Genomic DNA, 451852 nt, shown 5'->3' with positions numbered 1-451852 from the left:
CGAGCGGCGCGTTCCACGTGGCCAAGCCTTCCGACATGCTGCCCGAATTGCAGGGCCGCCTGCCGATCCGCGTCGAGCTGCGCGCGCTGACCGAGGCCGATTTCGTGCGGATCCTCTCCGAAACCCGCGCCAATCTCGTCGCGCAATACAAGGCGCTGCTCGGCACCGAGGAAGTGACGCTCGATTTCACCGACGATGCGATTCCCGAAATCGCCCGCATCGCGGCGCAGGTGAACGGCACAGTCGAGAATATCGGTGCGCGGCGTTTGCAGACGGTGATGGAGCGGTTGCTCGAGGAAATCAGCTTCGAGGCGGAGGATCACGCGGGCGAGACGATTAGGATCGACGCTGACTATGTGCGCGCGCGGCTCGAAGGGCTGGCGGGCAACACCGACCTGTCGAAATACATCCTGTGACCGGCGGGCCGGTCGGCGATCTGGCGGGCATGCTGGCCGGGATGGCACCGGTGCTCGACCCGCGCGGGTGGAGCTTCACGCTCGTCGAAGGCGATGCCCCCGCCGATGCCTTTGCGATCATCCGCGAGGAGGAAGGCACCACCGCGATTGTACCGCAGGCGGGCGGGGATTTTGCGCGGATCACCTTGCAAGTGCACTCTGCGCTTGAAGGCGTGGGGCTGACCGCAGCCGTATCGGCGGCGCTCGCTGGGTCTGGGATTGCCTGCAATGTCGTGGCGGGGTTCCACCACGATCACCTGTTTGTGCCGTGGGAGCGGCGCGACGAGGCGCTGGCAATCCTCCAGCGCCTCGCGTCATCGGTCTAATTACTCTCCCAGCAGGTGCTTCTTCCAGAACACCAGCTGGGCAAGGAAAGCGTAATCGGAATTGGCCTTCTTGCGGAAGCCGTGGCCTTCGTCGGCGGCGACCAGATGCCAGGCCTCGCCGCCATTGGCGCGGATCGCTGCGACCATCTGGTCGGCTTCGGACTTGGGCACGCGCGGATCATTGGCGCCGGTGATCACGAACATCGGCTTGGTGATCTCGTTCACGCGGGTGAGCGGGCTGATTTCCATCAGCTTGGCGCGCTGTTCGGGCACGCGCTCGTCACCATACTCCACCCGGCGCAGGTCCTGCCGATAGGGGTTGGTGTTTTCGAGGAAGCTGACGAAGTTGCTGATCGCGACGGTGCACTGGGTCGCAGTCAGCTTGGCCTTGAGCTGCACGGCAGCCGCATAGCACATGTAGCCGCCGTATGAGCCGCCGGTCAGCCCGACCTTGGCCGGATCGACCGCCGGATCGGCGCGCACCTTGTCGATCAGCGCGGCCATATCCTTGACCGAATCCTCGCGCTTGAACGGCCCGTTGTCGAGGCTGACGAAGGTCTTGCCGTAACCCGTGGAGCCGCGGACATTGGGGAAGAAGATGCCGACGCCGAGCTCGTTGAGGTAGTAGTTGTCGCTCCCCATGAAGCCCGCTGTGCTTTGCCCTTCGGGGCCGCCGTGCACATCGACGATCAGCGGACGCTTGCCGGGGAACTTCTTGGGGTCCGGCATATAGAGCAGGCCGGAGACTTCGAGCCCGTCAAAGCTCTTGGCCGTTAAGATGCGCGGTTCGACATTGACCGAAGCATCGAGCCCGCCGGTCTCGCTTTGCGTCCAGCGGGTGAGCTGCATGGTCTTGGGGTCGAGTGACCAGACGTCCGACGCGCTCTTGGCGCTCGAGAAGGAAAAGCCGATCTCGCCCCACGGCGCGAACTGCAAGCCGCCGATCTGTCCGGCGGGCAGCGCATCGACCTTGGTGACCTTGCCCGTGGCGACATCGAGCAGACGCATCCGGTCCGACCCTGCCTCGTTCACCTCATAGACGATCATGGTGCCATCGTCCGAGACGTCGAACCCGTCGACATCCCATTTCTCGCGCGTGACGGGGCTGAACGCGCCCGTCACCGGGTCAAGCCGGCCCAGCCGCTGGAAGTCCGATCCCTGATCGCTGGTCACCCAGATCGTCCCGTCCGGCGCGACATCGAGCCCGCTATAGGCGACCTTGGCCGCAGGATCGCCGATCGGGGTCATCACGCCGGTCACCAGATCGAGCCGGTAGAGATCGACATCCTCGACCGAGCGGTAATCGGCGACATAGGCGAAGGTGTTGTCGGGCGAGAAGGCGACCAGCGCCCAGCCGCCGCCCTTGCTTTCATGCACCATCCGCGAGGACGACGGATCGCGCGGGTCCATGATGTAGAGGTCGCTGTCGATCCCGTTGCGGCGGGTCGAGCTGAAGCCGATCAGGCTGCCGTCCTGGCTCCATGCGTTGATCTGGTTGCGGCTCTTGCCGTCGGTCAGCAGAGTCAGGCGGCCGTCTTTCAGGGTGTGGAGCTGGAAATACTCGTCCCCGCCCTTATCCTTGCTGGCGACGATCACGTCGCCCTTGGTCGGCGCGTAGGAGCCGCGCACGGTTTCGGCCTCGAAGCTGATCTGGGTGCGCGCGCCCATCGGCATGGCGACGCGGTGGAGCTGGCTGACATTTGCGAAGCGGGTGGAGATCAGCACCGCGCGGGTGTTCGGATCCCATCCGGCAAAGCCCGCACCGCGCGATTCGAGATAGGGGCGCACATCATCGACCAGCGCGAGCGGGATCGCGGGCATCTCTTCGGCGGTCAGAGCGGCCGGGACTGGCACGGTAGGTGCGGCGGGCGCAGGCGCGGGCGCTTCCTGTGCGGCGGCGGGAACGGCGGCGCTGGCAAGCAGCAGGGCAAGCAGTCGGGCGTGACGCATCGGTGTGTCTCTCTCCATGGGGACAACCTCCGGACGGAGGCCATGGATGAGAGGTATCGTTCACCCCGCTGGCAGGCAAGGGGCGGCGGGACGGGCGCTATTCGGCGGCTTCGGCAGCCAGGTCGGTGTCTTCTTCGCGCCGCTCGTTGGCCTGGCGCGCCCACATTTCAGCATAGAGCCCGCCATGCGCCAGCAGGCTTGCATGATTGCCGCTTTCGGCGAGCCGGCCATGATCGAGCACGAGGATGCGGTCGGCATCGGCGATGGTCGACAGCCGGTGGGCGATCGCGATGGTGGTGCGGCCCTTGGCGATGCGGCGCAGGGTGCCGAGGATTTCCTGCTCGGTGCGGGTATCCAGTGCGCTGGTCGCCTCGTCCAGCAGCAGGATTGGCGGGTTCTTCACCAGCGTGCGGGCGATGGCGACGCGCTGCTTTTCCCCGCCCGACAGCTTGAGCCCGCGTTCACCCACCATAGTGGCGAAGCGATCAGGCAGGCGCTCGATCAGCGGGGTGAGCGCGGCATCGCGGGCGGCCTGTTCGATCCGGGCCTGATCGGCCCCTTCAGCGCCATAGGCGATGTTATAGGCCAGCGTGTCGTTGAACAGCACCGTGTCCTGCGGAACGATGCCGATCGCCGCGCGCACGCTGTCCTGTGTGACAGTGGCAATATCCTCGCCTCCCACCAATACGCGGCCCGATTGCGGATCATAGAAGCGGAACAGCAGCCGCCCGATGGTGCTCTTGCCCGCGCCTGAAGGGCCGACGATCGCAGTTGTGGTGCCGGCGGCGACTTCGAAGCTCAGGCCATGCAGGATTGTGCGGCCCGGCTCGTAGCCGAAGGTGACATTGTCGAACGCGACTGTGGGCGTGCGGACGATCAGTGCCGGCGCGCCGGGGCGATCCTGCACTTCGATATCGGTGTCGATCAGGCGGAACATCTCGGCCATGTCGACCAGTCCCTGGCGGATGGTGCGATAGACCCAGCCGAGCACGTCCAATGGACGGAAGAGTTGGATCAGGTAGGTGTTCACCAGCACCAGGTCGCCCACCGTCAGCGTGCCCTTGCTCCAACCCCATACGGTATAGGCCATTGCGCCTGCCACCAGCGCATTGGTGATGACCGACTGCGCCATGTTGAGCAGGCCGACCGAGTTTTCCGACTTGATCGCCGCTTCGGCATAGGCGCGCGCCGCACGCGAATAGCGTTCTTCCTCGCGCCGCTCGGCCCCGAAGTACTTCACCGTTTCGTAGTTGAGCAGCGAATCCACTGCGCGGTGCAGCGCCTCGCCGTCGAGATCGTTCATCTCGCGCCGCAGCTTGGTGCGCCATTCGGTGATCCAGCGGGTGACGTAGACATAGGCTACCACTGTCGCCGCGGTCGCCGCCACCAGCGTCAGCCCGAAATTGATATAGAAGATGATGCCGACAGCGATCAGCTCGATGATCGTGGGGACGATGTTGAACAGCAGGAAATAGAGCATCTGGTCGATGCTCTTGGTCCCGCGCTCTATGATCTTGGTGACTTCGCCAGTGCGGCGCGAGAGGTGGAAGCGCAACGAGAGCCGGTGCAGCCGCCGGAACACGTCCTCTGCGAGGCTCAGCGAGGCCATCTGCCCGACCCGCTCGAACGCGATGTTGCGCAGGTTGTCGAAGGCGACCGAGGTGAACCGCCCCAGCGCATAGGCCGCAACCAGCGCCAGTGCGACAGTGAGGCCCGCGTCGGCCGATCCGGCCATCGCGTCTACCGCGCCCTTATAGGCAAAGGGTAGCGCCAGCGTCACACCCTTGGCGGCAAGCACCAGCCCCATCGCCACCACGATGCGGGTGCGCAGGCCCGGATTGTCCTTCGGCCAGAGATAGGGAAGGAAGCGCCTGAGCGTGGCCCAGCTTTCGATGTCGCGCTTGGCGGTTGCGGACGGGGCGGGTGAGGGGATGTCAGGCGGCATGTCGCGTCACCATGTGGGCGCGCGCAGGCAATACCGCAAGCATGGCAGCCCTATCTAGAAGCGGGGCGTTATTCTGCTGGCGTTCTTCGCCTCGCGCATCGCGCGCGCCACATCGCGCGGGACATCGAACAGGATGCGCTGCCGGGCAAAGTCGATCGCCACCCGGTCGAACAGTGCGAGATGCTGCATGCCCAGCGACAGCACCGGCTTGTCGGCGAGCCCGAGCGCCGCAAAGGCAGGCGTGTCGGCAAAGGCGAGCGGCACGTCGGTCAGCGCCAGTCCTTCGATCGCAAGCGAGCGCACGACCGCCACCTGCCCGACCAGATCGACCCCGTTAACGTCGGTCGTGACAACCTCGCTTGCGCGTTTGGCGCGGATGCGTTCGCGCAGCGCATTGTTGGCCAGGCTCGCCTGCGCGCCGGTATCGATGATGACAGTGGCCTTCACACCTTCGACCAGCGCATCGGTGATCAGCAGCTGTCCGAGCTGCTGGCGCGCGCGCACGATGATCTCGAACCCGGCATTGCTCCCTTTACCGGCGGTGTCCTCGACGGCGATGGTCTGCTTGCGGAAATCGAGCAGCACCCGGAAGTCCTGCAAGGCATCGAGCCCGATGATCCCGTCTGCACCGACATGCTCGCGCGCGAGCACGGGTGCATCAAAGTCCGTGAAGCTGTTGGCACCGATATCGATGCGGGCAACCTTCGCCATTTCCACTTCCCGCCGGCTCGCCATGCCGACCAGCGTGGCGGTGCCGGCTGATTCGAGCGCGAGGTTCGTCCGGATCTCGTGGGTAATCGCGGTGGCCTGGCTGCCGGTGTCTATAAGGAAGTCGAACGGGCCATTGCCGTTGATGCTCACGGGAAGGGTAAGCCGCCGGTTGCGCTCCTGATCGAGCGAAAGAACATCGGCAGCCGCTGGATCGACCAGACCCGAGGTAGCGGATGGCGTTGCAGCCGCACTGTCCGGATTCCCGGCCACAGCGGCTCCGGCGATCATGGACCATAACAATGCCGCGCTCGCAGCCTTGATTGATATGGACATCCGACTCTCCCACGCGGACGGGTGTTTGCTCCCGATCCGGCAGGCGTGAAGCTATCACTCTCCGGGAGAAGGCCCAAGCGGCGTATACGAATCAACGGCGCTAAGGGGGTAGTGCCTAACCCTACGGCACAGCGTGGCGCGATCTATAAAAGGCGAGCACGGTAGGGTGAGTCTCCAACAGCGCCAGCCGGGAAAAGCGCGATTCACGGCCCCAAAGCGCCGGATTCGCGTGTTTCAGATGGGTCAAATCGATGCCGTGAGGCCCGTTTCCGAGCGAAAAATAGGCAAAAACTGGCGGAATTCTAAGGGTTTGCGGGTCTCGTGAAATAAAATTGCAAAAAGCCGTTGACCGAATCTGAGACCCCCCATATATGGCCCTCACCGACGCGGCGCTGACGGCTTCCACCGCCACCGCAACGCTCGGTCGCCAACACAATCGGATAGCCGGTCCCCCGGTGTAAATCGGGGAACGAAGCGCTGTCCGCTATTACTGTCTGGCGGCTCTTTGACATTGTTGGTTTTTGATGAAGGGACATGTGGGCGACGGCGCCCGGTCCGGGGACCTCAAGGCTCCGGTAACCGGTTAATTTAAGCCGATAGCCACATCCGATCGCAGGCTCCACGCCTGCCCGGATGGCAAGCATGTTCATTCGTATCCATTACGTTTGACAGTGCAGGTATCGGCTCCTTGCAGCTCATGCCATGCTGGTCGATGGGGTTATCCCCATGCCGGTTTGGTGTGTGACACAACTTGAGAGTTTGATCCTGGCTCAGAACGAACGCTGGCGGCATGCCTAACACATGCAAGTCGAACGAGACCTTCGGGTCTAGTGGCGCACGGGTGCGTAACGCGTGGGAACCTGCCTTTAGGTTCGGAATAACTCAGAGAAATTTGAGCTAATACCGGATAATGTCTTCGGACCAAAGATTTATCGCCTTTAGATGGGCCCGCGTTGGATTAGCTAGTTGGTGGGGTAAAGGCCTACCAAGGCGACGATCCATAGCTGGTCTGAGAGGATGATCAGCCACACTGGGACTGAGACACGGCCCAGACTCCTACGGGAGGCAGCAGTGGGGAATATTGGACAATGGGCGAAAGCCTGATCCAGCAATGCCGCGTGAGTGATGAAGGCCTTAGGGTTGTAAAGCTCTTTTACCAGGGATGATAATGACAGTACCTGGAGAATAAGCTCCGGCTAACTCCGTGCCAGCAGCCGCGGTAATACGGAGGGAGCTAGCGTTGTTCGGAATTACTGGGCGTAAAGCGCACGTAGGCGGCTTTTTAAGTCAGGGGTGAAATCCCGGGGCTCAACCCCGGAACTGCCCTTGAAACTGGGAAGCTAGAATCTTGGAGAGGCGAGTGGAATTCCGAGTGTAGAGGTGAAATTCGTAGATATTCGGAAGAACACCAGTGGCGAAGGCGACTCGCTGGACAAGTATTGACGCTGAGGTGCGAAAGCGTGGGGAGCAAACAGGATTAGATACCCTGGTAGTCCACGCCGTAAACGATGATAACTAGCTGTCCGGGTTCATGGAACTTGGGTGGCGCAGCTAACGCATTAAGTTATCCGCCTGGGGAGTACGGTCGCAAGATTAAAACTCAAAGGAATTGACGGGGGCCTGCACAAGCGGTGGAGCATGTGGTTTAATTCGAAGCAACGCGCAGAACCTTACCAGCCTTTGACATCCTAGGACGACTTCTGGAGACAGATTTCTTCCCTTCGGGGACCTAGTGACAGGTGCTGCATGGCTGTCGTCAGCTCGTGTCGTGAGATGTTGGGTTAAGTCCCGCAACGAGCGCAACCCTCGTCCTTAGTTGCCATCATTAAGTTGGGCACTTTAAGGAAACTGCCGGTGATAAGCCGGAGGAAGGTGGGGATGACGTCAAGTCCTCATGGCCCTTACAGGCTGGGCTACACACGTGCTACAATGGCATCTACAGTGGGCAGCTATTCCGCAAGGATGCGCTAATCTCCAAAAGATGTCTCAGTTCGGATTGTCCTCTGCAACTCGAGGGCATGAAGGCGGAATCGCTAGTAATCGCGGATCAGCATGCCGCGGTGAATACGTTCCCAGGCCTTGTACACACCGCCCGTCACACCATGGGAGTTGGATTCACCCGAAGGCAGTGCGCTAACCGCAAGGAGGCAGCTGACCACGGTGGGTTCAGCGACTGGGGTGAAGTCGTAACAAGGTAGCCGTAGGGGAACCTGCGGCTGGATCACCTCCTTTCTAAGGATACTTGCGAAAGCGCCGGTGCTAGCCATCGGAAGAGCTTCGCGGTCTTCCAAAGAACATTGCCGTCGTCCTCATGTCCTTTCATCAATCGGATGCAACCTGCCGCCAGCGGTAGGTTGTGTGCCTGAGCCGGCTCACGCCCATGCGGCAGCCTGTTCCTTCGGGAATGGCGGCCGGACGCGGTGGTGTGGGCCTGTAGCTCAGTCGGTTAGAGCGCACCCCTGATAAGGGTGAGGTCAGAAGTTCGAATCTTCTCAGGCCCACCATTACCTTAAGGGGCCTTAGCTCAGCTGGGAGAGCACCTGCTTTGCAAGCAGGGGGTCATCGGTTCGATCCCGATAGGCTCCACCAGGTACACACGACGCAGCGCGGCCTTGGCCAGCGCGCTCGACACATCCGATAGATGAAACGAAAGCGGATCCCGCTACGGCGGGTCAGGCGACTTCGGTTGCCGTTCTTTGACATTGTGAATGGGTTTTTAAATCGATGCCGTGGCGCATGGATTGTATCGAACAGGCTTCGGCCTGGGCGGGCGATCGTGCATCACAAATCAATCAAATTGATTATCTGGCTGAGATAATTCTCCCACCATCTCCAAGCGGTCAGGCTTTTATGCAGGCCTGTCGTTGATGGTGTGGATTCTCAAGCGTGAGGTAAGAGCATTTGGTGGATGCCTTGGCATGTACAGGCGATGAAGGACGTGGCACGCTGCGATAAGCGTCGGGGAGTTGTGAGCAAACTTTGATCCGGCGATTTCCGAATGGGGAAACCCACCTTCACCATTTCTTCCAGTTGGCTTTCGGGCCAACCGGGCGAGGTGGATAAGGTATCACCGAGCTGAATATATAGGCTTGGTGAAGCGAACCCGGGGAACTGAAACATCTCAGTACCCGGAGGAAAAGACATCAACAGAGATTCCCGTAGTAGTGGCGAGCGAACCGGGACCAGGCCAGTGCCTTCATTTCAACTAGCAGAACACTCTGGAAAGTGTGACCATAGCGGGTGACAGTCCCGTATGCGAAAGTGATGATGAAGGACTTGAGTAGGGCGGGACACGTGAAATCCTGTCTGAACATAGGGGGACCACCCTCTAAGCCTAAATACTCGTACATGACCGATAGCGAACACAGTACCGTGAGGGAAAGGTGAAAAGCACCCCGATTAGGGGAGTGAAACAGTACCTGAAACCGGATGCTTACAAGCAGTTGGAGCCCCATAGGGGGTGACAGCGTACCTCTTGCATAATGGGTCAGTGACTTAATCTAGCATGCGAGCTTAAGCCGTTAGGTGTAGGCGAAGCGAAAGCGAGTCTGAATAGGGCGACTGAGTATGTTGGATTAGACCCGAAACCCGGCGATCTAGGCATGAGCAGATTGAAGGTGCGGTAACACGCACTGGAGGATCGAACCGTTGCATGTTGAAAAATGCTCGGATGACTTGTGTTTAGGGGTGAAAGGCCAATCAAGCCGGGAAATAGCTGGTTCTCCGCGAAATCTATTGAGGTAGAGCGTCAGATGTATGCCGATGGGGGTAGAGCACTGGATGGGCTAGGGCTGCGCGAGCGGTACCAAACCTAACCAAACTCCGAATACCATCGAGTCTTGTCTGGCAGACAGACGGCGGGTGCTAAGGTCCGTCGTCAAAAGGGAAACAGCCCTAACCTACAGCTAAGGTCCCCAAGTCATATCTAAGTGGGAAAGCATGTGGGAATCCCAAAACAACCAGGAGGTTGGCTTAGAAGCAGCCATCCTTTAAAGAAAGCGTAACAGCTCACTGGTCTAAATAAGGGTTCCTGCGGCGAAGATGTAACGGGGCTAAAGATATGCACCGAAGCTTAGGGTTGCAGTTTACTGCAGCGGTAGCGGAGCGTTCCGTAGGCGAGTGAAGGAGAAGGGTAACCGACTCTGGACGTATCGGAAGTGCGAATGCTGACATGAGTAGCGACAAACAGGGTGAGATACCCTGTCGCCGAAAGACCAAGGGTTCCTACGCAATGCTAATCAGCGTAGGGTGAGCCGGCCCCTAAGACGAGCCCGAAGGGGGTAGTCGATGGGAACCACGTTAATATTCGTGGGCCTGGTGGTGTGTGACGGATCTCGTAAATTGTTCGACCTTATTGGATTGGTCGGGCGGTGAAGAGGTTCCAGGAAATAGCCCCACCGTATAGACCGTACCCGAAACCGACACAGGTGGTCAGGTAGAGTATACCAAGGCGCTTGAGAGAAGTATCCTGAAGGAACTCGGCAAATTGCCTCCGTACCTTCGGAAGAAGGAGGCCCCATCTTAAGGCAACTTTTGGTGGGGGGCACAGGCCAGGGGGTAGCGACTGTTTATCAAAAACACAGGACTCTGCTAAGTCGGCTTCAAGACGACGTATAGGGTCTGACGCCTGCCCGGTGCTGGAAGGTTAAGAGGAGGAGTGCAAGCTCCGAATTGAAGCCCCAGTAAACGGCGGCCGTAACTATAACGGTCCTAAGGTAGCGAAATTCCTTGTCGGGTAAGTTCCGACCTGCACGAATGGCGTAACGACTTCCCCACTGTCTCCAGGATATGCTCAGCGAAATTGAATTCTCCGTGAAGATGCGGAGTACCCGCGGTTAGACGGAAAGACCCCGTGCACCTTTACTGCAGCTTCAGAGTGGTATTAGGAAAGAGTTGTGTAGCATAGGTGGGAGGCTTTGAAGCGACGGCGCCAGCTGTCGTGGAGCCATAGGTGAAATACCACCCTGCTGTTTTCTGATATCTAACCTCGCACCGTTATCCGGTGTAGGGACCCTCTGTGGCGGGTAGTTTGACTGGGGCGGTCGCCTCCTAAAGAGTAACGGAGGCGCGCGATGGTAGGCTCAGGACGGTTGGAAACCGTCTGTTAGAGTGCAATGGCATAAGCCTGCCTGACTGCGAGACTGACGAGTCGAGCAGAGACGAAAGTCGGTCATAGTGATCCGGTGGTCCCTCGTGGAAGGGCCATCGCTCAACGGATAAAAGGTACGCCGGGGATAACAGGCTGATGATTCCCAAGAGCTCATATCGACGGAATCGTTTGGCACCTCGATGTCGGCTCATCACATCCTGGGGCTGGAGCAGGTCCCAAGGGTTTGGCTGTTCGCCAATTAAAGTGGTACGTGAGCTGGGTTCAGAACGTCGCGAGACAGTTTGGTCCCTATCTGCCGTGGGCGTCGATACTTGAAAGGAGTTGCCCCTAGTACGAGAGGACCGGGGTGAACGTACCTCTGGTGTACCTGTCATCCTGCCAAGGGTGCCGCAGGGTAGCTATGTACGGACGGGATAACCGCTGAAAGCATCTAAGCGGGAAGCCTCCCTTAAGATTAGGTATCTTTGAACCGTGATAGACCATCACGTTGATAGGCCGGGTGTGGAAGTGCAGTAATGTATGGAGCTAACCGGTCCTAATAGTTCATATCGCGCTTGAGAATTCGCACTGTCAACGACAGGCCTGCCTTCTGGCGGCTTGCGTCGGCGGAGAATTTCTCCAGCCAGATACGCCCTTAACCACTCACCCAAGTGAGTGTGCATCGATTTAAAACCCGCATCCACTGGCTCCATTGCTTGGTGGCCATAGCGTCTGTGACCCACCCGATCCCATCTCGAACTCGGCCGTGAAACCAGACCGCGCCGATGGTACTAACGCTCAAGCGTTGGAAGAGTAGGTCGTCGCCAGGCATTGCAGCCAGTGGAAGCAGGTATAACCCATTCACAAAGTCAACAGGGCTGTCCCGCAAGGGCGGCCCTTTTGGCGTCTTAAGCTTCGGTGCGAGACGCAGCATCGGTATCGCGGGATGGAGCAGCCCGGTAGCTCGTCAGGCTCATAACCTGAAGGTCGTTGGTTCAAATCCAACTCCCGCAACCACCGAAGGCCGACTGGCCAGATCCCCCTTCATCAGGACATTCATCGCCCGTTACGACGAGGCGAAGCAGCCGAACGCGCCATCATGTGGCAACTTCAGGCTCGGATGCGCATGCTTGCGCGTGTCACGCATTGGTCAAATCATCGATCGCGGGTAAAAGTCGAGCGTTCAGCCGCGCGATCCTTGGCCTTCATCCCTGTCGATCAGACTGGCATTCGCGCTTCGAAGCGTGACGATGCGGGGATTTCACGATGGGGGCCGGAGATCGCGCGAAGGGTTTGCCGTCGTGACGCGTTTTAACGTTGAACCTTGAGGTGCTGGTAACGAAGTGGCGACCACCATTCGCCAACCATATGAAGGGGAGCGAGCGCAGATGTATCATCCGGAGATCGACGAGTGCGAAGACCTCGCCAGCGCCGCCCCTCCCGTGACTGATACACTCCCGAAACCCGCCATTACGCCCGCCCAGGGGGCTGCTGTTGCGGGCCTTTCGCTCGCGCTTGCCGCTTGCGGCGGGGGTGGCGGGTCGAGCTCCGGCGGCGGTGGGCCGGTCGCCAATGTCCGCAAGCCGCAGACTGATGGCGAGGCCGCACGCTTCCTTCTGCAAGCCTCCTTCTCCGCCAGCCCAGCCGCAATCCAGCAATTGCGCAGCGATGGGTACGAGCCATGGCTCGATCGCCAGATTACCGCGGCCAACGATCAAAGCGGCAAGGACTTCCTCACCGCGCGCGGCTTCGATCAGGTCGATGCCAACCGCTACTACGACGGCCTGATTACGGGCGACTACATGATCTGGTCGCAGCTGCTGTCGGGCGGCAACGCCGTGCGCAAGCGCATCGCATTGGCGCTATCCGAATTCTTCGTGGTCTCGCTCACCGGCATCAACATCATCTGGCGCGGTCCGGCCATTGCCGAATATTGGGACATCCTCAATCGCCGCGCCTTCGGCAATTTCCGCGATCTCTTGAACGACATCACGCTCAATCCGGCGATGGGGGTGTTCCTCAATACCCGCGGTAACCGTGCCGCCGATGCGCGCACCGGGCGGGTGCCCGACGAGAATTATGCGCGTGAAGTCATGCAGTTGTTCACCATCGGCCTGTTCGAGCTCAATCCCGACGGGACGCTGAAACAATCGGGCGGAAGGCCGATCGAGACCTACACCAATGCCGATGTCAGCGGGCTGGCGCGGGTCTTCACCGGCTATGAACTCGACTTTACCGGCAATACCTACACCACCGAGGTGGGCAGCACGCGGCAGATCCCGCATCCCGATGTCGTGCGCCGTCCGATGACGAGCGATCCGACGCGCTGGCAGTTCCCCCGCACGACCGGCTTCCATTCGACCGAAGCCAAGACCTTCCTCGGCCTGACCATCCCGGCCGGCACCAATGCGACCGAAACCCTGCGCCAGGCGCTCGATCACCTGTTCAACCATCCCAACGTCGGCCCCTTCTTCGCCAAGCAGATGATCCAGCGTCTGGTGACCAGCAATCCCTCGCCCGCCTATGTGAAGCGCGTTGCCGATATCTTCGCCAACAATGGTTCGGGGCGCCGGGGCGATCTCGCCGCGGTGTTCAAGGCGATCCTGCTCGATACCGAGGCGCTCGACCCGGCCAATGTCACCAATGCCAATTTCGGCAAGCTGCGCGAACCGATCCTGCGATTTGCCCAGCATGCGCGGACCTTCAAGGGACGCTCGCTCAGCGGCAGCTGGCGTATCGCGGACCTGAGCGATCCGGCGACCGCGCTCGGGCAAAGCCCGCTGCGCTCGCCTTCGGTGTTCAACTTCTTCCGCCCCGGCTATTTTCCGACCGGTTCCGAAATCGCCAACCGCGGGCTCCTCGCGCCCGAGTTCCAGCTGGTCAACGAAACCTCGGTTGCCGGCTACGTCAATTTCATCGAACGCGCGGTCGAAGGGCAGCGCGCGCCGGTGAGCGATCTTGCGCTCGATTACGCCGACGAGGCGGCGATCGCCAATGACAGTACGGCGCTGCTCGACCGGCTCGATCTGCTTCTGACAGGCAAGCAGCTGAGCACCAGCGTGCGCGACACCATCAAGCAGGCGATCGACGACGTCCCGATCACCACCGCCACCGCAGCCGATGATCGCCTGCGCCGCGTGCGGATCGGGGTCGCACTGATCCTCGCATCGACCGATTACCTGATCCAGAAATAAGCCCGCCGACACCCGCAACCGAACACCACAGGGGACTGCAGACATGTTCATCGGCAAGGCCAACGAGATTTCGCGCCGCGCATTCATCCAGCGCTCCAGCCAGCTGGCGATGATGGGGGCGGCATCATCCTATGCGATGGGGCTCGCCGGCGTGGCGGAAGCCGCCGCTTTCGACAGCAGTGGCGGCTACAAGGCGCTGGTCTGCGTGTTCCTTTATGGCGGCAATGATCACGGCAACACGCTGATCCCCTTCGATTCGACCAACTATGCGCGTTATGCTGCGATCCGCGGCGAGGCAGGTTCGGAAGCGGCGGCGGGGATCGCGCTCGCCCGCGCCTCGCTCCAGAACACCGTGCTGGCGACTCCGACAGACCAGCGGCTGACCGACGACATCACCTATGCGCTTGCGCCGACGATGCCGCGATTGAAGGCCCGCTTCGATCAGGGGGTGATGGCGCCGTTGCTTAATGTCGGCCCGCTGCTCGCCCCGCTGACCCGCGCGCAATATGACAGCGGTTCAGTGCCGCGCCCGGCCAAGCTGTTCTCGCACAATGACCAGCAATCGACCTGGCAGAGCTCGCAGCCGGAAGGCGCACCGACCGGGTGGGGCGGGCGAATGGGCGATCTGGCGCTGACATCCAACACCAATTCGATGTTCACCGCCATCAACGCCACCGGCAACGCGGTGTTTCTGAGCGGCCAGAATGCCATTCCCTATCAGGTGTCACCTGCCGGGGCGACGCTGTTCAACCCACTCCAGAACGGGCGGCTGTTCAATTCCGCCGTGGCCTCGCAGGCGCTCAATACGATCCTGCGTTCGGGCAGCGGCAACGTGCTGGCGGCGGATTATGCGCGGATCAACGACCGCTCGATCCAGTATGGCGCCTTCGTCAACAACGCCCTGCGCGGCGTGAGCCTCAGTACCAGTTTCGGCACCGGCAACCGCTTGGCCGACCAGCTCAAGGTGGTGGCCCAGCTGATCGCGGCGCGCGCTTCGCTGGGGGTGACGCGGCAGGTGTTCATGGTCTCGCTTGGCGGGTTCGATCACCACGACGGGCTGATCGGCTCGCATGACAACCTGCTCGGGCAGGTCGATTTCGCGATCGATGCGTTCTACCAGGCGACCGCCGAACTGGGCGTGGCCGACAAGGTGACGACCTTCACCGCATCGGATTTCGGGCGCACGCTGGAATCGAACGGCGATGGATCGGACCACGGCTGGGGCGGGCATCACTTCATCGTCGGCGGCGATGTACGCGGCGGGCGCTTCTATGGCCGTGCGCCACAGGTGTCGGTCACCAGCGACGATCAGGTCGGCGGCGGACGACTCTTGCCGAGCACGTCGGTCGACGAATTCTCGGCGACGCTGGCCAAGTGGTTCGGGGTTTCGGCTTCGGAAATGCCCTCGGTCGCGCCCAATATCGGCCGCTTCGCCACGCCCGATCTGGGCTTCTTCCGTCAGCCGGTAACCGCTTCGGCGCTGGCGAAGACGGCTTAGACCCTGCGCCCGATCGCCTGACCCATGCGGAGCGGATCGCCGGCGGCAAGGCCTTCCAGCCATTCGACGCGCCCCGGCTCGAACAGCAGCACCACGGTCGAGCCGAGGTAGAAGCGGCCCATCTCGTCCCCAGCGGCCAGATCGACCGCGCCGGAGCCGAAGTCCTCTCGCACCACGCTGCGGGCGTGTCCGGCAAAGCGGTGCGGCCAGACCGTATCGATCCCCGCGACGATCATCGCCCCGACCATGACGCTGGCAAAGGCACCGTCCAGCCCGCCAAACAGGCAGGCGAGGCGCTCGTTACGGGCGAACAGGCGATCGACCCCTTCGGCGGTTGCGCCATTGACCGAGAACAGGTCGCCCGGGACATAGGCGGTCGAGCTGAGGCTCCCGGCGGCGGGCATATGGACGCGGTGATAATCGCGGGGGGAAAGGTAGATCGTGATGAAGCTCCCGCCCTCGAACCGCGCAGCCGCCTCGGCGCCGTGGCCGAGCAGTTCGGCGGCGGTATAATCACGCCCCTTGGCCTGGAAGATCCGGCCATTGGTTATCGTGCCAAGCTGGCTCACCGCGCCATCGGCCGGGCTGAGGATGAACGCGTCAGCATCGGCCAGCGGACGCGCACCGGGCTTCAGCTCGCGGGTGAAGAAGTCGTTGAAGCTGGCGAATTCGCCGAACCCGCGCGCGGCCTCGCTCATGTCGACGCCGTAGGCTGCGGCAAAGCGGCGGATCATGCGCTCACGCAGCCACGGCTGCTCGCTCGCGGCGATACTGCCGGCGAAGCGGGTCAGCGCGTGTTGCGGGGCGAGGTGCTGGAACAGGATGAAGGGGGAGGGCATGCCCACCCCCTAGCCGCCATGCGCGGCAAATCCTACCCCGCGCGCACGCGACCGAGGAACCCGCGCACCTGATCGCTGAGATGGGCGGCCTGGGCTTCCAGTTCGTTGGCGCTGGAGAGCACCTGGCTGGCCGCCGCGCCGGTCGAAAGCGAGAGCTGGCGCACATCTTCGATGTGGCCTGCGACTTTCTCGGTGCCGCGCGCGGCCAGATCAATGCTCTGTGCCAGATCACGGCCCGCGACCGATTGCTGGTCGACCGCCGTGGCGATCGAGACAGCGGTGGATTCGAGATCGCGCACCTGCCCGGCAATCGCGCGCAGCGCCTTGACACTGGCACCGGTGGTCGATTGCATCGCGCGGATCTGGTCGGCGACCTTTTCGGTCGCGCGGCTGGTCTGCATCGCCAGTTCCTTGACCTCGCTCGCCACCACTGCAAAGCCGCGGCCCGCCTCGCCCCCGCGCGCCGCCTCGATGGAGGCGTTCAATGCGAGCAGGTTGGTGCGCTGGGCGATGGTCTGGATCAGTTCGACGATCTGGCCGACTTCCTCGGCCGAAGCGGCGAGCGCGGAGATGGTTTCATCCGCTTCGCCGGTGGCATCGGTGGCGAGCCGTGCAAGTTCGCTCGAGGCGGCGGCCTGACGGCTGATTTCGCTGATCGAGAGCGCAAATTCGTCACTCGCGGCGGCGGCGGCGGTGGCGCCAGCATTGGCTTCTTCCATCGAGGCTGCGACTTCGCCCGTGCGGCGGCTGGCTTCCTCGGCGCTGGCGGCCATGCGGGTGGCGGTGGTGTGAAGCTGGCTCGAAGCAGCGGCGACCCCGTTCACAACGTCGCCGACGGTGCGTTCAAGCTGGCGCGCGACATCATCAAGCAGCGCGGCCTTGCGGGCTTCGGCCTCGGCGCGTTCGCGTTCGCGTTCTTGCTGAAGCTGCAGTTCCTGTTCGATCTTCTCGGAGCGTTCGCGGGCGCGGGCTTCCATCCACTTGTTGGCACGCTTGAACAGTTCGAGCGAGCGCACCATCGCGCCGATCTCATCCTTGCGGTCGTGCCCGGCGATGACGAAGTTGCGGTCGCCCTCGGCGAGGCTCTTCATACCCGCAGCGATTTCCATGATCTTGCGCGAGAAATCACGCGAGAGATAGGCGATCCCCAGCAGCAGCACCACGCCCCCCACCACTGCCAGCGCAGCGATGATCAGGATCATGTTGAAGAAATAGCTGATGCCGGAGGCTTCCATGGCTTCGGCCCGGGCAGCGGTGTCGGCGGCAAACTGCTGGCTCGCTGCGATCATCGCTTCGCCCTGCTTGTCGACAGCGGCAGCGGCACGGCCGGCGGCAGCGCCATCGCGCACGGCATCTTCTGCGCGTTCGACACTGTCCTGCATGGCTGAGAAGGACTCGCGCACCTCGGCAAAGCGCGGCGCAAGGTCTGGCGCGTTGGCGGCGATTGCGGCTCCGATGGCGGCAGTCTGCGTATCGAGCGCATCTTCGCTCGCGCGGCGTTCAGCCTTGACGCTGGCGCTGCGATCATAGAGCGCGCGCACCGCATCGTGGCGATATTCGCCCACAGTCACCCGCAGATCGCCCGCCGCGACCAGCGTTTCCTGTACGCGTGCGGTGGCATTGTAGCGGTTCCAGAGTTCGCCCAGACCCAGTCCCAGCACCAGCGCCATCAGCACGCCGACACCGAGGAAGGTGCCGAAGATCGCGTTGATCTTGCCCGAAAGTGTGAGATCGCGGAACCAGCCGATCCGTTCGAGAAGGGTGATGCGTTCGGCTTCGAGCGCGGCGGCATGCGCCTGGTCGAGCTCTTCCTGACCGATATCGGCCCGCATATCGCGCACATAATCCGGCACCGCCTCGGCTTCGCGGTGATCCAGTTTGCTCATCATGTTCATGGCGCAATCCCTCGGGCTTTTATCCTTGCATTAGTGAAGGAAAATCCTTTCCAAATGCTTGATCCGAGGCTGCCCGATAGCGGGGAAACCGGAGTTTCAAGCGCACAGCATGTTAAGCACGCCCGGCCAGGATCGGGGCTCACGCGGCTTGATCGTTGGCCGAGCTGCGCGTTGCGTTCTGATCGGCGATCAGCTGGTCGATCGTGGCGGCGGGCAGGGCGCGGTAATAGAGCCAGCCCTGGATCTGGTCGCACCCGGCGAGCCGCACGAGATCAGCCTGTTCCTGTGTCTCAACCCCTTCGGCCGTCACCCCCATATCGAGTGCGCGGGCCAGCGCGATCGATGAGAGCATCATCGCCCGGCTGGCATCATCCACGCCGGCGAGTTCGACAAGGCTGCGATCGAGCTTCAGTTTTTCGAAGCGGAAGCGCCGCAGGAAGCCGATCGAGGCATAACCGGTGCCGAAATCATCGAGCGCAATCCGCACGCCGAACGAACGGATCACGTCGAGCGTGCGTTCGGCAATCACCGGATCGAGCACGAGGCAGGTTTCGGTGACTTCCAGCTCCAGCCGGTGCGGCGGGAAGCCGGTTTCTTCCAGCACTTCGCCCAGCTTGATTGGGAATTCGGGGTTGCGCAGCTGCGCGGCGGAAATGTTGACCGACAGCGTGATGCCGTCCCAGCGCAGCGCGTCGCACACCGCCTGGCGCAGCACCCACAGCCCGAGCGGGTTGATCAGGCCCGAGTCCTCGGCGACCGGAATGAACACATTGGGGCCGAGCGGCGGGCGGGTGCCGCGATCCCAGCGCAGCAGCGCCTCGACCGCAACGATGTGCCCGTCATCGGCATCCACAAGCGGCTGATAGGCGAGGTTGAATTCGCCCGTGGCAATGCTGCTGCGGATCTCGTCCTCGATCGCGCGCACACGCTCGCGGCGGCGGTCGAAGCTTTCGTTGAACCAGGTGCAGCGCATCTTGCCGCCGCGCTTGGACTGATACATCGCCACGTCGCTGCGGCGGAGCATTTCGGACGAGGGCAGGCGTTCACCGGGCAGGCTGCGCGACAGGCCGATACTGGCGCCGACCGAAATCAGATACCCGCTCACGTCGAGCGGTGCGCCCATGCGTTCAAGCAGGGTGCGGCAGATCCCTTCAAGGATGGTGCCGGCAACCTTGCCCGACATGACGGCGGCAAATTCATCGCCGCCGAGGCGGTAGCACCGGGCCTCGCTGCCGCAGACCTCGCGCATCATCTGCGCGCAGGCTTCGATCAGCTTGTCGCCGAGGTCGTGGCCGTAGTGGTCGTTGACCTGTTTGAAGCTGTCGAGATCGATGATCGCCAGCGCGACTTCGTCGCCGCCCAGCGAGAGGCGTTCGATATCCTCGTGCAAGGCGTGGCGGTTGGGCAGGCGGGTCATCGGATCGATCACCGCGCGGGCCTTGAGCGCGTGGACCACGGCGATGCCGCTTCGACCAAGGAACAGCAGTGCGGCGGCATAAAGCAGGATGGCCGCAATCAGCAGCGCGCCGGGAGAGACGATCTCGATCCGGTCGCTGAAGCTGATGGCAGCCACCACCAGCGCTCCCAGCACGCTCACCAGGACGAGCGGCGTCACCACCAGTCCGGCGGGTGTCATTCGCAAAGGTAGCTGCACCGCAATCACAATCGACGTTTCCCCGAAGAGCGCGGTCTCAGCGCCGGCTTGTCCAAAACGTTCTAAACATAAGCGGCTAAGGAAGAGTAAAGCGCTGGCTCACGCGGTCTTTCTGCGGGCCGGCGGGGCGACCTGCACCAGCGGTTCGAAGAAGCTGGCGCGCTTGGCGGTGGGGCCGAAGCGGTCGGTCTGGCCGACCACGGTCTCGCCTGCGCCCAGCATCAGGAAGCCATCGGGCATGGTTGCGCTGGCGAGCCGGGCGAAGGCTTCGGCGCGGGTCGACTGATCGAAATAGAGCAGCACGTTGCGGCACAGCACCAGATCGAACGGCGCACGGCCGGGATGGGGGCTGAGCATGTTGTGCTGCTGGAAGCGCACTATCCCGCGGGCCTCGTCGCGGATTTGCCAGCCGCGCGGGGTTTCGTCGAAGTAGGTGAGCATCTGCGTCACGCCGAGCCCGCGCTGCACCTCGAACTGGCTGTAGAGCCCGCTGCGCGCGGCGTTGATCGCGCGGTGCGAGACATCGGTGCCGAGGATGTCGATGCTCCACCCTTCCCAGCGGTCGGCCTGGTCGGCGAACAGCATGGCGAGCGAATAGACCTCCTGGCCCGTCGAACAGCCCGCCGACCAGATCGACAGGCGGCGCGTGTCGCGGCGGCGGTGCGCGAGTTCGGGCAGGATTTCGGCCGGAAGCTGGTCGAAGGTCGGCTTGTCGCGGAAGAAATAGGTCTCGTTGTTGAGCAGCGCCTCGACCACCTCCTGCGAGAGGTCGCGTCCGCTGAGCCCCGCGGGCGGCGCGGCGAGCAGGCAGACGAGTTGGTCGACATTGCTGATACCCAGCTCGCGGAACAGCCCGGCGAGCGCCGAATTGACGCGCCAGCGGCGGCTCTCCGTAAGGTGCTGGCCGGTGCGCGCGGCGAGCAGTTCGGCGATGATCTGGTGGGAGGCTTCGCTGACTTCCATCGCGCCTTACCTCACACCCAGCGTGCTGGCCTGCGCCAGCAGCGCATCGCCGAGCCGTTCGGGCGCAGCGATCAGGCTCGCAAGGCCCGCCCGCGCCACGGCGCCGGGCATCCCCCATACGGCGCTGGTTTCGGCATCCTGTGCGTAGATCGTGCCGCCGGCCTCGACCAGTTCGCGCGCGCCGATCACCCCGTCGCGGCCCATGCCCGACAGGATCACCCCGAGCGCGCGGCCGTGGCAGGCCGAGGCAAGGCTCGACAGCATCGGATCGACCGAGGGCATGCACCCGCTCGGCGCAGGTATGCTGGAAATGCGCGCGACCAGCCGTTCGCCCCGCCGCTCTGCCACAAGATGACCATGGCCGGGTGCGATCATCACCCGTCCGGGCAGGATCTCCAGCCCGTCGGTGGCGATATCAGTGGGACGCCCGCAGGCGGTTTCGACCTGCCGTGCGAACACCGGCATGAACGAGGCGGGCAGGTGCTGGGTGATAAGGATCGGCACATCAAAGCTTGCCGTCAGCCGCCGCAGCATCAGCCCCAGGGCGTGGATCCCGCCGGTCGAAGCGCCGATCGCGACGACATCGCTGCGCAGGACGCGCCGGCCGGCGAGCGGAGGGGCGGGCACCGGATCGGCGGGGCGGGCGGCCAAAGGTGCGGCCTCGCCCCGGCGCCGTCCGAGCGCGCGGATCTTGCCGAGCAGCTGCGCGCGGTAATCTTCGTTGAAACCGCCGGGGCGGGGTTTGAGCAGCGTGTCCGCCGCGCCCATCGACAGCGCCGAGAGCGTATGTTCGGCCCCGTCGGCGGTGAGCGAGGAGACGACCAGCACCTGCGGCTCGGCGGGCGTGGCGAGGATCGCGGGCAGGGCATCGAGCCCGCCGCGTCCCGGCATTTCGAGATCGAGCAGCACCACATCGGCGCCTTGCACAGCGAGCTGCGTCAGCGCGTTTTCGGCGCTGCTGGCGGTGCCTGCCACCACCATCGCGGGATCGCTTTCGACCATTCGCTTGAAGATTGTGCGGACGGTGAGCGAATCATCGACGATCATCACCCGGATCGCAGCGGCCGCGCCGCGCTGGGCAAAGGGGCGGTCAGCGCCGGAGGAAAAGGGCGCCCGCGAAAAGGGCGTGGCGTCGGTCACGCAAACCCGACGAGCTGCAATTTGATCTGCAGGGTCTCGTGATCGAAGGGCTTCATCACATATTCGTCGGCACCAGCCTGGATCGCCTCGCGGATATGCGCGACGTCGTTCTCGGTGGTGCAGAACACGACCTTGGGCGTATCGCCGCCGGGGCGTGCACGCAGTTGCACCAGAAACTCGATCCCGGTCATCACCGGCATGTTCCAGTCGAGCAGCACGACATCGGGCATGGCGGCAGCGCACGCATCGAGCGCGGCCTGGCCGTTTTCAGCCTCTTCCACTGCAAACCCGAGGGTTTCGAGGATATGCCGCGAAACCTTCCGGATGACCCGGGAATCATCGACGATCAGACATGTCTTCATGGTGGTTCCTGCGCTTGATGACATGATCCTAGGCGCGTTTGGTAAGTATTGGATTAAGCCGCCGCCCCGATTTCACCTCGGCCCGTATCAGGCCCGGCGAGCAGCGCGGGCAGATCGAGCAGCAGCGCGGGGCCGATCATCGTCTCGATCATCCCGCTGGCCGCGCGCGACCACTGCGCGCCGAACCCGCCCGGCACTTGCCCCGGCGCGCCGACGGCGGTGGTGATATCCTCGATCGCATCGACCATCAGCGCATAGGCATGGCCGCCTTCGGCCACCACCGCCGCGCGATCATCGGTCGGCCAGGATTGCTGCGGAAGGCCCAGCGCTAGGCGGCAATCGATGACGGTCAGTGTCTGGCTGCGCAGCGCGGTGATCCCGGCAATATAGGCGGGCGCGCGCGGGATCGGGGTGATGGCACCCAGTTCGATCACCGATTTCACATCGAGCGCATCAAGCGCGCAGCGGCGCCCGGCAATCTGTGCGATCAGGAGCAACGTGTTGGTCATGCGCGGCCTCCGGCCTTGGTCACCCCGTGGGCAGCCGCGGCCAGCGCGGCGAGCAGGCTGTCGCGGTCATAGCGGTAGATCGTATCGCTGCCCGAAGGCGCATCGGCCTGATCGCGCAGGCGGATTACCGGGCCAACGGGCGCGCGGCCCAGCGCTTCGGCGACTTCGAATACCTCGTCAAACACCACAGTGATGGTGGCCGGATCGGCGGCATCGGGCGGCACGATATCGTAACCGGCCGCACCCACCAGCGGGGCAAGGATGGTCTGCGCCCAGTCGTCCTGCGGCAGGATGCAGCGCGGGCGGTTGGCGGCAAGCGGCGCTTCGCCGAAGCGCGCGAACAGCGCATGGGCATCGATGAGCGTGACCGGTCGGCCTTCGACCAGCGTTACCGCTTCGGCAAACGGGTCTTCGGGAACGGGGCGCAGTTCGCCGTCCAGTTCCACCGCATCCTCGATCTCGCGCACGGCATAGAGCAGTTCGCTCGCCCCGTCGGACAGCCGCAGCAGTCGCACCTTGGCGGCGGTGAGCGGGGTTTCGGGCAGACCCACCAGCGGCAGGATCATCCCGTCGATCACCACGCGCGGGCGCGGGCCGGACATGTCGATTGCGCTGACCGGTGCGGTTTCGATGCGCTGCACCAGTTCCAGCCGCACCGCCGAGCGCCGCCCGGTGAAATCGGTGAACAGCATCGCCCGGTCGAGCGCCTTCGCGGCGGTGGCCTCGACCGACTCAGGCAGCTGGCGCAGGCGCGCGCGCGCTTCGGACACCAGATCATGCGCGGCGGCGATGTTGGCGATGTCGAGCAGCAGCACCGGCTGGCCATCATCGAGCAGCGTCGATCCGGCGTAGAGGCCCGACCGCATTACCGCAGGCGCGAGCGGCTTGACCACCAGATCGCCGTGATTGTGGATGCGGTCCACCGCCAGCGCGAACAGATCGCCGCTGGCAAGGCGCAGCATCAGGATCGTGGGATCGCGCTTGGCGGGCGCGGCATCGTTGAGGCCGAGCACATCGGCTAGCGTCAGGCACGGCACGCGGTTGCCGCGGAAGGTGATGAGCGCGGTCTCGCCCATATGGGTGAGATCGAGTGTGCGCGCCGAAGACTGGACGATTTCTTCGACATAGTTCTGCGGGATGGCAAAGCGCTGCCCGCCAACCTCGACTGTCAGCCCAGCGATGATGCTGAGCGTGAGCGGGATTTGCAGGGTGAACTGGGTGCCATGACCCGGCTGGCTGGCAACGCGGATCGAACCGCCCACCTTTTCGAGGTTCTGGCGCACCACGTCGAGCCCGACCCCGCGCCCGGAGACATTGCTGATCGTCTCGGCGGTGGAGAAGCCGGGTTCGAAGATGAGGTTGAGGATACGCTCGCGGCTCATCGCGGTGCGTTCGGCAGGGGTGATGAGGCCGGTGGCGATCGCCTTGGCGGCGATGCGTTCCTCATCCAGCCCGCGCCCGTCATCGCTGATGACGATGCTGATGGTGTTGCCCGATTGGCGCGCGGCGATGGCGATGATGCCGATCTCGCGCTTGCCATTGGCGAGGCGGGCCGAGGGCGGTTCGATCCCGTGGTCGATGGCGTTGCGGATGATGTGGGTCAGCGGGTCCCGGATCGTCTCGATCATCTCGCGGTCAAGCTCGACATCGCCGCCGTCGGTATCGACCATCACCTGCTTGCCGAGTTCGGCTGAGAGATCGCGCACCATGCGCGGCAGCACGCCGAGCAGGGTCTCGATGCGCTGCATCCGCATCCGGGTGATCGCGTCGCGCACGTCGGAAAGGATCGCGGTGAGGCGTTCGAACGGGCCGTCGATGGTCGGCTGGGTGCCGGCCTGACGCAGCCGGTGGGCGAGATCGTTGCGCGCCAGCACCATGTCGGAAACGCCGCTCATGACGCGGTCGAGCAGTTCGACCGGCAGGCGGATGGTGCGCTGGGCAATGGCGGCATCGCTGCGGCGGAACGGGGCAGAGGGATCGTCGGCGCGTTCGAGCAGCGCGCTCGCAGGCGCGTGGAGCGGGTGGTTAGGGGCGTCTTGACCCCCGCTAGACCCCTGCTTGACCCCCTCCAGGCCCGTTTCAGTGGATGTTTCACGTGGAACATTGACGGCGTTGATCAGCGCTTCGTCACCCCCTTCGGGGAAGGGTTCGCCCGCCTCGATCGCATCGATCATGTGGGCAATCCGGTCGATGATGGCGAGCACTGCGGTGACGAGTTGCTGGTCGGGTTCGCGCCGCCCAGCGCGGCAATCCGACAGCGCATCCTCGGCGCCATGGCTTAGCTCGGCAAGGCGGGGGAAATCGAAGAAGCCGCAATTGCCCTTCACCGTGTGGACGAAGCGGAAGATCGTATCGAGGCGCGCGCGATCGGTTGGATCGGCCTCCCACGCGACGAGTTCGCCGCCGGAAGCCTCCAACATCTCGCGGGTCTCGGCGATGAATTCCGCCAGCAGATCGTCCATCAGGTGCGCGCCCTTGTTTATATCGGGCACGCTATGCGCGAAGGTTGGTTAACAAGCGCCTAGCGCGCGCTCCAGGCCGGCTCGCGCTTGAGCAAAATGTGGCGCACCAGCACCACCGCCGAAAGCGCGCCGAACAGGTTGGCGGCGAGTTCGGCGGTGTAGATCGCGGCGCTCCCCATGCCCGGCTGGAGCACAAGCGCCACCGGCAGCATCACCAGGAACACCCGCACGATGGATTGGCCGAGGGCAAATCCTGCCTTGTCGACCGCGTTCATGATGCCATTGCCCACGATCAGCAGTCCGAACCCGGCATAGCCCCACGCCGCGATCCGGAGATAGGCGGCGAACTCCGCCACCACCGCCGGATCGTCGGTGAACAGCCGGGCAAAGCTCTCGCCCGCAGCGATTATCCCGATGGCCACCGCCAGCCCCCAGACGACGCAGAAGCCCGCCGCGTAAAGCGCCGCCTCGCGCGCCCGGTCATACCGGCCCGCGCCCCAGTTCTGCCCGACAATCGCCCCGATCGCGCCCGAAAGCGCCAGCAGCGGGACGATCACGAAGCTCTGCAATCGCCCCGCCGCCCCGAAGCCCGCGACCGCGGCCTCGCCCTCGAGCGCGACCCTTGCGGTCAGTACCGACAGGCCGAGCGGGTTGATCGCGTTGGAAAACGCCGCCGGAAGACCAACCTTGATGATCGCCTTGGCCGGATCGATCAGGCTGCATTCGCGCAGCAGGCCGGGGTTGAACGGCAGCGATGTTCCGCGCAGCACCCACAGCCCCGCCAGCGCGCCGATGGCCCAGCCGGTGATCGTGGCATAGGCCGATCCCGCCATCCCGAATCCCTCGAAGCCAAATGCCCCGGTGATCAGGATCGGGTTGAGCACCCAGTTGGCGGCGGCATAGGTGATGTTTATCGTGCTCGTGCGCTTGGCCTCGCCCTGACCGCGCAGCACGCCGTTGAGACCCATGATCATCAGGCTTAGCGGAAAGCCTGCGGCGAAGGGCGCCATATAGGCGCGGATCAGCGGCATCAGGTGGTCAGGCGCGTTCATCGCAGCGAAGATCGGCTCGATCAGCGCGAACAGCATGACGCCCATCATCATCCCGACGAGCGCGGCAAACACGATCCCGAAATTGGCGCGGCGGGCGGCCTTTTCGAAATCGCCTTCACCCAGCGCACGGGCGACGACCGAATTGATCCCGACCATCACCCCGACCCCCAGCGAGGTGCTGGCGACGGTGACGGGGAAGATGAAGCTGATCGCAGCCAGCGGCGCGCTGCCGAGCTGGCCGATGAAATAGGCATCGACGATCCCGACCGACATGAGCGCCGCCACCCCGATCACCGCAGGGATGGTCTGGCTGACCAGGTGTCCCGGGATGCTGCCGCTCACCAGCTTGGCAACGGAAGGGGCGGGCGCGTTCATCGTGACGAGGCGTAGCGGGGCCTTGCCCGGCTTGCAAAGCATTCCCTGCGCGTGCGATAGCATGATCAACAGACAGACGGAGAGGAACGGCCCGATGGCGACCCAGCTCAAACCCACAATCGAATGTAGCAAGGAAGAGTGGCAGGCGCGGCTCGATCTGGCGGCGTGCTACCGCATCTTCGACCACCTCGGCTGGTCGGAATCGATCTACAACCACATCTCGCTGAAGGTGCCGGGGGAGAAGGATACCTTCCTCATCAACCCCTTCGGTCTGCTCTACAGCGAAGTGACCGCGTCGAACCTCGTGAAGATCGATGTCGAGGGCAATAATGTCGGCGGTTCGCCCTATATGGTGAACAAGGCGGGCTTCACCCAGCATGCCTATTTCCACAAGCATCTGGGCGGCCGTGCGGATGCGATCTGCCACGTCCACACCACCGCGACGATGGCGGTCGCCAGCCACAAGGACGGGCTGCTGCCGACCAATTTCTACGCCTGCAATTTCCAGGGCCAGATCGGCTATCACGACTTCGAGGGCGTCACCGTGCGTCCCGAAGAAGGCGAGCGGCTGGTGCAGAACCTTGGCAATCACACCATCCTGATGCTGCGCAACCACGGCCCCGTGGTGATGGACCGCACCATCCAGGGCATGTTCGTCAAGATGTGGGCGCTCCAGCGCGCCTGCGAGATTCAGGTGGCGACGCTCCGCATGGGTGATCCGATCATGATTTCGCAGGACGTGGTCGACGTCCATCAGCGCGATCTGGCCGTGATGAGTGGGCAGGGCGGCGCAGGGCTGTTCGATTTCGAGGCGTGGAAGCGCCGGATCGACAAGATCGACGACAGCTGGCGCCAGTAAGCGCCGCATAAGGGCTCGCCATGTCGCGCATGACCGTCAACGAACGGCCGGTCGAGTTCGATCTCGATCCCCGGACGCCGCTGCTTTACGGCTTGCGCGAGGCGATGAACCTCACCGGCACCAAGGCGTGCGGCGGCGGAGATTGTTCGGGCGCGTGCATGGTACTGGTCGACGGGGTGGCGCTGCGATCCTGCGCGATCACGCTGGCCGAGTGCGAGGGGCGGATCATCACCACGATCGAGGGCCTCTCGAACGACCGCTCGCATCCGGTGCAGCAGGCGATGGTGGCGCAGCAGGCGATCCAGTGCGGATATTGCACCCCCGGCATCACCATCGCCGCCGCCGCGCTGATCCAGCGCAATCCTGCGCCGACCCGCGAGGAGATCGAGGCCGCGATTCCGAACATCTGCCGCTGCGGGGTCTATCCGCGCCTGATCCGCGCGGTCGAGCAGGCCGGCCGGGTGGCGCAGCGTCGCGAACGGATCAGCGCCGCACCCGCGCCGGGCATCAGCGCCGAGGACGCCGCAAGGGCTGTCCCCGCGCTGCGTGTGCCCGAACCCGAATAGCGGTGCCTGTTAGAACCTTCCGGTCACCGTGAACCGCGCATTGAGCGGCGCGCCGACGGTCAATTCATCGGCCGAGTGCGCGTTGGGGAAGTAGAGCTCGTCGAACAGGTTTTCGACATTGAGCTGCACCCGGACCTTGTCGTTCACGTCATAGAACACCGCCGCATCGACCCGCGCATAGGCGGGCAGGGTCGCGGAGTTGGCGTTGTCCGCAAAGCTTTCGTCCTGCGCGGTCAGGCCAAGGCCGAAACCGAGCTGATCGGTTGCCTGAACCGTGTTCCAGATCGCAAACTTGTGGTGCGGCAGTTCGCGCAGACGGCGACCGGTGGGGCCGGTGCGGCTCTGCTGTTCGCCGTCGAGATAGGAATAGCCTGCGGTCAGGAACCACGCCTCGGTGACGTGGCCCTGCAACTGGGCCTCGAACCCGCGGATCTTGGATTCTAGCACGTCGAGCGTGCCGGGGTCACTGTCGGACACCTGCGGCGAGCGCTCGCGGATTTCGAACACCGCGCCGGTCAGCGCCAGATCGCGGGCAAAGTCCCACTTCACCCCGATCTCGCGGTTCGAGAAGGTGTTGGGCTCCAGCGCATCATTGGGCGGGTTGATGTCGGCGAACTGGTCGCCCGAACGCGGCAGGAAGCTCTCCGAATAGCTGCCGTAAATCGACAGGTTTTCGCGCGGCTTGAGGATCAGGCCGAGGCGCGGGGTCACCTCCTTGTCCTTGCGGGTGCGGACGGCCCCGTTGCGGTTGTCGAGCACGGTGATGTCGAAGCTGTCGAACCGCGCGCCGAGCACCACGCGCAGCCAATCGGCAAGCTTCACCTCGTCCTGGATATAGGCCGAGAACACGGTCAGATCGGCCTCGGTATCATCGTTCAGCGAGGAGAAGGCGAGGCGGGTGGTGCGGCCATCGGCCAGCGTGCCGACCCCGCCGCGCAAGGGGAAGGGGCGCACCGCACGGAAGAACTCGACATCGGCGCGACGGCCATCGGCGACGGCGGTATCGAACACCGCGTTGAAGCGGTCATTATCGTTGCTGGTGTCGATATATTCGCCGCCGACGATCAGCGTGTGCTCGATCCCGCCGGTGGCGAATTCACCCACCAGATTGCCCGACAGGATCAGGTTCTGGCGGTGGTTGCTGTCGATGTAGCCATCCATCGCTACCACGTTGGTGGCCGGGTTGTAGCCGACCGGAAAGACATTGGCGTAGACCTTGTCATAGTCACCCCAGGACGCGGTGATGTTGCCCTTCAGCCCATCGGAGAAGCTGTGCTGGAGCGTCGAGCGCAGCACGTGGGCTTCGAAGGTGGTGTAATTGTTCGCCGGATCGCCAAAGGTGATCCGCCGCAGCGCGCGCACCGGATTGCCGGCATCATCAGTCGGGATGCCGCGATCCACGAAGCGATCGTGATTGATGTATTCGTAGGACAGATCGAGCGTGGTGTTGCCGCCCAGTTGCGTGCGGAAGGTGGGGTTCAAGCTGATCTGTTCGCCCTCGTACAGATCGCGGTGATTGTTGAGGCTTTCATAGGCGGCGTTGAGCCGCAGCGCCGAATTGTCGCCGGTCGCAAGGTTGAGATCGGCCCAGATGTCATAGGCGCCGAAGGTGTCGACCGAGGCGCGGTATCCGGCGAAGGTATCGCCAATGACGCCCTTCTTGGTCACGCGGTTGAGGATGCCCCCGGTGCCGCCGCGCCCGAACAGCAGCGCATTGGGGCCGCGCAGGATTTCGACCTGTTCAAGATTGTAGAGGCCGCGGTAGTATTCGACATCGTCGCGCACCCCGTCGACGAAGAAGTCTGCGGTCGAGCGCACGCCGCGGAAGATCACCGAATCGCGGTGGCCTTCGCCCTGCGAATTGCTCACGCCTGCGGTGTAAAGCACGATATCGGCGATGCTGTCGAAGCCCTGCCGCACGATCTGGTCGGCGGTGGTGATCGAGAGCGATTGCGGGACGTCGATGATCGGCGTCGGGGTCTTCAGCGCGTTGAGTTGGTCGGAATAGAGCACATTGCCGGTGACGACGATGTTCGGGCCTTCCGCCGATGCACTGTCAGCCGCGCTGCTCTCTGTCGCCGCCGCATCGCCCGCTTCGGTATCGCTCGCCGCGAGGGCGGGAAAGGCGCTGATGGCGCAGCCGAGGAGCAGGGCAGTACGGGCAATTCGAAGCATGATGTTGGGGCCTTCCGGTGGAGTCGGCATTTCAGCTATTGCAAATCACTCGCATATGCAAGTCTTGCGAGATATCGAGGTGGCGACTTTTCGAGCCGGTGGAATTGCGCGTTCGAACCGGTTAGGTGCGGCAGCGCGATGTTTGACTGGAGACGGCAATGAAAGCGACCATCTGGCACAATCCGGCGTGCGGCACTTCGCGCAAGACGCTGGCGATCCTCGAAAACCTCAGCAAGGTCGAGGTGACGGTGGTCGAATATCTCAAGACCCCGCCGAGCGCCGAAAAGCTCGCGCAACTCTATCGCGATGCCGGGATCACCCCGCAGCAGGGCCTGCGCCTGCGCGGCACCGATGCGGCCGAACGCGGTCTGCCCGATGCGGACGATGCGACTGTGCTGGCAGCGATGGTCGCCGATCCGATCCTGATCGAACGCCCGCTGGTCGAAACCGACAAGGGCGTGCGGCTGTGCAGGCCGCAGGACGAAGTTCTAAAAATACTTTGATTTTCGCACCCGCCTCTGCGGGTGCGTCCTCGGCGCTGTTCCCTCCGCTGCGCTGCGGGGCACCTGCGGCTCGGCCGCGTGGCCTCGCGGCAGCTGCGCCGCCAGTACCAGCGCACCCAGGTTAGGTGCGGTCCTTCGTTAGTTCTTTATCTGCCTGCAAGGCTGTCCACCCATGCAGCAGCACGGCGGCGCACAGCGCAACGATCAGCCCAAAGCCCAGCCAGTCCGAATGGCCGTAGAGCCACACGCCGAGAGCCGGCGCATAGATGTAGCTCGCCCCCGCAAGGCTCGCGACGATGCCGCTCGCCTGCCCCTGTTCGGCGCGGGTCACCGCGAGCGAGGTGCCGGCGGTGGTGCCGGGCCGGAACAGGCCGAAGCCTAGCGAGGCGATGGCATAGCCGAGTGCGATCAGGTGCAGGTCGCCCGCCACCGCCAGCACCACCGTGCCGAAGGCCGCTGTGGCGATCCCCCACAGTGTCGCAGCGCGCGGGCCGAGATCGAAGCGCGGGATCAGCCCCCACTGCGCCAGCAGCGTGGCGATCGCGCCGCTCATCAGCACTAGGCCCACTGGCCCGGCGCCCTCGGCGGGCGTCTCGCGCAGTCCCAGCCGGTCGAGCACCAGAAAGCCCGAAATCCCCAGCACCATCGCCTGCGCATGGCCGCCGAAGAACCCAGCGAAGACCCACGGCCGCAGGCGCGGGTCGCGCCATGACAGGCGCGGCGGTTCGGCGGCGTCCTCGCTCTCCGATGCCTCCTGCGGATCGAGCGGTGCGCCCGATCCGCTCGACGAATAGGCCACCGCCTGCCCGCGCGCGGCATATTGCGGCTCGTCGTTGGGCAGCCGCCAGCGCAGCAGCACCAGCGCCACAAGCCCGATCGCGGCAAAGCAGATGAACGGGCCGGTCAGCCCGATGCCGAGAAACGGGAACACCATCAGCGGTGCCAGCGCCGGGCCGATCACCGTGCCGAGCCCGAAGCTCGAAGCGATCAGCGACAGCGCTTGCGTGCGTTCGGCGCGCGGAGTGCGTGAGGCGACATAGGCCTGCACCGCCGGGGGCGCGGCGCTGCCGAACCCGCCGTAGAGGCTACGCGCGGCGGCGAAGGCGGCGAGCGTCCACAGCGCCGACATCCACCCCGCCAGCCCCGCCCACAACGCCGCGCCGCACAGCACGAAGGAGACGATGAAGCCGACCAGCCCCAGCGCCATCATCGCCTTGCGCCCGCGCTGGTCCGACCGCCGCGCCCAGAATGGCGCGCACACCACCCACAGTAGCGCCGACCACGAATAGGCGAGGCTGATCCACACATCCTCCACCTGCAGGGCGGTGCCGATCGATGGCATCACCGATTGCATCGCGGTGTTCCCCGCCGCGGTGACGAGCATCACCATGAACAGCAGCGCCATGCGCGACGGCGGGATCGCCCCGGTCGGCGCGGGGCGCGTTTCGGCAGGTGGTGATGGCGGCGGCCCTTGCGTCATGGCGCGCCTATTCGAACGTCGCCGCAAGTCCTTCCGGCGATTCCCCGGCCAGCTGGCGATGGATGGCCGCGATCACGACGAGGAAGATCACGCCCATCAGCGTGTTCACGCCCGCGTTGACGATGCCGTTGCCGATGGTCGCGATCTGAGATCCGAGCGCCGACATGACGAGCCCGAGAATGCCGGCCACCAGCGCGGCAATAATGCCGATGGTGATAAACAGCAGCGCCAGAAACACCGTGATCCGCACACTGTTGCCCTTGGTCAGCCGCCACGAGCGTGCCAGCGCCTTGAAGGGATTGCGTTCCCCGTCAATCGCCACGACCGGCGCGAGCAGGCTGAACTTGATGAAGGCATAAAGGCCGAAGAGAACCAGCACGAAGCCGATCAGCACCGTGGTCATCACCGATCCGGCAGCAGCGGCGATGCCGAGCGGCAAGCCGATCACCAGCGCGATGCCCAGCCCGCTGATGATTTGCCCGGCAAGATAGGAAGGGCTGCTCTTGAGCCCGGTTGCCAGTGCCTCGCCCACGGTCGGGCGGCCGCGGTCGGTCAGCAGCGCGAGGAGGCTCAGCGAGCCGACGAACTGCGCGATGGTGACCGCTGCCAGCAGCACCCAGTTTTCGGTATAGGCCTGCGTGATCTGGGCCATCATCGCCTGAAACGCCGCTTCGGGGTTGCCGCCCGCCGGGCCAGCCGGTTCGGGGTTCACCATCTCGGGCGCAAACAGCGCCACCGACAGGCCGGGCAGGAAGAAGAACAGTCCGGCAATCGCGCTGATCGTGTCCTTGTTGCTGCCCATCAGCGCGGTCGCCTGCGTCCAGGCCTTGCCCATGTCGAGCTTGCGGTTTGTCATGCTGCCCTTTCCGATCCCTAGTGCGACAAGAGCGCGCATAATCGCCTCTTGATCTCCGCGTTCAATGCCCCCACCGGTGCGGCATGGCAAGCGTGGCTCCTGCAACTTCATCGGCTTCCGACATCGAATGGCGGCGCTCCGCCACGCAAGTGCCCTATGCCGCCGCGCTGGCCGAAATGGAGGCGCGCAATGCGGCGGTCCATGCGGGCGAAGCGCGCGAGCTGATCTGGCTGCTCGAACACCCGCCGGTCTACACCGCCGGCACCAGCGCTGACCCGGCCGAACTGGTCGATCCGCGCTTCGAAGTTGTCGAGGCCGGGCGCGGCGGGCGCTATACCTATCACGGGCCGGGCCAGCGGATCGGCTATCTCGTGCTCAACCTCGCCGACCGCGGCAAGGACGTGCGCTGCTTCGTCCATGCGATCGAAGGCTGGGTGATCGCTACGCTGGCGACTTTCGGGGTCGAAAGCTGGCGCGCCGAAGGCCGCGTGGGCATCTGGACCCGCGACATCGACGGCAGCGAGGCCAAGATCGGCGCGATCGGCGTGCGCGTGCGGCGTTGGGTGACGATGCACGGCTTTTCGGTAAACCTTGATCCTGACCTTTCCCACTTCGGCGGGATCGTGCCCTGCGGCATCGCCGAATACGGGGTCACCAGCCTTGCGCGGCTGGGGCTGACCGTTTCGCCCGAGGAATGGGACGCCGCGCTGATGGCGACGAGCGATGATTTCCTTGACGCGCTCGATGCGGCGGCGAAAAGAGCGTGCCGATGAAACGCGCTCTGATCCTTGTGTCCTGCCTGCTGCTGGCTGCCTGCGGTGACAAGCCCTCCGGCCCCGCCGAGCGCGGCGGCAAGGCCGCGGGCGAGGTGCTGGGCGGCGAGATCAGCGACGCGATGATCCCGCTCGACGAAGTGTCCTCGCAAGCCCCCCTCGCCCCGCGACAGGGCCCAAGCGCTGAAGACCTCGATGCCGAGCAGCCCGAAGTGACACCGGCTGAGGGTGTCGAGGGTGAAGGCGAAGCGGCCAGCGCCGAAGTCGCCGCGCCCCCCACTGCCGCCACCCCGGAGGAATAGGCCGCCACACCTCCATCGTCACCCCGTGCTTGACACGGGGTCGGGCTTTCTTTCGCTCCTAAACGCATTCACGCGGCAGGTTTCGGGAAGGGGCAAGTTTGGTTTGAATGACCGCAAGTGGGTGGTAAGCGGTCATTGTGTCTTCTTACCCAAATCAGTAGCATTAGCCAATGCGACGGCATGTCCTCTGCTTGGCGACACTTGCGAGTTTTTTGGCTGGCTGCAGCCCTAGCGGCGGGCAAAAACCGTCCCACCAAGTCGCGTGTGAAGTCGCCACTGACTACGTGGGGCGGTTCGTGGTCGAAGCAGAGAGGTTGCGAACAGAATACGCCGATGCTCCTCGACATATCGCGGTAAGAGAGGCGCCTTACCAGTTGCTTCCGGCCATTACTAAAGATGGTCCCGTCGAGGGAGATTGGCTGGAAATTTTGCCTGAAGTTGCTGATTGGCGCAGCGTCACAAAGCTTTCTGACGAAAGCGTCCTTGATGCATGTGTCGGACTGAAATCCTCGCTTTCCGAACAAGGGGTTATATCGAACGATGAACGCATCAATTCGCTCGCCGCGGGTGACGAATGGGACGCGCACGTACTTTCAATTGCAATGCCTGTCTTTACGGCGGACCAAGAACAAGCGGTCATCTTCGCTTCGAAGTCTACGGGCGGCTTACAAGGCGCAGGCATTTTAGCAATCTATTCGAAGGGCAAGAACGGAGAATGGCGGTTCGTGAGAGAAGAGGTGCGTTGGATGTCTTAGCTTCTCATGTCTGCTTCGGGGTCGTTTCCCGACCGGCAGCTTTTCTCCCGGCAGCGCCCGAAGCGGACACTGCCGGGAGCTTAAGCCTTACTCCGCCGCTTCGGCCTGTTCTTCCGCCAGCGTCGGGTAGTCGACGTAGCCTTCGGGGATCGGGAAGTACCAGCTCTTGGGCACGTCCTTGTTCGGGTTCCAGTGCGCGCCCGCCGCGATCCGCTTTTCGAGATCGGGGTTGGAGATGTAGGGGCGGCCAAAGCTCACCGCGTCGCACTTGCCGCTGGTCACATCGGCTTCGGCTTCCTCGGCGGTGTAGTCCGAATTGAGGATCAGCTTGCCGGTGTAGATCTGGCGGATCAACGGGCTTTGCTTGGGCACGTCGGTCTGGCCGAAGGTGCCGTCCGGCCCGGGCTCGCGCAGTTCGACGAAGGCGAGGCCGAGTTCTTCGCACACCTTGGCAGCCGCGCCGAAGGTGGCGGCGGGGTTGCTGTCATCGGTGCCCTGCGAATCGCCATTGGGCGAGAGGCGGATGCCGACGCGGTCTGCGCCCCACACATCGATCAGCGCTTCGAGCACTTCGCGCATGAAGCGGGTGCGGTTCTCCGGCGAGCCGCCATATTCGTCGGTGCGCAGGTTGGTCTTGTCGCGCAGGAACTGGTCGACAAGGTAGCCATTGGCGCTGTGCAGTTGCACGCCATCAAAGCCGGCCTTCTTGGCGTTTTCGGCGGCGCGGCGATAATCGCCAATCGTGCGCTTGATATCCTCGTGCGTCATTTCGCGCGCGACGGCATAGGGCTGCTTGCCGGTGGGCGTGTGCGCCTCGCCCGGAGCCTGCGTGGCGCTGGCGGAGAAGGGCGGCTGGCCATCGAGGAACACGGGGTGGACGATGCGGCCCATGTGCCACAGCTGCATGACGATGAGGCCGCCCTCTTCGTGCACGGCCTTGGTGGTGGCCTTCCACGCTTCGGTCTGCTCGTCCGACCAGATGCCGGGAGCCGAGGGCCAGCCGAGGCCTTCGCGGCTGATGCCGGTCGCTTCGGTCAGGATCATGCCTGCGCCTGCGCGCTGGCGATAATAGAGCGCCATCAGCTCGTTGGGGACGAACATCGGCTCGGCTGCGCGCCCGCGGGTGAGCGGGGCCATGTGGATGCGGTTCTTGGCATGGAGCGCGCCCATCTGGAGCGGCTGGAACAGAGCGTCGTGCATATGTGCGGAAATCCTCTTGAACGGGTTTTGATTGGCTATCCACTTGGGGCGCGCGCGGCTAGGGCGCAAGCATGGAAAATGAGGGTGCCCTCCAAGAAGATCTTGTCCGCGAACCTGCTCGCCCGGCGCAGTGGCTGCTGCTGTTCGCGCTGTTCGGGGGCAACGTGGCGCTCGCCATCGGGCCGTGGTTCGTGCGGGTGGCCGATACGGGGCCGGTCGCGGCGGGGTTCTGGCGGCTGTTTCTAGCGCTGCCCTTCATGGTGGTGCTGGCGCGGGCGAACGGCCAGCGGCTGACGGGGATGGGGGCCAAGACGCTGGCGCTGGTGGCGCTGGGCGCGGTGACCTTCGCGCTGGACCTTGCCAGCTGGCACATCGGCATCGGCATGACTCGGCTCGGCAATGCGACGCTGTTCGGCAATGCCGGCTCAATCGTGCTGCTGTTCTGGGGCTTCATCATGGCGCGCACGCTGCCGGGGCGGCTGGAGTGGCTGGCGATCATCTTCGCGCTATCGGGCGCGGCGATCCTGATGGGGCGCAGCCTCGAGATTTCGAACGAGACCCTGATCGGCGACCTGTTCTCGGTCGCGGCGGGGCTGCTTTACGCGGTGTATCTGCTCACCCTTCAGAACGCGCGCGGGGCCTTCGGGTCGTGGAGCCTGCTGGTGTGGGTCAGCGTCTTCGGCGCGCCGGTGCTGCTGGTGATCGCGCTCGCGCTCGGCGAGCCGGTGTGGCCGCAGGCGTGGGGGCCGGTGGTGGGCCTGTTCATCCTCAGCCAGCTGGTCGGGCAGGGGCTGATGGTCTTCGCGCTGCGATATTTCCCCCCGCTGATCGTCGGCCTCGCGCTGCTGACCCAGCCCGCGGTCGCCTCGATCTACGGCTGGCTGGCGTTCGGGGAAGTGCTGTCGCCGATGGATATTGTCGGGATGGTGCTGGTAGGCGCGGCGCTCGCGGTGAGCCGGGCGCGGGCGACCTAGTCCCCGCTAAACGGCACCTTCCCAAGATCCCCCAGCCCGACAGTCCCGCCGGCCATGTCCAGCATCCGGTCGAGGCTGCGCTTGGCTTTCAGGCGGATGCCTTCCTCGATTTCGATCTGGGGCGAGAGGTCGCGCAGGGCGACGTAGAGCTTCTCCATCGTGTTCAGCGCCATGTAGGGGCAGATGTTGCACGAGCAGTTCCCGTCCGCGCCGGGCGCGCCGATGAAGGTCTTGTTCGGCAGCGCCTTTTCCATCTGGTGGATGATGTGCGGCTCGGTGGCGACGATCAGCGTGTCGCCCTCGAAATCCTTGGCAAAGGCGAGGATGCCGCTGGTCGAGCCGACGTAATCGGCGTGGTCGATGATCGTCGGCGGGCATTCCGGGTGCGCGGCGATGGGCGCGCCGGGGTATTGCTCCTTGAGCTTGAGCAGCTCGGTCTCCGAGAACGCCTCGTGCACGATGCACACGCCCGGCCACAGCAGCATCTCGCGGTTGAACTTGCGCGCGAGATAGCCGCCGAGGTGCCGGTCGGGGCCGAAGATGATCTTCTGCTCCTTGGGGATCTGGGCGAGGATCGTCTCGGCGCTCGAGCTGGTCACGATCACGTCCGAGAGCGCCTTCACCTCGGTCGAACAGTTGATGTAGGTCAGCGCGATGTGATCGGGGTGGGCTTCGCGGAAGGCGCGGAACTTCTCGGGCGGGCAGCTGTCTTCAAGGCTGCATCCGGCGTCCATGTCGGGCAGGATCACGGTCTTCTGGGGCGACAGGATCTTGGCGGTATCGGCCATGAATTTGACCCCGCAAAAGGCGATCACGTCCGCATCCGTCGCTGCCGCCTTGCGCGAGAGTTCGAGGCTGTCGCCCACGAAGTCGGCAATGTCCTGGATATCGGGCGTCTGGTAATAATGCGCGAGGATCACCGCGTTGCGTTCCTTACGCAGGCGGTCAATCTCGGCCAGCAGATCGGCGCCGGTGGGGACTTTGGTGAGAACGCTCATAGGTCTGATCCCGCTGTTGGGTGTGCGCGGGATATAGGCACTGACGCGCGATTTTCGAGCGAAAAGCGCCTACATCGCAAAGCCCGGCGGCAGGAAGGCCTGCATCGGCCTCTCCGCACCGGGCGAGCCTGCCACCACCCATTCGGTGAAGGCATAGCCGAGCGGCGAGAAGGCAATCACCATCGAAAGCACGAACACCCCGGCATCGATCCCGAGGCCCCACCAATAGGCGGGATGCACGCAGCCATCGCGGCGCTTGTCGGCGATCATACCGATTACCGGGAAGATGAAGGTCAGCAGGATGGTGATGGTCCAGGCGTTGGGGATGAAAAGGGGCATCGGCAGCAGCCGCCCGAGGCCGGGGCCGGTGAGAATGCTCATCGCCACCAGCATCAGCCGGCGGTGCCAGCCGGAATAGCGCTGCACCCGCAGCGCCCACAGCGCCAGTCCGCCGAACGCCCACAGTCCGGCCAGATTGCTCACCAGAAATTCGTTCTTGGCGAAGAAGAACGGCCCCCCGCTGGTGCGCGCCGAAACGATGATGATCATCGTGCCCGCGGCGACCATCGCCGGAATCCAGAGATAGGCGAGCTTGCCCAGTCGCACGTGCAGCGCGCGGTTGCCGCTCGCGATGGTGACCACCTGCGCCAGATAGAGCCCGAGCCAGCCCATGAAGATCATGCCGTGGACGTGGAAGGCGAGCGGCAGCGAAAAGCTCGACCGGCCCATCGCCAGATTGAAGGTGAAACCCGCCACGATCACACCGGCCATCACAAAGGCCATGATCGTGAAGAAACGCGTGCCTTCAGCGGCTCCGCCGCGCTGCGCCAAAGTTGCCATTGGTCCGATCCCCCCGACAATGTCCCTCGGCCCGCAATGGACCACGGATTGCGCGGGGGCGCAAGTCGGCTGCGTCAGGCGGGGTGCCAGACCTCGCCGTCGCGCCGCACCATCCCGCGCTTTTCCAGATCGAGCAGATGCGCGGTGACGCTCATCTCGGCGGCCGGGATCAGGCGCTCGTCCAGCCCCTTGTACATATCGGGGATGAAGGCGCTGACAGGCCGCGCGGTCTCGCCCAGCAGGCGCAGGATCTGGTTTTCGCGCTGGCGGCGGTGGCCGATCATGCCGCGCACCAGCTGCTTGGGCTTCTCGATCGCGGCGCCGTGGGCCGAGTGATAGCGCAGGTCATCGCGCGCCATCAGCTTGTCGAGGCTCGCCATGTAATCGCCCATGTCGCCATCGGGCGGGATGACCACACTGGTCGACCAGCCCATCACGTGATCGCCGGTGAACAGCGCGCCGCTTTCCTCCAGCGCATAGCACAGGTGGTTCGAGGTGTGCCCCGGCGTGGCAACTGCGGTGAGCGTCCAGCCGGTGCCGCGCATCCCTTCGCCATCTTCCAGCACGCGGTCGGGCGCGTAAGTGGGGTCGAAGGCTTCGTCCGAGCGCGGCCCATCCACCGCCAGAACCAGCGGCGCGCAGCCGACAATCGGCGCGCCCGTCTGCCCGGCGAGCGGCGCGGCGGCGGGGGAATGGTCGCGGTGGGTATGGGTGCACATGATCGCGAGGATTTTGCGACCGGCGACAGCGGCGATGATCGCAGCGATATGATCGGCCTCGTTCGGGCCGGGATCGATCACTGCGCAATCGGGGCCATTCGCCATGCCGACCACATAGGTCTGCGTGCCGGTGTAGGTATAAGGCGAGGGATTGGGCGCCAGCACGCGCCGCACCAGCGGCTCGACATCTTCGGCAAGACCGGTGGGCCAGGGCTTTTCGGGGATCGTGACCATGTTTCCCATTTGGCCTTGCGTGGAGGCATCGGCAAGAGACTTGGCAACACGCCGATACGCCTACGTCTCCCCGGGCTTGACCCGGGGTCCCGCTTTGTTTGCCAGCGGGACCATCCTGAGAAGGCAGCGGGACCCCGGATCAAGCCCGGGGAGACGGTTAGTGTAAGTGGCTCGCGCCATCTCGACTTGTCGCAACTTCGGCGGCTAGGAAGACAAAAAGACGGAGAGGGTTTTCATGTCCGATTACATTCTCGTGCTCGACGAAGGCACGACCTCCACCCGCGCCATGCTGTTCGCGCGCGACGGGGCGCTGGCGGCGAGCGCGCAGGCGCCGCTCAACCAGCATTATCCGCAAAGCGGCTGGGTCGAGCATGATCCGCGCGAGATTTGGGACAAGACCCTCGCCTGTGCGCGGGACGTGATCACCAAGGCGGGCGGGGCTGCGAGCGTTGCGGCGATCGGCATCACCAACCAGCGCGAAACCGTGGTGGCGTGGGATCGCACCACCGGTGAGCCGCTGACCAACGCCATCGTCTGGCAGGACCGCCGCACAGAGCCGTTCTGCGCCAAACTTCGCGCGGCAGGGCATGAGCCGCACGTGCAGCGCCGCACCGGCCTGCTGCTCGATCCCTATTTCTCCGGCACCAAGATGCGCTGGATGCTCGACAATGTGCCCGAGGTTAAGGCGGCGGCGGACAAGGGCACGCTGGCCTTCGGGACGGTGGAAAGCTGGCTGACCTTCAAGCTCACCGGTCATGCCCATCACGTATCGGATGCCACCAACGCCAGCCGCACGCTGCTCTTGCCGCTGGAAGGCGCGGACTGGGACGAGAGCCTGTGCGATCTGCTCGGCGTGCCGCGCGCCGCCTTGCCGCGCATCATCGATTGTGCGGGCGGCGATCTGGCCACTGATCCTGACCTGTTTGGCAGCGCGATTGCGATCACCGGGTTTGCGGGCGACCAGCAGGCCGCGACCATCGGACAGGCCTGCCTTGCGCCGGGCCAGACCAAGGCGACCTATGGCACGGGCGCCTTCGTGCTGACCTGTCAGGGCGAGGCGATCCCGCAATCGACCAACCGCCTGCTCGGCACGGTGCTGACCCAGCTAGGCGGCAAGCGCACCTATGCGATCGAAGGTTCGGTGTTTGTCGCGGGCAGCCTGGTGCAATGGCTGCGGGATTCGCTCGGCATCGTCGATGTCGCCTCGCAGACCGAGGAGCTGGCGCGCTCGATCCCCGATAGCGGCGGGGTGGTGATCGTGCCGGCGCTGTCGGGCTTGGGCGCGCCGCACTGGCAGGCCGAAGCGCGCGGGGTGATTGCGGGGCTCTCCTTCGCGAGCGGGAAGGCGCATCTGGCGCGCGCGGCGCTGGAGGCGATGGCGCACCAGACCCATGATCTCGCCAACGCCTTCGCCGCCGATGGCGCACCGTGGCAGTCGCTCAGGATCGATGGCGGCATGGCGGCGAACGACTGGATGGCGCAGGATCTGGCCGACATGCTCGGCATCACGGTCGAACGGCCCGGTTTCGTCGAGACGACGGCACTGGGCGCCGCGATGCTGGCGGCGACGGGGGCAGGGCTCTACCCCGATCTCGATGCGGCAGCGCAGGCGATGCGCGGGCGGCTGGCGCGGTTCGAACCGCAGATGGACGATGGTGTGCGGCAGGAGCGGCTGGGGCGCTGGCGCAAGGCTTTGGGCGCAGCGTGAGGGGTGGTGCGGGCCGATCCAGCCTGCGCTAGACCCCCCTTAGACCCCCTCTAGACCCCCAAAGCGTGGATGTTCCACGTGGAACATGGGGTGTTCGAGTGGTTACCCGAACCGTCCGAGTTCGCGGCCGATCCGGTCCTGGAAGGCGCGGGCAGGCGATGCCATCTCGAAATGCTGGCGCCATGCCTCGTCCAGCCGGGCAATGCGCCGATGCAGCTTTTCGGTATCGGCAATCAGCTCGCGGGTTTCCGGTTCAAGCAGGGCCAGCTGGCTCTCGTCCGCCGCCCGGTCCGGCGGCAGCGCGCCGTGCATACGCACCTGATTTTCGCTGAGTTCGCCCGAAAACAGCGCCCGCTGGTTCAGCAGCCATGCCAGCACGTGCATCATGCGGGTGGTGGTCTTGAGCCCCTCGGTCGAAAGCGCGAGGCGCACATAGGCATCCTCACCGATCGCAGGCTCGCGCGTGCCAGCGGTGAACACCGCGCGCACTTCATCAGCAAGCACAAGGGCTTCGGTGTAGAGCGCCTCGATAATCGGGCGGGACAGGTTGGTGGTTCGGGCCATCGTGCGCGGATAAATACGCCCCCCGCAGCCCCTCCGCCACTGGGTCATGGTTACTTTCCAAGCAATTTTTGAATTCGTCCCGGCCCGGAACAGTCGGGCCTTCCGGTAACCATGACAGGTAACTGCGTGGGCCTGCGGTCAGGCGATAATGTCGGGCAGCAGGGTGTCCTCGATGATCGCGATCTGGTCCTTTAGGCGCAGCTTGCGCTTCTTGAGGCGGGCGATCTGGAGCATGTCGGCCGAAGCACTGCCGCGCGCAGCCTCGGTCAAGGCGGCAATCGCGGCGTCGAGGTCGCGATGCTCGGTCTTGAGCAGTTCGAGCTTCTTGCGCAGCTCCTCCTCGGTCATGTGTGCCTGTGTCCCCTTCGGATTCCGCAATGCCCCGTCGCGCTACGCGTTCCTGGCCGATTCGGTAAGGTGGCTTGAATATCTTTCCCGCAATCGGTTCACCGCAGGAAAAGACGAAGGCGGCGATTCACACTTCATCAGGCCATTGCATTCCATGCTGCATGTGGTTTGATTGAACCCAGCGGCCCGGCCGCCCCGTTGCCGAGTCGCTGTTTCCGCGGGCATCCCCGCGCACGACAGGAGAACGCAATATGGCATCGACCGCAGTGTCTTCCCACCTCCACGCCCTCCAGAGCAAGCACGCCGGGATCGAAGCCCGCCTGCGCGACGAAATGGCAAGGCCCGTGCCCGACACTGCGACGATCCAGCTGCTCAAGAAGCAGAAGCTGCGGTTGAAGGAAGAAATTGCCGGTCACTGATCGCCGCAACCGGGCGGCGGAGCGAATTACGTCATTCGCGCTTTTGCATTTGCCGTGCGGAGTGAATAGACCCGCATGGTGATGACCGCTGCTGCTGCCGCCCGCCAGATCCTGACACGCCTGACCGAGGTCATGGCATCGCGCCTGCACGCGCAGGGCAAGCTCGATCAGGTGGTCGAGATTATCGGCGAATGCCTGTCGAGCGAAGTGTGCTCGATCTACCTTCTGCGCGAAGGCATGCTCGAGCTGTTCGCCACCCGCGGCCTCAACCAGAGCGCGGTCCACGTTACCCGCATGGCGATCGGCGAAGGGCTGACCGGCGCGATCGCGCAGAAGGTCGAGACGCTCAACCTCGCCGAGGCCAAGGCGCATCCCGACTTCCAGTATCGCCCCGAAACCGGCGAGGAAAAGTTCCACTCCTTCGCCGGAGTGCCGATCGTCTACCGCGAGCGCGCGGTCGGCGTGCTGTGCGTCCAGCATGTCGAGCCGCGCCGTTACGAAGAGGTCGAGATCGAGGCGCTGCAGACCACCGCGATGGTCCTCAGTGAACTGATCTCCAATGCCGAACTGGTCGACGAGGAAGAAGCGCGCGGGCTGACGCAGGAGCAGACCGGCCCGCAGACCCTCGCCGGGCTGACCCTCGTCAAAGGTCTGGCGGCCGGATACGCCGTCTACCACCAGCCGCGTGTCGAAATCACGCAGGTCATGGCCGATGACATTGAGGCCGAACGCCAGCGGGTCTACCGCGCCTTTGACCGGATGCGCGAACAGATCGACACGCTCGCCAGTCAGGCGGAATTCGGCGTGGGGGGCGAGCACGAGGAGGTGCTCGAGACCTACAAGATGTTCGCCTATGACGAAGGCTGGTCGCGCCGGATCAACGAGGCGATCGATAGCGGTTTGACCGCCGAAGCCGCGATCGAGCGCGTGCAGCAGCACACCCGGATGCGGATGCGCGAGATCGACGATCCGTTGCTCGCCGACCGGATGCACGATCTGGAAGACCTCGCAAACCGCCTGCTCCGCATCGTCGCCGGGCAGGTCGGAACGGCGGCGTCGCAAGGCCTGCGCCGCGATACCATCCTGATCGCGCGCAACCTCGGCCCGGCGGAATTGCTCGAATACGACAAGCGCCGCCTGAAGGGCGTGATCCTCGAAGAAGGCTCGCTCACCGCGCACGTCGTGATCGTTGCCCGCGCCATGAACGTGCCGGTGATCGGGCGGGCCAAGGGCGTGCGGACCACGGTACGGGAAGGCGACGAGATCCTGCTCGATGCCACCGCGGGCAGCGCCATCGTGCGGCCGCTGCCGCAGGTCGCCGATGCGTTCCAGGCGCGCTTTGCCAAGAGCCGCGAGAAGCAGGCGGTCTATGCGGCGCTGAGAGATGTCGAACCTTTCACCCGCTGCGGCACGCGCATTCAGGTGATGATGAACGCGGGCCTGCGCGACGATATGAGCGCGCTCGCCATGACCGGCGCGGACGGCGTGGGCCTGTTCCGCACCGAGTTCCAGTTCCTCGTGTCGGCCACCCTGCCGCAGCGCGAACGCCAGACGCGGCTCTATCGTGATGTGCTCGACGCGGCGGGCGACAAGCCGGTGATCTTCCGAACTGTCGATATCGGCGGCGACAAGTCGGTGCCCTACCTCGCCAGCGAGATTGCGGCGCAGGATGAAAATCCGGCGATGGGCTGGCGTGCGCTGCGCCTCGCGCTCGAACGCGAAGGGTTGATGAAGATCCAGGCGCGTTCGCTGCTCGAAGCGGCGGCGGGGCGCTCGCTCTATGTCATGTTCCCGATGGTGTCCGAGCCGTGGGAGTTCGATGCGGCCAAGGCGGTGTTCGACGAACAACTCGCCCATTTGCGCGGGCAGAAGAAGCTGCTGCCCGAGCGCATCCATTTCGGCGCGATGCTGGAAGTGCCAGCGCTTGCCGAAGTGCTCGATCTGCTGCTGCCCAAGCTGTCGTTCCTGTCGATCGGCACCAATGATCTCACGCAGTTCCTGTTTGCGGCTGACCGGGCCAATCCGAAACTGGCCGAGCGTTACGACTGGCTCAGCCCGTCGATCCTCCGGTTCCTGCGACGTGTCATACAGAACAGCATCGGCAGCGGCGTCGATATCGGCGTGTGTGGCGAGATGGGCGGGCGGCGGCTTGAGGCCTTGGCGCTGCTGGGCATCGGCTATCGGCGCCTCTCGATCACCCCGGCTGCGGTCGGGCCGATCAAGGAACTGGTGCGCAAGGTTGATCTGGCCGAACTTACGGCAGCAATGACCGCGTGGCTGGCCGAGCCGGGTCGCAACCTGCGGGCCGAACTGTCGGCCTGGGCCGATGCACGCGAAATCGAATATGATTGATGGCGAATGCGGCTGACTGTGTTCGCCATGCGTCGCAAGGAACGCAGGGCGCTTGACAGTGATGCCCTCGGCAGTCGACTTGAATGCAAGAGCAAAATGCGCTCACGCCAACACAAAAGCCCCGTTACAAGGGGCGGAGCCGGGTCATGAATAGCGAAGACGAAAGCAGCGCCGGAGCAGCGCAAGAGATGCCCCTTGCCGGAGTGGGCGGGCGGCTGCGCGCCGCGCGCGAAACGCGCCGTCTTGATCTCGAACATATTGCGGCTGAAACGCGCATCCCGCTGCGCCATCTCCAGGCGATCGAAAGCGGCAATTTTGAAGCTTTGCCCTCGCGCGCCTATGCCATCGGTTTCTCGCGCACCTATGCCAAGGCTGTGGGGCTGGACGAGGCTGCGATCACCGATGCGGTGCGCGGTGAACTGGCCAATGGCTCGATGCAGCGCGTCATTCCCACCTCCGGGATGGAGCCGGGCGATCCGGCGCGCCTGCCGTCGAGCGGTGTCGCCTGGGCTGGCGCGCTTGCCGCGCTGATCCTGGCGGTCGGCGCTTTTGCCTTCTACAACAGCTATTTCGGCGCCGGGACCGAACCCGGCTCGCTGCTCGCTCCCAAGCCCGCACCGACCCCGACCACTGCTGCCGCGCCCAGCCCGGCGGCAACCGCTGCGGTTCCTGCCGGCCCGGTCGTGCTGACCGCCACCGAGGACGGGGTCTGGCTGCGGCTTTATGAAGAAGGCGGCGAGCGGTTGTTCGAACGCGCCCTCAAGCGCGGCGAGAGCGTCACGGTTCCTGCTACGGCGGCCGATCCGCGTATCAATACCGGGAGGCCCGATGCGCTGGTCATCACCATCGGCGGGCAGGTGGTGCCGGGCTTAGCGGACCAACCGGTGACAATAGCCGGAGCCTCGGTCTCGGCGGCTGCGCTGGTCGCACGGACTGCGGCTCCCACGCCGGCTGTGACGAACTCGCCAGTGCCGACTGCAACGCGCGCTGCTGTCCGCCGTAACAGCACTTCTGCCGCACCCGCTCCGGTGCCTTCGGCAGCTCCCGCAGCCGATCAGGCACCTGCGCCGACCGAAACGTCGGCGCCTGCCGGAGCCGACCGCATCACCAATTGAGCGCGGCCTGCGCGCTTTTTCCAGTTGATTAGGGGCTTGCCGCTCTCGACTTGAGTCATGCGAGGGAGCAGGGATTCGCCTCACGTTCATGTGCGCTGCGACAAACCGGCGCGACCATTGCCAGGGAGCCTGACGAGCCATGACCACCGCCCTCCGGATCCTTCCTCTTCGATTTGCCGGCATAGCGCTCGCTGCCGCCGTGACCGTGACCGCCGCGCCTCCTGCGATCGCGCAGGATACCGCCGCCGAAGCGCGCATCCGCAAGATCGAATCCGAGATCCGCGCACTCCAGCGCAAGGTCTTCCCGGGCGGCGACGGGCGCTTCTTCGAGCCGCAGATCACGCCCGGCAGCACGCCCGCAACCACCGCCGCGCCTGCTGTCAGCACGCCTTCGACAACGGCGGTGACCGATATCCTCGTCCGCCTCGATGCGCTCGAAGCCCAGCTCCAGGCGCTCACCGCGCGTTCGGAAGAGCAGGCCAATGCTCTTGCACTGATGGAGCGGCGGCTCGCTGCACTCGAAACGGCGGCTGGTGCCCCGATGGTTCCTGCCGGCCTGGCCCCGACTCCGGCTCCGAGCACCACAGCCAGCCTGCCGCCGGCGACGACGACCACGACCTTCGCCATCACACCGCCTCCCACCACGCAGGCTCCGCCGCCGGTCGTGCGCGCTGTGACCGGCACCGCACCGGTGACGACTGCGCCGCCGCCGTCAACACCTGCCGCCACGCCGCCTGTCACCATCACCGCCGCGCCCAGTGCAACCCGGCTTGCCGCCGTGCAGGCAATCGCCAAGCCGCAGACGGCGGACGCGGGTGATGACGAATATTCCTATGGTTTCCGCCTGTGGAACGCGGGCTTCTATCCCGAAGCGCGCCAGCAGCTGACCAAGTTCGTCGAGCAGTATCCCAATCACGCACGGATCAGCTTCGGCCGCAACCTGCTTGGCCGCGCGTTCCTTGACGACAACATGCCCAAAGAGGCGGCGCAGTGGTTCCTCAAGAACTATCAGGCCAACAAGAGCGGTGACCGCGCGCCGGACAGCCTGCTCTATCTGGGCGTCTCGATGATCGCGCTGAAGGATACCAAGCGTGCCTGTATCGCGCTAGCCGAATTTGCTGAGACCTATCCGCTGGTCGCATCCGGGCGTCTCGCCAGCGATTATCAGGCCAACCGCGCCAAGGTGACGTGCAACTAGACCCTGTTTCAATTAGGTGGAAACATTCGCATCGTGTCAGAAGACCCGCTGGACAGGAGTGGCGCGCAGCAGGGGCTGGTTGCCCCTGCAAGTGCCGCGACGAAGCCAGCGGGTCTTCTGACACGACCCCGGAGGGGCGGGCCGATTTTGGCCCAGCGCCACGTTGCTCGTCGGTCACGATGGGCAAGCATCGCTCCCTCCTCGCGCCTCGCGCCGAGCCAAAATCGGCTCCGTGCCAATGCTTCCACCTAAATGAAACAGGGTCTTGAACCCGCCGCGCGCTTCGCCGCCGATCTTGCGGCGGTGTGGCCGGAGGACGAACGCTCCGGCTCGCTCGGGCTGGCGGTATCGGGCGGGCCTGACAGTCTCGCGCTGCTCTTGCTGGCCCATGCCGCGATGCCGGGGCGGATCGCCGTCGCCAGCATCGATCACGGTCTGCGCCCCGAGGCTGCCGGCGAGGTTGCGCTGGTAGAACGGGTGTCGGGAGAGCGCGGCATTCCCTTCACCCCGATCACGGTCAAGGTGGCGCCCGGCAATGTGCAAGCGCGGGCGCGTGAGGCCCGTTACGCCGCATTGGCGCAGTGGGCGCGCGCGCAAGGGCTGGGAGCAGTCGCAACCGCGCACCATGCCGATGATCAGGCCGAGACCCTGCTGATGCGGCTCAATCGTGGCAGCGGGCTGGCGGGACTGGCGGGTGTCCGAAGCCGTTCGACGATCGAGGACAGCGAGACCATTCTGCTGCGCCCCCTGCTCGGCTGGCGCAGGGTCGAGCTGGCCGAGGTCGTCGCCGCAGCGGGGATCACCCCCGCATACGACCCTTCCAACGCCAATGCCGATTTCGATCGCGTCCGCATTCGGCAAGCGCTGGCAGAGGCCGACTGGCTCGACCCGGTGCAGCTGGCCGCGAGCGCTGCCAATCTGGCCGAGGGCTGGCAGGCGCTCAGCTGGTATGCCGAGCTCGATTGGCACGAGATGGTGATGCGCGATCCCGACGCGCACGGCGGGCTCGGGTTCACCTATTGCGCCAACGTGCCGCGGGTGATCGCCATCGAAACGCTGCTGAGGATCATCGGCGAACTTGGCGGTCATGCCACGCGGGGCGAAGCTGCAAGAGCATGGGAGCGGCTGTGGGCGGGCGAGAATGCCTCGCTCGGCGGCGTGCTCGCGGTGCCTTCGGTCGAGCGGGTCGAGAAAGTGGGCGTGGCAATGCGCGTCTGGCGCTTCCGGCCCGAGCCGCCGCGCAGCGCAGGCCACTAGGCCAAATTCACATCACCTTGTCGCCGACTCCGATCATCCGGCCGCGGGTGATGATGACCTTGTCGCCGCGCTTGGCGGCGGCGAACAGCTTGGCGGCGAATTCATCCGGCACGCCCACACAGCCTTGGCTGGCATAGCCGTTGAGCACCGGCGAACCATGGATCGCGACGCCCTCCCATGTAAGCCGCAGCGTCCAGGGCATCGGTGCGTTATCATATTTCTCGGAGACGTTGTCGCGTTCCTTGGTCAGGATCGGGAAGGTGCCGAGCGGAGTCGGATGGGCAGGCGTTCCCAGCAATGCCACAGCCGTGCCGATCTCGTGCCCGTCGCGAAAGGCGCTGATCACGCGCGCTTCAAGGTCGACAGTGATCACGAGCTTGCCCGAAGCGGGAGCAGCGCTTTCGTCCCAGTACCAGTCGCCATAACGGATGGTGCCTTCGATCGGCAGGATCGATTTCACCACGAAGGGATCGCCGCCATTGGCCTGTGCGGCGGCAGGCATCGCCATCGCTGCAACAGCGGCCAGAACACTCAGCACCAGCGCGAAAGGACGGGTTCGGATCATGCCCGCGATTATGCCGCGTCTGCCGCAGCGTTACCAGCGGTTTACCATGCCGCGTCCCTCTGGGGGACGGGCAGGGGGCGCGGGTTAACGGCGCGTCGGCGCGATCACGCCGAACAGGTCGTGGGCGTCGGCATCCTCGATTTGGGCATGGACGATATCGCCCGGTGCCAGCGTGGCGGGGACGTTGCGCAGATAGACCGCACCGTCGATCTCCGGCGCATCGGCCTGGCTACGGCCGGTTGCGCCGATGTCACCATCCTCGTCCGGCTCGCCGACCTCGTCGATGATCACGGGCAATGTGCGGCCGACCTTGGCGGCGAGCTTGGCCGCGCTGATCCGCTCGGTCACTTCCATGATCCGGGCGTAGCGTTCTTCCTTCACTGCCTCCGGCACCTGATCGGGCAGGACGTTGGCCGCCGCGCCTTCGACCGGTTCGAACCGGAACGCACCGACGCGGTCGAGCTGCGCTTCTTCCAGCCAGTTGAGAAGGTACTGGAAGTCCTCCTCGGTTTCGCCGGGGAAGCCGACCACAAAGGAGCTGCGGATCGCGATATCCGGGCAGATTTCGCGCCACGACTTCAGCCGTTCGAGCACCTTCGCCTCATTGGCAGGACGCTTCATCAGCTTCAGCACCTTAGGCGCCGCGTGCTGGAACGGGATGTCGAGATAGGGCGTCAGCAGCCCTTCGGCCATCAGCGGGATGACCTGATCGACATGGGGGTAGGGGTAGACGTAATGCAGCCGCACCCAGGGCGTCTGTCCGTCCGGCGTGCGAAGCTGGCCCAGTTCGCGCGCCATATCGGTCATGTGCGCACGCACATCGCGGCCGTGCCATTGGCGTTGCTCGTGGCGGATATCGACCCCGTAGGCGCTGGTGTCCTGCGAGATGATCAGCAGTTCCTTCGTGCCCGCCGCGACCAGCTTTTCCGCCTCGCGCAGCACCGCATCGATCCGGCGGCTGGCGAGTTTGCCCCGCAGCGAGGGGATAATGCAGAAGGCGCAGGAGTGATTGCAGCCCTCGGAAATCTTCAGATAGCTGTAGTGCCGTGGCGTCAGCTTGATGTCGGTGTCGGACGGCTGCGGGATCAGATCGACAAACGGCCCCTGCGAAGGCGGGGCGTGGGTGTGCACGGCTTCGACCACCTGTTCGTATTGATGAGCACCTGTGACCGCGAGCACCTGCGGGTGGACGGCGCGGATCGCGTCGGCTTCCTCACCCATGCAGCCGGTCACGATCACGCGGCCGTTTTCGGCAATCGCCTCGCCGATCGCGGCGAGGCTTTCTTCCTTGGCGGAATCGAGGAAGCCGCAGGTGTTCACCAGCACCACGTCGGCGCCCGCATAATCCTCGGCGAAGGCATAGCCATCGGCGCGCAGGCGGGTGAGGATCCGCTCGGAATCAACAAGCGCCTTGGGGCAGCCGAGGCTGACCATGCCGATTTTCTTCTGGTCCGGGAGGATCGTGGGGGTGTTCATTTCGGCCGCGCCCCTACACTGTGTAGGCCGTTCGCGCTAGGCTTGACCGCAGGGGGGCTCTGCGGGCATCCATGCGGCCATGATCACAAGGCTTTTCATCGACCATCCGCGCGCCATCGGGGAGACCTATGGCCAGCACGCCCGCACCGCTCTCAGCTTCGGCTGGCGCATGATGGTGGGCGGCATCGCCTGCATGGTTCATGCCGTGGTTCCGGGCCTGTTCGTCAAGACTGCAAGCCGCACGGTGGTGCAGCTCGATGCCGAAATGCGCGGCCGCAAGGCAACGCCGGCCGAAGAAGAATTCGCCTACGTCATTTAGGCGGCGCCGGCTACACTCCGGGCGCGTCTTGGGTTAGACACCGGTCATGCAGATCGCGATCACCAAGGGCGCAGCGCAGGATCATGTCGCGGTGACGCGGGCTGACGGCTCGCAGGCAGCCTTCGCCTTTCCCAAGAAAGGCCCCTATCCACACGACGCGTTCCACTACTTCATCGAACGCGAACTGGGCATGAATCAAGGATTCTGGGGGCTTGTGGCGAGCGGGATGGAGCCGGATGCGGTGCAGGCGCTCGCGCTGGCGGGCGGCCATGCTAGCGCCAAGCGGGCGGCGGCCCCTGATGCCGGCATCGTCGAACTCTTGCAGGCCGAGCGGCTGGTCGAATGCTTCGAGGCTGCCAGCTGGGGCGGCGGCGCGGACGACCCGGCGATCATGGCCATGGCTGAACCGGCATGGGCCACCTCGCACGTGTCCGTGCCTCAAGGTGTGCCCGAACGGCTTGGCGCTATCCGTGGTGCGATCGATGAATTCTGCGACCAGTGGGCAGCTGCGCCTGAGGGCGCGATGTTCGTGCTGGAATGGCCGGACGGCAAGGGAGACCGGGCATGAGTGATTTTGCCTTGTGGCCAGTGCTGGCCGGGACCGCGGCCTTCTTCGCGGTTGGCGCGATCTGGTATGGTGTGGTGTTCGGCACGCCATGGCAGCGCGCTGCCGGCCTTTCGAACACCCAGCTGCGGCAGGGCAACATGGGCGTGATCTTCGCGCTGTCCTTCGCCCTCGAAATGCTGATTGCGATGGTGCTGTGGCACCTCATCGCCCGCACCGACCCAGCGCCCCATGTCGTGATGATGATGGCAATCGGTTTTGCGGTTGGCGTGATGATCCCGTCGATCGGGATCAATTACCTCTACCTCCGAAAGCCGCTGGCGCTGTTCTTGATCGATGCCGGCCATTTCCTTGTCGGCATGGCAGCGATGGGGGCTGTGTTCGTGTGGTTCAGGAGCTGAGCGCGGCCTAGGCTTGTTCGCTGCCTGCTGTCGGGACGATCTCCACCACCACGTCTCCCGGCTGGAGTGTCTTGCACTCGTCCTCCCAGAAGCCGATGGGCCGGCCGTCGCGATAGACGCGCAGGCCCTGACCGCCGCTTTTGAGATTGTCGATCGAACAATCGCATTCGTCCGGACCGATCACCCGCTCGACCAGTTGCACCCGGCCGCCAACGCTGGCGAGATCGGCGAGATAGTCGGCGATGTGCGCGCCTTTGACGCTACCGGCGAGCAGCAGCCCGGTAAAGCGCACCGGGTTGATGACAATATTCGCCCCGGCTTGCCGCGCGAGCAGTTCGTTATCGTCGGCGCGCACCACCACGCTGATCGGCACATCGGGGGCAAGGTGCCGCACAGTCAGCACAATCAGGATCGAGGTATCGTCGCGTCCAGCCGAGACCAGCACGCTTTGCGCCTCGGCAATCCGGACTGATTTGAGCGTCTCGTCGCGGGTCGCATCAGCGGCCATCACATTGACGCCAAGCTTCTCTGCCTCGGCGAGGCGATCCTGGGACGGATCGATCACTACGATGCTGCGCGGTTCGACCCCGCGCTCGATCAGTTCGCCCACGCTCTGCGAGCCGGACACGCCGTAGCCCAGCACCACGACATGACCGGTGAGCTGTTCCTGAATCCGGGCCATGCGCCATTTCTCCCAGCTGCGCTTGATGACGAAATCGTAGGCCGCGCCCACGAAGATGAATAGCACGGCGATGCGTACCGGCGTGACGATCACCGCCTCGATCAGCCTCGCCCGGTCGGTGATCGGCGCGATGTCGCCGAAGCCAGTCGTGGTGATGCTGATCATGGTGAAATAGACCACATCGATGAAGCTGATGTGGTTATCGTAATTGTCCTTCAGCCCCGCACGATCCCACCAGTGGATCGCGATCACCAGCAGGATCAGGCCGAGGGCAAGCCCCATGCGGATGCCGAGATCACCCCAGACGGGGATCTTCACCTGCCGCCGCAAGGGCTGGAACTGGTCGGCCAGCCGCGGCTTGCGCTTGAACGGGTTGCGGCTGGCTGCGTCCGGCATCAGTCGCCGAACCGTTCGGCAAGGATGCCGATGGTCGAATAGTGGGTGAGGTCGAGCTGCAGCGGCGTCACCGCGACATAGCCTTCCTCGATCGCTTCGAGGTCGGTGCCGTGGTCGAGCGTGTGCTCGATCTGGTCGAGCCCGAACCAGAAATAGCGATAGCCGCGCGGGTCACGCCCTTCGACGATGGTGCCGCGCGAATAGTCGTGGAAGCCCTGACGCACGACCCGGATGCCCTTCACGTCCTCGGCCGCAATTGCGGGGAAGTTGACGTTGATCAGTGTGCGGTCGGCCATCGGCGCGTCGATCAGCTTGGCGAGGACCTTCGGCCCCCACTCCAGCGCCGCGCCAAAGGGCACGTCATCGCCCATGCCTTCGCGTGCATAGACCTGGCTGAAGGCGATCGAACGGATGCCCGCCAGCGCGCCCTCGATTGCGGCCGAGACAGTGCCGGAATAGGTGATGTCGTCGGCCAGGTTGGCACCCCTGTTGACGCCCGACAGGATGATGTCGGGCGCGCCGTCCATCACCGTGCGCAGCGCCATCATCACGCTATCGGTCGGCGTGCCGGTCACGGCAAAGCGCCGCTCGCCGAGCTTCTGGAGCCGCACGGGGCGCGTCAGCGTGAGCGAGTGGCCCGCGCCGGACTGTTCCTCGGACGGCGCACAGATCCAGATATCGTCCGAAAACTGGCGCGCGATCTGCTCCAGCACCTTTAGGCCGGGGGCGTGCACGCCGTCGTCATTGGTGAGGAGGATGCGCATCAGGCGATGGGCTCCAGCCGGGTGACGCCGCCCATATAGGGCAGCAGTGCCGCGGGCACCGTCACCGAGCCATCCGCGTTCTGATAGTTCTCGATAACCGCCACCAGCGTGCGCCCGACCGCGAGGCCGGAGCCGTTGAGGGTGTGGACGAACTGGGTTGTCTTCTGCTCGCCCGCCACGCGGTAGCGGGTGTTCATGCGGCGGGCCTGGAAGTCGCCGGTGTTCGAGCACGAGCTGATCTCGCGGTAGGCACCCTGTCCGGGCAGCCAGACCTCAAGGTCATAGGTCTTGCGCGCGCCGAAGCCCATGTCACCGGTGCACAGCAGCAGCTTGCGATAGGGCAGGTTGAGGCGCTCGAGGATCGTCTCGGCAGCGCGGGTCATCCGCTGGTGTTCGGCCTCGGAATCTTCCGGGCGCACGATGCTGACAAGCTCGCACTTTTCGAACTGGTGCTGGCGGATGAACCCGCGCGTGTCACGCCCTGCTGCGCCCGCTTCCGAGCGGAAGCACAGGGTGAGCGCGGTGAGGCGCATAGGGAGCGCGGCCTCGTCGAGAAGCTCGCCCATGACGCTTGCGGTGAGGGAGACTTCCGAGGTGGGGATGAGCCAGCGGCGCGTTAGCTCGGGTCTTTCATATTTTTCACGCCAGCGCTCTCGAACTCGATCAACCGATTGTTGAAAGGTTTGCTTTCTAACTTCTTCCAGCAGATGGGGATCGTCAGCAAGTATTTCCGCAGCAACTTCTTCAAACATGGTGTTTAGCCACTTCGAGTAGCTGATGTTTGTTTGAAAGCTGTCGTCCGCAAATTTTGGCAGCTTGTCGGTGCCATACATGGCGTCGTCGCCCACCAGCACCGGCGGGTTGCATTCGGCATAGCCATGCTCGCCGGTCTGCACGTCGAGCATGAACTGGCCGAGCGCGCGGTGAAGGCGGGCCATTCCGCCCTTCAGGAAGGTGAAGCGTGCGCCGGAGAGCCGGGCGCCGGTCTCGAAATCCATGCCAAGCGCAGGCGCGATGTCAGCGTGTTCGCGGGGCGTGAAGTCAAAGGCGCGCTTCTCGCCCCATTCGGCCTCGACCCGGTTGTCCTCCTCGCTTGCGCCATCGGGCACGTCCGCGGCGGGCAGGTTGGGGATAATCTCCAGCGCCGCCTTGAGCTTGCCCGCCAGCTCCTCGGCGCGGGCTTCCATTGCGGGCATAGTGTCCTTGAGCGCAGCGACTTCGGCCTTGATCGCCTCGGCACCGTCCTTGTCGCCCTTGGCTATTGCGGCACCGATCAGCTTCGAGGCCTCGTTTCGGCGGCTCTGCGCCACCTGCACTTCGGTCACTGCCGCGCGGCGTTCCTCGTCAAGCGCGATCAGTTCGGCAGCGAGCGGCGCGAGGCCGCGGCGGGCGAGGCCGGCGTCAAAAGCTTCGGGGTTGTCCCGGATCAGGCGGATATCATGCATGGCCCGCGCCTATGCCTGCTCAGGCGAGCCAAGGAAAGAGGGAAGGGGCGGCGGTGAGCGTTCGAGAGAGGCCGCCGCCCCTTCGGGGGAGGGTCAGAAGTTGACCTGCGCGGTCACGAAGATGCGCCGCGGATCGCCATAGAAGCCGGTCAGCGTGCCTTCGCGGCCCAGCGTCGAGACGAACGGCGTGCCCGGAGGCGTACCGCCCGCAACGAAGTTGTAGCCCGCCACGATGTATTCCTTGTTGAACAGGTTCTTGCCGTGCAGCCCGATCGAGAACAGGCCGCTGTCGACAGTGTAGACCATGCTCGCATCGACCAGCACGAAGCCGTCCTGATCGAGGAAGGGGTTGGGCACTTCGAACTGGCTGGCATCGGAACGCAGCGATGCGGTGCCGATGAAGTCCAGCATCCCGTCCGCCACCGGCAGGCCCATGTTGAAGCCCATATGCGCGGTCACATCCGGGGTGTTCTGGAACACGCGCTGGTCGGCGACATCGACGCCGAAGGCGTTGATGAAGGTGTTGAACTTGGCATCGAGCACACCCAGCGACCAGTTGACGCTAAAGCGGCTGCCGTCGCCGGCGAAGTCCTTGCCGACCAGTGCGTTGCCTTCGAACTCGATCCCGTTGACGTCGGCATCGGCGGCGTTCGAAGTGATGCCGATGAAGCTTTCGTTCACCCCGTCGCCGTTGGCGTCAAAGCCGACCGACCCGGGTATTTGCACGTCCTTGTACTGCGCCACGAAGCCCGCAAGGCTGATGTTCACGCGGTTGTCGAGCAGCGAGGCCTTCCAGCCCAGCTCGAAGCTGTCGACCGTTTCGGGGTCGAACGCCATGAAGTCGAACACTTCGTCCGCGGTGCAGGCCCCGCCGCGGCTGTTGCGGCACGCGGTGGTCTGGCCGCGCGGATCGAACCCGCCGCCCTTGAAGCCCTGCGAATAGGTGAAATAGAGGTTGTGATCGGCATTGGGCTGCCAGCTGATCGAGGCACGCGGGTTGAAATCCTTGAAGGTGGCGCTGCCGTTGAAGTTGCTGGTCACCGCGATCGGCACGCCCGTCCCGCCGAACAGGTTCGAGAACCCGCCGAGGAACGTGGTGCGCAGCACGCGGCTGGTGCGCTTGTCGTTGGTGTAACGCCCGCCGACCGACACGCTGATGGTGTCGGTCAGATCATAGGTGAAATCGCCGAACACCGACCAGGTTTCGGTATCGACATCGCCCAGTGTCTGCGCGGTTAACCCGTTGAGGGTAGTGAACAGCGCCACGTCGAAGGCGGTGAAGGCGTTGGCATCGAGGTAATAGAACCCGAGCACGCCCGACAGGCTGTCGCCTTCATAGAGCAGTTGCAGCTCCTGGCTCAGCTGGTCGTTCTCGTAGATCGCCGGCACGTCCAGATCGACGGCGGCGAGGCTGTCGAAGTCGATCGGGGTAGTCGAGGAGTCCTCGCGGTAGCCGGTGATCGATTTCAGCGTGATCGTGTCGGATACTTCGAGCGCGATATTGAGCGCGCCGCCATAGGCCTCGACTTCCTGATCGACGATGTTGAGACCCGCACGGGTATCGAACACATCGTCCAGCACCGGCGCGCCGCTCACGAGGCCGGGGATGAAGCGGTGGCCCTGACGCGCCTCGCTGTTGTCCTTCACGTAATCGCCCGAGAGGCGCACATTCAGCGGCCCGTTGTCGAATTCGATCGTCCCGCGCGCGGCCCACACGTCCTTGTTGTAGTTTTCGGTGCCGAGCGTGAGGTTGTCGCCAAAGCCGCCGCGTGAAAGCCGCGCGCCGCTCGCGCCGATCTTGAGGCTGTCTGAAATCGGCGTCGAGGCGCTGACGATCAGATCGGCCTGATCATAGGAGCCATAGGTGCCGCGCACCATCAGGCTGGTGTCGTCCGGCAAAGCGGCGGTGACATACTTGATCGCCCCGCCGATGGTGTTGCGACCGTAGAGCGTGCCCTGCGGCCCGCGCAGCACTTCGATGCGCTCGACATCGTAGATATCGAGCACTGCGGCCTGCGGGCGGTTCAAGTAGACGTCGTCGATATAGAGGCCGACGCCCGCTTCGAATCCGGCGACCGGATCCTGCTGGCCGACACCGCGGATGAAGGCGGTGAGGGTGGTGTTTGTTCCGCGGCTCACCTCGAGCGTGATGTTCGGCACCTGCTGGGCGATCTGGGTCAGATCCTGGATGCCTTGCTGGGCGAGCGCTTCGCCGGTGAGCGCGGTGACCGACAGCGGCACATCGATCAGGCGCTCTTCGCGGCGGCGTGCCGTGACGATGATGACGCCTTCTTCCGCCTGTTCACCGACGCTGGCGGTATCGTCCACCGCATCCTGCGCCATGGCGGGCGCGGCAAAGGTGGCGATTCCGGCGCAACCGGCCAGCAGCAATGCGCGGCTGTAGAATGTCTTGGTCATGGGGTTTGGTCCTCTCCTGCCCTCGTATGGGAGGAGTGATATTGAAAGTTGAACCATGTTTCAAGTTTTGACTTGTGCCTGACCCTTGCGCGGCTTACCGAAAGCGTGGAGGGAGATGCTGATGGGCAACACTCAGGGCAACGCGGCGGAGGTCGCACCGGTCGCGGGCAGCGACCCCAAGGCACCGCGCACCGAGCGCGGCCGCCGGACCTTGCGCAAGTTGCTCGATGCCGCTGCCGAGGAGTTCGGCGAGAAGGGCTTTCACGAAGCCTCGGTCAGTTCGATCACCCGCCGCGCGGGCGTGGCGCTGGGGAGCTTCTATACCTATTTCGATAGCAAGGACGCGCTGTTCCGGGCGCTGGTCGCCGACATGAGCGAGAAGGTGCGCACCAGCGCGCGCTCGGCGCTGCATCAAGGCATGGGCGCGCTCGAAATCGAACGCGCGGCGCTCGCGGCATTCCTGCGCTTCGCGGCCGAGCACAAGGAAGTCTACCGGATCATCGATGAAGCGGAATTCGTCGATCCGGCGAGTTACCGCGAACACTACGAAACCATCGCGGCGCGCATCCACGATCGCCTGCGGGCGGGAAGCGCGAGCGGCGCCTTCCGCGACGGGCTGGGCGAGCTTGAGGCCTGGGCGTTGATGGGGATGAACGTCTTTGTCGGCCTGCGCTATGTGGTGTGGGGCAATGCCGAGCTGACCCCCGAGGATGTCGCGGCCGGGGTCAACCGCCTGCTGGCCGAAGGGATCGCCCGCCGCTGATACGCGCGCCGCTTTCCTTGGGTGGCCTCCCGCGATACAGCCCGCAGCCATGATCCTGGTCATCAACGCTCTCGACGATCCCGAACACCTCGCGGCGCTGCGCGAACGCATCGCCATGCTCGAATGGCGCGACGGGCGCGAGACTGCCGGTTCGGTGGCGCGGCAAGTCAAGCGCAACGAGCAGGCGGCGATGGATACCCCCGAAGGGCGGCGGATGCAGGACGAGCTCCTCCCGATCGTCGCAGAGCATCCGGTGGTCAGGGCCGCTGCCCAGCCGCGCCGCTTCTCTCCGCTGCTGATCAGCAAGACGGGCGTTGGCGGCGGCTACGGCGCGCATGTCGACAACGCTTTGATGGGGACGGGTAAGGCCCGGATCCGCACCGACCTGTCGTTCACGCTGTTCCTGTCATCTCCCGACGAATATGACGGCGGCGAACTGGCGATCGATGCGTCCGGCATGACGCAAGAGGTCAAGCCAGAGGCAGGGCAGCTGGTGCTCTATCCGTCGACAAGCATCCACGAAGTAAGGCCGGTGACCCGGGGCGAGCGGATCGTGTGCGTTGGCTGGATCGAAAGCCTGATCACCGATCTCTCACAGCGGGAAATGCTGTTCGATCTGGAAAACCTGCGCGCGTCATTGCGCGCGAGCTTGCCTGCTCAATCGGCCGAATTGCTGACGCTAGACAAGACCATCGCCAACCTGTTGCGGATGTGGGCGCACCCCTGATGGCTTGGGCGCGTTGGCGCGTTTGCCCTTGATGGTGAAGTAGAGGATCAGGCTGACCCCGATCACGCTCGGCCCGGCCCAGATTGCGGGGTTAAAGACGTGTTCGGGGATCAGCCGGATCAGCCCGACCGAAAGGAACGCGGTGTAGGCGGAAATCCCCATGCCGATCAGCGCGCGGAAATGTTCGCCGACGTGGGTGCCGCGCGGAAAGTCTGCCGCCCGCCAGATGTAACGCTGCTGGATCAGCATTGCGACGATGCCGATGAAGGCGACCAGCACCATCAGCGGGTGTCCGACCTTGACGCCGAAATAGCCGCACCAAGCCCCCGTCGTCACCACCGCCACAATCATCGCCTGATAGCGCAGGCCGCGCAGTGCTGTGCGGTCGCGCGCGTGGCGAACCACCGCCAGGCCATAGTCGACAAAGCCGATGGTGAGCGTGCCGAGATAGAGCATCATCCACCCGAACAGGCCGTCGAACAGCGTCCGGTCGGCGATTTCCGGGTGGCGGTATTCCGGCCCGTAGAGCGACAACAGGGCCATCGCGATCGCCAGCGCGCCCGCGCCCAGAAAGCCGTAGCAGGCCGCCTTGCCCCACTTGCGATGATTGGCCGCGCCCTTGCGCGTGGCGATGGGGCCCCAGAATGCGGTCAGCCCCACCACGCCGGTGATGACGTGACCCACAACAATGACTTCGAACAGCGTCATGCAAGCCAGCATGACACATTAAGTGTCCAGTTCCTAGATCATCCTCGAGGAGCGTCAGCGCATCATCGCACCCGTGACGGGGCGACCAGCACCGCATTGGCAATCATCAGATCGAGCCCTTCGAGATAGGCGCGGGTCGAGGGATCATGCGCAAAGCCGATCACCAAGCCGCGGCCCTGCGGCTGGGCCATCAGGTAGGGCTTGTAGGCGAGCTGGCGGCGGTTCTCGTCCCACACATAGCCGCTGGCGATCAGCTTGCCGGGCGCAGCGAAGCGCAGCACGTTGAAACCCTGTGCCCGATCGAGCGGGGTGAAGATCTGCGTCCCCGTCGCCAGCACCACTGCGCCATCATCATAGCCGGCCGAAAGGAAGTGATCCGGATCGGCGACGGTATTGAGCAGAGCGCCCGGCAGAGTATCGGGCAGGGCCTGCTCGTCCTTGATCGCCTCGCGATATTCGGCATCGCTGGTGATTTCGCGGGCGGCTGCAAGGCTGCCCTTGTCGCCGCCTGCCGCTGAAGGTTCACGCCCGAGCGCTGCCTCGCGCTTGACCGCGAGCAGCGGATTGTCGCCGCTGCTGAAGGCTTCGAGGCTCTCGCCCACCGCCACCAGCACCCCGCCGCGCTGGACGAAGCTGCGGAGTGCGCGCTGCCCGCCGTCGCCCAGAGCCGCCGCAGGGTCGCCCTCGGGCATCAGCACCACGTCATAGTCCGATAGGTCGGTCCGGCCGAGGCGGCTGGTGCGGATCGGCACCACCGGCAGGCCGAGCCGCTGTTCAAGCACATAGCGCATCGCGCCGGCGCTAAGCTGCGAGGTGCCATCGTCCCACGCCATCGCGACGCGGGGCAAGGTCAGGCGGACGAAGTGTTCGCTGCCGAGGTTCGGGCCGCTCTCAACCCAGCCGCTGTCCAGCGCCGCAGTCTCGGCGCCGACCGTGCGGGCGAGTTCGGCGAGGCGTTCCATCTTGGCGGGCGTGTTGGCGCCGGTCGGGAACACCACGGTGCCGCGCGGGAAGGTGCGGCCCGCCGTGACAAACGCGCGGTCGGTCACGCGCCCCTCGATCCCTTCGCGCAGTGCGAGTGCGACCAGTCGCGCCTGACCGCTATCGGTCCACGGCACGGCGATAGCAAAGGTGCCGCTGCCGTCCTGCTTCGGGGCGATCGGGGCATCGGCGCGCAGGGGCTCACCGGTTGCCGCGCCAGCGCAGAGGGCAACGTCAACGCCGGCCATCGGCCCGACCGACCAGGCGGTCACATCATAGAGTTCGTGCGGCAAATCCTGCGACCGGCGGCGCTCCTGCTCAGCAAGGAAATCGGGCGGCAGCGGGGTATCGCGGTCGAGCAGGCTCTTCACCAGACGCGCGGCGGGCTGGGCCTGCGGCACGGCCAGATAACCCGCCGGATAGGACTTGCCGCACAGCGTTGCTGCCCCATCGCGGCGCAGCACGGTGATGCCCTGTTCGGCAAGGCGGCGGCCCAGCCTTTCGGCATTCCAGCGCCGCTTGGCGAGATCGATCACATAGCTCCCGCGTCCCGCAGCCCCGCTTGCATTGCCGCTGCGATAGGCGGCAAAATCGCTGAGGAAGCGCGCCGGATTGTCGGCCACAGCGGAGGCAGTCGCAAGACTGGTGGTGAAGTGGTTCATCACCCCGTCGGCATAGGTCAGCTCGGTCCCGTCGCGCCGCGCGAATACCAGCCCGCGCGCCGACCCCTGCTCATATGTCGAGCCGATCGCGCCCTGATGCGCGTTCCACGTATCGCCATAGCCGGGGTAGAACAGGTCATAGACCTCGCGGGTGAAATAGGGCTCGCCGCGTGCATCGAAGGCGGCGGCATTATAGCGGCCGATCAGCTCGTAGGCGCGGACCTGCGCGGCCGAGAGATTGGGGTTGAAGGGCTGGGCTGCGGGGGTAAAGAAATAGGTCTCGTCCCCGCCCATCTCGTGAAGATCGACCACGACGACCGGGTTCCACTGCCGGATCGCCGCGACCTTGCCGCGGGTTTCGGGCTGCGAAAGCGTGAACCAGTCACGGTTCAAATCGAACATGTAGTGATTCACCCGCCCGCTCGGCCACGGCTCGTCATGCTCGGCGGCCTGCCGGTCGGCGGCAGGCACGATCCCGGTCGAGGCGAGGAAGTTGTTCATGAACCGCGCCCGCCCGTCCGGGTTCTGCATCGGATCGATCACAACGATCGTTTCCGCCATGATCTTTGCGGCGCGCGCATCGTCCTTCACGGCGAGCAGGTGGTATGCGGTCATCAGCGCGGCATCGGTCGAGGAAATCTCGTTGCCGTGCACACCATAGGCGAGCCAGGTGACCGGGCGCGCGGTGCCATTGCCGGGCCGTCCGGCGGCGATGTTGGCCATGTCGGCCTTGATGGCATCAAGCCGCGCGATGTTCTCGGGCGAAGAGAGGATCAGGTAATAGAGCGGGCGGCCTTCCCATGTGGTCGCATATTGCACCAGCTTCGCACGCTCGGGCGCGGCCTCGGCGATCGCCTTGAGATAGGAATAGGTCTGATCGGGCGTCGTGATGCGCGTGCCGGGGGCATGGCCCACTGTCGCGGTGAGCGTCGGGATGGCGGGATCGAAGCTGCCCTCGATAAAGGACTGCGCCTGCGCCGGTTGCACCGCAGCCCAGACCATCGCCAGACCCGCGAGCCAGCGGCCCATCATTCCGATACGCATAGTGATTCCCCGATTGGCCATGACGGCGCGTGACGCCCATGCCTTGCCGCGAATTCGCGAGGCCGGTCAAGCGGGGAGGGGTGAATGACGAAGGTCGGCGCGCTAATCCCGCTGGGCCAAGGCGGTGGAATTCGCTAAGCTCACCACAACACTTGCCAACTACAAGGCTATGCGCTGCGCGCTCTTTTGCCACCCGAAGCTGGAGCAGGTGATCGTCGCCTTCTCTGAAGGGAGTTTGACCAACACACTCCCCCCGCCATCAAACTTGCTCTGTACTGTCTACACTTCATGGAACTGGAGCGCGTAGGCGGATCTGACCATGAAGAGGTTGCCACTGACGGCCTCTAATATGCCGGGGCAACCTCAATCCTGGCAATGCATTGCCTTACGGACATCATCACCCCGATTGAATATTTTCTCGGTCAAGGCTGGCGAGCAAGCTATTGATTTTGCTTTTTGAGGAACAATTGACGGTTAGCCCGCGCGCTGCCCGCAATGTTATCTGGCCGCTTCCATTGCAGCCGCATCGCCCGCTCCTGTGCGGCATCATTCAGGCGGCGCATAAAAGTGCGGAGTTTCGCCTGATCGCTGCGAACATCGAAGGCCTCGAGCAGATAGTCATCGGTTCTGAGCATCTGGGCCCGCATCGCTTGCCGGAATTCCTCAAGCACCCCGGCATAGGCGGGGAGACCCGCAAGATTGACGAGGCAATCGGGATCAGTCTGCAAGTGACACAATTCCTCAACGGGCGGCCCCAGATAGTAGTCTAGGCGCGCCTTGATCGCAGGATCGGCGGGCGCATTGCGCACCATTTGGCGATAGGACTGGTGGTTCATATCGTCGTTCTTGATTGCGTGCTCGCCATCGGACCAGGCATTGAAGACATAGAGCCAGTCCTGTCCGATCGTGGCTCTCATTGGCACGGGATAGCCTCTGGCATTCTCGTCAAAGCTGCCAAACACATAGGGTGGCGGTGGCGATGAAGGCGCCAGTAACGACCTGCCGAGATAGCGAGGTCCGGCCGGCATACTGACGCCCGCTGCCTCCAGAACGGTGGGCATCAGATCGACGGCTGAAACGAGGCCGGCCTCGGCACTGCCGGGTGTGATCCGGCCCGGCCACTGCATCACAAGCGGCGTCTTCAGGCTGTTGTCGTAGACGGACGATTTGGCGAATGGGAACGGCATCCCATGGTCAGACAGGAAGATGACCAGCGTATTTTCCTCGAGACCGCTTGCCCGCAGTGACGCCATGATTTCGCCAACGGTGTCGTCTGCGCGTCTGACCGAATTGAAGTAGTTGCGCACATCCCTTCGGATGCCCAGAAGATCAGGCAGAAAGGCCGGAACGGGGACTTCGGATTCGGCGATGATCCGGCTGGGGAGATAGGTATCAGCCCTCGATGCCTTGGCCGCGTCATCATTGAAGTTCGGCTTGTGGGGATCGGCGATGTTGACCACCAGATAGAAGGGTTTTTGTGCAGTCCGCGCCGCCTCGAAAAAGCCAGCGCTGGCCTTGCCCATCTTGCGGGCCGAATATTTCCCCGCAGCTCCGAGCTCCTTTCGGATATCCCAATATAGACGGTGGTCGGGTGAGGCGTTGGTGTCGTCAGATTTGTTGATCACGCCGGTGAAATAGCCTTGCCGTCGCAGTTCGGACGCGATCGAGGGCGTGTCACGATCGTCAATGTAGAAAAAGCCGGTCGCACCGGTCTGCTGCGGATAGAGGCCGGTCTGGAGGGCGACGCGTGAGGGCGAGCAGTTCGATGCGGTCACGTAGGCGCGATCGAACCTGCGGCCATTGCGGGCCAAAGCGTCGATATTTGGGGTGATGTCATTGACCGGGCTGCCGAATGCACCGACCGAGTTCCAGTTCATGTCATCGACCGTGATGATGAGGATGTTGACGCGGCTCGCATCAGGCTGGTCGGCAACGGCAAGCGTGGCGCCAAAGATCGCGATCGCAAGCGCAATAAGACGGGCAAGAAACGTCATGGCGTTCTCCATTGCAATGCAGGCACGCAGCACCTCAAAGTCCGCTGGTTAAAAGCGAAGCGATTGCGAAAGACGCCGGCTACGCTAGCCCCCATTGCCGATCTTGCTGCAAACCCGCATAGTATGCTGAGGAAAGTAAAGCGGGCGTGGTCCGGGCTTGGGGGCAGGATCGATAATGTCATTGAAACGGTCTGCCGGAATGCTTGTAATCGCTTCCGTTCTGCTCGGCTGCGCGGCGACGCGCGCAGAGCCGGGGGGAGAGGGCGACGTTGTCTCCGCGCCGACGCCGATAGAAGCAGCGACCGTCGAGCCCCAGCTGATTGGCTACAAGTCGACTGCAAGCCGCGAACTCTTTCTGCATGTTTTCAACCCTGATGCGGCGGCTTTTCCTGGCACAAGACCCGCGATCATCTTCTTCCACGGCGGAGGGTGGGTCGAAGGCAATGCGCAGATCATGTACGATCAGGCGCGGCATCTGGCGGAACAGGGCATGGTCGCTATCTCTGCGGATTATCGCCTTGAACAGACCGACGGTACCGACCCGCGCACCGCACTGGCGGATGCCATATCGGCAATGCGCTATGTGCGGACCCATGCCAGAGCATTGAAGATCGACCCCGAACGTATTGCCGCCGGCGGCGGATCGGCCGGCGGGCACCTCGCCGCTGCGCTGGCGACTTCCCACGGGTTCGAGGATCCGGACGAAGCCAGCGAAGTGACCTACCGTCCTTCTGCGCTCGTGCTTTTCAATCCGGTGATCGACAACGGGCCTAACGGTTATGGTTTCGAGCGGGTGTCCGCATATTGGCGCCAATTCTCGCCGGCCCACAATATCACGCGCGGCCACCCACCCACGATCATCATGCTCGGCACGAACGATCAGCTTATCCCGGTCGCAACGGGCGAGGCCTATTGCGACAAGGTACGTGCGGCCGGATCGGGGTGCCAGTTGCATCTCTATGAAGGTCAGCCGCACGGCTTCTTTAGACAGAGCCGATCCAAGCTCTATTACCGCAAGACGCTGGACGCGATGGACGCGTTCCTTGCCGCGCTCGGCTATATCGCCCGAAACGACGGGTAAGATCGCCGTCAGCCCGCAGGTGCTTCACCCAGCGCCTGCATCTTTTCGAAGCCAAGCCCATTGAGCACCTGCAACGCCTTTTTTTCAAAGGCTTCGCGCGAAGGCGGCGCTCCGGTGTCGCGGCACGACTGCGCGACGAAGCCCTGCATTGTCTGGAAGTATTGCTGATGAAGGTGATAGAGCGCCCGTTTGCGCCCGCTCTCATCAATCAGCGACATTTCCTTGGAAGTGCCGTCCTCGGCGTACTCGTTGTTGTACATCTGCCAGATCAGCGCAAAGGGCAGCTCCAGCTCGATTGCGACTTGCATTACGAAGCGGCTTTTCATGTATTGCTGCTTCACGGTCAGCGGCTTGGACTTGTCGGCGTGATAACCGTATTCGCCGATGAAAACCCGCCGCGCAAAGAGCAGGCCCGGCTTTGGCGCCAGTTGCCCTTCGAGATAGGCGAGGGTCTGGGTCAGTGGCTGACGGATCGATTCCAGATCGGGCTTGGGCGATGCCTTGATCGCTTCGTAGGCGGAATAGGACACTAGATCGGGATTGACCTCCCTCAGCACACTATGGGCGATGCTGGGGCGGCCCTCCACCGCCTTCTTGACGAGATTGGCCTCGATGTAGTGATATACCCCGACATCCGTGTGCGGCACGGCGGCCCTGGCATTGTCGACAGCCAGCTGGCGGATCTTCATCCACGCGATCATGCCGTCAACCGCGGTTGGCGAAGGATCGAGTTCGCGGTTCTGGCGGCCCAGCAGCAGCCAGTCGCCCTCCCAGTTCCCGAGCATGAAGACCTTGCCGGTGCCGGAGTAGCGTTCCAGCAGCCATGCCGTCAGGGCATACATTTCGTCGTAGTATTGGCGCGCCTCGGTCATATTGACCCCGTCGCGCCAGTTGGCACCCGTGAAGGAGTGGACCCACGCCTGATAGTAGGTGAAGTCTTTGTCGAGCGCTTGCTGGATAGCGGGCGAGGCCTGCAAATACTCCAGCGTGGACCTGGCCTTGCGGGCGGCTTCCTGCGAACCGTAATTCGGCGCGGCCCCTTGCGCGAGCGAGATCTTGAGCAGGTTCGAGCCCATGCCCCTGACATTCTCGGCCTGCTCGATCAGACGGTTGCCTTTGGTGTGCTGGTACGGGCCGCCAATCGCCTGAGTGCCGAGGATATAATTGTAGCCGCGTGCGGCAGCTTCAGGGGATGCGGCACAGCTGGCTTCGGCTTGCGCCCTAGCTGGGTGGCTCGTTACTGCCACTGCGAGCACTATCGCAAAGCCTAACCGTCCGGCGATGCAGCGGGTCTCAAATGCCCGCAATGTCACTGCGTTTCTCCGTTCTTCATGGGAGCGACGCTGCTCCGGGCGGGCCTTCGCCTGCCTGATGGCAGTGATGGTCCGCCCGCGAGACATCAGAAGCTCACGGCAACGCCGACGTTGAACCTGCGACCAGCTAGCGAGACGTAGTTCACGAGCTGCTCGTACTTGAGGTAACGGAACGTTCCGGTGTTCGTCAGGTTCACGGCATCGAGAGTGAAGCGCAGGTTGCGGTTCACATTGACGCGCGCCGCGAAGTCGAGCTGTCCGCGTGCTGCTTCGATTTCCGGCAGGGCCTCAGGCCGGGCAAAGCCGAGCTGCACAATCTCACGCCGAGTGAAGGCGGACCGCCAATTGTAAGCGAGCCGCAGGTTGATCTTCTTGTCGTCGTAGAAGGCGCCGGCATTGTAGGTGTACTTCGACAAGCCCCGTCGACCGATCGGATCGCCTTCCTGATCGCGAAGGTCGCTTGTCTCGTCGATATAGGTGAAGTTGCCCGTTATCCCCAAGTGCCGCAGCAAGCCCGGCAGATAGGTGAAGGCATGGGCCGCGCCCAGTTCGATACCCTTAAGCTTTGTGCCGCCGAAATTGCCAAAGGTGGTGACCGAGAACACCTCGCCGTTGATATCACGGGACGTGGGCACCGGATCGCGGAAAATCGTGGTGTCGATGTTCTTAATGAAGGCCGCGACCGACAGATAGCTGCCCTTGTCGTAATACCATTCGAGCGAGGTGTCGAAGTTGTCCGAGTGGACCGGATTGAGGAACGGATTGCCCGCCACCCCGAAGCCGGCGAAATCAGGATCGACGTCGGATCGGGTTAGTTCCAGTCCCGGCGAGATCTGCGTCAGCGCCGGGCGCCCCAGCGTGCGCGAATAGGCGACGCGGGCAACGAGGTCTTTGGACAGACCGAAATTGACGTTCGCCGAGGGCAGCCAGTCGTCATATGTGTTGTTAAAGGTGACAATGCTGTAGCTGGTGGGCGTACCCGGATTGATCAGATAGCCCGACGAGGTTGTCTTGGTCTCGACATAGCGAAGGCCGACATTGCCAAACATCGCCACGCTGCCCAGATCAGTACGGAAATTGGCGCGCAGATATCCCGCCATGGTCTGCTCGGTGACGCGGAAGCGTTCGTCTTCCACTTCGTAGAACCCGGAGCCCGCCGCCGGGTCTACAGCGCGGATGTCAAACAGGTTGAAGTAGTTCGCGACACCGGTCACATCACACCCGGCGGTCGATCCGAAGGTCATCGGGAGATTGCCGCCGTAACGCGCGAGAATGTCGGGATTGCCGGCCGTGGTCAGACATGAGCTGAGGAAGGTTGCGGTTGCCGCGGCACCTGGATCAGTGGTGTTGGCCGGGTTGAGCGGCACGGCCCAGATGTTGATCGACTGCACCGGATCGCGCACGCCCTGCCCAAGGACGGCGGTCACGCCGCCCCCTTCGTTGGGGTTTTCATACCGAGCGCGCTCAAAGCTGCGCTCGGCCCAACGGAAACCAGCCTGGAAGGATTCGAAGAAGCCCATGTCAGGCTCCCACGTCGCATCAAAGCGGATGGAGTCGTCGGTGTTCTCGGTATCGGCCGCATTGCGTTGGAATTGCCGATAACGGTAGCGGCGGTAGCTGAGATCGCCCGGGTTGAGGGTGACCAGGTTGGCCTCGTCCACCACTGAATTGACCCCGTAGGCCGACGACGGGAACGGGTTTTCGTAGAAGGTGACGAGTGGTATCAGGTTGTCGCCGCGCTGATAGTCGACGAAATTGTAGAAATCCTGGTTGTTGAAGCGCGGATTGGTGCCGCCCTGTTGTTCGATGCTGGCGCTGAGCTGACCGAAATCGAGCGTGTTAGCCGTTCCGCGCGAGGTCGTGGCCTTGGCATGAAGGGTCAGGCTGTCAGTCGCGTCCCACGTCGCCTCGGCCGAGAACTGTTGCGATTCCCGTGCGATCTCGTTGATCGAAGGCGCAGCGCCAACGCGGGTGGTGAACGACGCCAGCCGGCCGCCGGTGAGGACATAGACATCGCCGAACCCAGCCGAGGTACCCAGCTGCTCAAAAGTTGCACCAGGGCCGCCGACCAGAATCCCCGAACGGGGGATGTTCGAGACGATGTTCATGTTCGCCCCGGTCAGACTCTCGTTTAGATCGGTCAGCACCGCATCAAAGCGGATATCGAGATTGGACGCGGGCTTCCATTGCAGCGTGCCGTTGAACGATTTGCGGGTATCGTCGCGCACGCGCTCGGACACGCCGAAGGCGCCGGGAATGTAGTAAACATCGTTGGCGTCGCTCAGCCCGTCCCCGTTGGGATCGTCAACGGCATAGCGATACGGATTGGGCCGCGATCCGCCACCGGTGGCATTGGGAATCGTGGCGAGCTGGAAGAAGTTGTAGTTGAGCGCGGTCTGGTTCGTGCCCTGGCTGGGCGGTGCATCGACATTGCCGATCCGGCGCGTCCAGATGCCCGGCGCGTCGATCACCTCGTTGCCGCCATAGACATAGGCGTAGCTCGCAATCTCCTTGTAACCGAGATTAACGATCACACCGAAATCGCCAAGCGGCGTATCGAGAAACTTCTTTTGCAAAAAGAGGTTGCCGTCCTGGCGATTGATATCACCGACCTCGGCGCGCTTTGCAGTGCCCGAAAGGTTGAGGATCAAATCACGTTTGCCGGAAAGCGGCGCGCGGGTTTGAAGATTGATCGTCCCGCCAAGCGAGCCTTCGATCTGATCCGCCGTCAGCGCCTTGAGAATCTCGACACCAGCGAACAGCTCGGCCGGAAGGTCCTGGAAGTTGACGCTGCGGTCATTGCCGTTGCTGAGGTCGACATCGCCTGTGCCCGAGGCAATGGCACCATTTACGGTGACGTTATTCTCCGAAAGGCCCCGGACCTGGACCTGCCGGCCCTCGCCGTCGTTGCCGCGATTGACCTGCACGCCTGTGATGCGCTGGAGTGCTTCGGAAATGTTATCGTTGGCAAGCTGGCCGATGTCCTCGGCATTGATGACATCCTTGATCTCTGATGCTCGGCGTTTGTCGTCGATTGCGCTTTCGATTGACTGACGCACACCCGACACGACGATGACGTTGTCAGTCGCAGCATCTGCAACCTCGGCAGCCGGCGTTTCCGGGCTCTGAGGAGCGCTGTCCTGCGCTGATGCTGCTGAGCATGCGAGGCCCAAGGCGCCTGCGACTAGGGCCAGCTTTGAGCCCGACGCGACTAGATGCTGCTTCATGTTTTCACTCCCCCAGCCATTTTAGGCTCTCTCGACATCTATTTTTTGTTGAAGGCTGCCGAGCCCTATCGGTCGATGCGCCAAACCCGGATCAAATGATCCAGCGTGCATTCTGACCGCGTCCTCTTTACCCCTCGACCTGGAGACTACACCGACATAATGGCTTTAGTAAAGAAATTTGTTTCATTTAAACTGAAGGCACTTGACGCCTGACCTGTCGGTTCGAGCCCGGCCTCGAGAAACTCATAAAGATGGACGGGTGAATCTAGGCAAATTGGCCGACCAGGGTGTGTGGCAATCCATTGTCACTTGACCTCAGGTGACAACTATACCTAAAATGGTTTTCATAAATGATGGCGGGTATCGACTCGTTGAGGGGAGGAAATCGATGGTCTGGCTGCGCAAGGCTCTTGCCTTCCTGCTCGTGCTTGGCGCCCTGGCGGCTCCGGTCACCAGTGCCAGCGCTCAGGCAGCAACAGCAGGTGTCATTCTTGCTGGCCCACTCAATGCAGTCTTTCCGCCGGCAGGTAATGCCATCCGCAAAGACTTTCCCGTTGCTGTAGATCCGCAGTCTACCTGGACGATCAAGAGCTGGGTCCGGATCGATTTGCCGTCGGATGGCGCACGAACGGTCCTTTCTCTTATCGACCAAGGCGGCAACGCTGTGGTCGACGTGGGTATTCGTTCCGGTCGGATTTTCGCTGAAAGCGCGGCTGGAAGGGCCGTGTCTTCCGTGCATGGAAAGCCGGGTGAATGGTTGCTGGTCACCCTTACGGCGGACAGCACTGGTCTTGCCCTGCAAGTCAGCGGGGAACGAGTTGTCAGGTCGCGTTTTCAGCCCAGCGCGGCGGCAGTTGCTGTGATCATGGCGCCGCGCGCTGAAGGCAAGGATGTGTTCCGCGGGGCGATCGCCAGTCTGACGATGTGGCAGGGTAATCCGCCGCTAGTGGCGCGCACGGATTGGCGCAAGCCAGATGAGCGGCTGATCCAGTTTGAAACCGGCAGCCCGACCTGGCCACTACAGACCAAGCAGACCATGGGACTGGCATCGCCGCAGGATCCCGCGAGCCTGCCGGTCAGTCGCGCGCCAGATGCGAAAGGGCCTCCGGCTGCCAAGCCTGCACCAACTGCCGCTCTGACGCCTGCGGGTGAAGGGCGCTGGGTGGTCGGTGCATGGAGACTTGCGGCCGCACCGGATGTGAGCACGGCGCCCGCAACAATTTCCCGACCCGACTTCGATGCTAGCGGCTGGTTGCCTGCCATTGTGCCGGGCACCATCCTCGCGACCTATGTCGCCAACGGGGTCTATGCCGACCCGGCTTACGGCCTCAACAACCTGCTTATTCCCGAAAGCCTGAACCAGCAGGACTACTGGCTGCGTGCCGAATTCGAACGTCCCGATGGCGGCCAACGGGAACTGCAGGCATTGGAATTCCTCGGCATCAACTATGCCGCCGAAATTTGGGTCAATGGCGAGCGGCTCGGCATGACCGAGGGCGCGTTCATCCGCGGCCGCTTTGTGTTACCGGCGCGCTTCCAGACCGGACAGCGCATTGCGGTCGCCGTCCGAGTCTTGCCCCCGCCGCATCCGGATCTGCCGCATGAGGAATCGCTCACCGCAGGTCCTGGTCAGAACGGGGGGGCGATGGCGATCGACGGCCCCACCTTCAGTGCGAGTCAGGGCTGGGACTGGATCCCGAGCGTGCGCGACCGCAATACCGGCGTGTGGCAGGAGGTTGTGCTCGAGGCGACCGGCGATGCTCGGATCGGCGATCCGCATGTGCGCACGGTGCTGCCGAATCCTGATAATTCACTGGCTGAACTGACCATCGAAGTTCCGGTCATCAATGATGCGGACTCCGAACGCGCGGTCGAAATCGAGGCGCGCTTCGGCGATGTTACCTTGCGCCAGACCGCAACCCTTGCCCCGATGGCAAATTCAACGGTTCGTTTTGCGCCCGATAGATTCGCACAGCTGCGCCTGCGCAACCCGAAGCTTTGGTGGCCGAACGGCTATGGTGAGCCCGTGCTGCATACCCTCGTTCTGACCGCGCGCGTCGATGGGGCCGTTAGCGACACCCGTGACATCCGCTTCGGCATTCGCGAGATCAGCTACGAGCTGTCGCTGGTCGATTCTGCCGAGGAATTGCAGCGTGTCGCGGTCGCGCCGGCGCGCAGCATGGGTGAGCAGCTGCTCGATGTTGCGCACAAGGGTATCCGCAAGGTGCCCGGCGGTTGGGCCGTTTCGCTGGCGCGCGATGTGGCAGGGTCCCCCGCGCTCGCTCCGGTCGCGGATAACGCTCTCGCGCCGCACTTACTGATCCGAGTCAATGGCGTGCCGATCGCGGTGCGCGGGGGCAACTGGGGCATGGACGACTGGATGAAACGCGTTACGCGCGAACGGATGGAGCCTTTTTTCCGGCTCCACCGCGATGCCAACGTCAACACCATTCGCAACTGGATGGGTCAGAGTACCGAGCGCGTGTTTTTCGATCTTGCCGATGAATACGGCCTGCTGGTCCTCAACGACTTCTGGATTTCGACCCAGGATCACAATGGCGAACCGGGCGATACTGCGCTGTTCCTAGCCAATGCCGCCGACACGATCAGCCAGTTTCGGCATCACCCCTCGATCGCGCTGTGGATCGGACGCAACGAAGGTGTCCCGCCTCCCATGCTCAATACAGGACTTGAGAAGCTGGTGCGCGAGATCGATGGCACCCGCGCATACCTGCCCAATTCACGCGAGGTGAACATGGCCGGAAGCGGCCCGTGGAACTACCAGCCGCCGGAAGCCTATTTCACTCGAATCGGGCGAGGATTCTCCACTGAGGTCGGCACGCCATCCTTCCCGACGCTGGAAACCTTCAGGACGATGATGCCGGCTGAGGACCAGTGGCCGATCAGCGACACTTGGGCCTATCACGACTGGCACCAGGGCAAGGCCGGTGATGTCGCAAGCTTCATGAAGGCGATGCAGAACCGCCTAGGTGCTGCAAGCGATCTGGTCGATTTCGAGAACAAGGCGCAGCTTCTGAACTACGAAGCCCACCGAGCCATCTTCGAAGGCATGAATGCAGGCCTGTTCACACGCAACAGCGGTCGTCTGCTGTGGATGACCCATCCCGCTTGGCCGAGCACGACGTGGCAGATCTATAGCTATGACTACGACACGCACGCTGCCTTCTTCGGATCGAAGAAAGGATCGGAGCCGGTTCACGTGCAGATAAACCTGCCGGAACACTCTGTGGCGGTGGTCAATAGTCTTGGCGATGCGATTGGCGCGGGCAAGGTACGGGTCCGCAACTACGCCTTCGACGGGCGGTTGCTCGATGACCGCATGATCGCCGCTAAAGTCGCGGCCTACGCGGTTGCCGAAATTGGCGCTGCTGTGCCCGATACGCTTTTTAACGGCACCCCAGTGGTGATCACGAAGCTTGAACTGTTCGACAAGGATGATCGCCTGCTGAGCGAGAACCTCTACTGGCTTGCCCGCGAACCTTCAGGCTATCGCGCGATGGACACGATGAAGGCGGCAAACGTAAGCGTGTCCGCCAAGCAAACGGCACATGCCGACGAACACGAAATCGTGGCGACGCTGTCTAACGCGAGCGCTCATCCGGCCCTGCTGGTGAAGCTATCGTTGCTCGATGCAGCGGGCGAGCGGGTGCTGCCGGCATATTGGAGCGACAATTACGTGTCCTTGCTGCCGGGCGAAATGCGCAGCGTGACGATCCGGTCGCCGAAGTCCGCATCAAGGCCGCATACGATCAGCGTGCGGGGCTGGAATGTCGAGGCGAGGACATCGCAAGTGGCGGAATGAGAGCGATTCAACGGTGGGGGTGGTGATGGCGACTTCAATACTGGCTGGTGTCGAACTGGGGGGAACCAAGTGCGTTTGCGTGCTTGCAACCCCGACGGGCGAAATCCTCGCACAGGAGCGGGTCGATACGCTCGCGCCAGATGTCACCCTGCCGCAGATTAAGGCGATCCTGCACCAGTGGTTCGAAACCCGCCGCGACATTTCTGCGCTCGGCATCGCCTCGTTCGGGCCGGTGGATGTGGACAAGGCTTCGCCGGGGTGGGGCAAGATCGGGCAGACCCCGAAGGCGGGCTGGACCGGCGTCGACATCGTGCAGGAACTCAGCGCAGGCCTCGGCGTGCCGGCGGTGCTCGATACCGACGTGAACGGCGCAGCTCTGGCGGAAATGCGCTGGGGCGCGGCTGTCGGCCTTGCCGACTTTGCCTATGTCACCATTGGCACGGGAGTGGGCGTGGGACTGATCGTCGACGGTGCGCCGATCTGCGGGTTCGGCCATGCTGAGCTGGGTCATATGCGTATCCCGCGCGTGGCAGGCGATACCTGGCCGGGATCCTGTCCCTATCACGGCGACTGTGTTGAGGGGCTGGCTGCCGGCCCTTCTATCATCAGTCGTTCGGGTATGCGCGCCAGCCTGATTGCGACCGATGATCCGATCTGGACCCTCGTCGGTCATGCTATAGCGCAAATGCTACACAACATCGTGCTGAGCGCGACCCCGCGGCGGATATTCCTGGGCGGTGGTGTGATTACCGCGCAGCCGCAGCTCTTTCCGATCATACGGCGCGAATTGCAGGCGAGCCTGAACGGCTATGTCAGCTCACCCGAGCTCGATCGCATCGAAGAATATATCACCCCGCCGGGGCTCGGCACGCTGGCAGGCCCTCTCGGCCCGATCGCACTTGCCGCAGCGCTTGCCGGACAGGCAACCCGGCGCCCTGCCGCAGTTGCTTGAGCCTGCTATCAGGCGTCGATCTTCATTAGCGCTGTGCGGTTGGGCAGGAAACGGCTGGAGAATGGCAGGATAGCCGCGCCTATCGCCGCTGCGTCCTCAGAAAGCTCGGCACGGCGGATTGGCGCACGCGCCGGCAGCGACGCTCCGCGGTGCCGGAAGTTCAGCGCAAGTCGGTCGCAGAGTTGATCGACTAACGTAGTCGGCAGTCGCCCACCAATGAAGATCGCGGCAGGGTCGATGACCGCATTGATGACCATCATCGGTTCAGTCAGCAGATCGGCCGCCTTGTCGATCCACTGGCTCGCGGCTTCGCTCTGTGCGCCACTGAGCTGGTCCAGCGGGCCGGGATCAGGAAATCCGGTCTCGGCAAGGTGACTATAAAGGCCTGACAGGGAAGCTACATCTTGCAAGACGACCGGATTACGCCGCGTCCGACCGATCGGCAAGAAGCCGATTTCGCCGCTTCGGCCGGACGAACCGGTGACGGAGTGGCCGTCGATCACCAAGCCTCCGCCCAGCCCGGCGTTGACCAGCAGGTAAAAGAAGGTCTGTGCGACCCTCCCGTGTCCGAATTGAAGCTCGCCGATGGCCGCGGCGGTTGCGTCGTTCTCTATAGTGACTTCGAGGCCGTGCATTCCCAGTAATTGCTTCAGGTCAACGGTTTCCCAGATGGCGAATTCACTCGGACGGTGGGGCAGGTCGACCCCGCCGAAATCGTCCGGAATGGCCACACCGATGCCGGCAATCCGACCCATGTCGATCACGCCAGCCGCGCGTATCGATTCGAGGTTCCTGCTGACGAAATCCCGCACCTGGTCGGGCATCGGGAACTGGATGTTCTCGACGATCCGAAGCCGCAGCTCGCCCAGGAAATCGAGCGCAACCATCGTCATGTGATCGCGGTCGATATTGACGCCGATTGAGAATGCCCCGTCAGGATTGATCGCAAGTTTAAGCGCGGGTTGGCCGCGTTCACCCCGCCGCCGTCCTGCTTCAATGATCAGACCATCAGCAAACAACTTGCGGGCGATGTTGGTGATCGAGGGCGGGGTAAGCCCGGTGATTTCGGCCAGTTCGACCTTGGTTACCGGCGCATTGAGCCGAATTGCCTGCAACGTCACTCGCTGGTTGTGCGAGCTGCCGCGCTCGAGGTTGGTACCAGACAGGCCGGAGCTGAGCAGGTTCACCCGGTCGCGCGCAGAAAAACCGACGCCTGAAGCCTTGCGTTCGGTTGTCGACATTGGTGCGCTTTCTCCAGTTCCGGGCCGGCGTATCCTACGACGGCTCTAGTCGCCTGGCCTCGTTAGTGCAATTTTTCGCAATTGCCGAGACGGTCCTATCTTAATGCGGGGCAGGCTTTCCGCCCTCGGACTTCATCCCGTTTCTCAAATCACCTTCTGTCCCGTCGCGCAGCCAGCGATCGGGAAAGCTTCCCGGTCCCGAACCGTTCCGGTTCCGCAGAACCGATCCTTCGTCTGTCCGCTCGGTAAAGGTCACGCTCGATCGTTCCTGCTGCGGATCAAGCCCGGCAAACAGGTCCGCACGCATTTTCCTGACCACCGGCCGTAGTTTGGGATCGGCGATCAGGTTTTTCATCTCCTTGGGATCTTCTTGGAGGTCGTAAAGCTCCTCGGTGTCCCAGATGCCGTGATACTGGATATACTTATAGCGATCGCCGCGCAGCGCGAAGGTCGTGGGGGTCTGGGGGTAATTGTATTCCCAGTAATATTCGTAATTGAGTGAGGTCCGCCACGGCCCATCGAACGGGCGGCCCAGCAACAGATCGGCGTAACTCATACCGTCGAAACGGACGCCCTGAGGCGCCTTTACGCCGGCGAGCGCCAGGAAGGTCGGAGCAATGTCGATATTGGCAACGATCTGGTTGACCACACGCCCCTTTGGCATGCCGCCGCCAAAGGCGATCAGCGGCACACGCATCGATTCCTCATAGGCGCTCCGCTTGTCGATCATCCCGTGTTCGCCAAACATGAAGCCATTGTCGCCCATCATCACCACGATGGTGTTCTTGAGCATTCCCTTCTTCTGCAGCGTCGCGATGATTTCACCGATGCCTTCGTCCACCGAGGAGAGCGTCTGGTTATAGCGTAGCTTGAAATCGATCACGTCCATCGTTGAGTGATAAGGGAATTCGACCCCGTGCCAGGAATTGCGCTGATCCTTGGTCCAGCGTGGCTTGTCGGCGTAATTTTCCGGCGTATCGGCCATGCTGTCGGGCAGCTTGATCGCGTCCCGGCTGAGCGTGCCTTCGTGACGCTTCGCCGGGATGAAGTCGGCGTGCACTGCCTTGTGGCTGAGATAAAGGAAGAAGGGCTTGTCGTTGCGCTGCTTCCTGAGGAAGTCGAGCGCGTAACTGTTGAGCTCATCGGTGATGTAGCCTTGGCGTTCCACGCGTTTGCCATCGACATTGAGAGTATGGCGCGGGCCGCCCTTGCCGTCATCGGGCAGATATTCGCCCTGGCCTTTGAAACTGATCCAGCGGTCGAACCCCGGCTGGGGATCATCGCTGTGGCCGCCCATGTGCCATTTGCCGATGAAAGCGGTGCGGTAGCCTGCGGCTTGCAGGGCCATCGGGAAGAAGAAAGCCCCGGGACGGAACTTGATGTTGTTATCGGCGATGCCGTGGTTGTGCATATATTGCCCGGTGAGGATCGAGGCCCGGCTCGGGCTGCACAGCGCAGTGGTGACGAAGGCGTTGGGAAAATACACGCCTTCGCGTGCGATCCGGTCCATGTTCGGGGTATTCAAGGCCGGATCGAGGAAGCCCATCGCGTCGAAGCGCTGGTCATCGTTGAGGATGAAAATTATGTTGGGCTGGGGGCGCGGCTTGCTCGCTTGCGCCACCGCAGTCTCCGGCATGGCGCTTACCGAAAGGGCAATCATCGCAACCGCGAAGCCGGCAAAGGCCGTCCTGCAAAGCGAGCGAATTCCGGTCATAGCCATCCTCTACCTCTTTCCTGCGGCGGGCGTGTTGCAGCCCGTAATTCTCATGCCTGCGCGTCTCTTCCATATGCGATAAGCATTGCGCCACCGGCTTCCAAAATCACATCGACTGCCGCATCGGCCAGCCATACCGTTCCCGGCACGAGTTCCGTCCCATCGGCCATGCAAACCGACGCAATCGGCATGAGCCAAACCGGAATGGAAGAGCTGGCCGCAATGTGATGATCGTATGGTCCCCGCAGACGTTCGATCACGAATTTGGGGGCCTCGATAAGCACTTCGCGCGACGGACCTACCGCGCGGATCGGATGGTGCGCGAATGGCCCGGCCACCGAAGCGGCGATGCCATCGTCGAGATGTAGCGGGCGAGGGCGACCATAGTCGTAAAGCCGGTAGGTCAGATCGACATTCTGTTGGATCTCGAGCAGCGAGAGCCCCGCGCCAATCGCATGGACTGTGCCTGCGGGAACGTAGAAAAAGTCGTCCGGCTTGACCGGATGCCAGACCATCAGCTCCTCGATACTGCCATCAAGCGCGGCGGCGCGAAGCTGTTCGGGCGAGAGGTCGTGCGTGAAGCCTGCACCGATAGTGGCACCGGGTTCGACGGAGAGCACGTACCACGCCTCCTCCTTGCCCCGCACATGGCCGCTCGCGCGCGCCTGTTCGTCATTGGGATGAACCTGGATCGAGAGCTTCTCGGAAGTAAAAAGACGCTTCACCAAGAGGCTCGCCGCTGCCTCATCGGCAAACCAGACTTCGCCGATCGGTTCTTCCGACCTTGCAGCCTCGCCATAGATGGCGGGGATCGCAGTCTGACCCCAGACCTTCTCGACCGCTTGCCCCTGAAGTTGCCGGATAGCCATTGTTCTGCTCCTCAGTGTCCAGCCGACGAAGCGGCCGACCCGGTGCGAAGCACCGCGGCGCGGCGGGCAGCGAGCCCAAAGCCCAGCAGAACCACATAACATGCCGCCGGAACGACGAAGGCTGTCGCGTAACTGGTCGCTCCCGATGCCAGCCCGACCAACAGTGGCACCGCTGCACCGCCGACGATCGAGAAACACAGGAACCCCGAGGTGGCCTCCTCGCTTGCGCTCGACCGTTCGAGCGTCAGCGTAAAAATCACCGGGAACATGATCGAATTGAACAGCCCGATCCCAAGCGCCGCATATCCCGCCACCGATCCGCCGACGCCGGCGACGAACAGGCAGATGGCCCCTGCCGCCCCTGCGAAAGCGGCTAACAGTGTCGTCGCTGGAACGCGTGTCAGCAGCGCCGACCCGATCAGCCGCCCAATCATCGCTCCGCCCCAATAGAGGCTAACCATCTTGCCAGCCTGCTCAAGCGATATTCCCAGCACATCGTCGCTATTGAGGAACAACGCCATCTGTGTGCCAATCGCGACTTCTGCTCCGACATAAAGAAAGATCGCTCCGCCGCCGAGCAGCGCCCAGTGCGAGGAGGCCGCCTCGGCCAGAATCGCGAAGACCGAGCGCTGGTCGCCATCGGATGACGCATCGGGCATGGCACGGGTAATCAGGCCGCGGGCAAACCAGATGAACAACGCCAAAAGCGTAATGAGCACCGCGATCCACAGGAAGGCTGCATCAATCCCGGTCAATGCAGCATCACGCACCGCCGCCGTAATCGCCACACCCTCTTTGACCTCAACCCCCTTCAGGAACAGCAGGGCACCGAGGTAGGGACCAATAAAGGTACCTAGACTATTGAACGCTTGGCTGAGAGTGAGACGGAAGTGGCTGCGCTCGGGTCGCCCCAGCACCGCCGCAAGCGGATTGGCGGCGACCTGCAGGATGGTGATCCCGCTCGCGAGAATGAACAGCCCCAGCAGCACGAGCCCGTAGATCGCAAGATTGGCAGCCAGCAGCATCAGCATACAGCCAGCGATCATCGTGACGAGCGCGATAAGAACTGTTGCCACCGACTTGCGGCGCGCCAGCAGCGCTGCGGCAGGCAGGCTCATCACACCATAAGCGATGAAAAAGGCCGACGCGCTCAGTTGCGCCTCGAAGTCGGAGAGGCTGAAAATTCCTTTTACCGCTGCGACCAACGGGTCGATAAGCGAAGTGATGAAGCCCCAGGCGAAGAACAACGTAGTGACCGACGCAAAGGCGAACTGCGTGCTGGCCGAAGCCGGCACGCTGCTGCTCGCGGCTGACCCCAAAGAATCGCCCGACGGCTTGTTGCTTTCCATCCCATGTCCCCCTCATCGGTCCTGTTCTCCGCTTGGATATCGCCGGCGGGGCAGTCCTGTTTATGGGCGGGATGATAGCGTGCATAGCATCCCTGTAAAGAAAATTGTTTTATGTAATGTGGAATAGTCTCTGTCATCGAGCGCGATTGTGAATTGCGCTATCTTGGCGCATGTTTATGAAAATCATTTGTTCTAAAACGTCAGTCGGCAGGCGGTTTTGAGGAGAGGGAGCTGATATGAGGCACTGGCAGAGGAAGCTTCCCTTGCAGCTCAATCAGGTGCGTGCCCTCTCGGGGGTCGCAAGCCCACAAATCGGCGGACTGCTAATACTTGCCTTGGTCTTTGCCGCTTGTGGCGGGACCCAGAATGATCCACTTCCACCGCAGTCGGCTGCCGACTTCGCCTCTGCGACTACCTGTCCATCCCCCCCTTCCCAACCTGTCTACATCAAGGGCGGCACATTCGTCATGGGCAGCAGCGAAGTCTATGCCGAGGAGGGGCCGCCGCGCGAAACGCAGGTGCAGGACTTCTGGATCGATCCGCACGAGGTGACCAACCGCCAGTTTGCGCAATTCGTGGCAGCAACCGATTATGTCACGGTCGCTGAAAAACCCGTCGATCCGGCGCAGTTCGGCGTGCCCGTCGAACAAATCCCCGCCTACATGCTTGAGCCAGGCTCGGCTGTATTTACCCCGCCTGATCGCCCATCGCGCAACTATGCCGACTGGTGGGATTATGTGCCCGGTGCCAACTGGAGAAAGCCCTATGGCCCGTCAGGGCCTGACGCCGTCCCCGATCAACCGGTGGTGCATCTCGCGTGGGACGACATGCAAGCCTATGCGACATGGCGCCGCGGGCGGCTGCCGAGCGAGGCCGAATGGGAGTATGCCGCCAGCGCAGGCGCTTCCAAATATGTCGAGCAGCCGGATCCTGCCCGCGCCAACAGCTGGCAGGGCGTGTTTCCTGTCGTCAACGACGCCAAGGACGGATTCAAGGGCATCGCGCCGGTCGGATGCTTTAAGCCCAATGCCTTCGGGCTATACGACATGGTCGGTAATGTCTGGGAAGTGACGGCTGACTTCTATCGCCCCGGCCATGACCCGGCCGGGCGGGACAATCCGCGCGGGCCGAGCGAGAATGATGCCTACGATCCGCTCAATCCCGGTTTCACCAGCAGAGTGATGAAGGGCGGAAGCTACCTGTGCGCACCGAACTATTGCCGCCGTTATCGCCCGGAAAGCCGTCAGGGTCGCGATCCGGGCATGGGAGCATCGAATGTCGGATTCCGGCTGGCCTATGACAAAGGGCCGTGAGGGGCTAGAAGCAAAATCTTGGCCTAACTGGTCGGGCTTTCTGGCGATCGCCAGAGATTGACTGCGGCAAGGGAGGCAGCTTTTCGCCGCGGTCTAGACCAGATCATTCAACAGAACTGGCACCATCTTTCCCTTGGAATTGAAAAGATGGTGGGCGCGACAGGGATTGAACCTGTGACCCCACCCGTGTGAAGGGTGTGCTCTACCGCTGAGCTACGCGCCCGTCCGAACTGGCCTTATGGCAGGGACAGACGCGCGCCTTTAATGCGGCCTCACCCCCTTGGCAAGCACTGCGGCAGGAGGGCGTGCAAATTCTTGGAAGGCGGCTCAGCGTAGCGCCAGCCACGCCAGCCAACCGGGCAGTTGGCCCTCGCGCATGAGGCTCGCAGGCCGTGCGCGAGACGGTGCCACGCCGGGGCAGGTGAGGCAGACGGCCTGCACGCCGCGCACGCCCAGCAGGCGTTCGGCATCGCGGGTCATGCGGGTCATCAGATCATCGTTGCGGCGCGCGGTGAGGGCGAAGATATCGCCACTCAGTGCGGCACTTGCCTCGCCCGCCCGGTCGGTCAGCAGCTGGCGAATGAGCGAATCATAATTGTCCATCTGCTCGCCGAGATAGACCGCATGCCATTCGCCATCCTTGGCCCCCGCTTTGGCGGCGGCCCATGCCAGCGCGTCCTCAAGCCCGCCAAATTCGTCCACCAGACCGATCTGGCGCGCCGTGCCGCCGTCCCATACGCGGCCGCCGCCAATCGCATCGACCCGTTCGACCGGCATCCGCCGCCCGCGCGAGACCAGCGCGAGGAAATCCTTGTAGGTTCCGGCGATCGTGCTTTGCATGATCGCGTCCATCTCCGGCGAGAAGCCGCCGATGAAGTCTGGCTGGCCAGAGAGCGGCGTGGTGCGGAAACCATCGGCATTGACGCCAATGCGCGCGGCCGTCTTCTCGAAGGTCGGCACGACGGCAAACACACCGATCGATCCGGTGATTGTCTCCGGCTGAGCGAAGATCCGGTCGCTCGACATCGACACCCAGTATCCGCCGCTCGCTGCGACGTTGCCGAACGAGACCGCGACCGGGATCTTGCGATCGCGGTAACGCTGGATGGCGCGGCGAATTTCCTCGGACGCGGTCACCGAGCCGCCGGGTGAATCGACCCGCACCACAAGTGCGCCAAGATCATCATCGAGCGCTTCGTCGAGCACGTCGGCGATCCGCTTGCCTCCGGCGACGCCCGGCCCGGCTTCACCATCGACGATTTCCCCGGCAATCGTGATGACACCGATTGCCTTGCCAGCCCGGCTCTGCCCGGCATCGGCGAGATAGGCCGTGAGGTCACTCGAGGCGAATGCACCGGGTTTATTGCTCCACGGATCTTCGCCCGCCATTTCCGCCACGCGGGCACCGAACTGGGCGCGGTCGCCCAGCTTGTCGACCAGCCCGCCTTCCAGCGCAGCCTTTGCCAGATCGCCGCCGGACGCGTTGATCCAGCCGACCGGATCGCTCGTGACACGGGTGACAGCCAGTTTCGGGCGGGCCTTCTTGACGTTGGCCTGCCATTCTTCCCACAGCGCGCCATAAAGCCCGCCGACGTTCTGGCGGGCCTCATCCGACATCGAACTGCGTGAATAGGGTTCGACGGCCGACTTGAAGTCACCTGCGCGGTAGATGCGGGCGTTGACGCTGAGCTTTTCGAGCAGGCCCGCGTAATAGAGATTGCTGCCGCCCGGGCCGGATATGATGGCCAGGCCTTGCGGATCGAGCCACACTTCGCTGGCGTGCGAGGACAGCAGCAAGTGATCATCGGCATAGGCCAGCGCGTAGGTGAGCACCGGTTTCTTGGCCTTGCGCACCCGCTCCATCGCTTCGCCAATTTCGGTGAGATGCACCTGTCCGCCGCCAAGGAAGGTGGTCAGATCGAACACGACCGCCCTCACGCGGTCGTCAGTCGCTGCAGCATCAAGCGCGCGGATGATATCGCGGGCGCGGTATTCCTGCACCGGCGCTGTGCCGGACAGAAGTGCGGAAATCGGATCGACGAGGGACTTTTCCTCGACCACCGTCCCGTCAAGCTCGATCAGCAGCGCGCCATCGCGCACTTTGCCGGAGTTGGGGCGAGCCGAAAGGATGCCGAACAGCGCAACGAAGAACAGCAGCATGAACAGGAGCACGAGCCCGTCCTTGATGCCGACCAGCACCTTCCACACCTTGCCCACGAAACTCATCCAGACATCCCTTCTTGCCCTGGCCCAGCGATCTGTTGAGCCGATCTAGGGGCTTTGCACCGCAACTTCTATCGGAAAGCTTACGCCATGGGTTGAGCGACGGATGAGGCTCGACTAAGGGCATTGCTTTAATGAGTGCGAGCGAACCTTCAGCGCCTTCGGGCCGCTTTCCGCCTGGGCGACTGGCGTTTCCCCATCGTGATCTGACCGGGATCGGGCGGCTGGCACGCCATGAGATCCTCTATCTGCTCGATCAGGCCGAACAATGGGTCGCGCTCAACCGGCAAAGCGCCAAGCACACCGATCTGCTGGCGGGCCTCACCATCATCAATGCCTTCTTCGAGAACTCCACCCGGACACTCCTGAGCTTCGAGATCGCGGGCAAGCGGCTGGGGGCGGACGTCGTCAACATGCACGCCGCCCAAAGCTCGGTGAAGAAGGGCGAAACGCTGATCGACACCGCGATCACGCTGAATGCGATGCGCGCTGATGCGATTGTGATCCGGCACGGATCCTCGGGCGCCACCGGTCTGATTGCGGACAAGGTAGATTGTCCGGTGCTGAATGCGGGTGATGGCAGTCACGAGCACCCCACGCAGGCTCTGCTCGATGCCTTGACGCTCCGCCACGCCCTCGCAGAACGGGGTGAGGCAAGCGAGGACTTCACCGGTCTCAAGGTCGTGATCTGCGGGGATATCCTGCACAGCCGGGTGGCCCGATCGAATATCCTGTGCCTCACCGCGCTGGGCGCGACGGTGCGGGTGTGTGCGCCGCCTGCGCTGATGCCCGCCGGGGTCGAGGCGATGGGTGTCGAGGTGTATCACGCCTTCGATGCCGCACTCGCCGGAGCGGACGTGGTGATGATGCTGCGACTGCAATCCGAGCGCATGAGCGGACAGTTCATCCCTTCGGCGCGCGAATATCGCCACCTTTACGGGCTTACCACCGCGCGGCTGGCACGCGCCGCGCCGCATGCGCTGGTGATGCACCCCGGACCGATGAACCGCGGCGTCGAGATCGACAGCGAAGTGGCCGATCTTGCCGACCGCTCGCTCATTACGCGTCAGGTGGAAATGGGGGTTGCGATCCGCATGGCCTGCCTCGACGTCCTGACCCGCGGCGCGCGAGGGGTTGAGGGGTGGGCGGCATGAAGCAGGCGCGCGCCCTTACCATCAGCAATGCCCATTTGGTCACGCCGGCCGGCTTGGTCAACGGCGCTGTCCGCTGTGCCGATGGCGTGATTGTTGCCGCGGGAGCCGGTGTGGTTGCGGAAGATGACGACGCGTTGATCGACGCGCGCGGGCGGCTGGTTGCCCCCGGCATCGTCGATTTCGGCGTGTTTGCAGTCGACAAGCCGGCATTCCACTTCGGCGGGATCACCCGCGCGGCGCTGATGCCCGATCAGTCGCCCCCGCTCGATCTGCCGAGCCGCATCGGGTTCATCGCCAAGAGCGGTAAGCCCGATCTGTGGGTGCATCCGCTCGCGGCGGCGACCCGCGGGCTCGAAGGGCGCGAACTGGCCGAAATCGCGCTGATGCATGATGCCGGTGCCCGCGGAATCGCCACCGGACGGCGTTGGATCGCGGATTCGGGCGTGATGCTGCGGCTGTTGCAATATGCCGCCATGCTCGATCTGGTGGTCGTCACCCATGCCGAGGACGGCGGGCTGACCGGAGGTACGGCTGCGACTGCAGGCGAGATCGCCACCCGACTTGGCCTGCCCGCTGCGCCTGCCGAGGCCGAGGCGCTGGCGATCGCCCGCGACATCGCGCTGGCCGAATTGGCGGGCGCGCGGCTCCACATCCGTCAGGTCACCACCGCACGCGGGTTTGCGCTGGTGCGAGAGGCCAAGGCGCGCGGTCTTCCGGTGACCTGCGGGATCACGCCAGCGCATTTCATGCTGTCCGACCTCGCCATGGTTGATTTCCGCACCTTCGCGCGTCTTTCGCCGCCGCTGCGCAGCGAGGCTGACCGGCAGGCTGCACTCGCTGCAATCGCCGATGGCACCATCGATGTGATCGCCAGCGGACACGACCCGCGCGGGCCAGAAGACAAGCGCCTGCCGTTCGCGGATGCTGCGCCCGGCATGGCCGGTGCCGAAACCCTGCTCGCCATGACGCTTACGCTCGTGCGCGATGGTGTGATCGATACCGCTCGCGCCTTCGATCTGCTGGCCCGCAATCCGGCGCGGTTGCTGGGCGTGCCTGCGGGCGAGTTGACCCCCGGGTACGAAGCAGATCTTGCCCTGATCGATCCGGACGCGCCGTGGATCATCGATCGCCGCAAGATGGCGGCCACCGCCGACAATACCCCGTTCGACCGGCAGGGTGCGCAAGGCCGCGTGCTTGGCCTGTGGAAGGGCGGGGTCAAGCTCGGCGCATAGAAAAGCTCCCGGAAAGCTGGGCCTTCCGGGAGCAGTATCTGGGAGAGTCCAGAAAGTCTTAGCGGGCACGCGAGGCCATGCGGACGTCGCGCTTGACCGCGCCGGCCGGCGGGCTCGAAGCGGCATAGGCAAAGCAGCCACCACCCGACGATTTGACCGTTCCGCACATCGCCTTGGCGCTCTGCGCGCCGAAACCGTCAGCAGCGACACGGAAGAAGGTGCGGCCGTTCACCAGTGCTTCGGTGATGACAACGTTGCGATCCTTGAGCTGCGGGAACTTGGCCTTCAGCGTGTTCCAGCCGCGCTCGGCTTCAGCCTTGCTGCTGTACGCGCCAAGCTGGACGAGGTGGGTGCCCGACAGCGTTTCAGCGGCGACCGGAGTCGCGACGGCGGCAGGGGCGGGTGCAGCTTCGGCAGCGGGAGCCATGCGGCGCTGCGGTGCGGCAGCAGCCACTCGCGGCGCGGCAGGCGCACGGCGTACGGCCGGAGCGGGGAGTTCCTGCACCACCGGATTCGAAACAAAGCGGATCGCCGGGGCCGAAGGTTCGACAGTCTCGATCGCCGGAGCCGGGGTTTCAAAGGCCTGTGCGAAGGTGCTGACCGGAGCCGGTGCTTCGGCTTCGGCAAAAACTTCAGCCGACACGTCCGCGGTGCTCTGGCTCGCGGCATCGGCCACCATCACGGCATCGCTCGGGAAGTTGGCCAGCGCCAGCTGCTGGGGCTGACCACCATCTTCGCGCGGGGTGATGTCGAGCAGGGTGGCAACCCGTTCGGCGTACATTTCCGGAGCGGCCATCGCGGCCCATTCGGTAAGGCGCTGATCGAGCTGGTCTGCGGGCACATCTTCCGCCGCCATCACCCGCGCCGCGCGCCAATTGCCGGCGAGGGCATAGGTGTAAGCAAGGTTTTGGCGCAGCTTGGGCGAGGCAGTTTCGCTCGCACGCACCGCGTTCACCAGCACGTGCACGCCGCGTTCGGGCTGTCCGGCGAGCGCCAGCGCAAGGCCGAGATCGGCGGGATCAATCAGATGGGCGTATTCATCCAGAACCGTAGCGGCGGCCTGACCTTCGCCGATAGCGACCTTCGCCAGGGCGAAGCTGAGCACGGTGCGCGGATTTTCATCGCCGAGATCAAGGGCATCGCCGAAGCTGGTCGCAGCCGACTGGAAACGGCCTGCTTCCATATAGGCAGCACCCAGCAGAGCGCGGTAACCTGGGTTGCGCGGTTCGGCCAGAACCGCAGCTTCCGCGTGGCTGATGGCGCGGTCGACATGACCCTTGCCGAGCGCCGTCTGGGCGCTGGCGAAAGACATCTCGGCAGGCGGCGCGGAGGCCGCGCAGCCCGCCAGCGCTGCACTTGCGAGCGCGGTCGAGACGGCAAGCGCGAGGCGCGGCGCGGTGTTGCGTCCGGTCTTGATGCTGCGGTCCATTGTCATTTCCCCCTTGGGTCGTGCTGGTTCAAAGTGTTGTGGCGTAGGTGGTCGTCGGGCGCCGATCAGTGGCGCTTGAGGTGTTTGGCGATGACGTCGAGTTCGTCGAACTCGGCGAGCATGGTATCGAGTGCTTCGGTCAGCAGCGTCTGGGCGCTCACGCCCTGCATGGTCGCGGCGAGCCGCAGCTTGAGGTGGCGTTCGGCATCAAGCCGCAGCGTGAAGGCTGCCCGGCGGCCAGCGGCGATTGCCGAGGTGCGAGCCGGGGTGGCTTCAATATCAGCATCTTCGTGCGGGACGCGGTCTTCCGGGCCGGTCATGGCCGCATCGGCGAGTACGCGTTCTTCGAAGCGGCTCTGGTGACGGCGAACCACGGGGCCAGCGTTGCGGGTAAAGCGGCGGGGCGAGACATCGGCGTTGATCGGCACGATGTCAGCGCCGCTTTCGGTTTCGGACTCGCCCATGTCGTTCCAGCCGAGATCTTCAAGCTGGTCTTCGGCAAGTGCAGCCTGTTTGGCGCCGCCCTGCACGAGCGGGGCCACCTGCGGACGCATGGCCGGCTTGGCGCCGCCCTTGCGAGCGAGGAGGGTCGGGCCGAGCGAAGCAAAGCCGGGTTCGGACATCGCCCTGTTCCTTCTCGATTACTGCGCCACGCGGCGGCCGAAGCCACCGGCGGGACGCGGCACGCCGCCCATCTGCGCCTGGCCGCTCGGAGCCGGAGCGAACACGGTGCGGCGGAAATTCTTTTCGAGCCGGTCGGCGATGTAGCGCCAAAGGGCCGTAATCTCGGCAGCGCTGCGGCTTTCGGGATCGACTTCCATCACCGTGCGGCCGTCGATCATCGAGGCAGCGAAGTCGGTGCGGTGGTGCAGAGTGATCGGAGCGACGGTGCCGTGCTGCGACAGCGCGACCGCGGCTTCCGAGGTGATCTTGGCCTTGGGGGTGGCCGCGTTGACGACAAACACCAGCGGTTTGCCGGCGCGTTCGCACAGATCGACCGTGGCACCCACGGCACGCAGGTCGTGCGGGCTCGGCCGGGTCGGAACGACAATCAGCTCCGCAACCGAAATCACCGACTGGATCGCCATGGTGATGGCCGGCGGCGTGTCGATGACCGCGAGCTTGAAGCCCTGCTGACGCAGCACCTGAAGATCATTGGCCAGTCGCGCCACTGTGGTTTGCGCGAAAGCGGGATATTCCGCCTCGCGTTCGTTCCACCAGTCGGCGAGCGAGCCTTGCGGGTCGATGTCGATCAATACCACCGGGCCAGCGCCAGCGCGCTGGGCCTGGACGGCGAGATGTCCGGACAGAGTGGTCTTGCCCGATCCACCTTTCTGCGATGCCAAAGCGAGTACACGCAACGCTTGGGTCCCCCTGGATTGAACCGCTGCGGGCCGCCCTATTGCGACGCCTGACAACGGCTGGATGACCACGGGATCGCAGGATACCCCTAATTTTAGGTTAATGAGGACGGCTTTCCTGCATCGCGCAGACCGATGCCATGGCTGCTGTGCGGCTTGCCCAGGGCATCGCGAGACCGTTGGCAACGCTTTGCTAACCGTAATCGGGTTAAGACTAGCTTCATCAACAAGAATACGGGCGCACGAGACAAAAAATCATGACACGGACGATGGCATGGAAGAGGGCTGGCGTGGCTACTGCTGCGTGTATGGCACTGCTGGCGGGGCCGGCCTTGGCCGACGTCAAGGACGGGGTCGACGCTTGGAGTACGGGTGATTATGCGCGCGCTGTGAGCGAATGGCAGGCTCCGGCCGCGGCCGGCGATCCCGATGCACTGTTCAATCTTGCCCAGGCCTATCGGCTCGGTCGCGGAGTCGAGCTCGACAACGCCCGCGCTCGCGCGCTTTATGAGGAAGCAGCCCGGCGTGGCCACCTGAAAGCGGCCGACAATTTCGGCCTCATGCTGTTCCAGCAGGGCGAGCAGGAACGGGCGATGCCGATGATCCGGGCCGCAGCCGAGCGCGGCGACCCGCGTGCGCAGTATGTGCTGGGGTTGTCGCACTTCAATGCGGAATACGCCTCGCGCGACTGGGTGCGCGCCTATGCCTTGATGACGCTGGCCAATGGTGCCGGCCTGCCGCAGGCGCGTGATGCGCTGGCGCAGATGGATGTTCATGTCCCGGCGGCCCAGCGCAGCCAGGCGCAGGCGCTGGCCCGCCAAATTGACGAGGCTGCCCGTTCGCAGCGCAGTATCGATCTGGCCGCTGTCGATCTGGCGATCCGCCCCGCAGTGACTACGCAACCTCCTGCATCCGTGCCTGCGGTGACGTCTGTCCCGTCGGCCGTCCCGGCGTCTGGCAAGGGTGCGACGGCAATCCCGAGCCCGAAACCGGTCCAGACGACATTGCCTAAGCCGCCGGCGATTGCAGCGGCACAGCCCGTACGCCCCTTAGCCAAGGTCCCGGCAACACCGGCTCCGGCCCGTAAGACGGGCAAGTGGCGCGTCCAGCTTGGCGCCTTTGGGGTCGCTGCCAATGCCGACCGGATGTGGAAGCAGCTTTCTGGCATGCCCGCACTGTCCGGCACCACCAAGACGCTGATCCCCAGCGGCAAGGTTACCCGCCTGCTCGCCAGCGGATTTGCCAGCGAAGGCGAGGCCACCCGCGCCTGCGCTGCATTGAAGCAGCAGGGGCAGGCCTGCCTCGTCGCCGGGCAGGGCTAGATCGGCAAACCCGGTTCACCGTCCGACCAACGCTGATCCTACAGTCTTTCCAAGTGGCTGAGGCCTGCTAGACTGCGCCCCGGATAGGGCAGGGGGATCGGCCATGAATGAGGCACTCAGTGTTAGCGCGGCCGAAGGCATGAGCGCAGATGGAAGCGTTGCGGTTGCTCCGGTGACCGAGGGCTCCCGGATCGAGACGCTGGATTTCATCCGCGGCCTTGCCGTGATGGGCATTCTCGCGGCGAACATCGTCGCCTTCGGACAGCCGTTCGAGGCCTATATGTATCCGACCGCATTCAAGGTCGATGCGGGCGATCCGGGCGGGTGGATGTGGATCGCGCAGTTCATCCTGATCGATGGAAAGATGCGCGGTCTGTTCACTCTGCTGTTCGGCGCGGGCATGTATCTGTTCATGGAGAAGGCGTGGGCCAAGGGCGCGACCCGCGGGCTTCAGGCGTGGCGGCTGGCGATCCTGATGGCGTTCGGGGTGATCCACAACTTCCTGATCTGGCCCGGCGATATTCTGTTCTACTATGCCGCGATCGGGTTCCTTGTGCTTGCCTGCCTCAACTGGCGGCCCAAGACCCAGCTCTGGGTCGGTCTTGGCGGCTACATGATCGGCGTGTTGTTTTACGCCGCTTCGATGTCCATGCAGTGGCTGATCGCCGATACGCCGTTCGGAACCTCGTCACCTGGTCTTGCCGAGCAGCGCAGCAACCTGCTGGCGCAGATCGACAAGTCGCTGGCGGCAGGCGATGTGTCGAGCAGCGCGATCATCGCCGGCGATTACGGCGCGCTGGTGATGCACCGGATCACCGAGGAATGGCACCTGCCGCTGGTCAATCTGGTGCTGTTCAGTCTTGAAACCTTCCCATTGATGTTGATCGGCGTGGCCCTCTACCGGATGGGCTTCTTTAGCGGAGCGTTTGATCGTGCGAAGATGGTTCGCTGGGGCTGGGTCGGAATGATCCTTGGAGCGCTGGCCCATCTTGCCATGGGACTGGTGATCAAAGCGGGTGGCTTCACCTTTTACGGCACGATGGCGGCGTTGATCGGCTGGAGCCCGTTGCCGCGATTGTGGATGGTGCTGGGCTTTGCCGCGCTGATGGTGGTCTATGCACCTTCGGCCACGGGCTGGCTGGGCGAGCGGGTGCGCGCGGCGGGCCGGGCGGCCTTCACCAACTATCTGGGTACATCGGTGGTGATGATGCTGGTCTTCCACGGCTGGGCGCTTGGTCTGTTCGGCCAGCTCAACCGGCCGCAGCTCTACATCGTGGTGGCGTTGGCATGGGTGTTGATGCTGGCCTGGTCCAAGCCGTGGCTCGAACGCTATCGGTACGGCCCGCTCGAATGGCTGTGGCGCTGCCTGACCTATCGGACGGTGTTTCCGCTGCGCAAGTGAAGGCACTCTTGGAGATGCGCTGATCCGGTCGCAGTAGGCGAACGCAAGCGCGACCGCGCGCCCGCAGCCACGCGCCCGAAGGGCGTGTGAGCAAGGATTTCGCATCGCGGAGGCGATGCGGAGCACAAAAAGGCACTTGTTATTAAGAATGGTTCGCATATCTTCGCTCTTGCAAACGCTTCGCAGGAGTGATTCGAGCGGCCATGTACATCTGCATCTGCAATGCGATCCGTGAGAATGATTTGCGTAAAGCCGCGCTGACTTGCGATGGCGACGCGGAAGCCACCTATGCTTGCATGGGTAAGCGACCCAATTGCGGCCAATGTCTTGAGGAAGCGCAGGAAATCATTGACGCCGAGCGCGCGGCTGCGAAGTGCGACTTCCTCGCAGTAGAGGCGGCTTGATCCGCGATTGCGAACGTCTCGCAAGTCGCTGATTCTCAAAGAATTTATTCTTCACTCCCCTTGCGGACAGGCCCCGGCAGCGTCTATCTAGGACGCAACGCCGCAACCCGGCTTTGATATTTCGCAAGGAGCATCCCGATGAAGGGCGACCCCAAGGTCATCGACTATCTCAACCAGGCGCTCACCAACGAGCTGACCGCGATCAACCAGTATTGGCTGCACTACCGCGTGCTCGACAACTGGGGCCTCAAGAAGCTCGCCGCCTATGAACGCCACGAATCGATCGAGGAGATGGAGCACGCCGACAAGCTGGCCGAGCGCATCCTGTTCCTCGAAGCGCTGCCGAACTTCCAGGCGATCCACAAGCTGAAGGTTGGTGAGAACGTCGAGGAAGTGCTCAAGGCCGACCTTGCGCTCGAGCATGAAGCGATTCCGCTGCTCAAGGACGCGATCGAACACTGCGAAAGCGTGCGCGACTATGTCAGCCGCGATCTGTTCGCCTACATCCTCAAGAACGAGGAAGAGCACGTCGATTTCCTCGAAACCCAGTTCGAGCTGATAGAGCGCATGGGGCTGCACAATTACTGCCAGCTCCAGAGCCAGGCTGCCGGCGAGGGCTGATCTCTCGCCAATGGGCCGGCCGAAGAGGGGCGGGGCCTAGAGAGGCTGCCGCCCCTTTTTCGTGCCTGCGCGCTAGTCTTTGGGCGGCTGCGCGCCGATGGCTGCCAGACGGGTTTCGAGCAGGAAGAACACCAGACCCGTCACCAGCAGCACCACCGTCAGCACCCACAGCCCCGCGATCACGGTACCTATCTGGGCAGTGATATAGGCCGAGATAAACAGCAGGCCGATCACCAGACTGATTATCACCGCCGCTGCAGTCGAGAACAGGATCGCGCCCTGCGCCAGCTTGCGCCGCCGCATCAGCCAGCCATGCTCGAGCAACTGCTTGGCGGTGCGCTCTTCTTCGAGGCGATCATCGATGGTCTCGACCCGCTTGGCGATCCAGATCATGCGGCTCATGATCACGTTCATGATCGCGCCGATGCCCGAGAGCAGGAACGCAGGCGCAAGGCTCAGCGCCACCACCTGCTGCACCCGCGGGGTGGAGGCGGTGCGCTCGATGATTTCGAAGGCGAAGGGCGCTCGGTGCGCTTGCTCGGCAGCGGAGGCCAGAATGTCCAGCAGCAGCACCTGCGCTACTCCTTGGCGTAGGGGTTCTTGTTGGTCTTGAGCGTCACCCGCACGGGCACCGCGTCAAAGCCCAGCTTGGCGCGGATGCCGTTCACGAGATAGCGCTCGTAGCTCTTGGGCAGCAGGTCGAGCCGCGAGCCGAAGATCACGAAGCGCGGCGGGCGCGTTCCCGCCTGCGTGATGTAGCGCAGCTTGATCCGCTTGCCACCGGGGGCAGGCGGCGGATTGGCCTCCATCGCATCGTCGAACCATCGGTTGAGCGCCGAAGTCGGCACGCGCTTCGACCATGCCTCGCGCAGCTCGAAGGCGCCGGAGAGCATCTGATCCAGCCCCTTGCCGGTCTTGGCAGACACGGCGAACAGCGGCAGCCCGCGCACCTGTGCGAGGCCATCGTCGAGCGCCGCGCGGATGCCGTTGAACAGCTTGCTCGCGTCCTCGGCCACGTCCCACTTGTTGATCGCGATCATCAGCGCGCGGCCTTCTTCGAGCACTAGCGAGGCGATCTTGAGATCCTGATGTTCAAGTCCCTGCGTCGCATCGAGCAGCAGCACCACGACCTCGGCAAAGTCCACCGCCCTGCGCGCATCGGCGACGGAGAGCTTTTCGAGCTTTTCGGTGACGTTCTTCTTCTTGCGCATCCCGGCGGTGTCGATCAGCCGGATCTCGCGGGTCTCGGCCGACTTCGGGTCGGTCCATTCCCAATCGATCGCGATCGAATCGCGGGTGATCCCGGCTTCGGGGCCGGTCAGCAGCCGATCTTCGCCGAGCAGGCGGTTGATAAGCGTCGACTTGCCCGCATTGGGCCGCCCGACGATGGCCAGCTTCAACGGGCCTGACGGGCGATCATCCTCGTCCATCGCAGCGATTTCGGCGCGGGTAAGCTCGTTGGCCTCTTCCCATTCTTCGGCTTTGGCGCCGATGATCGGCCAGAGCCCGCCGAACAGATCGGCGATCCCTTCGCCATGCTCGGCCGACATGGCGAGCGGTTCGCCGAGGCCCAGCGCATAGGCTTCCATCGCGCCGCTTTCCCCGGCCGCACCTTCGGCCTTGTTGGCGACCACGACCACCGGGACTTCCTGCTCGCGCAGATAGCGGGCGATTTCCTCGTCCAGCGGGGTGAGGCCCGCGCGCGCATCGATCACGAACAGCGCGGCATCCGCGCCGGCGAGGCTCGCCTCGGTCTGCTTGCGCATCCGGCCGGGGAGGCTGAGTTCGTCCTCATCCTCCCACCCGGCAGTATCGACCACGGTGAAGTGAAGCCCCGCGATCACCGCATCGCCCATCCGGCGGTCGCGCGTCACCCCGGGCTGATCGTCCACCAGCGCGAGCTTCTTGCCCACCAGCCGGTTGAACAGCGTGGACTTGCCGACGTTAGGACGGCCGATGATGACGATTTCAGGCTTCTTGGGGAGGGACATAGCCGCGCCCAAGTGGGCGCAATCGCTGCTTTTGGCAAGCTTGGGGGGCTAAACCCCCAAAGCCTTAGCCCTTTTTGGCGACCGGCGGGTTATCGCCGAGGTCTTCGTACCACGCTTCGACCGGGCCGTTGAGCTTGATGGTGAGCGGCTGACCTTTGCGGTCAACGGTCTTGCCGACCTGCACCCGCACCCAGCCTTCGGAGATCGAGTATTCCTCGATATCGGTGCGAACCGCACCCTTGAAGCGGATGCCGACCCCGCGGCGCAGCAATTCGCCGTCGAAGAACGGGCTGCGCGGATTGACCGACAGGTGATCGGGCGGAACATCCGCGCCGCTCGTGGTGGTCTGGGGGGCGATTTCGGGGGTTTCTTCGGTCATGGCCGCGCCCTTATCCGTGGTTTGCTTCAGCTTCAAGCGTGTTCCACTTGCCCTTTTGGGCGAGGGGGGATAAGGGCGCTCGCTGATACGCGCGGGGAGCTATCCGGCTTCCCGCGCGGCTTCGTTCGGGCATGCGGGCGTGGCGAAATTGGTAGACGCACCAGATTTAGGTTCTGGCATCGCAAGATGTGGGGGTTCGAGTCCCTTCGCCCGCACCAAATTCGCACCTCTCGGCCCGGCTCACGGAATTATTCGCAAGAAGGCTTCAGACCAGTTCCCATGCAGACCCAGCAGACCGTCAACGAAGGGCTCAAGCGCGCCTATCTGATCACGATCACCGCCGCCGATCTCGCCAAGAAGATCGACGCCGAGATCAAGAAGATTGCGCCGCAGGTGCGGATGCCCGGCTTCCGTCCCGGCAAGGTGCCTGCAAATCTCGTCAAGAAGATGCACGGCGAAGCCCTGCACGGCCAGGTGGTGAACGACACGATCCGCGAATCGGTCGACAAGCTGCTGCGCGACGAAGCGCTGCGTCCCGCGATGCAGCCGCAGGTCGGCCTCAACGAGGACTATGAAGAAGGCAAGGACGCGGTCGTCAGCGTCAGCCTTGAAGTGCTCCCCGCAATCGAAGCGCCGAGCATCGACGGCCTCAAGCTTGAAAAGCTGGTCGTGCCGGTGACCGAAGCCGAGGTTGACGAAGCGCTCGGCAACATTGCCTCGCAGAACAAGAGCTACAAGGACGCGCCCAAGACCAAGAAGGCGGCCGACGGCGATCAGCTCATCATCGATTTCGTCGGCAAGCTCGACGGCGTGGAATTCGACGGCGGCAAGGCTGAAGACGCGGCGCTGGTTATCGGTTCGGGCACCTTCATCCCCGGCTTCGAAGACCAGTTGGTCGGCGTGAAGGCCGGTCAGGAAAAGACCATCACCGTCACCTTCCCGGCCGAATATCAGGCCGCGCATCTCGCGGGCAAGGAAGCGACCTTCGACATCACCGTGAAGGCGGTGAAGGTCGAAACCGAAACCACGCTGGATGAAGACTTCGCCAAGAGCCTCGGCCTCGACAGCCTCGACAAGCTCAAGGAAATCATGAAGGCCCAGCTGGAGCAGCAGACCGCCGGTCTGACCCGCACCCAGATGAAGCGCGCGCTGCTCGATCAGCTCGCCGCCGGCCACAGCTTCGAAGTTCCCGGCTCGATGGTCGAAGCCGAATTCGCCCAGATCTGGGCCCAGCTCCAGCAGGAAGCGGCCAACGATGCCGATCCGGCCGCTGCGCTCAAGCAGATCGAGGACGAGAAGGACGAATACCGTTCGATCGCCGAGCGTCGCGTGCGTCTGGGGCTGCTGCTTTCGGAAATCGGCCAGGCCAATGGCGTGGAAGTGACCGGCCAGGAAATGAACATGCTGATCCAGCAGGCCGCGATGCAGTATCGCGCCGAGGATCGTGAGCGTTTCGTCCAGTACATCCAGTCGGAGCCGATGGCCGCTGCCCAGCTGCGCGCCCCGCTCTATGAAGACAAGGTCGTCGACTTCCTGTTCGACAAGGCCGACGTCACGACCCGCGAAGTGACTGTTGAAGAGCTTCAGGCCGCGATCGAAGCGGACGAAACCGCCGAAGCCGCGCCCGCGCCGAAGAAGGCTGCTGCCAAAAAGAAGGCCCCGGCCAAGAAGGCGGAAGAAGCTCCGGCCGAGGAAAAGCCCGCAGCCAAGAAGGCGCCTGCCAAGAAGGCTCCGGCGAAGAAGGCGGACGATGCGGCTGAAAAGCCGGCAGCCAAAAAGGCTCCGGCCAAGAAGGCCGCTGCCAAGAAGTAATCAGGCGCTGTGCGGGGGCATCACTCCCCCGCCGGTTCCCATGGCTTGAACGAAGGCGCGGGCAGCTTGGCTGTCCGCGCTTTTTCGTAGGCCGCGCCTGCCTTCAGCACTTCGTGGTCCTGCCACTGGCCGCCCATGATGCTGAAGCCGATCGGCAGGCCTTCGACTGCGCCCATCGGCACGGTGATATGCGGATAGCCCGCAATCGCAGCGAGATAGCCCGCACCGATGCGCCCGTTGAAATTGTCGCCATTGACGAGGTCGGTACTCCACGCAGGCCCTTGCGTGGGCGCGACAAGGAACGCCACCTTGTTGTCGGCCAGCAGCTTGTCGATCCCCTCGGCGCGGGTCAGGCGGCGCAGCGTGGCGAGGTTCTTGGCATAGGCCTGCGCGTCGGTGGTTTCGAGCGCCTGTTCGAAAAGGTCCTGCCCGAACCAGCGCATTTCCTCCGCGGCATGTTTCTTGTTGAACGCGACGACATCGGCAAGGCTGCGCGGTCCGCCACTGATCGGGCGGGTGCTCAGATACTTGTCCATCTCGACCCGCAGCTCGTAGAGCAGCACCGGCAACGAGGCGCCCCAAAGCTCGCCCGGCGGGGCGTATTCGACATCGACCAGCACCGCGCCGGCCCGGGTCAGATCGGCGAGCGCCGCTTCGAACAGCGCGGCGACATCGGCGCGGCTGCCAATCGCGCTGCGCAGCACGCCGATCCGCACACCCTTGAGCGAAGCTGTCTCTAGCCCGGCGGTATAGTCCTTGACCCGTTTGGCCTCGAGCGTGACGGGATCCGCCGGGTCTTCACCGGCAATCGCGGTGAGCAGCAGCGCTGCATCATAGACGGTCTTCGTCATCGGCCCGGCGGTGTCCTGCGTGCTCGAAATCGGCACGACGTGGGTCCGGCTGACGATCCCGACACTGGGCTTGAAGCCGACGAGGCCGTTGATCGAGGCCGGACAACTGATCGAACCATTGGTTTCCGTGCCGATCGCAGCCCAGGCAAACCCCGCCGCAATCGCCGCCCCGCTCCCGGACGAGGAGCCGCAGGTGTTGCGATCGGTCGCGTAGGGGTTGCGGGTGAGCCCGCCGACCGCGCTCCATCCGCTGGTCGAATTGTCCGAACGGATATTGGCCCATTCGGAAAGGTTGGTCTTGCCCATCACCACGCCGCCTGCCGCACGCAGGCGGGCGATCATCGGGGCATCGCGGCCGGTGAGGTTGTCCTTGAGCGCGAGGCTGCCCGCCGTGGTCGGCCATTCGGCGGTCTCGACATTGTCCTTCACCAGCACAGTGCGCCCGCCGAGCGGCACGCCTTCGGACACTTCGTTGGCGTAGTTGGGTGCTTCGGGTTCGTAGACGATCACCGAATTGAGCATCGGCCCGGCATCGTCGAGCGCCCGAATCCGTGCGAGCTGCGCTTCGGCTTCGGCAGCGGCATCATGCCCCGGATCGGCGAGCGCGGCGGTTGCGGTGGTGGTCAGCAAGAGGGCGAGTGCCGGGCGGGCAAGGAAACGTGAGGTCATGACGTCAGGGTTTGCCACGCGCAGGCCCTGCGGCAAGGGGGAAAACGCCGTAATCACCCCGGCAATTCACAGGGACAGGGTAAACGCCCTTGAAATTGCCCCCCTCAGTCCGACATAGCCGTATCGAAACCCATGAAGGACACCCACTTCCCATGATCGATCTGTTCGGCAACTCGCACGAAACCTACGGCACCCAGGGACAATTCACGCGCGATCCGGTGACCGGCGCGCTGGTACCCGTGGTCGTCGAACAGACCAGCCGCGGTGAGCGCAGTTTCGACATCTTCAGCCGCCTGCTGCGCGAACGCATCGTGTTCGTCACCGGGCAGGTGGAAGACGGCATGGCCTCGCTTATCGTCGCCCAGCTGCTGTTCCTCGAAAGCGAGAACCCCTCGAAGCCGATCAGCATGTACATCAACTCGCCGGGCGGTGTGGTGACTGCCGGCCTCGCGATCTTCGACACCATGCAGTACATCAAGCCGCGCGTGTCGACCGTGTGCATCGGTCAAGCCGCTTCGATGGGCAGCTTCCTGCTCGCTGCGGGCGAGCCGGGCATGCGGATTGCCCTGCCCAATGCGCGGATCATGATCCACCAGCCTTCGGGTGGGGCGCGCGGGATGGCCTCCGACATCGAGATCCAGGCGCGCGAAATCCTGCGTATCCGTAGCCGCATGAACGATCTCTACGTCAAGTTCACCGGCCGCTCGCTCGACGAGATCGAGAAGGCGATGGACCGCGACACCTTCCTCGAAGCCGAGGAAGCCAAGGCCTTCGGTCTGGTGGACAAGGTGTTCGAAACCCGCCCCGACAGCGAGGAAACCGGCAGCGAAGACGGTTCGGGCGGCGCGCCTGAATAAGCTTTCGCCGACGACCCGCACCGCAGCGGGACAGGCACCGCAAAGGCCTATCTTTCGCGCGCATTGGCGTGTGTGGGCGCTATGGTAACAACACGAATTCTTGCGCCATATGTTGATTCATCTGGTGCCAACGATACACTTGACGAATCCGGCCCCGCCTGCGCGCTGCGTGAAGGGCTGGATTCGAGGACACAGGAATGACCAAATTGAGCGGATCCGATAGCAAGAGCACCCTCTACTGCAGCTTCTGCGGGAAGTCGCAGCACGAGGTGCGCAAGCTGATTGCCGGCCCGACCGTGTTCATCTGCGATGAATGCGTTGAGCTGTGCAACGACATCATCCGCGAAGAAACCAAGGCAGGGATCGCCGGTAAGAAGGACGGCGAGATCCCCACGCCGATGGACATCTTCACCACGCTCAATGATTACGTCATCGGGCAGGACCGCGCGAAGCGCGTGCTTTCGGTCGCGGTGCACAACCACTACAAGCGGCTCAAGCACTCCGGCAAGGCGGGCGACGTCGAACTGGCGAAGTCGAACATCCTGCTCGTCGGCCCGACCGGTTCGGGAAAAACCCTGCTCGCGCAGACGCTGGCGCGCACCTTCGATGTGCCCTTCACGATGGCCGATGCCACCACGCTGACCGAAGCCGGTTACGTGGGCGAGGACGTGGAGAACATCATTCTGAAGCTGCTTCAGGCTTCCGACTACAATGTCGAGAAGGCGCAGCACGGGATCGTCTACATCGACGAAATCGACAAGATCACCCGCAAGGCCGAAAACCCCTCGATCACCCGCGACGTTTCGGGTGAGGGCGTGCAGCAGGCGCTGCTCAAGCTGATGGAAGGCACCACCGCCTCCGTTCCGCCGCAGGGCGGGCGCAAGCATCCGCAGCAGGAATTCCTGCAGGTCGACACCACCAACATCCTGTTCATCTGCGGCGGCGCCTTTGCCGGCCTCGACAAGATCATTGCCGACCGCCTGCAGAAGCGCTCGATCGGCTTCGGCGCGCATGTCGCCGATCCGGACAAGCGCCGCGTGGGCGAGCTGCTCGAAAAGTCCGAGCCCGAGGATCTGCTCAAGTTCGGCCTGATCCCCGAGTTCGTCGGCCGTCTGCCGGTGATCGCCACGCTGCACGATCTCGACGTTCCGGCACTGGTGACGATCCTCAAGGAACCCAAGAACGCGCTGGTGAAGCAATACCGCAAGCTGTTCGAGCTTGAGGATGTGGAACTGACCTTCACCGACGATGCGCTCCAGGCGATCGCCGAGCGCGCGATCAAGCGCAAGACCGGCGCACGCGGCCTGCGCTCGATTGTCGAAGGCCTGCTGCTCGATACGATGTTCGATCTGCCCGACCTTGAAGGCGTCACCGAAATCGTGATCGACAAGGAAGTGGTCGAGGGCAAGAAGGAACCGATCCGCGTGATCGGCGGCGAAGAGAAGAAGGAAGAAGCGGCTTAATGCTGCGAGGCGCGCTTGCCCTAGCAGCGGCGTGCCTTGCAACTCAGGCTTCTGCTGACACCGTCAGGCGCTGGCCTGAAAAGCCGTCTCCGCTGAACTGCGATGTAGGCCCCGACAAGCGATTGATCGGGGGGAATGAGTGGCTCGTCTACGCTTGCGATGACGGGGCAAGCATTGTCATCGTTTCTGCCAAGGGCAACCCAGCGGGGCCTTTTGTTTTCTCGTTTATCCGGGATCTGCTGGGGAAGCATCACCTTAGAGGTGAGGGTAATGGCGACAAGACAGCGTCTAAGGCTGCTTTTGACGAGCTGAAAACATGGACATCCGATACCACTGAACAGGCCCGTAAGCGCGCCATTGCCGCAAAAGCGGCTGCGGTAGATGATCAAAGCGCTAACAAGCGCTGAAAAGACGTTCCCCCCAATAACCGAAAACCCCGCCCGGCCCTGGAGGAAGGCCGGACGGGGTCGAGAGAAGCGCCGCCCCTCGATTGGGAGGGGATGGGGGATGAGAGACGGCGCTAACCGGGAATTCGTCTTAGGCGGGGAGGAACACCCCGTCGGTCACGTGGACAACGCCGTTCGAGGTCACCACGTCGGCCTGCGTCACCGCAGTCGCGCGTCCGGCGGCATCGGTGATCACGATCTTGTCGCCCGAAAGGCGTGCCTTGAGCTTGCCGCCCGCGACAGTGGTCAGCGTCGCTTCACCACCGTGGCTCTTGATCAGCTTGACGAGGTCGGAGCTGGTCACCTTGCCCGCCACCGCGTGGTAGGTGAGGATACCGGTCAGGGTGCCCTTGTTTTCCGGCTTCACGAGAGTCGCGACAGTGCCTGCGGGGAGCTTGGCAAAGGCGGTGTCGGTGGGCGCGAAAACGGTGAAGGGGCCGGGGCTCGACAGCGTTTCGACGAGACCTGCGGCCTTGACCGCAGCGACCAGCGTGTTGTGCACGCCGGTGCTCACTGCGACATCGACGATGGTCGGCGCGGCGGGGGTGCTGGCGTGATGGCCATGCTGGTGGGCAAGGGCGGGGATTGCGGCGAGGCCGGTGGTGGCAGCGAGCGCAGCGGCGGCGATGGCAGTCAGGGTGGTCTTGGGGGTCACAGGGGATCTCCTTTTCTCGGGGGTCGTCACGTCTGCAAGCCCCTCCCGCTTGCAAGAACAGCTACGCACCCCGCGTTTCAGCGGATGCATCCCGGCGATTTAGGTGGATGAAATGCCGCGTTGTTGCGGCAAGGCGCCGGCCATTTAGACGCGGGTGAAGGCGCCCTTGGCGACCACCGGGCCGGCGTCCTGCCCCTCCGGCTTGCCGCCGATCGGCTCGCGGGTCAGCACCAGCTTGGCCCCGTCGTCCATCTTGGCGGTGATCGCGGCGGGCAGTGTCATCGACGCGACTTCGCCCGGCTTCACCACGCCCAGCGATTGCACCGCGCTGCCATCGGCGGGCACCAGCCACAACTCGTGATCGTGCACCCCGTCAGCCGTAAGACCGATCGCGGCGACCAGCATTTTTTCGCTTTCGGGGATATAGGTGACATCGAGCCTGAGGCCGGTCTCTCCAATCGGCACCGTGGCCACCATCGGCGCGGCGGCGGCGACCTGAATGGGCGGCGCGACGGGGCTGCCGATAGGGGAGGAGAGGAACAGCGCCAGCGCGACGGCAGCAGCCATCGAGGATATCCCTGCGACCCATTGCCAGCGGCGCACCTTCGCCTGAAGTTCGACGACTTTGGCCGCTGGGGCCGCCGGGCCTTCCGGAGCCGCTGCTGCCTGCGCGGCGGCGACGCGGGCGGCGATGCTGCCCCACACGTGTTCCCCCGGCTCCGCGCCCGGAATCGCATCGGTCAGCGGGGCGAACCAGTCGTCCCACCATTCCTTGCGCCAGGCGAAGGCCGGATCGGTCGCATACTTCCCGCGCGCAGCGAGCAGTTCCTCGCCTTCGAGCAGGCCGAGCGACCATTCCGCCGCGATCATCGGGTCATCGCGGTTCACTTCAGGCTCGGGCGTGTTGTCGGGCGTGCTCATACGGCCTCGCTCGCTTCAAGACAGGCGCGCAGGCGCATCAGCCCGCGGCGGATCCAGCTTTTCATCGTCCCCAGCGGGACATCGGCAGCTTCGGCGAGCTGGGCATAGGTCTTGCCCTCGAAAAAGGCGGCGCGGATGTGGCCCTGCGTGCGGTCGTCGAGCGCGCCCAAACACTTGTGAATCTGGGCCGCCTGCTCGGCATCGACCAGCAGCATATCGGCGAGCGGGCTTTCATCGGCGAGCGGTGCGGCTTCCTCGACCGGAACCGCTCCGCCGCGCACCTTGCCCGTGCGCAGGCGGTCAATCGCGCGGTTGCGCGCAAACGCCGCCAGCCACGCGATCGGGCTCGCGCGGGACGGGTCATAGCGGTCAGCCCGCTGCCACAGATTGACATAGACGTCCTGCAAAGCGTCCTCGGCTTCCTTTCTGTCGCCCAAGATACGCAGGCAGATACCGAACAGCTTCACCCGCGTGGCGCGATAGATGTCCTCCAGCGCGGACTGGTCGCCCGCAGCCAGCCGCGCCATGGCCTCGCGCAGCGCCTCGCGCGCGTCCTCGTCAGCCGGGCGAGGGCGTGCGGCCATCAGCAATCGGCTCCGCACGGCTGGACGCAGGGCGCATCGCCGCGTTCGATCTGCAAGGTCGCATGGCCCACCCCGAAGCGTTCCTGGAGCGAGGCGGCGACATCGCGCAGGAAGCTGTCGGGCGCGGGTGTGCCGGGCATCACGAGATGCGCGGTCAGCGCGATTTCGGTGGTCGACATCGGCCAGACGTGGAGATCGTGGACCGCGCTCACCCCCTCGAACCCGGCGAGATGGCGGCGCACCTCGCCAAGGTCGATCCCGGCGGGCGCGGCGAGCAGGCCCATTGTTAGGCTGTCACGCGCAAGGCCCCAGGTGCCCCACGCAATCACGGCGAGGATAACGAGGCTCACCAGCGGGTCGATCCACACCAGCCCGGTGACGAGGATCAGCACGCCTGCCACCACCACGCCGAGCGAGACCAACGCATCGGTCATCATGTGGAGATAGGCCCCGCGGATGTTAAGATCGTCCTGGCCCTTCAAGAACAGCATGGCTGTCAACGCGTTGATCCCGATCCCGATCCCGGCAACCACGACCATGGCCATGCCTTGCGGTTCGATGGGGTTCATCATGCGGTGCAGCGTTTCAAACAGGATCGCCCCGATCGCCACCGCCAGCAGCAGCGCATTGGCGAGCGCGGCGAGGATGGTCGAGCTCTTGTAGCCATAGGTGAAGCGGCCCTGTGGCGGGCGCTTGGCGGCGATGCTCGCGATCCATGCGAGCGCCAGTGCCAGCACATCTGACAGGTTGTGTCCGGCATCGGCGATCAGCGCCATCGAGCCGTAGATCAGCCCCGCCCCTGCCTCGATCAGCACGAAGGCGAGGTTGAGCGTGATCCCGATGGCGAAGGCGCGGCCGAAATCGGCGGGCGCATGGTGGTGATGCCCGTGGTCATGCCCGTGGGCATGGTGATGATGATCATGATGGGCGTGCGCGTGGGCCATGCTGCGGTCAGTTGTAGACGCAAGCATCGAGGCCGTCACGCCTGACGATGCCGATCCGCCGTTCGATGCGGTTGCCGTGGCGCGCGAGCCACCCGCCGGGGTTCTTCACGGCGCGCTTCTTCGGGCTGGGGAGGGCGGCGGCCATGCGGCTCGCCTCGTCGCGGCTGAGGCGCGCGGCAGAGTGGCCGAAATAGCGTTGCGCCCCGGCTTCCGCGCCGTAGGTGCCGATCCCGGTTTCGGCGACGTTGAGGTAGACCTCCATGATCCGGCGCTTGCCCCAGACCAGTTCGATCCAGAAGGTGAACCAGGCTTCCAACCCCTTGCGGAAGAAGCCGCCGCCTTGCCACAGGAACACGTTTTTCGCGGTCTGCTGCGAGATGGTGGAGCCGCCGCGGATCCTACCGCCTTCGAGGTTCTCGCGCATCGCCTGCTCGATCGCCTCGGCATCGAAACCGCTGTGCTCGCAGAAGCGCGAATCCTCCGCCGCGATCACCGCCGAGACGAGGTTGCGGTCGATATTGTCGAGGCTTTCCCAGTCCTTGGTGATGCCCTTGCCGTCCATCACCATGGTCGCGGTGACGGGCACCGGAACCCATTTGAACAGCACCACCAGCACCACGGTCAGCACCATGAATCCGGCGACGAACTTGGCGGCGAAGCGGGCGATGCGGGCGATCATTCCTACCGCCTTAGCGACAAGCGGCGCGGCGGGAAAGCATCACCGCTTGCAGGCGGGGCCAAGGCAGGGCTAGCTAGCGTTCTGTCACCAGGGGAGACCAATCCGATGCGCCTGTTCCACACCGCCGCCGCCAGCCTTCTGGCGCTGGCCATCGCCAGCCCGGCGCTGGCCGAAGACACCGCGACCGCCCGCGCGATCGAGGCGGAATACGACAGCTACCTCGCCCCGCTGTTCCTCGATTTCCACCAGAACCCCGAGCTCTCCTTCCTCGAAAACCGCACGGCGGCGAAGATGGCGGCCGAACTGCGCGCGGCGGGGCTGGAAGTGACCGAGGGTGTCGGCGGCACCGGCGTGGTCGGGCTCATCAAGAACGGCAAGGGTCCGCTGATCCTGATCCGCGCCGACATGGACGGGCTGCCGGTCGAGGAGAAGACCGGCCTCGCCTATGCTTCCAAGGCGATGCAGACCGGGCAGGACGGCAAGGAATATCCGGTGATGCATGCCTGCGGGCATGACACCCACATCACCGCGATGCTCGCCACCGCACGGCGGCTGATGGCAATCAAGGACCAGTGGAAGGGCACCGCGATGTTCATCGTCCAGCCGGCCGAGGAACGCGTCGGCGGGGCCAAGGCGATGATGGCCGACAACCTCTATGGCCGCTTCGGCAAGCCCGACTATGCGCTCGCCTTCCACGTCGCTGCCGAACTGGAAACGGGCAAGGTTTCGGCCTCGGAGGGGATCCAGTATTCCTCCTCGGATTCGATCGACATCATCGTGCCCGGCGTCGGCACGCACGGGGCCGCGCCGCATCTCGGCAAGGACCCGGTCTATATCGCCTCGCAGATTGTCACTGCGCTGCAATCCATTGATTCGCGTGAGATTTCACCGATGAAGCCGGTGGTGGTCACGGTCGGTTCGTTCCATGCCGGATCGAAGCATAACATCATCTCGGACGAGGCGAAGTTGCAGGTGACAGTGCGCGCCAATGACGAGACGACCCGCGCGCAGGTGATCGCCGCGATCGAGCGGATCGCGGTGAATATCGGCGAGGCCAACGGCCTGCCGGCGAACCGCCCGGTCACGGTCAAGGTGATCGAGGGCACGCCCGTCACCAGCAACGACCCTGCGCTGGCGCGCCGCCTGAACGGCGCGATGAAGCGCGCGCTGGGCGAAGCGGCGGTGGTGCCGTTCGAACAGAAGAACATGGGGGCGGAAGACTTCACCTATTTCGTCGGCGAAGGGCCGGGGGTGCCGGGCTATTACTTTGCGGTCGGCGGCACCACGCCCGAACGGATCGCGGCGGCCAAGGCGGGCGGTGCACCGATTGCCGGACACCACTCGCCGCTGTTCCAGGTCGCGCCGCGCGAAAGCATCACGCTGGGTGCGCGGGCGATGGTCGCGGCTGTGCTGGATCTCGCACCGAAGAAGTAATCGTTCGGCAAATGTTCCACGTGGAACATTTTGCCATGTGTGGATTGAAAAGGGGGCGCTGCGACGGGTTCGCGGCGCCTCTTTTTGTTGGATTGCTTGCACCTTACCCCAGACCCCGCTCGTCCTGAGCTTGTCTAAGAACTGCTTTTCGTTCAGGGAGTTAGACCCTCAAAAGCGAAGAAAATGCAGCCCTTCCAAAGGCTCAGGGCGGACGAGTTTGAGAGAAGTGATCCAACACCGCCGCAACGCGCAGCTAGCCTCTGCCCTGCGAAGGCAAGAGGGGCCTAGAGGGGGTCTAAGGGGGGTCTAGAAGGGGTCAAGCGCAGCCTGGCCCCTTCCTACTTTTCCCGTGTTACGCGACGCCCGGCAGCAGGCGTTCGCCCGCGATCCGCTGCATCGCCTTTTGCAGCTTTTCAAAGGCGCGCACTTCGATCTGGCGGATGCGTTCGCGGCTGACGTCGTATTCCTGGCTCAGCTCCTCGAGCGTCTGCGGCTTGTCGCTCAACCGGCGTTCGGTGAGGATGTGGCGCTCGCGCTCGTTGAGGCTGTTCATCGCTTCGGCCAGCATTTCGTGGCGCATCTGCGATTCTTCGGCCTCGGCGACGGTTTCGTCCTGCAGCGGACGATCGTCGGTCAGCCAGTCCTGCCATTCGCCCGAACCTTCCTCGCCCGCACGCATCGGCGTGTTGAGCGAGCCGTCGCCGCCCATCATCATCCGCCGGTTCATGTTGACGACTTCCTGCTCGGGCACGCCGAGATCGGTCGCGATCTTGGTCACATCGTCGGGGTGAAGATCGGAATCCTCGTAAGCATCGAGGTTCTTCTTCATCCGGCGCAGGTTGAAGAACAGCTTCTTCTGCGCGGCGGTGGTGCCCATCTTCACGAGGCTCCACGAACGCAGGATGTATTCCTGGATCGAGGCCTTGATCCACCACATCGCGTAGGTCGCGAGGCGGAAGCCGCGATCGGGTTCGAACTTCTTGACGCCCTGCATCAGGCCGACATTGCCTTCCGAAATCAGATCGGCGACGGGCAGGCCATAGCCGCGGTAACCCATCGCGATCTTCGCGACGAGCCGCAGGTGGCTGGAAACGAGCTGCGCGGCAGCTTCGGGATCCTCGTGTTCCTGGTAGCGCTTGGCGAGCATGTATTCCTGCTCGGCCGTCAGCACGGGAAACTTGCGGATCTCGGCAAGATAGCGATTGAGGCTCTGCTCACCGCTCAGCGCCGGGACCGTATTGGTCTTGGACTTGGTCACTGGTTACCTAACCTTTCTCGTGTCGACCGCTTGTCGAGGACCCCTGATGGGCATCCGTCGCTCTGGGCCACGGGGTTACATATAGACCATTTGCACGCGCAGTTCAGCGCTTTTCATCGATTAGAAATTCGCAGTTGGTCGATAAGTTCCATCATGTCTTGCGGCAGATCGCTCTGAAACCGCAGTGTTTCGCCGGTCACGGGGTGCACGAACCCCAGTTCGGCGGCGTGCAGCGCCTGACGCGCAAACCCGAGTCGTTCGAGGCACGGGCGCAAGGATTTGGGTGTACGGCCATAGGCAGGGTCTCCCAATAGCGGATGGCCGATTGACGCACAGTGAACGCGCACCTGGTGGGTGCGCCCGGTTTCCAGCCGGCATTCGATCACGGCGGCTTCATCCAGCCTCTCGGTCACCTTGTAATGGGTGATCGCGGTTTTGCCGCGCGAGGAAATGTTGGGGAGCACCGTCATTTTCTTTCGGTCCGCGTCCGATCGTCCGACGCGCGCATTGATCGTGCCTTCGGACGGGGAGGGGTGGCCGGCGCAGACCGCGATATAGCGGCGGTGGACGGTGTGCGCGGCGAACTGCACGGCAAGGCCTTCATGCGCGGCATCGGATTTGGCGACCACCAAGAGCCCTGACGTGTCCTTGTCGATCCGGTGGACGATCCCGGGCCGTGCGACCCCGTTGATGCCTGAGAGGTTACCGCGGCAGTGGTGCAGCAGCGCATTGACCAGCGTGCCGGTGATGTTCCCCACCGCCGGGTGCACGACCATCCCCGCCGGTTTGTCGACCACGATCAGATGCGCGTCCTCGTAGGCGATGGTGAGCGGGATATCCTCCGGCAGCGCCTCGGCCGGCATGGCGGCGGCAAGGATGATGCGGAACGGGGTGTCGGCGGCAACTTTCATCGAAGCGGCGGTCGCGGTATTGCCCGCCACATCGACGCGGCCCTCGTCAATCAACCCCTGCACCCGCGCGCGGCTGAGCCCCGTCGCTTCGGCCAGCGCCTTGTCGAGGCGGGCGGGAGCAGGGATCGTGCCGGTGATGATTTCGGGTTCGGACATGGTATGGCCATGCGCGATGGATATCGAAGTGACAAGTGAGGCCCTTGGCCAGATGCGCGCTGCTGCTGCTGCTGCGCACCCGCGCGAGGCGTGCGGGATGCTGATGGGGGAGGGCGGGTGCATTTCCGAAGCGCGCCCCGCCGCCAATGTCCATCCGACCCCGCAGACCCATTTCGAGATCGATCCGCAGGCGCTGATCGATGCCCACCGCGCCGCGCGCCACGCGGGCGCTCCGCAGGTGATCGGCTACTTCCACTCGCACCCTGTGGGCACCGCTGCGCCCTCTGCCACCGACCGCGCCTCGGCTTCGGGTGACGGGCGGGTGTGGGCGATCCTTGCAGGCGACGACGTGACGTTCTGGCGGGACGGGGAAGCGGGCTTCAGCGCACTTTCCTTTGCGGTGATCGATGGCTAGGGTTAGCGCATGATTTCCCAGACCGATCTTGCCGCGATGCTGTGTTCGCGCCTGTGCCATGATTTGCTCTCGCCGGTGGGGGCGCTCGCCAACGGGCTCGAACTGCTCGCCGACGAGAAAGACCCCGAAATGCGCGCGCGGGTGGTGGAGCTGCTCGAACAATCGGCGCGCACCAGCACCGACAAGCTGAAGTTCTTCCGCCTCGCATTCGGCGCGGCTGGCGGCTTCGGCGAGGCGATCCCGGTCGAGGAAGCCAAGGCGGTGATCGATGCGCTCGCCGCCAATGCCAAGCGGGTCGAAGTGCACTGGGCGATTGCCGAACCGAGCCTGCCCAAGCCTGCGGTCAAGGTGCTGCTCAACCTTGCGCAGATCGCGATCGATGCGCTGGTGCGCGGCGGCACGCTCGATATCGGGGCCGAACGGCGTGAGGGCGCGGTCGAGATCGTGGCGCGTGCGCGGGGCGACCGGATCGCCTTTGACGAGACCATCGGCCGCGCGCTCCAGGGCGATCTCGATGAAGGCGAGATCACCAGCCGCACGGCGGCCGCGCACATGATCGCGGTGCTCGCCGAGGAGATGGAAGGCGGCCTCCAGTACAAGCTCGGCGATGGCGCGCTGGTCTTGGGCGCGGTGCTGCCCGAGCCTGAGGGCATGATCGGGTAATCGCCGCGATGTCGGGGGGCATAGAGGGCGACGAACTGATCCACCGCGAGGTTCCCTCGCCCAACCATGGCGAGCGGACGCTTCCCGTCAGCATGGTGGTGTTGCACTACACCGAGATGAAGCCGGTCGAAGCCGCGCTGGAACGGATGTGCGATCCGGAATCCTCGGTCAGCGCGCATTACTGCATCACCGAGGAAGGCGAGGTCATCCGGCTGGTGCCCGAGGATCGCCGCGCGTGGCACGCAGGCGCGAGCTACTGGCGCGGCATTCCCGATGTGAACTCCGCGAGCATCGGGATCGAGCTCGATCACCCCGGCCACGGTCTTGGCTATCGTGGGTTTGCCGATGCCCAGATCGATGCGCTGATCCCGCTGCTGGCGCGGATCGTGAAGACCTATGACATTCCGCGCGCCAATGTCGTCGGCCATTCCGATGTTGCGCCGATGCGCAAGGTGGACCCGGGCGAGCTGTTTCCGTGGGACCGCCTCGCCGAGTACCGCCTGTGCCTGCCGCGTCCGACCTGCCTTGCGGCCGGCAACCCGTTCCACAACGAAGGCTCGTTCTTCCTCGCGCTGGAACGCTTCGGTTACGACATTACCGATCAGGCGAAGGCGGTCGAGGCGTTCGAGCGGCGCTGGCGGCCCGAACACATCACCGGCATCCCCGATGGCGAGATCGCCGCGATCCTGTGGCAATTGCTGCTCGACCGCGATCAGGGACGGACGCGGTAACTTTGCTATTTCCTCAGTGCAGCCCTATATGCGCTCGCGTCAGGGGGCCTGAGGCAGCCGCGTGCGAAAGCGCGAGGAAAGTCCGGGCTCCACGAAACAAGGGTGGCGGGTAACGCCCGCCGGCGTCCTTTCGGGGGCGCAAGGGAAAGTGCCACAGAGAGCAAACCGCCGATGGCTCCTTCGGGCGCACAGGCAAGGGTGAAAGGGTGCGGTAAGAGCGCACCGGGGGGCCGGCAACGGCAACCGCATGGCAAACCCCACCCGGAGCAAGGCCGAATAGGGGTCTCGCGCCTTTCGCAAGAAGGGTAGGCGTGTTTCGCGCCGAGAGACCCGGGTTGGCTGCTAGAGCGTCGGAGCAATCCGCCGCCCAGATGAATGGCTGCTACCGCGCGGCTGATGCCTTCGGGCAGATCGCGCGCGGAGACAGAACCCGGCTTATGATGGCCCCCTGATGTTGTTTAATGTTTCGCTCGCCCCTCCGGGCGAGCGTCCTCGCTGCTGTTTCCTTCGCTTCGCTACGGACCCGCTGCGGCTCGGCCGCGTGGCCTCGCGGCCCTGAGGGCCGGATCACCCTGATACTTGAGCGTCTCTCCCCGCCCCGGGCTTGACCCGGGGCCGCGCTTTTCCTGTTTCCTGCACGCTGTCCCATAGCGTAAACCATTGATCGGGAGGACTTGCCGCCAATGTTCACGCTCGCCGCCGCGCTCGCACTTGCTGCGCGAGAGGCCACGCTCCCCGAAGACCCGCCTGCCACCGATCTCTGCGCGCTGCCCGGCGAGGATGCCGCCGCCGTGCGCGGGGGCTGGGCGATGATCGACGCGCGCGAAATGTATTCGCTCACCGACCTTGCCGATGCCCTCAAAGCTGCCCCTGCGGGGAAGCGCCGCGTGGTGCGTGGCGGCAGTTTCAGCGGGGCCGATATGCGCGCTCTCGCACCGCTGCTCGCCAATGCCTGCCTTGTCGAAACCGAGCTGGACGGCACCCATTGGGAAGGCACCACGATCCCCGGCCTGCGGCTGGTGAACATCGACTTCACCGGAGCCAAGGCCGCTCGTGCGCGCTGGCCGGGGCTGTCCACCCACGGCGTCAATTTGCAGGGCAGCGATTTCACCGGCGCCGACCTTTCGGGGCTGCGCTTTGTCGCGGCCCGGCAGGGCGCGGATTTCGATGGCGTGTCCTTGCGCGCCGCGAACCTCGCGGGCGCAAGCTTCGCCTGCGGCATCACCATCGATGTGTGGTGCGTCAATGGCCCGCCCGATTTTGTCGGGGCCGACCTGACCGGAGCCGATCTAAGCAGTCTGGGGCTATGGGACCCGAAGGCCATCGCGGGCGCGGTGCTGGACGATGCGATCGTCTCTCCAACCTCGCTCTTCTATCTTGAAGAAGCGCGGATCACCCGCGGGTTGCGCTTGGCGGACAGCTTCACCTCGCCCTATCCGAGCGAACCGGACCAAGCGCCGCAAGAGCCGGTCGTCGTCGCCATCACCGCCGCCGAAGCGCGCGCGCTGATCGACGCGACCCGCGCCGAGCAACGGGCGAACGATGATCGCCCCTCGTTCGATTGCGCCAAGGCGGCCGCGCCGGTGGAGAAGCTGCTTTGCGGCGAGTACGAATCCGGCCTGCGCGCGCTCGACCGCGACCTTGCCGATGCATGGGCGGCGGCGCGGGCGGCAGGGAAGGGCGATCTGGCCGCGCAGCGCCGATGGCTCGCCGCGCGGGCGAAGTGCGGGGATGACGGGGGGTGCATCGCCGACCTTTATCAGGCGCGGATCGCGGTGCTGCGCGGCGCGCTCGGCCCCGGCATCGCGCTGCGTCCCGGCGCCAGCGTGACCTATGACGATGATCCCCTGCCCCTGCCCGAGGCGATGCGGACGGGCGAACTCTACACGCGCATCCTGCCGGCGCTGCGGGCGGCGGGCAGGCAGAGCATCACGCTGACGGGCAATCCCGATGGCAGCCTTGCGGTTGAAGGCTTCGCGGTCGGGGCGAACGCCCATTCCTGCGGTCTGGGCGCAGAGGCGACCCGCTTCGATCCCGCGACCGGCTGGTGGAGCGCGACCGGCGAGGGTGGCCGCAAGGTGCCGCTGTTCCGCATCGAGGGACGGCGGATCGTGCTGCGCTACAGCGGCAACATGGGCGATACGTCCGAGGAGGCGAGCGAGTTCATCAGTTGCGGCGCGCGGGCGAGCTTCGATGGGGGGATCGATCTCAGCCCGCGTTGACGTATCTTGCATTGCTGGTCCGGCTCGCCAGCGGACGAGCCGCGAGCGCACGCGCGCGAGCCGCAGGTGCTCCGGAGCGTAGCGAAGGAAACAGCACCGAGGACGAACGCGCGGAGGCGCGTTCGCACACAAAGGCAGCGGGGCCTCGGGTCAGGCCCGGGGCGGGTGCCTAGCTTCTTCCCACACTCGTATAGGCAAAGCCCGCTGCGCGCATGTCGTCGGGGTTGTAGATGTTCCTGAGGTCGACCATCACCGGCGCTTTGGCCAGCTCCTTGACGCGCTTCAGGTCGAGCGCGCGGAAGGCGTCCCATTCGGTCACGATCACCACCACGTCGGCATCTTCGATGGCGGCATAGGGGCTTTCGCACATGGTGACACCCGGCAGCAGCGGCGCGGCCTGCTCCATGCCTTCGGGATCATAGGCGGCCACGGCCACGCCCGCGTCCATCAGCGTCTGCGCCACCGCGATCGAGGGGCTGTCGCGCATATCGTCGGTGTTGGGCTTGAAGGTCAGGCCGAGCAGCGCGGCCTTCTTGCCGCGCGCCGCCTCGATCCCGCCGAGCGCGTCCACGACCTTGCGGCCCATCGCGCGCTTGCGGCTGTCGTTGACCTTGACCACCGCCTCGACGATCCGGGTCGGGCTGTCGTAATCCTCGGCGGTCTTGAGCAGCGCGAGCGTATCCTTGGGGAAGCAGCTGCCGCCATAGCCGGGGCCGGCGTGGAGGAACTTGGAACCGATGCGGTTGTCCATCCCGATCCCGCGCGACACGTCCTGCACATTCGCGCCGACCTTCTCGCACAGATCGGCCATCTCGTTGATGAAGGTGATCTTGGTCGCAAGGAAGGCGTTGGCGGCGTACTTGATCAGCTCGCTGGTGCGGCGCGAGGTGAACAGGATCGGCGATTCATTGAGGAACAGCGGGCGATAGACTTCGCGCATCACCTCGCGGCCGAACTCGTCCTCGGCGCCGATGACGATACGGTCGGGGCGCTTGAAATCGCCGATGGCCGCGCCTTCGCGCAGGAATTCGGGATTCGAGACGACCGAGAAACGCTGTTTCGTGCCGGTTTCGCGGATGATCCGTTCAACCTCGTCGCCGGTGCCGACGGGCACGGTCGACTTGGTGACGATCACCGCGTCATTGGCGAGGTTCTCGCCCACTTCCTGCGCCACGGCATAGACGAAGGTGAGATCGGCATGGCCATCGCCCCGGCGGCTGGGGGTGCCGACCGCGATGAAGATCGCGTCCGCTTGCCTGATCCCCTCGGCGAGCGAGGTGGTGAAGCTGAGGCGGCCGGCCTTCACATTGTTTTCGACCAGCGCATCGAGGCCAGGCTCGTAGATCGGCATAATCCCGGCGTGCAGGCGATCGATCTTGCCCTGATCCTTGTCGATGCACACGACATCGTGACCGAAATCGGCAAAGCATGCCCCGGACACAAGGCCGACATAGCCCGAACCCACCATTGCAATCTTCATGAACACCTGCCCCTAAGCGACATCAGAATTAGGCCCTTGGCGACCCGCGCGGTCAGCGTTGCCGCTCACCTTCAACCACTTCGATCTGGCCATCGCCGGTGGCGCAGGCCTGGAGAATGCGTCGCTGGTCGCCTTCCAGCACCAGGGCTGTAAGCACACCCGAACGGAAGGCGCCAGTATCAATGCCGATCCGGTTGCCACAATCCGTGACCTGTTCAAAAATGGTATGGCCGTGCACCACAACCTTTTCGAGCGAGCCTTCGTGCTTGAGAAAGCGGTCGCGGATCCAGCGCAGATCGCTGCGCTTCTGTTGGTCGAGCGGCAGCTCCGGGTCGATCCCGGCATGGACGAAGACGTAATCGCCCGCGATGATCATGTTTTCGAACCCGGCGATGTAATCGCGCACCCATGTCGGGACGACCTTGGGCAGGCGTTCGAACAGTTCGTCGATCGGCACTGTGGCGATGCGCTTGGCCGATAGGCCGTAGCTCATGATCGTCTCGCGCCCGCCGTGCTTGATGAAATGGCGCAGCGCCTCGGGCTTTTCGAAGGCGGCGAGGAACATCTCCTCGTGGTTGCCGGCGAGCACGCGGACATTGCGGTGGGCCTGCCATTCGCGGGTGCGCACAAGTACGCCGGCGCTGTCCGGCCCGCGATCGACCAGATCGCCGAGCAGCACGATACGGATTTCAACTCCGCGGCTCGCCGCGATCTCTTCCTCGATTTTGGCGATCAGCGCGTCATACAGATCCAGCCGCCCGTGGATGTCGCCAATCACGTAATAGCGCGTGCCCCGCGGCACCACCGGTGTCGGCGCCGGGGGCAGGGTCGGCGAGGGCCGGGGCCAGAAATAGTCGCGTAATTGCTCAAGCATGACGACAAGGGTGTTCCGGTTGGGCCACAAAGGCTCGGCGCGCTGACGGAGGATTGATTTGGCGACTATGCTCCGTCAAGCCGCGCCGCATACCCGCGCGCGCGACCGGCGGCAACTCGGCTGCGACCACTTCCCCTCAATCGAGGGTGAAGCTCACCGTCGTCACCACACGGACCTTCTTGTACGGACTGTCTGCCATCCCCCAGCCACCGGCCTCGCCGTCGCGTGCCTCGATTTCAAAGTAGCCCTGTGTCGCATCCTTGATCTTGCCGACGCCTGAATGCGAATCCTTGGCGAACTGTTCGGCCGAGGCGCGCGCATCGCGGGTGGCTTCGGCGACCATCGCGGGCTTGATGTCGTTCAGTTTGGTGAAGGTGTAGGCCATGCCCGAACCTTCCTCGAGAAACACGCCGCGCCCGACCAGATCGAACTGGCGTGCGACCGCCTTCTGCGCGCGGGCGATGTCTTCGGTCCGCAGGGCGAGGCGCTGGCGCACGGTGTAGGTGGTCAGCCCTTCGTTGGTGAAACTCGAGACATTGGCGCCGGTCGGCTGGAGCGCGCTGGCGGGAAAACCCAGTTCCTTGAAAAAGGCCTCGATCGCGGCCGTATCGCGCCGGACCTTGGCCTGCGCCTCGCCGAGATCGGTCGAGGAGGCCGAATAGGAAATCGTCCAGGTGGCCAGATCGGCGGTGACGTTACGCTCGGCCAGCCCGCGCACGGTCACAGCGCGTTCGGCGTTCTTGGCGCGCAGCAGCCCGTCGCCGAGCAGGTATCCGCCCGCGACCATGCCGATTGCGACAATCGCGGCGGTGCCAAACCAGCGCAGGGTGTTCGGCTCCTTCAAGGCACTGATAGCCGCATTGTCCGGTTGCACATCATCGCCGCTCATCGCATTGTCTCCCCAGAGAGTTGGTGCGACGAGTTGTGCAATATCGTCGATGAACCGAGTTTGAATGAGAAGGAACCTGCCCCGTGGTCAAATACCTCCACTCGATGATCCGCGTGACCGATCCCGATGCGACGGTCGCCTTTTTCAAGCTCATCGGGCTTGAGGAAGTGCGCCGTTTCGAGGTCGAGGCCGGGCGCTTCACGCTGATCTTCCTCGCCGCGCCGGGGCAGGCCGGGGTGGCCGAGGTCGAGCTGACCTATAACTGGCCGCCCGCCGATGGCAGCCCGGCCGAGGACTACACCGGCGGGCGCAATTTCGGGCATCTCGCCTACCGGGTGGAGAATATCTACGAGACCTGCCAGCGCCTCGCGGATGCCGGACACATCATCCACCGCCCCCCGCGCGACGGGCACATGGCCTTCGTCAAATCGCCGGACGGGATTTCGGTCGAGCTGCTTCAGGAAGGCCATCTCGAGCCTGCCGAACCCTGGGTCAGCATGCCCAATGTCGGCTCCTGGTGAGGCGCGCGGCTTAACCCGCCGCTAACGGTGAATCGCGCCTAAACCACTAAAATAAAAAGCACTGTTGCGCCGAAGGGCAAGGCATAATAGGTTGACACCTTACTTGGGGAAGGGGGGTCGCCTTGTCCTTCGGGGAACTTGGTCTGTGGCAGTGGCTTTCACTGTTCCAGCATGAATTATTGCTGTTCGCGGGGGTATTTTTCCTCCTCGGTGCACTCGACGATTTGGCGGTCGATGCGGTCTGGCTGTGGCTGAAAGCGACGGGCCGGATCGTCACTCGCCGCGCCTCGCGGGCGGTTCTGCGCAGCCGCAAGCTCCACGGCCCCGTCGCGGTGCTGATCCCCGCCTGGCAGGAAGCCGCGGTGATCGGTCAGACCATCCGCCATCTGCTGGACAGCTGGCCCCATCCCGAACTGCGCCTCTATGTCGGCTGCTATCGCAATGACCCCGCGACGCTGGCAGCGGGCATGGCGACGGCGCGCGGCGATGCGCGGCTGCGGCTGGTGATCCACGACCGCGACGGGCCGAGCACCAAGGCCGATTGCCTCAACCGCCTCTACGCCGCGCTGGCGATCGACGAGGCGCGTTCTGGCACCGCCTTTACCAGCGTCGTCTTCCACGATGCCGAGGATCTGGTCGATCCCGGCGCTCTCGGCCTGCTTGACGAGACGGTCGCTGCCGGCGCGGATTTCGTGCAACTGCCGGTCGAGCCGCTGGTGGTGCGCCACCGCGGGTGGTTCGCGCGGCATATCGGCAGCCATTATTGCGAGGAATTCGCCGAATCCCATGCCAAGGCGCTGGTGGTGCGCGATGCGCTGCGCGCGGCCCTGCCGGGCGCAGGGGTGGGCTGTGCGGCATCGCGCCGGGCGCTGGCGCGGCTGGCCGAGAAGCGCGGCGATGGCCGCCCCTTCGCCGAGGATTCACTGACCGAGGATTACGAGCTTGGCCTTGCCATTGCGGCCACCGGCGGGCGCTGCCGCTTCGTGCGGATGCGCGGCGAGGACGGGCGGCTGATCGCCACCCGCGCGCTGTTTCCCGACCGCTTCGACGCCGTGGTGCGCCAGAAAAGCCGCTGGGTGCTGGGCATTGCCCTGCTCGGCTGGGACCGTGTCGGCTGGTCGGGCGGGGCGATCGAACGCTGGATGCGGGCGCGCGACCGGCGCGGGCCGCTGACCGCGTTGGTGCTGCTGGCGGGCTATCTGCTGCTGGTGCTGACCGGACTGCTCGGCATCGGCATCCTGCTGGGCCTCGCCGATCCGCTGCCGCTGACCCCGGTGCTCAAGCTGTTGCTGGCGGCCAATACCCTGGCCTTTGTCTGGCGGGTCGGCTCCCGCTTAGTCTTCACCATGCGGGAATATGGCGTGGTCGAGGGGCTTTGGGCGGTGCTGCGGATTCCGCTCGCCAATGTCATCGCGATCATCGCCGGGCGCCGCGCGGTGTTCACCTATGTCGGCACGCTGCTGGGCGGCACTGCGCCGTGGGACAAGACCGAGCATGATGTCCACCCGACGCAGCTGACGCTGGCCGGAGCGGCACCGCGATGACGGTGCGGGCCCACCGCATCGTCCCGCGTGGGGCCCCGCGTGGGGCACCGCTGGTGATGCTCGCCGCGCTGCTGACGGCATGGACGGGGGCGCGGGCGCTGTGGTGGGAGAACCCCTTTCCGCCGGTGCGCGATGCCTTGGCCCCGGTTCTGGGGCCGGTGATCGGCCCCATCGCGCAAGGCGCATCCGATCGCGTGACCGATGCCCTGACTAATCCCCTGCGCGGCCCTGCCATCGCCCGCGTGCCGCTTCAGACCCTGCCGCAGATCCGCTTTCGCGGCGTTGACCCCGGTCTGGGAGAGACCGGCATGGCGATGGCCTTTCCCGCCTCCGATCCGCGTGGCTTTGGCCGTGCGGCACCTTCCACCCCGCAGCTTGCCGCGGCCCATGCGCTGCTGCTGCGCGCAGGTGCGCGCGGGCCGGCGTCGGTCGGAGCGGGGCTGCGCGATGATGCATCAGCGCTGGGCGACCGGACGAGCGCACCCTTCCTGCCCGCCGCTGATCCGGCGCGGCGCAAGTCGCGGCGCTGGTCGGTCGATGGCTGGGCGTTCTGGCGGCAGGGTTCGGATTCGACCCCGATCTCCCAGGGCCGCGTTCCGATCTACGGCGCGAGCCAGATCGGAGCGGTGTTTCAGTACCGCCTCGCGCAGGAAGGTTCGCGCCGCGACCCGCGCCTGTTCGCCCGCGCCTACCGCTCGCTGGTGCGACGCGGGGAGAGCGAGGTTTCGCTTGGCGCATCGCTGCGGCCCTTCCCCCGCCTGCCGCTGCGCGCGGCGGCCGAGGTGCGTTATACCGACGCCGCCTTCACCAACGAAGTGCGCCCCGCCGCCTTTGCCGTGACCGAGCTGCCGCCGGTCGCGCTGCCGCTGGGCGCGCAGTTCGAGGCCTATGGGCAGGCGGGCTGGGTCGGCGGTGCATCGCGTACAGCCTTTGCCGACGGGCAGGCGAGCCTTACCCGCGAAATCGGGGGCGTTGCGCGGGCGACAAATGACCGGATGCGCCTCAGCCTCGGCGCGGCCGGGTGGGGCGGGGCGCAGCGCGATGCCGAGCGGGTCGATGTGGGGCCGACCATGCGGCTCGATCTCAGCGTCGGCGATGTGCCCGCGCGCCTCTCGGTCGATTGGCGCGAGCGCGTTGCCGGTAACGCCGGGCCGGAATCGGGCATCGCGGCAACGCTTTCCACCCATTTCTGAGCGCACTGATCGCTCAGGGGGCGCGTTCAACAACTACCGCGACCCTGCGGCTTTTATCGCCCGCCTGCCTCGGTTAGACCCTGCGGCATGGACGTCTACCTGCCCATCGCGAATCTTTCGGTCAACGGCCTCTACATCGTGCTGCTTGGCGGGCTGACGGGGATCCTGTCGGGTCTGTTCGGGGTCGGCGGCGGGTTTCTGACAACGCCTCTGCTCATCTTCTACGGCATTCCGCCCACAGTCGCCGCCGCATCGGCCGCGACGCAGGTCACGGGTGCGAGCGTATCGGGCGTGATCGCCCATTCGCGGCGCAAGGGTGTCGATTACCGCATGGGCGCGGTGATGGTCGGCGGCGGGATCATCGGCGCGCTGATCGGGGCGGTGCTGTTCCGCGCGCTGCAATCGATCGGCCAGATCGATGTGGTGATCAGCATCCTCTACGTGCTGATGCTCGGCTCGATCGGAACGCTGATGATGCGCGAAGCGATCAGCGCGGTGCGCCCCGGCCTGCTCGGGCGGGCCGCCGCGCCGGTGCGCAAGCGCCGCCACCATCCGATCGTGGCGAGCCTGCCCTATCGCTGGCGGTTCTATGCCTCGGGGCTCTACATCTCGCCGCTCGCGCCGATGCTGCTGGGGCTGGGCGTGGGCGTACTGACGATGCTGATGGGGGTCGGCGGCGGGTTCCTGCTGGTGCCGGCGATGCTCTACATCCTTGGCATGAGCGGCAATGTCGTGGTCGGCACCTCGCTGTTCCAGATCCTGTTCGTGACGATGGTGACGACGATGACCCACGCGCTCACCACCCGCGCGGTCGATCTGGTGCTGGCGGGCCTGCTGCTGCTGGGATCGGTGCTGGGCGCGCAGTTCGGCACGCAGATCGCCCTGAAGGCGCGGCCGGAATACCTGCGGCTCGCACTCGCCGCGCTGGTGCTCGTGATCGCCTTGCGGATGCTCTACGGCCTCGGCGTGCAGCCCGACGAAATCTACACGGTCACCCCTCTATGAGCAGGCTGCCGTGAACATCGCCGCGCGCCTGTGCCTGCTGCTGGTTGCGTGGACGGCGCTGACCGCCCAGCGCGAACCGGTGCTGGTGCCCGCGGTCAGCCAGTCGCTGATCGAGGTGCGGCAGGGCTTCACCGGCGCGAAGCTGCTGCTCTACGGCGCGGTCGTCGATCCCGAAGGCGGCGGGCGTGCGGGCGATTACGACATCGTGGTGGTGCTCAAAGGCCCGACCGAGCCGGTGCGGATCCGCGAGAAGGACCGCATCGCGGGCATCTGGATGAACGCCGCGGACACCGATTTCCGCTCCGCGCCCTCGTTCTTTGCCGTCGCCTCCTCGCGCCCGATCGAAGAGATTGTCGATGAACGCACCGCCGCGATCTTCGAACTCGGCACCGAATTCATCCAGCTCAGCCCTTCGGGCCAGATCGAGCCCGAAGAACAGGCCCGCTTCGCGCGCGGCCTTGTCGAACTGCGCCAGCGGCAGGGGCTGTATCAGGAGAACCCCGGCGGGGTGCGGATCAGCGAGAAGGTGCTGTATCAGGCCCGCATCAACCTGCCGTCCAACGTCACCACCGGACGCTATACCGCGGAAACCTTTGCGATTTCGCGCGGCCGGGTGCTGGCAAGCGCAACCGCGCGGATCGAAGTGGTCAAGGCCGGGCTGGAAGGCCAGGTGGTGAGCGCCGCGCAGCGCTGGTCGTTCCTTTACGGGCTTGGCGCAATCGCGCTGTCGCTTGGCATGGGCTGGGTGGCGGGACGACTGTTCGCCCGCCCCTGAACGTGGCTGAAGCTTAGCGTTGACCCGATCTTAACCGCCTTTGGCTATCGCTGCTGCCCTGACATTCTTGGCGCAGGGAAGCCCGTAAATGACCGATCAACCGAGGCACGATTACCAGCCGGCGAGCAGCGCTCCTTCGGACGCGCAGGCCGGCGCAGCGACTGCATCGGCCCGTGGCCCCGACAATGCCCGCTTGCCGATCGGCGTGGTGCTGGAGATTTCCGGCTCGGGTTCGCAGATCGCGCTCGATATCCAGCGCCTCAACGAATGCATGGATGATGCCGATCCCTCGGTTGCGCTGGCTGGTCAGGTGGGTAGCCAGATCAAGATCCGCGTCGGCGATGCCTGGCTGCTCGCCAGCGTGCGCGACCAGCGCAAGGATCGCCGCAGCGACAGCGGCATCATCGCCCATATCGACTTCCTTGGCGAAGGCGCCGAAGAAAAGCTGACCGGGCGCATCCACGGGTTCAAGCGCGGGGTCACCCGTTATCCGGTGCCGGGCGCGATGATCTATCCGGCCACCACCAAGGATCTCGAACAGATCTACGCCAGCGATGGCCGCGCCAGCATCACCATCGGCAAGGTGTTCCCGACCAAGGACATCCGCGCCGGCCTCTATATCGACGCGATGCTGGGCAAGCACTTCGCGCTGCTCGGCTCGACCGGTACCGGTAAATCGACCAGCGCCGCGCTGATCCTGCACCGCATCTGCGAGGCCGCGCCCAATGGTCACATCGTGATGATCGACCCGCACGGCGAATATTCCGCCGCCTTCCGCCAGACCGGGCAGATCCTCGACGTCTCGAACCTGCAGATGCCCTACTGGCTGATGAACTTCGAGGAACACTGCGAAGTGCTGCTGTCGAGCAGCGGCAACGAACGCCAGGTCGATTCCGACATTCTTGCCAAGTGCCTCCTCGGCGCGCGCACCCGCAACCGGCTGGCGCAGACGATGGGCAAGATCACGGTGGATTCGCCGATCCCCTATCTGCTGTCCGATCTCAGCAACATCCTGCAGGACGAGATGGGCAAACTCGACAAGGCGACTTCGTCCGCGCCCTATATGCGGATCAAGCAGAAGCTCGACGAGCTGAAGGCCGATCCGCGCTACCAGTTCATGTTCTCCGGCATGCTGGTCGGCGATACGATGACCGATTTCATCAGCAAGGTGTTCCGCATGCCGGGCGGCGGCAAGCCGATCTCGATCATCGACGTGTCGGGCGTGCCTTCGGACATCACCTCGACCGTGGTTGCGGTGCTCAGCCGTCTGGTGTTCGACTTCGCGATCTGGGGCCGCGAGGAAAAGACCCGTCCAGTGCTGCTGGTGTGCGAAGAAGCCCACCGCTACGTGCCGAACGAGAAGAACGCCGATGGCTCCTCGGTCGGCAAGATCCTCAGCCGTATCGCCAAGGAAGGCCGTAAGTACGGGATTTCGCTGGGCCTCATCACCCAGCGTCCGTCCGACCTTGCCGAAGGCGTGCTCTCGCAGTGCGGCACGATCATCTCGATGCGTCTCAACAACGACCGCGACCAGGCCTTCGTGAAGGCCGCCATGCCCGAAGGCGCGCGCGGCTTCCTCGATTCAATCCCCGCGCTGCGCAACCGCGAATGCATCATCTGCGGCGAAGGTGTCGCCATCCCGATCCGCGTGACCTTCGACACGCTTGAGGAATACAAGCGCCCGGCCTCGGAAGACCCGAGCTTCGTCGAGCTGTGGAGCCAGGACGGCGGCGAGCAGGAACTGGTCGAACGCGTCGTGATGCGCTGGCGCGCGCAGGGGTGATTCTTGTTTGCGACCGCGCCTCCGCGCGGACGTCCTCGGCGCTATTCCTCCGCTCCGCTCCGGGCGCCTGCGGGCGGCCTTTCGGCCTTGCGGCCCGTCCTGCGGCGGGCCGAACCAATTCCAATACGAATGGGATGCGTTGAAATCGGTCGCGCCAGCGACCGCAAGCCCGAACGGGCGCCCGCAGCGACGCGACCTTCAGGTCGCATGAGCGAGGAATTCGCGTCGCGGATGCGATGCGGAACACAAAAAACGCGCGGGGGCGGGCACGCACACATACTACGTCCCCCGCGTATCCCCGTAGAGGTGGATATGCAGCCGGTCGCTCATCCGGAAGCCGTGCTTGAGGCACGCCTGGGATAGCCACGCCTGCCGTTCGCGCTGGGTGGCGCTGTCGGTGCCTTCGGCCATCAGGAACACCCGTTCGGGCCGGAAGCGGTAGCGGCGCTGGAGTTCCAGCACCTCCTCAACGTCGTCGGAGCTGGCGATCACGAATTTCAGGAACGCGCGGCTGTCTGCTGCCCATGCGTCGAGCCGCTCGGGGATCAGCGCCAGATCGGCAGGGTTCCCGCTATGCGCGAGCTTGGGGCTGACATTGTACTGGTCCACGCGAATATCGAGCCGCGCAGGCGGAGCAACCGTGCCGTTGGTCTCGATCTCGACCGCGATGTCGGGCAGAGCGCTGAGCATTTCGGCCAGCGCGCCCGCCTGAAGCAGCGGCTCACCCCCGGTGATGACGAGGCGCTTCTGCCCGAGTGCCGCGATCCGCGCAGCGGTTTCTTCCGGCGAGAGCGTCACCTGACTGGCCTTGCGCTCGAACGCGATGCCGTCGCGGTGCGGCCTGTTATCGCCTTCAAAGCGCCACGTGTAAGCCGTGTCGCACCACGTGCAGGCAAGGTTGCAGCGCGACAGGCGCACGAAGGCGACCGGCATCCCGGCGCTCGGCCCTTCGCCTTGCAACGAGGCGAAAATCTCCGGCCCGCCGGTATCGTCGGTGGCGAGGGTGAGGTTCATCCGAACATCTCGGCATAGAGCGCGTCGGCCTGCGGGGCGTAGCTCACCGACATGCCGTGACCCCAGAAGAGGTCGCCGTCGCCGAACATGATGTTGAACGACCCGTCGGGCGCGAATGACAGGTCGTCGAGAACGAACCGCGCTTTGAATGTCTCGCGGTCGATCAGCGGCGCATTCTCGTCGCGCCAGTTATCGAGCCAGACCTCGTAATACTCTTCCGCGATAGCTTCGCGCATCCGCGCGTCCCACTCCTCGCGCTTCTCCCACACCGCGCGCATGGTGCTGAGCGCCTGCTGCGGCGCGTCTGGGCCGGGCGGGCCGGCGTAATCGAGCGCGAGCGTCACGCTGACCTCGCGCCCCTGCCAGTCGCGTGTCTGCCTGAACCACTGGGGAAACTGCGGATCGGAGGTGAAGGTGCCGAATTGCGGATCGATGATCGGCGGCGGGTTCAGCAGCGGATCGGCGGCAGCGATCAGGGCGGCGTCCTCGATGGCGGGCAGCGGCGCGCGCAAGGTCGCTACCGCGCGGCCATTCTCCTCGCGCACAGCGTCGCGGATCGCGAGCCGCACCAATTTGCGGGCCGGGAAGACCGAGCCCCACTTGGCGAGGTCGCCTTCGCGCTGGTCGGGGATGTCGACCCTCAGCGTCTCGGTGCGGATCGGGCCTTCGCCTTCGCGCCACGCGATGAGGTGAACCGAGCTGGTCCACGCCGTCTCCCCGCGCGACTGCATGCCGCCGCCTCCGCCGATGCCATCGACGACGCCGGTGATGACGATCGCATCCTTGTCGGCCTGCGCCATCAGCGCCGAGGGCGAAAGCAGTTCCAGCCCGGCGATGAGGCGGCGCAGCATCCGCCTACCCCAGCCGCGCCAGTGCTGCCGTCAGCCGCTCGACTTCGCCCGTGTGATGGGCGAGATCGGCGCGGGCCTTTTCGACCGCTTCGGGCTTGGCCTTCTCGGCGAAGGCGGGGTTGCCGAGACGCCCTTCGAGGCTCTTGGCTTCCTTCTGCGAGGCGGCCAGCGCCTTTTCCAGACGGGCCTTTTCCGCCGCGATGTCGACGATGCCTTCGAGCGGGATTACGAACACGTCCTCGCCCGCAGTCACCTGCATCGCGGGGCCTGCGGGGGCCTCGCCGATGGTCACCGGGGTCAGGCGTGCTAGGCGTTCGATCGCGGCGCTGGAGCGCTCGATGGTGCGGCTCGCCACGTCCGAAGGTGCCGCCACCCACGCCGCCAGCTTCGCACCCGGCGCAATGCCGAGCTCGTTCTTGGCCGAGCGGGTGTTGGTGGTGAGGTCGATCACCCAGTCGATTGCGTCGGTCGCGTCCTTGCTCACCTCGGCTTCCGGCTTGGGCCACTGCGCCACGATCAGATCATAGGGGCGCTCACCCAGCTTGTGCCACAGCTCTTCGGTGATGAAGGGCATGAAGGGGTGGAGCATGACGAGGATCTGGTCGAGCGCCCAGCCGGCGACTTCGCGGGTTTCCACGGCGGGCGGGCTGTCCGCGTCCCCGGCGAAGACCGGCTTGATCAGCTCCAGATACCAGTCGCAGAACTTGCTCCAGGTGAACTGGTAGATCGCGTTGGCCGCCGCATCGAAGCGCAGGTCGTCCATCGCGCGTTCGATCTCGGTGACGCACGCCTGCACTTCGCCGATGATCCACTGGTTGGCGGCGAGGCGTGCTTGCGGAGCCTTGATGCTGTTCGACGCACCGATGCCGTTCGACTGGCAGAAGCGCGCCGCGTTCCACAGCTTGGTGGCGAAGTTGCGGTAGCCCTCGACCCGCTTTTCATCCATCTTGATGTCGCGGCCCTGGCTTTCCATTGCCGCCATGAAGAAGCGCAGCGCATCCGCGCCATACTGGTCGATGAGGCCGAGCGGATCGACGACATTGCCTTTGGACTTCGACATCTTCGCCCCGTCCGCCGCGCGCACGAGGCCGTGGAGGTAGAGCGTGTCCCAGGGCTTTTGCCCCATGTTGTAGAAGCCCATCATCATCATCCGCGCATCCCAGAAGAAGAGGATGTCGAAGCCGGAAATGAGCAGGCTGTTGGGGAAGTGCTTTTGCAGGAGCGGCGCGTCGCTGTCCGGCCACCCCAGCGTGGCGAAGGGCCACAGCGCCGAGGAGAACCAAGTGTCGAGCACGTCCTCGTCCTGCGTCAGCTTCACGCCTTCACCGGCGAGCGCCTGCGCGGCTTCTGCGGTTTCGGCGACGAAGCAGCGGCCATCATCTGCAAACCACGCCGGAATGCGGTGACCCCACCACAATTGGCGCGAGACGCACCACGGCTGGATGTTCTCCATCCAGTTGAAGAAGGTCTTCTCCCAGGTCTTGGGGACGATCTGGATATCGCCCGAGCGCACGGCGGCGATCGGCTTCTTGGCGAGTTCCGCCGCGTTCACATACCACTGGTCGGTCAGCCACGGCTCGATCACCACGCCGCCACGATCGCCGAAGGGGGTCGCGATCTGGCGGGGTTCGGCGTCGTTCTCGACCTCGTTCCCTTCCTTGTCCTTGGTGATGTGCGGGATGAGGAAGCCCTGTTCCTTCATGCGCGCAACCACCAGCTCGCGCGCGCCGTCCACCCCGTCGCGCTTGAAGCGGTGGAGGCCGATGAACTCCGCCGGCACCAGCCCGTCCGCCGTCTGGCAGACATTGGCTTCGGCATCGAGCATGTTGAGCATCTCGGCAGGCGCAAAGCCCGCGCGCTTGCCGACCTCGAAGTCGTTGAAGTCATGCCCCGGCGTCACCTTCACCGCGCCCGAGCCCAGTTCGGGATCGGCGTGCTCGTCAGCGACGATGGGGATGCGGCGGCCGGTCAGCGGCAGGATCACCTGCGCGCCGACGACCGACTTGTAGCGTTCGTCATCGGGATGCACCGCGACCGCCATGTCGGCGAGCATGGTTTCGGGCCGGGTGGTGGCGACTTCGATATAGTCGCGCCCGTCAGCCAGCCGCGCGCCATCCGCGAGCGGGTATTTGAAGTGCCAGAAGCCGCCCGCGATGGTTTGGGTTTCCACCTCGAGATCGGAAATCGCTGTCTTCAGCTTGGGGTCCCAGTTCACCAGCCGCTTGTCGCGGTAGATCAGGCCGTCGTTATACAGGTCAACGAAGGTCTTGATCACCGCGCGGGTGAAATGCGGGTCCATCGTGAACTGCTCGCGGCTCCAGTCCATCGAGCAGCCGAGGCGTCGCAGCTGGTTGGTGATGGTGCCGCCGCTTTCGGCCTTCCACTCCCACACCTTCGCCACGAAATCCTCGCGCGAATAGTTTGTGCGCTTGTCCTGCTGCGCTTCCATCTGGCGTTCGACCACCATCTGGGTCGCGATACCGGCGTGATCGGTGCCGACCACCCACAGCGCATCCTTGCCGCGCAGCCGTTCATAACGGATCACCACGTCCTGCAACGTGTTGTCGAGCGCGTGGCCGATATGCAGGCTTCCCGTCACATTGGGCGGCGGGTTGACGATGGTGAAGGCTTCGGCATCGGGCCGTTCGGGCCGGAAACAGCCGTTCGCTTCCCAGTGGGCATACCAGCGCGCCTCGATATCGGCGGGGTCGAAGGTGGTGGGCAAAGTGGTGCTCGTCATGGCGGGCGCCATGCCAGCAACAATGCTGCGGTGCAATGATCGAGGCACTTGCGGGCTTGCCAAGCCTTGCGAGGGGGCGAAAATCTCCCCATAGCTGTGGGTGATGCAGGACGCCGCGCAATACTTGCTGGACGATCAGGGCGCGGACGGCACCCGGCTGGTGCTGTCGGGGCAGGTCACACTGGCGAGCATCGCCCCGCTCGAACGCGATCTCAAACAGCTCGCCGGCCCGATCCGCACGATTGATCTTGCCGGTATCGCGGAAATCGACACGGTCGGCGCATGGTTGGTGTGCCGCACTGCGCGCGAACACAGTGCCGAAATCACCGGGGCCAGTGTCGAGGCGCAGCGCCTGCTGGCGGCGGTGCGCGATATCGATGCGCGCGGCGAGATGCACCCGGCGCTCCCGCCAGTGTGGGAACGGGTGCCGATCGCGCTCGGCAAGCAGATCTATGCCGGACGCCGCGGCGCTTACGGCGTGGTCGGCTTCTTCGGGCAGATCCTGATCGGCGCGGCCAACCTGCTGCGCCGTCCCAGCCGCTTTCCGATCAAGGCGCTGGTGCACCAGATGGAGCTGGTCGGCGTGACCGCGCTGCCGATTATCGGGTTGATGAGCTTTCTGATCGGCATCGTCATCGCCCAGCAGGGTTCGGTGCAATTGGAGCAATTCGGGGCCGAGGCGCTGACGGTCAATCTGGTCGGGCGCATCACCCTGCGCGAGTTGGGCGTGCTGATGACCGCAATCATGGTGGCGGGCCGTTCGGGCAGCGCCTTCGCCGCGCAACTCGGCACGATGAAGCTGACCGAGGAAATCGACGCGATGCGCACCATCGGCATCTCGCCGATCGAGGTGCTGGTGATCCCGCGCATCATGGCGGCGACCTTCATGATGGTGCTGCTCGGCTTCTATTCCTCGGTGGTGGCGATCGTCGGCGGCGCGGTGGTGGGCGACCTCACGCTGGGCATACCGTTCTGGACCTTCCTGTCGCGCATTCAGGAGGTTGTGCCCGAGCATGACCTGTGGGTGGGCCTGATCAAGGCACCGGTGTTCGGGCTGATCGTGGCGCTGGCGGGTTGCTACAACGGGCTTCAGGTGCGCGGCAATTCGGAAGAGGTCGGCCGCCGCACCACGATGGCGGTGGTCTCGGCGATCTTCGCGGTGATCGTGCTCGACGCGTTCTTCGCGGTATTCTTCACCGAAGTGGGCTGGGGCTGATGAGCGGGCAGCACTATCACGCGCCCGACGAGGCACCGCCGATCGTGGTCGAAGGGCTGGTCAACCGCTTCGGCGATTTCACCGTCCACGAAGGGCTGGACCTGACCGTGCGGCGGGGCGAGATCCTTGGCGTGGTGGGCGGCTCGGGCAGCGGCAAATCGGTGCTGATGCGCTCGATCATCGGCTTGCAGCGGCCCAGCGCCGGGCGGATCGACGTGCTGGGGCGCACCATCACCGAGCTCGATCTCGATCAGGGCATCGGCGTGCGCCGTCGCTGGGGCGTGCTGTTCCAGGGCGGGGCGCTGTTCTCGACGCTGACCGTGGGCGAGAACATCGAGGTGCCGCTCCGGAAATATTACCCCGAATTGAGCGAGGAACTGCGGCACGAGATCGCGCGCTATAAGGTGATCCTCACCGGCCTGCCGGAGAGCGCGATCAGCAAATATCCTGCGGAACTTTCGGGCGGGATGAAGAAGCGCGCCGGTCTCGCCCGTGCGCTGGCACTCGATCCCGAACTGCTGTTCCTCGATGAACCCACGGCGGGCCTCGACCCGATCGGCGCGGCCAAGTTCGACCGGCTGACCCGCGAGCTCAAGGAAACGCTGGGCCTCACCGTGTTTCTGATCACCCACGATCTCGATACGCTTTACGAAATCTGCGACCGGGTGGCGGTGATCGCCGACAAGAAGATCATCGCGGTCGGCACCATCCCCGAACTGATCGCCACCGGGCATCCGTGGATCGAGGAATATTTCAACGGCCCGCGCGGACGCACCGCACACGCCGCACACATGAGGGGGGCGGAATGAACGGGATTATGTTGGACACCACGCCCCCGCGGGCTGCATAGGGAACGCACATGGAGACCAGAGCCAATCATCTGTGGGTCGGTGCGGTGACGCTGGTGCTGCTGGCGGCGCTTGCTGCCTTCATCGTCTGGATCGCGCGGCTGGGACAGGGCGCGCAGGACGAATACGACATCTTCTACAACCAGTCGGTCGATGGCCTTGCCAACGGCAGCCAGGTCAGTTTCGCCGGCGTGCCGGTGGGGCAGGTGACCGAAATCGCGCTGGCCAAAGGCAATCCCGAATTCGTGCGGGTGCGGATCAAGGTGAAGGAAGATGTGCCTATCCTCGTCGGCACACAGGCGACCATCCAGGCGACCTTTACCGGGGTGTCGACCATCCTGCTTGATGGCGCGCGCAAGGGCGCACCGGAAATCACCTGCGAGACCACCGCCTGCCCCGAGGGCCGTCCGGTGATCCCGCCCGGGCGCGGGGGCTTTGGCGAGATCGTCGCCAACGCGCCGCTGCTGCTCGAACGGCTGGCGACGCTGACCGAACAGCTCAACACCATCCTCGGGCCGGAAAACCAGGCTGAGATTTCGGGAATCCTCCGGAACACCAATCGCCTCACCGGCGGGCTGGCCGATGCGACCCCGGAACTGACCGCGAACCTCAAGGAATTCCGCACCACGATGGCGGAATTCAACCAGACGATGGACGCATTGGAGCAGGTGGCGAACAGCAGCGATGCGCTGATCAAGAACGAAGGCCAGCCGCTCGCGCGCGAACTCACCAGCACGCTCGCTTCGGCCAACAAGGCGCTCGCCTCGCTGTCGGCGATGCTGGAAGACACGCGCCCCGCCGCGCGCCAGCTGCGCACCAGCACGCTACCCAATGCCGAGGCAACCTTGCAGGATCTGCGCGCCACCAGCCGGGCCTTGCGCGCGATCACCGAAAAGCTCGAAAGCGAAGGGGCAGGCGCGCTGGTGGGCGGCAAGACGCTGCCCGATTACAAGCCGGAATAAGGGACTGATCGCATGACTATCACACACCGGCCGATCCTGTTCGCCCTGCCGCTGTTGCTGGCGCTTTCGGGCTGCATCAGCCTTGGCGGTCCGCCGCCCGAAAGCCTGCTGACGCTGAGCGCCACGTCGCGTGCGTCGGCAGGCAGCGGCGCTTCGGCGGGCAGCGCCCAGCCGGTAATCGCGGTGCAATCGCTCGCCACGCCGGCCAAGCTCGATGTGCTGCGCGTGCCGGTGGCGGTGAGCGATACCGAGTTGGCCTATCTGCAAGACGCCTTCTGGGTCGAAAAGCCCGCCAGCCTGTTCCGCCGCCTTGTGGGCGAGACGATCCGCGCGCGCGGGACTGCGATGGTGATCGACGCCGATGACAGCGTAACGATCGCTACCGCCACGCTCCACGGCACGCTGATCGACATGGGTTACGACGCGCAATCCTCCGCTGCGGTGGTGCGGTTCGATGCGGTGCGGGTCGATGGCAAAGGCAAGATAAGCACCCGCCGCTTCGAAGCGCGCGAGACCGGGGTTCCGGCCGAAGCGCGCGCAGTGGGCGCGGCGCTGAATGTCGCGGCGAACAAGGTCGCAGCCGAAGTCGCGGACTGGGTGGCTGGCGGGTAATCCCTCCAAACTCCGTTCGCCCTGAGCTTGTCGAAGGGCTGTTCTTCTTTCTTCAAGACGCACGAGCTTCGAAGTAAAGGCAGGGCTTCGACAAGCTCAGCCCGAACGGTTATCTTTACGCCCGCGCCATCTTCGCAAAGGCGCAGGCGCGCAGGAAATCGGCCTCGCGCCGCTCGCGGCGTTCTTCGGCTTCCCAGTCGCGGCCCCAAAGTTCGGCCTGCCATTCCTCTTCCAGACACGCCGCCTGCCACAGCGCCAGCGGCTCGCCTTCGTGGCGCGCATCGAGCGCGGCGAGGCCGGTCACCAGCGAGGCGGCCAGCTTGGTCATCGCCTCGACGCCTGCGAGCGCGAAGGGATCGAGCGTCAGCAGGCGGTCGTGCAGCCTCGCCAGCGTTTCGGGCGGCTGGGGGCGGTGGAGCACCCCGCTGACGCGCACCAGACTAACCCCGTGCGTCGCCTCGAAGGCGCCGAGCAGCGGCTCCCACACCGCCTGCTGGCGCGCATGGAGCGGCTCGTCGGGGTCGGCGCGGTAACACAGCGTGTCGGTTTCGGCATAGGCCACAAGACCGCGCGCGATTGTGGCCTGATCGGGCGCGACCACGTCGATCGCGTAATCGGTCATGTCGCGCAGCGGCAGGCTGGCGGGGTCGATCTTTTCGCCCTGTCGCCGCCATTCTGCGGCCAGCGCTTCGGCAAGTGCCTCGGTCGGGGCGATCTGGGGCGCACCGCCAACGGTCTTCACCCCGCGCCCGTCGAGCAGCACCTGAAACCCGCCCGGCTGCTGCCCAAGCGTGACATCCTTGTAGAACCGGCGGATCATGGGCGCTTGTCGTCTCCGGCCTTCCACGCCCGCGCGAGGATGCGCGGCAGGAAGAAGAATTCCAGCATCCCGACCACCGCGATCACTGCGCCGACGGCCCAGGGCAGGTCGATCAGCTTGCCGGTGATGGCGAAGCCGAGCATCACCAGCGCGATCCCGCTGAAACGCAGCGCGGTGATCACGAAATATCCGGTGCGGGCGCGCGCTTCGGCGGCTTCGCGCGGGGATTGGGTCATGGCAGGGCCTCCTCAAGCGATTGTGCCAGCATCGCCACGCTGGTTGCCACCTGCACGGCGCCGCTAGCCAGCAATTCGTGCGGCGTATGGTAGCCCCAGCTGACCCCGATCGCGGTCACGCGGGCGCTGCGGGCCATCAGCATATCGAAACTGGTGTCGCCAATCATCACCGCCTGGCTACGGTCGACCCCGGCCTCGAACATGGCCGCTTCGAGCATCGCGGGGTGCGGCTTGGAGGGGTGGCGGTCGGCGGTCTGGAGCGAGACGAACAGATCGGCGATCCCGTGGCTCGCAAGGCAGGCGGCAAGGCCGCGGTCGGACTTGCCGGTGGCGACGGCGAGCTGCCAGCCCGCATCGTGCAAGCCGGTGAGCAGTTCGGCAATGCCATCATAGAGCGGCTCGTCGAGCAGCCCTTCCTCGCGCCGCGCGCGGAAGCTGGAGCGGTAGAATTCGGTCACCGCCGCGATCCTCTCCTCGGCGAGATCGGGGGCGAGAGCGCGTACGGCGGCGGGCAGGCTGAGGCCCACAATCCGCCGCACCGCTGCCGCATCGGGCGCGGGCAGGGCAGCGCGGGTGAAAGCGCGTTCCATTGCCCAGCAGACATCCGCTTGCCCGTCGACCAGCGTGCCGTCGCAATCGAATACGGCGAGCTTCATGCCTCAAGGCTCCGCACCAGATGCGCGAGCGCGGCGTGCCCGGCGGCATCCAGCCCATCAGCGATGCGGGCGCGATCTTCGGCGGGCTTGTTCTGCGACAGCTTGAGCGTCGGCCTCCAGGCCTGCACTTCGAGCTCGAAGCCGACGATCCCGCGGAACAGGCCGCCCCACACCTTCTCGGAGGATTCCTCCGCCAGCCACGGCGCGCCGTCCAGCTTGTCTTCGTGCTTGGTGATGGCGGCGTGGAGGAAGGCTTCAAGGCCCTCGTCATCCATGCGCCGCACCCCGCCTTCCAGTTCGAGCGCGACATAATCCCACGTCGGCACCGTATCGCGATTGGCATACCAGCGCGGGGAAACATAAGCGTCCGGCCCGTTGATCACGATCAGCGCGGTCATCCCGTCGAGATGGCGGGCAAGGGCATTGCCGCGCGCGAGGTGGAACTGGACGGCTCCGTCACCCGTGCTGAGCAGCGGGGTGTGCGCCACGCGCGGCCCGTCGGGTGTGGCGGCGAACACCATGCCGAAGCCGATCTCGTCGATCAGGCTTTCGCACAGGGCTCGGTCGTCGGTGCGGTAGAGCGGGTTGGGGTGCATCAGCGGGTCGGCTTGCGGCCTGCTCCCTTGGGCTTACCCCCGGATTTCGGCTTGGCAGGCGGTTTGGGCTTGGGCTTGCCCTTGGGCTTCGCCTTGGCATTGGCAGCGCCGCGCGCACGGCGGGGGCTGCGGGTTTCCTTGCGCGCCTGCTTGAAGTGGCGGCGGGCGGCCTGCTTCTTCTCTTCGGCGGACTTTTCGGGAATGTCCTCGCGCAAGGGCGAGGCATCGGACAGGCCCGGATCGAAGCCAAGCACCTCCATGCTCGCCGCGAAGTGCGGGGGCAGTTCGGCGGTGACATCGAGCTTGCCACCTGAGCCTTCGCCCGCCTTGGGCTCGGTAATGATCAAGCGGCGGGCGTGGAGATGCATCTTGCGGCTGACCGCACCGGTCAGGAAGGCATCCGGCCCGCCATACTTGCCATCGCCCACGATCGGGTGGCCGATCGCTGCCATATGGACGCGCAGCTGGTGGGTGCGGCCGGTGAGCGGCTCGAGCTCCACCCAGGCCGCGCGCTGGCCGGCCTTGTCGACAACGCGGTAGCGGGTCTTTGCCGCTGCGCCGTTTTCCTCGTCGATATGCATCTTCTCGCCGCCGGTGCCCGGCTGCTTGGCGAGGGGGGCGTCGATCACGCCTTCGGACAGCTGCGGCACACCGACCACCAGCGCCCAATAGACCTTGCGCGCCGAGCGGCTGGCGAAACGCTTGGAAAAGCTTGCCGCGCTGCCCGGGGTGCGGGCGATCAGCAGCACGCCCGAGGTATCCTTGTCGAGCCGGTGGACGAGGCGCGGGCGGGGCGTTTTCTCGTCGGTGACGAAGGCATCGAGCAGCCCGTCGACGTGCTTGGTCGTCTTGCTGCCGCCCTGTGTGGCAAGACCGGGGGGCTTGTTGAGCACGATTGCGGTCGGCGTCTCGCGGATCACCATGTCGTGCGCTTCGGCGATCTGCTCGGGTGTGAGCGGGCGTGCCTTTGGCTTGGCCGCCTGGCGCGGGGCATCCTCGCCGCCCGGCGGCACGCGCAGCACTTGCCCCGCCTCGAGCCGGTCTTCCGGCTTGGCGCGCTTGCCATCCACGCGGATCTGCCCGGTGCGCGCCCAGCGCGACACGGTGGCAAAGCCCACCTGCGGCAGATTGCGCTTGAACCAGCGGTCGAGCCGGATGCCGTCGTCATCCTCGCCGACGGTGAACTGGCGGACGTTGTCGGTAGGGGCGGGCGTGCCGGTCATGCCGCGACACTCTGCGCGGCGACCAGCCCTGCGATCATCGCGGCCATCCCGGCGATCAGCGAGACCGCGGCATAGCCTGCCGCCATGCCTGCCTGCCCGCGGTGGAGCATGGTGACCAATTCGGCGCTGAAAGCACTGAAGGTGGTGAACCCGCCGAGCAGGCCGACGCCGATCAGCAGCCGCGCGGATTCGCTCGCGGGTGCTGCCAGCGTGCCGCGCGCCAGCCAGCCCAGCAGCGCGCCCATCATCAGGCTGCCGATGACGTTGACCGCGAGCGTCCCCCACGGGAAGGCATTCCCCGGCCCGGCAAGGCCACCGACAAGGCGCCCCACATGATAGCGCAGCATCGAGCCCACCGCGCCGCCAGCGGCGACATTGAGGCTTGCCATGAGAGGGGAGATTTCACCGGACATGGGGAGCCTTTAGCGAGGGTATGGCGGTCTGCCTAGCGTGGGCGCGCGGCGGCTGATGGGAACGTCAATCCGAACGAATGCATTCTGGCGGCTTGCCATTTTCCCGCTGTTGGACTAACGGGGCCACGTTTGAAGGGCGGCTCCCAGTGGGAATCGCCCGTATTTCATTGGATTTTCACCGCGCACCCCCGCGCAGAATCACAGCGGGGCTCTGGGCGTTTGAACATGAGGTAGTCGTCGTTTATGCAAATCATGGTTCGCGATAACAATGTCGATCAGGCCCTGCGCGCGCTCAAGAAGAAGCTGCAGCGCGAAGGCGTTTATCGCGAAATGAAGCTGCGTCGCCACTACGAAAAGCCCTCGGAAAAGCGCGCCCGCGAAAAGGCCGCTGCCGTGCGCCGCGCCCGCAAGATGGAGCGCAAGCGGATGGAGCGCGACGGGAGCAAGTAATCCCGTCGTCAGGTGCTTGCCGAACGCCGGAAGCGCTTGAATCCCCCTTTCCGATCAGCCATCAGGGCGCGGTTTCATTCCGCGCCCTTTTGTCGTCATCACGCCGCGCACATCGCGCTGCCAGTCAGGACTTCACCATGACCGAGATTACCCGCGTTCCGATCCAGCCCGTTGCCAAGGGCTCGCTGACCAAGCTGTGGCTGGGCGTGGCGCTTGCCGTTGCCGTGGGCGGGGGTCTGGCCTGGTCGGCCATTCCGCGCGGCGTCGATCTCGACACCATCACCGCCGGCACGGGCGAAATGCCCAAGGCGGGCGACGTGGTGTTCATCACCTACAAGGGCAAGCTTGCCGCCGATGGCACGGTGTTCGACGAATCGCGCGAAATTCCGCTGCCGATCGAAGGCCTGTTCCCCAAGGGCACGCCATTCCCGATCGAGGAAGGCACCACCATCCCGGGCTTCTTCGAAGGCCTTCAGCAGATGCAGAAGGGCGGCAAGTACACGCTCTTCATCCCCGCAGATAAGGCCTATGGCGCCGAACCGCCGCAGGGCTCGCCCATCCCGGCCAATGCCGATCTCGAATTCGATATCGAGGTGATCGACATCATGAGCCGCCAGACCTTTGACCGGAACCTTGCGATCCTCCAGCAGACCATGCAGGCCCAGATGGGTCAGCAGGGTGGGCCGCAGGGCGCTCCGGGCGCGGCTCCGGCACCCGCTCCGGCGCAGTAAGGGAGCGCGCAGCCCATGTCGGTGGACAAGGCAACTGTCGCCAAGATCGCTTCGCTGGCGCGCATCCGCATGGATGATGCCGCGCTGGAACGCATGGTGCCCGAACTCAACGGCATCCTCCAGTGGGTCGAACAGCTCGGCGAAGTGGACGTAACCGGGATCGAGCCGATGGCGGCGGTGATCCCCAACACGCTGCGCCTGCGCGACGATGTGGTCGATGCCGATCCGCTGACCGGCGGCGGCAAGCAGGCCGATGTGCTCGCCAATGCGCCCGCTGCCGAACATGGCTTCTTTGGCGTGCCCAAGGTGATCGAGTAATATGACTGACCTGACCTCTCTGGGTGTCAAGGATATCCGCGACGGCGTGGCGAAGGGCGACTTCACCGCGCGCGAAGTGGCGGAAGCCTTCAACACCGCCGTGGCCGAAGCCGCGAGCCTCAACGCCTTTATCGTCACCACCCCCGATCACGCGCTGGCCGCTGCCGACAAGGTCGATGCTGCGCGCGCTGCGGGCGGCGAGCTGGGCCGGATGGCGGGCGTGCCGATCGGCATGAAGGATCTGTTCGCCACCCACGGCGTGCAGACCACCGCCGCGAGCCACATCCTCGAAGGCTTCACCCCCCGCTACGAATCGACTGTCAGCCAAAAGCTGTGGGACGCGGGCGCGGGGATGCTGGGCAAGCTCAACCTTGACCAGTTCGCGATGGGTTCCTCGAACGAGACCTCCTATTTCGGCAACGTCACTTCGCCGTGGAAGAAGGCGGGCAGCAATGCCGCCATGTCGCCCGGCGGTTCTTCGGGCGGTTCGTCCTCGGCCGTGGCCGCGCGCATCGCGCCCGCAGCGACCGGCACCGACACCGGCGGATCGATCCGCCAGCCTGCCGCCTTTACCGGCATCTGCGGGATCAAGCCGACCTATGGCCGCTGCTCGCGCTGGGGCATCGTCGCCTTCGCCTCCTCGCTCGATCAGGCAGGCCCGATGGCCCGCAGTGTCGAAGATTGCGCGATCATGCTCGGCGCGATGGCGGGCTTTGACCCCAAGGACGCGACCAGCCTCAAGATGGACGTGCCCGATTGGGAAGCCGCTCTCAACGCCGACCTGCGCGGCAAGAAGGTCGGCATCCCGCGCGAATACCGCATGGAGGGCACCGATCAGGCGATCCTCGATAGCTGGGAACAGGGCAAGGCGTGGCTCAAGGATGCAGGCGCCGAGATCGTCGATGTCTCGCTGCCGCACACCAAGTATGCGCTGCCTGCCTACTACATCGTCGCCCCCGCCGAAGCCTCGTCGAACCTCGCCCGCTATGACGGGGTGCGTTACGGCCTGCGCGATCTGCCCGATGGCGTCGGCCTGCAGGACATGTACGCCGCCACCCGCGCCGCCGGGTTCGGCGACGAGGTCAAGCGCCGCATCCTGATCGGCACCTACGTGCTCTCGGCCGGCTTCTACGACGCCTATTACACGCAGGCGCAGAAGGTCCGCGCGCTGGTCGCCCGCGATTTCGAGCGCGCCTTCGAACAGTGCGACGTGATCTTAGCGCCGACCACGCCGACGGCTTCGTTCCCGCTGGGTTCGATGACCGACGACCCGCTGACGATGTATCTGAACGACGTCTTCGCCGTGCCCGCCTCGCTCGCAGGCCTGCCCGCCATGAGCGTGCCCGCCACGATCAACGCCGACGGCTTGCCGCTCGGCCTCCAGCTGGTCGGCCGCCCGTTCGACGAGCAGGGCGTGCTCAACGCAGGCCTCGCGATCCAGCAGCGCGCAGGCTTCAGCGCGAAGCCGGAGAAATGGTGGTGAACGCCGACACGCCGCTGTGGCTTGCCGGTATCGGCATCGCCCTTGCGGTGCCGGTGACCTTCATGGTCGCCAATTGGGTGAGAAAGAACGTTGATCACGGCGAGCTGCGCTTTGGGCCGGATGGCAAGGTGATCGAGGACGAGGACGGACAGTAAGGCCCTGTGCGCTCCTGCGAAAGCAGGAGCCCAGCGGCCAAGCGTTGGACTGGACTCCTGCTTTCGCAGGAGATCACGAAGGTAAAGACAATGAGCAACTACCGCATTCAGGGTGCCACGGGCGAATGGGAGGTCGTGATCGGCCTTGAAGTCCACGCGCAGGTCACCTCGAACTCCAAGCTGTTCAGCGGCGCAGCGACCGCTTTCGGAGCGGAGCCGAACTCACAGGTCTCCCTCGTCGATGCCGCGATGCCGGGGATGCTGCCGGTGCCTAACCGCGAGTGCATCCGTCAGGCGGTGCGCACCGGCATGGCCATTGAAGCGCAGATCAACGCGTGGTCGCGTTTTGACCGCAAGAACTACTTCTACGCCGATCTTCCGCAGGGCTACCAGATCAGCCAGCTTTATCATCCGCTTGTGGGCGAAGGCTCGCTGCTGATCGAGGCGGACGAGAAGGCCGGCATTCCCGAAGACAAGGTCATCGGGATCGAGCGCATTCACGTGGAGCAGGATGCGGGCAAGCTGATGCATGATCAGCACCCGACCATGTCCTATGTCGACCTCAACCGCTCGGGCGTGGCGCTGATGGAGATCGTCTCCAAGCCCGATATGCGTTCGCCCGCCGAAGCAGGGGCTTACCTCAGGAAGCTGCGGGCGATCCTGCGCTATGTCGGCTCGTGCGATGGCAACATGGAAGAAGGCTCGATGCGCGCCGACGTGAACGTCTCGGTGCGCAAGGTGGGCGAGCCCTTCGGCACCCGCACCGAGACCAAGAACGTGAACTCCGTGCGCTTCGTCATGCAGGCGATCGAGCACGAGGCGATGCGTCAGGTCGATGTGCTCGAAGCGGGCGGCAGCGTGGTGCAGGAAACCCGCCTGTTCGACCCCGGCACCGGCACCACGCGCACGATGCGGAGCAAGGAAGACGCGCACGATTATCGCTACTTCCCCGATCCCGATCTGCTGCCGCTGGTGCTGGAGGAAGACTTCCTTGCCGAATGCCGCGCCTCGCTCCCCGAACTGCCGGATGCCAAGCGCAAGCGCTATGTCGAGGTGCTGGGCCTCACCCCCTACAACGCCCGCGAATTGACCGCCGAGGTCGAAACCTTCGCGCGGTTCGAGACGCTGCTGGCCGAAACGGCCAAGGTGATCGGCAAGGACGAAGCCAAGGTAGCCACGCAGGTCGCCAACTGGTCGCTCTCGGTCGCGCCGGGCGTGATGAAGGCGCTGGGCGATGAAGCTGACGCCGCCAACGCCACAGCTGCCGCGCAGGCTGCCATCCTCGCGATGCAGGAAAAGGGCGAAATCAGCGGCGGGCAGGCCAAGGAGATCTTCGAGATCGTCCTCAAGACCGGCCGCGATCCGTCTGAAATCGCCGAGGCTGAGGGGCTGAAGCAGGTCTCCGACACCGGCGCGATCGAAGCTGCAGTCGATGCGATCATCGCCGCCAACGCCGACAAGGTCGAACAGTACCGCGGCGGCAAGGAAGCGCTGTTCGGCTTCTTCGTCGGCCAGACGATGAAGGCGATGCAGGGCAAGGCCAACCCCGCGGTGGTGAACCAGCTGCTCAAGGACAAGCTGGGCTAAGCTCCGGAGCCACGCCCGTGCAGCCCGCCACGCTCTATTTCCACGGCTTGCCGGGATCAGCGGCGGAGCTGGCGGGCATCGGGCCGGGTACCGCTGCGCAGGCAGGGCATCTGCATGTCGTCGCCCGACACGGGGCTGCGGGCGAGGGCTACTTCGCGCGCCTCGCCGGGCGGATCGTTGCGCAGTTCCCCGATGAGCCGCTGCACCTCGTCGGCTTCTCGCTCGGCGCTCACGCCGCCTTGCGGGTTGCACCGTATCTGGGCGAGCGGGTGACGCAGATTGATCTCGTGTCGCCCGCCGCGCCGCTTCAGCTTGGGGATTTTCTGGACGGGATGGCCGGTGCGCCTGTGTTCCGCGCCGCGCAGGCCGGGCGCCTGCCCTTCGCCGCGCTGACTTTCGTGCAGGCGCAGGTCGCGCGCATCGCGCCCGAGCGCATGGCCGCTGCGCTGATGGCCGAGGCCAAGGGGGAGGACCGCGCGTTCGCCGCCGATCCGCTCTTCATCGCGGCGCTCGCGCAATCGCTGCGCACCAGCCTGCTGGAACAGCGCGCCGCCTACTCAGCCGAGATCCTCGCCTATGTCTCCGACTGGGCGCCGGTGCTGGCCGAGGTGCGCCAACCGGTCGCGATCTGGCAGGGCAGCGAGGACGACTGGACCCCGCCCGCCATGGCCCAAGCGCTAGCGGCGGCGCTACCTTCGCGCCCCGAGGTGACGTTGATCGCGGGCCTCTCGCACTTCTCGATGCTGGGCCACTATCTCGAAACGCAGACGCTCGCATGACTTCTATCGTCCTCGTCCAGCCCGAAATCCCCGGCAACACCGGGGCGGTGGGGCGTACCTGTGTGGCGCTGGATATGGAGCTGATCCTGATCCACCCGCTCGGCTTCGAGATCAGCGACAAGCGGGTGAAGCGTTCCGGCCTCGATTACTGGCCGCATGTGCGGCTCACCGAATATGCGAGCTGGGACGCCTTCATCGCCACCCGCACTCCGCGCCCCGACCAGTTGTTCCTGTTCGAGGAGTTCGGCAGCCGCAGCTTCTACGAGCCGGATTACCCTGATGATGCCTTCCTCGTCTTCGGGCAGGAGACCAAGGGCATCCCCAAGCAGATCATCGCCGCGCATCCCGAGCGGCTGTTCCACTTGCCGATGCGTTCGGACGTGATCCGTTCCTTGAACCTCGCCAACACGGTGTCGGCGGCGGCCTATCAGGCGCTCAGGGGGAAGATTTAGGGCGCGGCAAAATCCGGCTTGCGGGCCGCCCCGCGCTCTGTCACTTCCTGCGTTCTGGAAGAAGGGGGCGCACAGCCATGAAATCGTTGCGTTACACCGCGCTCGCGCTGCTGGCGGTGATGCCAGCCGTCGCGCAGGCGCAGGCAATCAAGACCGAACCGCCAATGAAGACATTCACCGCGGCGCAAGTCGAGGCGATCGAGATGCCGAGCCTTGCCTACACGCCCGATCCGACGATCACGCAGGACTTCGACAAGTATTTCTTCTTCCACCGGCCAGACACCGATTTCGACCACGCCTATGCCGACATCACCGAATGCGATTCGCTCGCAAGCGGGATCAATTTCTACATGGGCGGTTCGGACTGGGCGATGCAGAACGCGGTGATGCAGTATGGCGCCGCAGGGGCGATCGGCGGGGCGCTCGGCAGCCTCATGGCCGATGCCATCTTCGGCAGCGCCGAACGCCGCCGGATCAAGCGCATCAATCTGCGCAACTGCATGTATTACAAGGGCTATGACCGCTATGGCCTGGAAAAGGAGCTGTGGCAGAAGTTCCATTTCGAGGAAGGGCTGAGCCGCGAAAACGCCAAGGATCGCGAGGCTGCGCTGCTCAAGCAGGCGCGTGTCGCATCCGGTCCCAAGCCGCAGCTGGAGGTGCTCGAACCATGAAGCGCATCGTTACCCTGATCGCCGGCGCGCTGGCGCTGGCCGCCACCCCCGCCGCAGCCGAGAAGCTCAAGCCCGATGTCGCCGAAGCCAAGGCGATCGAGCTCAAGAACATTGTCTCGGGCAAGGCCAAGATCGATCCGGCCAAGGCCTATATCTACATCAAAAGCCCGCAGAACCGCGCGCAGGGCATCTTCCTCAAGACCCCGAGCCCCGAGGAAATCGCCAATTACGAGACCAAGTGGCGCGAGGAGTTCGCCGAGGCCAAGGCGGACTATCCCAAGGATCTGAAGCGTTACGAGGTCGCCAAGCAGGCCGGCCGCCCGCCCAAGGAAAAGCCGGTCGAGCCGACTGAGGAAAGTTTCGCGATCGATCCGATCGACTTGCGGATGATCGTGTCCTTCGGCCCGCAATTCGTATTCGACAAGACCGAAGCGCCCGAAAAGAGCTTCAGCTACCTGATCGAAGTCGAGCCGGGTGAATACACCTATCTCGGCCCGATCATGTATCTGCCCGGCACGCCGGTGTTCGGCACCTGCTTCTGCATGGGCTCGGTGAAGTTCCAGGCGAAGGCGGGGCAGATCACCTCGCTCGGCGATTTCCTCAGCCAGGGCTGGGCCGATCGCGAGGCGCTGGAGATGGCGACCATCGAGCGCGAAATGCTGGCCGACCGGCCCGCCAAGCCGACCGACTGGAGCGTGCCGGAATCGCTGGCGCAATATCCCAACGCCAAGGCCGAACTGCGCGCTGCGGGCAAGCGCAACAACTTCCTGCGCGCGCTTGTCGGGCGGTTGCCGCCGGTGCCGGGGGTGCTGGGTTACGACCGCGACGTGCCGATCGATCTGGTCGGGCTGTCGGGGACGGTCGAGGTGGAAACGCCTGCGGCAACGCAACCGGCCGAGCCGGTGGCCGCGCCGCCCGCGCCTACTCCAGCCCCAGTGCAGTAAGGTTCATCGTCGCCGCGTTGTAGCTCGCTTCGGCGAGCCGCCCCGCCAGCTTCGCCCGGATCGCCTTGATCTGGGCGTTGGCGGCGGTTTCCTCGCGATCGTTGACGAGGAAGAACTCGCCCGCGCCCAGCCGGAAACGGGTGCGTTCGGCCTGCACCATGGCGTTTGCCTGCTTGACCTCGGCATCGGCCAGTTCGGCCTGACGAAGCGCGGTGTCGAGGTTGACGAGGATGTTGCCGACATCGGTCGTGATCTGGTCGGCGATGCGGCGCTGGCGCAGCTCGGTTTCGCGCAGTTCGGCCTCGGCGCGCTGCAAGCGCCCGCGCGCCTCGCGCCGTTGCAGCGGCACGGTGAAGGTCAGGCCGACCACGGTGTCGGTGGAATCGAAGCCCGGCCCGCCGGGGCCGATCTGGCCGAAATCGCGCGACAGTTCGACGCTGGCATCGAGCTTGGGCAGCAGGTCGTTGCGGCGTAGCGCCACGCGGTTGTTCGCGCGTTCGAGCGCCAGCTTGAAGGTCTGGAGCTCGGGGCGCTGCTGGATCACCTCGCTCACCGGCGCCGCCACCAGCTGTTCGACCGGCGCAATCGATTTCACGCGGCCAAGATCGGGCAGCATCTCGCGTGTCGGCACCACCATCTGCCCGTCACTGCCGCGCAGGTAGAAGGCGAGGCTGTTGGCGGCGGTGAGGAAGTTGCGCTTGGCATCTTCCAGCAGCGAGCGGCGCGCCAGCAGGTTCTGTTCGTTTTCGGTCAGCGCGATGCGGGCACGCGCGCCTTCGCTCACCTCGCGGGTGAGGCCGATCTGGCGGGCTTCGGCGATTTCGAGCAGCTCCTCGAACACCCGGATTTCCTCGCCCGCCGCGACCCAGCGCCAATAGGCCCGCAGCGCTTCGTGCTGGACGTTCAGTTGCACCAGCATCACGTCGAGCTTGGCTTGGCTCGCCGCGATCCGCGCGTCCTCGATCCCGAAGCGGCGGCTGTCGATGTCGCGGTTGCGCAGCAGCGAGAACAGCGCGCCGACCTTCACCTCGCCCAGCGCGCTGGTGTAATCGTAGTTCTCGTAAGTCGGGAAAGTGCCGTCCGAAACGCGGTAAGAACCGAACACCTCGGCGCCATAGGGACGCAAGGGCTGGCGTGCCTCGGCCTTGCCGAATCCACCCGAATAGAAGCCGGTCAAGCGGTCGTAGTATTCGCCCTTAAGCATCAAGTCGAAGGCGCCGTCGGCGGTCAGCTGGTCGGATCGCGCGGCGGCTTCGCGCTCGAAGGCTTCAAGGATCGAAGGGAAGGTCAGCGCCGAGGAGCGCAGCACCTCTTCGGGCAGCAACGGCCCGGTGGTCAGCGCCTGATCGAGCGGCGCGCCGACCGGCTCGATATTCTGCGCTGCGCCCGCGCCGGGCACGAGCAGCGCCGCTCCGCCGAGCAGCAGCGCAAGATACAGCGGGGCAGGCCGCCGGGTCATCGTCAGTCCGATTTCCCGGTGCTGTCCGCGGCCGGAAGTTCGGGCGGGAAGTTGTTGAGCTGACGCCAGATTTCGTAGCCCACCGGCACGGTTTCAAGCAGCACCCAGGCCTGCACCGCCGCGCCGAAGCGGACGTAGCGTTCCTCCGGCCAACCGGTTCCATCGATCTTGTCTTCGGCGATCAGCACCCGGAAGCGGCCGTTGGTCTGCGCCGACTGGTCAACCGAGATAACCTTTCCGCCGAAGGTGCCGATCGCCTGCGAGGGCCAGCCGGAGAACTGCACCGCAGGCCAGCCTTCGAACTGGATGCGGGTCTTGTCGCCGGGTTTCACCAGCGCGACGTCGCGCCCGTCGATGAAGATCTCGATCACCCGCTCGGCGTTCTTGGGCACGAAGGTGGCCAGCACGTCGCCGGCCTTGATGAAGGTCGCGGCATCGCCGGCGTTGAGGCTTTGGATGAAGCCGTCACGCGGTGCGCGCACGATCTGCACCGACTGGCGCGAGATGTTGACATCGGCGCGGTTGAGATCGGCCTGCGCAGCGGCGACCTTGCCCTGCATTTCGGCGACCTTGATCTGCGCCAGCTCGTAATCGCGCCGCGCGGCAAGGCCGGCCTGAAACAGCTCGCGCGAGCGACGTTCGTCGATCTGCGCGGTGGCGAGCGCCGACTGCGCGGCCTGATATTGCAGTTCGATCTGGCGGCGTTCGGCCTGCAGACGGTCGAGCAGCTGGGGATCGATATCGGCGATGCGGACGATCGGATCGCCCTGCTTCACCGACGATCCGTCGCGCACGTACCATTCCTCGATCCGGCCCGGCACCAGCGCATTGATATCCTGCTTGCGTTCATTGGGGCTGAGCGTGGTCACCACGCCGCGCCCTGAGGTGGTCTGCACCCACGGCACGAAGATCAGGAACGCCACCATGGCGAGGATCCCCACCAGCAGCATCACGAACACCGCCCGCATCACCCGCGGCGTCTTGATCGACGCGAGGGTGGTGAAGTGCGCCATGTCTTCCTTGAGCGTCGCCATGATCAGGCCTCCCCGTCCGAACCATAGAAGGGGAGGGCCTCGGCGCGCTGATCCACTGCGGCGCAGAAGGCATCGAAATTGTCGTAATATCGCTGCTTGTTCGCCTCTAGGTAGAGGAAGCGGTCAAAGCCGAGGTCGATCCGTCGGTTGGAGAAGTAGATCACCGTCGAATAGGCCTGATTGCGCAATTCGTTGATCGCGCGCTGGAGCGGTTCGGGGTCGAGCAGATCGAACAGCCGGCTGAGCACCAGGATGCGCGGCTGTTCGAGCAGCGCGTTGGCGAGTTTCAGCTGCTGGAGTTCGACCGCCGAGAAGGGATAGCCGGTCGATGCGACCGGGGTGTCGAGCCCCTTTTCGAAGCTGGCGATGGTGCCGGCAAGGCCGACGGTTTCCAGCGCCGCGACCATGCGCTGCGAGGCCGTGTCCTTGCACGACAGCGCGAGATATTCGCGGATCGTCATCTCGACGAAGGTCGGACGGTCGAGCACGTGGACGTGCTTGCGCAGGTGGTGCGGCTCGATATCCATGATGTCGATCCCGCCCAGCGTCGCATAGCCGCCCTGCGGCAGCACGTGGCGCTTGAGCAGGTTGTTGAACAGCCGTTGCACCCCATGCTGGCTGGCGGCGGCCATGATGATCGCGCCGCTCGGGATTTCGAGATCGAACTGCGCCTGTTCCTGCCGCGCGTGTCCGCGCACGCCCTTCATCGTGATGGTGTGATCCGGCCCGTCGAAGGGATCTTCACCCTTGGGCTGTTCCTGCTCGACATCGTAGAAATGGGAGATTTCCTCGACCGCTGCGAACAGGTCGTAGAAATAGCCAAGATAGCTGCCCAACTGCGACACGCCCACGAAGGCGGCCGACAGCACCAGTTCGGCCGCGACCAGCTGGCCGAGCGTCAGCTGGTTCTGGATCACCAGCCAGCCACCCAAGCCCAGCAACGCGGCGCTGGCCCCGGCATACATCAGCAGGAAGGCGATGGTCTGCGAGAACAGGTGGCGGAAGTGGCGGCGGCGATCGGTGATGTAGGCCCGCGTGAAATCGTCGGTCTTGTCGAGCGCGTAGTCGATCCGGCGCTGCGACTTGAAGAAGCCGTTCGAGCTGCCGATCAGTTGCAGCCAGGCGGCGGTCTTGTGCTTGGCGTGGCTGAGATCGACCCCGGTGCGCAGCGCCCGCGCGCCCCACGACAGCCAGACGATCCAGATCAGCGCGATCATCACCAGCGTGAAGCCGAGGAAATAGGGGTGGTAGAGGCTCACCAGCACAAACCCGACTGCAATCTGGAGCAGGGTGGTGAACCCGCCGATGAACAGGATCGGGATCGCGGTCTGGACATAGACCACATCGAAATAGCGGTTGAACAGCGCGCTCTTCTTCACGTCGCCGAAGAACGGGTTCTGGGCATAGACCGAGATCAGCGAAATCTCCGCCACCATGCGCGCGTAGAAGCGCCGCGCGAACAGCTCCATCAGGTGGACGCGCAGGGCATAGATCAGGCTGGAAACGGTCAACAGGCCGAACAGCGTTAGCGACAGCACCACCAGCGGCGCGGTCAGCGCGGTGTTGGCGATGGTGTTGATCAGCATCTGCACCGAAATCGGCGTGGCGAGGCTCAGCAGGCTGATGCCCACGCCATAGACCGCGGCCAGCCAGTAGAAATTCGCTTCGGGCTTCAGGATATCGAAGAAAATCCTGAAGAATTTCACCAGCGAAATCTGCGAGCCATATGATTGGCCTTCACCTGCCATGGCAGCCCTTCCGTCCGAAAACCGTGTTCATGCAACCCGTATCCCGACCGGACAGCGAACGCCGGCGTCCGTTTGCATTGGATGCAAGTCGGACGCGCCGCAAGCTATCAATCGCCCAGACCGCGCGCGGTTCCGGCAAGGGTAGCACGTTCATGCTCCAGTAGGGTCGTTCTCGTGGAACGTAAATGAGAGGTAATAAAGTATCCGCCGCCGATAACGTTCAAAGCTTGCGGCTTGCTGAACGGCGGGCGATGGTGGGGCTGGACATGGCGGGGCAGGCAATCACGGCGCAGGGCAAAAGGCTGCTGCTGGTGGGCGGCGGGCACGCCCATGTCGCGGTGCTGGCCGACTGGATCCGGCGCGGGCCTCCGCCCGATGCGCGGCTGGTGCTGCTGACCCCGCACCCGCACCTGCGCTATTCGGGCATGGTGCCGGGCTGGCTGGCGGGGCAACATGGCAAGGACGACGGGCTGGTCGATCTGGCGGCGCTGGCCGAGCGCGCAGGCGCCGAACTGGTGCTCGACCGGCTGACCGCGCTCGATCCCGACGCGCGGGTGGCGCATACCGCAGGCGGGCAGAGCATCCCCTTTGATATGGCCTCGCTCGATACCGGCGGCATCGGGCACGCCGCAGCCGTGCTGGGCGATGATCCGCGTCTCATCGATGTGCGGCCCATCGAGGGCTTTGCCGAGCGGATTGCCGTTTTGCCCGAACCGCGCCGCGTCGTCATTGCGGGCGGCGGGGCAGGGGGCGTGGAGCTGGCCTTTGCGCTCAGGAACCTTGCCGGAGCCGCGCCGCGCCCCGAAGTCGCGCTGGTCAGCGGCAGGGAGGGCCTGCTGCCTCACTTTGCGCCTGCAGTGCGCCGCAGAGTTGCCGCGGCACTAGTGCGACAGGGGATCGCGCTAGTGGTGGATGACGCGCGCTTTGAAGACGGCGCGATCATGGCGGGGGACGTCCCGCTCGAACCCGTCGATGCGATCATCGCCGCGACCGGCAGCGCCGCGCCGGATTGGGTGCGGGCAAGCGGGCTGGCGTGCGATCGGGAGGGGTTTGCGCTGGTGGATGCACGGCAGGTCTCGCTCTCGTATCCGCATATCCTCGCCGCAGGCGACATCGCCGCGCGGGCCGACCGGGCGTTGGTGCATTCGGGCGTCCATGCGGTGAAGGCCGGGCCGGTGCTCGCTGCCAATCTGCGTAGCGTACTGGCGGGCGAGACGCCGCAAGCCACCTATCGCCCGCGCCGCCACAACCTCTATCTGATCAACACCGGCGATGGCCGCGCGATTGCCAGCTACGGGCGGTGGACGGCAGAAGGGGCGTGGGTGCTTGCGCTCAAGCACCGGATCGACAAAGGCTGGGTCCGGCAATACGCCGCGCTTGCCGCGTCAGTAAGGGATCGCCTGTGAAGAAGCTTCTCATCCTTGCCGCGCTGGCGGCGGTCATTGCTGCCTATTTCGTCTTCGACCTTGGGCAATATCTGACGCTTGAGGGGATCAAGCAGGCGGTCGGCGAGTGGGAGGCGTTTTACGCCGAGAACCCGCTCGCGGTGCTGGCGGCCTTCTTCCTTGCCTATGTCGCGGTGACGGCGGCTTCGCTGCCGGGCGCGGCGATCATGACACTGGCGGCAGGCGCGCTGTTCGGGGTGGTAACGGGGACGATCCTTGTCTCCTTCGCCTCGACTTTGGGCGCGACGCTTGCCTTCCTCTCGGCCCGCTATGTGCTGCGCGATTCCATCGAGGCGCGGTTTGGCGAGAGGCTCAAAGCGATCAACGCGGGGGTGGACCGCGACGGGGCGTTTTACCTGTTCACCTTGCGGATGATCCCGGCCTTCCCGTTCTTCGTGGTGAACCTCGTGATGGGCCTCACCCGTATCCGCACGCTGACCTATGTCTGGGTCAGCCAGGTGGGGATGCTGCTCGGCACGATTGTCTATGTGAATGCGGGCACGCAGCTGGCGCGGATCGACAGCCTGAAGGGCATCGCCTCGCCGGGGGTGCTGGGGAGCTTTGTGCTGCTCGGCATTGCGCCGTGGTTTGCCAAGCTGGTGATCGGCGCGCTCCAGCGGCGCAAGGTCTATGCCGGATTCAAGCGCCCCAAAAAGTTCGACCGCAATATGGTGGTGATCGGAGCAGGCGCGGCGGGGCTGGTCTCGGCCTATATCGCCGCGACGGTGAAGGCCAAGGTGACGTTGGTCGAAGCCAGGGACATGGGCGGCGATTGCCTCAACACAGGCTGCGTGCCGTCCAAGGCGCTGATCAAGAGCGCCAAGGTGGCAGCGATGATGCGCGGTGCGGACAAGTATGGCCTGACGCCTGCCGAGCCGCAGGTGCCGTTCAAGGCGGTGATTGCCCGCGTGATGGACGCGATCAAGGCGATCGAGCCGCATGACAGCGTTGAGCGCTACACCGATCTCGGGGTCGATGTGGTCAAGGGCTATGCGAAAATCATCGATCCATGGACGGTTGAAATCGCCCGCAACGATGGCGGCACGCAGCGGCTCACCACGCGCTCTATCGTGATCGCCAGCGGGGCCGAACCGGTGGTGCCGCCGATCCCGGGGATCGAAGGCTCGGGCTACCTCACCAGCGAGACCATGTGGGACGCCTTCGCGCAGATGGACGCGGCGCCTGCGCGGGTCGCGGTGCTGGGCGGCGGGCCGATCGGATGCGAATTGAGTCAAGCGCTTGCACGGCTCGGCTCGAAAGTGACTCAGGTGGAAATGGCAGGCAGCTTGCTGGGCCGCGAGGATGCCGATGTCTCCGCGCTCGCCAAGGCGGTGCTGGAAGCGGACGGGGTCACGGTGCTGACCGGCCACACGGCGGTGCGGATCGAAGGCCGCATGCTGATCGCCGAGGCGGGCGGGGCGGAAGTGCCGATCCCCTTCGACGCGCTGATCGTCGCGGTCGGACGCAAGGCGCGGCTGACCGGCTTCGGGCTGGAGGATATCGGGGTGGACACCGCCAAGACGGTGGTGACCGACGAATTCCTCGCCACCAAGTTCCCCAACATCTTCGCCGCCGGAGACGTGGCAGGGCCTTACCAGTTCACCCACACCGCCAGCCATCAGGCGTGGTACGCCAGCGTCAACGCGCTGTTCGGGAGCCTACGCAAGTTCAAGGCCGATTACCGCGTGATCCCGGCGGTGACTTTCCTCGATCCCGAATTCGCCCGCGTCGGCCTCAATGAGCGCGAGGCGGCGGAGCAGGGCATCGCGGTAGAGGTGACCCGTTATGAACTCGACGATCTTGACCGCGCGATTGCCGAGAGCGAGACCAGGGGCTTCGTCAAGGTGCTCACGCCTGCGGGCGGCAAGGACACGGTGCTCGGCGCGACCATCGTCGGCGCCAATGCGGGGGAACTGCTGGCCGAATATGTGCTGGCGATGAAGCACGGGATCGGGCTCAACAAGATCCTCGGCACGATCCACGCCTATCCGACGATGGTGGAAGCCAACAAGTTCGCGGCCGGAAACTGGAAGAAGGCGCACAAGCCCGAAGGCGTGCTCAAGTGGGTCGAGCGCTACCACGCTTGGCGGCGCGGCTGAGAGCGATGGAACTGTTCGACCAATTCCGCGGGATCATCGGCATTGCGGTGCTGATGGGCCTCGCGTGGGGCTTCAGCGAGAACCGCCGTAGCCTGCCCGGCTGGAAGTGGATCGCGGGCGCGTTGCTGATGCAGGGGCTGCTGGCGGTGGTGATCGTGCGCGTGCCGGTGGTGTGGGCGGCGGTCGGGCTCGTCAATGACGCGGTCAGCGCAGTCGAGGCGGCGACGCTCAAGGGCTCGTCCTATATGTTCGGCTATCTCGGCGGGGCGGAGCTTCCCTTTGCGCTCAAGGAAGGCGCACAGCCGCCGCTGGTGATCGCCTTCCAGATCCTGCCGCTGGTGATTGTGTTCTCGGCGTTTGCGGCGCTGTTGTGGCACTGGGGGGTGCTGCGCTGGATCGTCAATGGCCTCTCGTTCCTGCTGCGCCGTTCGCTCGGTGTATCGGGCGTGGTCGGCCTGTCGGGCGGGGCGAGCGTGTTCCTCGGCGTGGTCGAAGCGCCGCTTGTGACCCGCGCCTATTTCGCGCGCGTCAGTCGTTCCGAGCTGTTCCAGATCATGACCCTGACGATGGCGACGATCTCTGGCGCGATCCTGATCCTCTATGCGACGACGCTGAAGGCCACCGTACCCGATGCCGTCGGCCACATGATTTCCGCCTCGCTGATCTCGCTCCCCGCCGCGCTGCTGATCGCGCGGTTGATGGTGCCGGGCCAAGCCGAGGACACCGCGACCGAGGTCGAAAAGGAGGACCCCGGCCTCCGGTACGAAAGCAGCATCGACGCGGTCATCAAGGGTGCGATGGACGGGATGCAGCTGTTCCTCGCGGTGATCGCCGTGATCATCACCGTGTTTGCGCTGGTGGCGCTGGTTGATATGGCGCTGGCCGCACTGCCGCTGGTCGATGGCGAGGCGATCAGCCTCAAGCGGTTGTTCGGCTGGGTGCTCGCGCCCTTCATGTGGCTATTGGGCGTGCCCTGGGCCGAGGCGGGCGCGGCGGGCGGCCTTATGGGGACCAAGGCGGTGCTCAACGAATATGTCGCCTATCTCGAACTCGCTGCGCTGCCCGCAGGCACGCTGGGGCCGCGCTCGATGCTGATTGTCACCTATGCGCTGTGCGGCGTCGCCAACCTTGCCAGCGTTGGCCTCTTGGTGTCGACCATCGGCACGCTCTGCCCCGAACGCCGCGCCGAAGCGGCCGCGCTGGGGATGAAGAGCTGGGTTTCCGGCAACCTCGCCAGCGCGATGACGGGGGCGTGGATCGGGCTGGTCACCTATGCTTGACGCCAAGCTGCGCCCGCTGATCGACCCGCCGCTCAATGCCATCGGCCGGACGCTGGCCGGGGCGGGGGTGAGCGCCAATGCGCTGACCTTTACCGGCCTTGCGCTGGGCCTTGCCGGAGCCGCTGCTATTGCACTTGGCCATATCGGCTGGGGCCTCGCGTTGATCATCGCCAACCGGCTGCTCGATGGGCTCGACGGCGCGGTGGCACGGGTGCGCGGGCCTTCCGACCTTGGCGGCTATTTCGATATCGTCGCGGACTTCGCCTTCTATGTGAGCATTCCGCTCGGCTTCGGCATCCTCGCGCCCGCCAACGCTCTGCCTGCGCTGGTGCTGGTCGCCAGCTTCGTGCTGACGGGGGTGAGTTTCCTCGCCTTTGCCGTGATCGCGGGCAAACGCGGTGCGACCACCGAGGCGCATGGCAAGAAGAGCTTCTTCTATTCGACCGGGCTGGCCGAGGGCACTGAGACGATCCTCGTCTTCATCGCCATGTGCCTGATGCCAGCGTGGTTCGCAGGGCTCGCCTACGCCTATGCCGCACTATGCGTGCTGACCGTTTTCCAGCGCAGCGCGATGGCGGTAGTGGCGTTCAGCGACTAGCCTTGCCGAGCTGCGCGGCGGTGAGCTCGCGCAGCTTGATGATGCGCGCGGTGTTCGCGCCCAGATCGCTGCGCCCGACACGGCTGACCGAACGGAAATCGATCTCCGCATCGCCCACGCGCGCCACGACGTCATCCTTGAACCCGAACCAGAAGGTTTCGGCCACGCCCTCCACGGTCCCGGCGGCAAAGTCGCTGCGGATGTCGCGCAGGCCCATTTCCGCCATCGCCGCGGCAACGGCGCGCACACCATCCTCGCGCGTCGCCCCGCCGAGCGGCAGCGGCGCCGGGCGATCGGGGCGATCGGTGATGATCTGTGCGTGGGATTTCACCGCGAGTTCGGGATCCACATCCTTGAACACCTCGAGCCGGCCGAGCGGGGTCTGGTAGTCGCTGAGCGGATTGGCGCCGCTTTCGGCGCGCGCGCGCATCGTGGCTTCCGAGAACGCCGGCGGATCGGCGGTATCGGTGGCAATGTCGTGGATCGGATTGTCCGCCGCCTTGCTGCCCGCCGCCAAAAACAGCACAAACACCGCCGCAGGTATCAGCAGGCCGATGATCGCGATCGCGAGCACGCCATTCGAGCGCGGCACGGCGCGAACGCCCAGCACCAGCGAAACGAGCGCGGCAAGCGAGACGAGGCCGAGCAGGATCACCCCGCCACCCATCGTCAGTGCCAAGAGGCCGGTCTGCCAGCCCCACAGGCCGATCTTGGTGCCGAGCGCGGCAATCCCGAAATAGAACGGCATGAATGCCACAAGCGCGAGAATGGCCTTGGTGTGCCACGGCAGTTTCTTGATCATGGCCCCGTGTTTAGCGCGGCTGGAGCACAAGGCAATAATGCGCCGGTTTCGAAGGTCGCCGGGAACCCTTTCGCGTCGCCGCGATTAAGCGCTTACGGATTGTGGAGAAGGGGGCAACCGTAGCGTGAAGTCCCGCTTTCCATGCCCGAAAATCTGGTTTATGGCCCGCGGGGATGCGGGAGGAACAAGTTGTTCAGAGGACACACGACCATGAAGCGTAATTTCCTGATGGGGGCAGCCGCGCTGGCCAGCCTTGCTACTCTTTCGGCCTGCGGCGGTAAGGAAGCGGAAGCTCCGGCCCCCGAAGCGACCGAAGCTGCTGCGGCTGCTCCGACTGCCGAACCGGCTGCGCCTGCTGCTGAAGCCGGTGCCAAGGTTGAATTTGCCGGCATGACCACCGACGCCGCTGCCGGCGAAAAGGTGTTCGCGCTGTGCCGTTCGTGCCACGTGCTTGACGAAGGTGTGAACCGCGTCGGCCCGTCGCTCTACAACGTGGTCGGCCGCAAGTCGGGCCAGGTTGCCGGTTTCGCCTATTCGGACGCCAACAAGAACAGCGGCGTGACCTGGGACGAAGCGACCCTGTTCGAATACCTCAAGGATCCGAAGGGCTTCATGCCCGGCACCAAGATGGCCTTCCCGGGCATCAAGGACGATCAGGATCGTGCCAACCTGGTGGCCTATCTCGCCAGCACCAAGAAGTAAGCTATTGCCGCAAGGCGATCGAAGGGGCGGTGTGGGCAACCACGCCGCCCTTTTTCGTTGGGGCTCTGTCCTAGGCCGCGAGGCTGGCCGGATCGGCGGCGCAGTGCTGGCGCAGATAGTCCTCATGGCTAGGCAGGCCGGCCACGCTGCGCGCAATCAGCGTCTTCAGATTGGCGAGGAATTCGCTGAGCTGCGCGGGTTCGATCTGGTCGGCCATCGGATCGTAATCGGCCGGCACGATGCCCTGGCCCAGCATCACCTGCACCCAGCTCGCATCGCGGAACAGATCATCGACATCGCGGCCCACCCGGCCTGACGCGGCGAACAGCGCCAGCTTGTGGGTCAGGCTGTCGGGCACATCCATATTCTTGCAGTAGCGCCAGAACTCCGAATCCTCGCGCGCGGTCTGGTGGTAGTGCAGGATCAGGAAGTCGCGGATCTGCTCGAACTCGGCGGTGCAGCGGCGGTTGTATTCGGCGCGCTCGACTTCGGCATGGGCTGATCGCGGGAAGAGCTGGATCAACCGGCTCACGTGCGACTGGATCAGGTGGATGCTGGTCGATTCCAGCGGTTCGAGAAACCCGCTCGCCAGCCCCAGCGCGACGCAGTTGTGCGACCAGAACGCCTGCCGCCGTCCGGTGGTGAAGCGGATCGGGCGTGGATCATCGAGCGCCTTGGTGTCGAGCCCGGCCAGCAGCGTGTCAGCGGCGGCCTCGTCGGAAATGAACCCGCTCGAATAGACATGGCCGTTGCCGGTGCGGTGCTGGAGCGGGATTCGCCACTGCCAGCCCGCCTTCTTCGCGGTGGCGCGGGTATAGGGCACGATGGTTGGCAGGCGCTCGCTCGGCACGGCCAGCGCGCGGTCGCACGGCAACCAGCGCGACCAGTCGTCATAACCAACGCCCAGTTCCTGCCCGAGCAAGAGCGCGCGAAAGCCGGTGCAGTCGATGAAGAAATCGCCCGCCACCCGCTTGCCGCCCTTGAGGCTGATCGCGGTGATATCGCCGCTCGTCCCGTCGCGCTCGACGCTCTCGACGATGCCCTCGGTGCGGGTCACGCCGCGCTGTTCGGAATAGTCGCGCAGATAGAGCGCGTAGCGGCTGGCATCGAAGTGATAGGCATAGGCCAGCCCCGTCATCGCGGTGTTGCCGACGCGGTCGAGCTTGCCGAAGCGCGCCTGATCAGCCGCCGCCTGATGCAGCGAGAAGTCCCACAGGCTGCTCTGCGCGCCGCTAGCCATGCTGCGCCGCCAGTAATGGTGGAAGGCAACCCCGGCGAGGTTCAGCCCGGTATCGCCGAAGGTGTGGAGATAGCGGCTGCCGAGGCTGCCCCAGTCGACGAACTCGATACCGAGCTTGAAGGTGCCCGAGGTGCGGCGCAGGAAATCGTGCTCGTCGATCCCGAGGATGGTGTTCAATCGGATGATCTGCGGGATCGTCGCCTCGCCGACGCCGACCGTGCCGATCGCCTCGCTCTCGACCAGTTCGATCTCCAAGCGCTGGCCGAGCAGCCGCGCGAAGGCCGCAGCGGTGATCCATCCGGCGGTGCCGCCGCCGACGATCACCAGTTTGCGCACCGATCCCTCAGTCATCGCTCATCCCTGTATCCTGTTACGCCGCTGCCGGGCGGAAGAAGGCGTTGATGGTCAGCCGCCCCTCGCGCGGGTCGGCGCTGAGGGGGGCGTGATTGTCGATCACCCCGCTATGCAGGATGTTGCCGCGATAGAACACCGCGCTGTTGAAGTGGCCCGGCACCACATGGGTGCGCTCGAAATGCGGTGCGCCGTCGGTGGGGTAGGCGGCCGGTGGCAGGCCGGTGCGCGCGACATCGGCATGGAGCGCGGCAGCATAGCGCGGATAGGTCTCGGCCGAGAGCGACTCGAGTCCGGTCGTGCGGTGGCGGAAGAAGGCCGTCCCGCCGTGTCCGGTGCGGTGGAGGTAGAGCATCATCGCGATCTGCGCAGGATCGGTGCCATCGACATGCGGCAGCCGCTGGATCGGCAGTAGCGCGGCGGGCGGGGAGGTTACCAGCGAATACCACGCCTGCATCTCCCACCCGTGCGGCGCCGCGCCGAACCAATGATCGAGCAGCGGCCCAAGCTGCGCCAGCCAGCCTGCACAGACCTGCGGCGGCAAGGCTGCGCGCACCCCGGGATACTGCGGCGTGATTTTTGCAAAATTTTGCAAAACGGCTTGGGAAAGGGCCTGTTCGGGGGTCTCCAGCAGGCCGTCGATCGTCACCAGGCGGTGGCTCTGCGCCGAGAAGGTCGAAAGCGCGGGCTGGCCGACGCGGATTCCCCAGCCTTCAAGGGCATTTGCAGCAGAAGAAGGGGTGTCATCGACCATGGAGCGAAGCCTATCAAATCCGTCTCTGAAGGCAAAGGCGTATGCTTAAATGTCTGTAAATGCGTGGAAAGGTTGAAGAAAGCGCTTGTCCGCCGGGAATTGTGCCTCCGGATCGGGCTGCGCCCTGCAAATCGTGCGCAAAACTGTGTCCATCGGGCAACATTCTGGCGCGAGCTAGTGGGCAAAAACCCTGATAACGTTCACAATAAGTGCCATAAAGCTATGAAATAATGTAATAATGACCATTTTTCACAGCGCTGTCATCAAAGCGCAGATTGGCGATTTACCTGAGGTTCATGTTGGGCTATGAAAAAACCTGCAAAAGCGCACATTGATGTCGCTTGGCGGAGGGGATTTTCGATGAAGAAGAACGGGATCAATGTAAGCGCGCGCCTGCTGTGCGGTGCCGCGACTCTGGCGCTCGCCACCACGGCCGCGCCGCTTCTGGCGCAGGACGCCGAAGAGGCAGCTGTCACCGAAGAGCCGGCTGAAGGCGACATTATCGTCACCGGTATCCGTAGCTCGATCCAGACCTCGCTCGATGCCAAGCGCAACGCGACCTCGATCGTCGAAGTGATCGCGTCGGAAGACATCGGCCTGCTGCCTGACCAGTCGATCGCCGACTCGCTTGCCCGTCTGCCCGGCGTCACCGCCCAGCGCGTGCGCGGCCGTTCGCAGCAGGTTTCGATCCGCGGCCTCGGCCCGGACTTCAGCCTCGCGCTGCTCAATGGCCGCGAAGTCGTTTCGGCGGGTAACAACCGCGGGATCGAATTCGACCAGTTCCCCTCGGAACTTGTCGCTTCGGGTGTGGTCTACAAGACCGGCGACGCCCAGCTTGCCGCAATCGGCATCGCCGGCGCGGTCGACCTGCGCACCGTGCGTCCGCTCGATTCGAAGAAGCGCCAGATCACCTTGTCGGGCACCTACACGATCAACGACAACGGCTCGCTCAACCCCGATTTCGCCGATGACGGCTACCGCTTCTTCGGCAGCTACATCGACCAGAACGAGGCAGGGACCGTTGGCTGGTCGCTCGGCGCGACGATCCAGTCGATCCCGACGCAGTTCATCTCGCGCGAGCTCAAGACCAACCGCTTCCAGGTCGGCCGCACCGCGGGCGGCGTGATCTATCCGGCCGACAACCCGCGTCAGGGCGTGGTGAGCCGCAACTTCGAGCGTACCTCGCTCACCGGTGCGCTCCAGTTCGAACCGGCCGACAACTTCTCGCTGACGGTCGACTCGTTCTACACCAGCACCAAGGACAGCGGCATCTTCCGCGGTACCGAAACCCCGATCGCTTCGTGGAGCGGTGCTTCGTTCGCGGGTGCCACCGGCAGCGGCCCGTTTGCCGAAACCGCGACCTACACCGGCGTTGTGCCGATTCTTCGCACCGATACCGAAGGTGCCGAGTCGGAAATCTTCGCCATCGGCGCCAATGCCGAGTGGATGGCGACCGACAACCTCGGCTTCGTGCTCGATTACGGCTTCTCGACGCTGGATCGCGATGACATCGACTACGAATCCTACGCCGGTACCGGCCGTGCCCGTTCGGGCGCGCAGGATACGATGACCTTCACCTTCGCGCCCAATGGCGAATATTCGATCGACAGCCTGCTCGATTACACCAGCGCCGTGAACGTGCTGCTCACCGATCCGGGTGGCTGGGGTCAGGTCGGCTTCATCAAGCAGCCGAAGATCAATGACGAACTGAACCAGCTGCGCGCCGAAGCCTTCTGGGAATTCGATGGCGGGCTGATCGACCGGATCACCGTGGGCTGGCTTTACACCGACCGCCAGAAGGATTTCGACTCGAACGAAAGCTTCCTGCGTCCGACCGCCGCTTTCGGTAACGGCCTTGCGATTCCCGTCTCGGCGATTGTCGGCGAAACCAACACTGGCAGCCTCGGCAACAACATTCTCGCCTATGATCCCTCGAGCTTCCTGACCGACGGGACCTATCGGGTCGAGAAGGCCACTTTCGACACCCAGTGGGTGGTCGGCGAGAAGGTCCACAACTTCTACATCCAGGCCAATATCGATGGCGACCTCGGCTCGGTTCCGGTGCGCGGCAATATCGGTCTGCGCTATGCCGACACCGAACAGGAATCGACCGGCACCATCGGCGGCGGCCTGCTCAACACCGTGGGTGCTAGCTACGACAACTGGCTGCCGAGCCTGAACCTCAGCTTCGAGGTGATGCCGGACCTGTTCCTGCGTGTGGCGGCGGCCAAGACCATCACCCGCGCGCGGCTTGACCAGATGACGGCGAACCAGAACATCACCGTCAACCCGCTGAGCTGCACCGACACCAACGGCGACCAGGTTCCCGACACGGTGATCGGCTTCAACCCGCCGCAGCTGGTGTGCTTCAACCTCGGTGGCGGTAACCCGGGACTGCAGCCGTACCGCTCGACGTCGTATGACATCTCGGTCGAGAAGTACTTTACCCCGGGTTCGGCGATCATCGTTGCCGCGTTCCACAAGGATCTGTCGGATTGGGTTATCGACTTCAGCGAAGTCGTGGATCTAACCCAGTCGATCAACAATGCCGGCTTCGGCGCGATCCTGACCGGCGCCCCGCAGCTCGCCACCGGTGTGTTCAGCGGTCCGGTCAACTTCGCCGATGGCAACATCACCGGCGTTGAAGGCACGGTGCGCCTGAACTTCGGCGATCTGGTTGACGCCCTCGACGGGTTCGGCGGCTTCTACAGCATCACCTATTCGGATGCCGAAGTGCAGAACCAGAACTTCAACCCGATTGCGATCCCGGGCTATTCGGACATCACCTGGTCGGGCGATATCTTCTACGAAAAGAATGGTATCCGCGCCAAGCTGGCTGCACGTCACCGCGCCGGGTTCCTGTCGGAAGTGCAGAACTTCGACGGCTCGCTCTCGGGTGCCGACGCTCAGTCGGAAACGATCCTTGACGCGCAGATCGGTTACACCTTCGAGAAGGCCGATGGCTTCCTCAACGGCGTGCAGATCCTCGCGGAAGTGTTCAACCTGACCAACGAACCCTTCGTCACCCAGAACGATCTGTTCGATGCGGGCGGCAACAATGTCGGGACCTTCCCGAGCCGTCACGAAATCTACGGCCGGACGTTCAACTTCACGATCCGCAAGTCGTTCTGATACCGACGCCCTCGGGTCGCACCAGGGTTTCAGGAAAGGCCCGCCAGCAATGGCGGGCCTTTTTGTTTGGGGTGCTGGCGCAAAGGGATGCAGGGAGCGCGCGCGTGGGTGGTTGCGGCGTCTAGACCCCTGCTAGACCCCCCTTAGACCCCCGTTTGGTCGATGTTCCACGTGGAACCTTGGCGCTCTTGCCGCTCAGGCGGCGAGCGGCGGGGCGGCGCAGTGGCGGGCGATGAACTCGCCATGGCTCGGCATCGCGGCCACCGCCTCGTCCATCGCGCGGGCAATCTGCCCCATCCGTTCCGCCACCGGCACCTGCGAACGCATGGTAGCCAGCGCCGGAGCGCGATCAGGCACGATCCCTTGTCCGAGATAGACCGCGATCCAGCTCGGGTTGGCGAACAGCTCCTGCCCGTCCGCAACCAGCATCCCGTGGGAGCGGAAATGGTCGATCTTGTATTGCAGGCTGTCGGGGATCGGCATGGCGGCACAGTAGCGCCACAGCTCGGAATCGTCCCGCTCGCTTGCCTTGTAGTGGAGGATCAGGAAGTCCCGGATCAGCTCGTATTCGCGGGCGGTTTGCGCGTTGTATTCGTTCGACAAAAGCGGCGAAATGGTGCTGTCCGGCAGCAGTGCGATGAGGCGCAGGATGCCGTATTGGATGAGGTGCAGGCTGGTCGATTCCAGCGGCTCCATGAACCCCGCCGAAAGCCCGATGGCGACGCAGTTCTTCTCCCAGAACCGCTTGCGCTTGCCGGTGACGAAGCGCAGCGGGCGCGGATCGGCGAGCGCCTTGCCATCGAGGTTGGCGAGCAGCACTTCCGCCGCCTCGTCCTCGGAAATGAACTGGCTGCAATGGACATAGCCGTTGCCGGTGCGGTGCTGGAGCGGGATGCGCCACTGCCACCCCGCCTCGCGCGCGGTGGAGCGGGTGTAGGGCGTGAACTCGCCCCTTTCGCAGGGAACTGCCACCGCGCGGTCACAGGGGAGCCAGTGCTGCCAGTTATCGTAACCCGCGTGCAGCGCCTCCTCGATCAGCAGTCCGCGGAACCCGCTGCAATCGATGAAAAATTCGCCCGCGATGCGCGTGCCGTTGTCGAGCGTGACGCTCTCGATGAAGCCGTCCTCGCCGCGCAGGGCAACATCGACCACGCGCCCCTCGATCCGCGTGACCCCGCGCGCCTCGGAAAAGCGGCGCAAGAATGCGGCGTAAAGCCCCGCGTCGAAGTGATACGCATAGTCGAAGGTTGACTGGATCATCCGCCGGTCAGGCGAGGGGTGGGCGAACTTGCCCGCCTTGGCCATCGCCCAGCACATCGAGAAATCGTCAATCGGCCCGTCGATCCGCCCGGCGAGGCTTTCGCGCATCCAGTGGTGGTAGAACGGCACGGTGTCGAATTCCGCGCCATACTGGCCGAAGGGGTGGAAGTAGCTGTGCCCGCGCTTGCCCCAGTCGACGAACTGGATGCCGAGCTTGAAGGACCCCTGCGTCTCGCGCACGAAGGTTGCCTCGTCGATGCCGAGCCGCTGGTTGAAGTGGCGGATGGGGGGGATCGTCGCCTCGCCCACGCCGACGGTGCCGATCGCCTCGCTCTCGATCAGGGTGATGGCGCAATCCGGCCCCACCGCTTCGGCCAGCGCGGCGGCTGTCATCCAGCCGGCGCTGCCCCCGCCGACGATGACAATCGACTTGAGAGGGGCAGGCGCATCGCTCATGCGCCGCAGCTTTCGCGGATCAGCAGGCTGGTTTCAAGCCGCTGCGAAATCGCCGGGCCATCGCCCTTGTCGATCAGCTTCGACACCAGCATCCGCCCGGCAAGGTTCGCGTCCTGATCGATGGTGGTGAGCTGCGGGGTGACGAGGCGGGCGGCGGGGATATTGTCGTAACCGACCACCGAGACATCTTCCGGCACCCGCAGACCCGAGCGTGTCAGCGCCCGGATCGCGCCGATGGCGATCAGATCGGAGGCGGCGAACACCGCGTCGAACCGCAAACCACGCGCAATCGCGCTGCGCACCGCGGCCTCGCCCGAATGGACTTCGAAATGGGCCGGAACGATCAGCTCGTCATCCGCAGCGATCCCCGCCTGTTCGAGCGCCTGGCGATAGCCGCGGAAGCGCTGTTCGGCTTCGGGTGCTTCGGTATCGCCGAGGAACATGATGCGCTTGCGCCCGAGCCGCGCAAGGTGCGCCGTCGCCCGCCGTCCGCCAGCGACGTTGTCCGATCCGATCACGCAGTATTGCGCGTCAGGAAACTCCGCGCCCCATACCACGAAGCGGTTGTCGCGTGCGGCAAGCGCGTTGAATTCATGGTGCAGCGAGCTTTGCCCGATGAAGATCACGCCGGTCGCGCGGCTTGTGCTCATCGCATAGTCGAGATCGCCATGGGCGCGGGGGCTCAGGTGGCTGATGATGAGGTCAGCGTTGCGCTCGCGCGCGGCCTCGGCAATCCCGGCCAGCAGTTCGAGAAAGAACGGGTCGGACACGCGGCTGTCGCGCGCCTGCGGAGCGGGGACGACCACCGCGATGGTGGCATCGGCACCGATCGGCCCGCTCGGCATGCTGGCGCGGAACTCGTAATCATGCGCGCGCGCGATCTGCCAGATCTGCTGCTTGGTGCGTCGCTTGACCGAGGGGCTGTCGTTGAGCGCGCGGCTCACGGTCGAGATCGAAACCCCCGCCTCGCGCGCGATATCCTCCAGCGTGGCGCTGCGCTTGGAGGTGGGAGGCGGGTTGTCGGCCATCAGCCTCCCTTTACGGTGGCCCAGTAGCCGGTGCCGGGGGCAAGCGTGTGACGCAGGCTCGAGACATTGCCGGCAAGCGTCTCGGTTGCGATCACCTCCACCTTCCCCATGGCAGCGGGCGGCGACCATTGTGCGGGTGCTTCGCCGAGGTTGAAGACGCACAGCACATCCTGCTGGCCTGTCGCGGTGCGCGTGAAGGCCAGAATGTCCTCAGGCGCGTCGAGCAGCGTGATCTCCCCGCTTACCAGCGCGGGCAGCGAGCGCCGCAGCGCGAGGATTTGCCGGGCGTATGACAGGGTCGATGCCGTGGCCGCTTCCTGATTGTCGACCGCATAGGCGACGTGCGCCGGATCGAGCTTGAGCCAGGTGCGGTTTGCGCTCGAGAAGCCGGCCTGCGGGGCGGATGCAGCCCACGGCATCGGGGTGCGCGCGCCATCGCGGCCCAGTGTGTGCGGCCAGTTGGCGATGGCTTCGGGGTCTTGCAGATCCTCGAAGGCGACCTCGCCCTGTGGCAGGCCCAGTTCCTCGCCCTGATAGATGATCGGATTGCCGCGCAAGGACAGCAGCAGGAGCAGATTGAGGCGAGCGGCGCGGGCCATGTCGCCATCCAGCGTCCAGCGGGTCACCGCGCGCGGGGCATCGTGGTTCGAGAACGCCCAGCTCGGCCAGCCTTCGCCCTCCTCGCCGCTCCATTGCGACAGGCTGGCGCGCACCACGCCCGCCGTCAGGCGCGGGGCGTAGAGGAAATCGAAGTTGTAGGCGGAATCGAGCCGCTTTCCGCCTTCGGTGAAGGCCTTCATCTCGGCCAGCGGCTCCGGCCCGCCGACTTCGGCGACGGTGAAGCGGCCGGGGAATTCATCGATCGTTGCCCGGATGCGTTCGAGGAAGCCGGTGATGTCGGGGTGCGACTGGTTGAACTGCTTGATCTGCATGTCGAAGGGCCGCGTAACCAGCTCCATCGGCACGTCGCTGGGCGGATTGTCGCGCAGTTCCGGGTCATGCATCGAGAAGTTCAGCGCATCGAGCCGGAACCCGTCCACACCCCGGTTCAGCCAGAACCGCGCGACATCGAGCAGCGCGTCCTGCACTTCCACATTGTGGACGTTGAGATCGGGCTGCGAAGTGAGGAAGTTGTGCAGGTAATACTGCTTGCGCGGCCCATCCCACTGCCATGCCGAGCCGCCGAACACCGACTGCCAGTTGGAAGGCGGCGAGCCATCGGGCTTGGGATCGGCCCAGACATACCAGTCCGCCTTGGGATTGGTGCGGTCCTTGCGGCTTTCCTGGAACCAGGCGTGTTCGTCCGACGTGTGCGAATAGACCTGATCGATGATCACCTTGAGGCCGAGGCTGTGGGCCTTGGCGATGATCCGGTCGAAATCATCGAAATTGCCGAAGCTGGGATCGATCCCGCAGTAATCGGCCACATCGTAACCGAAATCCTTCATCGGCGAGGTAAAGAAGGGCGAAATCCAGATGCCGTCGACACCCAGCGCGGCGATATAGTCGAGCCGCTCGACGATCCCGGCCAGATCGCCGATCCCGTCGCCATTGGTATCGCGGAAGCTGCGCGGATAGATCTGGTAGATGACGGCGCCGCGCCACCATTCGGGCTGCGGGCTGGCAATCGGGGCGGCCTCGGCCATTGCGGTAGCCATTACTTCTCGCTTTCCAGAATGCACGCAGCGAAACCGAACGGCGGCAGGGTGGCATGCACCGCGCCGGGGGCGACCAGCGCTGCCGGACAGCTGCCCGCCAGCGGCGTGATCGCGCTGGCCCGGTAGCTTACCTCGACGTTCTGGGAAAGCGCCGATGCGCCGGTGTTGAACATGACCAGCACGCGCTGCCCGCTGGCCGGATCGAACCGCTCGACCGCGAGCAATCCGGGGGCGGTTTCGGCGAAGGCCCGCACCGTGCTGAGGCCGCGGCGCAAGGCCGGACTGGCCGAGCGCGCCCGCGCCAGATCGCCGATCAGGCGGTAGAGCGGGTGGGAGGGATCGAAATTGCTCTGCGCGGTGGTCGCGTCCGAGCCGATCAGGTTGTTGTCGTTATAGGCCGCGGTCACGCTGGGGAACATGTCCTCGCGCGCCAGCTGGTCATTGCCGTCGGAAATGAAGCCTTGCTCGTCCCCGTAATAGACCGTCGGCACGCCGCGCAGCAGGAACATCATCGCATGGCCGAGCTTGACGCGCGCGAGCAGCGTCGCCTCGTCATCCGATCCGCTCATCTGGCGCACGTACATCGAGAAGCGCCCGAAATCGTGGTTGCCGAGGAAGGTCGGCAGGCCCAGCGCGGTTTGCGGCCCGCCGGGATAGATCGCATCCTGGGCAAGAAACTCGGCCATCAGACGCGGGCCCGCCTTGCCGCTGGCGACCAGCTGCGCGGCCTTCGCAAAGCCCATATCGAGCGCATAGGGCAGGTGGCTCTGCGCCATCACCTGCGCGGCGATGGTGGCGGTGGGTTCCTCGTAGGCGATCTCGCCGAAGATGTGGAAGTGATCGATCCCCTTGGCCTTGGCGCGCGCTTGCATTGCGGGGACGAAGGCCTGCCAGAATTCGGGGTTCACGTGCTTGGCGGTGTCGATGCGGAAACCGTCGATGCCGTAGTTATCGATCCAGCTGCCGAAGATATCGATCATGCCCGCAACCACGCGCGGATGCTCGGTCGCCAGATCGTCCAGCCCCGAGAAATCGCCGTAAACGCTGCTCTCGCCGATCCAGTGCGAATTGCCGCGGTTGTGATAGAGCGTGACGTCATTGAGCCACGCCGGCACCTTCACGTTCCGCTCGGCCTCTGTGACCTGCGGGGTATAGGCGAAGGAAGGATCGGTCAGCTTGGCCCAATTGGCGGGATCGGGATTCTCGTCCCCCTCAAAGCCCGGATTGATCGGCTTGCCCTTCGGCCCGCCGGCCCGCGAGAAGGGATAATCGCCCTTGCTGCGATAGGCGTAACCGGTCTTCTCGCCTTCCTTGTAGCCGATCACATCGGCGGTGTGGTTGGTGATGATGTCCATATAGACCTTCATCCCGCGCGCATGGGCAGCGGAGACAAAGGCCTTGAACTCGTCATTGGTGCCGAAATGCGGGTCGACGCTGGTGAAATCGGTCACCCAATAGCCGTGATAGCCTGCGCTTTCCTCGCCCGGCTTGCCCTGCACGGGCTTGTTCTTGAAGATCGGGGCGAACCAGATCGCGGTGACACCCATGCCCTGGATGTAGTCGAGCCGCGCGGTCAGTCCTTTCAGATCGCCGCCGTGGTAGAAGCCCTTGTGCTTGGGGTCGAAGCCATGATCAAAGGCGCCGCCCTTGATGCCGCCGCGATCATTGGCGGTATCGCCGTTCTCGAACCGGTCGGGCAGGACGAAGTAGATGATCTCGTCTTCAAGCTGGCGCTCGGCAATCGGGGCGGGTGCGGCCTGTGGTTGCGGTGCGGCGGGCATGGCCGGCCCTCCGGCAATCGCTGTGCCTGCAATCGCGGTGCCTGCACATAGCGCAGCCGCAAGGCGCACGAAGATTCGCGTCATATCCCAATTCCCTCCAACCGTGTTTGTGACACCAAGAGCAGGAATTTGCAAATCTTTGTGAAACGCGCCTCGATGGCCTATCGTCCGAAGCAAATACCTATATTTAATGGATAAAATACAGATAATTTGGGTCAGCGGACAAATTTATTGGATCGGATCGGAAAGTTTCTTGCAAATTTTTGCAGGGCGGGCAGACTGTGATGCGACGGCCTGACGGGATCACCGGGCACCAGACCTCGGGATACTACAGCCTGCATTGAGCCGCGTCACGCCCGATGGGCGGGCGCGGGGGAGAGGGATAGGTTGACGATGACCCAAGCTGGGCAAAAGCCTGCGCTGAGTGCTGCGCAAATCTGGAATATGAGCTTCGGCTTTCTGGGAATCCAGATCGGCTTCGAACTGCAGAACGGCAATGTCAGCCGCATCTTCCAGACTTTGGGAGCCGATGTCGGCGAGCTGGCGATCCTGTGGATTGCGGCGCCGATGACGGGCCTGATCGTCCAGCCGATCATCGGTCACCTGTCCGACAAGACCTGGAGCCCGCGTTTCGGGCGGCGGCGGCCCTACTTCCTGATCGGCGCGCTGCTGGCCACTTTCGCGCTGTTCGTCATGCCCAATGCGCCCGCGCTGTGGGTGGCGGCGGGGATGCTGTGGATCATGGACGCCTCGCTCAACATCACGATGGAGCCGTTCCGTGCCTTCGTCGGCGACAATCTGCCCGATCACCAGCGCACCCGCGGCTATGCGATGCAGAGCTTCTTTATCGGCACCGGTGCGGTGATGGCGGGCGCTTTGCCGTGGGTGATGACCAACTGGCTCGGCCTCAGCAATACCGCGCCCGAGGGGATGATCCCCGAGACGGTGCACTGGTCGTTCTACATCGGCGGGGCGGCGCTGCTGGCGGCGGTCGCGTGGACCGTGTTCACCACGCGCGAATATTCGCCTCAAGAAATGGCCGGATTCGAGGCGGCGAGCGGCGAGGAGAAGGTGGCCCGCGCCACCATCCAGCGCAGCGCCGGCCAGTTCCTGAGCGGCGGCACTGTGTGGATGATCGCCGGCATCGCGGTCGCCGCGTTGGTCGCGGTGGCGCGGGGGGATAGCCGACCCGCCTTCCTCGGCACGATCGAGGTGGCGAAGGATCTCTATGTCCTAGCCGCGCTGCTCGGCGGGTTCGGCGTGATCCAGCTCGCTGCCGGAATGCTGCGCGGGCAGGGCCGCAATGACAGCGGCTTCATGGAGGTCGTGAACGATCTGTTCGCCATGCCGCGCACCATGCGCCAGCTTGCCGTGGTGCAGTTCTTCAGCTGGTTCGCGATGTTCGCGCTGTGGATCTACGGCACGCCGGGGGTCACCGAATACCACTTCGGCGCGAGCGACGCGGCGAGCAGCGCCTATCAGGACGGGGCCGACTGGTGGAGCCTGATGGGATCGGTACGCAACGGGCTTGCCGCTGCCGCCGCACTCGGCTTCGTCGTTGTCGCCGCCAAGATTGACCGCACGCGGCTGCATGCGATCAACCTGATGCTGGGCGCGGCGGGCTTTGCCGCGGTGCTGCTGATCCGCGATCCGGCGCTGCTGTGGATCCCGCAGATCGGCCTCGGCATTGCCTGGGCCTCAATCGTCTCGCTGCCCTATGCGATCCTCGCCGGCTGCGTCCCGTCCGAAAAAATGGGCATCTACATGGGGGTGTTCAACGTCTTTATCGTGGTGCCGCAACTGCTGGCGGCGACGCTGCTGGGCTTCCTCGTGACCAACCTGTTCGGCGGCGAGCCGATCTATGCGATGGTGATTGCGGCGGTCAGCTTTGTGCTGGCGGCGGGCGCGACGCTGCTGGTTAAGGAACACGCGGCGTGATGCGTGCCGGGGTCGCCCTTGTCCTCGCCGCGCTGGCCGCTGCGCCGGTCGCGGCCAAGCCTGCCTATACCCCGCGCCCCGAGGTTCAGCTGACCAATGCCGACTGGACGGCAGATGCGGTGCTCTACCAGCTCAACACCCGTCAGTTTACGCCTGAAGGCACCTTCAAGGCTGCGCAGGCGCAGCTCCCGCGCCTCGCCAAGATGGGTGTCGATATCATCTGGCTGATGCCGATCCACCCGATCGGCGAGGTGGAGCGCAAGGGCTCGCTCGGCAGCCCCTATGCCGTGCGCGATTACCGTGCGGTCAATCCGGAACTGGGCACCGAGGCCGAGTTTCGTGCCTTCGTTGACGAGGCACACCGGCTGGGGCTCAAGGTGATCCTCGACTGGGTCGCCAACCATTCCGCCTATGACAATCCGCTGACCCTCAGCCATCCCGAATGGTACACGCGCACTCCCGAAGGCGCGCTGACCAGCCCGGCGGGAACCGACTGGTCGGACGTGGCGGACTTCGATTACGCCCAGCCCGGCCTGCGCCGCTACATGACCGAAAGCCTCGTCTACTGGGTGCGCGAATTCGGGATCGACGGGTTCCGCTGCGATGTCGCAGGCTATGTCCCGACCGATTTCTGGGAGACCGCGCGCGCGCAGCTCGACAAGGTCAAGCCCGTCTTCATGCTCGCCGAATGGGAGCAGCGCGATCTCCACCGGCGCGCCTTTGATGCGACCTACGGCTGGGGCTGGAAGGAAGCGATGCAGCGCCTCGTCAAAAGCGGCGAGGGGGCAGGGCCGATGCGCGGCTATTATGCCGGACAGTATGAGACCTGGCCGCGCGCGGCGATGCGGATGGTCTATACCGAAAACCACGATCAGAATTCGTGGGACGGAGTGGCGAGCACCATCTACGGCCCGGCTTACGAGGCGGCGATTGCGCTGTCTTTCACCGGCAGCGGCCTGCCGCTGATCTACAACGGGCAGGAAGCTGACAACGACCGCCAGCTGAAGTTCTTCGAGCGCGATCCGATCGTGTGGAAGGAAGGCCGCCACGCTGCGCTCTTCGCCAAACTCATCGCGCTCAAGACCGCGCATCCGGCGCTGCACAATGGCCGTTTCGGCGCAGCCATGCTTGAGGTGCCGACCGATCGGACCGCCGATGTCTATGCCTTCACGCGAGGCAAGCCGGGCGAGCGGGTGTTCGCGGTGTTCAACCTCAGCCCCCGCGCGCACACCATCAGCTTCAAGCACGCGCGCCACTTCGGTGCCTATACCGATGCGCTGTCGGGCGAGGCGGCCAGCTTCGCGGGCGGCGAGACGCTCGATCTGCCCGCATGGGGCTACCGGATTTACACAGAGACCAAGTGAGGCGGCCGCCCCCGGGGGCCGCAAGGAGAGGGATGATGACGAAGCACTGGAAATCGCTGGTTACGCTGGCGGCCATCGCGTGGGCCGCTGCGCCCGCCCACGCCGAAAGCCTGACGCTGGCCTCGCCCGACGGCAAGATCACCGTCACCGTCAGCGACGATGGCGGCCTTGCGACCTATGCTGTCAGCTTCGAAGGCGAACAGGTGATCGCGCCCTCGCGCCTCGGCATGCTGTTTGCCGAGCATCACGGCTTCGAACGCGGCCTTGCCATCGCCGGATCGGCCCGTGCTAGCCAGAACACCAGCTGGGAACAGCCCTGGGGCGAACGCCGCGTGGTGCGCGATCAGCACAATGAACTCGCGGTCACCTTCAACACCGCCAAGGATGGCCCCGCACGCAGCATGACCGTGCGCTTCCGCGCTTTCGATACCGGCATCGGTTTCCGCTACGAACTGCCCGAGCAGGAGGCGCTGAAGGGCGATGTCGCGATTGTCGAGGAGCTGACCCAGTTCGGCGTCGGCGAGAAGACCACCATGTGGTACACCCCGTCCGACGAGTTCAACCGCAACGAATACATCTACCGCGTCGCACCTGCCGGGCAGGTGGACGATGCCCACACGCCTTCGACCTTCCGCACCACCAGCGGCATCCACATGGCGATCCACGAGGCGGCGCTCGAGAATTATTCCTCGATGTCGCTCGATCAGCTGCGCCCCGGCAACTTCCAGGCGAACCTCAGGAACTGGGCGGGCGGGCCGAAGGTCAAGACCAAGGCCCCGTTCAAGAGTCCGTGGCGCACCATCCAGATCGCGCGCGATGCGGTGGGCCTGATCAATTCGGACATCGTGCTCAACTTGAACGAGCCCAACGCGCTCGGCGATGTGTCCTATGCCAAGCCCGGCAAGTACATCGGCATCTGGTGGGCGATGCACATCAATGATCGCACCTGGGCGAGCGACAAGTACCACGGCGCCACCACCGCCGAGACCAAGCGCTACATCGATTTCGCCGCCAAGCATGGCTTTTCCGGCGTGCTGGTGGAAGGCTGGAACAAGGGCTGGGACGGCGACTGGTTCAACAATGGTGACCTGTTCAGCTTCACTGAGCCCTATCCCGATTACGATATCGAATCCTTGAGCAAATATGCCGCGTCCAAGGGCGTGGAGATCATCGTCCATCACGAAACCTCGGCCAACCTGACGAACTACGAAAAGCAGCTCGAAGCGGGGCTCGACCTCGTCAGGAAGATCGGCTCGAACTACGTGAAGACCGGCTACGTCTCGGACGCGGGCGATGCGGTGTGGGTGGATGACAAGGGCATCCGCCACTACGAATATTACGACAGCCAGAGGATGATCGATCACCACCTTAAGGTGATCAAGGCTGCGGCCGAGCGCCAGATCGCGATGGACACGCACGAACCGGTCAAGGACACGGGCCTGCGCCGCACCTATCCCAACTGGATGAGCCGCGAAGGCGCGCGGGGCATGGAGTTCAACGCGTGGGGATCGCCGCCCAACCCGCCCAGCCACGAGCCGATGCTCGCTTTCACCGCGCTGCTTGCAGGTCCCTTCGACTACACCCCCGGCATCTTCGACCTGCGCCCCAACGAGCGCCCGCCGGTGCGCCCCGACATGAAGCGCGGCGACCCGAAGAACCGCCCGCAGACGACGCTCGCCAAGCAGCTTGCGACCTATGTGACGATCTACTCGCCGCTCCAGATGGCCGCAGACCTTCCCGAGAACTACGAGAAGCGCATGGACGCCTTCCAGTTCATCAAGGACGTCGAAGCCGACTGGGAAGAGAGCATCGCGCTGGCGGGCGAGGTTGGCCAGTATGTCGCGATGGCGCGGCAGGGCAGGAAGTCCAAGGAATGGTTCCTCGGCGCGGTGACCGACGAGAACCCGCGTGATCTGTCGCTGGCGCTCACCTTCCTCGAGAAGGGGAAGAAATACCGCGCCCAGATCTACCGCGACGGCCCGCACGCGCATTGGGACTACAACCCCTATGATATCGTGATCGAGGAAAAGGTGGTGACCGGCGGCGATACGTGGTCGGTGCACCTCGCAGCCTCGGGCGGGGTGGCGGTGCGGTTCGTGCCGGTGAAGTGATCCTCCCTCCGAAGGGTGGCGGCGGCATGGACCTCGTCACCCTAACCGGCGGAAGGTCTGCCAACGATGCCGTTGCGGACTTGCGGCGCAACATCTATTCGGTTTTGTACAAGGCGGGGGTCAAACGCATCCGGGGGTCGCAAGCGCAGCAGTGAAATCGTTCGATCAGAAGCTGATGTCGCTATGGATGCGCTGGGGCAAGCGGGTGCTGCCGTTTGCCGACGCCGCCGACGATAATCTGCCGCTGTCGCGTCTGCTGCGCCTGTCGCTGATCCAGTTTTCGGTCGGGATCTCGCTGACCTTGCTGGTCGGCACGCTCAACCGGGTGATGATCGTCGAGCTTGCGGTTCCCTCGACGATCGTCGGCGTGATGCTGGCCCTGCCTTTGCTGTTCGCGCCGTTCCGGGCGCTGATCGGCTATCGCTCCGATACGCACAAGTCGGCGCTCGGCTGGCGCCGGGTTCCCTATATCTTTCGCGGGACGATGGTCCAGTTCGGCGGACTGGCGCTGATGCCCTTCGCGCTGCTGGTGCTGGCCGGCGCGCTGCAATCCGCGTCATGGCCGGCCTGGATCGGCCAGATCAGTGCGGGGGTGGCGATCCTGCTGGTCGGGGCGGGCGTGCATATCACCCAGACGGTGGGCCTTGCCCTCGCGACCGATCTGGCGCGGGAAGACCAGCAGGCCAATGTGGTCGGGCTGATGTATGTCAGCCTGCTGCTCGGCTCGATTGCCGCTGCACTGGCCTTCGGAACCTTCCTCAACGACTTTACCCCCGGTCGCCTGATCCAGGTGATCCAGGGCTGCGCGGTCGTGACGATGTTCCTGAACCTTGTCGCCAGCTGGAAGCAGGAAGCGCTCAATCCGGCCGCTGCCAGCGCCGCCTTGCAAGCGCCGCCGATGACCTTCAGGCAGACCTGGGACCTGTTTATCGTGCAGGCGCAAACCATTCGCCGTCTAACAGTGATCGGCGTAGGGACATTGGCCTTCACCATGTCTGATGTGTTGCTTGAACCCTTCGGTGGGCAGGCACTTGGGCTCGGCGTCGGCACGACAACGCGGCTCACCGCGATCTTGGCCGGCGGCAGTCTGGTGGGCTTTGCCATCGCATCCTATGTCCTGAGCCGGGGCCGCAATCCGGTCATGGTCTTCGCGGTCGGCGCGTTGATGGGCTTGCCCGCCTTCGCGATGGTCATCGCAGCGGCCCCGACGCAATCGATCTCCCTCTTCTCGCTCGGGGTGCTGCTGATGGGGTGCGGGGCCGGCCTGTTCGGACACGGCACGCTGACCGCGACGATGCGCGATGCCCCGAAGGGTCAGGTCGGGATGGCGTTGGGCGCCTGGGGCGCGGTGCAGGCCACGGCTGCCGGGTTCGGGGCGGCGATTGGCGGCGTGCTGCGCGATGTCGGGCGCGGTGTCATCCTTTCGGATGCATGGTCGCCGGTGACCAACGGCTACATCCTGGTCTATCTGCTGGAAATGATCTTGTTGGTTGCGGCCCTGATCATCACGGTGCCGCTGCTGCGCCGCCGCCATCCGGGGTAGCCTTCGCCACCGCGCCGATCGGTTGCGGTCAGCCCGCTGCATGAGCGGGGGGGCTGCACAAATGAAAAGACCCGGCACGAGAGGCCGGGTCTTTCCTTGTTCCCGATCCCTGCCTTTGCGGACCGGTCGGGCAATTGGCGGCGGAAGATTATTCCGCCGGCGCGGCCTCTGCCGGAGCAGGAGCAGCTTCCACGGCTTCGGCTGCAGGTGCTGCAACCTCGGTCACGGTGGCTGCTGTGGTCTCGACCGCAACAGCCTCGCTAGCACTGCCTTGCCAGAAGTCGGCAAACCAGGTGGTGTTGCTGAGGATGTTGTAGTGAACCGCGAGCGAAGTGAGCACCATCACGAGGAACATGATGGGGAGCAACACATTCGGGCTCACGTAGAGGAAAATCCGACCTTCTTTCATCATCGTCAATCCTCCTTCACTGCAGCCAGGGCGTCAGGACGAAAGCCAGCGCATGGGCGGCGAGCGCGATCGCGAAATAGATGCGCGTCCCCCATTTGAGGCCATCGTTGATTTCCAGGGCCTGCGCTTCCGTCAGGCCGGTCGGGTAAACATGGGTGTCAATTTCTGCCATCTAGCGAAACTCCTTCTGCATTTATGGCATTCGAGGAAACTCGGTATTGATCCCAGCCTTGTTCCCTAAGCATGCGGCTCAAGTAGATGCGTGAATTCTCAGCGGCCCGCCTCACACAATCGTCATGAAGGCCCCTGGCATCGAGTCGGAAATTGGTGCCCAATGCCCTGCGACTGTTGCAGTTTTTTCCATATACGTCAAATTTGTTTAACATTTTGCAATGTAAGAAAAACCTTACGGAATGCATGCGTTAAGGTGTGGTTCTGGCCTTTGCCGCGTCCCGAAAGCTGCCCCGCGGCCACAGATGCAAAAGAGGGCGGATGCCTCCCCAAGGCATCCGCCCCCACTCCCGTCCAAGGGAGATCTCGATCAATGTTGTCGGTAAACGCGGCCGGACGCAGGTCCGGGGGGCATCCAGCGGGCTTTAGACCCCTGTTAGGCCCCCTCTAGACCCCTTCCAGCCTCATGTTCCACGTGGAACAGTTGCCTCAGGCGGCCTGTTCCATCCGGGCGAGTTCGCAGTGCGACCAGATCTCGGACAGCGCCTTGATCAGCCGGTCGATGTCGCCATCGGTGTGCACTGGAGACGGCGTGACGCGCAGCCGCTCGGTGCCCACGGGCACGGTCGGGTAGTTGATCGGCTGCACATAGATGCCGTGATTGTCCATCAGCCAGTCGCTGATCATCTTGCACTTCTTGGCATCGCCAACCATCACCGGGATGATGTGGCTCGGGTTGTCGAGGTGCGGGATGCCCATGATGTCGAGCGCCCGGCGGACCTGCGCGACGCGCTTCTGCTGAAGCTCGCGCTCGGCATTGCTGGTCTTGAGATGGCGGATGCTTGCCGCAGCACCGGCCGCGATGGCGGGGGGAAGGGCGGTCGAGAAGATGAAGCCGCTGGCAAAAGAGCGCACAAAATCAACCAGATTGGCCGAGGCCGCGATATAGCCGCCCATCACGCCGTAAGCCTTGCCGAGCGTGCCTTCGATCACGGTGATGCGGTCCATCAGGCCTTCGCGTTCGGCCACCCCGCCGCCGCGCGGGCCGTAGAGGCCGACCGCGTGGACTTCGTCGATGTAGCTCATCGCGCCGTGCTTCTCGCACACGTCGAGGATGTCCGCGATGGGGGCGATGTCGCCGTCCATCGAATAGACGCTCTCGAAGGCGACCAGCTTGGGCACTTCGGGGCCATATTGCGACAGCAGTTCATCGAGGTGTTCGGCATCGTTGTGGCGCCACACCTTGTAAGGCGCGCGGCTGTGACGGATACCCTCGATCATCGAGGCGTGGTTGAGCGCGTCGGAGAACACCACGCAACCCGGGATCTTCGAGGCCAGCGTGCCCAAGCCCGCCCAGTTCGAGACATAGCCCGAGGTGAAGAGCAGCGCGGCTTCCTTGCCGTGCAGGTCGGCCAGTTCGGCTTCCAGCTCCACATGGTAGTGGTTGGTGCCCGAGATGTTGCGGGTGCCGCCCGCGCCCGCGCCGCATTCGTCGAGGCATTCGTGCATCGCTTCGAGCACCGCGGGGTGCTGGCCCATGCCAAGGTAGTCGTTCGAGCACCACACCGTCACCGCCTGCGTCTCGTCGGCGATGAAGCGCGTGGCGTGCGGGAACCGACCGCGGTGACGCTTGATGTCGGTGAACACCCGGTAACGCCCGTCGGCACGCACGATATCGAGCTCGTTGGCGAAAAAGGCTTCGAAATCCATCGGGTTTCCTTCTGTATTCATAGTCATGATCTGATCTTCCGCTTGGGCATGGCCCAGCCCCACAGCATTCCGTCACGGAACGGCAGGGCGAGAAAGAGGTGTTCGAGCGCGCCCAGCAAGGCGAGCGTGGTCAGCAGGCTCGCCCCCACCATCGCCGAGCTGCCGACCGGCGCTGCCAGCGCCAGCCCTGCGAACCAGATGGTCACGGCAGCGATCACGCCGATCGATGCGATCAGCAGCGCCGTCATCCGGTTGCGACCGAAATAGGTCTTCAGATAGGCCAGCTGATCGGGCAGCATTTCCGAGGTCGAATTGGGCACGCCCACGAACAGGTTGATCTTGGAGATCAGCCGCATGAGGAACATCAGCACGAACACGGTCGCGCCGATCTGGTTGGGGACGTTCCACGACAGCGAGATCAGCAGCAGCGCCGTCACCGCCAGCGCGACCTCGTGATGCATCACCGTCGCCGCAGCCTGCCGGAAGCGGGCGATGCCGGTGAGCGAGGGATCGCTCGGGCCACGACGCGGGCCGGCCGAGGCGCCGGTGAGAAAGCTGAGCTCGTGCCAGCCCCACACCATCAGCGCGCCGATGAAGGCGAGATAGACCGCCCACACCGAGGTCGAGAGCGAGGCGACCAGGATCACGAGCAGCCCGGTAATTCCGGCGATGCTGCCCACCATCAGGCTGGTCGAGAAGGTGGCGCGTTCACGGTTGTCCGCCCAGGCAATCAGCCCGGTCGCGATAAACCAGATCGCCACCGTCACGATGAACGGCACAATATGGCCGCTCCAGCTCACCACGCCGGTTGCAGCCGGATCGAGCGCGGCAGGGCGTTGGACTTGGGACGCTGCAGATACATCCGCGCAAAGGCGAGGCCGGCTCCGGCCATGCCGCTGGCGCGGGCGATCAGCCCGCCGATCCCGCCGCGTGCCTTGCCATCCTCGATGCGTGCCGCTGCGAGACGCAGCTTTTCCATCTGGCGGCGGAAGGCGGGGCTGTCGATGTCGAGTTCGACCGGGAAGACCTGGCGGGCGATCTGGTTGCAGATCTCGAACACCTTGTAGTCATACTCGGTCGGATCGACCCCCAGCGCGGCATGGAACACCGGGCGGTTGTGATCGCGCACATACATGGTCGCATAGACCGAAAGCAGGAAGAAGCGCACCCACAGCTTGTTGGCGCCTTCGAGCAGCTTGGGGTCCGCGCGCAGCAGCATGGCGAAGGCCTCGCCGTGGCGGAACTCGTCGTTGCACCATTCCTCGAACCAGTCGAAGATCGGGTGGAACTTGTGCTGCGGATTGCGCGCCAGGTGGCGGTAGATCGTGATGTAGCGCGCGTAGCCGATCTTCTCCGACAGATAGACCGCGTAGAAGATGAACTTCGGCTTGAAGTAAGTGTATTTCTTGGTCTTCGTCAGATAGCCGAGGTCGACGCCGATACCGGCATCCTTGAGGCTTTCATTGATGAAGCCGGCATGGCGGCTTTCGTCGCGCGCGAGCAGGCGGAAGAGCTGCTTCACATCCGGGTTCTTGGTGCGCCGCGCGATTTCAGCATAGAGCACGCAGCCCGAAAATTCCGACGTCATCGAGCTGACGAGGAAATCGGTGAACTCCTGCCGCAGCGAAGGCTCCAGCCCCTCGATCACGCCCTTGAAGCTGTCATTGTGCTTGAAGTGCAGCTTGTTCGGATCGCCCACCATGTCGGCGATCAGCTGGTCCCATTCGGCGCGCACCAGGCTGACATCGATCGCGTCGAGCGCGTCATAGTCGGTGGTGTAGAAACGCGGGGTCAGCATCGTGTCCTGCGTCGCGATTGCCATCGCTTCTTCGCTGGTCATCGGCTTGTAGGCGTTCATTTGATCCTCCCGGCGTTGAAGCTCACTTCGTAGAGTTCGCTGAGATCGAAATAGGCGGCGATCTTGGTCAGTCCGCGCTTGAGCGGGCTGGCGCGGGTCACGGTGGCCCGGCGTTCGAACACCTGACGGGTGCCGAACGGAATCTGGATCGGCGCGCCATGGACGCGCACCTTGTCGCCGGGCTCGATCGCGATGTCTTCGGATAGCTCGACATGGGCGTGGAAATGCTCGGAGCTCTGCTCGACCGTGATCGTGCAGGGCGTCTCGAAGCTGGTCGTAGAGAGGAAGGCGAGCGCCATCAGCGGGCCTCCCGCGGGGGCAGCATCGCGGCATAGACTGCGCGGTTGTCCGGCCCGAACGACGAGACCTCGATGCTCGCCTTGGTCACCGGATCGCGCAGCGTCAGTCCGCCGTTGGTCCATTCGACCAGTTCGAACGGCACTTCGGCGCCGTGGCCGCGGATCCGGCGCTGGTGGACGAGATTGCGGACCGTGGCGCGCACGAACCCGCCTTCACCCTGTCCGAACCGCGCCAGCACCTCTGCGCTCTGGCCGTCCTCGACCCGAACCGTGCCATCGGCTTCGTCGAAGAAGCGCAAGCTGCGCGTTACCGCGGCTGTCACGCCGGATGCGGCGCGTGCTTCGGCCGGCACGGCCTCGCGCGGGAAGAAGCCGAGGGTCACCGAAGCGGTCAGCACCAGCGATGCCGCGATCATCCCGCCCATCAGGTAGAGCGGCACCTTGTGGACGGTGATTTCGTCCTTCTCGTATTCGCGCACAATCATGCGGGCGCTCCTTCAAGACCCTGATCGCCGCGCAGGTGTGCCGGAGCGATGCGCGCCGGAATGGCGGCGGGCTGCGACCCTGTCTGACCGGCCTGCGACGCTGCATCCTTGATCTCGGTCAAATTCCGCTCGATCGCACCGAATTGCGCGCGCACATCGGCGATCATCCGGGCAAGGCCTGCCGCATCGGGTACAGCGCGCAGCATCGGCTGGGGATGCGCGTAGATCCAGGGGCGGACGTGCGGCCAGAGCAGCACCGTGCCGAGCAGCCGTTCGCCCTCAAGCTCCAGCGCGATGTCGCCATGGTCCGCGCTTCTCAGGCGCAGATGGGCGGATTTCACCTGCTTGAGCGGAATGTTGATCCGCGTCTCGATTGCCATGCCGATCCGCATGATCAGACGGCTATCGGTAAGGATATAAAGCGTGCTGCGGGCGCTGAGCCAGGCCAGCGTGTGAAGCAGCGCAAGCAGCGCTGTCCCCAGGACCGCCGCGACAATCGCCGCGTTGGTATTTCCCATCGCCAGAGCAATCACCACCAGTGCGGCGAAATAGGCGCCGAGCAGGCGCGTGTGGAAGGCCGTGCGGGCCAGCAAGGCGCGGTGCGGACGTCCCTTCCACAGCACCTTTTCGTCTGGCGCAGGCGTGCCCATGCGGTCGCCGAACGCCTTGGGCCCGTCATTTTCAAGGTCGCTGTGATCGAAGCCGGCGGGCAGCGGCGTTGCCGCCGCTGCCGCACCAGCGGAGGCATTCAGAGCCATGCTTCCGCCCTTTCAGGGGTGGCATACATGTAACCGCCGCCGAAGTAGGCCTGGATGCGGTCTTCTTCGTAGCGGCTGATGATGCCTGCGGTTTCCAGCGCCGGCACGTCTTCGAACTGCGCGGCGGTGATCGCGTCGATCTCGACATATTGCGGCTCGGTGTTGGTGGTCGGCAGCACCATGCTCAGCAGGCTGTTGCCATGGACCACGGCGACCATCATCGGGGCGAGCACCTTCTTGCCGCTATTGGTCTCGACTTCGAGATAGCGGATGATGTGTTCGGCCTGATCGACCCAGATGTCGGTGACCTTGCCCGCGGTGACACCATCGGCGGCCACCACCGACCAGCCGATCAGCTGCGGATCCTGCGGCGAGACGATCAGTTCATGGCTGTTGCCGATCGGAACGATGCGCGGACGGCCATCGAAGGTTATGTCGGGCGACTTCGAGCGATTGGCGAAGGCGGCCGGGCCCATGCCGTCCTTCATGGCATCGCCGGTCGGCACCCAGGGTGCGCCAGCGGCCCTGAAGGCCTGCACAGCGGGGACGTTGATATCGTCACGTGCGACGTCTTCGGGCGTATAGGTGCCGCGGCCGTTGGGCAGCTGGAAGGTCTTCTTCTCGCCATCGAACAGGCTGCCGGGAAGGAGCTTGCCGCTCCCTTCCTCTTCAAGCGGGTAACCTTCGCGGCGGCTCTCCCGGTTGAGGTAGAACACCAGCGCGATGAAGAAACCGGTGAACAGGATCAAAGCGAGCGCGGCAACGTCAATCGTGCCGAAGATGTAGGAGTCGTTCATTGGACATTCCTCTCATGCAACAATCCGGCTGAGGCGAAGCCGGTGAGGATACGGGACGGGCGGGTACGGGTAATCATGTCGGAAACTCTCTCAGGCCAAAGGGCTGGTTGAGCGGGTCATCGGCATCCGGGGCGTGGTCTCGCGCACGACCCACAAGCGGGCCGATCGCGGCGAGGCCAACAAGCAGCAGGGCAATCTCGAGCGTATAGACGGTGCCATATCCGGCCGCGCGGGTCGCAACGCTGGCGGTAGCGCCGTGCCCGATCAGCAAGGCCACGCCGTCGCGCAGCAATCCGCCCAGCGCGATCCCGGCACCTGCACAGGTCGCCTGCACCGCGCCCCAGGCGCCCAGCGCAAGGCCGGCCGTTTCATATCGGGCGATGTTCATCGCTTCCATCAGCGTGCCCACCGAGAACAGCCCGAGGCCGACCCCGATGGTGAGTGCGCCGGCATAGAGCATCAGCGGCGCGGCAAAGGGGCCTGCGAACAGGACCAGCAGGAAGGCATTGATCCCGATCACGAGGCCCAGACCCGCCAGGCGCAGCGGGTCCCATCCGCGGGCAAGGAAGCGGCCCGACGCCATGAAACCCATCAGCGAACCCAGCGCCCAAGCGCCGGTAAGGCCGGTGGTCGCGCCGACCGAAAGGCCGAGTATTTCACCGCCATAAGGCTCCAGCAGCGCATCCTGCATGGCAAAGCCCGCCGCGCCGATCCCGATCGCGGTAAGCAGGCGCGCGTTGCGGCCATCCTTGACGAAGGCCTGCCACAGTTCGGAAAAGGTCGGGGTCTCGCGATCAGGCGCGGTTACCTGAGGATTGCGGGCTTCCTGCTTCCACAGTGCGGTAATGTTGAGCACCATCGTCAGCACGGCTGCACCCTGGATCACCTGCACCAGCTTGGTGGGGCTGTAATCGGCCAGCAGACCGCCGATCACGAAGGCGGCGAACATCATGCCAATCAGCAGCATGACATAAAGCAACGCCACCGCGCGCGGGCGCTTGTCTTCGGGCGCGAGGTCGGTGGCGAGCGCGAGGCCCGCCGTCTGCGTGACGTGAAAGCCGATGCCGGTCAGCAGGAACGCTGCTGTTGCGCCGAGCAGGCCGATATTGAAGTCCTTGGCCTCGTCGAGAAGCAGCAGGGCGAAGGGCATGATTGCGAGCCCGCCGAACTGCATCAGCGTGCCGAACCAGATATAGGGCACCCGCCGCCAGCCGAGCACCGAACGGTGCGTATCGGACTTGTGCCCGATCAGCGCGCGGAACGGCGCGACGAGCAGCGGTACCGCGATCAGCAATGCGACCAGCCAGGTAGGCGTGCCCAGTTCAACCACCATCACCCGGTTCAAAGTGCCGTTGAGCAGCACCATCGCCATGCCGACGCTGACCTGGAACAGGGCAAGGCGCAGCAACCGGGGCAGCGGCAGGTCCGCGCTCGCCGCGTCCGCAAACGGCAGCATCTGGAAAACCAGTGCTGTCCAGTGCGGCGGGGAAGGGCGGACCGGGCGGTTCATCCGTGTCTCACCAATTCAAGTGCCTGCGAGGTGTAGAAGCCCGAGGCGATACGTTCGGTCCGGCCGATGCTCCAGCCCGACAGGCGCGACAGCCGCGCGCGCAGATCGTCCTCGGCCACCGGCACGATCGCGGGGCTGCGGTCGGACTTGGGGAAGACCTTGCCGATATTGTGCATCGCCGCCAGCAGCGTGGTGCGCGGAGCGAAGGTGAACAGGATCGAGTTCGTGGTGCGCTCGGCCAGCACCGAAAGCGCGTCGACCAGATCATCGGGCTGGTAGTGGATCAGCGAGTCCATCGCGACCACGTGGGCAAAGGTACCGAGCCCGGAATCGAGCATGTCGCCGCTGCGCCAGTGGATCCGTCCGTGACCGATGAAGGACGGTGTCCGCTCGCGCGCGACATCGACGAGGCCTGCGGCGACATCGATCCCTGTGACTTCCGCGCCGCGGCATGCAGCGGCAATGGCAAAGGCGCCCGTGCCGCATCCGGCATCAAGCACGCGGGTGCGGCGCAGATCCAGCGGCAGCCAATCGAGCAAGGTCGCGCGCATCGCCTCGCGCCCGGCCCGCACCGTGGCACGGATGCCGCTAACCTTGGCATCGGACGTGAGATCAATCCACGCCTGCCGCGCGGTGCTGTCGAAATAGGTCGCCAGCGCCTCGCGCCGGTCGTCATATTCGGAAGGGAGCCGCGTCGCCATCACTCGAACCCCAGGAAGTCGAAGATGTCGCGGTCCTTCATCGGCTGGGCGGCCGAAGGTTCGACCCCGTCCCACAGCATCTGCGCGAGGCGAAGATATTCGTTCTGCGCGGCGACGACCTCCGGATCATCGCCCATCTCGAACAGCGTGCACTTCTTGAGGCGGCTGCGGCGGATCGCATCGACATCGCGGAAGTGGGCGAGGCGCTGCATTCCGATCTTGTCGCAGAAGCGGTCGATTTCGTCGGTCTCGCGGCTGCGGTTTGCCACCACCCCGGCGAGGCGCACGTCGTAGTTTTTGGACTTCGCCCCGATCGCTGCGACGATGCGGTTCATTGCGAAGATGCTGTCGAAATCGTTCGCTGCGACCACAATCGCGCGTTCGGCGTGCTGCAAGGGCGCGGCAAACCCGCCGCACACCACATCGCCCAGCACGTCGAAGATCACGACGTCGGTTTCCTCGAGCAGGTGGTGCTGCTTCAGCAGCTTGACCGTCTGCCCGACGACATAGCCGCCGCAACCCGTACCCGCCGGCGGTCCGCCCGCCTCGACGCACATCACGCCGTTATAGCCTTCGAACATGTAGTCTTCGGGCCGCAGTTCTTCCGAATGGAACTCGACCGTTTCGAGCACGTCGATCACCGTCGGCATCAGCTTCTTGGTGAGGGTGAAGGTGCTGTCATGCTTCGGATCGCAGCCGATCTGGAGCACGCGATGGCCGAGCTTCGAAAAGGCCGCCGACAGGTTCGAGGAGGTGGTCGATTTCCCGATCCCGCCCTTGCCATAGACCGCGAAGACCTTGGCGCCCTTGATCCTGTCGGAAGGATCGAGCTGAACCTGAACCGAGCCCTCGCCATCGGGCGGGGTGAAGTTAGAGCGGGGGGTGTGCAGGTTCATGTTGATCTATCCCTTGGTCATTCGGCCGGGAACACGCCTTCGAGGCGGTCCTCCAGCTCGTCATTGGCTTCGCGCAGTGCGGCGAGCGTGGCTTCGTCGGGCTCCCACAGGTGGCGGTCGCAGGCTTCGAGCAGGCGTCCGGCAACGCGCGCGGAGCTTTTCGGATTGAGCGCCGAGAGGCGCCGGCGCATGTCGGCGTCGAGCACGAAGGTCTCGGAAATCTTCTGGTAGACCCACGGGGCGACCTGCCCGGTGGTGGCCGACCAGCCCAAAGTGCTGGTCACATGGCCCTCGATCTGGCGCACGCCTTCGTAGCCATGTTCGAGCAGGCCTTCGAACCACTTGGGGTTCAAGGTGCGGGTGCGTGCTTCGAGGTCGATCTGTTCCGCGAGCGTGCGCACCTTGGTGCTGCCGCGTGTTGCGTCGAGGATATAGACCGGGGTTTCCGCGCCCTTCGCCCGCGCCACCGAGCGGGTCACGCCGCCGAGGCCATCGACATACTGGTCGACATCGTTGATGCCGAGCTCGATGCTTTCGAGGTTCTGGTAGGTGAAATCGACCGTGCCGAGCGCGCTCTGGAGGAGTTCGCGCTGCTGCACCGGCTTGCCGCTGACCCCGTAAGCAAAGCCCTTGTTGCTTTCGAAGGCGTTGGCCAGTTCATCGGGATCGGCCCAGACGCCGCCCTCGATCATCTGGTTTACGTTGGCGCCGTATGCCCCTTCGGCATTCGAGAAGACGCGCAGAGCAGCGGTTTCGAGATCGCAGCCGTGCCGCGCCTGATGCTCGAGCGTGTGCTTGCGGATGAAGTTCGCCTCCAGCGGCTCGTCGGTCTGGCTGGCAAGCAGCGCGGCTTCGGCCAGCATGCGGGTCTGCATCGGCAGAAGATCGCGGAAGATGCCCGAGAGGGTCACCACCACGTCGATCCGCGGACGGCCCAGCTCTTCGAGCGGGATCAGTTCCGCGCCGGCGAGGCGGCCATAGGTGTCGCGCCGCGGCCGTGCACCCATCAGCGTCATCGCCTGCGCGATCTGGACGCCTTCGGACTTCATGTTGTCGGTGCCCCACAGCACCATCGCGATGCTTTCGGGGAAGGGCTCGCCGCTATCGACATGGCGAGCGATCAGCCGCTCGGCCTGTTCGCTGCCCATCCGGCAGGCGAAGGCAGATGGCAGCAGGAAGGGATCGAAGCCGTGGATGTTCCGCCCGGTGGGCAGCACATCGGGATTGACCACCACATCGCCGCCCGGCGCGGGCGCGACATAGCCGCCGTCGAGCGCATGGATCAGCGCGCCCAGTTCATCCGAGGAATCGAGCAGCGCTGCTAGGCGGGCGCGATCAGGAGTGGGGCCATCAAGCGCGCCCGCTTCCATCATCGCATCGAGCATATCCTCGGCTTCCGCGCCCGAGGGGTTGCGGCCGAAGACGTGGAGCCCGTGCGGGATCAGCGCCTGTTCCACCTCGTAAAGCCGCGCGGGCAGTTCGCCGATGTCTGTATAGGTGATGTCGAGCGCTTCGCACTGGTCGGCGATGAGCTGCGCGAGATCGGCGCGTTCTTCCGCATGGTCAGCATCGTCGATGGTGGCGCGCCAGCGCTCGACACTCGCCTTGAGCTCGGACAGGCCCTTGTAGAGCCCGGCCTGCGCCAGCGGCGGCGTGAGATAGCTGATAAGCGTCGCGCCCGAACGGCGCTTGGCCAGCATCCCTTCGGATGGGTTGTTGGCCGCATAGAGATAGAAATTGGGCGTGTTGCCGATCAACCGGTCCGGCCAGCATTGGCCCGACATGCCCGCCTGCTTGCCGGGCATGAATTCAAGCGCGCCGTGGGTGCCGAAATGGAGGATCGCGTGCGCGCCGAAATCCTCGCGGATATAGCGGTAAAAGGCGCTGAAGGCGTGGGTCGGGGCGAAGGTGCCCTCGAACAGCAGTCGCATCGGATCGCCTTCGTAGCCGAAGCCCGGCTGCACCCCGACGAAGACGTTACCGAACTGAGCGCCCTGGACGAGGATATGCCCGCCGTCCGAAAGCTGTTTGCCGGGAGCAGGGCCCCAGGCGGCCTCGATCTCGGCGAGGTGGGGTTCGCGCCGCACGTGTTCGTCGGCAGGGATGCGGTGCGCGACATTGGCGTCGCTGCCAAAGCGCTCGGCATTGCCCTTGAGCAGCGCGTCGCGCATGGCATCGAGGCTTTCGGGCACTTCAACGCTGTAGCCCTCTGCCTTGAGACGCTGGAGCGTGGCGTAGAGCGATTCATGCACCGCCATGAAGGCAGCCGTGCCGGTCGCGCCAGCATTGGGCGGGAAATTGAACACCACGACGGCGAGCTTGCGGCGGGCGCGCTCGGCGCGGCGCAGGCGGATCAATCCGAGCGTGCGTGCGGCCAGCGCCTCGGCACGTTCGGGGCAGGCCTGCATCGGACGGGTCTTGTGCGAGGCAGGGCGCGCGCACTTGCGCTCGCAGCCCGAACAACCTTCGCCCGACGGCCCCGCGCGTCCGCCAAACACGCTCGGCACGACAGCGCCGTCAAGCTCGGGCAGTGCCACCATCATGGTGGACTCAAGCGGCAGCAGGCCTTGCGGGCGGTGCGCCCATTCCTCGATCGTCTGGAACTCGATCGCATGGGCGGCCAGGTAGGGCAGATCCAGCCCCGCCAGGGTCTCGCGCGCGGCTGCCGCATCGGAATAGGCCGGACCGCCGACCAGCGAGAAGCCGGTGAGGTTGACGATCGCATCGACCGTGGGACGGCCATCAGGGCCGATAAAGAACTGTTCGATGGCAGGGCGCGCATCAAGGCCGCTGGCAAAGACGGGCACCACCTTCATCCCCGCCGCCTCGAACGCGGCAATCGCGCCATCATAATGCGCGCTGTCGCGGCCAAGCAGATAGGAGCGCAGCAGGATCAGGCCCACAGCGCCCTCGCGGCCCTCGCCACGGGGCAGCAGGCGCAGGCTTTCCGAGATGCGTTGCTGGGTGGCCGGGTGATAGACTCCGGTTTCGGGATATTCGAGCGGCGCATCGGCCTTGGTGATGCCGCGGCGATACATCCGCTCGCCCGCTGCGTAGCGATCGATCAGCGCGCGCACCATTGCGACGACGTTCTCGTCAGAGCCAGCGAGCCAGTATTGCAGGGTCAGGAAATAGGCGCGCACGTCCTGCGCCGTGCCCGGGATGAAGCGCAGGATCTTGGGCAGGCGGCGCAGCATCTTCATCTGCCCCGCGCCCGAATTGCCGCCCGGCTTGCCGGCCTTGCCCGCGTTGCCGCGCAGCTTCTTCAGCAGGGCGAGCGGGCCCTTGGCGGGCGCATCCATGCGGTAGCCGCCCATCTTGGTCAGCTTGACCACTTCGCCCGCGCTCATCAGGCACACCATCGCGTCGCATTCCTCGCGCCGCGCTTCGAGTGCCGGCAGGATGGCGCGGATGTGATCATCGAGGAAAAGCATCGTCGCGATGACGATGTCGGCCGAAGCGATGGCGGATTTGACCGCTTCCAGTTCGCCGGCGTCGCTGCCCCATTCGGAGGCTGCATGAAGGCTGAGATCGATTGCCTGCGCGCCCAGCGCCTCCTGCGCCCGGTCAACTGCGCCCTTGAGGTGATTGTCGAGCGTGACGATCACCACCCGGACGGGTGCACGCGGGTCCAGCGAGGACGGGGAGGGCACGCTACCGTGCATAATGCGCCTTGGCGTCGTAGAGCGTTTCGAGGTCGATCTGGCGGCGGCCTTCGGATGCGGCGAAGTTCTCGGTGTTGCGGCGCGCCTTGCCGCGCACGAAGAACGGTATCTTCTTCAGTTCGCGCTCGGCCTCGGCGGTCCAGAGCGAGCCATGCTCTTCGGTGAGCGACGGGGCGGGAATGTCCGCGACCGGCGCTTCCGAGACGGCATCCACCGCTGGTTTGCGCGGGGAGTGTGCAGCATGGTGCGAAGCGCCCGCCTCGTCGGAAAATTCGAAATCCTCGCGGAACATGGTCAGCAGGTGTTCTTCCAGCCCCATCACCAGCGGATGGACCCAGGTGTCGAAGATCACGTTGGCACCTTCGAACCCCATCTGAGGGCTGTGGCGCGCCGGGAAATCCTGCACATGCACCGGCGCAGAGATCACCGCACAGGGAATGCCCAGCCGCTTGGCGATGTGGCGTTCCATCTGCGTGCCGAGCACCAGTTCGGGCGCGGCGGCGGCAATCGCGTCTTCGACCGCGAGGTGATCGTCGGTGATCAGCGCCTCAATCCCGCAGCGGGCGGCTTCGGCGCGGACTTCGCGGGCGAATTCGCGGGCGTAGCAGCCCAGACCGCAGACCTCGAAGCCCAGCTCCTCGCGCGCGATCCGAGCGGCGGCGACGGCATGGGTCGCATCGCCGAAGATGAAGACGCGCTTGGAGGTGAGGTAGGTCGAATCGACCGAACGGCTCCACCAAGGGAGCCGGGAAGAGGTGTCGCCGAGGGCAGGCGTGGGATCTGCACCTGCCAGCTCGGCGACGTCGGCAATGAAAGAGCGGGTTGCTCCCACGCCGATAGGGATGGTCCGCACACAGGGTTGAGCGAAAGTGCGCTCAAGCCAGCGGGCGGCCTCATCTGCGATTTCAGGGTAGAGGACGATGTTGAAATCGGCGGCGCCGATGTTCTTGATGTCCTCCGGGGTGGCACCCAGCGGGGCGACGAGGTTTACCTCGACATCCAGCAGGGCAAGGATCTTGCGGATCTCGACCAGATCGTCGCGGTGGCGGAAGCCAAGCGCCGTGGGGCCGAGGATGTTCGCGCGCGCCTTACGGCCTTCTCGCGGCTCGCGCGTCACCGTGGTGTCCGCGAGGTGGCGCACGATCTGGTAGAAGGTCTCAGCCGCACCCCAGTTTTCCTTGCGCTGGTAGCTCGGCAGTTCGAGCGGGATCGCAGGGATGGGCAGGCCCATCGCTTCGGCAAGCCCGGCCGGATCGTCCTGGATCAGCTCGGCGGTGCACGATGCGCCGACGATGATCGCCTGCGGATTGAAGCGGGAGACAGCCTCTTGCGCGGCGTCCTGGAAAATCTGCGCGGTGTCCTTGCCCAGATCGCGCGCTTCGAAGGTGGTGTAGGTCACCGGCGGGCGCTTGCCGCGCCGCTCAATCATGGTGAACAGCAGGTCGGCGTAGGTATCGCCCTGCGGTGCATGGAGCACGTAGTGGAGCTTCTCCATCGCGGTCGCCACCCGCATCGCCCCCACATGGGGCGGGCCTTCATAGGTCCAGACCGCCAGCTGCATCGCCTAGACCTCCAGCAAGTCCCGGCGCCGCAGCGGCCGGGCAAAGAGTTCGGCGAGATCGGCGGCTTGGTCAAAACCGTGGATCGGCGAGAAGACGAGTTCGATCGCCCACTTGGTGGTGAGGCCTTCGCCTTCGAGTGGGTTGGCAAGGCCGAGCCCGCAGACGGTGATATCGGGCCGGTCGGCACGCACGCGGTCAAGCTGGCGCTCGACGTGCTGGCCTTCGCTGAGGCGCACGTTCGGACCGAAACTCTCAAGCTCGCGCGCCAGATGTGCGCGGTGGAGATAGGGCGTGCCGACTTCGACCAGCTCCATGCCCAGCTCGTCCTGCAGATAGCGGGCGAGGGGAACTTCGAGCTGCGAGTCCGGCAGGAAGCTGATGCGCTTGCCTTCAAGCTGCGGGCGCAGTTTTGACAGCGCGATCCGCGCGCGCTCACGCCCGGGGGCGAGCACCTGTTCGGTCAGCGCAGCATCGACACCGAACTCGTGGGCGGCAGCGCGCAGCCAGTCGGACGTGCCTTCGACACCGAACGGGAACAGCGCCTCAATCCGTTTCGCGCCGCGGCCTTCAAGCGCCATCGCGGTATCGCCAAGGAAGGGTTGGGCGAGAAGGTAACGCGTGTTCGGGCCAACGCTCGGCAAGTCGCGCGCGTTGCGGGCCGGCAGGCAACCGACGTTCGTGATGCCGAGATCGGCGAACAGGCGCAGGAACTGGTCTTCGACAATGTCGGGCAGGCTGCCGACGATCAGCAGCTGCTTGGCTGCATCGGGCGCGGCGGCAGGCATGACCGGCACCAGCGCGGCGAGGCAGGCATCCTCGCCCTGGGTGAAGGTCGTCTCGATCCCGCTGCCCGAATAGTTGAGGATCCGCACCCGCGGCATATGCACCGCGCCGAGGCGTTGCGCGGCCTTGGCCAGATCGAGCTTGATCACTTCGGAAGGACACGAGCCGACGAGGAACAATGTGCGGATGTCAGGGCGGCGTTCGAGCAGGCGGGTGACCACCCGGTCAAGCTCGTCCTGCGCATCGACCATGCCGGCCAGATCGCGCTCTTCCATGATCGCGGTGGCAAAGCGCGGCTCGGCAAAGATCATCACGCCGGCGGCCGATTGCAGCAGGTGGGCGCAGGTGCGCGAGCCAACCACAAGGAAGAAGGCGTCCTGCATCTTGCGGTGCAGCCAGATAATGCCGGTGAGCCCGCAGAACACCTCGCGCTGGCCGCGTTCACGCAGCACCGGGCGCTGGCTGTCCGCTGCCGGACGCGCCAGTTCGGCTGCGCAGCCATCGAGGAGGTCGGCCGCGCTCATGCCGCTACCGCCCGCGAGGGGGTGTTGCCCTCAAGCCGTGCCATGCGGAGTTTCCAGAGGAACTGGCCCGCATTGATGACGTAGGCAGCATAACCCGCGAGGGCGACCAGCAGCCGTTGCTCCGTGGTTCCGATCCCGCCGAACAGCAGGACGAGGTAGAGGCTGTGCAGCGCCAGCACGAGCATCGAGAACACGTCTTCCCAGAAGAAGGACGGGGCGAACAGCCACTTGCCGAACACCACCTTCTCCCAGATCGAGCCGGTGATCATGATGGTGTAGAGGACGAGGGTCTTGATCACGATCGAGACATCGGCCGCAAAGGCGCCTTCGCCCGTCGTAAGGGTGCGGATGACAAGTCCGAGGCTGATCAGGAAAACGAGAAACTGCACGGGTGCCAGCACACCCTGAACCACGGTCCAGACCGACTCGTCGCGCCTCTGGCGCTCCTGCGCGGTGTAGAGCGCACGGGTATTGCCCCTCTCGTGGCCCGCCCCTTTCACCGTGGTTCCAGGTTCGACCGGGGATGCCTGATCCATCCGAGTCATTTTAGTGCGTTAGCCTTTTCTCTCAGACTCGGAGACTACGCCCGTTCCAACATAAGTGTCAACTCAATTGGACGTTTATATAAATTGACGCATTGGGTCTAATCGGGGACGACGTTTGCGCCCGGCCAGAAAAAGGCGTAGGGTTGAGTCGCTGGCTTTTCGGGATCAGGGCCAAGGCCGCTTTTCTGGGGCGGTCACTACCTCCTGCGGAAGGTTCGTCCGCACGACCTGGGAGGGTCTGACGAATGGGAGAGTCACGGGCTTCGAGCATGTTCAGCGCCGGATCTGCGGTCTGGCGCGAGGTGATCTCCGCGCCGCTGGACCGGGTGCGACGGCGGGGGACTGGGCCGACGCTTGATCATCCCGATTCGGTCAACACGATCATCGAAACTGAAATTATCCCCCGCTTGCTGATGGCCCACAGCAGCGGCGAGGCGCGTGCCTATGTGCGCGGAAGCCAGGCCATCAACCCTGAGGATGCCGCGCGCTTTGCTCGCCTCCCGCTACAGCTCGAAGCAGCCGGACTGATCGAGGAGATCGACGCCTTCCTTGAGCGAGGTGTCAGCGTCGAGACGGTCTGCATCGATCTGCTGGCCCCGGCGGCCCGCAAGCTGGGCGAGATGTGGGAACGCGACGAATGTGATTTCGTCGATGTTACAATGGGTTTGTGGCGCCTTCAGGAAGTGATGCGCGACATTGCCGCGCGCGCGCCCGAAGATCATGACAACCACGCTCCGCCGCGCAGTGCGCTGTTTTCGCCGATGCCGGGTGACAACCACCAATTCGGCGCAATCATGATCGAAGAGGTCTTTTCCCGCGGCGGGTGGAAAAGCGATGTGCTGATCAAACCCGAACGGCGCGAATTGCTCGATCGACTCACGCGCGAACGGTTCGATCTGGTCGGATTGACCCTCGCCCGCGATTGTCCTAGCGCCGCGCTCGGCAACCTAATCAAGGCGATGCGCAATGTGTCGGCCAACCCCAATCTTTTCGTGCTTGTTGGCGGACGCATGATCAACGACAATCCGAGTGTGGCAATCGAGGTCGGGGCAGATGGCACAGCGCCCGATGCGCTTGCCGCGCTGGAGCTGGCCAACTCCATGGTGAAGGTTTCCGCAGCCCGTGATCTGAACCTGCGGTAAGCCCACCCAGCCCATGCTCACGCGCAAACACAGCATCGAAGGCAAGCATCCGTTCGGAAAGGCGGCGGAGCTGTTCAATTCGCTCGATGCCGATGCCGCGATGAAGCTGGCGATGGTGGCAGGCGATGTCACTCTGGTGCTCGACGATACCGGAACCATCCTCGATGCGGCCTTCGATCCGCGCGAATTTCCGTCCTTTGCCGAGATGGTCGGAACCAATTGGATCGAGACCGTAACCGACGAAAGTCGCCCGAAAATCATGGAGATGCTTGCCGCTGCCCGGCGCGGTGAAGTGCAGCACTGGCGGCAGGTCAACCACCCCTCGCGCGATGGCGACGTGCCGATCCGCTATGCCGTACTCAGCGTTAACGGGGGCGAGCATCGCATCGCTTTCGGTCGCGATCTGCGCGAAGCTGGCAAGCTCCAGCAACGCCTGCTCCAGGTCCAGCAATCGCTTGAGCGCGACTATCTCAAGATGCGCCAGCTTGAGGCGCGTTACCGGATGCTGTTCGAACGGTCGACCGAGCCGGTGCTGATCGTCGAGGCAGGGACCTTGCGCATCCGCGAGGCGAACCCTGCCGCGCATGTCCTGGTGGGTGCCCGCTCAGCCAGTCTTCCGGGCAAGAAGCTACTGACTTTCATCGATAAGAACTCGCATGATGCGATGCAGTCGCTGATCGGTGCGGCGCTCGTATCCGATACGGTCAGCCCGGTTCGCGTGCGGATCGCCAAGGCGACGCGCGAGGTGATGGCATCGGTGGTCGGCTTCTCGCAGGATCGCGGGCAGTTCCTGCTCGTCCGGCTGGTTCCGGCGAGTGACCGGCCAGCAACGGATTATTCGCCGGTGCTCGAGCTGGTCGACGTGATGCCCGATGCCTTCGTGGTGGCCAATAGCGACCTCGAAATTGTCACCGCCAACGCCGCATTTGTTGAGCTTCTTCAAGCTGCTAGCGTTGATCAACTGCGCGGACGGCACCTGTCGGAATCGCTCGGCCGGCCGGGTATCGACCTCGATCTGATCGAGGGCCAGATCGATCAGCACGGCGCGGCGCGCAATGTCGCCACGGTGCTGCGCGTGGGCCATGATGTTGACGGCGAACCGATTGAATTGTCAGCGGTAAGAACCTCGGGCGAAGATGCCTATTACGCCTTCGTGATCCGGCCGATCGGCCGCCGCCTGCGTGATCTGCCGCCCGGATCGCAGGATATGCCGCGCTCGGTCGAGCAGTTGACCGATCTCGTCGGGCGTATGTCGCTCAAGGACATTGTACGCGAAAGCACTGATCTGATTGAGAGATTGTGCATCGAGGCGGCGCTCAACTACACTTCGGACAATCGCGCTTCGGCCGCCGAGATCCTCGGCCTTTCGCGCCAGAGCCTCTATTCCAAGCTCCACCGCTACGGGCTGGGCAACCTCTCCGGCGAGGACGAATAAGCCGCACGTGTAGGGCAATCCGGCGCATGCCAGCTCCGGGTGCCAAATACCCCAAAACGCCCTTCAACACAGGGTCTGGGCCAGCCTGGAGGGGGTCTAGCAGGGGTCTAACCGGGGTCTAAGGTGGGTCTGGGCGAAATCGCGCTGAAATAGCCCATTTCCCTACTGTCAACCGAATGCGCTGGTCCAAAATGGACATCCGGGATCGGCATTTACGATTTTTCGTACCAAAATCGGCAATCCACAGAAATACGGTGTCAAAACAATTTGACGCATTGTGGTGTCAGGCATAGCCTTTCCCCATGGAGCATTCGGTGCCTTCGACTCGCGCAGAGCGCCAGCCCGCAGGACGGCCGGCGCCGCGCGATGTGCTCGAACTGCTCAAACCCATCACCTGGTTTCCGCCGATGTGGGCCTTCATGTGCGGGGCGGTCTCGTCCGGCGCCGGGCTGGAGGGGCGCTGGTGGTTCGTCGCAGGCGGCGTGCTGCTGGCAGGGCCGCTGGTGTGCGGCACCAGTCAGGCGGTCAACGACTGGTTCGATCGCCACGTCGATGCGATCAATGAACCCGATCGCCCGATCCCCTCGGGACGTATTCCGGGGCGCTGGGGCCTCTACATCGCGATCATCTGCACGTTGATATCGGCGGCGGTCGGCTGGCTGCTCGGCCCGCTGGTGTTTCTCGCCGCGCTGGTTGGGCTCGCCTTTGCCTGGGGCTATTCGGCCCCGCCGTTCCGCTTCAAGACCAGCGGTTGGACAGGGCCGGCGGTGGTCGGCTTTACCTATGAAGGGCTGAGCTGGTTCACCGGTGCCACGGTGATGCTAGGCGCGCTGCCCAAGCCCGAAGTGCTGATCGTGCTCGCGCTCTATTCGCTGGGCGCGCACGGCATCATGACCCTCAATGATTTCAAGGCGGTCGAAGGGGACCGCGCCACGGGCCTCAAATCGCTTCCGGTGACGATGGGGGTGAGCGGGGCCGCGCGCTTTGCCTGCATGACCATGGCGCTGGCGCAGGTCGCGGTGATCGTGCTGCTCGCGCTGTGGGGTCTGACCTATTCCGCGCTGATCGTGGCCGGCGTGCTCGCCGCGCAGATCGCCGCGATGCCGCGCCTGCTGCGCGATCCCAAGCTCTATGCGCCCTGGTACAACGGCGTGGGGGTGACACTCTACGTGCTCGGGATGCTCGGGGCGGCGTTCGGACTGGGGGGCTATTTCTGATGTTCGGCGATCTCTCACCCGCGCGCGCGCCGGTGCGCCCCGCAGGCTTCGGCTGGCTGGCGATTGTCCGCATCGGCCTTGTGCAGGCGGCAATCGGCGCGCTGGTGATGCTGGCGACGACCGTGCTCAACCGGCTGATGGTGGTGGAGTTCAAGCTCGCCGCCGCGATCCCGGCAGGATTGGTCGCATGGCACTATGCGGTGCAGCTCGGCCGCCCGCTGTGGGGCCACGGATCGGACAAGGGCGCGCGGCGCGTGCCCTGGATCATCGGCGGGGTGGCGGTGCTCGCTGCTGGAGGCCTGCTGGCGACCCAGGCGACGCTGATGATGGGAAGCGATTTCGGCACTGCCATCGCGCTCGCGGTGCTGGCCTATGCGCTGATCGGCGCGGGCGTGGGCGCGGGCGGCACGTCGGCGCTGGCCCTGCTCGCCAGCGGGGTTGCACCACAGCGACGCGCCGCGGCCGCGGCGGTGACATGGATCATGATGGTCGGCGGGATCGTCGCTTCGGCGATCACTGTCGGCAGCCTGCTCAAACCCTATTCGCCCGAACGGCTGATCGAGGTCGCGAGCGGTCTCGCGCTGGTGATGGTCGCGCTGACGGCGCTGGCGACCTTCCGGCTGGAGCGGCAGGCGGGCCATTTCCGCGACACCGCCGAAGATGCGCCGCCGCCCGATTTCCGCGCTGCCCTGGCCGAGATCTGGCACGAGCAGGCGGCGCGGCGGTTCACCATCTTCATCTTCGTCTCGATGATCGCCTTCTCGATGCAGGATTTGATCCTCGAACCCTTCACCGGCCTGATCTTCGATCTTTCGCCCGGGGAATCGACCAAGACAGTCGGCCAGTTCCACCAAGGCGGCATCCTGATCGGCATGATCCTCGCCGGGATCGGGGGCAGCGCCTTCACCGGCAAGCGGCCCGATGGTCTGCGCGTCTGGGTGGTGTGCGGGTGTCTGGCGTCGGCGGCAGGGCTGGGGGCGCTGGCGGTTGCCGCGACCAGCGGACCGCCGTGGCCGCTGCCGCTCAACCTGTTCGTGCTCGGCTTGGGCAACGGCGTGTTCGCGGTTGCCGCGATCGGCGCGATGATGGGGCTGGCCGGGGCGGGCGAGAATACCCGCGAAGGCGTCCGCATGGGCGTGTGGGGCGCCAGTCAGGCCATTGCCTTTGGGCTCGGCGGGCTGATCGGCGCAGTCGGGCTCGATACGGCCCGGCGGTTGCTGGGAGATGATGGCGCGGCTTTCGAACTGGTGTTCGCGCTCGAGGCGGGGGCTTTCGTGCTCGCCGCGATATTGGCGGTCAAGGCGACCGGGGCGCAGGCCGTCCGCGCAAGCGAGGCACGGCGCAAGGGGGAGGTATTCGCATGAACGAGACGATCTATGATGCCGTTGTGATTGGCGGCGGGCCTTCGGGCGCGACGGCGGCGACCGATCTGGCGCTGGCGGGCCATTCGGTGCTGCTGCTTGAGCGCGGCGGGCGGATCAAGCCCTGCGGCGGCGCGGTGCCGCCGCGCCTGCTTGCCGATTTCGACATTCCCCAGAGCCTGCTGGTCGCCAAGGCGCGTTCGGCACGCATGATCGCGCCTTCGGGCCGTGCGGTCGATATGCCGGTGGGCGAGATCGGCTATGTCGGCATGGTCGATCGCGACGAGTTCGACGAGTGGCTGCGCGAACGCGCCCGCCATTCGGGGGCCGAGCGGCTCACGGCCACCTTCGAGAAGATCGAGCGCGATGATCACGCCCACCCCATCGTTACCTTCCGCCGCAACCGCAACGGCCCGCTCGAAAGCGTGCGCGCGCGGGTGGTGATCGGGGCGGACGGGGCGCGCTCGGCGGTGGCCAAGCAGTGCCTGCCGGGAGCCGAGCGGGTGCCCTGCGTCTTCGCCTATCACGAGATCATCAAGTCGCCCGAGCGCAACACCGAGGCTTTCGATGCCTCGCGCTGCGACGTGTTCTATCAGGGCCGCCTCTCGCCCGATTTCTATGCCTGGGTGTTCCCGCATGGCGATACCGCGAGCATCGGGGTGGGCAGCGCCAACAAGGGCTTTTCCCTGCGCGGCGCAATCGCGACGATGCGCGACGATCTCGGGCTCGAACGCTGCGAGACCGTGCGCCGCGAAGGCGCGCCGATTCCGCTGAAGCCGCTGAAGCGCTGGGATAACGGCGCGGATGTGATCGTCGCAGGCGATGCTGCGGGGATTGTCGCCCCGGCATCGGGCGAGGGCATCTATTACGCGATGGTCGGCGGGCGGATGGTGGGCGAGGCTGCCGCCGCCTTCCTCAAGACCGGCGAGGCCAAGCAGCTGCGGATGGCGCGCAAACGCTTCATGAAGGAGCACGGCATGGTGTTCCGCGTCCTCGGGGTGATGCAGTATTTCTGGTATTCCTCCGACAAGCGCCGCGAACGCTTCGTCACCATGTGCGATGACAAGGATGTGCAGGAACTGACCTGGCAGGCCTACATGCACAAGAAGCTGGTGCGCGCCAAACCGATGGCGCATGTCAAGATCTTCCTCAAGGATACTGCACACCTGCTAGGCTTGAGGGCCGCAACGCGCTAGACCTGCCTTCGATGAGCAGATTGATGATCATTCCGGTCACCGTGGCGACCATCGCGGCGCTGTGTGTGGCCGCGCTGGGCGCCACCATTACCGATCTCGGCCCGTGGTATCAGGCGCTCGTCAAGCCGGACTGGAACCCGCCCGATGTGGTGTTCCCGATGGGCTGGACGGTGATCTATGCGCTGGTCACGGTGGCCGGCATCACCGCATGGCGCGCCGCCCCGACATCGGCGGCGGCCGAGTGGGTGATCGGCCTGTTCGCCCTCAACGGCTTTCTCAACATCAGCTGGAGCCTGATCTTCTTCCGCCTCCAGCGCCCCGACTGGGCGTTCTTCGAGGTGCTGCTCCTGTGGATCTCGATCCTCGCGATGATCCTCTATTGCGGCCGCTTTTCGCGCAAGGCGGCGCTGCTGCTGTTGCCCTATCTTGCATGGGTCAGCTTTGCCGCCAGTCTCAACTGGGCCGTCGTCCAGCTCAACGGCCCGTTCGGCTGAGAGCGCGGCGAGCGGCGCGCCCATGATGGAGTGGCTGTTCGCCTCGGGCCATGCAGCCGATATCGTGCTCGGGGTGCTGCTGATCGAGGCGGGCTGGTTGCGCCTGTCGCGGCGCTGGAGCTGGGGCGCGATTGCCGCGCTGCTCGGCCCGGCGGTGCTGATGATACTCGGCCTGCGCGCGGCGCTGACCGGCGCGGCATGGTGGTGGATCGCCCTGCCGCTCGCCGCCTCGCTCCCGCTGCACCTGATCGATCTGCGCGCCCGGCTGGCCCCACGCGATCCCGACTAGGCGAACCCGGCATCCTCAAACAAAAGCCGGCCCGGAGCGCAGAGCTCCGGGCCGGCCTTCGTAATGGCAGTGGCGGGATGCCGTCGGGAGCGTCCCGCCGCTTGCCCTTATTGTCCGGTCGATGCGGAGATGGCGCCGCTCGGATCGTAGTTCTCTGCGGTCGGCGCGTACCAGTGGTCTTGCGCCCACAGGTACCAGTTATCGACCACAGTCCCGGTCAGCAGGATGCCGATCCCGCCGGTCAGCGTGGTCAGCACCGCAAACCACCAGGCCCAACGGTGGATCGATTCAAACGTGGCGTTGAAGCCCATCACCCAGCGCCAGAACAGCGCGCCGCGCTCGGCTGCCGTGCCGCGATCGGTGATCTGCTCGATCTCGCGCTCGCCGCCGTAACGGCCAAGAGCAAGGATCGTCGCCCCGTGCATCGCGAACAGCACCGCCGACCCGTAAAGGAAGGCGATCGAGAGCCCGTGGAACGGATTGTAGAACAGGTTACCGTAGGTCAGCGAGAAGTTGTTGGTCCAGTCGAGGTGGCTGAAGATGCCGTAAGGCACCGCCTGAGCCCATTCGCCCATCAGCATCGGGCGGATGAAGCCCAGCACCAGGAACAGCCAGATCGCCGAGGCAAAGGCCCAGGGGATGTGCATCCCCATGCCCAGCGCCTTGGCCCGCATGTAGGTACGGGCCCACCAGCACAGCACCGAGATGGTGAGGAACGCGCCGGTCAGGATGAACCAGCCGCCCTTTTCCAGCGGCACGAAGAAGCTGAAGCCGTATTCCGGCCCCGGAGGATTGAGCGAGAGCCAGAAGAGCTCGCGCATGAACCCTTGCGGGCTCCATCCGACCTGGGCCCAGAAGTTGAGCCCGATGATCAGGATCGCAATCCCGCCGAAGGCGAGGCTGAGCGTGCCGAGCAGGCCGAGATAGACCGGGCCGATCTGGGCCTGGCCCAGCTTACCGAGCCAGTAGTTGTGCCCGACGAAGGGCAGGCGCCCCTCGCTACCGTCGAGGTGCGGGACGCCCATTTCGGGCGGCCCTTGCACTTGCACCTGGGTAAAGATGTTTTGATATGTCGCCATGATTCAGGGCTCCCCTCAGGACCAGATCGGGATCTTTTTCCAGAATTCCCAGAATTCGATCCAGCTGCCGACATACAGAGTGCCGGAAATGACGATGCAGACGGCGCTCCAGAACGCAGCAGAAAGCGCGAGGAAGAGCCCCACCCGGTGAATGCCGAGCGTCCCGACCGAATAGCCGATGAAGTCCCGGAAATAGGTGTCTTCGTATTCCGGCGACTTGACGTCGGTCCCGCCCGTCGGATTGACCGCCGAGAGCACCAGACCACCATGCAGCGCGAGCGCGAGACAGTTCGTGAAGAAGAACGTGATCGCGAGCATGTGCACGGGGTTGTAGTGGAAGTTGCCGAAGGCGTACCCGACCCCGGACACCCACTCGAGGTGGGTCCAGATGCCATAGGGGAAGCCGTTACCCCATGCGCCCATCAACAACGGGCGGATGACGTTGAGCGTGACATAGGCCAGCACCGCGACGCTGAAGGCGATCGGGACGTGGTAGCTCATGCCCAGCTTGCGGGAGATCTCCGCCTGCCGCAGCGCCCATGATGAGAAGGCGATGACAGCGCAGCCGGTGATGATCTGCCAGTAACCGCCCTGTTTGAGCGGAGCCAGCGACAGGCCGTATTCAACCGGTGGCGGGTTGATCGAGATCAGCCAGGGATTGAGCGTCGGACCCTGCGTCGCAGCGGCGAAGATCAGCATGGTGCCCAGAAGGGCGCTGATTGCCGTCGTCACTCCAAAGAATCCGACATAAAACGGCCCGACCCAGAAGTCGAAAAGGTCGCCGCCGATCAATGTGCCACCGCGCACGCGGTATTTCCGCTCGAAACTAAGGAGCGCCATAGATCCATCCTCCCCGCCTCAAGGGCGGGTGCTTGAATTGCCGAACAAGTGTTAGGAGGCAGGCAGGCGAACCTGCCCCCTCACATTTTGCAAGCCGTTACGTGGCCGCCGGAGCTTCCGACGACTCGAGAGCGGCTGCTGCAGCCGGCGCAGCACTGGCGTCTTCAAGCCAGTTGTAACGATCGGTGCTGAGCAGGATGAAGTGGATGGTGAACGCCAGAACGGCGAGACCAACGTGAAGCGCCACGAGGGTGCGACGGACGTCAAAATAGTACCAAAGTCTCCACATGGGGAATTCCTTTGAGAAATTGAAAAAGAGCAGCGTTTCAGCCGGTTGTCATGAGATTACCCCATGACGAAGGGCTGGCCAGTGCTGTTGATCAGATGGGCAGCCAGGGCTTGTCGGCCCAGACCAGCGCATGAGCGACGAGCGCGATCACCACGTAGATGGTGAAGGTGCCCATGAAGCCCTTGTGGATTTCCTGAGCCTCTTCAGGCGTCAGGTGAGTCCCGATGCGTTCATTCATTGGGTTTTCTCCGTTCAGTTGGGTGTGAGTGGAAGCCCGAAGGCCCCCGTCGGCATCCCCGCGTGATCCCCCACGTGGATTGGAGAGCCCCCTTTTGGATGGGGGCATGGGCTGGCGCGGCGGCGGCAGTGAACCGCAGCGGCGACAAAGGCGTATGGCGGGTGGGCGCGACGATCGTCATGCTCCCGCTCCTTCAAGCAGCGCCTCAGCGAGGCAGTCTGCAGTGACTGTGTCCGACCCGCGGGCGCGGGCGGTGCGTTCGGCCGCATCGCGCAGGCGCTTGGCGGCGGAAATCCGGATCAGCACCGGCTGGGCTTCGACCAGCTGGTCGAGCTTGGCCTTGGCGTCATTGTCCCAGGCGAGCTGGGCTTCGTTGCGGGCCGGAGTCGCCTCGACCTTGTCCATCTCGGTGCCGAGCGGCAGGATGTGGAACAGCGCATCGAACAGCGCATTGCACACTTCCTGCACCAGATAGGTCGCGCCCGAATAACCCATGAAGGGCGTGCCGGTGTGGCGGCGGATCGCAGCGCCGGGGAAGCTTGCGGGGATATACATCCCCCGCGCACCGCATTCGGCCATATACATGCGCTCGTTATAGCTGCCGAACATCACCAGCGGCGGATTGGCGCGGATGGCGGCGCGCACGTCCTCGTTCTTGGGCTTCACGCCGGCACAGCGCGAGAAGGCCATTGCGCAGGGCAGGCCCATGTCGCCTTCGAGGAAGGCGCGGATGCCGCGCGCGTAGGTTTCGTTGGCGACAATGCCGAAGCTTGCCGTGCCGAAGAAATCCTGCGTGACCGAGCGCCACAGATCCCACAGCGGCTTGATCGTGGTGTGCTTCTCGCGCTCGATGAAGGGTTCGGGATCGAGGCCCAGCTCCGCGCCCAATGCGCGCAGGAACTTGGTGGTCTGGGTGAGGCCGATCGGCGCCTGGAAATAGGGCCGCTCAAGCGTTTCGCACAGGTTGCGACCGAACTCGCGGTACATGCAGACATTGGCGTCGCTGGTGGCAAGATCGCGGATGTCGGCCAGGTGGCTGCCGAGCGGGAAGACCATGCTGACTTCCGCGCCGATGCCTTCGACAAGGCGGCGGATCTCGGCGAGATCGCTGGGCATGTTGAACATGCCGTAGCTCGGCCCGATGATGTTGACGCGGGGCTTTTCGCCTTCGCGGCGCTCGCGCTTTTCGGGCATTTTCTTGGGGCCGAATTCGGTCCACAGCCAGGTCAGCGCGCGGTCAGCCGATTGCCACTGATCTTCATCAATGGTGCGCGGCAGGAAGCGTTTGATGTTGGTGCCTTCGGGCGTCACGCCGCCGCCGATCATCTCGGCGATCGAGCCGGTGACAACCACGGCGGGAAGCTCGGTATCCAGCGCCTGCCACGCGCGCTTCATCGCGCCTTCGGTGCCGGTCTTGCCGAGCTCTTCCTCGCCAAGGCCGGTGACGACGATGGGCAGCTCATGCGGCGGCAGCGCGTCGGTGTAGTGGAGCACGCTGGTCACTGGCAGGTTCTCACAGCCCACCGGGCCATCGATGATGACCTGCAAGCCCTTGACCGCCGTAAAGACGTAGGTTGCGCCCCAATATCCGCCGGCGCGGTCATGATCGAGGACGAGCGTCATGATCCGATCGCCTCCGATGCCTTGCGTGCCGCTTCGTTCAGAGCTGCGTACTTCTTGCGGAACTTGGGCCGGTCGACGGGAAGTTCTTCCCACACGCCCGCGGCGTGCTCGGTCCCCACGCCTTCGAAGAAATCGCGCATCGCATCGAAGCGCGCCTTGTTGCCCATCGCCGCGTTGATCACGGTCGCGAGGCTGCCTGCACCCGCCGGGCCCATCAGCGGCCGGGCTGAGATGAGATTGGTGAAATAGAGCGCCGGGATCGCCTTCGCTTTCGCGTGCTGCACCACGGGGGTGGTGCCGATGGCGAGATCGGGGCGATATTCCTCGACCGCGGCGATGTCCTGTTCGAGGCTGGCGCGGAACTGCACCTGCACGCCGCGCGCTTCGAGCCATTCGCGATCGGCATCCGACCAGCGGGTCTTGGGGCAGGCAGAGCCGACATAGCGTACATCCGCGCCGCTTTCGACCAGCAGGCGCGCGACCAGCAGTTCGGAGCCCTCATAGCCCGAAACCGTGATCCGTCCCTTGATCGGCATGGCGGCGAGCGCGCCCTTGCAGGCGCCGACCATGGCGTTCTTGACCGCGTCGACCTTGTCCTGCGGCAGGCCCATCGTATCGCCGATGGCTTGCAACCAGGCGGCGGTGCCATCCGCGCCGACCGGAGCCGAGCCGATGACCGGGCGGCCAGCCGCTTCGAATTCGCGGATCGAGGCGGTGTAGAAGGGGTGGATCGCGGCGACGACCGCGCAATCGAGCGCGGCATAAAGCTCGCGCCATTCGCGGGTCGGCACGACCGGGCCGGCGGCAAGGCCGAGGGGGGCGAGCATCTGTCCGATCACCACCGGATCGGCCGGGAACATCTCGCCGAGCAGCGCAACGCTCGGGCGGTCAGACCGTTCGCGCGGAGCGGCGACGGGGCCGGCCATCACTTCCTCGCGGGCATATTGCAGCATCGCGCCCGCCAGCACGTCCTTCGCCTCTGCGTGGGTCGGGATGCCGAAGCCGGGCACATCGATGCCGATGATCCGCACCCCGTTGATCTGCTTGCCAAGCAACCGCAGCGGAACGCCGCTAGCGGTGGGCACGCACAGGTTGGTGACCACGATCGCATCGTAGTTTTCGGGATCGGCGAGACCCTCGACCGCTTCCTTGATGTCCTCGAACAGTTTGCCTGTGACGAGGGTTTCCGAGGAGAACGGCACATAGCCGACCGTCCGCCGCGCGCCGTAGAAGTGCGAGGTGAAGGTCAGGCCGTACACGCAGCAGGCCGAGCCCGAGAGCACGGTAGCGGTGCGGCGCATTCTGAGACCCACCCGGAGCGACCCGAAGGCAGGGCACATCGATTGCGGCTGGTCGTGCGGCCCGACCGGATAGTCGGCCGCATATTGATCGAGGATTTCGCTCTTGCCGGCATTGCGCGCGGCTTCGTTCATGGTGTCCTTCGACGCGCAGCCACCGGCTGGCGCCGGATCGAGCTCGATCCGGTCAGGGGCGCGCTGGGCGTCAAAGGCGTTATGATCGCTCATGCTTCGTCGTAGACTACTTCGAGGCTGGGGCGCGTTTCGAAGATACCACCGCGCATGTCGGCCTGGGTGGCAGGCACCAGCTCGACATTGCCGCCGGTCTCATCCGGGCTGAACAGGCCGAGCAGCCCGTCCTGGTCGAGCGGATTGGGCCGCAGCGGCGGGGCTTCGGCGACATTGATCGCCAGCTCTTCGAACAGGCTCGCCCATTCGCCGCCTGGGATCCCGATGATCTGGTAATTGGCGCTCTTGCGGCGGATATCTTCGTTGGCGGGGATCGCGGTCAGCACCGGGATGCCGACAGCCTCGGCAAAGGCCTTGGCCTCGCCCGTGCCATCGTCCTTGTTGACGATCATGCCCGCCACGCCGACGTTGCCGCCCATCTTGCGGAAATATTCGACCGCATGGCACACGTTGTTCGCCACATAGAGCGATTGCAGATCATTCGATCCGACGACGATCACCTTCTGGCACATGTCGCGGGCAATCGGCAGGCCGAAGCCGCCGCACACCACGTCGCCGAGGAAATCGAGCAGCACGTAATCGAAACCCCATTCGTGGAAGCCCAGCTTCTCGAGCAGTTCGAACCCGTGAATGATCCCCCGTCCGCCGCAGCCGCGACCGACTTCCGGCCCGCCGAGTTCCATCGCGAACACCCCGTCGCGCTGGAAGCAGACGTCTTCGATCCGCACGTCCTCGCCCGCCAGCTTCTTCTTCGAGGAGGTCTCGATGATCGTCGGGCAGGACTTGCCGCCGAACAGCAGGCTGGTGGTATCGGACTTGGGATCGCAACCGATCAGCAGCACACGCTTGCCTTGCTGGGCCATCATGTAGCTGAGGTTGGAAAGCGCAAAGCTCTTGCCGCTGCCGCCCTTGCCGTAGATCGCGATGACTTGCGTTTCGCTCTTCACCTCGCCGGTGTGGACCGGATCGGGCTCGTGGCTCGCTTCTTCGCGCAAGGCGGCAGTCTGGGTATCGAGGACGGACATCAGCATTCGCTCCAATCGAGAACCATCTTCAGACAATCGGGGTCGCTGAAGGCTTGCGGATAGGCCGCGAGTGCCGCGCCGGCGGCGCAGCGGTTGGTAATGAGACCGGTGAGGTCGAGCCGTCCGCATTCGATCAGCGAGCGGGTTTCGGCCAGATCATCGGGCTGCCATTCGGCGGCGATGCGGAAATGCGCCTCGCGCATGAAGGCGGCGGGGAAGGCGAAGCTCACCCGCTCGGAATAGAAGCCGGCCAGCACGATCTCACCGCCCTTGGCGAGACGCATGACGAGATCGTCGATCAGGTTCGCATCGCCGCTGGCATCGTAGATCGCGCGGTAATCGCGGCGTTCGTCGGCAGCAGGGTCAATGACATTGTAGTCCGCAGCGCCCGTGCGGCGGGCGGGATTTACTTCCCACACTGTGGGAGCTGCGCCGCCCAACGCCAGCGTCAGTCGGGCGAGCAGGCGGCCGAGCACACCGTGGCCGATAATGAGGTCAGGCAGGGCCGCGCCCTTGGCAAAGCCGCCCTTGATCGCATGAAGTGCCGTCGCGGCCAGAGCGCAGAGCACGCCAGCTTCGCCGAGATGTTCGGGGATCGGCAGCGCGCGCGTCGAAGGGACGATCACCCGCTGCGCCGTGCCGCCGAACAGGCCGCGCGCATCGGTGTAGCAATTGGCGCCCGGCACGAAGACCCAGTCGCCGATCCGGCCGCGCGCATCGGCACCGGCATCGGAAATCCGCCCGACCGATTCGTACCCCGGCACCAGCGGATAACCCAGGCCGGGGAAGGGCGGCATGCGTCCGGTAAACAGGAGTTTTTCGGTGCCGGTGCTGATCCCGCTCCAGGCGATATCGACCACAACGTCGGCAGCTTCCACCGGCTTCATCTCAAGCGACCGGAGAGCGATGCGCTCCGGTGCTTCGAGAATGACAGCCAGTGTGTTCATTTCCTCGGTCTCCCCAGGGTGGATTCGAGGCGCGAACGCCGAGTCGAATGCCCCGCAGCTACGTTCTCCCAAGTGTGTGCTACGCCTTACGCATAAGACTGTCAAACTATGTGGACATTTTTCCGTCAGGCGCGAGCGATTATCACGCTTGCGTTGACCGGTTGCGCAGTTGCGACGACCCGAGCGGAGGAAAAGCCTGCCGCGCGCAGCATGGCGGTGATCTCAGCGGGGCTGCGCGCCCGTCCTGATCCCATCGCCCACAGGTAAAGCCCGAAAAACGCCTCACCCATCGCCTCCGCGCCCGGAATGCGCGCCATCGGCTCGGCAATCAGCAGCCGCGCGCCGGGGGTCAGACTGGCGCGGATATTGGCGAGCAAGTCTTGCGCGGGGGCATCGTCGTGATCGTGCAGGATCCGCACCAGCGACACCATGTCGTAGCCTTGGGGTATGGAATCCTTGAAGAAATTTCCCGGATGCGCGGTGACGCGGTGCGCCCCTGCGGCCTCGCCCAGCACTTTGCTTCCGGTTTCCACAACTTGCGGCAGATCGAACAGACCGAGCTCGAGGTGGGGATGCGCGGTGCCGATCGCGGCGAGGAAGGCGCCGTGCCCGCCGCCGACATCGAGCAACCGCTTGGCGCCCCTGAACGAGACCGAGGCCAGCACCTCGTCGGCGACGAAGTGCTGCGAGGCGGCCATCAGCTCGGAATATTCGGCCGTCTGCTCGCCCCGTTCGGCAACCCCGTGGAGCGCGCCGGCATAGGTCCAGAAGCGTGACAGCGCGGTCGGATCACGCCGGTCAGCCCGCAGCAGGGCGAGCGGATCGGCCAGATCGGCATAGAGCAGCCGGTGATGCCGCACCATCGCCTGCACGCCGGGATTGGTATGGAATACAGCGCCTTGTTCGCCCAGCATCCATTGGCCAGGGGCGACTTCCTCGGACAGCATCATCGGCCGCCCGGCGCGCAGCAGGGTGAGCGCCGCCGATTCGCTCAGGTGCATCCGTGCGGCAACGTCGCCCGCGCTGATGGGGCCATCTGCCAGCACCGCGAACACCCCGCCTTCGACATAGGCGCGCAGCACCTGCGAATAGGCAAAGCCCGCCAGCAGGTCGAACGCCGCGTTGGCGCGGCTCCGCGCGATCCAGCGGATCAGCGGCAGGCGCGCGGCCCAGTATTGGAAGCGGGGATGGCCGAAAATCGCGTTGCGACGCGCCACATAACCGATGCGAAAGGTGGCCCCAAAGCTCACAGGCAGGATGTTTCGCAGGCCATATGTCTAAAGAATTGGACATATGAAAGCGTAAGGTCAATGATAATCGGGCAGGTTGAGCGAGGGAGGACTTGTCATCGCGCGAGTCGTCGTCATCGGAGCAGGTATCGGCGGCCTTACCAGCGCCGCGCTGTTGGCGGCGCGCGGGGCCGATGTCACCGTGCTCGAGAAAGAGGCCTGGGTCGGCGGCAAAGCGCGCCGCGTGTTGGTTGACGGCGCCGAAATCGATGGCGGGCCGACCGTCTTCACTTACCGCCGCGTGTTCGACGATGTGTTTGCTGCCTGCGGGGCGCGACTCGACGATCACATTACCGCGCACAAGGCCGAAGTGATCGCCCGCCATGCATGGGACGATACCGGCACGCTCGATCTTTTCGCCGATCCTGAAGCCAGCGCCGATGCCGTCGGCGCCTTCGCAGGCGCCGAGGCTGCGCGTGGCTACCGCGCCTTCGCTGCCGAGGCACAGCGCATCTTCGAAGTGCTGGAAGACCCGTTCCTCCACGGCGACAAGGCCTCCACCCCGCTGCCGATGATGTGGCGCATGGGTCTGTGGCGGATCGGCGATGCGCTCGCCATGCGTCCCTTCGACGGGATGTGGAAGGCGCTCGGCGGCCATTTCAAGGACCCGCGCCTGCAACAGCTGTTCGGCCGCTATGCCACCTATTGCGGCTCTTCGCCGTTCAAGGCGCCCGCCACGCTGATGCTGATCGCGCATCTCGAAGCGCGGGGCGTGTGGCTGATCGAGGGCGGGATCCATGCGCTGGCCAAGGCGCTGGCGGGCCTTGCCGAACGGCAGGGCGCGCGGGTGCGCTGCAATGCGCCCGTCGCGGAGGTGCTCACCGCCAATGGCCGCACCAGCGGCGTGCGGCTGGCGAGCGGCGAGGTGATTCCCGCCGATATCGTGATCTGCAACGGCGATCCGGCTGCGCTTGCCGAGGGGCGCTTCGGCCAGACGGCGGCGCGTGCGGTGCCTGCGATCCCGCGCGCCAAGCGCTCACTCTCGGCGCTGGTGTGGTACGCCCATACGAAGACGCAAGGCGTCGAGCTCACCCACCACAACGTCTTCTTCTCGCGCGATTACGCCCGCGAATTCCGCGAGATCGGCGCCGGCGGCACCCCGTCCGAGCCCACTGTCTATGTCTGCGCGATCGACCGCGGCGCGCGGCCCGGCGATCCGGCTCCGCAAGGCCGCGAGCGCCTTCAGATCATCGTCAACGCCCCCGCCAATGGAGACGTTCACGCCTATTCACCCGAGGAGAGAGAGCGATGCACCAACGCCATGATGGCCACGCTGAGGCGCTGCGGCCTCGCGCTGGAGGAACCGCTGGCGCACCAGCTCATGACTCCGCAGGATTGGGAGCACCTGTTCCCGGCCACGGGCGGCGCCCTTTATGGCAGAGCGTCGCACGGCTGGGCGGCCTCCTTCCAACGGCAGGGGCCGAAGACCCGTTTGCCGGGGCTCTACTGCACGGGCGGGGCGACCCATCCGGCGGCCGGCGTCCCTATGGCAGCCTTGTCCGGGCAGTTGGCAGCGCGGGTAATCGCGAAGGACCTCGCTTCGATGAAGACGTCCCGCCCGGCGGCTATTCCTGGTGGTATGTCGATGCCATCAGCGACGACGGGCAGCACGGGCTGACGATCATCGCCTTTCTGGGCAGCGTGTTCTCGCCCTATTACAAGAAGAGCGGGCGCGGCGATCCGCTCAACCACTGTTCCCTGAACGTCGCGCTCTATGGCCCGCAGCACCGCTGGGTAATGACCGAGCGCGGGCGCAGCGCGGTGGAGCGCGATGCCAGCAACCTCGTGATCGGGCCGAGCGCGGTGCGCTGGGATGGCGATGCGCTCACCATCGACATCCTCGAAGGCGACACGCGCTTGTTCGTGCCGTGGCAGCGCAAGGTCGCAGGCACCGTGCGGGTCTATCCCGAGGCGCTCAACCGCGCGGCCTTCGCGCTCGATCCCAAGGAAAGCCACATCTGGCACTGCCTTGCCCCCTGCGCGCGGATTGAGGTGGAGATGACCTCGCCCGCCTGCCGGTGGAGCGGCAAGGCCTATCTCGATCACAACCGCGGGGCCGAGCCGCTCGAAACGGGCTTCAACACCTGGCACTGGTCGCGCGCGCACCTGAAGGCGGGGGCTCTGGTGTGCTACGAGGGCGAGCGCGGTGACGGATCGCTGTTTGCCAGCGCGCTGCGGTTCGACGCGCATGGCGTGCCCGAGCCGGTCGAGCTGCCGCCGATCGCTGCCCTGCCCGAAAGCAAGTGGGGCATCACCCGCCGCACCCGCAGCGACATCGGCGTCGCCGAAGTGCGCCGGACATGGGAGGATACCCCGTTCTACGCGCGCAGCGAGCTGGCCTCGCGCTTCCTCGGCGAGGAGGTGGTGGCGGTGCAGGAGAGCCTCGACATGCGGCGCTTCTCCTCGCGGCTGGTGCAGTTCATGCTGCCCTACCGGATGCCGCGACGGAAACGATAGGGGCAGGCTCTAGGCCGCGCGGGCGGCCTCTTGCGCCTCGACCGGGCGGAACAGTGCCGTGGTGATCGCAATCGCCAGCGCGGTCAGCGCAAGGCCCGCGGCCACATCGATCCAGTAATGCCAGCGGGTCGCCACGGCCTCGAAGATGATGAAGACGAACAGCGGCAGGTATCCGACACCCAGCCAGCGCGCATGCTTCCACGCGAAATGGACGAACACCGCTGACGAGGCGACATGGAGCGAAGGCATCGCGGCCACGGCGGCGAACATGAACTGGCTGCCCTCACTGGAGAGCCACGTCCGGCCGCCTGCCATCAGCGCCATGTAACCTTCGTGCATATGCTGTTGGCGCGCGGTTTCGAGCGCGTTGGCGCCTTGCTCGTAAAGGAACGGCCCGACCGCAGGCATCACCAGATAGCTCAGCGCGCCAAGGACATGCACCAGCATCGCGGTGAAGAGCACTTTGCGGAACACGATGAAGCTCTGCAGCGAATGGACGATGGTGCTGCCCGCAAACATCGCCAGAAAGGCGAAGAGATACAGGTGATCGCCAAACGGCATGATCGTCTCGACCCCGCTGTGCAGGGCGAAGGCGGCGCTGACCAGGGGGCGTAGCGCCTCGTCAGTCATCCAGTAGAAATCATCCCACAAGACGGGATTGATCAGGCTCATCCAGATCTTCACGTTGAAGTGCGAGATGATGATCACCCCGTAGGCGACCCCCGCCAGCGCATAATAGACCAGCCGCTGCGTCTGCTTGGTTACCACCAGATAGAGGCCGAGCATGCCGATCAGCGACAGCGGCACGCCATAGCTCATGCCGGTGAATTCCAGCGCGTCACCCGATGGGACCATGAAGGGCAGGTCGAAGGCCCAGCCGAAGGTCATGGCGGTCGCCAGGAAGGTGAAGGCGAGCAGAAGTTCGGGGATTCCGGCAATCGCCAAGGGATTGAACCGCGCCGAAGTCGTCACGACCTCAACGTCACCCGCTAGTATATCTGCCTGAATGTTCATGAAAAACAGGGTGATCCGGAATGATTGCCGAAGCTGATCTTCCGGCATTTCAGGAGCACGCTTGCGCCTGACAGTGTCGCTCACATGGCGGAAAAGCGGCCCCGTGCCAAGGGACTCGCGGAATCGGCGCTAGACGGAGGGTGGCCCGCCGCGCTCGCGCTCGGCGGCTTCTTTTGCTTCGCGTTCGGCGCGGGTCTTTTTCAGCATCCGGTCCATCTTCCAGAACTGCCACACGCCAAAGCCGATTGCGCCGCCGTAGAACAGCACGATCTCGATCCAGCCGAAGTTCCCGCTGCCCATCAATCCGCTCCCAAGGTTTCCTGCGCGAGGAAAGCGGCGATCAGCGCGGCGGCCTTTTCGGGCGCTTCCTCGTGAGCCAAATGGCCGAGGCCGGGGAGAAGTTCCAGCCGTGCATCGGGAAGCCAACCGGCGGCATCCCTGGCCCAGTCGAGCGGGATCGCGGGATCATTGCTGCCGTGCACCAGCAGCACCGGATTGGCGACCTCGCCCATCCGTGCGCGCAAGCCCGGCAAGTCCCAGTTCGCCATCATCGCCAGCCCCCCGCCAGCGTGGTCCGGGTTCTTCAGGAGGGTGCGGTAGCAGGCCATCCCCGCGGCATCGATGCGTGAATGGGTCGAGCGCCACATGAACCGCTGCGCGCCGCCAGCCAGGTCGATGGTCCCTGCGAACAAGCGCGGCACCAGCGGGTTGGCGAACAGCGTCTTTGCGATCGCCGGGAAGATCTGTGCCAAGGCGCCGGGGAAGGGGCGCAGCGCAGCGTTGAGGCCTACGATCGGCCCTGCATAACCCTGATCGAGCGCCAGTTGCAGCGCCACCGCCGCGCCCGCCGAATGGCCGATGATCGCGGCGGGATCGACCTCCAGCGCCTTGAGCAGCGCGGCGACCTCCCCCGCCATCGCGGGCAGGTTCATCGCATAGGCATCGTGGCCGGTGGTGAAGGCGTGGCGCGGCAGATCGGGCGCGATGACGTCGTAATGCTCGGCAAGCAGTGGCATCAGCCCGCGCCACGAATGGACCGACGCGCCGGTGCCGTGGAGTAGCAGCAGCGGCGGGCCGGCGCCCATGCGTTGTACGTGCCAGCGCGCAGGGCCAACATCGATAAAGCGGCTCGCCTCGCGGTGGGGCCAGATCCGTCCTTCGCGTTGCCAGTCGAGCCGGCTCATGCGGCCAGCATCGGCTGCGCGGCGTTGATCGCGGCTTGCAGCATCCGTGCGTCGGCGCGGGGCAGGGCGAGGAAGCGTCCGCCCAGCGCGCCCGCCAATGCCGCGCCCTCGGGGCCTGGGCGGGCCGAGATGTCGACCACCAGCGCGTCGATCCCGCGCGCGGCGATAGCTTTGGCGGCGGCCTCGGCATCCTGCATCGCCTGGGGGCGACCCGGCGCGCCATCGGCAGCGATATTGGCGCGGCCATCGGTCAGGATCACCAGCGCGGCGCTGCGCCCCTTGGCGATGACGCTCTCGGCCACCTCGCGCGCGGCCTTGAGTCCCAGCGCCAGCGGGGTGCCGCCACCGCCGGGCAGTTCGGCGAGCCGCCGCCGCGCGCGGGTGAGCGAGCGGGTGGGAGGCAGCAGCAGTTCGGCACTCTCGCCCCGGAAGGCGACCAGCGCGACTTCGGAACGGGTGACATAGGCCTGCGCGAGCATCAGCTCGACCGCGCCCTTGGCCTCGGCCAGCCGCGCTGCTGCTGCCGAACCCGAGGCATCGACCGCAAAGATCGTGACGCGCGCGGCGCGTTCCTCGAAGCGGCGGATGCGCAGGTCTTCCTTGCGCATGATGATCGGGGAGTCCGCGTCCGTGCCCGCTTCGCCCCCTTGCTCTCTACGCCGCACGGACTGCCACGGCACAGCGGCGCGCAGGGAATCGATCAGCGCGAGCCGTGCCCCGCCGCGCGGCATTCCCGGCCGCGCTCCCAAGGGCTTGCCGCGCATGGCGGACTTGCGTTTCTGCCCCGAACCGCTGCTGGATGAACGGCGCGGCGCCTTGCCCTGTGCCAGCGTGGCGAGGAGGTCTGCGGGAATCGCGGCCTTGGCGGCGTCCACCAGCATCTCGGACAGATCGGGGTCGCGCTGTTGCTGATCGCTGTCGGTCTGGCTGTCCGGCTCGCCATCGGGGGGCGGGGGCGGTTGGTTGTCGGGCGCGGTGTCCTGTTCTTGCGGCGGCAACCGCGTGGCGCGCGGGGCGAGCACGAGGCGCACCGCTCCGGCCAGATCGCCCGCCTCGGCCGCCTTGCGCCCTGCGAGCGCAGCCAGTCCGCGCGCGGCCTCTCCGGCGAAAATCAGCGCCCGCACGCTCTCCACCCCCAGCGCCTCGGCTGTAGCCGCAAGCGCGCGCAGGGCGGCATCATCCAGCGGCGCGACGGCGGCGAGTGTTCCTTGGGGCGGGGCCAGATCGACCCCCTCCCAGCGGCGCGAGGCGGCCAGGTCGCAGGCGAAGGCGAGGCGCTCGGTCAGGCTGGCGGGCGGGGCTTCCTCGGGCTCGGCCGCATCGTCGAGCAGGACGAGCGCCGCGTGCCCTTCATCCAGCGCCTGCGCCAGTCGTCCGGCGATCCCGCTGTCCATCCGCTCGGCCATGCCGGCCAGCAAAGCGCCGCCTTCGGCTTCCTCGATCAGTCCGCGCTGGCGCACCGGCTTGCCGGCCGAAAGACTGGCAGCGAGATCGATCCCGCCGAGCAGCCGCTCGTCATCGACATGGCCCGGCAGGCGGCGGAGCGCCATGCGGGCGCCAAGCGCCGCGACCAGCGCCTCGCGCGCCGGGCTGCTGCCGCGCAGCAGGAGCCCCTTGAACACCTGCGGGGCGAGAGCGAACAGCCGCGCCGCCAGCACCGCATCTTCCAGCGGATCGGCGGGGGCGGGCGTCATCCGAACAGCTCTGCAATCGCCCGGGTAATGCGCGTGGTGGAGCCGGTCTCGTCGAGCACGTCGCGCCGCAGCCGGTGGCGCAGGGCAGACGGGGCAATCGCGATCAGATGCTTGCGGGTGACCTTCTTCGCGCCCTCCAGCGCCGCAAGCGCGCGGGCGGCGCGCATCAGCGTAAGTTCACCGCGCAGCCCGTCCGCGCCGACCGCAAGGCAGAGGTTGGCGGCATCGCGCAACACATCCTCGCCCGGCACCAGTTTGGGCAGGCGTGCCTTGCCCTTGGCAACACGCTTGAGGATCGCCTCGTCCTCGCCCGCCCAGCGCGCGGCAAATCCTTCCGGATCGGCCTCGCTCGCCGCGACGAGGCGCATGATTTCGATCCGCACCTCGATATCCTTGGGCGTGCGCACTTCGACCGACAGGCCGAAGCGGTCGAGCAATTGCGGGCGCAGCTCGCCCTCTTCGGGGTTGCCGCTGCCGATCAACACAAACTTGGCCGGGTGGCGGACCGAGAGGCCTTCACGCTCGACCACATTCTCGCCCGAGGCGGCGACATCAAGCAGCAGGTCGACGAGGTGATCCTCGAGCAGGTTGATCTCGTCGATATAGAGAAATCCGCGGTGCGCCTTGGCGAGCAGACCGGGTTCAAACGCCTTTTCGCCCGAGCGCAGCGCGCGTTCGAGATCGAGGCTGCCGATCACCCGATCCTCGGTCGCGCCCAGCGGCATGTCGACGAAGGGCACGGCGCGGCTCTTCATCTTGCCTTGACCGCAGACGTCGGGATAGCGCGCCTGATCGTCCTTGGAGCAGCCATAGGGGCAGCCGTCCGCCGCCATGATCGGCGGGAGCAGGCCCGCGAGCGCGCGCGCGGCGGTGCTCTTGCCCGTCCCGCGGTCGCCGAACACCATCACGCCCCCGATGCCGGGATCGACGGCGGCGATCAGCAGCGCCTGTTTCATCTCGTCCTGAGCGACGATTGCGGAGAAAGGGAAGCGTGCCATGTGGCCTACCTTGTGAACGTTCGGGCGGCTTTGGACAAGCTAAAGTGACAAGTTGGTTGGACAGTTTTTGCTAACGCTTGCCCAGTCGGTTGAGAACAAGGACAGGCAGAAGCCCCGCCGCGAGCAGGATCAGCGCGGGGATCGAGGCTTCGATCAGCCGCTCGTCGCCTGCTAGGCGATAGGTGCGGGTGGCCAGCGTTTCGAGATTGAACGGGCGCAGGATCAGCGTTGCGGGCAATTCGCGCACCGTATCGATGAAGACCAGCGCGGCGGCTCCGGCAAGGCTGGGGGAGAGCAGCGGGGCATAGATCCGCGCCAGCACCCGCGACGGCGCTGCACCCAGACTGCGCGCGGCGGCATCAAGGCCGGGGGGGATGCGCGCAAGACCCCCACTCACGCTGTTATAGGCGACCGTTAGGAACCGCACCGACAGCGCATAGACGAGGATCGCGCTGGTCCCCGTCAGCAGCAGCCCGCCGCTCCAGCCCAGGCTATCGCGCGCAAACCGCGTGAGGCTCTGGTCGAACGCGCCGAGCGGGGCGAGCAGGCCGACGGCGAGCAGCGCGCCCGGTAGCGCATAGCCCAGCGTCGCCAGTCGGATCGCGCTGGCGGTGATGCGCGACTGCGAGCGCGCGCGGGCGAAGGCGAGCAGCAGCGCGCAGGCAAGGCACAGGCCGGCCGCCGCAAGGCCGAGCCACAGGCTTGACCGCGCATAGGTCGCAAGATCGCCGGTCGCGGCTTGAGCGGTGTCGGTCATCGCCATCGAGGCGAGGTATCCGGCGGGCAGGATGAAGCCGATCAGCACCGGCACGAGGCAGGCGAGGAAGGCGAGTGCCTGTCCGGTCGGCGAGAGCGCGACCAGCGGCTCCGCGTCGGCGCGCTGCTGGCTGAGGCCATCGCGGCTGTCGCTCCGCCCGCGCCGCGTTGCCGCCTCAATCGTCACCAGCACGATGACGAAGACCAGCATCACCGCGGCCAGCTTGAGCGCCGCTTCCTTGTCCCCCATCGCCAGCCAGCTGCGGAAGATGCCGGTGGAGAAGGTGGGGATGGCGAAATATTCGGCGACGCCAAAGTCGGCGAGCACCTCCATCAGCACCAGCGCAAGACCGCCTGCAATGGCGGGGCGCGCGGCGGGCAGGACGACCTGCCAGAAGGCCCGCGCAGGCTTCGCGCCAAGGCTGCGCGCGGCGCGGAACTGGCGCGCGCTCTGCGTTGCGAAGGCGGTGCGGGCAAGGAGGTAGACATAAGGGTAGAGCACGCTCGCCAGCACCAGCGCGCCGCCGGGGAGCGAGCGGATATCGGGGAACCAGTATGCACCCGCACCCCAGCCGGTCGCCTCGCGCAGGGCGCTTTGCACCGGCCCGGCATAGCCCAGCATATCGGCATAGACATAGGCGGCGATGTAGGCCGGCAGCGCCAGCGGCAGCACCAGCGCCCAGCCCAGCACGCGGCGGCCGGGGAAGCGGCACGCGGCGACCAGCCACGCGCAGCCGGTGCCGGTGACTGCGGCCAGCCCGCCTGCCAGCAGCATCAGTAGCGCGGTGTTGGCGATGTAGGTCGGCAGCACCGTGCGGGCGAGATCGCCCAGCGCCTCGCCGCCGCCCGCACCGCTCAGCGCGGCCCAGCTGATCGCGGCAAGCGGCATTCCGGCGAGCGCCGCCAGCACCAGCGCAGCGATGCTCCAGCGGCTAGCGCTTGCGCGTTCCGCGGCAAATTGCCTAAGGCGGCTCACCGCAAGTTCCCTGGAAACATGGGCAGGATCAGCCATTGAGCCTCGAATTTCGTCATATTGCCCATGCTTACGGTCAGGTGCAGGCGCTGGCGGACATCACGTTCAGCGCCCCGGCCGGAGAGATCACGTGCCTGCTTGGCGCGTCGGGTTGCGGGAAGTCAACACTGTTGGGCCTCGCAGCCGGCATGCTCACTGTCCAGCAGGGCACGATTGCGCTCGGCAACGAGGTGCTGGCCGATGAACGCCGCAGCCCGCCGCCCGAAGCCCGCCCCGTGGGGCTGGTGTTCCAGGACGGCGCGCTGTTCCCGCACTTGACCATCGCCGCCAACGTCGCGTTCGGCCTGCCCAAGGCGCGGGCCGGAGAGGCGGAGCGCTGGCTCGGCAAGGTCGGGCTTGAGGGGATGGGCGCGCGCTATCCGCACGAGCTTTCGGGCGGGCAGCAACAGCGCGCCGCGCTCGCCCGCGCGATGGCGCCGGGGCCGCGCGTGCTGTTGATGGACGAGCCCTTCGCCAGCGTCGACTTCGTGCTGCGCCGCAAGCTTCGCCGCGATTGTCGCATTCTGCTGCGCGAGGCCGGGGCAACGGTGCTGCTGGTGACGCATGATCCCGCCGAGGCGCTCGATATTGCGGACCGGATCGCGGTGATGGAGGCGGGGCGGATCGTCCAGTTCGGCACTCCGCATGAACTCCACCACGCCCCCGCCACTGCCGCTGTCGGCGCGATCTTCAGCGGCGCGCAGGTTGTCGCCGGGGTGCGAACGGGCGAGGGGGATGTGACCACTGATTTCGGGCTGTGGCCCGCCGCCAGCCTTGCCGGCGCGCTGCCCGATGCAGCCGATTGTGATCTGCTGGTGCAGGCTGACCGGCTCGATCTGGTGGCCGATCCCGATGGCTGCACCGTGCGCGATGTGCATCCGATGGGCGCGACCACGCGGGTTCTGCTCGAAGGGGCAGGGGGCACCCAGATCACGGTCGAGACGGCATCGCCGCCCGCCGCTGGTCAGGGCTACAGGGTAATCCCGCAACCCGCCAGCGTGCGCGCCTTCGCCCGCACTTAGGTCTTGCGTGGGCCGTGTTTCTATTGCAAGTCATTTGCAAATAGACACAGGACCCCGACTCCGATGAAGAAGCTTCTCCTCGCCGCCATCGCCTGCATCAGCTTGGGCGGGCTTGCCGCCTGCGCCGAGAGCGGCAGCGACCAGCAGGGCGGTGACAAGGCCGCGCCGATCACCGGCGAGGTCAATCTCTACACCTCGCGCCACTACGACACCGATCTGGCGCTCTACGAGGATTTCACGCGCGAAACCGGGATCAAGGTCAACCGGATCGAGGCTGATGCCGATGCCTTGATCGAGCGGATCAAGTCCGAAGGCGAGTTCAGCCCGGCGGACGTGTTCGTCACGGTCGATGCCGGGCGCCTGTCGCGCGCCGAGCAGGCGGGGATCCTCGCAGCCGTCGATTCCGAGGTGCTGACCGACCGTATCCCGGCAAACCTGCGCGATCCGGGCAATCGCTGGTTCGGCCTCACCACCCGCGCGCGGATCGTCATCTACAACAAGGCCAAGGGGAAGCCGGCGGGCCTTGAAACCTATGCCGACCTCGCCAAGCCCGAATTCAAGGGCCGCATCTGCATGCGCTCCTCCTCCAGCGTCTACAACATCGCGCTGCTCGCCAGCATGATCGCGCATGACGGCGAGGCGAAGGCAGGGGCCTGGGCCAAGGGCGTGGTCGCCAATTTCCAGCGCCCGCCGCAGGGCAACGACATGTCGAACATCGAGGCGGTGGCAGCCGGCGAATGCGACATCTCGCTGGTCAACACCTACTACCTCGCGCGTTTCGATACGCCGGAGAAGCGCAAGGTGCTGGACGCGATCGGGATCATCTTCCCCAATCAGGCGACCACCGGCACCCACGTCAACATGAGCGGGGCAGGCGTGGTCAAGACCGCACCCAACCGCGCCAATGCTGTGAAGTTCCTCGAATACCTCAGCTCCGAAAGCGCGCAGCAGGTGCTCGCCAACGCCAACAACGAATATCCGGCAGCCAAGGGCATCGCCCCGACCTCCGCCGTTGCGGCCCTCGGCAGCTTCAAGCCCGATAGCCTCGCGCCGTCCGAAATCGGCAAGCACGAGGCCCGCGCGGTGGAGCTTTACAACGCCGCGCGCTGGAACTGATTGCGCCCAATCAAGGCCCGCTTTCAGCCCTTATCACTAAACTGTCTTGAAGGGGGCGCGCTTGTCGTCCATTTGCGCCCCCATTCCAGCCGTCCGTTCCGGGCGGCGCTGACCTGTATCCGAGGCCTGTCTTGACCCAAACCGCCCTGACCCGCGACCAGTTCACCGAAAGCGCGGCGCTCTCTGTTGAGACCATCACCGAAGTCCACCACTGGTGCGACGGGCTGTTCAGCCTCAAGATGACGCGCCCGGCGAGCTTCCGCTTCCGTTCGGGCGAGTTCGTGATGATCGGCCTGCCGGGGGACAACGGCAAGCCGCTGCTGCGCGCCTATTCGGTCGCCTCGCCGTCCTATGCCGAGGAGCTCGAATTCCTGTCGATCAAGGTGCAGGACGGCCCGCTGACCTCGCGGCTCCAGCACATTCAGGTGGGCGATCCCATCTACCTCGGCAAGAAGCCGACCGGTACGCTCGTCACGGACGCGCTGCTGCCGGGCAAGCGGCTGTTCATGCTCTCGACCGGCACCGGCCTTGCGCCCTTCATGAGCCTCGTGCGCGATCCCGAGGTTTACGGGATGTTCGAGGAAGTGATCGTGGTCCACTCGGTCCGCAACGTGAATGAGCTGGCCTATCGCGAGCTGCTGGAGAGCAAGCTCGAAGGCGACCCGCTGCTCGAGGATGAAGACCGCGCGCGGATGATCTACGTCCCCACCGTCACCCGCGAGCCCTTCCGCACCCAGGGCCGCATCCAGGCGCTGATCGACGACGGGCGGCTGTTCGAGCAGAGCAAGGGCCCGCAGCGCTTCGTGCCGGAGGAAGACCGCGTGATGTTGTGTGGCTCGATGGCGATGATCAAGGACCACGCGGCTGATCTGGAACGCCGCGGCTTCGAGGAAGGCGCGAACAACAAGCCGGGGCAGTTCGTGATCGAACGCGCGTTTGTGGGGTAATTTCTTCCCCTTATCGTCTCCCCGGACTTGATCCGGGGCCCCGCTGCCTTCCAGCCCGACGCGAGGAAGAAGCGGGATCCCGGGTCAAGCCCGGGAAGACGAGATTTTGGCGTGCGAACCACTCCCGTCACCCCAGCGAAAGCTGGGGCCTAAAGCCGCACAGAGCAGCGCTTGCCGCCCTAGGTCCCAGCTTTCGCTGGGATGACGCGCTTGGCTCAGTCGGCGAGACGCTGTCGTCAGGTCTTGAGGCGATCAACGACAGTCAATCTTCTTTTGTCGCTGTCGCCGCATGAATTCCCGCCCACATCAGGGCCTCTACTGCGAATAGTATAACCGCTGTAGTCCTTTCGCCCAGCAACCAGAGTATCACACCCCCTACGAGTCCAATGAGAAGGCACGATGCGGCGGGGCTGGGCATATTCATGCGGAACGTCTGCCACAAGTATTGGGTCGCCAGCAATCGCGCCTCGCCCCCACCCCCACTTTCGCGCTTGACCCCCGCCCGCGCGCGCTGTTCTATCGTGGCAAATCGAAACCCAATTGCCGGAGAGAACTCCCATGCTCGCGACCTCCTATCGCACTGCCTATAACGAAGACCACGAGGCCTTCCGTGACACTGTCCGCAAGGTCTTCGCCGAACATCTGACCCCGCACATGGACGAGCACGAGGCTAACGGCATCGTGCCGCGCGATGTGTGGAAGAAGATGGGTGATGCCGGGATGCTGTGCATGACGGTGAAGGAGGAGAACGGCGGCCTCGGCCTCGATTTCGGCTTCAACTGCGTGCTGACTGAGGAGCTGTCCTACCTCGGTTCCTCGGCGGGCTTCACGCTCCAGAACGATATCACGGCGAACTATTTCGAGCGGCTCGGCAATGCCGAACAGCGCGCCAAGTACCTGCCCGGCATGGTCAGCGGCGACATCATCACCGCGATCGCGATGACCGAACCCGGCGCTGGCTCCGACCTTCAGGGCATCCGCACCACCGCCAAGAAGGACGGCAATCACCTCGTCATCAACGGCTCGAAAACCTACATCACCAACGGCCAGAATGCCGATTGCGTGATCGTGGTCGCCAAGACCGATCCCGAGCGCGGGGCCAAGGGCATCAGCCTCGTGCTGGTGGACGCCGACACCCCCGGCTTCGAGCGCGGGCGCAATCTTGACAAGATCGGCCAGCACGCCGCCGATACCTCGGAGCTGTTCTTCAACGATTGCCGCGTGCCGATGACCAATATCCTCGGCGCGGAAGGCATGGGCTTTGTGCACCTGATGGAAGAGCTGCCGCAGGAACGGCTCGGCATCGCGGTCGGCGCGCAAGCCGCGGCGCAGCGCGCGTTTGATGAAGCGGTGAAGTTCACCAAGGACCGCAAGGCTTTCGGCAAGACCGTGTTCGAATTCCAGAACACCAAGTTCACGCTCGCCGACCTGAAGGCCAAGCTGCAAGTGGGCTGGGCGCACCTCGACTGGGCGATCCGCAAGCACCTCGCGGGCGAGCTCACCACCGATGAGGCATCCGCGGCCAAGCTGTGGCACACCGACCTCCAGTGGGAAGCCTGCGACACCGCGCTGCAACTCCACGGCGGGGCGGGCTACATGAACGAATATGCCATCGCCCGCCTGTGGCGCGACGCGCGCGTGACGCGGATCTTCGGCGGCACGAACGAGATCATGAAGGAAGTGATCTCGCGCTCGATCTAAGGGACCTGACATGACCGAACCGCTCGACTTTACCGGCAAACGCGTCCTCGTCATCGGCGGGTCGAGCGGGATCGGGAACGGCATCGCTCACGGCTTCCGCGCGCGCGGAGCAATTGTCACCGTCACCGGCACGCGGCCTGACGAAGGCGATTATTGCGAGGCCGAGGACAGCGACTTCACCGGCCTTTCCTACCGCCAGATCGACCTGTTCGACCGCGACGCGGCGCAGCGGCTGGCGGCGGAGTTCGGCCCGCTCGATGTGCTGGTGCTCTCCCAAGGCACGGTGCGCTACGGGCGGCAGGAGTTCACCCGCGAGGGCTGGGATGCGGTGGTCGACATCAACCTCAATTCGGTGATGGATGTCGCCCGCGCCTTCCACCCCGCGCTGGCAGCAAGCAAGGGCGCGATCATTATCGTCTCCTCTGTCGCGGCGTTCAAATCGACCATCGGCACGCCCGCCTATGCGGCGTCGAAGGCGGGCGCAGCGAGCCTCACCAAGACGCTGGGCGAGGCTTGGGCGCGCGACGGCATCCGGGTCAACGGCATCGCCCCGGGGCTGGTGCCGACCAAGCTCACCAGCGTCACCACCGATCACCCCGAGCGCCTCGAAGCGAGCCTCAAGTCGATCCCGCTGCGCCGCATGGGTACGCCCGAAGATATGGCCGGCGCCGCGCTGTTCCTTGCCTCGCCGCTCAGCGCCTACATCACCGGGCAGACACTGGTGGTCGACGGCGGCCTCACCCTCTCCTGAAGGAGAACGATCCATGCAATTCACCCGCCTCGGCCGATCGGGCCTCACCGTTTCGCGGCTGTGCCTTGGCTGCATGTCCTATGGCGATACCTCGAAGGGCTGGCACGGCGACTGGCTGCTGGGCGAGGATGCCGCGCGGCCGTTCTTCCGCGAGGCGCTGGAGGCGGGGATCAACTTCTTCGACACCGCCAACATCTATTCGGGCGGCACCTCGGAAGAGATCACCGGCAAGCTGCTCAAGGAAATGGCGCGGCGTGACGAGATCGTGGTCGCCACCAAGGCCTTCGGCGTGTGGCGCAACGCCCCCAATTGCGGTGCGCTGTCGAGGAAGGCGCTTTTCCAGGCGATCGACGACAGCCTCGCGCGGATGGGCATGGATTATGTCGACCTGTTCCAGATCCACCGCTGGGATGACGTGACGCCCATCGAGGAGACGATGGAGGCGCTGCACGACATCGTGAAGGAGGGCAAGGCGCGCTATATCGGCGCGTCCTCGATGTATGCGTGGCAGTTCGCCCGCGCGCAGGAAGTGGCGCGCGCCAATGGCTGGACGCGGTTCATTTCCATGCAGAACCAGCTCAATCTGCTCTACCGCGAGGAGGAGCGCGAGATGCTCCCGCTGTGCGCCGCCGAAGGCGTGGGCGTGATCCCGTGGAGTCCGCTCGCGCGCGGGCGGCTGACCCGGCCATGGGGCGAGGATACCGTGCGCAGCACCACGGATGTGGTCGGCAAGGCGCTCTACAATGCCGAGGATGCGGCGGATCAGGCGGTGGTGGACGCGGTGCAGCGCCTCGCCACCGCGCGCGGGGTGCCGATGGCGAGCCTCGCGCTGGCGTGGCACTTCACCAAGCCGCAGGTCACCGCCCCGATCATCGGCGCGACCAAGCCGGCGCACATCGCCGATGCCGTCTCCGCACTCGACATCACGCTGACGGGCGAGGAAATCGCAGCGCTGGAAGCGCCCTATCGCCCCAAATTCCCGACCGGCATGGGGATGCCTATGCCGGCGATGGACAAGGTTTCGTTGCTCGCACCGTAACCGCCCAGAATTGTTACATCCGCAGGTTACATAGTCACAATCGCGTCACATCGTTCGGTCAATCCGGTGGAGAACCGGGGCAATCGCAACATGGATGTCGTCAATATCTTCCTGACCAGCGATCTGGGTGAAAGCCTTGAGGATTTCGTCCACGATCACCGCTGTTTCACCTTCGACCGGCTGGGGCCGGACGGGCCGAAGCGGCTGGTCGAAGGGCCGATGTGGGCCTTCGTCGACTGGGTGCTGCCTGATCTTGCCGGGCTAGAGCTGTGCCGCCGCCTGCGCGCCGATCCGCGCACGGCTGACGCGCATGTGACCATGGTCCTCGAAGCCGATGATGCGGAAGACCGTCGCCGCGCGCTGCGTGCCGGGGCGGATGATTATGTGATCGGCCCGCTCACCCGCACCGCCGTGCTCGACCGGGTGCTCGCGCTGCAATCGCGTGGCACCGAGCGTAATGCCACCCGCCTGTTCGAACGCGGCGCGCTGGTGATCGATATGGCCGCTTTGCAGGCGCGCTGGAACGGCGTGCCGATCGTGCTGCGCCCCAACGAATTCCGCCTGCTGCGCTACTTCGCCGAAAACCCCAACCGCGTGCTGACGCGCGAGGATCTGATCGGCGGTCTCGGCAAGCGCGAACCCCCGATTGACGAACGCACCGTCGATGTGTGGATCGGCCGCCTCCGCCGCGCGATCAAGGCGTCGGGCGGCGGCAACCCGCTGCGCACCGTGCGTTCGCTCGGCTACGTCTTCGATCTGGGGTGAACGGACACTAATCCCAAGCCTCGTCGCCCCGTGCCTGACACGGGGCTTGGCTGACTTTTTCCGGGTCTGGTCCGAAGAGAGCCTAACCCCGTGTCAGGCGCGGGGTGACGAAAGGGGCGGATTGCTCCGCCCCTCCCGCATCAGAATTCAGCCTTCACACCAATCGCAAAGCTGGTGCCAACGTCGAAGGTGTTGATCTCGGCGCGATTGCCGTTGATCGCCTGGAATTCGAAGTTGTCGCGGCCGGTCAGGTTGCGTGCCTCGAAGCTCAGTTCGAGCGGTACGCCGCCCAGCTTCACTTCCGAACGCGCGACCAGATCGATGGTCAGGCCCGGATCCTCGACCACATCAGGCAGTGCGCCACCGCGAAGGGTGACCCGCTCGCTCGCGTAGTTGAACAGCAAAGTAAGCTGCTGGACCTTGTCGGTGTCCTCGATCCCGAACGAGATATTGGCGACATGGTCCGACTGGCCGACCAGCGGCGCGCCATTGTCGAACAGCTGGTTGGCCAGCTGTCCGGTTGCGCCCGGGATCGGGGCCAGATCGGTCGGCCCCACCGAAATGCTCGACTGGGTGTAGGTGTAGTTGGCGAGGATCAGGAACTGCTTGGTCTCGAAGAAGCTGCCCCAGTCCGCAAGGTCGATCCCGTAGGCAACGTCCAACTCGCCGCCGTAGAGCTCGGCCTTGGGCGCGTTGGCGTAGCTGGTTTCGATGATCCCCGGCGCGGTGATCAGGAAGTTTTCGATCGGGTTTTCGATTTCCTTGTAGAAGCCCGCAAGGCTCACCCGGTTCGGCCCGCCCATGTAGTATTCGGCGCGCGCTTCGAGGTTGATCAGCTCGCTGTCCTGCAGGAACGGGTTGCCGCGGAAACGGCGGTTCGATTCCGGATCGAAATAGGTCTGCTCCACCAGCTCGCGGAACTGCGGGCGGGCGATCGTCTGCGAGGCCGAAAGGCGCAGCTGCAGATCGTCGATCGCTTCCCACGTGATCGTCGCCGAGGGCAGGAAGTAATCATTGGCGATCAGCGTCGGGTTGGCGAGGTTGGTGCCGCCGAAGGTCGGATCGGGCGCGGCAGACTGGAGCCCGTCCTCGTAACGCAGGCCGGCCTCGATCGAGAGGCGATCGGTCGGGCGGTAACGCGCAAGGCCATAGCCGGCGTGGATTGTCAGCGCGGCATCGAACACCGGGAAGGGCGTCGGGTCGGAGACGGTGATGTTGAAGAGCGGCGTGCCGTCAGGCAGCGAGCCGAGGGTCGCCTCGTTGAAGATCTGCCCCGGCTGGCGCAGGCCCAGCGCCCGCAGCGCGGTGGTGAACTCGGCCGAGGAGCCCACCAGCGGACGGATGATGAACGACAGCGAGCGGCGCGCGGTGTCCGAATAGCTGTAACCCGCGGTCAGCGAGAGCTTGTCGGTGACTTCAAGGGTCACGTCCGCGCCTCCGAACCACAGTTCCTCGGTCAGGTCTTCAAAGCCGACCTGAATGCGCTCGGTCCCGCCGACCAGCGCGCCGACATCGACCACGAAAAGGTTGCCGAACGGGTCGTTGGGGATGTTGGTGCGGATGTAGGGAACGATGGCGTTGTAGGGCGCCTCGCGGTCGGTGCGGGCATAGCCGCCGCGCAGATCCAGCTCGAACCGGTCAAAATTGAATTCGGCTACCAGCTGCGAATCCATCAGCTGGCGTTCGAACCAGCCGGTCTGCTGGGTCTGGAAATCGAACGGGCGGGCGACATCGGTGAAGCTGTCGGTGCCGGTCGCAAGCCGCGCGGTCTTGAGCGTGTCGCGGATGTAGAGGTTAGTCCAGCGGATGGTGTGCTCGCCGATATCGAGGCCCACGCCGATCAAGCCGTTCACCAGCACCTTATTGTCGGTGATGAAGTTCTGCGAATCGAACAGGATCTGGCCCGCTTCGGCATCGCCGAACTGCTGACTGGTGACATTGCGGTTGCGCCAGGTGTTGGTGATCCCGGCGGTGGCGATGATGCCGAGGTAGTTGCCATCACCCACCTCGAACGAACCGCCGCCGGTGATGCTGGCGGAAAAGTTCATCGGGAGCACATCGTTCTTTTGCAGCGTCACGAGGTTGAGCGGCATGATCTGCCCGGCGAGCTCGCGCTGTGCCGCGGTCGAGGCGTCGTTGATGCGGGTGCCATCGGCGATCAGGGCTTGCAGCGCGGTCGGGAAATCGCGGTTGCCATTGTCGAAGCCGAAGGTGTCGAGATTCGATCCGAAATAGGTCAGACCGTTCTGGAAAGTGGTTTCGGTATCGCCGCTGCCGGTGAAGCTGAGCGTAAGGAAGTCCTCGGTCGGGATCGCCTTGGTGGTGAGGTTGATCACCCCGCCGCCGAATTCGCCCGGGAAGTTGGCCGAATAGGTCTTCTGCACGAGGCTCGAGGCGATCACGCTGGTCGGGAAGATATCGAGCGGCACGACGCGGCTCAGCGGTTCGGGGCTGGGCAGGGGAAGGCCGTTGAGCAGCGCGAGCGAGTAGCGATCGCCCAGACCGCGCACGAAGACGCGGCCATTGCCGACCAGCGAAAGGCCGCTGACCCGTCCGAGCGCGCCGGCGATGTCGCCTTCGCCGGTGCGGGCGATGTCGGCTTCGCTCAGTACGCTCAGCACCTGACCCGAATTGCGTGCCGGATCGCGGTTGCGCCGGCCCGTGACGATGATCCCGCCGCCGGGCAGCGAGACATCGGCGCTCTGGAGGTCCTCGGCCGGAGCCTCGTCCGGTGCTGCCTCGTCCTGCGGCGCCTCGGCTTCCAGCGCCTCGGTATCGGCGGGAGCTTCGTCCTGCGGCATATCCTGGGCGTGGAGCACCGACGGCAAGGTCAGCGAGGTGGTGAGGAGCAGCAGCCCTGCAAGGCGCGTGCGGGTCAACATGGGTGAGGACTTTCTCGTTATTGGGTCAGTCTAGAATGCGAAAATGGGGGAGGCGCAGCGCTGTGGCGGCGTCTCCCCCGATAGGTGTCACAGGCTCGAGCCTCAGGCCGGATAGACCGGCAGCGAGGTGCAGGAACCGGTCGCGCTGCTGAAGTTCTGGATCGTCGAGTTGCAGGTCCAATTGCCGAAGATGGTGGTCAGCGCCGCGGCGTTCTGGATCGCACCGATGAAGGTCCGGGTCGGGAAGAAGGTCGACCGGGTGTTGGCGTTGAAGGCGGTACGGCCGGTTTCGCCCGCGCCGTTGACCACATTGTTGGTCAGCGTGATGGCGAAGGCGAAGTTGTTGTTGGTGCCAGCGTTGATGCGGGTGGCGACATCGGCGTTGGTGTTGCCGCCGCCGCCGCGGATCGGATCGACCGCCGGGCAATCGCCGACCACCGAATCCACCCCTATGATCGCCGCGAGGGTCGCAGGCTCGTCGATCTGGAAGCAGTGGTTGGTGCCGGCATTGATCACGCCGTTGGTAAGGCCGAGCGCCGCACCGCCGCGCGCCTGGATCACCTGCGGCGCGGCATCGCGCACGCCATAGGTGAAGTTGTTCACCTGCAGGATGGTCTGCGGGATGGCATTGCTCGGCGTGCGGTCGGCCACGTTGGGCGAATCGAGTTCGATCAGGCGGTCACCGGTGGTCGAACGCTGCACCGCGATCATGGTGTCGACATTGACGCGCGCGCCGGTGTCGACGTCGAGCGAATCGTCCGAAGCGCCGATCACCGCGAGGTTGCGGAGATTGAAGCCGCCGCCGAAGAATTCCACGCCGTCATCCGAGCTGTTGAACGAGACGAGGTTCTCGATCGTGGTGCCCGAGCCCACGCCGCCCGTGGTCAGCGACTGGAGTTCGTTGTTGGGCGCGAGTTCGAAGCCCGAGAAGCGGATCTGGTTGAAGCGGAACGAGCCCGAGCTGTCCGCCGCGTTGGCGCCGCCGAACGGGGTGGCGACCGCCGCACCTTCGAGGCGGCCTTCGCAGGTCGCGTTGTTGGTCGGCGCAGCGGCGGTGTTGAACACGCCGTTCGAGCAATCCGAAACCGGCGCGCGGCCGAGCAGCACGACGCCGCCCCACTGCTGCTGGCTGTTGTCATTGGCAAGGCCGATGATGTTGTCGCGGCTGGTCCAGATGATCGGACGTTCAGCCGTGCCGTTCGACTGGATCGCGTTGCCGCGGTTCACGACGAGGTAGGAATCCTGCTGCGCGAAGAAGATCACGCCCGGCTCCACGGTAAGGGTGATCGTGGTGCCAGTGCTAGAAAAGCCGCGGTCGGTACCGACTTCGACGCGTCCGTTGATCTGGTAAACGAGGCCGCGGATGTAAGCGAGGGTGTCGGTGGAGGTGAAGCGCGCGGGCAGCTGGCAAACGCGATAGGTGCCGGTCGGGCCGGTGATGGTGCCGGCGTCGATCAGCCCGCCCGTGGTGGCGATCGTCGGACAGCCGGCGGCCGGGGTCACCAGCGACTGGGTCGGCGTGGGGGTCGGGGTCGGCGTCGGGGTCGGCGTGGGATTGTTGATGATGATGTTGCCGCCGGTTCCCGGCGAGACGATTTCATCGGCCCCGCACCCTGCCAGAGCGACAAGGCTGGTACCCAGAACAAGAAGGCGTTGAACGTTTTTCACTGCGAGCATCCCCTGCAAAACCGAGAATCGGACAAGCGCGGCCAATCGGCGCTTGGAGGTGCGGTAGGGTTGCGGCGTGACAGATTTCTTGCAGGATTACAGTCACGTGTCAGTGACTGAACTAAGACTTTAACGTGACAAATATGACAAGACGGGCAAGGGCGAGGCTGGCGCGATTTTCACAAAACTACATGGCAAAAACAAAGTGTTGATGCGTTGCATTACAGAAAAATTACAATGTTTCAGTTTTGTTGCACTTCAATTCCGACTCCGGCACACTGCACAGCGTTGGAAGAGGGAGACTTGCCGATGTCCGTCACCGCCTTTGCACTTGCGCTGGTTTTCGCGCCGCTGCCGCAGATCGAGCACGGGGCTGCCATGGCTGCTTCTGCCGAAGCGGGTGATCTGGCGGCGCAACCGCTGGCTGCCGGTCGTGCCGATCAGGCTCTCCCGCTGCTCGAACGCGCCAGCGCGGCGAACCCGCATGATCCGGCGGTGCTGATCAATCTCGGCATTGCCTATGCGCAGGCAGGGGATGAAGCCAAGGCGCGTGCTGCGTTCGAACAGGCGGCGGCATGCCACGAGGTGATCGAACTCGACACCGCCGATGGCACCGCCACCGATTCGCGGCGGCTGGCGCGCAAGGCGCTCAAGATGCTCGCGCGCGGCGAATTCGGCCCGGTGCGCGTCGCGGCGAGCAACTGATCCGCAACATATTACTTTAAAGGCATGGCGGCCCTTCGGGTCGCATCCAGATGCCGCTTGCGGGCGGGTTGCCAGGGGGCGGCCCGCCCGCTTTGCGTTCCGCGCGCAACCTGCATCGGCCAGAGGCCAGCACAAGGCTGTCACCTCTCTGTCATTTAGGTTAGACAAAGGGGTCGCACTCTGGAGGGCTGAGAGATGATTCTCGCCGCGGCTTGCCGCGTCACGATTGCTGTTCTGCTGTTCGGGCTCGCTGTCGAGGCGCAGGCCGATGTGCTTGAACTTGGCCCCGATGGCGCGCGCTGGGTGGCAGGGCCGCTCGCAGGCCGTGCCGCCGTGCCCGAAGCCGGGGCTGCCGGTGCGCCTGCTCCGCTCGTGTCGGTCGAGGGCACCGGCCTGCCCGATCACGCCATTGCCGATCCCGCGCGCAACGCCGCGCTGGTTCCGACGCGCTATGCCGCCACGATTGCCGATCTTGCCGCGCGGTTTGATCTCAGCCCCAGCCTGCTCGAAGCGGTGGTTTGGCAGGAAAGCCGCTGGAACGAAAACGCGGTCTCGCCCGTCGGCGCGCGCGGTCTGGCGCAGCTGATGCCGGGCACCGCGCGCTATCTCGGCGTCAATTCGGACGATCCCTACCAGAACCTCGAAGGCGGGGCGCGCTATCTGCGCGAACAGCTCGACCGGTTCGGCGGCGATCTGGAAAAGGCGCTCGCAGCCTATAATGCCGGCCCCGGCCGGGTCGAGCGGGCAGGGGGCGTTCCCAATATCCGCGAGACCCGCCAATATGTCGCCGCCATTCTCGGGCGGCTTGCCAATCATTCGCGTCCGGCTGGCCAGTAACCAGTCGCTGCAAGACAAAATTGAGGAACTGGACAGGATAATGAATTCGATGCTGCGTTTGCCTTCCCGCCTGATCGCGCTGCTCGCGCTGGTGCCGAGCGCTGCCATGGCGCAAACCGCCGATCCGGCCGGTTCCGGCCCGATCAACAACGCGCTGTTGTGGCTGCAAGGCACATTGCTCGGCACGGTCGCCACCACTGTCGCGGTGATGGCGGTCGCCGCGATCGGCTTCATGATGCTGACCGGCCGGATGAACTGGCGCTTCGGTGCGACCGTGATCATCGGCGTGTTCATCCTGTTCGGCGCGACCACCATCGTCGCCGGTATCCAGTCGGCCGCCGGCTGATCAGCGTGACCGATCTCGTCCGTCATCCGGTGCACCGTGCGCTCACCCGCCCGCAGATGTTTGCGGGGGTGACGATGAACTTCTTCATCATCAATCTGATGGTGACGACGATCGCCTTCCTGATCCTCAAGAGCTGGTGGATCCTGCCGGTTCCGGCGGTGATGCACGTGATCGGCTATTTCGCGTCGCTGCGCGAACCGCGCATTTTTGACCTTTGGATCACGAAGGTTTCGAAGTGCCCACGCGTTCCCAATTTCAAGCGTTGGGGGTGCAATTCCTATGCCCCGTAAGTGGATCGGTGCCGCAGCATGGAGCGCGAAGGAAGCCCGCGTCGGCGACCGGCTGCCCTATGCCCGCCTGATTGACGAGAACACCGTGCTTCTGCGCGATGGTTCGGTGATGAGCGCGATCCAGGTGCCGGGTCTGCTGTTCGAAACCGAAGACAGCGATGCTTTGAACGCCCACGCCGCCACCCGCGAGGTGATGCTGCGCTCGACGCTCGATGCGCGCTTCGTGATGTATCACCACGTCATCCGCCGCCGGGTGGAGGTGGAACTTGATGCCGAGTTTCCCGATCCGCTCAGCCGCCATATCGATGCGCGCTGGAAGCAACGGCTGGCCGGCGGATCGCTGTTCATCAACGACCAGTTCGTCACCCTGATCCGCCGCCCCGCGCGCGGCAAGACGGGCTTGCCCGAGCGTCTCTCCAAGATGTTCTCGCGCGCCGGACAGGAAGAGCCGGAAGCCGACCCGCGCGACCTGCGTTCGCTCAAGGCTGCGATCACCGGGCTTGTCGCCTCGCTCCAGAATTATGGCGCGGCGGTGCTGGGGGATTATCAGGCCTCCGGTTCGGCGAAGGGCACCAATTCGGAAATGCTGGAGCTGCTCTCGGCGCTCTACAATGGCGAGATGCGCCCCGTGCGCCGCCCTGCGCCCGAGACCGATATCGGCCATATGCTGCCCTATCGCAGGGCCAGCTTTGGTCTGGACGCGATGGAGCTGCGCGGGTCTGCCGCCCCCGATTTCGCCGCGATCCTTGGCCTCAAGGATTACCCCGAGGCGACTTCGCCCGGCCTGCTCGACAACCTGCTGCGCCTGCCGTTCGAGATGGTCGTCACCGAAAGCTACGCCCCCAACGAGCGCACCACGGCCAAGGAACGCATCGATCTGGCCCTGCGCCGTTCGCGCTCGGTGGACGAGGAAGCTGCTGCCGAGCGTGCCGAAATGCTCGCCGCGCGCGATGCGCTGGGCAACGGGGCGGTGGGCTTCGGCGATCACCACCTGACCGTGCTGGTGCGCGAGCAGACCCTGCCGCGTCTCGATGACGCGATGGCCGCCTGCGCCGCTGCGCTCGCCGACACAGGCGCAATCGCGGTGCGCGAGGACACCAATCTCGAACCCGCTTTCTGGGCGCAGTTCCCCGGGAACGAGGAATATATCGTCCGCCGCGCGCTGATCTCCTCGGCCAACATGGCGGGCTTCGGGTCGTTCCACGGCTTTGCGCTGGGGCAGGCGAGCGGCAACCACTGGGGCGATGCGGTGACGCTGCTGGAAACGACCAGCGCCACCCCGTTCTTCTTCAATTTCCACCACGGCGATCTGGGCAACTTCAGCGTCATCGGCCCGTCGGGATCGGGCAAGACCGTGGTGATGAACTTCCTCGCGGCTCAGGCGCAGAAGTTCAGACCGCGCACCATCCTGTTCGACAAGGATCGCGGGGCAGAGCTGTTCATTCGCGGCATCGGCGGGCGTTATGACCGGATCAGCCCCGGCGCGCCGACCGGTTTCAACCCGCTTGCGCTGCCCGATACGCCCACCAACCGTGCCTTCCTGCGCGACTGGCTCAGCGTGTTGCTGGCGGCCGAGGGGCCGGAGGAATTCGCCACCATCAGCGCGGCGGTCGATGCGACTTACGCGAACGATCCGAGCTTGCGGCGGCTGCGGCACTTCAAGGAACTGCTTGCCGGTGCCAGGCGCCCGCAGCCGGGCGATCTGGCCGACCGGTTGGCGGCGTGGATCGGCGGCCCTGCCGGGCAGGGCGGCGAACACGCCTGGCTGTTCGACAACGAACGCGACCGGCTCGATCTCGAAACCCGCGTATTGGGCTTCGACATGACCGCGCTGCTCGAAAATCCGCGCCTGCGCACGCCGGTGATGATGTACCTGTTCCACCGCATCGACGAGCGGCTGGACGGGCAGCCGACGATGATCCTGATCGATGAAGGCTGGAAGGCGCTGGACGACGACGTCTTCGCCGCACGCATCCGCGATTGGCTCAAGACGCTGCGCAAGCGCAATGCGCTGGTCGGCTTCGCCACGCAGTCGGCGCGCGATGCGCTCGACAGCCGGATTTCGACCGCGCTGGTCGAACAGACCGCGACGATGGTGTTCATGCCGAATTCGCGCGCGCGGCCCGAGGATTACTGCGACGGCTTCGGCCTTACCCCGCACGAATTTGCGCTGATCCGCTCGCTTCCGGCGCATTCGCGCTGCTTCCTCGTGCGCCAGCCCGATGCGAGCGTGGTGGTGCGGCTCGATCTGTCGGGCGCGCCCGAAGTGCTGACGATCCTGTCGGGCCGCGAAAGCGCGGTGCGCCGCCTCGATCTCCTGCGCGAGGCGGTGGGGGATGAACCTTCGGCGTGGTATCCCGCGTTGACCGGCCGGGCCTGGCCCGATGGCACGGGCGAAGATGCCGCCGCGCCGGTGTGGCAGGCTGCCGAATGACCACCGCCTGCGATCTTGCCGCCGAGGCGATGGGCACCGGGGTCTCCTCGGCGCTGACTGCGGTGGACTGCATTGCCAGCGGCGTATCCGAACAGGCCTTCAACCGCCTGTTCGGCACCGAGGGCCAGCTCGCCTTCGCGCTGACGCTGCTGCTGGGGCTCTATGTCGCCTTCTTCGGCATCTCGCTGATGCTGGGGCGGTCCAACCTGTCGGTGCGGGTGCTGCTGCCCAAGATGATGACGCTGGGGCTGGTGCTGACCTTCGCCACCAGCTTCGTCGCTTTCTCGACGGTGTTCTACAACGTCTTCATCGGCGGGCCTGACCAGATTGCAGGCATTCTCACCGGCACGCAGAACGAAAGCGCCACGGTGGTGTTCGCGCAGAAGCTCGATGTGGTGTTCCAGGCGGTCCAAAAGGCGAGCGGGGATACCAATGATATCAGTGCCTTCTCTCCGCGTGGGATGATGTGGTTCGGCGCGATGCTGCTGCTGCTCGGCACGGTCGGGCTGTTGGTGACGGCGCGGATCGCGCTCGCGCTGCTGCTGGCGACGGGGCCGATCTTCGTGGTGATGGCCCTGTTCGAGGGCACGCGCGGGCTGTTCACCGGCTGGCTCAAGGGGCTGGTGATGCTGGCACTGGCGCCGCTGCTCGCCGTGCTGGGCGGGTCGATCATGCTCGAACTGTCCGTGCCGATCCTTGCCGCGCTGGTGCGGGTGCCGGGACAGATCGACCAGAACGCGGCGATGGCATTCTTCCTTGTCGGCGCGGTGCATATGGCGCTGATGTTCATGTCCCTGAAGGTCGCCGGCACGATGGTTTCGGGCTGGCAGGTGTTCGGCCTCGTGCCGGGCCAGGAGCGGACGCGGACGAGCGATGGCCCGCGCGCTGTGCCGCAGCCCGTGCCGGTTTCGGGCACGCCGCGCAGCACCAATATCGTGCCGTCCAGCCCGGGCCTTGCCCCGCGCAGGGTCGACCTTGCCCCCGTCTTGCCTGTGCTTGCCGCCAATGACGCAGGGACTTCGGGGAATGTTCCACGTGAAACACGGGTCTACGCCACCACCAGCAGCGGCGATGCAGCGCAGGCCCCGGGAACCGGAATTGCCCGCACCCGCGGCATCGGCAACCGCTTCCGCACCGCCTCTGCCGCCAGCACGCCGCTCCCCAAGATGACCCCTCCGGAGACCTATCAATGATCCGCGCCGTGCTTCTCGCCGCGCTTGCCCTTGGCCTCTCTGCGCCCGCCATCGCGCAGGATAACCGCCTGCAAACGCGTGTGTTTGATGAAAACGCCGTGGTGCGGATCGATGGCCGGGTGAAGGTGCAGACCACCATCAAGTTCGCCCCCGACGAAGCGATCGAGAATGTCGCGATCGGCGACAGCGGGGCATGGCAGGTGCAGCCCAACAAGGCCCAGACGATCCTGTTCGTGAAGCCGCTCGCCCCCGCGGCGCGCACCAATATGACGGTGGTCACCGACAAGCGCACATACCTGTTCGATCTGGTCGCCAGCCCCAAGAATCCCGCCGTCTACGTGCTCCAATTCCGCTACCCCGAGCTGGAAAAGGCGGCCGAGGAAGCGCGTCTGGCCGCGGCGGCCGAGGCCGAAGCCGCCGCCCAGCGCGCCGCCGCCAGCCCCGAGGAACTGGCCGCAGCCTCCGATCCCTATGCGGTGATCGACCCGTCCAAGCTCAACTTCGCCTGGGCCAGCGCGGGCGCAACCGCCCTGATGCCGAGCCGCGCGTTCGATGATGGCGCGGCAGTGTTCCTGACCTGGCCGCAAGGCACCGCGATCCCGGCCATTCTGGTCGCCAACGAGGATGGTGATGAAGGCCCGGTCAACTACACCACGCGCGGCACGACGGTAATCGTCGATGGCGTGCCCGCGCAGCTGATCCTGCGCGTTGGACGCGAGACCGCAACTCTCACCAACACCGGCCCGGTGCGGCCCACCGCCCGGCAGGCCGCGCGCGGACCCACCGCGCCGCAAACGGAGAACAACTGATGCGTCTGGCGATGCGTTTGCCCCCGAAGAAGGGCGATGGCGGCGGCGAGGACGGGCTCGATCCGCGCGAGCGCGAAAGCGCCGAGATCATCGATCTGGCCAGTCGTGCGGCCTTCCCCGCTGTCACCGACCGCAAGGCCAAGGGCGACGGGCTCGGCCTCGCCGCGGGCGTGGCGGTGGTCGGCCTGCTTGGCGCGGTGACCTTCTGGGCGATGAATTCCGCGCGCCAGCCCGAACCGCAGGGCATCGGCAATCCGGCCGTCGCGCCGCCGCCGGTGGCCCCTCCGGTGGTGGTGCAACCGATAACCGATCCCGCGCAGCAGCCCGGCATCGCGCCGGTGGTGCCACCGGTCGATCCGGCCCCTTCACCGGTTTACGCTGTCAATCCGGGGAGTGTGCCCGAGGCGAGCGTCAATCCCTATGCCAGCCCCAGCCTGATTTTCGATGGCAGCAGCGCGCGCGGCTCCCGCTTCGCCGAAGCGCCTGTCGGCGCGCCTGCACCCACTCCCGGCGGCGCTGTCGGCGGCATGGGCGGCGCGGCGGACTTTGCGGCCCGCGTTGGCGGTGTGGGCGGTGGCCCCGCGCAGGCGCGCACAATGGTCAATCCCTCGACCACGGTGACCGAAGGCACGCTGATCCCCGCGATCCTCGAAACCGCGATCAACACCGATGTGCCGGGCTTCGTGCGCGCGGTGGTGAGCCAGGACGTCCGCAGCTTCGATGGCAAGCGCGTGCTGATCCCGCGATCCTCGCGCCTCGTTGGCCAGTATCAGGCGGGCGTGCAGCAGGGCCAGCGCCGTGCCTATGTGATCTGGACGCGGCTGATCCGGCCCGATGGCGTGTCGGTCAGCCTTGCCTCGCCTGCGGTCGCCTTCGATGGCACCACCGGGCTTGAGGGCGACGTAAACACCCACTTCTTCCAGCGCTTCGGTTCGGGGTTGCTGTTGTCGGTGGTCGGCGGCCTCGGTGCGGTGGCGACCGGCGGGATCGGCGGCGTGATCGTTGCGGGCGGTGCGCAGGGCGCGGCCAATTCGGCGGTGCAATCGCAGGGCCAGATCAGCCCCACCATCCGCGTACGCATGGGTGAGCCGATCCGCGTGTTCACCGCGCGCGATCTCGATTTCAGCGCGGTCAATTGAGCGTCGCATGAGCGCGGACATCCACCGGCTGGGCTCGGGCGAAGAGAGCGCTGCACCGCTTTCGGCGGAGCGTTCGGTCTATCTCGACGCCTATCTCGCCCCGTTCCGCCGCTGGCTCGACCGTGACACCGTGACCGAGATCATGGTCAACCGCCCGGGCGAGGTGTGGATCGAGGATGCCGCAAACCCCGGCATGCAGCGGATCGAGACCCCCGAGATCGACGACCGGCTGGTGCAGCGCCTTGCCGAACAGGTCGCGCGAGTCAGCCATCAGGGGATCAACCGCGAACATCCGTTGCTGGGCGCAACCCTGCCGGACGGCGCGCGCGTGCAGTTCTGCGGCCCGCCCGCGAGCCGCAAGCACTGGGTCATGGCGATCCGCCGCCACCGCAGGCTCGATCTGCCGCTCGATGCCTATGACACCGGGCCGCTGGCGGGCGAGGGCCATGTCGCGCTGCCCGACGCGCAGCGTGAGCCGATCGCTTACTTGCGCGCCGCGATCCGCGCGCGGCGCACGATCCTGATTTCCGGCGGGACGAGCACCGGCAAGACCACCTTCCTCAACGCCATGCTCGGCGAAATCCCGCGCGATGAACGCGTGGTGCTGGTTGAGGATACGCCCGAGCTGAAGTTCCCGGGCGCCAACGCGGTCGGCCTGGTCGCGGTTAAGGGCGAGCTGGGCGAGGCCAAGGTCACCGCCAACGAGCTGCTGCAAGCCGCGCTGCGCCTGCGCCCCGACCGCATCGTGCTGGGCGAATTGCGGGGCGCCGAAAGCGTCAGCTTCCTGCGCGCGATCAACACCGGCCACCCGGGCAGCTTCTCGACCATCCACGCCAACTCCCTGCGCGGTGCGCTCGAGCAATTGTCATTGATGGTGATGCAGACCGGGATCGGGCTGACCCGGCAGGATACCATCGCCTATGCCGCGAGCGTGATCGATGTGATCGTGCAGCTGGGGCGCGATGTCCATGGCAAGCGCGGCATTACCAGCATTGCGGACAGCCGCGATCTGGTTTGAGCGCGGCGCGGGCACTCCCAAATTGACATTTGTATGACACGCGCAGCAAGGTGATTTACACCGCACCGGCAAGCGAACAGATGCGTTTGCGGGGCGGCGCGCCCATGCCCGTGGCGCGATGCGGAACAGGAAAGCGATGAGTACGGCACCGATCGGCAGTGAACCCCGGCCCGCGAGCACGGGGCTGGCGCAGATGGTGGAGCTTGCCTCCGACGAATCGCCCTATTTCAACCGCGAGCTTTCGTGGCTCCAGTTCAACCAGCGGGTGCTGGCCGAGGCCTGCAACGAAAGCTACCCGCTGCTCGAACGGCTGCGCTTCCTCTCGATCTCGGGCAGCAATCTCGACGAGTTCATGATGATCCGCGTCGCCGGGCTTGTCGGGCAGGTGCAGCGCGGGTTGGCGACGCCTTCGATCGACGGGCGTAGCCCCTCGCAGCAGCTCGCCGCGATCCGCGCCAAGCTGGTCGATCTTTCGCAGCAACAGCAGACGATCTGGCGTAGCGTGCGAGCCGGTCTGGCCGAAGCCGATATTCACGTGGCCGATGAGGAGCGCGTGAGCGCCGCCGCGCACAAGTGGCTGAAGAGCTACTTCCTCAACGAAATCCTGCCGATCATTACCCCGCAGGCGCTCGATCCGGCGCATCCGTTTCCCTTCGTCCAGAACGAGGGCATGGGGCTGCTGTTCACGCTCGTGCGCGAGGGGACAAGCGAACAGCTGACCGAGATGGTGCTGATCCCCAGCGCGCTGCCGCGCTTCGTGCGCGTGCCCGACGCGGTGACCGGCGCGAGCACGGGCGAGGGCGGGGCGCTCTACATCTCGATCGCGCGGCTGATCCAGCGCTATGCCGAGGCGCTGTTCCCCGGCTTCACCATCAAGGGCGACGGGCTGTTCCGCGTGCTGCGTGACAGCGATATCGAAATCGCCGAAGAGGCCGAAGACCTCGTGCGCACCTTCCGCAGCGCGATCCAGCGTCGCCGCAGGGGGCAGGTGATCCAGCTCGAGATCGAGGAGGATTTCGATCCCGAGGCGGAAAGCCTGCTGCTCGATCAGCTCGGCATCAACGAGGCGGCCGTGATCAAGACCGACGGGATGATCGGGATCGATGGCCTTGCCGAAATCGTCGCCGAGGATCGCCCCGATCTGAAGTTCGATGCCTATTCCCCGCGCTTTCCCGAGCGCATCCGCGAACATGACGGCGATGCCTTTTCCGCGATCCGCGAAAAGGACATCATCATCCACCACCCCTATGAAAGCTTCGAGGTGGTGGTCGATTTCATCCGGCAAGCCGCCGCCGATCCCGATGTCGTGGCGATCAAGCAGACGCTCTACCGCGCAGGCTCGCAATCGGCGGTGATCAACGCGCTGATCGAGGCGGCCGAGGCGGGCAAATCGGTCACCGCCGTGGTCGAATTGAAGGCCCGCTTCGACGAGGAGCAGAACCTGCAATGGGCGGGCAAGCTCGAACGTGCGGGCGTGCAGGTGATCTACGGCTTCACCGACTGGAAGACCCACGCCAAGGTGGCGATGGTGGTGCGGCGCGAGGGCGATGGTTTCCGCACCTACTGCCACCTCGGAACCGGCAATTATCACCCGGTGACCGCCAAGGTTTACACCGATCTCAGCTTCTTCACCGCCGATCCCAAGCTGGGGCGCGATGTGGCCAAGATGTTCAACTTCGTCACCGGCTATGTCCAGCCGCACAGCCTTGAACGCATCCACATCGCCCCGATCGATCTGCGCGGCGAAATCTACGCCCGCATCGACACCGAAATCGCCAACGCGCAGGCGGGCAAGCCCGCAGCGATCTGGTTCAAGTGCAACCAGTTGACCGATGAAGGCGTGATCGACCGGCTTTATGCAGCCAGCGAGGCGGGCGTGCAGATCGAGCTTGTGGTGCGCGGCATCTGCTGCCTGCGCCCGGGGATTGCGGGCCTTTCGGAGAACATCCGCGTCAAGTCGATCATCGGCCGCTTTCTCGAACACAGCCGCATCTATGCCTTCGCCAACGGCCATGCGATGCCGAGCGCCCATGCGGCGGTGTTCATCGCTTCGGCCGACATGATGAGCCGCAATCTCGATCGCCGGGTCGAAACGCTGATCCCGATCCTCAACCGGACGGTGCATGATCAGGTGCTGCAGCAGGTGCTGCTCGCCAACATGCTCGATACCGAGCAGAGCTGGTGGTTGCACCCCGATGGCAGTTATTCGCGGGTCGAGGCGGACGAGGGCGTGGGCGCGAAGCCGTTCAACTGCCACCGCTACTTCATGACCAACCCCTCGCTCTCCGGGCGGGGCGGGGCGCTCGAAGCGGGGGCGGTGCCGAAGCTGTCCTTGCGCCGGGGAGCCGCCGGATGAGCTACAACCAGCGGCGCAGCGCGCGCCATGCGGAGATTGCCGGCAGCACGCCGGGCCGCGCGATCATCGACATCGGTTCGAACACGGTGCGCCTGGTGGTCTATGGCGGCACGATGCGCGCGCCCACGGTGCTGCTCAACGAGAAGGTGACGGCCAAGCTCGGGCGCGAGATCGCCAGCACCGGCAAGCTGGCGGACGAAGCCATCGCGCTGGCGCTGCGCGGATTGAAGCGGTTCGCCCTGCTGCTCACCGATCTCGGGATCAGCGATGTCGAAACCGTCGCGACTGCGGCGGTGCGCGATGCCGCCAATGGCCCCGAATTCGTCGCGCAATTGCAGGGTCTCGGCCTTAGCCCGCGCGTGCTTTCGGGCGAGGAAGAAGCGCTGCTCAGCGCCCACGGCGTGATCGGCGCCTTCCCCGATGCGCGCGGGATCGTTGCCGATCTGGGCGGCGGCAGCCTCGAACTGGTGCGCGTGGCGCGGGGGCAGACCGACAGCGCGAGCACGCTGCCGCTCGGCACGCTGCGTCTGCCCGATTACCGCAAGGGCGGCCGCGCCGAGATGAAGAAGGCGCTCGACAAGGCGATCCGCGCAGGCGGGTGGGACCTGTCCGCTCAGTCCCCCGCGCAGAACGGCGCGCTCTATCTGGTCGGCGGCACGTGGCGTGCGATGGCGGTCTATGCGATGACCCAGCGCGGCTATCCGCTGTCCGATCCGCATGGCTACGAACTCCCGGCGAGCGCCGCGCTGGCGCTGGCCGATAGCCTTGCCATCAGCGAGAGCGATGCGCTCAAGGGGCGCGAGCGGATTTCCTCTATGCGCGCGGAAAAGCTGCCCGATGCCGCCGTGCTGCTCGAAGCGCTGCTGATCCGTCTTGCGCCCGAAAAGGTGGTGTTCTCGTCATGGGGTCTGCGCGAAGGCCTGCTCTATGACAGCCTGCCCGCGCACAGCCGTTCGCAGGATCCCTTGCTGGCCGGGGTCGCGGTGTTTTCCAGCAACCGCGGCAGCCCCCCGACGCTGGCGACGCGCATGGCGGCCTGGACATTGGACGCAGCGCCTGCGCGCGATCACGGCAGCGAACGGTTGCGGCTGGCCGCGACCATGCTCGCGCTTGCGGCAATGCAGATCGAACCGAACATCCGTCTGCCCCAGGCAATCAACTGGGCGCTGCACAAGCGCTGGGTCGGGATCGACGGCAAGGGGCGGGCGATGCTGGCCGCGGCGATTTCGGCCAATGGCAACCAGCTCGCCCTGCCCGCCGAAGTGCGCGCGCTGGCCAGCCCGGAGGCGCTGGAAGAAGCAGTGCGCTGGGGCCTTGCGCTGCGCTTGGCGCGCAGGCTGGGCGCACAATCGCGCCGCTCGCTCGAGGTGAGCCGGCTGGTGGTGGAGGACGGCGCGCTGGTGCTGCGCCTCGCACAGAGCCACGCGGCGCTGTTCGGCCAACCGACCGAAAAGGATCTGCGCCTGCTTGCCGGGCGTCTGGGGGTCGGCTGGCGGTGCGAAATCGTGCCGGAAATCGATGTCTAGCGCGCGTCCGCCTTCTCGCTCCCAAAGGGCGAGAAATCGGTGTCGATGTCGAACAGGTCGACCCCTTCTGCCGCTTTGAGCTTGTTCACCACCACATAGGTCACCGGCGTCAGCACGGCTTCCCACACCACCTTGAGTGCCCAGTTGGTGATCATGACGGTGATCACCGCCTCGGTCGTCCAGATGCCGTAGAAGGCGACGGGGTAGAAGATCAGGCTGTCCACGCCCTGTCCGACGAAGGTCGAGCCGATGGTGCGGGTCCACAAGGCGCGGCCCTTGGTCCAGACCTTCATCTTGGCCATCACGAAGGAATTGACGAATTCACCCGCCCAGAACGCGGTGATCGAGGCGACGACGATCCGCCAGGTGCTGCCGAACACGCTTTCATAGGTGCTCTGGCAGATTGCACCGCCGGGGACCGCCGGATCGAGCGTCGAGGTGATCGGGCGCGGCCCGCCGAAGCCGCTCGCCGCGCATTCCCATCCGCCGAAGGGGGGCAGGGCGGTGACGACATAGGACATGAAGGCAAGGAACAGCATCGCCGCCGTTCCCACCCAGATCACCCGCCGCGCCTTGGCGAAGCCGTAGATCTCGGTCAGCACGTCGCCGATGACATAGCCCAGCGGGAAGAACAGGATCCCCGCGCCATAGATGAAGGTGCCATCGGGTGCGGGCCACCAGCCTTCGGGCCAGAACGGCACGTCGACAAAGGTCAGCTTGGCCGCACCGATGATGTTCGACAGCAGCAGGATCGCCACGAACGCCGCCATTACGAGGTCGTAATAGCGGAAGGTCACCGGAGCGTGGCTGGTGGCGATAATGCCGTCGGTCGGGTCACGGTCGAAGGCGGCTGCGGGATCGGGAGAGGTGTTTTCCATCGCGGCGAGGGTTAGCGCGATTCCCTTGGCCCGCAAAGCGCGCTATTGGCCATCGCGGCGCGCGCCCGTAGCTCATCTGGATAGAGCGCGAGACTTCTAATCTTGAGGCAGCAGGTTCGAGTCCTGCCGGGCGCGCCAAAGGATCATGGGGAAGATCTTGGACGCATTCTGGTCTTGGTCGCTTGTCGCGGTGGTGCCGCTGCTTTTGGGCACGATGATTGTCGCCCACGAGATCGGGATGCGGCTGCACCTCCGTCTGATGGCGAAATCGCATGAGAGCGATGGGGTAAGCAGCGAGGAGGGGTTTATCCTCTCGGGCGTGCTCGGCCTGTTGGCGCTGCTGATGGCGTTTTCCTTTTCCATGGCGCTCAACCGTCTCGAGGAACGGCGCGATCTGATGCTGCAGGAGGCCAGCGCAGTTGGTTACCTTGCGATGCTGGCGGACGGCCTACCGCAGGAGCAGGCGCGTGCGCTCAAGGCCGATCTGGCGACCTACGCGGCCGCCCGGCTCAAGGCTGCGAAAATGGCTGACGGCGCAGCGCGCATCGCTGCCGCAGAGCGCGCCGCCGCCTTGCGTGAACCGGTTGCAGCCCACGTCCGCGCGGTGCTGCGCGAGGGAACGCCCGGGCCGCTGCCGGTGGCATTGGCGGGTGCCTATGACGCGATCGAGGATACGGCCGTGCGCCGTCAGGCGCTCTCGCAGGCGCACCTTCCCGCACGGGTGTTGTGGCTGCTCGCAGCCTATGCCGTGATCTCGGCCGCCATGCTGGGATATGCGCTCGCCGGATCACGCGCCCGCCACCGGGTCGCCTCGACCACGCTCTATCTGCTGACTGCGCTGGCGTTCGGAGTCATTCTCGATCTCGACCGGCCGCGTGCGGGTGCGATTATGGTCGATCAGATGCCCTTCGCGCAGACAGTCGAAGCGCTTGGCCGGTAAGGCCGGCGCACTCATCCCATCACCCCCGCGCGACGGTTTCCAGCAGTTCGGCGGTGACGGGGTAGCCTGCGTCGCCGAGGATGGTCAGCCATGGCTTGCCGCCATCTTCGACCACCTGCGGCACGATGGTCTTGACCGGGATCGCTTCGGCCTGGGCGCGGGCTTCCTCGTAGCTGGCGAACAGCGCGAGCCGTTCGAGATTGCGGCGGGTGGGGAAGATCAGCTTGATCTCGCCCCGCTCGGCCGCGTCGAGCGCGCCTTGTGCGCTGGTCCAGAACAGCCGGGTGTTCTCGGCATGGTCGATCGAGACTTCGACTGCGCCGGTGCCGAGATTAGCGAGGTAGAAGCGCGTGTCATAGACGCGGGCGATGTTCTCGTTCTTGGGGAACCAGCGCGCGAAGGGCGTGATCTGGCCGAGATCGAGCCGCCAACCAAAGGCATCGAGCACCGGGGCGAGCGCGCCGGTCTCGGCGAGCATGGCGCGCGCGGAAGCGGCACTGGCCGCATCGATATCGCCCGCAAGGCCCAGCGCGAGACCCGTTTCCTCCAGCGTCTCGCGCACGGCGGCGATCTGGTGTGCGACTTCATCGACCGCAATGGCGTGGGCGGCGGCCACGGCTTCGCCCAGCGCGTAGTCCGCCGGATCGACCCTGCCGCCGGGGAACACCGCCATGCCGCCGGCAAAGGTCATGTTGCGCGAACGCACGGTCATCAGCACTTCCGGCGCGCCGCCATCGGGGGCGTTACGGAAGATGATGATGGTGGCGGCAGGGATGCCCTGGGGTGCGGAATCGGTGCTCATTGCCGGAGAGGATGGCGCTGCGGCAAGCGCTTGCCAAGGGCCAAGGCACTCCCCTGCCGGATTGGTTAGGCCTGCGGCTCTATCCTGCCCAGCTTGGGGTAAATGTGTCGGAATGGCTTACACCTGTGCCATCCGGGAGCACTGGCCGAGTAGGAAAAATGGCGGATTTCCGCCAATTTTCAGGTTTGGCATGGCCCGTGCATAGCATGGTGCGGTCCCAAATGGTCTTCGACGAGAGGCGCGACCCTTCCTGGTCTCCGGGTTGCGCCTCCCCGAAAAACAAAAGCGCTCCGCACTGGTCCTGCGGAGCGCTTTTTTGTTGGGCGTTGTTTGTTTGCGCCTCAGGCGCCGGCGCGGGCCGTCCGGCCCGCTTGGCTACCGGCCTGACCGGCCGACGCGCGTTCGGGCTTGCGGCCCTTCGGGCCGAATAGTGCGGAAATCAGGGGTCAGCGCGTTGTGCGCTTATCCAACCTTCGCAACACCCTGTTCGTTCAGAAGCGCCTGCAATTCGCCGGCTTCGAACATTTCCATCATGATGTCGCTGCCGCCGACGAATTCGCCCTTCACGTAAAGCTGGGGGATGGTCGGCCAGTCGGAGAAGCTCTTGATGCCCTGACGGATCTCCATGTCCTGCAACACATCGACGCTTTCGTAGGCCACGCCGCAATGATCGAGGATCGCGACCGCGCGGCTCGAAAAGCCGCATTGCGGGAACAGCGGGGTGCCCTTCATGAACAGCACCACATCGTTGCTGGTGACGAGATCGGAAATACGCGCGTTGACGTCGGACATGGCGGGTGCGGCCTTTGCGGGTTGGCTTGTTCGTTGCGAGGTTACTTGGGGACCACGGTGGTGACTTGCAAGGCGTGCAGTTCGCCGCCCATGCGTCCGCCAAAGGCAGCATAGACCAGCTTGTGCTGCGCCACCCGGCTGAGCCCCGCGAATTGCGGCGCCGTGACAGTCACCGCCCAGTGATCATCGTCGCCCGCCAGATCGGTCAGCGCGATCTCGGCGCCGGGAAGGGCGGCAAGGATCGCCTGTTCGATGGCAGCGGCGCTCATCGGCATGGTTCAGGCCCCGCCGAGCAGCTGGCGGCGGGCCTCGATGGTCATTTCTTCCAGCTTGGCGCGGATATCGGCCTCGCTGATGTCGGCCTGTGCGGCGGTCAGATCGCCGAGCAGCTTGCGGATCACGTCTTCGTCGCCCGATTCCTCGAAATCGGCCTGCACCACCGCCTTGCGATAGGCGTCGGCTTCTTCGGGGGTGAGCTTCATCAGACCCGCCGCCCATTCGCCCAGCAGGCGGTTGCGCCGGGCCGCGACGCGGAAAGCGGCTTCTTCTTCCATCGCGAAGTGGGCTTCCTCTGCGCGTTCGCGGTCTTTGAAATCGGTCATGTGTGAGTGTCCCTTCGGATACGATCTACCGCCAGCGATAGAGGCGGGCGGGCGCGGCTTCAAGCGGCCAGCGCACTAATCCATCGTCACCACGAGCTTGCCCACCGCCTCGCGCGCTTCGAGCTTGGCGATCGCGTCGCCCGCGCGGGCGAGGGGGAAGGTTTCGCTCACCAGCGGATCGATCTTGCCGGCCTTCATCAGATCGAACAGCTCGGCCACTTGCGCGCGGAAGGCTTCGGGCTCGCGCGCTGTGAAGGCGCCCCAGAACACGCCGCAGATATCGCAGGACTTCAGCAGCGTGAGGTTCAATGGCATCTTGGCGATCCCGGCGGGGAAGCCGACCACGAGGAAGCGGCCCTCCCACGCGATGGCACGCAGCGCGGGTTCGGAATATTGCCCGCCGACGATGTCGTAGACGATGTTTGCGCCTTCCGGCCCGCAGGCCTGCTTGAAGGCATCGGCAAGCGCCTTGGAGGCATCTTTGTCCATCGCCTCGCGCGGGTAGATAACGACCGCGTCCGCACCGGCCTTGCGGGCAACCTCGCCCTTGGCTTCGGAGGAGACAGCGGCCACGACGCGCGCACCGAAGGCCTTGGCGAGTTCGATGGCGGAAAGGCCCACGCCGCCCGCCGCGCCGAGGATCAGCACGGTGTCACCCGCCTTGATATGGCCGCGGTCCTTGAGGCCGTGGATGGTGGTGCCGTAGGTCATCAGCAGGCTGGCTGCCTTCTCGAACGGCACGCCGTCCGGCACCTTGAACATCCGCCCGGCGGGGACAACGACCTTTTCAGCAAGGCCGCCATTGCCGATCCCGGCGAGCACACGGTCACCCACAGCAAAGCCTTCAACCCCTTCGCCCACGGCTTCGATCACGCCCGAAATCTCGCCGCCGGGCGAGAAGGGGCGCTGCGGCTTGAACTGGTAGAGATCGCGGATGATCAGGCCATCGGGATAGTTGATCGCGCAGGCCTTGACCGCGACGAGCACTTCGCCCTTGCCGGGGGTCGGATTGTCGACCTCGTCGAGCATCAGGGTTTCCGGCCCGCCGGTCTGGTGGGTGCGAATGGCTTTCATTGTGTCCTCTCCCAAGTAATCTGTGTCAGGCGGCCTCGGTGCCGCGCATCAGCCACGGCTGGGCAGCCGTGCGCGCGGCTTCGTAGCCACCGATCGCCTCGCCCCGCGCCATTGTCAGGCCGACTTCATCGAGGCCGTTCAGCAGGCAATGCCGCCGGAACGGATCGAGATTGAAGGTGAAGCGATCCTGATAGGGGGTGGTGACGGTCTGCGCTTCGAGATCGACGGTGATCTCGAGCCCTTCGCGCGCCACCTCCATAAGCCGGTCGACCGCTTCCTGCGGCAGCACCACCGGCAGGATCCCGTTCTTCACGGCGTTACCCGAATGGATGTCGGAAAAGCTTGGCGCGATGACCACGCGGATACCGAGATCGAGCATCGCCCACGCCGCGTGTTCGCGGCTCGAACCGCAGCCATAATTGTCGCCCGCGATCAGGATCGGCGCGCCCTTGTAGGCGGGATCGTCGAAAACATTGCCCGGTTCCGCGCGCAGCACCTCGAATGCGCCGGCGCCAAGGCCTTCACGGCTGATGGTCTTGAGCCACTTGGCCGGGATGATGATGTCGGTATCGACATTCTTGAGGCCGAGCGGGATGGCGCGGCCTTCGACGCGGGTAAGGGGCTGCATCGGGATTGGTCCTCAGTCAGTCTGGGGCGGCTCGCCCGAGGGGATCGGGCCGGGCTCGGCGGTGTCTTCAGCCTTCTTCTTGCGCTTGCCTGCATAGAGCAGCGCCGCAGCAATCGCAGCTGATCCGATGGCACCCGCAGCGGCAATCGCGGCGTTGCGGGCGGTGTTGTTCTTGGGCTTGTCAGTCATGGCTGGATCAATGCGCCTTGCCGGGGGTGGTTTCAAGGGGGAGGCGTCAAACGAGTTCGCGCACGTCGGCGAGCCGCCCCGTCACAGCGGCGGCGGCGGCCATTGCGGGGCTGACGAGGTGGGTGCGCGCACCCGGGCCTTGTCGGCCGACGAAGTTGCGGTTGCTGGTCGAGGCGCAGCGTTCGCCCGGCGGCACCTTGTCGGGGTTCATGCCGAGGCATGCCGAACAGCCCGGCTCGCGCCATTCGAAGCCAGCCTCGATGAACACCTTGTCGAGGCCTTCTTCCTCGGCCTGCGCCTTCACCAGACCCGACCCGGGGACGACGATCGCCCAGCGCACGTTGTCGGCCTTGTGACGACCCTTCAGCACCGCAGCGGCGGCGCGCAGGTCTTCGATGCGGCTGTTGGTGCAGCTGCCGATGAAGACGTTTTCGATTGCGACCTCGGTCATCGCCATGCCGGGGGTGAGGCCCATGTAATCGAGCGATTTCTGTGCGGCGACGCGCTTGCTTTCGTCGGCGAAATCCTCCGGCGCAGGCACGCGTCCGCCAATCGGCACCACGTCTTCAGGGCTGGTGCCCCAGGTGACGCTGGGTTCGACATCGGCGGCGTTGATCGTCACCGACTTGGCGAAGACCGCGCCTTCGTCCGAATGAAGCGTGCGCCAGTAAGCAACCGCCGCATCCCACTCGGCACCCTTGGGCGCCATCGGGCGGCCCTTGAGATAGGCGAAGGTGGTGTCGTCCGGCGCGATCAGGCCGGCGCGTGCGCCTGCCTCGATGCTCATGTTGCAGACCGTGAGGCGCTCCTCGATGGTCATCGCCTCGAACACGCGGCCGCGATATTCGATCACATAACCGCTGCCGCCTGCCGCGCCGATGCGGCCGATGATGTGGAGGATCAGATCCTTGGCGCTGACGCCGGGGCCGAGATCGCCCTCGACGCGCACTTCCATCGGCTTTGACTGCTGGAGCAGCAGGGTTTGCGTGGCGAGCACGTGCTCGACCTCGCTCGTCCCGATGCCGAAGGCGAGTGCGCCGAGGCCGCCGTGGCAGGCGGTGTGCGAATCGCCGCAGACGATGGTGGTGCCGGGCAGCGAGAAGCCCTGCTCGGGGCCGACCACATGGACGATCCCCTGCTCCTTGGCGGTCGCGGGAATGTAGCGGATGCCGAAGGCGGGGGCGTTGACTTCGAGCGCGGCGAGCTGCGCTGCGCTTTCGGGATCGGCGATGGGGACGGGCTTGCCGCTGGCATCCACCCGCGCGGTGGTGGGCAGGTTGTGATCGGGCACGGCGAGCGTCAGTTCCGGGCGGCGCACCGGACGACCGGCGACCTTGAGCGCCTCGAACGCTTGCGGGCTGGTGACTTCGTGCACCAGATGGCGGTCGATATAGATCAGCGCCGTCCCGTCATCGCGGGTCTCCACGACATGCGCGTCCCAGATCTTTTCGTAGAGGGTGCGGGGGCGGCTCGCCATGATCGGTTCCATCGATTGGAGGAGGGGGAGTGCGGCTGAAACGACACGCCCATAATCCTGTTCCGCGAGCCGTGGCAAGATTGCGGCGATTTCCCGCAGAACAGAGGTGGAAATTGTAACAATTGTGCGCTAGCTTACACCCATGTCAGCAACCACTCCTCCCGCTTCGGCGTTTCTCCATCCGATCAAGGTCGTAGCGGCCGACATCGATTTCATGGGGCACGTCAATAACGCCCGCTATCTCAACTGGGTGCAGGATGCGGTGCTGGCGCACTGGAACAAGCTGGCCCCGGCCGAGGAAGTGGCGGCCAAGGCGTGGGTCGCGCTGAAGCACGAGATCACCTACCGCAAGCCCGCCTTCCTCGAAGACGACGTGATCGCGCAGACCGTGCTCGAAAGCTTCAACGGCGCCCGCGCGTTCTATTCGACGCTCATCAAGCGCGGCGAAGAGGTGCTGGCCGAAGTGCAATCGAGCTGGTGCTGCATCGATGCCGAAACCCTGCGCCCGGCGCGCATCGGCGAACACCTGCGCGAATTCTTCTTCCCCAAGGGGGAGTGAAGCACCCGGGCGCCGCGCCCCCGGTTTAACCCCGCATCACGATGCCGCGCGGCGGGCGGCCTCGCGGAACGAGACAAGCCGCCGCTGATCCTCGTCCCACAGGGCGAGTGTCAGGGGCCGGAACGTCTGCGCGATGGTGAAGCGGTTGAGGCTGTGCAGCTCCGGAAAGGCCGCGAGCACCTTCGGCAAGCGGTAGAACGGAATGCGGCTGGCGAGGTGGTGCACATGGTGCATCCCGATATTGCCGGTGAACCAACGCAGCGGCTGGGGCAGATCGAGGTGCGAGCTGCCCTTGAGCGCCGCATCGTGGAACTCCCAGTTCTCGCGCTTGTCCCAGTGCGCGTGTTCGAACTGGTGCTGGATGTAGAACAGCCACACGCCCGTCGACGCGGCGATCAGGATGGTGGGGATGACAACCAGCAGCGTGTTGCCGATCCCGAAAGCCAGCATCAGCAACGCCAGAACGGCGGCGGTCGCAAGGTTGGTCCCGATCGCGCTGACCCAGTACTGCGTGCCTTCCTTCATCAGTCCGATCGGCAGGCGGTGGCGCAGCAGGAAGAGATAGGCCGGACCGATGCCGAACAGCACCACCGGATGGCGGTAGGCGCGGTAGAACAGGCGCTGGAGCCAGCCGAGCGACTGGAATTCCTTCACCGTCAGCGTATCGACATCGCCGAACCCGCGCGCGTCGAGATTGCCGGTGTTGGCATGGTGCAGCGTGTGCGACCGGCGCCAGCAATCATAGGGCGTAAAGGTCAGCACCCCGAGCGCCCGGCCGAGCCAATCATTGCTCGCCCGCTTGTTGAGGAACGCCCCGTGCCCGCAGTCATGCTGGATGATGAAGGCCCTCAGCAGCAGCAACCCCGCCACCGGGACGAGCGCCAGCGCGATCATGTAACCGTACGAAAGCGCGAACAGCATCGCCAGCACCAGCGCGGCAAAGGGCGCCAGCGTCGCCGCCACTTCCCACACGCTGCGCGCGGTTCGCACCTTGGTGAAGGGCACCAGCGCATAGGCAAGTCTGCGGGGATCGATCGCGGCAGTCTCACCGCCGGCGGTCATCGGCCGGTCGGTCATCACATCGGGTTTCAAGGCGTCACATTTCCGGATTTCAAGAGCAACATCATGTTCACCGCTACAATCCACCGCGCTGCCACAAAGCGCAAGCGCTGAGTTGTCCCTTCGCACCGATGACCTTGGGCGCGCACCGGTATCAACAACTTCAATTCTTATGGTGAACTTCCGTTGGGGATAGTTTCCGCTCGATTCCGCCCGCGACACGCGATAGCCTCCCGCCATCGCGCCCAAGGGAGAGGCGCAGCAATCCAAGGGGGTTTCGCACATGATTGGCATGAAGCCGTTTTCCATTCTCGCAGTCCTGCCCATCGCCGCACTCGCAGTGCCGGCGAGCGCGCAACGCGCGGGCGACAAGATTCCCGACGCCTATATCTGCGTCTTCGATGCGAGCGTGACGGCGGACCGCGTTCCTGCCGCAGCGCGCGGCGCGGCGCAGGCGGCAACGGGTCAGGTCGGCCATGTCTACACCAAGGCCCTGCGCGGCTTTTCGGTGCGGGCCTCGGCGCAGGGCATTGCCAATATGCGCGCGAAGAACCCCTCGATCCGCTATTGCGAGCAGGATCAGGTCGTCACCGCGATCCAGACCAAGGGCGGCAAGCCGGGCGGCGGGACCACCACCCAGCCGCCGCAGGAAGTGCCCTGGGGCATCACCCGCGTGCGCGGCGGCGCGGCCGGCACCTTTGCGACCGCGTGGGTGATCGATAGCGGAATCCAGCTCGATCATCCCGATCTCAACGTCGACACCGCACGTTCGCGCAGCTTCCTGACCGACACCTCGCCCAATGATGCGAACGGCCACGGCACGCACGTTGCCGGCACGATCGCAGCGATCAACAACACGATCGGTGTCGTCGGTGTCGCACCTGGCGCCAGAGTGGTCGCGGTCCGCGTGCTCGACCGGCGCGGTTCGGGCAGCAATTCGGGCGTGATCGCGGGTGTCGATTACGTCGCGCAGAACGGCCGCGCGGGCGATGTCGCCAACATGAGCCTTGGCGGCGGCGTGAGTTCGGCGCTCGATACGGCGGTGATCAACGCTGCGGCGACGGGCGTGCGCTTTGCGGTTGCTGCGGGCAACAGCTCGGCCAACGCGGCCAACTATTCGCCCGCCCGCGCCAACGGCACCAATGTCTACACGGTGTCCTCGTTCGCCAATGGTGACAGCTGGTCGAGCTTCTCGAATTACGGCAATCCGCCGATCGATTTCGCCGAGCCCGGTTCGTCGATCAAGTCGACCTGGATCGGCAGCACCTACAACACCATCTCGGGGACCTCGATGGCAACGCCGCACCTCGCCGGAATCCTGCTGCAGGGGCCGGTCGGCAATGGCGGCATCGTCAACTTCGATCCGGATGGCAAGCCCGATACGATCGGGATCGTGAACTGATCGGCGGCGCCCGGCCTTCGCGCCGGGCGCCCGCTTCTTCCCGTGCGTGCCAGGGGTGTCCCGTCGCACGCATCCACCCATTGTCGCAAACGCAATTGCCGTTTTGCGGTTGCCCTTTATAGGCAACCGGATGGCCCTTCCGTGCGTATATCCGGCATGAGCAGCCCGCATTTCGTCCTGCCCGCGCGGTCTTTGCAGCGCGCTGTCGGCCTGGTGCTGGCGCTGGCGATTGCCGGAAGCTGGCTCGGCATCCACGCCTGGGGGATTTTTGTCTTCGAACTGACGTGGTCGAACTGGCCGCTCGCGCTGGCAGTTGCAGTGGTGCAATGCTGGCTTTCGGTCGGCGTGTTCATCGTATGCCATGATGCGATGCACGGCAGCCTTGTTCCCGGCCATCCCAAAATCAACGGCGCGATCGGCGCGGTTCTACTGGCGCTTTATGCGGGCTTTGCATGGCGGCAGCTGAGGGACGCGCATTTCGCGCACCACAAGCTGGCGGGCCACGCCGGCGACCCCGATTTCGACGAGCACAATCCGGCGCATTTCGGACGCTGGTATGCGACCTTTTTCCGGCGTTACTTCGGCTGGCGTTCGATCCTGTTCGTGCACACCGTGGTCGGCATTTACTGGCTGGTGCTGGATATTCCCATGATCCAGATCGTGCTGCTTTACGGGCTGCCCGCGCTCGCCTCCTCGCTCCAGCTGTTCTACTTCGGCACCTTCCGTCCGCACCGCCATGAAGCGGGCGAGGATGGGACGGGTTTCGCCGACCGGCACAACACCCGCAGCGAGGATTTCGGCACGCTCGCAAGCCTCGCCTCGTGCTTCCATTTCGGCTATCATCTCGAACACCACCGTCGCCCCGACGTGCCGTGGTGGGCGCTACCCGGTGCGCGCCGGGCCGGGGTGGGCAAGGTAGAATTGACTGAGAAGGTGCCCGCATGAGCTGGCTCGAAGTGTTCCTGACCGTCATGTCCTCGTTGATCGGGATGGAGCTGTTCGCCTGGGTGGCGCACAAGTACATCATGCACGGCTGGGGCTGGGGCTGGCACCGCGATCACCACGAACCGCACGACAATATGTTCGAGAAGAACGATCTGTTCGCCGTGGTGTTCGGCTCGATCAATGCCGCGATGTATATCTACGGCTCGCTCTACTGGGACTGGCTGTGGTGGTTCGCTGTCGGCATCTCGCTCTACGGCGTGATCTACACGCTGGTGCATGATGGCCTGGTGCATCAGCGTTATTTCCGCTGGGTGCCGCGCAAGGGCTACGCCAAGCGGCTGGTGCAGGCGCACAAGCTGCACCATGCGACGATCGGGAAAGAGGGCGGGGTCAGCTTCGGCTTCGTCTTCGCGCGCGATCCGGCCAAGCTGAAGGCGGAATTGAAGGCGCAGAAGGAAGCGGGCCTGGCCGTTGTGCGCGATGCAGTGGGCGCCGGGGACGATGGCTTCGAGGTTGTCGGCCGCAATCTCTAGGCCGCGCCAGACCCCTGCTAGACCCCCCTTAGACCCCCTCTAGACCCCGTTTGCCCCATGTTCCACGTGGAACAATGGGCCTTAGTGAAGCCTAGCCGCCGAACTGGGTCAGGCTAAGGTTGTTGCCCTCGGGGTCATGAAACCAGGCGATCTTCGCGCCCGACCCGGGATGGGTCCAGATCCCGCGCGCATCTTGTCCGAAGCCTTCATAGACCGCAAAGGCCACGCCCTTGGCTATCAGCGCATCGATCTCCGCTTCGATATCCGCAACCTGCCAGCCGAGCACCGTATGCGGGTTTGGCTGATGGCCCTCGACCTTCGTCAGTCGCAAGGTTGTGCCAGCCAGATCATAGCTGACCGCGAAGGGATCCTCGCCGGTCTCGGTCAAGCTGAGGGTGTCGGTATAGAAGCTGCGCGCCTTGGCCAGATCGGCGGCGAGGACAAAGCAGACGGGTTTGGCGTTGGTCAGCATGCCGGTTCTCCCCCATGGAGGCGACTGGCTTCGTCCAGCCGTTGCCGGCGCAACCTACGCTATCGCCAGCCGCGCGCCAACCACTCACCCCGCAGCAAGGCGGGCAGCGTGTTCCTTCACCAGCGCGATCATGTTCGGCACGCCCTGGGTGCGGTTGCTCGAGAGCTGGTTCTTGAGATCGAACGGGCCGAGCGCGCCCATCACGTCCATGCTTGCGACTTCGGCGGCGGGCTTGTCCTGCACCGCGGCGATGACGAGCGCGACGATCCCCTTGGTGATCGCGGCATTGCTATCGGCGAGGAAGTGCAGCTTTTCCGCGTCCGTCCCCGCCGGATAGACCCACACGGCGGCCGAACAGCCGCGCACCAGCGTTGCATCGGTCTTCAGGGCATCGGGCATGGGTTCGAGGCTGCGGCCCAGCTCGATCAGCAGGCCATAGCGTTCGTCGCCTTCGAGGAATTCGTACTCCTCGAGAATGTCGGAAAGGGTGCGCATGGGGCGCCCTTTAACGGGGCGCGCCGCCAACGCAAAGGCGGGATTATTCGCTGAGGCCACCCGGACGGGTGAAGGCGTAGTAGATCACGTAGAACCAGCTGAAGAAGCCGTGGACGATCGCCCAGATGATCGACTTGTTGACGCTCCAGCTGATCGCGACCGCGATCGCCGTGCCGAGGCTGATCCCGGCCTGCGCGGCGGTGTTGCGTGCGGTGCTCACAGCTCCACACCGCTGGCGATGGCTTCGAGCTTTCGGATGCGTTCCTTGAGGTCGGCGAGTTCGATACGGGCGGTGCCGAAGCTCGACCCTTCGTCCTGCGCCGCAGGCACAGCCGTGCGGTCAAGCTCCTGCCGCTTCAGATCGAGCCAGCCCTGCCAGCCGCGCAGCAAGGCAGCGGCGATGACAATAAGCCCGATCAGGCTTCCGCCCGTCATGATGAGGGTTGGGTCGAGCAAGGACGTGATCATTCGCTCTTCTCCTGTCTTGCCGCGGGCAGACCCCGCAGCGCTTCGATCTCGGCAGCGATCCGCGCCTGTTCGCGGGCTTCGCCGGTATTGCTGTCGGTGGCGATGCGTTCGAGCACCTTCACCCGTTCGCGCAGTTCGGAAAGCTCGCGGCGGGCGGCTTCCAGTTCCGCATCGCTTTGGCCGTTATCGCGCGGGGCAAACTGCTCGTTGCCGTGCTTGTCTTTGACGATGCCCGCGCGGGTCTTGGCGAACTCGACCAGACCGATGACGATAATCCCGACAAGCGCGACGATGGCCCAGCTGCTCATTACGCCTTGCCCTTGTCCGAGAGGTTTTCGAGCGCACGGTCACGCAGCGCGTCGATCTCCGCACCGAGGTGATAGCCGCCGTCGGTGACGATCCGTTCGACATTGGCGAGCCGGTCCTTCATCGATCCCAGCTCGGCGCGCAGCTCGGCGTTTTCCTGGGTCAGCAGGGTCACGCGGTGCGCCGTTTCCTTGTCCGAGCCCGGCTTCAGGGACTGGCCCCACATGCCTTCAAGCGGATAGCCGTTCTTGATCTTCATGCGGGTGGTCTGGAACGAGGCGATGATCCCCATCGCGCCGAGTGCGAAGCCCGCAGTGATGATCCAGCCGACATAGGGAAGGAACACGTCAATGTTTTCCATCACGCACGCTCCTTCTTGCCGAGGTTTAGCGGCACGCCGGCATCATCCTTGGCCCGCGTATCGCGGAGTGCTTCGATTTCCTCGGCGAGCGAATAGCCGCGATCGGTGACGATCTTTTCGAGCACGATCATGCGATCCTGCATGGCATCGAGCTTGTCGTGCAGCGACTTGTTCTCGGCCTTCAACCGCTGGGTTTCGGCGTTATCCTTGCGCTCGGTCTTACCGCCCCATTCGTCTTCGAGCGGGTAGCCGTGCTTGGCGCGGATCCAGTTGTTGGCGAGCCAGCCGAGGGTACAGACGATCACAATGGCGACGACGAAGCCGGGGTCGTGGAAGGGCATTACACGCGTTCCTTCTTCTCGAGGCCGAGCGGTACGCCGGCATCCATTTCATCAACCCGGCGGGTATCGCGCAGCGCCTCGATCTGGGCGGCGACATTGTAACCGCCGTCGGTGACGATGCGTTCGAGCACCTGCACCCGATCTTCGAGCCGCTGGATGTGGCTGGCATATTGCGCCGCCTTTTCCGCGGTCTGCTCGGCCGTGGCACCGATCTGGATTTCGGCGATGCGCTGCTGATGTCTGGTCCAGATCGCGACGATCGGGATCATCAAGGCGACGATCGGGATCATCACGGCAATCTGCGAAGGATCCATTGTCCTAGTCCCTGTAAGCAGTGTTCTGGATTAGCGCAGCCGCTCGATCTCGGCGGTCAGACGCGGGTTGCTGCTGACGTAGTGGGCTTCCACTGCGGCCAGGCGGCGGTCGATGTCGCGGAAGCTCGCCTTGATCTCCCGGGCGGTGCGGCGCGGGCTCTGGCGGACGGACTGCCAGTACTTCTGCTCGTTCGCATCGCGGTAGAGATAGGGCGGCTTCTTATTGAGCACGAAACCGGCGATGAAGTAGGCGAAGATCGGCCAGCCCAGACCCATCGCCAGTGCCAGCGTGCCGAGGCGGACCCACAGGACATTGACGCCGGTGTAGTCGGCAATCCCCGAGCACACACCCATCAGCTTGGCATTGTGCTTGTCGCGGTAAAGCGTTGTGCGGGGGCTGTTCATGCGCGGGTTCCTTTCTTCTCGGCGATCAGCTGTTCAAGCTCGCGGAGCTGCTGGTTGTCGTCGGCGTGTTCGGCGATCAGGCGGCGGGCCGGAGTAAAGGCCGGGTCATCGGTGGCGACCAGGCGTTCGACCGTTTCCATCCGTTGATCGAGGCGCTTGGCGAGGTTGTAGAGTTCCTCCAGCAGCACTTCGTCATCGGCGGTGATGGTGGGGGCTGTCTTCCACTTGGTCATGTAGTGCAGGACCAGCCAGGGCAGGCCGATGAAGAGCGTTGCAACAACGAGTACGACTTCAAACGGCATGGCTTATTCTCCCCCAAGGTCTTTGGCGCTGTCGTCGGCCTTGCCGAGCGCTTTCTTCATGGCTTCCAATTCGTCGTCGATCGCGTCCGAACCGGCGAGTGCCGCAATTTCATCGGCGAGCGACGGGGTTTTGCTTTCCGCGATCTGCAGCGCGTCGGCACGGCCTTCGGCGTAATCGACCCGGCGTTCGAGCTGGTCGAAGCGGGCGAGCGCCTCGTCGGTGCGTTCGGTGCTCATCAGCGTGCGCAGCTTGACGCGGTTCTCGGCGCTTTCGAGGCGCGCGGCGATCGCGGTCTGGCGGCTGCGGGCTTCGCGCAGACGATGCTGGAGCTTCTGGATGTCGTCCTCGTAGGCACGCAGCGCATCGTCCAGCACGGCGATTTCGGTCTTGAGCTGGTCGGCCATATCGCCGGCCTTCTTCTTCTCGACCAGCGCCGCGCGGGCGAGGTCTTCGCGGTCCTTGCTGAGCGCGAGCTGTGCCTTCTCGGCCCAGTCGGCCTGAAGCCGGTCAAGCTTGACGCAGTGGCGATGCATTTCCTTCTGATCGGCGATGGTGCGCGCCGCACTGGCGCGGACTTCGACCAGGGTTTCCTCCATTTCGAGGATGATCATGCGGATCATCTTGGCCGGATCATCTGCCTTGTCGAGCATGTCGTTGAAGTTGGCGGCAATGATGTCACGGGTGCGGCTGAAAATGCCCATGAAGGCTACTCCATCGAGAAACGTATTGGCGCGGTCGCGCGCGGTCATGCGGGCGCTCCCGGATTCGCCGGTGCGTCCTTCAGATTGCGTCGGGGTGGGGCTGCGACGCAAGGCTTCGATTTCCTCGTCGAGCCGCGACAGGCGTCCCGACGACAGCAGGCGGGAGGGGTGGGCCGGAGCATCGCTGTCCAGGTTGGCGCGTGTGGGGCGTGCGCCACCTGCAGCATCTGCGGGGGGACGTCCTGCATGGGGCGCTCCGGCCCGAGGGGGTCAAAGGGGTCGCCCACGTCAGGCGATCTCGATCATCGCGCCGGCTTCCGACACGGGGTGGGCAAGCGGGGCGGCGCTGGCCGCGCCCGGCTGGATCTGCGAGGACAGCGCGATCATCATCACCATCGCGGCAATGCTGGCCATCGCGGCGTGCCCGAGCTTGGAGCTCCAGAAGGCGCTGGCGGCGGGTTGCTGGTTGATCATAGTGGGCCTCCCAAGTGGTGTCCGTGGTCTTGCCCGGTATTTTGCAACCGCCGTGCCAAATCGCGAAAATGGCGGAAATCCGCGACTTTTCGCGGGCTCTGTGGTGGGAGTGTTGGTCTATCTTGCCAAGCATTGGCGTTTTTCGCTATAGTTTGGACATGAAGCTCGAAAGCCAGTTCATCGGCCAATCCGGGGCCTTCCTCGACGCGGTCGAGCGTGCCTCGCGCGCTGCGGCGATGAACCGCCCCGTGCTTGTGATCGGCGAGCGCGGCACGGGTAAAGAACTGATCGCCGAACGACTTCACCGCCTGTCGAGCCGCTGGGACGAGCCGCTGGTGACGATGAACTGCGCAGCGCTTCCCGAAACCCTGATCGAAGCCGAGCTGTTCGGACACGAGGCGGGCGCCTTCACCGGCGCCACCAAGGCGCGCGCGGGCCGCTTTGAAGAAGCCGATCGCGGCACGCTGTTCCTTGATGAACTCGGCACGCTGTCGATGGGCGCGCAGGAGCGGCTGCTGCGCGCGGTCGAATATGGCGAAGTGACGCGCATCGGTGCCTCGCGCCCGATCCGGGTCGATGTGCGGATTGTCGCGGCGACCAATGATGATCTGCCCGCGCTCGCCGCCAGCGGCGACTTCCGTGCCGACCTGCTCGACCGGCTGAGTTTCGAGGTCATCACCCTGCCGCCGCTGCGCGTGCGCGAAGGCGATATCGGGGTGCTGGCAGAGTATTTCGGGCGGCGCATGGCGGCCGAGCTCGACTGGGACCGCTGGCCGGGCTTCGCCGCGCATATCAAGGACGCGCTCGAGGAGCATCCCTGGCCCGGCAATGTCCGCGAGCTGCGCAACGTGGTCGAACGCGCGGTCTATCGCTGGGCCGATCCCGAAAGGCCGATCGCGCATGTCCAGTTCGATCCCTTCGACAGTCCGTGGCGCCCGCGTCCGCCCGAGCACCGGCGCAGCACGCCCGCTGCGCCTTCGCCCAGTGCGGCGTCCAGCCCGGCGCCGGCGATGGCCAATCTCGATGCGGTGGAAGACCTGCGCGCCGCGGTCGACGCGCATGAACGGGCGATCCTCCAGACCGCGCTCGGCAAGCATCGCTGGAACCAGCGCCAGACTGCCCGGGCGCTGGGGCTAACCTATGATCAGCTGCGCCATTGCATCCGCAAGCACGGGCTGATGGAAGGGCAGGACTAGACACCGCCTACGCGATCTTCCCTAGCCGGACGCTTCGGACCGGTTCACCAAGATCGCGGAAAATTCCGGCATCATGCTGGATCAAGCCGCAACCACATCGTGTGAGCAGGACGTCGCGAACTACGGGCGCCGCGCAGCTGCGCGCCTGCGGCTTTCGATCCCGGCACAGCTGGTTTCGATCTACGCCACGCATGACTGCATTCTGCTCGATCTCTCGCGGACAGGCGCGCGCGTTGCCCTGGCCGAGCCGCTGGCGGTGGGCGAGGGCGGCTATCTCAGGATCGGGCGGCTAGAGGTGTTCTGCGAAGCGGTGCGCGCCATGAATGGCGCCGGCGGGGGGCTGAACGGGCTGGTCTTCGATGATCCGCTGACCAACGCCGAGGTGCTTGAGACCCGGCACCATGCCGAGACCTTCGAGCAATCGCGGCGGTTTGCCCTGCGCGAACAGGTCCGCAAATGGGTTGCGGGGGAAAAGTGATCGATCGCGCCGGGTGCGCGCGACACCATGCTTAAGCGCCCTTTAGCAATATCCGTAAGCCGTAGCCGTTCGGCGGTTGTAAGCTGTTTGCCTTCAGACCCCATTCTCATCGAAAAGACGAACGGGGAGCAGCCATGAAATTCAATGTCTCGCGCGGGATTGCGGCTTCGGTCGCCGTGATGGCCATCGGACTGGCTACGGCACCGGTGTTCGCCCATCACCAATGGGGGACCTACGCCTGGGTGGCCGACGGAACCAATCCGATCACCCCGGCTCTGGTCGATAACACCAGCAGCCGCTGGAACGGCCATGTCGCGCGGGCAAACGGCGACTGGAATGCCTCGCCTTTCATCCAGTCGGGTATCGAATATGGCAACAATTCAAGCTGTACGATGGTCACCGGGACGATCCAAGTCTGCAACGCCGATTACGGGGCAAACGGTTGGCTGGGGCTCGCCACGATCAGCCTGAGCAACGGCAAGATCGTCGCCGGATCGACCAAGCTCAACGATAACTACTTCAACCGCGACGCCTATAATAACGACACGTGGCGCCAGCTGGTCACCTGCCAGGAAATCGGCCACGATTATGGGCTGGGTCACCAGGACGAGGATTTCAGCACCGACCTCACGACCTCCTGCATGGAATACACCAACAAGCCCGAAGGCAACGAAGGGCCGGATTTCCATGACTACGAGGAGTTGGCACGGATGTATGGCACCGCGACCACCGATGGCGGCGGCACCAAGCCGACCAAGGGTGGCGGCAAGGGACGTAACCGAGTCGCTCTGCCATCGGTCGGCAATACGCCCGCAAGCTGGGGGCGCCCGACCGCATTCCTGCCCAATGGCAAGCCGTTCCGGTTCGAACGGATCATCGGCAATTACAAGTTCGTCACCCATGTCACCTGGGTGCCGGATGGCGACCATGGCCACGGCGACCATACGCACTGATCACGCTCTGGCTGCGTGAAGGAAGCAGGGCTCGGCAATTGCCGGGCCCTTTTTCATTGCATTTGCGATTTCCTGCGCCTATCTGCGCCCCATCCCGACATTGTCGATCAAGGTTTGGATGCTGGCGCCGCAAGGGGCCGGCCCCGATCGGCTTTGTCCTGAACGTGCTCAAGACTGGACCCGATGACCGACATTGCCCGCCTGACCCAGCTGATCGAACCCGAGGCCACCGCGCTCGGGTTTGAACTGGTGCGCGTGGCGATGCTGCCTTCCGAGGCAGGCGATGGCGGCATGGCGCTCCAGATCATGGCCGAAGATCCCGCAACCGGGCAGCTGGTGATCGACCAGTGCGCCGCGCTCTCGCGCCGTGTCTCGGATGTGATCGACGCGGCCGAGGAAGCGGACGAAGTGCTGATCGAGGGGGCCTACCACCTCGAAGTCTCCTCGCCCGGCATCGACCGCCCGCTCACCCGCGAAAAGGATTTCGCGAACTGGGCCGGCCACGAAGTCCGCATCGTCATGGACAAGGGCTATGACGGCCAGCGCGTCAACAAGGGCGTGCTCGGCGGGCTTGTCGATGGTATGGTGCTTGTCGCCGAAGCCAAGGCGGGCGACGTCCGCCTGCCGCTTGCCGAAATTCATTCTGCGAAGCTCGTCCTCACCGACGCGCTCATCGCCGCCACCCGCCCGCTGGATACCAGCGGGGCTGACGAACTCATCGAAGATACAGAGAAGGCAGACGACTGATGAGTGCCATTTCCGCCAACAAGGCCGAACTCCTCGCAATCGCCAACGCGGTTGCCTCGGAAAAGATGATCGACAAGTCGATCGTCATCGAGGCGATGGAAGAAGCGATCCAGAAATCGGCGCGTAACCGCTACGGGGCCGAAAACGACATCCGCGCCAAGCTCGATCCGCTGACCGGCGATCTGACGCTGTGGCGTGTCGTCGAGGTGGTCGATGTGGTCGAAGACTACTTCAAGCAGGTCGATCTCAAGCAGGCCGAAAAGCTCCAGCCCGGTGCCAAGGTCGGCGATTTCATCGTCGATCCGCTGCCCCCGGTCGATCTCGGCCGTATCGACGCGCAGTCCGCCAAGCAGGTGATCTTCCAGAAGGTCCGCGATGCCGAGCGCGAGCGCCAGTTCGAAGAATTCAAGGACCGTCAGGGCGAAGTCATCACCGGTGTGATCAAGTCGGTCGAATTCGGCCACGTGATCGTCAACCTCGGCCGTGCCGAAGGCGTGATCCGCCGTGACCAGCAGATCCCGCGCGAAGCCGCCCGTACCGGCGAGCGCGTGCGCGCGCTGATCACCAAGGTGGAACGCAACAACCGCGGCCCGCAGATCTTCCTCAGCCGCGCGCACCCCGACTTCATGAAGAAGCTGTTCGCGCAGGAAGTGCCCGAAATCTACGACGGCATCATCGAGATCAAGGCCGCTGCCCGCGATCCGGGTTCGCGCGCCAAGATCGGCGTGATCAGCCGCGATTCCTCGATCGATCCGGTCGGCGCCTGCGTCGGCATGAAGGGCAGCCGCGTGCAGGCCGTCGTGCAGGAACTCCAGGGCGAAAAGATCGACATCATTCCGTGGTCGGAAGACACCGCGACTTTCGTGGTCAACGCGCTCCAGCCTGCCACCGTCAGCCGCGTCGTTCTCGATGAAGACGATGGCCGCATCGAAGTGGTGGTGCCGGACGACCAGCTGTCGCTGGCCATCGGCCGCCGCGGCCAGAACGTGCGGCTGGCAAGCCAGCTGACCGGCCACCAGATCGACATCATGACCGAGGAAGAAGCCTCGGAGAAGCGCTCGAAGGAATTCGCCGAACGTTCGAAGATGTTCGAGGAAGAGCTCGACGTCGACGAAACCCTTTCGCAGCTGCTGGTGGCCGAAGGTTTCGCCGAGCTGGAAGAAGTGGCCTATGTCGATCTTGCCGAACTCGCGAGCATCGAAGGCTTCGACGACGAACTCGCCGAAGAACTCCAGAGCCGTGCGCTCGAAGCGCTTGAGCGTCAGGAAGCCGCACACCGCGAAGTGCGCCGCGGCCTTGGCGTCGATGATGCGCTCGCCGAAATCCCGCACCTTACCGAAGCGATGCTCGTCACGCTCGGCAAGGCGGGCATCAAGACGCTCGATGACCTCGCCGATCTCGCCACCGACGAACTGATCGCCAAGAAGCGTGAAGCGCCGCGCCGCCGGAACAACACCGACGGCCCGCCGCAGCGTCGCCCGCAGCGTGAAACCGACAAGGGCGGCGTGCTGGGCGAGTATGGCCTCTCGGAAGAGCAGGGCAACGAGATCATCATGGCTGCGCGCGCGCACTGGTTCGAAGACGAACCGGCAACTCAGGAGGCCGCCGATGCGGACTCCACACAATGAGCGCCTGACGTCCGACATCGTCGAGCCTGAGCTTCCCGCCGATACGGGGAGCGAGCGGCGCTGTATCCTCACCGGGGCAACCTCGGCGCGGGACACCCTGCTACGTCTGGCGATTTCGCCTGACGGGCTGGTGTTGCCCGATGCCGGGGCCAAGGCGCCCGGGCGGGGTGCATGGATCGGTGTGAGCCGCGCCGCGCTTGAAGAAGCGCTGGCCGACGGCCATTTGCGCAAAGCCCTGATGCGCGCGTTCAAGGGCGCGCCTCTCACCATTCCCGATGATCTGCCCGCACGGGCAGACGCGGCGCTGGCGCGGCACCTTGGCGATCGCCTTGGGCTGGAACTGCGCTCGGGCAATATTGTGCTCGGGTCGGCAAGGATCGAAGAACAGGCGCGCGCCGGGCGGTTGGCCGCAGTGCTCCACGCCAGCGACAGCAGCGAGGATGGCCGGCGCAAACTCGATCAGGCCTGGCGGGTCGGCAATGATGCGGAAGGTTCGGGGATGCGCGGGCAGGTCTTGCCTCTGGACCGCACCGCGCTGTCTGTGGCAATGGGCCGCGACAATGTGGTGCACCTCGGCGTCGCCGGACATCCGGGCGACATGCGTGCGGCCGAGCGGGTACGCCATGCGGTGTCCCGGCTCGCGCAGTTCCGCGGGAGCGAAACAGCGAGCACGCGCGAGAATGATGGCCGGGATGCGTCCGGCAAGGCCGAACTGCCTGCGGGCGGATCGGCGCAATGTGATGAATACGTGAAGGATTGACGAGCGATAATGAGCGACGACGAAAACCAGCGCACCCGCAAGCCTCTGGGCCTCAAGCGGTCGGTCGATGCGGGTGAGGTCAAGCAGACCTTCAGCCACGGCCGCACCAACAAGGTCGTGGTCGAGGTGAAGCGCCGCCGCGTGCTCGGCAAACCCGGTGAAGCGGCCCCGCCGCCCGCGCCCGAGCCGGTAGCAGTTGCCCCTGCGCCTGCGCCCGAACCCAAGCCGGCTCCGGCTCCGGCTCCGGCACGGCCTGCCCCCGCGGGCGAAACCCCGCAGGAGCGCGTGAAGCGCCTCCAGCTGGAAGCCGAGGAAGAGCGGCTGCGGCTGGCCGAGGAAGCGCGCAAGCGTGATGAACTCGAAGCGCGTCAGCGCGAAGAAGAAGAGCGTCGCCGTGCGGAAGAAAACCGCCGCGCCGAGGAAGCCGCCGAAAAGCAGCGCGAAGAGCCGGTTGCAACCCAGCCGGAAGAAGACTCCGCTGCCGAAACGGCCGCTCCGGAAGCCGTCGCGGGCAAGACTGACGCCGCGCCCGCTGCGCGCCGCTTCACGCCTGTTGAACGTCCCGAGCCCAAGCGGCCCGAGGTCAAGGGCAAGAAGAAGGACGACAAGCGCGCCGCGCCGAGCGACGAAGGCAAGGACAACCGCCGTTCGGGCAAGCTGACCGTCACGCGTGCGCTCAACGAGGACGAAGGCCGCCGTGCGCGCAGCCTCGCCGCGCTGAAGCGTGCCCGCGAGAAGGAACGCCGCGGTCAGGGCGGCCCGGCCAAGCCGCGCGAGAAGCAGGTGCGCGATGTGGTCGTTCCCGAGGCGATCACTGTCAGTGAACTCGCCAACCGCATGGCCGAGAAGGGCGCCGACCTGGTGAAGGCGTTGTTCAACATGGGCATGATGGTCACGGTCAACCAGACCATCGATCAGGACACTGCCGAGCTGCTGGTCGAAGAGTTTGGCCACAACATCACCCGCGTTTCGGCGAGCGATGTCGATATCGACACCAGCGAGGACACCGATCCGGAAGAAACGCTGCGCCCGCGTCCGCCCGTGGTCACGATCATGGGCCACGTCGATCACGGCAAGACCAGCCTGCTCGACGCGCTGCGCGGGACCGATGTGGTGAAGGGCGAAGCCGGCGGCATCACCCAGCACATCGGCGCCTACCAGATCACCACCAAGGACAAGTCGAAGATCACCTTCCTCGACACCCCCGGCCACGCGGCCTTCACCGAAATGCGGATGCGCGGTGCTAACGTCACCGACATCGTCATTCTGGTGGTCGCCGGCGATGACGGGCTGATGCCGCAGACGATCGAGGCGATCAACCACACCAAGGCGGCCGGCGTGCCGATGATCGTGGCGATCACCAAGTCGGACAAGCCCGAGTTCAACCCGCAGAAGATCCGCGAGCGTCTGCTCGAACACGAAATCGTGGTCGAAGCGATGTCGGGCGACGTGCAGGATGTCGAAGTCTCGGCCAAGACCGGCGCGGGGCTCGACAAGCTGATCGAGGCGATCAACCTCCAGGCCGAACTGCTCGAACTGAAGGCGCGGCCCGACCGCGATGCCGAGGCGACCGTGATCGAAGCGCAGCTCGACAAGGGCCGTGGTCCGGTCGCGATCGTGCTGGTGACCCGCGGGACGCTTAAGCGCGGCGATACCTTCGTGGTCGGCACGCAGAGCGGCAAGGTCCGCGCGATCGTCGACGACAAGGGCCAGCAGCTCAAGGAAGCCGGCCCCTCGATGCCGGTCGAGGTGCTTGGTCTTGGCGGCGTGCCGTCGGCCGGTGACAACCTCACCGTGGTCGAAAACGAACAGCGCGCCCGCGAAGTCGCCAAGTATCGTCAGGAAATCGCGACCGAAAAGCGCACGGCCCTCGCGCCGACCAATTTCGACACGATGTTCAACAACCTCGCCTCCAACGTCATCGAATTCCCGGTGGTGGTGAAGGCCGACGTGCAGGGCTCGGTCGAAGCGATCGTCAATGCGCTCCACAATCTCTCGAACGACGAGATCAAGGTGCGCGTGCTCAACGCCGGTGTCGGCGCGATCACCGAAAGCGACGTGCTGCTGGCGGCGGCCTCGAAGGCGCCGATCATCGGCTTCAACGTGCGCCCCAATGCCAAGGCGCGCGATCTGGTGAAGCGCGATGGCGTGCGGATGATGTATTACGATGTCATCTATCACCTGACCGACGAAGTCGCCAAGGAGATGGCGGGCGAGCTCGGGCCGGAGCGGATCGAAACCGTGGTTGGCCGTGCCGAGGTCAAGCAGGTGTTCCCGGCAGGCAAGAAGGACAAGGCAGCCGGTCTGCTCGTGCTGGAAGGCGCGATCCGCAAGGGCCTGTTTGCGCGTCTCACTCGTCAGGATGTCATCGTCTCGGCGACCAAGATCGCCTCGCTGCGGCGCTTCAAGGACGATGTGGACGAAGTCCGCGCCGGTCTCGAATGCGGCGTGGTGCTGGAAGACACCAACGACATCAAGCCGGGCGACAACCTCGAAGTCTTCTCGGTCGAGGAGCGTGAGCGGACTCTGTGAGCCTAAGCGACCCGCACTACCCAGACGATGCCGGGCAGTCGCCGCATACGGCGCTGCTCGGCTCGCAGTTCGTCAGCTTCGACGAAGCGACCCAGACGGCGACTATGCGCTTCACCGTCAAGCGCGAGGTCTGCACTTGGCGCGGCGGCGTGCAGGGCGGGCTGGTTGCGGGATATCTCGATGACGTGATGGGCTATGCCTATGTCGCGGCCACCGGCGGCGTCATGGCGCCGCTCAACCTCGACATTTCGATGAGCCTGATCCGCCTGATCCCCGAAGGCGCGACCATCATCGGCAAGGGCCGGTTGGTGAAGGCCGGGCAACGGGTGATCTTCCTCGAAGGCGAATTGCTGGCGGAAGACGGGACGGTCTACGCCCGCTCCACCTCCACCGCGATCCCCACGCCGCGACCCACGCCCGAACAGACCGGGATGGGGCGTTGATGCCCGAGGGCGACCGGGGCTATCTGGCGCTGCTGGGCAGCATCAATGTGGGCGGCAACCGGATCGCCATGGCCGACCTCAAGCAAGCGCTTGTGGACGCCGGGTTTCGCGAAGTGGTGACGGTGGCGGCCAGCGGCAATGTCATCCTGACCGACCACCGCGATCCGGCAATGATCGAAATCGCGCTCGAGCGCGTGATCGCCGCGCGCTACGGCTTCAAGTCCTGCGCCATGGTCCGCACCCGCGATGAAGTGCGCGCCGCGATTGACGAAAACCCGTTCCACGGCACCGGGCCGCAGCATGGGTCCGACAAGATGGTGCACTCGATCTTTCTGAGCCAGCAGCCTGACCCGGCCGATTTCGACCAGCTCGTGGCCGATCACCGCGCCAGAGGCAGCGAACGTCTGGCGATGGGTGACCGCGTGTTGTTTCTCGACTATGTCCACGGGGTGGGTTTATCGGACTTGTCGAACAAGACGCTGGAGCGCAGGCTCCGCTGCAAGGGCACGGCGCGCAACATGAACTCGCTCAAGAACCTCCTGTCGAAGATGAACTGACGCCATGGCCGCCAAACAACCCTTCACCGCCGAACAGCAATCGGTCCGCGTGCTCAAGGTGGGCGAGCGGGTGCGGCACATCCTGTCGGAACTGCTCGCGCGCGGCGAGGTGCATGACGATGTGGTGAGCGCGGCGCATATCTCGGTGACCGAGGTGCGTATGACCCCCGATCTGCGTCACGCCACCGCCTATGTGAAGCCGCTGCTCGGCGCGGGCGAGGGTGAGGTGGTCCATGCCTTGCGCCAGAACACCGCCTTCCTCCAGCGCGAAGTCGCCCAGCGGCTCGGCCTCAAATTCGCGCCCAAGCTGAGGTTCAAGCCGGACGAAAGCTTTGCCGAGGCGGACCGGATCGAGGCGCTGCTGCGCGATCCCAAGGTGCTGCGCGATCTCGGGGGCGAGGACGAATAAGCCCGCCTATTGCGGCAGCATCCGCGCCTTCAATGTGATGTCGACCTTGTTGCCGACGACCAGCTGATAGCTCTTCATCCCGTATTCGCGCCGGTCGATCGTGGTCGTGCCGGTAAAGCTGACCGGCTTGCCCGTCACTGCCGTCGGGTCATTGTCGAAGGTCACCGCCAGTGTCGCCGGGCGGGTTACGCCGCGCGCGGTCAACTCGCCGCTCACGGTCCCGCGGGTCGCGCTCGACAGTTTGAGCGAGCGGCCCACAAAGCGGATCGACGGGTATTTCTCGACCCAGAAGAACTTCTCACCGCGCAGGCGCCCCAGTGTGACCGGATCGGGCGCTTCGATCGCCGTGGCATCGAAGGTCACGTCGATCACGGCACGTTCGGGCGCTCCGGGAACGATCGTTACCGCGCCCTGCATCTTGGGGAAGCGCGCCGTCTTGCTCGCAAGGCCGAAGAACGGCACCTTGGCCGAGACATTGCTGGCCGATGCATCGAGCGTGTAGCGCTGCGGCGTCCCGATCGTGTTGGCGAGCGCGAAGATGGCCAGCAGCGGCAGCACCAGCAGGCGGAGCAAGGTTCTGTCGAATGTCATGCTCAAGATACGCTCCAACCGGGCAAAAGGTTCATTCTCCGGCTCGCCGCGCGCGCGACGAACGGTTAGGCACGCCCCATGGCCAAGCTCTACTTTTACTATGCCAGTATGAACGCAGGCAAAAGCTCGCACCTTTTGCAGGCCGATTTCAATTATCGCGAGCGGGGCATGGCGACCATGCTGTGGACCGCCGCGCTCGACAGCCGTTCGGGCGGGCAGGTGAAAAGCCGGATCGGGCTCGAGCGCGATGCCCATCGTTTCCATCCCGATACCGATCTGTGGGCCGCGGTCACCGCCGACCATGCTGCGGCAACGCTCGATTGCGTGCTGGTGGATGAAGCGCAGTTCCTGACGCCTGATCAGGTGTGGCAGCTCGCGCGGCTGGCCGACGAGGCGGGGATTCCGGTGCTTTGCTATGGCCTTCGCACCGACTTTCAGGGGGCGCTGTTCCCCGGATCGGCCGTGTTGCTGGGGATCGCCGATGCGCTGGTCGAGCTTAAGGCCGTGTGCCATTGCGGGCGCAAAGCGACGATGAACTTGCGGGTCGATGGCGAGGGCAGGGCGGTCAGACAGGGCCAGCAGACCGAAATCGGCGGCAACGACCGCTATGTCGCGCTGTGCCGCAAGCATTTCTCCAAGGCCCTTAACGGATGAATGCGCCCCTTTCCGGCTGGCTGATCCTCGACAAGCCGCGCGGGCTGGGGAGCACGCAGGGCGTGAGCGCGGTCAAGCGTGTGCTGCGCCAGAACGGCTATGCCAAGACCAAGGTCGGCCATGGCGGCACGCTCGATCCGCTGGCCGAAGGCGTGCTGCCGATTGCGCTGGGCGAGGCGACCAAGCTTGCCGGAAGGATGCTGGATAGCGACAAGATCTACGCCTTCACGCTCCGCTTCGGCGAGGAGACCGATACGCTCGATACCGAAGGCACGGTAATCGCCACCAGTGATGTGCGCCCGGCGCTGGCCGAGATCGAAGCCATCCTGCCGCGATTTACAGGCCCGATCGAACAGGTGCCGCCAGCCTACTCGGCGCTCAAGGTTGGCGGCCAGCGCGCCTATGATCTGGCGCGGGCAGGGGAGGCGGTGGAGCTCAAGTCGCGGGCGGTGACGATCCATGCGCTGACGCTCGAAGGGGTGACCGCAGATGACGTCACTCTGGTCGCCCATGTCTCCAAAGGCACCTATATCCGCTCGCTTGCGCGGGACATCGCCCATGCCCTTGGAACCTGCGGCCACGTGACCTATCTGCGGCGCATTAAGGCCGGTCCCTTCCTACAAGAAACGGCGATTTCGCTGGACAAACTGGAGGAAGCCGCTAAGGGCGCGAGCCTTGAACACCTTCTCCTGCCGCTGGAGGCGGGGCTGGACGACATCCCGGCCCTTCACCTCGACCAGACAAGCGCGCAGGCGGTCCGACAGGGCCGGGTGCTGTCTGGCATGCCCCAATCATCCGGGCTCTATCTGGCGAAGCTGGGCACTGTCCCGGTCGCGCTGATGGAAATCACGGATGGGACGGCCACGGTCGTCCGGGGTTTCAATCTTCCCGATGTCGCTGAGTAAGAGAGAAATACTATGTCGGTGACCGCCGAAAAGAAGCAGGAAATCATCTCCTCGAACGCCCGTGATCCCAAGGACACCGGCAGCCCCGAAGTCCAGGTCGCGATCCTCACCGAGCGTATCCGCAACCTGACCGAGCACTTCAAGGATCACCACAAGGACAACCACTCGCGTCGCGGCCTTTTGATGATGGTGAACAAGCGTCGCACGCTGCTCGCCTACCTCAAGAAGAAGGATGTCGAGCGCTACAACGCCCTGATCCAGAAGCTGGGTCTGCGTAAGTAAGAGTTTCGCAGGAAGGCGGCTCGATGGGCCGCCTTTCTCGCATTTGGGGCCAGCAGACATCCGGTCTGCCCGCCTTGGGGCCACACCAGTGCCCCGCACCGGACCGGGACGGTTCTTTCCCCGGCACTAGAGGCCCCGCCCGGCAATATGGCCGCGCGGGTCAGAAGGAAAACCAATGTTCGACACGAAAACCGTATCGCTGGAGTGGGGCGGAAAGACCCTCACTCTGGAAACCGGGCGTATTGCCCGTCAGGCCGATGGCGCCGTGCTGGCGACCTATGGCGAAACCGTGGTGCTGTGCGCTGTCACTGCCGCCAAGAGCGTCAAGGAAGGGCAGGACTTCTTCCCGCTCACCGTGCACTATCAGGAAAAGTTCTCGGCTGCCGGGCGCATCCCAGGTGGCTTCTTCAAGCGTGAACGCGGCGCGACCGAAAAGGAAACGCTCACCAGCCGCCTGATCGACCGTCCGATCCGTCCGCTGTTCCCCGAAGGCTTCTACAACGAAATCAACGTGATTGCGCAGGTCCTGTCGTTCGACGGCGAGACCGAGGCCGATATCGTCGCGATGATCGCGGCTTCGGCTGCACTGACCATTTCGGGCGTGCCCTTCATGGGCCCGATCGGCGCTGCGCGCGTCGGCTTTGTCGATGGCGAATACACGCTCAACCCGAAGCAGGACAAGGCGCTCGCCGAAGGCCGCCTCGACCTCGTCGTCGCTGCCACCGACACGGCCGTGATGATGGTCGAATCCGAAGCCAAGGAACTGACCGAAGCCGAAATGCTCGGCGCGGTGATGTTCGCGCATGACGAGATCCGCAAGGTCATCGGCGCGATCGTCGAACTGGCCGAAAAGGCTGCCAAGGATCCGTGGGTTGTCGATCTTTCGGACAACACCGCCGACATCAAGGCGAAGCTCAAGGACCTCGTCGGCAAGGATATCGCCGCCGCCTACAAGCTCACCGACAAGTCGGCGCGTTCGAACGCGCTGAACGAGGCGCGGGCCAAGGCCAAGGCTGCGTTCGCGGACGAAACCCCGCAGACCCAGATGGTCGCGATCAAGACTATGAAGAAGGTGGAAGCCGACATCGTTCGCACCGCCATCCTCAAGGAAGGTTCGCGCATCGATGGCCGCAAGCTCGATCAGGTTCGCCCGATCGAAGCGATCGTCGGCTTCCTGCCGCGCACCCACGGCTCGTCGCTGTTCACCCGCGGCGAAACCCAGGCGATCTGCACCACCACGCTCGGCACCAAGGATTCCGAGCAGATGATCGATGGTCTGGAAGGCCTGAGCTATTCCAGCTTCATGCTGCACTACAACTTCCCGCCCTATTCGGTCGGTGAAGTGGGCCGCTTCGGCGCGCCGGGTCGCCGCGAAGTCGGCCACGGCAAGCTCGCATGGCGCGCGCTCAACCCCGTGCTGCCGAGCAAGGAAGACTTCCCCTACACCATCCGCGTTCTGTCGGACATCACCGAGTCGAACGGCTCGTCGTCGATGGCGACCGTGTGCGGCGGCTGTCTGTCGATGATGGATGCAGGCGTGCCGATCAAGGCGCCGGTGTCGGGCATCGCGATGGGCCTGATCCTCGAAGGCAGCGACTTTGCCGTTCTGTCGGACATCCTGGGTGACGAAGATCACCTCGGCGACATGGACTTCAAGGTGGCCGGGACCGCCGAAGGCATCACCACGATGCAGATGGACATCAAGATCGCCGGCATCACGCAGGAGATCATGGCCAAGGCGCTCGAGCAGGCGAAGGCCGGCCGTATGCACATCCTCGGCGAAATGGCCAAGGCGCTGACCGGTGCCCGGACCGAAGTCAGCAAGCACGCACCCCGCATCGAGACGATCCAGATCGACAAGTCGAAGATCCGTGATGTCATCGGCACCGGCGGCAAGGTGATCCGCGAGATCGTCGCTGAAACCGGCGCCAAGGTCGACATCGACGATGAAGGCGTGATCAAGATCTCGTCCTCGAACCTCGACGAGATCGAAGCGGCCAAGAAGTGGATCCTCGGCATCGTCGAGGAAGCTGAAGTCGGCAAGATCTACAACGGCAAGGTCGTTAACATCGTCGACTTCGGTGCGTTCGTGAACTTCATGGGCGGCAAGGACGGCCTCGTGCACGTCTCGGAAATGCGCAACGAGCGCGTTGAAAAGCCGACCGATGTCGTCTCCGAAGGCATGGAAGTGAAGGTCAAGGTTCTCGAGATCGACCAGCGCGGCAAGGTCCGCCTGTCGATGCGCGTGGTTGACCAGGAAACCGGCGAAGAGCTGGAAGACACCCGTCCGCCGCGCGAACCGCGCGAGCCGCGCGGGGATCGTGGTGACCGCGGCGGTGATCGTCGTGGTCCGCGCGGTGACCGTGGTGGTCGCGGCGGCGATCGTGGTGGACGCGGCGGTGACCGCGGCGGCCGTGATCGCGACAGCGGCCCGGCCGGTCTGCCTGACTTCCTGAAGGACTGATCGCCTCATCCGAGGCACAAACAACGGCCGTCCGGAGCGATCCGGGCGGCCTTGTTTTTGGAATTGTGACAGATGCTCCAGCGCGAACTGATCGACACCACCCAGATCGAGGACGGTGTCACTCTCGAACTCTACACCCATGCGGGTCACTTCATGATCGTGATGGGGCGCAACGAGCTGATGAGCACGCGGATGCGCTTTTCCGAGGAACAGCTCGCCGACCTCACTCTGGACCGGCTCGGCAAGGACAACGCCCGTATCCTGATCGGCGGCTATGGCATGGGCTTCACCTACCGTGCTGCGGCGACCAAGCTGGGAGCGAAGGCGCAGATCGTGGTCGCCGAAATCTCGGAGGCGATCATCGACTGGGCCAAGGGGCCGATGGCGGCGCTGACGGGTGAGGGCCTGTCGGACCCGCGCCTCGACCTGAAGATCTGCGATGTCGCTGCCCTGATCGACGATGCGAACGATGGCACCTGTGCCAAGTTCGATGCGATCCTGCTCGATGTCGACAATGGGCCCGACGGGATCGTGCGCGATGCCAACAACCGGATCTATTCGCGCACGGGCCTTGCGAAAGCGCGGGATGCCCTCGCGCCGGGCGGTATCCTTGCGGTGTGGTCGGCCGGGCCTGACCCCGCGTTCCGCAAGCGGCTTTACGATACGGGGCTGACGGTGACCGAATGGAACGTGCGATCGCGCCCCAACAACAAGGGCGCGCATCACATCATCTGGTTCGCTCAGAAGTCGTAGATCAGCGTCACGCGGCTGAGGGTGTCGGTCTGCACCGCGCCCGGGGGCGGGTTGCTGTCATATTCGACCGCGTAGGAGAAGCGTGCCGATAGCTTGCTGCTGATCGCGGCATTGAGGCCGGTAATGAGATCGAGCGTGGTGTTGCGCGAATCGATGATCGCGACCGCCGATCCGCCGGTTTCCGCCACCGCATTGGTATCCTGCGTCAGCGTCAGCCGCTTGGTGATGTTCCAGTCGAAATCCACGCCGGCAAGCCCCGCGATGCGGCTTTCGCTGCGGCCGTCGGTGAATTCGGTGACGCGGTAAGCCGGGCCGGCCTTGACCGACAGCTTGAGGTCATCGGCGTTGAACACCTGATAGCCGATGCCGCCCGATGCTGCATAGCGACCCAGGAACCCCTGGAACCGGTCGCGCTCATATTGCCCCAGCGCATAGACGTAGACGTTGCCGGAGAGATTGAAGTTGGGCTCGTAGCGTGCAAGGAACTGCTCGCGCGTGGTGACCCCGTTGGCGCGCTGGTAATCGACGCGGGCGGTGAGGCGGTGGCGCCAGTCGATGCCCTGCCGGTCGGCGGTGAGCCCGGCGGTGATGCCGGTGTTGAACGAATTGCCCGTGGCGCGGAACGCCCCGAACTCGCCCTTGCCGGACCAGTTCTCGAACAGACCCGCGGTGCGGACCTCTTGCTCTTTCGCGGCGGCAGCGGCGGCCTTGGCCTCGGCGAGCTGCACGTCGTAGGCCGCGATGATCGCATCGAGCTCGGCGCTATCAGCCGGATTGGTGGTGCGCGCCAGATCAATGACCGTGCGGACCTTGGTCTCGTCACCGGTCGCGATGGCGGCATCGATCATCGCGCGCACAGACTCCGGGAGCGCGGCCAACGCAGCGCCGGATTGAAGCGCAAGACCGAGCGCGGCAATCGCGCCGGCAAGGCGAGCGATTTTCATCACGCGCCCGTCTGCGATTAGCGCACCCGCGGTCCGCCAAACGGCAGCGGCGGGGGCGGACGGCGCACGCCGCGCGGCAGCTGGGCCTGGTAGGCGCGGCCGCAATGCTCGACGCAATAGGGGAAACCGGGGTTCACCTGCTCGCCGCAGAAGTGGAAATCGGGCTCGCCCGGATGGCCCATCGGCCAGCGGCACACCTTGTCCGACAGATCGAGCAGGCTGGTCTTGCCGGCGATCTCGGGGCTCGGTTTGGCCGGCACCAGACGGCGCGGCGGGGCAGGGGGGATCGGAGCCTGCTGGTCACCCGGGCCCTGCCGCAGGAAGCCGCCGGGGCCGACCGAGACGATCTTGGGCAGATCGGCCTGCGGATTGGGCACAGGCTGCGAGGGCGAGGCAGCCGCTTCGGTGTTGGCGGTGTCGCGTGCTGCGGGGGCGGCTGCGCGGGGAGCGGCGCGTTCGGCCGTCGGGGCGGCAGCGCTTCGCTCAGCCGGTTCGGTGCGCGGCTCGGGCGCGGGACGGGCAGGGGCGTTGGCCGGCTTGCGCGCAGGCGCAGCGGCCTTCTTCTTCTCGTTGGCCTTGACCGGGGACGGGCGGGCCTTGAGCCCCAGGCGGTGCGCTTTGCCGATCACGGCATTGCGGCTGACCCCGCCGAGTTCGGTGGCGATCTCGCTGGCGGTTGCGCCGCCTTCCCACATTTTCCTGAGCGTCGCGATGCGCTCGTCCGTCCAGCTCATGTGTTTTACCTGTTCCTGTGCCCGCTTGCGTGTTGGCGGCCGGTGCTTGTCATGGAAGCCAGCGCGGCCTAGGCACCTGTGCCATGGCCGAACCTGCTCCTGCAAACCCTGTCGCGAACGCTGCTCCCGTGACCGAAAAGACGCCCGATGACAAGACCGGCGGGAGCACCCGGTTCAGTCCGCACGGCGTGCCGGTGATTACCGGGCTCAACCGCGTGGGTCTGTATGCCCTCTATATGAAGGAGGTGCGCCGGTTTCTCAAGGTGCAGACGCAGACGATCTGGGCTCCGGCCTTCACGACGCTGCTGTTTCTGGTGATCTTCACCGTCGCATTAGGCCGAGAGGGGCGCGAGGTGCTCGGCGTGCCCTTCGCCAGCTTCGTCGCACCGGGGCTGATCGTGATGGCGATGATGCAGAACGCCTTTGCCAATTCCTCCTTCTCGCTGCTGTCGGGCAAGATGCAGGGGACGATCATCGACCTGCTGATGCCGCCGCTATCCTCGGGCGAGCTGATGATCGGCATCCTTGGCGCCGCGATCACCCGCGCGATCGCGGTCGGGTTCACGGTCGGGCTGGCGATGGCGCTGTGGCCGGGGGTTTCGCTCGGCATGGCGCATCCTTGGGCGGTGATCTGGTTCGGGCTGATGGGATCGCTGATGCTCGCGACGCTGGGGCTGGCGACCTCGATCTGGGCCGAAAAGTTCGATCACAACGCCGCGATCACCAATTTCATCATCGCGCCGCTCTCGCTGCTGTCGGGTACGTTCTATGTGATCGAGAACCTTCACGGCGTGTTCCAGGCGGTCAGCCGCGCCAACCCGTTCTTCTACGTGATCTCGGGCTTCCGCTTTGGCTTTCTCGGGGCAAGCGACATCGGGGCGGAAAGCCATGTGCTGGCCGCAGGTGCCGGCCTGCTGGCGCTCAATCTTGTGATGATTGCTGCCGTCTACGCGCTGCTGCGCTCGGGCTGGAAACTCAAGAATTGATGGTGTTGGGCCGCCAACCCGGACGGGACGGCGCAAGACAGATCAATGCGTGAGCGAGCGGCGCATCCGGTAGCGGCCATCCTTGAAATTGTCGAACAGCTGCCGCACGGTCGGGTGATCGACCGGCCCGCCTTGCGGATCGGCCACCAGATTGCCCTGGCTGACATAGGCGACGTAGGACGAATCCTCGTTCTCGGCGAGCAGGTGGTAGAACGGCTGGTCGCGCGGCGGGCGCATCTCTTCGGGGATCGACTGGTACCATTCCTCGCTATTGGCGAACACCGGATCGATATCGAAGACCACACCGCGGAAGGCAAACAGCCGGTGGCGGACGACATCGCCGATGCCGAAGCGGGCGCGGGTCTGGCGCGGGGCGATGATGGTGCGCCCTGCCTGCATCGAGAAGAACTCTGCGCGGTCCATGCGCTGCAATATGGACCGTCGCTGCGGCAAAACAAGCGGCGGTCCTGCGCGGAGCCAAGATATGCCCGCATTTTATGCCGCGACAGGACTTGGCAAGCCGCAGGGCTTGGGCTAACGGGCGCGCTTCCAGTCGCCTGCCGCACCGACCACGCGGCGCCAAGACGCGCGACAGGCCTCGCGGAGAGGTGGCAGAGTGGTCGAATGCGCCGCACTCGAAATGCGGTTTACCGGCAACGGTAACGTGGGTTCGAATCCCACCCTCTCCGCCATTCATCCCATTGGAATCATTCTATTCCATGGGTTTTGCGCGAAAAATCCCGTGCATTTCAAGGGTTATAGGCAACAGCCTCTCCACCGCACATCTGCGGTGCCGGGGCAAATTTGCTCTCTTCAGCCCGATATTCTCCGAAGCTCTCGACCGGACCTAATTTAGTGGATTATCTTATCGCATTGAAAGTGAAGAACTTATTTTACATTCTGGTTGAAATTTTGAGATAAGCACTCATTCGTCGAGCACGCCCCATCATCAACTCCGCTCTATGCCTCGGCCCCAGATGGCAGCAACTATGCACTGATCCAAATGTGATTTCTGTGCCATTCGAGCCGACTTTTGTGCTCATCGGAAAGCACGAGTGTCGGCGACGTTGCTATCCCTAGGGCTTCTTGAGCACTTCCCCCCAGGCGCGGCGAAGGTACTGCACGCCCGCGATCATCAAATGTTACAAGGCCGCTATCAAAGGCCGCGTCCCAAAGGGCTGAGAGCAATAGGCCATTGTGGACGTTCAAGCGCTCTTGGTCCGTATGGCATTCTGCCCATGGGATAATATGGGAGGCCTTCAAGAGTGCAGGCTCCCTGATTCCGGTCAATGGGCAGGCCGCATTCCAGTAGTCCATTAAGGCAGATCGGAAGCGATCCTGACCTATGCGAGCTTTCTGAAGTCGTTCTGCCTCTGTGTCTCCCAGGCCAGCGATATCCCTGAGGTACTCTTCATACGGCAATGTCGGAAGGCTCAGTGACAGGCGGTACACGATACTGACTGCTTCGAAGAGCGCGCCCCGATCTGGAAAGGCAAAGGCGCCTGAATGACCTTTTGCACATGGTTGCGCCGGTTCAGCTTTCAGCTCCCGCGCAGCCCCAGGGTGAGCGACGGATAGGAAGAAGGGGCCAGACATGCCGTTTTTTGTAGCTGCGACGGCTATTTCACCCGGAGCCGAGGCAGACGAAAAGAACAGCCACCCAGCTGCCTGCCCCTGAGCTATACGATAGCCATGCTCGTTAGCAGCATCCTGGAGCTCTGATTGCAAGGCAAAAGGGTAATCGGTCAGGCGCGTCTTTGTATCGATCATGACACTGGTTCACCCTCAACCTCATGAACCACATACTGACGGAAAGCATCTGCTGTAGTAAAGCATCTGAACCCAGCTGAATTGGCCAAAGACATTAACTCGGCGCTTTCGTCAATCAGGACCGCGACTGCCTCGGTCAGCTCCTGTCGGACGCCCTGAGGCCACGCAATGTCGAGAACGGCTCGCTGTTCGCCGGTGGCATCATCCACCAGCTCATAGCCCAATAAGCCCTCCGCCAATCCGCGACTTTGCACCCATGCATTGAGCTCGACCAATTCGTTCTCTTCTGCCTCAGAGGCAAAGCCGCCGATTACTGCTGGCGCAGCAAGAACAGGCGCAGCATTCGATAGCCAGCGTGTTGATTGCCACTGAGATCTGACCCGGGAGGGGCATAAATTTCCACTGAGAAGTGACCCATGTTCTGACCTTTCCCCCTGGCTTTGGTGTCGGGGGAACGAGGAGTGATCGACATGGCGTTACTGAGTGTAATCCGACGCTGGCATTTCCGGCAGCACATCCCGATCCGAGAGATTGAACGGCGCACGGGATTGTCGCGCAACACGATCCGCAAGTACCTGCGGGCGGATACGGTCGAGCCGAAGTTCAAGGTTCCAGCACGGCCGAGCAAGCTGGACCCGTTTGCGGAGAAGCTATCGGCCTGGCTGCGGATCGACGCCGGCAAGTCGCGCAAGCAGCGGCGCACGGCCAAGCAGATGCACGCGGATCTCGTGGTTTTGGGCTACGATGGTTCCTACAACCGAGTAGCGGCGTTCGTGCGGGCTTGGAAGGCCGACCGTCAACGCGACGCCCAGACCAGCGGGCGCGGGACTTTCGTGCCGCTGGTGTTCCAGCCAGGCGAGGCATTCCAGTTCGACTGGAGCGAGGACTGGGCCATAATCGCCGGCAAGCAGACCAAGCTGCAGGCCGCACACACCAAGCTGGCGCACAGCAAGGCCTTCATCGTGCGGGCCTATCCGCTCCAGACCCATGAGATGCTGTTCGACGCCATGACCCAGGCCTTCCGGGTTCTGGGCGGCGTGCCGCAGCGCGGGATATTCGACAACATGAAGACCGCAGTCGACAAGATCGGCACTGGCAAGGCCCGCCAGGTCAACGCCCGCTTTGCCGCCATGGCGAGCCACTATCTGTTCGAGCCCGAGTTCTGCAACCCGGCCTCGGGATGGGAGAAGGGTCAGGTCGAGAAGAACGTTCAGGATGCACGGCGGCGACTGTGGCAGGTGATGCCTGCCTTCCCGGATATCGATGCGCTCAATGCCTGGCTCGAGGCGCATTGCATCGCGCAGTGGAGCCAGATCCAGCATGGTGTTCTGCCCGGGACCATTGCCGATGTGCATGCCGCCGAGGTTGCCAGCCTGATGCCGCTGGGGCGGCCCTTCGACGGCTTCGTTGAGCATGCCAAGCGGGTATCCCCGACCTGCCTGATATCGTTCGAGCGCAACCGGTACAGCGTGCCCGCCTCCTTCGCCAACCGGCCGGTGAGCGTGCGGATCTACCCCGAACGCATTGTCGTAGCGGCCGAAGGACAGATCCTGTGCGAACATGGACGGGTCATCCAGCGATCCCACGATCAACCGGGACGGACGATCTATGACTGGCGGCATTACCTCGCGGTGGTCCAGCGCAAGCCCGGTGCCCTGCGCAACGGCGCCCCCTTCACCGAGATGCCGACAGCGTTCCGGCAGCTACAGGGCCAGCTTCTGCGGCATCCCGGCGGCGACAGGGAGATGGTGGAGATATTATCGCTGGTCTTGCACCATGACGAACAGGCCGTGCTGCGTGCCGTGGAACTGGCGCTGGAGGCCGGCGTGCCGACCAAGACCCATATCCTTAACATCCTGCACCGCCTGATCGACGGCAAGGACGCTACTCCGCCAAGGATCGATGCCCCGCAGGCTCTGATCCTGCGGCGCGAACCCAAGGCCAACGTTGCGCGCTACGACACGCTGCGGAACAAGGATCTGCGTCATGCGTCATGATCCCGCCAGTGCCGCCGTCGTGGTCATGCTGCGCGCACTCAAGATGTACGGCATGGCCCAGGCGGTCAGTGACCTGACCGAGCAAGGGGCGCCCGCATTCGCTGCAGCCGTCCCCATCCTCTCGCAGTTGCTCAAGGCCGAACTTGCCGAACGAGAGGTCAGGTCCATCGCCTACCAGATCAAGGCAGCCAGGTTCCCCGCCTATAAGGATCTGGCCGGGTTCGACTTCGCTTCCAGCGAGATCAGTGAGGCCATGGTTCGCCAACTCTACCGCGGCGAGTTCATCGATGGCGCCGACAACGTGGTGCTCATCGGTGGGCCCGGCACCGGCAAGACGCACATTGCCACCGCGCTCGGCGTGCAGGCCGTCGAGCATCATCGCAAAAAGGTCCGCTTCTTCGCCACCGTCGATCTGGTCAATGCGCTGGAACAGGAAAAGGCCATGAACAAGGCCGGTCAGCTTGCCGAGCGCCTGCTGCGTCTCGACCTCGTCATCCTGGATGAGTTGGGATACCTGCCGTTCAGCCCATCAGGCGGCGCGCTTCTCTTCCATCTGCTCAGCAAGCTCTACGAACGCACCAGCGTCGTCATCACGACCAACCTCAGCTTCAGCGAATGGTCCGGCGTGTTCGGCGATGCCAAGATGACAACCGCGCTGCTCGATCGGCTCACTCACCACTGCCACATCCTCGAGACCGGCAATGACAGCTTCCGGTTCAGGGACAGCTCGGCAGCACCCAAAACCAGAAAGGAAAAATCACCCGCTTGACCCACCGCCCGCATCGCGGGACATAACCATCACCCGGGTCACTTCTCGATGAAAATCCCGGGTCAGATCTCAGTGGCAATCAACAAGCCGTAGGCTGTATCCAGCTCAGGCATGTTCCTGAAGTTCATCCCGTATATCCCCGCTATGGCCGTCGGGACCGCAAGGATGGCCGCCCAGGCCGCGAGTTGGCGCGTGATGACACCTGTTCTCTGCGCTTCCAGCAGGCTGCTGAATTCGAAAACAGTGGACAACACCTGGAGGAGGCCGTCGACCATGGACTGAACGCGATCGACATGGTCCGCGACGTCGTTGAAGTAGGGGCGAACTTCAGCGCTGATGCATGGAAAGTGTCCGCGCACGAGCTTGCGCACCAGCTCCGCCATAGCGCCGAGCGTACGCTGAAAGCGCGTTAGCTCGCATCGTAAGCCGAAGATGCGGGCGACTTCCTCTCGCCCGAGGAAATCGTCGAGCGACCGCCTCTCCATCTCGAGAACGTCATCTTCGATCATTTCGAAGATGGGAAGATACTGATCTACGATCCGGTGCAGGATCGCGTGAAGGACGTAATCGACGCCCTTTCCGAACTGGGCGGGCGAGCCCTCCAGTTGCTCTCGAAGATTGCCCAATGCCCCGGCGTTGCCGTGGCGCACGGTGATGAGGTGGTTATGGCCAGTGAAGATCGCCGTTTTGCCGTAGCGTATGCGATCTCCAACCAGCTCGGCCGTCTGGGCGACGACGTAAAGCTCGCCATTGTAAACTTCGAGCTTCGGCGGGCACATCGGGTGCATCGCGTTGTCGATCGCCAATGGATGCAGATTGTAGGTCGCCTGAAGCGTCTTCAGTTCGCCTATTGACGGCTCGCTGAGCCCAATCCAGCAGAAGCCCGAACGGCTCTTGTCGAGCTCGACGCGCTCGTCGATCGCGACTTCGCGGATCCGCCGACCCTCGTTGTAGTAATACGCGGCGATGACGCTCATGCCGGCCTCGCCGGGATGAGCAGGCCCCGCTGCACAGCTGGCCGAGCAAGGCCGCGGTCTAGCCACGCTCGGACGTTCCGGTGATCGTCAAGGCGCAGCAGGTCGCCGGCGTCATAGCTGCCGACCAGGGCATTGACCCAGCCGAGCGTCGCAATGTCGGCGACGGAGTAGTCCTCGACGATCCAGTTGCGCCCTTCGAGCTGGCGATCCAACACCCCCAGGAGGCGCTTGGACTCGTCGGCGAACCGCTGCTGAGGCCGCTTGTCCTCATAGTCCTTGCCGCCCCAACGCAGGAAGAAACCCAGTTGACCGAACATCGGGCCGATCGCCGACATTTGGAAAAATACCCAACTGAGCGCTTCGTAACGCCTGGCTGCCGCCGCTGGGATCAGTTGGCCGGTCTTCTCGGCAAGATAGACGAGGATCGCACCGGATTCCCAAAGACCGAGCGGCTCACCGTCCGGACCGGATGGGTCAATGATCGCGGGTATGCGGCCGTTGGGATTTAGAGACACGAAAGCCGGGTCTTTGGTCTCATTCCGGCTGATGTCGATGAAGTGCGGCTCGTATGGGAGGCCGGTCTCCTCCAGCATGATGGAGACCTTGACGCCGTTTGGCGTCGGAGCCGCATAGAGCTGCAACAGATCAGTGTTGGAGGCGGGCCAGCGCTGAGTGATCGGAAACGATGAAAGGTCTGGCATGCTGGGCGATCCCACAACGTGATTTCAGCGAAGAAGCGTGACCGCCTGATTGGCTGGCTCGGGGACCGCATCGCTGGTCGATGCGGTCCCGATGCTTACGATCCAGGGGCTTAGCCGCGCTGGCCGTTGCAGCTATTCCGCTGCCTCTCCGGCGGTGCGCTGAGTGTCGCCAGCGTCATTACGTTTGGGGAGCACCCAGTTTGCGCGAGGGAAATGGCAGGTGTAGCCACCCGGCCGCTTCTCCAGATAATCCTGGTGCTCTGGCTCTGCTTCCCAGAAATCCCCAACGGGTTCGACTTCGGTGACCACCTTGCCGTCCCACAGTCCGGATGCGTCAACATCAGCGATCGTGTCTTCTGCGACGCGCTTTTGTTCGTCGTCGACGTAGTAGATGCCCGACCGGTATGAGAGTCCGCGGTCATTGCCCTGACGGTTCTTCGTGGTCGGATCGTGGATCTGGAAAAAATACTCCAGGATGTTGCGATAGTTCGTCACCTCGGGGTCGAAGATGATTTCGATCCCTTCGGCATGCGTGCCATGATTGCGATAGGTGGCGTTTGGCACGTCGCCACCGGTGTAACCCACGCGGGTCGAGACGATTCCGGGCTGCTTGCGGATCAGATCCTGCATACCCCAGAAGCACCCGCCTGCGAGAACAGCGCGCTGCTGCATGTTAGGCCTCCTCTACTTGATCGAGATATTCACCGTAGCCCGCGGCTTCCATCTCATCGCGTGGGATGAAGCGAAGCGCTGCTGAGTTGATGCAGTAGCGCAGGCCGCCGCGGTCGGACGGACCATCCGGAAACACGTGACCGAGATGGCTGTCGCCGTGTACTGAGCGAACTTCAGTCCGTACCATCCCATGCGAGCTGTCTCGAACCTCGTTGACGTGCGCCGGGACGATCGGCTTGGTGAAACTCGGCCAGCCGGTGCCCGACTCGAACTTGTCCGTCGACGCGAACAACGGCTCACCGGATACGACGTCGACGTAGATGCCCGCCTCCTTGTTATCGTTGTACTCGCCGGTGAAGGGCCGCTCGGTGCCGTCCTGCTGGGTGACCCGGCGCTGTTCCGGCGTCAGGCGCTCAATTGCTTCCTTTGATTTCTCAAACTTCATGATGGTCTCCAATACTTAGTTAGAGGTCCAGGCACACTACGTTCAGTTTATCTTTGCGGTGGTCGCCTCAACTATCGCAGCGGCTCCAGTTTTTATCCAATACGTCGTGTGTATAGTTTTGATACCGCCCGTGCACTTTGCTTGCGAGGTCAACTCCACTCGTAACGCGCTGCGAGTTGTGCAATTTTCCGTATCTCGACCGGCGCCGTGGACCCTGAAACGGTCGCGATCACCACCTCACGTTCCAGGGCGAAACCCTCAATCGGTCTGGTTACCAAGCCAGGCGCGGCAGCCGATCGTTCAGGCAGAATGCAAATCCCCCGCCCTTCAGCGACGACACGCTGGACCCAATCATCTCGATCTGAGCGAAAACGAGGGCGGACGAGCACCTCCCGCCGAGCGAAGTGATCGAGGATCTGATCGCGGAACTCGCATTTCAGCCGATCCACGAACGGGAAGGCCAGGAGGTCTTCGCCGCGAACGGTGTCGGTCTCCGCTAAAGGGTGATTGACGGAGCAGCCCAGCACGAACCGTTCCTTGAACAGGGGCCGGACATCGAGCTTGCGGTCCGGTCTCGATTCGCGGGGTAGGATGCAAGCATGGTACTTACCTGAGAGCACCTCCGACGTGTCTTCGCTCGACTGTAGCGAATGCAGTTTGATCTCGATTGACGGAACCTCTTCCAAGGCGCTGTCGAAAAATGTCGTGAAAGCCTTTGGGCCGACCGTCGGAGCGACCGCGACATCGAGAACGCGGTGTCGTCCCATGGCCCAGTTTTCCGAGTGATGCCTTACGCTTTTCATCGCGACCAGCATGCGGCGGAACTCGAGTTCGACATCCTGACCGAGGCCGGTGAGCCTGCTGTTCTTCCCGTCACGATAAATCAGCGGTCCACCAAGTTCTTCCTCCAGGCGGCGGATCGCGCGGGTCAGGCTTGGTTGGGAGACACCACTAAGACGAGCAGCTGCCGTGAAATTCAGCGTCTCGGCCAAGTTGATGAAATAGCTGACCTGATTGAGTTCCATAGCCCTTCGGCCCGTGCGCCTGACAGATGCTACCGCTGACTGAACGTCCCCCGCGGACGCCCTACAGAAGTATGCGCGACGCATATAATCATGACCGAGGGGCTTGTCTATATGCGCCACGCATATAAAAGAGATGTCCTGCGGTGCTGGGTTTGGTCGCGAATATGTCGATCGGTTCGGCCGAGTTTGCGCGCTGGCACGCTCGCACCGCGGCGTGTGGGAGGCTCGAAGACATGGCAGGCACTGCGTTCACGTTTCTCAACGCGGCAGGTTCACGGATTTCCGGGCGGCTAGAACCCCCGGAGGGAACACCTCGCGGCTGGGCGATTTTCGCCCATTGCTTCACCTGCGGAAAAGACAACCGTGCCGCAGTTCACATATCGCGCGCGTTGTCGCGCGCGGGCATCGGCGTCTTGAGATTTGACTTTGCCGGCGCTGGGATCGGCGAGCCGACCGCCGATGCTTTGAACTTCGCCTCGGACGTTCAGGATATCAGGTCAGGCGCAAAGGCGATGAAGGCCGCCGGTAAGACCCCCTCTCTTCTTATCGGGCATAGTCTTGGCGGCCTTGCAGCAATCGTAGCCGCGTCAGAGCTACCAGATGTCGCTGCGGTGGCAACGATCGGTGCGCCGGCGGACCTGCACCATATCCTGAGCATCTTTAAGCAAGATGACCTCGACGCCATCAGGGAAGACGGGGAAGCCTCGGTCGAAATCGCCGGTCGATCATTCGTGATCAGTCGTAGCTTCATCGAGTCTTTGCAAGCAATCGATGTGGAGACGGCCATCAACTCACTACGACGTCCGGTGCTGGTTATGCACTCCCCGGTCGATCAGGTGGTTGGGATCAACCATGCGTCGCGCATCTTCGTCTCCTCGCGCCACCCAAAGAGCTTCATATCGCTTGATACGGCGGATCACCTCCTCAGCGATGCAGGCGACGCGAACTACGCTGCCGCTATGGTCGCTGCCTGGGCCAACCGCTTTCTTCCGCCACTCGTGGACGACCTCCCGCAAGTTGAAGCGGCGAAGGGCGTGAGCGCCACGGAGACGCTAGCCGGAAAGTTCCAGCTTACGGTGCGCAGCGGCGAGCACACTTTGTTTGCGGACGAGCCGCCGTCGGTCGGCGGACTTGGCAGCGGATTGTCCCCTTATGAATTGGTGTCAGCCGGTCTAGCGGCCTGCACCGTCATGACGATGCGACTTTACGCGAACCGCAAGGGATTTCCGCTTGAGCGCGCGAGCACGACCGTCGAGCACATGAAAGTGGCAGATATGATGCCCCCCGATCGCTTCAAACGGACGGTCGTTCTGGAGGGGCCGTTGAGTGATGAGCAGCGTGCGCGGATACTTGAGATTGCTGATCGCTGTCCGGTGGACTTGACGCTCCTCCGAGGGTCGGATGTGCAAACCGAGTTGATAGACGGATTAGCATTCATCACGCCCACGAAGGTGGAGCCGTAATCGTGACTTCCGCAAAAAGTCACGGTCAATCAGTTAGCGAAACCATGCGTCGAGAACGCGCAATCCTTGCTGGTGGGTGTTTCTGGGGCTTGGAGGATTTGTTTCGGCGAGCCAGGGGGGTCGTAGGCACGCGCGTTGGCTACATAGGCGGAGAGATGCCTGACCCTACATATGCTCGTCATCATGGCCATGCGGAAGCGGTTGAGATCACATTTGATCCGGCGGTGACGAGCTATCGCAAGATCCTGGAATATTTCTTCCAGATCCACGACCCGACAACTTACGAGCAGCAAGGTAGCGACGTCGGTCCAAGCTATCGTTCGGCGATCTTTTACACGTCGCAGGCCCAAATGGACGTGGCCTTAAAAACGATCGCCGAGATCGAAGCGTCAGGCCGCTGGCCTGGCCCGGTGGTATCCGAAATCAACCCGGAGGAGCCGTTCTGGGAGGCGGAAGCTGAGCACCAACTCTATCTCGCCCGGAATCCCCAGGGTTATAGCTGCCATTTCGAGCGAGCGAATTGGCGCTTGGACAGGTCAGATCGATGAGTTCCAAACTGGCGCGGCTTTGTCTCATGTTCGGCTTCGCGTCTCGCGATGCGAAGCGAGGTCGTGATGCCTGAGTACGTGATCGCGGGCCTGTGGGGATTGCTGTCAGGCAGTGGGCTGCTTGTCGGCGCGATCGTCGCGGATGCCCTCTTTGGCAAGCTCACTCACCGCATGATTTCAGCCGTCATGGGCTTTGGCGGCGGTGTTCTGATAGCAGTTGTAGCCACCGAGCTCATTGGAGAACGGGTCTCGGACGATCTCGGGCCCACAGCGGTCATCGCGCTGCTTGCCGGCGCTGCGATCTTCAGCGGAGCCAATTTCTACCTGTCTCGGCGTGGCGCGAAGAATCGCAAGCGATGCGGTGAATGCACCGAGCAGCCGCGTGAGGGCGAGCAGCACGGGAGCGGCGCTGCGATCGCGCTCGGCAGCGTCCTTGACGGCATCCCGGAAGCGATGGTGATCGGGATGTCGGTCGCGAACGGCGGCGCGATCAGCGTTGCGGTGATCGCTGGATTCTTTCTCGCAAACGTGCCGCAGGGTCTGTCGAGTACATCGGGTATGAAAGTCGCCGGGCGATCTCGACGCTACATCTTCACGATCTGGATCGGCATCCCACTTCTCGTGGGCATTTCAGCAGCTTTGGGCAATCTGCTTTTTGGTTCGGCCGATACGCAAGCTCCCGCAATTCTTTCCTTCGCTGCGGGCGCGGTCATCGCGATGCTGGCTGAGGCAATGATTCCAGAAGCCTTCGAAAAGGCGCCTCCGTTCATCGGTTTCATAACCGTTGTGGGCTTCCTCGCAGCTTATTTGATCGCGCAGCACTGACGCCGCCACGTCAACAAGCTGGTTACGCGCCGTCGCTGCCTTCTCGATCCACGCCTCTTTCGTGCAGTTCGGCGTCGATTGGACAGTTGGTGCAGCCATCGTAGCAGCAGAGCCGACAAATCCGATATGAGTGCTCGAGGTTCTCCAAACGAGCGCGGAGGACGCGTTCGGCGATATCGCACAGGAGCTTCACTTCGGCAGGATCGAGGATCGAAAGACCCTCGGCGATGACTTCGTCCCGCGATGCGAGCACGCCGTCGCTCGCAACCTTCCCTGACTCAGTGAGATAGAGAGACCGCGTGCGTCCGTCTGTTGAATGACCCCGGCGTTCGATCAGCCCTTCGGCCGCTAGCCGGTCCACGAGACGAACCGTTCCTGCGTGTGACAGGCCCACGCCGACCGCGAGCATACGAATAGATAGCCCAGGCTTGTGCGCGAGCAGCGCCAATGCAGAGGCAGCAGGGCCAGCTTCCGGCGCCCGCGATGAACTAGCGCGAACGATGTCGTCGCTGATCATGAGTGCGAACGCCCCGAAAATGTTGCGATCTCGAGGTCCATCCATTGCCGCATCTATATGTGCGCGGAGCATAGACAGCAAGCCAAACTCTTACACGATTTGCGGAGAGACTGCGTTAGGAAAGCGCGCTTTTACAATGCTTTACAGTCGGTTACGGGACTCCCCCCCGCTGTAGCTATGAGATGTCGCAGCGCTCAAGACGCCCTTCAATCGATAGCTATCGGCTATGATGTTCGCGAGATTGACCGCATGACCACCGAGCCGGGACACGAATCACCTCGGTCGTCCCGCTAGACGTGGCGACCTCGTTATCCGCAGGCTTGCGCGACTCCTGCGCCTAGGCATTGGACCGCGTGTGCGGCGGAGCTACGTGTTCCGAGGTCAATCAGCATGCGATCGCGGACCTCGCCTGTTGCTCGTTGGGCAGCGAGCGCCTTTTGCGCATCTCTGTCCGGCACAAAGGCGATACCTCCTGTCAGGCGCGCAACCGTGACGGCGACCTGCAACTACACTTGGCTGAACGCAACGCCATGGGCGCACTGGCAACGTGTTGACGTTCTACTCTCCTCGCGATAGGTCTATGCGCGGCGCATACATACTCAACCGTTTCGGTCTTTCAGGGCCGTCGGCTTCAGCCGGCCGTCGGCGATGAGCGGTACGCCAGGGCGAACGCCGAGGAAGGCCGTCGATCAAGCGGCTTGAACTACGGACAAGCGGAGACGCGCATGACGATCAAGGTCGCAATAAATGGCTTCGGACGTATCGGACGCCTCGCGTTGCGCTCGATTGTCGAGCATCGCCGCCAAGACATTGAGGTGGTGGCCATCAACGATCTTGGTCCCGTCACCACGATGGCGCATCTCCTCAAGTACGACTCGGTGCATGGTCCCTTCCGGGGCTCTATCGCAGCGGGCGAGGACTGGATCGACGTCGGTTCCGGAAGGATTAAAGTTGTTTCGGAGCGTGATCCGGCAGACCTCCCGCATGCATCGCTTGGCGTCGATGTCGTGCTCGAGTGCACTGGGCTTTTCACGACGAGCGGAAAGGCACAATCCCACCTTCGGGCAGGCGCGAAGCGAGTATTGGTTTCAGCGCCTAGCGAGGGGGCTGATAAGACCATCGTCTTCAAGGTCAATCACGACGCTCTAACGCGAGATGACATAATCGTCTCGAACGGCTCTTGCACGACGAACGTGCTCGCGCCGGTAGCCAAGGTTTTGAACGATCTCTTCGGCATCGAGCGCGGATATATGACGACGGTGCACGCCTATACGGGCGACCAGCCGACATTGGACACCGTCCACAAGGACCTTTACCGCGCGCGTGCTGCCGCACTCTCTATGATCCCGACGTCTACTGGCGCCGCGAACGCGATCGGGCTCGTACTCCCAGAGCTGAGAGGGAAGCTTCACGGATCGTCCATCCGCGTACCGACGCCCAACGTATCTGTCGTGGACTTGAGTGTGTCAGCCGCCCGTGAAGTGTCGATCGAGGAAGTCAACGACGCCATTCGGCAGGCCGCTGAAGGGTCGATGCAGGGTGTGCTCGCGACGACCTCAGAACCCCTTGTTTCAATCGATCTCACCCACCGCAGCGAATCCGCCATCGTCGCTCTGCCGCAAACTGACGTCGTGGACGGCAGAATGGTTCGGGTCCTTGCCTGGTACGACAACGAGTGGAGCTTCGCCACGCGCATGGCGGATACGGCAGTAGCCATGGGCAAGCTGATCTAGCCGGCAGGATGCAGGCGGCTACGATAGGGATGCTGCCTGCTTCGCCGAGAACGACATTCGGGTAGGAGCGATCATGGGCATGACTGGACCATTGGCGCGCGCAGCGCGTGCTCTTGTTCAGTGGCCCCGCGCTCACGCTGCCTTAGTGGCGGGGCTGCAGGAAGACGCCATAGCGGATTTCGAAGCTGGCAGAGCGGGGCTCGATTTCGCCGACATAGCTCGGTTACGCGATGCACTCGAACGCGGAGGCGCGGTTTTTATCGACGATGATTCGAGCGGGGGGATCGGGGTGCGGCTTAAGTTCAATGCCAAGGATGTGCGCGCCATCAATCGAATGGAGGGTGAAGGTGGGCCGGTGGGCACCGACGACGTCTGAAGCCGAGCATTCGTCGCTGCCGGGCAAGAGGCCGTGAGCGCGAGAGAGCCGGCGATGACTATCATCAAGCTTCACGATACGGCTGCTCTTAAGAAGCGCGTGTTCGTTCCGAGCAATCCTGCCCGGGTCACGATGTATGTGTGCGGACCGACTGTCTACAGCCGCGCCCATATTGGGAACGCGCGGCCGGCCGTGATTTTCGACGTGCTTTCGCGCCTGCTGCGGCATGTTTATGGAATGGATGCGGTGACCTATGCCCGCAACGTAACTGACGTCGACGACAAGATCATCGATGAAGCGAGCGCGGAGGGTGTGCATCCGTCAGTTATCGCGCGGCGGTTTGAGGAACTGTACCTCGCCGACATGGGCGCACTAGGCGTGCGCCCGCCGGATATCGCGCCGAAAGCCACAGCCCATGTTCCTGGCGTGATCGCCATGATCTCTAAGCTTCTCGAGGGCGGCTTCGCCTATGAAACACACGGCCACGTGCTGTTTCATGTCCCGTCCGACCTGCACTATGGCGCGCTCGGACGCCGTGACCGCGATGCAATGATCGCCGGCGCACGGGTGGAGGTGGCTTCCTACAAAAAGGATCCGGCCGATTTTGTCCTGTGGAAGCCGTCACCGCCGGAGGCAATCGGGTGGGACTCGCCCTGGGGGCGTGGGCGCGCGGGCTGGCACATCGGATGCTCGGCAATGATTGCAGAGAATCTCGGCGAGACAATCGACATTCATGGCGGCGGGCTTGATCTGGTGTTCCCCCATCATGAAAACGAAAGCGCACAAAGCCGGTCGGCTCATGCAGGCTCGCCGTTGGCACGCTACTGGTTGCACAACGGCTTTCTGACGATGACGGACACTGCGGCCGGTGTTGGGAAGATGTCAAAGAGCCTCGGCAACGTTGTGAGCGTCGGCGAACTGCTGGAGCGGGGCCACGGAGGCGAGACGCTGCGTCTGGCGTTGCTGTCAGCGCATTATCGGCAGCCGCTGGAGTGGAACGAGGCGCTGCTCTCCCAAACAAAAACGATTTTGGATCGACTGTATCGGCGACTGAAGATGTTTAGTTTCATCGACGATGAGGAACTCGGCATCGATGACTGCAATCAAGCTGTCGTCGACGCCCTTGCCGACGACCTGAACACGCCGCTGGCGCTCTCAAAGTTGGTCGCGATCGATGACCCGAAATCGCTCATTGCGAGCGGCATGCTCCTTGGGCTGTTTTCGAGACGTGAACGTTGGTTTCGCTTCTTTTTAGACGGGCCTAGTGGGGAATCAGATCACGTCGCCCGTCTGATCGACGCTCGCACGGACGCGAAGAGCCGAAAGGATTTCGCCGAGGCGGACCGGATCCGCGCAGAACTCACAGACTTGGGTATCGCGTTGGAGGATGGACCTACAGGGACAACCTGGCGACGGTTGTGAACTCCTATAGTAGCGCTCTAGCGGCTTGGCAGTTCTGTAGCCTGCCCGTGGGACGGCTCGACAACACTCACTCGATATCGTATGCGCGACGCATATATCGAATGAGTTGCGATGATGGATGAACCCTCTGATCGCTTGATCAACATTTTCGGCGCGCTTTCGCAAGCGGTAGCGGATCGAGTGCGTATAGCGATCGGCGAGGCTTTCAGCGCTGGTGGCGAGACCGCTGCCGCTCTCATCGCTATCGGTCACGCGCCGGGCATGTCGATCGGACAGGTCCGCCAAGTCCTTCGACTGTCACACGCAGGCGCCGTCCGCGTCGTCGAGAGGCTGGAGGATCAGAAACTCGTAGCGAAGTCGCAATCGACTTCTGACCGTCGTGTGGCTCACGTTACTTTAACCGCCCTCGGCCAAGTAGAGAGAACTAAGTTGCTTGGCCTCCGTAACGCCGCTGTGGCGGAGCTACTCAGCAAGGTTTCAGTTGAGGATCGCGGCGCATTGGAGCGCGCGGCCGACTCCATCCTGTCGTCTCTACTGTGCGATCCCCTCGGGGGGTTGCGACTTGCCGGCTGTGCGATCAGGCCCGTTGTCTCGACTGCCCGGTTGAAAGGCATCGTCCGTATCGACGGCAGGAATGATCGCACGGGCATCCATTTTGAAGTGCTTTCGCGGCTCTACAGTGCGGGAGCGCGCCGGCCGGGCAGCGCGTTCCGCGCGGCAAAGCCGATGACGATGGTCAGCGTCATCAGAAGGTAGGCGACTATTCCGCCAGGAGAGAGCGTAGGAACAGCCGCCAAGATCATTGCGTCGTTCCCGCCGGGTATGAGAGCTATACCGACACCCATGAGAGCGCCACCGACGATCGATCGAATTATGCCATAGCCAGTGGGCAGTTGAAGACGCAGATTGCCCTGCCGAAAGGAAGCCGTGAGAGCACCCGCGACCGATGAGATCACCGTAACAAGCGTGACCTCGCCTGATGGTGACATGCGGAGAGGAAGCCCGCGTTGAATCAAGTCAGCGAAGGTCCACGCTGGTGACAGTGCGTACAATAGACCGCCAGTTACGCCGAGGCCGATCATCGACGCGGCGAAGGGCCACGCCGGCCTCTTGCGCGCAACGCGCTTTATACAGACGAACACGATCGACAGCATAAGCACCAACAAAAGACCGGCAAGCGTCGCAAGGCCCAACAGAGTGGGAGTAGCAGTGAGGCTTGGCCATGACGCCTCATAGCCGAACCTTGTTTGATCGGCCGCCCATATACCGAAAGCCAAGCCAAGCGGCAGCGCTATAAGCCTTATCTCCCCATCGCCCAAGCGTGCCAATGACCCGAGAAGACAAGTGTCGTTGATCAGTGCGCCTAGCCCAAATGCGATTGCTCCAACTAAGAGAAGCCAGTTGATGCTAGTCGACGGCGTGAGATGTCCGTCGTCAGAACATTTGGCGCAGATGGTGGCGTAGATTAGCGGAGTGCGGGCCTCGTCTGGGGTTGGGTTTTAGGCGGCGAACTTGCGGTGTTGCAAGCGCCGATATTCGATGGTCTGTCGTTTGATCCTTTCACGCTGTTTGATGATGGCCGGTGCCCTGCCGAAGTAAGCATCGGCGGGCGTCACATTGTTGAGGCTCTCGTGGTAGCGCTGGTGGTTGTAGTGCTCGACGAACGCCTCGATCTGGGCCTCGAGGTCACCGGGCAAGAAGTAGTTTTCCAGCAGGATGCGGTTCTTCAGGGTCTGGTGCCAGCGCTCGATCTTGCCCTGGGTTTGCGGGTGCATCGGGGCACCGCGCATGTGGCTCATCTTGTTGGCCTCGATGTATTCCGCCAGTTCCCCCGCGATGTAGCTGGGACCATTATCGCTGATCGGCGGCACCATGAACCAGAGCGGTGCCCTGATAATCCGCGCAGACAAGGTCGGACGGGACACCATGCTGTCCCGCATCGTGCAGATGGTTGCTGAAGCGCAACGTTCACGCGCGCCGATCCAGCGCATGGCGGATCAGGTTTCCGGCTGGTTCGTGCCGCTGGTTATCGGCATTGCCATTCTTGCCTTCGCACTCTGGGGCATCTGGGGGCCAGAGCCGCGCTTTGCCCACGGGCTGATTGCGGCGGTATCCGTGCTGATCATCGCCTGCCCCTGCGCGCTGGGCCTTGCCACGCCGATGTCGATCATGGTGGGCGTTGGGCGCGGCGCGGGACTTGGCGTGCTGATCAAGAATGCCGAGGCGCTGGAGCATATGGAAAAGGTCGACACGCTGGTGGTCGACAAGACCGGCACGCTGACCGAAGGCAAGCCCGCCGTCACCCGGATCATCGCAGCGGCAGGGCTTGAGGAAGCGGAATTGCTGCGGCTGGCGGCCGGCGTGGAGCGGGCGTCGGAACACCCGCTGGCGTTGGCGATCGTCGATGCGGCGATCAGCCGGTCCATCGAAATCCCTCCCGTCAGCGGTTTCGATTCCCCGACCGGCAAGGGCGCCGTTGGTGTGGTTGAGAACAAGCGCATCACGTTAGGCAACGCGCGCTTCCTGACGGAATCGGGGATCGATACCGCGCCTCTTGCTGCCGAAGCCGATGCACTTCGCGAGGATGGTGCAACGGCCATCTTTATGGGGCTGGACCAGCAGGTGGCAGGCGTATTCGCCATTGCCGATCCGATCAAGCCAACAACGCCGGAAGCACTGGCTGCCTTGCGCGCAGATGGCATTCGCGTGGTGATGTTGACCGGTGACAACCGCACGACAGCCACCGCCGTCGCGCGCCGGCTCGGGATCGATGCCGTTGAAGCCGACGTCCTGCCCGATCAGAAAGCCGATGTCGTCGCGCGGCTGAAGCAGGAAGGCCGCGTCGTCGCCATGGCCGGCGATGGAGTGAACGATGCGCCCGCGCTTGCGGCGGCGGACGTCGGCATAGCAATGGGGCACGGCACCGATGTCGCCATGGAAAGCGCGGGGATGACGCTGCTGAAGGGCGATCTTGTCGGCATCGTTCGCGCCCGCCAGCTCAGCGAGGCGACGATGTCCAACATCCGCCAGAATCTGTTTTTCGCTTTCATTTATAATGCGGCCGGCGTTCCGGTCGCGGCAGGGCTGCTCTATCCGTTCTTCGGCATCCTGCTTTCGCCTATGATCGCTGCGGCGGCGATGGCCTTGTCCTCGGTCAGCGTTGTCGCCAACGCACTGCGTCTCAATCGGGTGAAGCTGTGAACATTGGTGCAGCCTCGCAGGCAAGCGGCGTCTCGCAGCGGATGATCCGGCACTATGAAAAGATCGGCCTGATCCCCGCGCCACCGCGCCGCGGGAGTGGGTATCGCGATTATTCCGATGCCGATGTTCATCGCCTGCGCTTCATTGCCAATGCCCGCGATCTCGGGTTCGGCACGGAGGAGATCACGACTTTGCTTGCCCTATGGTCTGATCGTGAGCGGGCCAGCAGCGAGGTCAAGGCCTTGGCACTCGCCCAGGCGGACGAATTGGGGCGCAAGGCAAAGGCGCTCGAAAGCATGCGGCGCACCCTCCTGGATCTCGCCCGCCAGTGCCACGGTGACAACCGTCCAGATTGTCCGATCATCGATGGTTTGGCAACGTGAAGGACGTTCAAGCAGTCAAGGGAGGCGGGTTCATTTGCTTCTTTCTCCCTTTGAAAAATATCCGATTCGAACAGAGTTGGCGTTTCCCTGGCGGCATCCTCTGTTGCTGTTCCGAGAGGCTGACCCAGGCCGACGTCCTGACCGTCGTACTGGCACTGACTGGTATCGGCAGCGTGGTGCTCCGGAAGACGGCCAGGGCGCGGATGGGTTGGAATTCCGCTGCAGGAATGGGTTAGAGGTTTCTGTATTCAGCCTTCTCCCATTCCGTAGAGATTCGGCCATCCGGCAGCAGCCATAAAACTCGGCCATTTGCTGCTGACCCCGTCTCGGCGCTGTTGCGGCTGAAACCAATGAAAATATGTAGTGCGAGGTAAACAGGTGACCGTCATTCTGTTCCGCCAGAATGCCCTTTCCAGCATGGAAGGTGGTAGGCCTGCCGATCGAAGCAGTGCAACAGAGCGTTAAGCACTGATCGGTTGCGGCGCTCATGTCATCCGCGACCTGGTCCCCACAGGATCAATCCCGCCCCGGCAAGGCAGATCAGCCCGCCCAGAATATCCCAGCGGTCGGGTGCAATACCCTCGACAACCTTGAGCCAGACCAGCGACGCGACGATGTAGACGCCGCCATAGGCGGCAAATGCTCGCCCGGCGGCTTCCGCTTCTACCCTGGTCAGGGCGTAGGCAAAGACGATCAGCGACAGGACGCCGCCGGCCAGCCAGATTGGCGATCGCTCGAGCCGAAGGACTGCCCAGAAGGCAAAGCAACCCGCGATCTCGGCGATTGCCGCGAGAACGTACCAAGCAATTGTTGAGAGAGGCGCTGTCACAGCCGGATATCCCAGCGGGCGAGTAGTGCCGCCATGCCGATATACAGGACGATGGTGAGGACACAGCCGGCCGCGAGTGCGGGCCAGAACGCGAAGCCTCGCTTGAGCAGAACCGGGATCAGCAGGAACATCGGCAGGCTCGGAAGAACGTACCAGAATGTGGCTTGCGAATAGCTGGCCATGCGCGCGGTGTCGCCGGTGTCTCGCCAGAGCCAGATCATGCTGAGCAACGCGACGAGGGGGAGCGATGCCAGCAAGGCGCCAAGTCCGGCGCTCCGGCGCGCCACTTCGGAAACCACGACAATGATGATCGCCGAGATTGCGGTTTTGACGACCAGATAAATCATTCGTGGTCTCCGTTGCACATGGTGTGATCCCCCAGCGCCTCGATCACGCGGCAATCGGCGGCCAGTCCGCCCCGGCAGCGACCGATAATGCGCGATAGTTCGTCGCGCAGGGTAACGAGCTGGCCGATCTTTTCTTCGACCTGCGCCAGATGGCGGGTGGCGATCCGGTCGGCTTCGGAACACTCGCGCTCGGGATGGTCGGCGAGATCGAGCAGCGAGCGCACTTCCTCGATGGTGAAGCCAAGCTCACGTGAATGACGGACGAAGGCGAGCCGCGTGCGATGTGCTTCGCCATAGGAGCGGTAATTTCCCGCGGTCCGCGCCGGTTCGGGCAGCAGACCGATCCGCTCGTAATAGCGGATCGTCTCGATGTTGGTGCCGGTCGCCCTGGACAGTTCGCCGATTTTCATCGCTTGACCCTGTAGTTGCTACAGGGTGCATATAGAGGGCCGACTCGAACGAACCAAGGAGTTTCAGCCATGGCGGACAGTTGCTGCGACAGTTCCTGCAGTGACGACACCGCGCGCAATGATCCTTCGTGGCGAAGGGCGTTGTGGATCGCGCTCGTCGTCAACGGCGTGATGTTTTTCGTCGAGATCATCGCGGGTGCCGCATCGGGATCTCGCTCGCTACAGGCTGACGCGCTCGATTTTTTGGGCGATTCCGCAAACTACGCGATCAGCCTTGGCGTCGCCGGCATGGCGCTTGTCTGGCGGGCGCGGACCGCGCTGGTCAAAGGGCTGACCATTCTGACTTTTGCGCTCGGGGTGATGGTTTCGGCGATCTGGGGCCTTGTTGTCGGCACCCAGCCCGATCCCTGGGCGATGACAGGCATCGGCGCACTCGCGCTGGTAACGAACGTCTCGGTGGCTCTCCTGCTCTATAGATTCCGATCGGGTGACGCCAACATGCGATCGGTCTGGGTCTGCTCGCGCAACGATGCGATCAACAACCTGCTGGTGATTGGCGCAGGCTTCGTGGTGCTGAGGACCGATAGCGGCCTCGCCGACCTCGTGGTCGCGCTCATCATGGCGCTTCTCGGGCTTCAAGGTGGATGGCAGGTGGTTCGGCAGGCCCGATATGAACTCGCGGCTAGCGGGGCTCAGGCATGAAGCAGCTCGAAGCAGCATATTGGGCGGAGATAGATGCCTTCCGGCAAGCGAAGGCCGGCCAGGATGCGGCCGATGCCTGGCACTATCTGGAACGCGCGCACATCCTTTCTCAGCAGGTCCTGCGGCTTCATCTCCATGCCCATGCGCTCATGCTAACCTTTGCCATATCCCGGCGCGAATGGCGGGAGGCGCGCGGACAGGTGCTGCGTCTGATGCTTGCGCCCGTCGGCGCTCTGCTCGGGCGGATCCCACTGGGAAACACCGGGCGAGCAGCGGTCAGTGCCTTCGTGACCATGCCCATACCGGAGGAGCTTCGTCATGTTCTGGGCCAGGAACAGTGCAAGTGATGCGCTTGCTGCTGCTGTATTGCTCTGCTAGGTGGGCACGATGAGGGGCGTTGTTCTCCAGTTCCTGATTCTTTTCTCGGTGCTTTGCGCCGGTTTTCATGCGCCTACCGCGGCGCATGTGGACCATGACGGCCATGGTCAGGCCAGTGTTCTTGTGGCTGATGCGCTCCATGCTGATGCCCACGAACATTTCTCCGACAATTCATCCTCTGATCCGTCGCAGGAGATCTTCCATCATCACCATTGCCCCGCAGCGATGGTGGCCGAATGCGGACAGAATATAAACAGACCCCATGCGAGCCGCGACATGCTCTGTCCCGGCGAGGTCACAGCTCTCCTGTCGCGAGCCTCCGCGCCACCGATTGAGCCCCCGCTAGCCTGAAACCTGCCATTTCTGCGGGCGTCTTTCTTCGCCCGCAATTTGCAAGCGTTTCAGGAGTTATCCCATGACTTTGACATTGCGCGCCGGCCTGTTGGCCGGATTGGCGCTGGCCTTGCCGATAACGGCAAGCGCGGAACCCGTAACTCTGGACGAGGCCGTCCGCCGCGCAATTGCGGCGTCGCCCGCGATCCAGGCCCAGGAGGCTGGCATCCGGTCGGCAAGGGCGGGGCGCAGCCAAGCCGATATTCGCCCCAATCCGGTCCTGTTGGTCGAGGCCGAAAACATTGCGGGCACCGGCGCCTATGATGTCTATCGGCAGGCCGAGACGACCGTTACCTATGCCCAGACTATCGAACGCGGCGGCAAGCGCGATGCGCGTATTGCCTATGCCGAGCGCGACGTCGGTGTCGCCGAGGCATCGGCGCGCCTTGTCCGGCTCGACCTTGCCGAGGCGGTGCAACGCACATTTATCGACCTGCAGATCGCCGAGGAAGTTGTCTGGCTTGCCGAACGACGCCTCGAAACCGAGCGCGCCATGCAGACCGAAGCCCTGCGCCGGGTCCGCGGGTACAAGGATCCGCTATTCGTCGAAACCCGCGCCGAGGCCCGCGTGGCTCGGGCACGGCTTGCGCTCGACGAGGCCCGGTCCCGCCGCAATGCTGCCCGCGCGAGGCTGGCCTCGTTCTGGGGCGGCAAGCCGGAAGACGTGGAGGTGCCGCGCGGGATCGAGAAGCCAGATGATCACCTGAATCAACTGGCCGCGGCTGACAGCGCGCTCGCATCTGCCACGGTGGAACGGGCGCAGGCGGCGGTCGTGGTCGAACAGACCCGCGGCGTGCAGGACTACACGGTGAGCGGCGGCGTGCGGCATCTGCGCGAGACGGGAGATGTCGCACTAGTGGCCGGGATATCGATTCCCCTCGGCCGCTTCGACCGCAATCGGGGCAACATCGAGCGCGCACAGGCCGAACGTCAGCGGATCGAACTGCTGGCCGAAGCGGCCCGCCTTGACCGTCTGCGCCAATTGGCCTCGCTCAGGGCCGAGGCGGATGCCGCCCGGATGCGCGCCGACGGGATCATGCAGGATGTCTATCCCAAGGCCGTCCGCACGCTTCAGCAGGTCCGCGAAGGTTACAATCGCGGCGGTTTCCGTTTCAGCGATGTGCAGGACGGTGCCGACGCCATCATCGAGGTTCAGTCGCAGTGGGTCGAAGCAATGACCCGCTACCGCGACATCCTGTCCCAGATCGACCGGCTGACCGGACGCTTCGACGTCGTCGCCGGGGAGGAAGTACAATGAGGAATATCCGTTTTACCGCTGCTATCGCGGCGCTAGCACTCGCCATCCCGCTTGCCGCCTGTGGTTCCGATCCGGCGCCCGCGGAACATGGCGAGGAAGGCGCCGAAGCCGAGAAAGGCCCCAATGGCGGGCGCCTCCTGAAGGATGGCGATTTTGCCGTTGAGGTCACAGTGTTCGAAACCGGGCAGGAGCCGCAGTTCAGGGTCTATGCCACCCGAGGCGGTGAACCGGTCGATCCGGGGGCGGTGCAACTGACCATGATATTGAGGCGACTGGGGGGCGAGGTGAACACCTTCGCCTTCAAGCCCGAGGGTAAGTTCCTTGCCGGACAAGGCGTGGTCGAGGAGCCCCACAGCTTCGACGTCGAGGTGGTCGCGGTTGAAAACGGCCAGCGCCATGTCTGGAAATACGCCAGTCCAGAAGGCCGCACCCGTATCACGGCAGAGGCGGCCAAGGCGGGCGGCATCGAGATCATGACCGCAGGTCCGGCAACGATCGGCGAGACGCGCGAACTGTTCGGCACCGTCGCACTCGACCCATCGGCGCGTTCGGAAATCCGTGGTCAGTTTCCGGGCCGCGTTGTCAGCGTGACCAAGGCCGTGGGCGACTATGTCCAGCGGGGGCAATTGCTGGCGCGCATCGAGTCGAGCGAGAGCCTGCAAGTCTATCCGGTCTATGCGACCGTCAGCGGCGTGGTCGCCGAGCGTAACGGCAACCCCGGCGATGTGACCGGTGATCGCGCGCTCTATGTCATCACCGACCCCGCCCAGACCTCGGTCGTCTTCAACATCTTCCCCAAGGATCTGGCGGTGATCCAGCCCGGCATGCGGGTGGAAATCGAAGCCATGGACGGCACGCCCGTCGCGGCCAGCCAGCTCGGGGGCTACCTGCCCGAAGGCAATGCCGAGGCCGGAACGGCGCTGGTCCGAACCTCTGTCCCCAATCGGGCGGGGCGACTCCGGGCAGGCATGGCCCTGCGCGGCAAGGTGGTGGTGAATGCCGTCACCGTGCCACTGGCCGTGCGGACCGAAGCCATCCAGCCGTTCCGCGACTTCAAGGTTGTCTTTGCCAATTTCGGTCAGGACTACGAAGTTCGCATGCTCGAGCTGGGGCGCTCATCGCCCGAGTGGACCGAAGTGCTGAGCGGCATCAAGCCGGGCACGCCTTATGCCGCCAAGGGCTCCTTCCTCATCCGCGCCGACATCGAGAAGTCGGGCGCGAGCCATGATCATTGAGCGGGAGAGATAACGCCATGCTTGCCCGCATCATCGGCTTTTCCATTCGTCAGCGCTGGTTCGTCCTGGCGGTTGTCGCCCTTTTATCTGCCATCGGCGTGTGGAGCGCGACCAAGCTGCCCATCGACGCCGTACCCGACATCACTAACGTCCAGGTCCAGATCAACACGGAGGCCGAAGGCTACTCCCCGCTCGAATCCGAGCAGCGCATCACATATCCCATCGAGACGGCCATCGCCGGCGTTCCGGGCCTTTCCTACACGCGCTCGATCTCGCGCTATGGGCTGAGCCAGGTCACGGTGGTGTTCGAGGACGGCACCGACACCTATTTTGCCCGCCAGCAGGTCAACGAGCGCCTGCAAGCGGTCAGGTCGCAACTGCCGGCCGGAATCGAGCCGGAAATGGGACCGATCGCCACCGGGCTCGGTGAAATCTTCATGTTCGCGATCGAGCCCAAACCCGGCGCCACCAAACCCGATGGCAGTCCCTGGACGGCAACCGATCTCAGAACCCTGTCCGATTGGGTGGTGCGGCCGCAGATGCGGACAATTCCCGGCGTGGCCGAGGTGAACACCATCGGCGGCTACGAACGGCAATACCATGTCACGCCCAACCCGGCGCAGCTGGCCGCGCTCAATCTGTCTCTGAACGATCTTGTCGAGGCGCTGGAACGCAACAACGCCAATCGCGGCGCGGGCTATGTTGAGCGCGGCGGCGAGCAGATCCTGATCCGCGTTCCCGGGCAGGCGGCCAACGAAGCGGACCTCTCGCAGATCCTCGTTGCGACGCGCGGCGGCGTGCCGATCCGCGTCGGCGACGTGGCCGAAATCGTGATCGGTTCCGAACTGCGCACCGGTGCCGCAACCGAAAATGCGAAGGAGATCGTACTCGGAACGATCTTCATGCGAACTGGCGAAAACCCGCGGATCGTTGCCCAGGCTGCTGCGGAGAAGCTCAAGCAGGCGACAGCATCGCTACCTGCGGGCGTGGTGGCGCACCCGCTCTATGACCGCACCGAACTGGTCGACCGCACGATCGCCACTGTCGAGAAGAACCTCGCCGAGGGTGCATTGCTCGTGATTGTGGTCCTGTTCCTGCTGCTCGGCAATTTCCGGGCGGCGCTGATCACGGCTGCGGTGATCCCGATCGCCATGCTCATGACGCTGACCGGCATGCTGGCGACCCGAACCTCCGCGAACCTGATGAGCCTGGGAGCGCTGGATTTCGGCCTGATCGTCGACGGAGCGGTCATCATCGTCGAGAACTGCCTGCGACGATTGGGCGAAGCCCAGCATCGAATGGGCCGCTTGCTCGATCGCGACGAGCGGTTTGGTCTCGTGGCCAAGGCGAGCGCCGAAGTCATCCGCCCCTCGATCTTCGGCATCGTCATCATTACCGCGGTGTATCTGCCGATATTCGCGCTTGAAGGCATCGAGGGCAAAACCTTCCATCCCATGGCGATCACCGTCGTGCTGGCCCTGACGGCGGCGCTGATCCTCTCGCTGACGCTTGTGCCCGCTGCCGTTGCCCTCTTCGTCACCGGCAAGGTGGAGGAAAAGGAAAACCGCGTCATGCGCTGGATGAGCGAACGGTACGCGCCGCTCCTCGACAAGGCCTTGGCCCGCCCGAAGCTCGCTGTTGCCTCCGCCGTCCTGCTTGTCACCCTCAGCGCTGCGGGAGCAACACGGCTAGGGTCGGAGTTTATTCCAAACCTCGATGAAGGCGACATCGCGATGCACGCGCTGCGTATTCCGGGCACCAGTCTTGGCCAGGCAGTCCAGATGCAGGAGTCACTGGAGAAACGCATCCGGCAGTTCCCCGAGGTGGAGCGCGTCTTTGCCAAGATCGGTACGGCCGATGTCGCGACCGACCCGATGCCGCCATCAGTCGCGGACAATTTCATCATGCTCAAGGACAGGAGCGAATGGCCCGACCCGCGCAAGCCGCGTGACCAGCTTGTGGCCGAACTGAACAAGGCGGTGTCGGAGATTCCCGGCAACAACTACGAGTTCACGCAGCCGGTGCAGATGCGCATGAACGAGTTGATCGCGGGCGTGCGCGCCGATGTGGCTATCAAGCTGTTCGGCGACGACCTTGAGCAGCTGCTCAAGAGCGGTGACGCCATCAACGATGTGGCGGCGTCTATCCCCGGGGCTGAGGATGTGAAGCTAGAGCAGGTCACGGGTCTGCCGATGCTCTCGGTCACACCGCGCCGTGACATACTCGCACGCTATGGCATCAGCATGGCCGAGGTTCAGGATGCCGTGGCCACGGCAACTGGCGGCCGCAAGGCCGGCGAGGTGTTCGAAGGCGACCGGCGCTTTGCCGTCGTCGTGCGCCTGCCCGAAGCGCTACGGACGGACTTACCGGCACTCGGCAATCTGCCCGTTCGCCTTGCAGCCGGCGGGACGGTGCCGCTGTCACAACTGGCTGACATCTCACTCTCGGCCGGACCCAATCAGATCAGCCGTGAGAACGGCAAGCGCCGCGCCGTGATCACCGCCAACGTGCGCGGCCGGGATCTGGGATCTTTCATCACGGAGCTGCGTGAGAAGGTCGGCGCTGAAGTCGAACTGCCGACCGGCTATTACGTTGAATATGGCGGCACGTTCGAACAGCTCCAGTCGGCCAAGACACGGCTGCAGGTGGTCGTGCCGCTTGTCCTGCTGCTGATCTTCGGGCTCCTTTTCACCCTGTTTGGATCGACGAAGGATGCGGCCATCGTCTTCTCGGGCGTGCCGCTCGCATTGACCGGCGGGGTGGCAGGCCTGGCATTGCGCGGCATCCCGATGTCAATCTCTGCCGGGATCGGGTTCATCGCCTTGTCGGGTGTTGCGGTGCTCAACGGTGTCGTCATGCTGTCATTCATCCGCGACCTGCGCGAACGCGGTCTGGGACCATTGGCGGCGGTGCGCGAGGGGGCGCTGACACGCCTGCGCCCGGTGATGATGACGGCTCTCGTGGCATCGCTCGGCTTCGTACCGATGGCGCTGAACGTCGGTGCCGGTTCCGAAGTGCAGCGACCCCTCGCGACTGTCGTGATCGGTGGGATCATTTCCTCGACGATCCTCACATTGCTGGTGCTGCCGGCACTCTATCGGCTAATACATGGGCGCGAGGATGAAACGGAGATCAAAGTCGTCGAAGGCGTCACTCGAGGGGCATGAAAGTACTCGCTGATCATTCCGCCAATGATATGAGGGGGGCATCGTGATCCCGGAGCAGCTGATCATAATGCGGTGTCCAGCCACCCTGCAGTGCTCGCGAAAGTGGCGAGCAGAGTGACGCAACAGCGCCCCCCGGCAGCCCCATGCAGAAGCCTTCAGGTTCAGCGCGCTACGTAATATTCAGCCTGCCCGAGACGTCGCAAGAATTTGGCTCGACCGCTGGGGTATCGGACGCGCCTTGGTGAGATTGTAATCCATAAATTATGTTGCAGAGAAGGTTGGATGCGAGTCGCCTTCCCACCGCCAGACACCCTTCCGCAAGCGTCCAAAAAACCCCTGTTTTCCTTGATTTTTAGCCATTTTGCGCTAGATATCGTTCTGCATTTGTTTCGATATTTCCGTATGCGTCCACGACGATTGGGGGCATTTCTGGGGGCATCAAAACGCAGTTTTGGGGGCACAGATGCTCAGCGAGATGGCAGTCCGGCAGGCGAAGGCAAAAGACAAGGATTACAAGCTCTCCGATTCCGAGGGGCTGTATCTGTTTGTGGCCAAATCCGGCCATCGGAGCTGGCGGCTCAAGTATCGCTTTGCGGGGAAAGAGCGCAGGCTGATCTTTGGTGCCTACCCTGAGGTTTCGCTGAAAGAGGCGCGTGATCGTAAGATCGAGGCACGCAAGCAGCTTGCGGAAGGCAGGGACCCAGGTCTCGAAGCGAAGAAGGCGGCCATTGCGCGGGCCATGTCGGCCGCGAACACCTTCGAGGTAGTGGCCCGCAGTTGGTTCGCACTTCAGGAAGATCGGTGGACCCCGGTCCATGCAAAAGACGTAATCTCAAGCCTCGAGAAGGAGGTATTTCCTTGGATCGGCGCATTGCCGATCGCCGAGCTTGATGAGCCGATGGTGCTTTCTGTTCTCAGGAAAATCGAGAAGCGAGGCGCCATCGAGACGGCTCATCGCGTGCGGCAGAGAATGTCAGCTGTTTTCGTGCAGGCCATCGCCGAGGGCCTAGCCGTCAGAGATCCGGCCGCAGTCGTGGGCAAAGCGCTCAAGCCGGTGCCACGCGGGCGCAAGAGGCCGGCGATTGTGAAGATTGAATGCCTGCATGACATGATCCGCAAAACCGAAGCTGAGCTGGCTTCGCCCCTCACGAAGCTCGCATCACGGTTCGCGGCACTGACAGCTCAGCGGCTGGGCGCCATTCGGTGCGTGGCTTGGGCAGAGTTTGAGAACATTGACTGGGACGGTGATGGGCTCTGCCCGCAAGCCCTATGGCGTATCCCTGCCGGTCACATGAAGCTGGCCAGTGAATTGAAACAGGATGAAAAGTTTGATCATCTTGTACCGCTCGCACCCGAGGCAGTTGCAGTCCTGCGGACAGCAAAGCAGCTCACCGGGCGCGGACCAATCGTATTTCCCAGCAATCGTAGCGCCCGAGTTCCCATGAGCGAGAACACGTTGAGCTATTTCTACAATCGCTGCGGCTATCAGGGCAGGCATGTACCGCATGGCTGGCGGGCATCGTTCTCGACGATAATGAATTGTCCGTCGTCAGAACATTTGGCGCAGATGGTGGCGTAGATTAGCGGAGTGCGGGCCTCGTCTGGGGTTGGGTTTTAGGCGGCGAACTTGCGGTGTTGCAAGCGCCGATATTCGATGGTCTGTCGTTTGATCCTTTCACGCTGTTTGATGATGGCCGGTGCCCTGCCGAAGTAAGCATCGGCGGGCGTCACATTGTTGAGGCTCTCGTGGTAGCGCTGGTGGTTGTAGTGCTCGACGAACGCCTCGATCTGGGCCTCGAGGTCACCGGGCAAGAAGTAGTTTTCCAGCAGGATGCGGTTCTTCAGGGTCTGGTGCCAGCGCTCGATCTTGCCCTGGGTTTGCGGGTGCATCGGGGCACCGCGCATGTGGCTCATCTTGTTGGCCTCGATGTATTCCGCCAGTTCCCCCGCGATGTAGCTGGGACCATTATCGCTGAGCAGCCTTGGCTTGTGCAGCACCGTGGCGCTGTCGCAGCCTGAGGCCGCAAGCGCGAGGTCCAGCGTGTCGGTCACATCCTCTGCTCGCATGTTGGTGCACAACTTCCAGGCGATGATGTAGCGCGAGAAGTCGTCGAGTACGGTCGATAGATACATCCAGCCCCACCCGATGATCTTGAAGTAGGTAAAATCGGTCTGCCACATCTCGTTCGGCCGGGTGGTCTTGGTGTGGAACGCATCGGCGGCCTTGATCACGACATAGGCCGGGCTGGTGATAAGGTCGTGCGCCTTGAGCAGGCGGTAAACCGTGGCCTCAGACACAAAGTATTGGCGTTCATCGGTAAATCGAACGGCCAGTTCGCGTGGGCTGAGTTCGGATTGCTCCAGCGCCATCTCGACGATCTGATCCTGCACCTCGGGCGCGATGCGGTTCCACACCCGGCTCGGCGCTGACGGTCGATCCGCGAGCGCGTCCAGGCCACCATCAAGGTAGCGGTCATACCAGCGGTAGAACGTCCGACGGGCAATGCCGAGCTTATCAAGGGTCCGCTTGGCGGGCAGGTGCGACTGCTCGACGATCCGGATGATCTCGAGCTTCTCTGATGCGGGATACCTCATTCCTCGTCGCCCCCATCCACGATCATGCTTTTTTTCAGCAAGCGGTTTTCGAGCGTCAGGTCGGCCACGCATTCCTTGAGTGCACGAGCTTCACGGCGCAGATCCTGCACTTCGCCGGTGGTCGCAGCACGGGCGGTGTCGCCGGCCAACCGGCGCTTGCCGGCTTCCATGAACTCCTTCGACCAAGTGTAATACAGGCTCTGCGCGATGCCTTCCTTGCGGCACAGCTCGGCGATGCTGTCCTCGCCGCGCAGGCCATCCAGCACGATGCGGATCTTGTCCTCTGCCGAGAAGTGGCGACGGGTCTGCCGCCGGATGTCCTTCACCACCCGCTCAGCCGGGGCCTTCTTGGGAGGGGACTTTTTCAAGGAGGGTTGGGTCTTCATCTTCGTTCCTTCGTCACTACGACGAAGCCCCAACCCTCCTTAAATCACAACCTCAAATCTGTGCCATTGGTGCTGACGGGGGACACAGCTTTTCTGCCCGCACCAGATTGGCGAACACCTACGACAATTTCGACCGGCTCGCGTCCAGCAGCCAGATCTCGACCGATGGTGCAACACGATATTCGATCACGCAGTACAGCTACGACGCAGCTGGACGGCTCGATTGCACCGCTGTCCGCATGAACCTGACCAGCGTCGCTGCGTCTCTGCCGTCAGATGTCTGCGTGAAAATGACTCCCGGCGCTGACGGCGAGGACCGGATCACGCGCCGCTATTACGACACGGCAGACAGGGCCACGCAGGTGTGGTCGGCTGTCGATACCGGGATCGCCCAGCAAACCGCCGAGATGGCCTACAACGCCAACGGGACGGTCGCCTGGGTCGAGGATGCCAACAACAACCGCACGGCCTATGTCTATGACGGGCATGATCGGACGCGGCGGATCAACTATCCCTCGCCAACGACCCCTGGCGTCGCCAACACGGGCGACTACGAGGAGATCACCTATGATGCGGCAAGCAACGTCTCGCAGTTCCGCACGCGGCGTGGTGAGACGATCCTGCTCGCCTATGACAACCGTCGGCTGCTAACCCAGAAAACGATTCCCGAACGTGCTGGGCTCGACCCGGTCCACACCCGCGACGTGACCTACAAGTATGACCTCTACGGATCGCTGACCGAAGCTGCGTTCGATACCTCGAACCGCATCGTGATGACTTACGATTCGCTCGGGCGTCCGGTCACCAGCACGCAGATAATGGATGGTGTATCGCGGCCGCTCTCCTACCTCTACGATATTGCCGGACGGCAGACCCGGATCACGCATCCTGACGGCGCGTGGTGGGGCTATGAGTACGATACCGCGGGCCGCCTCGCCCGTATCCGCGATGATGACGGGATCGAACTAATCACCAATGTCTATGACACCTGGGGGCGGCTCGAACGGACGAACCGCGACAGCAGCGCGCCCGATAGCCTGATGTTCTACGACAACGCGAACCGGCTCGACCGCATCTTCATCGACCACCCCAGCAGCAGCTACGATGTCAATCGGACCTATAACCACAACCAGGCCAATCAGGCGAAGAGCGAGGCGACCGACAACCAGCTCTATGTCTGGAATGCCCAGCCAGCAGGCACTCTCGACACCCCCTATGTGCCCGATGGTGTGAACCAGTACGACAGCGTCAACGGCGTGACCTATGCCCACGATGTCAATGGCAACCTGACCTCGGATGGAGCCACCACCTACACCTATGATGTCGAAAACCGTCTTGTCAGCGCCTCCGGTGCCAAGACGGCAGGCCTTCGCTATGATCCGCTGGGCCGACTCTACCAGATCACCGATGGATCTGGCAGCATCACCCGTTTGCTGTATGATGGCGACGCGCTGGTCGGCGAGTTCAACACCAGCGGTACAATGTTGAATCGCTATGTTCACGCGCTTGGCGCGGGAGACGATCCGATGATCCGCTATGCAGGATCAAATGCTGCCCGCAGTGCCGCCGAGTATCTCTATGCGGATCGGTTGGGATCGATCGTGGCCAGCTTCGACTGGAGCGGCGGAGTCAAGGCGATCAACACCTATGACGAGTTCGGTGTGCCCGGCACTCCCGGAGGCACCGCGAACACCGGACGGTTCCGCTACACCGGGCAGATCTGGATCCCGGAATTGGGCCAGTATCACTACAAGGCGCGAGCTTACTCACCCACGCTCGGACGGTTCATGCAAACCGATCCGATCGGATATGCCGACGGCCTCAACATGTACGCCTACGTCGGGAACGATCCGGTAAACCGGTTTGATCCGACCGGGCTTTGCCAAATCGAACAACTGTATCAAACTCGGACAGTAACAGTTGGTGACACAACAGTGACAACCCGTGTTCCAAATGGCGTTATCGTCACCGGCGACTGTAGCGGCGGCGGTGGTCCGGGGGGCGCCAGCCCGGGCGGTGGCGGCGGGGGGAGCGAAGGCAACCCAATCGTCGTCGAAGGAAAAAAGAAGAGAAAGAAGCCGCAAAGTGATCGACCTTGCCCTGCCGTTCCCTCAGAAGTTCCAGGGTATTTCTACGTACCCTTCGGTCTAGTCCTTACAGGGGATATCTGGCGAAATGCTGCTAACCGCGCCGCAAGGGCACGTTTTCCGGGCCTGCGCGGTACGGACGATGCCCGAGATGCATATCGGCATATTTGGGCCGCAATAGCTCTTAGTAGGCAGTACGGCCCGGCCGCGACGCTCGGTTCTGGAAACGTCAACGAATTTCAAGGTTACTTGAGAGGATTAATGGGGCAGGATGGATACACTCCTGCTGCGCGTGCGATGGACGATCACAATAATTACGTTGGAGCAGCACTGGGTGTTGATCCCCGCTATACGCATATGTCGACTACGGAACTTGCAGATTTCGCATTCGCTAACAACTGCGCGGTAACAGCACCATGACCCGTTACATCGTCATAACACTTCTCCTGTTTTCGTTAAGTGCGTGTTCCAAAACTACGACCTACGAGATCAGCAACGACAGTGGGAAGCCTATTGTAGCTGCAGAGATATCACAGAGTGGCAGTCCAAAGGTGATCGGGGATCTCTCCCCAGGGGAGGTCCGCAAGGTTGAGTTCGAAGCCATCTTCGAGAACAGCTATAGGTTGAAGTATGAACAAGATGGCAAGAGGTTTATGAAGGATTTATGCTATCAAGCATGGGGAGATAAATCTTATGGTAAAATCTCAGTGCGTCCTGATGGTGTAGATCTGATTTGTTTTTAATTTATTGTCAAAATTTTCTTGCGATTGAAAGATTCAGTATAATCGTACTTTTTCCTTTATTTACCACGAAATTGATATTGAAAATCGGTCGTGTTGTTATGATTATGGGTTTTGAGCATGTCCGAAGAACTTCGCCGGGATACGCTGTTCGTGGCGCTTACGCGCCCGCAGATGTTTGCCGGTGTCACCTACACCTTCTTCGTGATCAACGCGATTGTGAGCGTCGAGTTGTTTCTCATCTTCCGCGCCTGGTGGGTGCTGCTGGCGGCGCTGGTGATCCACGGCATCGGCATGCTCGCCTGCCTTGAGGAGCCACGCATCTTCGACCTCTGGATCACACGCGTGAGGAACTGCCCGCGGGTGCGCAATCATGCGATCTGGCGATGCAATTCCTACCGCCCCTGACGCGTGATCCGAAGGTGGCTGCGCGCGAAGCTCCTGCTGGCGCGCACCTGCCCTATGCGCGGCACATCGACGATGTGACCATCCAGACCCGCGACGGGCTGCTGATGCAGACGATCCGTCTCGGCGGGTTGCTGTTCGAGACCGCTGACAGCGCCGAGCTCAACTACCGTGCCGGATTGCGCGATGCGATGCTTCGCACGCTCGGTTCCTCGCGTTTTGCGATCTACCACCATGTCGTGCGGCGCCGCGCCGATGCGGCGCTGCGCCCGGTCACCGCCGACGACTTCGCCGCCCGGCTCGATTCCCGCTGGCAGGAGCGGCTTGGCGGCAAGCTGCTCTATGTGAACGAGCTGTTCGTCACCATCATCCGCCGCCCGCTACAGGGGCGGATTGGGATTGCCGACCGGATGCGCAGCCTCATCAGCGGCAAGTCGCGGCGCAATGCAGGCCAGATCGCGGCCGAGAAGCATGCGCTGGACCGCGCGCGCGAGGCTTTGATGGCCTCATTAAGCGCCTATGAACCGCAGGTTCTGAGCATCTACGATACGCCCGAGGGCAAGCGCTCCGAGCCACTCGAGTTCCTGTCCTGCCTGTTCAATGCCGACCTGCGGCCCATTGCGCTCCCCCATGGCGATCTCGGGCATTTCATCCCGGCGCGGCGGGTGAGTTTCGGGCAGGACTGTGTCGAGCTGGGTCCGGCAGGCCCGCTGGCGCGCCGGTTCGTGGCGATGGTCTCGATCAAGGATTATCCCGGCGCCACATTCCCCGGCATGTTCGACGAGCTCTACCGCCTGCCGTTCGAACTGCAGGTCACGCAGAGCTTTGCCATGGTCGAACGCGCTGCCGCGCTCGGGCAGATGAACCTCGCGCTGCGCCGCATGCGCTCGGCCGAGGATGAGGCGCTATCGCTGCGTGACGAGCTGACTTACGCCAAGGATGAGGTGGCTGCAGGGCGCGCCGGGTTCGGGGAGCATCACAGCTCGATTGCGGTGCATGCCGATGACCTTCGGCAGCTCGAAAACAACGTCGCCGAGGTGATCGCGCTGCTCGCCGATCTCGGGATCAATGCGGTGCGCGAGGATATCGCGCTGGAGCCCGCCTTCTGGGCGCAGTTCCCCGGCAATTTCCGCTATATTGGCCGGCGCGGGCTGGTCTCGACCACCAATTTTGCAGGCCTCGCCAGCCTCCACAACTTCCCTGTCGGTCGGGCGCAGGGCAACCACTGGGGCGAGGCTGTGACCTTGTTCGAGACCACCGCGGCCGGGCCCTACTTCTTCAACTTCCACCGCGCCGATCTTGGCAACTTCACGGTGATCGGCCCGTCGGGCTCGGGCAAGACCGTGGTGCTCAATTTCCTGCTGGCGCAGGCGCGGCGGTTTTCCCCACGCATCATTTTCTTCGACAAGGATCGCGGCGCTGAGCTCTTCATCCGCGCGATCGGCGGACAATATGATCGCCTGCGGCCCGACGCACCTTCCGGCCTCAATCCGCTCCAGCTCGACGACACCCCAGCCAACCGCCAGTTTCTGATCGAGTGGCTGACCCTGCTCGCGGGCGGCGCGACCAGCGCCGAGCTCGACCAGATCCGCGACGCGATCGACACAAGCTATGCCCAGCCTGCTTCCCGACGCCGTCTGCGCTATCTGGTCGAGTTGTTCCGCGGTGGCGCACGGCCGGAACCCGATGATCTCCACGCCCGTCTGCGCCCCTGGTGGGGTGAGGGCGAGCGGGCCTGGCTGTTCGATAACGAGCGCGACCTCACTGACCTAGCCGCTGACACAGTCGGGTTCGACATGACCGCGATCCTTGATGATTCGGTCTCGCGAACGCCTGCAATGTTCTACTTCTTCCACCGGGTCGAGCAGCGCCTCGACGGGACCCCGGCGATTATCGTCATTGACGAGGGCTGGAAAGCGCTCGACGACGACATCTTCGTGCGCCGGATCAAGGACTGGGAGAAGACCATCCGCAAAAGGAACGGCGTAGTCGGGTTTGCAACCCAGAGCGCGTCCGACGCGCTCGAGAGCAAGATCGCGAGCGCGATCATCGAGCAGGCTGCCACCCAGATCTTCATGATCAACCCCAAGGCGCGCGCCGAGGACTACATCAACGGGTTCGGCCTCAGCCGCCACGAGTTCGATCTGGTGCGCACGCTGCCCGACAGCGCGCACTGCTTTCTGATCCGTCATGGCCGCGAGAGCGTGGTCGCGCGGCTCGACCTGTCGGGCGAGAGCGATATCCTCACCATTCTCTCCGGCCGGGAGTCCACCGTCCGGATGTTCGACGAGTTGGTGACCCGCACCGGCCCTGATCCAGCCAACTGGCTCCATCTCCTCCTCGAGAAGGCTGCCTGATGGCCTGCCCAGCCATCATCACCGGCGACAGCTTCCTGCTGCGCACGCTCGCGCATATTGATTGCCAGGCACAGGTGATCGGCTCCTACGGCTATCTGGCGCTGGGTCAGCCCGGCTCGATGGCGTCGGTGCTAATGACGAGCCTGCTCACGCTGTTCATTGCCCTGTTCGGGATCCGGTTGCTGTTCGGCCCGCCGCCGGGAGCGCGCGACGTCGTGTTCGATGTGCTCAAGATCGGGATCGTGCTGACGCTGGCCTTCTCGTGGCCGGCGTTCCGCACGGTAATCTACGATGTCACCCTCAAGGGACCGGCCGAGGTTGCGACCGTTATCAGCGGGGTGAGCGGTAACGAGCAAGTGGGCGCAGATCTAGCGCAGCGCCTGCAGCGCGCCGACAATGCCATCGTACGTCTGACCGAGGTCGGCGCAGGCCGCAATCTCGGCGCGCTGATCAACAGCGAAGCGCCGGGAGGCACCTTTGAGGGTGCTGCGCTCGCCGACGACACGGCATTTGGCTCCGCCCGTCTGCTGTTCCTTGCCGGCACAATCGGGACGCTTGCGCTGCTGCGGATTGCCGCGGCCATGCTGCTCGCGCTCACCCCGCTCGTGGCTGGACTCTGGTTCTTTCCCTGGACACGCGGGCTGGTTGCGGGCTGGATCAAGGGGCTGGTGCTCACGATGACAGGTTCGGTCGGCACAGCCATTGTCCTCTCGGTCGAGCTTGCAATCATCGAGCCATGGCTTGCCGACGCGCTCAAGGTGCGCTCATTGGGCTATGCCATTCCGGCAGCGCCCACCGAGCTATTCGCAATCATGCTCGCCTTTGCCATCGTCCAGCTGATGATGATCTGGCTGCTCGCCCGCGCGGTGTTCACCAGAGGATGGCTGACCCTGCCCGACTGGCCACGCATATCCGAGCCGCAGCTGGCACCTCCGTCGGCATTTGCGGGGGGCGCAGTCAGAAGTGAAGTTGTGTTCAATCGCGCCGAGCAGATCGGCAATGCAGTCGAAGGCGTTATCCGACGCGAGCAGTCACTCGCCAATGACCGCTCCGTCCGTATGCCGCTCTCGGGAGTGGCCGGGGGTGACAGTGGTCCACAAGGTCCGGGATCGGGCCCTGAAGGGAACGCGCCGCGGCTCGGGAGCTCGTATCGCCGCACCGCCCTGCGCACCTCGCGCGCCGGGCAGGCAAGGGACCGCAGCTGATGAACATGAAGCCGCAGCAGAATTTCGACGAGGATCTGGCCGACCTGCCGGTCGCGGCCAGCTGGGCAACCAGCGTGACTGAGGACCTCGAGCGGTCGAACCGCCGCGCATGGATTGTCGCAATCATCGCGGCCATGATCGCGCTGCTGGAGGCGGTGGCGTTGGTATTCCTTCTGCCGCTCAAGACCACTGTCCCTTTTACCTTGCTGGTCGACCGCCAGACCGGCAATGTCGAGGCGCTCGCGCCAATGGACGCGCAGGTGGTGGCACCTGACTCTGCTCTGACCCGTTCATTCCTGGTCCAGTATGTGACCGCACGCGAGAGCTTTGCGCTGCCAACCTTGCAGGATGACTACCGCAAGGTATCGCTCTGGTCGGACGGTAAGGTCCGCGACGCCTATGAACGCGCGATGAACGCCGCGACGCCAAATAGTCCGCTAGCGGTGTTGCCGCGCAATGCCTCCATCCGCACCGAGGTAAAAAGCGTCTCGAACCTCGGCGAGGGCCGCGCTCTGGTGCGGTTCCAGACCACCCGGATCGATCCGGGCGCCTCCCCGCAACCTCCCAGTCACTGGGCGGCGATCATCAATTACAGCTTCAGCGCAGCCGAAATGACTGAGGAAGACCGCTACACCAATCCGCTGGGGTTCCAGGTCACCTCCTACCGCCGCGATGCCGAGACCATCCCAGAGGAAGGCATCGTCAACGGCGTCGATCTGGACCAGACAGGAAGACCCGCGCCATGATGCGCGGGCGCCTCGCAGCCCTGGCCATGCTCGCCTGGGCCGCGCCGCTTGCAGCGCAGGTGTTCCCGATGCCGGGGCCCGAGACCCCGCGTATCCAGACCGCACAGTGGCGGCCGGGCGAGCCAGTGGTGCTGACCGCGCTGCCCCAGACGGCGCTGACGGTCATGCTCGAACCCGGCGAGACCATCCGGCGTGCCACGCTCGGCGGCAGTCCGGTCTGGGAGGTCACCGTGTCGGCCGAGGCCGACAGTTTCCAGATCACTCCGCTCTATGGCGCTGTACCCGCCAGTCTCACGGTCGAGACCGACCGGCGCGTCTACAACTTCCAGCTCGAGACCGGCAACGGCCTGCAGGCCGCCTATCTGGTGCGGCTCGCCTTTGACGGGGGGAGCGGCGATCTCCAGTCGCACACGGCACGTGACTCACTTGACCTTATCGGGCTCGACCGGACCTGGCGTCTGCGCGGTGACCCCTCGGTGCGTCCAGCCTCGGTGCGTGACAACGGGGCAAAGACCGTGATCGAGTATGCGCCGGGCCAGTCCCTGCCGGCTGTTTTCGCCATTGGCCCCACGGGTGATGAGGAGGTGGTCGATGGCTATATGCGAGACGGGCTGTTCGTGATCGACCGGGTGCATGAGGAACTGGTGTTCCGGATCGACAAGGCGAAGGCCACGGCACGGCGTCACGCTCGCACAGCTCCGCAGGATGGTGGTGAGGGATGACCACAACTGCGAGCACCTCATCCGAAAACGGCAACGACTACCAAGCCGCCGATGTGCGTCCGGTCATCCCGACCGGCGGTAGCGGGAACATGGGCCTTTATGCCTTCCTCGTCGTGCTGGCAGCGGGGGGGGGCGTGCTGTTCAGTGCGCTTAATGCCTCGCGCGAGGCCGCCGATACGTCGTCGATGCTCCAGCCCGCTGGAGGCGCGCCGGTGCGAATTTCCTCGCCTCAGCCGCTTGATATCCCGGACCGGTTTACAGGTGATCTGCGCGGCAACCTGTCGTCCGTTGATCAGCCCGGCATTGGATCTGTTGCAGGCGCTCAACCCATTCAGATTCAGCCAGCCTTGCGTCAGCAATCCTTGCCGCCATTCAGGCCAACGCAGGTGCCTCCGTCGGAACCGCTCTCGCCGGTTCAGCTTCAGCCGCAACCGCCGCGCGTGGTGTTCGACAATCGCGCCGCCACCACTGCCTCTCCTTTGCCAGGAGACGCTGGCGACGAGGGCAGCTCGCGCGTAACCGCCGAGCGCTTCCTCAATCCCTCGCTCACGATCCCGCAGGGGACGGTCATCCCGGCTGTGCTGGAAACCGCGCTTGATTCGACCCGCGCAGGCGGCGTGCGCGCGCTGGTTCAGCGCGACGTCTCAGGGTTCGATGGGAGCCGGGTCCTGATCCCGCGCGGCAGCCGCCTCTATGGAGAGTACGAGGCGAGCCTCCAGACCGGCCAGAACCGTGCGCTGGTACGCTGGACCCGGCTGATCCGGCCCGACGGAGTGACCATTGCGCTCGACTCCCCGTCCTCCGATCCGCTGGGTCGGGCGGGTATCAGGGGCAAGGTCGACAGCAAGTTTCTGCAGCGCTTCGGCGGCGCATTACTTCAATCGGTGCTCGACCTCGGGGTTGGCGTTGCGGTCAACCGCGCGACCGACGGCGTGATCGTGGCGCTGCCCGGCAGCACCCAGAACCTGCAGGTCACGCAGCCGCAGCAGATCCAGCCCACGCTCAAGGTCAAGCACGGCACCAGCGTCTCGGTGTTCGTGGCGCGCGATCTCGACTTCTCGACCGTGGACCGCTGAGGTGAGGCTGTGAGCACCACCGAGGCGGGTTACTATCTCGACAGCTTTCTTGCTCCGCTGGCGCCGTTTCTTGAGCGACCGGGCATAACCGACATCTGGATCAACCGCCCCGGCGAGGTGTGGCTCGAGAGCCTTGGCGGCGGGATCGAGCGGGTGGAGGAACCTGCGCTTGATGCCGCGCTGCTCGAGCGGCTTGCGCGGCAGATCGCGGCATTCTCGTCGCAGGGGATCAGCCGGGCGCAGCCGCTGCTGGCGGCGACCCTGCCCGATGGATCGCGAGTTCAAATCGCGGCGCCGCCCGCCACGCGCGAGGGTTATGCGTTCGCCATCCGACGGCATGTGTCGGCCGACCTGTCGCTGGCGGACTGGGAGGAGGCGGAGGCATTCGCCGATGTCGAGGTCGGGCCTAGCGAGTTTGCCGATGATCGAAGGTTCCGCGCGCTGACAGGGCTCCAAGCGGCGCGGCATCTGCGCGAGGCTGTGCGGGCTCGGCGGAATATCCTTGTGGCTGGCGGGACCTCGACAGGCAAGACCACCTTCCTCAATGCGCTCCTTGCCGAAATCTCCGTCGAGGAGCGGTTGATCCTGATCGAGGACACCGCCGAGCTGCATTTGCGTCATCCTAATGCGGTCGGGCTAATCGCTGCGCGCGGGGAGCTGAGCGAAGCGCGGATCAGCGCCGAGGACCTGCTGATCGCCGCGCTGCGGATGCGGCCGGACCGGATCATCCTCGGCGAGCTGCGCGGGATTGAAGCGTTCACCTTCCTGCGCGCGGTCAACACTGGGCATCCGGGATCGATGACAACTATCCACGCCGACACGCCGCAGCGCGCGATCGAGCAGCTGGCCCTGCTGGTGCTCCAGGCGGGATCAAAGCTCAGCCGTGATGATGTGCGCCACTATGTGCGTGAGAGTGTCGACGTGTTCGTGCAGCTTGAGCGGCGCGGCGGCAGGCGGCGGGTCAGCCGCGTGCTGGTGGCGGAGTAGCGGGCGGTGGCGCTCGCGGTGCAGCAGAGCCTGTTCGAGTCGGACGGCGGGGCGCCGATGGTGGAGTCCTCACGCTGGATCGAGGGTGTGGTGCTGGGCGAGATCGCGCTGGGTATCTGTGTGATTGCGGTGGCGTTTATCGGAGCGTTGCTGCTCACCGGTCGGCTGCCGCTGCGTGAGGGCGGGCGGATCCTAGTCGGGTGCTTTGTGCTGCTGGGTGCGCCGGTGATTGCGGCGGGAATGCTTGAAATTTCGACTTCGCCTTTTACCGCCGCACGATCTACCCGCCAAATTGGCGTTCAACCAGCGCTGCGACCGGAACTGCCAAGAGCAAGCTATAACCCTTACGCGCAAGCTTCCGTGCGCGACGATAGGTGACTTGCGTTTGATTTTTTCGAAACCAAGATATCACGCCAATGGAATGAAGCGAAGTTGGCTGCCATCGATTTACCTCCCGTCAGGGGCGGTAGGAATTGCATTGCCAGATCGCATGGTTCCTGACCCGCGGGCAATTGCGCACCCGCGTGATCCAGATGTCGAAGATACGTGGCTCCTCAAGGCTGGCGAGCATGCCGATGCCGTGGATCACCAGCGCTGCCACAAGCACCCACCAGGCGCGAAAAATCAGGAACAGCTCGACGCTCACAATCGCGTTGATCACGAAGAAGGTGTAGGTGACGCCTGCAAACATTTGCGGGCGCGTGAGCGCCACGAACAACGTATCCCGGCGAAGTTCCTCGGACATTGCGACCTCCTAGGAGCGTGGGGAACACTGTGAATTGCCGGGCAGAAATTGTAAGGGGTTGCGTGATGATTGCAGCGTTGCGGATGCCGCTAGAACGGATCATCGTAGGCGAGCTCCGCGGGATGGAGGTATTAACCTTCCTTCGCGCGGTCAAAACCGACCATCCGGGATTTATCAGACAAACTCATGCGTCGCGACATTTTGTAACAATAGTTTTGCAGATTCTTGTGAAATAAACGGCTCTTTCCGAATCAAATTATAAGGAGTTTGTTTTTGTTTGATTATAGGGTGCGGCCAATCACGGCCATCTCCGCCATATCAATCATATACATCCCAAATGAAATTCGCTGGACGGCATGAGTAAGACTTTTTCTATATTCCTCCTCAGGAATTAAAAATTTTTTCGTTCCCCCTTGCCTATCCACTCTAATTTTCAAACAAACTTTCTCAGAATATACTTCAACATCAGCAACAGGAAATCCATCAATTACCATTTCATGTGGTTGAATTGATAATAAATCTTCCAATAAAGACGAATAGTCTAGTAGTATTCCGGTGAGAGTTTGGCTTCCATATACTATTAACTTATCGTCAATTTTAATCCAGCTAGAATACCGTCCATGGCGCTTGTAGGCAAGAATAAACTTTTCCGAAAGCTCTTCGAAGGGGAGATTTAACAACTCGTCACCGAGTCCGTCAATTGAGAATTGTATTAACATCCTGGATATGCAGTTTGAAAAGGACGAATAGGAAGGCCGGTCTCAGGATCACGCCCAATCGGCGCCGCAAAGATTATTGTCAAATAGGTGGTGGGCGCAAATCCATTTCTTCCGTCATATCCGACGCGTTCACCGGTATCGAATGTGACCCGTATAGCCCCTCTCCCGGTTGGGACAGCTCCATGAAAGCGTGATCTCGCGATATTGAGTTCCAAATCACCAAGACCAAAGCTCGACGCCCAATAGCTTTGTGGATCGGTACTGTCTCCCCTAAACGACGACTGATGCTGTAAGAATTTGGCTGACACCGCATCAAGGGCCACAGTCGCCTTATATCCTGGGGATCCGCCAAAAGAAGTGGCACGCCCTAAGCACCGATCGGCGAGCTCTCCACTTTGCGGCCTTTGAGCCGTTACCAAAATTAGATTGCCTCCACCCTCACCGCCACCAAAGTCTGGTGTGATTGCTGGGAGGAAACCGGGAAGCAAATCATCAAGTCGAGGATCACCAGGATAGACACAGATACCCACACAGTCGTTTTCTTTCGGCTTTACGCAGATTCCGGGTCCACCAGCGCAGGCATCAGGCACCGTTGCTGCAAGCCCGGTCGGATCAAACCGGTTTACCGGATCGTTCCCGACGTAGGCGTACATGTTGAGGCCGTCGGCATATCCGATCGGATCGGTTTGCATGAACCGTCCGAGCGTGGGTGAGTAAGCTCGCGCCTTGTAGTGATACTGGCCCAATTCCGGGATCCAGATCTGCCCGGTGTAGCGGAACCGTCCGGTGTTCGCGGTGCCTCCGGGAGTGCCGGGCACACCGAACTCGTCATAGGTGTTGATCGCCTTGACTCCGCCGCTCCAGTCGAAGCTGGCCACGATCGATCCCAACCGATCCGCATAGAGATACTCGGCGGCACTGCGGGCAGCATTTGATCCTGCATAGCGGATCATCGGATCGTCTCCCGCGCCAAGCGCGTGAACATAGCGATTCAACATTGTACCGCTGGTGTTGAACTCGCCGACCAGCGCGTCGCCATCATACAGCAAACGGGTGATGCTGCCAGATCCATCGGTGATCTGGTAGAGTCGGCCCAGCGGATCATAGCGAAGGCCTGCCGTCTTGGCACCGGAGGCGCTGACAAGACGGTTTTCGACATCATAGGTGTAGGTGGTGGCTCCATCCGAGGTCAGGTTGCCATTGACATCGTGGGCATAGGTCACGCCGTTGACGCTGTCGTACTGGTTCACACCATCGGGCACATAGGGGGTGTCGAGAGTGCCTGCTGGCTGGGCATTCCAGACATAGAGCTGGTTGTCGGTCGCCTCGCTCTTCGCCTGATTGGCCTGGTTGTGGTTATAGGTCCGATTGACATCGTAGCTGCTGCTGGGGTGGTCGATGAAGATGCGGTCGAGCCGGTTCGCGTTGTCGTAGAACATCAGGCTATCGGGCGCGCTGCTGTCGCGGTTCGTCCGTTCGAGCCGCCCCCAGGTGTCATAGACATTGGTGATTAGTTCGATCCCGTCATCATCGCGGATACGGGCGAGGCGGCCCGCGGTATCGTACTCATAGCCCCACCACGCGCCGTCAGGATGCGTGATCCGGGTCTGCCGTCCGGCAATATCGTAGAGGTAGGAGAGCGGCCGCGATACACCATCCATTATCTGCGTGCTGGTGACCGGACGCCCGAGCGAATCGTAAGTCATCACGATGCGGTTCGAGGTATCGAACGCAGCTTCGGTCAGCGATCCGTAGAGGTCATACTTGTAGGTCACGTCGCGGGTGTGGACCGGGTCGAGCCCAGCACGTTCGGGAATCGTTTTCTGGGTTAGCAGCCGACGGTTGTCATAGGCGAGCAGGATCGTCTCACCACGCCGCGTGCGGAACTGCGAGACGTTGCTTGCCGCATCATAGGTGATCTCCTCGTAGTCGCCCGTGTTGGCGACGCCAGGGGTCGTTGGCGAGGGATAGTTGATCCGCCGCGTCCGATCATGCCCGTCATAGACATAGGCCGTGCGGTTGTTGTTGGCATCCTCGACCCAGGCGACCGTCCCGTTGGCGTTGTAGGCCATCTCGGCGGTTTGCTGGGCGATCCCGGTATCGACAGCCGACCACACCTGCGTGGCCCTGTCTGCCGTGTCGTAATAGCGGCGCGTGATCCGGTCCTCGCCGTCAGCGCCGGGAGTCATTTTCACGCAGACATCTGACGGCAGAGACGCAGCGACGCTGGTCAGGTTCATGCGGACAGCGGTGCAATCGAGCCGTCCAGCTGCGTCGTAGCTGTACTGCGTGATCGAATATCGTGTTGCACCATCGGTCGAGATCTGGCTGCTGGACGCGAGCCGGTCGAAATTGTCGTAGGTGTTCGCCAATCTGGTGCGGGCAGAAAAGCTGTTCCAGTCGGCCGGGTTGGTGCCCGGGATCTGACCGTTCTCGACCAGCGTCACCTGGCCGTTGTTGTTGTAGGTCGTGCGCGTGGCGAGGCGCGGCAAAGAACCAGCGCCGTCGGGATCGGGCGAGATCACTCCCGTGACCTGACCGGCGACATCGTAGCGGTAGACGGTCGCATCGTCGCTGCCCGGAAGTGGGCCATTGATCGTCGCCACTCTCCCCAGCTGGGAGTAGGTGTAGTTCGTCGACGCGGCGAGGCTGTTGTCGCCGGCGCGGGTGGTAACAGCAACGGGATTGAGGTTGGGCGAGATGTTCGCGTCATAGGCGATGTCGGTATTGCCCTCGTTTGCAGTCCCGGTGCACTGCGCCTGCGTCCGGCAGGTCCTGATGTTCGACGGCACGACAATCGATGTCGGTTGATCCACGAGGACGTTGGACGGGGTCATCATCTTCGCCACGCGCGCCACGTATGCGACCCGCGTCTCGGCGCGGTTATTGTTCTGATCAGGCGGTCCCTGAACGAGGGTCACGCCGCCATGGGTGGGGTCATAGGTGTAGTTGGTGGTCTCAGCGCCGGCATTGGTTGTCGCGGTCGGCTTGTTGCAGGTTACCTGATTCGTGCAGCTCGCCGGGAAGGTCGCCGTCGAGATGATGTCCGCAAGGAACGTGCCCGGCTTGGCTTTCTGCGTCACCGTGGTCACATTCCCGCGAGCATCCCGGGTATATTGCGTGTCCGTCGTCAGAACATTTGGCGCAGATGGTGGCGTAGATTAGCGGAGTGCGGGCCTCGTCTGGGGTTGGGTTTTAGGCGGCGAACTTGCGGTGTTGCAAGCGCCGATATTCGATGGTCTGTCGTTTGATCCTTTCACGCTGTTTGATGATGGCCGGTGCCCTGCCGAAGTAAGCATCGGCGGGCGTCACATTGTTGAGGCTCTCGTGGTAGCGCTGGTGGTTGTAGTGCTCGACGAACGCCTCGATCTGGGCCTCGAGGTCACCGGGCAAGAAGTAGTTTTCCAGCAGGATGCGGTTCTTCAGGGTCTGGTGCCAGCGCTCGATCTTGCCCTGGGTTTGCGGGTGCATCGGGGCACCGCGCATGTGGCTCATCTTGTTGGCCTCGATGTATTCCGCCAGTTCCCCCGCGATGTAGCTGGGACCATTATCGCTGAGCAGCCTTGGCTTGTGCAGCACCGTGGCGCTGTCGCAGCCTGAGGCCGCAAGCGCGAGGTCCAGCGTGTCGGTCACATCCTCTGCTCGCATGTTGGTGCACAACTTCCAGGCGATGATGTAGCGCGAGAAGTCGTCGAGTACGGTCGATAGATACATCCAGCCCCACCCGATGATCTTGAAGTAGGTAAAATCGGTCTGCCACATCTCGTTCGGCCGGGTGGTCTTGGTGTGGAACGCATCGGCGGCCTTGATCACGACATAGGCCGGGCTGGTGATAAGGTCGTGCGCCTTGAGCAGGCGGTAAACCGTGGCCTCAGACACAAAGTATTGGCGTTCATCGGTAAATCGAACGGCCAGTTCGCGTGGGCTGAGTTCGGATTGCTCCAGCGCCATCTCGACGATCTGATCCTGCACCTCGGGCGCGATGCGGTTCCACACCCGGCTCGGCGCTGACGGTCGATCCGCGAGCGCGTCCAGGCCACCATCAAGGTAGCGGTCATACCAGCGGTAGAACGTCCGACGGGCAATGCCGAGCTTATCAAGGGTCCGCTTGGCGGGCAGGTGCGACTGCTCGACGATCCGGATGATCTCGAGCTTCTCTGATGCGGGATACCTCATTCCTCGTCGCCCCCATCCACGATCATGCTTTTTTTCAGCAAGCGGTTTTCGAGCGTCAGGTCGGCCACGCATTCCTTGAGTGCACGAGCTTCACGGCGCAGATCCTGCACTTCGCCGGTGGTCGCAGCACGGGCGGTGTCGCCGGCCAACCGGCGCTTGCCGGCTTCCATGAACTCCTTCGACCAAGTGTAATACAGGCTCTGCGCGATGCCTTCCTTGCGGCACAGCTCGGCGATGCTGTCCTCGCCGCGCAGGCCATCCAGCACGATGCGGATCTTGTCCTCTGCCGAGAAGTGGCGACGGGTCTGCCGCCGGATGTCCTTCACCACCCGCTCAGCCGGGGCCTTCTTGGGAGGGGACTTTTTCAAGGAGGGTTGGGTCTTCATCTTCGTTCCTTCGTCACTACGACGAAGCCCCAACCCTCCTTAAATCACAACCTCAAATCTGTGCCATTGGTGCTGACGGGGGACAGTTTGCCGTGACGTTGACCAGTTGGAGCGACCAACAGTCCCCACCGATGCTGTCATTCTGCGTCACCGGAGGACTGTTTGATGGCGTAGGTGTCGGGGTTGGCGTAGGGCTCGGTGTCGGCGTCGGGCTCGGCGTGGGTGTCGGAGCCGAGCAGCTTGGGAGCGACCCATCATTCCGGACGCGGAAGCTCGTGCGATTGCCCATTGGATCATAGCACAGCTTGCGGGTATCCGCATCGCCGATCCCTCCAGAGACCTCGGCGGATGTCAGACGACCAAGCGGGTCATACTGGAGGATCTTCGTTTCGCTCTGCGCCAGTGCCATCGCAGAACCAACAGCAAGCAAGCCAAGCATACTGGTAGCAGTAAGGAAGCGCCCCTTCTTCATACCGAGCCCCCAATTAGCGTCGGCGGGTCAGCAGGTACTGTAGCCCCGCCCGACGATTGAGACCCTAATCTCGCGCTTGAACATGCTGTTAGTCAATCGGCGAATTCACATAAATCACGATCGCGAAGCGCCTCTTCCCGATCCACCGAGGGCGCCAACACCACCCCTACAGAATTTATCAAGAGCAAGTTTGCACCGCTCAAACCAAGATTTGTCCCCCGTCAGCACCAATGGCACAGATTTGAGGTTGTGATTTAAGGAGGGTTGGGGCTTCGTCGTAGTGACGAAGGAACGAAGATGAAGACCCAACCCTCCTTGAAAAAGTCCCCTCCCAAGAAGGCCCCGGCTGAGCGGGTGGTGAAGGACATCCGGCGGCAGACCCGTCGCCACTTCTCGGCAGAGGACAAGATCCGCATCGTGCTGGATGGCCTGCGCGGCGAGGACAGCATCGCCGAGCTGTGCCGCAAGGAAGGCATCGCGCAGAGCCTGTATTACACTTGGTCGAAGGAGTTCATGGAAGCCGGCAAGCGCCGGTTGGCCGGCGACACCGCCCGTGCTGCGACCACCGGCGAAGTGCAGGATCTGCGCCGTGAAGCTCGTGCACTCAAGGAATGCGTGGCCGACCTGACGCTCGAAAACCGCTTGCTGAAAAAAAGCATGATCGTGGATGGGGGCGACGAGGAATGAGGTATCCCGCATCAGAGAAGCTCGAGATCATCCGGATCGTCGAGCAGTCGCACCTGCCCGCCAAGCGGACCCTTGATAAGCTCGGCATTGCCCGTCGGACGTTCTACCGCTGGTATGACCGCTACCTTGATGGTGGCCTGGACGCGCTCGCGGATCGACCGTCAGCGCCGAGCCGGGTGTGGAACCGCATCGCGCCCGAGGTGCAGGATCAGATCGTCGAGATGGCGCTGGAGCAATCCGAACTCAGCCCACGCGAACTGGCCGTTCGATTTACCGATGAACGCCAATACTTTGTGTCTGAGGCCACGGTTTACCGCCTGCTCAAGGCGCACGACCTTATCACCAGCCCGGCCTATGTCGTGATCAAGGCCGCCGATGCGTTCCACACCAAGACCACCCGGCCGAACGAGATGTGGCAGACCGATTTTACCTACTTCAAGATCATCGGGTGGGGCTGGATGTATCTATCGACCGTACTCGACGACTTCTCGCGCTACATCATCGCCTGGAAGTTGTGCACCAACATGCGAGCAGAGGATGTGACCGACACGCTGGACCTCGCGCTTGCGGCCTCAGGCTGCGACAGCGCCACGGTGCTGCACAAGCCAAGGCTGCTCAGCGATAATGGTCCCAGCTACATCGCGGGGGAACTGGCGGAATACATCGAGGCCAACAAGATGAGCCACATGCGCGGTGCCCCGATGCACCCGCAAACCCAGGGCAAGATCGAGCGCTGGCACCAGACCCTGAAGAACCGCATCCTGCTGGAAAACTACTTCTTGCCCGGTGACCTCGAGGCCCAGATCGAGGCGTTCGTCGAGCACTACAACCACCAGCGCTACCACGAGAGCCTCAACAATGTGACGCCCGCCGATGCTTACTTCGGCAGGGCACCGGCCATCATCAAACAGCGTGAAAGGATCAAACGACAGACCATCGAATATCGGCGCTTGCAACACCGCAAGTTCGCCGCCTAAAACCCAACCCCAGACGAGGCCCGCACTCCGCTAATCTACGCCACCATCTGCGCCAAATGTTCTGACGACGGACAGGCACGGGCAAGGTAGATTTCGGTATCAATGGCCAAATCTCGCAGCGTTTCGGCAACGTGATCCCCTTCGTTGCCGCTGGCTACACTATCATCGGCGAACCCACTGGCTTTGATGTTGCCAACACCTTGTCCGGCGCAGTCGGCAGCCAATTTGTCGTCAGCAATTTGAGTTCAGTGACACTGTCCTATAATTACGACCAGGCTGCGACCAACCAGATCGGTGACAATGAATCCGTCGGCTTGGGTTTCGCCACCAGTCTCACCAACCGGCTGCAACTTGGCGTTGATGCAAGAGCCGGGCTGTCCACCGATGCCCCCGATGCACGTGTCGGCATTAGGTTGGGCATGGGGTTCTGACGACAAAGGTAGAGCCGTCCCATCGGCAGCTTTTGTCTGAAGCAGTCGTTCAACCTGACGATAATGGACGACCGGGTCTGGGTCGCAAACTGCCGTTGCTCATTGGCAGATCGAAGGGCAGCTTCCCGCCTCTCACCGTCCCGAACCCGCCATTCACCAAACGGCTCAATGGGAGACGCCACAGTCATCAATCTAAGTGGCAGTCTTGCTACAAGGCCTGCTACAAAATCAGGCAATCTGTAAATTTAACATATTGAAATAATGATATTAAATTATCGAATGGTAAAATCCCACCCTCTCCGCCACCGACCCTCCTGATCCCCCCGCTGCCAACCAGGCCAGCGCTGCCGTGTCTGCCGTTGCCAAGCCGGGGCAGGGCGTGTCCCGGTTGAAGGCTTTTGCCCCCTCACATCCGTCGCAGGCGACAAGCGATGCGAAGCCGTGGTAAGGCCGCTCGGGGACAGGATAAACGGGGCGGGGTCAGGCATGACATTGAGCGAGAGGCGCCGTGCGCTGCTGGTGTTCAACGGCATTGGCCTGATCGCCAGTGCGATCGCTTCTGGCTGGCTCTACTTCTTCTTTCTGCTCGGCGCGGTCGATCTGTGGCCCTTCGTGACTGACCTGCCGGCGACCATTCCCGGAGACCGGCGCGCGTGGAACATGGCGCATCTCGAAGGGATCACCAATGGCACCATGTTGATCGCGATCGGCGCGGCGGGCGGCTATCTGCGGCTTGGCGAGCGGGCACAGTCCTGGCTGTTCTGGGCGGCGATCGCCTTCGGATGGCTGTTCACCTTGCCTGCCATTGCCAACGCGGTCTTCGGAACGCGCGGCCTCGAATTCGGCGGCGGGCCGTTTCCCGGTGACGTGACAATCAACAACCTCATCTTCCTCGCAGGGTGGCCGGCGATGATCGGGGTCCACATCGCGATTGTGCTTCTCTTGTGGGGCGCATGGCAGCATTACCGCCACAGAGGGGACGCAGTATGAGCAGCGGCGCAATCCCGGTTCGCCAGATCCCCTTCGCCTTCAGTGAGGCGATCGATCCCGTCTGGCACCCCGACAAGCCGGAGTGGAGCCACATGGTGAACGGCGCCTCGCTCACCATGCCCTATCTCGAGCCGTTCCTGATCAAGACCGTGACCGAGGCGCTGCGGCAGGTCGGCGATCCGGCGCTGAAGGCGGACGTGCAGGCCTTTATCGGCCAAGAGGGCGTCCATTACCGCAATCACCGGCGCTACAACGAGATCCTCAAGCGGCACTATCCCGAATTGGCCGAGGTCGAGGCGGCGCTCGATGCCGATTATCGCGGGTTCCAGAAGCGCAGTCTCGAATGGCGGCTAGCCTACACCGCCGGGTTCGAGACGATGACGATGGGCATCACCGAATGGCTCGTCCACCAGCGCAGTTTGCTGTTCCGGGGCGCGGACCGGTCGGTTGCATCGCTGGTCTTGTGGCACATGGTCGAGGAGACCGAGCACAAGAACGTGGCCTATGATCTCTATATGCACCTTTACGGCAGCTGGTGGGGAAAGGCCCGCGGCCTGCTGTTCGCTACGGCCCATGTCGCGCTAGCGAGTCGGCAGGGTTACCGCCGGATGCTGCAACGCGACGGGCGGTGGGCTCGCCCATCGAGCCGTTTGCGGCTCTACCTGATGGTCGCGCGCTTCCTGCTGCACGCCTCGCCGGCGATGCTGCGGTCGCTGCTTCCCGGTTACCATCCGGCCAAGGTTCGCGATCCCGATTGGGTGCGACGCTGGGCAGCGGCCTATGACGGGCTGGAAGAGGGCACGATCCCCCTGCTCGATACAGCCGATCCCGAAATCCCCGCCGCTTTCCCCGCGTAGCAGGGCGACCCGTCCAATCTACGGATGTGTGTGAAATTTCACATTTTTGTGCAACGCTTTGAATTAACATGATCCCATGAAGCTGGCCCTTCAGCGGGAGAATGGTCATGTCGAAGTTCATCAAGATTGTTGTTGTGCTGGGCTTTGCCGCCGGCCTGACGCTGGCGGCGGACAAGGAAAATACCACCGAGATTGCCGGTGAAGATCACACCGTGCTGCACGTCGCTGCGGCGCGGCCGGCAGGCTGACAGGGCGGTGACGGAATAAATTTTCGGCGGTCTGCCAGGACGTGCATTTTTGCACATTCCGGCGATCCGGCTCTCGCTATCAGAATTGTGCGACCCGAAGACTCGCCCCCTGGCCCCCGCGGCCTGGGGGCTTTTTCGTGGGCGTCTCCCGCAGCGGCTAGTCTTCTTCGATCAGGTCGATCAACCGGTCGAGATCGGTCACGACCAGACTTCGGCCTTGCTTGCGGACGATGCCGAGCGCCGTCAGCTCGCTGAGCGCGCGGGTAATCGCCTCGCGCTGACCGCCGACGATTGCGGCCCAGTCCGCATGGGTGGGCGGATCGCGCAGGATCACCTCGCCCGCGTCACTCTGCTCGGCCAGCGCCGCGCGCATCAATTCCGAATAGAACCGCGCTTTGACCGATCGGGCCGCGTTCTCGTAGATCCGGTTGGAAAGGTCCCTCGTGCGGGCAGCAAGATCGCGGAGCAGGGCCCGCGTAACCTCCGGTATGGTCAGTACCAGATCGTTGAAGGTCGGGCCGGTCAGCCGCCCCATCACCACTTCGGTCACCGCGATAACATTGACCGAGCGCGGCATGCCATCGAACACGGCGAGCTCGCCCACGTAGGAATTGGCCGGCAGGCGGCGATAGCTGATTTCGCGCCCCGCCATCGAATAGCGGTTCACCAGCGCCTGCCCGTCGAGAAGCAGGAAGACATCGGTATCCAGCGCTTCATGAGCGATGATGGTTTCCCCGCGTCCGAAGCGGACAACCATGATCCGGCTCTTGATGGATTCCAGCGTCTCGTCGGATAAATCCTCAAAAATACTGAATTTTCTGAGCCTGGAATTGTTCAGATAATCATCGCTCATGCAAGCACCCCGCCATTCAGTTAGCTTGCAAGGCGATGGTAAACAATGAATAAAGCCTTCCGAAGGGGGGAAGCATGTCGAATGTTGCGGGCAAGGCCTACGGGATGACGGTGATCACCCCGATGTCGCTGCGTCTGGGGTGGCTGAACCGCTGGATCTTCCGGTTTGCCCGGAGCTTTCCGGCGGCGCTTTCGGGCCTGATGGGCCTGCGATTCATCCATTTCGCGCGCTGGGTGATCATTCCGCGCAAGGCCTGGCCGAGCCTTGGCCAGGAGCAGGAGGCGCTCGAGCGGGACCAGATGCTGTTCCTGTCGAACTTCAACGGCACGTGGGATCAATATATCGATGCCTTCGCAGACGGCATTCCGACGGGGCTCGACCTGTTCTGGTACAAGAACGCCCGCTATCCCGGCTCGGTCCCGATCACGCCGTTCAAGTCCTATATCCGGGCCAACCAGATCGATTGCGATTTCTATTACAACGCCACGCCCGGCGCTGCCTACCGCGATATCATCTCCGCGCTGCGGGTGCGCCGTGTCTTGCTGGAACTCGCCACAATCCACGCGAACACCACGCCCGAAGTCTTCGCTGTCTTCTACCGCGAGAAGTTGCTCTCGGTGCAGAACGACCTGACCACGCAGGGCTATTCCCCCGTGGCCTCGATGGAGACCGACCTGGCCGAACAGCACCGCCAGAAGTCCAACAGGATTGCCAGTGCCATGGTCGAAGCCGAGCGCGCGGTGGAAAAGATCGACGAGGACATCTGACGTGGCGAGTATCGACGGGGCGCACTATTTCCTGACCGCGCTGGTGCCGGTGCGCCGCGCATGGGCGAAGGGCAGTCACGGACAGACCACCGCCCCGATCATCCTGCTGCGCGAGAAGCTGGCGCAGATGCCGACGGCGATGCAGACGCCCGAGCGCACCCGCGGCGGCGAGATCAGCAAGTTCTCGCAATCGACGCTGACCCACTTCGCGCGCTTTGCGGTGATCGACCGGCTCGGCTTCAACGGCTATGTCGCCGCCGACCCGGTGGCACAGAGCCTTGGCCTGCAACACGCGGTCGAGCATCGCGAGGAGCTGAAACGCCCCTATCTGCTGTTCGCCGCCGAATTCGATGCGCCCACCGGCTCGCGGTCCTACGATCTGGCGGTGTATCTGCGCGAATTGTGGGACGTGATGGAGGAAGACCTCGTCGCGATCTTCCAACACTGCATCGGGTTTGATCGCACCAAGGTCACAACCGCGGCCGAGTTCATCAACTACATCAAGGCCTGCGAAATCGACACGACGATGCCGTTCAACGTCTATTACACCGATCCGCCGGCGCTGCCTTCGCTGACGGCGCGGGGATTGCTGATCGGGGCAGGGGTTGCCGGCGTGGTGGCCGGGGCGGGGACATGGTGGCTGGTCCAGCGGTGGTTTCCGGTGCTGGCGATTGGCCTCGGCATCCTTGCCGCGCTGGCCGGAGCAGTGGCCTTCATCGCCGTTCGGCTGAAGCGCTATGGCGACCGCCGCTTCCCGCCGACGCCCGACGGCAATCTGCAAACGATCCTGAAGGCGCTCTGGCTCCAGACCACATTCGGACGGTTCGTGATCGCCAATCAGGCGGCTGATGATGCGCGGCTCTATGAAGCTTTCGGCGCATACCTGCAGCAGAACAAGCCGGACCAGCCCGAACCCAAGCATCCTGCCGGAAAGGTAGTGCCATGATCGGCCAGAAACACCGTGTGCCTGTCGCTCTGCGTCTGGCCGACATTCAGGGCAATATCCTCAACGCCTATGGCCGCCTCGGCTTTCCCAAGGCGCGGGCGATCCTGCTCCATGTCCACAAGCCCGAAGTGGGGCGCAAGTTCATCGAGAGCTTCTATCCGCACGTGACAACCGCCGTGCGCTGGCCGAGCCGAAGGCCCAACGCCGCGCCGCCTGAACCCAACGCGCCCGAACGGCCCGATGTCACGCTCAACTTTGCCTTCACCTTCGCCGGTCTGCTCGCACTCGGAGTGCCGCTTCGCTCGCTGGCGATGATGCCCAACGAGTTCATGCAAGGTATGCGCGCGCGAGCCGCCATTCTCGGCGACAATTACCCCGATGGTGCTCTGGGCCAGTGGGACGAGGTGTGGCAGTACGAGAACCAGCGCAGCGGTTCGGGCAAGGTCCACATCCTCGCGCTGCTCAATTCCGACATGGATCCGGCGACGGGCAACCCTGTGCCGCAGATGGAGCGCATGACCGATGCGATCCGGACCTTCTGTGACGAGAGCAAGGGCGGGATCAAGATCCTGACCGGTCATGGCACCCGCCCGGCCGATTATCAGGACATGAGCGCGATCTGCTATCAGGATCCGCAAACGGGATTGCACAAACCGACCCCCTTCGAGCATTTCGGCTTTCTCGACGGCATCAGCGATCCGGTCTTCGAAGGCCAGTTTCCGCCCAGTGTCGAAAAGAAGCGCAAGGTCGGCAACGGCAAGCTCAACGGGCAGGGAGAATGGGAACCGCTGGCGACGGGCGAGTTTCTGCTCGGCTACCCTGATGAAGCCAAGGAAATGCCGCCCGCAGCCGAGCCCGGCCTGTTCAGCGTCAACGGCACCTTCATGGCCTATCGCAAGCTGCAGGAGAATGTCGACGCGTTCGAAGAGTATATTGCCGCGACCGCACCGGTCTTCGGGCAGGTCTATGGCATTGCCGATCCCGACGAGGCCAAGGCGACGCTGTTGGCGAAATTTGCGGGGCGTTGGACGGACGGTGTGCCGCTGGTGCTCGCGCCGACCTTTGCCGATTGGCAGGCGTTCAATGCGGCCAACACGGATCCGGAGAAGCGCAGCGCGCTGCTGACCCAATATACCTATGCCAGCGACCCCGACGGCGCGGCCTGTCCGGCGAGCTCGCACACCCGGCGCGTCCATCCGCGTGACGGGTTGGGACCACTGCCTCCCGCCAAGCCGGGTGAGCCGGGCCCGAGCGGCACTGTGCTGGTCAATCGCCGCCGCATCCTGCGCCGCGGTCTGCCTTACGATACCACCAACGCACAGGGTAAGCGCGAGCGGGGCATCGTCATGCTGATCTGCTGCGCCAGTCTCGAGCGCCAATTCGAATTCGTCCAGCAGCAATGGCTTAATTACGGCATGGACAACAATGCCGGTAACGACACCTGCCCGATGCTGGGTGCGCGGTCGGACCGGGATATCAAGTTCGTGATCCCCAACCGCCCGGACGGGGACAAGCCGCCCTACATCTGCTCCAATCTGCCGCAGTTCGTCGAAACCAAGGGCGGTGCCTATTTCTTCGTGCCGAGCATGACGTCGCTGCGGATGATCGCGATGGGCGTGATCGATCCGACCTGAGGCTGCGCGCTGCGGCCGTCAGTGGTCGTAGAGCACCCACAGGCTTTCGGGGAACGGCCCGAAACGTGTCATCTTGCCATCCTTGCCCGGCGCGCGGCGAACGTTGCGGCGCTTGAGCAGCGGTTTGAAGGTCTGGGTTATCTGCGCGTAGGCCAGCGGCGCGCCGATGCACCAGTGCAGGCCGAAGCCCATCAGCATGTAATCGACCGGCTTGCGGTTCGGATCGAAGCGCATCGGATGCTCGACCCGGCGCGGATCGAACATCGCCGACTGGGTCGAAACCAGCAGCTTGGTGCCCTTCTTGATGGTCTTGGCGCGGCGCGTGCCTGCGGCAATCGTGACATCCTCGGCTGCGACCCGGAACGGCCCGGGGTTCAGCGGCCAGAACCGCATCGCTTCGAACAGGCAGCGTTGCAGCAGATCGTCATCATCGCTGCGGGCGGCTTCCTGCGCCTGCGCCATCCAGTCGGGATTATCGAGCAGCAGGTCGAGCATATGGCCCGATGCCATCGTATTGGTGGGCACAAAGCCGGTGACCATCCCAATCAGGATTGCGCGGATGATCTCGTCGGGCATGGCGGACGGATCTTCCATCTGCTTCTGCACCAGCCGCGCGGCGATGGTATCGGCATCGGGCGCGGCCTTGGCCTTGGCAATCGCGTCATCCATGATCGGTCGCACCAGCGCGCCGGCCGCAAGGGCCGCCTTTTCGAGGTTGGGATCATTGTTGGGATTGCCGAACATGTAGCTGCTCATCGCAATCGTCCAGCGCGCGAAATTGGGCTCGTCGGGGATCGTCAGCCCGTAATATTTCTCGCAGATGCGCGTCGGGACGAGGGTGAGCAACCCGCGCACTCCGTCGATCTTGCCTTCGCCCAGTTCGAGCAGGTTGCTCGCCTCGTGATAGGCCATCGGGCCGACGATCGCGGCGTTGTCCGCACGCGGGAACACCGCCATGGTGGCCTTGTGCAGCGCCTGATATTCCGGACCATCGGCCATGCCGAGCACGAAGTTCGGCCCGCCGTTGAGCGTCTTGATCTGCTCGCCGAACGGCACCGCGATCGCCTTGTCGTTCTGGAGCGCCTCGGCGACATCGTCAAAGCGGGTGATGATCGCCCAGCCCTTGAAGGTCGGGATCGGCCAGAAGTGGCGGGCGAAAGCCATCAGCGCAAAGGGGTGGCGCACGACCCATTCGACGATCCGCGCGGTGATGCCGCTGGATTGCAGCAAGGTCGGATCAAAGCTGCCCGGATCCTTGGCAGCGCTCTTCTTGTCCGTCGCCGGCGCCAGCCGCCCGAAGGCCGCAACATTACCCATTCCAGACCCCCAATTGTCCGCCGCCCGATCGCCCGGTTCAGTTCACCAGCGCAAGCGACAGGCCATACTTGTCCCACAGTTCCCGGTTCAGCTGACCGGCCAGCTTTGCCTTCTGGCGTTCGACCCAGCCTTGCGCCAATTCTGCTGAACGCAGCGCCGCGTGGTGATCGCCCGCGCGGAAATCCAGCACCGCCTTGAGGCCGTAATACTCGCCCAGCATGTGATGCATATCGTGACTCTCGGCAGTGACGATGGTCCAGTTATTGGCCTCGCGCGCGGCGTTGTCATCGCCCTCGGCCAGCCATGCGACCGCCTCCCAGTGCTTGTAGGTCGGCTGGTAGAGGATGCTGCGCGTCCGGCGATAATCCTCGATCGCGGCGTGGAGCTGTGCGGCGGCTCCCGGCTTGCCCTGCATGGCTGCAAACTGCGCCTGGTGCACCTTTTCGGTGTAGAGGAAGTAGAGGATCTCGTTTTCCTCGCACAGCGCGATGCATTCCTCGAGCCCCTGCTCCAGCCCGTCGAAATCCTTGGTCAGCATCTTGCAATAGTTGAGGCCGACCATCGAAAAGGCGCGGGTATAGGGCTGGCGGATCAGTTCGGCGCGTTCGCGGGCGGCATAGGCCAGCGCCATCCCGCGCTCGGTCTCGCCGAGGTAGACCAGCGACCACGAGGCATAGATTTCCATCGCTGCCAGCAGATCGTCGGCCACGATCTCACGGGCGACGGCGGGGCCGGTTTTGCGCAGCAGGGCGATGCCGCTCTCAAGATCTTCTGCCGCCTGTGCATAATCGCCGAGCGGGAAGCTCGAAATGCCGCGGCTCCGGAGGCCGATGGCCTTCCACGTATCGTCGTTCAGCCGTTCGGCGATGGTGAGCATGTCGTTGCAGCGGTCGCGTGAGGCCCGCATCCGGCTGAGTTGCAGGTCAAACGACTGTTCGCCATGCATCGCAGCGAGCAGCTTGTCAGTGTCGCCGAGCTGTTCGGCGAGCAGCTTGGCGCGGCTGAACACCTCGCCTGTCTCCGGGTTGGCATGGCCGACTTGCGCCATCAGCGCCTTGCCTAACGACAGCAGCGCCTCCAGCTCGAGCCGCGCGCGTTCGTCCTTGTCTTCGATCCTGCCGATCAGTTCGAGCCCGCGGCGCAGGCGTGCTTCGGCTTCCTTGGTCGCGAAGACCTTCGAGGATTCGGTGCCGGCCGCCAGCCAGTAATGCACCGAGCGTGCGGGGCGTCCGGCCTCTAGGGCATATTGCGCCCAGCGCTCCGGGTCGGCGTGCTGGCTGCCCTGCGCTTCTGCCTCAAGCGCATCGAGCAGGCGGGCGTTGTATTCGCGGCGGTCCGCCCGGACGAGCGTGGAGTTGGCGATTTCCTGGATCAGCGCATGGCGGAACTGGAAATCGCGCGCGCCCTTCTTGAGCGGCACCACCAGGCCGACTTCGCAGAGCTTTTCGCACCCGCGCTCGATCAGCCCGCCAAGCTCCGGCGCGATCTGGAGCAGCTGGTGCTTGCTGAAATCACGTCCGACCACAGAAGCGATCTGCGCCACGCGCTTGGCCTCGCCCAGCTGGTCGAGCCGCGCGAGCAGCGAATCCTGCAAGGTCTCGGGCAGATCGAAACTCGAAGGCAGATCATAGGTCTTGCCGGCCTCGCCAAAGACATGGCCTTCGGTTTCGAGGATCGCCTTGGTCAGTTCCTCGACAAACAACGCCACCCCGCCGGATCTTTCGCTAATCGCGCGGACCATGGCCGGCGATGCCTGCCCGCCGAGAATCCCGTCGATCAGCTTGCGCGTTTCGTCCGCACTGAACGGCGGGAGCGCCACCGGATCCAGCGCTTTGGCAAGCGCCCAGTCCTCGGTGATCTCCGGCCGCGCGGTCATCACGATCATCGCGCGCCCGATATCGGCACCGTTCGCGACCTTTTCGAGCAGTTCGCGCGTACTCGGATCGGACCAGTGCAAATCCTCGATCAGCATTGCCACCGGCTTTTGCTGCAACAGCAGCGCAACCTGACGGATCATCGCATTGATGGTCGCCGCGCGGATCTGGGTCGCGCTCATTTCCGCGACTTCGGCAGGGGCTGCGCGTTGCAGGCCGATGGCGCGGGCCAGCAAGTGGCGGTCAAGCTCGGTCGTAGAGGGCGCAAGCGCGGCTTCGAACACGGCAAGCTGCGGTTCGGTGCGCTGGTCCCAGGCGCCAGCGAGCTTGCGGAAATGGGCGATGAACGGACGCAGCGCCGCCTGCCGGCTATGCGGCTTGCAGAAGCAGGTGATGCGGAAGCTGTCGTCCTGTTCCGCCTGGCGCGTGAATTCAAGCGCGAGCCGCGACTTGCCGACCCCGGCTTCCCCGGTGATGAGGCAGATCTGGCTTTGGCCGCCAAGAACCTGCTGCCACATGTGATTGAGCAAGGCCTTTTCCGCCCTGCGGCCGATCAGCGCGGTCTGCGTCTGCATCAGCCGATGGAGCTTGTCCTTGTTGCTGCGGCTGAGCACCGCAAACGCCTCGACCCCGCCGGCGAACCCCTTGGCATCTACCATGCCGAGTGCTTCGGTCTGGAACAGTTCGCCCACCAGGCGCTGCGTGAGGTTGGAGATCACGCACTGGTTGGGCTGGGCACCCGATTGCAGGCGCGCAGCGAGGCTGGTCACCTGGCCGACCGCGCTGTTGCCGGCATCGCCGTCCTCGATCCGCCCGACCACCACGGTGCCCGTGGCAATCCCGACCCGTACCCGCGCCGGTTTGCCGTTGGGCAGGGTGATCCGCGATGCCGCATCGATCAGCGCAAGGCCCGAAAGGACCGCGCATTCGGCCGCATCCTCGCGTGCGACCGGGTAGCCGAAATAGATGATCCCGCCGTCGCCGACATGGGCGCCGATGAAAGCGTCATAGGGGCTGACCGCCTCGGCGGCGACGGCATGGAAATTGGCGATGGCGTCGCGGAAATCCTCCGGCTCGAGCGCGGCCGACAATTCGGTCGATCCGACCATGTCGTAGAACAGCACGGTGAGCTGGCGGCGTTCGGTGCGGGAGCCTTCCGCAGGGCTGGGCGCAGCAGGCACAAGACGGGTTCCGCATTCACTGCAGAACTTGTGCCCCTTCAGGCGCTCGCCCTCACACTTCTCGCACCCCATGGGCAAATCATAGGGCGCAAACTGGCGTGCGCAAAAGGGAAATTTTTGCCCTTTGCTAACCTTGAGCCGAGGCCATCCGCGCGGCGGCTGCGGCGTGGGCGCCGCGCACCTGGTGGCGAATGACCAGCAGCAGCCCCACCACGATTAACCCTGCGAGCGCCAACCCGAACAGGCCAAGATGGAAGCTGCCGGTGGCATCCTTGGCCACGCCCCAGGCGAACGGCCCGACGAAGGCACCGATCTGCGACATGGTGTTGATCGCCGCCGCACCGACGGCGAGCTGGCGGATATGCAGCACCTCGGCCCAGCCCGATGATGTGAGGCTGGGGATGGTGAAGCACACGGTCGCAAACACGAGATAGGCGGCGACTGTTGGCAGCAGCCCGGGCGCAAGCCCGATAACCAGCAGCGCCGCCGCCATGATCGCGGTGAAGACCGCAGCATTGCCCCAGCGGTCGCCATTCCGGTCGGCGAAATTGCCGCTCAGCAGCACCGCGCCCGCGCCGAGCACACCACCAAGGCTGACAAGAAAGCCGATCTTCGCCTGACCGAGCGATGCCATCTCCGCCAGCACCAGCGGGGCGTTGAGTATGGTGGTCGTTACCGATGCCATCAGCAGCGCCCCCAGCAGCCCCAGCAGCAGCACCTGCGGATTGCGGAATGCGGCCAGCACATGGTGCCGCTGCGGCTCGCCGATGCGCGCCTGTTCGCGCGCCAGCTCGTCTTCGATCCATGCCTTTTCGGGCGGGGTCAGCCAGCTGACCTTGGCGGGGGCATCGGGCAGGAAGGCGAGCACGGCAAACCCGACTGCCACCGTCGGCAGGCCCTGCACGAGGAACAGCCATTGCCAGCCGTGGAGGCCTGCCGTCCCGTCGAGCCCGATCAGCCAGCCCGAAATCGCGCCGAGCACCACCGAGGCAAGCGGCGAGAAGGCGAAGAAGCGGCTCACCGCGCGGCTGCGATGGCACGGCGGGAACCATGCGGAGAAGTAATAGATCACCCCCGGATAGAACCCGGCCTCGGCCACGCCGAGCAGGAAGCGCAGGGTGTAGAATTGCCACGGGGTCGAGACGAACATCATCGCCGCCGACAGCAGCCCCCAGGTGATCATGATCCGCGCGATCCAGCGCCGCGCGCCAAAGCGCACCAGCAGCAGGTTGGAGGGGATCTCGAACAGCGCATAGGCGAGAAAGAACAGCCCGCCGCCGAGCCCGTAGACCGTGGCGCTGAAGGCCAGATCCTCGTTCATCGATTGCGCGGCGAAGCTGACGTTGACGCGGTCGATATAGGCGCAAAGGTACGCCAGCCCGATCAGCGGCACGATCCGCCACATCGCCTTGCGCATCGCCGAAGCGCCGATGTCGTCCGTCTGTCCGGTCACAGCCATGCCCGTGTTCCCCCAATCCCCGACGCGCAACCTATAGGCTCGCAGGAAACAGGCAATCGAATTCGGGCGGCGGTTATGGCGCCGGTGGGCAGGGTCAGCCGCGCAGGAAGCCCGAGAGGGGCTGCGCGCTGCGCCCCGGGAACAGCCGCGCCATTGCCAGCGACGGATCGAGCCGGAGCTGTTCGGCGACCGCGCCGGCCAGCACGCTTTCGAGCGCGATGGTGGGCGCAAGGTCGCGGCCTTCGTAAAGCTGGCTTTCGGCAAGGCCCGGCCAGTCGGCGATCACCCGCCCGCCGCGCACTGCGCCGCCCATCACCAGCGCCGCGCCCGCAGTGCCGTGATCGGTGCCGCCGGTGCCGTTGATCCGCGCTGTGCGACCGAACTCGGTTGCCAGCACCACCATCGTCTCGTCCCAGGCGCTGCCCATGCCGCTGCGATAGGCGGCGACCAGCGCATCGAGCTGCGCTGCCTGCCGGGCAAAGACACCGCGCTGGTTGGCGTGGGTGTCCCAGCCGTCGAGCTCGATCATCGCGATCCGCGCGCCATCGGCCCCGCGCATCAGCGAGGCGGCCAGCTCGCCTGTCGCACGGGCGTCGTTCAGATTGCGAAGCCCGTCATCGCCCGCCATCGCCCGCGTCTCGAGCGCGCGGCTCCACAGGCTGCCAAGCTCGGCATCCTGCCCGTAAAGCTGGCTGACGCGCGTCATCAGATCCTCGCTCGGATCGGGCAGGGCGGATGGCGCGTAGTTGGATACCGGTGCTTCGCCGCGCAGCGCCAGCGGCACCGTGGGGGCAATCGCCAGCGTCTTGAGCGCCGCGCCGCCGGGTGCGCCCTGGTTGATCATCCCGACCAGTCGGTTGAGCCAGCCGTCCTTCGCCGCATAAGGCGCCGTGCCGCCGGTTTCGAGCAGGTTCTGCCCGTCGAAATGCGACCGCTCGCGGTAGCTCGTCGCAGCCGCGTGGACGAACAACGCCTCGCCCGCGACCGCCGCCTTGCCGATCTCGGCAAGGGCCGGATGGACGGCAAAGAAACTGCCGAGCTGCGGAGCCTTGTCGTAATCGGCGAGCATCGGCCCGCGCAGGGCGGCAAAGGCGGGGTCGCCCACCGGCGCCAGCATTGCCATCCCGTCCGCCGCGCCGCGCAGCAGCACGAACAGCAGGTTGCGGGAGCCGGTGCCTTGCGCGAAGGCCATGCGTGGCAGGGCAAGGCTGCCGGCCCCGAAGGCGAGGCTTCCGGCAAGCATCGTGCGGCGATCGAACGGGGTCATCATGGCGGCCTACCTCCGCAGCATTTCAGGGGACACCAGCAGCAGCGCGAGTGCCTGCCGCCCGCTTTCGGCGCGGGCGAGCTGGGTGCGGGTGACATTGCCGAGCGCGCCGGGAAAGGCGGCTTCGGCGCGGGCCATGACATCCTCGAGCGGCGCATCACGCGCGATCCGTTCGGCCAGCTCGACCCGCTTGAGCAGCGCGTCCGGCCCGGCCCAGCTGGCGGAAATGTCGTCATAGCCCGCTGGCGATTGCGCGCGCCACGGCACCTGTCCGATCTGTCCGAGCGCCCCGGCGATCCGCCGCCCATCAAGCTGGCTGCTGCCGCTGAGGCGCAATGCGGCGATGAACCATTCGAACGGGGTGCGGAACTTGACCGGCCCTTCGGCCCAGACTTCGGGTGCTTCGATCAGCGTGCGCGTGAGGCTCGCCAGATCGCCGCCGGTGGCGCGGAAATCGGCTTCGAGCCGGGAGACGAGCGCGGGCGGCGGGGTGTCGCCGGCAAAGTGCCGCGCGAGCTTGGTGGCGATATGCCGCGCGGTCGCGGGATGGGCGGCCAGATCATCGAGGATCGCCAGCGCCTGCTTTGCGCCTCCTTCCGGATAGCGGCGCCCGATCACCTGCCGCGCGCCGGGCTCATGCGCGACTGCGACAAAGGCCGCGCCGCTTTCCTGATCTTCGGCGAACCGGCCGACGCGGCCAAGGCCCGGCACTGTCCAGCCCGTCAGCGCGCGGGCGAACTCGGTCACGTCGGCCTGCGAATAGCCGCCATCCACGCCGAGCGTGTGCAGTTCGAGGATTTCGCGCGCGAGATTTTCGTTCAGACCGCGTGGGCGCTGGGGATCGCCGCCGCGGCGCCGTGCGGCACGCTGCTGGAACGGGGCATTCGGCCCCAGTGACTGGAACTGGTCGAGATAGATCAGCATCGCCGGATGCAGCACCGCCGCTTTGAGCATATCGCCGAAGCGGCCGAGCACGTGCGGGCGGATCGCGGCAAATTCGTGGTGGCCGACTTCGAACTGCGTCCCCGGCTTGCCGACCGAGACGCTGAAGTGATTGGACCAGAAATGCACCAGCCGCTCCATCATCGGGGTGCGGCTGGCGACAGCGACGTTGACGCGCGCGGCGACATCGCTCGCCAGCACACCGCGCGCCTCGATCACCTTGGCGCGGTATTCGGGGGGCAATCCGGCAAGCGCTGCGGCGCGTGCATCGGCGGGGGACATGGCTTCGGCGGCGCTATCGGCCATCGCACCGGTCATGCCTTCGGCTTCGGCCATGGCACCGGCCTCGCGGGTCCGGTCGCGCAGGTCGCGCAGCATCTCGATCATCTCGCCGGTCTTGCCGCGGGTGTTGGCGCGCTCGGCGATGGGGCGGGGGGAGGGGTCGTAGTCGTCCATCTGGCGCAGCAGGAACTTGCGTGCGTCACCGGGCGCGGTCTGGCGCGGCGCGAAGCCGTAGCCGAAGCGGTGCAGGGCGATGCTGGCCGGGGTCATGGCCGCCGCTCCTTCTGCCGTGTTACCTGCATCACCAGATCCTCCCGCTGCGCTTGCTATCGATGCCCGCCCATTGTCACGGGCAGAGGCTGCATCGTCAACGCGCCAGGCGCGCGAACCCTTCGCGAGCGTGAGACAATTTTCGGGAGCGAGGAGGGCGGCGGTCAGCCGCCGGCGCGGGCGATCACTGCGAGCGCCTCGGCCTCGCTGATGACTTCGGCATATTTGGCCTGAAGATCGAACAGGTTGGCTTCGTGAGGGGCCTCATGGCGGTCGGCGCAGGCTTCGCGCACCACCAGCGGCACAAAGCCGTATTGCATCGCATCGAGCGCCGAGGCGCGCACGCAGCCCGAGGTCGAATAGCCGGTGATGATCAGCGTATCGATGCCGTCAGCATGGAGCGCGTCGGCAAGCCCGGTGCCGAAGAAGGCGCTGGGATATTGCTTGGTCACCACCCGGTCGCCCGGATGCGGGGTGAGATCATCGGGAAAGGCGCCCAGCGGCGAGCCTTCGTCGAAGGCTTTGAGCACCGGCGCCTTGCGGTAGAACACCCCGCCATCTGCGCCGCCGGGCTGGTATTGGACATTGGTGAACACCACCGGCACGCCCGCCGCCCGCGCCGCTTCGGCCAGACGGCGATTGCTGTCGCGCGCAGCAGCGGCAGTCTCCATGAACAACGGCGAGCCTTGCGTCAGGTAGGCCGTCACCACATCGACGATCAGCAGCGCCGGACGGCTGCCCGGCTGGAGCCGCCCTTCGAACACCCCGGCGTAATTGTCGGATGCCGAAGGGCCTCCCATCAGATGATCCCCGCCGCAGTCAGCCGTTCAAGCTCGGCCGCATCCAGCCCCAGCCGCTCGGCGAATACCTCGGCATTGTCCTGCCCGGGCGCGGCAGGCGCGGGGCGGCGGATGGTCGAGGGGGTCTTTGAAAGCTTGGGGAAGGCGTTCTGCATCTTGATGCGCCCACGCTTCTGGGTCTCGACCTCGATGATCGCCTCGCGCGCCTGAAAGTGCGGATCGGCAAGCATATCGGGGGCGCGGTAGACCCGGCCTGCGGGGATCGAATATTCGGTCATCAGCGCATCGACTTCATCAACGGTGAGCGTGCCGGTCCATGCGTTGACCAGCGCATCGAGTTCATCCTGATGGATGCCGCGCGCGATGTGGGTCGAATAGCGTTCATCCTGCGCCAGTTCCGGACGGCCCATCGCCTGGCACAGCCGCGTGAAGATCGCATCGCCATTGGCGCCGATCATGTAGACGCCGTCCTTGCAGGTATAGACGTTGGACGGGGCAATGCCCTTGAGCACCGAGCCGGAACGTTCGCGGATCACGCCGTTGCGGTCATATTCGGGGACCAGCCCCTCCATCACCTGCAACACTGCTTCATAGAGCGCGGAATCGACCACCTGACCTTCGCCGGTCTTCTCGCGGTGGTGGAGCGCGGCGAGCACGCCCATGCAGCCATAGGTCGCGCACAGCGTGTCGCCGATCGAGATGCCCATGCGGGCAGGGGGCCGGTCGGGATCGCCGACGATGTAGCGCCACCCGCCCATCGCCTCGCCAATCCCGCCGAAGCCTGCGCGTTCGGAATAGGGGCCGTCCTGCCCGTAGCCCGACATGCGCGCGATGATCAGGCCGGGGTTGATCGCGTGGAGTTCCGTCGGGCTCATGCCCCAGCGTTCGAGCGTGCCGGGCTTGAAGTTCTCGATCAGCACGTCGGCCTGAGCGATGAGCTTCTTCGCCAGCGCCTGACCTTCAGGCACGCGCAGGTTGCAGGTGACCGAGCGCTTGTTGCGCGCGATCACTTCCCACTGCACCTTCTCGTCGCCCTGACCCCAGTTGCGCATCGGATCGCCCGCGCCCGGCGGCTCGATCTTGACGACATCGGCGCCCATGTCGCCGAGCAATTGGCCGCAGAACGGGCCGGCGAGGAGCTGGCCCATTTCGACGACTTTGATCCCTGCAAGCGCGCTCATTCGGCGGCCTCCCGCATGGTATAGGCATTGGCCCAGACCGGCTGGATCGGGGCGGGCAGGCCGGTTTCGGCCTCGCAATTGGCGCGCAATGCGTCGATGCCGGGGCCGTAATCGAACAGCGGCAGTTCGCCGCGGCTGGCTGCCATTTCGGCGCGCAGGGCTGCGGTTGCGGCAGCGTCCACCACGCCCGCACCATCCACCACCACGCCATAGGCACGCGCGCCTTCGGGGGTGACGAGGCCCTGCCGGATTTCGAGGCCCACTAGCTCCGGATCGCGGGCCAGCGGGTCGCCCCAGCCGCCGCCGCCCCAGGTGATGAAGTGCAGCAGATCGCCCGCCTTCACGGCAACGCTTTCGACCTTGTTGCCGACAATCGTCTGCGAGCCATCGGCGCGTTCCAGCACCTTCTTCGCCCGCGCGCCCGGATGCCCGCCATTGACGCCCCACGGCGGCACGAACCAGCGGTCATCATGGATCGCGATCTCGCCATCGGCGAGGAAGCGGTAGGTCATGTGGATGCCGTTGCCGCCGCGATGCAGACCAGCCCCGCCGCTGTCGGGCGCGGTCGAATAGCGTTCGATCCGCAGCGGGAAGTAGCGTTCGAGGAACTCGTTGGGGACATTGGTGAAGCCCGGCCACAGCGAGTGCCCGTCCGGCCCGTCACCCAGCGGTCGGCCCGGAATGCCGCCGAAGCCGATCTGGAACAGCTGGAACCAGTCGCGCGTACCATCCTCGCGGCTGTCCCAGCCGGAATAGAACAGGTGGGGGCTGGAGGAGAATCCGGCGGCGTTGAGGAATTCCGGCGTCTTCTGGCCGAGCAGACCGCCCAGAATGTCGAAGATGCGGCCCAGCGCATGGGTGCGGCCCGACAGCGCGGCGGGGAAGTGCGGCTTCAAGAGCGAGCCTTGCGGGATGCGCACCTCGATCAGATCGTAGAACCCGTCATTGAACAGGATCTGCGGATCGAAGACCATGATCATGTAGATGCCGAAGAACATCTTGAACATGTTTTCATTGAGGAAAAAGTTTATCGAGGCGGCCGACTGCGGATCGGTGCCTTCGAAATCGAGCACCACCTTGTCGCCCTCGCGCCACATCGTGCAGCGGATCTTGTAGGGGCCGTAGCCCTTGCCGTCGTCGCAGATGTAATCCTCGAAGCTGACGGGTTCCTCAGCCACCGCCATCGCCAGCAGCGCCTTCATCGCGCGGTGGTTGCGCGCGAGCAGCTCCTGCGTGGCCGAGACATAGACATCGTCGCCGAAGCGTTCGGCCATTTCGATCACGCGGCGCGCGGCGACGCGGCAGGAGGCGATGAGGGCGTTAAGGTCCGCCTGGCACCAGTCGGGCTTGCGGGTCTGGTGCATCACCAGCTTCATCAGGTCTTCGTTGTATTCGCCCTTCTTCCAAATCTTCACGGGCGGGATGCGCACGCCCTCTTCGAAGATCGAGGACGCGCCGATCGGCATCGATCCGGGGACGGAGCCGCCGATGTCGCTCTGGTGGCCGAACATCGCGGTGTAGGCGAGCAGGCGGCCATCCTTGAACACGGGAAGCAGCACCAGCCAGTCGTTCGAGTGGCTGACCGCGCCGCCGCAGGAATAGGGATCGGACAGGAAGATCATGTCCCCGTCCTCGATGGTGCCGTCGTACTGCTTGAGGAAGCCGTCGATGAAGCTGCCGAACTGGCCGACGATCATCTTGCCCGCCGGATCGGAGATCAGCGGGAAGGCGTCACCCTGTTCGCGGATGCCCGGCGACATTGCGGTGCGCACCAGCGTCGCGTCCATCTCGATGCGCGCGTTACGCAGCGCGTTCTCGATGATGTCGAGCGTCACTGGATCGATAGCGATCTTGGCGAAGGGGGTGGTGTTGGGTTCGATGATGCGAGCCGGCATGGTCTTAGCCTTCCGTCTTCAAGGTGATGAGGATGTTGCCGACCGCGTCGACGCGGGCGCGGCAGTCGTGTTCGACCAGCGTGGTCGAATCCATCTCGATGATGATCGCCGGGCCTTCGATCACGTCGCCCTGGCGGAGCTTGGCGCGGTCGTAGATCACCGCCGCGCGCTCTTCGCCGCCGATCCACATCACGTGGTCGCGAATCTTGGCGGCGGCGGGATTGCCGTCGCCCTTGGGCAGTTCGGCCGCGGGGAGGGCGGGGGACTGCCCCTGCGCCACGGCCCGCAGGTTCACGATCTCGTGCGGGGTATCCATGTTGAAGGTGAACAGGCGGCGGTGTTCCTCGTCGAAGCGGGCGAGGATGCCTTCGATCCCGTCCGCCTCCAGCACGGCCTGCGTAATGGTGAGCGGCACTTCGAAGGCTTGGCCCGCATAGCGCACGTCGATTTCGAACAGCGAGGTGATCTGGTCGTCGGGAATGCCGTCGGCGAGCAATTCGCTGCGGGTCTGCGCGGCCATTTCGTCCAGCACGGCAACGAGATCGGCGATGGTGGTGTCCTTGGCGAGGCGCGAGAAGCTGCGCGCCGTCTCGGTCCGCATCCGCGTGGTCGCATCGCCGAGCGCGCAGAGCACACCGGGGGAGACGGGCGAGATCGCGGGCCAGCTACCCATCAGGCGGGCGACTGCATTGACGTGGAGCGGTCCGGCTCCGCCGAAGCCCATCAGCGCAAACTCGCGCGGGTCGTAGCCCTGCTGGACGGAGATCATCCGCAGCGCGCCGAACATGTTCTCGTTGACGATGTCGATGATCCCGCGCGCGGCTTCCATCAGCGTGACGCCCAACGCATCGGCGATGGTCTGCACCGCCACCTTCGCACCCTCGCGGTCGAGCTTAAAGCTGCCGCCGAGGAGGTCTTCGGGGAGGTAGCCGAGCACCACGTTGGCATCGGTCACGGTGGGCAGCGTGCCGCCCTTGTTATAGGCGACCGGCCCCGGCACCGCGCCTGCGCTTTCCGGGCCGACGCGCAGCGCCTTGGTGAGTTCGGGGACGTGGGCGATCGAGCCGCCGCCCGCGCCGACGGTCTTTACGTCGAGCGCCGAAGCGCGGACCGACAGGTGGCCCACTTCGGTGGTGCGCTGGCGGCGCGGCTCGAGGCCCTGGATCAGCGCCACGTCGGTCGAGGTGCCGCCGACATCGAGCGTCAGGATATTCTCGAAGCCCGCGTTCTTGGCGACCCACAGCGCGCCCGTCACCCCGCCGGCGGGGCCGGACATGAGGATGTTGACGGGGTGCTCTTCGGCCTTCTGGCTCGACATCAAGCCGCCGTCCGAACGCAGCAGCGAGAGGCGGCCCTTGAGCCCTTCCTGCTCCAGCTTGGTGCGCAGGTTGGAAACGTATTTCGACACCACCGGACGCACCGCCGCGTTGGCGACGGTGGAGAGGGTGCGTTCGTATTCCTGCATTTCGGGCAGGACTTCGTGGCTGAGTGAGACCGGGATGCCGGGCAGTTCCTCGGCGGCGATCTGGCCGATGCGGGCCTCGTGCGCGCCGTTGAGGTATGCGTTCATGAGGCTGACGGTGAGCGCCTCTACGCGCTCACCCTTGAGCTTGCGCAGCGCCGCGCGCACCGCGTCTTCATCAAGCGGGGCAACCTCGCGGCCTTGAGCGTCCATGCGGCCTGGGACTTCGACCGTGTGTTCGAGGCGCGCGAGCGGCTGGGGCTTGGGCCACACGATCCACGCGGCAAGCCCCCCCGGCACGAAGCTGCGCGCGATCTGCATGATGTCGCGGTAGCCCTGCGTGGTCACAAGGCCGACCTTCGCGCCCTTGCCTTCGAGCACGGCGTTGGTCGCCACGGTGGTGCCGTGGAGGAAATAGGTGATGTCGGCAGCCGTAATCCCGGCCTTTTCGGTGATCGCTTTGACACCCGTCAGGATGCCTTCCGAGCTGTCATGCGGGGTCGAGGGGGTCTTGTGCCGCCAGAAGGCGCCGCTCGCCTCGTCAAACAGCAAGAGGTCGGTGAAAGTCCCGCCCACATCAACGCCCAACCTGTAAGTCATGCCGTGTCCTCTAACCTATGCCGCGCGGGCGACGGCCGAGGGCAATTCGCGCCCCAGCTCGCCCGCAAACCACTTGTTGGCGGCAATCGCCGCGTCGAGATCGATGCCGCTGTCCACTCCGGAACGCGCCATCATGTAGATAAGGTCCTCGGTCGCGATATTGCCCGTCGCGCGCGGCGCGAAGGGGCAGCCGCCGAGCCCGCCGAGCGAGGCGTCGAAGATCCGCACGCCGGCCTTGTAAGCCTCCCACGCATTGGCGATGCCGGTGCCGCGGGTGTTGTGGAAATGCGCGCGCATCGGGATCTTCCCGTCGAGCACTTCGCCCAGCTTGCCGAACAATTCGCCCGCTTCGAACGGCGTGCCGACCCCGATTGTATCCGCCAGCGCGATTTCTTCAGGGTTCTCGATCGCCAGTTCCTCGGCAATCGCGAGCACGGTCGAATGCTTGACCTCGCCCTCGAACGGGCAACCGAAAGCGGCCGAGATGGTGACCTGCGCGCGCAGCCTTTCAGCCTTGGCGAAGCGCAGCATGTCGCGCGTTTCGGCGAGGCCTTCGGCGATGGTCTGGCCCTGGTTCTTCTGGCCGAAAGTGTCGCTGGCGACGATCACGCAGCCGATCTGGTCGATCCCGCGCGCGCCGTTCTCGCGGGTGGCAAGCGCGCGCATCACGCCGCGCTTGTTGAGGACGAGCCCGATATAGGTGCAGTCGGCGCGGTCGGGCAGGCCCGCGATCACGGCTTCGGCATCTGCCATTTGCGGCACGCGCTGCGGGTGGACGAAGCTCGCCACTTCCAGCCGCCGTGCGCCATAGCCGATCATGCGGTTGATCAGATCGAGCTTGGTCGGGGTGCCGATGATGTCGGACTCGTTCTGGAGCCCGTCGCGCGGACCAACCTCAACCAGTTCGATGCTAGCGCCTGACATTGGGAATCGCCTGCTGCTGATACGGGAGCCGATGGCGGGCAATGACGCATATTGTATACAATTGCAATCATGCTTGGCGCATCGGCAGGGGCCGGAACCGGATGCCGGAATATGCGTTGTTACGCCTCTGGCTCGTCCCGATCATTGGCCGCAGGGCCGACCGCCTTGCTGAACGTATGGAACGCGCGGCGCAGGTGGCTGCCCATCACCGCACGCGCCCAATCGGCATCGCGCGCGGCAAAGGCGGCGATCAGTTCATCGTGATCGCGCGCCGACTGGCGCAGGTTTTCGAGCGAGTAGGTGCGCGCCGTCCGCAGCACCACCGGCGCCTCGATCAGCTTGGCAAGCAATTGCCCAAGGCGCGGCGATTTGGCGGCATCGACAATCACTTCGTGAAAGGCGCGATTGGCATCAAGGAAGCTCGCCACATCAGGCACAGGCTTCTCGATCGCGTCCTTGAGCGTGCGGTTGAGGCTTTCGAGCCGTGCGATCTGCGCGCGGGTCAGGCGCTCGGCAGCACGCTCTGCTGCGTGGCATTCGAGCATCTGGCGCAGCGTGAACATTTCCTCGACATCATCACGGCTCCAGTCAGCCACGAACAGCCGTTTTGTATCGCTGCGGACCAGCAGCAGCTCGTCCTCCAGACGCCGCACTGCCTCGCGCACCGGGGTGCGGCTGACGCCGGTGATTTGCGCCAACTGATCCTCGGTGAGCTGCTCGTTGGGCTGCACCTCGCCGCTCAAAAGGTGCGCGCGGATCTTGGCATAGGCCCGGTCTGACGCGCGGCTCATCGGGTGCGCCTTTGCATCGGAACGGCATGGCAAGCGGTAGCAGGGCGGTGGCAGGTCATTGCGGTCCTTGTCATCTTGTCACGCCCCGTTGCTGCAAACCCTGCGGCGACAAAAGCACACTTGCAATCCCGCCGCTGTCACATTTGAGCAAAGCCCTTGACGGGAGTGTTTTGTATACAATAACCATCGTCATAGAGGCAACAGGGGTGTGTGCCGTGAACCGCATTAAGGTCATCGTACCGATTGCAATGGATGAAGCCGGGGTTGCCAACCGCGCCCAGCAGCTTCCCGACGGCTTTGTGCATCCCGGTTTTGCCCCGACGTTCGAGGCGGTGCGCTGGGGCGCGGCGCTGGGCGATTCCTATCACGATACGCTGCTGATGGACTGGACGGTGTTTCAGGCCGGCGTGACGGCTGAGCAGGAAGGCTATGCCGGCGTGCTGATCGATACGGTCAGCGACAGCGGGTTGCGGCCGCTGCGCTCGGCGCTGTCGATCCCGGTCGTCGGGCCTGGCGAAGCAAGTTTCGCCGCCGCGATGATGCTCGGCAAGAAGTTTTCGGTGCTGACCATGTGGCCGCAGTGGTTCCCGCTCTACGAGAAAGTGCTGACCGATCACGGCTGGGGTCATCGCTGCGCCTCTGTGCGCTCGATCAACACCCGCCCCGATGTGACCGAGCTGCTTGAAGGCAAGGAAGAGGTCGTCTTCGCCAAGCTGAAAGCCGAGGCGATGCGCGCGATCGAGGAAGATGGCGCGGATGTGATCGTGCTCGGTTCGACCACGATGCACCAGTCCGCCGCATACCTGCAAAGCGAACTGCCGGTGCCGGTGATCAACCCCGGGCAGGTCGCCTACAAGCAGCTCGAAACGCTGATCGAACTGGGGATGACCCATTCGAAGAAGGCGTTCCCCGCACCCGAAGTGCCCAAGCACGCCGATATCCGAAAGGGCTGGTACTGATGAGTGAATGGACTGAAGGCGGCCCGGGGCAAACGCCGCTGCCCTATCCGGTCTATGTCGATATCGTCACCAAGCGGTATTTCGACGGGGTCGACAACAAGCACATGGACAAGGTGCTCGATTGCTTCACCCCCGATGCGATCCTGACCGAGGTCACCAGCAACACCGTCCACAAGGGGCGCGAGGCGATCCGGGCGATGTTCGTCAAGCTGTTCGCCGATTTCGAGACCATCTGGCACGGCAATTTCGTCCACACCGCCGATCCTGAGACCAACGCGATCTGCTCGCAGTTCACGGTGCTGATCACCCCCAACGGCGGCGAGGAGCTGCGGTATGAAAACTGCAACCGCTTCTACCTGAAGGACCGGCTGTTCCACCGCGTCTATGTCTACATGTCGGGTGACAACCTGCTGAAGGAAGGGGACGCCTGATGCAGTACGAACCCGTCATGTCGCGGTCTGAGCTGATCGATTTCGCGCTCAACAAGTATTTCGCCCGCGTGGATGCGAAGGACATGGAGGGCGCGCTGTCGTGCTTCCATGATACCGCGCTGTTCTGCGTGCAGACCGCCTTCACCCGCCACAGCGGCAAGGCCGAGATCCGCCGGATGTTCGAGGATTTCTTCGGCGCCTACGAAACCATCATCCACCGCGATTTCACCTGCACGGTGGACGAGGCCAATGGCCGAATCACCGCCTGCTTCACCGCCGAGCTGCACGATGCCGATGGCAATGTGACCTTGCTCAACAACACAAATTTCTGGCGCCTTCGTCCCGGTCCGGACGGGACGAAGTTCCAGGAAGTCTATGTCTACATGAGCGGGGCCAACGTCCTCGTCTGAACTCCCTCTCCGTCCATCACTATCCAGGAGCCGTCCCATGAATGTCCGTCTCGCACTTGCCACTGGCGCGGCTCTCAGCGCCATCGCCTTTGCCGCCCCCGCCTTCGCGCAGGAAGCGCCCGCCGCCGAACCGGCTGCGGAAGAGGATAACGCGATCATCGTGACCGCCCGTCGCCAGTCGGAAACGCTGGCCGATGTGCCTGCGGCCGTGACCGTGTTCACCGCCGAAACGCTCGCCAAGACCGGCGTGCAGCGCGCCGAGGACTTCGTGCAGTTGACCCCGGGCGTGACGATCGTCACCGGCACCGCCGAAGCGGGCGACACCCAGATCAACATCCGCGGCATCAACGGCGCGCGCGACGCGGAAAGCTCGGTCGCGCTGGTGGTTGACGGCATCCTCAAGACCAACACCGCGCAGCTCAACCAGAACCAGGGCACGCTGCGTCAGGTCGAAATCCTGAAAGGTCCGCAAGGCGCGCTCTACGGCCGCAACGCCGCCGCCGGGGCGATCGTGGTGCAGACGATGAAGCCCGGTGACCGGCTTGAAGGCGGGGTGCTGGTGCGCGGGGCGCAGGACAACACCTATCTCGCCAACGCCTATATCTCGACCCCGGTCGGGGAATCGGCGGGCCTTGTGCTGTCGGGCAACTACTCGACCACCGACGGGTTCTTCCGCAACCGCTTCCTCGGCAATTCGAAGACCATCGACGATCAGGACGTGTGGGGGATCGACGGGCGCTTCATCGCCGATCTCGGCCCCTCGACCGAGATCGATCTGAAGGCGCGCTATTCCGAACTCTCGGGTGCCTCGATCAACTTCAACGCGAGCTTCCACCTGCCCAACTTCGCGGGCGTGGACCCGGCCTTCTTCGAGGACGTCAACGATCACCCGTTCGGCTTCTATTCGAACATCCGGCCGACCAACAACCAGACGACCTTCGAGGCATCGGCCAAGGTTGAACACCAGTTCGACAGCATGACGCTGACCGCTTGGGCGCTCTACAGCGATGTTGACCAGTCGCTCACCGCTGACGGCACCTCGGCCGACTTTGCGCGCTTCACCTTCCCGGGCGCAACCCCGGCATCGGTGGCCGCGTCGAACGCCTGCTTTGCCAGCACCGCCGCGCTGACCGGCTATCCGCTCAACGCCCCGACCTTCATCGGCAACAACCCGATCCCGTTCATCTTCGATCCGGTGAACGGTTCGACCTTCGGCCCCTACAGCCCGACCACCTGCGACGGCACCCAGTTCCAGATCCGCCAGCAGAGCGACTTCAGCGCCGAAGTGCGGCTCGCCTCGAACGGGGATACCGACATCAACTGGCAGGTCGGCGCGTACTACCTGAAGATCGACCGCGAAGTGGGCGTCAGCCTAGGCGCGGACCTCGGGCAGGGTGTGATCCGCCAGCTTTACAACGGCCCGAACACCAGCAACCCGACCACCCAGCTCTACCACGATGGCTTCAAGACCGATGTCTACGCGGTGTTCGCCGCGGCCGACACCGATCTGACCGACCGCTTCAACGTCAGCGTGGCAGGCCGTTACGACATCGAGGACCGCCGCGTGCGCAGCCTCGTGCCCAATGCCACCGATCCCTTCACCGGCGGCCCGATCAACCCCGGTCAGGCGTTCGGCCCGATCCCGGCGCAGTCGGAAACCTTCAAGCAGTTCCAGCCCAAGATCTCGCTGCGCTACGAGCTGACCGACGACATCAACATGTACGGCAACTGGGGCATCGGCTTCAAATCGGGCGGGTTCAACAACCAGGGCTCGGCCGCCATCGTCGACCAGGCGTTTAACCAGTTCATCGGCACCAACGTGCTGATCGACGACCAGTACCGCAAGGAAGTGTCGAGCGCCTTCGAAGCCGGGATCAAGGGCAGCGTGCTTGATGGCGCGGTGACCTTCGACCTCGCGGGCTACTACACCAACATCGAGGACATGCAGTTCTTCGAATTCTTCGTCGGCGGGTTCGGCCTGCTGCGTGTGGTGTCGAACATCGACGAAGTCGAAGTGATGGGCGCCGAAATCAACCTCACCGCCCAGATCATCGAAGGCTGGAAGGTGTTCGGTTCGGCCAACGTCACCGACAGCGAGATCAAGGAAAACGCCTCGCGTCCGGTCACGGTGGGCAACAAGTCGCCCTACACCTCGGACTACACCATCAACCTTGGTACCCAATTCGATCTGCCGGTGGGCGACACGGTGAACTTCGTCACCCGCGCCGATTACCGCATCGTCGGCCCGACCTGGTTCCACACCCTTCAGGACGATCCCAACCCGACGCTGTTCAGCGGGCTGCTGCCGATCTCGGCGCTCCAGCTGCCCTCGTTCGTGGGCGATGCCGATTACTCGGTCTCGCAGCGCGATACCTTCGGCGTGATGGATATGCGGATGGGCTTTGAAGGCGATAACTGGACCGCATTCGTCTACGCCGACAACCTGTTCAACGAGAAGTATCTCAACGAGGTGATCACCGCGGTCGAATTCGGCGGTTCGTTCATCTCGCCCGGCGGTCGCCAGCGCTTCGGCCTCGAACTGGGATACAAGTTCTAATAACTACAAGAGCCCTTACGGCGTCGCACAACATAAGAATCTGAAAAGCGCGCGGGTGCAAACCCGCGCGCTTCTTGTTTGTGCCGTTGATGCCGTGAAAGGCGCGCCGCTCAGGGCGCAGGCGCGCTCCACCACGACAGGGTCTGATTGTCGTGGGCCGAGCTCCATACCCCCTTGGGGGTCCAGCGCAGCGCGCCGCTGCCGACCGCTTCGCCGAGCCGGGCGCGGATGGCGCCGGTCGCCGGATCGATTACCACCATCGTCTGATCATCGGTCGTGCGCAGCCACACCGAACCGCCGCCGGTATCGATATCGCCCCACTTGAGATTGTCGCCAACCTTGGTGCGCCCGGTAATGGCGAGGCTGGCCGGATCGACCTTGGCGACCGTGCCATCGCCCTGTTCCTGCACCCATACCGCGCCTTCACCGGCGGCAAGGAAGCCGGGCGTATCGCCCAGCTTTGCGGTGCCGGTGACGGCGTTGGTGGCGGGATCGATTTTGGCGAGCGTCTGGCCCTCGCTCGAAACGGCCCAAACGGCATCGAAGCCAAAGGCCAGATACCAGGTTTCCGGCGCGACCTTGATCGTCGCGGTGACGGCGTTGGTGGCGGGATCGATCCGCGCGACGGCCCCTGCGGGATCGCTTGGCACCCAAACGGCGCCCGCGCCCGCAATCACGTTGGTTTCGCCCTTGGGATTGGCGAGGCCGGTCGCAATCTTGGCTTCGAGCGCGGCGGTTTTCAGATTGACGCGCCACACCTCGCCATCTTCGCAATTGGCGACCCACAGCGATCCTTCGGCAATCGCCATCGTGCCGCAGGGGCGCGGGACGGCGAGGCTGGCGAGTTTGCCTGTGGTCGACCACTGTTCGACCCGCCCGTCATTGGTGACCCATACCGTATCGCCATCAACCGCGAGGAAATCGGCAAAGCCGGGAACATCCAGCGCCTTTTCAACGAGATCAACCCCGCCGGTGGCAGGTTCGGGGGCGGCAGCGTCAGGCTCGCCGGAACAGGCGGCGAGCAGAGCGACGGCGATGATGGGGGAAAGCGCTGTAGGAGAGGGTCGGCGGATCATGGTTCGTGCCTCCTTGGCGGGAAGGGGAGAAGCGGCCCGGCTGCGGGCTTTTCCCGCCCGTCCGGAACCAGATTAGGCATATTACGTTTCCAATCAATCGTAATAATTTTGGGTGGACAACCGGAGCGAACATGATGATGTTCGCAAGTGCAGCAACAAGGGGACGAATCATGCCGGGCATTCTTGATCGTATGTGGCGCCGGTTTGTCGGCCTTGGGTTGCTTGCGCTGCTGGTTGCCGCCTGTTCGGGGGGCGAGGAAGAGCCCGCCGGCCCGCGCACCGAATTCAGCATCGGCTGGTCGATCTATGCCGGATGGATGCCCTGGGCCTATGCCCAGCAGGCCGGGATCGTGAAGAAGTGGGGCGACAAATACGGCATCACGATCGAGCTGGTGCAGGTCAACGACTATATCGAGAGCGTCAACCAGTACACCGCCGGCAAGCTTGACGGGGTGACGGTTGCCAACATGGACGCGCTGACCATTCCGGCTGCGGGCGGCAAGGATACCAGCGCGATCATCCTCGGCGATTATTCCAACGGCAATGATGCCGTTCTGCTCAAGGGCGCGGATAGCGTGGCGGCGATCAAGGGGCGGCAGGTCTATCTCGCCGAGCTTTCGGTCTCGCACTACCTGCTCGCCCGCGCGCTCGAAAAGAACGGCATGAAGCTGGCCGACGTGAAGACGGTCAACACTTCCGATGCCGATATCTCCGCTGCCTTCGCCGCGCCGGATGTGACCGCGGCGGTGGCGTGGAACCCGCAGGTGACGACCATGAAGGGCGTTGCGGGCGCGAAGGCCGTGTTCACCTCGGCCGATATTCCGGGCGAGATCCTCGATCTGCTGGTGGTCGATACCGCAACGCTCAAGGCCAACCCCAACCTCGGCAAGGCGCTGGCGGGGATCTGGTATGAAACCATGACGCTGATGGCGCAGGCGGATGCCGAAGGCGCAGCGGCGCGCGCGGCGATGGCGAAGCTGGCGGGGACGACGCCTGCGGAATTCGAAGGCCAATTGGCGACGACCTATCTCTACACCGATCCCAAGGCGGCGCTGGCGGCAATGTCCTCGCCCGATCTGGTTACCACGATGACGCGGGTGCGCGATTTCAGCTTCGCGCAGGGCCTGTTCGGGCAGGGCGCACGTTCGGCCGATGCGGTGGGGATGAGCTTTCCGGGCGGCAAGACGCTGGGCGATCCGAACGCGATCACGCTGCGCTTTGATCCGACCTTCACGCAGGCCGCGGCGGACGGGGCGCTGTGATCGGCGCCGGCGCAGGGGAGGGATGATCCGATGCGCTGGGTGAACCGCAAGCCGGGCAAGAGCGGGGCGTTGCTGCTCGGCGCACTGCCGCTGGCCGGTCTGGCGCTCGCCTACATCGTCGCTGCCGCTGCGCGCCATGCGGATAACCCCGCCGACAAGATCCTGCCGCTGCCCGGCGGCATGGCCGAAGCGATGGCGCTTCTGCTGTTCACGCCCGATCCGATGTCGGGAGAATTGCTGTTCTGGGCCGATACGCTCGCCAGCCTCTCGCGGTTGGGGATGGGCCTCGGGATTGCGACGCTGGCGGCCTTGCTGGTCGGGCTGGTGATCGGCGTGCTGCCGATGATCCGCGCGACCTTCGGCCCGCTGCTCACCACGCTGGCGGTGATCCCGCCGATCGCGCTGCTGCCGATCCTGTTCATCGCCTTTGGCCTTGGCGAGGTCGCCAAGGTGGCGCTGATCGTGATCGGGGTGGCACCGTTCATGATCCGCGATGTGGCCGGGCACGTGACCGCCCTGCCGCGCGAGCAGGTGGTAAAAGCGCTCACTCTGGGGGCGAATTCGTGGGGCGTGATGCTTCGCGTCGCCCTGCCGCAAGCGCTGCCGCGGCTGATCGAGGGCTTGCGCCTCTCGCTTGGCCCCGCGTGGGTGTTCCTGATCTCGGCCGAGGCGATCGCCGCCGATGTCGGCCTCGGTTACCGCATCTTTCTCGTGCGGCGTTACCTCGCGATGGATGTGATCCTGCCCTACGTCGCGTGGATCGCGCTGCTGGCGGTGGTGATGGACTTCGCGCTCGTGCTCCTCAGCCGCCGGCTGTGCGGCTGGGCCCATGCGGGGGGGCGGTGAGGCCATGCTGAACCTTCGCAACATCTGGGTCGAATATGGCGACAAGGTCGTGCTCGAACGCATTTCGCTCGAGATCGCCGAGGGATCCTTCGTGTCGATCATCGGGCCTTCGGGGGCGGGGAAATCGAGCCTGCTGCGCGTTATCCTCGGGCAGGAACAGCCGAGCCGGGGGACGATCACGCTCGATGGCCAGCCGCTGCCGGCCGAATGCGGGCCGGATCGCGGGGTGGTGTTCCAGCGCTATTCGGTGTTCCCGCACCTGACCGTGCTCGGCAATGTCATGCTGGGGCTGGAGTTCGCGCAATCACCGCTCACCGCGCGCCTGTTCGGCAGCGCCCGCCGCACCGCGCTGGCCGAGGCGCAGGCGATGCTCGCCTCGGTCGGGCTGGCGGACAGCGCGCACCTCTACCCCGCGCAGATGTCGGGCGGGATGCAGCAACGCCTCGCCATCGCGCAGGCGCTGATCAAGCGACCGCGCATCCTGCTGCTCGACGAGCCCTTCGGCGCGCTCGATCCTGGCATCCGCACTGACATGCATGGCCTGATCACCCGGTTGTGGCGCGAGCATGGGCTGACCGTGATCATGGTGACGCACGACATCAAGGAAGCCTTCTCGCTCGGCACGCGGGTGCTGACGCTCGACAAGCGCCGCCACGATCCGCACGCGCCGCAGCGCTACGGGGCAGGGGTGGTCTACGACCTCGCGCTGACCCGCAAGCAGGCCGAGGCCGAAGCGCTAGCTACCACGACTGACCTCCATGCAACCGAGATGCGCCAGCCATGAGCACTGAACCTTCCCGTCTCGCACGGCTCAGCATGAGCCTTCCGGCCGAACTGTTCCGCCAGCTCGACGTGATGGTCGAGGAACGCGGACTGCCCTCGCGCTCGCAGCTGATCGCCGAACTGATCCGCCACGCGCTGGCCGAGCACGAGGCGCTGACCCGTCCGGAGGACATGCTCGCGGGCACCATCACCATCGTCTACGCCGGCGGCGGGGGGCGGGTGCGCCAGCAGCTGGCCGAAACACAGACCGCCTACCTCAAGGAGGTCATCTCCTCGCAGCACGTGTTCCTCGAACAGGACCAGTCCTTGGAAGTGCTGCTGGTGCAGGGCCCCGCCGTGCGGCTGAAGCAGCTGTGCGACGCGCTGCGGGCGATCCGCGGCGTCAAGCAATTGCAGCTGGTGAGCACCACCGCGCTGCTGCCGCCGCTGCACGAGCAGGACGTCGTGCCCGCGAGCGAGGCTGCGGCATGAGCGCGGTGCTGGGCGATCCGAAAGCGGCGCGCGATCACGCCCGCGCGCAAGGCGGCACGCGGGTCGAGACCATGCCGCTGCTCCCCCCTGTGGCGGACGACCTGCCCGCAGGCGTCGCGGCTGACGACCTGCTGTGGGAAGAGACCATCGCGCCCGGCGGCTATGCCTCGCGCCGGATCGCGCGCGGCACCCGGCTGCGGCTGATCGACAAGGCGGTCGATGCCTGCGCGTCGCTCAACATCTTCAACGCCGAAATGCCGACCGAGCGGTTGAATGTCGCCGATACGGTCAAGGTGCAGTGGAACGCCTATCTGGGCGCGGGCAAGCTGCTGCTTTCGGATATGGGCCGCGTGCTGGCGAGCATCCTTGAAGACGGGGCGGGCACGCATGACACTTTCAGCGGTGTCTCAAATACTGCCAGTAACACACGGAAATATGGTGAGGGCCGCAATTCCGGCGCCTTCCCCAACGGGCGCGACCGGCTGATCCTGGGCGCGGCCAAGCACGGCCTTACCCGCCGCGATGTCCACCCCTGCGTGACCCTGTTCAAGGGCACGAAGATCGAGGCGGACGGCGGCATTACCCCCGTCATCGGGCCGTTTGCGCCGGGCCGCGAAGTGCTGCTGCGCGCCGAGATGGATGTGATCGTGGTGATCGCCAACTGCCCGCATGTGCTCGATCCGCGCCCCGAATGGCACTCCACGCCGCTGCGCATCACCGCATGGCGCGGCCCCATCACCCCGCAAGACGACCCCGTGCGCAATGCCACCCCGGAAGGGCAGCGCGCCTACCTCAACACCGAGGATTACTACCGCCGTTAACCCCCTCCACCGGAAGTAGAACATGACCAACGATCCGGCCCTCTCCGGCCTTACCGGACGCATCATTCATGACGAGATCGTGCCTGCGCGCGTGCCGTGGCTGCATCATGTGGCGGCGGGCGATGTGCTGCGGATTGTCGATGTCGAGGGCAATCAGGCGGTCGACTTCCTGATCTATTCCGCCGCCGATGATGCCGAGCGCTATTCGGCGCAGGATACGGTCGCGGCGCAGGGCAACCTGTTTCTCAAGACCGGCACGGTGCTGCTGTCGAACGAGGGGCGCCCGCTGATGACCATCGTCGATAGTGCGGTTGCCTATCACGATACGATCGGCGGAGCGTGTTCATGCGAATCCAATACCTTGCGTTACGGACATCACACCAAGCATCAACACGCCTGCGTCGACAATTTCCTTGAGGCCAACCTGACCGAAGGGCGCGGCAAGCGCGATATCGTTTCAAACATCAACTTCTTCATGAACGTGCCGGTGATGGATGACGGGACGCTCGGCATCGTCGATGGCATCTCTGCGCCCGGCCTGACGGTCGATCTGCGCGCCGAGATGGATGTGATCGTGGTCGTCTCCAACTGCCCGCAGATCAACAACCCCTGCAACGGCTTCAACCCGACGCCGGTGCGGATGATCGTGGCGCGATGAGCTTCGATCTCCCCTTCGACACGGTTCTGATCGCCAATCGCGGCGCGATTGCCGCGCGCATCATCCGCACGTGCAAGCGGATGGGGCTGAAGTCGGTCGCGGTCTATTCCGAAGCCGATGCCGGTTCGCTCCATGTCAGCGCGGCGGATGCGGCGGTGTGCATCGGGCCGGGGCCGGCGGGGCAGAGCTATCTTGATGTCGATGCGATCATCGCCGCCGCCAGGACAACCGGCGCGGGCGCGATCCACCCCGGATACGGCTTCCTTGCCGAGAATGCCGAGTTTGCCGAGCGCTGCGCGGCAGAGGGCATCACCTTTATCGGGCCGACGCCCGACAATATCCGCACCTTCGGCCTCAAGCATTCGGCCCGCGCGCTGGCATCGGCGCATGATCTTCCGCTCGCGCCCGGTACCGGGCTGCTGAGGGGCGAGGACGAGGCTGCCGAGGCTGCCGTGCAGATCGGCTATCCGGTGATGCTCAAGGCGACCGCCGGGGGCGGGGGCATCGGCATGCGCGTTTGCGAGGACGAGGGCGGCTTGCGCGACGGCTTTGCCGCCGTAGTCCGGCAGGGTGAGGCGAGCTTCGGCGATGCGGGGGTGTTCCTCGAACGCTACGTGCCGCGTGCGCGCCATCTGGAAGTGCAGATTTTCGGTGACGGGCAGGGCCGCGTCATGGCGCTGGGCGAGCGCGACTGTTCGCTCCAGCGGCGCAACCAGAAGGTGGTCGAAGAGGCGCCCGCGCCCTGTCTGCCCGAGAGCAAGCGCGCCGAGCTGATCGCCGCCGCTGTGCGGCTGGGCGAGGCGGCGGGCTATCTTTCCGCCGGCACGGTCGAGTTCCTCTATGATGCCGCGCGCGAGGATTTCTTCTTCCTCGAAATGAACACCCGGCTTCAGGTCGAACACGGCGTCACCGAAGAGGTGATGGGGATCGACCTCGTCGAATGGATGATCCGCGGCGCGGGCGGCGATTTCGCGATGCTCGATGCTCCCGCGCCGGTGGCCAAGGGGCACAGCGTGCAGGTGCGGCTCTATGCCGAGGACCCCGCGCTCGATTACCGGCCCACCACAGGCACGCTCACCCATGTCGATTTCCCGGACAGCCTCAGGGCCGAGACATGGGTGATGGCGGGGAGCGAGGTCAGCGCTTTCTACGATCCGATGCTGGCGAAGCTCATCACCCACGCGGACACGCGCGAAGCGGCGATTGCGGCGATGCAGGGCGCGCTGGATGCGGCGCGGATTGACGGGATCGAGACCAACCTGCGCTGGCTACGCGACGTGGTGCGGCATGACGGGTTTACGAGCGGTTCGGTCTCCACGCGGCTGCTCGATGGCATCGTGCATCAGCCTCGCAGCGTGCGGGTGATCGCGGGCGGCACGGCGACTTCGGTGCAGGATTTCCCCGGTCGGTTGGGCCTGTGGAATGTCGGTGTGCCGCCTTCGGGGCCGATGGATGACCGCTCGTTCCGGATCGGCAATCTGAACCTCGGCAATCCCGAAGGCACGGCGGGGCTGGAAGTCACCGCCAGCGGCCCGACGCTGCTGTTCGAGGCGCCGGCGACGATCTGTCTGACGGGCGCGGATTTCGGCGCGACGATTGACGGCGTGCCTGCGCCGCGCGGGGAAGCGCTGCATGTGGCGGCCGGGCAGACGCTCGCGATGGGGCGGGTGAGCGGCGGGGGGATGCGCGGCTATATCCTGTTTGCGGGCGGGCTGGATGTGCTGCCCTATCTCGGCTCGGCGGCAACCTTCACGCTCGGCCAGTTCGGCGGGCACGGCGCGCGGGCGCTGGTGGCGGGTGATGTGCTGCATCTGGGCGACGGGTCGGTCGGCGCTCCGGCGGTGCTGCCGCTTCCGTCGCTGGCGCGCGAATGGCAGATCGGTGTGCTCTATGGCCCGCACGGCGCGCCCGATTTCTTCACCGAGGGCGATATTGCGCGCTTCCTCGAGGCCGAATGGCAGGTGCATTACAATTCCAACCGCACCGGGGTGCGGCTCGTCGGCCCCAAGCCCGAATGGGCGCGGCGCGATGGCGGGGAGGCGGGGCTGCACCCCTCGAACATCCACGACAATCCCTATGCGATCGGCGCGGTCGATTTCACCGGGGACATGCCGATCATTCTGGGGCCGGACGGGCCGTCGCTCGGCGGGTTCGTGTGTCCCTTCACGGTGATCGCGGCGGAGCGGTGGAAGATCGGTCAGCTCGCGCCGGACGACAAAGTTCGCTTTGTTCCTGTAGGTATTGCCGAAGCGATGGCGGCGGACGCGGCGGGCCTCGTCCAACATGACCTGCGTCACACGGGCAAAGAAGGCAAACATAGCCCCATCCTCGCCCAGCTCCCCCAACAAGGCTCAAGGCCCCGCACCACCTACCGCCAACAGGGCGACCGCAACATCCTGGTCGAATACGGCGACATCGTCCTCGACATAGAACTCCGCATCCGCGTCCACGCCCTGATGCAGACGCTCGAGGATATGGCGCTGCCGGGCGTGATCGACATCACTCCCGGCATCCGCTCGCTGCAATTGCACTTCGATGGCCGCGTCCTCGATCAACCGCACGCGCTTGCGGCTTTGATGGACGCCGAAGAAGCGATGGGTAACCTTGATGACTTCGCCATCCCCTCCCGTATCGTCCACCTGCCCTTGAGCTGGCGCGATCCGGCGATCACCGAGACTATCGCCAAATACATCGGCACCGTGCGCGATGATGCCCCGTGGTGCCCCGACAACATCGAGTTCATCCGCCGCATCAACGGCCTGCCCGACGCGCAAGCCGTAGAGGACCTGATCTTCGACGCGAGCTACCTCGTGCTCGGCCTCGGCGATGTCTACCTCGGTGCGCCGGTCGCCACACCGGTCGATCCACGCCACCGGCTTGTAACCACCAAGTACAATCCGGCCCGCACCTGGACGCCGCCCAATGTCGTCGGGATCGGCGGGGCCTATATGTGCATCTACGGGATGGAAGGGCCGGGCGGATACCAGCTGTTCGGACGCACGATCCAGGTGTGGAATACTCACCGCCAGACCGAGGCCTTCACGCAAGGCAAGCCGTGGCTTCTGCGGTTCTTCGACCAGATCCGCTTCTTCCCGGTCTCGGCGGAAGAACTCACCGAATGGCGGCGCGATTTTCCGCATGGACGGCGCGCAATCCGGATCGAGGAAAGCACCTTCCGCCTCGCCGATTACCGTGCCTTCCTGAAAGAGAATGCCGTCAGCATCACCGCATTCGAAGCAACCCGGCAGGCCGCCTTTGATGGCGAACGTGCCGCTTGGCAGGCGAGCGGGGAGTTCGACCGGGTCAGCGATCTGCTCGCCGCCGATACCGGGGCAAGCGACGCATCGGCGATCGAGGTGCCCGAAGGCGCCGACGTGATCGAGGCGCCGTTCGGCGGATCGGTTTGGAAGCTGCTGGTCGCCCCCGGCGACATCATTGCCGAGGGCGATGTGATTGCGGTGATCGAGGCGATGAAAATGGAATGTCCGTTTGAAGCCCCGGCAAGCGGCACAGTCGCCGCGCTCTACATCTCCGAGCATCAGGCGGTGCAGCCTGGCGCGCCGATGCTCGCGCTGAGGAGGAGTGCATGAGCGCCTTCGCCCGCCTCAGTGCCACGGCCATTGCCGATGCCGTCAACTGCGGGGAAACAACCGCGCTTGCGGTGATGGAGGAGACGCTTGCGCGGATCGCCGCTTATGATGCGCATCAGCCGCAGGCGTGGATCAGCCGCGCCGGCCCTGCCGCCTTGCGCGCAGCCGCCCGCGCCATCGATGCGCGCCGCGCCGCTGGTGAGCGCCTGCCACTGGCCGGTGTGCCTTTTGCCGCGAAGGACAATATTGATGTGGCGGGGCTGGAGACCACGGCGGCCTGCCCCGCCTTCGCCTATGCCCCCGAACGTTCGGCGACGGTGGTCGAGCGGCTGGAGGCGGCGGGCGCGATCTGCGTCGGGAAGACCAATCTCGATCAGTTCGCCACCGGTCTGGTTGGCACCCGCAGCCCTTATGGCATCCCGCGAAACGTCTACAACCGTGACTATGTGAGCGGCGGATCGAGTTCGGGCTCGGCGGTTGCAGTCGCGGGGGGCCTGGTCGCGTTTGCACTCGGCACGGACACCGCCGGGTCGGGCCGTGTGCCGGCGGCGTTCAACCATCTCGTCGGGCTGAAGCCCACCAAGGGGCGGTGGAGCACGCGCGGGCTGGTGCCGGCTTGCCGCACGCTCGATTGCATCACTGTCTTCACCGACGGCATCGAGGATGCGCTGGTCGTGGACGCGGTGGTCGCCGGGTTCGATGCCGAGGATGCCTTTTCCCGCCCGCTCGGCAATGCCTCGCTGACAGGCAAGCGCATCGGTGTGCCGCGCCGCGACCAGCGCCAGTTCTTCGGCGATGTTGAGGCCGAGTATCTTTATGATCGGGCGCTCGGCGTGCTGGCCGGCTTGGGCGACATCGTTGAGATCGATATCGAGCCGCTGCTTGAGGCCGCGCAATTGCTTTATGGCGGGCCGTGGGTGGCCGAACGCACCGCCGCCATTGCGCCACTGCTCCAGAGGAATCCGCTGGCAATCGACCCTGTAGTGCGCGAAGTGGTTGCGCCCGGCGGGGCGATGCTCGCGACCGAGCTGTGGAACGGAATCTACCGGCTCGCGGAACTGCAGCGCCACGCTGACCGTATGTGGCAGAGTCTCGATGCGCTCGCCTTCCCGACGACCGGCACCACCTACCGCGTCGCTGAACTGCTTGAGGCACCCGTGGCGCTCAACAGCAATCTCGGGCGCTACACCAATTTCGTGAACCTGCTGGATATGGCCGCGATTGCCGTGCCTGCCGGCGCGCGTGCCAACCGCACCGGCTTCGGCATCACGCTGATCGGGCCCGCTCACAGCGACCGGGCGCTGGCCGCGCTCGCTGCAGAATACCTCGCCGCCGCCGATCTGCCTCCGCCACCGCCCCTCGATCTGGGAGACCGTATGGATACCGTCAAACTCGCCGTCGTCGGCGCGCATCTCAAGGATATGCCGCTGCACTGGCAGCTGTCATCGCGCAATGCGACCTTCGTCGGCGCTTTCACCACTGCGCCCAATTATCGCCTCTATGCGATGGCCGAGAGCGTGCCGCCCAAGCCTGCGCTGGTGCACAGCGAGGAAGGCGGCGCGATCGCGCTTGAGGTTTACGAACTCGATCTGGCGAGCTTCGGCAGTTTCGTTGCCGAAGTCCCGCCGCCGCTCGCCATTGGCACGGTGACACTTGCGGACGGCAGCAGCGTAAAAGGCTTCGTTGCCGAACCGCGCGCGTTGACCGGGGCCGAAGACATCACCCATCTGGGCGGCTGGCGCGCCTATATCGCGGGACGCTGAACCACCATGTGCCGCCGCTTCTTCTGCCTGAGGACCCGCACGTGACGGCCGCTGCACTCGGCCGCCTCGATGCGCTGGTGCAGGGCAGGGGCGATGGCGATGATGTGGCTGCGCTGGGCGAAGTGCGCGCTGCGCTGGAGGCGCTGGGCAATGCCAGGCAGGCGGCCGAGGCGGCGAACGAGGCCAAGACCCGGTTCCTCGCCAGCGTCAGCCACGAAATCCGCTCGCCGCTCAACGCGATCTTTGGCTATGCCCAACTGATCGAGCGCAACGATGGCCACAACGCCCTGCACGGCGCGCGGGTGATCCGCCGCAGCGCTGAACATCTGTCGCATCTGGTCGAAGGCCTGCTCGATATCGCGCAGGTCGAAAGCGGATCGATGCGGTTGAGCCGCGATGTCATCCGGTTCCGCGATTTCCTCGAACAGCTGATCGATATGCTCGAACTTCAGGCGCGGGCCAAGGGGATCGGGTTGGCGTTGCAATGCCCGCCCGGCGGCTTGCCCGATTTCGTCCATGCCGACCAGAAACGCTTGCGCCAGGTGCTCATCAACCTGCTGTCCAACGCGATCAAATTTACCGATCACGGGCTGGTGACGTTGGACGTGCAGTACCGCAACGAGCTGGCGACCTTTGCGGTGATCGACACCGGCATCGGCATTGCTCCTGCGGATTGCGAGAGGATATTCGCGCCGTTCGAGCGGGTGGGCGGCGCCGCTGCCGAGCGGGCGGGCGCGGGCCTCGGGCTGGCGATCACGCAGGCTCTCGTGCGGATCATGGGCGGCGATGTGCGGGTGGACAGCACGCCGGGTGCCGGATCGCGCTTCACCGTGCAACTGATGCTGTCGCGCCCGCTGGTGCCGCCCAGCGCTCCCGCTCCTGCGGCGGGTGTGGTGACAGGCTACCTCGGCCGCGAACGCAGCGTCCTGCTGATCGATGACGATGCGGCACATCGTGAGATGGTTGGTAGCCTGCTTGAGCCGTTGGGGTTTGCCATGCACCTGGCGAGCGACGGCGAGGCCGGCCTCGCTCTGGCCGCGCAGGTGCAGCCCGATCTGGTGCTGCTCGATATCTCGCTGGCAACAGAATCGGGGTGGGACATCGCGGACAGCCTGCGCCGCCGTCATGGCGCGGCGCTGAAAATCGTGATGTTGTCAGGCGAGGTGCCCGACGCTGCCCGCCCGTCCGGTGATGATCAGGTCAGCGACCGGTTCCTGAGGAAGCCCTTCGCCTTCGAAGCGCTGCTCGATGTTTTGGCCGAACAGCTGGGCATGACATGGGTGCGTGCACCCGGCGGGGCGGGACAGGTCGGTGCACCTGCTGCACCGAGCGCGCCAGCGCCATTGCCTGCGGGCGCGGACCGTCACCTCGGCGAAATCGAACGGCTGGCGCGGATCGGCCATGTGCGTGGCCTCGAAGCCGAGATCGAGGCGCTGGCGCAACTCGGTCCCTCCGCCGCGCAACTGGCAGACCGGATGCGGGCCTGCCTCGATTCTTTCGATCTCAGGGCGCTCTCTACCATCGCCAAGGCGGCACACACCCATGAGCACTAAGGATTGCATCCTTGTCGTTGACGACAACCCGGAATCGCTGCGGTTCCTGGTCGATACGCTTGAGGCCCAGGGCATAAGCGTGCTGATCGCGCGCAGTGGCGAGGCGACGCTGGAACTGCTCAAGGAAGCGCTGCCCGACCTGATCCTGATGGATGCGGTCATGCCCGGGATCAGCGGGCTCGAGACGACCCGCACGATCAAGCGCAACACGGCGACCGCTCATATTCCGGTGATCTTCATGACCGGTCTCAACGAGCCCGAACACGTCGTGGCCGCCTTCGGCACCGGCGGGGTGGACTATGTCCGCAAGCCGGTCGTGATCGACGAATTGCTCGCCCGGATCCGGGTGCATCTGGCCAATGCGCGCCAGTCCTATCGCTCGCGGCTGGCGCTGGGGTTGGCCGGACGCAGCCTTGTCGCACTGGGCGGAGATGCGGCGGTGATCTGGTGCACCCCGCAGGCTGAAAGTCTGTTCACCCGGCTGGAGCCTGACTGGACTGCCGATGGCGGGCGGATGCCGCTGGCGCTGGAACGGCTCGCCCATCAACTGCTTGCCGAGCAGGCGGTGCCGCAGGCAAGCCGCAGCATCGAGATCGACGGCATGGCCATCGCGCTGGCGGTTCTCGAAGCAGACCGGCCAGGCGAAACCCTCATCCGCGTCACCGAAGCACGCGAGGACGGCAAGATCGCCGCGCTCCAGAAACACCATGGCCTGACCCGCCGCGAGGCTGAAGTGTTGCTGTGGGTCAGCTACGGCAAAACAAATCGGACAATCAGCGAAATCCTTGGTATAAGCCCGCGCACGGTGAACAAGCACCTTGAACAGGTGTTCCGCAAACTGGGGGTGGAAACCCGTGCAGCCGCAACCGCAATGGCGGTGCGCTACCTTGCCGACTGAAATTGTTTCGAACTGAAAAACAAAAGCGTTTCAAGGGCTCGCATCACACTACGTCATTTGGCCACTTCCTCGCGCGCGAGGGGTTGCCAAGGGTGACGCAGCGATACGACGGGGCCTTTCGCCGCAGCGATGGCCCTGCCTGATTTCCAGGAGTGGAGCAGGCACGCGCAGATTGAGTGGAGTTCGTCATGGCCGGAGTACAGGTGGGCAAACGGATCATCGGGGCGGATTCGCCGGTGATCGTCGGCTGGGACAATATCGGCAAGGTCGAAGGCGGGCCGATCAAGCAATTCATCTTCACCTATTTCCAGCCAGCGATGCTGTTCGCTGCGATCGCGTTCTTTTACTACGCCCCCAACTGGCTCGCCGTCGCATCGACCGCGATCGCGATCCGGCTCGGGTGGACAGTGCTGCTGCTGGTGCTCGAATGGGTCAACCCGCGCTACGCCAGCTGGCAATTGACCTGGAAAGAGTTCGCCACCGATCTGTTCTATGTCGGGTTGGGCTTCACCTTCCTCAGGATGGTCGATGCCTATATCGGCGATGGTGTCATCACCGAGGCCGTGCGCAATGCCTTCGACTGGGATAAGTTCAGCTGGTTTACCGGACTGCCGCTGCTGTTGCAGGCGGTGCTGATCTCGATGATCTTCGACTTCGGCCAGTACTGGATGCACCGCGCGATGCATAACTGGCACCCGCTGTGGCTGACCCATGCGCCGCATCACTACATCACTCAGCTCAACGTCAACAAAGGCGCTGTCGGCAATCCGATCGAACTGTTCCTGATCGGGCTTGGGATCGGCGGGTTCTTCGACTTCCTGCCGCGCGCTTTCCTGCTCGCTGGCGCAATCGGCATGACTGTTTCGGTCTACCAGCACATCAACGTCCGTTTCAACACGCCGCGCTGGTGGCGCTACATCTTCAACACGGTGGAGCACCACAGCGTCCACCACTCGCAGGACTACGAGGCAACCCGCAGCAATTATTCGGGTACCTGGATCATCTGGGACCGGATGTTCGGCACCTGCGTCGATGGCGAGGCAGAGCTGCTCGGCATGGAAGGTGGCCGCCGCATGGATATCCGCGAGACGATGTTGTTTCCCTTCACCGAGGGCTACAAGTCGGTGAAGGAAGCGCTCGCTCGGCGGCGCGCGGCGGCATCGGCGCCGCAGCTTGAACCGGCTGAGTAAACGGCTCCACCCCGCGTGAACCTCCCTGTGATCGACAACATCTGGCGCGCGCGCGGCGATATCCCGCTTGATTCCGAATTGACGGCGGAAGAAGCCTTCGCGCGCCTCGATCCCCTGCTTCAGGCGCAGGGTACGACCTATTCGGTTGCGGGCGATACGCTCACCTACGCCAAGCATAATCCGGCCGCGCAGGACAAGTTGGCAACCTTCACCAACGGCACCCTCCAGCTCCAGCGGCGCGGCGCTGGTGCGGTGCTGCGCTACGATCTCGGCAGTCCGGCGCTGCTGGCGTGCTTCCTCGCCCCGCTGCTGTTCCTCGGTTTCGCGCAGCTTGCCGTGGCGATCAACGAAGTTGAGAAGCCCGCCATCGAAGCATCGGAAAAGTCCGGGAAGGACAAGGACAAGCCCAAGCCTCCCAAACCGCTCAATCCGGTTGACCAGTTCCTCGGCGCGCCTGCTCCCGAGGATCCGACCAAGAAGAAGGATGAAGAAGAAGGCGAAGGTCAGCACTCTCCCACGCCGGGCTACGTGCTGGCCGGACTTTTCTTTGCGACCTATCTTGTCGGGCGGTGGCTTGAGCCCTGGCTGGTGCGCCGGCGTTTCCGAGCGGCCTTGACCGGACAGGCTGCCGTTGGTGCGCAGCAGGGCGCGTAACAATCAACCCCGCCGCATAGCTGCCTCGGCCTCGGCCTGAGCCCTAGCCGGCATTGTTCTCGTGAAGCGTAGCCGTTTGAAGGCGGCGTTGCAAAAAACCGTGTAAAATCAATTTTGTTTTACAAGCGCGCCAGCTTGCAATGCAAAAATGACACATAAGTCAAATGGCGCATAGCGAAGGTTTCAAGCGCGCTCCATTCCGTGCTTGTGCGTGATGCAGATAGGGAGGGCAGCGCACACCGGGGATGCTGGTGCGATCAACGACGCCGGACCGCCGAAAGTCAGGGGAGGATCACTTCACCCAACTTTTCGGGGGCATAAGAGATGATCGCGTTCAAGGTTTCAGGCCGTCAGGCACTTCTTTCCACCACTCTTCTTTCCGGACTCGCCTTGCTGGCCGTGCCGAGCGCCGTATCGGCGCAGGTCGCTGACGCTGCCGCGGCGAGCGAAGTCGCCGATGTTGCGGCTGACGCCAGCGCCGAAGCTGCCGCTGATGCGGGCGAACCGATCCTCGTCACCGGCTCGCGGCTGCGCCGCGATTCCAACCTTGAATCCCCCTCGCCGGTGGTCAGCATCACCGCTGAAACCTTCCGCGGCGAACAGGAAGTCGCCGACGCGCTGCGGACCATCCCGGCGCTTTCGGCTTCGGTAAGCTCGGCTCAGTCGGTTGCGCCCGGCGAAGTCGGTTCGGGCGCGGCGGTCGGTGCGGCAACGCTCAACCTGCGCGGGCTTGGCGCGGAACGCACTCTGGTTCTGGTCAATGGCCGCCGCCACGTTGCCGGTGTCGCTGAAACCTCTGTTGTCGACATCAACTCGATCCCGTCCTCGCTGATCAAGCAGGTCGAAGTGCTGACCGGCGGCGCTTCTGCCGTCTACGGCGCCGACGCGGTGACCGGTGTCGTGAACTTCATTCTCGACCGCGAGTTCGATGGGGTGGAACTGGGCATGTCCGGCGGCCTTTCGGACAATGGCGATGGCGCCAATTTCGATGGCTATATCAAGCTCGGCAAGAACTTCGCTGACGGGCGCGGCAATGTGACGCTGGTGGGCGATTACAGCCGCGACAATGGCCTGCGCTTCGGTGATCGCCCGCAGTTTCGCGATGGCAATATTGCAGATGACGGACCGAACCCTGCTCTGCGTTTCCAGCGCGGCGATCTCGGGGCCGGCACGCCCAACTTCAGCAACTTCTTCAGCCTCGCCAACGGGCGCTATCCCTATGGTTTCACCATCCCGACCCCGGGGAGCTCGCGCTACAACGCGATCTTCCCGACCGGGGTGACGCCGACGGCGGCAGAGCAGGCGCTGATTGACCGGGCTCTCAACGCGCCGACCCGCATCATCGCCCCGCAATACGGCTTCCCGATCACCTCGGCAGGCGGGGTGATCATTCCGGCGGACTTTGCCGACCCCAATTCCGACATCGACAATGATGGCCGCAGCGACTGCACCGAAAGCTTCGTCGGCTTCAACGGGTTGTTCGACTACAACGGCTTCGGCGCGCTCGGAGGGTGCTTCATCGCGACGGCTAACGGGATCGAAGTGCTCGACGAGGATGGCCTCATCGCCAGCAACTTCAACTCGTTTGGCGGCGAAGGCACGATCTTCGACAACAACGGTTACTTGATCCCCAAGACCGAGCGGTTCGGATTCAACCTGCTGTCCGATTACGATATCAGCGATGCTGTTAACGTGTATTTCGAAGGCAAGTATTTCCGTCAGGAAACCACCTTCGGCACCAACCAGAACTCGTTCTACGACCTGCTGACGGTTGCCCCGGACAACCCCTTCATCCCAGCGATCCTGCGTCCGATCTCGGATGCGGCGGGAGGGCTGTTCATCACCCGTGACCCGACCGATCTTGGTCCCAACATCGATACCAACATTTCCGAAACCTTCCGCTTCGTTGGCGGGGCCAAGGGCGACCTGACGGACGAGATCAGCTGGGATGTCTCGGCCAACTATGGCCGGTATGATCTCAAGTCGATCAACCGCAACAACGTGCTTTATGACCGCTTCCTTGCCGCGATCGACGTGACCCGCGATGCACAGGGCAATCCGGTGTGCCGCAGCGAGATCAACCCGGCGGTGCGTTCGCCCTCGACCCCGTTCGGCATTCCGACCGGTGAGTTCGGCTACCTGACCTTCGTCCCGGGACAAGGCCAGTGCCGTCCGGCCAACCTTTTCGGTCCCGGCGCGATCAGCCAGGATGCGATCGACTTCATCACCACCACTACGGTGGATACCTTCCGCACCGAACAGTTCGATGTGACGGCGCTGGTGAGCGGCGATACCTCGGCCTTCTTCAACCTGCCCTATGACAGCATCCAGTTTGCGCTGGGGGCTGAGTATCGCGAAGAGAAGAGCCAGTCGAACTTCGACCCGCTGGTGCGCGGTATCCTGCCGGTGACCACGGTTGATGGCAATGCCGGTGATTTCGTGGGTGATCTCGGCTTCTCGCAGACCTCGCTGGCAACCCCGCCCGACGGGTTCTTCCAGAACTCCGGCGGCAAGTATGACGTGATCGAACTCTACGGCGAGCTCGGCACCACGCTGCTCGAGGACGTGCCGTTCATGAAGGAGCTGCGGCTCGAACTGGCGGGCCGTTTCTCCGACTACAGCACGGTCGGCACGGTCTACACCTATGCCATCAACGGCTTCTGGTCGCCGATCGAGGATATCCGTCTGCGTGGCACCTATTCGCGGGCTGTTCGGGCACCGAACATCTCCGAGCTGTTCGCACCGCCGCAGGCTGCCTTCTTCCGCCCGTTCGATCCGTGCGATCAGGCCGAAATCGACCGTCTTTCTGCTGCCGGTGATGCCAATATCCAGAACCGCATCGCCAACTGCCGTGCGGACGGGATTCCCGAAGGCTTCTCTGATCCGCTCAGCGCGCGCTTTGCCGGGACCATCGCGGGCAACCCCGATCTGCGTGAGGAAACGGCAGACACCTATACCGTCGGTGTGGTGCTCTCTCCGCGCTTCGTTCCGGGCCTCTCGTTCACCGCGGACTACTACCACATCAAGATCGACGACGCGATCAGCACCGTCGCCGCTCAGGACGTGGTCGATAACTGCTATGACAGCTCGACCTTCCCGAACGACTTCTGCAGCAGCTTCACCCGAAATCGCGATCCCGGCTCGGCGCAGTTCCTCGGATTTACCTCGCTCAATCTGACGACCATCAATTTCGTCCAGATCGAAAGCGCGGGGGTCGATGCCTCGCTGTCCTATAACACCGCGATCGGAGAGCACCGCCTTGGCCTTGCTGCCACGGCATCGTGGGTCGACAAGCTCGATTTCTTCTTCGATCCGACCGACCTCACACGCATCGATCCGGAGCTGGGCGAACTCCAGCGGCCTGAATGGTCGGGCCGTGCGACTGCGAGCTATGGCTACGGTGATTTCAACCTCGATTACACGGTCACCTATCTCGGCGAAATGGCGCTGCGCGGGGTGGAGGTGGAAACCGTTGCCACCCAGTTCGGGCCTGCTGGCATCACCGGCGAAACCTGGATGCACAATGTCAGCGCCTCCTACGAGTTCACCGACATGGGCCTGCAGGTGTTCGGCGGGGTCAACAACATCTCGGACGTGAAGCCCTTCATCACCGAGCGCGCCTATCCGGCGAGCCCGATCGGGCGCTCGTTCTTCATCGGCGTGCGCTGGACGATGTAGCAGGGGCGGCGGGGCTGCTTAGTCGCAGCCCCGTCTGCCGCGTGAGCACGGCCGATATTGCGCCGACGAGTTAATGGCGCCTAGTATCCCCCGCGAACGGCGGGAGTGGCAAGATGAGTGACGATCCGGTGCTGCTGGCGGCAAACGAGCAGGTGCTCCGCGCCCGCACCGATCCGGCGTTGCGACCGGAAATCGCGGGTTTTTTTGATCCGGCCACCTTCACGGTCACTTACGTCGTGCATGATCCGGCGACTGGTAAAGCGGCGATCATCGACTCGGTGCTCGATTACGATCCCAGTTCCGGACGGACCAAGACCGCGTCGGCGGACGCGGTTGTCGATTATGTAACGTCGAATGGCCTCGATGTGACATGGCTGCTCGAAACCCACGCCCACGCCGACCACTTTTCCGCCGCACCCTATTTGCAGGAGAAGCTCGGCGGAAAGATCGCAATCGGCGCGCATATTACAGCGGTGCAGGCGGTGTTCGGCAAGCTGTTCAACGCTGGCGAGGATTTCGCGCCTGACGGGTCGCAGTTCGACGCGCTGTTCTCGGATGGCGATACCTTCGCCATTGGAGCGCTGCCGGTAACGGTGATGCATGTCCCGGGGCATACGCCCGCCTGTATCGCCTATGTTGTGGGCGAGGCGGTGTTCGTCGGCGATACGATGTTCATGCCCGACTATGGCAGTGCACGTGCCGATTTCCCCGGAGGCGATGCCCGCACCCTGTTTCGCTCGCTGCGCCGGATTCTCACTCTGCCGGACGAAACCCGGCTGTTCATGTGTCACGATTATCTGCCGGCAGGTCGCAGCGAATATGTGTGGGAGACCACCGTCGCGGCCGAACGCGCAGGCAATATCCACGCCCATGACGGGATCAGCGAAGATGAGTTCGTCACGATGCGAGAGGCGCGCGATGCGACGCTCGATATGCCGCGGCTGATCCTGCCTTCGGTGCAGGTCAATATGCGCGCCGGGCACCTGCCGCCGCCCGATGATAATGGCATCGTCTACCTCAAGATCCCGGTGAACGCGGTATGAGCCTGCCGGGCTTCCCTGATGCAGCTCCGATGGCGGGTTTGGCCGGCGGCATTCTGATTGGTCTTGCCGCCGCGCTGATGCTGCTGGGGGCGGGGCGGATCGCCGGGGTGTCGGGCATTGCCGCTCGTGCCTTCGGGCTGGCGGCGAGTTCGATGCCGCGTGTGGCGGCGTTCGCCTTTTTGATCGGCCTGCCATTGGGGGCGCTGATCGTTACCATCCTGTTCGGCGGAGCAGCACCGGCGTTTGCCGGGCCCGTGCCGCTGGTGATCGCGGGGGTGATCGTGGGGATCGGCACGCGGCTCGGCAGCGGTTGTACCAGCGGGCATGGCGTCTGCGGGATGAGCCGCCTGTCGCAGCGCTCGCTCGTCGCGACGGCCACCTTTATGGTCACGGGCTTTGCCACAGTGGCTGCGATGAATGCGCTGGGCTTGGAGGTGCTGCCATGATCCGCGACACGCTGGTCGCGTTGGCCGCAGGCACGATCTTCGGCGCGGGCCTTGCGCTGGGCGGCATGACCGATCCGGCGCGGGTGCGCGGCTTCCTCGACCTGTTCGGTAACTGGGACCCGACGCTCGCCTTCGTGATGGGCGGGGCGGTTCTGGTTATGGCGATTGCCTGGGCTGTCCAGCGCCGGATGCAGCATCCTGCCTTCGCCGAGCGGTTCTCGCTGCCCGACCGTACCGACATCACCCCGCGCCTTGTCGGCGGGTCGGCACTGTTCGGGGTGGGCTGGGCGATCTCGGGCCTGTGTCCCGGCCCCGGCTTCGCGGCCTTCGCGATTGCGCCCGGTTCGGCCGCCATTTTCGTCGCCGCGATGCTGACCGGAATGGCGATGGTGCGGCTGCTCGAAGGGCAGGGCTGACCGCCGGTTGCAACCCTTTCGCCTGCAAACCGTATATCCCGTGCAGCGATTGCAATTGATCGCCGCGCATTGCGGATTACGCCCTGACCATGCTTGAGAACCCCGACACCCTGTTGCTTGCGCGGATCCAGTTCGCCTTCACGGTGAGCTTCCACTTCTTCTTCCCGGCCTTCTCGATCGGGCTTGCAAGCTATCTCATGGTGCTCGAAGCGCTGTGGCTGAAGACCGGGAAGAGCGTTTACCTCGACCTGTTCAAGTACTGGCTGAAGATCTTCGCGATCGCCTTTGCGATGGGCGTCGTGTCCGGGATCGTCATGTCCTACCAGTTCGGCACCAACTGGTCGGTGTTCTCGGACAAGGCAGGGCCGGTGATCGGGCCGCTGATGGCCTACGAGGTGCTGACGGCTTTCTTCCTCGAAGCGGGCTTCCTGGGCGTGATGCTGTTCGGGATGAACAAGGTCGGCAAGAAGCTGCACTTTGCCGCGACCTTCATGGTGGCGCTGGGCACCTTCGTGTCGGCCTTCTGGATCCTCAGCGTGAACAGCTGGATGCAGACGCCGACGGGGTATGAGATCGGCGCCAACGGGCAATTCCTGCCGGGGCCGAGCTGGTTCGAAATCGTCTTCAACCCGAGCTTCCCCTACCGCCTCGTCCACACGGTGATGGCAGCCTACCTCACCACCGCCTTCGTGGTGGGCGCGGTTGGCGCTTGGCATCTCTTGAAAGACCGCGCCAACCCGCACGCGCGCACGATGTTTTCGATGGCGATGTGGATGGCGGCAATCGTCACGCCCTTGCAGATCTTCGCGGGCGATATGCACGGGCTCAACACGCTCGAGCATCAGCCGGTCAAGGTCATGGCGATGGAGGGGCATTTCGAGAGCCATCCTGACGGTGCGCCGCTGATCCTGTTCGGCATCCCCGACAGCGAGGCCAAGACGGTGCGCTATGCGATCGAAATCCCCAAGGCGTCCTCGCTGATTCTGAAGCATGATCTGAACGCGCCGCTGGCGGGCCTCGACACCGTGCCCGATGATCGCGAACCGCCGGTGGGCGTGGTGTTCTGGAGCTTCCGCATCATGGTCGGCATCGGCTTTGCCATGCTGGGTATCGGGATATGGAGCCTATGGGGCCGGGTGCGCGGACGGCTTTACGACATGCCCTGGCTCCACCGTGCGGCTGTGCTGATGGGGCCGAGCGGGTTTGCTGCCGTGCTGGCCGGGTGGATCACCACCGAAGTCGGCCGCCAGCCCTTTGTCATCTACGGCCTGCTGCGGACGGCTGATGCAGCCAGCCCGCTTGATGCGCCCGCCGTCGCTGCGTCGTTGCTCGCCTTCATCCTCGTCTATTTCACCGTCTTCGGGATCGGGGTGGTCTATATCCTCAAGATCATGGGCAAGCCGCCCCACGCTGGCGAATACGGGGTCAAGCGCGGCGATGTCGGCCCGATCCGCACCGCGGGCATCACCCCGGGGCCGACCCAGAACCCCGGCGGCGAGGAAACACTGCCCACCCATGCGCCCGACGAAAAGGAGCCGGTGTGATGGATCTCACCGTCATCTGGGCCTTCATCATCGCCTTTGCCGTCTTCGCCTATGTGGTGATGGACGGGTTCGACCTTGGCATCGGCATCCTGTTCCCGACCTTCAAGGCCGGGCGCGAGCGTGACCGGGCGATGAATTCGATCGCGCCGGTGTGGGACGGGAACGAGACCTGGCTGGTGCTGGGTGGGGGAGGGCTCTTTGCCGCCTTTCCGCTCGCCTATGCGGTGATCCTGCCCGCGACCTATCCGCTGATCATCGCCATGCTGCTGGGCCTCGTGTTCCGCGGCGTGGCGTTTGAATACCGCTGGCGCGATCCGGGGCACCAGAAGTTCTGGGACCTCGCCTTCACCGGTGGCTCGTTGGTCGCCGCGCTGGCGCAGGGGATGACGCTGGGCGCGCTGCTGCAAGGGATCGATGTGGTGGATCGCGCCTATGCGGGGAGCTGGTGGGACTGGCTTACGCCGTACACTCTGCTGACGGGGCTTGGCACGGTGGCGGGCTATGCGCTGCTGGGCGCTACCTGGCTGATCTGGAAACTCGATGGTGAGGAGCAGGTTCACGCGCGCAAACTGGCGATCGGCTGGGGCGCGGCGACCATCGTGCTGATGGGGGCAGTGAGCCTCTACAATATCGCCCTCAATGCCGATTACGCCGCGCGCTGGCTCAGTGCCCCCGAGATCTACTACGTCGCTCCCGTGCCGATCCTGACCGCGATTGTCGCGCTGTCGATGCTGCGGGCGATCCTGAAGGAGCGCAATTCCAAGCCATTCTGGCTCGGCATCGCGCTGTTCTTTCTCGGCATGAGCGGGCTGGGGGTGACGATCTGGCCCTATGCCGTGCCCGAAAGCGTGACCATCTGGGAGGCCGCCGCGCCGTATCGTTCGCAGGCCTTCATGCTGGTGGGTGTGGCGATCACCCTGCCGCTGATCATCGCCTATACCGCCTGGGCCTATTGGGTGTTCCGCGGAAAAGTCGCTGACGAAGGCTACCATTGATGCTTGCGCCATTGGAGCAACCGCCTGAAGCGCCCTTGTGGCAACGCCTCGCGTGGATGGCTGGAATCTGGGCGGCGAGCGTCGCGGTGCTGGGCGTGGTCGCCTATATCATCCGCCTGTGGATCGCACCCTGATGGTCAAGGTCTGGTTCGACGGCGCCTGCCCGCTGTGCCTGCGCGAAATCGCGCTGATGCGGCGGCTTGATCGGCGAGGGAGCATCACCTTCGTCGATGTCGCGGCGGGGGCCGACCCGTCCTGCCCGATCGACCGCGCGCAGCTCCTCGCCCGCTTCCACGCCGAGGAGAACGGTGTCGTGCTGAGCGGCGCGGCGGCCTTTGCAGCGATGTGGCGCGCGATCCCGCTGCTGCGTCCGCTCGGGCTGGCTGCACGCCATCCGGCGGCGCTGCGCCTGCTCGAAGCCGCCTATGTCCGCTTCCTGAAAATCCGCCCGCGCCTGCAACGCCTGTTCGCCTGAGCGGACGCAGTCAACAAGATCGCCAGAGCCGGCGATGGACGAAGCCCGCACCCCTTCCTAGGACAGGGCAAGGCTTTCGTGGGGTTGATGAATGGCGGTCGATTCGGGGCGCGAGTTGGCGTCGATCCAGTATCTGCGCGGCATCGCGGCGATGATGGTGGTGCTGTTCCATGCCGACCACCAGCTTGCCAAGATGGATGCACAAATCGGCCTGATCGCGCTCCGTTCCGGTGTCGATATCTTCTTCGTGATCAGCGGTTTCGTCATGTGGGTCTCCACCTCCCGTTCACCGGAGAGGACCGCTGGCCAGTTCATGCGCGACCGGATCATCCGGATCGTCCCGCTCTACTGGGCGGTGACCTTCTTCGTGGCTTCCGTGGCGTTCCTTGTGCCGACGGCGATGCAATCGACCCGCTTCGATCCTCCGCTGATCCTTGCCTCGTTGTTCTTCATTGCGTGGCCCAATCAGACCATGGGTGGTTACGCTCCGCTGGTGATCGCGGGATGGACGCTCAACCTCGAGATGTTCTTCTACACCCTGTTCACGCTCGCCATGCTGGTGACGCGCAACAGGACGAGCCGGTTCGTGCTGCTTATCGGTATGATCGTGCTGGCGTGCGGCGCCGCGACCCTGCTGCCCGGCTTGCCGTCGCAGGTGCGGTTCTATGGCGATGATGTGATCCTCGAGTTCGCTTTCGGCCTCGGGCTTGGCTGGGTCTGGCTGAATGCCCCTCCGCGAACCTCGGCGCTGTGGTGGATCGTCTGTCTGGCCGGCTTTGTCCTGCTGTTTCCCGGTTCCCAGTTATACACGCTGCCGCGTGCGCTGACCTTCGGGGTTCCGGCCTTGATGATCGAAGCCGGTGCTATCTTCGCGCCTGCCTTCCGCTTCCCGGCGCTGCATTTTCTGGGCGACAGTTCCTATTCGCTCTACCTGACGCACGCGATCGTTCTCTCGCTGGTGTCGCAGGTCGTGCGGCGCGTTTTGCCGGAAGACCTGCAACCCTTCGTGTTCGTCCCGCTTGCCATTGCCGCCAGCGTGTTTGCCGCGTGGATAGCTTACCGGCTGTTCGAGCGTCCGGTGACCCGGTTGGCCAAGCAACTGCTCGGCGGGGGCACAGCGAAGGCGAAGCAGGCGCTTGTCGAAGCGCGCCCCGAGGGGCAGAGCAGTTGAGCAGCTGCGGGTAACCGCAAGAGCGGTCGTCAGGGGAGGAATGACATGAGCAATTTCGGCGGGATGCAGAACGAGATCTACAATGCCGGGCTCAGGGGCATTCTGCCGACCTTCCCCGTCGATTTCGCCACGCTCGAAAAGCGCGCGCACGAGGCACTGGGGCCGAGCCTTACCAACTATGTCGCGGGCGGCTGCGGGGACGAGCATACGCAGGACCAGAACGCCGCTGCCTTCCATCATTGGGGCATGGTGCCGCGCATGATGGTCGATTGCAGCACGCGCGATCTGTCGATCGAGCTGTTCGGCCACCGCTACCCGACCCCGCTGTTCATGGCTCCGATCGGTTTGAACGGCGAAGCTTCGCAGGACCGCCACGGCGATATGGCGGCTGCACGGGCCTCGGCAATGACAGGGGTGCCGTTCTGCGCCTCGACCCTCGCCAATGATCCGCTCGAGGACGTGAAGGCGGCCTGCGGCGATACTCCGGCGTGGTTCCAGCTCTACACCCCCAAAAACAAGGAGCTGGCGACGAGCCTGATCCGCCGCGCCGAGGATGCCGGCTACAAGGCGCTCGTCGTGACGCTGGATACCTGGGTGACCGGCTGGCGACCGCGCGACCTGAATGCGTCGAACTTCCCGCAGCTGCGCGGCAAAGTGCTGCAGAACTACTTTGTCGATCCGGTGTTCCGCTCGCTGCTGGCCAAGCCGCCCGAAGAAGACCCTGCGGCGGCGATCTTCACCTGGGCGGCGACCTTCGGACAGGTGCTGACCTGGGACGACATGGCGTGGTTCAAGTCCGTGACCAAGCTGCCGATCGTGCTCAAAGGCATCTGCCACCCCGATGACGCGCGCCGTGCGGTCGATAGCGGGGCGGATGCGGTCTATTGTTCGAACCATGGCGGGCGGCAGGCCAATGGCGGGATCGCGACCATCGATCTGCTCGAAGACGTAGTGAAAGCATCGGGCGATGTGCCGGTGCTGTTTGACAGCGGAATCCGCTCCGGCACCGATGCCGTCAAGGCGCTGGCGATGGGTGCGCGTGCGGTAGGGGTGGGGCGGCCCTATACCTATGGGCTCGCGCTCGGCGGCGCAGAGGGCGCGGCGTGGGTATTAAGATCGATCCTCGCGGAAGCCGACCTGCTGATGGCCGTTAACGGTTACCCGACCCTCGCAGACGTGCGCGCTGCCGGAGTGCGACGGACCGATGGCTAGGCTCGGCGAGGCGCAAGGTTGTTAACCATATTTCTCTTACGTTTTCCACAGATTTGCTGTTAAATTGAAAGATAACATAAGCGAATCGGGACGTGTTCAATGGCAAGACCAACTATCTGGTCCAGCGGGCCAGACCCTATGCGCCGCACAGTGTGCATTCAGGACGAACATTCGCGCCGCGCGCGCTATGGCCGCATCCAACCGATGCAACCGCGCCGGACGATCCTCTCGCGCCTCGCTAGCCTGATCGCTTAACGCCGCAAGCAGGCCGGTGTCAGCCGCCTGCCTTCGCCAGCATCACCAGCTTGGTATCGGTAAAGGCGAGGTAGCCTTCCTCGCCGCCTTCCGATCCGAAGCCGCTATCGCCAACGCCGCCAAACGGGGTTTCGGGCGATGACACGATCAGCTGATTGATCCCGACCATCCCCGCACGCAGGCTCCGCCCAAGGTAATGCGCCTCGTCGAGATCGCTGCTGAAGGCGTAGGCGGCGAGGCCATAGCGCAACCCATTGGCGATCCGCACGGCATCCTCGATGTGCTCGAAGGGCACGATCCCGGCGATGGGGCCGAAGGGCTCCTCGGTCATGAAGCGACTGTCGGGGGCAGGATTGGCGATCACGGTCGGCTCGAAGAAGAAGCCGCTCCCGGCAATCGCCTTGCCGCCGGTCACCACCTCGCCGCGGTTGCCGCCCGCATCGGCGACCACCTGTTCCATCGCGGAAATCCGGCGGGCGTGGGCGAGGGGGCCCATGTCCACGCTCGCGTCGGCGCCCGGATCGCCGACCTTCAGCTTGCCGGCATAGGCGGCGAAGTCAGCAACGAAGCGGTCGTAGATCTCGCTCGCGACGAGGAAGCGGGTGGGCGAGACGCAGACCTGCCCCGCGTTGCGGAACTTGGTCGATGCGCAGGCCGCGACTGCGCGTTCGAGATCGGCGGTCTTGCTGACGATCACCGGTGCGTGGCCGCCGAGTTCGGGGGTGAAGCGCTTCATGCCCTGCGCGGCGAGCGCACCGAGGTGCTTGCCGACCGCAGTCGAGCCGGTGAAGCTCACCTTGCGGGTGACAGGCGAGGCAATCAAGTGTTCGGACACTGGGCCGGGTTCGCCATAGACGAGGCCCAGCACGCCCTTGGGCAGGCCTGCGTCGACAAAGCATTCGACCAGCAGTTGCGCTGATGCCGGGCTGTTTTCGGCGGGCTTCAGGATTGCCGTGCAGCCCGCTGCCAGCGCACCGGCGATCTTCTTGCCGGGCAGGTTCACGGGGAAATTCCACGGGGTGAGCAGCACCGCCGGGCCGATGGGCTCGTGCGTCACGATCTGCGCAATCAGCTGGTTTCCGCGCGGCGGGATCAGGCGGCCACCCCGGCGCTTGGCTTCTTCTCCAAGGAAATCGATCACATCGGCGGACGAGGTGATCTCGCCCACCGCCTGCGCGCGGGGTTTGCCCATTTCGGCGGTAACTATGCTGGCGATGGCGGGTGCGCGTTCGCGCAGCAGATCGGCGGCGCGGCGCAGGATGGCGTAGCGCTCGGCAGCGGGCGTGCGGCTCCAGGCGGGGAAGGCATCGTCCGCCGCCTTCAATGCGGCATCGAGCTGCGCGGGGCCGGCCTTGGGGCATTGCCCGATCGCCTGTCCGGTCGCCGGGTTGATGACATCCATCGCGCCCGCATCGCCGTGGGCGATCCATTCGCCGTTGATGAGCATTTTCAAAGCCGGATAGGCAGTCATCGGACAGTTCCTTGCGTTTGTTCGACCTTGCGCGAACTTGTAATTTTATTGCGCTTCCATTAGCAATGTTTGTGCTGCATCGCGAGGAGAGAATCATGCTGGTCGGCGTTCCCAAGGAAATCAAGCCGAGCGAATTCCGCGTCGGTCTCACGCCCGAAGCGGTGCGCGAATATGTCGCGGCCGGTCACCGCGTGATCGTCGAAACGGGCGCTGGACTGGGCATCGACAAGAACGATGATGTCTATCGCAAGGCCGGGGCCGAGGTGGTCGATACGGCCGCCGAAGTCTTTGCGCGCGCCGAGATGGTCGTGAAGGTCAAGGAGCCGCAGCCGTCCGAATGGGTGCAACTGCGCGAAGGCCAGATCCTCTTCACCTATCTCCACCTCGCCCCCGATCCCGAGCAGGCCAAGGGCCTTATGGCTTCAGGTGTTTCGGCGGTGGCGTATGAAACCGTGACTGCGCCGGGCGGCGCGTTGCCGCTGCTTGCGCCGATGAGCGAGGTCGCAGGGCGGCTTGCGATCGAGGCGGGGGCGATGGCGCTCCGGGCCAGCAATGGCGGACGCGGTACCTTGATGGGCGGCGTGCCCGGCGTACTTCCGGCGCGAGTCGTGATCCTCGGCGGCGGTGTGGTCGGCACGCAGGCGGCGCGCATGGCGGTGGGTCTGGGGGCAAGTGTTGAGATTTTCGACCGCTCGCTGCCGCGCCTGCGCCAGCTTGACGAAATGTTCCAAGGCCGTGCAATCACACGCTTTTCCACTGCCGGCACGATCGAGCAGGCGGTGTCCCAGGCTGATGTCGTGATCGGCGCGGTGCTGATCCCGGGGGCGAGCGCGCCGCATCTTGTCACCCGCGCCATGCTGCCCGAAATGAAGCGGCGCGCGGTGCTGGTTGATGTCGCGATCGATCAGGGCGGGTGCTTTGAAACATCACACCCCACCACCCACGAGAACCCGACCTACGAGGTTGATTCCATTATCCATTACTGCGTGGCCAACATGCCCGGCGCGGTGCCGCTGACGAGCTCCTATGCGCTCAACAATGCGACCCTGCCGTTCGGGCTGGCGCTGGCGAACAAGGGGCTGAAGGCGTGCGAAGATGACCCGCATCTTGCCCCCGGTCTCAACGTCCACAAGGGCAAGATCGTCAATGCCGCTGTGGCCGAGAGCCTGGGTTTTGATGCCTGATGCTCCACGTGGAACATCGGCCCAAACGGGGCCTAAAGGGGGTCTAAGGGGGGTCTAGAGGGGGTCTAGCAGGGCTCTAACCCGGCCAGGCCCCCCGGCAAGGTCGCGCCTAAACCGCAACCACGTGCTGTTCGATCGCGCCGAAGATCGAATGGTTGTGATCATCGCGCATTTCGATCCGCACCGTGTCACCCGCCTGCATGAACGGGGTCGCCGGAGCGCCATCACGGATCGTTTCGATCATGCGGATTTCCGCGATGCACGAATAGCCCGCGCCGCCTTCGGCCACCGGCTTGCCCGGCCCGCCATCGGCGCCCTTGTTCGAAATCGTGCCCGTCCCGATGATCGTGCCTGCACCCAGATTGCGCGTCTTGGCCGCATGGGCGACGAGCTGCGGCAGATTGAAGGTTGCATCCACGCCCGCATTGGCGCGGCCGAAGGGCTTGCCGTTCAGATCGACCATCAGCGGCAGATGCACGAGGCCATCGGCCCACGCCGCGCCCAGTTCATCGGGCGTTACCGCGACGGGCGAAAAAGCGCTCGCGGGCTTGGACTGGAAGAAGCCGAAGCCCTTTTCCAGCTCCGCCGGGATCAGGCCGCGCAGGGACACATCATTGACCAGCATGATCAGCTTGATGTGCCCTGCGGCCTCTTCGACCGAGCAGCCCATCGGCACATCGCCGGTGATGCAGGCAATCTCGCCCTCCATGTCGCAGCCCCAGGCCGGATCGCCCAGCGGGATATCGGCGCGCGGCGGCAGGAAGCTGTCCGAGCCACCCTGATACATCAGGGGATCGTGATAGAAGCTGTCGGGCACCTTGGCCCCGCGCGCCTTCCGCACCAGCTCCACGTGGTTGATATAGGCGCTGCCATCGGCCCACTGGAACGCACGCGGCAGGGGCGAGTGCGCCTGACGTTCGTGGAACCGCTCGCACGGAACGGTTTCGTGTTCGACATCGCGGGCGAGCACTTCGAGCTCCGGCGCGATCCGGTCCCAATCGTCGAGCGCGGCTTGCAGCGTCGGCGCGATGTAGCCGGCGGCGCAGCACCGGGTGAGGTCTTTCGACACCACCACCAGCTTGCCATCGCGCGTGCCGTTGTTGAGGGTTGCGAGCTTCATTGTGTTGTTCTCTCCCGGCCAGAATTCAGGTGGCGTCTTGTTGTTTATCGGGGTGCGCCGCTACGAAGGCCGGGAGCGCAAGGCACGCCGCCTCGATGCGGGTCATGTGGGGGCTGGCGCTGAGGTCGTAATGGAACCGCCGCGCGTTCGCGAGTTGCGGGATCAACACGATCTCGAACAGGCCGGGCGCATCGCTGTGCAGGAAATCGCCGGTGCCGAGCTGAGCGAGCCGCGCCTCGATCGGATCGAGCGTGCGCTTCAGCCAGTGGCGATACCATACGTCGATCGCGTCCTGCGTGTGGCCGAGCGGGTCCTTGAGATACTTCAGCACCGGCAGGTTGTTCACCGCGTGAATCTCGGTCGCGATGCCATAGGCGAGCTCGCGCACCGTGTAACGCGCTTCGATGTCCTGCGGCAGAAAGCGCGGCTCAGGATAGGCTTCGTCGAGCCATTCGAGCAGCGCCATCGATTGCGCGCGGTCGCGTCCGTCGGCTTCGAGCATGGGGAGCGAACCGAACGGATTGCGCGCGGTAAATTCGGGGGCCTTGTTCTCGGCGGTGACGAGATTGACCGGCACATTCTCGAAGGCGAGGCCCTTCAGATTGAGTGCGATCCGCAGGCGGTATGACGTGGAAGAGCGGAAGTAGCCGTAGAGTCTCATGATGCTCATGCCCCTGCATCGCAGGCTTCCCGCAGCGGGGCAAGCGGGGGTTTGGTGCTTCTGAGCCGACTGACGATCTGAACCACGCCGCCTCCCCGGATCAGGCCCGGGGAGACGAATTCGACTGGTGGGGTTTCCTCTTAAGCCGGCATCAACACCCGACTGACCGCGCCGAGCAGATCAGCCGGCGGGCAGGGCTTTGCCAGCGTGGTGGCACGCGGAAAGCGGGCCGCCACGTCGGGCACGGCGTCGCGTTCAGAATGCAGGATCACCGGCACGTTGTCGTCGAGCAGACGCTGCGCGAGCTCGTGGCCCATCCCGTCGCTCAATGCGATATCGAGGATGACGAGATCGGGCCGCAGGCTCTGGCAGGCTTCGATCGTGGTGGTGATCCCGTCATGCGGGCCTTCGACTTCGTAACCGGCCTCGGCAACGGTATCGCAAAGATCGCAGGCGGTGACGTGGTCGTGTTCGGCGACAAGGATTCGCAAGGCCATCGGTAGTCTCCCGTGTAATCGAATCCCATCAAGGGTGTAACACGGATTGGACGTCAGGCTTGCACGAATCTTATCCGTTATTGCCGAATTGGGCCGCAAATGTGCTTTCATCGCCCGCTGCGAGCAATTTTGCCTGCGCGATCCACTGGTCGCGGGTGATCCGACCGGCAAAACGGCCGAGCTGCGCGTCGATTCGTTCGACCTCGGCATCGTCCCACGCGGCGATCTGGGCGAAGGTGGTAACGCCGAGTTCGCCGAGCAGCGCGACCAGCTTGGGGCCGACCCCCTTGATGCGCGAAAGATCATCCGCGCCGCCAGCAGGGGCCAGAGTCGGAGTCGGCGCAGGGGCCGGTTCAGCCGGTGCCGGAGCGGGCGGGATCGTCACCGCCGCGGGGGCAGCATCGATCAGCGCCTGATTGCGCGGCGCGGGCGCGGCGCCTTCGGCCAGCACGTCGCGGGCGAGGGGGGTGGCGCTATCGTCGGCGATCACCTTCGCCTTGCGGGTCGAACGGGCAAAGGCCCAGGCGACCACCGCCAGCACGGCGAGGCCAATCAGAACCAGCAGCAGCGAGGATGGCATATCGGCGGCAATCACAGGGTATCTCCCTTGCGGATGTATGGTTTCGCCACGCGCTCTAGCAGCGCAGCCGCGCCGCGCTCAAGCCGTGTCACGAATCGTCGGCGGACGGGGAAGTGACGTTCTTGCGGAACAGGACCTTGTCTTCCTCGCCGAAACCGCGGTGCCATACGACCCAGGCATAGGTCGCCAGCACCGCCGGGATGCCGATGATCAGTTCCATCCATTCGGGCAGCCAGGTGAAGATATAGCCCACCACCACCGCCGGAGCGGCGGCATAGACCAGCGCCCAGCGCCAGTTGTTGACCGGCGCGCCGAGCAGCGACTTGAGCAGCAGCGCCTTTACCAGGCTCGATGCAGCGAGGGCGATCATCAACGCGCCCGCAGCGCCTGCCGCCTGGAACCCGCGGCCCATGTCGTAGCGGCTCGCCAGCTCGATGAAGGCGATGGTGAGCACCGCCTGCAGCGCGATAATGCCGACGGAAATGGCAAGGTTCCGCTTGCGGGCGATGTAGACGAGCACGCTTTCCGAAACGACCGCCATCGAGGCGACCACTTCGGCGGCAAGCAGGAAGGCGAGCGCGGCGGTGCCGGCGACATAATCCGGCCCCCACAGGCCCATCACTGCCTCACCCGGCACGCCCAGCACCAGCGCGATGCCGAGCTGCACCGCGATGATCCAGAACCCTACCTGCCGCACCTGCGCGGCGATGGCTTCCATGTTGCCGATCCGCAGGTTCTTGGTGATGACGGGGGAAAGGATCGGCTCGAAGCTGGTCTTCAATTTCTGCGGCAGCGAGGCGATCTGCTGCGCGGCGTAGTAGATTCCGACTGCCGAGGGCGGGGCGAACAGGCCGAGGATGAAGATATCGAGCAGCCGTGTGCCGCGCTCGATCGCATCCGCGCCGACAATCGGGAAGGCGCGCGCCGACATCGCCAGCATCGCGCGCGGGCGCGGGTGCCAGTCCCTCGGCAGGCCGTAGGTTCTCAGGAACGGCCACAGCGCGGTCAGCAATCCGGCATAGATCGAGGTGATGAAGGCCAGCGCTAGCCCGCTCTCGCGCGTGGCGGGAATGAAGAAGAAAACGCCTGCGCCGATCGAGATCGTCCACGGCTCCACCACCGCCCGCGCGCGCACCGTGGTGGCAATGTCGAAGCGGTAGGCTTGGGCGGCGAGCAGGATCTCGGTGACGGCAAAGGCGGGGATGGTAGCGACCAGCCATATGTCCCAGGGCGAACTCATCCCGTTGGGGAACATCGGTTCGGGGAAGGCGAGCAGCAGCAGCGCCGCGACGCCTGCATAGATCAGTGCCAGCGCAATCCCGTCATAGACGAGGTTCGTCTCGGCTCTGCGGTCATCGCCCGCACCTTCGGACAGGCGCTGCGCCAGCCCGCGCTTCTCGCCGAGCGAGCACACCAGCGCGACAATCTCGATCAGCACCATCGCCGAAGCGAAGCGCCCGAGCGATTCCGCGCCGTAAAGGCGGGTGGCGATGACGAGGAAGGGGATGCGCGCGATCAGGCGCACGACGAAGCCCATCGTGTTGGTGCGTCCGCCTTTGGCCAGCGCGGCGAGATCCTCGTCTGGGGCGGCAGCAGCCGTGGTATCGGCGGGCGGCTGGCTCACGCTTCGATATCCTTGGCGTCGCTTTCCAGTTCGGCGCGCAAGGGGCGGGCGAGCAGTTCGGCCACCACCCGCCGCGCATTGGCACCCGCGAGGATCGCGCCCACCGCATCGACGATCGGCATGGCGATGCCGCGCGCCGCAGCCAGTTCGGCAAGCACCGGGGCGGTGAAGGCCCCTTCGGCGACAGTGCGGCGGTCGGCCATCAGATCGGCCGCGCTAGCGCCTTCGCCCAAGGCCTTGCCCAAGGAGAAGTTGCGGCTGGAGGTCGAGGAGCAGGTCAGCACCAGATCGCCCAACCCGCACAGGCCCGACAGCGTTTCCGCCTCGGCCCCCAGCGCCTCGCCGAAGCGCAGCATTTCGGCGTAGCCGCGCGCGATCAGCGCCGCGCGCGCGTTCTGGCCGAGTGCGAGGCCATCGACCACCCCGCAGGCAATCGCCAGCACGTTCTTCACCGCCCCGCCAATCTCCGCGCCGGTGACGTCGTCGGAGTAATAGGGCCGGAAGGCAGGCCGCGCGATTGCGGGCGCGAGGCGATCCCACTGCGCCGCTCCGCCGCCGCACGCCAGCGTCACCGCCGTCGGCAGGCCTGCCGCAACTTCATGCGCGAAAGTCGGGCCGGATAGCACCGCAATGGCGCTTTCCGGCGAAGCCTCGCGCGCGACATCGTTCATAAGGCGGCCCGTGCCCGCCTCGATCCCCTTGGAGCACAGCACCAGATCGCGCGGCGCCTTCACAAGGCCGCCGAGCACCTTGCCCAGCACCTGCGCGGGGGTAACGACCAGCAAGGTATCAATCGCGGCGAAATCGGCCAGATCGCCGGTCGCGCGGATCGTCGGTGCGAGCGTCGCCGAGGGCAGGTAGAGCGGGTTGCGATGCTCGGCATTGATCGCGGCGACCACCTCGGCCTCGTAGGCCCACAGCACCACATCGCGCCCGTCGGAGGCGAGCATCTGGGCGAGCGCGGTGCCCCATGCACCTGCGCCGATCACGCCGATGGTTTCGCGCCCGCTCATGCCTTGACCCCTGCACCGCGCGCTGCCTCGGCCGCCGGATCGAGCGGCCAGCGCGGGCGCGCCTTGAAATCGAGCGGATCGCCCGCGAAGTCCGCACCTTCCTGCGCCAGACGCTCGCACCCGGCCCATGCGATCATCGCGGCATTATCGGTGCACAGCGCCAGCGGCGGTGCGGTAAAGCGCATCGCGTGGCGCGCGGCCAGCGCTTCGAGCGCCGCGCGAACAGTAGCATTGGCGGCAACCCCGCCCGCCACCACCAGCGCGGGGAAGGGGCCGGCACGCTCCAGAGCATATTCGAGCCGGTCGATCAGACATTCGACCGCCGCCTGCTGGAAACTCGCAGCGATATCGGCTGGCTCGTGCGCCCCGCTTTCAACCGCCCGCAGCACCGCGCTTTTCAAGCCCGCGAAGGAGAAATGCGGCTCTTTCGATCCCTTGAGCGGGCGGGGCAGCGGCACGGCCTTCGGATCGCCCGCGCGCGCCAACCGCTCGACCGCAGGCCCGCCGGGATAGCCGAGGCCGAGCAGCTTCGCGGTCTTGTCGAAAGCCTCGCCCAGCGCATCGTCGATGGTGGTCGCAAGGCGGCGATATTGCCCGACGCCCTCGACAGCGAGGATCTGGCAATGCCCGCCCGAAACCAGCAGCAAGAGATAGGGGAAGGCGAGGCCGCTATCTGCAAGACGCGGCGAAAGTGCGTGGCCTTCAAGGTGGTTGATCGCCAGCAGCGGCTTGTCCGCCGCCATCGCCAGCGCCTTGGCGCTCACGAGGCCGACCATCACCCCGCCGATCAGTCCCGGCCCGGCGGTCGCGGCAATCGCATCGACATCGGCAAGCGTGAGGCCGGCATCGGCCATCACCTTTTCGAGCATCGGCGCAACCCGTTCGGCATGGGCGCGGGCGGCGATTTCGGGGACGACCCCGCCATAGGGCGCGTGTTCGGCTTCCTGACTGGCAATCGCCTGCGCGATGATCGTGCGGTCGCCGCGCACCAGCGCAACCGCGGTTTCATCGCAGCTGGATTCGATGCCCAACACGATCGTGCTGTCAGAGGTGTGCGTTGCCGATCCCATCCGGCTTCCATCTAGTGGTTGTGAAGGCTAGAGCAAGCATAGCTATGACAGAACCGCATCCCGCCGCACCGAAACTCCGCCTCGGCACCCGCAATTCTCCCCTGGCAATGGCACAGGCGGTTGAAACCCGCGCAAGGCTGTGCGCCGCGCATGGCTGGACCGAGGACGCCATCGAACTCGTCCCCGTGCTGGCGAGCGGCGACAAGGTGCTGGACCGCCCCTTGTCCGAAATCGGCGGCAAGGCGCTGTGGACCAAGGAACTCGATCAATGGCTCGGCGAAGGCCGGATCGATCTTGCGGTGCATTCCGCCAAGGATGTCGAGACGATCCGCCCCGATGCCTTCCATTTCGCGGCCTTCCTGCCGCGCGCCGACCGCCGCGATTGTCTGGTGGGCGCGGCCAGTATCGCCGCGATCCCGCATGGGGCGGTCGTCGGCACCAGCGCGCCGCGCCGCGCCTCGCAGCTCTTGAACCTGCGGCCCGATTGCACCGTGGTGACCTTCCGCGGCAATGTCGCCACGCGGCTCGCCAAATTGCAGGCGGGCGAGGCGGATGTGACCTTCCTTGCTGCAGCGGGCCTCGAACGGCTGGGGCAGAGCGAGGTTGGCGCGCCGCTCGGCTCGGACGAATGGATTCCGGCCGCCGCGCAAGGCGTGATCGCAATCGAATGCCGCGCCGATGATGCGGAAACCACCGCACTGCTGGCCGCGATCGACCACGCGCCGACCCGCGCCGAACTCGAAGCGGAACGCGCGCTGCTCGCCCAGCTGGGCGGCACCTGCCACTCGCCGGTCGCGGTGCTGTGCGAGACCGAAGGCGATATGCTGGCGATGCGCGCGGCGCTGTTCAGCCCAGACGGGGCCGAGCGGATCGAGGGCACCGCGCGTCTTGCGCCGGGCGATCATGCGCCGGTCGTCGCGCTTGCCGCCGATTTGCTGGCCCGTGCGACGCCTGGCATCGCGCCGCATTTCAGGGCTGCGGGCTGAGGATGCATTGCCTCGCGCTCAGGCCCGAACCGGGCCTTGCCGCGACGCTCGAGAAGGCCCGCGCGATGGGCCTTGCGATCACCGGCCACGCGCTGTCCGAAATCCGCGCCGTGGCATGGGATTGCCCCGATCCCGCCGGATTTAACGCGCTGCTGATCGGCAGCGCCAATGCCTTCGAGCATGGCGGGCCGCATTTGGCGGCGCTTAAGGGCAAGCCGGTCTATGCCGTGGGCGAAGCGACCGCCGCCGCCGCGCGCGCTGCCGGGTTCACCGTCGCCATGACCGGAAGCGGGGGCTTGCAGGGCGTGCTCGATGCGGTCCCCGCGCCCTGCCACCTGCTGCGGATTGCGGGCGAGGAGCACGTGCCGCTCACCGCGCCTGCCGGGGTCAGCTTTGCCGAAGTGATCGCCTATCGCAGCGTGGCTCTGCCGCTCGATCCCGTAGCCGGATTGCTGGGGGCAGGCGGCGTGCTGGTGCTGCTCCATTCGGCCGCCACCGCGCGCCACTTTGCCGCCGAGTGCGAACGGCTGGGGCTTGACCGTTCTGCCATCAGCCTCGCGGCGCTTGGGCCGCGCATTGCTGATGCGGCGGCGGCTGGCTGGGGCGCTGTCCACACCGCGCCGCGCCCCGATGAAGCGGCGCTGCTGGAAATGGCATTTGACTTGTGCAACAACCAAGGCTCCACTCCTGCCTGACCACCCGGCAAGCCGTAAGACCGGCACCGGGCGGCGATAACCACAGGGTCGCAAGAAGCGGATCAGCATGGCATCACAACCGGGTGCATCACAGTATGGCGGTTCTTCGAGCCGGGGGCTGATCGCGGCAGCGGTGTTCGCCTTCGTGCTGGGCGGCGCCCTGGTGGGATGGGCGGTGTGGTACAGCCTGAAGCCCGCTGACAGCGATACCTCGCGTACCGGCGTCGTTGCAGCGCCTTCGGATGCGGCCAGTCCGGCGCTCGCTGGCGGCCCGACCCCGCTGGCGCAGGCCGCCGCCGTGAAGAGCACCGCACAGGCAGTCGAGCGCGTGGCCGAACAGCAAGGCGGTCTCGACCAGCGCCTTGCCGCAGCCGAACAGCGCCTCACCCAGCTCGATCTTCAGGCGCAGGCGGCGGCGGGCAATGCCGCGCGTGCCGAAAGCCTGCTGATCGCCTTCGCCACCCGCCGCGCGGTCGAACGCGGGGCGGAGCTTGGCTATCTCTCCGACCAGTTGCGCCTGCGCTTTGGCGACCAGTGGCCCAATGCGGTGAGCACCATCATCGAATTTTCGCGCAGCCCCGTGCGGCTGGATGAACTGGTGGCGCGGCTCGAGGGGCTGGGGCCGAAGCTGGGCGAGACCAGCGAGGGGCCTTCATGGGGTGCCTTCAAGCGCGAATTGTCGCAGCTCTTCGTGGTGCGCCGCGAAACCACTCCCTCGCCGCAGCCGCAGCGCCGGCTCGAACGCGCGCGCTGGGCGCTCGAGCAGGGGCGCTACAAGGCGGCGATCGACGAGGTCCGCGGGATGCCCGGCGCGAGCAAGGCCGAAGGCTGGATCAAGGACGCCGAGCGCTATCGCAAGGCGATGGAGGCGCTCGAAGTGATCGAAACCGCCGCCGTGCTCGACCAGCGCGGCCTGCGCGACGGGGCGGGCAATCCGGTGCGGCAGCTGAGCAGCCCGCTGGTTATGCCCTGATCAGGGGCGCTTGTCCTTTTCGACGAAGGACAGCGTAAGCCGTGCGGCAAGGCCCAGCAGCAGATCGAAGGCCAGCAGACTGCCGAAGAAAATCTGAATCTGAAGGGCGAGATCCCAGCTAGGGTTGATGATCAGGGCGATAGGCGTGAGAGCCGCCAGAGCATAGGCCAGTGAGCGCCAAGTCCGTCGCGCGAACAGAATCGCATCGTGCTGCCACGTCATCAGGTCGTTGACCTCGTCCTGTTTCGGCAGCGGCCACATCGGTGCGGCTCCGTCAGGCCTTCAGCAATTCCGGCAGATCGCCCGACACGCCCCGCGCTTCATCCATGAAGAAGCTCTTGAGCATTGGCGTGCGCTGCACCGCCGCCATGCCGAGGCGGCGCACCGCGCTGGCGGTCTTGCCGGGGACGCCGAACAGGCGGGTGAGGCCATCGGTTGCGAGCGCAACCATGAAGCTGTCGAGCCCGCGCCAGGTCTCGTAGCGCTTGAGCACTTCGGGATCGCCCGGATCAAGCCCGAGCCGCGCACCTTCCGCCAGCACTTCGACCAGCGCGCCCACGTCACGCAGGCCGAGGTTCAGCCCCTGTCCCGCAATCGGGTGGATGCCGTGGGCGCTATCGCCGATCAGCGCGAGGCGCTCCGAAGTGATCTTGGCGGTGTGGTGGAAGCCCAGCGGGTAGCTCGACCGGTGGCCCACACTCAGAACCTTGCCCAGCACGCCGCCCATGCGCTTTTCGACCTCGGCAAGGAAGGCACGGTTGCCCAGTTTGGTGACGCCTGCCGCATCGGCCTCCGACACGGTCCACACCAGCGAGGAGCGGTGGGTGCCGTCGGCATCGTCGTTCAAGGGCAGCAGCGCGAACGGCCCGGCGGGGTAGAAGATTTCCCATGCCACATTGCCGTGCGGCTTTTCGTGCGTCAGCCCGGCAATGATCGCGCGGTGCTTGTAATCCCACTTGGCGATGGTGATCCCGGCGGCATCGCGGGTGGGCGACTGGCGGCCCTCGGCGGCGACCATGAGGCGGCCCTTGAACTTGCGCCCGTCCGCCAGCACCGCAGCAACGCCATATTCGCTGCGCTGGCGTTCGACGACAGTGGCGAGCGAGGTCCATTCGATCAGCGGCTCCTTCGCGGCCGCTTCGAACAGCGCGAGGCGCAGACGGCGATTGGGGAACATCCGTCCGAGCGTGCCGTCGCCCTCGCCGGGGACGAAATCGAGGCGGCCGGGCTTGTTCTGATCGGTCACCGCGATGCTGGCGATGTCGCATGCGAACTGCTCAAGGCCCTCGGCGATGCCGATATTCTCGAACAGGTGCCAGCTCGCGGTCGAGATCGCGGTGGCGCGGTCGTCGAAGCCTTCGGCGGTGAGTTCAGCCGGATCGGCGCGGTCAATCACGTGGGACGACAGCCCCTTCTTCGCCGCCGCGAGCGCCAGCGTCATGCCCACCAGGCCGCCGCCCAGGATCACAAGGTCGCGCGTTTCGTTTGCAGGCTGTGTCACCGTATCGGCTCCGATTGCGAAGTAATGCCGTCCAGCCTAGAGGGTAGCCCGTGTTCCGCGCAAGAAACTTCACCGCCACGATCCGTCAATTGCTTGCATGGGGCCTTGCGCTCCTCGCAAGTGCGCTGCTCGCCGCGCCCGCGATGGCGACCAAGGTCGCCTGGCCGACCGAGGCCCGTTTTGGCAACGAGAACATCGCGGTCGAACTCTTCGCCGAGGGCGCGCCGCAGCCCCGCAAGGAATGGCTGCTTGCGCTGCGCTTCACCCCCAAGGCGCGCGAATGGCACGGCTATTGGTCGAACCCCGGCGATGCGGGGCAGGGGATGCGCCTGATGCTTGATCTGCCCGATCGCTGGATGATCGGGGAAGCGCGCTATCAGGTGCCCGAACGGCTGATCATCAGCGGGCTGATGAACCATGTCTACCAAGGCCCCTATACCGTGCTGGTGCCGATTTCCGTTCCGGCGGGTGCGGATGTTGCCGCGCTGGCGCGGGTGACGGGCTATGTCGAATATCTCGCCTGCACCGATCAGATTTGCGTGCCGCAGGATGCGGTGCTGGCCTCGCGCCCCGGCGGCGATTTCGCGCGCTGGCGGGCCGAGGCGGTGCCCGAGCTTTCCGCGCCCGCGTTCTTCGATGTGGGGCGCAAGACCCTGCGCCTTGCCATCCCGCTGCCTGCGGGCGTGGACCTGTCCGATCCGCACGTCTTTATCGGCAACGAAAAACTGGTCGATTATGCCGCGCCGCAGGAGTTCCGTCGGCGGGGCGATATGCTCACGGTGACTATTCCGCTGTCCGAATACCGCGCCGATGATCCGAGCGCGGTGACCGGCATCCTTGCCTTTGGCGATGGGGTCGGGGTGGCGTTCGGTGCCAGTCCCGGAGATGTGCCGTCCGGCGGCGAGATCGTCGCTGGCGCAAAAGCGGCCGCCGTGCCGCCGCTCTGGACGCTGATCCTCGGCGCGCTGGCGGGCGGCTTGCTGCTCAACATCATGCCCTGCGTCTTCCCGATCCTCAGCCTCAAGGCGCTGAGTCTTGCCCGTGCGGGCGAGAGCGAGGCCAAGGCCCGCGCCGAAGGCCTTGCTTACACCGCCGGGGTGGTGATCGCCTGCGTGGCGCTGGGCGCGCTGCTGCTGGCCCTGCGCGCAGCGGGCGAACAGGTCGGTTGGGCGTTCCAGTTACAGGAGCCGGGCGTGGTGGTTGCGCTGCTGGTACTCGCCGCAGCGATCACGGCCAACTTTGCCGGCGTGTTCGAGCTTCCGGCGATATCGGTCAGCATGGGGGGCGAGCGCACCGGGGCTTTTGCGACCGGGCTTCTTGCCGCTTTCGTGGCGACGCCCTGCACCGGGCCGTTCATGGCCGCAGCTTTGGGCGCGGCGCTGCTGCTGCCGGTGCCGCAGGCGCTGCTGCTGTTCGCGCTGTTGGGGCTGGGGCTGGCGCTGCCGTTCCTGCTGCTCGGTTTCGTGCCGCCGCTCCGCCGGATGCTCCCCAAGCCCGGCGCGTGGATGGAGCGGTTCCGGCGGATCATGGCGATCCCGATGGCGCTGACGGCGCTGGCGCTGGTGTGGCTGACGGTGCAGCTTGGCGGCCGCCCGTTCGGCCTGATCGCGTTGGTGCTGGTCTTCGGCGTGCTGATGGCGCTATTCGTGGTCGGCCGGTTGCAGCGCGCGGGCAAGATGGCGTGGCCCGCCTTCGGCCTTGTCGCAGCACCCTTCCTCGTGTTCGCGCTGTTCGCGCTCCCAAATGCCTTCGAGGCCAAGGGCAACGAGGCGGAGGAGAGCCTGCTCGCCGCCCAGCCGTTCAGCCGTGACGCGCTGGCCGCAGCGCGCGCTTCGGGCAAGCCGGTGTTCGTCTATTTTACCGCCGACTGGTGTGTGACCTGCAAGGTCAATGAAGCCGCCGCGATCGAGCGCGAAAGCACCCGCGCCGCGTTCGAGCAGGCAGGTGTGGTGACGCTGGTGGGCGACTGGACGGTGCGCGACGAGGCGATCACCGCCTTCCTCACCGAACAGGGTGCGGCGGGCGTGCCGCTCTATCTGTGGTATACTCCGGGAGCCTCCGCGCCCGAGCAATTGCCGCAGGTGCTTACGCCTGATCTGCTGGCGGCGAAGGCTTCCGGCAGCTCTCGACAAGCTGACCCGGCAGCGGGCTCGGATTGAGCTTGACCAGCCCCGCGCCGGGCACGGTCACGGTAACTTCGCGCAGGCCGACCAGTGCGTTCCAGCCCTGAATGTCCGCCGGCGCTTCGCCCTGCCACAGGCGTTGCCCGCCGATCTGCCGTGCATCGACCGGGATACGCCCGATATAGCGATTGCCGATCACCGCCAGCAGCGCGCCTGCACCCTGATCGGCGGGGGCATGACGGGTGATCCTGAGGCGCGCTTCGGGTGTTCCGGGCGCGAGGCATTCGAGCGAAACCAGCACCGGCTTTCCGGCAATGCCGTAGACCAGCCTGCCGGTCTTGGCGTTGGCAGACCACACCGCGCCTTCGGTATCGGGCGAGGGTAGCGGCTCTGACGGCCCGCGCTTCAGCGGCAGGTTGGCAGCAAAGGCGACAGCCGCATCGGATGGTGGGGGCTCGCACCCGGACAGCGCCAGCGCCGTGCCGGCCATAATCCCGAAAGCGAAGCCCGCCCGCTGCATCAGCGCGCCTTGATGAACGCGCGGATATCCGCCGAAAGCTTCACCCGGTCTTCGTCGCGGACATACATCATGTGGCCCGCGTCGTAGTATTTCCAGGTGATCCGCTCCTGCGGGATGCCGGTGCGCTTCAGCGAATATTCCGCGCCGAAGAAGGGCGTGGCGAAATCGTAATAGCCTTGCGCGTTGAACAGCCGCAGCTGGCTGTTCTGGCGCATCGCCTGACCGATCAGCGGGGCGATGTTGAGATAGGCCTGCCGACCCCAGCCACTGCCCAGCGTCCAGTCCCACTGTCCGCCGACATTGCCGATCGACTGGTATTGCCGGTCGGTCTGGTACCCCAGCGTCTCGCGCGCCCACTGGTTGATTGCTGCGGTGTAGCCCGCATCGATCCCGTAGAAGCTCGGATCATTGTCGGGCGTTTCGCCGGCGTTGTCGAAATCCTTGCCGGTGTAACGCGCATCGAGCCGCCCGATGGTCAGGCCCCGGTCGCGCAGCAGCTCCTTGTAGAAGCGCTGGTCGGTTACGCGCAGGTTGGCCTGCTCGAGATATTCTTCCGACAGGCCGGTGAGGCGCGCAAGCTCCTTGCGGACGGCGGCGCGTTCCTCGGCGGGAAGATCCTGCCCCTTGAGCAAGGCCGAGGCGAACGGGCCGATGGCGAAACGGCGCGCTTCCTCGACGATTGCCTCGACGGACGGTGCCTGCACCTTGCCGTGATAATAAGCCGCCGCCGCCATGTTCGGCAGGGTGACGACATAGGCGAGTTCATTGCCCGGCGTCGGCTCGCGCCCAGCAAAGTCGAGGATCGTCGAAATCAGGATCAGCCCGTTGAGGCCGACATCGTTGTAGGTCGAGCCTTCCAGCTCATCGACCACCATCGCGGTGCGGCTGGTGCCATAGCTTTCGCCACCGAGATATTTGGGGCTGCCCCAGCGGCCATTGTCGTTGATCCAGCGGCGGATCACCTGCGCAACCGCGCGGCCATCCTGCCTGAGGCCGTAATACTTCTTCGGATCGGTGCCCTGCGTCAGATAGCTGAACCCGGTGCCGGGCGGATCGATGAACACGAGATCGGCCACATCGAGCAGGCTGTCGGGGTTATCGAGCAGCGGATAGGGCGGCGCGCCATCGTCGCGCGCGTCCGACGGGATCGCCACGCGCTTCGGCCCGAAGGCCCCCATCTGCAGCCACACCGAACCCGAACCGGGGCCGCCATTGTAGATGAAGAACACCGGCCGCGTCGGATCGGCGGGGGTCTTCACATAGGAGGTGGTGACAATCACCGCCTCGGCCTTGCCAGCGTCGTCGGTCAGGATCGTGTCGGCGATGGTCGCCTTGTAGGTGATGCGCTGACCGCCGAAGGTGCCGACGAGATCGCGGCTGCGCACCTGTCGCTCGGGCGCGGGCGCAGCAGGCTTGGCCGCCTCGCTCTTGGCCGCGTCCTGCGCGATCGTGGGAACCGAAAGGGCGAAGGTGCTGGCAGCGGCCAGCAGGCCAAGGAATCGGGCGTTCATGGGGCAAGGGAAGTGACAGGGTTGCAGGCCACGTTCAAGAGGCGCGCCTACGGCTTCCCACCCATCTTCTTGTAGCGCGTCTTGCCGAAGCGGGTCTTGCCCGTGCCTGGCTTGCCTTCGTTGCTGCGTCCGACAATCGGCGCGCGCTTCTCTCCATCGGGGATACCCAGTTCGTCGGCTTCCAACCGCCGGATTTCGTCGCGCAACCGGCCGGCTTCCTCGAATTCGAGGTTTGCCGCCGCATCGCGCATCCGCTTTTCGAGATCTTCGATATAGCTTCTGAGGTTGTGCCCGACGAGGTTGTTGCGCTCGTCATCGCCGGTGTCGATCACCACGCTATCCTGCGAGGCGGTATGCGCGACGATGTCGTGGATGTTGCGCTTGATGGTCTGCGGCGTGATCCCGTGTTCCTCGTTGAACGCCTGCTGCTTGGCGCGGCGGCGATCGGTTTCGGCCAGCGCGCGCTCCATGCTTCCCGTAATGCGATCGGCATAGAGGATCACGCGGCCATCGACGTTGCGCGCGGCTCGGCCGATGGTCTGGATCAGCGAGGTTTCCGAACGCAGGAAGCCCTCCTTGTCGGCATCCAGGATGCACACCAGCCCGCATTCGGGGATGTCGAGGCCTTCGCGCAGCAGGTTGATGCCGACCAGCACGTCATAGACCCCGAGCCGCAGGTCGCGGATCAGCTCGATGCGTTCGAGCGTTTCCACATCCGAGTGCATGTAGCGCACCCGCACACCGGCCTCGTGCATGAATTCGGTGAGGTCCTCCGCCATGCGCTTGGTCAGAGTGGTCACCAGCGTGCGGTAGCCCTTGGCGGCGGTTGCCTTGCACTCGGTGATGCAGTCCTGCACCTGATCCTCTACGGGTCTGATTTCGACCGGGGGGTCGATCAGGCCGGTGGGGCGGATGACCTGTTCGGCAAAGACCCCGCCGGTCTGCTCCATTTCCCACCCGCCGGGGGTGGCCGAAACTGCGAAGGTCTGCGGGCGCATCGCGTCCCATTCGTTGAAGCGTAAGGGGCGGTTATCGATGCAGCTTGGCAGGCGGAAGCCGTATTCGGCCAGCGTCAGCTTGCGGCGGTGGTCCCCGCGCGCCATCGCGCCGATCTGCGGCACGGTCTGGTGGCTTTCGTCGACGAACAGCAGGGCATTTTCGGGCAGGTATTCGAACAAGGTCGGCGGCGGTTCACCCGGCAGGCGCCCGGTGAGGAAGCGCGAGTAGTTCTCGATGCCCGCGCAGGAGCCCGTCGCCGCGATCATCTCGAGATCGAAATTGGTGCGCTGTTCCAATCGCTGGCGCTCGAGCAGCTTGCCTTCCGCCTCCAGCTCCTTGAGCCGTTCTTCCAGCTCGAACTTGATGGCGGCCATCGCCTGCTTCATCGTCGGGCCGGGCGTCACGTAGTGCGAATTGGCGTAGACCCGCACCTTCTCGAGGCTCGCGCCTTTGGTGCCGGTGAGCGGATCGAATTCGGAGATCGCTTCGATCTCGTCACCGAAGAAGCTCACCCGCCAGGCCATGTCCTCGTAGTGCGAGGGGAAGATTTCGAGGCTGTCCCCGCGCACGCGAAAGCAGCCGCGGGTGAAGGCGGCATCGTTGCGCTTGTATTGCAGCGCAACGAGCTTGCGGATCAGCTCGCGCTGGTCGACGCTTTCGCCCGCCTTGATGTCGAAGATCATCGCCGAATAGGTTTCGACCGAGCCGATCCCGTAGAGGCACGAGACCGAGGCGACGATGATCACGTCGTCACGTTCGAGCAGCGAGCGGGTGGCCGAGTGGCGCATCCGGTCGATCGCCTCGTTCACGCTCGACTCTTTCTCGATGTAGGTGTCGGAGCGCGGGACGTAGGCTTCGGGCTGGTAGTAGTCGTAATAGGAGACGAAATATTCGACCGCATTGTCGGGGAAGAAGCTCTTGAACTCCCCGTAAAGCTGTGCGGCGAGGATCTTGTTGGGGGCAAGGATCAGGGCGGGGCGCTGCAAGGTCTCGATCACCTTGGCCATGGTGAAGGTCTTGCCCGATCCGGTGACGCCGAGCAGCACCTGCGTCTGCTCGCCCGCCAGCGCGCTTTGCGTCAGCTCTGCAATCGCGGTCGGCTGGTCGCCCGCCGGTTCATAGTCCGACACCAGCTTGAACGGGATGCCGCCCATCGACTTGTCGGGGCGGGCGGGGCGGTGAGGGATGAAGTCCGCGCCCGTTTCGGGTTCGTCCAGTCCGCGGCGGATCACGAGTTCGGCCATGCGCGCTGTATGGGGAACAAAGCGGGGACATGCAAGGCGGGGTCGGTCGCTTCCGCAAAGGTTTCAGGGAACATTCATGCGCGCTGTGGCTTGGAGAACTTATGGCACCGCTTCGCATCGTTCCTGAACGTCCCCGCTTCCCCGCTCCGCAGGTTGCTGCGGCTGTGGTGGCGCGTGCGGCCGTGGCGCGGCAGGCCTACGAGGCGAGCGAACTTGCGCGCCGCATCGCCTTGGCGCGCGAAGTGATCCCCGAGGAGCATGAAGCGGGCAAACCCCGTTTTGCGCGGCTGCTGGGAGAGGCGGATATCTTTCTCGAGCCGCTGCGCCGCCCGCGCCGCAAGCTCGTGATCGCCGCGAGCGACAATCCGCAGACAGTTATGATCCTGCCCGGCTTCGGCACCCGCCCGGGCCGGATGCGCTATCTTGCGCGCCAGCTCGAAGCCGCCGGCCACGTCGCCAAGCGGTGGGGGCAGGGCCGCAACTGGGGGCCGAAGCCCGATACCTTCGATCAGGTCGAGGCGCGGATGCTCGATCTGCACGCGCGCCACGGGCGCAAGGTGGTGCTGATCGGCTGGAGCCTCGGCGGCATCTATGCGCGCGAGCTGGCCAAGCGGCAGCCCCACGCAGTAGCCAAGGTCATCACGATGGGTTCGCCCTTCTCCGGCTCCCCGCGCGCCAACAATGTCTGGCGGGCCTATCAGTTCATCACCGGCCATTCGGTCGATGCCCCGCCGATCGAAGCCGATCTTGCCGCCAAGCCGCCGGTCGAAACGGTGGCCTTGTGGAGCGCCAATGATGGCGCCATCGCCCCGCGCTGCGCTGCCGGACGCCCCGGTGAACGCGACCGCGCGATCGCGCTGCGCTGCACGCACATGGGCTTCACCTATGATCCCCAGGTGATCGCCACGCTGCTGGCCGAGCTCGACAGCGTCGCCTGATCACTCTCCTGATTGGCGGCCTGCAAGCAACCGCTTTCCTTTTGCAAAAGCGCGGTTAGATTGCTGCATTGCACCTAAAGCTAGGCGCGGGGGTCAATGCAGGGCAGCGGCAGCAATTTTGATGAAATGTTCGACGAAGGAGGCCGGACCCGGCCTGCCTATGCCGAATATTGCCGCTGGTACGATCAGCAGCCGGGCGACTTCCTGCGCCGCAAGAACCGCGAGGCGGATGACGCCTTCCGTCGCACCGGCATCACCTTCAACGTCTATGGCGAGGACGAGGCGGAAGAACGCCTGATCCCGTTCGACATGGTGCCGCGCATCATTACCGCGGCCGAATGGCGCAAGCTGTCGCGCGGGATCGAACAACGGGTGCGCGCGCTCAATTCCTTCCTCTACGACCTCTATCACCGGCAGGAAATCGTGCGCGCGGGCCGACTGCCCGAACGCCTACTGCGCGGGAACGAGGCGTGGCTGGCGAACATGGTCGGCTTCACCCCGCCGGGCGGGATCTATACCCACATTGTCGGGATCGACCTGGTTCGCACGGGGCCGGACGAATTCTTCGTGCTGGAAGACAATGCGCGCACCCCTTCGGGCGTGTCTTACATGCTCGAAAACCGCGAGACGATGATGGGGATGTTCCCCGATCTGTTCAGCCGGATCGGGGTGGAGAGCGTCTCCAATTACCCGCGCAGGCTCGCCCGCAGTCTGGCAGCCTGCGTTCCGCCCGCTTTTGCCGGGGGCAAGCCGACCGTCGCGGTGCTGACGCCGGGCATCTTCAATTCGGCCTATTTCGAACACGCCTTCCTTGCCGACCAGATGGGGGCGGAACTGGTCGAAGGCAGCGATCTGCGCGTGGTCGATGGCCGGGTGCAGATGCGCACCACGCGCGGCTATCAGCCGATCGACGTGCTCTATCGCAGGGTCGATGACGAATTCCTCGATCCGCTGTCCTTCAACCCCGATTCCGTGCTTGGCGTGCCGGGGATCATGGATGTCTACCGCTCTGGCGGGATCACCATCGCCAATGCGCCCGGCACCGGGGTGGCAGACGACAAGGCGATCTATTCGTTCATGCCCGAGATCGTCGAGTTCTACACCGGCGAGCGGCCGCTGCTGCCCAATGTCCAGACCTGGCGCTGCGCCGACAAGGACAGCCTTGCCTATGTGCTCGACAACCTTGCCGAGCTGGTGGTCAAGGAAGTGCACGGATCGGGCGGCTACGGGATGCTGATCGGGCCGACATCATCAAGGCGCGAGATTGCCGACTTCCGCGAGAAGCTGATCGCCAAGCCGGATAACTACATCGCCCAGCCCACGCTCGCGCTGTCGACCTGCCCGATCTACACCGCCAAGGGCCTCGCGCCGCGGCACGTCGATTTGCGGCCCTTCGTGCTGGTTTCGCCAGAGGGCATCGACATCACGCCGGGCGGCCTCACGCGGGTGGCGCTCAAGAAGGGATCGCTGGTGGTCAACTCCTCTCAAGGAGGCGGCACCAAGGATACCTGGGTGCTGAAGGACTGACATGCTGGGCAGAACCGCCAACGGACTGTTCTGGATGTTCCGCTACCTCGAGCGGGCCGAGAACACGGCGCGCCTGCTCGAAGCGGCGCTGCGCATGGCGCTGACCCGCGATCTGGTGACCGCCGAGGCCGAGTGGCGCTCGGTCATTGCCACGCTCGGCCTGCAACAGCCGTTCGAGGCCGCCCACGATGCCTATGACGGGGTTTCGGTGTGGAACTTCGTGCTGCGCGGGCCGTCCAATCCCGGCAATGTCCGCACCATGTTCGGCGCGGTGCGCAGCAATGCCCGCATGGCCCGCATCAACATCTCCTCCGACGTGTGGGAGGCGGCGAACGAGAACTGGATGCGGATCGACAAGCTGCTGGCGCGGCCGGTGGGGCAGGGCGCGGTGGGCGAGGTGCTGGCCGCGATCCGGCGCGCGGGCACACAGGTGCACGGCGCCTTCGACGGATCGATCCTGCGCGACGAAGGCTACCACTTCGCGCGCGCGGGCACCTACATCGAACGCGCGGATTCGACCGCGCGCATTCTCGACATGAAGTATTTCCTGCTGTTGCCCTCGCTCTCCTATGTCGGATCGAGCCTCGATACCGGACAGTGGGAACAGGTGCTGCGCTCTGTCGCGGGTGCGCGGGCCTATAGCTGGCTCAATGCCGGTCGGATCGAGGCGCGCGGGATCGTCGAATTCCTCGTGCTCGACGACCGCTTCCCGCGCAGCCTCGCGTTCTGCCGCTCGGCGCTGCGCAGCGATCTGGCGGCGCTGGCGCGGATGCACGGGACCGAGGGGCGCGCCAATGCGCTGATGCGCGAGGCCGACAGCCAGATCGGTCACCTGACCGTCGATCAGATCTTCGAGGCGGGGCTGCACGAGTTTCTGGTCGATTTCCTCGCCCGCAACGGGGCGCTCGCGCAGGCGATTGCCGAGGATTACCGGTTCCACGCATGAGCAGGCTCAAACTCTCGATCCGGCACACCACCCACTATGCCTTTGCCGAGCCGGTGGTGCACGCGCTCCAGCGGCTACGGCTGACGCCCAAGGCCACCCAGGGCCAGCGCATCATCGACTGGGAGATGACCTTCGATAACGCCCATGCCGAACTGGAATATGACGACCAGCACTTCAATCACGTGACCTTGATCGGGATCACCCCCGGCGCGCGCGAGGTGATGGTGACCTGTCGCGGCACGGTGGAGACCGAGGACAATGCCGGGGTGATCGGCCGCCATTCGGGGCATCTGCCCTTGTGGAGCTTCCTGCGCCAGACGCCGCTGACCCGTCCGGGCGCGCGGCTGCGGGCGTTGCTGCGCGAGCTGCCGGCGGTATCGCCCGATGCGCCGCTCGATTTCCTCCACGCGCTCTCGGGCCTGATCCGTGAACGGATCGTCTACGAAACCGGGCGCACCCACGCGGCGACCACTGCCGAGGAGGCCGTGGTGCACGGCTATGGCGTGTGTCAGGACCATGCGCATATCTTCATCAGTGCCGCCCGTGCGAGCGGGATCGCGGCGCGCTATGTCAGCGGCTATCTGATGATGGACGACCGGATCGAGCAGGAAGCGACCCACGCCTGGGCCGAGGCCCATGTCCCCGAACTCGGCTGGGTCGGGTTCGATATCTCCAACGGCATCAGCCCCGATCCGCGCTATGTGCGGGTGGCGACGGGGAGCGACTATCGCGATGCCGCGCCGATCACCGGGATCAGCGTTGGCGCTTCCGCAGAGGTGCTGACCGTGGGTGTCGCCGTGGAGGCGCATCCGGCAGCCCAGCAGCAGGACCAGTCGACCCAGTAAACCCGCTTTGCGCCGCGCCGCGCTTCAGGCTAGGGCGCTCCCCCACACGCTCCGCACGGCGGAAAAGAGGATGATGGCATGACCTATTGCGTTGGCATGGTGCTCGACAAGGGGCTGGTGCTGATGAGCGACACCCGCACCAATTCGGGCGTCGACAACATCTCGACCTTCCGCAAGCTGTTTCAATGGAGCGTGCCGGGCGAACGGATGATCGCGGTGATGACGGCGGGCAACCTTGCGACCACGCAGGCCGTCATCAGCCAGCTGGAGGAACGCACCAAGGCGCCCGGCGAGCGCGAGAACACCCTGCTCAAGGGGCCGACCATGTTCCAGGTCGCGACCGAAATCGGCCGCCTGCTGCGCACCACGATCGAGGAGGCGCAGCGCGTCAACGGCGATGACGGCAAGGGGCGCTTCACCGCCACCATGATCGTCGCCGGCCAGATCAAGGGCATGCAGCCGCGCCTGTTCATGATCTATCCCGAAGGCAACTTCATCGAGGCAAGCTGGGACACCCCGTTCTTCCAGATCGGCGAGACCAAGTACGGCCGCCCGATCCTGATCCGCGGCTATGACCGGCAGATGAGCTTCGAGGATGCGGTCAAGCTGATGATGGTCAGCTTCGATTCCACGCTGAAGGCCAACCTGTCGGTCGGCTTGCCGCTTGATCTGCTGGTAATCGGCAAGGATGAGTTTGCCGCGACCCACGCCCACCGCGTTACTGCCGACGATCCCTATTTCGACACGATTTCATCGGGATGGGGCGATGCGCTCAAAGCGGCATTCCATTCGCTGCCGCCCTATCGCTTTGCCGAAAACCCCTAGGGTCGGCGTTAATCAAACTCCGTTCTGGAGTTAAATAAATTATATCTATCAATATGTTGGGTGGTAATTCCGGGGGCAATACCTCCGGATTGGCGGCGCTCCTGCGTGAAACCCCGAGGGGAGTGTCGCAGATGTCGTGACATGACACGAAAAGCCTCTCTCCACTTCATCGATTCGTGCAGCCGCCAGCGTGCCGAACTGGCCCGGGTAGGCTTCGCGCTTGGCCATCATTGCGAAGTTTACGGCGATCTGTCGGAACTCGGGGTTCACCCCCGCGCGAAGGTATCATCATCGCCCGCGACACGCCGGAACAGGGCGGGGTCGATCTGATCCTTGAACGTCTCGGTCGGCTGGGGGTATGGCTGCCGCTGATCGCAGTGGATGTGCAGCCGCGTCCGAACCGGATTGTCGAGGCGATCAAGGCCGGGGCGCTCGACTATCTCGCGCTCCCGCTCGATCCCGAACGCTTCACCCGCTCGCTGGCGCGGATCGCTCATGAAGCCGAACAGTTCGGCATGGCCCGCCGCCGCATGATCGAAGCGCGTGATCGCATCGCGACGCTCTCGGTGCGCGAACGTGAGGTGCTCGACTGGCTGGCCGAAGGCAGCAGCAACAAGGCCATCGCCCGCGAATTGGACATCAGCCCGCGCACGGTCGAAATCCACCGCGCCAACATGATGACCAAGCTCGGCGCGCGTCACGCGGCCGAAGCGGTGCGGCTCAAGCTTGAAGCGAAGCTCGAAGCATCGATGGAAACGCGCCTGAGAGCATAAGTCCGGGCGTCTGCGCTCTGCGGAGCAATCCTATCGGCAGAAGCTTCCGCTTCCCCCTTCGAGGTGAAGGTGATCTTCGTGTGCGGCGTTGTAAGCCGGGCCGAGCACGGTGCCGAACCGCTTGCAGGCGCTGGTGTGCACCACCCGCAGAAATTCGCGCGTTGCCGCGTCGCCGCCCTGCCAGTCGCGCTTGACCACGATCCGGCGGCCATCGGCGAGGACAAAGCCCGATACGTCGATCGCCGCGGCGCGGGCATGGGCCGAACGGCGTTCGGTGCCCGCGACATTGCGGCAGGAATAGGAACCCATCGTTTCGATCCGCGCCACCGGACTGCCGAGGATCTGGCGCGCGGCCCGATCGACCCCGAAGCGCGCCCAGTCATTGAACACCTTGGCGGTGCCGCATTGCACCGGCCCGATATTGCTCACGGCAAGTGCCGTGCGGTCGCTCGCCAGTGCGGTCAGCTGCACCGTGCCGAGCCGGTTGCACCCCGGTGCGGTGTAAGCGTCCGGCAGCGGGGTGAAGCGCGCTCCGCCCGCGCCGAGATCGGCCAGGCAACTCGCATCCTCGGGGCGCTGGGCATAGCTTTGCGGGGCGGAACCAATACGGGTGGCAGGCGCGTCTGCACCGCGCGCGCTCTGGCTGCCGGATCCCGGCACCAGCGAACCGCACGCCGTGAGCGCCGTAGCAGCGACAACCAGCAGGCCGGCACGAAGGGAGTTCCTCGCCATCATGGCCCGGATTATCCGGTGAAAATGGTTAACAACGCGGAAACAAAACCCGCTAGTGCGCGCGTCTGGTCGCAGACGAGCAACGCCAAGCGGCGGGTCAGGGCAATTCGTCGGCGACCTGTTCCCACAGCTCGATCTTGACCCCGTCGGGATCAAGCAACCAGGCGAACTTGCCATAGCCTTCGTCCGCCTCGCCGAGGATGGTGATACCCTTGGCGCGCAGCATCGCCACGAACCCGTCGCAGTGATCGACCCTGAGGTTGATCATGAACCCGCCCGCGCCGGGCTGGATATAGGCATCATCGGCAAAGTGGCTGATCAGTGAATAGGGGTGGCTGCGCGGTTCATCCGACCATGCCAGCTGCGGGCCATATTCCCCGTCGATGCCCAGCACATCGCGATACCATGCGCGGGTCGCTTCCGGATCCCTGACCACGTAGAACACGCCCCCGAGGCCGGTGACACGCGGTTGCGATGTGCTGTTCATGGCGGTGCCCTCCCGATGAGCGATCATGCGCCCTGACTTCACCTTCGCCAAGCAGGAAATCGGATCAGCGGCGCGTAAGCGCGCTCACCACCACGATGGCGAACATCGCGGCGATGAAGCCCGGCACGATCTCGTAGAGGCCGGGGCCGCCGAGGAAGGCCTTGTTCAAGCCGAGCGCGATCCATCCGGCAACCACGCCCGCGCCGGTCACAAGTCCCGCCACCGCGCCCGCGCCGGTCATGCCCTTCCACGTCAGCGCCAGCAGGATCAGCGGGCCGAACGCCGCGCCGAAGCCCGCCCAGGCATTGGCGACAAGGCCGAGAACCTGACTGTCGGGATCGGCGGCGATCACCATCGCCGCAGCCGCGACCAGCGCGACCGACACCCGCCCGATATTCACCGCCTCACGCTCGGTCGCATTGCGGCGCAGGAACAGGCGGTAGAAATCTTCGGTCAGTGATGAGGACGACACCAGCAGCTGCGAGGCGATTGTGCTCATGATCGCCGCCAGCAGCGCAGCATAGAGGAAGCCCGTCACCGCCGGGTGGAACAGCAGCTGAGCGAGCAGGATGAAGATCGTCTCGGGATCCTCGACCACGATCCCGTTCGCCTCGGCATAGGCGCGGCCCGCAAGGCCCACGGCCACCGCGCCGGTGAGCGAGATCACCATCCAGCTCATCCCGATAATCCCGGCACGCGGGACATTCTCGACCCGGTCGATCGCCATGAAGCGCACGATGATGTGCGGCTGGCCGAAATAGCCGAGGCCCCAGGTCACGGCGCTGATCACGCCGATGAAGGTCGCCCCTTGCGTCAGGCTGAGGAAGCCTTCCTGCGGCACGGCGGACATGGTGGCACCGCCATCCGTGCCGAACAGGATCACAAGCGGCATCACCACCAGTGCGATCATCATGATCATGCCCTGCACGAAGTCGGTGAGGCTGACCGCGAGGAACCCGCCGATCGTGGTGTAGACCAGCACGATCCCCGCCGTGATCCAAATGCCGAGCATGTAATCGCTGAGGCCCGTCTGCGGCAGCGCGCCGCCAAAGGCGGTTTCGAACAGCTTGCCCCCGCCGACCATGCCGCTTGCGGTATAGACCGTGAAGAAGGCGACGATGATCACCGCCGAGGTGACCCGCAGCGCCGTTCCGCTTTCAGGGAAGCGGTTGGCGAGGAATTGCGGGATGGTCAGCGCATTGCCCAGCCGCTCGGTCTGTTCGCGCAGCCGCGGGGCGACGATGATCCAGTTGAGCGCCGCACCCACCGTAAGGCCGATGGCGATCCACGCCTCCACCAGCCCGCCAACATAGAGCGCACCCGGCAGGCCCAGCAGCAGCCAGCCCGACATATCCGAGGCCCCGGCGCTGAGAGCGGTCACCGCCGGCCCGAGATCGCGTCCGCCGAGCAGGTAGCCCTCTGAATCTGCCCGGGTCTTGGCCCAGGCATAAATCCCGATGGCAATCATCAGCGCGAAATAAGCGGCCAGCGCCGCGAGCGTATAGGCGTTCATGGGGCGGGTGGGTAACAAGCGCGAGAGACCTTGGCCACCTCGCGCCGGCCGTTATCCCGAACCCGCGATCAATCGTCCTTCTTGCGCCGCGCCTTCTTGCGTTCGTGCGGGCACAGGATCGCCTTGCGCAGGCGGATCGACTGGGGGGTCACCTCGACCATTTCATCATCGTCGATATAGGCGATGGCTTGTTCAAGGCTCATGCGGCGCGGCGGGGTGAGGCGGATCGCGTCGTCCTTGCCGCTCGAGCGGATGTTGGTGAGCTGTTTGGCCTTGAGCGGGTTCACTTCCAGATCATCCGGCTTGGCGTTCTCGCCGATCACCATGCCTTCATAGACCTTCATCTGCGGGCCGATGAACAGGGTGCCGCGCTCTTCGAGCGAATTGAGCGCATAGGCCACCGCCTCGCCGTCGCCGTTGGAGATCAGCACGCCGTTGATGCGGCCTTCGATCGGGCCCTTGTAGACGTCATACTTCTCGAACAGCCGGTTCATGATGCCCGTGCCGCGCGTGTCGGACAGGAATTCGCCGTGGTAGCCGATCAGGCCGCGCGATGGGGCCGAGAAGGTGATGCGGGTCTTGCCCACGCCCGAGGGGCGCATTTCGGTTAGGTCGGCCTTGCGGCGCTGCATCTTCTCGACAACCGTGCCCGAGTGTTCATCGTCCACATCGATGACGACGGTTTCGTAGGGCTCCATGCGCTTGCCGCCTTCTTCGCGGAACAGCACGCGCGGACGCGAGATGCCGAGTTCGAAACCTTCGCGGCGCATCGTTTCGATCAGCACGCCGAGCTGAAGTTCGCCGCGGCCGGCGACTTCGAAGCTGTCCTTGTCCTCGCTCTCGGTGACGCGGATCGCGACGTTGGTTTCCGCTTCGCGCAGCAGGCGGTCGCGGATCATGCGGCTGGTGACCTTGCTGCCTTCGCGCCCGGCGAGCGGGCTGTCGTTGACCGAGAAGCGCATCGCCAGCGTCGGCGGGTCGATCGGCTGGGCGGCGATGGGATCGGACACGGAAGGATCGCAGATGGTATTGGCGACGGTTGCCTTTTCGAGGCCCGCAATCGCGATGATGTCGCCCGCGCGGGCGACTTCGACCGGCACGCGCTCAAGCCCGTCGAAGCTCATCAGCTTGGTGGCGCGGCCGACTTCGATCACCTTGCCGTCCATGTCGATGGCGTGGATCGGATCATTGACCTTGATCGTGCCCGAATGAACGCGGCCGGTCAGCACGCGGCCCATGAAGTTGTCGCGGTCAAGCAGCGTGGCAAGGAAGCTGAACTTGGCGTCCGCGTCGAGGCCCGGGGCCGGCACGTGGGCGATGATCTTCTCGAACAGCGGAGCAAGGCTGCCGCTACGCGCTTCCTGATCATCGCTGGCGTAGCCATCGCGACCCGAGGCGTAGAGCACCGGGAAATCGAGCTGTTCGTCATTGGCATCGAGGCTGACGAACAGGTCGAACACCTCGTCGAGCACTTCCTGCGGGCGGCCGTCGGGGCGGTCGATCTTGTTGACGACCACGATCGGACGTAGGCCTAGCGCGAGTGCCTTGCCGGTCACGAACTTGGTCTGCGGCATCGCCCCTTCGGCACTGTCGACCAGCAGGATCACGCCATCGACCATGCTGAGGATGCGCTCCACTTCGGCGCCGAAGTCGGCGTGGCCGGGGGTGTCGACGATGTTGATGCGGGTGGTGTTGCCGTCAGCGCCTTCCCATTCGACGCTGGTGCACTTGGCGAGAATGGTGATCCCGCGTTCCTTTTCGAGATCGCCCGAATCCATCGCGCGCTCTTCGACGCGCTGGTTGTCGCGGAACGTGCCCGACTGGCGGAACAGCTGGTCGACCAGCGTGGTCTTGCCGTGGTCAACGTGGGCAATGATCGCGATATTTCTGAGGGCGGACGACATGCGGGAAACTTCCGGTGAAGAGCCGGACAGGGGGTGTCCGGGGAGAGAGTGAGCGGCGCGCGCGCGCGCGGCACGCTGCCTTATGTGGTGTTTGTGGCGGGTTCGCGGCAGGCGGCGACGCTACGGCATGGGCCACAGGCGCGCTGCGTGCTGCGTTGCAACATCGCGGCGGCGCCTAGCAGGGGTGCGTGCGCGGGGCAAGCGTTGGGGTGAGGCACGCCATTCTCCGGCCCCGCGAGACTGTGACTCTTCGGCAACATAAGCCCGAATTGCCACGGAAAACTGCGCCGCTTGTGCTTGTCGCTGGTGTTGCGCTGGCGTATCACTGTGAGCAACGACCACGGGAGAGAGCGCATCCGGAGGATGCGTGTCCGCAACGGACGCCGGGGTCGCGGGATTGTAGGAGAGGAGCTTCCATGCGTTCGACCATGACCGGCACTGCCGGAACGTACCGATTCACCCTGCTTGCTGGTGCAGCGGCTTTTGCCCTTGCCACGCCGGCCATGGCCCAGGACCAGGAGCCTGAAGCCGGTGCCGAAGAAAGCAGCAACGTCATCATCGTGACCGCTTCGAAGCGCGAACAGACCCTGCAGGAAACCCCGATCTCGGTGTCGGTGACCAGCGGCGAAGTGCTCGAACAGGCGCAGATCCGCGACGTGCTCGATCTCCAGACCGTCACGCCCTCGCTGCGCGTCAGCCAGCTCCAGAGCGCCTCGGCGACCACCTTCATCATCCGCGGCTTCGGCAACGGCGACAACAACTTCGGCATCGAGCCCTCGGTCGGCGTGTTTATCGACGGCGTGTTCCGTTCGCGTTCGGCTGCTGCCCTGTCCGACCTCAACATGGTCAGCCGCATCGAAGTGCTGAACGGGCCGCAATCGACCCTGTTCGGCAAGAACGCCTCGGCCGGTGTGATTTCGGTCGTGACCAAGGAGCCGCAGTACGAGTTCGGCGGCCAGGTCGAAGCGAGCTACGGCAACTACAATGCCTTCGTGCTGCGCGGCGAAGTGACCGGCCCGATCAGCGACAACATCGCCTGGTCGCTCGACGGCAGCTACAACCGTCGTGATGGCTATGCCAACATCGTCAACCTCGGCGAAGACCTGTCGGACCGCAACCGCTGGTCGGCCCGTGGCCAGCTGCTGATCGAGCCGACCCCGGATCTCAAGATCCGCGCCATCGCCGATTACGCTGCGATCGATGAAGTGTGCTGTCAGGTCTCGACCCTCGTGGCCGGCCCGACCGCACCCGCCATCTTTGCGGTGGGCGGCGCGCTCGATACCAACTTCTTCAGCTACAACACCTTCCTCAGCCAGGCGCCGAGCAACACCGTCGACAACTACGGCGGCTCGATCCAGGCCGACTGGAGCACCGGTCCGCTGACCGTCACCTCGATCACCGCCTATCGCGAACTGAAGAACTTCCTTGATCAGGACGTCGACTTCACCAGCGCCGACGTGGTGACCGAAACCCGCGACCAGAAGGTCAACACCTTCACCCAGGAACTGCGTCTGACCTCGGACTTCGATGGCCCGATCAACTTCCTGCTCGGCGGCTTCTACTTCGATGAGTCGATCACGCAGGACAGCACGCTGACCACCGGTGCGGACGCCCGCACCTTCTTCGCGCTGCTCGGCGGAAGCCCGACCCTGTTCAACGGCGTTGAGGCCGCGCTCGGCCTGCCGCAGGGTTCGATCTTCAGCGCCGGTCCGCTGACCGCAGAGCAGTTCGCGATGGATAACACCGCATGGTCGGTGTTCGGTACGGTGGACTTCGAACCGGTTGATGGCCTCGTCCTGACCGGCGGCTTCAACTACACCGACGACAAGAAGGACTTCTCGCTCGCGCAGCAGTCGTTCGACGAACTGGCCAACATCAACCTCGTCGATGCCTTCATCCGTCTGGCAACCGGCGGTGCGGTGACCAACCGGACGCAGTTCCAGGCGCTGCCGACCGCGAACCAGCAAGCGCTGATCGCTGCGGCCACCAACCCGGCGACCAACCCGCTGATCGGGCTCAGCCCGTTCCAGTTCCAGCCGCCGTTCTTGAGCATTCCGAACTCGGTTGAGCCGGGCCGAACTGCCGACGACAAGTTCACCTACCTGCTGCGCGCTGCCTATCAGGTGTCGAACGAAGTCAACATCTACGCCAGCTACGCGACCGGCTTCAAGGCGAGCTCGGTAAACCTGTCGCGTGACAGCCGTCCGGTCTTCGGTGACTACATCCCGGGTCCGGGCCGTTCGTTCTTTGCGGCACCGGCTTCGCCGATCACCAATGCTGGCCTGGCCGTGCCGAACCTCGGCACCGGTTCGCGCTTTGCCGCTCCGGAAAATGCCGAGGTCTACGAACTCGGCATGAAGGCGCAGTGGGACGGCTTCGGCTTCAACCTCGCGCTGTTCGACCAGACCATCAAGGGCTTCCAGAGCTTCCTGTTCACCGGCACGGGCTTCCAGCTCAACAACGCCGGTCAGCAGTCGGTGAAGGGCTTCGAGCTTGATGCGACGATCCGTCCGAGCGACAATCTGGTCTTCACCTTCGCGATGACCCACCTCGATCCGAAGTTCGACAGCTTCACCCAGAGCCCCGTGGGCGATCTGACTGGGCGTCGTCCGGGCGGTATCCCGGGCTGGAGCATCGCGACCTCGGCGACCCACACGCTTGAACTCGGCGACAACAAGCTTGTGACTCGCCTCGACTATGCTCACGAAAGCAACGTCAACATCAACAACGGCCTGCCGACCTTCAACCGTGCGCTGGGCAACACCCGGATCTTCGAACGCGAAGTCAACCTGGTGAACGCCTCGACCATCTTCCAGATGGGCAATGGTCTGGAACTGGGCCTGTGGGCGCGCAACCTGCTCGACGACCAGTACATCATCACGGTGTTCGACGGCGTGGCGCAGGCCGGCACGGTCTCGGGCTACCCGAGCCAGCCGCGCACCTACGGCGGTCTGGTTCGCTTCAAGTTCTGATCTGAAGCGTCACGACAACGAAAAGGGGCCTCGCGCAGAAATGCGCGGGGCCTTTTTCGTTCTGGGAAAGGCCTGCCCAGTGGCTTGTGCGTGCCATATTGATGATGGATGAGGTGGCATGATCGACAGCCTGATCTCGCCCTTTCGCCAGATGTTGGTCTTTCGCGGTCGATCGCGCCGCCGCGATTACTGGCTGTTTGTCGCGTGGCAGTTTCCGTTCCTTTTCGGCTCGCTGGTGATCGCATTTCTCGTGTTTGGCAGTGCTGGCACGCTGATTTTGCTGCCGGAGATCATGATCTGGGGGACGCTCGGCTATACTCTGGTGTGCGGGTTACCGATGCTTGCCCTTCAAGTTCGGCGACTGCATGATCAGGACAAGACGGGTTGGTGGGTGATAGTGAGCCTCATTCCCTATCTTGGGCTGGGCTGGCTGATCTTTCTGATGGTGCAGCCGGGCACCTGGGGACCGAACCGGTTCGGCCCCGATCCGCGTCATGCGGGCTGGCAAGGTGACCTGTTCGAATAGAATCGGGCATGTCTGCCCCGCTCACCGTTTGAATTTTCCGTTTGCATCAGATGCTTGCTCGCTTCATCCTGCCGAGGCGGCAAAGGGATGACCGCAAGGGGGACGACATGATCGATATCGGGCGCGTTTTTTCGACGAGCTGGGACATGCTGCGCCAGCGTTTCTGGCCGCTTGTGGGTATGTGGGCCGTGTTCTTTGCGATCCAACTGGTGGCGATTCTGGTGCTCGGTATGCTGGTGGCGGTCATGGGGATCGCCGGGGCCGGTCTGGGCGCAGGGGTGGATGACCCTGCCGCGCTCGCTGGCATGGGTATCGGCATGATCGTGATGATGGTGCTGCTTTACGGCGCCTATTTTGTACTGGTCTTCGCCCAGCAGGCGGCGATGGTGACGCTCGCCTCGCCGCTGGAGCAAGCGTCCTTCGGCACTGCGATGAGCCGCGGGTTCAAGAGCGCACTACCCTTCTTCGGGATCGCGATCGTGCTGGTTCTTGCCTATTTCGTCATCGGCGGCGGCTTGGTGGCGGTGCTGGCCGCGGCGGGCCTTGGCGGCCCGGATGCGGCTGTGGGACTGGGCGCTGTCGTACTGGTGTTAGCCCTGCCTCTCATGATTTACCTCGGCTGCCGTTTCTCGGTGCTGGTGCCTGTGGTTGCGGTTGACCAGGTCTTCAATCCGATAGCCGCGATCCGTCGCAGCTGGAACGTGACGGGAGGCAAGGTGCTGCGGATATTCCTCGCAACGATTGTATTCTTGCTGATCTCGATGGTTGTTCTCGGCTTGCCGGTTATGCTGATCTTCGGATCGGCCCTCGGGGCGCCGGACGGGAGCGAACCTTCGGCAATGGTCCTGTTCGGGCCGTTGCTGATGCTACCGCTGTTCATCGTCTACACGATCTTCGGGACGACCTATGTTGCCGCGCTTCACAGTGAGGTCACTGGTGGCGGTGCCGAGGCTCTTGAGGAAGTCTTCGCCTAAAGCTCGCGCAGCGCCTGCGCCGGTTTCGCCCGCAGCAGCGGCAGCGAGCCGGCCAGTGCGAAGGCGAGCACCAGCGCCACGCCGAGGCCAAGCACGGTGAGAACCTCCCCCCAATCGGGCAGCCAATCGAATTCGAACAGCTGGGTGATCACCACCCACGCAAGGCTCCCGCCCAGCGCCAGTGCAACCAACGCCAGCACGCCTGCCAGCAGGCCATATTCCGCCAGTTGCAGCAGCAGAATTTGCCGCCGGCTCGCACCCAGCACCCGCAGCATCACTGTGTCATAGGTGCGCGCCGCCCGCGCCGCCGCAATCGCGCCCATCAGCACCGCAAGGCCCGCCAGCACTGTCACAGCTGCCGCGGCCAGCGTCGCAAGACCGACCTGTTCGAGCAGCTTGCGCGCCTCGACCAGAATGCCCCCGACTTCGATCACCGAGCTCGACGGTAGCTCCTTGACCATCGCCCGCAGCAAGCGGCCACGCGCCTCGGTGTCCGCACCGTCGGGCAAGTCGATCGTGCCGGAGAGGTTGTGCGGCGCATCGCTGATCGCATTGCGGGAGAAGACGAGGATGAAGTTGAACCCCATGCTCTCCCAGTCAATCTCGCGCAGATTGGCGATGCGCGCGGTTCGCTCCACCCCGAGGATGCCGACGGTGATGTAATCGCCGACCTTCAGGCCCGCCGCCTCGGCCAGCCTTGCATCGACCGACACCAGCGGCTCGCCCTTGTGGAACGGGCTCCACCATTCGCCCGCGATCAGGCGGTTGCCGGGCGGGATCGTGTCGGCATAGGTGAGGCCGCGTTCGCCGCGCAGGCCCCAGGCGCCCTCGGGCAGCTCCTTGAGATCGGCGACGCGGATCATCGCGTCCTTGGGGCCATAGGCGAGCACCGCGCCGCGCATGGTCGGCACAGTGCGGATCGCCGCCTTGGGGAAATCGGCCTGCACCAGTTCGAAAAAGCGCGGTTCCTTGTCGCGCGGCACATCGAGCACGAAGTAATCGGGCGCCTCGCGCGGGACACGCTGCTGGATGTTGCCGTCAATCGCGGTCTGCACCGCCGCGAGCAGCACAAAGGCCGCGAGTCCGAAGCCGAGCGCGGTGACCAGCGCACCGGTCGGCGCGCCGGGACGGTGGATATTGGCGAGCGCGCTCCGCAACAGCGGATTGGCCGGGCGCGGCAGGCGGCGCGCCAGATGACGGATCGCCCAGCCGAGTCCCGCCAGCAGCAGCAAGGCGCCCCCCGCACCGGCCAGGAACCCGCCCGCGAGCCTAGGCTGCGCGGTGGTGAGCAGGGCGAGGGCGCAGATCGCGGCAAGGCCAAGGCCGGTGGCAACCAGCGCCCGCTTGTCACGCGTCAATGGCACGATCCCTGACCGCATCAGCGCCATCGCCGGGAAGGTGCGCGCGCGCAGCAAGGGCGCGGCGGCAAAGGCGAAGGCGACCAGCAAGCCGTAACTCGCCGCGAGCGCCAGCGCGGCAGGCGCAATGATGAAACCGCTATCGACCGGCAGCAGCCCTTGCAGCGCTGCGGCCAGCAGCGGGGTGACCAGCACGCCCGCGACCAGCCCCGCAAGGCTGCCGACCAGCGCGGCCACGCCGATCTGCATAGCATAGATCCGCACGATATCGCCCGAGGTCGCGCCCAGCACCTTGAGCGTGGCGATGCTCGAACGGCGCTGGTCGAGGTAGGAGGATACGCCGCCGGCAATCCCGATCCCGGCGATCACCAGTGCGGCGAGGCCCACCAGTGTCAGAAAGTCGCTCATCTGCCGCACGAAGCGGTCAGCCCCCGGCGAGGCGCGGTCGCGGGTGCGGATATCGAAGCCTGAATTGGGGAAGGCCTTGGTCAGCGCCTCTTCGGTGGCTTCGGGATCGCGTGCGGCATCGGCAAAGGCGATGCGGTGCTTGCTCTGGTAGAGCGCGCCGGGTTGCAGCAGCCCGGCGGCGGCGGGAACATCCTGCGCGACGATCACCGTCGGGCCGAGCTGGAAGCCTTCGGACAGGCGATCGGGTTCATTGGCGATGATACCGGCGGCGCGCAGGGTGGCGGTGCCGACCGTGAAGCTGTCGCCCAGCTTGATCCCCAGCCGCTCGAGCGCGCTCTGGGCGAGCCACGCATCGCTGCCCGAGGGCGCTGCGACCTTGCGGCCATCTTCGAGCGTCAGGGTGCCGAACATCGGCCACTTCGCGTCCACCGCCTTGAGTTCGATCGGGGCGGCGGCATCGGCTGTGCTCGCCATGGCTTGCAGGCGGTAGCCGCTCGACACGTCGCCATAGGCGGCGAGCGCGCTGCGTTCGTCAGGCCGCAGGTCGCGCTGCCATACCTCGACCTCGAGATCGCCGCCGAGGAGTTCCTGGCCCGAAGAGGCGAGTTCGCGCTCGATTGCCGTCGTAAGCGTGCCGATCGCGGCAAGCGCGGCGGTGCCGAGGAAGATGCACACCAGCAGCAGCCGCAGGCCGCGGAAGCGCGCGTTGAGATCGCGCCGGGCGATCGACCATGCGGTAGCCAGCGGCAGGCTCATGTGGTGCGCGTATCCGAAACGATCACGCCGTCCGCCATCGTCAGCACCCGTTCGCAGCGCGCGGCGAGCGCGGCGTCGTGGGTGATGATCAGCAGCGTCGCTCCGGTTTCGGCGCGGCGGGCGAACAGGAGCTTGATGATCTCCTCGCCGGTCGCGGCATCGAGATTGCCGGTCGGCTCGTCGGCGAAGATCAGATCGGGGCGCGGCGCGGTGGCGCGGGCGATGGCGACGCGTTGCTGCTCGCCGCCCGAAAGCTGGGTGGGGTAGTGCCCGGTCCGGTGGCCGAGGCCGACCGCTTCGAGTTCGGCCAGCGCGCGCGGGCCGGCATCGGCCATGCCAGCAAGCTCCATCGGGGTGGCGACGTTCTCCGCCGCCGTCATGGTCGGCAGCAGGTGGAAGGCCTGGAGCACAATTCCGATCCGCCCCCGGCGCGCAGCGGCAAGGCCGTCTTCATCGAGCGCCGCGAAATCCGCGCCCGCGACATTGAGGCTCCCGCCGCTCGCGCGTTCAAGGCCGGACAGCACCGCCATCAGCGAGCTTTTGCCCGAGCCTGACGGGCCGAGCAGGGCAACGACTTGTCCCTGTTCGATATCCAGATCGATCCCACGAAGGATCGTCACCGGCGCCGACTGGCTGCCGAGGGTGAGGGTAAGATTGCGGGCGCTGATCGCGAGAGAGGGGCTTGTCACACTGGTCCGATGGCATAGGTGGGGGATTGCAACAAGCTACAGGTATGGAAGGCTCGCGGATGCACAAGCGCTCTTGGTCGAATATTGGCGTTATCGGCGCAGCTTTGCTGGCGCTGGCTGCGTGCAGCGGGCCGGAAGAGGCCGCCGCGCCGGGCGAGCAGATAGCCGAGGATGGCAAGCCCACGCTCCCCGCGATCCCGGTGGTCGGGCCGGAGCGGCGCATCCTCGCTTTTGGAGACAGTCTGTTCGCCGGTTACGGGCTCGATCCCGCGCAAAGCTACCCCGCGCGGCTTGAGGCGGCCCTGCGCGTCAAGGGCGTCAATGCGGCGATCACCAATGCCGGGGTTTCAGGCGATACCAGCGCGGCAGGGCTGCAACGGCTCAAGTTCACGCTCGACGCGCAGACAGGAAAGCCCGATCTGTTTATTCTCGAGCTCGGCGGCAATGATCTGCTGCGCGGTTTGTCGCCCGAGGAGACCAGCGCCAATCTCGGCAAGATGCTGGCGATGCTCAAGGAGCGGGGCATTCCGGTGCTGCTGATGGGGATGCGCGCGCCGCCGAATTACGGGCCGGAATATCAGGCGCAGTTCGATGCGATGTACCGCGATCTCGCCAAGCAGCATGGCGCGGCGCTGATCCCGTTCTGGCTGGAGGATATCTACCGCCAGCCCGAACTGTTCCAGTCCGACCGGATCCATCCCACTGCTGACGGGATCGAAGCGCTGGTTGCCTCGACCTTGCCCGAGGTAGAGGCCGCCTTGCCGCCTCCCAAGGCCAGCTAGACCCCCGCTAGACCCGCTCTGCCTGCCCGCCGCTGACCCGCCAGATGGCGGCTTCGTCGCGGATCGCCTCGAACGGGGCGAGTTCGGTGCCGGTCATCCACACTTGCGCCTTGCCCTGCCGCAGCCGCCGGAACAGCTCGGTGCGGCGCACCGGGTCAAGATGCGCGGCCACCTCGTCGAGCAGCAGAACGCTCGGTCGGCCCGCGGCGGCAAGAATGCCATGCGCGAGGGTGATCGCGATCAGCATCGCCTTCTGCTCGCCGGTCGAGCACGAGGACGCGGGCAGGCGGGTCGAGGCCATGACGACTTCCAGTTCGTCGCGCTGTGGCCCGCTCAACGCGCGCCCGGCGGCGCGGTCGCGAGGGCGCTGGCGGGCAAGTTCGGCACGTAAAGCGGTCTCGTCGGTCGGGCCGCCGGGGCGATAGGTGAGGGCAGGGCGTGCGAAGGGTTCCGAGGGCAGCGCGGAGAGCTCGTCCGCCAGCCTCGCGACGAGTTCGGCTCGCACCATCGCGACCGCTGCGCTATGCCCCGCCACCTGTGCCTCGACCGCATCGAGCCAGCGCGCCTCGGCACGCGTTTCCAGCAGCCGCCCGCGTTCGCGCAGCGCGGTCTCGAGCGCACTCACGCGCCGCGCATGATCCGGCGCGATCGCCAGCGCCATCCGGTCAACGAAGCGCCGCCGCGCGCCTGCGCTGTCGGTGAACAGTCCGTCCATCGCCGGGGTGAGCCAAGACAAGGCGAGCCATTCGGCCAGGCTGGTCGCCGTGGCAGGCGCGCCGTTGACCCGCACCAGACGCCGTCCGGGCTGGTGCGCCTCGCTATAGGTGCCGATCCGCGCCGAGACCGTGCCGGCCTCGCTCAGGCTTGCGCCGATGGCGAAGGATTGCGGGGGATCGCCCGGCGCGGCCTTTTTTGCCAGATCGCCAAGGTTCGCACGCCTCAGCCCCCGGCCGGGACCGAGCAGCGACAGCGCTTCGAGCAGGTTGGTCTTGCCCGCGCCGTTCTCGCCCACCAGCAGGTTGAAATGCGCCGTCTCGCCGAGCGTCGTTGCCGCATGGTTGCGGAAGTTTTCGAGGCTGATCCGGGTGAGCGCCATGGCCCTTGCGCGGGTAGCGGGAGGGGGGAGATTTGGCCAGAGGAAGGGGGCCGAAAAGTGCAATCCCAACCCTTGGTAAATTTTACCAAGCTTTCGGATAGGTGAACGGGGCGTTTGCTGCGTGAAAGCAAAGAAATGGCGGAATTCTGCCGTTTTTCGAGTTTGGCACGGCTCCTGCAAAGTATTCTGCGTCCCCGGGATGGTCCCGCCGGACAGCAAGAAACACCAAGGAGACCTTACCATGTATGCCCAAGAAGCTTCGAACCGCCTTTTCGCCGCCGCTTTCTCGGTCGTGATTTCCGCCGCGTTCTTCGCCTACGCGATCATCCCCGCCAGCCCGAGCCTGATGGCCTGATCGCAACTCCAGACCCCTCTCTCAAAGGACCAATTCGCATGTTTACCTCTGATGCCACGGCCCGGTTCGCTTCGGCTACCTTTGCTGTCGTGCTGACCCTTGCCAGCTTCGCTTACGCCATTGTTCCTGCTAGCCCCGGCATGATCGCTTGATCCTCGGCCGCCAATCTGGAGTATGATTGAAATGAACGACGTTACCCGCAATTCCGGTGGCAAGCCGCCCCGCGCTGGCTTCCGCCTCGACAAGACCAACAGCAAGGTCTTTGGCGTGTGTGCCGGGATTGCCGACTATTTCGGGATTGACCCGATGCTGGTGCGGATCGGCTTTGTTGCCGGCACGCTGTTCGGCTTCGGCAGCTTCATCCTGATCTACCTCGCGATCGCATTGGTCGCGGATTGAGTGCAGCGTCGAAAAAGCGGTTTCCCGGTTTTTCGGGCCGCTGCACACCGATCTGAACAAACCGGGAGGGGCCCATTGTGGCCCCTCTCTCTTTTTTACATCGCGGAAATACCGCCATCGAGCTTCAGCTCGGCGCCGGTCATGAACCGGCTTTCGTCGCTCGCCAGATAGAGCACCGCATTGGCGATATCGTTGGGCTCACCCACGAACTTGAGCGGGATCTGCCGCGCGAGCTTTTCCATCAGCACATCCTTGTCGAGCGCGTGCGCCTTGGCGGTCCCGTCGAGGATCGGCGTATCGACAAAGGTCGGGTGCACCGAGTTGCAGCGAATGTTCATGCCCTTCTTGGCGCAGTGTAGCGCGATCGACTTCGACAGCATCCACACCGCGGCCTTCGAGGAATTGTAGGCCGGCATGGTGTCGCTGGCGATCAGGCCTGCGATGCTCGAGATGTTGATGATCGATCCGGGCGCGTGTTCGCGCATCAGCGGGAGGGCCTTCTGGCAGCCGTGGAAGATCGAATTGACGTTGATGTCGAAGCACCGCTGCCAATCGGCAAAGGTGCAGGCCTCGATATTGCCCGGCACCCCGATCCCGGCGTTGTTCACCAGCACGTTCAGCCCGCCCAGATGCTCACGCGCGGCATCGACCGCGATTTCCCACTGCGCCGGGTCGGTCACGTCGTGCGCGATGCCGAAAGCGGTTCCGGCCCCGAGCTTTGCGTTGATGATTGCGGCAGTCTCTTGCGCGCCCGCACCGTTGATGTCGGTCGCCAGCACCCGCGCGCCTTCTTCGGCCAGGCGGATGCAATGCGCGCGGCCAAGCCCCTGCGCGCCGCCCGTTACCAGGGCCATCTTGCCCGCTACACGTCCTGCCATATCTCAATCCTCTCCCAGAAATCCCGGCGTCAGCAGCATCGCTATCCGCACATCGACCGCATGGCCAGCCCTGCGCCATTCGGCCACGAAGCGCGCCAGATCGCGCAGCGCGACCCGGTGCACAGTGATATTCTCGCCCTCGGTCCCGCCGCCTTCGCCCACGCGCTCGAGGCCGGTCGCCTTCAAGAGGGTGAAGCTTTCCGAGACCATGCCGGGCGAGGAATAGAACTCGCCCAGCGAGGTCATCTGCGCGGCGCGGTAGCCGGTTTCCTCCTCCAGCTCGCGCGCTGCGGCATCGACCGCGTCCTCGCCCTCGGCTCCGGCATCATCGCCGATGAGGCCCGCCGGAATTTCGAGGCTGAAGCGCGACAACGGCACGCGGTACTGGCTGACGAGGATCACGTGGCGGGTGCCGTCGGGATCATCGTCAAGCGCGATGATCGCCGCCGCCTTGATGCCGCGCGCACGCCCGACATATTCCCAGCGCCCCCGCGTCTTGGTGGTGATGAAGCGGCCTTCCCACATCACCTGTTCGGGCAGGTCGGCATCGCGGTCTTTGATCAAGGGAAGGCTCCGTGGCGAAAGCAGGGAGCGCCCTTCCACAGGTTCAGCGCGGGCGGGTCAAGGCCTAAACCTCGATCAGGCGGTCCGGCAGCTCGTTCTCGTCATCGGCGCCGCGCGGGAAGTGCTCGGCGAGCACGAAGCCGACATCGCGGATGCCCGCCGCCAGCCCCTCGGCGATGCGTCCCTTGCGGATATGGCTGAGCATATCGGCCATCGCCTCGCCCCAGACTTCGGCGGGGACCTTGGCGGCGATGCTTTCGTCGGCGACGATCTCGGCGCGGTGTTCGCGCATGGAGAGGTAGATCAGCACGCCCGTGCGCCCGGTGGTGCGCCGTTCCGCACCGACCTTAAACTGGCGCACGGCCTGATTGTGGACGCGGATGGTCTTGGTCGGGCCGGGGATCAGCGCAAAGCGCAGCGGCTGCCACTGCTGGACGAGCATCACGGCGAGGAACTTGATGAGCCCGAGCGCGATCACCATGCTGGCGAGCTCGCCGGTGGTCCACTGGTGCCCCCAGCCGCCGAACAGCCGGTCCCACAGATCGAGGAACGGGCGCGGGATTGCGGCGAACACGCTCATCGCGGTGAAGGCCGCGCCCGCCGCCCACAGCAGGGCGACATCCGTGTAACCGTCCGATGCGTCGGCGAGCACGGTGACGATCTCGCCCGAGGTCGCGCTTTCGGCCTGGGTGACCGCTTCGCTCACGAGCTTGCGTCCTGCATCATCGAGATAGGCCATTGCTACCACCCCCCCGAGGCGCCGCCGCCACCGGAACTGCCGCCGCCAAAGCCGCCGAACCCGCCGCCACCGCCAAATCCGCCGCCGCCACCGCCGCCCCAGCCATCACTGTCGCCATCTGACAGCGCGCTGCGCAGGATCGCGCTGCCGACCTCCCAGAGGATGATGTCGCGCGCGGTATCGCCGAATTCGCGGCCCGCATCGCCCCACGGGCCGGAACCCTTGGCGCGATACTTCCGACGCCGCCTACGGCCGCTCATCAGCGGCAGGATGAAGAAGAAGAACATGAATGCAAGCCAGATCAGGATGCCGAACGGGAAGCCTCCGTCGCTGCGGCTTTCCTGCGCCTGTGCGGCCTTTGCGGCTTCCTCGATGGCGATTGCGTCTTCCGGGCTCTTGGCGAGGTGAGCGAGGATTGCGGCGACGCCGTCTGTCACACCCGCATCGAAATTGCCTTCCTTGAAGCGCGGCGCGATCACATCGTTGATGACGCGCCCCGCCATGATCCCGCCGAAATAGCCGTGGAGGCCATAGCCGACCTCGATCCACATCCGCCGCTCATTGGGAGCGATCAGCAGCAGCAGCCCGGTATCGCGCTGGGCGCCGCCGATCCCCCAGGTGCTGAACAGGCCCGTGGCATAGGTCTCGATCGTCGCGCCATCGAGGCTCGGCACGGTGGCGACGATAATCGCGCGGCCGGTCTGCGCGTTATAGGCGCGCAGTTCGGCATCGAGCTGCGCCTCGGTCTCTGCCGAGAGGATGCTCGCCCCGTCGTAGACCGGCCCGGCGGGGCGGGCAGGGTAGGTTTGTGCGCTCGCGGTTGCGGCGCTGGCAAGCCACACAAGGCCCGCCAGCGCCAGCAGCGCATGGCGCAACGGAGCAAACGCCTTGGTCACCTCAGTTTGCGGCCGCCGCCGGTGCCTGCTCTGCGGTGTTGTCGTTGCTGGCCGGTGCGGCGGCGGGGGCCGCCTTGTCGCCGGTGATGCCGCTCATGTCGACCGTGGGGTTGGCCTTGGCCGCTTCGGCTGCTTCGAAGTATTCGAGCGGCTTGGCGCCGTGGATCACGTTCGCCCCGATGCTTGAGGGGAAGGTGCGGATCTCGGTGTTGTAGTCGCGCGCGAGGTCGTTGTAGCGCACCCGCTCGGTGTTGATCTGGTTGTTGGCCTCATCGATCGCCACCATCAGATCGGCAAAGCGCGGCTGGCTGGCGAGCTGGGGGTAGTTCTCGACCACCGTGCGCAGCTGGCCGAGCGCCTGGGTGAGCTGGTTCTGCGCGTCGCTGAATTTCTTGAACTCTTCCGGGTTCGACAGGTCATCGGTGGTGATGTTGATCGCGGTCGCGCGGGCGCGGGCGTCGATCACGCCTTGCAGAATGTCCTTCTCCGAAATCGCGGCGGCCTCGACCACGGCGACGAGATTGGGGATCTTGTCCGAACGGTTCTGGAGCGCGCTTTCGACGTTGCCCCACTGCGCCTTGGCGGCTTCTTCCTTGGTCGGCACCGAGTTGATCCCGCAAGCGGCAAGGCTGAGCGCGGCCATGGCGGCAAAGGCGCCGCGCAGCATGGTGGTGAGAGTCATGTGGTAATCCCTCCTGGTGGCACGGGCCAACTCGGCCCGGCAGCAAACTCCTGTATTGCGGATATAGCACACCTCAATCCGCTTTCAAGCGGTGGAGGACAGGCGGCCTCCCGCTTGGCAGGTGCAATCGCGCATGGCAGAAGCCGACGAGCAGTCATCAGGAGGGATCGCCATGCTGTCGGAATTCAAGGCTTTCATCGCCAAGGGCAACGTCATCGACTTGGCCGTGGGTGTCATCATCGGGGCCGCATTCGGCGCCATCGTCAAGTCGCTGACTGACGAGATCATCATGCCGATCGTGGGGGCGATCTTCGGCAATATCGACTTCTCGAACCACTACATCGTGCTCTCGGGCGCGGTTGAGCCGGGCACTTCGCTGGCGGCTGCGCGCGAGGCGGGGGCGAATGTGATCGGGCTGGGGGCGTTTGCCTCGGTGGTGATCAACTTCCTGATCCTTGCGTTCATCATCTTCCTGATGGTGCGCTATGTCGGCAAGGTGACCGCCAAGCTGGCCAAGCCCGAAGAAGCAGCAGCGCCTGCCGGGCCGACCGAGGTCGAACTGCTGACCGAAATCCGCGACGCGCTGAAGAAGTAAGTCATGGCCCCATTGTTCCACGTGGAACAGTGGGGCTAGACGGGCCTAGAGGGGGTCTAAGGGGGGTCTAGAGGGGGTCTAAACCCCGCCCTGGACCTGCATGCGCTTGCGCTGCGAGGCTGTCCGTCCACTTCACATTCACAATTGCCGCGCTATATCAGCTCTCGCCGGTTTCGGCCGGCTATGGCGATAAATTGCTGCGTGCAATAGATGCAACGGACCCGGGGGCAGTACCCGGCGGCTCCACCAGAAGCGGCGGCCTGCGCTAAGGCCGGTCGCAACTCCTGATGGGGCCGAACCAGGATCGACGTGTGTTGAAAAGCGTAGTTTTTGCCCGGGCTGAGTAACCCGCATAAGGCTCAAAAACCATAAGTGCCAACGACAACGAAGCACTTGCTCTCGCTGCGTAATGCGACGGCCTAACGGCCTGAATTTACAAAGCTTAGAGCACGGTTCGGACCGAACCGGGTAACAGAATCGGAAACCGGGCGTCCGGGGGTACGTAGCAACAGAAACCCCCACCTTCCTCGCACCCTGACAATGACGCGAAGATCGAGGCTAGTGGTTCACGCGAAATAGGCGTTGGCGAGCATCAGCGCCACGGCTGCAACAAGACCGGAAGTTGCGGCGCATAGCGAAGCCAGGCTCACCCCGCGCCAATGCATGGCGATGCTACCTCCCGCGGTCGCTGCAAACAGTAACGGATAAAGCCAGAAATCACGGCGCTTGATTGCATCGCAGGCGTGCATCTGTGCACTGCCATCGCGCGGGATACATTCCCCGATCGCCAGTATCAGATAAATGGAAGCCGCAACGAGGAACCCGGCCAGAAACGCGAGTCCGAAGACGATGTGCCGTTTCCAGCGGCTCTGACGATGTCCTTCGTCCGAAACTTGCCGCGTCATCACTCAGCGCGGGCGGTCGCCGCCTCGCGCATTTCGGCCAGTTCCTTTTCCAGCCGGATGCAATCGAGGATCTTCGCACCGCCGAGGAACACTGCGCCGGTGGTGGCGAGGAACAGCAGTTTGCCGCCGAAGCCGGGATATTGGTGGAGATATATGATGCCGCGCGCATTCGCGCCGAGCGCGAGGGCGTAGATGATCGCATAGGCCTCGAACCGCGTCTTGATGACGAACAGCCGGCTGATCTTGCGAAGCATGGCGTCTCCCGATCAATTGGCGACTCGGCTGAGGCAGAATCGCTTAATCTTCCGGTAACTCTACGTCCCCGCGAGCGAGACGCCAAACGCGTTAACCAAGCTGTGTCAAATCGAGCGCGTCCAACAGGGCAAGGCGCGCCGCAATCACGGCTGTAGCGAGCGCAGGTGTCCCGAGATCGGACGGATCGATCTGTTCGGGCCAGTGCGCCGCGATCACCTTTTCCAGCAGATCGGCTTTCGCTTCGTCGAGCAGGAAGCGCGGGTCCACGGTGGCCGGATCGCACACCACGCGCAGGCGCAGACAAGCGGGGCCGCCGCCGTTCGCCATCGATTGGCGCACATCGACCGGGATGACCTGCCGGATCGGGCCGTTGCCGGCGAGCATGCTTTCCACCCACGCCCAAACGGCTGCGCTCTCGCGGCATTCATCCGGCACGATCAGCGCCATCTCGCCCGAGGGCAGGGTGAGCAGCTGCGCGTTGAACAGATAGGTGCGGATCGCTTCTTCGAGCGTCACGGCAGAGGACGGCACCTCGACCACTTCGAGCGCCGGGAAGGCGCGCCGAAGCGCGTCATAGGCACCCCGCTGGTCGGCAAAGGCCTTGTCGTGGGTGAACAACACGCGGCCATTGGCGACCGAGACCACATCATTGTGGAACGCGCCCGCCGCAATCGCATCGGGGTTCTGCTCGATGAACACGGTGCGCTCCGGCGCGAGCCCGTGGGCGCGGGCGACGAGGCGGCTGGCCTGTTCGTGCTGGCGCGCAGGGAAGCGTCCGCCGGGCTTGCCGTAGACGAACACCTCGACACCGGGGGCATCGTGGCTTTCACACAGGCGCATGTGGTTCGCCGCGCCTTCATCGCCGAAGGTGGGCGGGACGGCATCGTGAATGGCGAAATGCCGCGTGTCGCCGAAAGCGATGCGGAGCTGGGCCTGCGTATCGGGCCATTCCTGCGCGCGGTGGAGCATGGTGACGAGGTTCGCGGGCGTCAGGTGGCAGCGCCCGTCGGCAGTGTCGGGTGCGGGGCTGACCGTTGCGGCGTTCGCCGTCCACATCGACGAGGCCGACCACGGCGCGGCGCGCAGCTGCGGCGGCTCGCTGCCATCCAGCGCCAGCGCCTGCATCAGCGCATTGTTGGGGCGGGGCAGGGGCAGCAGGAAGCCCTGCACGCCCAGCCGTGCGAGATTGCCGCGCATCTTGGCGATGCCCTGAAGCGCCGCCGCGCGCGGAAAAGACGGATCGCCCGCATGGCTTGCGCTGGCGATATTGCCGAGGCTGAGGCCTGCATAGTTGTGCGAGGGGCCGACGATCCCGTCGAAATTGATTTCCGTCAGGCTCATCGCGCCACGCTCCACACGGTATCACCTTCGGACACATCGAGCAGATCGGCGCTGGCGCTGTCGATCGCGATGCCGCCTTCGCCGTCGAACACCCGCGCGCCGAAACACGCGCGGAAGGTGCCGAGCCGGCCGGTCGCAAGGATAGCCTTCTCGCCCTCGTTCACCGAAAGGTGCGTGATCTTGGCCTGCGTGCTGCCCTTGACGCTGGTGACGAGATCGGTGCGCGCAGTCATCGTCGGCCCGCCATCGAAGATATCGACATAGCCTTCGGCGCGGAAACCTTCTTCCTCCAGCATCCGCATAGCCGCGCGGCCTGTGGGGTGGGGGACGCCGATGACCGAGCGCGCGTCCTCGCTCAGCATGGCGATGTAGACGGGGTGCTTGGGCATCAGATCGGCGATGAACTGGTTGCCGTTGATCGCGTTGAAATAGTCCGCGTCCTGGAAGCTCATCCCGAAGAAGCGGCCTGCGACCCCGTCCCAGAAGGGCGATCCGCCGCGCTCGTCGATGATGCCGCGCAGCTCGGCCAGAATGCGGTCGGCAAAGCGTTCGCGGTGCATCGCCACGAACATGTAGCGCGAGCGGGCGAGCAGCAGGCCGAGGCCTCCGGCGCGTTCATTGGGGTGGAGGAACAATCCGCCGACTTCGCTCGATCCTTCCAGATCGGTGACGAGGCTGAGCAGCTCGGCGCGCACGGTGCGGTCGAGTTCCTGCGAATACTGGGTCAGCGTGTTGAGGCGATAGGAATAGAACGGCCAGCGCTGACCCACCTGTGTCATCAGCTGGCAGGTGCCGCGCACAGCGCCGGTGCGGGCGTTTTCGAGCACCAGCACGAACTGTTCGTCGACGAGGCTGTCCTCTTCACGCACAAAGGCGGCCTCGGCGCGTTCGAGCTTGGCCTTCAGCGCCGCACGGTCAGGCGGCAGGTTGGTGAAGCCCCCGCCGGTCAGCTTGGCCATCTCGTACAGCGCCTCGAGATCGGCGGGGCGCGCAGCGCGCAGGCGGAAGGTCACGATAGGGCTCCTTGAGCAAGACGTTCGATCACGCGGGCAGACAGGGCCGCGCGTTCGGCAAGACTGGGGACGATCAGGTATTCGTCCGGCGAATGGATCGCGCCGCCGCGCACGCCCATGGTATCGACCACGGGCACGCCGCAGGCGGCGATGTTGTTGCCGTCGCACACGCCGCCGGATCGCTGCCAGCGGATGTCCTGACCAAGTTCCGCGCCGCAAGCGCGCACCAGATCGAACAGCTTCTGGGCGGCGGCATCGACCGGCTTGGGCGGGCGGGTGACCCCGCCGTGGCGGTGGGTGGCGACGCCGTGGGCGGCTTCGATTGCGGTCAGCAGGTGGCCGAGCGCATGGTCGAACGCCGCGCCGGCCTCGACGGTCTTGGGCCGGATGTTGAAGCGCAGCACGGCCGTGTCGGGCACCACATTGTTCGCCGCCCCGCCTTCAAGCTTGGCGGGGTTGATGGTGATGTCCTCGCTCTCGAGCGCTTTCAGCCGCAGGATAAGATCGGCGGCGGCGACGATGGCGTTGCGCCCCTCGTGCGGGTTGCGCCCCGCGTGGGCGGACTTGCCGGTGACGACGACCGAGTAATTTCCCGTCCCCCCGCGCTCGTGCGCCAGCGTGCCATCGGGCAGGGCAGCGGGTTCATAGGTAAGCGCGGCCAGCTTGCCCGCCGCCAGCTCGGCAATCAGAGCGCGGCTGGCGAGCGATCCGGTTTCCTCGTCCGAATTGATCAGCACGTCGTAGCCCAAGCCGGAGGCGCTGGCGGTTGCCTCGAACGCCATCAGCGCGTGGAGCATCACCGCGATCCCGCCCTTCATGTCGGCAACGCCGGGGCCGTTGATCGTTGCATTGTCGAGCCAGGTGAGGCGCTGGAAGGCGTGATCGGCGGGGAACACGGTGTCCATGTGGCCGGTCAGCAGGATGCGGCGATTGGCCTGCGGGCGCACCCGGACGACCAGATGCCGGCCGTGGGGCTTGTCAATCGCGCTGCCATCGGCGGCGATTGCAGTGACGGGGGCGGGATCGACCAGCTCGACTGTGCCCGGCAACACGCCGAATGCGTCCGCCAGCAAATCCGCCTGTTCGGCCAGCCCGGCGAGATTCGCGGTGCCGGTATTGACCGCGCTCCACGCCTGCACCTGCGCCAGCATCGCGCCTGCGTCGATTGTTCCCGATGTCCCGTCCATCCACCCCCTCTAGCCGTGGACGCGCGCCAGTCCAACCCGTTGCAATCACGCTTGCCCTGCGCCATAGCCCGCCGCGTCCTCTCCTCCCCAGGATGTTTACCATGGTAATGCCCAGAGGACCTTGCATGACTGACATGATCGCCCGCGCCGGATTGAGCGTCGATTCGCGGTTGGCCCACTTTATCGAGACCGATGTGCTGGGGCCGCTCGGGCGCCATGTGGGTGCCTTCTGGGATGGCTTCGCCGCGCTGCTCGCCGCCTTTGCCCCGAGGAACCGCGCGCTGCTGGAAAAGCGCGAGAGCCTTCAGGCGCAGATCGACGCATGGCACATGGAGCGCGCAGGAAAGCCTCATGATGCAGCGGCCTACAAGGCGTTTCTGACCGACATCGGCTACCTCGTCCCCGAACCGGGCGACTTCCGGATCGGCACGCAGAACGTCGATCCCGAGATCGCGACGATGGCCGGGCCGCAGTTGGTGGTGCCGATCCTCAACGCGCGCTTCCTGCTCAATGCCGCGAACGCGCGGTGGGGGAGCCTTTACGATGCCTTCTACGGCACCGACGCGCTGGATGCCCCTCCGGCTCGCCCCGGCGGCTATGACGAGGCGCGCGGCGCGGCGGTGATCGCGCGCGGGCGGCAGTTCCTGGATGAGACTTTCCCTCTGGCGAGCGGGAGCTGGGCCGACCTTGCGGGGCGTGACGACATCACGCTGGCCGATCCCGCGCAGCACGTCGGCACCACCGACAAGGGCCTGCTCCTCAAGAACAACGGTCTCCACGTCGAAGTGGTGTTCGATCCCACCACTCCCGTCGGTGCCACCGACAAGGCCGGGATTGCCGATATCATCGTCGAAGCCGCGCTCACGACCATCGCCGATTGCGAGGATTCGGTCGCGGCGGTCGATGCCGAGGACAAGCTGCTGGCCTACACCAACTGGCTCGGCATCATTCGCGGGGATCTGTCGGAGAGCTTCGAGAAGGGCGGCAAAACCCTCACTCGCAAGCTCAACCCGGACAAACCCTTCACCGACAAGAATGGCAATGCGGACTGGCTCCCGGGCCGCAGTCTGATGTTCGTCCGCAATGTCGGTCACCTGATGACTAACCCGGCGATCCGCCTGCCCGATGGCAGCGAGATTCCCGAAGGCATCATGGACGCGGTGTTCACCTCGGCGATCAGCGCGCTCGACGTGGAGGGCCACAGCACGCTCGGCAACTCGCGCACTGGCTCGATCTACATCGTGAAGCCCAAGATGCACGGGCCGGAAGAATGCGCCTTCACCAACGACCTGTTTGACGCGGTGGAAGACCTGCTCGGCCTGCCGCGCCATACGATCAAGGTCGGCGTGATGGACGAGGAGCGCCGCACCAGCGCCAACCTTGCCGCCTGCATCCATGCGGTGAAGGACCGGATCGTCTTCATCAACACCGGCTTCCTCGACCGGACGGGGGACGAAATCCACACCTCGATGCGTGCCGGGCCGATGCTGCGTAAGGGCGCGATGAAGGGCTCCGACTGGCTCAAGGCCTACGAGGCGCGCAATGTCGCTATCGGCCTTGCCCACGGCCTGTCGGGCAAGGCGCAGATCGGTAAGGGCATGTGGGCCGCGCCCGATCTGATGGGGCAGATGATGGTCGAGAAGGTCGGCCACCTCAAGGCGGGCGCGAACACCGCGTGGGTGCCGTCGCCCACCGCCGCGACGCTCCACGCGCTGCATTATCACCAGATCGACGTGTTCGATGTGCAGAAGCACCTGCCCGAGCCGATGGGGCTCGACGCGCTGCTGGCGATCCCGCTCGCGGACGGCGTGAACTGGTCGGAAGCGGAAATCCGCGAGGAGCTCGACAACAATTGCCAGGGCCTGCTCGGTTATGTGGTGCGCTGGATCGACGCGGGCGTAGGCTGTTCCAAGGTGCCCGACATCAATGATGTGGGCCTGATGGAAGACCGCGCGACGCTGCGCATCTCCTCGCAGCACATCGCCAACTGGCTGCTGCACGGGGTGATTACCGAGCGCCAAGTGATGGACTCGCTCACCCGTATGGCCGCCAAGGTCGACGCGCAGAACGCAGGCGACCCTCTCTATGTGCCGCTCACAGGCAACGAGGACGGCGCAGCCTTCAGCGCGGCGAGGGACCTGATCTTCAAGGGCGTGGAGCAACCCAGCGGCTACACCGAACCGCTGCTGCACGAATGGCGGTTGCGGAAGAAGGCGGAGTAAGACACGATTTTAACGTGTAACACGTTGGCGATTATGCTATTTGTCTGACTCATCAAGAATGACTTTGGAGCCCGCCTTTGCCCATTCACGCGTCGAATGCGACCAAGTGGACGCTAAGGCTTAGTGCGCTTCTTCTGGTCGCAGCATGTAGCCAGTCCGCGTTGGAAACCTATGGCTGTGCTTGTGCGAGTCGATCTTACACCAAGGAAGAAATCGAAGGCTACCGCGCTGGCGCAGCCCGAAACGACCTGAACGCATTGGCAGAGATGCAGGAGTACCACGTGTGGCGCGCCCAGGAGCACGACCCTGATTCTCAAGAATACAAGCTGGAGAAGGCCGCCGAGGAGGGATTCCGACAGCGACGGATTGCTCTGCGTGATCCTGAGGCGATTGACGATGAGGTAAGCCGTCTCTTGTATGAAGAGGCTTTCGACGAGCTTTCACAATCGCAACGGCTCATCAACTTGAAGCGAGCAAAGGCCTTGTCAGTGTATCTCGTTGGCGATGGACTGCGGATGTCGGACTACAAGAATGACGATCGTCCGTGGATTGCTACGCGGGACTATATTTCGCGTGAGTTGGGCAAGATTGCCGACACTGCTTCTTAGGTGCGCGGCTAGCTCAACGACCGGGCAAGGGCAACAAACTCCGCCACGCTGACCGTTTCCGCCCGGCGCGTCTCGTCTATCCCCAGCGCGGCGAGCGCCTCGAGCGCGCCCGGCACGCCCTTCAGGCTCTGGCGCAGCATCTTGCGGCGCTGGCCGAAGGCGGCTTCGGTGAGGCGTTCGAGCATCCTTGCCGAAACACCCTCGGGCGCGGTTGCCGGGGTTACGTGGATAATCGCGCTCATCACCTTGGGCGGCGGGGTGAAGGCGCTGCGGTGCACCTTCATCGCCAGCCGCGCCTCAGCCCGCCACCGGGCGAGCACGGCGAGGCGGCCATAGGCGTCCTCGCCAGCCTCGGCGACGATCCGGTCAGCCACCTCGCGCTGGAACATCAGGGTGAGCGAGCGCCACTGCGGCGGCCAGGCTTCTCCACCCATCCAGCGCACGAACAGCGCGGTGCCGACATTATAGGGCAGGTTCGACAGCACGTGGAACGGCTCGCCCTGCATCAGCGCGCCGTGATCGAGTTTCAGCGCATCGCCCTCGATCACGGTGAGTTGGTCGGGGAAAGCCTCGCCCAGTTCGGCGAGCGCGGGGAGGCAGCGGCGGTCCATCTCGATGGCGGTGACTTGCGCTCCGGCGCGCAGCAGCGCCCGCGTCAACCCGCCGGGGCCGGGGCCGACTTCAAGCACGCGCTGTCCGGCAAGGTCGCCGGGCACCGCCGCGATGCGCGCCAGCAATTGCTCGTCGAGCAGGAAGTTCTGCCCGAGCGCCTTGGACGCGGCGAGGCCGTGCTTCTGGATGACTTCACGGATGGGGGGGAGATCAGGCACGTGCCGCGGCCCGCGCCGTCGCCATCTCCGCCGCCATCAGGATCGCCGCCGCCATCGCGCCGGGATCGGCCTTGCCTTGTCCGGCGATATCGAAGGCGGTGCCGTGATCGGGCGAGGTGCGGATGATCGGCAGGCCGAGCGTGACGTTGACACCCTCGTCGACTTCCAGCGCTTTCAAGGGGATCAGCGCCTGATCGTGATACATGCACAGCGCCGCGTCATAGGTGGCGCGGGCGCGGGGCATGAACAGTGCGTCGCCGGGGACGGGGCCGAACGCGTCGATCCCCTCGGCCTTAAGCGCGGCGATGGCAGGCGCGATGATGCGCGCTTCCTCGTCGCCGAACTGGCCGCCTTCGCCTGCGTGCGGGTTCAATGCGGCAATCGCGATGCGCGGGGCGGCGATGCCGAAATCGCGGGCTAATCCGGCCGCGACAATGCGCGACTTGTGGGTGATCAGATCGGCCGAGAGCAGCCCGGGCACTTCGGCCAGCGCGACATGGACGGTGAGCGGCACCGTCCGCAGCGAGGGGCCGGCCAGCATCATCACCGCGTCGCGATAGGGTTTCCCACAAGCATCGGCGAGGAATTCGGTCTGGCCGGGGTAATCCCACCCGATCGCCGCCAGCGCGCCCTTGGCGACCGGCGCGGTGACCAGCCCTGCTGCCGCTCCGGCAAGCGCGCACTTGGCACCCCATTGCAGCGAGGCGAGCGCAAGCCGCGCGCCATCGGGCGAGGGGCGGGCGGGGTGCCACGGCCCGTCAAGCAGGGCCAGAACCGGCAAGCCCACGGCGCTGGCGAACATCGCCTCGGACGGGTCGGCGATGGGCACAATCGGGCAGTCGAGCGCGAGCTTCTCGGCAATCCCGCGCAGCAGCCCCGGCCCGCCGACTACGAAGGCAGGCGGCTCGCGCCGTTCGGCCCTGAGGCGCATCCACGCGCCCAGAATGACCTCCGGTCCGATCCCGGCCGGGTCACCCAATGTGATCGCAAGAGGTGCCTGAAGCGCGCTCAATTGTATTCGATATAGGCGTCGTTACGCAGATCGCGCAGGTAGCGCTGGGCGCGCTTGTTGACGCGCTCTTCCTCGATCTGGTCCATAACCGCTGCGAAGGTCGGTGCGCCGGCATCCTTGGGATCGTCGCGCCCGCACAGCATAAGCACGCGCACACCTTCCTGCACACCGCCGAAGGGCGGGGTGGCCTGACCGATCTGGAGGTTGAGCAGGATCGCGCGCAGCTGTTCGGGCAGGTTGGCAGCCTTGATCTGGTCGTTCGAGACCACATCAGCGCCGATGGCTTTCGCGCCTTCCTCGACCCCGCCGCAACCGCGCAGGCCGTTGATGAAGGCGTCGAACTCCTGCACCCGCGCTTCGGCCTGTTCCTGCGTCACGCCCGCCGGGAAGCTGATCGAGATCTGCTTGAGGCTGAGCACCGCCTCGTTCGGGTCGGCCATCAGCACCTGGCGCTTGTTGATAAGGTAGAGGATCGAAAAGCCGCCCGGAATTTCGATCGGGCCCTGCAGCTGCCCGGCCTGCATCGTGCGCGCGGCTGCGGCAAGCTGCGGCGGCAACTGGCCGAGCCGCACCCAGCCGAGATCGCCGCCGACCACCGCGGTGGTGGCTTCGGAGAACTGGCGCGCATAGGCGACAAAGCTGCCGCCCTGCTGCAATTGCTGGACGATCGCCTGCGCGTTGGCGAGCACCTGCGCGCGGTTTTCGGTGGTGGCCGAGAGGAAGATTTCGCCGAGCCGGTATTCGTCGGTCCCGCGCGCTTCGTTCATGCGCTTGAGCACGTCGTTGACCTCGTCAGCCGAGACGTTGACGAAGGGCATGATGTTGCGGCGGAGCAGGTTTTCCCACGCCGCTTCGCCTTCGATCTGGCGCTTCAGCGAGGCGGGCGAGGAACCGATCGAGAGAAGATATTCGTCCATCTTCTTCGGCTCGCCGCCAAAGTTCTGCGCCGCGAGCTGCTGGTAGGTCTGTTCGACCTCCTCGCGCTTCACTTCCATTTCGGCAGCGGCGGCGGCCTGGATCTTGAGCGTCTCGTCGATCAGATTGCGCAGCACCTGCACCCGCAGGCGCAGCATTTCATCCTCGGCAATCGGTGCTTCCGATGCAGCGGTGACGAGCGCGACGCGCTGGTCGATATCGGTGCCGGTGATGACAAAGCCGTTGACCACGGCAGTCGCGCTGCGCTTGTCGGGATCGGCCTTGGCGAACAGGGTGATGTCGGCGGGCAGGCCGAAGGGATTGTCGGCGGTCGGCACAGCAACGGTCTGCGCCGGCGCGGCGCTCGGCAGCACGGCCAGCGCGATCGCCCCCGCTGCGGCCAGCGCAGTGGTGGTTCCGGTCAGGAGCTTCTTGGACAACAGCTTCACTCGCACTCGCATAATCCCGCTTTATGGGCCATCTGGTGGCCCGGTAATCCTGCGCGACCCCTCGCGCATGAGCAGCCGTTTACTGGTTCCGGCTGAATGGAAGCTGAGCCTTGGCCGACCCCGAAGGCCTCGCCCGTTCCCTGCTGGGCTGCCCTTTAGCCCCAATTCTCGTCCCTGCCAATTCGTGCAGGCATTTCTCCCACGTCAGCGGAAGCCGAGATTTCGCAATGCAAAGAATAACTGAAACGTGTTGCCGCGCCGCGCATCGCCCGCGTCGATGAAGTCGCGCCGCCAGGTGGCGCCGAATTCGATGCAGTCATCGGCATAGGCGACCCCTAGGCGGGTGCGGATCGGTTCGAACCCGTCGGGCTGGAACACCGGGTCTTCATCCGGATCGGTGAGGTTGAACACCCCTGATCCGAACACCGACCACTTGCGCCCTATTGCCACGCGGGCAGCGGCGCGCAGCTCCTCGCGGTCGCGCAAATCCTCGACTGTCTGGATGTTGCGGTCGAGCCGGAGGTAGCCGACTTCGACATAGGTGCGGCGCGAGCCGATGGTCGCGTCGATCTCGTTGCGGCGCACCGCAAGGCTGTCCTTGTCGAGCCGGAAGCGGTGGGTGAAGTTGACGAGGTTGCGGAACCGCACTTCGGTGCGCCCCACGAAGTCCGAGACCTTTTCCGACAGGCCGGTGCCATCGGGGAACAGGCCCGGTTCGGGCGCTTCCAGCCGGAACGATTGGCCGATGGTCGATTTGACCCGCCAGCCGGGCCGCTGCAATTCCCAGTCCACGCCCCATGTCACGCGGCTGCCGTCCTCGACCCGGTCGTAACCGGCGAAGCGGTTGAGCGCGAAGAGGTTGGAATCTTCCAGATCGATTGCGCGTGCATCTTCGTTGGGCACGTCGAGATTGCGGACTTTGGGGCTGGCGACGAATTGCACGCGCGGCTTGAACACCTGTGTGCCGCCGAGAGCCGAGCCGACGAAGGGCCATTCGATATCCAGCGCGGCGGTGGCAACCCCGCGCGTGGTCCAGCCTTCGGTGCCGCGGTAGGCCAGCGTCGTGGTCGAATCGATATTGTTGGTGTTGTAGACATCGCCGCGCGCCAGCGCGGTCAGCGTCACCACCTGCCCGAGACCTGTCAGCCGCTTCAGATCCCACTGCGCCCCGGCAAAGGCGCGCTGGGTGTCCTGCCCGTCATTGCGGAGCAGCGCGAGACTGTTGGCCTGCACCGTCAGGTTCCCGCCGAGGATCTTGTCTCCGATCTTCTGGCGATAATCGATTGCGGGCAGGGCAAGCGGCACCTGCCCCTGATCGGCGTTCAGCCGCAGGGTCTGTGTCGCCCAGCCGGCAATCGAGAGATAGGAACGGTCGGTGATGCGTTCGAGGTTGATGGTCGAACGCAGCCGGTCATCGCGGCTGAGGTCATAGCGGCGCAGGAAGGTGCGGTCGCTGGCGAGGCGGATCGATCCGGTGAGGCTCCAGTCGGGGGAGAACTGGAACCGGCCATTGGCATCGAGATAGCCGCGCGGATCGCGCTGGAAGCCCTGCTGGCCGGTGAAATCGGTGGTGCGGTCGCTGGCCGTGGCATAGCCCGTGATCTGGTAGGCACCCTTTTCGGTGAGGTGCCGCCATTTCGCGCTCGCCATCGGGGCAACGTTGGAAAATACATAGGCGCCCAGAGTCAGATCGGCATTGCTGGCGACGCGCCAGTAATATTCGCCGCTGAGTTCAAGGCCGTTGACCTGCGTCACGCGGACATCGGGCACCAGAAAGCCGCTTTCGGCATTGCCGTCGGTCCGGATCGCAAGGCCGGGCAGGGGCAGGATGCGCGCGCCGAACAGTTCGAGCACCGCGCCTTCGAACCGCACCCGGCTTTCCTTCTGGTCGTAGATCACGCGGTCGGCGGTCACGCGCCAGCTGGGATCCTCCGCACAGCCTTCGGGATCGACCACCGGGCAGGCGGTGTAGGCCGCGTTGGTCAGCACCGCGTTGCCATCTGCCCCGCGCTCGGCCGAGCGCGCCGCAAGCCGCCCACCAGCACGCAGAGCAATCAGCAGCTCGTTCATCGCGCCGGTTTCGAATTCTTCGGTCAGCTCGACCTGATCGGTGAACAGCTGGTTGCCGGCCTCGTCGACCATGCGGATGTTGCCGCTGGCGATGATCCGGCCCGACGTGCGATCCCACGTCACTTCGTCGGCGCGGACCGAACGATCCTCCGAGCGCAGGATGACATTGCCACGCGCGGTGACGGTGTTGGTCTGGTTGTCGTAGGCGATTTCGGTCGCCTCGAAGTCGATCTTGCGGGCATCGGCCTGCGCGAGAATATTGGCGGTGGCCGGGGCTGCCTGCTCCTGCGCGGCGAGGCTTGCGGGGAGGGTCAGCAGCGCCGCCGCCAGCAAGATGCGCGGCGAAGCGCCCCGCACCGAGAGGCGCAGGTCAAGGCACGCTGGCATGCGCGGTGCGTTCGACAAGCCTCCCGACATGGCCTTGCCTATTGCACCGCTCGCGCCTAATCGCAATCGCGTTTGCGGGCTCATGCGCGCGGCCAGTCGTGAGGGGCGCTCGCCCTATCAGACCAGCGCCGCCAGCCCGGCTTCAAGCCTTCTTCGGAGTTTCCATGCAGATCCACTTCACCGCCGCCCCGCCGTCCGACATCCGCCTGCACGCGCGGGTCATCAATCAGGGGGCCGCGATTACCGGCATGGACGCCGCGATTGTCGAGGGCGCGGCTGCTTCGCGCTTTACCGGCCGTGCCGGGCAGTTGTTCGAAGGCTTTGCCACGATCGGCGGGGCCGTGCGCCGTGTCGCGCTGGCGGGTGCGGGCGAAGCCGATGCCGCCGACCGTTGCGCCAATTGCGAGCGTGCGGGCGCGGCGCTGACGGCGAAGTATCTCGCCTCGGGCGAAACGGTGATGGCGCTCGATCTCGGCGAAGCGGGCCTGTCTGCCACCGAAGCGGCGGCGCTGCTGCTCGGCCTGCGGCTGCGCGCGTGGCGGCACGATGCCTATCGCACACGGCTGGCGGCGGACAAGCGTCCCTCGCTCACGACTGTCCACGTGACCGGCGCGCCTGCGGGCACCGAGGCGGCATGGGAGCGTGAGGCGGCGCTGGCCAAGGGCGTCGAATTCACGCGCGGTCTGGTGACCGAGCCAGCCAACATCATCTACCCCGAAACCTTCGTTGCCGCGTGCCAGAAGGCCTTCGAGGGCACCGGTGCGGAAATCACCGTGCTGGGCGAGGCCGAGATGGCGGCGCTCGGCATGGGCGCGCTGGTCGGCGTGGGGCAGGGCTCTGAACGCGAATCGAAGCTGCTCGCAATCCGCTGGAACGGCGGCGCTGCGGGCGACAAGCCGACCGTGTTTGTCGGTAAGGGCGTGACCTTCGACACCGGCGGCATTTCCTTGAAGCCGCCGCCGGGCATGGAAGACATGAAGTGGGACATGGGCGGCGCAGGCGCGGTCGCAGGCGCGATGCTCGCGCTGGTCAGCCGCAAGGCCAAGGCCAATGTCATTGGCGTGATGGGCCTCGTCGAGAACATGCCCGACGGCAAGGCGCAGCGCCCCGGCGATGTCGTCACCACCATGAGCGGCCAGACGGTCGAAGTGCTCAACACCGATGCCGAAGGGCGGCTGGTGCTGTGCGATGCGCTGCACTGGGCGCAGGAAAAGTATGACGCGGCGCGGATCGTCGATCTCGCTACGCTGACCGGTGCGATGATCATTTCGCTCGGCCACGAATATGGCGGGATGTTCGCCAATGACGATACGCTCGCCGCGCAGCTGACGGCGGCGGGCCAGACCAGCGGCGACAAGCTGTGGCGGATGCCGCTCGGCCCGAACTACGACAAGCTGATCGATTCGCCGATCGCCGACATCAAGAACGTCGGCCCGCGCGAGGCCGGTTCGATCACCGCGGCGCAGTTCCTCCAGCGCTTCATCAAGGAAGGCACCCCCTGGGCGCACCTCGATATCGCCGGGATGGTCTGGTCGAACAAGCCCGGCCACACCTGGGAAAAGGGCGCGACCGGATACGGTGTGCGCCTGCTCGACCAGTTCGTGCGGGATGTGGCCGAAGGCTAAGGGACACGCCTCATGCCCAAGATGAGGCGTAAGTCTGACTTGCCGACCAAGACCTGCCTCGCCTGCGGGCTGCCCTTCACGTGGCGCAAGAAGTGGGAGCGCGATTGGGACAATGTGAAGTATTGTTCCGACCGCTGTCGCAGGGGCAAGGGGGGATAGGCATGGGCAGGGCGGTGCGGTTCGGACTGGCCGTGACGGCATTCTGTGCGGCCAGCCCCGCGGTGGCGAGCGACTTTTCGGGGTTTGGCCGGGTGTTCTGGTGGGCTGTTGTCGCCGTCGGGGTGCTGATCGCGGTGGTGGTGACAATCATCGGGCGCAGGCGCGGGCAGGGCACGCGTGAGGGCGCGCTGGTCCTTTCGGTCATTACCGCCGTCACGCTCGCCCCGGCGCTGCTGATCCATATCGATGACCAATGGATCCCCGCGCCCTTCCCCGCGCTAGCGATAGCGGCGCTCGATGGTTCAGCCAGGCTGCTGTTCCCCGTGCCGGTATTCTCGATAGCGATTTGCGCGGCGATCATGTTCTACCTCCTCGGCGGGGGGCGGACGAAGGGTACCAGCGGGAACAGTGAATGAAGCTCGATTTCTGGCAATACACCCATGATCCGGTCGAAAAGGTCGTGGCGCTGATCGCCAAGCGCACCTTGGGCGAGGGCGAGCGGGTGCTGGTCGTGTCGGACAACGCCGACCAGCGCGCCGCAATTGCCCGGGCGCTGTGGCAGGCGGGGCCGGAGAGCTTCCTTGCCAATGGCGAGGCAGACGCGCCGGGCGCTGATGCGCAGCCGATCCTGCTCTCCGCAGAGCTTTCCGCCGCGAACGGGGCGAGCCACCTGATCCTCGCCGACGGCACCTTCCGCAATGCCGAGGGCTTTGCCCGCGTGTTCCTGCTGTTCCCGCCGGATCGCGCACCCGATGCGCGGCAGGCCTGGCGCGCGCAGGACGGGCGCGAGAGCGTTGAACGCGCCTATTTCGCGCAGGAAGATGGCCGCTGGGTCAAGAAAGGCTGAGCGCTTGCAGCCCGTTCCCCGATAGGCGATATTCGCCGCAGCGTGCTCGGGGGCGATGATGCGGTTGGCGGCAGCAATTCTGGCAGGCGGAACGGCAGCGATGCTGCTGGCTGCGTGCGGCGCCGATCCGGCCGAGCAAGCCTCCGCGCAGGACCCCGCGCATGGCGAATACACCATCGACAAGCAGACCGGCGAAACCCGCATGACCATCAAGGTGCCGGAAGGCGCCGCGAGCCTGCGGTCAGGCGCGAAAGTGCCGCTCAGCCTGCCCGTTGGCTTCACCCTGTTTCCCGGCGCTACCGTCGTTACCAACACCGTGGTCAGCCAGCCGGACGGGCAGGGGACGATGGTGAGCTTTGAAACCGATGCCGCCGCCGATGACGTGATCGCGCACTACAAGGCCGAGGCGATTGCGGCAGGCTTTGCGATCGAGCTTGAGGTCAACACCAACGGCTCGAACCTGATCGGCGGTGTGCGCAAGCGCGACGGATCGCACCTCTCGGTCACCGCCACGCAGGGCAAGCCGACCACCGCCCAACTGATCATCGGCAACAAGCAGGGCGGCTGATCGCGCCCTCTGGTCACTTGTCGGCGAGCACGATGTCCCAGCGATAACGGTCGGCTTCCTGCTGGGCGGCCATCGCCGTTACCGCATCCTCGCCGAGCATATTGTAGAGCGCGTCCTTGGTGTTGGTCGCGTAGTCCTCGGTGAAATACATCTGGGTGATGATGCGCGACTGGCGGCCCTTGATGTCGAAATGGATGTGCGGGGTGCGCCAGCCGATCGGGCTGTCATAACCGGACGGCTTGATCGTCCGCACCCGCCATTCGCCGCTGGCGCCTGTCATCAGCCGTGCAAAGCCCTGGAAATTGGGATCGAGCGGAGCGGTCGCGATATCGCCCGGATGGGCATAGCGCCCCGCCGCGTTGCACTGCCACAGCTCCAGCTCTGCGCCGCTGACAGGATTGCCCTTGCTGTCGAGCACGCGCCCCGTCACCTCGATCACCCGCCCCAGCGCGCGGCCGGTCTGGCCCTTGATCTGGGTCATGTCGAAATCGTCGTCACCCGGACGCATGACCGGATAGAAGGGCCCCAACGGGCCGCCTGCCGTGCGCGCCGGAGCCGCTGCGCGGGCGATCCCGCCGCCAGCGACAAGTCCGACGGCAGTCAGCGCCGCACCGGCAAAATGCCGGCGTGAAATGGTGTGATCGTGATCCATGAAGTCCCCCCTCGATGCTCCCTGACTGCGGGCATAGCACGCCTTGCTGTTCGCCGGAATGCCTCGCCCGGCACACGCCCGCGCGCGGGCTTGCCATTTTGCAGCGCAGCATCTAGGGGCCGCGGCCAACAATCCCCCTCCCATAAAAAGACGTTCACAGGAGCATACTTATGGCGGTTACCCGCACCTTCTCGATCATCAAGCCCGATGCCACCCGCCGCAACCTGACCGGTGCGGTCACCAAGATGCTGGAAGAAGCTGGCCTGCGCGTCGTCGCTTCGAAGCGCATCCACATGACCCGCGAACAGGCCGAAGGCTTCTACGCGGTCCACAAGGAGCGCCCCTTCTTCGGTGAACTCGTCGAATTCATGATGAGCGAGCCGGTGGTGGTGCAGGTGCTGGAAGGCGAAGACGCCGTCGCCCGCAACCGCGAGATCATGGGCGCGACCAACCCGGCCGACGCTGCTCCGGGCACGATCCGCAAGGAACTCGCGCTGTCGATCGGTGAAAACACCGTCCACGGTTCGGACTCGGAAGAAAACGCGGCGATCGAAATCGCCTTCTTCTTCAGCGATGCCGAGATCGTCGGCTAAGCCATTGCGCCGTTTGCGGCCCGGTGCGCGGTGTCTTGCCGCTGCCGGGCTGCTCGGCATTCTTGCAGCGCCCGCTCATGCCGATGTGGCTGAGGTCATGGATGGCTGCGAACTCGAACGTGTTACGCCCAGCGGGCTGATCGAGGTCCGGGCCCGCGACGGCGATGATAATGCCGTCTGGCTCAACTACCGCCTCACCGGCGAAGAAGACTTGGTCGGCGCCGACGGCAGTACCGCGCGCCTTGACCTGTGGGGTCAGACCGAGGCGCCGATCACGCGGGAAGCGATCCCCGGCCTGCTCGATAATTTGATGGTCACACTCCATTTCGGCGATGCGGCCAAGGTCGATGCGCCTGCACTCGTCTACTACACCCGTGACGGCGCCATTCCGCTCGACGTTGCGCCGGCCAAGCTGTGGTATCCGGCCTACACCTCGCCTGACGGGCGGTTGGAAGTGGTGGTGACATTCGATGATCTCGAGCGGCACATGGCGTGGGAAGAGGGTGAGGAACCCGCGAAAGTCCTGAGCTGGATCGTCAAGCGGATCGGCGCATCGCCTGACGATGAGAGCGTGATCGATAGCGGCGAGGTTCCGATGTCCGCCATCCGCGAAGCCCGTGCGGCGATGGGCGCAGCGCTCGAACGGGTGGTCGAGGCGCAGAAGAACGCCCCCTGCTGAACCTAGCGTGCCCGCGCCTTGCGGGCGCCTTGCTTGCCGCACAGGCGGCGCGGTGTTAGCTTTGCCCCTTCGGCACGGCCAGAGGGGGACGGCATGGCGGGATCAGCAAGCAGCGCAGCTACAAGCGGCAGGGGCGAAGGTGATTGGGCCGCGAGCGCCGACCGCTGGATATTCGTGTTCATGGCGGCGCTGTTCTTCGTGACGGCGCTGGCGGGTTTCGTTCCCGATTCTGTCAAAAAGCTCGATATGGTCGCCGCCAGCGCGCGTCCGGCGTTCCCGATGATCCTGCACGTCCATGCGCTGCTGATGGGGGCATGGCTCAGCCTGCTGCTGGTCCAATCGGGCCTGATGGCGAGCGGCAACCGGACGCTGCACATGAAGTTGGGGATCGCCTCGCTCGTGCTCGCGCCCGCGATCGTGATCACCGGGGCGATCCTCGTGCCGACAATCTACGGCCAGTATTGGGATGCCGCCTCGCTCGCCACCGGGGCTGAACGCGCGGGTTTCGAGGCCGAACTTGTGCGCAAGGGCAACATTACCCTGCGCAACTTCGCCGGCGGGGTGCTGTTTCCGCTGTTCGTCGTTCTCGCCCTGCGCGCGCGGCTGAGCGATCCGGGGTTCCACAAGCGGATGATGTTCCTTGCCACGGTCGTGCCGCTTCCGGCGGCGATTGCGCGGCTGACGTGGCTGCCTTCGACCATGCCGGACAGCCCGCTGTCGCTCGACCTGTTCACGCTCTTGTGGATTGCGCCGATGTTCCTGTGGGACGTGATGCGGCACCGCCGCATTCACCGCGCCTATGTCGTGTGGTTTGCTTGCTGGCTGCCGCCGACGCTGCTCGTCTATGCCTTGTGGGGCACGGACTGGTGGCTATCGCGGGTGCCTGCCCTGATGGGCGTGGGCTGACGGTTCAGCCCGCCTCGGCAAAGCGCGCCAATTGCTCGGCATGGGCATGGTGGTGGCCGTCCTCGCTCGCGGCCATGACCCGGCGCATGGCCAGCAGCGCATCGGCAGTAAGATCGAGACCCAGCGCGGCATAGCAGCGCGCCATCGCGCTCTCCCAACCGGCATTGATCTCGTCGAAATCAAGCTTGGCGACCGGCCCGCGCCAACCATCCAGAGCCAACGCCATGCGTGCCTCGCGAAGGGCGATCTTGTGCCGCCATTGCGCCTCGATCGCTTCGAGGCAGCAGGCGTCGGACTGCATCGCCATCTGGTTAGCCGCAAGCGACACCGCGCTCTTGAGCACCGCCTCGCGCTCGCGCTGCGCGATCACCAGACGTGCATCGGGAAACTGGGCCAGCAGCGTCGCAAGGTCTTCGGCAAAAGCAGGCACCTTCATCACCCGCGGTCTTTCGGCGAGGCCGCGGTGCGCGGCGTCGGTGGCGAGGATGCGTGCGAATTCGCGGTAGATCGGGGCGGGGTCACGTCCCTCGCTCCATGCCGAATAGGCCGGGATGTGCCACTGGCTTTCGTAGATCGAATGGTGGAGTGCGGCGGAGAGCCACGCCAGCTCCTCCTCGACCGCGGCAGGGGCCATCGGGTGGATCACCTGCATCCACGGATTGAGCAGCCCGAGCAGCGATAGCTCCAGCGCGGCCCTTACGCGGTTCATGCCCAGCCGTGCGGGCACCGGGTGATAGGCATCGCAATAGCGGGTGTGCGAATGCGCCGGATCGGCGGCGAGCAGTGTGTGGATGCGCGTTGTCCCGCTGCGCATATGGCCGATAATGATGATCGGCGGGGCGAGGCGGGTTTCGAGCAGTTCTGGCCGGTCGAGCCACAGCGCGCCGAAGGCCAGCCGGTTCTTGACCACCCGCGACAATTGCCCCCACGCCATCGCCCGGCCGAGCGCATTGAGCTGCGCCTGTTCGTCGACCGCCGCGCACAGCCGCTCAAGCCGCTCGCGGAAATCGGCAACATCTTCATCCGAGCGCCCGCCATGCTCCGCCGCTTCGGCCTTCGTGCCATAGGGCTTGGCCGCGAGCGCCCACAGCGATGCGGGGTCCAGATCGGGCGGCGGCAACCACCCGCGCTCCCACGCACGCCCGAGGAACGCATTGGCTCTCTCGGCCAGTGGCCCGCGCGCCAGCAGGTGATCGCGGACCGGTGCCATCAGAACGCGTCCGCCACATCCATCAGCCGGGTCAGCCGCTTGGGCGCAACGCTGCGCCAGCTCCGCTGGAGCCATTCGACGACCTCGTCCCAGTCCACGCCCGGGCGGTCGAGGATGATCCCCACCCATCCGCTTGCGCCGTAATAGGCGGGTTTGAAATAGACCTCGGGCTGGCTTTCGACGAGGTTCAGCAGCTCGTCCATCGATCCCGTGCGGACCAGCAGCGCGATGTGCGGCGTGCCGTGGTGCTGATCGGCGAAATAGGCGAAGAACTTGCCGGTCTTATCGCCGCCCACGCGAAAGCCGGGGCTGCCGTGGCTTTCGCGCTCGTCGGTTTCGGGGAGGGCGAGGGCAAGGGCGCGCAGGCGATCGAGCAGCCAGACCGGGTTCTGCCCGCGCGCAACATAGTCCGCCACCGCGCGCGGATAGAGCTGGTGTTCGGCGAGCTTCACCCGTTCGGCGAGGCTGTCCGGCGTATCGCCCGCCACAATCGGCACCCGGACCTGTGCCAGCACCTCGCCAGCGTCGAGTTCCGGCGTCACCAGATGGACGCTCGTCCCGCCTTGGCTGTCCCCCGCCGCGATAGCGCGGGCATGGGTGTCGAGCCCCTTGTAGAGCGGCAACAGCGAGGGGTGGATGTTGAGCATCCGTCCGTCCCAGCGCTCCACAAACCCGTCCGAGAGGATCCGCATATAGCCCGCCAGGACGATGTATTGCGCGCCCGCTTCGAGCACCGCAGCCTCCATCGCCGCATCATGCGCTTCGCGGGTCATGCCCTTGTGCGGCAGGGCGAAGGTCGCGATCCCCTCGGCTTCGGCCAGCGCCAGGCCGGCGGCAGCGGGATCATTGCTGGCGACCAGCACCACCTCATACGGGCAATCGCCCACCCGGCTGGCATAGACCAGCGCGGCCATATTGGTGCCCGCGCCGGAGATGAGGACGGCAATGCGGGCCTTTTCAGCCAAGATGCGTCGCGCTCCAATCGCTCTTGGCCGACCAGGTTTCCACGCTGCCGCGCACGGTGCAGCCCTTTTCGCCAGCTTCGATGCGGCCGACGGTGAACACCGTCTCGCCCGCCGCTTCGAGCCGTGCTGTAACCTCGGCGGCCTTGTCCGCACTCACCGCCAGCACCATGCCCACGCCGCAGTTGAAGGTGCGCGCCATTTCCTCGGGCTCGATGTTTCCCTGCGCTTGCAGGAAGGCCATCAGGCGCGGCTGGGGCCACAGGTCGGCATCGACGTGCGCGTGCGCGCCATCGGGCAGGATGCGCGGGATGTTCTCGAGCAGACCGCCGCCGGTGATATGAGCGAGCGCGTTGATATGGCCTTCGCGGATCAGCGGCAGCAGGCTCGCGACGTAAATGCGTGTCGGTGCGATCAGCGCGTCGATCAGCAGTTGGTCCTGATCGAACAGGGCAGGGCGGTTGAGTTTCCATTCCTTGTCCGCAGCAAGGCGCCGCACCAGAGAATAGCCGTTCGAATGGACACCCGAGGAAGCGAGGCCCAGCAGCACATCGCCTGGGCCAACCTTGTCGCCCGTCAGCTGCTCGCCGCGCTCGACCGCGCCAACGCAGAAGCCGGCCAGGTCGTAGTCTCCGGCGGCATACATCCCCGGCATCTCCGCCGTTTCGCCGCCGATCAGCGCGCAGCCGGCCATCTTGCAGCCTTCCGCGATCCCCGCGATCACCCGCTCGGCGACGCCGTTCTCCAGCTTGCCGGTGGCGAAATAGTCGAGGAAGAACAGCGGCTCTGCGCCCTGCACGATGAGATCGTTGACGCACATGGCGACCAGATCGATGCCCACGGTGTCGTGCCGGTCATGCTCGATCGCGAGCTTCAGCTTGGTGCCCACGCCATCATTCGCGGCAACCAGCAGCGGATCGGTGTAACCGGCCGCCTTGGGGTCGAAGAACCCGCCAAAACCGCCTAGCTCGCTGGTGGCGCCAGGGCGCGCAGTGGACTTGGCCAGCGGCCCGATGGCCTTGACCAATGCGTTGCCTGCCGCGATCGACACACCCGCATCGGCGTAGGTGTAAGAAGGGTTCTTGGTGCTCATACGCAGTCCCATAGCCTTTCGCGCTTGGAATTCCACGCGCCATTGGGCAAAGGACTTGCGATTTTCCCCATGAGCGCTTCGCTTTCCCTCCACGGCCCGGCTGCCGCACCCCAGCGCCCTCTGGCCCGACCCTTGCGGCGTTGGCTGAGCGGGGCGGTTCTGGCGCTGGCGCTGCTCGGCGGCGGCTATGCGCTGCTGGCGCAGGTCGCGGGTGATCGCGGTATCGCGCCCACCGCTGCGACCTCGGATATCGAGATCCGCGGGATCAGCGTCGATGTGTCGGGCAAGAGCGCGGAGGACGCGCGCGCCAACGGCTGGCGCGAGGCGCAGCGCAAGGCCTGGGCCAAGGCGGGCGGGCCGCAATTGTCGGACAGCCAGCTTGACGGGATTGTCTCTGCCATCGTGATCGAGCGCGAACGGCTCGGCCCCCGGCGCTACATCGCCACGCTCGGCGTGATCTTCGATCGCCAGCGCGCCGGGTCCTATCTCGGCGGGTCGGCGCAGGTCAGCCGCTCGGCCCCGCTGCTGCTGATCCCGGTCGAGGAAAGCGGCGGCGCCTATATCACCTTCGAACAGCGCAACCCGTGGCAGCGCGCCTGGGCCGAGTTCAATCCGGGGCAGAGCCGGATCGACTATGTCCGGCTGAGCGGGGCGGGGGGCGATTCGCTGCTGGTCAATTTCGGGCAGGCGAGCCGCAAGAGCCGCGCCTGGTGGCGCTCGACGCTGGACCAGTACGGCGCAACCGATGTGCTGATGGCCTTCGCGCGGATCGAACACCAATTCCCCGGCGGGCCGGTGACCGGCACCTTCACCGCACGCTACGGGCCCGACAGCCGCCCGCTCGAATCCTTCCGGCTCAAGGCCGCCGGGCCCGATGCGGTGCCGACGATGCTGGGTCAGGCGGTCGAACGCATGGATGGGATCTTCACTGCGGCTCTTGCGAGCGGCAAGCTGCGGCCTGATCCCAGCTTGCGGCTGGGCGGGTCGGGCGAGATCGACCCGGCCATCCAGCGGCTGATCGAGATCGGCCGCGCGGCCAAGGTGCGCGACGCGGCGGCTGCGGCTGCGGCGGCGGGCGAAGTGCCGCTGCTGCCGACCACGACCACCACGGTCGGCGATCAGAACGAGGTCGCGATACGCGCCATCACCGTCCAGTTCGCCACCCCCGACGGCGCAGCCTTTGACGGAACGCTCGGCGCGGTGCGCGGCACGACTGGGGTGCGAGGGGTCGGCGTCACCAGCACCGCAATCGGCGGGACTTCGGTGATGAGCGTCAACTACGCCGGATCGCTCGAGCAGCTGGCAGCGGCGCTCGAAGCGCGCGGCTTTGCGGTACGGCGGGGGGCAAACGCGCTCGCCATCAGCCGCTGAGGCGCGCATGAGCCCGTCGCCCTCCCAGATCGCCTTGCCGCTCACCGTCGGCGCACCTGCCGAGGCCCGGCGCATCATCGTCGGCCCGGCCAATGCCCATGTGATCGATGCCTTGCAGGACCCGTCGCGCTGGCCGTTCCATGTGGCCGTGCTGACCGGCCCGCCGCGTTCGGGCAAGAGCCTGCTGGCGCGCTGGGCACAGGGGCTTGCCGGGGCTGACAGGCTTGAGGTTATCGACGATGCCGAGCGCATGGACGAATCTGCGCTGTTCCACCGCTGGAACGCCGTGCAGCAGGGCGGCCTGCGCGAAGGCGCCGCGCTGCTGATCATCGCCAATGCCGACGAGGAGCATGGCGGCTGGCGGATTGCGCTGCCCGATCTCGCCTCGCGCATCGGCGGATCGCTTGCACTCGAAATCGGCGCGCCCGATGATGCGATGGCCGCCGAACTGATCCTCGCCCATGCCGAGGCGCGCGGGCTCTCGCTGCCCGAGGGGGCAGCCGATTATCTGGTACCGCGCACCACCCGCAGCTTTGCCGCGATCGAGGCGCTGGTGGCAGCGATTGACCGCATCAGCCTTGAACGACAGTCGCCCGCCACCATGTCTGTATGGCGCGCCGCGCTCGAAGCCCTCCACGGCCCCGAGCAACAGCGCCTGCTTTAGTCTCGCGCGTTGCATCGCGCGGCGTTTGGTGGGAATGATACAGCCATGTTCGAACGCCTGATCAGCTATTTGGACTCGGTGCGCGCGCGTGATCCCGCGCCGCGTTCGCGCTGGGAGATCCTGCTCTATCCGGGCGTTCTGGCGCTCGGCTTGCACCGCATCGCGCACTGGCTGTTCGAAGCGAAGCTCTATTTCCCCGCGCGCTTCGTGAACCATTTCTCGCGCCTCTTGACCGCGATCGACATCCATCCCGGCGCGCGGATCGGGAAGAACTTCTTCATCGACCACGGCTTCACCGTGATCGGCGAGACGGCGGAGATCGGCGACAATGTCACCATCTACCAGTGCGTCACGCTGGGCGGCACCAACCCCACCAACGGCAAGGGCGGCAAGCGTCACCCGACGCTGATGGACAATGTCATCATCGGTTCGGGCGCGCAGATCATCGGCCCGATCGTGGTGGGCGAGCGTGCGCGCGTTGGCGCCAATGCGGTGGTGACCGAGGATGTGCCAGCGGGCGCGACCATGATTGGCCTCAAGGCCCGTTCAACGCTGGTGCCGGCCGAGGAGTGGATCAAGGAATTCATCCCCTATGGCACGCCCTGCGATGATCCGCCCTGCGATGACGAGGGCCGCCCGCGCCGCGATTGCGTGGAGAAGCTCGAAGCTGAGATCGCGACCCTGCGCGACGAGATGGCGGTGATGAAAGCGCTGCTTGCCGAGCGTGCTCCGGCGGTCGAAACCGCGCGCCGCCGCAAAAGCGGAACCGCTGATTGAAGCCCGGCGCACAGAGCCCCGGGTTCGCCGGACAGGTGGTGGTTGCCTTTCCCGGACGGGGGGCTGATCAGGTCGGGTTCGAACGCGCCGAGCTGATGCGGATCCTCGACCTCTATGGCCGCATGGTCGCCGCCGGAGAATGGCGCGACTACGCAATGGATTTTGACCGCCACGCCGCCAGCTTCGCCGCCTTCCGCCGCACCGCCGAACGCCCGCAAGCGCGACTGGAGAAACGCCCGGCGCTCAGGGCCAAGCAGGGGATGTGGACGCTGTTCGGCGAACACGGCCAGATCCTGAAGCGCGGCCATGACTTGGCAAATGTGCTGGCCCCGATGGAGCGGCGGCTGCTCAAGGCGGTCGAGGACTAGAGCGGTAGCGGGAAGGGGAGCGCAATGAAATCATGGATTCGCGCAGGTTTGGCGGCTGCTCTGGTCGCCGCGGTGCCCGTCCTGCCGCTCGCAGCGGGCGCAAAGTACACCGCGCAAGGGTTTGCCTTCGACGCCCAGGAGAAACCGCAAGTGGTGGTGGTGCGGCCCAGCCTGTTCATGGGCACGCTCGATTCCGCCAATCGCCAGATCGAGGACCCGGAATGGCTGGCGCAGGCGCATAGCAACTTGCAGGAAGCCTTGAAGCGTCACCCGGCGGCCAAAACCGCGCAATTGCGGTTTGATGATTGGAACGATCCTCAGAACAAGCCGCTCTCCGAAGGCTTCTGGAAGACCACGCAGTTCATCCAAAGCGATATCGTCTTCAAAGTGCCGCAAGGAAGCTTTCCCATCGCGCCGGGCGAGGATTGGCAGAAGCGTTTCAAGGGCCTGCCGAAAGGCCCTCACGCATATGCCTTGCCAATGAGCGCCGTCGAGGAAATCCGCCAGACCTACGGCGCGGCGGACTTTGCTCTGTTGATCAAGATGCACGACGCGTACACCACCGATGGCGCGAAGCTGGCGCGGTTGCTGGGTGGCATGGGGAACGTCATGTCCGACGGCGTCAATACGATGGCGCCCCCGCCCCATTTCGGCTTCTCGATGCTGGTCGATTTGCGAGATGGCAAGGTGGTTTGGTTTTTCGCCGATGGCGCCTTTGGTGGTGACCTGCGCAAAGCAGCTTCGGCCGACAAGCGAGTTGCCCAGATGCTGACGAAATGGCCCTCAGCAAACTGAGCGCGCCGCCCAAAGCAAAGGCCCGCCCCCTTGCGGGGACGGGCCTTTTTTATTGGCGTTAAGGGCGATCAGCCGCGCGCGCTGGCAGGCCCCGTGCCGGTCACCTTCTGCATCGCCTTGAGGATGTTGCCCGACTGCTCGCTGCCCGATTGCGGGGCGATCAGGTTGGTGAAGGAATTGATCTCTTCCCAGTGCGCGGCGAAGCCTTCGACGGTGCGATCGGCTTCCGGTAGCCACACGGCATCGTTCATTACGGTCCACGAGGAGTGGAACCCGCCCGCACCCGCGCCGACGATGGCGTTGGTCGGCGCGTCTTCACTGACGAGGAACAGCGCGGCCGGGACCACGTTTTCCGGCGCGAACAGCTTGAAGGCCTCTTCGGGGAACAGATCGGCGGTCATGCGGGTGCCCGCGACCGGCGAAAGGGTGTTGCAGCGCACGTTGTACTTCGCGCCTTCAAGCGCCAGCGTCTTGGTGAGGCCGGCAAGACCGAGCTTCGCCGCGCCGTAGTTGGCCTGGCCGAAGTTGCCGAACAGGCCGGTCGACGAGGCGGTCATCAGGATGCGGCCATAGCCCTGCTCGCGCATGGTTTCCCACACGGCCTTGGTGGCGAAGGCCGAGCCGGTGAGGTGCACCTTGACGACGAATTCGAAGTCGGCCGGCTCCATCTTGGCGAAGGTCTTGTCGCGCAGCACGCCGGCGTTGTTGATGAGGACGTGCACGCCGCCCCACTTTTCCTTGGCCTGGGCGACCATCGCTTCCATCTGGTCGTATTCGGTCACCGAGTGGCCGTTGGCGATAGCTTCACCGCCTGCGGCGAGGATTTCCTCGACGACCTGCGCGGCTGCATCCGAGGTGCCGGTGCCATCGCGCGAACCGCCGAGGTCATTGACGACAACCTTCGCGCCGCGACGCGCGAGTTCGAGCGCATAGGCCTTGCCGAGCCCGCCGCCGGCGCCGGTGACGATGGCGACCTTGTCCTTGAAGCTGATGGTCATGTCTGTTCTCTCCTGTGTTGCGAGAGGGCGGAGCGCTGTGCGCTTTACGCCCGCGTAAACCGATATGCGGCGCGCTGCGTGGCACTTTCGTGAGCACCTTGCAACAGCCGAACTGACAGGGTGCGATGCCGTAGGGTCAGGCTGAGGGCGAAAGCCCCGCCAGCGCGGGAATCAGCGCGTCAAACGAATCGATCACCGTGTCTGCACCCAGCTCGTGCGGGGGTCGGTCGCAATAGCCATAGGCCGCCGCGACCACCGGAACGCCCGCCGCCTTGGCCGCGCGCACATCATAGGTGGAATCGCCGATGAACACGAAGCGGCCGTCTCCGGTTGCTGCGCGCGCGGCGATGACGGGGGCAGGGTGGGGCTTGGCAAGGAATTGCCCGTCCGCGCCCTTGCCCATCGAATCGCCGCCGATCACGGTTTCGAACGCGCCGATCAGATCCAGCTGGGTGAGGACGTTGCGCGCGAAGGCTTCGAACTTGTTGGTCACCACCGCCATCCGCACGCCCTGTGCCGCGAGCTCGGCCAGCGCCTCGCGCACGCCGGGATAGGGCACGGTGTGGACCGCGTTGTGCTGCTCGTAATATCCAAGCATCGCCTTGTAGAGCCGCTTGAACTCGTCCTCGGGCAGGCCGCCTTGCGCCTCGACCGCCCGGGCCAGCATGATCTTGGCCCCGCCGCCGATCAGGTCTTTCGAGCTTTCGACCGAAACTTCCGAAAATCCGCCCAGAGTGAGCGCGTGGTTCACCGCCGCGCCCAGATCGCGGAAGGTATCGAGCAGGGTGCCGTCGAGGTCGAAACCGATGGCATCGAAGGGGATCTTGGTCATGCGCGTCTCCAGAGTTCGGGGCGGTGGCGCAGGCGACTTCAAACCGCAAGCATTTGCTGGCAGACGCGGCTTTGCTTACAGGGGGAAGCATGATCACGACGACACATCCTTTCGCTGCCATTATCCTTGCTGCGGGCAAGGGCACCCGCATGAAGAGCGACACGCACAAGGTGCTCCACAAGATCGCCGGGCAGCCGATGCTCGAACATCTGATGGCAAGCGTTGCCGAGCTGGGGCCGGAAAGGCTGGCCGTGGTTGTTGGCGCAGGGCGTGAGCAGATCGAAAAGGCGGTGGGGGACCGCGCGGTCACCTGCCTTCAGGAACCCCAGCTCGGCACCGGCCATGCAGTGCAGCAGGCTGAGGGCGCGCTGACAGGCTTCGGCGGCGATGTGCTGGTGCTCTATGGCGATGTGCCCTTCGTGAAGGCGGCAACCATGCGCGCGATGCTGGAGCGGCTCCACGGCGCCGACAGCCCGGCCGCCGTGGTGCTCGGCTTCGAGCCGGCCGATCCGCTGCACTATGGGCGGGTGATTGCCGACGATGACGGCGCCATCCTCAAGATGGTCGAATACAAGGACGCCGACGAGGGCGAGCGCGCCTGCCACCTGTGCAATTCGGGCCTGATCGCCGCGCGCGCGGCCGATCTCTTCGCGCTGCTGGCGCGGGTCGGCAACGACAACGCGCAGGGGGAGTATTACCTCCCCGATATCGTCAACATCGCGATTGCCGACGGGCGCACCTGCGCGGTGATCGTGGCCGACAGTGCCGACGAGGTAGCGGGTATCAACTCGCGCGCCGAACTCGCTGCTGCCGAAGGGCGCTGGCAGGCCGCGCGCCGTCTCCGGGCGATGGACGAAGGCGCGACCCTGATCGCGCCCGAAACGGTGTTCTTCGCCCATGACACGGTGGTGGGCCGCGATGTCACGATCGAGCCCAACGTGTTCTTCGGCCCCGGCGTCACCATCGCCGACAATGTGCTGGTGCGCGCCAACAGCCATATCGAGGGAGCCAAGCTGGCGACCGGGGTCAAGGTCGGCCCCTTCGCGCGCCTGCGCCCCGGCACGGTGCTGGAAGAGGGCAGCTTCATCGGCAACTTCGTCGAGGTGAAGAACGCTGTGCTCGCCCCCGGCGCCAAGGCCAGTCACCTGACCTATCTGGGCGATGCCACCATCGGCGAGAAGGCCAATATCGGTGCAGGGACGATCACCTGCAATTACGATGGCTATTTCAAGTATCGCACCGTGATCGGGCCGGGGGCCTTCATCGGCTCGAACTCGGCGCTGGTCGCGCCTGTCACCATCGGCGCGGATGCGATTGTTGCTGCTGGATCGACCGTCAGCCGCGATGTCGCACCCGGAGAGCTGCGGATGGTCCGCGCCGAACAGCTGGTCAAACCCGGCTGGGCCGATCGTTTCCACGACACGATGAAAAAGAAGAAGGCGGCGGAGAAGAAAGGGTGAGGGCAGCACTTGCTCTCATGGCCGTGACAATGATCGTCGCCTGCAAGGGCGAGCCGGTCGAACAGGCCGTGGCGGCCGAGCCAACTGCGACGCCCTCAGCCTCCGCCTACGTTTCTCCGGCTCTCGCCGAAGAGGTCGCCCGGCAAAAGCGAATCCACCAAGCCGCCTGCAAGCCGGACGAGACCCCGATCTTCACCTGCACCTTCGCCGACGGCAAGCGCGTCGCGGTGTGCGGCGCGGGCGAATGGCTGGGGTATTACCGCTTTGGCGGTGCCACCCCCGAACTCGAGCTATCGGGCGGGAAATACGCCAACGCGATGTATTCAGGGGGCGGTGAGGACCAGATCGCCTTCGATAACGGCGATACCCGCTACATCGTCTTCAGCCGCATGGTTCGCACCGGCTGGGACGATGAGGGCCACAATGTCCCGGCGATCAGCGACGGCGTGGTGATCGAGCGAGCGGGCAAGTTTGCCGCGATCCGGCTGTGCCATGATCCCGATGTGCTGCCCGTCCAGACCGGTGCCGCCAACGCCGTGTGGGAGGATGAGCGCGAATTGTTCACCGATGAAACCATCCGTGCGGACCCAACTGACCATGAGTAACGACCTTGCCCCCCTCGACTGCTGGCTGTGCGATCGTCCCTTGGGCGATATCGTCCAGTGGCATCACCCTGTC

The 451852-nt window shown here is 64.7% G+C and carries 417 protein-coding genes, 7 tRNA genes, 3 rRNA genes, 2 other RNA genes and 2 pseudogenes (2 of these 431 only partly in view); 228 read left to right on the top strand and 203 right to left on the bottom strand.

Going from position 1 to position 451852, the window contains the following annotated elements; all coding sequences use genetic code 11:
* Together hslU and BG023_RS14035 are read left to right on the top strand one after the other, a co-directional pair.
* A protein-coding gene (gene hslU, locus BG023_RS14040) for an ATP-dependent protease ATPase subunit HslU (protein ID WP_069310983.1) crosses the window boundary here: on the top strand, positions 1-416 show its end. Its footprint begins 901 nt before the window's first position; only the last 416 of its 1317 coding nucleotides appear in the window; the start codon falls outside the window, past its left edge; its stop codon occupies positions 414-416.
* Positions 413-781 (top strand): ACT domain-containing protein, encoded by a 369-nt coding sequence (locus tag BG023_RS14035; RefSeq protein WP_233993024.1) that lies wholly within the window; start codon positions 413-415, stop codon positions 779-781. Before hslU ends, BG023_RS14035 begins: the two co-directional genes overlap by 4 nt.
* On the opposite strand, the gene BG023_RS14030 is transcribed toward BG023_RS14035, so the two are convergent.
* The 3 genes from BG023_RS14030 to BG023_RS14020 all read right to left on the bottom strand — a co-directional run bounded on the left by BG023_RS14030 (position 782) and on the right by BG023_RS14020 (position 5675).
* Complete coding sequence (locus tag BG023_RS14030; RefSeq protein WP_069310982.1) at positions 782-2731, bottom strand: S9 family peptidase; 1950 nt, start codon at positions 2729-2731, stop codon at positions 782-784.
* 97 nt (positions 2732-2828) lie between these two features.
* Complete coding sequence (locus tag BG023_RS14025; protein WP_069310981.1) at positions 2829-4676, bottom strand: ABCB family ABC transporter ATP-binding protein/permease; 1848 nt, start codon at positions 4674-4676, stop codon at positions 2829-2831.
* 54 nt (positions 4677-4730) lie between these two features.
* The gene (locus BG023_RS14020) at positions 4731-5675 is read right to left on the bottom strand and encodes a retroviral-like aspartic protease family protein (RefSeq protein ID WP_233993023.1); all 945 of its coding nucleotides are present in this window, start codon (positions 5673-5675) and stop codon (positions 4731-4733) included.
* Between the two features lie 792 nt (positions 5676-6467).
* Between BG023_RS14020 and BG023_RS14015 the strand changes: the two genes are divergently transcribed.
* From BG023_RS14015 to BG023_RS13980, 8 genes are all read left to right on the top strand, one after another.
* Positions 6468-7952 (top strand): 16S ribosomal RNA (locus BG023_RS14015).
* Between the two features lie 195 nt (positions 7953-8147).
* Positions 8148-8224, top strand: a tRNA-Ile gene (locus tag BG023_RS14010).
* Between the two features lie 9 nt (positions 8225-8233).
* Positions 8234-8309 (top strand) — tRNA-Ala (locus BG023_RS14005).
* A 292-nt stretch (positions 8310-8601) separates the two neighbouring features.
* Positions 8602-11389 (top strand): 23S ribosomal RNA (locus BG023_RS14000).
* 135 nt (positions 11390-11524) lie between these two features.
* A 5S ribosomal RNA gene (gene rrf / locus BG023_RS13995) occupies positions 11525-11639 on the top strand.
* The 16S, 23S and 5S rRNA genes sit together here with 3 tRNA genes alongside, the layout of an rRNA operon.
* A 110-nt stretch (positions 11640-11749) precedes the next feature.
* Positions 11750-11826: transfer RNA gene (locus BG023_RS13990), tRNA-Met, on the top strand.
* A 425-nt stretch (positions 11827-12251) separates the two neighbouring features.
* The gene (locus tag BG023_RS13985) at positions 12252-14003 is read left to right on the top strand and encodes a DUF1800 domain-containing protein (RefSeq protein WP_233993022.1); all 1752 of its coding nucleotides are present in this window, start codon (positions 12252-12254) and stop codon (positions 14001-14003) included.
* A gap of 43 nt (positions 14004-14046) precedes the next feature.
* Positions 14047-15501 carry a DUF1501 domain-containing protein gene (locus tag BG023_RS13980; protein WP_069310978.1) on the top strand — a complete coding sequence of 485 codons (1455 nt, stop codon included), beginning with the start codon at positions 14047-14049 and terminating at the stop codon, positions 15499-15501.
* On the opposite strand, the gene asd is transcribed toward BG023_RS13980, so the two are convergent.
* From asd to BG023_RS13935, 9 genes are all read right to left on the bottom strand, one after another.
* Entirely contained in the window at positions 15498-16340 is an 843-nt protein-coding gene (gene asd / locus BG023_RS13975) for an archaetidylserine decarboxylase (protein WP_069310977.1), read from the bottom strand. The two genes, BG023_RS13980 and asd, sit on opposite strands and share 4 nt — an antisense overlap.
* A 32-nt stretch (positions 16341-16372) precedes the next feature.
* Positions 16373-18229: a methyl-accepting chemotaxis protein gene (locus tag BG023_RS13970; RefSeq protein ID WP_190315782.1), complete on the bottom strand. Its 1857-nt coding sequence runs from the start codon at positions 18227-18229 to the stop codon at positions 16373-16375.
* A gap of 145 nt (positions 18230-18374) precedes the next feature.
* A complete protein-coding gene (locus BG023_RS13965) occupies positions 18375-19871 on the bottom strand; it encodes a putative bifunctional diguanylate cyclase/phosphodiesterase (RefSeq protein ID WP_069310975.1) in 1497 nt (498 codons plus the stop codon).
* Positions 19872-19988: 117 nt separating this feature from the next.
* Positions 19989-20852, bottom strand: coding sequence for a CheR family methyltransferase (locus BG023_RS13960; RefSeq protein ID WP_069310974.1), 864 nt, complete (start codon positions 20850-20852; stop codon positions 19989-19991).
* A gap of 6 nt (positions 20853-20858) precedes the next feature.
* Positions 20859-21992 carry a chemotaxis-specific protein-glutamate methyltransferase CheB gene (cheB, locus tag BG023_RS13955; RefSeq protein WP_233993021.1) on the bottom strand — a complete coding sequence of 378 codons (1134 nt, stop codon included), beginning with the start codon at positions 21990-21992 and terminating at the stop codon, positions 20859-20861.
* Positions 21989-22354: a response regulator gene (locus BG023_RS13950; RefSeq protein WP_069310973.1), complete on the bottom strand. Its 366-nt coding sequence runs from the start codon at positions 22352-22354 to the stop codon at positions 21989-21991. Before BG023_RS13950 ends, cheB begins: the two co-directional genes overlap by 4 nt.
* A 53-nt stretch (positions 22355-22407) precedes the next feature.
* On the bottom strand, positions 22408-22863 hold the full coding sequence (locus tag BG023_RS13945; protein ID WP_069310972.1) for a chemotaxis protein CheW: 456 nt from the start codon (positions 22861-22863) through the stop codon (positions 22408-22410).
* On the bottom strand, positions 22860-25355 hold the full coding sequence (locus BG023_RS13940) for a chemotaxis protein CheA (protein WP_335673839.1): 2496 nt from the start codon (positions 25353-25355) through the stop codon (positions 22860-22862). Before BG023_RS13940 ends, BG023_RS13945 begins: the two co-directional genes overlap by 4 nt.
* Before the next feature lie 29 nt (positions 25356-25384).
* The gene (locus BG023_RS13935) at positions 25385-26752 is read right to left on the bottom strand and encodes an MATE family efflux transporter (protein ID WP_069310971.1); all 1368 of its coding nucleotides are present in this window, start codon (positions 26750-26752) and stop codon (positions 25385-25387) included.
* A gap of 94 nt (positions 26753-26846) precedes the next feature.
* On the opposite strand from BG023_RS13935, the gene BG023_RS13930 reads away from it, so the two are divergent.
* Both BG023_RS13930 and BG023_RS13925 read left to right on the top strand, forming a co-directional pair.
* On the top strand, positions 26847-27611 hold the full coding sequence (locus BG023_RS13930; RefSeq protein WP_069311357.1) for a class II aldolase/adducin family protein: 765 nt from the start codon (positions 26847-26849) through the stop codon (positions 27609-27611).
* A gap of 20 nt (positions 27612-27631) precedes the next feature.
* A complete protein-coding gene (locus BG023_RS13925; RefSeq protein ID WP_069310970.1) occupies positions 27632-28177 on the top strand; it encodes a (2Fe-2S)-binding protein in 546 nt (181 codons plus the stop codon).
* 9 nt (positions 28178-28186) lie between these two features.
* Here the strand turns inward: BG023_RS13925 and BG023_RS13920 are convergent, their stop codons facing one another.
* Positions 28187-30352, bottom strand: coding sequence for a TonB-dependent receptor (locus tag BG023_RS13920; protein WP_233993020.1), 2166 nt, complete (start codon positions 30350-30352; stop codon positions 28187-28189).
* A gap of 158 nt (positions 30353-30510) precedes the next feature.
* On the opposite strand from BG023_RS13920, the gene arsC reads away from it, so the two are divergent.
* Entirely contained in the window at positions 30511-30855 is a 345-nt protein-coding gene (arsC, locus tag BG023_RS13915) for an arsenate reductase (glutaredoxin) (RefSeq protein WP_069310969.1), read from the top strand.
* Between the two features lie 121 nt (positions 30856-30976).
* Here arsC and BG023_RS13910 read toward each other — a convergent pair whose 3' ends face one another.
* Entirely contained in the window at positions 30977-32335 is a 1359-nt protein-coding gene (locus BG023_RS13910; protein ID WP_069310968.1) for an MFS transporter, read from the bottom strand.
* Between the two features lie 7 nt (positions 32336-32342).
* Positions 32343-33191, bottom strand: coding sequence for a glycerophosphoryl diester phosphodiesterase membrane domain-containing protein (locus tag BG023_RS13905; protein WP_069311355.1), 849 nt, complete (start codon positions 33189-33191; stop codon positions 32343-32345).
* A gap of 83 nt (positions 33192-33274) precedes the next feature.
* Between BG023_RS13905 and lipB the strand changes: the two genes are divergently transcribed.
* The 3 genes from lipB to BG023_RS14795 all read left to right on the top strand — a co-directional run bounded on the left by lipB (position 33275) and on the right by BG023_RS14795 (position 35021).
* Positions 33275-33964: a lipoyl(octanoyl) transferase LipB gene (lipB, locus tag BG023_RS13900; protein ID WP_069310967.1), complete on the top strand. Its 690-nt coding sequence runs from the start codon at positions 33275-33277 to the stop codon at positions 33962-33964.
* A complete protein-coding gene (locus BG023_RS13895) occupies positions 33961-34266 on the top strand; it encodes a hypothetical protein (RefSeq protein ID WP_150122891.1) in 306 nt (101 codons plus the stop codon). Before lipB ends, BG023_RS13895 begins: the two co-directional genes overlap by 4 nt.
* A 191-nt stretch (positions 34267-34457) precedes the next feature.
* Positions 34458-35021: a hypothetical protein gene (locus BG023_RS14795; RefSeq protein WP_190315781.1), complete on the top strand. Its 564-nt coding sequence runs from the start codon at positions 34458-34460 to the stop codon at positions 35019-35021.
* An 87-nt stretch (positions 35022-35108) separates the two neighbouring features.
* Here the strand turns inward: BG023_RS14795 and BG023_RS13890 are convergent, their stop codons facing one another.
* Complete coding sequence (locus BG023_RS13890; RefSeq protein WP_069310965.1) at positions 35109-36221, bottom strand: alkene reductase; 1113 nt, start codon at positions 36219-36221, stop codon at positions 35109-35111.
* Between the two features lie 71 nt (positions 36222-36292).
* Here BG023_RS13890 and BG023_RS13885 point away from each other — a divergent pair, with 71 nt between their 5' ends.
* Positions 36293-37195: a DMT family transporter gene (locus BG023_RS13885; protein WP_069310964.1), complete on the top strand. Its 903-nt coding sequence runs from the start codon at positions 36293-36295 to the stop codon at positions 37193-37195.
* Here BG023_RS13885 and nadA read toward each other — a convergent pair.
* From nadA to BG023_RS13870, 3 genes are all read right to left on the bottom strand, one after another.
* Positions 37192-38193, bottom strand: coding sequence for a quinolinate synthase NadA (nadA, locus tag BG023_RS13880; protein WP_069310963.1), 1002 nt, complete (start codon positions 38191-38193; stop codon positions 37192-37194). The two genes, BG023_RS13885 and nadA, sit on opposite strands and share 4 nt — an antisense overlap.
* Positions 38194-38262: 69 nt before the next feature.
* Positions 38263-39033 (bottom strand): hypothetical protein, encoded by a 771-nt coding sequence (locus tag BG023_RS13875; RefSeq protein WP_233993019.1) that lies wholly within the window; start codon positions 39031-39033, stop codon positions 38263-38265.
* Positions 39034-39107: 74 nt separating this feature from the next.
* Positions 39108-39986: an MBL fold metallo-hydrolase gene (locus BG023_RS13870; RefSeq protein ID WP_069310962.1), complete on the bottom strand. Its 879-nt coding sequence runs from the start codon at positions 39984-39986 to the stop codon at positions 39108-39110.
* 235 nt (positions 39987-40221) lie between these two features.
* On the opposite strand from BG023_RS13870, the gene glpK reads away from it, so the two are divergent.
* On the top strand, positions 40222-41694 hold the full coding sequence (gene glpK / locus BG023_RS13865; protein WP_069310961.1) for a glycerol kinase GlpK: 1473 nt from the start codon (positions 40222-40224) through the stop codon (positions 41692-41694).
* A gap of 102 nt (positions 41695-41796) precedes the next feature.
* Here glpK and BG023_RS13860 read toward each other — a convergent pair whose 3' ends face one another.
* Both BG023_RS13860 and BG023_RS13855 read right to left on the bottom strand, forming a co-directional pair.
* Complete coding sequence (locus BG023_RS13860) at positions 41797-42258, bottom strand: DUF1465 family protein (RefSeq protein ID WP_069310960.1); 462 nt, start codon at positions 42256-42258, stop codon at positions 41797-41799.
* 138 nt (positions 42259-42396) lie between these two features.
* Positions 42397-42606, bottom strand: coding sequence for a DUF465 domain-containing protein (locus tag BG023_RS13855; RefSeq protein ID WP_069310959.1), 210 nt, complete (start codon positions 42604-42606; stop codon positions 42397-42399).
* A 251-nt stretch (positions 42607-42857) separates the two neighbouring features.
* Here BG023_RS13855 and BG023_RS14615 point away from each other — a divergent pair, with 251 nt between their 5' ends.
* The 5 genes from BG023_RS14615 to tilS all read left to right on the top strand — a co-directional run bounded on the left by BG023_RS14615 (position 42858) and on the right by tilS (position 48947).
* Positions 42858-43025, top strand: a complete 168-nt coding sequence (locus BG023_RS14615) for a DUF465 domain-containing protein (RefSeq protein WP_083234719.1) — start codon at positions 42858-42860, stop codon at positions 43023-43025.
* A gap of 81 nt (positions 43026-43106) precedes the next feature.
* Complete coding sequence (ptsP, locus tag BG023_RS13850) at positions 43107-45377, top strand: phosphoenolpyruvate--protein phosphotransferase (RefSeq protein ID WP_190315780.1); 2271 nt, start codon at positions 43107-43109, stop codon at positions 45375-45377.
* Positions 45378-45523: 146 nt separating this feature from the next.
* Complete coding sequence (locus BG023_RS13845; protein ID WP_069310957.1) at positions 45524-46492, top strand: helix-turn-helix domain-containing protein; 969 nt, start codon at positions 45524-45526, stop codon at positions 46490-46492.
* Between the two features lie 139 nt (positions 46493-46631).
* Positions 46632-47690 (top strand): tetratricopeptide repeat protein, encoded by a 1059-nt coding sequence (locus tag BG023_RS13840; RefSeq protein WP_069310956.1) that lies wholly within the window; start codon positions 46632-46634, stop codon positions 47688-47690.
* Positions 47691-47942: 252 nt separating this feature from the next.
* Entirely contained in the window at positions 47943-48947 is a 1005-nt protein-coding gene (gene tilS / locus BG023_RS13835) for a tRNA lysidine(34) synthetase TilS (RefSeq protein ID WP_069310955.1), read from the top strand.
* Positions 48948-48954: 7 nt separating this feature from the next.
* Here the strand turns inward: tilS and BG023_RS13830 are convergent, their stop codons facing one another.
* Together BG023_RS13830 and rimO are read right to left on the bottom strand one after the other, a co-directional pair.
* Positions 48955-49512 (bottom strand): L,D-transpeptidase family protein, encoded by a 558-nt coding sequence (locus BG023_RS13830; protein WP_083234718.1) that lies wholly within the window; start codon positions 49510-49512, stop codon positions 48955-48957.
* An 84-nt stretch (positions 49513-49596) separates the two neighbouring features.
* Positions 49597-50988 (bottom strand): 30S ribosomal protein S12 methylthiotransferase RimO, encoded by a 1392-nt coding sequence (gene rimO / locus BG023_RS13825; RefSeq protein WP_069310954.1) that lies wholly within the window; start codon positions 50986-50988, stop codon positions 49597-49599.
* A 79-nt stretch (positions 50989-51067) separates the two neighbouring features.
* Here rimO and BG023_RS13820 point away from each other — a divergent pair, with 79 nt between their 5' ends.
* Genes BG023_RS13820 through BG023_RS13810 form a run of 3 tightly spaced genes read left to right on the top strand, consistent with a single transcriptional unit; the run spans position 51068 to position 52273 of the window.
* Positions 51068-51307: a DUF6356 family protein gene (locus tag BG023_RS13820; RefSeq protein WP_069310953.1), complete on the top strand. Its 240-nt coding sequence runs from the start codon at positions 51068-51070 to the stop codon at positions 51305-51307.
* A 46-nt stretch (positions 51308-51353) separates the two neighbouring features.
* Positions 51354-51875, top strand: coding sequence for a hypothetical protein (locus BG023_RS13815; protein WP_069310952.1), 522 nt, complete (start codon positions 51354-51356; stop codon positions 51873-51875).
* A complete protein-coding gene (locus tag BG023_RS13810) occupies positions 51872-52273 on the top strand; it encodes a DUF1761 domain-containing protein (RefSeq protein ID WP_069310951.1) in 402 nt (133 codons plus the stop codon). Before BG023_RS13815 ends, BG023_RS13810 begins: the two co-directional genes overlap by 4 nt.
* Before the next feature lie 7 nt (positions 52274-52280).
* Here BG023_RS13810 and BG023_RS13805 read toward each other — a convergent pair whose 3' ends face one another.
* From BG023_RS13805 to BG023_RS13790, 4 genes are all read right to left on the bottom strand, one after another.
* On the bottom strand, positions 52281-53351 hold the full coding sequence (locus BG023_RS13805) for a potassium channel family protein (protein ID WP_069310950.1): 1071 nt from the start codon (positions 53349-53351) through the stop codon (positions 52281-52283).
* Positions 53351-54115, bottom strand: a complete 765-nt coding sequence (gene surE / locus BG023_RS13800) for a 5'/3'-nucleotidase SurE (protein WP_069310949.1) — start codon at positions 54113-54115, stop codon at positions 53351-53353. The genes BG023_RS13805 and surE overlap by 1 nt, the downstream gene beginning before the upstream one ends.
* Complete coding sequence (gene serS / locus BG023_RS13795) at positions 54115-55560, bottom strand: serine--tRNA ligase (RefSeq protein ID WP_069310948.1); 1446 nt, start codon at positions 55558-55560, stop codon at positions 54115-54117. Before serS ends, surE begins: the two co-directional genes overlap by 1 nt.
* A gap of 93 nt (positions 55561-55653) precedes the next feature.
* The gene (locus BG023_RS13790; protein ID WP_069310947.1) at positions 55654-57978 is read right to left on the bottom strand and encodes a TonB-dependent receptor; all 2325 of its coding nucleotides are present in this window, start codon (positions 57976-57978) and stop codon (positions 55654-55656) included.
* Between the two features lie 121 nt (positions 57979-58099).
* On the opposite strand from BG023_RS13790, the gene BG023_RS13785 reads away from it, so the two are divergent.
* Complete coding sequence (locus BG023_RS13785; protein ID WP_069311353.1) at positions 58100-58741, top strand: TetR/AcrR family transcriptional regulator; 642 nt, start codon at positions 58100-58102, stop codon at positions 58739-58741.
* 49 nt (positions 58742-58790) lie between these two features.
* Entirely contained in the window at positions 58791-59468 is a 678-nt protein-coding gene (locus BG023_RS13780) for a Fe2+-dependent dioxygenase (RefSeq protein ID WP_069310946.1), read from the top strand.
* Here BG023_RS13780 and BG023_RS13775 read toward each other — a convergent pair.
* From BG023_RS13775 to BG023_RS13765, 3 genes are all read right to left on the bottom strand, one after another.
* Entirely contained in the window at positions 59421-60176 is a 756-nt protein-coding gene (locus BG023_RS13775; protein ID WP_233993018.1) for a hypothetical protein, read from the bottom strand. The two genes, BG023_RS13780 and BG023_RS13775, sit on opposite strands and share 48 nt — an antisense overlap.
* A gap of 62 nt (positions 60177-60238) precedes the next feature.
* Positions 60239-62884 (bottom strand): M14 metallopeptidase family protein, encoded by a 2646-nt coding sequence (locus BG023_RS13770; RefSeq protein WP_150122889.1) that lies wholly within the window; start codon positions 62882-62884, stop codon positions 60239-60241.
* A gap of 419 nt (positions 62885-63303) precedes the next feature.
* Positions 63304-64857 (bottom strand): sulfatase family protein, encoded by a 1554-nt coding sequence (locus BG023_RS13765; protein ID WP_190315779.1) that lies wholly within the window; start codon positions 64855-64857, stop codon positions 63304-63306.
* Positions 64858-65056: 199 nt separating this feature from the next.
* On the opposite strand from BG023_RS13765, the gene BG023_RS13760 reads away from it, so the two are divergent.
* Positions 65057-65938, top strand: coding sequence for an alpha/beta hydrolase (locus BG023_RS13760; protein ID WP_069310943.1), 882 nt, complete (start codon positions 65057-65059; stop codon positions 65936-65938).
* 8 nt (positions 65939-65946) lie between these two features.
* On the opposite strand, the gene BG023_RS13755 is transcribed toward BG023_RS13760, so the two are convergent.
* Together BG023_RS13755 and BG023_RS13750 are read right to left on the bottom strand one after the other, a co-directional pair.
* The gene (locus BG023_RS13755; protein WP_150122888.1) at positions 65947-67251 is read right to left on the bottom strand and encodes a hypothetical protein; all 1305 of its coding nucleotides are present in this window, start codon (positions 67249-67251) and stop codon (positions 65947-65949) included.
* A gap of 86 nt (positions 67252-67337) precedes the next feature.
* Entirely contained in the window at positions 67338-70478 is a 3141-nt protein-coding gene (locus BG023_RS13750; RefSeq protein ID WP_083234715.1) for a TonB-dependent receptor, read from the bottom strand.
* A 388-nt stretch (positions 70479-70866) separates the two neighbouring features.
* Between BG023_RS13750 and BG023_RS13745 the strand changes: the two genes are divergently transcribed.
* Both BG023_RS13745 and BG023_RS13740 read left to right on the top strand, forming a co-directional pair.
* Positions 70867-74301 carry a glycoside hydrolase family 2 protein gene (locus BG023_RS13745; protein ID WP_069310940.1) on the top strand — a complete coding sequence of 1145 codons (3435 nt, stop codon included), beginning with the start codon at positions 70867-70869 and terminating at the stop codon, positions 74299-74301.
* Entirely contained in the window at positions 74267-75253 is a 987-nt protein-coding gene (locus tag BG023_RS13740; protein WP_335673838.1) for an ROK family protein, read from the top strand. Before BG023_RS13745 ends, BG023_RS13740 begins: the two co-directional genes overlap by 35 nt.
* Before the next feature lie 8 nt (positions 75254-75261).
* Here BG023_RS13740 and BG023_RS13735 read toward each other — a convergent pair whose 3' ends face one another.
* From BG023_RS13735 to BG023_RS13720, 4 genes are all read right to left on the bottom strand, one after another.
* Positions 75262-76494 (bottom strand): ROK family transcriptional regulator, encoded by a 1233-nt coding sequence (locus BG023_RS13735; RefSeq protein ID WP_069310939.1) that lies wholly within the window; start codon positions 76492-76494, stop codon positions 75262-75264.
* Positions 76495-76594: 100 nt separating this feature from the next.
* The gene (locus BG023_RS13730; RefSeq protein WP_069310938.1) at positions 76595-78214 is read right to left on the bottom strand and encodes a sulfatase family protein; all 1620 of its coding nucleotides are present in this window, start codon (positions 78212-78214) and stop codon (positions 76595-76597) included.
* A gap of 44 nt (positions 78215-78258) precedes the next feature.
* On the bottom strand, positions 78259-79077 hold the full coding sequence (locus tag BG023_RS13725; protein ID WP_069310937.1) for a class I mannose-6-phosphate isomerase: 819 nt from the start codon (positions 79075-79077) through the stop codon (positions 78259-78261).
* Between the two features lie 11 nt (positions 79078-79088).
* Positions 79089-80426, bottom strand: a complete 1338-nt coding sequence (locus tag BG023_RS13720; RefSeq protein WP_083234714.1) for a sugar MFS transporter — start codon at positions 80424-80426, stop codon at positions 79089-79091.
* Positions 80427-80704: 278 nt separating this feature from the next.
* Here BG023_RS13720 and BG023_RS13715 point away from each other — a divergent pair, with 278 nt between their 5' ends.
* Positions 80705-81739: a formylglycine-generating enzyme family protein gene (locus tag BG023_RS13715; RefSeq protein ID WP_257784913.1), complete on the top strand. Its 1035-nt coding sequence runs from the start codon at positions 80705-80707 to the stop codon at positions 81737-81739.
* A gap of 148 nt (positions 81740-81887) precedes the next feature.
* Here the strand turns inward: BG023_RS13715 and BG023_RS13710 are convergent.
* A tRNA-Val gene (locus BG023_RS13710) sits at positions 81888-81962 on the bottom strand.
* Between the two features lie 104 nt (positions 81963-82066).
* Positions 82067-83965, bottom strand: coding sequence for a signal peptide peptidase SppA (gene sppA / locus BG023_RS13705; RefSeq protein ID WP_069310935.1), 1899 nt, complete (start codon positions 83963-83965; stop codon positions 82067-82069).
* 131 nt (positions 83966-84096) lie between these two features.
* Here sppA and BG023_RS13700 point away from each other — a divergent pair, with 131 nt between their 5' ends.
* Positions 84097-85116 carry an aspartate carbamoyltransferase catalytic subunit gene (locus BG023_RS13700; RefSeq protein WP_069310934.1) on the top strand — a complete coding sequence of 340 codons (1020 nt, stop codon included), beginning with the start codon at positions 84097-84099 and terminating at the stop codon, positions 85114-85116.
* Entirely contained in the window at positions 85113-86348 is a 1236-nt protein-coding gene (locus BG023_RS13695) for a dihydroorotase (RefSeq protein ID WP_069311349.1), read from the top strand. The genes BG023_RS13700 and BG023_RS13695 overlap by 4 nt, the downstream gene beginning before the upstream one ends.
* A 58-nt stretch (positions 86349-86406) precedes the next feature.
* Here the strand turns inward: BG023_RS13695 and BG023_RS13690 are convergent, their stop codons facing one another.
* The 3 genes from BG023_RS13690 to BG023_RS13680 form a co-directional block, all read right to left on the bottom strand.
* Positions 86407-87777 (bottom strand): SPOR domain-containing protein, encoded by a 1371-nt coding sequence (locus BG023_RS13690; protein ID WP_069310933.1) that lies wholly within the window; start codon positions 87775-87777, stop codon positions 86407-86409.
* Between the two features lie 65 nt (positions 87778-87842).
* Positions 87843-88400 carry a hypothetical protein gene (locus tag BG023_RS13685; protein ID WP_069310932.1) on the bottom strand — a complete coding sequence of 186 codons (558 nt, stop codon included), beginning with the start codon at positions 88398-88400 and terminating at the stop codon, positions 87843-87845.
* Between the two features lie 18 nt (positions 88401-88418).
* Positions 88419-89138: a ParA family protein gene (locus BG023_RS13680; protein WP_069310931.1), complete on the bottom strand. Its 720-nt coding sequence runs from the start codon at positions 89136-89138 to the stop codon at positions 88419-88421.
* Between the two features lie 290 nt (positions 89139-89428).
* Here BG023_RS13680 and BG023_RS13675 point away from each other — a divergent pair, with 290 nt between their 5' ends.
* From BG023_RS13675 to bfr, 4 genes are all read left to right on the top strand, one after another.
* The gene (locus BG023_RS13675) at positions 89429-90460 is read left to right on the top strand and encodes an SPOR domain-containing protein (RefSeq protein ID WP_233993017.1); all 1032 of its coding nucleotides are present in this window, start codon (positions 89429-89431) and stop codon (positions 90458-90460) included.
* 103 nt (positions 90461-90563) lie between these two features.
* Positions 90564-91862: a DUF418 domain-containing protein gene (locus BG023_RS13670; protein ID WP_069310929.1), complete on the top strand. Its 1299-nt coding sequence runs from the start codon at positions 90564-90566 to the stop codon at positions 91860-91862.
* A gap of 203 nt (positions 91863-92065) precedes the next feature.
* Positions 92066-92266 (top strand): (2Fe-2S)-binding protein, encoded by a 201-nt coding sequence (locus tag BG023_RS13665; RefSeq protein ID WP_069310928.1) that lies wholly within the window; start codon positions 92066-92068, stop codon positions 92264-92266.
* A 138-nt stretch (positions 92267-92404) separates the two neighbouring features.
* Complete coding sequence (gene bfr / locus BG023_RS13660) at positions 92405-92887, top strand: bacterioferritin (protein ID WP_069310927.1); 483 nt, start codon at positions 92405-92407, stop codon at positions 92885-92887.
* 72 nt (positions 92888-92959) lie between these two features.
* Here bfr and BG023_RS13655 read toward each other — a convergent pair whose 3' ends face one another.
* From BG023_RS13655 to BG023_RS13645, 3 genes are all read right to left on the bottom strand, one after another.
* Positions 92960-93460, bottom strand: coding sequence for a DUF2721 domain-containing protein (locus BG023_RS13655; protein ID WP_233993016.1), 501 nt, complete (start codon positions 93458-93460; stop codon positions 92960-92962).
* A gap of 5 nt (positions 93461-93465) precedes the next feature.
* Positions 93466-94878: a ribosome biogenesis GTPase Der gene (gene der / locus BG023_RS13650; RefSeq protein WP_069310926.1), complete on the bottom strand. Its 1413-nt coding sequence runs from the start codon at positions 94876-94878 to the stop codon at positions 93466-93468.
* Positions 94879-94942: 64 nt separating this feature from the next.
* Positions 94943-95257 (bottom strand): DUF3297 family protein, encoded by a 315-nt coding sequence (locus BG023_RS13645; RefSeq protein WP_069311347.1) that lies wholly within the window; start codon positions 95255-95257, stop codon positions 94943-94945.
* A 133-nt stretch (positions 95258-95390) separates the two neighbouring features.
* Between BG023_RS13645 and BG023_RS13640 the strand changes: the two genes are divergently transcribed.
* Positions 95391-95475, top strand: a tRNA-Leu gene (locus tag BG023_RS13640).
* Between the two features lie 61 nt (positions 95476-95536).
* On the top strand, positions 95537-97069 hold the full coding sequence (tig, locus tag BG023_RS13635; RefSeq protein ID WP_069310925.1) for a trigger factor: 1533 nt from the start codon (positions 95537-95539) through the stop codon (positions 97067-97069).
* A 20-nt stretch (positions 97070-97089) separates the two neighbouring features.
* Here the strand turns inward: tig and BG023_RS13630 are convergent, their stop codons facing one another.
* The gene (locus BG023_RS13630) at positions 97090-98589 is read right to left on the bottom strand and encodes an amidase (RefSeq protein ID WP_069310924.1); all 1500 of its coding nucleotides are present in this window, start codon (positions 98587-98589) and stop codon (positions 97090-97092) included.
* 152 nt (positions 98590-98741) lie between these two features.
* On the opposite strand from BG023_RS13630, the gene BG023_RS13625 reads away from it, so the two are divergent.
* The 3 genes from BG023_RS13625 (at position 98742) to BG023_RS14790 (ending at position 101316) form a co-directional block, all read left to right on the top strand.
* Positions 98742-99446, top strand: coding sequence for an ATP-dependent Clp protease proteolytic subunit (locus BG023_RS13625; protein ID WP_069310923.1), 705 nt, complete (start codon positions 98742-98744; stop codon positions 99444-99446).
* 197 nt (positions 99447-99643) lie between these two features.
* Positions 99644-100909: an ATP-dependent Clp protease ATP-binding subunit ClpX gene (gene clpX / locus BG023_RS13620; protein WP_069310922.1), complete on the top strand. Its 1266-nt coding sequence runs from the start codon at positions 99644-99646 to the stop codon at positions 100907-100909.
* Positions 100909-101316 (top strand): hypothetical protein, encoded by a 408-nt coding sequence (locus BG023_RS14790; protein WP_150122885.1) that lies wholly within the window; start codon positions 100909-100911, stop codon positions 101314-101316. The genes clpX and BG023_RS14790 overlap by 1 nt, the downstream gene beginning before the upstream one ends.
* 130 nt (positions 101317-101446) lie before the next feature.
* Here the strand turns inward: BG023_RS14790 and BG023_RS13615 are convergent, their stop codons facing one another.
* From BG023_RS13615 to mtgA, 5 genes are all read right to left on the bottom strand, one after another.
* Positions 101447-102010 (bottom strand): fasciclin domain-containing protein, encoded by a 564-nt coding sequence (locus BG023_RS13615; protein ID WP_069310921.1) that lies wholly within the window; start codon positions 102008-102010, stop codon positions 101447-101449.
* A gap of 144 nt (positions 102011-102154) precedes the next feature.
* Complete coding sequence (locus BG023_RS13610; protein ID WP_069310920.1) at positions 102155-102931, bottom strand: anti-sigma factor; 777 nt, start codon at positions 102929-102931, stop codon at positions 102155-102157.
* The gene (locus BG023_RS13605) at positions 102928-103515 is read right to left on the bottom strand and encodes a sigma-70 family RNA polymerase sigma factor (RefSeq protein WP_069310919.1); all 588 of its coding nucleotides are present in this window, start codon (positions 103513-103515) and stop codon (positions 102928-102930) included. The genes BG023_RS13610 and BG023_RS13605 overlap by 4 nt, the downstream gene beginning before the upstream one ends.
* The gene (locus BG023_RS13600) at positions 103515-104459 is read right to left on the bottom strand and encodes a cation diffusion facilitator family transporter (RefSeq protein ID WP_069310918.1); all 945 of its coding nucleotides are present in this window, start codon (positions 104457-104459) and stop codon (positions 103515-103517) included. The genes BG023_RS13605 and BG023_RS13600 overlap by 1 nt, the downstream gene beginning before the upstream one ends.
* A gap of 7 nt (positions 104460-104466) precedes the next feature.
* Positions 104467-105138, bottom strand: a complete 672-nt coding sequence (mtgA, locus tag BG023_RS13595; RefSeq protein WP_069310917.1) for a monofunctional biosynthetic peptidoglycan transglycosylase — start codon at positions 105136-105138, stop codon at positions 104467-104469.
* A gap of 105 nt (positions 105139-105243) precedes the next feature.
* On the opposite strand from mtgA, the gene BG023_RS13590 reads away from it, so the two are divergent.
* The gene (locus tag BG023_RS13590) at positions 105244-106572 is read left to right on the top strand and encodes an amidohydrolase (protein ID WP_069310916.1); all 1329 of its coding nucleotides are present in this window, start codon (positions 105244-105246) and stop codon (positions 106570-106572) included.
* Positions 106573-106924: 352 nt separating this feature from the next.
* Here BG023_RS13590 and rpoH read toward each other — a convergent pair whose 3' ends face one another.
* The gene (gene rpoH / locus BG023_RS13585) at positions 106925-107830 is read right to left on the bottom strand and encodes an RNA polymerase sigma factor RpoH (RefSeq protein ID WP_083234709.1); all 906 of its coding nucleotides are present in this window, start codon (positions 107828-107830) and stop codon (positions 106925-106927) included.
* 113 nt (positions 107831-107943) lie between these two features.
* Entirely contained in the window at positions 107944-108897 is a 954-nt protein-coding gene (locus BG023_RS13580; RefSeq protein ID WP_069310915.1) for an RluA family pseudouridine synthase, read from the bottom strand.
* Here BG023_RS13580 and BG023_RS13575 point away from each other — a divergent pair.
* The 5 genes from BG023_RS13575 (at position 108878) to BG023_RS13555 (ending at position 112928) form a co-directional block, all read left to right on the top strand.
* The gene (locus tag BG023_RS13575; protein ID WP_335673851.1) at positions 108878-109312 is read left to right on the top strand and encodes a M67 family metallopeptidase; all 435 of its coding nucleotides are present in this window, start codon (positions 108878-108880) and stop codon (positions 109310-109312) included. The two genes, BG023_RS13580 and BG023_RS13575, sit on opposite strands and share 20 nt — an antisense overlap.
* A 9-nt stretch (positions 109313-109321) precedes the next feature.
* On the top strand, positions 109322-109975 hold the full coding sequence (locus tag BG023_RS13570; protein ID WP_069310913.1) for a histidine phosphotransferase family protein: 654 nt from the start codon (positions 109322-109324) through the stop codon (positions 109973-109975).
* An 8-nt stretch (positions 109976-109983) separates the two neighbouring features.
* Positions 109984-110706 (top strand): N-acetylmuramoyl-L-alanine amidase, encoded by a 723-nt coding sequence (locus BG023_RS13565; protein ID WP_069310912.1) that lies wholly within the window; start codon positions 109984-109986, stop codon positions 110704-110706.
* 39 nt (positions 110707-110745) lie between these two features.
* An RNA gene (gene rnpB, locus BG023_RS13560) (RNase P RNA component class A) lies at positions 110746-111162 on the top strand.
* Positions 111163-111389: 227 nt separating this feature from the next.
* Positions 111390-112928: a pentapeptide repeat-containing protein gene (locus BG023_RS13555; protein ID WP_069310911.1), complete on the top strand. Its 1539-nt coding sequence runs from the start codon at positions 111390-111392 to the stop codon at positions 112926-112928.
* A gap of 169 nt (positions 112929-113097) precedes the next feature.
* Here the strand turns inward: BG023_RS13555 and BG023_RS13550 are convergent, their stop codons facing one another.
* The 3 genes from BG023_RS13550 to BG023_RS13540 form a co-directional block, all read right to left on the bottom strand.
* Positions 113098-114408, bottom strand: a complete 1311-nt coding sequence (locus tag BG023_RS13550) for a UDP-glucose dehydrogenase family protein (protein WP_069310910.1) — start codon at positions 114406-114408, stop codon at positions 113098-113100.
* Positions 114409-114460: 52 nt separating this feature from the next.
* Positions 114461-115282, bottom strand: coding sequence for a metallophosphoesterase family protein (locus BG023_RS13545; protein WP_083234708.1), 822 nt, complete (start codon positions 115280-115282; stop codon positions 114461-114463).
* 136 nt (positions 115283-115418) lie between these two features.
* The gene (locus tag BG023_RS13540; RefSeq protein ID WP_069310909.1) at positions 115419-116171 is read right to left on the bottom strand and encodes an SIMPL domain-containing protein; all 753 of its coding nucleotides are present in this window, start codon (positions 116169-116171) and stop codon (positions 115419-115421) included.
* Between the two features lie 83 nt (positions 116172-116254).
* Between BG023_RS13540 and BG023_RS13535 the strand changes: the two genes are divergently transcribed.
* The 6 genes from BG023_RS13535 (at position 116255) to BG023_RS13510 (ending at position 122992) form a co-directional block, all read left to right on the top strand.
* Positions 116255-116692, top strand: coding sequence for a VOC family protein (locus tag BG023_RS13535; protein ID WP_069310908.1), 438 nt, complete (start codon positions 116255-116257; stop codon positions 116690-116692).
* A 122-nt stretch (positions 116693-116814) separates the two neighbouring features.
* Positions 116815-118236, top strand: coding sequence for a glycosyl transferase family protein (locus BG023_RS13530; protein ID WP_069310907.1), 1422 nt, complete (start codon positions 116815-116817; stop codon positions 118234-118236).
* Positions 118233-119429 (top strand): hypothetical protein, encoded by a 1197-nt coding sequence (locus BG023_RS13525; RefSeq protein WP_150122884.1) that lies wholly within the window; start codon positions 118233-118235, stop codon positions 119427-119429. Before BG023_RS13530 ends, BG023_RS13525 begins: the two co-directional genes overlap by 4 nt.
* Before the next feature lie 87 nt (positions 119430-119516).
* The gene (locus BG023_RS13520) at positions 119517-120434 is read left to right on the top strand and encodes a sulfite exporter TauE/SafE family protein (protein WP_069310905.1); all 918 of its coding nucleotides are present in this window, start codon (positions 119517-119519) and stop codon (positions 120432-120434) included.
* A gap of 10 nt (positions 120435-120444) precedes the next feature.
* Positions 120445-121209: a TIGR02186 family protein gene (locus BG023_RS13515; protein WP_069310904.1), complete on the top strand. Its 765-nt coding sequence runs from the start codon at positions 120445-120447 to the stop codon at positions 121207-121209.
* An 88-nt stretch (positions 121210-121297) separates the two neighbouring features.
* Positions 121298-122992 (top strand): ATP-binding protein, encoded by a 1695-nt coding sequence (locus tag BG023_RS13510; RefSeq protein ID WP_069310903.1) that lies wholly within the window; start codon positions 121298-121300, stop codon positions 122990-122992.
* A gap of 279 nt (positions 122993-123271) precedes the next feature.
* Here the strand turns inward: BG023_RS13510 and BG023_RS13505 are convergent, their stop codons facing one another.
* From BG023_RS13505 to BG023_RS13495, 3 genes are read right to left on the bottom strand one after another with little or no spacing between them, the layout of a single operon-like run.
* Complete coding sequence (locus BG023_RS13505) at positions 123272-124006, bottom strand: 7-carboxy-7-deazaguanine synthase QueE (RefSeq protein ID WP_069310902.1); 735 nt, start codon at positions 124004-124006, stop codon at positions 123272-123274.
* Positions 124003-124857 (bottom strand): DUF2262 domain-containing protein, encoded by an 855-nt coding sequence (locus BG023_RS13500; protein ID WP_069310901.1) that lies wholly within the window; start codon positions 124855-124857, stop codon positions 124003-124005. The genes BG023_RS13505 and BG023_RS13500 overlap by 4 nt, the downstream gene beginning before the upstream one ends.
* A 4-nt stretch (positions 124858-124861) precedes the next feature.
* On the bottom strand, positions 124862-127597 hold the full coding sequence (locus BG023_RS13495; RefSeq protein ID WP_233993015.1) for a valine--tRNA ligase: 2736 nt from the start codon (positions 127595-127597) through the stop codon (positions 124862-124864).
* Positions 127598-127700: 103 nt separating this feature from the next.
* Here BG023_RS13495 and BG023_RS13490 point away from each other — a divergent pair, with 103 nt between their 5' ends.
* The 4 genes from BG023_RS13490 to BG023_RS13475 are packed head-to-tail and all read left to right on the top strand — an operon-like array spanning position 127701 to position 131235.
* A complete protein-coding gene (locus tag BG023_RS13490) occupies positions 127701-128813 on the top strand; it encodes an ABC transporter permease (protein ID WP_069310899.1) in 1113 nt (370 codons plus the stop codon).
* Positions 128813-129622, top strand: a complete 810-nt coding sequence (locus tag BG023_RS13485) for an ABC transporter ATP-binding protein (protein ID WP_069310898.1) — start codon at positions 128813-128815, stop codon at positions 129620-129622. The genes BG023_RS13490 and BG023_RS13485 overlap by 1 nt, the downstream gene beginning before the upstream one ends.
* A 50-nt stretch (positions 129623-129672) precedes the next feature.
* Positions 129673-130623: an MlaD family protein gene (locus BG023_RS13480; RefSeq protein WP_069310897.1), complete on the top strand. Its 951-nt coding sequence runs from the start codon at positions 129673-129675 to the stop codon at positions 130621-130623.
* A 12-nt stretch (positions 130624-130635) separates the two neighbouring features.
* Complete coding sequence (locus tag BG023_RS13475) at positions 130636-131235, top strand: ABC-type transport auxiliary lipoprotein family protein (protein ID WP_069310896.1); 600 nt, start codon at positions 130636-130638, stop codon at positions 131233-131235.
* A 115-nt stretch (positions 131236-131350) separates the two neighbouring features.
* On the opposite strand, the gene BG023_RS13470 is transcribed toward BG023_RS13475, so the two are convergent.
* Genes BG023_RS13470 through crcB form a run of 6 tightly spaced genes read right to left on the bottom strand, consistent with a single transcriptional unit; the run spans position 131351 to position 135179 of the window.
* Positions 131351-132052, bottom strand: coding sequence for an ATP12 family chaperone protein (locus tag BG023_RS13470; RefSeq protein WP_069311344.1), 702 nt, complete (start codon positions 132050-132052; stop codon positions 131351-131353).
* Positions 132052-132291, bottom strand: a complete 240-nt coding sequence (locus BG023_RS13465; RefSeq protein WP_069310895.1) for a hypothetical protein — start codon at positions 132289-132291, stop codon at positions 132052-132054. Before BG023_RS13465 ends, BG023_RS13470 begins: the two co-directional genes overlap by 1 nt.
* A complete protein-coding gene (locus tag BG023_RS13460) occupies positions 132288-132947 on the bottom strand; it encodes an HAD-IA family hydrolase (protein ID WP_069310894.1) in 660 nt (219 codons plus the stop codon). The genes BG023_RS13465 and BG023_RS13460 overlap by 4 nt, the downstream gene beginning before the upstream one ends.
* Positions 132944-133543: an FMN-binding negative transcriptional regulator gene (locus BG023_RS13455; protein ID WP_069310893.1), complete on the bottom strand. Its 600-nt coding sequence runs from the start codon at positions 133541-133543 to the stop codon at positions 132944-132946. Before BG023_RS13455 ends, BG023_RS13460 begins: the two co-directional genes overlap by 4 nt.
* Positions 133543-134766 (bottom strand): RluA family pseudouridine synthase, encoded by a 1224-nt coding sequence (locus tag BG023_RS13450; protein ID WP_069310892.1) that lies wholly within the window; start codon positions 134764-134766, stop codon positions 133543-133545. The genes BG023_RS13455 and BG023_RS13450 overlap by 1 nt, the downstream gene beginning before the upstream one ends.
* The gene (crcB, locus tag BG023_RS13445; protein WP_083234707.1) at positions 134763-135179 is read right to left on the bottom strand and encodes a fluoride efflux transporter CrcB; all 417 of its coding nucleotides are present in this window, start codon (positions 135177-135179) and stop codon (positions 134763-134765) included. Before crcB ends, BG023_RS13450 begins: the two co-directional genes overlap by 4 nt.
* Positions 135180-135422: 243 nt before the next feature.
* On the opposite strand from crcB, the gene rpsU reads away from it, so the two are divergent.
* From rpsU to BG023_RS13395, 10 genes are all read left to right on the top strand, one after another.
* Entirely contained in the window at positions 135423-135629 is a 207-nt protein-coding gene (gene rpsU / locus BG023_RS13440; RefSeq protein ID WP_017664771.1) for a 30S ribosomal protein S21, read from the top strand.
* A 137-nt stretch (positions 135630-135766) separates the two neighbouring features.
* Positions 135767-136360, top strand: a complete 594-nt coding sequence (locus tag BG023_RS13435; protein WP_069310890.1) for an FKBP-type peptidyl-prolyl cis-trans isomerase — start codon at positions 135767-135769, stop codon at positions 136358-136360.
* Positions 136361-136375: 15 nt separating this feature from the next.
* Complete coding sequence (gene gatC, locus BG023_RS13430; protein ID WP_069310889.1) at positions 136376-136678, top strand: Asp-tRNA(Asn)/Glu-tRNA(Gln) amidotransferase subunit GatC; 303 nt, start codon at positions 136376-136378, stop codon at positions 136676-136678.
* 1 nt (position 136679) lies between these two features.
* Positions 136680-138161, top strand: a complete 1482-nt coding sequence (gene gatA / locus BG023_RS13425; RefSeq protein ID WP_069310888.1) for an Asp-tRNA(Asn)/Glu-tRNA(Gln) amidotransferase subunit GatA — start codon at positions 136680-136682, stop codon at positions 138159-138161.
* Positions 138152-138316: a glutamyl-tRNA amidotransferase gene (locus tag BG023_RS13420; RefSeq protein WP_069310887.1), complete on the top strand. Its 165-nt coding sequence runs from the start codon at positions 138152-138154 to the stop codon at positions 138314-138316. Before gatA ends, BG023_RS13420 begins: the two co-directional genes overlap by 10 nt.
* Before the next feature lie 90 nt (positions 138317-138406).
* Positions 138407-139903, top strand: a complete 1497-nt coding sequence (gene gatB, locus BG023_RS13415; RefSeq protein ID WP_069310886.1) for an Asp-tRNA(Asn)/Glu-tRNA(Gln) amidotransferase subunit GatB — start codon at positions 138407-138409, stop codon at positions 139901-139903.
* A 17-nt stretch (positions 139904-139920) separates the two neighbouring features.
* Positions 139921-140682 carry an alpha/beta fold hydrolase gene (locus BG023_RS13410; protein ID WP_069310885.1) on the top strand — a complete coding sequence of 254 codons (762 nt, stop codon included), beginning with the start codon at positions 139921-139923 and terminating at the stop codon, positions 140680-140682.
* A complete protein-coding gene (locus tag BG023_RS13405; protein ID WP_069310884.1) occupies positions 140679-141134 on the top strand; it encodes a tRNA (cytidine(34)-2'-O)-methyltransferase in 456 nt (151 codons plus the stop codon). The genes BG023_RS13410 and BG023_RS13405 overlap by 4 nt, the downstream gene beginning before the upstream one ends.
* 77 nt (positions 141135-141211) lie before the next feature.
* Positions 141212-141805: a hypothetical protein gene (locus tag BG023_RS13400; RefSeq protein WP_069310883.1), complete on the top strand. Its 594-nt coding sequence runs from the start codon at positions 141212-141214 to the stop codon at positions 141803-141805.
* Positions 141802-142749, top strand: a complete 948-nt coding sequence (locus BG023_RS13395) for a hypothetical protein (RefSeq protein WP_069310882.1) — start codon at positions 141802-141804, stop codon at positions 142747-142749. The genes BG023_RS13400 and BG023_RS13395 overlap by 4 nt, the downstream gene beginning before the upstream one ends.
* Here BG023_RS13395 and BG023_RS13390 read toward each other — a convergent pair.
* The 3 genes from BG023_RS13390 to BG023_RS13380 are packed head-to-tail and all read right to left on the bottom strand — an operon-like array spanning position 142727 to position 146990.
* Entirely contained in the window at positions 142727-144208 is a 1482-nt protein-coding gene (locus BG023_RS13390) for a TolC family protein (protein ID WP_083234706.1), read from the bottom strand. The genes BG023_RS13395 and BG023_RS13390 overlap by 23 nt on opposite strands.
* 2 nt (positions 144209-144210) lie before the next feature.
* Positions 144211-145242 carry an HlyD family secretion protein gene (locus BG023_RS13385; RefSeq protein ID WP_069310881.1) on the bottom strand — a complete coding sequence of 344 codons (1032 nt, stop codon included), beginning with the start codon at positions 145240-145242 and terminating at the stop codon, positions 144211-144213.
* Positions 145243-145244: 2 nt separating this feature from the next.
* The gene (locus tag BG023_RS13380; RefSeq protein ID WP_083234704.1) at positions 145245-146990 is read right to left on the bottom strand and encodes an ABC transporter transmembrane domain-containing protein; all 1746 of its coding nucleotides are present in this window, start codon (positions 146988-146990) and stop codon (positions 145245-145247) included.
* A 251-nt stretch (positions 146991-147241) separates the two neighbouring features.
* On the opposite strand from BG023_RS13380, the gene BG023_RS13375 reads away from it, so the two are divergent.
* The 4 genes from BG023_RS13375 to BG023_RS13360 are packed head-to-tail and all read left to right on the top strand — an operon-like array spanning position 147242 to position 152412.
* Positions 147242-148396 carry an FAD-dependent oxidoreductase gene (locus BG023_RS13375; protein ID WP_233993014.1) on the top strand — a complete coding sequence of 385 codons (1155 nt, stop codon included), beginning with the start codon at positions 147242-147244 and terminating at the stop codon, positions 148394-148396.
* Positions 148393-150534: an FAD-dependent oxidoreductase gene (locus BG023_RS13370; protein WP_069310880.1), complete on the top strand. Its 2142-nt coding sequence runs from the start codon at positions 148393-148395 to the stop codon at positions 150532-150534. The genes BG023_RS13375 and BG023_RS13370 overlap by 4 nt, the downstream gene beginning before the upstream one ends.
* Positions 150535-150539: 5 nt before the next feature.
* Complete coding sequence (locus tag BG023_RS13365) at positions 150540-151814, top strand: NupC/NupG family nucleoside CNT transporter (RefSeq protein WP_069310879.1); 1275 nt, start codon at positions 150540-150542, stop codon at positions 151812-151814.
* Positions 151807-152412, top strand: a complete 606-nt coding sequence (locus tag BG023_RS13360) for a CDP-alcohol phosphatidyltransferase family protein (RefSeq protein ID WP_069310878.1) — start codon at positions 151807-151809, stop codon at positions 152410-152412. Before BG023_RS13365 ends, BG023_RS13360 begins: the two co-directional genes overlap by 8 nt.
* Here BG023_RS13360 and BG023_RS13355 read toward each other — a convergent pair.
* Complete coding sequence (locus tag BG023_RS13355; RefSeq protein WP_233993013.1) at positions 152402-153214, bottom strand: DUF1499 domain-containing protein; 813 nt, start codon at positions 153212-153214, stop codon at positions 152402-152404. The genes BG023_RS13360 and BG023_RS13355 overlap by 11 nt on opposite strands.
* A 210-nt stretch (positions 153215-153424) precedes the next feature.
* Between BG023_RS13355 and BG023_RS13350 the strand changes: the two genes are divergently transcribed.
* On the top strand, positions 153425-153916 hold the full coding sequence (locus BG023_RS13350; RefSeq protein WP_233993012.1) for a c-type cytochrome: 492 nt from the start codon (positions 153425-153427) through the stop codon (positions 153914-153916).
* A gap of 70 nt (positions 153917-153986) precedes the next feature.
* On the opposite strand, the gene BG023_RS13345 is transcribed toward BG023_RS13350, so the two are convergent.
* Together BG023_RS13345 and BG023_RS13340 are read right to left on the bottom strand one after the other, a co-directional pair.
* Positions 153987-155507 (bottom strand): tryptophan halogenase family protein, encoded by a 1521-nt coding sequence (locus tag BG023_RS13345; RefSeq protein ID WP_069310876.1) that lies wholly within the window; start codon positions 155505-155507, stop codon positions 153987-153989.
* Positions 155508-155526: 19 nt separating this feature from the next.
* Positions 155527-156261: a DUF6445 family protein gene (locus tag BG023_RS13340; RefSeq protein WP_233993011.1), complete on the bottom strand. Its 735-nt coding sequence runs from the start codon at positions 156259-156261 to the stop codon at positions 155527-155529.
* Between the two features lie 360 nt (positions 156262-156621).
* Here BG023_RS13340 and BG023_RS13335 point away from each other — a divergent pair, with 360 nt between their 5' ends.
* On the top strand, positions 156622-159393 hold the full coding sequence (locus tag BG023_RS13335) for a TonB-dependent receptor (RefSeq protein WP_069310875.1): 2772 nt from the start codon (positions 156622-156624) through the stop codon (positions 159391-159393).
* Between the two features lie 195 nt (positions 159394-159588).
* On the opposite strand, the gene BG023_RS13330 is transcribed toward BG023_RS13335, so the two are convergent.
* From BG023_RS13330 to BG023_RS13315, 4 genes are read right to left on the bottom strand one after another with little or no spacing between them, the layout of a single operon-like run.
* Entirely contained in the window at positions 159589-161109 is a 1521-nt protein-coding gene (locus BG023_RS13330; RefSeq protein ID WP_069310874.1) for a tryptophan halogenase family protein, read from the bottom strand.
* Positions 161106-162137 (bottom strand): LacI family DNA-binding transcriptional regulator, encoded by a 1032-nt coding sequence (locus BG023_RS13325; RefSeq protein ID WP_069310873.1) that lies wholly within the window; start codon positions 162135-162137, stop codon positions 161106-161108. Before BG023_RS13325 ends, BG023_RS13330 begins: the two co-directional genes overlap by 4 nt.
* Positions 162137-163795, bottom strand: a complete 1659-nt coding sequence (locus BG023_RS13320; protein ID WP_069310872.1) for an alpha-glucosidase — start codon at positions 163793-163795, stop codon at positions 162137-162139. The genes BG023_RS13325 and BG023_RS13320 overlap by 1 nt, the downstream gene beginning before the upstream one ends.
* On the bottom strand, positions 163795-165660 hold the full coding sequence (locus BG023_RS13315) for an alpha-amylase family glycosyl hydrolase (protein ID WP_083234703.1): 1866 nt from the start codon (positions 165658-165660) through the stop codon (positions 163795-163797). The genes BG023_RS13320 and BG023_RS13315 overlap by 1 nt, the downstream gene beginning before the upstream one ends.
* Before the next feature lie 360 nt (positions 165661-166020).
* Between BG023_RS13315 and BG023_RS13310 the strand changes: the two genes are divergently transcribed.
* From BG023_RS13310 to BG023_RS13295, 5 genes are read left to right on the top strand one after another with little or no spacing between them, the layout of a single operon-like run.
* On the top strand, positions 166021-167514 hold the full coding sequence (locus BG023_RS13310; RefSeq protein ID WP_233993010.1) for an MFS transporter: 1494 nt from the start codon (positions 166021-166023) through the stop codon (positions 167512-167514).
* Positions 167514-168878 (top strand): alpha-amylase family glycosyl hydrolase, encoded by a 1365-nt coding sequence (locus BG023_RS13305; protein WP_069310870.1) that lies wholly within the window; start codon positions 167514-167516, stop codon positions 168876-168878. The genes BG023_RS13310 and BG023_RS13305 overlap by 1 nt, the downstream gene beginning before the upstream one ends.
* A 32-nt stretch (positions 168879-168910) precedes the next feature.
* Positions 168911-170989 carry a glycoside hydrolase family 97 protein gene (locus BG023_RS13300; RefSeq protein WP_233993009.1) on the top strand — a complete coding sequence of 693 codons (2079 nt, stop codon included), beginning with the start codon at positions 168911-168913 and terminating at the stop codon, positions 170987-170989.
* A 26-nt stretch (positions 170990-171015) separates the two neighbouring features.
* Positions 171016-171144: a hypothetical protein gene (locus tag BG023_RS15135; protein WP_257784901.1), complete on the top strand. Its 129-nt coding sequence runs from the start codon at positions 171016-171018 to the stop codon at positions 171142-171144.
* Positions 171141-172532 (top strand): PucC family protein, encoded by a 1392-nt coding sequence (locus BG023_RS13295; RefSeq protein ID WP_069310869.1) that lies wholly within the window; start codon positions 171141-171143, stop codon positions 172530-172532. Before BG023_RS15135 ends, BG023_RS13295 begins: the two co-directional genes overlap by 4 nt.
* A 148-nt stretch (positions 172533-172680) precedes the next feature.
* Here BG023_RS13295 and BG023_RS13290 read toward each other — a convergent pair whose 3' ends face one another.
* The 16 genes from BG023_RS13290 to bchF form a co-directional block, all read right to left on the bottom strand.
* On the bottom strand, positions 172681-172944 hold the full coding sequence (locus BG023_RS13290; RefSeq protein ID WP_233993008.1) for a light-harvesting protein: 264 nt from the start codon (positions 172942-172944) through the stop codon (positions 172681-172683).
* A 13-nt stretch (positions 172945-172957) separates the two neighbouring features.
* Positions 172958-173113 (bottom strand): light-harvesting protein, encoded by a 156-nt coding sequence (locus tag BG023_RS13285; RefSeq protein WP_069310868.1) that lies wholly within the window; start codon positions 173111-173113, stop codon positions 172958-172960.
* A 488-nt stretch (positions 173114-173601) separates the two neighbouring features.
* Entirely contained in the window at positions 173602-174822 is a 1221-nt protein-coding gene (hemA, locus tag BG023_RS13280) for a 5-aminolevulinate synthase (RefSeq protein WP_069311335.1), read from the bottom strand.
* Positions 174823-174845: 23 nt separating this feature from the next.
* Positions 174846-175625 (bottom strand): putative photosynthetic complex assembly protein PuhE, encoded by a 780-nt coding sequence (gene puhE, locus BG023_RS13275; protein ID WP_069310867.1) that lies wholly within the window; start codon positions 175623-175625, stop codon positions 174846-174848.
* Positions 175619-176680: a magnesium-protoporphyrin IX monomethyl ester (oxidative) cyclase gene (gene acsF, locus BG023_RS13270; RefSeq protein ID WP_069310866.1), complete on the bottom strand. Its 1062-nt coding sequence runs from the start codon at positions 176678-176680 to the stop codon at positions 175619-175621. The genes puhE and acsF overlap by 7 nt, the downstream gene beginning before the upstream one ends.
* On the bottom strand, positions 176677-176979 hold the full coding sequence (locus BG023_RS13265; protein WP_069310865.1) for a hypothetical protein: 303 nt from the start codon (positions 176977-176979) through the stop codon (positions 176677-176679). Before BG023_RS13265 ends, acsF begins: the two co-directional genes overlap by 4 nt.
* Positions 176979-177464 (bottom strand): photosynthetic complex assembly protein PuhC, encoded by a 486-nt coding sequence (gene puhC / locus BG023_RS13260; protein ID WP_069310864.1) that lies wholly within the window; start codon positions 177462-177464, stop codon positions 176979-176981. Before puhC ends, BG023_RS13265 begins: the two co-directional genes overlap by 1 nt.
* The gene (gene puhB, locus BG023_RS13255) at positions 177461-178222 is read right to left on the bottom strand and encodes a photosynthetic complex putative assembly protein PuhB (RefSeq protein ID WP_069310863.1); all 762 of its coding nucleotides are present in this window, start codon (positions 178220-178222) and stop codon (positions 177461-177463) included. Before puhB ends, puhC begins: the two co-directional genes overlap by 4 nt.
* Positions 178213-179019: a photosynthetic reaction center subunit H gene (puhA, locus tag BG023_RS13250; RefSeq protein WP_069310862.1), complete on the bottom strand. Its 807-nt coding sequence runs from the start codon at positions 179017-179019 to the stop codon at positions 178213-178215. Before puhA ends, puhB begins: the two co-directional genes overlap by 10 nt.
* Positions 179020-179092: 73 nt before the next feature.
* Positions 179093-180529, bottom strand: a complete 1437-nt coding sequence (locus BG023_RS13245) for a BCD family MFS transporter (RefSeq protein WP_069310861.1) — start codon at positions 180527-180529, stop codon at positions 179093-179095.
* Complete coding sequence (gene bchM / locus BG023_RS13240; protein WP_069310860.1) at positions 180526-181230, bottom strand: magnesium protoporphyrin IX methyltransferase; 705 nt, start codon at positions 181228-181230, stop codon at positions 180526-180528. The genes BG023_RS13245 and bchM overlap by 4 nt, the downstream gene beginning before the upstream one ends.
* Positions 181230-182126, bottom strand: coding sequence for a ferredoxin:protochlorophyllide reductase (ATP-dependent) iron-sulfur ATP-binding protein (gene bchL, locus BG023_RS13235; protein ID WP_069310859.1), 897 nt, complete (start codon positions 182124-182126; stop codon positions 181230-181232). The genes bchM and bchL overlap by 1 nt, the downstream gene beginning before the upstream one ends.
* Positions 182127-182143: 17 nt before the next feature.
* Positions 182144-185791, bottom strand: a complete 3648-nt coding sequence (locus tag BG023_RS13230) for a magnesium chelatase subunit H (RefSeq protein ID WP_069310858.1) — start codon at positions 185789-185791, stop codon at positions 182144-182146.
* A complete protein-coding gene (gene bchB / locus BG023_RS13225; protein WP_069310857.1) occupies positions 185781-187352 on the bottom strand; it encodes a ferredoxin:protochlorophyllide reductase (ATP-dependent) subunit B in 1572 nt (523 codons plus the stop codon). Before bchB ends, BG023_RS13230 begins: the two co-directional genes overlap by 11 nt.
* Before the next feature lie 3 nt (positions 187353-187355).
* Positions 187356-188660 carry a ferredoxin:protochlorophyllide reductase (ATP-dependent) subunit N gene (locus tag BG023_RS13220; RefSeq protein WP_083234702.1) on the bottom strand — a complete coding sequence of 435 codons (1305 nt, stop codon included), beginning with the start codon at positions 188658-188660 and terminating at the stop codon, positions 187356-187358.
* The gene (gene bchF / locus BG023_RS13215) at positions 188657-189196 is read right to left on the bottom strand and encodes a 2-vinyl bacteriochlorophyllide hydratase (protein ID WP_069310856.1); all 540 of its coding nucleotides are present in this window, start codon (positions 189194-189196) and stop codon (positions 188657-188659) included. The genes BG023_RS13220 and bchF overlap by 4 nt, the downstream gene beginning before the upstream one ends.
* Before the next feature lie 278 nt (positions 189197-189474).
* Between bchF and BG023_RS13210 the strand changes: the two genes are divergently transcribed.
* The 7 genes from BG023_RS13210 to BG023_RS13180 all read left to right on the top strand — a co-directional run bounded on the left by BG023_RS13210 (position 189475) and on the right by BG023_RS13180 (position 196339).
* Complete coding sequence (locus BG023_RS13210) at positions 189475-190347, top strand: cobalamin B12-binding domain-containing protein (RefSeq protein ID WP_069310855.1); 873 nt, start codon at positions 189475-189477, stop codon at positions 190345-190347.
* Between the two features lie 13 nt (positions 190348-190360).
* The gene (ppsR, locus tag BG023_RS13205) at positions 190361-191782 is read left to right on the top strand and encodes a transcriptional regulator PpsR (protein ID WP_069310854.1); all 1422 of its coding nucleotides are present in this window, start codon (positions 190361-190363) and stop codon (positions 191780-191782) included.
* Positions 191783-192084: 302 nt separating this feature from the next.
* A complete protein-coding gene (gene chlG, locus BG023_RS13200; protein ID WP_069310853.1) occupies positions 192085-192999 on the top strand; it encodes a chlorophyll synthase ChlG in 915 nt (304 codons plus the stop codon).
* On the top strand, positions 192999-194363 hold the full coding sequence (locus BG023_RS13195) for a BCD family MFS transporter (protein ID WP_069310852.1): 1365 nt from the start codon (positions 192999-193001) through the stop codon (positions 194361-194363). The genes chlG and BG023_RS13195 overlap by 1 nt, the downstream gene beginning before the upstream one ends.
* Entirely contained in the window at positions 194360-195556 is a 1197-nt protein-coding gene (locus tag BG023_RS13190) for a geranylgeranyl diphosphate reductase (RefSeq protein ID WP_069310851.1), read from the top strand. Before BG023_RS13195 ends, BG023_RS13190 begins: the two co-directional genes overlap by 4 nt.
* A 23-nt stretch (positions 195557-195579) precedes the next feature.
* A complete protein-coding gene (locus BG023_RS13185; protein ID WP_233993007.1) occupies positions 195580-196050 on the top strand; it encodes a TspO/MBR family protein in 471 nt (156 codons plus the stop codon).
* Between the two features lie 22 nt (positions 196051-196072).
* Positions 196073-196339, top strand: coding sequence for a hypothetical protein (locus tag BG023_RS13180; protein ID WP_150122883.1), 267 nt, complete (start codon positions 196073-196075; stop codon positions 196337-196339).
* A 107-nt stretch (positions 196340-196446) separates the two neighbouring features.
* On the opposite strand, the gene pufM is transcribed toward BG023_RS13180, so the two are convergent.
* From pufM to BG023_RS13140, 9 genes are all read right to left on the bottom strand, one after another.
* Positions 196447-197418 (bottom strand): photosynthetic reaction center subunit M, encoded by a 972-nt coding sequence (gene pufM / locus BG023_RS13175; protein ID WP_069310849.1) that lies wholly within the window; start codon positions 197416-197418, stop codon positions 196447-196449.
* A 15-nt stretch (positions 197419-197433) separates the two neighbouring features.
* Positions 197434-198258, bottom strand: a complete 825-nt coding sequence (pufL, locus tag BG023_RS13170; protein WP_069310848.1) for a photosynthetic reaction center subunit L — start codon at positions 198256-198258, stop codon at positions 197434-197436.
* A 97-nt stretch (positions 198259-198355) separates the two neighbouring features.
* A complete protein-coding gene (gene pufA, locus BG023_RS13165) occupies positions 198356-198547 on the bottom strand; it encodes a light-harvesting antenna LH1, alpha subunit (RefSeq protein ID WP_069310847.1) in 192 nt (63 codons plus the stop codon).
* Between the two features lie 91 nt (positions 198548-198638).
* Positions 198639-198785 carry a light-harvesting antenna LH1, beta subunit gene (gene pufB / locus BG023_RS14610; RefSeq protein WP_017664714.1) on the bottom strand — a complete coding sequence of 49 codons (147 nt, stop codon included), beginning with the start codon at positions 198783-198785 and terminating at the stop codon, positions 198639-198641.
* Positions 198786-198962: 177 nt separating this feature from the next.
* Positions 198963-200408: a chlorophyllide a reductase subunit Z gene (gene bchZ, locus BG023_RS13160; RefSeq protein WP_069310846.1), complete on the bottom strand. Its 1446-nt coding sequence runs from the start codon at positions 200406-200408 to the stop codon at positions 198963-198965.
* Positions 200405-201934, bottom strand: coding sequence for a chlorophyllide a reductase subunit Y (gene bchY / locus BG023_RS13155; RefSeq protein WP_069310845.1), 1530 nt, complete (start codon positions 201932-201934; stop codon positions 200405-200407). Before bchY ends, bchZ begins: the two co-directional genes overlap by 4 nt.
* The gene (locus tag BG023_RS13150; protein WP_442956771.1) at positions 201931-202926 is read right to left on the bottom strand and encodes a chlorophyllide a reductase iron protein subunit X; all 996 of its coding nucleotides are present in this window, start codon (positions 202924-202926) and stop codon (positions 201931-201933) included. The genes bchY and BG023_RS13150 overlap by 4 nt, the downstream gene beginning before the upstream one ends.
* Positions 202920-203867: a chlorophyll synthesis pathway protein BchC gene (gene bchC, locus BG023_RS13145; protein ID WP_069310844.1), complete on the bottom strand. Its 948-nt coding sequence runs from the start codon at positions 203865-203867 to the stop codon at positions 202920-202922. Before bchC ends, BG023_RS13150 begins: the two co-directional genes overlap by 7 nt.
* Positions 203868-203992: 125 nt before the next feature.
* Positions 203993-205117 carry a methyltransferase gene (locus BG023_RS13140; RefSeq protein WP_069310843.1) on the bottom strand — a complete coding sequence of 375 codons (1125 nt, stop codon included), beginning with the start codon at positions 205115-205117 and terminating at the stop codon, positions 203993-203995.
* Positions 205118-205193: 76 nt separating this feature from the next.
* Between BG023_RS13140 and crtD the strand changes: the two genes are divergently transcribed.
* Entirely contained in the window at positions 205194-206774 is a 1581-nt protein-coding gene (gene crtD / locus BG023_RS13135) for a 1-hydroxycarotenoid 3,4-desaturase CrtD (RefSeq protein ID WP_150122882.1), read from the top strand.
* Positions 206775-206797: 23 nt separating this feature from the next.
* The gene (locus BG023_RS13130) at positions 206798-207613 is read left to right on the top strand and encodes a hydroxyneurosporene dehydrogenase (RefSeq protein ID WP_069310842.1); all 816 of its coding nucleotides are present in this window, start codon (positions 206798-206800) and stop codon (positions 207611-207613) included.
* Between the two features lie 9 nt (positions 207614-207622).
* Here BG023_RS13130 and BG023_RS13125 read toward each other — a convergent pair whose 3' ends face one another.
* The 6 genes from BG023_RS13125 to BG023_RS13105 form a co-directional block, all read right to left on the bottom strand.
* On the bottom strand, positions 207623-208627 hold the full coding sequence (locus BG023_RS13125) for a phosphatase PAP2 family protein (protein ID WP_190315777.1): 1005 nt from the start codon (positions 208625-208627) through the stop codon (positions 207623-207625).
* A 129-nt stretch (positions 208628-208756) separates the two neighbouring features.
* Complete coding sequence (locus BG023_RS14925) at positions 208757-208927, bottom strand: hypothetical protein (protein WP_190315776.1); 171 nt, start codon at positions 208925-208927, stop codon at positions 208757-208759.
* Positions 208927-209811: an alpha/beta fold hydrolase BchO gene (bchO, locus tag BG023_RS13120; protein ID WP_069310840.1), complete on the bottom strand. Its 885-nt coding sequence runs from the start codon at positions 209809-209811 to the stop codon at positions 208927-208929. The genes BG023_RS14925 and bchO overlap by 1 nt, the downstream gene beginning before the upstream one ends.
* Positions 209808-211505 carry a magnesium chelatase subunit D gene (locus BG023_RS13115; RefSeq protein WP_069310839.1) on the bottom strand — a complete coding sequence of 566 codons (1698 nt, stop codon included), beginning with the start codon at positions 211503-211505 and terminating at the stop codon, positions 209808-209810. The genes bchO and BG023_RS13115 overlap by 4 nt, the downstream gene beginning before the upstream one ends.
* Positions 211502-212503, bottom strand: coding sequence for a magnesium chelatase ATPase subunit I (gene bchI, locus BG023_RS13110; protein ID WP_069310838.1), 1002 nt, complete (start codon positions 212501-212503; stop codon positions 211502-211504). The genes BG023_RS13115 and bchI overlap by 4 nt, the downstream gene beginning before the upstream one ends.
* Positions 212504-212573: 70 nt before the next feature.
* Entirely contained in the window at positions 212574-214235 is a 1662-nt protein-coding gene (locus BG023_RS13105; RefSeq protein ID WP_233993006.1) for an ABC transporter permease, read from the bottom strand.
* 35 nt (positions 214236-214270) lie between these two features.
* Between BG023_RS13105 and BG023_RS13100 the strand changes: the two genes are divergently transcribed.
* The 7 genes from BG023_RS13100 (at position 214271) to BG023_RS13070 (ending at position 221612) form a co-directional block, all read left to right on the top strand.
* The gene (locus tag BG023_RS13100) at positions 214271-215293 is read left to right on the top strand and encodes an ABC transporter ATP-binding protein (protein WP_233993005.1); all 1023 of its coding nucleotides are present in this window, start codon (positions 214271-214273) and stop codon (positions 215291-215293) included.
* Positions 215294-215356: 63 nt separating this feature from the next.
* Positions 215357-216409, top strand: coding sequence for a Fe(3+) ABC transporter substrate-binding protein (locus tag BG023_RS13095; RefSeq protein ID WP_069310836.1), 1053 nt, complete (start codon positions 215357-215359; stop codon positions 216407-216409).
* 131 nt (positions 216410-216540) lie between these two features.
* Positions 216541-217356, top strand: a complete 816-nt coding sequence (locus tag BG023_RS13090; RefSeq protein WP_069310835.1) for a ferredoxin--NADP reductase — start codon at positions 216541-216543, stop codon at positions 217354-217356.
* A 558-nt stretch (positions 217357-217914) separates the two neighbouring features.
* Positions 217915-219057, top strand: coding sequence for an acyl-CoA dehydrogenase family protein (locus BG023_RS13085; RefSeq protein ID WP_069310834.1), 1143 nt, complete (start codon positions 217915-217917; stop codon positions 219055-219057).
* A 10-nt stretch (positions 219058-219067) separates the two neighbouring features.
* Positions 219068-219808 carry an SDR family NAD(P)-dependent oxidoreductase gene (locus BG023_RS13080; protein ID WP_069310833.1) on the top strand — a complete coding sequence of 247 codons (741 nt, stop codon included), beginning with the start codon at positions 219068-219070 and terminating at the stop codon, positions 219806-219808.
* A 13-nt stretch (positions 219809-219821) separates the two neighbouring features.
* A complete protein-coding gene (locus BG023_RS13075; protein ID WP_069310832.1) occupies positions 219822-220847 on the top strand; it encodes an aldo/keto reductase in 1026 nt (341 codons plus the stop codon).
* Positions 220848-220937: 90 nt separating this feature from the next.
* Positions 220938-221612: a response regulator transcription factor gene (locus BG023_RS13070; protein ID WP_069310831.1), complete on the top strand. Its 675-nt coding sequence runs from the start codon at positions 220938-220940 to the stop codon at positions 221610-221612.
* Between the two features lie 140 nt (positions 221613-221752).
* Here BG023_RS13070 and BG023_RS13065 read toward each other — a convergent pair whose 3' ends face one another.
* Together BG023_RS13065 and BG023_RS13060 are read right to left on the bottom strand one after the other, a co-directional pair.
* Positions 221753-224494: a TonB-dependent receptor domain-containing protein gene (locus BG023_RS13065; RefSeq protein WP_069310830.1), complete on the bottom strand. Its 2742-nt coding sequence runs from the start codon at positions 224492-224494 to the stop codon at positions 221753-221755.
* 102 nt (positions 224495-224596) lie between these two features.
* Positions 224597-226162, bottom strand: coding sequence for a hypothetical protein (locus BG023_RS13060; RefSeq protein ID WP_069311329.1), 1566 nt, complete (start codon positions 226160-226162; stop codon positions 224597-224599).
* 309 nt (positions 226163-226471) lie between these two features.
* On the opposite strand from BG023_RS13060, the gene BG023_RS13055 reads away from it, so the two are divergent.
* The 11 genes from BG023_RS13055 to BG023_RS13005 all read left to right on the top strand — a co-directional run bounded on the left by BG023_RS13055 (position 226472) and on the right by BG023_RS13005 (position 238815).
* A complete protein-coding gene (locus BG023_RS13055; RefSeq protein ID WP_069310829.1) occupies positions 226472-226867 on the top strand; it encodes a tetratricopeptide repeat protein in 396 nt (131 codons plus the stop codon).
* Positions 226868-227062: 195 nt separating this feature from the next.
* Positions 227063-227704, top strand: coding sequence for a lytic transglycosylase domain-containing protein (locus BG023_RS13050; protein WP_069310828.1), 642 nt, complete (start codon positions 227063-227065; stop codon positions 227702-227704).
* A gap of 40 nt (positions 227705-227744) precedes the next feature.
* A complete protein-coding gene (locus BG023_RS13045; protein WP_190315774.1) occupies positions 227745-228050 on the top strand; it encodes a TrbC/VirB2 family protein in 306 nt (101 codons plus the stop codon).
* Positions 228051-228055: 5 nt separating this feature from the next.
* The gene (locus BG023_RS13040) at positions 228056-228340 is read left to right on the top strand and encodes a type IV secretion system protein VirB3 (RefSeq protein ID WP_083234700.1); all 285 of its coding nucleotides are present in this window, start codon (positions 228056-228058) and stop codon (positions 228338-228340) included.
* Positions 228330-230774: a VirB4 family type IV secretion/conjugal transfer ATPase gene (locus BG023_RS13035; RefSeq protein WP_069310827.1), complete on the top strand. Its 2445-nt coding sequence runs from the start codon at positions 228330-228332 to the stop codon at positions 230772-230774. The genes BG023_RS13040 and BG023_RS13035 overlap by 11 nt, the downstream gene beginning before the upstream one ends.
* Positions 230771-231967: a type IV secretion system protein gene (locus BG023_RS13030; protein ID WP_069310826.1), complete on the top strand. Its 1197-nt coding sequence runs from the start codon at positions 230771-230773 to the stop codon at positions 231965-231967. The genes BG023_RS13035 and BG023_RS13030 overlap by 4 nt, the downstream gene beginning before the upstream one ends.
* Positions 231964-232776: a TrbG/VirB9 family P-type conjugative transfer protein gene (locus tag BG023_RS13025; protein WP_069310825.1), complete on the top strand. Its 813-nt coding sequence runs from the start codon at positions 231964-231966 to the stop codon at positions 232774-232776. Before BG023_RS13030 ends, BG023_RS13025 begins: the two co-directional genes overlap by 4 nt.
* Positions 232776-233915 (top strand): TrbI/VirB10 family protein, encoded by a 1140-nt coding sequence (locus tag BG023_RS13020; protein ID WP_233993004.1) that lies wholly within the window; start codon positions 232776-232778, stop codon positions 233913-233915. The genes BG023_RS13025 and BG023_RS13020 overlap by 1 nt, the downstream gene beginning before the upstream one ends.
* Positions 233916-233922: 7 nt before the next feature.
* On the top strand, positions 233923-234933 hold the full coding sequence (virB11, locus tag BG023_RS13015) for a P-type DNA transfer ATPase VirB11 (protein ID WP_069310824.1): 1011 nt from the start codon (positions 233923-233925) through the stop codon (positions 234931-234933).
* Positions 234934-235126: 193 nt separating this feature from the next.
* Positions 235127-237289 carry an RNA degradosome polyphosphate kinase gene (locus BG023_RS13010; protein ID WP_069311325.1) on the top strand — a complete coding sequence of 721 codons (2163 nt, stop codon included), beginning with the start codon at positions 235127-235129 and terminating at the stop codon, positions 237287-237289.
* Complete coding sequence (locus BG023_RS13005; protein ID WP_069310823.1) at positions 237286-238815, top strand: Ppx/GppA family phosphatase; 1530 nt, start codon at positions 237286-237288, stop codon at positions 238813-238815. The genes BG023_RS13010 and BG023_RS13005 overlap by 4 nt, the downstream gene beginning before the upstream one ends.
* On the opposite strand, the gene BG023_RS13000 is transcribed toward BG023_RS13005, so the two are convergent.
* Positions 238812-239693 (bottom strand): queuosine precursor transporter, encoded by an 882-nt coding sequence (locus BG023_RS13000; RefSeq protein ID WP_083234698.1) that lies wholly within the window; start codon positions 239691-239693, stop codon positions 238812-238814. The two genes, BG023_RS13005 and BG023_RS13000, sit on opposite strands and share 4 nt — an antisense overlap.
* Before the next feature lie 61 nt (positions 239694-239754).
* On the opposite strand from BG023_RS13000, the gene BG023_RS12995 reads away from it, so the two are divergent.
* Positions 239755-239831, top strand: a tRNA-Arg gene (locus tag BG023_RS12995).
* Between the two features lie 7 nt (positions 239832-239838).
* Positions 239839-240633, top strand: coding sequence for a bestrophin-like domain (locus BG023_RS12990; RefSeq protein WP_069310822.1), 795 nt, complete (start codon positions 239839-239841; stop codon positions 240631-240633).
* A 19-nt stretch (positions 240634-240652) separates the two neighbouring features.
* On the opposite strand, the gene BG023_RS12985 is transcribed toward BG023_RS12990, so the two are convergent.
* From BG023_RS12985 to leuC, 8 genes are all read right to left on the bottom strand, one after another.
* A complete protein-coding gene (locus BG023_RS12985) occupies positions 240653-241435 on the bottom strand; it encodes an NUDIX hydrolase (protein WP_069310821.1) in 783 nt (260 codons plus the stop codon).
* Positions 241436-241897: 462 nt separating this feature from the next.
* On the bottom strand, positions 241898-242227 hold the full coding sequence (gene grxD, locus BG023_RS12980; RefSeq protein ID WP_069310820.1) for a Grx4 family monothiol glutaredoxin: 330 nt from the start codon (positions 242225-242227) through the stop codon (positions 241898-241900).
* Positions 242228-242268: 41 nt separating this feature from the next.
* Positions 242269-242502 carry a BolA/IbaG family iron-sulfur metabolism protein gene (locus tag BG023_RS12975; RefSeq protein WP_069310819.1) on the bottom strand — a complete coding sequence of 78 codons (234 nt, stop codon included), beginning with the start codon at positions 242500-242502 and terminating at the stop codon, positions 242269-242271.
* Positions 242503-242505: 3 nt separating this feature from the next.
* Entirely contained in the window at positions 242506-242829 is a 324-nt protein-coding gene (locus tag BG023_RS12970) for a DUF1476 domain-containing protein (RefSeq protein WP_069310818.1), read from the bottom strand.
* A gap of 75 nt (positions 242830-242904) precedes the next feature.
* Positions 242905-243903, bottom strand: coding sequence for an NADPH:quinone oxidoreductase family protein (locus tag BG023_RS12965; RefSeq protein ID WP_069310817.1), 999 nt, complete (start codon positions 243901-243903; stop codon positions 242905-242907).
* 25 nt (positions 243904-243928) lie between these two features.
* Complete coding sequence (gene leuD / locus BG023_RS12960) at positions 243929-244531, bottom strand: 3-isopropylmalate dehydratase small subunit (protein ID WP_069310816.1); 603 nt, start codon at positions 244529-244531, stop codon at positions 243929-243931.
* Positions 244532-244543: 12 nt separating this feature from the next.
* Positions 244544-244720 carry an LPXTG cell wall anchor domain-containing protein gene (locus BG023_RS12955; protein WP_069310815.1) on the bottom strand — a complete coding sequence of 59 codons (177 nt, stop codon included), beginning with the start codon at positions 244718-244720 and terminating at the stop codon, positions 244544-244546.
* A gap of 46 nt (positions 244721-244766) precedes the next feature.
* A complete protein-coding gene (leuC, locus tag BG023_RS12950) occupies positions 244767-246197 on the bottom strand; it encodes a 3-isopropylmalate dehydratase large subunit (RefSeq protein ID WP_069311323.1) in 1431 nt (476 codons plus the stop codon).
* 142 nt (positions 246198-246339) lie between these two features.
* Here leuC and BG023_RS12945 point away from each other — a divergent pair, with 142 nt between their 5' ends.
* The gene (locus BG023_RS12945) at positions 246340-246756 is read left to right on the top strand and encodes an acyl-CoA thioesterase (protein ID WP_069310814.1); all 417 of its coding nucleotides are present in this window, start codon (positions 246340-246342) and stop codon (positions 246754-246756) included.
* Between the two features lie 36 nt (positions 246757-246792).
* On the opposite strand, the gene BG023_RS12940 is transcribed toward BG023_RS12945, so the two are convergent.
* Positions 246793-247833, bottom strand: a complete 1041-nt coding sequence (locus BG023_RS12940) for a fatty acid desaturase (RefSeq protein WP_233993003.1) — start codon at positions 247831-247833, stop codon at positions 246793-246795.
* Positions 247834-248098: 265 nt separating this feature from the next.
* Between BG023_RS12940 and BG023_RS12935 the strand changes: the two genes are divergently transcribed.
* The 3 genes from BG023_RS12935 (at position 248099) to BG023_RS12925 (ending at position 250695) form a co-directional block, all read left to right on the top strand.
* The gene (locus BG023_RS12935; RefSeq protein ID WP_083234697.1) at positions 248099-249217 is read left to right on the top strand and encodes a S8 family serine peptidase; all 1119 of its coding nucleotides are present in this window, start codon (positions 248099-248101) and stop codon (positions 249215-249217) included.
* Between the two features lie 156 nt (positions 249218-249373).
* On the top strand, positions 249374-250162 hold the full coding sequence (locus BG023_RS12930; RefSeq protein WP_069310813.1) for a fatty acid desaturase: 789 nt from the start codon (positions 249374-249376) through the stop codon (positions 250160-250162).
* Positions 250159-250695, top strand: a complete 537-nt coding sequence (locus BG023_RS12925) for a sterol desaturase family protein (RefSeq protein ID WP_069310812.1) — start codon at positions 250159-250161, stop codon at positions 250693-250695. The genes BG023_RS12930 and BG023_RS12925 overlap by 4 nt, the downstream gene beginning before the upstream one ends.
* A 91-nt stretch (positions 250696-250786) precedes the next feature.
* Here BG023_RS12925 and BG023_RS12920 read toward each other — a convergent pair whose 3' ends face one another.
* From BG023_RS12920 to BG023_RS12870, 12 genes are all read right to left on the bottom strand, one after another.
* Positions 250787-251167: a VOC family protein gene (locus tag BG023_RS12920; RefSeq protein WP_069310811.1), complete on the bottom strand. Its 381-nt coding sequence runs from the start codon at positions 251165-251167 to the stop codon at positions 250787-250789.
* A gap of 84 nt (positions 251168-251251) precedes the next feature.
* Positions 251252-251662, bottom strand: a complete 411-nt coding sequence (locus BG023_RS12915) for a SufE family protein (protein WP_069310810.1) — start codon at positions 251660-251662, stop codon at positions 251252-251254.
* Positions 251663-251705: 43 nt separating this feature from the next.
* Positions 251706-251882, bottom strand: coding sequence for a hypothetical protein (locus BG023_RS14920; RefSeq protein WP_190315772.1), 177 nt, complete (start codon positions 251880-251882; stop codon positions 251706-251708).
* Positions 251879-252118, bottom strand: a complete 240-nt coding sequence (locus tag BG023_RS12910; RefSeq protein ID WP_069311320.1) for a hypothetical protein — start codon at positions 252116-252118, stop codon at positions 251879-251881. Before BG023_RS12910 ends, BG023_RS14920 begins: the two co-directional genes overlap by 4 nt.
* Before the next feature lie 8 nt (positions 252119-252126).
* On the bottom strand, positions 252127-252438 hold the full coding sequence (locus BG023_RS12905; protein ID WP_069310809.1) for a hypothetical protein: 312 nt from the start codon (positions 252436-252438) through the stop codon (positions 252127-252129).
* Entirely contained in the window at positions 252438-252797 is a 360-nt protein-coding gene (locus BG023_RS12900) for a hypothetical protein (protein ID WP_069310808.1), read from the bottom strand. Before BG023_RS12900 ends, BG023_RS12905 begins: the two co-directional genes overlap by 1 nt.
* Positions 252797-253138: a hypothetical protein gene (locus BG023_RS12895; RefSeq protein WP_069310807.1), complete on the bottom strand. Its 342-nt coding sequence runs from the start codon at positions 253136-253138 to the stop codon at positions 252797-252799. The genes BG023_RS12900 and BG023_RS12895 overlap by 1 nt, the downstream gene beginning before the upstream one ends.
* Positions 253138-253452 carry a hypothetical protein gene (locus tag BG023_RS12890; protein ID WP_069310806.1) on the bottom strand — a complete coding sequence of 105 codons (315 nt, stop codon included), beginning with the start codon at positions 253450-253452 and terminating at the stop codon, positions 253138-253140. The genes BG023_RS12895 and BG023_RS12890 overlap by 1 nt, the downstream gene beginning before the upstream one ends.
* Positions 253453-253482: 30 nt before the next feature.
* A complete protein-coding gene (gene pspC / locus BG023_RS12885) occupies positions 253483-253857 on the bottom strand; it encodes an envelope stress response membrane protein PspC (RefSeq protein WP_069310805.1) in 375 nt (124 codons plus the stop codon).
* Positions 253854-254159: an envelope stress response membrane protein PspB gene (pspB, locus tag BG023_RS12880; protein ID WP_069310804.1), complete on the bottom strand. Its 306-nt coding sequence runs from the start codon at positions 254157-254159 to the stop codon at positions 253854-253856. Before pspB ends, pspC begins: the two co-directional genes overlap by 4 nt.
* A 3-nt stretch (positions 254160-254162) precedes the next feature.
* Positions 254163-254909 carry a phage shock protein PspA gene (gene pspA / locus BG023_RS12875; protein ID WP_442956770.1) on the bottom strand — a complete coding sequence of 249 codons (747 nt, stop codon included), beginning with the start codon at positions 254907-254909 and terminating at the stop codon, positions 254163-254165.
* 240 nt (positions 254910-255149) lie between these two features.
* Positions 255150-255335 (bottom strand): hypothetical protein, encoded by a 186-nt coding sequence (locus BG023_RS12870; protein WP_069310803.1) that lies wholly within the window; start codon positions 255333-255335, stop codon positions 255150-255152.
* Between the two features lie 158 nt (positions 255336-255493).
* On the opposite strand from BG023_RS12870, the gene pspF reads away from it, so the two are divergent.
* The 10 genes from pspF to rbfA all read left to right on the top strand — a co-directional run bounded on the left by pspF (position 255494) and on the right by rbfA (position 265038).
* A complete protein-coding gene (gene pspF / locus BG023_RS12865) occupies positions 255494-256531 on the top strand; it encodes a phage shock protein operon transcriptional activator (RefSeq protein WP_069310802.1) in 1038 nt (345 codons plus the stop codon).
* Between the two features lie 73 nt (positions 256532-256604).
* Complete coding sequence (locus BG023_RS12860; protein WP_069310801.1) at positions 256605-257009, top strand: PilZ domain-containing protein; 405 nt, start codon at positions 256605-256607, stop codon at positions 257007-257009.
* Positions 257010-257143: 134 nt separating this feature from the next.
* The gene (locus BG023_RS12855; protein ID WP_069310800.1) at positions 257144-257962 is read left to right on the top strand and encodes a hypothetical protein; all 819 of its coding nucleotides are present in this window, start codon (positions 257144-257146) and stop codon (positions 257960-257962) included.
* A 183-nt stretch (positions 257963-258145) separates the two neighbouring features.
* On the top strand, positions 258146-258709 hold the full coding sequence (gene rimP, locus BG023_RS12850; protein WP_069310799.1) for a ribosome maturation protein RimP: 564 nt from the start codon (positions 258146-258148) through the stop codon (positions 258707-258709).
* The gene (gene nusA / locus BG023_RS12845; protein WP_069310798.1) at positions 258706-260337 is read left to right on the top strand and encodes a transcription termination factor NusA; all 1632 of its coding nucleotides are present in this window, start codon (positions 258706-258708) and stop codon (positions 260335-260337) included. Before rimP ends, nusA begins: the two co-directional genes overlap by 4 nt.
* Positions 260318-261097 carry a DUF448 domain-containing protein gene (locus tag BG023_RS12840; RefSeq protein WP_069310797.1) on the top strand — a complete coding sequence of 260 codons (780 nt, stop codon included), beginning with the start codon at positions 260318-260320 and terminating at the stop codon, positions 261095-261097. Before nusA ends, BG023_RS12840 begins: the two co-directional genes overlap by 20 nt.
* Before the next feature lie 9 nt (positions 261098-261106).
* A complete protein-coding gene (gene infB / locus BG023_RS12835; protein ID WP_069310796.1) occupies positions 261107-263629 on the top strand; it encodes a translation initiation factor IF-2 in 2523 nt (840 codons plus the stop codon).
* Complete coding sequence (locus BG023_RS12830) at positions 263626-264072, top strand: PaaI family thioesterase (protein WP_069310795.1); 447 nt, start codon at positions 263626-263628, stop codon at positions 264070-264072. The genes infB and BG023_RS12830 overlap by 4 nt, the downstream gene beginning before the upstream one ends.
* On the top strand, positions 264072-264629 hold the full coding sequence (locus tag BG023_RS12825; RefSeq protein WP_069310794.1) for a DUF1697 domain-containing protein: 558 nt from the start codon (positions 264072-264074) through the stop codon (positions 264627-264629). The genes BG023_RS12830 and BG023_RS12825 overlap by 1 nt, the downstream gene beginning before the upstream one ends.
* Before the next feature lie 4 nt (positions 264630-264633).
* Positions 264634-265038 (top strand): 30S ribosome-binding factor RbfA, encoded by a 405-nt coding sequence (rbfA, locus tag BG023_RS12820; RefSeq protein WP_069310793.1) that lies wholly within the window; start codon positions 264634-264636, stop codon positions 265036-265038.
* A gap of 6 nt (positions 265039-265044) precedes the next feature.
* Here the strand turns inward: rbfA and BG023_RS12815 are convergent, their stop codons facing one another.
* A complete protein-coding gene (locus tag BG023_RS12815) occupies positions 265045-265629 on the bottom strand; it encodes a YceI family protein (RefSeq protein ID WP_069310792.1) in 585 nt (194 codons plus the stop codon).
* Between the two features lie 78 nt (positions 265630-265707).
* On the opposite strand from BG023_RS12815, the gene BG023_RS12810 reads away from it, so the two are divergent.
* From BG023_RS12810 to BG023_RS12790, 5 genes are all read left to right on the top strand, one after another.
* On the top strand, positions 265708-266283 hold the full coding sequence (locus tag BG023_RS12810) for a thymidine kinase (protein WP_069310791.1): 576 nt from the start codon (positions 265708-265710) through the stop codon (positions 266281-266283).
* Positions 266280-267188 (top strand): tRNA pseudouridine(55) synthase TruB, encoded by a 909-nt coding sequence (truB, locus tag BG023_RS12805; protein ID WP_069310790.1) that lies wholly within the window; start codon positions 266280-266282, stop codon positions 267186-267188. The genes BG023_RS12810 and truB overlap by 4 nt, the downstream gene beginning before the upstream one ends.
* Positions 267189-267200: 12 nt before the next feature.
* Positions 267201-267470: a 30S ribosomal protein S15 gene (rpsO, locus tag BG023_RS12800; protein WP_067403000.1), complete on the top strand. Its 270-nt coding sequence runs from the start codon at positions 267201-267203 to the stop codon at positions 267468-267470.
* A gap of 175 nt (positions 267471-267645) precedes the next feature.
* Positions 267646-269934 (top strand): polyribonucleotide nucleotidyltransferase, encoded by a 2289-nt coding sequence (gene pnp / locus BG023_RS12795; protein WP_069310789.1) that lies wholly within the window; start codon positions 267646-267648, stop codon positions 269932-269934.
* 72 nt (positions 269935-270006) lie between these two features.
* Positions 270007-270687: a spermidine synthase gene (locus BG023_RS12790; protein ID WP_069310788.1), complete on the top strand. Its 681-nt coding sequence runs from the start codon at positions 270007-270009 to the stop codon at positions 270685-270687.
* Here BG023_RS12790 and BG023_RS12785 read toward each other — a convergent pair.
* A complete protein-coding gene (locus tag BG023_RS12785) occupies positions 270675-271631 on the bottom strand; it encodes a DUF481 domain-containing protein (protein WP_069310787.1) in 957 nt (318 codons plus the stop codon). The genes BG023_RS12790 and BG023_RS12785 overlap by 13 nt on opposite strands.
* 17 nt (positions 271632-271648) lie before the next feature.
* On the bottom strand, positions 271649-272365 hold the full coding sequence (locus BG023_RS12780; protein WP_069310786.1) for a GcrA family cell cycle regulator: 717 nt from the start codon (positions 272363-272365) through the stop codon (positions 271649-271651).
* Between the two features lie 83 nt (positions 272366-272448).
* Between BG023_RS12780 and BG023_RS12775 the strand changes: the two genes are divergently transcribed.
* Positions 272449-273351, top strand: coding sequence for an ABC transporter permease (locus tag BG023_RS12775; protein ID WP_083234694.1), 903 nt, complete (start codon positions 272449-272451; stop codon positions 273349-273351).
* 42 nt (positions 273352-273393) lie between these two features.
* Here the strand turns inward: BG023_RS12775 and hspQ are convergent, their stop codons facing one another.
* The gene (hspQ, locus tag BG023_RS12770; protein ID WP_069310785.1) at positions 273394-273774 is read right to left on the bottom strand and encodes a heat shock protein HspQ; all 381 of its coding nucleotides are present in this window, start codon (positions 273772-273774) and stop codon (positions 273394-273396) included.
* Between the two features lie 179 nt (positions 273775-273953).
* On the opposite strand from hspQ, the gene BG023_RS12765 reads away from it, so the two are divergent.
* Positions 273954-274043, top strand: a tRNA-Ser gene (locus tag BG023_RS12765).
* Between the two features lie 295 nt (positions 274044-274338).
* Here BG023_RS12765 and BG023_RS14605 read toward each other — a convergent pair.
* A complete protein-coding gene (locus BG023_RS14605) occupies positions 274339-275121 on the bottom strand; it encodes an HNH endonuclease (RefSeq protein WP_083234693.1) in 783 nt (260 codons plus the stop codon).
* A gap of 470 nt (positions 275122-275591) precedes the next feature.
* Here BG023_RS14605 and istA point away from each other — a divergent pair, with 470 nt between their 5' ends.
* Together istA and istB are read left to right on the top strand one after the other, a co-directional pair.
* Complete coding sequence (gene istA, locus BG023_RS12755; protein WP_069311317.1) at positions 275592-277118, top strand: IS21 family transposase; 1527 nt, start codon at positions 275592-275594, stop codon at positions 277116-277118.
* Positions 277108-277887 (top strand): IS21-like element helper ATPase IstB, encoded by a 780-nt coding sequence (gene istB, locus BG023_RS12750; RefSeq protein WP_069310783.1) that lies wholly within the window; start codon positions 277108-277110, stop codon positions 277885-277887. The genes istA and istB overlap by 11 nt, the downstream gene beginning before the upstream one ends.
* A gap of 62 nt (positions 277888-277949) precedes the next feature.
* Here the strand turns inward: istB and BG023_RS12745 are convergent, their stop codons facing one another.
* The 5 genes from BG023_RS12745 to BG023_RS12725 form a co-directional block, all read right to left on the bottom strand.
* A complete protein-coding gene (locus BG023_RS12745) occupies positions 277950-278864 on the bottom strand; it encodes a magnesium and cobalt transport protein CorA (protein ID WP_069310782.1) in 915 nt (304 codons plus the stop codon).
* Positions 278861-279565 carry a glutathione S-transferase N-terminal domain-containing protein gene (locus BG023_RS12740; protein ID WP_058193743.1) on the bottom strand — a complete coding sequence of 235 codons (705 nt, stop codon included), beginning with the start codon at positions 279563-279565 and terminating at the stop codon, positions 278861-278863. Before BG023_RS12740 ends, BG023_RS12745 begins: the two co-directional genes overlap by 4 nt.
* A gap of 132 nt (positions 279566-279697) precedes the next feature.
* Positions 279698-280237 carry a peptide-methionine (S)-S-oxide reductase MsrA gene (gene msrA / locus BG023_RS12735; protein ID WP_058193745.1) on the bottom strand — a complete coding sequence of 180 codons (540 nt, stop codon included), beginning with the start codon at positions 280235-280237 and terminating at the stop codon, positions 279698-279700.
* A 1-nt stretch (position 280238) separates the two neighbouring features.
* A complete protein-coding gene (gene msrB, locus BG023_RS12730; protein ID WP_058193748.1) occupies positions 280239-280682 on the bottom strand; it encodes a peptide-methionine (R)-S-oxide reductase MsrB in 444 nt (147 codons plus the stop codon).
* A gap of 149 nt (positions 280683-280831) precedes the next feature.
* Positions 280832-281707, bottom strand: coding sequence for a LysR family transcriptional regulator (locus BG023_RS12725; RefSeq protein ID WP_170233918.1), 876 nt, complete (start codon positions 281705-281707; stop codon positions 280832-280834).
* A gap of 233 nt (positions 281708-281940) precedes the next feature.
* On the opposite strand from BG023_RS12725, the gene BG023_RS12720 reads away from it, so the two are divergent.
* From BG023_RS12720 to BG023_RS12710, 3 genes are all read left to right on the top strand, one after another.
* Positions 281941-283170 (top strand): bifunctional alpha/beta hydrolase/OsmC family protein, encoded by a 1230-nt coding sequence (locus BG023_RS12720; RefSeq protein ID WP_058193757.1) that lies wholly within the window; start codon positions 281941-281943, stop codon positions 283168-283170.
* 44 nt (positions 283171-283214) lie between these two features.
* Positions 283215-283718 carry a peptide-methionine (S)-S-oxide reductase MsrA gene (gene msrA, locus BG023_RS12715; RefSeq protein ID WP_058193752.1) on the top strand — a complete coding sequence of 168 codons (504 nt, stop codon included), beginning with the start codon at positions 283215-283217 and terminating at the stop codon, positions 283716-283718.
* Positions 283719-283784: 66 nt separating this feature from the next.
* Complete coding sequence (locus tag BG023_RS12710; RefSeq protein WP_069311316.1) at positions 283785-284543, top strand: ZIP family metal transporter; 759 nt, start codon at positions 283785-283787, stop codon at positions 284541-284543.
* A gap of 22 nt (positions 284544-284565) precedes the next feature.
* On the opposite strand, the gene BG023_RS12705 is transcribed toward BG023_RS12710, so the two are convergent.
* Positions 284566-285060: a MarR family winged helix-turn-helix transcriptional regulator gene (locus BG023_RS12705; protein ID WP_210408504.1), complete on the bottom strand. Its 495-nt coding sequence runs from the start codon at positions 285058-285060 to the stop codon at positions 284566-284568.
* 725 nt (positions 285061-285785) lie between these two features.
* Between BG023_RS12705 and gap the strand changes: the two genes are divergently transcribed.
* The 4 genes from gap to BG023_RS12685 all read left to right on the top strand — a co-directional run bounded on the left by gap (position 285786) and on the right by BG023_RS12685 (position 289347).
* The gene (gene gap / locus BG023_RS12700) at positions 285786-286793 is read left to right on the top strand and encodes a type I glyceraldehyde-3-phosphate dehydrogenase (protein ID WP_069310780.1); all 1008 of its coding nucleotides are present in this window, start codon (positions 285786-285788) and stop codon (positions 286791-286793) included.
* Between the two features lie 73 nt (positions 286794-286866).
* Positions 286867-287169 (top strand): DNA-binding protein, encoded by a 303-nt coding sequence (locus BG023_RS12695; protein WP_069310779.1) that lies wholly within the window; start codon positions 286867-286869, stop codon positions 287167-287169.
* 54 nt (positions 287170-287223) lie between these two features.
* The gene (cysS, locus tag BG023_RS12690; protein WP_069311315.1) at positions 287224-288591 is read left to right on the top strand and encodes a cysteine--tRNA ligase; all 1368 of its coding nucleotides are present in this window, start codon (positions 287224-287226) and stop codon (positions 288589-288591) included.
* Positions 288592-288702: 111 nt separating this feature from the next.
* A complete protein-coding gene (locus BG023_RS12685; RefSeq protein ID WP_233993002.1) occupies positions 288703-289347 on the top strand; it encodes a MarR family winged helix-turn-helix transcriptional regulator in 645 nt (214 codons plus the stop codon).
* Here BG023_RS12685 and BG023_RS12680 read toward each other — a convergent pair.
* Positions 289266-289946 carry a YeeE/YedE thiosulfate transporter family protein gene (locus BG023_RS12680; RefSeq protein ID WP_233993109.1) on the bottom strand — a complete coding sequence of 227 codons (681 nt, stop codon included), beginning with the start codon at positions 289944-289946 and terminating at the stop codon, positions 289266-289268. The genes BG023_RS12685 and BG023_RS12680 overlap by 82 nt on opposite strands.
* Before the next feature lie 144 nt (positions 289947-290090).
* A pseudogene (locus BG023_RS12675) lies at positions 290091-290453 on the bottom strand (integrase core domain-containing protein); the annotation flags it as partial.
* On the opposite strand from BG023_RS12675, the pseudogene BG023_RS12670 reads away from it, so the two are divergent.
* Positions 290446-291792: pseudogene (locus tag BG023_RS12670) on the top strand (copper-translocating P-type ATPase); the annotation flags it as partial. The pseudogenes BG023_RS12675 and BG023_RS12670 overlap by 8 nt on opposite strands.
* Positions 291789-292175: a Cu(I)-responsive transcriptional regulator gene (gene cueR / locus BG023_RS12665; RefSeq protein WP_069310776.1), complete on the top strand. Its 387-nt coding sequence runs from the start codon at positions 291789-291791 to the stop codon at positions 292173-292175. The pseudogene BG023_RS12670 and the gene cueR, both read left to right, overlap by 4 nt.
* A 490-nt stretch (positions 292176-292665) precedes the next feature.
* On the opposite strand, the gene BG023_RS12655 is transcribed toward cueR, so the two are convergent.
* From BG023_RS12655 to BG023_RS12645, 3 genes are read right to left on the bottom strand one after another with little or no spacing between them, the layout of a single operon-like run.
* Positions 292666-293004, bottom strand: coding sequence for a YnfA family protein (locus BG023_RS12655; protein WP_069310774.1), 339 nt, complete (start codon positions 293002-293004; stop codon positions 292666-292668).
* Complete coding sequence (locus tag BG023_RS12650) at positions 293001-293351, bottom strand: DUF3147 family protein (RefSeq protein WP_069310773.1); 351 nt, start codon at positions 293349-293351, stop codon at positions 293001-293003. Before BG023_RS12650 ends, BG023_RS12655 begins: the two co-directional genes overlap by 4 nt.
* On the bottom strand, positions 293348-293761 hold the full coding sequence (locus BG023_RS12645; RefSeq protein ID WP_069310772.1) for a MerR family transcriptional regulator: 414 nt from the start codon (positions 293759-293761) through the stop codon (positions 293348-293350). The genes BG023_RS12650 and BG023_RS12645 overlap by 4 nt, the downstream gene beginning before the upstream one ends.
* Positions 293762-293830: 69 nt before the next feature.
* Here BG023_RS12645 and BG023_RS12640 point away from each other — a divergent pair, with 69 nt between their 5' ends.
* The 6 genes from BG023_RS12640 (at position 293831) to BG023_RS12615 (ending at position 302473) form a co-directional block, all read left to right on the top strand.
* Positions 293831-294463, top strand: coding sequence for a cation transporter (locus BG023_RS12640; RefSeq protein ID WP_069310771.1), 633 nt, complete (start codon positions 293831-293833; stop codon positions 294461-294463).
* Complete coding sequence (locus BG023_RS12635) at positions 294460-294810, top strand: DUF3703 domain-containing protein (protein ID WP_069310770.1); 351 nt, start codon at positions 294460-294462, stop codon at positions 294808-294810. Before BG023_RS12640 ends, BG023_RS12635 begins: the two co-directional genes overlap by 4 nt.
* A 446-nt stretch (positions 294811-295256) precedes the next feature.
* Positions 295257-296492 carry a TolC family protein gene (locus BG023_RS12630; protein WP_069310769.1) on the top strand — a complete coding sequence of 412 codons (1236 nt, stop codon included), beginning with the start codon at positions 295257-295259 and terminating at the stop codon, positions 296490-296492.
* A complete protein-coding gene (locus BG023_RS12625) occupies positions 296489-297727 on the top strand; it encodes an efflux RND transporter periplasmic adaptor subunit (RefSeq protein WP_069310768.1) in 1239 nt (412 codons plus the stop codon). The genes BG023_RS12630 and BG023_RS12625 overlap by 4 nt, the downstream gene beginning before the upstream one ends.
* Before the next feature lie 17 nt (positions 297728-297744).
* Positions 297745-300894: an efflux RND transporter permease subunit gene (locus tag BG023_RS12620; protein WP_069310767.1), complete on the top strand. Its 3150-nt coding sequence runs from the start codon at positions 297745-297747 to the stop codon at positions 300892-300894.
* Between the two features lie 463 nt (positions 300895-301357).
* The gene (locus BG023_RS12615) at positions 301358-302473 is read left to right on the top strand and encodes a tyrosine-type recombinase/integrase (RefSeq protein ID WP_069310766.1); all 1116 of its coding nucleotides are present in this window, start codon (positions 301358-301360) and stop codon (positions 302471-302473) included.
* A gap of 35 nt (positions 302474-302508) precedes the next feature.
* On the opposite strand, the gene BG023_RS12610 is transcribed toward BG023_RS12615, so the two are convergent.
* Positions 302509-303875, bottom strand: a protein-coding gene (locus BG023_RS12610) for an IS3 family transposase (RefSeq protein WP_150122878.1) whose coding sequence is annotated in 2 segments (ribosomal slippage) — positions 302509-303524 and positions 303524-303875 — 1368 coding nt in all. Because the reading frame shifts where the segments join, the coding sequence is not laid out codon by codon here.
* 107 nt (positions 303876-303982) lie between these two features.
* Between BG023_RS12610 and BG023_RS12600 the strand changes: the two genes are divergently transcribed.
* The 10 genes from BG023_RS12600 to BG023_RS12555 all read left to right on the top strand — a co-directional run bounded on the left by BG023_RS12600 (position 303983) and on the right by BG023_RS12555 (position 314578).
* Positions 303983-306382, top strand: coding sequence for an RHS repeat-associated core domain-containing protein (locus tag BG023_RS12600; protein ID WP_069310765.1), 2400 nt, complete (start codon positions 303983-303985; stop codon positions 306380-306382).
* Positions 306379-306705, top strand: coding sequence for a hypothetical protein (locus BG023_RS12595; RefSeq protein WP_069310764.1), 327 nt, complete (start codon positions 306379-306381; stop codon positions 306703-306705). Before BG023_RS12600 ends, BG023_RS12595 begins: the two co-directional genes overlap by 4 nt.
* 117 nt (positions 306706-306822) lie before the next feature.
* A complete protein-coding gene (locus BG023_RS12590; RefSeq protein WP_069310763.1) occupies positions 306823-307110 on the top strand; it encodes a type IV secretion system protein VirB3 in 288 nt (95 codons plus the stop codon).
* A complete protein-coding gene (locus tag BG023_RS12585; protein WP_069310762.1) occupies positions 307089-309464 on the top strand; it encodes a VirB4 family type IV secretion/conjugal transfer ATPase in 2376 nt (791 codons plus the stop codon). Before BG023_RS12590 ends, BG023_RS12585 begins: the two co-directional genes overlap by 22 nt.
* Positions 309464-310669: a type IV secretion system protein gene (locus tag BG023_RS12580; RefSeq protein WP_069310761.1), complete on the top strand. Its 1206-nt coding sequence runs from the start codon at positions 309464-309466 to the stop codon at positions 310667-310669. Before BG023_RS12585 ends, BG023_RS12580 begins: the two co-directional genes overlap by 1 nt.
* On the top strand, positions 310669-311415 hold the full coding sequence (locus tag BG023_RS12575) for a virB8 family protein (protein WP_069310760.1): 747 nt from the start codon (positions 310669-310671) through the stop codon (positions 311413-311415). Before BG023_RS12580 ends, BG023_RS12575 begins: the two co-directional genes overlap by 1 nt.
* Positions 311412-312137 (top strand): TrbG/VirB9 family P-type conjugative transfer protein, encoded by a 726-nt coding sequence (locus BG023_RS12570; protein WP_069310759.1) that lies wholly within the window; start codon positions 311412-311414, stop codon positions 312135-312137. The genes BG023_RS12575 and BG023_RS12570 overlap by 4 nt, the downstream gene beginning before the upstream one ends.
* The gene (locus BG023_RS12565) at positions 312134-313213 is read left to right on the top strand and encodes a TrbI/VirB10 family protein (protein WP_069310758.1); all 1080 of its coding nucleotides are present in this window, start codon (positions 312134-312136) and stop codon (positions 313211-313213) included. Before BG023_RS12570 ends, BG023_RS12565 begins: the two co-directional genes overlap by 4 nt.
* Positions 313214-313222: 9 nt before the next feature.
* Positions 313223-314200 (top strand): P-type DNA transfer ATPase VirB11, encoded by a 978-nt coding sequence (gene virB11, locus BG023_RS12560; protein ID WP_069310757.1) that lies wholly within the window; start codon positions 313223-313225, stop codon positions 314198-314200.
* A gap of 6 nt (positions 314201-314206) precedes the next feature.
* Complete coding sequence (locus tag BG023_RS12555) at positions 314207-314578, top strand: TrbC/VirB2 family protein (protein WP_083234690.1); 372 nt, start codon at positions 314207-314209, stop codon at positions 314576-314578.
* Positions 314579-314657: 79 nt separating this feature from the next.
* Here the strand turns inward: BG023_RS12555 and BG023_RS12550 are convergent, their stop codons facing one another.
* The 4 genes from BG023_RS12550 to BG023_RS12540 form a co-directional block, all read right to left on the bottom strand.
* Entirely contained in the window at positions 314658-314945 is a 288-nt protein-coding gene (locus BG023_RS12550) for a type IV secretion system protein VirB3 (RefSeq protein WP_069310755.1), read from the bottom strand.
* A 281-nt stretch (positions 314946-315226) separates the two neighbouring features.
* Positions 315227-315664 (bottom strand): hypothetical protein, encoded by a 438-nt coding sequence (locus BG023_RS14785; protein ID WP_150122880.1) that lies wholly within the window; start codon positions 315662-315664, stop codon positions 315227-315229.
* Positions 315658-318756 carry an RHS repeat-associated core domain-containing protein gene (locus tag BG023_RS12545; protein WP_069310754.1) on the bottom strand — a complete coding sequence of 1033 codons (3099 nt, stop codon included), beginning with the start codon at positions 318754-318756 and terminating at the stop codon, positions 315658-315660. Before BG023_RS12545 ends, BG023_RS14785 begins: the two co-directional genes overlap by 7 nt.
* A 103-nt stretch (positions 318757-318859) precedes the next feature.
* A protein-coding gene (locus BG023_RS12540) for an IS3 family transposase (protein ID WP_150122878.1) occupies positions 318860-320226 on the bottom strand; the annotation gives its coding sequence in 2 pieces (ribosomal slippage) (positions 318860-319875 and positions 319875-320226; 1368 coding nt in all).
* A gap of 769 nt (positions 320227-320995) precedes the next feature.
* On the opposite strand from BG023_RS12540, the gene BG023_RS12525 reads away from it, so the two are divergent.
* The 5 genes from BG023_RS12525 to BG023_RS14915 all read left to right on the top strand — a co-directional run bounded on the left by BG023_RS12525 (position 320996) and on the right by BG023_RS14915 (position 324888).
* A protein-coding gene (locus BG023_RS12525; protein ID WP_150122878.1) for an IS3 family transposase occupies positions 320996-322362 on the top strand; the annotation gives its coding sequence in 2 pieces (ribosomal slippage) (positions 320996-321347 and positions 321347-322362; 1368 coding nt in all).
* 131 nt (positions 322363-322493) lie between these two features.
* The gene (locus BG023_RS12520; RefSeq protein WP_069310751.1) at positions 322494-322793 is read left to right on the top strand and encodes a hypothetical protein; all 300 of its coding nucleotides are present in this window, start codon (positions 322494-322496) and stop codon (positions 322791-322793) included.
* Positions 322794-323285: 492 nt separating this feature from the next.
* Complete coding sequence (locus BG023_RS12515; RefSeq protein ID WP_083234792.1) at positions 323286-323783, top strand: hypothetical protein; 498 nt, start codon at positions 323286-323288, stop codon at positions 323781-323783.
* Positions 323780-324640 carry a metal-dependent hydrolase gene (locus tag BG023_RS12510; RefSeq protein ID WP_190315771.1) on the top strand — a complete coding sequence of 287 codons (861 nt, stop codon included), beginning with the start codon at positions 323780-323782 and terminating at the stop codon, positions 324638-324640. The genes BG023_RS12515 and BG023_RS12510 overlap by 4 nt, the downstream gene beginning before the upstream one ends.
* Positions 324641-324747: 107 nt before the next feature.
* Positions 324748-324888: a hypothetical protein gene (locus tag BG023_RS14915; protein WP_190315770.1), complete on the top strand. Its 141-nt coding sequence runs from the start codon at positions 324748-324750 to the stop codon at positions 324886-324888.
* 157 nt (positions 324889-325045) lie between these two features.
* On the opposite strand, the gene BG023_RS12505 is transcribed toward BG023_RS14915, so the two are convergent.
* The gene (locus BG023_RS12505) at positions 325046-325741 is read right to left on the bottom strand and encodes a Crp/Fnr family transcriptional regulator (RefSeq protein WP_083234688.1); all 696 of its coding nucleotides are present in this window, start codon (positions 325739-325741) and stop codon (positions 325046-325048) included.
* A 74-nt stretch (positions 325742-325815) separates the two neighbouring features.
* Between BG023_RS12505 and BG023_RS12500 the strand changes: the two genes are divergently transcribed.
* From BG023_RS12500 to BG023_RS12490, 3 genes are read left to right on the top strand one after another with little or no spacing between them, the layout of a single operon-like run.
* Positions 325816-326508: a hypothetical protein gene (locus tag BG023_RS12500; protein ID WP_069310748.1), complete on the top strand. Its 693-nt coding sequence runs from the start codon at positions 325816-325818 to the stop codon at positions 326506-326508.
* Between the two features lies 1 nt (position 326509).
* Positions 326510-327454 (top strand): hypothetical protein, encoded by a 945-nt coding sequence (locus BG023_RS12495; protein WP_069310747.1) that lies wholly within the window; start codon positions 326510-326512, stop codon positions 327452-327454.
* Positions 327451-329088: a Dyp-type peroxidase gene (locus tag BG023_RS12490; protein ID WP_069310746.1), complete on the top strand. Its 1638-nt coding sequence runs from the start codon at positions 327451-327453 to the stop codon at positions 329086-329088. Before BG023_RS12495 ends, BG023_RS12490 begins: the two co-directional genes overlap by 4 nt.
* Positions 329089-329106: 18 nt before the next feature.
* Here BG023_RS12490 and BG023_RS12485 read toward each other — a convergent pair whose 3' ends face one another.
* From BG023_RS12485 to BG023_RS12435, 11 genes are all read right to left on the bottom strand, one after another.
* Positions 329107-330405 carry a cytochrome P450 gene (locus BG023_RS12485; protein ID WP_069310745.1) on the bottom strand — a complete coding sequence of 433 codons (1299 nt, stop codon included), beginning with the start codon at positions 330403-330405 and terminating at the stop codon, positions 329107-329109.
* 37 nt (positions 330406-330442) lie between these two features.
* Positions 330443-333460: an AAA family ATPase gene (locus BG023_RS12480; protein ID WP_190315769.1), complete on the bottom strand. Its 3018-nt coding sequence runs from the start codon at positions 333458-333460 to the stop codon at positions 330443-330445.
* A 127-nt stretch (positions 333461-333587) separates the two neighbouring features.
* On the bottom strand, positions 333588-334919 hold the full coding sequence (locus tag BG023_RS12475) for an MFS transporter (RefSeq protein WP_069310743.1): 1332 nt from the start codon (positions 334917-334919) through the stop codon (positions 333588-333590).
* 94 nt (positions 334920-335013) lie between these two features.
* Positions 335014-336189 (bottom strand): DUF1501 domain-containing protein, encoded by a 1176-nt coding sequence (locus BG023_RS12470; protein ID WP_069310742.1) that lies wholly within the window; start codon positions 336187-336189, stop codon positions 335014-335016.
* Positions 336190-336195: 6 nt separating this feature from the next.
* The gene (locus BG023_RS12465; RefSeq protein ID WP_069310741.1) at positions 336196-337680 is read right to left on the bottom strand and encodes a DUF1800 domain-containing protein; all 1485 of its coding nucleotides are present in this window, start codon (positions 337678-337680) and stop codon (positions 336196-336198) included.
* Between the two features lie 164 nt (positions 337681-337844).
* Positions 337845-338480, bottom strand: a complete 636-nt coding sequence (locus BG023_RS12460; protein ID WP_069310740.1) for an isochorismatase family protein — start codon at positions 338478-338480, stop codon at positions 337845-337847.
* Positions 338480-339661 carry a CaiB/BaiF CoA transferase family protein gene (locus BG023_RS12455; protein WP_069310739.1) on the bottom strand — a complete coding sequence of 394 codons (1182 nt, stop codon included), beginning with the start codon at positions 339659-339661 and terminating at the stop codon, positions 338480-338482. The genes BG023_RS12460 and BG023_RS12455 overlap by 1 nt, the downstream gene beginning before the upstream one ends.
* A complete protein-coding gene (locus BG023_RS12450; protein WP_069310738.1) occupies positions 339658-341556 on the bottom strand; it encodes a hydantoinase B/oxoprolinase family protein in 1899 nt (632 codons plus the stop codon). The genes BG023_RS12455 and BG023_RS12450 overlap by 4 nt, the downstream gene beginning before the upstream one ends.
* 4 nt (positions 341557-341560) lie before the next feature.
* A complete protein-coding gene (locus tag BG023_RS12445) occupies positions 341561-343618 on the bottom strand; it encodes a hydantoinase/oxoprolinase family protein (RefSeq protein WP_069310737.1) in 2058 nt (685 codons plus the stop codon).
* A 15-nt stretch (positions 343619-343633) separates the two neighbouring features.
* The gene (locus tag BG023_RS12440; protein WP_083234687.1) at positions 343634-344542 is read right to left on the bottom strand and encodes a hydroxymethylglutaryl-CoA lyase; all 909 of its coding nucleotides are present in this window, start codon (positions 344540-344542) and stop codon (positions 343634-343636) included.
* 119 nt (positions 344543-344661) lie between these two features.
* On the bottom strand, positions 344662-345333 hold the full coding sequence (locus BG023_RS12435) for a GntR family transcriptional regulator (RefSeq protein ID WP_069310736.1): 672 nt from the start codon (positions 345331-345333) through the stop codon (positions 344662-344664).
* A gap of 215 nt (positions 345334-345548) precedes the next feature.
* Between BG023_RS12435 and BG023_RS12430 the strand changes: the two genes are divergently transcribed.
* The 4 genes from BG023_RS12430 to BG023_RS12415 are packed head-to-tail and all read left to right on the top strand — an operon-like array spanning position 345549 to position 349690.
* Positions 345549-346292, top strand: a complete 744-nt coding sequence (locus tag BG023_RS12430; RefSeq protein ID WP_083234686.1) for an aspartate/glutamate racemase family protein — start codon at positions 345549-345551, stop codon at positions 346290-346292.
* Positions 346292-346723, top strand: a complete 432-nt coding sequence (locus BG023_RS12425; RefSeq protein ID WP_069310734.1) for a nuclear transport factor 2 family protein — start codon at positions 346292-346294, stop codon at positions 346721-346723. Before BG023_RS12430 ends, BG023_RS12425 begins: the two co-directional genes overlap by 1 nt.
* The gene (locus BG023_RS12420) at positions 346723-347133 is read left to right on the top strand and encodes a nuclear transport factor 2 family protein (protein ID WP_069310733.1); all 411 of its coding nucleotides are present in this window, start codon (positions 346723-346725) and stop codon (positions 347131-347133) included. The genes BG023_RS12425 and BG023_RS12420 overlap by 1 nt, the downstream gene beginning before the upstream one ends.
* Positions 347134-347170: 37 nt before the next feature.
* A complete protein-coding gene (locus BG023_RS12415; protein WP_069310732.1) occupies positions 347171-349690 on the top strand; it encodes a TonB-dependent receptor in 2520 nt (839 codons plus the stop codon).
* Between the two features lie 110 nt (positions 349691-349800).
* Here the strand turns inward: BG023_RS12415 and BG023_RS12410 are convergent, their stop codons facing one another.
* The gene (locus BG023_RS12410; protein ID WP_069310731.1) at positions 349801-350766 is read right to left on the bottom strand and encodes a Vgb family protein; all 966 of its coding nucleotides are present in this window, start codon (positions 350764-350766) and stop codon (positions 349801-349803) included.
* 170 nt (positions 350767-350936) lie between these two features.
* On the opposite strand from BG023_RS12410, the gene BG023_RS12405 reads away from it, so the two are divergent.
* From BG023_RS12405 to BG023_RS12305, 22 genes are all read left to right on the top strand, one after another.
* Positions 350937-352028, top strand: coding sequence for a putative urea ABC transporter substrate-binding protein (locus BG023_RS12405; protein WP_069310730.1), 1092 nt, complete (start codon positions 350937-350939; stop codon positions 352026-352028).
* Positions 352029-352058: 30 nt separating this feature from the next.
* On the top strand, positions 352059-352874 hold the full coding sequence (locus BG023_RS12400; RefSeq protein WP_069310729.1) for an ABC transporter permease: 816 nt from the start codon (positions 352059-352061) through the stop codon (positions 352872-352874).
* A gap of 4 nt (positions 352875-352878) precedes the next feature.
* Positions 352879-353658, top strand: coding sequence for an ABC transporter ATP-binding protein (locus BG023_RS12395; protein WP_190315768.1), 780 nt, complete (start codon positions 352879-352881; stop codon positions 353656-353658).
* Positions 353655-354128, top strand: a complete 474-nt coding sequence (locus BG023_RS12390) for a CopG family ribbon-helix-helix protein (RefSeq protein ID WP_069310727.1) — start codon at positions 353655-353657, stop codon at positions 354126-354128. Before BG023_RS12395 ends, BG023_RS12390 begins: the two co-directional genes overlap by 4 nt.
* Positions 354125-354949 carry an urea amidolyase associated protein UAAP1 gene (locus tag BG023_RS12385; protein WP_069310726.1) on the top strand — a complete coding sequence of 275 codons (825 nt, stop codon included), beginning with the start codon at positions 354125-354127 and terminating at the stop codon, positions 354947-354949. Before BG023_RS12390 ends, BG023_RS12385 begins: the two co-directional genes overlap by 4 nt.
* Before the next feature lie 22 nt (positions 354950-354971).
* A complete protein-coding gene (locus BG023_RS12380) occupies positions 354972-355607 on the top strand; it encodes an urea amidolyase associated protein UAAP2 (protein ID WP_069310725.1) in 636 nt (211 codons plus the stop codon).
* Complete coding sequence (gene uca / locus BG023_RS12375) at positions 355604-359197, top strand: urea carboxylase (protein WP_069310724.1); 3594 nt, start codon at positions 355604-355606, stop codon at positions 359195-359197. Before BG023_RS12380 ends, uca begins: the two co-directional genes overlap by 4 nt.
* Entirely contained in the window at positions 359194-360960 is a 1767-nt protein-coding gene (gene atzF, locus BG023_RS12370) for an allophanate hydrolase (protein WP_069310723.1), read from the top strand. Before uca ends, atzF begins: the two co-directional genes overlap by 4 nt.
* 41 nt (positions 360961-361001) lie before the next feature.
* Positions 361002-362513 (top strand): ATP-binding response regulator, encoded by a 1512-nt coding sequence (locus BG023_RS12365; RefSeq protein WP_150122877.1) that lies wholly within the window; start codon positions 361002-361004, stop codon positions 362511-362513.
* Positions 362503-363411, top strand: coding sequence for a response regulator transcription factor (locus BG023_RS12360; protein WP_069310721.1), 909 nt, complete (start codon positions 362503-362505; stop codon positions 363409-363411). Before BG023_RS12365 ends, BG023_RS12360 begins: the two co-directional genes overlap by 11 nt.
* Before the next feature lie 188 nt (positions 363412-363599).
* On the top strand, positions 363600-364601 hold the full coding sequence (locus tag BG023_RS12355) for a sterol desaturase family protein (protein ID WP_069311312.1): 1002 nt from the start codon (positions 363600-363602) through the stop codon (positions 364599-364601).
* 15 nt (positions 364602-364616) lie between these two features.
* Positions 364617-365255 (top strand): hypothetical protein, encoded by a 639-nt coding sequence (locus BG023_RS12350; RefSeq protein WP_069310720.1) that lies wholly within the window; start codon positions 364617-364619, stop codon positions 365253-365255.
* A 324-nt stretch (positions 365256-365579) separates the two neighbouring features.
* Positions 365580-368933 carry a TonB-dependent receptor domain-containing protein gene (locus tag BG023_RS12345; RefSeq protein WP_083234685.1) on the top strand — a complete coding sequence of 1118 codons (3354 nt, stop codon included), beginning with the start codon at positions 365580-365582 and terminating at the stop codon, positions 368931-368933.
* Positions 368934-369046: 113 nt separating this feature from the next.
* Entirely contained in the window at positions 369047-369976 is a 930-nt protein-coding gene (locus BG023_RS12340; protein ID WP_069310719.1) for an MBL fold metallo-hydrolase, read from the top strand.
* A complete protein-coding gene (locus BG023_RS12335; RefSeq protein WP_069310718.1) occupies positions 369973-370422 on the top strand; it encodes a YeeE/YedE family protein in 450 nt (149 codons plus the stop codon). Before BG023_RS12340 ends, BG023_RS12335 begins: the two co-directional genes overlap by 4 nt.
* The gene (locus BG023_RS12330; protein ID WP_069310717.1) at positions 370419-370838 is read left to right on the top strand and encodes a DUF6691 family protein; all 420 of its coding nucleotides are present in this window, start codon (positions 370419-370421) and stop codon (positions 370836-370838) included. Before BG023_RS12335 ends, BG023_RS12330 begins: the two co-directional genes overlap by 4 nt.
* 89 nt (positions 370839-370927) lie before the next feature.
* On the top strand, positions 370928-372382 hold the full coding sequence (locus BG023_RS12325; protein ID WP_069310716.1) for a cytochrome ubiquinol oxidase subunit I: 1455 nt from the start codon (positions 370928-370930) through the stop codon (positions 372380-372382).
* Entirely contained in the window at positions 372382-373377 is a 996-nt protein-coding gene (gene cydB, locus BG023_RS12320) for a cytochrome d ubiquinol oxidase subunit II (protein WP_069310715.1), read from the top strand. Before BG023_RS12325 ends, cydB begins: the two co-directional genes overlap by 1 nt.
* The gene (locus BG023_RS14590; protein WP_083234790.1) at positions 373377-373511 is read left to right on the top strand and encodes a DUF2474 domain-containing protein; all 135 of its coding nucleotides are present in this window, start codon (positions 373377-373379) and stop codon (positions 373509-373511) included. The genes cydB and BG023_RS14590 overlap by 1 nt, the downstream gene beginning before the upstream one ends.
* The gene (locus tag BG023_RS12315; RefSeq protein ID WP_069310714.1) at positions 373511-373852 is read left to right on the top strand and encodes a thiol-disulfide oxidoreductase DCC family protein; all 342 of its coding nucleotides are present in this window, start codon (positions 373511-373513) and stop codon (positions 373850-373852) included. Before BG023_RS14590 ends, BG023_RS12315 begins: the two co-directional genes overlap by 1 nt.
* A gap of 91 nt (positions 373853-373943) precedes the next feature.
* A complete protein-coding gene (locus tag BG023_RS12310) occupies positions 373944-375023 on the top strand; it encodes an acyltransferase family protein (RefSeq protein WP_069310713.1) in 1080 nt (359 codons plus the stop codon).
* Between the two features lie 45 nt (positions 375024-375068).
* Entirely contained in the window at positions 375069-376235 is a 1167-nt protein-coding gene (locus BG023_RS12305; RefSeq protein WP_069310712.1) for an alpha-hydroxy-acid oxidizing protein, read from the top strand.
* Positions 376236-376509: 274 nt separating this feature from the next.
* On the opposite strand, the gene BG023_RS12300 is transcribed toward BG023_RS12305, so the two are convergent.
* A complete protein-coding gene (locus BG023_RS12300; RefSeq protein WP_069310711.1) occupies positions 376510-377961 on the bottom strand; it encodes an NAD-dependent succinate-semialdehyde dehydrogenase in 1452 nt (483 codons plus the stop codon).
* A 95-nt stretch (positions 377962-378056) separates the two neighbouring features.
* On the opposite strand from BG023_RS12300, the gene ald reads away from it, so the two are divergent.
* The gene (ald, locus tag BG023_RS12295) at positions 378057-379145 is read left to right on the top strand and encodes an alanine dehydrogenase (RefSeq protein WP_069311310.1); all 1089 of its coding nucleotides are present in this window, start codon (positions 378057-378059) and stop codon (positions 379143-379145) included.
* Positions 379146-379254: 109 nt separating this feature from the next.
* Here the strand turns inward: ald and BG023_RS12290 are convergent, their stop codons facing one another.
* From BG023_RS12290 to tsaD, 7 genes are all read right to left on the bottom strand, one after another.
* Positions 379255-380265, bottom strand: a complete 1011-nt coding sequence (locus BG023_RS12290; protein ID WP_069310710.1) for a fumarylacetoacetate hydrolase family protein — start codon at positions 380263-380265, stop codon at positions 379255-379257.
* A 25-nt stretch (positions 380266-380290) separates the two neighbouring features.
* Positions 380291-380926 (bottom strand): maleylacetoacetate isomerase, encoded by a 636-nt coding sequence (maiA, locus tag BG023_RS12285; protein WP_069311309.1) that lies wholly within the window; start codon positions 380924-380926, stop codon positions 380291-380293.
* Positions 380927-381066: 140 nt separating this feature from the next.
* Positions 381067-381423: a response regulator gene (locus tag BG023_RS12280; RefSeq protein ID WP_069310709.1), complete on the bottom strand. Its 357-nt coding sequence runs from the start codon at positions 381421-381423 to the stop codon at positions 381067-381069.
* A 70-nt stretch (positions 381424-381493) separates the two neighbouring features.
* Positions 381494-382003: a hypothetical protein gene (locus tag BG023_RS12275; protein ID WP_069310708.1), complete on the bottom strand. Its 510-nt coding sequence runs from the start codon at positions 382001-382003 to the stop codon at positions 381494-381496.
* Positions 382004-382091: 88 nt separating this feature from the next.
* The gene (locus BG023_RS12270) at positions 382092-383540 is read right to left on the bottom strand and encodes a lipopolysaccharide biosynthesis protein (RefSeq protein WP_233993107.1); all 1449 of its coding nucleotides are present in this window, start codon (positions 383538-383540) and stop codon (positions 382092-382094) included.
* A gap of 83 nt (positions 383541-383623) precedes the next feature.
* A complete protein-coding gene (locus BG023_RS12265) occupies positions 383624-384640 on the bottom strand; it encodes an NAD(P)H-dependent glycerol-3-phosphate dehydrogenase (protein WP_069310706.1) in 1017 nt (338 codons plus the stop codon).
* The gene (tsaD, locus tag BG023_RS12260) at positions 384637-385710 is read right to left on the bottom strand and encodes a tRNA (adenosine(37)-N6)-threonylcarbamoyltransferase complex transferase subunit TsaD (RefSeq protein WP_069310705.1); all 1074 of its coding nucleotides are present in this window, start codon (positions 385708-385710) and stop codon (positions 384637-384639) included. The genes BG023_RS12265 and tsaD overlap by 4 nt, the downstream gene beginning before the upstream one ends.
* Before the next feature lie 44 nt (positions 385711-385754).
* Between tsaD and hemC the strand changes: the two genes are divergently transcribed.
* From hemC to BG023_RS12245, 3 genes are all read left to right on the top strand, one after another.
* Positions 385755-386696 (top strand): hydroxymethylbilane synthase, encoded by a 942-nt coding sequence (gene hemC, locus BG023_RS12255; protein WP_083234684.1) that lies wholly within the window; start codon positions 385755-385757, stop codon positions 386694-386696.
* Between the two features lie 2 nt (positions 386697-386698).
* Positions 386699-387391, top strand: a complete 693-nt coding sequence (locus BG023_RS12250; protein WP_069310703.1) for a uroporphyrinogen-III synthase — start codon at positions 386699-386701, stop codon at positions 387389-387391.
* 67 nt (positions 387392-387458) lie between these two features.
* Positions 387459-388364, top strand: coding sequence for a hypothetical protein (locus BG023_RS12245; RefSeq protein ID WP_069310702.1), 906 nt, complete (start codon positions 387459-387461; stop codon positions 388362-388364).
* Here the strand turns inward: BG023_RS12245 and BG023_RS12240 are convergent, their stop codons facing one another.
* Both BG023_RS12240 and BG023_RS12235 read right to left on the bottom strand, forming a co-directional pair.
* Complete coding sequence (locus BG023_RS12240; RefSeq protein WP_069310701.1) at positions 388365-388625, bottom strand: hypothetical protein; 261 nt, start codon at positions 388623-388625, stop codon at positions 388365-388367.
* Between the two features lie 13 nt (positions 388626-388638).
* The gene (locus BG023_RS12235) at positions 388639-389865 is read right to left on the bottom strand and encodes a UbiH/UbiF/VisC/COQ6 family ubiquinone biosynthesis hydroxylase (RefSeq protein ID WP_083234683.1); all 1227 of its coding nucleotides are present in this window, start codon (positions 389863-389865) and stop codon (positions 388639-388641) included.
* A gap of 50 nt (positions 389866-389915) precedes the next feature.
* On the opposite strand from BG023_RS12235, the gene BG023_RS12230 reads away from it, so the two are divergent.
* Complete coding sequence (locus BG023_RS12230) at positions 389916-392024, top strand: protein-disulfide reductase DsbD family protein (protein ID WP_069310699.1); 2109 nt, start codon at positions 389916-389918, stop codon at positions 392022-392024.
* Here BG023_RS12230 and BG023_RS12225 read toward each other — a convergent pair.
* The 3 genes from BG023_RS12225 to uvrB are packed head-to-tail and all read right to left on the bottom strand — an operon-like array spanning position 391951 to position 396262.
* Positions 391951-392508: a hypothetical protein gene (locus BG023_RS12225; protein ID WP_069310698.1), complete on the bottom strand. Its 558-nt coding sequence runs from the start codon at positions 392506-392508 to the stop codon at positions 391951-391953. The two genes, BG023_RS12230 and BG023_RS12225, sit on opposite strands and share 74 nt — an antisense overlap.
* A complete protein-coding gene (locus tag BG023_RS12220) occupies positions 392508-394019 on the bottom strand; it encodes a S10 family peptidase (protein ID WP_069310697.1) in 1512 nt (503 codons plus the stop codon). The genes BG023_RS12225 and BG023_RS12220 overlap by 1 nt, the downstream gene beginning before the upstream one ends.
* Before the next feature lie 47 nt (positions 394020-394066).
* Positions 394067-396262, bottom strand: a complete 2196-nt coding sequence (gene uvrB, locus BG023_RS12215; RefSeq protein WP_069310696.1) for an excinuclease ABC subunit UvrB — start codon at positions 396260-396262, stop codon at positions 394067-394069.
* 101 nt (positions 396263-396363) lie between these two features.
* Here uvrB and BG023_RS12210 point away from each other — a divergent pair, with 101 nt between their 5' ends.
* From BG023_RS12210 to BG023_RS12185, 6 genes are all read left to right on the top strand, one after another.
* Complete coding sequence (locus tag BG023_RS12210; RefSeq protein WP_190315767.1) at positions 396364-397200, top strand: esterase/lipase family protein; 837 nt, start codon at positions 396364-396366, stop codon at positions 397198-397200.
* Between the two features lie 96 nt (positions 397201-397296).
* The gene (locus BG023_RS12205) at positions 397297-398727 is read left to right on the top strand and encodes a circularly permuted type 2 ATP-grasp protein (protein ID WP_069310695.1); all 1431 of its coding nucleotides are present in this window, start codon (positions 397297-397299) and stop codon (positions 398725-398727) included.
* 1 nt (position 398728) lies between these two features.
* Positions 398729-399673 (top strand): alpha-E domain-containing protein, encoded by a 945-nt coding sequence (locus BG023_RS12200; RefSeq protein WP_069310694.1) that lies wholly within the window; start codon positions 398729-398731, stop codon positions 399671-399673.
* Positions 399670-400518 carry a transglutaminase family protein gene (locus tag BG023_RS12195; RefSeq protein ID WP_069310693.1) on the top strand — a complete coding sequence of 283 codons (849 nt, stop codon included), beginning with the start codon at positions 399670-399672 and terminating at the stop codon, positions 400516-400518. Before BG023_RS12200 ends, BG023_RS12195 begins: the two co-directional genes overlap by 4 nt.
* A 78-nt stretch (positions 400519-400596) precedes the next feature.
* On the top strand, positions 400597-401343 hold the full coding sequence (locus BG023_RS12190; protein ID WP_069310692.1) for a proteasome-type protease: 747 nt from the start codon (positions 400597-400599) through the stop codon (positions 401341-401343).
* A gap of 230 nt (positions 401344-401573) precedes the next feature.
* A complete protein-coding gene (locus BG023_RS12185) occupies positions 401574-402116 on the top strand; it encodes a response regulator transcription factor (RefSeq protein ID WP_233993001.1) in 543 nt (180 codons plus the stop codon).
* Positions 402117-402146: 30 nt separating this feature from the next.
* On the opposite strand, the gene BG023_RS12180 is transcribed toward BG023_RS12185, so the two are convergent.
* The 4 genes from BG023_RS12180 to typA form a co-directional block, all read right to left on the bottom strand.
* The gene (locus BG023_RS12180; RefSeq protein ID WP_442956769.1) at positions 402147-402851 is read right to left on the bottom strand and encodes an extensin-like domain-containing protein; all 705 of its coding nucleotides are present in this window, start codon (positions 402849-402851) and stop codon (positions 402147-402149) included.
* Between the two features lie 94 nt (positions 402852-402945).
* Positions 402946-403335, bottom strand: a complete 390-nt coding sequence (locus BG023_RS12175) for a VOC family protein (RefSeq protein WP_069311306.1) — start codon at positions 403333-403335, stop codon at positions 402946-402948.
* A 64-nt stretch (positions 403336-403399) separates the two neighbouring features.
* Positions 403400-404848 (bottom strand): sodium/proline symporter PutP, encoded by a 1449-nt coding sequence (gene putP / locus BG023_RS12170; RefSeq protein ID WP_069310691.1) that lies wholly within the window; start codon positions 404846-404848, stop codon positions 403400-403402.
* 68 nt (positions 404849-404916) lie between these two features.
* Positions 404917-406752 carry a translational GTPase TypA gene (typA, locus tag BG023_RS12165; RefSeq protein WP_069310690.1) on the bottom strand — a complete coding sequence of 612 codons (1836 nt, stop codon included), beginning with the start codon at positions 406750-406752 and terminating at the stop codon, positions 404917-404919.
* Positions 406753-407168: 416 nt separating this feature from the next.
* Here typA and BG023_RS12160 point away from each other — a divergent pair, with 416 nt between their 5' ends.
* The 3 genes from BG023_RS12160 to BG023_RS12150 all read left to right on the top strand — a co-directional run bounded on the left by BG023_RS12160 (position 407169) and on the right by BG023_RS12150 (position 411224).
* Positions 407169-409724, top strand: a complete 2556-nt coding sequence (locus tag BG023_RS12160; protein ID WP_069310689.1) for a TonB-dependent receptor — start codon at positions 407169-407171, stop codon at positions 409722-409724.
* 118 nt (positions 409725-409842) lie between these two features.
* On the top strand, positions 409843-410250 hold the full coding sequence (locus BG023_RS12155) for a DUF805 domain-containing protein (RefSeq protein ID WP_083234682.1): 408 nt from the start codon (positions 409843-409845) through the stop codon (positions 410248-410250).
* A gap of 107 nt (positions 410251-410357) precedes the next feature.
* Positions 410358-411224, top strand: a complete 867-nt coding sequence (locus BG023_RS12150; RefSeq protein WP_150122876.1) for a glycerophosphoryl diester phosphodiesterase membrane domain-containing protein — start codon at positions 410358-410360, stop codon at positions 411222-411224.
* On the opposite strand, the gene BG023_RS12145 is transcribed toward BG023_RS12150, so the two are convergent.
* Both BG023_RS12145 and BG023_RS12140 read right to left on the bottom strand, forming a co-directional pair.
* Positions 411221-413746: an ABC transporter permease gene (locus tag BG023_RS12145; RefSeq protein WP_069310687.1), complete on the bottom strand. Its 2526-nt coding sequence runs from the start codon at positions 413744-413746 to the stop codon at positions 411221-411223. The two genes, BG023_RS12150 and BG023_RS12145, sit on opposite strands and share 4 nt — an antisense overlap.
* Positions 413743-414435, bottom strand: coding sequence for an ABC transporter ATP-binding protein (locus BG023_RS12140; protein WP_083234681.1), 693 nt, complete (start codon positions 414433-414435; stop codon positions 413743-413745). The genes BG023_RS12145 and BG023_RS12140 overlap by 4 nt, the downstream gene beginning before the upstream one ends.
* A 59-nt stretch (positions 414436-414494) precedes the next feature.
* Between BG023_RS12140 and BG023_RS12135 the strand changes: the two genes are divergently transcribed.
* Entirely contained in the window at positions 414495-415217 is a 723-nt protein-coding gene (locus BG023_RS12135) for an arylesterase (protein ID WP_233993000.1), read from the top strand.
* Between the two features lie 7 nt (positions 415218-415224).
* On the opposite strand, the gene recF is transcribed toward BG023_RS12135, so the two are convergent.
* Positions 415225-416313: a DNA replication/repair protein RecF gene (gene recF, locus BG023_RS12130; RefSeq protein WP_069310684.1), complete on the bottom strand. Its 1089-nt coding sequence runs from the start codon at positions 416311-416313 to the stop codon at positions 415225-415227.
* 241 nt (positions 416314-416554) lie between these two features.
* Between recF and BG023_RS14910 the strand changes: the two genes are divergently transcribed.
* Positions 416555-416668 (top strand): enoyl-CoA hydratase, encoded by a 114-nt coding sequence (locus BG023_RS14910; RefSeq protein ID WP_190315766.1) that lies wholly within the window; start codon positions 416555-416557, stop codon positions 416666-416668.
* A gap of 183 nt (positions 416669-416851) precedes the next feature.
* A complete protein-coding gene (locus BG023_RS12125) occupies positions 416852-417067 on the top strand; it encodes a PspC domain-containing protein (RefSeq protein ID WP_069311304.1) in 216 nt (71 codons plus the stop codon).
* 95 nt (positions 417068-417162) lie between these two features.
* Here the strand turns inward: BG023_RS12125 and BG023_RS12120 are convergent, their stop codons facing one another.
* From BG023_RS12120 to BG023_RS12100, 5 genes are all read right to left on the bottom strand, one after another.
* Entirely contained in the window at positions 417163-417945 is a 783-nt protein-coding gene (locus BG023_RS12120; protein WP_069310683.1) for an SDR family oxidoreductase, read from the bottom strand.
* Between the two features lie 3 nt (positions 417946-417948).
* A complete protein-coding gene (locus BG023_RS12115; protein WP_442956768.1) occupies positions 417949-418509 on the bottom strand; it encodes an NUDIX hydrolase in 561 nt (186 codons plus the stop codon).
* 64 nt (positions 418510-418573) lie between these two features.
* Positions 418574-419248 (bottom strand): TPM domain-containing protein, encoded by a 675-nt coding sequence (locus BG023_RS12110; RefSeq protein WP_069310682.1) that lies wholly within the window; start codon positions 419246-419248, stop codon positions 418574-418576.
* Between the two features lie 2 nt (positions 419249-419250).
* The gene (locus tag BG023_RS12105; RefSeq protein WP_069310681.1) at positions 419251-420144 is read right to left on the bottom strand and encodes a TPM domain-containing protein; all 894 of its coding nucleotides are present in this window, start codon (positions 420142-420144) and stop codon (positions 419251-419253) included.
* Position 420145: 1 nt separating this feature from the next.
* Positions 420146-420826, bottom strand: a complete 681-nt coding sequence (locus BG023_RS12100; RefSeq protein WP_069310680.1) for a LemA family protein — start codon at positions 420824-420826, stop codon at positions 420146-420148.
* Positions 420827-420998: 172 nt separating this feature from the next.
* Here BG023_RS12100 and mscL point away from each other — a divergent pair, with 172 nt between their 5' ends.
* Both mscL and ssrA read left to right on the top strand, forming a co-directional pair.
* Positions 420999-421421, top strand: coding sequence for a large conductance mechanosensitive channel protein MscL (mscL, locus tag BG023_RS12095; RefSeq protein WP_069311302.1), 423 nt, complete (start codon positions 420999-421001; stop codon positions 421419-421421).
* 127 nt (positions 421422-421548) lie between these two features.
* Positions 421549-421907, top strand: a transfer-messenger RNA (tmRNA) gene (ssrA, locus tag BG023_RS12090).
* A gap of 80 nt (positions 421908-421987) precedes the next feature.
* On the opposite strand, the gene BG023_RS12085 is transcribed toward ssrA, so the two are convergent.
* The 5 genes from BG023_RS12085 to BG023_RS12065 form a co-directional block, all read right to left on the bottom strand.
* Positions 421988-422329 carry a hypothetical protein gene (locus BG023_RS12085; protein ID WP_150122875.1) on the bottom strand — a complete coding sequence of 114 codons (342 nt, stop codon included), beginning with the start codon at positions 422327-422329 and terminating at the stop codon, positions 421988-421990.
* Positions 422326-422580: a hypothetical protein gene (locus BG023_RS12080; RefSeq protein WP_069310678.1), complete on the bottom strand. Its 255-nt coding sequence runs from the start codon at positions 422578-422580 to the stop codon at positions 422326-422328. The genes BG023_RS12085 and BG023_RS12080 overlap by 4 nt, the downstream gene beginning before the upstream one ends.
* A gap of 91 nt (positions 422581-422671) precedes the next feature.
* Entirely contained in the window at positions 422672-423922 is a 1251-nt protein-coding gene (locus BG023_RS12075) for an N-succinylarginine dihydrolase (RefSeq protein ID WP_069311301.1), read from the bottom strand.
* Positions 423919-424935, bottom strand: coding sequence for an arginine N-succinyltransferase (locus BG023_RS12070; protein WP_069310677.1), 1017 nt, complete (start codon positions 424933-424935; stop codon positions 423919-423921). Before BG023_RS12070 ends, BG023_RS12075 begins: the two co-directional genes overlap by 4 nt.
* Positions 424932-426122: a hydrolase gene (locus tag BG023_RS12065; protein ID WP_069310676.1), complete on the bottom strand. Its 1191-nt coding sequence runs from the start codon at positions 426120-426122 to the stop codon at positions 424932-424934. Before BG023_RS12065 ends, BG023_RS12070 begins: the two co-directional genes overlap by 4 nt.
* 125 nt (positions 426123-426247) lie before the next feature.
* Here BG023_RS12065 and BG023_RS12060 point away from each other — a divergent pair, with 125 nt between their 5' ends.
* A complete protein-coding gene (locus BG023_RS12060; protein WP_069310675.1) occupies positions 426248-428344 on the top strand; it encodes a malate synthase G in 2097 nt (698 codons plus the stop codon).
* 161 nt (positions 428345-428505) lie between these two features.
* Positions 428506-428952, top strand: coding sequence for a hypothetical protein (locus BG023_RS12055; protein ID WP_150122874.1), 447 nt, complete (start codon positions 428506-428508; stop codon positions 428950-428952).
* A gap of 8 nt (positions 428953-428960) precedes the next feature.
* On the opposite strand, the gene rsmA is transcribed toward BG023_RS12055, so the two are convergent.
* From rsmA to BG023_RS12035, 4 genes are all read right to left on the bottom strand, one after another.
* Entirely contained in the window at positions 428961-429782 is an 822-nt protein-coding gene (rsmA, locus tag BG023_RS12050; RefSeq protein ID WP_069310673.1) for a 16S rRNA (adenine(1518)-N(6)/adenine(1519)-N(6))-dimethyltransferase RsmA, read from the bottom strand.
* Positions 429775-430794 (bottom strand): 4-hydroxythreonine-4-phosphate dehydrogenase PdxA, encoded by a 1020-nt coding sequence (pdxA, locus tag BG023_RS12045; RefSeq protein WP_069310672.1) that lies wholly within the window; start codon positions 430792-430794, stop codon positions 429775-429777. Before pdxA ends, rsmA begins: the two co-directional genes overlap by 8 nt.
* Entirely contained in the window at positions 430791-432170 is a 1380-nt protein-coding gene (locus BG023_RS12040; protein WP_069310671.1) for a peptidylprolyl isomerase, read from the bottom strand. Before BG023_RS12040 ends, pdxA begins: the two co-directional genes overlap by 4 nt.
* 192 nt (positions 432171-432362) lie before the next feature.
* Entirely contained in the window at positions 432363-434645 is a 2283-nt protein-coding gene (locus tag BG023_RS12035; RefSeq protein ID WP_150122873.1) for an LPS-assembly protein LptD, read from the bottom strand.
* Between the two features lie 134 nt (positions 434646-434779).
* Between BG023_RS12035 and BG023_RS12030 the strand changes: the two genes are divergently transcribed.
* The 5 genes from BG023_RS12030 to BG023_RS12015 all read left to right on the top strand — a co-directional run bounded on the left by BG023_RS12030 (position 434780) and on the right by BG023_RS12015 (position 437814).
* Positions 434780-436240 carry a leucyl aminopeptidase gene (locus BG023_RS12030; RefSeq protein WP_069310670.1) on the top strand — a complete coding sequence of 487 codons (1461 nt, stop codon included), beginning with the start codon at positions 434780-434782 and terminating at the stop codon, positions 436238-436240.
* Between the two features lie 12 nt (positions 436241-436252).
* Positions 436253-436399, top strand: a complete 147-nt coding sequence (locus BG023_RS14585) for a DUF2256 domain-containing protein (protein WP_083234680.1) — start codon at positions 436253-436255, stop codon at positions 436397-436399.
* Between the two features lie 2 nt (positions 436400-436401).
* The gene (locus BG023_RS12025; protein WP_069310669.1) at positions 436402-436815 is read left to right on the top strand and encodes a hypothetical protein; all 414 of its coding nucleotides are present in this window, start codon (positions 436402-436404) and stop codon (positions 436813-436815) included.
* A complete protein-coding gene (locus BG023_RS12020; protein WP_069310668.1) occupies positions 436812-437246 on the top strand; it encodes a DNA polymerase III subunit chi in 435 nt (144 codons plus the stop codon). Before BG023_RS12025 ends, BG023_RS12020 begins: the two co-directional genes overlap by 4 nt.
* Before the next feature lie 100 nt (positions 437247-437346).
* The gene (locus BG023_RS12015) at positions 437347-437814 is read left to right on the top strand and encodes a hypothetical protein (protein WP_150122872.1); all 468 of its coding nucleotides are present in this window, start codon (positions 437347-437349) and stop codon (positions 437812-437814) included.
* Positions 437815-437827: 13 nt separating this feature from the next.
* On the opposite strand, the gene BG023_RS12010 is transcribed toward BG023_RS12015, so the two are convergent.
* Positions 437828-438466, bottom strand: a complete 639-nt coding sequence (locus tag BG023_RS12010; protein WP_069310666.1) for a protocatechuate 3,4-dioxygenase — start codon at positions 438464-438466, stop codon at positions 437828-437830.
* 170 nt (positions 438467-438636) lie between these two features.
* On the opposite strand from BG023_RS12010, the gene ndk reads away from it, so the two are divergent.
* The 3 genes from ndk to BG023_RS11995 all read left to right on the top strand — a co-directional run bounded on the left by ndk (position 438637) and on the right by BG023_RS11995 (position 440644).
* A complete protein-coding gene (gene ndk / locus BG023_RS12005) occupies positions 438637-439059 on the top strand; it encodes a nucleoside-diphosphate kinase (protein ID WP_069310665.1) in 423 nt (140 codons plus the stop codon).
* A gap of 97 nt (positions 439060-439156) precedes the next feature.
* On the top strand, positions 439157-439738 hold the full coding sequence (locus BG023_RS12000; protein WP_069310664.1) for a hypothetical protein: 582 nt from the start codon (positions 439157-439159) through the stop codon (positions 439736-439738).
* 93 nt (positions 439739-439831) lie between these two features.
* Positions 439832-440644, top strand: coding sequence for a hypothetical protein (locus BG023_RS11995; protein ID WP_069310663.1), 813 nt, complete (start codon positions 439832-439834; stop codon positions 440642-440644).
* Positions 440645-440648: 4 nt separating this feature from the next.
* Here the strand turns inward: BG023_RS11995 and BG023_RS11990 are convergent, their stop codons facing one another.
* The 3 genes from BG023_RS11990 to purM are packed head-to-tail and all read right to left on the bottom strand — an operon-like array spanning position 440649 to position 443909.
* Positions 440649-441854: a sulfotransferase gene (locus BG023_RS11990; protein WP_069310662.1), complete on the bottom strand. Its 1206-nt coding sequence runs from the start codon at positions 441852-441854 to the stop codon at positions 440649-440651.
* Positions 441854-442819 (bottom strand): phosphoribosylglycinamide formyltransferase, encoded by a 966-nt coding sequence (gene purN, locus BG023_RS11985; protein WP_083234678.1) that lies wholly within the window; start codon positions 442817-442819, stop codon positions 441854-441856. The genes BG023_RS11990 and purN overlap by 1 nt, the downstream gene beginning before the upstream one ends.
* A complete protein-coding gene (gene purM / locus BG023_RS11980; protein WP_069311298.1) occupies positions 442812-443909 on the bottom strand; it encodes a phosphoribosylformylglycinamidine cyclo-ligase in 1098 nt (365 codons plus the stop codon). Before purM ends, purN begins: the two co-directional genes overlap by 8 nt.
* Positions 443910-443978: 69 nt before the next feature.
* Between purM and BG023_RS11975 the strand changes: the two genes are divergently transcribed.
* The 5 genes from BG023_RS11975 to BG023_RS11955 are packed head-to-tail and all read left to right on the top strand — an operon-like array spanning position 443979 to position 447884.
* The gene (locus BG023_RS11975) at positions 443979-445280 is read left to right on the top strand and encodes a hypothetical protein (protein ID WP_069310661.1); all 1302 of its coding nucleotides are present in this window, start codon (positions 443979-443981) and stop codon (positions 445278-445280) included.
* 7 nt (positions 445281-445287) lie between these two features.
* A complete protein-coding gene (locus tag BG023_RS11970; protein ID WP_069310660.1) occupies positions 445288-445944 on the top strand; it encodes an HdaA/DnaA family protein in 657 nt (218 codons plus the stop codon).
* Between the two features lie 45 nt (positions 445945-445989).
* Positions 445990-446721, top strand: a complete 732-nt coding sequence (gene epsC, locus BG023_RS11965; protein WP_069310659.1) for a serine O-acetyltransferase EpsC — start codon at positions 445990-445992, stop codon at positions 446719-446721.
* Positions 446718-447089, top strand: a complete 372-nt coding sequence (locus tag BG023_RS11960) for a DUF2794 domain-containing protein (RefSeq protein ID WP_442956767.1) — start codon at positions 446718-446720, stop codon at positions 447087-447089. Before epsC ends, BG023_RS11960 begins: the two co-directional genes overlap by 4 nt.
* 24 nt (positions 447090-447113) lie before the next feature.
* A complete protein-coding gene (locus BG023_RS11955; RefSeq protein ID WP_150122871.1) occupies positions 447114-447884 on the top strand; it encodes a hypothetical protein in 771 nt (256 codons plus the stop codon).
* Positions 447885-447952: 68 nt separating this feature from the next.
* Here BG023_RS11955 and BG023_RS11950 read toward each other — a convergent pair whose 3' ends face one another.
* Positions 447953-448882, bottom strand: a complete 930-nt coding sequence (locus BG023_RS11950; RefSeq protein ID WP_069310657.1) for an SDR family NAD(P)-dependent oxidoreductase — start codon at positions 448880-448882, stop codon at positions 447953-447955.
* Between the two features lie 136 nt (positions 448883-449018).
* Positions 449019-449714, bottom strand: a complete 696-nt coding sequence (locus BG023_RS11945) for an HAD-IA family hydrolase (RefSeq protein ID WP_069310656.1) — start codon at positions 449712-449714, stop codon at positions 449019-449021.
* A gap of 89 nt (positions 449715-449803) precedes the next feature.
* Between BG023_RS11945 and glmU the strand changes: the two genes are divergently transcribed.
* The 3 genes in view from glmU to BG023_RS11930 are tightly spaced (at most 29 nt apart) and all read left to right on the top strand, a layout consistent with a single transcriptional unit that may run on beyond the window.
* Complete coding sequence (gene glmU / locus BG023_RS11940; protein WP_069310655.1) at positions 449804-451174, top strand: bifunctional UDP-N-acetylglucosamine diphosphorylase/glucosamine-1-phosphate N-acetyltransferase GlmU; 1371 nt, start codon at positions 449804-449806, stop codon at positions 451172-451174.
* A gap of 29 nt (positions 451175-451203) precedes the next feature.
* Positions 451204-451779: a hypothetical protein gene (locus BG023_RS11935; RefSeq protein WP_150122870.1), complete on the top strand. Its 576-nt coding sequence runs from the start codon at positions 451204-451206 to the stop codon at positions 451777-451779.
* Positions 451772-451852 carry the start of an HNH endonuclease gene (locus BG023_RS11930; RefSeq protein WP_083234677.1) on the top strand. 195 nt of this gene lie beyond the right edge of the window, so the window shows 81 of its 276 coding nt (coding positions 1-81); its start codon is at positions 451772-451774; the stop codon falls past the right edge of the window. Before BG023_RS11935 ends, BG023_RS11930 begins: the two co-directional genes overlap by 8 nt.

The sequence above is a fragment of the Porphyrobacter sp. LM 6 genome, from assembly GCF_001720465.1.
Classification (GTDB): domain Bacteria; phylum Pseudomonadota; class Alphaproteobacteria; order Sphingomonadales; family Sphingomonadaceae; genus Erythrobacter.
Note: the sequence above shows the minus strand (reverse complement) of the source record. Positions and strands in the feature narration are given on the sequence as shown.

Bases quoted from the DNA above. Each gene is read 5' to 3' on its own strand.
- BG023_RS14030 (WP_069310982.1), bottom strand. From the start codon at position 2,731: ATGCGTCACGCCCGACTGCTTGCCCTGCTGCTTGCCAGCGCCGCCGTT.
- BG023_RS14025 (WP_069310981.1), bottom strand. From the start codon at position 4,676: ATGCCGCCTGACATCCCCTCACCCGCCCCGTCCGCAACCGCCAAGCGC.
- BG023_RS14020 (WP_233993023.1), bottom strand. From the start codon at position 5,675: ATGATCGCCGGAGCCGCTGTGGCCGGGAATCCGGACAGTGCGGCTGCA.
- BG023_RS13980 (WP_069310978.1), top strand. From the start codon at position 14,047: ATGTTCATCGGCAAGGCCAACGAGATTTCGCGCCGCGCATTCATCCAG.
- asd (WP_069310977.1), bottom strand. From the start codon at position 16,340: ATGCCCTCCCCCTTCATCCTGTTCCAGCACCTCGCCCCGCAACACGCG.
- BG023_RS13970 (WP_190315782.1), bottom strand. From the start codon at position 18,229: ATGATGAGCAAACTGGATCACCGCGAAGCCGAGGCGGTGCCGGATTAT.
- BG023_RS13965 (WP_069310975.1), bottom strand. From the start codon at position 19,871: ATGACACCCGCCGGACTGGTGGTGACGCCGCTCGTCCTGGTGAGCGTG.
- BG023_RS13960 (WP_069310974.1), bottom strand. From the start codon at position 20,852: ATGGAAGTCAGCGAAGCCTCCCACCAGATCATCGCCGAACTGCTCGCC.
- BG023_RS13950 (WP_069310973.1), bottom strand. From the start codon at position 22,354: ATGAAGACATGTCTGATCGTCGATGATTCCCGGGTCATCCGGAAGGTT.
- BG023_RS13945 (WP_069310972.1), bottom strand. From the start codon at position 22,863: ATGACCAACACGTTGCTCCTGATCGCACAGATTGCCGGGCGCCGCTGC.
- BG023_RS13935 (WP_069310971.1), bottom strand. From the start codon at position 26,752: ATGAACGCGCCCGCCCCTTCCGTTGCCAAGCTGGTGAGCGGCAGCATC.
- BG023_RS13930 (WP_069311357.1), top strand. From the start codon at position 26,847: ATGGCGACCCAGCTCAAACCCACAATCGAATGTAGCAAGGAAGAGTGG.
- BG023_RS13925 (WP_069310970.1), top strand. From the start codon at position 27,632: ATGTCGCGCATGACCGTCAACGAACGGCCGGTCGAGTTCGATCTCGAT.
- BG023_RS13920 (WP_233993020.1), bottom strand. From the start codon at position 30,352: ATGCTTCGAATTGCCCGTACTGCCCTGCTCCTCGGCTGCGCCATCAGC.
- arsC (WP_069310969.1), top strand. From the start codon at position 30,511: ATGAAAGCGACCATCTGGCACAATCCGGCGTGCGGCACTTCGCGCAAG.
- BG023_RS13910 (WP_069310968.1), bottom strand. From the start codon at position 32,335: ATGACGCAAGGGCCGCCGCCATCACCACCTGCCGAAACGCGCCCCGCG.
- BG023_RS13905 (WP_069311355.1), bottom strand. From the start codon at position 33,191: ATGACAAACCGCAAGCTCGACATGGGCAAGGCCTGGACGCAGGCGACC.
- lipB (WP_069310967.1), top strand. From the start codon at position 33,275: ATGGCAAGCGTGGCTCCTGCAACTTCATCGGCTTCCGACATCGAATGG.
- BG023_RS13895 (WP_150122891.1), top strand. From the start codon at position 33,961: ATGAAACGCGCTCTGATCCTTGTGTCCTGCCTGCTGCTGGCTGCCTGC.
- BG023_RS13890 (WP_069310965.1), bottom strand. From the start codon at position 36,221: ATGCACGACGCTCTGTTCCAGCCGCTCCAGATGGGCGCGCTCCATGCC.
- BG023_RS13885 (WP_069310964.1), top strand. From the start codon at position 36,293: ATGGAAAATGAGGGTGCCCTCCAAGAAGATCTTGTCCGCGAACCTGCT.
- nadA (WP_069310963.1), bottom strand. From the start codon at position 38,193: ATGAGCGTTCTCACCAAAGTCCCCACCGGCGCCGATCTGCTGGCCGAG.
- BG023_RS13875 (WP_233993019.1), bottom strand. From the start codon at position 39,033: ATGGCAACTTTGGCGCAGCGCGGCGGAGCCGCTGAAGGCACGCGTTTC.
- BG023_RS13870 (WP_069310962.1), bottom strand. From the start codon at position 39,986: ATGGTCACGATCCCCGAAAAGCCCTGGCCCACCGGTCTTGCCGAAGAT.
- glpK (WP_069310961.1), top strand. From the start codon at position 40,222: ATGTCCGATTACATTCTCGTGCTCGACGAAGGCACGACCTCCACCCGC.
- BG023_RS13860 (WP_069310960.1), bottom strand. From the start codon at position 42,258: ATGGCCCGAACCACCAACCTGTCCCGCCCGATTATCGAGGCGCTCTAC.
- BG023_RS13855 (WP_069310959.1), bottom strand. From the start codon at position 42,606: ATGACCGAGGAGGAGCTGCGCAAGAAGCTCGAACTGCTCAAGACCGAG.
- BG023_RS14615 (WP_083234719.1), top strand. From the start codon at position 42,858: ATGGCATCGACCGCAGTGTCTTCCCACCTCCACGCCCTCCAGAGCAAG.
- ptsP (WP_190315780.1), top strand. From the start codon at position 43,107: ATGACCGCTGCTGCTGCCGCCCGCCAGATCCTGACACGCCTGACCGAG.
- BG023_RS13845 (WP_069310957.1), top strand. From the start codon at position 45,524: ATGAATAGCGAAGACGAAAGCAGCGCCGGAGCAGCGCAAGAGATGCCC.
- BG023_RS13840 (WP_069310956.1), top strand. From the start codon at position 46,632: ATGACCACCGCCCTCCGGATCCTTCCTCTTCGATTTGCCGGCATAGCG.
- tilS (WP_069310955.1), top strand. From the start codon at position 47,943: ATGAAACAGGGTCTTGAACCCGCCGCGCGCTTCGCCGCCGATCTTGCG.
- BG023_RS13830 (WP_083234718.1), bottom strand. From the start codon at position 49,512: ATGATCCGAACCCGTCCTTTCGCGCTGGTGCTGAGTGTTCTGGCCGCT.
- rimO (WP_069310954.1), bottom strand. From the start codon at position 50,988: ATGAACACCCCCACGATCCTCCCGGACCAGAAGAAAATCGGCATGGTC.
- BG023_RS13820 (WP_069310953.1), top strand. From the start codon at position 51,068: ATGATCACAAGGCTTTTCATCGACCATCCGCGCGCCATCGGGGAGACC.
- BG023_RS13815 (WP_069310952.1), top strand. From the start codon at position 51,354: ATGCAGATCGCGATCACCAAGGGCGCAGCGCAGGATCATGTCGCGGTG.
- BG023_RS13810 (WP_069310951.1), top strand. From the start codon at position 51,872: ATGAGTGATTTTGCCTTGTGGCCAGTGCTGGCCGGGACCGCGGCCTTC.
- BG023_RS13805 (WP_069310950.1), bottom strand. From the start codon at position 53,351: ATGCCGGACGCAGCCAGCCGCAACCCGTTCAAGCGCAAGCCGCGGCTG.
- surE (WP_069310949.1), bottom strand. From the start codon at position 54,115: ATGCGCATCCTCCTCACCAATGACGACGGCGTGCACGCCCCCGGCCTA.
- serS (WP_069310948.1), bottom strand. From the start codon at position 55,560: ATGCATGATATCCGCCTGATCCGGGACAACCCCGAAGCTTTTGACGCC.
- BG023_RS13790 (WP_069310947.1), bottom strand. From the start codon at position 57,978: ATGACCAAGACATTCTACAGCCGCGCATTGCTGCTGGCCGGTTGCGCC.
- BG023_RS13785 (WP_069311353.1), top strand. From the start codon at position 58,100: ATGGGCAACACTCAGGGCAACGCGGCGGAGGTCGCACCGGTCGCGGGC.
- BG023_RS13780 (WP_069310946.1), top strand. From the start codon at position 58,791: ATGATCCTGGTCATCAACGCTCTCGACGATCCCGAACACCTCGCGGCG.
- BG023_RS13775 (WP_233993018.1), bottom strand. From the start codon at position 60,176: ATGACGCTGTTCGAAGTCATTGTTGTGGGTCACGTCATCACCGGCGTG.
- BG023_RS13770 (WP_150122889.1), bottom strand. From the start codon at position 62,884: ATGGCCAATCGGGGAATCACTATGCGTATCGGAATGATGGGCCGCTGG.
- BG023_RS13765 (WP_190315779.1), bottom strand. From the start codon at position 64,857: ATGACGTTTCTTGCCCGTCTTATTGCGCTTGCGATCGCGATCTTTGGC.
- BG023_RS13760 (WP_069310943.1), top strand. From the start codon at position 65,057: ATGCTTGTAATCGCTTCCGTTCTGCTCGGCTGCGCGGCGACGCGCGCA.
- BG023_RS13750 (WP_083234715.1), bottom strand. From the start codon at position 70,478: ATGAAGCAGCATCTAGTCGCGTCGGGCTCAAAGCTGGCCCTAGTCGCA.
- BG023_RS13745 (WP_069310940.1), top strand. From the start codon at position 70,867: ATGGTCTGGCTGCGCAAGGCTCTTGCCTTCCTGCTCGTGCTTGGCGCC.
- BG023_RS13740 (WP_335673838.1), top strand. From the start codon at position 74,267: ATGTCGAGGCGAGGACATCGCAAGTGGCGGAATGAGAGCGATTCAACG.
- BG023_RS13735 (WP_069310939.1), bottom strand. From the start codon at position 76,494: ATGTCGACAACCGAACGCAAGGCTTCAGGCGTCGGTTTTTCTGCGCGC.
- BG023_RS13730 (WP_069310938.1), bottom strand. From the start codon at position 78,214: ATGGCTATGACCGGAATTCGCTCGCTTTGCAGGACGGCCTTTGCCGGC.
- BG023_RS13725 (WP_069310937.1), bottom strand. From the start codon at position 79,077: ATGGCTATCCGGCAACTTCAGGGGCAAGCGGTCGAGAAGGTCTGGGGT.
- BG023_RS13720 (WP_083234714.1), bottom strand. From the start codon at position 80,426: ATGGAAAGCAACAAGCCGTCGGGCGATTCTTTGGGGTCAGCCGCGAGC.
- sppA (WP_069310935.1), bottom strand. From the start codon at position 83,965: ATGAGTTTCGTGGGCAAGGTGTGGAAGGTGCTGGTCGGCATCAAGGAC.
- BG023_RS13700 (WP_069310934.1), top strand. From the start codon at position 84,097: ATGAGTGCGAGCGAACCTTCAGCGCCTTCGGGCCGCTTTCCGCCTGGG.
- BG023_RS13695 (WP_069311349.1), top strand. From the start codon at position 85,113: ATGAAGCAGGCGCGCGCCCTTACCATCAGCAATGCCCATTTGGTCACG.
- BG023_RS13690 (WP_069310933.1), bottom strand. From the start codon at position 87,777: ATGGACCGCAGCATCAAGACCGGACGCAACACCGCGCCGCGCCTCGCG.
- BG023_RS13685 (WP_069310932.1), bottom strand. From the start codon at position 88,400: ATGTCCGAACCCGGCTTTGCTTCGCTCGGCCCGACCCTCCTCGCTCGC.
- BG023_RS13670 (WP_069310929.1), top strand. From the start codon at position 90,564: ATGAATGAGGCACTCAGTGTTAGCGCGGCCGAAGGCATGAGCGCAGAT.
- BG023_RS13665 (WP_069310928.1), top strand. From the start codon at position 92,066: ATGTACATCTGCATCTGCAATGCGATCCGTGAGAATGATTTGCGTAAA.
- bfr (WP_069310927.1), top strand. From the start codon at position 92,405: ATGAAGGGCGACCCCAAGGTCATCGACTATCTCAACCAGGCGCTCACC.
- der (WP_069310926.1), bottom strand. From the start codon at position 94,878: ATGTCCCTCCCCAAGAAGCCTGAAATCGTCATCATCGGCCGTCCTAAC.
- BG023_RS13645 (WP_069311347.1), bottom strand. From the start codon at position 95,257: ATGACCGAAGAAACCCCCGAAATCGCCCCCCAGACCACCACGAGCGGC.
- tig (WP_069310925.1), top strand. From the start codon at position 95,537: ATGCAGACCCAGCAGACCGTCAACGAAGGGCTCAAGCGCGCCTATCTG.
- BG023_RS13630 (WP_069310924.1), bottom strand. From the start codon at position 98,589: ATGACCTCACGTTTCCTTGCCCGCCCGGCACTCGCCCTCTTGCTGACC.
- BG023_RS13625 (WP_069310923.1), top strand. From the start codon at position 98,742: ATGATCGATCTGTTCGGCAACTCGCACGAAACCTACGGCACCCAGGGA.
- clpX (WP_069310922.1), top strand. From the start codon at position 99,644: ATGACCAAATTGAGCGGATCCGATAGCAAGAGCACCCTCTACTGCAGC.
- BG023_RS14790 (WP_150122885.1), top strand. From the start codon at position 100,909: ATGCTGCGAGGCGCGCTTGCCCTAGCAGCGGCGTGCCTTGCAACTCAG.
- BG023_RS13610 (WP_069310920.1), bottom strand. From the start codon at position 102,931: ATGAGCACGCCCGACAACACGCCCGAGCCTGAAGTGAACCGCGATGAC.
- BG023_RS13605 (WP_069310919.1), bottom strand. From the start codon at position 103,515: ATGGCCGCACGCCCTCGCCCGGCTGACGAGGACGCGCGCGAGGCGCTG.
- BG023_RS13600 (WP_069310918.1), bottom strand. From the start codon at position 104,459: ATGGCCCACGCGCACGCCCATCATGATCATCATCACCATGCCCACGGG.
- mtgA (WP_069310917.1), bottom strand. From the start codon at position 105,138: ATGATCGCCCGCATCGCCCGCTTCGCCGCCAAGTTCGTCGCCGGATTC.
- BG023_RS13590 (WP_069310916.1), top strand. From the start codon at position 105,244: ATGCGCCTGTTCCACACCGCCGCCGCCAGCCTTCTGGCGCTGGCCATC.
- BG023_RS13575 (WP_335673851.1), top strand. From the start codon at position 108,878: ATGATTTCGGGTTCGGACATGGTATGGCCATGCGCGATGGATATCGAA.
- BG023_RS13580 (WP_069310915.1), bottom strand. From the start codon at position 108,897: ATGTCCGAACCCGAAATCATCACCGGCACGATCCCTGCTCCCGCCCGC.
- BG023_RS13570 (WP_069310913.1), top strand. From the start codon at position 109,322: ATGATTTCCCAGACCGATCTTGCCGCGATGCTGTGTTCGCGCCTGTGC.
- BG023_RS13565 (WP_069310912.1), top strand. From the start codon at position 109,984: ATGTCGGGGGGCATAGAGGGCGACGAACTGATCCACCGCGAGGTTCCC.
- BG023_RS13555 (WP_069310911.1), top strand. From the start codon at position 111,390: ATGTTCACGCTCGCCGCCGCGCTCGCACTTGCTGCGCGAGAGGCCACG.
- BG023_RS13550 (WP_069310910.1), bottom strand. From the start codon at position 114,408: ATGAAGATTGCAATGGTGGGTTCGGGCTATGTCGGCCTTGTGTCCGGG.
- BG023_RS13545 (WP_083234708.1), bottom strand. From the start codon at position 115,282: ATGCTTGAGCAATTACGCGACTATTTCTGGCCCCGGCCCTCGCCGACC.
- BG023_RS13540 (WP_069310909.1), bottom strand. From the start codon at position 116,171: ATGAGCGGCGATGATGTGCAACCGGACAATGCGGCTATCAGTGCCTTG.
- BG023_RS13525 (WP_150122884.1), top strand. From the start codon at position 118,233: ATGACGGTGCGGGCCCACCGCATCGTCCCGCGTGGGGCCCCGCGTGGG.
- BG023_RS13520 (WP_069310905.1), top strand. From the start codon at position 119,517: ATGGACGTCTACCTGCCCATCGCGAATCTTTCGGTCAACGGCCTCTAC.
- BG023_RS13510 (WP_069310903.1), top strand. From the start codon at position 121,298: ATGACCGATCAACCGAGGCACGATTACCAGCCGGCGAGCAGCGCTCCT.
- BG023_RS13505 (WP_069310902.1), bottom strand. From the start codon at position 124,006: ATGAACCTCACCCTCGCCACCGACGATACCGGCGGGCCGGAGATTTTC.
- BG023_RS13500 (WP_069310901.1), bottom strand. From the start codon at position 124,857: ATGCTGCGCCGCCTCATCGCCGGGCTGGAACTGCTTTCGCCCTCGGCG.
- BG023_RS13495 (WP_233993015.1), bottom strand. From the start codon at position 127,597: ATGACGAGCACCACTTTGCCCACCACCTTCGACCCCGCCGATATCGAG.
- BG023_RS13490 (WP_069310899.1), top strand. From the start codon at position 127,701: ATGCAGGACGCCGCGCAATACTTGCTGGACGATCAGGGCGCGGACGGC.
- BG023_RS13485 (WP_069310898.1), top strand. From the start codon at position 128,813: ATGAGCGGGCAGCACTATCACGCGCCCGACGAGGCACCGCCGATCGTG.
- BG023_RS13480 (WP_069310897.1), top strand. From the start codon at position 129,673: ATGGAGACCAGAGCCAATCATCTGTGGGTCGGTGCGGTGACGCTGGTG.
- BG023_RS13475 (WP_069310896.1), top strand. From the start codon at position 130,636: ATGACTATCACACACCGGCCGATCCTGTTCGCCCTGCCGCTGTTGCTG.
- BG023_RS13465 (WP_069310895.1), bottom strand. From the start codon at position 132,291: ATGACCCAATCCCCGCGCGAAGCCGCCGAAGCGCGCGCCCGCACCGGA.
- BG023_RS13460 (WP_069310894.1), bottom strand. From the start codon at position 132,947: ATGAAGCTCGCCGTATTCGATTGCGACGGCACGCTGGTCGACGGGCAA.
- BG023_RS13455 (WP_069310893.1), bottom strand. From the start codon at position 133,543: ATGCACCCCAACCCGCTCTACCGCACCGACGACCGAGCCCTGTGCGAA.
- BG023_RS13450 (WP_069310892.1), bottom strand. From the start codon at position 134,766: ATGACCGGCACGCCCGCCCCTACCGACAACGTCCGCCAGTTCACCGTC.
- crcB (WP_083234707.1), bottom strand. From the start codon at position 135,179: ATGTCCGGTGAAATCTCCCCTCTCATGGCAAGCCTCAATGTCGCCGCT.
- rpsU (WP_017664771.1), top strand. From the start codon at position 135,423: ATGCAAATCATGGTTCGCGATAACAATGTCGATCAGGCCCTGCGCGCG.
- BG023_RS13435 (WP_069310890.1), top strand. From the start codon at position 135,767: ATGACCGAGATTACCCGCGTTCCGATCCAGCCCGTTGCCAAGGGCTCG.
- gatC (WP_069310889.1), top strand. From the start codon at position 136,376: ATGTCGGTGGACAAGGCAACTGTCGCCAAGATCGCTTCGCTGGCGCGC.
- gatA (WP_069310888.1), top strand. From the start codon at position 136,680: ATGACTGACCTGACCTCTCTGGGTGTCAAGGATATCCGCGACGGCGTG.
- BG023_RS13420 (WP_069310887.1), top strand. From the start codon at position 138,152: ATGGTGGTGAACGCCGACACGCCGCTGTGGCTTGCCGGTATCGGCATC.
- gatB (WP_069310886.1), top strand. From the start codon at position 138,407: ATGAGCAACTACCGCATTCAGGGTGCCACGGGCGAATGGGAGGTCGTG.
- BG023_RS13405 (WP_069310884.1), top strand. From the start codon at position 140,679: ATGACTTCTATCGTCCTCGTCCAGCCCGAAATCCCCGGCAACACCGGG.
- BG023_RS13400 (WP_069310883.1), top strand. From the start codon at position 141,212: ATGAAATCGTTGCGTTACACCGCGCTCGCGCTGCTGGCGGTGATGCCA.
- BG023_RS13395 (WP_069310882.1), top strand. From the start codon at position 141,802: ATGAAGCGCATCGTTACCCTGATCGCCGGCGCGCTGGCGCTGGCCGCC.
- BG023_RS13390 (WP_083234706.1), bottom strand. From the start codon at position 144,208: ATGACCCGGCGGCCTGCCCCGCTGTATCTTGCGCTGCTGCTCGGCGGA.
- BG023_RS13385 (WP_069310881.1), bottom strand. From the start codon at position 145,242: ATGGCGACGCTCAAGGAAGACATGGCGCACTTCACCACCCTCGCGTCG.
- BG023_RS13380 (WP_083234704.1), bottom strand. From the start codon at position 146,990: ATGGCAGGTGAAGGCCAATCATATGGCTCGCAGATTTCGCTGGTGAAA.
- BG023_RS13375 (WP_233993014.1), top strand. From the start codon at position 147,242: ATGGTGGGGCTGGACATGGCGGGGCAGGCAATCACGGCGCAGGGCAAA.
- BG023_RS13365 (WP_069310879.1), top strand. From the start codon at position 150,540: ATGGAACTGTTCGACCAATTCCGCGGGATCATCGGCATTGCGGTGCTG.
- BG023_RS13360 (WP_069310878.1), top strand. From the start codon at position 151,807: ATGCTTGACGCCAAGCTGCGCCCGCTGATCGACCCGCCGCTCAATGCC.
- BG023_RS13355 (WP_233993013.1), bottom strand. From the start codon at position 153,214: ATGATCAAGAAACTGCCGTGGCACACCAAGGCCATTCTCGCGCTTGTG.
- BG023_RS13350 (WP_233993012.1), top strand. From the start codon at position 153,425: ATGAAGCGTAATTTCCTGATGGGGGCAGCCGCGCTGGCCAGCCTTGCT.
- BG023_RS13345 (WP_069310876.1), bottom strand. From the start codon at position 155,507: ATGACTGAGGGATCGGTGCGCAAACTGGTGATCGTCGGCGGCGGCACC.
- BG023_RS13340 (WP_233993011.1), bottom strand. From the start codon at position 156,261: ATGGTCGATGACACCCCTTCTTCTGCTGCAAATGCCCTTGAAGGCTGG.
- BG023_RS13335 (WP_069310875.1), top strand. From the start codon at position 156,622: ATGAAGAAGAACGGGATCAATGTAAGCGCGCGCCTGCTGTGCGGTGCC.
- BG023_RS13330 (WP_069310874.1), bottom strand. From the start codon at position 161,109: ATGAGCGATGCGCCTGCCCCTCTCAAGTCGATTGTCATCGTCGGCGGG.
- BG023_RS13325 (WP_069310873.1), bottom strand. From the start codon at position 162,137: ATGGCCGACAACCCGCCTCCCACCTCCAAGCGCAGCGCCACGCTGGAG.
- BG023_RS13320 (WP_069310872.1), bottom strand. From the start codon at position 163,795: ATGGCTACCGCAATGGCCGAGGCCGCCCCGATTGCCAGCCCGCAGCCC.
- BG023_RS13315 (WP_083234703.1), bottom strand. From the start codon at position 165,660: ATGACGCGAATCTTCGTGCGCCTTGCGGCTGCGCTATGTGCAGGCACC.
- BG023_RS13310 (WP_233993010.1), top strand. From the start codon at position 166,021: ATGAGCTTCGGCTTTCTGGGAATCCAGATCGGCTTCGAACTGCAGAAC.
- BG023_RS13305 (WP_069310870.1), top strand. From the start codon at position 167,514: ATGCGTGCCGGGGTCGCCCTTGTCCTCGCCGCGCTGGCCGCTGCGCCG.
- BG023_RS13300 (WP_233993009.1), top strand. From the start codon at position 168,911: ATGATGACGAAGCACTGGAAATCGCTGGTTACGCTGGCGGCCATCGCG.
- BG023_RS15135 (WP_257784901.1), top strand. From the start codon at position 171,016: ATGGACCTCGTCACCCTAACCGGCGGAAGGTCTGCCAACGATGCCGTT.
- BG023_RS13290 (WP_233993008.1), bottom strand. From the start codon at position 172,944: ATGATGAAAGAAGGTCGGATTTTCCTCTACGTGAGCCCGAATGTGTTG.
- BG023_RS13285 (WP_069310868.1), bottom strand. From the start codon at position 173,113: ATGGCAGAAATTGACACCCATGTTTACCCGACCGGCCTGACGGAAGCG.
- hemA (WP_069311335.1), bottom strand. From the start codon at position 174,822: ATGGATTTCGAAGCCTTTTTCGCCAACGAGCTCGATATCGTGCGTGCC.
- acsF (WP_069310866.1), bottom strand. From the start codon at position 176,680: ATGAACGCCTACAAGCCGATGACCAGCGAAGAAGCGATGGCAATCGCG.
- BG023_RS13265 (WP_069310865.1), bottom strand. From the start codon at position 176,979: ATGGCGCTCGCCTTCCTCTCTACGACCAGCTTCGAGACGCCCTGCACG.
- puhC (WP_069310864.1), bottom strand. From the start codon at position 177,464: ATGATTGTGCGCGAATACGAGAAGGACGAAATCACCGTCCACAAGGTG.
- puhB (WP_069310863.1), bottom strand. From the start codon at position 178,222: ATGGCTCTGAATGCCTCCGCTGGTGCGGCAGCGGCGGCAACGCCGCTG.
- puhA (WP_069310862.1), bottom strand. From the start codon at position 179,019: ATGAACGACTCCTACATCTTCGGCACGATTGACGTTGCCGCGCTCGCT.
- BG023_RS13245 (WP_069310861.1), bottom strand. From the start codon at position 180,529: ATGAACCGCCCGGTCCGCCCTTCCCCGCCGCACTGGACAGCACTGGTT.
- bchM (WP_069310860.1), bottom strand. From the start codon at position 181,230: ATGGCGACGCGGCTCCCTTCCGAATATGACGACCGGCGCGAGGCGCTG.
- bchL (WP_069310859.1), bottom strand. From the start codon at position 182,126: ATGAACCTGCACACCCCCCGCTCTAACTTCACCCCGCCCGATGGCGAG.
- BG023_RS13230 (WP_069310858.1), bottom strand. From the start codon at position 185,791: ATGCACGGTAGCGTGCCCTCCCCGTCCTCGCTGGACCCGCGTGCACCC.
- bchB (WP_069310857.1), bottom strand. From the start codon at position 187,352: ATGCAGCTGGCGGTCTGGACCTATGAAGGCCCGCCCCATGTGGGGGCG.
- BG023_RS13220 (WP_083234702.1), bottom strand. From the start codon at position 188,660: ATGAGCGCGGCCGACCTCCTCGATGGCTGCGCAGCCGAACTGGCGCGT.
- bchF (WP_069310856.1), bottom strand. From the start codon at position 189,196: ATGGATCAGGCATCCCCGGTCGAACCTGGAACCACGGTGAAAGGGGCG.
- BG023_RS13210 (WP_069310855.1), top strand. From the start codon at position 189,475: ATGTTCAGCGCCGGATCTGCGGTCTGGCGCGAGGTGATCTCCGCGCCG.
- ppsR (WP_069310854.1), top strand. From the start codon at position 190,361: ATGCTCACGCGCAAACACAGCATCGAAGGCAAGCATCCGTTCGGAAAG.
- chlG (WP_069310853.1), top strand. From the start codon at position 192,085: ATGGAGCATTCGGTGCCTTCGACTCGCGCAGAGCGCCAGCCCGCAGGA.
- BG023_RS13195 (WP_069310852.1), top strand. From the start codon at position 192,999: ATGTTCGGCGATCTCTCACCCGCGCGCGCGCCGGTGCGCCCCGCAGGC.
- BG023_RS13190 (WP_069310851.1), top strand. From the start codon at position 194,360: ATGAACGAGACGATCTATGATGCCGTTGTGATTGGCGGCGGGCCTTCG.
- BG023_RS13185 (WP_233993007.1), top strand. From the start codon at position 195,580: ATGATCATTCCGGTCACCGTGGCGACCATCGCGGCGCTGTGTGTGGCC.
- BG023_RS13180 (WP_150122883.1), top strand. From the start codon at position 196,073: ATGATGGAGTGGCTGTTCGCCTCGGGCCATGCAGCCGATATCGTGCTC.
- pufM (WP_069310849.1), bottom strand. From the start codon at position 197,418: ATGGCGACATATCAAAACATCTTTACCCAGGTGCAAGTGCAAGGGCCG.
- pufL (WP_069310848.1), bottom strand. From the start codon at position 198,258: ATGGCGCTCCTTAGTTTCGAGCGGAAATACCGCGTGCGCGGTGGCACA.
- pufA (WP_069310847.1), bottom strand. From the start codon at position 198,547: ATGTGGAGACTTTGGTACTATTTTGACGTCCGTCGCACCCTCGTGGCG.
- pufB (WP_017664714.1), bottom strand. From the start codon at position 198,785: ATGAATGAACGCATCGGGACTCACCTGACGCCTGAAGAGGCTCAGGAA.
- bchZ (WP_069310846.1), bottom strand. From the start codon at position 200,408: ATGACGCTCGTCCTCGATCATGACCGCGCCGGCGGATATTGGGGCGCA.
- bchY (WP_069310845.1), bottom strand. From the start codon at position 201,934: ATGAGCGATCATAACGCCTTTGACGCCCAGCGCGCCCCTGACCGGATC.
- BG023_RS13150 (WP_442956771.1), bottom strand. From the start codon at position 202,926: ATGCTGATGTCCGTCCTCGATACCCAGACTGCCGCCTTGCGCGAAGAA.
- bchC (WP_069310844.1), bottom strand. From the start codon at position 203,867: ATGAACACACTGGCTGTCATTCTCGAAGCACCGGAGCGCATCGCTCTC.
- BG023_RS13125 (WP_190315777.1), bottom strand. From the start codon at position 208,627: ATGAACATTCAGGCAGATATACTAGCGGGTGACGTTGAGGTCGTGACG.
- BG023_RS14925 (WP_190315776.1), bottom strand. From the start codon at position 208,927: ATGGGCAGCGGGAACTTCGGCTGGATCGAGATCGTGCTGTTCTACGGC.
- bchO (WP_069310840.1), bottom strand. From the start codon at position 209,811: ATGAGCCGGCTCGACTGGCAACGCGAAGGACGGATCTGGCCCCACCGC.
- BG023_RS13115 (WP_069310839.1), bottom strand. From the start codon at position 211,505: ATGACGCCCGCCCCCGCCGATCCGCTGGAAGATGCGGTGCTGGCGGCG.
- bchI (WP_069310838.1), bottom strand. From the start codon at position 212,503: ATGGCACGCTTCCCTTTCTCCGCAATCGTCGCTCAGGACGAGATGAAA.
- BG023_RS13095 (WP_069310836.1), top strand. From the start codon at position 215,357: ATGAAGAAGCTTCTCCTCGCCGCCATCGCCTGCATCAGCTTGGGCGGG.
- BG023_RS13085 (WP_069310834.1), top strand. From the start codon at position 217,915: ATGCTCGCGACCTCCTATCGCACTGCCTATAACGAAGACCACGAGGCC.
- BG023_RS13080 (WP_069310833.1), top strand. From the start codon at position 219,068: ATGACCGAACCGCTCGACTTTACCGGCAAACGCGTCCTCGTCATCGGC.
- BG023_RS13075 (WP_069310832.1), top strand. From the start codon at position 219,822: ATGCAATTCACCCGCCTCGGCCGATCGGGCCTCACCGTTTCGCGGCTG.
- BG023_RS13070 (WP_069310831.1), top strand. From the start codon at position 220,938: ATGGATGTCGTCAATATCTTCCTGACCAGCGATCTGGGTGAAAGCCTT.
- BG023_RS13065 (WP_069310830.1), bottom strand. From the start codon at position 224,494: ATGTTGACCCGCACGCGCCTTGCAGGGCTGCTGCTCCTCACCACCTCG.
- BG023_RS13055 (WP_069310829.1), top strand. From the start codon at position 226,472: ATGTCCGTCACCGCCTTTGCACTTGCGCTGGTTTTCGCGCCGCTGCCG.
- BG023_RS13050 (WP_069310828.1), top strand. From the start codon at position 227,063: ATGATTCTCGCCGCGGCTTGCCGCGTCACGATTGCTGTTCTGCTGTTC.
- BG023_RS13045 (WP_190315774.1), top strand. From the start codon at position 227,745: ATGAATTCGATGCTGCGTTTGCCTTCCCGCCTGATCGCGCTGCTCGCG.
- BG023_RS13035 (WP_069310827.1), top strand. From the start codon at position 228,330: ATGCCCCGTAAGTGGATCGGTGCCGCAGCATGGAGCGCGAAGGAAGCC.
- BG023_RS13030 (WP_069310826.1), top strand. From the start codon at position 230,771: ATGACCACCGCCTGCGATCTTGCCGCCGAGGCGATGGGCACCGGGGTC.
- BG023_RS13025 (WP_069310825.1), top strand. From the start codon at position 231,964: ATGATCCGCGCCGTGCTTCTCGCCGCGCTTGCCCTTGGCCTCTCTGCG.
- BG023_RS13020 (WP_233993004.1), top strand. From the start codon at position 232,776: ATGCGTCTGGCGATGCGTTTGCCCCCGAAGAAGGGCGATGGCGGCGGC.
- virB11 (WP_069310824.1), top strand. From the start codon at position 233,923: ATGAGCGCGGACATCCACCGGCTGGGCTCGGGCGAAGAGAGCGCTGCA.
- BG023_RS13010 (WP_069311325.1), top strand. From the start codon at position 235,127: ATGGTGGAGCTTGCCTCCGACGAATCGCCCTATTTCAACCGCGAGCTT.
- BG023_RS13005 (WP_069310823.1), top strand. From the start codon at position 237,286: ATGAGCTACAACCAGCGGCGCAGCGCGCGCCATGCGGAGATTGCCGGC.
- BG023_RS13000 (WP_083234698.1), bottom strand. From the start codon at position 239,693: ATGGAAAACACCTCTCCCGATCCCGCAGCCGCCTTCGACCGTGACCCG.
- BG023_RS12990 (WP_069310822.1), top strand. From the start codon at position 239,839: ATGGGGAAGATCTTGGACGCATTCTGGTCTTGGTCGCTTGTCGCGGTG.
- BG023_RS12985 (WP_069310821.1), bottom strand. From the start codon at position 241,435: ATGAGCACCGATTCCGCACCCCAGGGCATCCCTGCCGCCACCATCATC.
- grxD (WP_069310820.1), bottom strand. From the start codon at position 242,227: ATGTCCGACGTCAACGCGCGTATTTCCGATCTCGTCACCAGCAACGAT.
- BG023_RS12975 (WP_069310819.1), bottom strand. From the start codon at position 242,502: ATGCCGATGAGCGCCGCTGCCATCGAACAGGCGATCCTTGCCGCCCTT.
- BG023_RS12970 (WP_069310818.1), bottom strand. From the start codon at position 242,829: ATGACCGATTTCAAAGACCGCGAACGCGCAGAGGAAGCCCACTTCGCG.
- BG023_RS12965 (WP_069310817.1), bottom strand. From the start codon at position 243,903: ATGAAAGCCATTCGCACCCACCAGACCGGCGGGCCGGAAACCCTGATG.
- leuD (WP_069310816.1), bottom strand. From the start codon at position 244,531: ATGCAGCCCCTTACCCGCGTCGAAGGCCGCGCCATCCCGCTCGGCCTC.
- BG023_RS12955 (WP_069310815.1), bottom strand. From the start codon at position 244,720: ATGACTGACAAGCCCAAGAACAACACCGCCCGCAACGCCGCGATTGCC.
- leuC (WP_069311323.1), bottom strand. From the start codon at position 246,197: ATGGCGAGCCGCCCCCGCACCCTCTACGAAAAGATCTGGGACGCGCAT.
- BG023_RS12945 (WP_069310814.1), top strand. From the start codon at position 246,340: ATGTCAGCAACCACTCCTCCCGCTTCGGCGTTTCTCCATCCGATCAAG.
- BG023_RS12940 (WP_233993003.1), bottom strand. From the start codon at position 247,833: ATGACCGACCGGCCGATGACCGCCGGCGGTGAGACTGCCGCGATCGAT.
- BG023_RS12935 (WP_083234697.1), top strand. From the start codon at position 248,099: ATGATTGGCATGAAGCCGTTTTCCATTCTCGCAGTCCTGCCCATCGCC.
- BG023_RS12930 (WP_069310813.1), top strand. From the start codon at position 249,374: ATGAGCAGCCCGCATTTCGTCCTGCCCGCGCGGTCTTTGCAGCGCGCT.
- BG023_RS12925 (WP_069310812.1), top strand. From the start codon at position 250,159: ATGAGCTGGCTCGAAGTGTTCCTGACCGTCATGTCCTCGTTGATCGGG.
- BG023_RS12920 (WP_069310811.1), bottom strand. From the start codon at position 251,167: ATGCTGACCAACGCCAAACCCGTCTGCTTTGTCCTCGCCGCCGATCTG.
- BG023_RS12915 (WP_069310810.1), bottom strand. From the start codon at position 251,662: ATGCGCACCCTTTCCGACATTCTCGAGGAGTACGAATTCCTCGAAGGC.
- BG023_RS12905 (WP_069310809.1), bottom strand. From the start codon at position 252,438: ATGAGCAGCTGGGCCATCGTCGCGCTTGTCGGGATTATCGTCATCGGT.
- BG023_RS12900 (WP_069310808.1), bottom strand. From the start codon at position 252,797: ATGGAAAACATTGACGTGTTCCTTCCCTATGTCGGCTGGATCATCACT.
- BG023_RS12895 (WP_069310807.1), bottom strand. From the start codon at position 253,138: ATGCCCTTCCACGACCCCGGCTTCGTCGTCGCCATTGTGATCGTCTGT.
- BG023_RS12890 (WP_069310806.1), bottom strand. From the start codon at position 253,452: ATGGATCCTTCGCAGATTGCCGTGATGATCCCGATCGTCGCCTTGATG.
- pspC (WP_069310805.1), bottom strand. From the start codon at position 253,857: ATGAACAGCCCCCGCACAACGCTTTACCGCGACAAGCACAATGCCAAG.
- pspB (WP_069310804.1), bottom strand. From the start codon at position 254,159: ATGCCGTTTGAAGTCGTACTCGTTGTTGCAACGCTCTTCATCGGCCTG.
- pspA (WP_442956770.1), bottom strand. From the start codon at position 254,909: ATGACCGCGCGCGACCGCGCCAATACGTTTCTCGATGGAGTAGCCTTC.
- BG023_RS12870 (WP_069310803.1), bottom strand. From the start codon at position 255,335: ATGATCAACCAGCAACCCGCCGCCAGCGCCTTCTGGAGCTCCAAGCTC.
- pspF (WP_069310802.1), top strand. From the start codon at position 255,494: ATGAAGCTCGAAAGCCAGTTCATCGGCCAATCCGGGGCCTTCCTCGAC.
- BG023_RS12860 (WP_069310801.1), top strand. From the start codon at position 256,605: ATGCTGGATCAAGCCGCAACCACATCGTGTGAGCAGGACGTCGCGAAC.
- BG023_RS12855 (WP_069310800.1), top strand. From the start codon at position 257,144: ATGAAATTCAATGTCTCGCGCGGGATTGCGGCTTCGGTCGCCGTGATG.
- rimP (WP_069310799.1), top strand. From the start codon at position 258,146: ATGACCGACATTGCCCGCCTGACCCAGCTGATCGAACCCGAGGCCACC.
- BG023_RS12840 (WP_069310797.1), top strand. From the start codon at position 260,318: ATGCGGACTCCACACAATGAGCGCCTGACGTCCGACATCGTCGAGCCT.
- infB (WP_069310796.1), top strand. From the start codon at position 261,107: ATGAGCGACGACGAAAACCAGCGCACCCGCAAGCCTCTGGGCCTCAAG.
- BG023_RS12825 (WP_069310794.1), top strand. From the start codon at position 264,072: ATGCCCGAGGGCGACCGGGGCTATCTGGCGCTGCTGGGCAGCATCAAT.
- rbfA (WP_069310793.1), top strand. From the start codon at position 264,634: ATGGCCGCCAAACAACCCTTCACCGCCGAACAGCAATCGGTCCGCGTG.
- BG023_RS12815 (WP_069310792.1), bottom strand. From the start codon at position 265,629: ATGACATTCGACAGAACCTTGCTCCGCCTGCTGGTGCTGCCGCTGCTG.
- BG023_RS12810 (WP_069310791.1), top strand. From the start codon at position 265,708: ATGGCCAAGCTCTACTTTTACTATGCCAGTATGAACGCAGGCAAAAGC.
- truB (WP_069310790.1), top strand. From the start codon at position 266,280: ATGAATGCGCCCCTTTCCGGCTGGCTGATCCTCGACAAGCCGCGCGGG.
- rpsO (WP_067403000.1), top strand. From the start codon at position 267,201: ATGTCGGTGACCGCCGAAAAGAAGCAGGAAATCATCTCCTCGAACGCC.
- pnp (WP_069310789.1), top strand. From the start codon at position 267,646: ATGTTCGACACGAAAACCGTATCGCTGGAGTGGGGCGGAAAGACCCTC.
- BG023_RS12790 (WP_069310788.1), top strand. From the start codon at position 270,007: ATGCTCCAGCGCGAACTGATCGACACCACCCAGATCGAGGACGGTGTC.
- BG023_RS12785 (WP_069310787.1), bottom strand. From the start codon at position 271,631: ATGAAAATCGCTCGCCTTGCCGGCGCGATTGCCGCGCTCGGTCTTGCG.
- BG023_RS12780 (WP_069310786.1), bottom strand. From the start codon at position 272,365: ATGAGCTGGACGGACGAGCGCATCGCGACGCTCAGGAAAATGTGGGAA.
- BG023_RS12775 (WP_083234694.1), top strand. From the start codon at position 272,449: ATGGCCGAACCTGCTCCTGCAAACCCTGTCGCGAACGCTGCTCCCGTG.
- hspQ (WP_069310785.1), bottom strand. From the start codon at position 273,774: ATGGACCGCGCAGAGTTCTTCTCGATGCAGGCAGGGCGCACCATCATC.
- BG023_RS14605 (WP_083234693.1), bottom strand. From the start codon at position 275,121: ATGATCGATACAAAGACGCGCCTGACCGATTACCCTTTTGCCTTGCAA.
- istA (WP_069311317.1), top strand. From the start codon at position 275,592: ATGGCGTTACTGAGTGTAATCCGACGCTGGCATTTCCGGCAGCACATC.
- istB (WP_069310783.1), top strand. From the start codon at position 277,108: ATGCGTCATGATCCCGCCAGTGCCGCCGTCGTGGTCATGCTGCGCGCA.
- BG023_RS12745 (WP_069310782.1), bottom strand. From the start codon at position 278,864: ATGAGCGTCATCGCCGCGTATTACTACAACGAGGGTCGGCGGATCCGC.
- BG023_RS12740 (WP_058193743.1), bottom strand. From the start codon at position 279,565: ATGCCAGACCTTTCATCGTTTCCGATCACTCAGCGCTGGCCCGCCTCC.
- msrA (WP_058193745.1), bottom strand. From the start codon at position 280,237: ATGCAGCAGCGCGCTGTTCTCGCAGGCGGGTGCTTCTGGGGTATGCAG.
- msrB (WP_058193748.1), bottom strand. From the start codon at position 280,682: ATGAAGTTTGAGAAATCAAAGGAAGCAATTGAGCGCCTGACGCCGGAA.
- BG023_RS12725 (WP_170233918.1), bottom strand. From the start codon at position 281,707: ATGGAACTCAATCAGGTCAGCTATTTCATCAACTTGGCCGAGACGCTG.
- BG023_RS12720 (WP_058193757.1), top strand. From the start codon at position 281,941: ATGGCAGGCACTGCGTTCACGTTTCTCAACGCGGCAGGTTCACGGATT.
- msrA (WP_058193752.1), top strand. From the start codon at position 283,215: ATGCGTCGAGAACGCGCAATCCTTGCTGGTGGGTGTTTCTGGGGCTTG.
- BG023_RS12710 (WP_069311316.1), top strand. From the start codon at position 283,785: ATGCCTGAGTACGTGATCGCGGGCCTGTGGGGATTGCTGTCAGGCAGT.
- BG023_RS12705 (WP_210408504.1), bottom strand. From the start codon at position 285,060: ATGATCAGCGACGACATCGTTCGCGCTAGTTCATCGCGGGCGCCGGAA.
- gap (WP_069310780.1), top strand. From the start codon at position 285,786: ATGACGATCAAGGTCGCAATAAATGGCTTCGGACGTATCGGACGCCTC.
- BG023_RS12695 (WP_069310779.1), top strand. From the start codon at position 286,867: ATGGGCATGACTGGACCATTGGCGCGCGCAGCGCGTGCTCTTGTTCAG.
- cysS (WP_069311315.1), top strand. From the start codon at position 287,224: ATGACTATCATCAAGCTTCACGATACGGCTGCTCTTAAGAAGCGCGTG.
- BG023_RS12685 (WP_233993002.1), top strand. From the start codon at position 288,703: ATGATGGATGAACCCTCTGATCGCTTGATCAACATTTTCGGCGCGCTT.
- BG023_RS12650 (WP_069310773.1), bottom strand. From the start codon at position 293,351: ATGATTTATCTGGTCGTCAAAACCGCAATCTCGGCGATCATCATTGTC.
- BG023_RS12645 (WP_069310772.1), bottom strand. From the start codon at position 293,761: ATGAAAATCGGCGAACTGTCCAGGGCGACCGGCACCAACATCGAGACG.
- BG023_RS12640 (WP_069310771.1), top strand. From the start codon at position 293,831: ATGGCGGACAGTTGCTGCGACAGTTCCTGCAGTGACGACACCGCGCGC.
- BG023_RS12635 (WP_069310770.1), top strand. From the start codon at position 294,460: ATGAAGCAGCTCGAAGCAGCATATTGGGCGGAGATAGATGCCTTCCGG.
- BG023_RS12630 (WP_069310769.1), top strand. From the start codon at position 295,257: ATGACTTTGACATTGCGCGCCGGCCTGTTGGCCGGATTGGCGCTGGCC.
- BG023_RS12625 (WP_069310768.1), top strand. From the start codon at position 296,489: ATGAGGAATATCCGTTTTACCGCTGCTATCGCGGCGCTAGCACTCGCC.
- BG023_RS12620 (WP_069310767.1), top strand. From the start codon at position 297,745: ATGCTTGCCCGCATCATCGGCTTTTCCATTCGTCAGCGCTGGTTCGTC.
- BG023_RS12615 (WP_069310766.1), top strand. From the start codon at position 301,358: ATGCTCAGCGAGATGGCAGTCCGGCAGGCGAAGGCAAAAGACAAGGAT.
- BG023_RS12595 (WP_069310764.1), top strand. From the start codon at position 306,379: ATGACCCGTTACATCGTCATAACACTTCTCCTGTTTTCGTTAAGTGCG.
- BG023_RS12590 (WP_069310763.1), top strand. From the start codon at position 306,823: ATGTCCGAAGAACTTCGCCGGGATACGCTGTTCGTGGCGCTTACGCGC.
- BG023_RS12585 (WP_069310762.1), top strand. From the start codon at position 307,089: ATGCAATTCCTACCGCCCCTGACGCGTGATCCGAAGGTGGCTGCGCGC.
- BG023_RS12580 (WP_069310761.1), top strand. From the start codon at position 309,464: ATGGCCTGCCCAGCCATCATCACCGGCGACAGCTTCCTGCTGCGCACG.
- BG023_RS12575 (WP_069310760.1), top strand. From the start codon at position 310,669: ATGAACATGAAGCCGCAGCAGAATTTCGACGAGGATCTGGCCGACCTG.
- BG023_RS12570 (WP_069310759.1), top strand. From the start codon at position 311,412: ATGATGCGCGGGCGCCTCGCAGCCCTGGCCATGCTCGCCTGGGCCGCG.
- BG023_RS12565 (WP_069310758.1), top strand. From the start codon at position 312,134: ATGACCACAACTGCGAGCACCTCATCCGAAAACGGCAACGACTACCAA.
- BG023_RS12550 (WP_069310755.1), bottom strand. From the start codon at position 314,945: ATGTCCGAGGAACTTCGCCGGGATACGTTGTTCGTGGCGCTCACGCGC.
- BG023_RS14785 (WP_150122880.1), bottom strand. From the start codon at position 315,664: ATGTTAATACAATTCTCAATTGACGGACTCGGTGACGAGTTGTTAAAT.
- BG023_RS12510 (WP_190315771.1), top strand. From the start codon at position 323,780: ATGAGCAGCGGCGCAATCCCGGTTCGCCAGATCCCCTTCGCCTTCAGT.
- BG023_RS14915 (WP_190315770.1), top strand. From the start codon at position 324,748: ATGTCGAAGTTCATCAAGATTGTTGTTGTGCTGGGCTTTGCCGCCGGC.
- BG023_RS12505 (WP_083234688.1), bottom strand. From the start codon at position 325,741: ATGAGCGATGATTATCTGAACAATTCCAGGCTCAGAAAATTCAGTATT.
- BG023_RS12500 (WP_069310748.1), top strand. From the start codon at position 325,816: ATGTCGAATGTTGCGGGCAAGGCCTACGGGATGACGGTGATCACCCCG.
- BG023_RS12490 (WP_069310746.1), top strand. From the start codon at position 327,451: ATGATCGGCCAGAAACACCGTGTGCCTGTCGCTCTGCGTCTGGCCGAC.
- BG023_RS12485 (WP_069310745.1), bottom strand. From the start codon at position 330,405: ATGGGTAATGTTGCGGCCTTCGGGCGGCTGGCGCCGGCGACGGACAAG.
- BG023_RS12475 (WP_069310743.1), bottom strand. From the start codon at position 334,919: ATGGCTGTGACCGGACAGACGGACGACATCGGCGCTTCGGCGATGCGC.
- BG023_RS12470 (WP_069310742.1), bottom strand. From the start codon at position 336,189: ATGATGACCCCGTTCGATCGCCGCACGATGCTTGCCGGAAGCCTCGCC.
- BG023_RS12465 (WP_069310741.1), bottom strand. From the start codon at position 337,680: ATGACCCCGGCCAGCATCGCCCTGCACCGCTTCGGCTACGGCTTCGCG.
- BG023_RS12460 (WP_069310740.1), bottom strand. From the start codon at position 338,480: ATGGGAGGCCCTTCGGCATCCGACAATTACGCCGGGGTGTTCGAAGGG.
- BG023_RS12455 (WP_069310739.1), bottom strand. From the start codon at position 339,661: ATGAGCGCGCTTGCAGGGATCAAAGTCGTCGAAATGGGCCAGCTCCTC.
- BG023_RS12450 (WP_069310738.1), bottom strand. From the start codon at position 341,556: ATGCCGGCTCGCATCATCGAACCCAACACCACCCCCTTCGCCAAGATC.
- BG023_RS12445 (WP_069310737.1), bottom strand. From the start codon at position 343,618: ATGACTTACAGGTTGGGCGTTGATGTGGGCGGGACTTTCACCGACCTC.
- BG023_RS12440 (WP_083234687.1), bottom strand. From the start codon at position 344,542: ATGTCAGGCGCTAGCATCGAACTGGTTGAGGTTGGTCCGCGCGACGGG.
- BG023_RS12435 (WP_069310736.1), bottom strand. From the start codon at position 345,333: ATGAGCCGCGCGTCAGACCGGGCCTATGCCAAGATCCGCGCGCACCTT.
- BG023_RS12425 (WP_069310734.1), top strand. From the start codon at position 346,292: ATGAGTGAATGGACTGAAGGCGGCCCGGGGCAAACGCCGCTGCCCTAT.
- BG023_RS12420 (WP_069310733.1), top strand. From the start codon at position 346,723: ATGCAGTACGAACCCGTCATGTCGCGGTCTGAGCTGATCGATTTCGCG.
- BG023_RS12415 (WP_069310732.1), top strand. From the start codon at position 347,171: ATGAATGTCCGTCTCGCACTTGCCACTGGCGCGGCTCTCAGCGCCATC.
- BG023_RS12410 (WP_069310731.1), bottom strand. From the start codon at position 350,766: ATGATCCGCCGACCCTCTCCTACAGCGCTTTCCCCCATCATCGCCGTC.
- BG023_RS12405 (WP_069310730.1), top strand. From the start codon at position 350,937: ATGCCGGGCATTCTTGATCGTATGTGGCGCCGGTTTGTCGGCCTTGGG.
- BG023_RS12400 (WP_069310729.1), top strand. From the start codon at position 352,059: ATGCGCTGGGTGAACCGCAAGCCGGGCAAGAGCGGGGCGTTGCTGCTC.
- BG023_RS12395 (WP_190315768.1), top strand. From the start codon at position 352,879: ATGCTGAACCTTCGCAACATCTGGGTCGAATATGGCGACAAGGTCGTG.
- BG023_RS12390 (WP_069310727.1), top strand. From the start codon at position 353,655: ATGAGCACTGAACCTTCCCGTCTCGCACGGCTCAGCATGAGCCTTCCG.
- BG023_RS12385 (WP_069310726.1), top strand. From the start codon at position 354,125: ATGAGCGCGGTGCTGGGCGATCCGAAAGCGGCGCGCGATCACGCCCGC.
- BG023_RS12380 (WP_069310725.1), top strand. From the start codon at position 354,972: ATGACCAACGATCCGGCCCTCTCCGGCCTTACCGGACGCATCATTCAT.
- uca (WP_069310724.1), top strand. From the start codon at position 355,604: ATGAGCTTCGATCTCCCCTTCGACACGGTTCTGATCGCCAATCGCGGC.
- atzF (WP_069310723.1), top strand. From the start codon at position 359,194: ATGAGCGCCTTCGCCCGCCTCAGTGCCACGGCCATTGCCGATGCCGTC.
- BG023_RS12360 (WP_069310721.1), top strand. From the start codon at position 362,503: ATGAGCACTAAGGATTGCATCCTTGTCGTTGACGACAACCCGGAATCG.
- BG023_RS12355 (WP_069311312.1), top strand. From the start codon at position 363,600: ATGGCCGGAGTACAGGTGGGCAAACGGATCATCGGGGCGGATTCGCCG.
- BG023_RS12345 (WP_083234685.1), top strand. From the start codon at position 365,580: ATGATCGCGTTCAAGGTTTCAGGCCGTCAGGCACTTCTTTCCACCACT.
- BG023_RS12340 (WP_069310719.1), top strand. From the start codon at position 369,047: ATGAGTGACGATCCGGTGCTGCTGGCGGCAAACGAGCAGGTGCTCCGC.
- BG023_RS12335 (WP_069310718.1), top strand. From the start codon at position 369,973: ATGAGCCTGCCGGGCTTCCCTGATGCAGCTCCGATGGCGGGTTTGGCC.
- BG023_RS12330 (WP_069310717.1), top strand. From the start codon at position 370,419: ATGATCCGCGACACGCTGGTCGCGTTGGCCGCAGGCACGATCTTCGGC.
- BG023_RS12325 (WP_069310716.1), top strand. From the start codon at position 370,928: ATGCTTGAGAACCCCGACACCCTGTTGCTTGCGCGGATCCAGTTCGCC.
- cydB (WP_069310715.1), top strand. From the start codon at position 372,382: ATGGATCTCACCGTCATCTGGGCCTTCATCATCGCCTTTGCCGTCTTC.
- BG023_RS14590 (WP_083234790.1), top strand. From the start codon at position 373,377: ATGCTTGCGCCATTGGAGCAACCGCCTGAAGCGCCCTTGTGGCAACGC.
- BG023_RS12315 (WP_069310714.1), top strand. From the start codon at position 373,511: ATGGTCAAGGTCTGGTTCGACGGCGCCTGCCCGCTGTGCCTGCGCGAA.
- BG023_RS12310 (WP_069310713.1), top strand. From the start codon at position 373,944: ATGGCGGTCGATTCGGGGCGCGAGTTGGCGTCGATCCAGTATCTGCGC.
- BG023_RS12305 (WP_069310712.1), top strand. From the start codon at position 375,069: ATGAGCAATTTCGGCGGGATGCAGAACGAGATCTACAATGCCGGGCTC.
- BG023_RS12300 (WP_069310711.1), bottom strand. From the start codon at position 377,961: ATGACTGCCTATCCGGCTTTGAAAATGCTCATCAACGGCGAATGGATC.
- ald (WP_069311310.1), top strand. From the start codon at position 378,057: ATGCTGGTCGGCGTTCCCAAGGAAATCAAGCCGAGCGAATTCCGCGTC.
- BG023_RS12290 (WP_069310710.1), bottom strand. From the start codon at position 380,265: ATGAAGCTCGCAACCCTCAACAACGGCACGCGCGATGGCAAGCTGGTG.
- maiA (WP_069311309.1), bottom strand. From the start codon at position 380,926: ATGAGACTCTACGGCTACTTCCGCTCTTCCACGTCATACCGCCTGCGG.
- BG023_RS12280 (WP_069310709.1), bottom strand. From the start codon at position 381,423: ATGGCCTTGCGAATCCTTGTCGCCGAACACGACCACGTCACCGCCTGC.
- BG023_RS12275 (WP_069310708.1), bottom strand. From the start codon at position 382,003: ATGCCATCCTCGCTGCTGCTGGTTCTGATTGGCCTCGCCGTGCTGGCG.
- BG023_RS12270 (WP_233993107.1), bottom strand. From the start codon at position 383,540: ATGGGCTTCGTCGTGCGCCTGATCGCGCGCATCCCCTTCCTCGTCATC.
- BG023_RS12265 (WP_069310706.1), bottom strand. From the start codon at position 384,640: ATGAGCGGGCGCGAAACCATCGGCGTGATCGGCGCAGGTGCATGGGGC.
- tsaD (WP_069310705.1), bottom strand. From the start codon at position 385,710: ATGGGATCGGCAACGCACACCTCTGACAGCACGATCGTGTTGGGCATC.
- hemC (WP_083234684.1), top strand. From the start codon at position 385,755: ATGACAGAACCGCATCCCGCCGCACCGAAACTCCGCCTCGGCACCCGC.
- BG023_RS12250 (WP_069310703.1), top strand. From the start codon at position 386,699: ATGCATTGCCTCGCGCTCAGGCCCGAACCGGGCCTTGCCGCGACGCTC.
- BG023_RS12245 (WP_069310702.1), top strand. From the start codon at position 387,459: ATGGCATCACAACCGGGTGCATCACAGTATGGCGGTTCTTCGAGCCGG.
- BG023_RS12240 (WP_069310701.1), bottom strand. From the start codon at position 388,625: ATGTGGCCGCTGCCGAAACAGGACGAGGTCAACGACCTGATGACGTGG.
- BG023_RS12225 (WP_069310698.1), bottom strand. From the start codon at position 392,508: ATGCAGCGGGCGGGCTTCGCTTTCGGGATTATGGCCGGCACGGCGCTG.
- BG023_RS12220 (WP_069310697.1), bottom strand. From the start codon at position 394,019: ATGAACGCCCGATTCCTTGGCCTGCTGGCCGCTGCCAGCACCTTCGCC.
- uvrB (WP_069310696.1), bottom strand. From the start codon at position 396,262: ATGGCCGAACTCGTGATCCGCCGCGGACTGGACGAACCCGAAACGGGC.
- BG023_RS12210 (WP_190315767.1), top strand. From the start codon at position 396,364: ATGGCACCGCTTCGCATCGTTCCTGAACGTCCCCGCTTCCCCGCTCCG.
- BG023_RS12205 (WP_069310695.1), top strand. From the start codon at position 397,297: ATGCAGGGCAGCGGCAGCAATTTTGATGAAATGTTCGACGAAGGAGGC.
- BG023_RS12200 (WP_069310694.1), top strand. From the start codon at position 398,729: ATGCTGGGCAGAACCGCCAACGGACTGTTCTGGATGTTCCGCTACCTC.
- BG023_RS12195 (WP_069310693.1), top strand. From the start codon at position 399,670: ATGAGCAGGCTCAAACTCTCGATCCGGCACACCACCCACTATGCCTTT.
- BG023_RS12190 (WP_069310692.1), top strand. From the start codon at position 400,597: ATGACCTATTGCGTTGGCATGGTGCTCGACAAGGGGCTGGTGCTGATG.
- BG023_RS12180 (WP_442956769.1), bottom strand. From the start codon at position 402,851: ATGATGGCGAGGAACTCCCTTCGTGCCGGCCTGCTGGTTGTCGCTGCT.
- BG023_RS12175 (WP_069311306.1), bottom strand. From the start codon at position 403,335: ATGAACAGCACATCGCAACCGCGTGTCACCGGCCTCGGGGGCGTGTTC.
- putP (WP_069310691.1), bottom strand. From the start codon at position 404,848: ATGAACGCCTATACGCTCGCGGCGCTGGCCGCTTATTTCGCGCTGATG.
- typA (WP_069310690.1), bottom strand. From the start codon at position 406,752: ATGTCGTCCGCCCTCAGAAATATCGCGATCATTGCCCACGTTGACCAC.
- BG023_RS12160 (WP_069310689.1), top strand. From the start codon at position 407,169: ATGCGTTCGACCATGACCGGCACTGCCGGAACGTACCGATTCACCCTG.
- BG023_RS12155 (WP_083234682.1), top strand. From the start codon at position 409,843: ATGATCGACAGCCTGATCTCGCCCTTTCGCCAGATGTTGGTCTTTCGC.
- BG023_RS12150 (WP_150122876.1), top strand. From the start codon at position 410,358: ATGATCGATATCGGGCGCGTTTTTTCGACGAGCTGGGACATGCTGCGC.
- BG023_RS12145 (WP_069310687.1), bottom strand. From the start codon at position 413,746: ATGAGCCTGCCGCTGGCTACCGCATGGTCGATCGCCCGGCGCGATCTC.
- BG023_RS12135 (WP_233993000.1), top strand. From the start codon at position 414,495: ATGCACAAGCGCTCTTGGTCGAATATTGGCGTTATCGGCGCAGCTTTG.
- recF (WP_069310684.1), bottom strand. From the start codon at position 416,313: ATGGCGCTCACCCGGATCAGCCTCGAAAACTTCCGCAACCATGCGGCA.
- BG023_RS14910 (WP_190315766.1), top strand. From the start codon at position 416,555: ATGTATGCCCAAGAAGCTTCGAACCGCCTTTTCGCCGCCGCTTTCTCG.
- BG023_RS12125 (WP_069311304.1), top strand. From the start codon at position 416,852: ATGAACGACGTTACCCGCAATTCCGGTGGCAAGCCGCCCCGCGCTGGC.
- BG023_RS12120 (WP_069310683.1), bottom strand. From the start codon at position 417,945: ATGGCAGGACGTGTAGCGGGCAAGATGGCCCTGGTAACGGGCGGCGCG.
- BG023_RS12110 (WP_069310682.1), bottom strand. From the start codon at position 419,248: ATGGCCTATCTCGATGATGCAGGACGCAAGCTCGTGAGCGAAGCGGTC.
- BG023_RS12100 (WP_069310680.1), bottom strand. From the start codon at position 420,826: ATGACTCTCACCACCATGCTGCGCGGCGCCTTTGCCGCCATGGCCGCG.
- mscL (WP_069311302.1), top strand. From the start codon at position 420,999: ATGCTGTCGGAATTCAAGGCTTTCATCGCCAAGGGCAACGTCATCGAC.
- BG023_RS12080 (WP_069310678.1), bottom strand. From the start codon at position 422,580: ATGCTTCGCAAGATCAGCCGGCTGTTCGTCATCAAGACGCGGTTCGAG.
- BG023_RS12075 (WP_069311301.1), bottom strand. From the start codon at position 423,922: ATGAGCCTGACGGAAATCAATTTCGACGGGATCGTCGGCCCCTCGCAC.
- BG023_RS12065 (WP_069310676.1), bottom strand. From the start codon at position 426,122: ATGGACGGGACATCGGGAACAATCGACGCAGGCGCGATGCTGGCGCAG.
- BG023_RS12060 (WP_069310675.1), top strand. From the start codon at position 426,248: ATGACTGACATGATCGCCCGCGCCGGATTGAGCGTCGATTCGCGGTTG.
- BG023_RS12040 (WP_069310671.1), bottom strand. From the start codon at position 432,170: ATGCGAGTGCGAGTGAAGCTGTTGTCCAAGAAGCTCCTGACCGGAACC.
- BG023_RS12035 (WP_150122873.1), bottom strand. From the start codon at position 434,645: ATGTCGGGAGGCTTGTCGAACGCACCGCGCATGCCAGCGTGCCTTGAC.
- BG023_RS12030 (WP_069310670.1), top strand. From the start codon at position 434,780: ATGCAGATCCACTTCACCGCCGCCCCGCCGTCCGACATCCGCCTGCAC.
- BG023_RS14585 (WP_083234680.1), top strand. From the start codon at position 436,253: ATGCCCAAGATGAGGCGTAAGTCTGACTTGCCGACCAAGACCTGCCTC.
- BG023_RS12025 (WP_069310669.1), top strand. From the start codon at position 436,402: ATGGGCAGGGCGGTGCGGTTCGGACTGGCCGTGACGGCATTCTGTGCG.
- BG023_RS12020 (WP_069310668.1), top strand. From the start codon at position 436,812: ATGAAGCTCGATTTCTGGCAATACACCCATGATCCGGTCGAAAAGGTC.
- BG023_RS12015 (WP_150122872.1), top strand. From the start codon at position 437,347: ATGCTGCTGGCTGCGTGCGGCGCCGATCCGGCCGAGCAAGCCTCCGCG.
- BG023_RS12010 (WP_069310666.1), bottom strand. From the start codon at position 438,466: ATGGATCACGATCACACCATTTCACGCCGGCATTTTGCCGGTGCGGCG.
- ndk (WP_069310665.1), top strand. From the start codon at position 438,637: ATGGCGGTTACCCGCACCTTCTCGATCATCAAGCCCGATGCCACCCGC.
- BG023_RS12000 (WP_069310664.1), top strand. From the start codon at position 439,157: ATGGATGGCTGCGAACTCGAACGTGTTACGCCCAGCGGGCTGATCGAG.
- BG023_RS11995 (WP_069310663.1), top strand. From the start codon at position 439,832: ATGGCGGGATCAGCAAGCAGCGCAGCTACAAGCGGCAGGGGCGAAGGT.
- BG023_RS11990 (WP_069310662.1), bottom strand. From the start codon at position 441,854: ATGGCACCGGTCCGCGATCACCTGCTGGCGCGCGGGCCACTGGCCGAG.
- purM (WP_069311298.1), bottom strand. From the start codon at position 443,909: ATGAGCACCAAGAACCCTTCTTACACCTACGCCGATGCGGGTGTGTCG.
- BG023_RS11975 (WP_069310661.1), top strand. From the start codon at position 443,979: ATGAGCGCTTCGCTTTCCCTCCACGGCCCGGCTGCCGCACCCCAGCGC.
- BG023_RS11970 (WP_069310660.1), top strand. From the start codon at position 445,288: ATGAGCCCGTCGCCCTCCCAGATCGCCTTGCCGCTCACCGTCGGCGCA.
- epsC (WP_069310659.1), top strand. From the start codon at position 445,990: ATGTTCGAACGCCTGATCAGCTATTTGGACTCGGTGCGCGCGCGTGAT.
- BG023_RS11955 (WP_150122871.1), top strand. From the start codon at position 447,114: ATGAAATCATGGATTCGCGCAGGTTTGGCGGCTGCTCTGGTCGCCGCG.
- BG023_RS11950 (WP_069310657.1), bottom strand. From the start codon at position 448,882: ATGACCATCAGCTTCAAGGACAAGGTCGCCATCGTCACCGGCGCCGGC.
- BG023_RS11945 (WP_069310656.1), bottom strand. From the start codon at position 449,714: ATGACCAAGATCCCCTTCGATGCCATCGGTTTCGACCTCGACGGCACC.
- glmU (WP_069310655.1), top strand. From the start codon at position 449,804: ATGATCACGACGACACATCCTTTCGCTGCCATTATCCTTGCTGCGGGC.
- BG023_RS11935 (WP_150122870.1), top strand. From the start codon at position 451,204: ATGATCGTCGCCTGCAAGGGCGAGCCGGTCGAACAGGCCGTGGCGGCC.